Here is a 442,256-nt window from a genome sequence, read left to right as displayed (position 1 = left end):
GACCTCCCGGACGCCGTCGGCATCAACGGCTCCATCACGGCCCACACCTCGTCAGAGATCTCCTGTCGCGTCACCGCTTAAGACTCACCGAGCCGGGAGCGAAACCTCTTGATCAACACGGCCTAGCTCTCCGGGTCGTCGTGGAAGACCCGCACTTCCTGCGCGCACCGGCACGCCGCGGCGATCCTGGCGGCCCACGCGAGCGCCGCGGAATAGTCGGGCAGGTCCAGGATGGCGAAGCCGCCGTCGATCCTTTCGCTCTCCGGATAGGTGCCGGGGCGCACGGTTCCATCGGCGAGCGCCAACACTGGCGGCTGATCTTCGTCGATCGCGCCCCCGAAGACCCACACGCCCGCGGCTCTCGCCTCGCGAACGACCTCGTGGCTCTCGGTCGCTGCGCGCTCAAACTCCGCATCACTGAGATGTGACATCGCGGAGCTGGGGAACGAGATCAGATACTTCGTCATGGCGCGCTCTTCCGGAAACTGTTCCCAGCGTGCTCCCGGACGCCGAGAAGCGCAAGCGGCGCTCAGGATCCGGTGTTCAGACGCAGGATCCGCGCCTTCTCGTCATCGGTGAGGTCGGAAAGCGCGAGAACGTCCTGGAGCACCTCGGACTTTCCCGCGAGGTAGGCCTCGATGTCCATATCGGGCTTGCTCGCGAGTGCGCTCTTCACGGCGCCGTAGCGATCGCGGAGCTCGACGTTCTCGCGCAGCACGCGCCGGACCGCGAGGTGATTGCGAAGATGCAGTGTTCCATTGACGCACACGTACACGTGCCGCCGCGGATCATCGTCCGGGGCCGTGAACGCCTCGCGGTCCGTCACCCCCAGGTCTCCCCTGTGCGCGTATCCGATTCGCTCGAGAGCGGCGATCGCCGCGGGAACGGCCCGGCGCGACACGACGACATCGATGTCGAGGATCGGCTTCGCGGCAAGACCCGGCACCGAGGTGGATCCCACGTGCTCTATCGACGCCACAGGCACGCCCTCGAGCGCTGCCGCCAGGTCGGCGGCCACGCGCCGGAAGCGCATCGGCCAGTCGGGATCGTAGGGTGCGACGTCGATAGCCATCCTTTGATCCTGCCACGCGGCGGTCGTCGAGCTCAGTGATCCGGCAGCAGTGTTGCGTCGTCGGCGCCGTACGTCGCAGGCACGAACCATGGAACGGGGCTCGAGCTACGCGCGACGAGGTGCGAGACGCTGAGCGCCTCGGTGAAGATCGCCATGCGCACCGCGACGCCGTTGTCGGCCTGCCGGAAGATGGCGAGCCGCGGATCCGAGACGATCTCCGAGGAGAGATCTGCCGCCCCCTCGCGCGAATCGCGCGGAAGCGGGTGCATGAGCAGGGCGTCTGACGGCAGATGCGCGTCGATCATCGCCTGATCGATGCGGTACTCGTTGAACGCCGCGCCGGCGGCCTCTCCCATTCGCTCGCGCTGGATCCGAGTGGCGTACACGGCGTCCGCGCCAGCCATCGCATGGGCCGGTGTCTCGCAGATCTCGACGGAGTGGCCCTTCGACCGCACGAGCTCGACGAGGTGCTCGGGCATCTCGAGCTGTGTCGGTGCGTAGAGCGTGAACGTCAGCTCGGAGTAGAGCGAGAGCAGGCGTGCGAGCGAATGAACGGTGCGCCCGTACCGCAGGTCCCCGAGCATCGCGATGTGAGACCCGTCGATGCGCTTTCCGAGGAAGGAGAACTCCCGCTGGATCGTGTAGATATCGAGCAGTGCCTGGCTGGGATGCTCCCCCGCGCCGTCACCCGCGTTCAGCACGGGGACGTTGCTCGCCGCGGCGAACTGCGCGACGGATCCCTCGTCGGGGTGACGCACCACAATCGCGTCCGCGTACCCGGCGATCACGCGAGAGGTGTCATAGATCGACTCCCCCTTCGCCATCGATGAGAACGTCATGCCCGTCGTGTCGAGCACGGTGCCGCCCAGGCGAGCGAACGCGGCTCCGAAGGAGAGCCGGGTGCGGGTGCTGGCCTCGAAGAAGAGATTCGACAGCACGGCCCCTTCGAGCACCCGCGTGGTCTCCTGCCGCGATGCGAAGGGCTGCATCACGTCGGCGACGCGGATGAATCGCTCGAGGCCCGCACGGTCGAACTGCTCGACGGACAGCAGGTGTCGGCTGCCGCCGAATCCCGGGTGCTCGGCGGGTTCGATCGACGCCGCGGCGAGGCCGGCCTCCTTCAGGAGGTGCTCGACCAGGAGGCGAGTCGCCGCGGGCATCGTCCGCGCACCGGCCGATGCCGAGGGAACGAGCCACGAGTCGAGGGTGCGACGCTTGACCTCGATGCGCGCGCTGAACTCGTCACGGGTGAGGTTGAGGCGGCGCATCGCGTCGCGCAGGATCGACTGCTGATTCAGGCTCATGCCTCGAATATACACTTTGTGTGCATAAAAGCCATGCACTTATCTCGGGTCCTGGAACCCGATCAGCCATCGAACCCCGAAGCGGTCGACGAGCGTGCCGTCCCAATCACCCCAGGAACGCTTCTCGAGGGGCTCGATCACCCGTCCATCCGCGGCGAGCGCGTCGAACCACGCGCGCGAGGTGTCTGGATCCGCGGCGCCGAGGATCGAGAGGTACATTCCGACCATGTGCACCGCGTCTTCGTCGCCGCCGGCGTCGGATGCGAAGAGCGTCACCGGCCCGTCGAGCTGACCGTGCGCGATGTCGCTCGGCGGGCCGTCGGTCCGATCGAATTGTTCGTAGGTGAAGCTGCGCACCTCTCCCCCGAAGATTCCGCGGTAGAACTCGAGCGCTTCGGCGGCGAAACCCGGGAACAGCAGGTATGGCGTGGGGGCTGTCATGCGGCGATCGTATCCGTGGACGCGGCGATTAAGCCATGGGCAGCGCCCAGTTGGCGCAGAACCGCGTCACTGCACACGATCTGCGGCGACCAATTGGGGCGGAGGAAGTCGGCCCGGGGCAGCCGCACGCGTTGCTCGTCGACGGGTTGGCCCGGCCGGGGCGATTGACGCGTCACGCCGTTGAGCTCGTAGCCGAGCTTTCGCGACACCGCGAGAGACGCCGCATTGGTGCTCGTCGCGCTCGACTCTGCCCACTCCGCGCCGAGCACGTCGAACGCGAATGCCAGGAGCCCGGCCCTCATCTCCGTTCCCAGGCCGCGACCCTGCACGCTGCGGGTGATCCAGGATCCGCTGTTCACGGTCTGCCGGTTTGCGAAGTCATACGCGCTCAGGTCCTGCGTGCCGATCACGCGTCCCTCGTAGTGCGCGGCGAACGCGATGTTCCATGATGACGGCGAGACCCGCCCGCGCAGGCCCCACTGGTAGATCGCGAGATTGCCCGGAAGGTCGGATGCGGGTGCGTCCGTCCAGGGGAAGCCGAAGGGCATCTGTTCCGGGTCGTGCACGCCGTCCAGCGCGGCCCGCACGAGCCCGGGAAGGTCGGCGTCGCGCACGGGCGAGAGCGTCAGCCGCGGCGTGGTGATCGTCAGTCCGAACAACGGCCAGATGTCTTCGAGATCCATGAGTCGACGCTAGCGGCTCCTGGACGCCCGCCCACGAACTGTTACAGGAGGCCGGTGTCGCGGGCTCCCCCGACCGCAGAATGTCATCTGCGCGGCGGGCGATGGTTGACGTCACACGCTGCACCTCGCCGAAGCCCGCATCGATCGTCACCTGTGCTCCGCGGCTTGCCTGTGTGACCGTCTCGATCGCCTTTCGTTCGTTGCTCGCGAGGATCCGCGCTTCCCGCGGGACCTCCAGTGCCCGGGCCGCCGCGGTGCCGTCATCCGACAACGGCCAGTCCGCCGCGGGCGCATCGCGCGTCGCCACGGGCATCGCGTGGCGGATGAGGAAGATTGTCGGCACAGGCCCCACCATACGGGTGCCGTGCAGTGCAGTCCATGGAGCCGCAGGCGCCGCCGACGACGTGGTTCGCACCGCCGCCGCCTTCGCGTGAGAGGCTGTCACCATGGCAGAGAACGACATCGAGGTCAGCTGGGGCGAGGCGCGCGACGCGAACCTCGCGAATTGGGATGACCGGGTCGGGATCCATCTCACGGGTTACGGTCTCGAAGCGTTCGAGGATCCCGCGCATCTCTCGAGCGTGATCACGGAGGATCTCGCCGCCCTCACGCCGTTCCTGCCGAACGGCGTGCGCGGGCTCGACGTCTGTCACCTGCAGTGCCACATCGGCACCGACACGCTCTCGCTCGCCCGATCCGGCGCCCGGGTGACGGCGCTCGATTTCTCTCCCGCCGCGCTCGAAGCCGCAGAGCGACTCGCGACCGCGCATGGCCAGCGGATCCGCTGGGTGCATTCCGACGTGATGGATGCGGCGAGCGCGATCGGTGCCGACTTCGATCTCGTGTACACCTCGATCGGCACGATCTGCTGGCTGAAGGATCTCGATCGCTGGGCGGCGCAAGTCGCGCGGCTGCTGCGCGACGGCGGAACCTTCTTCATTCGCGATGGACACCCCGCGCTGTACGCGCTGGACGAAACCGCCGACGATCTGCGGATCCGCTACCGCTACTTCCCCAATGGTCAGGCGCAGACGTGGGATGACGCGGGCACGTACTCGGGCGAGGGAACTGTCGAGCACACGCGCACCTACGAGTGGCCGCACTCGCTCGCGGAGATCGTGAATGCCCTGATCGGTGCGGGTCTGCGGATCCTGCGTCTCGACGAGGGGGCGACGCTCCCCTGGCAGTTCTCGCCGCGCATGGAGCAGACCGCGAGCGGCTGGGCCTGGCCCGGCGAGGAACGCGAGAACGTGCCGTGCACGTTCACGATCATCGCTCGGAAGGAGTGAGCCGCCCCATCAGCTCGGCGAGGGTCTTCGCGACGCCCTCTTCGTGGCACGACGGGATGATATGGTCGGCGATCGCACGGACGCTTTCGTCGGCGTCGGCCATCGCGTAGGCGGTGCCGGCCCAGTCGAGCATCGGAATGTCGTTGGGCATGTCGCCGAACGCGATGACGTCCGCGGCGTCGACACCGCGCAGCCGGCACAGGGCGGCCAAGGCATTGGCCTTGGTGATCCCGAGCGCGCTGACCTCGATGAGGCCCGGCATCGACCAGGTGGCGGTCGCCCGGTTCGCGACGGCCTCGAGCACGACATCGCGCAGCGTCCCGTGGTCCACGCCCGGTGCCCTGGCGAGCAGCTTGATCGCCGGCTCGTCCCAGAGGGCTTCCAGCTCGCCTCTGGGGGCACCCGCCATCGGGAAATCCTGTTCGAAGTTCGGCGTGAGCCGGATCCCATCCGGAAACTCGATCGCGAGCTGAACCGAGGGCAGCGCGGAAACGATGTCGCGGGCGATCGCGAGGCCGACGTCGGGCGCGATGCCGCGGATGCGTTCGATGCGGTTGGCGTGCAGATCGTAGGTGAGTGCGCCGTTCGAGACGATCGCGATGCCGTGCCTGCCGACGTGCTCCCGCAGCGGCTCGACCCAGCGCAGCGGGCGTCCCGTGATGAACACGACCGGGATCCCGGCGGCATCTACCTCGCGCAGCACGCGGGCCGTGTAATCGGGGATCGTGAAGCTGTCGATCGGCACGAGAGTGCCGTCGAGGTCGGTCGCGACGAGCATGACGCGAGCCTATCCGGCGCGGTGCCTCGTACGGCGCCGAGGCGCTACAGCACCAGCCGCATCTCGTTCTCGGTGCCGCCCGGCTCGAGCTCGTACGGCATCGTCACGCCCGTGTTGACGAAGCCGCGGCGCGTGTAGAAGGCGATCGCACGCGGGTTGTCGGCGTGCACGTCGAGCGTCAGCGTCGTGCCGAGCCCGCGCGCCCACGCGATGATGCCGTCGAGGAGCGCATCGGCTACCCCCGCGTGGCGCCCGCGCGCGTCCGGATCGACGTACACGCCGACGAGCATCGGGCCCGCACTGGGGCTCATATAGCCGCGCATCACGCCGAGCCAGGTCCCGTCCTCATCGATCGCGACGAGCCCGATGTTCGGATCCTGCTCGTTACTGGTCGCGCGCTGGATCCACTGCGCGTCACCAAGCGACTGCGCGTGGGCGAGCGTCTCGCCGAAGGCGATGGGGGTGTCCGCCAGCATCCGCAGTCGGATCTCCCGGAACTCCTGCCAGTCGTTGCCGACGATGCGCCGGATCGTAAAGCTCACGAGCCGACCGCCGTCGCAACGAATTCGCCGAGGGCGGGCCGAAACTGCTGAAGCCGGTGGATCCACGGATCCGCGAGCTCGCCGGCTGCCGTCATGCGATCGAACTCGTCGAAGGTGACCCAGCGGGCGTCCGCGACTTCATCCGGATCCAGGACGATGTCGACGTCGCCGTCGACGACGGTCGCGTACAGGTCGAAGAAGGCCGTCGGCTCGATGACCCGTCCGATCGGCGTCAGATCCGAGGGCTCGCACCGCACGCCGACCTCTTCGTACAGCTCGCGAGACGCGGCCTCCCTGCTCGTCTCACCCGCGAGGGCGCTTCCTGCCGAGATCTCCCACGCGAACGGAAAGGTCTTCTCGGCCGCCCGCTGCGCGACGAGGATGCGCCCATCGCGGCGCACCACGGCGGCGGCCACGACGAGGTGCATCCGACCCTCCGGGATCGGCGTGTCACGCACGTGCGTCTCCCCCGTGGGGTTGGCGTCGACGTCCAACAGGTCCCAGATCTCCTCTGTCATGCCTCCACGCTATCGGTGGTTGACTGGTGAGCATGACTTCCGAGGAGCGCGTGCGACGGGCATACGGGGTGCGGGCCGACGAGTACATTCGCCTGCTCGGTTCGGTTGCCGCGCTCTCGCCGCTGGACGCGGCGCGGATCCACCGCTGGTCTCTCGGCGTCACGGGCAAGATCCTCGACGCGGGTAGCGGGCCCGGCCACTGGACCGCGTACCTCGACGGCGCGGGCAGCGACATCGAAGGGCTCGACCTCACGCCCGAGTTCGTCGCGCACGCCCGAAGCGCATACCCGCATGTCTCGTACCGCGAGGGCTCCGTGCTCGCCCTTCCACACGCCGACGCATCGCTCGGCGGCCTGCTCGCCTGGTATTCGCTGATCCACCTGGATCCGGACGAGCTGAGCGCCGCGCTCACCGAATTCGCTCGCGCGCTGGCACCGGGCGGATCCCTGCTCATCGGGTTCTTCGACGGCGCCGAAGAGGAATTCGACCACGCCGTCACCACGGCGCGGTTCTGGAGCGTCGAAACGATGGCCGGCGCCCTCGAGCGCGCCGGCTTCGTCGTGCAGGATTCCGAGACCCGGCAGGATCCGGGAAGCCGACCGCACGCGTCCATCGCGGCACGGCGGGCGACGCCCGAGAGTCCGCGCGCGTCGTCCCTCTAACGCGACGCGCGGACGGCGCCGTCGAGCCAATCGCCGAGGACCCGGTAGGCGGATTCCCTCGCTTCGCGGCGCGAGAGGAAGATGTCGTGGAGCGCGCCGTCGATACGGGCGATCGTGACGAGGGGCCCAAGCTTCAGGGAGGCGCGCGCGATATCGTCGACGACGAGCACCGAGTCCGCGCGCGTGAGGTCGTCGTGCCAGCGCAAGGGCCGCGCCGATCGTGCGGAGAGCATCACGAGCACGGGCGCATCGATCGTCAGGCCGTCCTCCACCGCGTCGTGCCCGCGAAGGATCGCGCCCAGCCAGCCGGCGTGCACGGGCATCGATTGCTCGGGACGCCAAGCGAGGTTGGGTTCGACGGGGTCCAGAGGATCCACGGCCTCGGCCTGCGCGCGGGCGTAGTAACCGAGATCGACCTGCGGAACCTGCTCCATTGGCTTGCGCCGCGCCCGCAACTCGATGAGCGGCGTGATCGCGTCGCGCGATAGCCGCGGCAGCTGAAACTCCAACCACGGACTGTTGAGGATGACGGCGCTCGCCGCGCCCGGGTTGCGATGCGCCCACAGGCTCAGCACGAGGCCGCCGGTCGAGTGCCCGAATAGCATCAACCGGCGGCCCGTGCCGATGGCGGCAAGCGCCGCCGCGATGTCCTCGTCATAGGTGGCGAGGTCGGTAACGTAACCTGCGGTTTGCCATTGCCGGAGGCTGCGGCCGTACTTTCGCAGGTCGAGGGCGAAGAATCGCGCGCCGCGCGAGGTGAAGGTGCGCGCGAGGCGCTTCTGGAAGAAGTAGTCCGACCAGCCGTGCACGTACAGCACGTCGACGTCTTCGAGCGGTCGCCTGCGGAGCCAGCGGCGCCGGGGCAGGGCGCGCACGAGCGTCGCGACCACCTCGCCCTCGTCGTCCGTGCCGAGCGCCAGCGTCAGCTGCTCGAACTCGTCGCCCAGCACGTCGGGGATCCACTGGCCAGCCATACGGCCAGCATATGGCTACTGCTTCGTCGTGCGCTCGATCGTCATGACGAGGATGACGCGGTCGGCGGCGTCGGCCGGGGTGCCGTCGAGCGGCTTGCCGTAGCGTTCTCCGAGTCGCATGTAGAACGCGCCCTCGGGATCCGGCACGACGTCGACGAGCTTGCCGCGGACCTCGAGGTAGGAGGTCGGTTCCTCAGGATCCGTGATCGACAGCGACATCGACGGGTTGTGCTGCAGGTTGCGGAACTTCTGGCGCTTGGTGGTGTGCGTGAAGCGCACGTGCTCGCCGTCGAACTCGAACCACATCGGGTTCACCTGCACCGTGTCGTCGGGGCGGATGGTGCCGAGGTGCCCGTAGAGCGGCAGATCGAGCAGGCGGCGGAACTTCGGGTCGAGATTGTCGAGAACACTCATGGCGTTAGTCTGCCGGATCAGGCGCCGATCTCGAGGCGTAGCCGCGAAATGTGTCGCGCGGTGATGTCGTCCTCCGCCGATCCGTCCTCGAGGACCGGGAGCTCGCGGATGACCGGGAAGGGCACCGCCGGTACCTCGCCGGAGAGCCGAACGTCGAGGTGTGTGACGTCGAATCCGTGCTCGTGCAGGTACGACGCCATGTCGTAGTCCTGCCCGGAGTCGCCCGCGGTGAACCAGCGACGCGGTGCCTCCATGCGCGGCGCGATGAGCTCCAGGGCGCGCTGCGCCCCGAGCGCCTTGCCGCTGTCGACGTGCTCGACATCGACCGAGATCACGGTCGGGTAGATCGTGAAGCCCGTCGCCCCGGTGTCGCCGATCGCGAATTCGAACGCCTCTACGATCCTGTCGCGACACGGCAGGAACTCGTCGCGTCGCACGTTCACGTGCTGTTCGAGCGACACCATCGTGCGCTTCGTGTTGTCGAAGAACACGATCTCCGAGTACTCGGCGGCGATCCGCCGACCCGCCTCTACCAGCGCGGGCGGCGGCGCGATGCGTTCGTCGAGGGAGACCTCGCCGACCGTGGGCGAACCGTTTCGCTCGACCAGCGAGAACCAGGTGCCGCCCTTCTCCCCCACGCCCCACACCGGATCCGCCGCGGTCAGCCCCGCGCGCGTCAACGCGGGCAGCACCTGCTCCGCGAGGAAGTCGACCGAACGGCCGGTGTTGAACACGACGGGGCACCCAGAGCGCGCGATCGCGACGAGGTCGGCTGCGAGGCCGTGCAGGCGAACCGTGCGGGTACGGGTGCTGGAAATGGGTCCGTCGACATCGAGCAGAAGGCCGAGGGGCGGAAGCGAAGTCACCACCCTATTGTCGCGCACCGGCGAGAATGGACGGATGCACTCCTTCGACCTCGAACGAATCGGCTCCGGGCTCGTCGTGTCGCAGTCGCGGGACGAGATCGAACGGGCGCTCGCCGCGGGAGCGGCCGTCATCACCGCCCCACCCGGCACCGGTAAGACCACCTTCGTTCCGCCGCTCGCGGCCAACGCGCTACCGTCCGGCCGGATCCTTGTCACCCAGCCGCGTCGCGTCGCGGTACGCGCGGCGGCTCGGCGCATTGCGGAGCTCGACGGCTCACCCCTCGGCGGGCCGAGCGGCTTCACCGTCCGCGGCGAACGGCTCGTGTCGCGCGACACGCGCATTGAAACGGTCACGCCCGGCGTGCTGCTCCGCCGGCTCCTCACGGATCCCGGTCTCGACGGCGTCGCGGCCGTCGTGCTCGACGAGGTGCACGAGCGCACCGTCGACGGCGACCTCCTCCTGGGGATGCTCAGCGAGGTGCGGGCGCTCCGCGACGACCTCGTGCTCGTCGCGATGTCGGCGACGCTCGACGCCGAGCCCGTTGCGCGGCTGCTCGATGCGCCGATCGTCGCCATCGGATCCGTACTCCATCCGCTCGAGATCTCGTACGCGCCGGCCGTGTCTGCGCGCATCGGTGCCCGAGGCGTCGAACGCGCATTTCTCGACCACCTCGCCTCCCTCGCCGTGAGAGAACAGGCCGCGGCGGCACACGACGCGCTCGTCTTCGTGCCCTCGGCCCGCGACGTCGATGAGGTGGTGCGGCGGATCCGGGATCTGTCCGGCGACGTGGAGGCCCTTCCCCTGCACGGTCGACTGACGGCCGCCGCGCAGGATCGTGCGACATCCGGACGCCAGCCCGGCGACCCGCCACGGATCGTCGTGAGCACCGCCCTGGCCGAGAGCTCGCTCACGGTGCCCGGCGTGCGGCTCGTCGTCGATGCGGGTCTGTCCCGGGAGATTCGGCGAGACCAGGCCCGCGACATGGCGGGCCTCGTGACCGTCAGCGCGTCGCGGTCGAGCGCCGAACAACGCGCCGGGCGCGCTGCGCGACAGGGCCCGGGTCGCGCGGTGCGCGCGTACACGGAGGCCGAATTCGCGGCGTTTCGTCCGGCTTCGGATCCGGAGATCCTCTCCGCAGACCTCGTCGACGCCGCGCTCACGCTCGCGGAATGGGGTACCCCCGCGGGCATCGGGCTCGGGATGCTCACCGGCCCGCCCGCGGCATCGATGTCCCGAGCGCAGGACGCCCTGCAATCGCTCGAACTGATCGACGAGGCGGGCCGGCCCACTCGGCTCGGCGCCCTGGTGGCGCGCATGCCGGTCGGCGCGCGTGAGGGGCGGGCGCTACTCGCCGCCGAGGCGGCGCCGCGGACCGCCGCCGAGGTCATCGCGGCGATGTCGGGTGACACACGCGAACCCGGCGCCGACCTCGGTGCGCTCCTGCGCTCCCTGCGCCGCGGCGATGCGCCGGGTGCCGGGCGATGGCGCGCGGATGTGAAGCGGCTGGAGCGGATCGCCGCCGAGGGCGACCGCGAGGCGGCGCACGATCCGGCGCGTGATACCGACGCCACGGGGCGTGTCGCGGCGCTCGCGCGCCCCGAGTGGATCGCCCGCCGAGTCGCGGACGGATCCCGCTCTTACCTGCTGGCAAGCGGCACACGCGCGGCGCTTCCCGAAGGATCGTCTCTGCTCGGATCCGAGTGGATCGCGGTCTGCGAGGTGCAACGCGCCGACGGGCGCATCGCAGACGGCACGGGCGCCGTGATCCGGCTCGCCGCTGCGCTCGCCGAGAGCGACGCGCTCGAGATCGGACGTGTACGTACCGAACGCATCTCGCGCCTGGAACAGGGCCGCGTGCGCGTGCGCGAGGAGCGCCGGCTCGGCTCCATCGTGCTGTTCTCGACGCCCGTGCGGGCGCGCGATGACGACGCCTCGGCGGCTATTCTCGCGCACATCCGAGACAACGGGATCCCGTGGAACGACAAGGCAACGGCGCTGCGCGCCCGGCTACAGCTCATCCATCGCGAGCTCGGGGCGCCATGGCCCGACGTCTCTGACGATGCGCTGCTCGCACGCCTCGAGGACTGGTTGGGACCCCACCTGCACGGAGCCGCGCTCGCCTCAATCGACCTCGTGTCCGCGCTGCGCGGGCTGCTGCCCTGGCCCGAGGCGAGCCGCCTCGACACGCTCGCGCCGGAGCGGCTCGACGTGCCGTCCGGGTCGAGCGCGCGCATCGATTACCCCGCCGAGAGGGAGGGGCGACCGGTCGTCGCCGTGAAGCTGCAGGAGGTCTTCGGGCTCGCCGAGACGCCACGTCTCGTCGACGGTCGCGTGCCCGTGCAATTCCACCTGCTCTCCCCCGCCCGTCGCCCGCTCGCCGTGACGGAGGACCTCTCGTCGTTCTGGGATGGCCCTTACCGGGACGTACGCAAGGAGATGCGCGGGCGCTACCCGAAGCACCCCTGGCCGGAGGATCCCTGGACTGCGCCGGCGACGGCCAAGACCAGCAAGCGCCTGCGCGAGGGGTGAGGCGAGAACGATCCGGTCACGATTACTGATGACGTCGCGGATCCCATCGATACTGGTCGCATGCGTAGCGAACGAGGCGTCGATGAGCTTCCGGCGATGCGGGCGTCGCTCGGCTGCGGCGTCGTGCTCGGCTCGGTCCTCCTGCTGAACGGCTGTGGCATGGTGCATGACGCTCCGGCCGCTGAACCGCCCGACGGGCTCGTTCGGACACCGTACCTCGCGACCGTGCTCGACGATGGCGACGGGCCCGAGCTCTGTCTCGGCGCCGTCGCCGAGTCGTACCCTCCGCAGTGCGGCGGCCCTGCGCTCGTCAGCTGGGACTGGGCTGATCACGAAGGCACCTTCGAGGAAGCGAGCGGTGTGCGCTGGGGAGCGTACGCGCTCGTGGGACGGTATGACTCGGACGCGAACACCTTCGAGGTCGAGTCGGTATCGAACGAGCCGCTGGCGACGTCACCCCCGGCTGAAATGGACTTCTCGACTCCCTGCGAGGAGCCCGACGGCGGGTGGCGGGTTCGCGATACATCGGCCGTCGCGATGGCAGACCGCGAGGCGGCGTTCGCGCTCGCGGAGAGCCTCGAAGGATACGCGGGTGCCTGGGTCGATCGGCAGCCCCACGAGATCCCGTCGCCCACGCCCGGAGACGATGACTCGCAGATCGCGTACGAGGAAGCGATGAACGACCCGCTGTACACCATCATCAACGTGCAGGTGACCGGTGACATCGCGGCCACGGAAGAGAAGTTGCGTGAGGTCTGGAGCGGGATGCTCTGCGTCTCGCATGCCGAGCGCAGCGAGGCGGAGCTGCACGATATCTTGAACGAGCTGATGTCCATTCCGAACAGCTTGGGTGTCGGCACAGATGTGATCGACAACGCTGTCGACCTCAGTGTCATCTATGACGACGGCACGCTCCAGCGCGAGCTCGACGAGAAGTACGGCAAGGGCGTCGTCGAAGTCGACTCGGCGCTCGTCGGCTGACTCAGCGGATCCGCGACCAGCCGTGCGGGATGTCGCTCACGGCCGAGATCGCATCTCCCCTCGCCGACCAGCCCTGCGCGGCCGGGCCGTCGAACGCGCCGCGCGCAACGCGAAAACCGACGTCATCGTGGCTTGTCCGGGGATGATCGCCGCGGCGCACGGACGCGTCGATGTTCGCGCTGTCGCCGTATCCACCACCGCGGAACACTCGCTGGTCGCCATCGGTCGGGTCGAGCAGATCCCAGCACCACTCCCACGCGTTGCCGAGCATGTCGAAGAGACCGAAGAGATTCGGCATCTTGCCGCCGACGTCCTGCGGGTGCGCGAGGTGATCCGCGCGGGTCCAGGCGATATCGGGGACGGATCCGTACTGCGCCTTCGTCGATCCGGCGCGGCACGCGAACTCCCACTCGGCCTCGGTCGGCAGGCGGTAGCCGTCGGAGTCGATGTGCCACGTGATGTCTTCGCCGTCGTACCCGTACGCCGGATCCAACCCCTCCCACTCCGAGAGAGCGTTGCAGAAGCGGATCGCCTGCTGCCAGCTCACCCCGACGGCCGCGCGGCGCGGGTGCGCGCTCGGCACGGCGAGCAACTCGGCCATTATCTCTTCTGTGACCGCGAACCGCGAGATCTCGAACGGTTCGAGCTCGACGGTTCGGGTGATCTTGCGCCTGCGATCCCGCAGGGTGACCGGCCCGCCGTCAAGCGCGACCATGTCGGTGTCGGGGGTCATCCGTTCAGGCTACGTGGTGCCGCGCAGGAAACGACCGATCCAGGATCCGCGTGGCTCGGGTTCCGGATCTGAAGTGGGCCTCGCAGCGCGGCGCTCGCGCCACGCGCGCACGTCCTCCTCGATGTCGTGCAACGGCGTCACGACCGGCGGGCCGCCCTGCAACTGCATCCGCGCGTACTTGACCCGCTTGTTGAACTCTTCGAGGTGCTCACGCACGTCCTCCTCGCGCCAGAAGCCGTCAAGCGTGTCGTCCATCGCGCGGTGCTCGTTGCGCAGCTGGATCGCGGGCGGGGCGAGACCCGTGAGGTTCTCCCGCTCGATCTTCTGGCGGATCCACCAGTCCGGGTCGTGCGGCTTGTCGATCCCCTCAAGCGGCTTACCCGCTCCCGGAAGGTTGTCGAACTCGCCACGCCGGATCGCCACCTGGATCGACGCTTCGACCGCGGAGACGCGCTCCTCACGGGTGCTCCAGCGCGGCGGACCGCTCGTGCTCTCGGCGGCACCGTCGCCATCTCGTTCGGCGCGATACTGCGCGGCGCGTGATCGTGGGTCGTCCATGGGAGCCTCCTTCATCCCAGGCTATTCGTATGCTCGTCGTCGGGCGCACCTCCTCGCGGATTCCCCGTTCGCAGGATCCGGCTGACGAATCCTCGATCACGGGCGTGAAGACACGCGAGCACACGAGGGCGTCCGGATGCGCCGGTACTGGATCGCGATCTGATTCTTCGGATCCGACCCCGAACTTCGGATCCGCAGACGCGATCGCTCCGCGGATCCGGCTCATCTCCGCTCGTGCAGGCGCGCACCACCCGCGGTCAGCGCCGAAGGCTCATCCCTCCAGGATGACGAGCTCCTTCGTCGCGCGCGTCATCGCGACGTAGCGGTCGACCGCGCCCTCGATTCCCCCACCCAGCGCCTTCGGCTCCACGAGCACGACGAGGTCGAACTCGAGGCCCTTCGCCTCCGCCGCCGACAGGGCGGTGACGCGCTCGCGCTCGGCGGCGAGAGCGGATCCGATGACGCACGCCGTCCCCTCGGCGTTCGCGGCGAGCCACTCGTCCAGCAGGGCGTCCAAGGATGCGATTGGGCCGCGCCGGACGGGAATGCCGGATGCACGGACCGAGGTCGGTACGTTCGCGTCGGGGATCGCCGCGCGGATGGCCGGCTCCGCCTCGGCCATGACCTCCGCTGGCGTGCGGTAGTTGATCGTCAGGTGCGACACCGAGACGCGAGTGATGCCGACCCGCGCGAGGCGGTCCTCCCAGCTCTGAGTGAATCCGTGGCGGGCCTGCGCCCTATCGCCCACGATGGTGAAGCTCTTGGACGGGCAGCGCCGGATGAGCATGCGCCATTCCGCATCGCTCAGCTCCTGCGCCTCGTCGACGATCACGTGAGCGAACGGGCCCGCGAGCTGATCGATGGTGAGCGTCGGCAGCGCGCCCTCGTCGATGAGCCGTTCCTGCATGTCGGCAGCGCCCAGCATGAGCGAGACACCCTCGCCGTCCTCATCGGTGTCGGAGAGGTAATCGACGACCGTCTCGATCCGCTCGCGCTCAGCAACCAGTGCCCGCTCGCGCTGTCGCCGACGCGCCGTCATTGCCGGATCTCCCATCAGGTCGCGCGCGGCATCGATCAGTGGCAGGTCGACCGTCGTCCACGCATCCGCGCGCTCACGAGCGAGAAGGGCGCGCTCGTCGTCGCTGAGCCACGGCGTCACGCCCGCCAGCAGACGGGGCGAGGTCCACAGCGCACCGACAAGGCCCGCCGGATCGAGCATGGGCCACACCTTCTCAAACACCTCGCGCAGGCCCGCGTGGTTCTCGAGCTCTCGTCGCGCCAGGTGCGGCGGCATCTCCTCGACCTTGGCGGTGAGGATATCGAGCAGTTCCTCCCACACCACGCCCTGCGCATCGTTGTGGGGCGTTCCGTCGTCGGCTGCCTCGATCGCCTCCGCCCAGTCCTCCGGCTCGATCTCGACGTCCGCCCACGATGTGGGCAGCACCATCTGCTCGCTCGGCACGCGCTCATAGCTGCGCACGATGCGCGCGATGGCATCCTCGAAGCGCGCGGACCCCTTGAGGGCCGCCACACGCGGATCCGCTTCGGGCAGCGCGCGCTCGCCCTCGGGAGTCAGCCGGCGCAGCGTCGCGATCGTGACGCTGTCCTCGCCGAGGCTCGGGAGCACGTCGTCGACGTAGGACAGATATCGGTCGTTCGGCCCCACGAACAGCACTCCCCCGCCACCGCGCTCGGAAATGCGCCGATCCGCGTAAAGGAGGTAGGCGGCGCGGTGCAGCGCGACGACGGTCTTGCCCGTTCCGGGCCCGCCGTCGACCACGAGCGCGTCCGCCGAGTTCGCGCGGATGATTGCATCCTGATCCGCCTGAATCGTGCCCAGCACATCACGCATCTGCGACGTCCGGCTCGATCCGAGGCTGCGGATGAACGCCGACTGATCGTCGAGGGCGACATCGCCGTCGAGCGTCGCCGGGTCGAACACCTCGTCCCAAAAATCGACGACGCGGCCAAGCTTCCAGCGGAAGCGACGTCGCATCACGAGGCCCATCGGATTCTGATGCGTCGCGGCGAAGAACGGCTCCGCGGCGGGCGCGCGCCAGTCGATCAGCAGGCGCTTGCCCTCCGGCGAGACGAGCCCGGTGCGCCCGATGTAGAGTTCCTCCCCCGCCGTCGACACGATCTTCCCGAGACAGAGATCGATGGCGAACCGCCGCAGCACCGTCTGCCGAGCGACGAGACCGTAGACGGCGATGTCCCGATCCATGGCGTCCTGTCCATCGCCGTCAATGCGCCGCGCGGCCGCGAGACGGCGCTCGACGTCGTCGCGGGCCGCGATCAGCGCCCGATCGATATCCGCCAGGCGCTGCTCGTCGGCGCCGATGACAGCGGGGGCGGCCTTCTCGGAACGGGAAGCGGGCAGGGCGAAAGCAGAGAACGTCACGGTGATCGATTCTCACCCCTTCGCCCCGAGCCACGCCCGGCGCCTTCAGGCTTCGGAAGCGATTCTCAGCTGACAAGATGGGGGCATGACGACTGCCGACGCCCGCCTCGGACGACGCCTGCCCGAGCAGCTCGACGAGTTTCAGCTCGCCGAGGACAACCCGCACTACCGCGTCGACATCGAGCGGATCCGCTTCTCGCCCTACTTCTCGCGGCTGTCGGCCGTCACGCAGGTCATCGCACAGTCCGGCGCGGGGCTCGCGGTGCACAACCGCCTGACGCATTCGGTCAAGGTCGCCGCCGTGGCCCGCGCGATCGCGATGCATCTGCACCGCGATCCGGGACCGACGGGTCGGCTCGTGGAAGAGCTCGGCGGCTGCCACCCCGTGGTCGTGCAGGCCGCCGCGAGCGCGCACGACATCGGGCATCCGCCGTTCGGGCACCTCGGGGAGATGGCGCTCGATCGCCTCGCTCGCTCGCGCTTCCGGCTGATGGAGGGCTTCGAGGGCAACGCCCAGACCTACCGGATCATCACGCGACTCGACGAACACGACAGGCCCGGCGTCGGCCTCAACCTGACCCGCGCCGTACGCGCGGCGGTGCTCAAGTACCCGTGGCGCCGCGACCAGGGCGGTAATCGTCGCGGGGCGGCGAGCAGCAAGTTCTCGATGTACGCGGTCGATGTGGCCGACGCGGCAGACGCCCTGAGCGCGTATCCGCAGATCGAACCCGGCCAGCAGACGCTCGAGTGCTCGGTGATGGACATCGCCGACGACATCGCGTACTCCCTGCACGACCTCGATGATTTCTATCGAGCCGGGCTGCTCAACCAGGCCGCGATCTCCGGGGAGTTCCGCGCGTGGCGTCGCGAGCGCGCCCAGCTGCGCCGAGCCGACACCGCCTCCGTCGGCGCGCGAGGGCGCACGCCCGGCTATTCTCTCGAGATGCTCTGGCGGCGCCTCGCGGAACGGGATCCGTGGATAGCCGACGCGGACGCGTTCGACGCCGCCGTCGAGAAGGTCAGCGACGAGGTGATCGACGGTCTCCTCACGGTGCCCTTCGATGGATCGCTCGCGGCGGATCGCGCGCTCGCGCGATTCACGTCCGAATGGATCCGCCATCTCCAGGCCTCCGTCGAAGTGCACCGGGAACCGGCATTCCGCTCGGGGCACATCAGCCTCAACCGCACCGCATGGCACGAAGTAGCCGTGCTGAAGTTCCTCCACGAGCGTTTCATCCTCGACCGCGCCGACCTCGCGATTTACCAGCGCGGTCAGGCGAGCCTCGTGGAACGCCTCGTGGACGGCCTCACGGCCTGGCTCGACGATCCGTACGACGTGCGCCGCGCACCGAACCGGCTGCTCGACCTCGTGGACCTCGCGACGGAGGACTATTTCACGGCCCGCGCCGAGCGGCCCGAGCTGCTGTCGACGACCGATCAGACGGAGCTCCAGCGGCGCGCCGTGGGGCGCGGCGTCATCGACTACATCTCCTCGCTCACCGACGCGCAGGCGATCCACGTCGATGCGCTTCTCTCGGGCCAGACCGAGCGGCTGTGGGACGCGGGACAGGCCCTCTGACGAGCGGGTGGTTGTGAAACCCCTGTCGGCTTCCCGTAGAATCGCTCCGGACTTGGTCTGTGGCGCACAACGTGCGCGGGAGCTTCGACGATGAGCAGAGTCAGCCCCACAAGAGCCGACATACCCCCGGGTGACCTCGTTCCCCCTGGCCGTCTTCGGCCACCAGCGCTCCGCGCAGAAAGGAAACCTATGCTCGACTCCAGCCTCCAGGCGACGCTCGACACTGTCCTTGCCCGTAACCCCGGCGAGCCCGAATTCCACCAGGCCGTTCGCGAGGTCTTCGACTCGCTCGCCGTGATTCAGACGCGCCACCCCGAATACAACGACGCCGCAATCCTCACTCGCCTCTGCGAGCCCGAGCGTCAGATCATCTTCCGTGTGCCGTGGGTCGACGACAAGGGCACCGTTCAGGTCAACCGCGGATTCCGCGTCGAGTTCAACTCGGCCCTCGGCCCGTACAAGGGCGGTCTGCGATTCCGCGGCAATGTGAACCTCGGCATCGTGAAGTTCCTCGGTTTCGAGCAGATCTTCAAGAACTCGCTCACGGGCCTGCCCATCGGCGGCGGCAAGGGTGGTTCGGACTTCGACCCGGCCGGCAAGTCGGACGGCGAAGTCATGCGCTTCTGCCAGTCGTTCATGACCGAGCTGCACCGCCACATCGGTGAGCACACTGACGTGCCCGCGGGCGACATTGGCGTCGGCGCGCGCGAGATCGGCTACCTCTTCGGCCAGTACAAGCGCCTCACGAACCGCTACGAGGCGGGCGTGCTCACCGGCAAGGGCCTCACCTGGGGCGGTTCGCTCGTGCGCACCGAGGCGACCGGCTACGGCGCGGCGCTCTTCGCTCAGGAGATGCTCGGCGCGCGAGGCACCAGCATCGAGGGCCGCAAGGCCATCGTGTCCGGATCCGGCAACGTCGCGATCTACGCCATCGAGAAGGTCCACCAGCTCGGCGGCACCGCGATCACCGCCTCCGACTCGACCGGATACGTCGTGGACGAGGACGGCATCGACCTCGAACTGCTGAAGCAGATCAAGGAGGTCGAGCGCGGCCGCATCAGCGACTACGCCGAGCGCCGCGGCGGCAAGGCCCGTTTCGTCAAGGACGGCAGCGTCTGGGACGTGCCCGGCGACATCGCCCTGCCCTGCGCGACGCAGAACGAGCTGAACGCGCGCGACGCGAAGAAGCTCCTGGAGAACGGCGTCATCGCCGTGTCCGAGGGCGCGAACATGCCGTCGACGCCCGACGCCGTCGAGCTCTTCCGCGAGGCGGGCATCGCGTTCGGCCCGGGTAAGGCCGCGAACGCCGGTGGCGTGGCCACGAGCGCGCTCGAGATGCAGCAGAACGCCTCGCGCGACACGTGGTCGTTCGAGTACACGGAGCAGCGCCTGACCGAAATCATGCGCAACATCCACAAGAACACGCTCGAGACCGCCGAGGAGTTCGGTCGTCCGGGCGACTACGTTCTCGGCGCGAACGTCGCAGGCTTCCGCAAGGTCGCCAACGCGATGCTCGCGTTCGGCGTGATCTGAACCGCCGCACAAACAGAGCGAAGGCCGGTGGGCTCCACGTCCACCGGCCTTCGCCGTTTTCCTGCGCTGCTTACTGCTCGGGCAGCACGATCTCCTGACCCGCGAAGATGAGGTTCGGGTCGGAGATCTCGTCCTGATTGGCCGCGAAGAGGGCGAGCCAGCCGTCCTCGATGTCGAGCTCGTCGGCGACGATCGACAGCGTGTCTCCGGCCTCGATCGTGTACGTCTCGTCCGAGGCCGTCACGTCCGGGAGGTCGTAGCTGGCGGGAGCTGGATCCGCGGCAGGCGCCTCGGCCGCCGGCTGCGCGGGCGCGGCCTGTTCGGCCGGCGCGGCGCTCTCCGCAGGGGCCGCGGGAGCCGCCGGTGCCGCGGCTTCCTCGGGAGCGGCCGCGGGCGCCGGATCCGCTGCGGGCGCGGGCTCCGCGGATCCGCTTGCGCCGATCTGCGCGGAACAGGTGGGCCATGCGCCCCAGCCCTGCGTTGCCAGCACGTTCTCCGCGACGCGGATCTGCTCTTCGCGCGACGCGTCGGCGGGGTTGCCGACGCCGCCGTTCGCCTGCCAGGTCGACATCGAGAACTGCAGGCCACCGTAGTAGCCGTTTCCGGTGTTGATCGACCAGTTGCCGCCGGACTCGCACTGCGCGAGCGCGTCCCAGGTCGCGCCATCGGCCGCGTTGGCGGCCGTAGGGACGAAGGTTGCAGCGCCGGCCAGAGCGATGACGCCTGCGGCGATCGCACCTCCGCGAGCGAATCGACTCGGAGCGGTGCGGGTGTTGTGGTTCTGCTTCACAGTGAACTCCACGGCCCCACCTGATGCACGAGGCATCACCGCCCGACCGGTGCTATCGACGTTATGGTACGAAGGATTCTCGGGGCGGACCAGGTGGCCATCCTTCGCGGTTCAGATGGCCACACTACGCCCATATAACAACCCGATAACAACTCGAACAGAAACTTGACAGCTTACTCGTCAGTTACGTTGCGGTTGGATACTCCGTCTCAGCGCCAACCGAGCGCCGGCGCCACCTCCGTGATGATGGACTCCATGACGTGCGCCGCATAGCGGACGCCGAGCTGATTTGGCACCGTGATCAGAAGGGTGTCGGCTTCCGCGATGGCCTCGTCGTAACGGAGCTGCTCAATGAGCTTGTCCGGTTCGTCCGTGTACGAGCGACCGAAAATTGCACGGGTCCGCTCGTCGATGTGGCCAATCTGGTCTTCGCTGTCGTGCCCGCCGAGGAAGTAGCGGCGGTCCTCGTCGCTCGTGATCGCCACGATGGAGCGCGACACCGAGGTGCGGGGCTCGAATCCCCACTTTTCGGCGTCCCACGCCTCCTTGAACGCGCGGAGCTGCTTGGCCTGCTGCACGTGGAACGGCTCGCCGGTCTCGTCGTTCTTGAGCGTCGAGCTCATGAGGTTCATGCCCTTCTCGGCGGCCCAGACGGCGGTCGCGTCGGATCCCGCACCCCACCAGATGCGCTGGCGCAGGCTCTCGCTCGTCGGCTCGAGCCGCAGGAGGCCCGGTGGATTCGGAAACATCGGGCGCGGGTTCGGTTGCGCGAAACCCTGCCCCTCGAGGAGTTGCAGGAAGAGCTCGGTCTTCTGGCGAGCCGCGTCCGCCCCCGTGGGGTCATCCTCCGCCGCCTGGTAGCCGAAGTACTTCCACCCGTCGATCACCTGCTCGGGTGAGCCGCGCGAGACACCGAGCTGAAGTCGGTTGTCCGAGATCAGGTCGGCGGCGCTCGCGTCTTCGACCATGTACATCGGGTTCTCGTAGCGCATGTCGATCACGCCGGTGCCGAGCTCGATCCTGCTGGTCTTCGCTCCGGCCGCCGCGAGCAACGGGAAGGGCGACGCCAATTGGCGCGCGAAGTGGTGCACCCGGAAGTACGCGCCGTCGGCACCGATGTCTTCCGCGGCCTGCGCGAGGTCGATGGACTGGTGCAGCACGTCGCTCGCCGACTGGGTCTGCGATTGAGGGTGCGGCGTCCAGTGCCCGAACGAGAGGAACCCGATCTTCTTCATGTTTTCATTCAACAACATGGATCAGCATTCATTCCCGCCGGGCACCGGACGACGTTTCAGCGGCGCGCCGCCTTCCGACGGAAGAGCCATGCGCCCCACACCGCGGCGATCACGAGGAAGACCGCGCACCATCCGATCGCCCACCACGGCTCCGCCTCGAGCGGCGATCCCATCAGCAATCCGCGGATGGTCTCCACAATCGGCGTGATCGGCAGGTTATCCGCAATGGCCTGCAACCAATCCGGCATGCTCGACACCGGAACGAACGCGCTAGACAGATAGGGCAGGAAGAGCAGAATGAAGCCGTATCCATTCGCCGCCTCAGGGCTGCCGGCCGCGAGGCCGATCGCCGCGAAGAGGTAGGTGATCGCGAGGATGTACAACGCGATGAGCGCCGCCGTGGCGATCCAGTCGATCAGCCCAGCAGCGGGGCGGAAGCCGACCGCGATGCCCACCGCGACAACGATTCCGGTCGCGACGAGATTCCTCAGGACGCTGGCGACGACGTGGCCGGTGAGCACGGCGCCCGCTCGCACCGGCATGGTGCGGAAGCGATCGATGATGCCCGTCCGCATGTCGTTCGCGACGTAGACCGCGGTCGAGGACGCGCCGAAACCGGCGCAGGTGAGGATGATTCCCGGGACGACATAGTCCACGTACGCTCCGGAGGGGTCGATCGCACCCCCGAACACCCACGTGAACATCAGCATGAGCATCACGGGCAGCATGATCGCCATGAGGAGGGACTCGCCGTCGCGCAGCGAATGCCTCAGGCTCCTCCCGACGAAGATCCTCTCCGCGCTGAACCCGCCCAGCTGCGGGCGCGGTGCCGACGTCGAGATTGCGATGGCCGAACCGTTCATGCGTGCTCCTTCATGGCGTTGTCGGATTCCGTGATGGCGAGGAAGACGTCGTCGAGGGACGGGTGGCGAACCTCGATGGTGCCCTGCGCGCCGAGGCCGTCGAGACTGTCGAGCGCGCCGCGAACGCTCGCGATCGTGCCGTCGGTGGGCACGCGCCGGATCAGTTCGCCGTCGTCGCCGCGCAGTTCGACGGTGTTGCCGCCGATTGTCTTCTTCAGCTCGGCTGGAGTGCCCGTGGCCGCGATTTTTCCGGCGTTCAGCACCGCGATGCGGTCGGCGAGCGCATCCGCCTCCTCGAGGTACTGCGTGGTGAGGAAGACGGTGGTACCCGCAGCCGCGACCGCGCGGATCAGAGCCCACAGGTCTCGGCGGCTTCGCGCGTCGAGGCCCGTCGTGGGTTCGTCGAGGAAGAGCACCTCGGGAGTGACGACGAAGCTGAGCGCGAGGTCGAGGCGCCGACGCATGCCGCCGGAGTGCGTCCGCACACGCCTCCCCGCGGCGTCCGAAAGGTCGAAGCGGGCGAGCAGCTCCGCGCTCGTGCGGCGAGCTTCGGCGGCGCTGAGGCCGGCAAGCCGCGCGAACATGACGACGTTCTCGGTGGCGGAGAGGGCGTCGTCGACCGCGGCCGACTGACCCGTGAGGCTGATGCGGCGCCTCACCTCCCCCGCTCGTGTCCGCACATCGAAGCCCGCAACCGACGCCGTGCCTCCGTCGGGCGCGGTGAGCGTCGTGAGAATACTGATGGTCGTCGTCTTACCCGCGCCGTTCGCCCCAAGCAGGGCGAAGATCTCGCCGCGCTCGACGGTGAGATCGAGCCCATCGATGACCGCGCGGCCGCCCAACTCCTTTCGCAGGCCGCGCACGTGGATTGCAGTGGACATGGGGTTCCCTTCCCTCTAGGACGTAAACTGTATATGCCAGATACCTTCCGTGTATGACCATACCAGACGGTTTACAACGTACACAGAAGTAGCATGGACGTATGACCGAGACCGAACCGGAACTGCCGCGCGGGATCGCCCTGGCCTGGGGCGTCGCCGCGGATCCGCAACGCGGACCGAAGCGCGAGATGAGCGTCGAGCGCATCGTCGAAACGGCGGTCGAGCTCGCGGATGCCGATGGGCTGGGCGCGGTCTCGATGGCGGCGGTCGCCGCCAAGCTGGGTTTCACGCCGATGTCGCTATACCGCTATGTGAGCGCGAAGGACGACCTTCTGCTGCTCATGCAGGAGGAGGCGACGGGGATTCCGCCGGAGAGTCACCTCGACGAGGAGGGGTGGCGAAACCGACTCCGTGCATTGTTCGAGGCGCAGGTGCTCGTGTACGTGCGCCACCCGTGGATGCTCGCGCTCCCGATCACCGGCTCCCCGATCACGCCCAACAGCTCGGCGTGGCTCGACGCCGGTCTGGCGTCCCTCGAGAACACCCCGCTCACCTCCGACGAGCGGGTCGCCGTCGCGCTGTCCGTCACCGGACACGCGCGCTGGTACGGGATGGTGCTTGCGGGCTACGCCGAGCAATCGCGGGTCACGGGCCTCACGCCAGAGGAGGTGTCCGCTCGCGAGTCGGCGCTCTTCGACCGCGTCATCACGGCCGACGAGTTCCCGTCGCTCCGCCGCGCGATCGACGACGGCGTGTTCGTTGCCACGGCCGATCCGTTCCGTTTCGGAGTGGAACGGATCCTGGACGGTGTCGAGAGCTACATCGCCGCGCTCGACAGCGGCGAGCCCCATGTCAGCGTTGACGAATGGGCCGAAGCGGACTCGCCCGACGTCGAGGGCGACAAGCGGGTTCGAGAGGCGCGAAAAGCGGTGCGCGATGCGGAGAAGGCCGTGCGGGACGCACGCAAAGCCGAGCGACAGGCGCTCCGCGAAGCGACGGAGCGCGCCCGCCGCTGACGAGAATCACGTGCGCCGAGCCGGATCCCCGTCAGGGCGCAACCGTGATCCACTCGCCGTACTTGGGTGCGCGGCCGTCGCCCGAGGATCGGCCGGTGAGGCGACGCTTGACCCACGGCGCGACGTGGTCGCGGTAGTAGTCGCGCGTGCCGAGGTGCGGTTGGCCCTGCTCGGGCAGGTCCCACCAGCCCTCCGGCACACGCTGCCCGAGGGCGTCGAGCACGCGGGCGGCCACGCGGTGATGTCCGCGCGCGTTCATGTGCAGGCGGTCGGGCGACCAGAACGCCGGATCCCGCAGGGCCGCGTCCGTCCAGTTGACGGCCCAGACGATGCCCTCCGTGCGGCGGAGGCGGTTCGTGACCGCCGCCGTCAGCGCATCGCCGCGACGCCGGATGAGCTTCGACATCGGCAGTCCCCCGGACGGATCCGCGCCGGCCAGGAGGATCGGCGTCACACCGTTCTCGCGACAGCGACGCTCGACCGTGACGAAGGCGTCGACGATGCGTTCGAGGTCGGTCCCCGGGCGCAGCATGTCGTTGCCACCGCCGTTGAACGAGAGGTGCGTGGGCCCGAGCGCGAGCGCGGCCTCGAGTTGTCCATCGACGACGGGCCAGGCGAGCTTGCCGCGAATCGCGAGGTTGGCGTACTCGGTCGACTCGCCGAGCGAGGCGGCCCAGCCCTCGGCGGCCAGATCGGCCCAGCCGCGCGGCGTGCCGTCGACGCGCTCGTCTCCCACGCCCTCGGTAAAGCTGTCGCCGATGGCAACGTATCTCACGCTCGTCACGGTCCTCATTCTATGAAGAACCGCCTTGCGCGCCGTTCGACTCACCCTCGCCCGTCCGGATAAGATCATCCGATCGCACCGTCGCGTGCGCAGCCCTCATCCCATCTTTCGATCGACTCGAGTTGCTGTGTCCTCCACTCTCACGACCGGCGCGCCGTGGCGCGTCATTCTCGCCTTCTCCATCCCTCTGCTCATCGGCAACGTCGTGCAGCAGCTGTATCAGTTCGTCGACACGGTCGTCGTCGGCCGACACCTGGGTGTCGATGCCCTCGCCGCGGTCGGCGCCACGGGCAGCCTCATCTTCCTGCTGATCGGCTTCGCGCTCGGCGTGACTAGCGGATTCGCGATTCCGACCGCACAGGCGTACGGTGCGGGCGACCACACGGCGGTTCGGCGATCCGTGGCGACGGGAACGATCCTTACCGCCGCCATGAGCGTGGTGCTGACGATCGCGGCTCCCCTGCTCGCGCATCCCATCCTGATCCTCATGCAGACGCCCGCCGAGCTTCTCGACGACGCGACGGTGTTCGCGCAGGTGAGCTTCCTCGGCTCCGCCGCGACGATGTTCTTCAACTACCTCGCGGCGATCATTCGCGCGATCGGCGACTCCCGCACGCCGCTGATCTTCCTCATCCTCGCCTGCCTGCTGAACATCGCCCTGGTGATCGTGATGGTCGGTCCGCTCGGGTGGGGCGTGGCGGGTGCGGCGCTCGCGACGGTTGTCTCGCAGGCGGTATCCGTCCTCCTGACGCTCGAGTACGTCCGCCGGCGCCTGCCCGTGCTCCACGTCGGACGCGCCGATTTCCGCGTCGCCCGCGCCGAGCTCGTCGAACACCTCCGCCTCGGACTCCCGATGGGCTTTCAGGCGTCGATCATCTCCCTCGGCATCATTGCGGTGCAGGTGCGCCTGAACTCCCTCGGCGCCGAGGCCGTGGCGGCGTACACGGCCGCCTCCCGCATCGACAGCCTTGCAAGCGCGTTCCTCGCATCCCTCGGTCTTGCCGTGTCGATGTACGTTGCGCAGAACTTCGGCGGCGGTCGGCCCGATCGCATCCGCCGCGGCGTCGGGCAGGCGATCTGGATGTCGATCATCGGCTCGGCGTTCCTCGGCGTGCTCATGGTCGTCATCGGCGCACCGGTCGTGCGGGTGTTCGTCGGCAACGATGCCGAAGGCGTCGTCGACCTGGCGCACACGATGCTCATCATCAATGGCGTGACCTATTGGATCCTCGGGGTTCTGTTCGTCACCCGGGGTGCGCTTCAAGGGCTCGGCCGCACGCTCGTGCCCACGATCACGGGCGCCGTCGAGCTCGGCATGCGCACGCTGGCCGCGATCGCGCTCGGGGCCTTCTTCGGGTTCGTCGGCGTCGCGTGGAGCAACCCGGTCGCCTGGATTGGCGCGGTCGTGATCCTGATCCCGGCCTACGTGCGCGCCCACCGTCAGCTCGCACACATGCCGGTGAACCCGCGCGTACTAACCGACACGACCCCCATCGCGCTGATCGGCCCGCACGAGGGATCCGACGCGGTGGACACCGTCATCACCACCTCGATCACGCTGCCGCAGACCGGCGCCATTACCGTGCGCAAGGGACGGAAGTCGCGGCGCGCAAAGTAGCAGTTGCACAACACCGCCATGAGGCCCCGGAGTTCCCTGGGCCTCATGGGGTCAGCTGAGCGACCGGCCCTTCAGCTCGCTGAGCCCCCACGCCGAGGCGGCCGCTGCGGCGAAACAGATCGCGAAGACCGTGAAGACGAGCGGCGCGCCGCCGACGCCGAGCGCCCACGGCGTGAACAGCGGCGCGACGATCGAGGCCACCCTGCCCACCGCCGCCGCGGCGCCCGCTCCCGTGGCGCGCACCGCGGTCGGGTACACCTCGGGGCTCACGGCGTAGAGAGCGCCCCACGCGCCCAGGTTGAAGAATGACAACAGGCAGCCGAATAGCAGGATCTGCCAGACCTCGCCGGCGCCGCCGAAGAGCATCGCGCTGATGGCGGAACCGACGAGGAACACCGACAGCGTCGCGCGACGTCCCCACACCTCGATGAGCCACGCCGCGAGCGCGTAGCCGGGCAGCTGGGCGAGCGTGATGATGAGCGTGTAACCGAACGACTTCACGAGGTCGAAGCCCTGCGCATGCAGAATCGACGGGATCCAGATGAACGCGCCATAGTAGCTGAAGTTCACGAAGGCCCACACTGCCCACAGTGCGATCGTGCGCACCGCGAGGCCGCCGCGGAACAGGTCGGTGAATCGCGTGGCGCCCGCCGGCACCGACGCCGTCGGGGCCGCGGCGGCGGATCCGCGATCGAAGCGATCGACGATCGCCTGTGCCTCCGCGAACCGGCCCTTCGATTCGAGCCAGCGCGGCGACTCGGGCAGCGTCCACCGCACGACGAGCGCGTAGACGGCGGGGATGGCGCCGATCGCGAACGCCCATCGCCAACCGTTCTCGAGCGGCACCACGTAGTAGCCGATCACGGCAGAGGCGGTCCAACCAACCGCCCAGAACGCTTCGAGCACGACGACGAGGCGGCCGCGGATTCGCGCGGGCGCGAACTCGCTGACGTACGTTGACGCGACGGGCAGCTCGGATCCGAGGCCTAGGCCGACGAAGAATCGCAGGACGAGAAGGGCGCCGACCCCTCCGACAAGCGCGGACGCACCGGTTGCGAGACCGTAGACGAGAAGAGTGATGGCGAAGACCTGGCGACGCCCGAGCTTGTCGGCGAGGAGGCCTCCGACGCTCGCACCGATCGCCATGCCGATGAAGCCGACGGAGGCGATCCAGCCCGAGGTGGAGGCGTCGAGCTTCCACTCGACGCTGAGCGCCGCGATAATGAACGAGATGAGCCCGACGTCCATGGCGTCGAGGGCCCAGCCGACTCCGGATCCGGACAGGATCTTGAGGTGGGGACGGCCGAAGCGCGCCCGGTCGAGCCGCGCGGCGGCCGAGGACGGGGCATGCGTGTCGAGAGAGGTCACCCCGACAGGTTAATGTCGGGGTAACCTTAAGTGCAACTCAGTCGCCGAGAAGAGCCGAACGTAGCGTGTCGAGTCCGACCCCGCCGAGGTCGAGCGCACGACGATGGAACGCCTTGAGCGAGAACGCCTCGCCCTCGCGCGCCGCGAGCTCGTCGCGGATCTGCTCCCAGATGCGCTGGCCCACCTTGTACGAAGGCGCCTGACCGGGCCACCCGAGATAGCGGTTCACCTCGAAGCGCACGAACGCGTCGTCCATGTTCACGTTCCGACGCATGAACTCCAGGGCATAGTCGGCGTCCCAGGTGCCCTGCCCGTCGGGGCGGGTCTTGCCGAGGTGCACCCCGATGTCGAGCACGACACGTGCCGCGCGCATGCGCTGACCGTCGAGCATGCCCAGCCGCGCGGCCGGGTCGTCGAGATAGCCGAGCTCCTCCATGAGCCGTTCCGCGTAGAGCGCCCAGCCCTCGGCATGCCCCGACGTGCCAGCGATCATGCGGCGCCACGCGTTCAGTTCGCCGCGGTTGTACACCGCCTGGCCGATCTGCAGGTGGTGCCCCGGAACGCCCTCGTGGTAGACGGTCGTCAGCTCGCGCCAGGTGTCGAAGGTCTCGACCCCGGCGGGCACCGACCACCACATTCGGCCGGGGCGCGAGAAGTCGTCGCTGGGGCCCGTGTAGTAGATCTCACCGGACGTCGTCGGGGCGATCATGCACTCGATCCGGCGCACGGGCGCGGGGATGTCGAAGTGCGACTCCCCCAGCTCCGCGACCGCCCGGTCCGCCGTCTCCTGCATCCAGGAGCGGAGCGCCTCGGTGCCGACCAGCTTGCGCGACACGTCGCCCTCGAGGTGCGCGACGGCCTCCTCCACGCTCGCCCCCGGCAGGATCTCCTGCGCGACCCTCTCCTGCTCGGCGGTCACGCGCGCGAGCTCTTCGAGGCCCCACTCGTAGGTCTCGTCGAGGTCGACCGCCGCGCCGAGGAAGCGCCGCGAGTGCAGCGCGTACAGTTCGCGTCCCACGCCGTCCTCGGAGCCTGCCCGCGGCGCGAGCACGCCGTCGAAGAAGCGGGCCAGGCGTGCGTATGCCTCGCGAGCGGCTCCCGCACCCGCGACCAGCTCGCCGTGCAGGGATCCCGAAACCGGCGATCCGTCAACGAGTTCGTCGAAGAACCCACCCGCGGCCGCGAACGATCGCGCCTGCTCGGCCACCGCGTGCACCTGGCGCACGGCCGGCACGATGCCCCGCTGAATTCCCTCGCGGAGCGTCGCCATGTATCCGTCGATGGCGGCGGGCACGGCGGCGAGGCGCGCCGCGATGTTGCCCCAGTCCTCCTCGCTCTCGCTCGGCATGAGGTCGTAGACTTGCCGGATCTCCTGAGCGGGGCTTTCGAGCACGTTGGCATCGCGAAGGTGCCAGCCGGCGTCGTACAGCGCGAGCCCGAGCTCGAGCTCGCTCGTCAGATCGGCCTTCGTCACGCGGTCGACGTCGTCGGTCGCTTCGAGCCCGGCGAGGCGGTCGAGAACCGAACGCGACGCGGCGGCGAGGGCCGCGTGCCCCTCGGGGCTGTAGTCGCCGTAGCGGTCGTCGCCATCGGTTCGGCCGATGTACGTTCCCGTCACCGGGTCGAGGTCGACGAGGGTGTCGAGCCACTCTTCCGCGAGGGCGTCGATCGGGGTCTGGGGTCGCAGCGTCTCTGACATCCCTCCCAGGCTATCCCCCGGCGTAAGCATCCCGTGAAGAAACGGCGTCGAGCCGTATGGAGATCGTAAGGATGGCGATCCGCGCTCCGACAAGCGCGTAGCGTCGCCGCACGTGACAAACAACACTCGGGCCGGATCCGATCAGACGCCCACCGTGAAACGGATGCTCCTCGGCGAACCGATCGCGTCGGATGAGGGCGCCGAACAGCTGCTGCCGAAGCGCCGGGCGCTTCCGATCTTCGCCTCCGACGCGCTCAGCTCGGTCGCCTATGCGCCGCAGGAGCTCGTGATGATCCTGCTCACCGGCGGCCTCGCGCTCTTGGCGTTCACCCCGTTGATCGCCACGGCCGTCGTGGTGCTGCTCGTTGTCGTGGTGCTGAGCTACCGGCAGCTCATCCGCGCCTATCCTTCCGGCGGTGGGGACTACGAGGTCGCGCGCACGAACCTGGGTGAGGTACCGGGTGTCGTCGTCGCCGCAGCACTGCTCGTCGATTACGTACTGACGGTCGCGGTTTCGGTCGCGTCGGGCGTGGACAACATCATCTCCGCGCTGCCGCAGCTCGCGCCATGGCGAATCGAACTGGCAATCGCCTTCGTCGTGATCATCGTGGTCGTCAACCTCCGGGGCGTGCGCGAGGCGTCGTTTGCCTTCGCCATCCCGACCTACGTCTTCGTCGCTTCGGTCGCCGTCATGATCGTCACCGGTCTCGTGCGTACGGCGCTCGGCGACGCGCCCGTCGCGTCGAGCGCGCAATACGCCGTGCATGCGCCGGAACTCGCTCAGGTGGCGGTGATCCTCCTCATCCTGCGCGCGTTCTCGAGCGGATGCTCCGCGTTGACGGGGGTCGAGGCGGTCGCGAACGGGGTCCCCGCCTTCCGACGCCCCAAGGTTCGCAACGCGCAGGCCACGCTCGCGCTCATGGGGTCCATCGCCGTGTTCCTCTTCGCGGGCCTCACCGCCCTCGCGCTCGTCTCGGGCGTGCACTACGCCGAGGATCCCTGCGAGCTCGCCGGCTTCGACTGCACGACGCCCCAGCCGAGCCTCATCGCGCAGGTGGCCGCCGCAACGTTCGGATCCGGAAGCACTGCCTTCTTCATCATCCAGGCCGCTACGGCGTGCGTCCTCCTGCTCGCCGCGAACACGGCCTTCAACGGCTTCCCGCTGCTCGGGGCGGTCCTGGCCCGCGACGGATACGCACCCAAGAGCCTCAACACCCGCGGCGACCGCCTCGTCTTCTCGAACGGCATGCTCATCCTCGGCGGGGCCGCCATTGTCGTCCTCCTCATCTCTCGGGCTCAGCTGACCACGCTCGTTCAGCTGTACATCATCGGCGTCTTCGTCTCCTTCACGCTCGGCCAGATCGGCATGGTGCGGCACTGGCGTCGGCGCCTGCGCTCGGAAGCGCTGTCCGCCCGCGAACGCCGATCGGTGCGCGTCGGACTTACGATCAACTCGCTCGGCGCGAGCCTGACGGTCGCGGTTCTCATCGTGGTGACGATCACCAAGTTCACGCACGGCGCCTACCTGGTGTTCATCGCGATCCCCGTTCTCGCGTTCCTGATGATCGGCGTGCGGCGGTACTACCGCGATGTCGAGCACGAGCTCGTCATCGACGGCGCGACGCGCTTCGGCGCCTCCGGCGACATCGCCCTCGTGCTCGTCAGCCGGATGCAGAAACCCGTGCTGAAGGCGCTCGACTACGCGATCGCCGCGCACCACCGCGAGACGCGCGCGGTGCACGTGGCCGTCGACCAGGACGACGCCGATCGGCTCGCGGCTCAGTGGAGGGAGATGGGCCTCGAGGTGCCCCTCGTGGTGCTCGACTCGCCCTATCGGGCGTACGCCGACCCGCTCATCCGCTACATCGACGCGCTGCGCGAGGAGAACGGCCCCTCGGTCGTCACGGTATACCTGCCGCAGTACATCGTCGGGCACTGGTGGGAGGTCGTGCTGCACAACCGGCGCGCGCGGCGGCTCGCCTCGCGCCTCATGCTCGTACACGGCGTCGCCGTCACGCTCGTGCCCTGGCTCCTGGATTCGTCCGAGCTCGTGTACGGACGGCGCTCGCGTCCCCTGCCGGGCCAGGACCGCGCGGGGCGATCCGACGCGGCCCGCGGCTGATCAGCCGTAGGCTTCGTGCCATGACGAAGCTCCGGATCCTGCGGCAAACGGGCGGTGCGCTCGGCGCTCAGCGAACGGCGGCCGGCTTCGCCGTCGCCGTGGTCGCGCTGCCCGTACTCACGTGGGCGCTCCTCGCCATTCGACGGCCCGAGTCGATCACCTACGAGGTACTGAGCTACCAGCTCGTGGTGGTTGCCGTCGCCGCGGTCGGTGGGCTCTGGCCCGCCGTCACGGCGGCGCTCGCCTCCGGCGTGCTCCTCGATCTGCTCTTCGTGGCACCGCTGTTCAGCATCGCGATCGAACGCCCCATCCACCTCGTGTCGATCGCGCTGTCGGTCGCGATCGCGGTGCTCGTCAGCATCATCGTGGACCAGGCCGCGCGCCGTGCTCGCGCCGCGGAGGCCTCAGCGGCGGAGGCCGCCGAGAGCGCCTCCGCCGCCGCCTCGGCCGAGGCCGCCGACCAGGTGCGCAGCGCCCTTCTCTCGGCCGTGAGCCACGACGTGCGACGCCCGCTCGCCTCGGCCGTGGCGGCCATCGGCGGCCTCCGCTCGACGCACGGGCTGACGGCGGACGACCGGTCCGAGCTTCTCGAGACGGCCGCGGAGAGCCTCGACGCGCTCACCCGGCTCGTCACCGATCTGCTCGACGTCAGCCGGGCCGAGGCGGGCGTGTTGGCGGTGTCGCTCTCGCCGCTCCCCGTCGAGGATGCCGTCGGCGCGGCGCTCGAGGAGCTCCAGCCCTGGCTGGGCGCCGTCGAGCTCGACGTGGACGACGCGAGAATCATCGCCGACCCCGTTCTCCTCCAGCGCGTACTCGTCAACCTGATCACGAATGCCCTGCGCTACTCGCCCGCGGGCAGAGCGATCACGGTCGCGAACAGGCGCGACGGCGACCGGGTCCGCATCCTGGTCATCGACCACGGTGTCGGCATTCCCGACGATCGCCGCGACGCCGTGTTCGCGCCGTTCCAACGCGCGGGAGACCGCGACAACACCGCGGGCCTCGGCCTCGGCCTCGCCCTCTCGCGCGGCTTCACCGAGGGCATGGACGGTACGCTGACCCTCGAGCACACCCCGGGCGGAGGTGCGACGTTCTGCGTTCTGCTCCGCGCGGCCGATGAAGGACGATCATGAAGCTTCTGCTCGCCGACGACGACCCGCAGCTGGTCCGCGCCCTGCGCATCACCCTTAGCGCACACGGATACGACGTCGTGACGGCCGCCGACGGTCGCGAGGCGCTGACCCTCGCCGCGAGCGAGCGTCCCGATCTCGTCGTTCTCGACCTCGGCATGCCGCTGCTCGACGGCGTCGACGTGATCCGCGCGTTGCGCGGGTGGACGCCGGCCCCGGTGCTCGTCGTGTCCGGCCGCACCGGATCCGCCGACAAGGTCGACGCGCTCGATGCCGGCGCCGACGACTACATCACCAAGCCCTTCCAGATCGACGAGATGCTCGCGCGTCTTCGCGCGCTGTCCCGCCGCGCGACCGGTCCCACGGGATCCGCCGCCGTGTCCTTCGGCGACGTGACCGTCGACCTTGCGATGAAGACCGTCACCCGGGCGGGCAGGCCCGTGCACCTCACGCCGACGGAGTGGCGGATGCTGGAACAGCTCTGCCGTCATCCGGGCGCGCTGCTCACCCGACAAGATCTGCTGAAGGAGATCTGGGGCAGCGAGCAGGTCGCCGACTCGGGATACCTGCGCCTGTACATGTCTCAGCTGCGGCGCAAGCTCGAGAGCGACCCCGCGGCCCCGGTGCACCTGATCACCGAGGCCGGGATGGGGTACCGGCTCGTTCCGTAGCCCTCAGTGCGCGGCCGCGTTCCAGTCCGAACCGTGACCGACCTGAACCGAGAGCGGCACCGAGAGCTCGGCCGCTCCCGCCATGCGCGCCCGCACGATCTGCTCGACCTCGTCCCACTCGCCGGGCGCGACCTCCACGACGACTTCGTCGTGGATCTGAAGCAGCAGCCGCGATTCCAGCCCGCGCAGGTCCTGATGGATCCGGAACAGCGCGATCTTCATGATGTCGGCCGCGCTGCCCTGGATCGGCGCGTTGAGCGCCGCGCGCTCCGCGTTCTCACGCAATACGCGGTTCGGGCTCGTGAGGTCCGGGAAGGGCCGCCGGCGCCCGAAGATCGTCTCGGTGTATCCGTCCTCGCGAGCCCGCTCCACCGATGCGCGCAGGTAGTCGCGCACGGCGCCGAAGCGCTCGAAGTAGCCGAGCATGAGCTGCTTGGCTTCCTTCTGCTCGATGCCGAGCTGCTTGGCGAGGCCGAAGGCGCTGAGGCCATACACGAGGCCGTAGCTCATCGCCTTGACCTTGCTGCGCATCTCGCTCGTGACTTCGGCCGCATCGACGCCGAAGACCTGCGCGCCGACATAGCGGTGCAGGTCCTCCCCCGCGTTGAAGGCCTCGACGAGACCCGCGTCGCCCGACAGGTGCGCCATGATGCGCATCTCGATCTGCGAGTAGTCGGCGGTGAGCAGCGTCTCGAAGCCGTCGCCGACCTCGAAGGCGGCGCGAATGTGGCGCGATTCCTCCGTGCGCACGGGGATGTTCTGCAGGTTCGGATCGGTGCTCGACAGCCGCCCGGTCTGGCTACCGGTCTGCAGGTAGGTCGTGTGCACTCGTCCGTCGGATGCGATCGCGAGGTCGAGCCCGTCGACGATCTGCTTCAGCTTGGTCGCCTCGCGGTGCGCCAGCAGCTGGCCGAGGAAGGGGTGGCCGGTCTTCTGCTGAAGATCGCTGAGCGCGGCCGCGTCGGTCGTGTAGCCCGTCTTCGTCTTGCGCGTGCGCGGCAGCTCGAGCTCTTCGAAGAGGACCTGCTGCAGTTGCTTCGGCGACCCAAGGTTGACCTCGTGCCCGATCTCGGCATAGGCCTCGCCGGCGATCTGGGCGGCCTTCTCGCCGAGCGACTGCGACAGCGCGGACAGCTTCTCGTGCGAGACCGTGACGCCCGCGAGTTCCATGTCGGCGAGCGCCACGAGAGTCGGAAGCTCGATATCGACGAGCACCGCCCGCGCGGTCTCGGGCAGTGTGTCGAAGACGGCGTCGGCCGCGCGGAGCGTGTACCAGGACAGCTCCCCCGCCGACGCGCCGGTGGCGATCAGCTGGTCGGGGTCCCCCTCCGGGAGCTTCTCGCCCAAGTAGCGGTCGACGAGGTGCGCGAGCGTCTTATCCGGGAAGGCCGGGCGCGCGACCCAGCCCGCGATGAGGGCATCGCTCGCGAGCGCCTCGACCCGAACGCCCGCGCGGGCCAGGGCCTTGATCTGGGGCTTGGCGTCACAGAACGCCTTCGGCGCATCCGACGCAAACCAGTCGCGGAGGGCCGCCGCCATGTCGTCGGTCCACCCCGCCTCGACGATCGCGGACGTCGTCGCGAAACCGATGTCTGTCGGCCAGCCGTCGTGGATGAGGACGGTGACGCCGACGGTGCCCTCGGCCGCCCCGAGCCATCCCGCGAGCTCTGCCGGCGTTATCGTCTGAGGCGCGGGCGCCTGCACGGCGCTCTCTCCCGGTTCCTCTCCGACGCCGCCCATCTGGTCGAGCACGCGCTTCAGGAGCGTGCGGAACTCGAGCTGCGAGAAGAGGTCGCGGACGGCCTTCTCATCGGCCGTGCCGAGCTCGAGATCGTCGAGCTCCACGGGCACGTCGATGTCGTCGAGCAGGCGGTTGAGCTTGCGGTTGCGACGCACATCATCGAGGTGATCGCGCAGGTTCTGGCCGACGACGCCCTTGATCGACTCGGCGCCCGCCAGCACCTCGTCGAGCGAGCCGAACTGTGCGAGCCACTTCACCGCGGTCTTCTCGCCCACCTTGGGCACGCCCGGGAGGTTGTCCGCCTTCTCGCCGACGAGCGCGGCGATGTCCGGGTACTGGTGCGGCGGCACCCCGTATCGCTCCATCACCGCGTCCGGGTCGTAACGCTTCAGCTTCGACACGCCCTGAACCGAGGGGTACAGCAGCGTGACGCGGTCGTTGACGAGCTGGATCGCGTCGCGGTCGCCCGAGCAGACGAGGACGTCATAGCCCGCCTCGGATCCGCGCCGCGCGAGCGTCGCGAGGATGTCGTCGGCCTCGAAGCCATCCTTCTCGAGGACCGTCACGTTCATGGCCTCGAGAGCCTGCTTGAGCAACGGGATCTGTCCCTTGAACTCGGACGGCGTCTCGTTTCGGCCCTCCTTGTACTCGGGATACTCCTGCTTGCGGAAGGTGTTGTCCGACACGTCGAATGCCACGGCGACGTGCGTCGGTGCCTGGTCGCGCAAGAGCCCGAGGAACATCGACAGGAATCCGTGGATTCCGTTCGTGTGCTGGCCCTCGGCGTTGACGAAGCTGTCGACCGGCAGGGCGAAGAAGGCGCGGAAGGCCAGCGAATGGCCGTCGACGATGAGCAGGGTAGGCTTCGTGGGATCCGTCACTCCTCCAGCGTAGGCGTGACGGGCCTCGGATTCACCTCTTTGCGAAAGGCGCGCCACATGTCAGACGGACTCGATTGGGTGAAGGAACGCGGGCTCGGGGCGCTCGCCGACCGAATGGGGATCGAGATGATCGAGTTCACCGCCGAGCGCGCGGTGGCGACGATGCCCGTCGAGGGCAACACCCAGCCGATCGGTCTCGTGCACGGCGGCGCGTACGTCGTGCTCGGCGAGTCGCTCGGCTCGATGGCCGCGAATCTGCATGCGGGACCGGGCCGCTACGCCGTGGGCGTGGACATCAACGCGACCCACACCGCCTCGGCGACCTCGGGTCACGTCACGGGCACCTGCACCGCGATCCACCTCGGGCGGACGATGACGGTGCACGAGATCATCGTCACGGACGAGAACGGGCGCCGGTGCTCCACCGTGCGCATCACGAACGCCATCCGCGAGCAGCGCTGAATCGCAGCGCGAAACGGTCGAGGGCGGTGCCTCCCTGGGGAGGCACCGCCCTCGACCGTGATCCGGATCGTCCGGCGATCAGCCCTTCTTGGGCGACAGCTGCTCGATGATCGCCTTCGCGACGTCCTGCATCGTGAGGCGGCGATCCATCGACGCCTTCTGGATCCAGCGGAACGCCTCCGGCTCCGACAGACCCATCTTCTCGTTCAGCAGGCCCTTGGCGCGGTCGACGAGCTTGCGGGTCTCGAAGCGCTCGACCATGTCGGCGACCTCGGCCTCGAGCGTGATGATCTGATCGTGGCGGGCCAGGGCGATCTCGATCGCGGGAAGCAGGTCGTTCGGCGTAAACGGCTTGACGACGTAAGCCAGTGCCCCGGCCTCCGTCGCACGCTCCACGAGCTCCTTCTGGCTGAACGCGGTCAGCAGCACCACGGGCGCGATGTTTCCGCGGCTGAGCTGCTCGGCCGCGCTGATGCCGTCCAGCTGCGGCATCTTCACGTCCATCACCACGAGGTCCGGGCGGAGCTCCGTCGCAAGCTGCACCGCCGTCTCGCCGTCTCCCGCCTCGCCAACGACCTCATAGCCGTTGTCACGCAGGATCTCGACGATATCCATCCGGATGAGGGATTCGTCTTCTGCAACCACCACACGACGCGGTGCGGATTCGACGTTCTGGTTCTGCTCTTCGCTCACGTCACCCATCCTAGGATTCCAATTCTCAAAAAATCGTGCCGGTGGCGGGACTCGAACCCGCACGCCCTGTGGACAACGCATTTTGAGTGCGTCGCGTCTACCATTCCGCCACACCGGCCAGAATGGCAATCCTACCGGATCGCCACCCTGCGACACTCCGCGCTACAGCTGATACGCGGGGGCTGCACCGTGGATCGCATCGCCCACGCGGTGCACGCGCAGGTCGTTGGTCGACCCCGCGATTCCGGGAGGGGAACCCGAGATGACGATCACCTTGTCACCGACCTGCGCGAGGTCGTTCGAGAGCAGGTAGTCGTCAACCTGGAGGAACATGCGGTCGGTGTGCTCGACGAGCTCGACGAGCGCGGAGCGAATGCCCCAGGTCAGCTGCATCCGACGGCGCGTCTCCTCGTCGAGGGTGAACGCGATCATCGGGCGCGAAGGCCGCAGCCGCGACATGCGCCGCGCGGAGTCACCCGTCTGCGTGAAGATGCACAGGTACTTCGCCTCGACGAAGTCTGCGACCTCGACGGCGGCCACGGTCAGGGCGCCGCCCTGAGTGCGCGGGGTCGAGGTGAGCGGCTCGATGCGCTCGAGCCCGTGGTCCTCGGTGGATTCGACGATACGGGCCATGGTCTGGACCGTGATCGCCGGGTACTTGCCGACACTCGTCTCACCCGAGAGCATGACGGCGTCCGCGCCGTCGAGCACGGCGTTCGCGACGTCGCTCGTCTCGGCGCGCGTCGGAACCGGGTTCGAAATCATCGATTCGAGCATCTGCGTCGCGACGATGACGGGCTTGGCGAGGCGGCGCGCGATGGCGACGGCCTTCTTCTGAACGATCGGAACCGCCTCGAGCGGCAGCTCGACACCGAGATCGCCGCGCGCGACCATGATTCCGTCGAAGGCCTCGACGATCTCCTCGAGCGCGTCGACGGCCTGGGGCTTCTCGATCTTGGCGATGATCGGCACGCGACGGCCCTCTTCGGCCATGATCACGTGAGCGCGCTGCACGTCCTTCGCATCGCGCACGAACGACAGCGCGATGATGTCGGCGCCCTTGCGGAGCGCCCACCGCAGGTCGTTCTCGTCCTTCTCGCTCAGCGCCGGCACGTTGACGGCGACGCCGGGCAGGTTGATGCCCTTGTTGTTGCTGACGGGGCCGCCGACGATGACCTTCGTCGTGACAGTCACGCCATCGGTCTCGATGACCTGGACGCGGACCTTTCCGTCGTCGATGAGGAGGTAGTCGCCCGGAGCGACGTCGTCCGCGAGACCCTTGAACGTGGTGCCGACGATCTCCTTCGTGCCCACGACGTCCTCGGTGGTGATCTTGAAGATGTCACCGACGGCGAGGTCGTGGGGCCCGTCGGCGAACGTCGCCAATCGGATCTTCGGACCCTGGAGGTCCGCGAGGATGGCGACGGGGCGGCCTGCCTCTTCCGCCGCGGCGCGCACGTTCGCGAAGTTGTTGTCGTGCACGGAGTAGTCGCCGTGACTGAGGTTGAATCGCGCGACGTCGAGTCCCGCGTCGATCAACTCCCGCACTGTTTCTTTGGTCGAGGTCGCCGGCCCGAGGGTCGCGACGATCTTGGCTCGTCTCACCTGATTGCCTTCCGCACTGATGGGCACAGATGCCCATGGGTTTCGGTGTGAGTCCGCGCGCTCTCTCAGGCACCGCACGTGCGCTGAGGAGCGGGAATATCCGGACGCACCCCCAGCCTACGCGCAAACGGGGGCCCGACGCGCCGCGCGCGCCGGGCCCCCGCATGACTTATACGTGAATTGCGACGTCTGTCGGAGCGACCGGCGTCGGCAGAACCGTCTCGCCGAGCAGGTACTCGTCCACGCGAGCCGCGACCGATCGACCCTCGGCGATCGCCCAGACGATCAACGACTGGCCTCGGCCGGCGTCACCGGCGACGAAGACGCCGGGCTCGTCGGTCTCGAAACGGTCGTTGCGCACGACGTTTCCGCGGTCGGAGAACCGCACATCGCTCTGATCCGACAACTCGGTGCGCTCGGGTCCCGTGAAGCCCATCGCGATGAGCACGAGGTCCGCCGGGATCTCGCGCTCGGTGCCGCTCTTGGGCACGCGGGCGCCGTCGACGAACTCGGTCTCGGCGACGCGCAGCGCGCGCACCCGGCCGTCTTCGTCGCCGAGGAACTCGACGGTCGACGCGAGGTACTCGCGCGAGCCGCCCTCTTCGTGGGCGCTCGAGACCTCGAACACCGTCGGGAAGGTCGGCCACGGCTGGTGCTCGGGGCGCGCGTCCGACGGGCGCTTGCCGATCGCGAGGTTGGTCACGCTCTTGGCGCCCTGGCGGTGCGCCGTACCGATGCAGTCCGCACCGGTGTCGCCGCCGCCGATCACGATGACGTGCTTGCCCTCCGCGGTCGTCTGCTCCGGGACGGAGTCGCCCGCGACGACCTTGTTCGACTCGACGAGGTAGTCCATGGCGAACTGCACGCCGTCGAGATCGCGCCCGGGGATCGGGAGGTCTCGCGGCACCGTGGATCCGGTCGCGATGACCACGGCGTCGTAGCGGCGCCGCAGCTCCGACCACGAGATGTCGGTGCCGATCGACACGCCCGCACGGAAGCGCGTGCCCTCTTCGCGCATCTGGTCGAGGCGGCGATCGAGGTGGTGCTTCTCCATCTTGAAGTCGGGGATGCCGTAGCGCAGCAGTCCGCCGATCCGGTCATCGCGCTCGTACACCGCGACGGTGTGCCCGGCACGCGTCAGCTGCTGCGCCGCGGCGAGACCCGCCGGGCCCGAGCCGACGACCGCGACCGTCTTGCCGGTGAGGCGCTCAGGCGGCTGGGCCTCGACCCACCCGCTGTCGAACGCCTGGTCGATGATCGAGACCTCCACCTGCTTGATGGTGACGGCCGGCTGATTGATGCCGAGCACGCACGCGCTCTCGCAGGGGGCGGGGCAGAGGCGACCGGTGAACTCCGGGAAGTTGTTCGTCGCATGGAGGCGCTCGATCGCTCCCCGCCCGTCGCCGCGCCAGGTCAGGTCGTTCCACTCGGGAATCAGGTTCCCGAGCGGGCAGCCCTGGTGGCAGAACGGCACGCCGCAGTCCATGCACCGGCCGGCCTGCCTCTTGAGAACGGCGCTGTCGCCCTTCTCGTACACCTCGTTGAAGTCGAGGATTCGGACGGCGACGGGGCGGCGAGCAGGCAGCTCGCGCTCCGTCACGGTCAGAAAGCCCTTGGGATCAGCCACCGGTCACCTCCAGAATGCGGCGCCAGACGACGTCGCCGTCGGGGTCTTCCCCGGCGTCGAGCGCCTGCTGGCGAGTGGAAAGCACGGCCGCGTAGTCGCGTGGGGTCACCAGCACGAACTTGTCGGCCTCTGTGTCGAAGTCGGCGAGCATCCGCGCACCCAGCGCGGAGCCCGTCTCGGCGACATGCCGCTCGAGCATGTCGCGCAGGATCTCGCGCTCGGCGGAGCCGAGCGGTGAGAGGGTGAGCTCGCCCGACGCGAGGGCGGCCGCGTTGACGCGATCCTCCTCGAGCCCGTACACGTACGCGGTGCCGCCGGACATTCCGGCGCCGAGGTTGCGGCCCGTCTCGCCCAGGATGACCGCGAGCCCGCCCGTCATGTACTCGAGCGCGTGGTCTCCCACGCCCTCGACGACGGCCGTCGCGCCCGAGTTGCGCACGAGGAAGCGCTCGCCGACGAGGCCCGACAGGAAGAGCGAGCCACCCGTCGCGCCGTAGCCGATCACGTTGCCCGCGACCACATTGCTCGACGCGTCGATCGACGAGTCGCGGTACGGACGCACCGAGATCTGGCCGCCCGAAAGCCCCTTGCCGACGTAATCGTTCGCATCGCCCTCGAGGCTCAACGAGATGCCGCCGGGCAGGAACGCGCCGAGCGACTGGCCGGCCGTGCCCGTGAGCTTCACCGTGATCGATCCGCCCGTGAGGCCGTGCTCGCCGTGGGCGAGCGTGACCTCGTGGCCGAGCATGGTGCCGACCGCGCGGTCGGTGTTCTTCACGGGCAGCTCGAGCTCGAGATCACCGCCGCGAGCGATGATGTCGCGCGCCGCGTCGATCAGCTGCACGTCGAAGTGCTTCTCGAGCTCGTGGTCCTGCTCGCGTCCGTGACGACGCGGCTCGTCCTCGCCGAAGGCGGGACCGCCGAGGATCGGCGTGAGGTCGAGACCATCGGCCTTCCAGTGCTCGATGGCACCGTTCACGTCGAGCACCTCGGCGTGGCCCACGGCCTCGTCGATCGAGCGGAAGCCGAGCTCGGCGAGGTATTCGCGCACCTCCTGGGCGATGAACTCCATGAAGTTCACGACGTGCTCGGCCTTGCCGGTAAAGCGCTCGCGCAGCACGGGGTTCTGCGTCGCAACGCCGACCGGGCAGGTGTCGAGATGGCACACGCGCATCATGATGCAGCCCTCGACGACGAGCGGAGCGGTGGCGAAGCCGAACTCCTCGGCGCCCAGCAGCGCGGCGATCACGACGTCGCGACCGGTCTTGAGCTGACCGTCCGCCTGCACGACGACGCGCTCGCGCATGCCGTTGAGCATCAGCGTCTGCTGCGTCTCCGCGAGCCCGAGCTCCCACGGCGTCCCGGCGTGCTTCAGCGAGTTCAGCGGGCTCGCGCCCGTGCCGCCGTCGTGCCCCGAGACGAGGATCACGTCGCTGAGCGCCTTCGCGACGCCCGCGGCGACCGCACCGATGCCCGACTGGCTGACGAGCTTGGTGTGGATCCGTGCCTTCGGGTTCGCGCGCTTGAGGTCGAAGATCAGCTGCTTGAGGTCCTCGATCGAGTAGATGTCGTGGTGCGGGGGCGGCGAGATCAGGCCCACGCCCGGGGTCGAGTGGCGCGTGCGCGCCACCCACGGGTACACCTTCGCCGGCGGGAGCTGTCCGCCCTCGCCGGGCTTGGCGCCCTGGGCGAGCTTGATCTGCAGATCCTCGGCGTGCGTGAGGTACATGCTCGTCACGCCGAAGCGGCCCGATGCGACCTGCTTGATCGCGCTGCGGCGCTCCGGGTCGAGCAGGCGCTCGACGTCCTCGCCGCCCTCACCGGTGTTCGACTTCGCGCCGAGCCGGTTCATCGCGATCGCGAGCGTCTCGTGGGCTTCCCGCGAGATGGATCCGTAGCTCATCGCACCCGTCGAGAATCGCTTCACGATGCTCGAGACGGGCTCGACCTCGTCGATCGGGACGGGGCGGCGCGCGCCCTTTCGGAACTCGAAGAGTCCGCGCAGCGTCTTCAGCTGGGCGGCCTGATCATCGACCATCTTCGTGTACTCGCGGAAGATGTCGTAACGGCGCGTGCGCGTCGAGTGCTGCAACCGGAAGATCGTCTCCGGGTTGAACAGGTGCGCGGAGCCGTCGCGGCGCCACTGGTACTCGCCGCCCGTCCAGAGCCTCTCGTGCGCGCGCGGCGCACGGTCGGTGGGATAGGCGAAGGCGTGGCGGGCCGCGGCCTCCGTGGCGATGACCTCGAGGGCCACGCCCGCGATCTTCGACTCGGTTCCGGCGAAGTAGTCGTCGATGAACTCGCGCGAGAGACCGACGGCCTCGAACACCTGCGCGCCCGCGTAGGACGAAACGGCCGAGATGCCGATCTTCGACATGATCTTCAGCACGCCCTTGCCGAGCGCGTAGATGAGGTTCTTGACGGCCTGCTCGGGCGTCACACCCTCGACGGCGCCGCTGCGGACGAGCTGCTCCGCCGACTCCATCGCCAGGTACGGGTTGACCGCGCTCGCGCCGAAGCCCAGCAGCGTGGCCACGTGGTGGACCTCGCGAACATCGCCGGCCTCCACCACCAGGCTCGCCTTCATGCGCGTCTCCTGGCGGATCAGGTGGTGATGCACGGCCGAGACCGCGAGGAGCGACGGAATGGGCGCGAGCTCCTGGTCGGAGTCGCGGTCGGTGATGATGATGAACTCCGCGCCGGCCGCGATCGCCTGATCGGCCTCGCGATACATCTGCTCGAGGCGCTTCTTCATGCCCTTCGCGCCCGCCGACACGCGGTAGAGCGCGGAGATGGTGACCGCCCGCGCGCCCGGCATCGCCTGGTCGATGTGGCGGATCTTCTCCAGCTCGTCGTTGTCGATCACCGGGAAGTCGAGGCCGATCTTCCGCGCGTGCTCGGGGCCCCACGTGAGCAGGTTGTTCTCGCCGCCGAGGGTGATCCGGAGGCTCGTCACGACCTCCTCGCGGATCGAGTCGAGCGGCGGGTTCGTCACCTGCGCGAACTGCTGGACGAAGTAGTCGAACAGCAGGCGCGGGCGATCGCTCAGGACCGCGATGGGCGTGTCGGAGCCCATCGCCCCGAGCGGCTCCGCGCCCGTCTTCGCCATCGGCGCGATGAGGATCTTCAGCTCTTCCTCGGTGTAGCCGAAGGTGCGCTGGCGGCGGTGCACGCTCGCGGCCGGGTGCACGAGGTGCTCGCGCTCGGGCAGGTCGGCGAGGCGCACGGTACCCTCGTCGAGCCACTTCTGCCACGGGGCACTCGTCGCGACGCGCTTCTTGATCTCCGCGTCCGAGATGATCCGGCGCTCGGCCGTGTCGACGACGAACATGGTGCCGGGCTGCAGGCGCCCGCGCCAAGCGATGCGCTCGGGCGGCAGCTCGAGGATGCCCGTCTCGGAACCCGCGATCACGAGCCCATCGGTCGTCAAGGTCCAGCGCCCGGGGCGCAGGCCGTTGCGGTCGAGGGTCGCCACGACCTGGGTACCGTCCGTCGCAAGGATCGCGGCGGGTCCGTCCCAGGGCTCCATCTGGCCGGCGTTGTAGTCGTAGAAGGCGCGAACGTCGGGGTCGAGGCCCGTCTTCTTCTCGTAGGCCTCCGGGACCATCATCATGAGCACGTGCGGCAGGCTGCGCCCCGTGAGCTCGAGCATCTCGAGCACCTCGTCGAACGAGGTCGAGTCGCTCTCCGCGTCCGAGCAGATGGGCAGCAGCGGCTCCATGTCTCCGAGCAGGTCGCTGGCGAGCTGCGACTGGCGCGCGCGCATCCAGTTGCGGTTTCCGCTGACGGTGTTGATCTCGCCGTTGTGCGCCATCATGCGCAGCGGCTGCGCCAGCGGCCACGAGGGGAAGGTGTTCGTCGAGTACCGCGAGTGCACGATCGCGAGCTCGCTCGCGAATCGCTCGTCCTGAAGATCGAGGTAGAAGGGCTCCAGCTGGAGCGTCGTGACCATGCCCTTGTAACCGATGGTGCGGGCGGACATCGTGACGAAGTAGGCGCCAGCTTCGTGCTGGGCGCGCTTGCGGAGTCGGTAGGCGCGGCGGTCGAGGGCGACGCCGCTCAGCGGGGCGACGTGGCCGGCCTGCGCGCTGGCGACGAACAGCTGCTCGAGCGCGGGAAGCGCCTCGTGTGCGAGGCGTCCGAGGTGGGTCTCATCGACCGGCACCTCGCGCCATCCGAGCACGTGGAGGTTCTCAACCGCGGCGATGCGTTCGATCTGCCGCTTCTGCTTCTCCCGCGCCATGCGATCGGTGGGGAGGAATGCGATGCCGGCCGCGTACTCGCCGACGGGAGGAAGTTCGAAGGAGAGCACTTCTCGGAAGAAGCGATCGGGCATCTGAACCAGGATGCCCGCTCCGTCACCGGTGCCGGCGTCGGAACCGACCGCGCCGCGGTGCTCGAGATTGCGAAGGGCCTCGAGAGCCAGGGCGACGATGTCGTGTCCCGCTTCGCCGCGGAGGGTGGCGACCATGGCCAGCCCGCACGCGTCCTTCTCGAAACGGGGGTTGTACATGCCCTGCTGCGGAGGATACGCACCGCTCGCACCATAGGGAGGCTGGAAGTACATCAGACGTCCTTCACTCGTGAGTACGGAAGACCCCCGGACAGGATGTCCGGGGGCCGATCGCCGCGCTCCGCGGCAGGATCCGTATCCTCTGGCGAGGACGAGGAGGTCAGGACGCGCGTTGCGGCGATGGCTCAGCGATCTCATCGGCGCCCGCGGGGTCGCTGACGTCAACGAAATCGTCGTCTGAGCTTATGTCCGCAACGTTACGGAGATGTTTCGCCGTGTACGGGCTCGACTCGAGCCCCTTGTGACGCGACTGCACGATGAGGATCACGATGCCGAGAACGACCGCGCCGATGGCGGCCCACACGTTCACGCGCAGGCCCAGGAACACCTGGCTCGGGTCGACGCGGATCGACTCCCACACGATGCGGCCGGCGCCGTACCAGATCAGGTAGACCGCGAAGAGCCGGCCCCACTGCATCGATGCCCGACGTCCGAGCCAGATCAGCGCGATCGCGCCGAGCGTGTTCCAGATGACCTCGTAGAGGAAGGTCGGGTGGAACAGCGTGTCGTCCGGAAGGCCCGCCGGGAAGGCGCTGTTCGACGGGTCGATCTCCAGCCCCCAGGGCAGCGAGGTCGGAAGCCCGTAGAGCTCCTGGTTGAACCAGTTGCCGAATCGACCGAATGCCTGCGCGAGGATCAGGCCCGGAGCGAGCGCGTCGGCGAATGCCGAGAAGCGCACGCCCGTCCACTTGCACCCGATCCACGCGCCGAGGCCGCCTCCGAGCAACGCTCCGAAGATCGCGATGCCGCCGTCCCAGATGTTCCACACGGCATCCTGCACCGTGGGGTTCCACCACTCGCGGCCCTGCTCGAAGTAGAAGGCCCAGTGGGTGAGCACGTGGTAGGCGCGGGCGCCGATAAAGGCGAGGATGACGGCCGGAAGCCCGATGTCGATGACCACCCAGCGCTCCGCACCGCGCTTGCTCAGGCGGTGATTCGCGATGATCGTCGCGGCGATGATGCCCACCAGGATGCACAGCGCGTAGATGTGGATCGTGAAAGGCCCGAAGGTGAACCCGAAGATGGTCCACTGGCTGCCGAACGTGAACTCGGAGATCGGCGGGCTGGGGATGCTCGCAGGGAGCGCAGGGAGAGACAGCATGATGACTGAAGTGTAAATCCTGTTCTAATGAGCCGTGTGAGCGGCGTGCTCGCGGCGCGTTCCGGCGACGAGTTCGCGGGCCTTCGCGGCCAGACCGTCGACGCCGCCGTCGCGAAGCGCCTTCACGAGAGCGGTTCCGACGATCGCACCGTCCGCATACTCCGCGATGTTCGCCACATGCTCAGCGGTCGTGACGCCGATGCCGACGCAGGCTCGCGTCGCGCCCGCATCGCGCAGGCGCGCCACGAGGGTGCGCGCCGCCTCGTCGAGATCGGCACGCTCACCCGTGATGCCCATGGTGGAGACCGTGTACACGAAGCCGCTGGAGCGCTCCGCGATCATCCGGAGACGCTCGTCAGTCGACGTGGGCGCGGCGAGGAAGATGCGGTCGAGCTCGTGTTCGTCCGCGGCGCGGATCCATTCCTCGGCCGCGTCCGGGGTGATGTCGGGCGTGATGATGCCCGCTCCCCCGGCGGCCGCGAGCGCCGCGGCGTAACGCTCGACCCCGTACTGCAGGATCAGGTTCCAGTAGCTCATGACGAGTACGGGGACCTCGGTTCGCGCGGTGATCTTCTCGATCAGCGGGAACAGATCGCGGGTGCGGAAACCCGATTCGAGAACCTGGTTGGTGGTCTCCTGGATGATCGGACCGTCCATCACCGGATCGCTGTAGGGCGGTCCCAGTTCGATGACGTCCGCGCCCGCCTCCGCGAGCGCGACGGCTGCCTCGACGGCCGTCTCCGGATCCGGATAGCCGGCGGGCAGGTAACCGACGAACGCGGCGCGACCCGCGGCCTTCGCGCCGTCCAGGGCGAGTTCGACGCGCGAAGTCACGATGCGTCCTCTCCGTCGTAGAGGCCGAAGTATCGAGCGGCCGTGTCCATGTCCTTGTCGCCGCGGCCCGAGAGGCACACGGCGATGACCGCATCCGGCCCGAGCTCGCGCCCGAGGCGGAGCGCACCGGCGAGGGCGTGCGCCGACTCGACCGCGGGAATGATGCCCTCGGTCTCGCTCAGCAGCCGCAGCGCCTGCATCGCCTCGTCGTCGGTCGCGGGAACGTAGCTCGCACGACCCGTCGCCGCCAGCCAGGCGTGCTCCGGTCCGACGCCCGGGTAGTCGAGCCCCGCCGAGATCGAATGCGATTCCATGGTCTGACCGTCGTCGTCTTGCAGGACGAAGGTTCGTGCGCCGTGGAGGACGCCGGGACGCCCGCGCTCGATCGACGCGGCGTGGCGCTCGGTGTCGACGCCGTCGCCCGCCGCCTCCACACCGACGAGTCGGACGTCCGCGTCGTCAATGAACGCGTCGAACATGCCGATGGCGTTCGAGCCGCCGCCGACGCAGGCGACGACGGCGCTGGGCAGCGCGCCGGTCTTGGCGATGACCTGCTCGCGCGCCTCCTCCGAGATGACCTTCTGGAAGTCGCGCACGAGCGCGGGGAACGGGTGCGGGCCCGCGGCCGTTCCGAAGATGTAGTTGGTGCGCTCAACGGTGGCGACCCAGTCGCGCAGCGCCTCGTTGATCGCGTCCTTCAGCGTGCGGGAGCCGGCCTTCACGGCGATGACCTCGGCACCGAGCAGGCGCATGCGCGCCACGTTCAGCGCCTGCCGCTCCGTGTCGACCTCGCCCATGTAGACGGTGCACTCCAGGCCGAACAGCGCGGCGGCGGTCGCCGTCGCGACGCCGTGCTGACCCGCCCCGGTCTCGGCGATCACGCGCGTCTTGCCGAGCCGCTTGGTGAGGAGGGCCTGGCCGAGCACGTTGTTGATCTTGTGGCTGCCGGTGTGGTTGAGATCCTCACGCTTGAGGAAGATGCGCGCGCCGCCCGCGTGCTCGGCGAAGCGCGTGACCTCGGTCAGCGGCGAGGGCCGTCCCGCGTAGTCGGTCAGGAGCCCCGCGAGCTCGGAGCGGAAGGCCGGGTCGGCCATCGCTTCCGTGTGAGCGGCCGTGAGCTCGTCCAGGGCCGCGACGAGCGACTCGGGCATGAAGCGCCCGCCGAAGTCTCCGAAGAACGGTCCGGGCTGATCGCGCAGGGTCATGAGATTCCTTCCGTCGCGGAGATGAAGGCGCCGAGCGTGGCGACCGGATCGCCCGTCACGAGGGCCTCGCCGATGAGCACGGCATCGGCCCCGGCCCGTCGGTAGTGCACGACATCGTCCGGAGTCGACACGGCGGATTCCGCGACGCGGATCGTGCCGTCAGGGATCCCCGGGGCGAGCCGGGCAAACAGGTCGCGGTCGAGCGTGAAATCGCTGAGATCACGGGCGTTCACGCCGATGATGGGGGCCCCGAGATCGGCCGCGATCTTCACCTCGTCGGCGGAGTGCGCCTCGACCAGGGGCGTCATGCCCAGCTCGACGATCTGAGCGAACAGCTCGCCGATGGTCGCTCGATCGAGCGCCGCGACGATCAGCAGAACGAGGTCCGCGCCGGCGGCGCGGGCCTCGGCGACCTGGTACGGCGTCGCGATGAAGTCCTTACGCAGCACGGGCAGCGACACCCGCTTCTTGATGGCGGTGAGGTCGCCCAGGGACCCCTTGAAGCGGCGTCCCTCCGTGAGCACGCTGATGGCGTTCGCGCCGCCCTGCTCGTAGAGCGACGCCTGCAGCGCCGGATCCGGAATGGCGGCGAGGTCACCGCGCGACGGGCTCGCGCGCTTGACTTCGGCGATCACCCGGATGGTGTCGCCTCGGCTGAGGAAAGAGACGGCGTCGAGTGCCGGATACTGAGCGGCCGCGCGGCGCTCCACCTCGGCGAGGGAGAGTTCCGCGCGGCGCGACTCGGCGTCGGCAATCGCACCGGCCGTGAGGTCGGCGAGGAGCGACATTAGTGGCCCTTGGGCTGGTACTTCGGTCCGTTCACGCCGTAACCGGCCTTCGAGACGATGAAACCGACGATGGGCCCCAGCACGAGGAGCACCGCCGACGCGTACACGACGACGAGCTGGTCGATGAACAGGCCCACAGTGCCCGCTGCGATGGCAACGAGCATGATCAACACGCTCGTCCAGGCTGCCGGCGAGTGTCCGTGGCCGGGGTCGCCGATGGGGTTAGAAGTCATAGCAGTGCTCCTGAGGGTTGCCAGAGGGAATAACGTCAGTCTATCGAATACGGGGCATCAATCCGTCGGGTCGCCGCCCCGCGTGAGGTCGTCCCATGAGTCCACCGCGTCGAGCGGCCCGTCTTTCGATGCTCTGGAGGCCGTCGGCGCGTCGTAGCGGCTGGTGCCCTTGCGCCAGGACGGACCGGTCACGAGAGCGAGCACGCCGCCGAGCGCGACCACGATGGCACAGACCAGTGCGACGATCGGCCACGCGGTCGCCTCGATGCCCGAGACGATCGAGGCGACGCTCTCGACCCCGGCGATACCGGTGTGATCGGTGACGACGCGGGCAACGGCGGAGACCGGCCGCTCGGCCGCGATCGGGAGGATCAACGCGGTCAGCGCCCCGCCGATCACGACGGCGGCGGCCGCGAACACGATGCGCATGATCTTCCCGACGAGCGCGAGGGCGAGCGTCAGTGCCAGCCCCGCCAGCGCGAGCGGCTGCAGCAGCGCGAGCGCCTCGGATCCCGTGGCGGGGATCTCCGTGCCCTCGACGCGCGCGATCAGCCAGGTCTGCGTCGAACCGATCAGCGCGATGCCCGCCCCGAGCAGGATGAGCACGACGCTCATCGTGCGCCCGCGTCGGGCCGCCCATCCGTCGGCGCGCGTCACGACATCACCGGATGCAGATCCCGCTCCGACCCGTCGAAGCAGCTGTGCGTGCCCGTGTGGCAGGCGGCGCCGGTCTGATCGACCTCGAGCAACACGGTGTCGCCGTCGCAGTCGATGCGGGCCGAACGCACCACCTGGACGTGACCGGACGTGTCGCCCTTGCGCCAATACTCTCCGCGGCTTCGCGACCAATAGGTGACGCGCCCCTCGGTGAGCGTGCGGCGCAGCGCCTCACGGTCCATCCAGGCGAGCATGAGCACCTCGCCCGTGCCGTGCTCCTGCACGACCGCGGGAACGAGCCCATCGCCGTTGAATGCGACACGGTCGAGTCGTTCGTCCACGCTGCTCATCGAACCAGCACTCCTTCTTCTCGCATCGCGCGCTTCGCGTCGGCGATCCGGATCTGCCCCGAGTGGAAAACGGTGGCCGCGAGGATCGCGTCCGCTCCCGCCCGCACGGCGGGCGCGAAGTGGCTCGCGTCGCCCGCGCCTCCCGAGGCGATGACGGGCACGCTCGACAGTTCGCGCATGAGGGCGATCAGCTCGAGGTCGAAGCCCTGCTTCGTCCCGTCGGCGTCGATCGAGTTCACCAGCAACTCGCCGGCGCCGCGCTCGATCGCCTCGCGGGCCCACTCGAGAGCATCGATGTCGGTCTCGCGCCGCCCGCCGTGGGTGGTGACGACGAACCCGCTCGGCGTGCACGACGCGCGCTTGACGTCGAGGGACAGCACGAGACACTGGGCGCCGTAGCGATCGGCGATCTCTCCGAGAAGGTCGGGCCGCGCGATGCCGGCGGAGTTGACCCCGACCTTGTCGGCGCCGACGTCCTGCAGGCGCGCCACGTCGTCGACCGATCGCACGCCGCCGCCCACCGTCAGCGGGATGAACACCTGCTCGGCCGTCGCGCGCACGACGTCGTACATCGTGTCGCGGGCCTCGACCGAGGCGCCGACGTCGAGGAAGGTGAGCTCGTCCGCGCCCTGCTCGTAATACTCGCGCGCCAGCTCAACGGGGTCGCCCATCTCGCGCAGGTTCTCGAAGTTGACGCCCTTGACGACCTTGCCGCCCGAGACGTCGAGACACGGGATGACGCGCGTGGCGACTCCGAGCGCCGAAGACTGTGTCGTGGTCACGCGGACCTCACAGACGCGCGTTGTCGATCGCGGTGACGATCAGCGCCCGCGCACCGAGCGCGTAGAGGTCGTCCATGATGCGGTTCGCGTCGCGCTTGGGCACCATCACTCGCACGGCGACCCATCCCTCGCGCTGAAGCGGCGACACCGTCGGGGACTGCATGCCCTTCGCGACCTGGGAGGCCTGGTCGACGAGCTCTGCGGGGAGGTCGTAGTCGAGCATGACGTGACGGCGCGCCACGAGCACACCGCGCAGACGGCGGAGGAGCTTGTCGACGCCGTCCGCGTCGCCCGGGCCCTGAATGAGCACGGCCTCGGACTCGAGCATGACGGGGCCGAAGATCTCCAGCCCGGCCTGCTTCAGCGTCGTACCGGTCTCGACGACGTCGGCGATCGCATCGGCGACGCCGAGCTGGGGCGCCGACTCGACGGCACCGTTCAACGGCACGACGTCGACCGTGATGCCCTGCGACCCGAGGAACTCCTCGACGAGACCGGTGTAGCTGGTCGCGACGCGCTTGCCGTCGAGCTGAGCGATGGACGTGAACGTGCCCGCGGGCGCGGCGAAGCGGAAGGTCGATCGCCCGAATCCGAGCGCCTCGATCTCGCGGGCCTGGGGAAGGCGCACATCGCGCAGAAGATCCCGGCCGGTCAGGCCGACGTCGAGCGCGCCGCGCGCCACGTAGGTGGCGATATCGCGCGGACGCAGGTAGAAGAATTCGACGCCGTTGGCTTCGTCGATGAGGTGCAGCGTCTTCGAGTCGCGGCGCGTGGCATAACCCGCCTCGGCGAGCAGCTGGACGGCGGTCTCGGACAGGGATCCCTTGTTCGGGATGGCAATGCGGAGCACGATTGTTTCTTTCTGATCAGGTCTGGTCGTCGCGGGCCGGATCAGAGATGTCGGTACACGTCCTCGAGGGTGAGGCCCTTGGCGATCATCATCACCTGCAGGTGGTAGAGGAGCTGCGACATCTCCTCCGCAGCGGCCTCGTCGGATTCGTACTCCGATGCCATCCACACCTCGGCGGCTTCTTCGACGATCTTCTTGCCGATGAAGTGCACGCCGGCGTCCAATTCCTTGACGGTTCCGGATCCGGCGGGTCGGGTGACGGCCTTGTCGCTCAGCTCAGCGAACAGGTCCTCGAACGATTTCACACTCCCAGGCTATCGGCTCCGTGGGCATGCTGCGTCGCGAGGCTACGCAATTGGGCGATTCTTGCGTCGATGTCGGTCGCGCCGAACACCGCCGAGCCGGCGACGAAGGTGTCGGCACCGGCGGCGGCCGCCTGTTCGATCGTTCCCGGGGCGATACCCCCGTCGACCTGAAGCCAGACCTCGGATCCGCGGCGCCGCGCCTCTGCGCGCAGGGCGCTGAGCTTCGGCATCATGTCCTCGCGGAAGCTCTGTCCGCCGAAACCCGGCTCGACGGTCATGACGAGAATCTGATCGAATTCGTCGAGGTGGTCGTATAGCTGTTCCGCGGGCGAGTCGGGCTTGAGCGCGATCCCGACGCGCGCTCCGATATCGCGGATCCGGCGCGCAAGCGCGATGGGGTCCACGGCGGCCTCGAGGTGGAAGGTGACGCTGGCGGCGCCCAGTTCCGCGTAGCCCGGCGCCCAACGGTCGGCGTCGGAGATCATCAGGTGCACGTCGAGCGGGACGGGGCTCGTCGCCTGGATCCGCTCGACCATCTGAGGCCCGAAGGTCAGGTTCGGAACGAAGTGGTTGTCCATCACGTCGACGTGCACGAAATCGGCGCCGGCGATGCGCTCCAGGTCGCGCTGCATGTTGACGAAATCGGCCGAGAGAATGCTCGGATTGATGCGGGGGGCGTCGGGGAGGCTCATCCCGTCCATTATGGACGTCCCGCGCGCGCCTGAGACAATGTTCCGCGCGGCCGTACCTCTCGGCGGGTCGGCGCGGCACCGACCGATCCGGCACCGGGAGGCGCGCGCCGGCCGAGATAATGGCACGAGAGCCCATCGAAACGAGGTGACGGACAATGGCGGAGTTCCCCTGGCAGAAGGCCGGAGACGACGATGCCCCGCGCTTCCCCTGGCAGAAGCCGGAGGACGAGGCCGATGACGAGGCGCGCGTCGAGTCGTCCATGCCGTGGCTTCGACCGGGCGACGACGACCGCGCGGCGCTGGCCGAAGACCCTGCGCCTGCCTCGACGCCTGCTGCCTCGACGCCTCCTGCACGCGCACCCGAGGCGTCGGCCGGGCACGCGGACGCGGGAGACTCCGCGCCGTCCGAGCCGGCCCCGTCCGAGCCGGCCCCGGCCGAGCCCGCCCACACCGAGCCGGTCCACGCCGAGCCCGCCCACACCGACGAGATCCCTCCCGAGGCGGCAGAGCCCGACGCCGCCGAGGCGTCAGAGCCGCCGCTAACCGAGCAGGCGCGGCCCGAGCGGACTCGCACCGAGGAGACCGCACGGATCCGACCTGACACACCCGCGACGGTTCGCTCTGACGCGGGTGGGGACACCGCTGCGGGCGCGGGACCGGCAACGGAAGCAACAAGCGCCGGCGAGGTGCCGCCGTCGACGTTCACTCCCCCGTGGCGACCCGATGCGAGCCGACCCGATGCGAGCCGGCCTCACTCGAAGAAGCCGCGTCCCACGCCCCGTGCGGTGACGGATCCCGCGCCCGGCCCGGGCCCCGCGCCGAAGCGCGGGCGCGCGGCGAAGATCGCGGGCGCATCGACGCTCGCCGCCGTCGCCGGGGCGATCGTCCTGGGCATCGGCGCGGCACTGTTCGCGAGCGGATCAGGCTCCCCCGATGCCGTCGAAACCTCACCCACGCCGACCGTCGTGCCGCTCGCGGCGGACGAGATCGCAATGGATGCGGCGGGCGCGTTCGTCGACGCGATCGCGAGCGGCAACGCTCCCGCGGCCCTCGCAATGCTGGGCGCCGCCGAATCGACGCTGACCTCCGAAGATACGTGGCGCACCATGGTCGAGAATTACCCGATCACCGACGTCGCGGTGGTCAATCTCGGCGACGGCTCCTGGCAGACGCAACCGATCGACGTCAGCTACACGATGAACGGCGAGAGCGTCAGCTTCATGCTGTCGGTCGAGGTCGACGTCACGGAGCCGGAGAACACCGTCATCGACTTCGACCTGCCCACGCTCGAGATCACCGATGGTTTCGAGGGCTTCGACATCACCCTCAATGGCGTCGCACTCCCGGAGTCCGGGGCGGCGAGCTACGAGGTCCTCCCCGGCGCGTACACGGTGGGGACCACGACGGAGTACTTCCGCATCGAGCCCGCCCCGGTCATCGCCAGTTCGAGCATGGCGTTCCTCTATCCCTACGAACACGAACCGACGCTGACCGAGGACGGCGTGGCGAAGTTCCGTGAGGCCGTTCGTGCCTCGGCGGAGGCGTGCGTCGGGTCGACCACGCTCGACGCGGGGTGCGGACTCTCGGTGACCGGTGGGCTCGAGGGCGGCGGATCCCTCGTCGACGGCACGGTCGAGCGCTCACTCAGCGACGAGCAGTGGGCACTGATCGACGCGATGGTGCCGTCGGCCTCCAGCTTCGACGGTGCGAAGGTCCAGGAGGGCGAGTTCGTCGGCGACGTCACCTTCTATGCGGACTGGCAGCAGAACGGCTACTCCGGCCGCGACGAGATCCACGGCGGCCCGTGGCTCTATCGGCCGCACGTCGATTTCTCGGATCCCGCGCTTCCCGTCACCTGGGAGTGAACGGCGATCGGCCCCGCCGAGGCGGGGCCGATCTTGTGACAGTCAGAACTCGAACAGCTTGTCGAGCTCGTCGTCCTCGATCAGCTCGGACAGCCTGGCCGTCACGATCGCCAGGGCATTACCGACGGTCGCGGTGGGGCTGACGAACCAACCTCCGTCCTCCTTGATGGCGATCGGCAGGGCCTCGTCGAGGCCGAGAGTCTTGAGCGCCGGGATGTCGTCGATACAGCTTTGACCGCCGTAGGCGGCATCCTCGAAGCAGGGGTGATCGTAGGTGCCGACGACCTCGCCGTTGTCGAGGATGTCGAGGTCGGAGATGAGGAGACCCGTGAGGCCGTCGCCCTTCACGATCTCGACATCGAAGTCGCTGAGGGACGCGCCCTCATCGCTCGACATGTCGTCAAGCGCCGGCCCGTAGAGCGAGAGCGCGCGCCGTTCCGCGACGGGCAGGGCAGCCGCGAGGGCCTCGTGATCGCCCCTCGACGCAAAGGCTTCGACGCCGTCCGCGAGACCGTGCGCCGCGTCCTCGGGCGAGCCAAATCGCTCGGCCTCGATCAGGGCGTCGCCGTAGGTGGCGCCGGACGCGATCAGCCGTTCACCGACGATGAGGTCGGTGACGGTGAGGATGGGGCTCGTGTACCAGCCACCCTCGTCGACCGCGATGACCGAGAACGGGTAGCCCTGCCCGACGAGCGCATCGTCCTCGTCGATGTCGCGCGACTGCATGTCGTCGAGCTGCTCGCCCCACGTTTCGGCGAAGTCGACCTCGATCGGCAGCTCGTCGGCGAGGCTGTCGATCATGTAGTCGACCTGCTCGTCGAGCTGTTCGTCGAGGAGCTCGTCGATCTCCTCCTCGCTGTAGTAGCCGGACTGCTCGAGGCTGTAGCGCATCGAGACCTCGAGGAAGTCGCGCAGCGCGTCGCCGAGTTCGGCCGTGTCGGCGTCGATCTCGAGCGATCCGTTCACGAGGCTCACGCGGCTGACGCCCTCCATCAGCGAGTCCGCTCGGTACTCCAGGCCCTCGGTGGTCACGTCGATCGCGTCGAGAACCGCCTGCAGCGTCTCCTGCACGTCCTTCGCGTCCTCCTCGCTCGAGGTCGGCAGGTCGTTCAGCTGCTCGAGCGCGTCCTTCAACGGCTTCGCCTCGCTCGGCGCCATCGCGGTGTACAGCGCGATCGGGTCGAGCGACAGGGCACCCTCGAAGACCTTCTCCGCCGCGGCCTCCGGGCTCTTCTCGCCGCCGAAGATCGCGTTGACGGCCCACACCGTGCCGCCGCCGAGCACCACCACCAGTCCGCCGGCGATGAGACCGATCGTCAGGCCCTTCTTCGACGCCCGCCGGGGCTCCCCCGCGGGCGCGTCGCCCGCGGCGGCGGATGAACCTGCTGCTGCGGGCACCGTCGGGGCGGAGGACGGGACGACTGGATCCGCCGCCGGGACGACGGGCTCGCCGGCGGGGATGCTCGCGGTGGCGTGCCCCGGGGCGGCCTCCGCCCCGCCGGTGCCGGTCTGCCGGCGTTCGGCGACCGCCGCGCGTGCCGCATCGTCGCCGTATCGGCTGAGCCAATCGAGCAGCCCGTCGTATGCGTTTGGATGGCGGGCGACGTCGGCGCCCAGCTCAGGGTGCGTCGACGCGATCGCGGCGAGGCGCTCGGCCGGGGTATTCGGGTCGCGAAGCTCGTGGTCTGGTGACGTCTGATCGCTCATGGCGACGATCCCTTCGGTCGGACTCAGGCGCTGGCGCCGGATGCCCGCCATGCTATCGGATCGCTGCGACGCCGACTATTTGCGTCGCAGCAGCGCCAGGAACATGGCGTCGGTCCCGTGCCGGTGCGGCCAGAGCTGTGCGACGGGCATGCCGTCCGTGCGCTCCGCGATATCGATCGGACCGCGAGCGACGGCTCGGATCGCCGCGGGGGCATCGAGCACTTCGACATCGCTGCGGCGCTCGATCACGTCGCGCACGACGCCCGTCGTCTCCGCCAGATGCGGCGAACAGGTGACGTATGCGACGGTCCCGCCCGGCCGGAGGGCATCGATCGCCGCCGCCAGGAGCTCGGACTGCAGGGCGACCAGCTCGGCTACGTCGTCGGGGTGCTTGCGCCAGCGCGCCTCCGGCCGCCGACGTAGCGCGCCGAGCCCCGTGCACGGCGCGTCCACGAGGATCCGATCGAACTCGCCCGCGCGTTCGCGCGCGAGCGCGCGGCCGTCGCGCTCGTGCACCTCGACGTGCAGGGGTACCGCCTCGAGCGCGCGGCGCACGAGTCCCGCGCGGGCCGGGACGACCTCGTTCGCCTCGATCAGGGCGCCGCCGGCGAGCGCCTCGGCCGCCAGCAGCGACGTCTTGCCGCCCGGGCCGGCGCAGAGGTCGAGCCACCGCTCCCCCGGTACCACCGGCTGGAGGCGAGAGAGGGCCAGCGCGACGAGCTGCGAGCCCTCGTCCTGCACTCGTCGTGCGCCTCCCGATTCGCGCACCATCCGGTCGGGATCGCCCTGCGGTGCGCGAAAGCCCACGGGCGAATAGCGCGTGCGGGTACCGGTGACCTCGGCGAGGCCGGGCAGGGCCGCCATCGTCACCGCGGGCGAGGCGTTATCGGCGGCGAGGAGGGCGTCGAGCTCGTCCGCGGATCCGGTCGCGGCCAGGGCGCGCCGGAACGCGCGCAGGATCCACACGGGGTGCGAGGTGCGGAACCCGAGCGCCTCGTCGGCGCTGCGCGCCGACTCGGTGATCCGCTCTTCCCAGGCGGCGATGTCGTCGCGGGAGATGCGTCGGAGGATCGCGTTGGCGAAGCCCGCCGCGCCGCGACCGGATTCGCGGCGCGCGAGCTCGACCGACTCGTTGACGGCGGCATGCGCCGCAACGCGCGTCGCGAGGAGCTGATGCGCGCCGAGGCACAGCGCGTCGAGCACGCCCTGATCGATCTCATCGAGTTCGCGGCCCGACGCGATCCTCACGATCTGTTCGTAGGTGCCGCGCCGCCGGAGCGTACCGTAGGTCAGTTCGGTCGCGAGCGCCGCATCGGCGGCGTTCAGGCCCGCGCGTTCGATCTCGGCGGGGAGCAGGAGGTTCGCATACGCGTCATCGACGTTCGTCGCGCGGATGACCTCGAACGCCACCTCGCGCGAGGGCTGCACGTGCGTGGGACGCGGTTGCGGCCTGCGGGATCCGCCGCGCGCGCCGGTCACGAGCCGAGCTCCACATCACCGCGCTGGCCGCGGAACCAGGCGTCCGCCGCCATCGCCGCCTTGCCCGCCGGCTGGACGCGTTCGACCAGAATCGCCTCTGTCGCCGTCCCCACGAGAACGCCGCCCTTCGTCGCCTCGACGGTTCCCGGAGGGAGGGAGCCCCCGTCCGAGCGACGCGCCGCGTGAATCTTGAATCGTTCACCCTTGAGCGTCGTGTGCGCCCCCGGTTCCGGCGTGACGCCGCGGAAGCGGGCGAGGACCTCGCTCGCGGGGCGGGCGAAGTCGAGGAGGCCGTCGGCGAGGCTGAGCTTCGGTGCGAGCGTCGGTTCTCCGGACTGCGGCACGGCGACCGCGCTGCCCTCCGCGATCTGCCGGGTGACGTCGACAAGCAACTCGGATCCTCGCTCCGCGAGCGCCGTGAGGACGTCGCCCGCCGTGTCGTCCGCGCCCGGAACGTAGGTGGTGCGGGCGTAGACGTCCCCCGCATCGAGTTCGGGGACGAGCTGGAAGACCGCCGCGCCCGTGACCTCGTCGCCCGCGATGAGCGCGCGCTGCACGGGTGCGGCCCCGCGCCACGCGGGCAGCAAGGAGAAGTGCAGGTTGATCCATCCGTGCGTCGGCGCCGAGAGCAGAGGCTCGCGCACGAGGCCGCCGTACGCGACGATCACACCCAGATCCGGTGACAGCTCGGCGATGCGCTCGGTGGCCTCGGCGTCGAGCCGCGCCGCCTTCACGACCGGAAGCCCGAGGTCCTCGGCCGCCGCCGCGACGGGAGACGGCGTGAGTACGCGCTTGCGACCGAGCGGTGCGTCTGGGCGCGTGACGACGCCCACGACGTTCGCGCCGGCGGCGACGAGCGCCCGGAGGGAAGGAACCGCGGCATCGGGGGTTCCAGCGAAGACGATTCGAAGATCGTTCGGCATGACGGTGTCCTTGTCTGCTCGGCTCATGGCACGTCTAGAGCTCGGGATCGGCGACGTCGAGCCGCACGGAAAGTGTATTCGCGGGCGGCCGGGATCTTCCTGGCTCCGCCGGCCCACGCACGCGGCGGGCGCGGGACGACACGGCCGCCGCGACCACGCTCGCGCGCAGGCTGGCCGCGACCGCGGGGCCGAGCGCGTACTCGAACCGCACGAGCGCGCGCGCCCGCTTCCGTCCCGACACCTCGGGGGCCGGCACAGGCCCGATCACGGCGTCCGGCGCGAGCCGCGGTGCGTCGGCACCGAGTCGGACGAGCGCCTCGTCGACCTGCGGCGCATCGCCCTCGATCCGCGCGATGCGCACGGCAGGGGGCATCTTCAACGGCGCGCGCTCGAGCAGTTCGCCGCGCGCATACGCCGGCTGGCTCCACGTCGCGAGGGCGCGCGCCACCGGCCCCGTGACCGCAACGAGGTGCACGGGCGCACCGGGGGCGGCGAGGGCGGCCGCGTTCGACCACCACCGCAGGCACGACTCGCCGATCCGGAGATCCGGCGCCTGGAGCATGCGGTCGCCGTCAAGCAGGAGCACGGCGCGGTACCCGCCCTCCGCCACCGGCTCGGCGCCCCGAGTCGCGATGACGAGCGCCGGGGATCCGTCGACCGTCTCCACGGGATGCGCGCCGTCCGCCACGACGACGCGCACGCCCGCGAACGCGCGCCCGAGCTCGTCGGCCGTGCGCTCGGATCCGCTCGACGCCAGACGCACCGTCGTCGCCTCGCACTGCGAGCACTGCCACCCGCGCGCGTCGCGCGCGCACCACGCGCACGTCGGCGTTGCCCCGCGCGCGGGGGCGAACAGCGGCCCGCCGCAGTGGGCGCAGCGCGCGGGCGCCCGGCATTCGCCGCACACCAGCGTCGGAGCGTACCCCGGGCGCGCGACCTGCACGAGCACGGGCCCGCTGGCGATCGCCTCCCGAGCGCTGCGGAACGCCGCCGAGGGGATCCGGCCCGTCGCGGGCGTGTCCTGCGGGGCGCCCAGGACGATTTTTGGAGTCACCCGGCGCGCGGGCGCCGGTTCGGTCAGGAAGCCGATCTCGACGAGCCTCTGTACGTCGGACGACCGCGAGTGACCGCAGAACACCAGCGCCCCGCCCTCGAGGCTCTGCCGCACGAGCGCGGCGTCCCGCGCGTGCACATAGGGCGCCAGCGGCTCGTCGAAGAGCGAATCGCCGTCGTCCCACAGCGCCAGCAACCCCAGGCGCGTCACGGGCGCGTACACGACAGAGCGATTGCCGATCGCGATGACGGGGGCCTCGTCGAGCGTGCGCAGGTAGTTCGCGTAGCGCTCCTGCGCGGGCAGCTCGGCGTCGAGCCGCACGACCGATTCCGCGGGCGCGAGCTCCGCGAGCGCGGCCTCGAGACGCGCCAGATCGCGGTGATCGGGGACGGCGATCACCGCGGACTCTCCGCGCGCGAGCCGCGCGACCGCCGCCGCCGCGAGCAGGCTCGCCCACGCGGGGACGGATCCGGATACGCCGGGACGCGCGTCGAGCGCGACGCGGCCGCTCGCCTCGAGAGCGTCGTCGAGCCCCGGGTACTCCCCGAGGATGTCCCGAGCGCGCTCGAGGGACGACGCCTCCATGGGCGCCTCCTCCGCCGACGCCGATGTCGTCTGTGCAAGCCAGGCCTTCTCCGCCCGCACCATGCGGCGCGGCACCGCGAGACGAAGGACGTCGTTCGCGGAGCCGGCGGCGCGATCAGCGACGGCGCGGGCGAGCCGGTACAGGCGATCGGGAAGGACCGCGGCGGCCGACACGACGGTATCGATCTCCGAGAGCGCGCGTTCCTCGTCCGCCTCCTCGCCGAGCGCCACGATGAAGCCCTGGATGACCCGTCCGGCGGAACGCAGCGGCACCTTTACGCGCACGCCCGGTGCCGCTTCGTCGGCGAGCTCGGGGGGAACGACGTAGTCGAAGAGCCGATCGAGCTGCGGCAACGGCGAATCGACCAGCACGTGGGCGATTCGCCGCGGCCCACGCGGCGCGACGTGCGCCGGGTGCTCGGGCATGTCAGAGCCCGGCAGCGGCCCGTAGCGCGTCGACGCGGTCGAGCTTCTCCCAGGTGAACTCGGGCAGCTCGCGACCGAAGTGGCCGTAGGCGGCCGTCTTGGCGTAGATCGGGCGCAGCAGGTCGAGGTCGCGGATGATCGCGGCGGGTCGCAGGTCGAATACCTCATCGATCGCCGCCACGATCTGCGACTCGTCGACGTGAGCGGTGCCGAAGGTCTCGACGTACAGGCCGACGGGCTGCGACTTGCCGATCGCGTACGCGACCTGCAGCTCGAGCCGGTCCGCCAGGCCCGCGGCGACCGCGTTCTTCGCGACCCAGCGCATCGCGTAGGCGGCCGAACGGTCGACCTTCGAGGGGTCCTTGCCGCTGAAGGCGCCGCCGCCGTGGCGCGCGGCGCCACCGTAGGTGTCGATGATGATCTTGCGCCCCGTCAGGCCTGCGTCGGCCTTCGGCCCGCCGAGTTCGAAGCTGCCGGACGGGTTGATGTGCAGCGTGACCGCCGAGAAGTCGAGCCCGGTGTCTTCGAGAACCGGGCGGATGACCACCCGCTCGACGGCTTCGGCGAGGTCGGCCTGAGAAATGTCCGGGCTGTGCTGCGTCGAGAGCACAACGGTCTCCACCGTTTTCGGCGTCGCTCCGTCGTATCCGAGCGTCACCTGGGTCTTGCCATCGGGGCGCAGGAACGCGAGCTGTCCCGAGCGGCGCACCTCCGTCAGGCGCTCGGCCATGCGGTGCGCCGTCCAGATCGCCATCGGCATGTAGGTCGGCGTCTCATTCGTCGCGTAGCCGAACATGATGCCCTGATCGCCCGCGCCCTGCTGGTCGAGCGGATCCACGATGTCGCCCGCGCGGTGTTCCGCGCTCGTCGTCACGCCGTCACCGATCTCCTGCGACTGCTCGCCCACCGACACGGTCACGCCGCACGAGTCGGCGTCGAAGCCCATGTCCGAGGACGTGTACCCGATCCGGCGGATTACATCGCGCGCGATCGAGGAGATGTCGGCGTATCCGTCCGTGCGGATCTCGCCCGCCACGTGCACCAGGCCCGTGGTGACGAGCGTTTCGACGGCGACCCGGGCCGCCGGATCCTGGGCGAGCAGAGCGTCGAGGACGCTATCGGAAATCTGGTCGCAGATCTTGTCGGGGTGGCCCTCGGTCACGGACTCGGAGGTAAAAAGTCGCAGGCTCATGGCGGATCCTTGTGGGTCGCGGGGTGGAAGGTGCTGAGGCTAATCATGCCGAGAACCTCCGACAAACGAATGTCGGAGGTTCTCGGGAGGTCAGAGCGCGCTCACTCGCCGGCGGGGCGGAGACGCAGCTTGTCCTGGTGGATCTCGCGAAGCGCGATCGAGAGCGGCTTGTCCTCCGCTGAGGCGTCGACGAGCGGGCCGACGTTGTCGAAGAGCGAACCCTCCTGCAGGTCGGTGTAGTAGTCGTTGATCTGACGCGCGCGCTTGGCGCTGTAGATCACGAGCTGGTACTTCGAGTCGACGCGCTCGAGGAGCTCGTCGATGGGCGGATCGATGATGCCCTTGTTCTCCGTGGCCATGGGTTTTCCTCCTGAGATGGATGCGCGCCTGTTCAGCGCGCGGAAGCCTGCATCAAGTTTACGACCTCATCGGCCGCGCGGCCGACCTCGTCGTTCACAACGCGGTAATCGAACTCGCCCTGGGCCGCGAGCTCGGCCCGCGCCGTGCGCAGCCGACGCGCGCGTTCTTCCTCGTCCTCCGTGCCCCGACCGACGAGGCGGTCGACGAGCTCGTCCCAACTGGGAGGCAGCAGAAACACGAGGCTCGCGCGGGGCTCGCTGCGGCGCACCTGGAAGGCGCCCTGCATGTCGATCTCGAGCAGCACCGGTCGCCCCTCGCTGATCGCGCGGTCGATGGGGCCGCGAGGCGTGCCGTAACGGTGCACGCCGTGTACCGTCGCCCACTCGAGCAGCTCGTCGTCTGCGATCATCCGATCGAACTCGGCGTCGTCGACGAAGTGGTAGTGCACCCCGTCGACCTCGCCGGGCCGAGGCGAACGCGTCGTCGCGGAGACCGACAGCATGACATCCGGGTTGTGCTCGCGGATGTAGGCCGCGACCGTGCCCTTGCCGACCGCCGTGGGGCCGGCGAGCACGACGAGGCTCGACCGCACCGGGCGCGCTGCGGGCTCGGGAAAGCGCTGATCGAGCCAGCCCCGCAGCGCGTCGCGCTGCCGGGCCCCGAGGCCGCCGAGGCGCTTGACCGCCGAGATCTCGAGCTCTGCCATGATCTTGTCGCGCTTGCCCGCGCCGATCGCCGGAAGCGACGTCAGGAACTCGGTGACGCGCAGAGTGCCCGCCGCGGAAGCCTGATCCGCCTCCGCCCGCCGCAGGACCTCCTGCGGTGACACGACGCGCGTGCCCAGATCGCGCTTGATGCTCGCCCTCGCGCGGCGCGCCGCGACCGCTTTGCGCGACGCGGCAAGACGATCGACCTCGGGTGGTCCAACGACCTGACTCATTGAATTTCCTGCTCCTGGCCTTCGCTCCCCCGCGGCTCCCCGGCGGCTCGCGCCGCCCGGGCGTGGTCCTCGACCACCGAATCGATCTTGCCCGATCCCGCCGAGAGAATGCTCCGGCTCTCGCTCACGATCACCGCGTCCGACATCGCGCCGAAGATCCGTCGCGCATCCTGCGGGCGCGCGCCCTGGTGACCGAACCCGGGCGCGAGAATCGGCGCGATCGGTGCGTACGGGCGAATCCCGGACTCGGACCAATCGACCGTGGCACCGATCACGAAGCCGGCGCTCGCCCACTCGCCGGGGTGCGCGTGCGCGGCGTTGATCTCCGAGACCTCGTCGATGACCCGCTGCGAGACGGTGCGGCCGTCGGCGTCGGTCGAACGCTGCAGCCCCTCCGCCTCCGGGTTGCTCGTGGTCGCGAGCACGAACACGCCCTTGCCGTGCCGATACGCCAGTTCGATCGTGCCGCGCACCGCTCCCACGCCCAGGTACGGGCTGACGGTGAGCGCGTCGGCCTCCAGCGGCGAGCCCGGCGTGAGCCACGCCGACGCGTACGCGTCCATGGTCGATCCGATGTCGCCCCGCTTCGCGTCGGCGATCACGAGGATCCCCGCCGCGCGCGCGGCGCTCATCACGTCTTCCAGCGCACCGATCCCCGCGGATCCGTAGCGCTCGAAGAACGACACCTGCGGCTTCACGAAGGCGGCGCGGCCCGCGGCCGCCTCGACCACGCGCAGACCGAAGTCGCGCGCGCCCGAGGACGACCGCGGAAGCCCCCACTCGTCCAGCAGGCCCTCGTGCGGGTCGATGCCCACGCACAGCGGGCCGAACCGGTCGATGCCGGTCCGCGCCCGCTGTCCGAAGGACGTTGTCACGCCGCTCGCTCCGCCTGGAACTCCTGCAGGCTCTTCACACGGAAGCCGCCCGCCATCTTGTCCATGGCGCTCACGGCCGCGCCGAGCGTCGCGATCGTGGTGAACAGGGCCTTGTCGGTGCCGACGGCGGCCGCGCGGATCTCGTAGCCGTCCGCTCGCGCTGCGGCGCTGCCCGGCGTATTGGCGATGATGTCCACCTCGCCGCGCGTGATCAGGTCGACGATGTTGTCCTCGTCCGTGCCGTGCGTCGCCGAGTACTTCGCGACGACCTCCACCGTGATGCCGTTGCGCGCGAGGATCTCGGCCGTGCCCTCGGTTGCGAGGATCCGGAAGCCGAGCTGCTGCAGGCGGGTGGCGGGGAGGATCACGTCGCGCTTGTCGCCGTCGGCGACCGAGATGAACACCGTGCCGCTCGTCGGGATGCCGCCGTATGCGGCCGCCTGGCTCTTCGCGAACGCCGTCGGGAAGTCGCGGTCGATTCCCATGACCTCACCCGTCGAGCGCATCTCCGGGCCGAGCACCGAGTCGACGATCTCGCCCTCGGCGGTGCGGAAGCGCTTGAACGGCAGCACCGCCTCCTTCACCGCGACCGGCGCGTCGAGCGGGATCTGCGAACCGTCCTGCTCGGGCAGCATGCCCTCGGCGCGGAGCTCGGCGATCGTCGAACCGGCGATGACGCGGCTCGCCGCCTTCGCGAGCTGGATGCCCAGTGCCTTCGAGACGAACGGAACCGTGCGGCTCGCGCGGGGGTTCGCCTCGATGACGTAGAGCACGCCGGCGCTGATGGCGTACTGCACGTTGAGTAGTCCGCGCACGCCCACGCCCTCGGCGATGACGCGCGTCGCGGCGACGACGCGCTCGATCTCGGAGCGACCGAGCGACATCGGAGGCAGCGCGCACGCCGAGTCGCCCGAGTGGATGCCGGCCTCCTCGAGGTGCTCCATCACGCCGCCGATGTAGAGCTCGGTGCCGTCGAACAGGGCGTCGACGTCGATCTCCACGGCGTCGTCGAGGAAGCGGTCGACGAGCAGCGGTGCGTCCTCGCCGATGAGCGCCTCGGCGCCGATGCGCACGAAGTAGTCGCGCAGGCTCGCGGTGTCGTAGACGATCTCCATGCCGCGACCGCCGAGGACGAACGAGGGGCGCACGAGCACGGGGTAGCCGATCTCCTCGGCGATCGCGATCGCCTCGGCCTCGCTCGTCGCCGTGCCGTTGCGGGGCGCCGTGAGGCCGCCCTCTTCGAGGATCCGGCCGAAGAGCTTTCGGTCCTCCGCGAGGTCGATCGCGTCGGGGCTCGTGCCGAGCACCGTGTAGCCGGCGTCCTGGATGCCGTGTGCGAGGCCGAGCGGCGTCTGGCCGCCGAGCTGGCAGACGACACCGAAGATCTCGCCCGACTGGCTCTCGGCGTGCAGCACCTCGAGCACGTCCTCGAGCGTGAGCGGCTCGAAGTAGAGCCGGTCCGAGGTGTCGTAGTCGGTCGACACGGTCTCGGGGTTGCAGTTGACCATGACCGTCTCGAAGCCCGCGTCGCTCAGCGCGAAGGAGGCGTGCACGCACGAGTAGTCGAACTCGACGCCCTGGCCGATGCGGTTCGGGCCCGAGCCGATGATGACGACCTTCTTGCGGTCGCTCGGCGCGACCTCGGTCTCGGTGTCGTACGACGAGTAGTGGTACGGGGTCGTCGCCGGGAACTCGCCGGCACAGGTGTCGACCGTCTTGTAGACGGGGCGGATCCCGAAGCCGTAGCGCGCCTCGCGCACCTCGGTCTCGGTGCTGCCGCGCAGCTGGGCGATCTGCGCGTCGCTGAAGCCGTGATCCTTCGCGAGGCGGATCGCCCGCGCGTCGAGCTCGGGCGCACCCGCGATCGCCTCGGCCACCTCGTTGATGAGGATGATCTGGTCGATGAACCAGGGATCGATCTTCGTCGATTCGAAGACCTGCTCGCTCGTCGCGCCGAGGCGCAGCGCCTGCTGCACGTCGATGATGCGGCCGTCCGTCGGGGTCTTGATGACCTCGAGCAGCTCGTCGACCGAGCGCGTCTCCTCGCCCCAGTGGAAGCTGGATCCGCGCTTCTCGATCGAGCGGAGGGCCTTCTGCAGCGCGGTCGCGTAGTTGCGGCCGATCGCCATCGCCTCACCGACCGACTTCATGGTCGTCGTCAGCGTTGCGTCCGCGGCCGGGAACTTCTCGAACGCGAAGCGCGGCACCTTGACGACGACGTAGTCGAGCGTGGGCTCGAACGACGCGGGCGTGACCTTGGTGATGTCGTTCTCGACCTCGTCGAGGCGGTAACCGAGCGCGAGCTTCGCGGCGAGCTTCGCGATCGGGAAGCCCGTCGCCTTCGAGGCGAGTGCCGACGAGCGGGAGACGCGGGGGTTCATCTCGATCACGATGATGCGGCCCGTGACGGGGTCGATCGCGAACTGGATGTTACAGCCGCCGGTGTCGACGCCGACGCGACGGATGATGTCGATGCCGATGTCGCGCAGCTTCTGGTACTCGCGGTCGGTCAGCGTGAGCGCCGGCGCGACCGTGATCGAGTCGCCCGTGTGCACGCCGACGGGGTCGACGTTCTCGATCGAGCAGACCACGACGGTGTTGTCCGCCGTGTCGCGCATGAGCTCGAGCTCGTACTCCTTCCACCCGAGGATCGACTCCTCGAGGAGGACCTCGGTCGTCGTCGACTCGGCGAGGCCCTGGCCCGCCATGCGGCGCAGCTCTTCCTCGTTGTGCGCGAAGCCGGATCCGAGGCCGCCCATCGTGAACGACGGGCGCACGACCATCGGGTAGCCGAGCTCGTCGGCCGCGGCCATGACCTCGTCCATCGTGTGCGCGATGCGGCTCTTCGCGACCTCCGCGCCCGCCTCGATGACGAGGTCCTTGAAGATCTGGCGGTCCTCGCCGCGCTGGATCGCGTCGGGCTTCGCGCCGATGAGCTCGACGCCGTACTTCTCCAGGATGCCGCCGTGGTGCAGCGCCATCGCGGCGTTCAGGGCCGTCTGGCCGCCCAGCGTCGGCAGGATCGCGTCGGGCTTCTCCTTGGCGATGATCGTCTCGATCACCTCAGGCGTGATCGGCTCGATGTAGGTCGCGTCCGCGAAGTCGGGGTCGGTCATAATCGTCGCCGGGTTCGAGTTCACGAGGATGACGCGCACGCCCTCCTCGCGCAGCACGCGGCACGCCTGGGTTCCCGAGTAGTCGAACTCGCAGGCCTGACCGATGACGATCGGGCCGGATCCGATGACGAGGACGGAGTTGATGTCGTCGCGCTTAGGCATGTGCGCCCTTCTTGCTGAGCGACTCGATGACGAGGTCGCGGAAACGGTCGAACAGGTAGTTGGCGTCGTTGGGGCCGCCGGCTGCCTCGGGGTGGTACTGCACGCTGAAGGCCGGGATGTCGAGGGCCTTCAGGCCTTCCACGACCTGGTCGTTCAGGCCGATGTGGCTGACCTCGACGCGGCCGAAGCCCTCGGGGCTGTCGAAGGTGCCCTCGACGGGTGCCTCGACGGCGAAGCCGTGGTTCTGGGCGGTGATCTCGACGCGCCCCGTGGCCTTGTCGCGCACCGGCTGGTTGATACCGCGGTGCCCGAACGGCAGCTTGTAGGTGCCGAGGCCGAGCGCGCGCCCGAAGAGCTGGTTTCCGAAGCAGATGCCGAAGTACGGCAGGCCGGAACGCAGCGCGCTGCGGAGCAGCTGGACGTGGCTGTCGGAGGCGGACGGGTCGCCGGGGCCGTTCGAGTAGAACAGCGCGACGGGGTCGATCGCCTGCACGTCTTCGAAGGTGGACGACTGCGGCATGACGTACACGTCGAAACCGCGGCGGGCGAGGTTGTTGACGGTGGCCTGCTTGATGCCGAGGTCGATGACGGCGAGGTTGCCGATCTTCTCGCCGATCGCCGGCGTGATCTCGGTCTCCGAGACCGACACCTGCGCCGAGAGATTCTGGCCGCTCATCTCGGGCGCCTCGCGCACCGCCGCAAGCTGCTCCTCGGCGGGCAGCGCCGCCGCGTCGCCGGAGAACACGCCGCCGCGCATCGAACCGTCGTTCCGGATCCGGCGGGTCACCGCGCGCGTGTCGATGCCGGAGATTCCGACGATGCCGTCGCGCTCGAGCGCCGCCTCGAGGGGCTCCTTGGCGCGCCAATTGGACACGACGCGGGAGGGGTCGCGGACGATGTATCCCTCGACCCAGATGCGTCGCGATTCGGGGTCTTCGTCGTTGACGCCGGTGTTACCGATGTGGGGCGCGGTCTGCAGGACGATCTGGCCCGCGTAGGACGGGTCGGTGAGCGTCTCCTGGTACCCGGTCATACCGGTGGTGAAGACGACCTCGCCGAGCGTGGTGCCGCGGGCGCCGTAGGCATACCCCTCGAAGCGGCTGCCATCTTCGAGCACGAGAACCGCGAGGTCGCGGTCGAGCATCGAGGTGGGGGTCATGAGTGTGCTCCCATCGGTGAGTGCGCGGGACGGACCTCTTCGATCGCGGCCACAAGGGCCGCCGGGTCGTCGTCCTGCAGGCGAACGTATGTATCAAGTATCTGGCTTCCGTCGCTCCAGGCGACGAGGACGAGGCCATCGCGTTCGACGACGCGGTCGATCGTCCAGGTGGCGCGCCCGGCGCCGACGATGCGGCTCGCGGGAACGAACACCGGCTTCTCGCCCGGCAGCGAGAGCGCAAGCCCCGCCTCCGTCACCGCGATGTCGGCGCGCGAGCGGAAGGCGAGCGGTCGCGTCGCGATGCGGTCGAGCGGATCGTCGTGCTTCGTCGTTGCGACGTAGAAGCCGTTGGCGCTGAAGATCGTCGATCCCACGGGCTCACCGATCGGGACCTCGACCTGCGCGTCGCGGCGTCGTCGTCGCGACCATCCCCAGAGCATCAGGGCGATGACGATGACGGCGAATGCGATCATGATCGCACCGGCGAGCTGCTGGCTCATGCGTGGTCCTCCAATTCGACGAGCTCGCCATCGGCGAGCGTCACGTAGCCGCGGTGGATCGTCCAGCGCACGCTCCCCGGCAGCTGGCGGCCGCCGTAGGGGGTGTTCGTGCTCTGGCCGCGCAGGTCTGCGACGGTGAACTCGGCCCCGGCGTTCGGATCGTAGAGGACGATCTCGGCCGGCTGCCCCGCCTCGAGCGGCGTACCGTGGCCGGGCAGGAGACCGATGCGCGCGGGAGCCTTCGACATGACGCGCGCCACGTCGGCCCATGTCAGCAGCCCGGTCTCGATCATCGTCTGGTGCACGACCCGCAGAGCCGACTCGAGACCGACCATGCCGTTCGCCGCCTGCGACCACTCGCCGGTCTTGGCCTCCGCCGGGTGGGGCGCGTGGTCGGTCGCCACGATGTCGATGGTGCCGTCGGCGAGTCCGCGGCGCACGGCGAGCACGTCCTCGTCGCGTCGCAGGGGCGGGTTGACCTTGTAGCGCGGGTCACCCGTGCGCACGAGCTCGTCCGTCAGAAGGAGATGGTGCGGGGTCACCTCGGCCGTGACCTGAACGCCGCGCTGCTTGGCCCAACGGACGACGTCGACCGAACCGGCGGTCGACAGGTGGCACACGTGCAGGCGCGCGCCCAGGTGCTCGGCCAGCAGCACGTCGCGCGCGATGATCGACTCCTCCGCGACGGCGGGCCAGCCGGCAAGCCCGAGCTCCGCGGAGACGACGCCCTCGTTCATCTGGGCGCCCTCCGTGAGGCGGGGATCCTGGGCGTGCTGGGCCACGACGCCGCCGAACTCGGCGACGCGCTCGAGGGCCTGGCGCATCAGCAGCGGATCCGAGACGCAGAATCCGTCGTCGCTGAACACGCGCACGGCGGCCCGCGAGCGGGCCATCCCGTCGATGTCCGCCAGGGCCTGCCCCTGCTGTCCGATGGTGACGGCGCCGATCGGCTGAACCGTCGCATAGCCGGCCACCTCGCCCAGGTCGAGCTCGCGCTCGACCACCTCGGCGCTGTCGGCGACCGGAAGCGTGTTCGGCATGGCGAAAACGGCTGTGAAGCCTCCCGCCGCTGCGGCGCGCGTGCCCGTGAGCACGGTCTCGCTCGCCTCGTAGCCCGGCTCGCGGAGGTGCACATGCAGATCGACGAGGCCCGGAAGCGCGATGAGGTTGGAGGCGTCGATGACGCGCGCGCCCTCGCGGTGGAGGCCCTGGCCGACCTCCGCGATCACGCCGCCGTCGATGAGGAGGTCAGCTCGTTCGCCGCCTTCAATCGCGGCCTGCTGAATGAGGATCGTCTCGCTCATCGCTTCTCCTTCTTCTCGGGTGCTTCGTCGATGGCGACCTCGTCGACGCCGTCGACCTCCTTGAGCGCGACGTTCACGCGCTCGCGCCGTGCCGACGGCAGGTTCTTCCCCACGAAGTCGGGGCGGATCGGCAGCTCCCGGTGTCCGCGATCGACGAGGACCGCGAGGCGCACCGCCGCGGGGCGCCCGAGGTCGCCGAGCGCATCGAGCGCCGCGCGGATCGAGCGCCCGGAGAACAGCACGTCGTCAACGAGGACGACCGTACGCCCGTCGATCCCGCCCTCGGGGATGATCGTCGGGTGCGCCGCGCGGGCCGGCCGCAGGCCCAGGTCGTCGCGGTAGTCCGTCACATCGAGCTGACCCACCGCGACACGCACGCCGGCGAAGCGCTCCACGAGGGCGGCGAGCCGCTCGGCCAGCGTGACGCCGCGGGTGGGGATCCCGAGGATCACGAGGCCCTCCGGCCCCTTGTTCGACTCAAGGATCTCGTGCGCGACGCGCGTCAGGGCGCGTGCGATGTCGGCTTCGAACAGCACGGTTCTCGTGCTCATCAGCCGCTCCCTTCTCCGCCTCACGGGACGGGGTTAAAGGTGCAGGTGTCGTCTATTCTATTCAGCTCGAGCGAGCGATACGTGCGAGCACGCCGTGAACGAAGGATCCCGACTCTTCCGTCGAGAGTTCCTTCGCGAGTTCCACGGCCTCATCGATCGCCACGGCCGCGGGGACCTCCTCGTTGAAGAGGAGCTCCCACGTCGCCATCCGCAGAAGGGCACGATCGACCGCTGGCATGCGCTCCAGGCGCCAATCCCGGCTGTGGCTCGCGATCTGCTCGTCGATCTCGTCGGCGTGGTCGATCACGCCGTCGACGATGTCGCGCGCGTAGAGCCACGAGGCCTGTCGCTCGGGCTCGCTCGCCGCGCGCTTCGCTTCCGCCTGAAGCGCGACGGCGAGCTCGTCACCGCGCACATCCGCGGAGAACAGAATGTTCAGGGCGCGCTTGCGCGCCTTCGTACGTGCGCTCACGAGGGATCAGTCGTTGACGCGACCGAGGTAGTCGCCCGTGCGGGTGTCGACCTTGACCTTGACGCCCTCGTTCAGGAACAGCGGCACCTGGATCTCGGCACCCGTCGAGATCGTGGCGGGCTTCGTTCCGGCGTTCGAGCGGTCGCCCTGGAGGCCGGGCTCGGTGTAGGTGATCTCCACGACGACCGACGGCGGCATCTCGAGGTACAGCGGCTGGCCGTTGTGCATGCCGATCTGCACCTGCATGTTCTCGAGCAGGAAGCGGCTGGCGTCGCCGACGACCGCGTCCGACACGCTGATCTGGTCGTAGTCCTCGACGTCCATGAACACGTAGTTCTCGCCGTCGTTGTACAGGTACTGGAAGTCGCGACGGTCGACCTGCTGGATGTCGACCTTCGAACCGGCGTTGAAGGTCTTGTCGACGATCTTGCCCGACACGACGTTCTTGAGCTTCGTGCGGACGAACGCGCCGCCCTTGCCCGGCTTGACGTGCTGGAACTCGATGACGCTCCAGAGGTTGCCGTCGATGGAGAGGACGACGCCGTTGCGGATGTCTGCGGTCGATGCCATGTGTCAGGTATTCCGTTTCGTTTTTGTGTGCGAGCGCGGGCGCGAAGCCCGACGGGAGATTCTATCGCGAACCAGTCTGGATGATTGCGCCGGACGACTCCTCGCCGATCTCCTGGTAGGCGGCGAAGAGCAGCGTCTGATCGGGCGCCTGCATCACGGCGGGCTTGCCGATCTCGTCGAGGACGATGAAGCGCAGCTGGCCCTGCCGGACCTTCTTGTCGCGCTGCATCGTCGCGAGCAGCTGATTGAAGGCGCCCGCCCGATACGTGGTGGGCAGGCCGAGCGATTCGAGGATGCGGCGGTGGCGGTCCACGGCGTCGTCACTCAACCGCCCGGCGAGCCTCGAGAGCTCGGCCGCGAACATCATGCCGATCGAGACCGCGGCGCCGTGACGCCACTGGTAGCGCTCCGCGTGCTCGATGGCGTGGCCGAGCGTGTGACCGTAGTTGAGCGTCTCGCGCAGGCCGGCCTCGCGGAAGTCTTCGCCGACGACCTCGGCCTTCATCCGGATCGCGAGCTCGATGCAGCGGCGGAACTCGGGGGTCTCGGGATCGAGTGCCCGTTGCGGGGCGCGCTCGACGATGTCGAGGATCTCCGGGTAAGCGATGAATCCCGCCTTCACGACCTCCGCGAAGCCCGCGGTTCGCTCGTTGGGCGCGAGCGGTTCGAGCAGTTCAAGGTCGCAGAGCACGGCCCGCGGCGCCCAGAACGAGCCGACGAGGTTCTTGCCCTCTGAGGTGTTGATACCCGTCTTGCCGCCGATCGCGGCGTCGACCATGCCGAGCACCGTCGTGGGAACCTGCACGACGGCGATGCCGCGGAGCCACGTCGCTGCGGCGAAACCGGCGACATCGGTCGCCGCTCCCCCGCCGAAGCCGACGATCGCGTCCGTGCGGGCGAAGTCCGCCTGCCCCAGGATTCCCCAGAGGAACGAGATGACCTCGATCCGCTTGGCGCCCTCGGCGTCCGGGATCTCGGCGAGCAGCACCTCGAGCTCGCCGTCGGCGAGCAGCTCGTCGCGGAGGTCGTTGACGATCCGTCCGAGGGAGGGCTGGTGCACGATCAGCACCTTCTTCGCCGTCTCGGGCAGCGCGCCTCGGAGCTCGTGCCGAACGTCCCGGCCGACGATGACGTCGTAGCCCTGATCGCCCGACACGCTGATGACGGTGTTATCGCTCATTCTCGTTCTCCTTCGTCCCGATGCGTTCCCTGGCCCACTCGGCGGCCGACTCGACGACCGCTTTGATCGGGCCGTGCGATGTGTCATAGCGCACGTCGGCGATGGCCTCGTAGATCGGCCGACGCGCGTTCGCGATGCGCTTCCACGCCTCGACCGGATCCTCCTCGTTGAGCAGCGGGCGCTTTGCCCCGCGGATCCGCGCGGAGATCGTGTGCTCGTCCACGTCGAGGAAGATCACGAGGTGGTCGCGGAGTAGCTCGCGCGTCTCGGGCGCGAGCACCGCTCCGCCGCCGAGAGCGACGACTCCCCCGCCCGCGACGGCCTCGGCGACGATCTCGCGTTCGATGCGGCGGAACTCGTCCTCGCCGTGCTCGGAGAAGATCGTCGCGATCGCGCCGTGACGGGCCACGATGACCGAGTCGGTGTCGGTGAACGACGCACCGATCTTCTTCGCGACCCGGCGGCCAATGCTCGACTTACCGGCCCCCATCGGGCCCGTGAAGACGACGGTCTTCGTCATCGCCCGATCGAGTGCGACGCCGTCTTGAGCGTCTCCGGGATCGCGGCGAGGTAGCCCTCGAGGTTGCGTCGCGTCTCGTCGATCGAGTCGCCGCCGAACTTCTCGAGGACGACGTCTGCGAGGGTGATGGCAACCATCGCCTCCGCGACCACACCCGCGGCGGGCACGGCGGAGATGTCGGAGCGCTGGTGGTGCGCGGAGGCGACCTCGCCCGTCGCCACATCGATGGTCTCGAGCGCGTGCGGCACGGTGGCGATGGGCTTCATCCCCGCGCGCACGCGCAACGTCGTACCGGTCGACATGCCGCCCTCGGTGCCGCCGGCTCGGTCGGACTCGCGGGCGATGCCCTCGTCCGACGGGTGCAGCGGGTCGTGCGCGACGGATCCGCGGCGGCGGGTGGTCTCGAAGCCGTCGCCGACCTCGACGCCCTTGATGGCCTGGATGCTCATCAGAGCCTGCGCCAGCTTCGCGTCGAGTCGGCGGTCCCACTGCACGTGCGAACCGAGGCCCGGGGGCAGGTTGTAGGCGAGCACCTCGACGATGCCGCCCAGAGTGTCTCCGGACTTACGGGCGTCATCGATCTCGGCGACCATCCTGTCGCTCGTCGCCTTGTCGAAGCAGCGCAGCGGATCCGCGTCGAGCGCGTCGACGTCGGCCGGCACCGGCACGGGCGAGCCCTCCGGCACGGCGACGGGGCCGATCGACAGGGTGTGGCTCACGAGGGTGATGCCGAGCTCGCCGAGGAACTTGCGCGCGACGGCGCCGAGGGCTACGCGGGCGGCCGTCTCCCGCGCGCTGGCGCGTTCGAGGATCGGTCGGGCCTCATCGAAGCCGTACTTCTGCATGCCGACGAGGTCGGCGTGGCCGGGCCGGGGGCGGGTCAGCGGGGCGCCGCGGCCGCGAGACTTCTCGCTGAGCTCGACGGGTGTCGCGCTCATCACCTCGGTCCACTTCGGCCATTCCGTGTTGCCGATGCGCAGCGCGATGGGGCTGCCCATCGTGAATCCGTGGCGAACACCACCGGAGATCGTCAGCTCGTCCTGCTCGAACTTCATGCGCGAGCCGCGGCCATAGCCGAGCTTGCGTCGCTGGAGGTCTGCCTGGATGTCCTCAGGGCTCACGGGCACGCCCGCGGGCAGGCCCTCCATGATGGCGATGAGTTCGGGGCCGTGCGATTCGCCGGCGGTCAGCACACGAAGCATTCGTCTAGTCTTCCATGAACTCGGGGCTTAGCCGTGCGCTCAGATCCCGAGCGCGTCGAGGAGGATCCGCGCCTTCCGCCGCGCGGCGGCCGAACTCGCCGACGTCGCCGCGCTCGCAAGACCCGGCCAGTCGCCGGGGATGAGCCCACGCCCGGCCGCGGCACGCAGAGGCTCGGCGTGCTCGGTGACGACGTCGATGATGCGGACGAGCCAGGCCGGACTCTTCCCGAGGCTCTCGGCGTGCTCAATCGCCCGCCGGAGCACGGGCCACAGCGCGGGTAGCGTCTCCGGAGCGTATCGCAGCACCCGCATGACCCGGTGCGGGTCGAACCCCTCGCACGGAAGCAGCGCGCGCACCGCATCGTCGATGGCGCGTGCGCCGACGACTTGCCGCCGGACGGCATCGGCGAAGTAGTAGGTCTCCGGGTCCTTGAGGGTCTGCGAGACGAGCATCAGCGCGACGAGGGCGCGCGAGACCTCCCGCACCTCACCCGGCTGTTCACGGCTCGGCGCGAGCACCAGCCCGCCGTGTTCGTAGCGGAGCCACCGTTCGCCGCCGTCGGCGTCGGTCACCTCCGCCTGGGCCTCGTGGACGACGGGGAAGAGCCAGCTCGGCCTCTCCGCGCGCACCACCTCACCGCTCGGAAGCGTGAGGACGAGCACGGGCACGGGACCGCGCGGAGAGGCGACGACGTCGACGACGATGGCGGCACCGTCATCGAGCGGATTCGGATCCGCCGTCGGGGGCCAGACGCGCGCGAACTCGTCGTCCGAAAGGCGCGGCGCCGGCGTCGCGGCCGCGATCGCGGTCTCCGCCGGTTCGGGCGCGGGGAGGCGGCCCGCGAGGTCCCGCGCCGCGCGCACGGCGGCTGAGGATCCGCCGCGCTCCGCGAGCCGCCGAACCGGAGGCATCGCGAGTGCCTCCGCAGGCGCGAGTCCCGTTGCGACCGCGAGCTCCACCTCCGGGAGGTACCGCGCGAGCATCTCGACGAGCTCGGCGACGCCCGGCGCGACGCGCGCGCCCGCGGAGGACAGGGCGACGACGTCGACGGCGAGCGGCCAGACGACGCTCAGCATGCCCGCCTCGGCGAGCACCGACCATGCCTCGGCTCGCGCCGCGATCGAGCTGACCGCGCCCCTCCACGAAAGCGCGTCGGCGGTGGCGATGCCCGGCACGAGCACTCCGCGTTCCCACGCGGCAATGGCCGCGTCGAGCGGTGTCGCGCCCTCGCCGACGTTGTTGAGCAGGAGGGTCGAGGGGGCGACCCCGTTCGGGCGCGAGCGCACAGCCGCCACTCGTGCATCCGCGGGGTCGAAGGCCGCCTCAGACCATTTCGGGAAGAGCGTGGCGTCGATGAGGGCGAACGACGCGGTGAGCCGCGGCGGAAGATCGGCGATAGCCGGCACGGGACGGACCGGAGACCAGGGGTCGTCGCTCCGCTCCGGATACGCGGCGGGCTCCCGCAGCCACCGCGCGAGGATCTCGCCCGCGCGGGCCGCGGCGTGCGCGCCGTCCTGCAGGAGCACCGGGTGGGGCGCGGCCCCGAGCCTGCGCTCGAGGTCGGCGGTGACGAGGTCGAGATCGAGGCGAGCGAGCGCGATCTGCAGGTCGGCCTCGAGCACGGCCTGCTCGCCGTAGGCCTCGAGGCGGTCGGCGAGGTCGCCGGGGTCGATCCGGAAGTCGTCCCAGCTGGGCGTCGACAGGAGCTGCGGCACGGATCCGAGACGTTGGAACACCGCGGTGTCGCGCGCCGTGTACGCCGGCTGATACGAGCCGTGTCGATCCGCGGCCGGGCACTCGCCTCCCGTCACCCACGGGTGCACCCCGACGAGGCCGCGCGCCCACGACGGGCGCACGCCGCGCAGCGCCGTGCGCGCCGCCTCGGCATCGGCCCGCGCGAGGGTGTTCGCCGTCGCGAGGAAGCGCTCGACAACGAGCGCGACGGGCTCACCGGCTCCGGTGACGAGCGCCGAGGCAAGGGTCGTGAGTTGTTCGGGGCTCGCCTCGCCCGCATCGAAGCGCGGCACCTCTGCGATCGCGGGCGTCGCGCGCCACAGACCCCTCGGCTGTTCGGGCGGCGTCTCGACTGCGGGCGCCGCGGTGATCCCCCAGGCCACCATCACGGCCCTCGCCGCCTGTGCGACCCGCCGGTCCGTCGCGTCGGCGAGTTCGCTCACTTGCTCACCTACCGCGGCGATGACGTCGGGGCTGGGAACGGGCGCCTCCAGGGCGGCGGCGAGCACGGCCGCCCGTGCCTTGGCGCTCCGCGCCGCGAGCCCCACGAGGAGGGCCGGCATCGACAGCTCGTCTTCGCCCGCGGACAGCAGGACGGGGACGAACGCCGTGATGACCGCGTCGTCGCCGAAGGACATCGCAGAGATCAGCACGGAGGCGCGCTCACGAAGCCAGCCGTGCGGCGCGCCGAGGGTATCGCTCAGCACCCGCGACCACGCGACGCAGTCCGAGGGTCGCTGGGCCCGATCCATCGCGAAGAGCACGAGCTCTCGCGCCTCCTCCACGGTGATCCACCCACGTTCGACGCCTCCTCCGACGAGCGCGGCGGCGTCGAAGCGCACGGGGACGGCCCCCTGGAGGAGCGCCGTGAGGCTGTCCCGGTAGCGCGCGCCGATGATGTCGGCGGGCACCTCGCCCTGCTCCCCCATCGCGCCGACGGCGATGCCTGCCCATCGCTCGAGGTATTCGGGATCGCTCGGCGTCTCGGCCCCGGTGAGCGCCATCGCGTACACGATGCCCGCGCTCTCCCAGAGTGCGCGGCGCCCGCCGCGCACGAACGCCGCGACGAAGTCCGCTCCGCGCTCCGCGAGCAACTCCCCCTGGATCCGCGGCGACAGCCCCCTCGGGAAGATTTCGGCCGCCCGCCGGGCCGTCACCCCCACCCGCACGGCGAACGCGCCCAGCAGGTCGCTGTCGACGTCGACGGAGCTACGCCAACCCCACGACCGCTCATCGAGCTGCTCGATTCCGCCCCACGCGCCCTTCGCGAGCCCCGCCCTCGCCACGCGGCGCTGCGCGGGCGTGCCGAGCGGCAGCGTCATGATCTCATCGAGGCCCGCGCCGGACCAGCCGAGCTCGCGGAAAACGTCGATTGCGGCGGCGAGGGTCATCTCTTCTCCAGGAGGTCGATCGCGAGCATGTGGGCGCAGGGTCCGCGACCCGACCCGTAGCGCAGGTACCAGGTGCACGTGCACATCCGGCCCTCGCGGGCGGCGCTCACGCGATGCACGCCGTTGCCACCGTCGACGAGATAAGCGGCGCCGTCGCGGGTAATCGCGCCCTCGCGCGCCGCGATGCCGCGGGCGCGGACGAGGCGCGGATTGTCTCGTTCGGCGCGTTCAGGGGCGTCGGGCAGCTCGCGATGGAAGTAGGCCCCATCCCGCGGATCCCACCCCACCCGGCCCGACGAGGCGAGCACCGCGAGCGCGTCGCGCGTCGCTCCGGAAGAGAGGCCCGCGTCCTTCGCGAGCCGCCCGACGTCGATGAGGGGCTCGTACGCGAGCACGGCGGATACGATCGCGGCGTCATCGAGGACGGTGGGGCTCGCGAGCGATTCGAGCAGGGCGCCCTCACCGGAATAGCCTCGCGTGACCGACTCGGTGAGCGCCACGAGCAGTCGGGCCCCCGGCAGATGCACCTCGACGGCAGCGCCGCCGTCGGATCCGTACACGCTGAGCCCGGTCGCCAGCGTGAGGAGCCGTTTCAGCGCCGAGAGCCGGTTGAGACCCGCGATCCACACCCCGCCGGGGCGCGCCGAGACCCGGATCCCCGCGCGACCCGCCGAGAGCCACCCGTCGCGGCCTGTTGCCGTCGCGGGCGGCAGCTGGGCGAGGAACGCCCGCGCATGCGCGGCGCCCGCGTCGAAGCGGTGCTCGAGGTCCCGGTGCAGCTCGGCCGCGTTGCCGAGCGCGCGCACCCACCGATCCGGCATCGCAACGGGACGTTCTGCCGCCTGCGCGGTCGGCGTCGCGGCCGAGAGCCCGGCGGATCCGACGTCGAGGTGTAGAAGTTCGGCCTGCGGCACCAGGGCGAGCATGCGGCGCATGTCTTCGCCGATGTCGACGTTCGTCGTGCCGTGCGAGATCTCGCCGCCGTCGAGCGCGCTCGCGGGCACGTCGAGACGCGCGTACACGCTGTTGTCGGCCGAGAAGACCTCGGCCCGCAGACGGTCGCCGTGCGCTGTGAGAACGGGATCCTTCAGCGTCGTCGGCGCCACACGGAAGTACCTGGTCGCCGTGATGTCGGCGAGGGTGACGAGCCCCTGTGCGACGGCGCGCGGGTGCACCGCGAAGCCGCGGAAGAAGCTCGGCTGCGCGACGATCCCGCCGGGCGTGCGCGCGGGCGCAAGCCCCAGCGACAGCCCGTCGTCGCCGAGCCCCGAGCGCGAGGCAAAGGTCCGAGTGCTCACGACCCCACGCTAGCGGCTCCCGCCCCGCGCGCACGCGCGGTCGCCGAGGACTCAGACGTCCGGGTTCTCGGGCGGAAATACCGCCAGTGCGGTATGCGCGTCGGGATCCGCGCACGGGCCGGGCGGCGAGAATGGATCCATGACCTCGGCCCCGCAGCGATCGTCGACACACCTGCCCGACTGGGCGGCAGACGCGATCGCAATCGCGGTCGTCGTGCTGACGCTCGCGGTCCCGGATCGCGGTCCGATGGGGCCGGGGCCCCACGGCGCGGAGGCCGCGACGTCGATCGTCGCGTTCGCCGCCGTCGTGGCCGCAGCTGCGGCCCTGCCTCTGCGCCGCCGCTGGCCGATCGCGGTGACGGTCGGCTGCCTCGCGCTGTACGGCGCCACGGCATTCGTCGGCCCGGCCTCGCTCGGCGCCGGCATCGCGGTCGTCATCGCGGCGTACTCGATGGGATCCCGGCGCCCGCGCCGATTCGGCTTCACGGTGGGTGGGCTCGGTGCGCTGGCCGTCGCCGTACTGAGCGTGACGACCGCCGACTTCGGCGTTGTCGACCCCCGTGTGTTCCAGGTCGCCGCCGCCATCGCCGTCGCAACGGCCCTCGGCGACAGCGCTCGTTCGCGGCGCGACTATCTGCGCGCGGCCGAGGAGAGGGCGGAGCGGGCCGAACGTACGCGCGAGGCCGAGGCGCATCGCCGCGTCGCGGAGGAACGGTTACGCATCGCGCAGGATCTACACGACACCGTCGCCCACCGCATCTCCGTGATCAGCCTCAACGCGGGCGTCGCCTCCGGGGCACTCGAGGAGCGCCCCGATAAGGCGCGGGCGGCGCTCGCGACGATTCGTGAGGCCTCCCGGGCGGTGCTGGGCGACATCGGCGACCTGCTGCGATACCTGCGCGGCACCGAGCAGGCGGTTGAGGCGCCCCAGCTCGGCCTCGCCTCCCTGTCCGAGCTCGTCGCGTCATTCGAGGCTGCGGGCCTCCGCGTCGAACTGCACGCGAACGGCGATCTCGCGCGCGCGGCGGGCGCGACCGACCGGGTGGCGTACCGGATCGTGCAGGAGGCGCTCACCAATGCCCACAAACACGGATCGGGGCGCGCGGCGCGCGTCGAGCTGACGGCGGGCGAGGACGCGCTCGTCATCGAGGTGACGAATCCCGCGTCCCGCACCGGGACCGCGCTACCGGGCGGCGGGCTCGGCCTCATCGGGATGCGCGAGCGCGCGGCTGCCGTGCGAGGATCGGTCTGGTCCGGTCACGAGGACGGCGTCTACCGTCTGCGGGCCGAGCTGCCGTTCGCGAAGGGAAGCGCCTCATGACCACCGTGCTCGTCGTCGACGACCAGTCGCTGATCCGCCAGGCCGTGACCGACCTCCTCCATGGGAGGGACGGCGTGCGGGTCGTGGGCGAGGCGACCAACGGCGCCGCAGCCGTCGAGGCGGTGCGCGCCCTGCGCCCGGACGTCGTCCTGATGGACATCCGCATGCCGGTCCTCGATGGCATCGCCGCGACGACGGCGATCTGCTCCGATCCGGCAAACGTCGACACTCGGGTGCTGATCCTCACCACCTTCGAGGAGGACGACTACGTCGTATCGGCGCTCCGCGCGGGCGCGAGCGGCTTCATCGGAAAGGGATCCGAGCCCGAGGACATCCTGCGCGCCGTGCGTGCCGTCCATGCGGGCGATGCTCTCCTCTCGCCCGCCGCGACGCGCAGCCTCATCTCACGCGTCGTTCGCGGGCGGTCCCCCGAGCCCTCGCCCGAGATCGAACTGCTCACGGAGCGCGAACGCGAGGTGCTCGAGTTCGTCGCGCGCGGGCGCTCGAACCAGGACATCGCGGCGCAGCTTTTCATCTCGCCGCACACCGCGAAGACGCATGTCAACCGCATCATGGCGAAGGTCGGCGCGCACGACCGCGCGCAACTCGTGATCCTCGCCTACGAGAGCGGGCTGGTCTCCCCCGGCGCGTGACCCGTGGCCGCCGTTATGGGGACGGCGACTCCGGCGGCGCCCCGGTGTCGGCGGGCCGCCGCGGGATCCACGCCCACATCGCGAGCGCTGCGGCGAAGCCGATGCACCCCGTCGCGACCACGCCGACGCTCAGCGAGGCGAGGGCCGTGAGACTCGAGAGCAGCACGGGCCCGAGTCCCGCGCCGGCATCGGCGAACTCCCGCCACAGGCCGAGGAAGGTCGGGCGCCCGACCGCCGGCGACACATCCGCACCGAGCGTCATGATGATGCCCGAGCCGAGGCCGTTTGCGAAGCCCATCAGCATCGCGGCGAGCATGAGCGCGACGAACCCGCCGGTAAGCGGCATGAGCACGAAGCTCATCCCCATGAGCACCATGCACGGTACGGCGACGGCGCGACGGCCGAAGCGGTCCATGACCTTGCCCGCGGGATAGAAGACGGCCGCATCGATCGCACCGGCGATGCCGTAGATGATCGACGCCTGCGATTCGTCGAGACCGATGTGCGTGGCCCAAAGCGGGATGACGATCTGACGCGATTGGCGGATGGCGCTGAGAAGCAGCACGGCGATGCCCAGCGTGAGGAAGGTGCGCCAGTGGGTCGTGAACATGCGGGCGGTTGAGATGGACTTCGCCGCGTGCACGGCCGCGGGCGTGCGTGTCTCGAGATCGGGCACCGTGAAGGCGATGAGGCCCGCGCCGATCACCGCGACGAGCGAGATCACGTACGCGCTCGTCACGCCGAAGAAGTGCATTGCGGCCGCGCTGAGAAACGGTCCGATGAACACGCCGATGCGCATGGATCCGCCGAGCGTCGACAGCGCCCGCGCGCGCATGCGCGGCGGCACCATGTCGGTCAGATATGTCTGCCGGGCGAGCGTGAAGACCGCCGCGGCCGCGCCGAGCACGAACACTCCCGCGCCGTAGACCCACAGCCCGAACGGCAGGATGCACAGAAGCAGGCCGCACGCGGAGGCCGCGGCGGCCAGCACCATGCTGAGACGCTCACCGATGCGGGTCGTGAGCGCGCCCGCGGGGATGTTGGTGAGGATCGAGCCGATGCCGAGGAGTGCGGCGATGAACGCCGCCGTGGAGAGCGAGGCGCCCTTCTCGATGGCCGAGAGGATGATGACGGGGAGCATCGCCCCCTCCGCGAGCCCGAAGAGTGCGGACGGACCGTACGCCGCGACGGCGATATCGCGCAATCGGAAGGACTCGGCATCGGGTAACGGGCGGCGGTTCATATGCCCTCAGAATAGCTCCGAGCACATCCCACGCTGACGCCGCGCACGCGAAGACCCCCGCCGCTCGGCGGGGGTCTTCGTGATGCGGGATTACTCCTCGTCGGCTCCGGAGGCGATGCGATCCGCCTCCGCGCTGTCGATGCGACTGGGGTCGGCATCCGGGTCGAGGACGGTCTCGCCCTCCTCCTCGACGACCGGCGCGTTGACGTCCTCGTCGCTGGGCGGCGGCACCACGGGGATGAAGTTGGGGATGGGGTTGGTCATGTCATCTCCTCTCGTTGCCCCGAATATACGAGGCGGATCCGGCGGCCCCGATGGGGTTGACAAGCGAGCCGCGGAGCCGCTATCTCAGGCGCCGGGAACCGGATCGGGCCCGGCGCCGTGCTCGGCGACATAGGCCTCGGGACCATGCTCCGCGGCCTGCGGATCCATGTATCCGAACTCGAGGTTGTTGCCGTCCGGGTCTTCGATGGAACGCTGGTACATGAATCCGTAGTCCTGCGCATGGCGGGGTTCGGATCCGCCCGCGGCGAGACCCGCGGCAATCTTCGCGTCGACCTCCTCGCGGGACCCGAGCATGAACGACACGATGACCTGCGCGCTGGCGTGCGCGTCGGCGATGGGCTTATCGGTGAACTGCGAGAAGTGCCCGTGTGTCAGCACCATGAAGAAGGTGTCGTCGTCCCAGACGATGCATGCCGCGTTTTCATCGGTGAAGAGCGGGTTGATGTCGCAACCCAGTGCGGTATAGAACGCCTTGCTGCGCTCGAGATCGGTCGTGGGCAGGTTGACGAAGATCATGCTGGCTCCATTGCTCGGGTGTTGCACGACACACGCGGCCCGGATCGGGCGTAATCAATGTACCGGGATCGAGCGCGCGGCAACAGAGGCGAGAAACGCGGCGGACTGCAGAGCAAAAATCCCTGCCCGGCGATGCCGGACAGGGACGATCTGTGGACCCAGGGGGACTCGAACCCCCGACCCCCTGCATGCCATGCAGGTGCGCTACCAGCTGCGCCATGGGCCCAGAAAAAGACTTGCTCCCGCGGGAGGCAAATCGTGGACCCAGGGGGACTCGAACCCCCGACCCCCTGCATGCCATGCAGGTGCGCTACCAGCTGCGCCATGGGCCCGATTTGTGATGTGTTGCCCTCGCGGACAACTCATTCAGCTTACAACAATCGGTTGATTCAGGCGAAATCGCCCGCGACGGACGGGCGTGTCGGCATCTCGAACGGCACCGTCGGGCAGTCCTTCCACAGGCGCTCGAGCGCGTAGTACTCGCGCTCCTCGCCGTGGAACACGTGCACGATGAGATCGCCAAAGTCGCACAGGATCCAGCGGCCGCCGGCCTTGCCCTCGCGGCGCAGGAGCTTGTGGCCGGTCTTGTGCAACTCGCGCTCGATCTCGTCCGAGATCGCACCGACGTTGCGCTCCGAGCGGCCCGTGACGATGAAGAAGATGTCGGCAAGCGGCATCGGCTCGGACACGTCGAGGGCGACGAAGTCTTCACCACCCATCTTGTCGGCCGCGTTGACCGCGGTCTGAAGCATGTCGAGAGACGAATCGCGCACTAGTTGAAAGCTCCTGTGAAGTAGAGGGTGGCAAGGGTGCCGACGGCAACGATACCGAGCGCACCTGCCGTGATGCCGAGGACGAGAAGAAGGTTGCGCCCTTTCTCGGGGGTCGGCGGGCGCAGCACCTCGGCCGCGCTCTTCTGGGTCGAGATCGCACTCGATGCCGCGATCGGCGTCGGCGACGACGCCGCGGGGAGCTCGCCGTCGATGAGCACCGCGTCGATGTCGCGGCCATCGGTGGTGCCGTGGGCGGCGCCGGTCGAGCCGATGCCATCCGGAAGGCGGTGCGAGCTCGTCATCAGGATCGAGCTCGGCGACGTCGTCGGGCCCTGCTCCATGAGCGAGTCGAAGCTGGTGTTGTCCCGCGTTGTCGAGGTGCCCACTCCGGATCCGAATGCCGGGTCGAGCTTCGGCATCTCGAAGACCGTCGTGCTGACGGGCGTATCCGGCTGTGTCAGCGGCGGCGCGTCGGCTTCCGGTGTCGACGGAAGCTCGGCGCTGACGATCGGCACCTCGTTCGTGCGGAGCTGGCGCATCTCCTTGCGCGTGAGCGGCGGATGGGGCCGCGGCGCGGGATCTGCCTTCTCCGCCGGCGACTGCTCGACGGCCGGATCCGGCGCGGTGGTCGAGGCGTCGTCGACCGCGGCCTCCGTCTGCGATGCGGGCTCGGCCGACGGGGCCTCGGCGGCCTCATCGATCGGAGGAGCCGCCGCCTCGCCGCGGCCGGTCGAGTCGATGCCCTTGGCGCGAAGCTCACGAAGCTCACGCCGCGTCAGCGGGCGGCCGGTCTGCTCGTCAGGTGTGCTCATGCCCTGCTCCGATAAAGATGATGTTTCGCAATGTACTGAACGACGCCGTCTGGCACCAGATACCACACCGGTTGGCCCCGCTCCACGCGCTGCCGGCAGTCGGTGGACGAGATCGCAAGCGCGGGGATCTCGAGCTGGCGGATCTGGTCGTTGGGAAGATCATGCGTCTCCAACACGTGACCCGGCCGTGAGACCGCCACAAAATTCGCGAGGCTCCAGAGATCGTCGTGGTCTCGCCACCCGAGGATCTGCGCCACGGCGTCCGCGCCCGTGATGAAGAACAGTTCCGCATCCGGCCGCTGTTGCTTGAGATCACGAAGCGTGTCGACGGTGTAAGTGGGGCCGTCCCGGTCGATGTCGACCCGGCTCACGGTGAAGCGGGGGTTGGACGCGGTCGCGATGACCGTCATCTCGTAGCGGGCATCGGCCGGCGACACCTCGGTCTTGTGCCAGGGCTGCCCCGTCGGCACGAAGATCACCTCGTCCAGATCGAAGCTCGTCGCCACCTCGCTCGCGGCCACCAGGTGGCCGTGATGGATGGGATCGAACGTACCGCCCATCACCCCGATGCGCGGCACTCCGGACGATGAGGTCACGTGTGCGACCTCAGTGCTGGTGCTCGTCGTCGTGCTTCTTCGCGGGCTCGTGACGGTGCGCGACGTTCGAGTACGACGCCGTGATGAGCGCGAGGATGCCGAAGACGGCGACCGCGATGAGGCCATAAGGAAGCGTCTCGAGCGCGAGCTGCATGTGATCGACGCCCTCGGATGCGAGGGTGACGATGGAGGAAGCGGTGTGCATCCTGACTCCGTTCAGAGGAAAAACGTGTGTGGTGTCAGCTTATCGTGTGGCACTGACGAAGCCTGTCAGCGACGAACCTGTCCGGCGCCTCGTCCGACCCACTTCGTGCTCGTCAGCTCGGGAAGCCCCATCGGCCCGCGGGCGTGCAGCTTCTGCGTCGAAATGCCGACCTCGGCGCCGAACCCGTACTCGCCGCCGTCGGTGAAGCGCGTCGACGTGTTGACGTAGACGGCGGCCGAGTCGACCTCGGCGAGGAAACGCTCGGCATTGCGCACATCGGTCGTGACGATCGTCTCCGTGTGATGCGTGCTGTAGGTGTCGATGTGATCGAGGGCGTCGTCGAGGCTGTCGACGACGCGCATCGCGATGTCGAGCGTGAGGTACTCGGTCGCCCAGTCGTCCTCGGTCGCCGGCACGACACCGTCGAGAAGCGACGCCACGGTCTCGTCGCCGTGGATGGTGACGCCGGCCTCCTGCAGTGCCCTCCCGACGAGCGGCACCAGGCGCTCGGCCGCGTCGCGCAGGACGAGCACGCTCTCGGCCGAGTTGCAGACGCTCGGGCGATGGGTCTTCGAATTCACGGTGATCTCGCGAGCCCAGTCATCGGGCGCGCTCGAGTCGAGGACGACGTGCACGTTGCCGGCGCCGGTTTCGATCACGGGCACCGTGGACGTCGTGACGACGGTCTCGATGAGCGAGGCGGATCCGCGCGGCACGAGCACGTCGATGAAGCCGCGGCCCGTCATGAGCGCCGTCGCGCCGTCGCGGCCGAAGTCGTCGACGGTCTGGATCGTGTCGCGGTCGATGCCGAGACCCGCGAGGGCCTCGCGCATCACGTCGACCAGCACCATATTCGAGCTGAGCGCGGCGCTTCCACCGCGCAGTACCGCGGCGTTGCCGGAGCGCAGCGCGAGGGCCGCGATGTCGACGGTCACGTTCGGACGCGCCTCATAGATCGCCCCGACCACGCCGAACGGGACGCGGATCTGCTCGAGGCGCACGCCGTTCGCGAGGCGCGAGCCGCGCACGACCTCGCCGACGGGATCCGGGAGCGACGCGACCTCGCGCGTCGCGTCTGCGAGCGCGGACACCCGCGCCTCGTCGAGCGCGAGGCGGTCGAGCAGCGAATCGCCGATGCCGTTCTCCCGGCCGCGCTGCAGGTCCTCCGCATTGGCCGCGATGATCCGCGCGCTATTCGCCTCGAGCGCGTCGGCGATCGCGCCCAGCGCCTCGGACTTCTGCGTGCTCGTCAGGCGAGCCGCGCCTCGGGACGCCCGCTTCGCGGCACGAAAGCGCTCTTCGATCGCTGCAGCCGTCATGGTCACTCCTCGTCGTGAAGTATCACGGACAGCACGTCCGTGCGGGGCTCGGCGCTCGGCGCCGGCGCGAACCACGTTCCGACGCTGTCGCCCGCAAGCGCCGCACCGATGTTGTCCGCGCTCGTGACGAGCGCTCCGATCCCATTATCCTGCGCGAGGCGGGCGGCGGTCGCCTTCGTCGCCGCTCCCCCGGTTCCGACGCTGTTGACGACCTTGTCGCCGAACTCGAAGCGCGACAGATCGTCGCCCGCGGCGATGGTATCGATCGGTCGGGAGCCCTCCCGGTCCGGCGGGGCCGTGTAGAGCGCGGTGATGTCGCTCAGCAGCACGAGCGCGTCGGCCTTCATGAGGTGCGCGACGAGCGCCGAGAGTCGGTCGTTGTCACCGAAGCGGATCTCGTGCGTCGCGACCGTGTCGTTTTCGTTCACGATCGGCAGGATCCCGAGTGTCAGCATGCGGTCGATCGCGCGGCGCGCGTTCTGCCGCGGCGTGTCGTTCTGCATGTCGCTCAGGGTCAGCAACACCTGGCCCGCGAGCAGCGCGTGCCGATCGAGGCTCGCCTGCCACCGGCGCATCAGCACGTTCTGGCCGACCGCCGCGGCGGCCTGCTGCGAGGCGAGGTCGTTGGGGCGCGTCGTTCCGAAGTCGACGAGCGACAGCGCCGTCGCGATCGCGCCCGAGGAGACCAGGATCACCTCCTGCCCGCGGGCACGCGCCGCCGCGATGGCGTCCACGAGCGGATCGATGCGCCACGACGAGTCACCGCTGATCGACGAGGAGCCGACCTTGACGACGACGCGGCGCGCGCTCGCGATCTCACCGCGCGTGTATGCGGTCACTCCGCGCCTCCGAGGTACTCCTCGTCGCCCTGGCGCGCGAGGCGGCGCTCTTCTTCGAGGGCACGCTCAATCGTGCGGGCATCCTGGCGCGCCTTGTACGCGTCGCGGCGCTCGGCCGTCGTGCGCCGCTGATTGCCCTCGAGCCGCGGATCGGTGCCTCGCGGCGCCTGCGTCAGCTCGGCCGCCGACGTCAGCGAGGGATCCCAGTCGAAGACCATGTCCTCGTCGCCGACGACGACCGTCGCCCCCGGCGTCGCACCGGCGCGGTAGAGCGCGTCCTCCACACCGAGCTTCTCGAAGCGGTCGGCGAGATAACCGACGGCTTCCTCGTTGTTGAAGTCGGTCTGCTTCACCCAGCGCTCGGGCTTCTCTCCCCGGATGCGGAAGAAGGTGCCGTAGGAGCCGCCCTCCTTCACGATCGTGAAGTCCTTCTCCGAGCCCTTCGGGCGGATGATGATGCGCTCGGCGGGCGCCTCGACCGGGGCGTTCACGCGCTGATCCTCGACGATCTCGCCGAGCGCAAAGGTCAGTTCGCGCAGCCCGCGGCGCGCGACTGTCGACACCTCGAAGACGCGGTACCCGAGGGCCTCGATATCGGGACGCACGAAGTCGGCCAGTTCCTCGGCCTCGGGCACGTCGATCTTGTTCAGCACGACGATCTGCGGGCGCTCCAAGAGCGGAACCTGGCCCTCCGGGACCTCGTAGTTGCCGAGCTCGGACCGGATGACCTCGAGGTCGCTGAGCGGATCGCGGCCCGGTTCGAGGGTGGCGCAGTCGAGGACGTGCACGAGCGCGGTGCACCGCTCCACGTGCCGCAGGAACTCGAGACCCAGGCCCCGGCCTTCGCTCGCACCCTCGATGAGCCCGGGTACGTCGGCGACCGTGTATCGCACGTCGCCGGCCTGCACCACGCCGAGGTTCGGATGGAGGGTCGTGAACGGGTAGTCCGCGATCTTCGGCCGAGCGGCCGAGATCGCCGCGATCAGGCTCGACTTGCCGGCGGACGGGTACCCGACGAGCGCGACATCGGCGAGCGTCTTGAGCTCGAGCACGACGTCGCCCTCCCACCCGGGCGTGCCGAGCAGCGCGAATCCCGGTGCCTTCCGCTTCTGCGAGGCGAGCGCCGCGTTGCCGAGGCCGCCCTGGCCGCCGGGCGCCGCGATGAAACGCATGCCGGGCTCGCTGAAGTCGGCGAGTACCTCGCCCGACGGATCCTTGATGACGGTGCCGATCGGAACGGGCAGCTCGAGCGTCTGCCCCTTGTGCCCGTGGCGCATGTCGCCCATGCCAAAGCCGCCATTTTCCGACTTCCGGTGGGCGGAGAAGTGGTACGCGAGCAGCGTCGTCGTCTGCGGGTCGGACACGAGCACGATGTCGCCCCCGTCACCGCCGTTTCCGCCGTCGGGGCCGGCGAGTGGCTTGAACTTCTCTCGGCGCACAGAAACGCAGCCATTGCCACCGCTTCCCGCCTTCAGGTGGAGGGTGACTTCATCGACGAACGTGACCATGGTGCCTCTTTATAGGAAGATTCGAGATAACGCGAAACGGGGGCGAGCTGAAGCCCGCCCCCGTTCCAAGCGAAGTGTCCGCGAGAATTACTCGGCGGCGGCCACCACGTTGACGACCTTGCGGCCGCCCTTGGAGCCGAACTCGACAGCGCCCGCTGCGAGAGCGAACAGCGTGTCGTCGCCACCGCGGCCGACGTTGGCGCCCGGGTGGAAGTGGGTGCCGCGCTGGCGGACGAGGATCTCGCCGGCGTTGACCTCCTGGCCGCCGAAGCGCTTCACGCCGAGGCGCTGCGCGTTCGAGTCACGACCGTTGCGGGTGGAGCTTGCGCCCTTCTTATGTGCCATCTCTTAGCCTCTTCTCGCGAATTACTTGATGCCGGTGATCTTGACGCGCGTGAGGTCCTGACGGTGACCCTGGCGCTTCTTGTAACCGGTCTTGTTCTTGTACTTCTGGATGACGATCTTCGGGCCGCGAAGGTCGTTCAGAACCTCAGCCGTGACCGTGACCTTGGCGAGAGCCTCGGCGTCGGTCGTCACAGCAGCGCCGTCGACGAAGAGAACGGCGGGCAGCTCGATCGACTCACCCTCGGCGGCCTGGACACGGTCGAGTGTGATGATCGAGCCAACCTCGACCTTCTCCTGCCGGCCACCGGCGCGAACAACTGCGTAAACCACGTTGATACCTGTTTCATTGGGGATGGCGCGGGGCCATCCGAATCTCACGGGAAACCTTGGCGTATCGAGCCCCGAGGGAACAGGGCCTTCTACGATCCTCTACGCACTGGAGGTGCGTGGTGCCTCCCCGAGCATGGTGTGTGTCGTGCCGCCAGTGGGTGAGCGCACGACAGGGGGATGCACCAAAGAGATACTTTACCCGACTTCCGGGGCCGACGGCGAATCAGTCGGGCGGCGCGCCGCGTGAATTCGTCGAGAATATGCTGACAGGCATGACCATCCTCGTCGACACCCCCATGTGGCCCGCACACGGCCGGCTCTGGTCGCACCTCGTGAGCGACGCGAGCCTCGACGAGCTGCACGCATTCGCCGAGCGCGCGGGGATCCCGCGCCGTGCGTTCGACCTCGATCACTACGACGTCGCCGAGGAGAGTCTCGAGCGCCTCATCGCCGCGGGGGCCCGGCGCGTCTCGAGCGGTGAGTTGACCCGAGCCCTGATCGCCTCGGGCCTTCGGGTCCGCGCGAAGGACCGGCCCGGGCGCGGAACGCACCCGGGCCGGTAAACGCGGATCTCAGTCCTCGTCGGAGGCGACCGGCGCGACGTTGACGGCGGTTCCCGTCAGCGCCGCCGTGGTGACGCGGCGGCGCGAGCGCCCCTGTCCCGGCGCCTTCGGCTCCGGCAGAGCGTTGAGCACCGACGCGAGCAGATCGTTCGGGTCGTTCGTCGCCGCCTGTCCCGATGCGGCCGGGGATCCGCCCGTATCGCTCGCGCGACGCCGGCGCGGCTTGCGCGGGCGCTCCTCCTGCTCGGACTGCGCGCCGCCGCGCGGGCCCTCGGGAAGGATGCCCGCGAGCTGGTCCAGCGAGCGCGGTGCGACCGCCGGCGCCGCAGGCGCGGCGTCGTCGTGGTGCTCGAGCGTCGAGGCGGCGATCTTCGCGAGCGCCGACTTCGCGCTCTCGGTGTTCACGTGCGCCGACGAATCGGCCTTCTCGGTAGCGTGCTCGCTCTTCGCGGGCGCGCTCTGACGCGGCTTGCTGGTGGATCCGCCGCGTGTGCGCTTGGCGGGCGCCGACGAACGGTGCTTCATCACGGGGTCGTGGTGCACGACCACGCCGCGGCCCGCGCACACCTCGCACGGCTCGCTGAACGTCTCGAGGAGCCCGAGACCGATCTTCTTGCGGGTCATCTGCACGAGGCCCAGGGAGGTGACTTCCGCGACCTGATGCTTGGTCCGATCGCGGCTGAGGCACTCGATGAGGCGGCGAAGCACGAGGTCTCTGTTCGACTCGAGCACCATGTCGATGAAGTCGACCACGATGATGCCACCGATGTCGCGCAGGCGCAGCTGGCGCACGATCTCCTCGGCGGCCTCGAGGTTGTTCTTCGTGACCGTCTCCTCCAGATTGCCGCCGGAACCGACGAACTTTCCGGTGTTGACGTCGATCACCGTCATCGCCTCGGTGCGGTCGATCACGAGGGATCCGCCGGAGGGCAGCCAGGCCTTGCGGTCGAGCGCCTTCTCGATCTGCTCCGTGATGCGGTACTCGTCGAAGGGGTCGTTCTCGCCGTCGTAGCGCTCGACGCGCTCGAGGAGATCGGGCGCGACCGACTCGAGGTACCGCGTGATCGTCTCGTACGACTCGGCGCCCTGGATGATCATCTTCTGGAAGTCTTCGTTGAAGACGTCGCGCACGATCTTCACGAGCAGGTCGGGCTCGGAGTGCAACATCGCCGGCGCATTGCCCTTCTCGACCTGCACCTGAATGTGCTCCCACTGCTGCGCCAGGTGCTGCACGTCGCGCGTGAGCTGCTCCTCCGTCGCGCCCTCGGCGGCGGTGCGGACGATCACGCCCGCGTGCTCCGGCAGAACCTTCTTGAGGATCTTCTTCAGGCGCGCGCGCTCCGTGTCGGGAAGCTTGCGCGAGATGCCGTTCATGGATCCGCCCGGCACGTACACGAGGTAGCGACCCGGAAGCGAGATCTGGCTCGTGAGGCGGGCGCCCTTGTGTCCGACCGGATCCTTCGTGACCTGCACGAGGACCTTGTCGCCCTGCTTCAGCGCCAGCTCGATGCGGCGGGGCTGGTTGCCGGTCTCGACGGCGTCCCAGTCGACCTCGCCCGAGTAGAGCACGGCGTTGCGTCCGCGCCCGATGTCGACGAAGGCCGCCTCCATGGAGGGCAGCACGTTCTGCACGCGACCGAGGTACACGTTGCCGATCAGCGAGGCCTCCTGGGCCCGGGCGACGTAGTGCTCCACGAGCACGCCATCCTCCAGCACGCCGATCTGCGTGCGGCCCTGCTTGGAGCGCACGACCATCTGACGGTCGACCGATTCGCGGCGCGCCAGGAACTCCGCCTCGGTGACGACCGTGCGTCGACGCCCGGCGTCGCGGCCATCGCGTCGCCGCTGCTTCTTCGCCTCGAGGCGCGTCGAGCCCTTGATGCGCTGCGGCTCGGTGATCACCTCGACGACGCGCTGGCGCGGCTCATGGCGCTCGTCGTCGTTCGACCCCCGACGGCGGCGACGACGGGACGCCCGATTGCCGCTCTCCTCGTCGATGTTCGCGTCGTCGTACGCGGTGACGGGAATCGGCGGGAACAGGCTGATGTCGGGCGCGTGGAACTTCAGCGCGGTTGAGACGCGCGACACGAAGTTCTCCTCGATGAGCCCCAGGCTCACGGCCGTGGGGATCTCGGGCGTCTTCTCGGCGCTCTCGCCCGAGGGCTCCGCCTCGCCGGCGTCCTCCGTGGAGACGCCCTGAGCGGCGGATTCGACCGCCTCGCTCACGGGCTCGTCGGTGGCGGCGCTCTCATCGGGCGATTCGTTCTGCTTATTCGTCTCTTCGGCCATATCCGGCGGACTCCCTGCACGGGCCGTGCCCGTTACGTTCGTGTTGCACTGCGCGCTGCGCGACAACGTCTCATCATTCTGCGGCCACGTCGTGCCCGACGCGGGCCGCGCGGAGCAGCCATTGCTCCGAAGTCTTCTGCCGCCATTATCGCACTTCCCGGGCTCATCACGCGTTTCTCGCCTTTCTGACAGCCCCGGGCGCGTCACCCTAAGCTTCGCAATGTCAGACTATGGAGCATGTCTCCCCAGACCACCAAGCGCCCCACGGGGCTCGCCATCTGGCTCGTGATCGCCGGCGTCGTCGGGCTCGTCGCGGCGTTCCAATTGACGATCGAGAAGTTCGACGCGCTGTACGCGACGATCGAGGACCCGAACGGCGTGCACGCGGCGAGCTGCGACATCAGCCCCATCGTGCAGTGCACGGTCAACCTCAACTCACCGCAGGGATCCGCCTTCGGGTTTCCGAATCCGGTGATCGGCCTGATCGGCTGGATGGCGTCGCTGGTCGTCGGCATGGCGATTCTGGCGGGAGCCCGATTCGGCAGGTGGTTCTGGCTCGCGTTCACGGCGGGCCTGACCTTCGCCTTTGGCTTCGTGTGCTGGCTGATCTATCAGAGCATCTTCAACCTCGGCACCCTGTGCCCCTGGTGCATGGTCACGTGGGTCGTGACGATCCCGTCCTTCTATGCCGTTCTCCTGCACAGCGTGCGCATCGGCGCCATCCCGCTCGGCGAGAAGATGAAGCAGATCGCGAACACGCTGATGGCCTGGCTTCCGCTGCTCGCGACGGCCTCGTACCTCATCATCGCCGTCATCGCGATCACGAAGCTGCCGATCCTCGACTGGATCTTCTACGACGTGCTGCAGCTGGGCTGAGCCCGAACGCAGAAGTGCCCCGCACCGTCATACGGTGCGGGGCACTGCCGTTCCGGCTCAGCCGAACCAGAGGCCGAGCTCGCGCTGGGCCGACTCGACGCTGTCGGAGCCGTGGACGAGGTTCTGCTGAACCTTGAGGCCCCAGTCGCGTCCGAGGTCGCCGCGGATCGTGCCGGGCGCCGCGGTCGTCGGGTCGGTCGTTCCCGCGAGCGAGCGGAAGCCCTCGATGACGCGGTCACCGGCGACGCGCACGGCCACGACGTCTCCGGACATCATGAACTCGACGAGCGGCTCGTAGAAGGGCTTGCCCTCGTGCTCGGCGTAGTGCGCGGCGAGCAGCTCGCGCTCGGGGGTGAACTTGCGGATGTCGACGATCTCGTATCCCTTGCGCTCGATGCGCGAGAGGATCTCGCCGGTGAGCTGACGCTTGACGCCGTCGGGCTTGACGAGAACGAGGGTCTCTTCGATGGCCATGAGGTGCCTTCCTATGGTCGGGTGCGTGAAGAATCTACCGGATCAGTCCGTGCCGAGTTCTCGGCGTTGCTCCTGTACGCGGCGCTCGATCTTCGAGCCGCCGATCATCGCATACGCGTACAGCGCACCGAAGATGATCGTGACGAGGAGGATGGCGGGCACGAGGAAGGCGCCGAGGGCGATCACGAACTGAATCGCCCACCCGAGGATCCGGCCCCACGCCCAGCGCAACGTTCCGCTTGCCGCCAGGGTGACCACGAATCCGACGGACCCGGCGACGATGCCCCACCACCGCGGTATGCCCTCGGGCAGTGCGCTGAGCCCGAAGATTACGAGGCCCGCGAGGAAGACCACGATCGACTCGAAGCCGAGCACGACGGAGCCGACCTTCTCGGGCAGCGTCCGGTAGCGGCGCGGCTTCGGCTGCACGCTCTCCCCGCTCACTTCTTCCACCCCTCGGCGCGGGCGAGCGCGATCGCCTCGCCGCCCAAAACAATGGATCCGGCGATCACGATCGCGCGTTTGTCTCCCTCGGCGGCCCACTCGCGGGCGGCATCGGTGGCATCGACGATGTTCAAGTGAACTGTGGGATGCAGGCCGAGCTGCTCGGCGGCGTCCGCCACCTCGTCCTCGGATGCGCTCCGCTCCGACTCGGCGGACGTGGCGAACAGGTGCGTCGTGATCGGCAACAGCTGCTCGATCGTGCCGACGATGTCCTTGTCGCCCATGGCGCCGAAGACGACGCCCCACTCGTCGAAGTCGAAGTACTCGGGCAGGGACGCCGCGAGGGACGCCGCGCCGTGCGGGTTGTGCGCCGCGTCGACGATCACCGTCGGCTCCGTGCCGATCAGCTGGAGCCGTCCGGGTGAGGTGGCGTTCGCGAAGCCCTCGGTGCGCACGTCGTCGGCGATCTTCTGCGACCCGCCCCCGATGAGGGCTTCGACAGCGGCCACCGCGAGCGCGAGGTTCTCGGCCTGGTGGCGACCGTAGAGCGGCAGGTACTCCTCGTCGTAGGCACCGGCGAGCCCGCGGACGGCGACGAGCTGCCCGCCGACGGCCAGCTTCGCCGACTCGAGCGCGAACTCGTCGCCGGCGAAGGCGATCCGTGCGCCCTGCTCCTGCGCGACGCGCCGCAGCACGGCGGCCACACCGGGAGACTGCGTCGCGGACACCACGTGCGCGCCGGGCTTGATGATCCCCGCCTTGACCTCGGCGATCTCCTCCGGCGTGCCGCCGAGGCGTGCCGCGTGATCCATCGCCACGGGCGTGATCACGGCGACGTCGCCGTCCGCGGTGTTCGTCGAGTCCCAGGCACCGCCCATGCCCACCTCGAGAACGAGCACGTCGACGGGCGCGTCGGCGAAGGCGACGAAGGCGAGCACCGTCAGGAGCTCGAAGAACGTCAGAGGGTTCTGACCATCGGCGTCGAGCTCGGCATCGACGATCGGGATGAACGGCTCGATCTCCTCCCACGCGTCCGCGACGCGGTCGTCGGAGATCGGCTTGCCGTCGATGAGGATCCGCTCGGTGAACCGCACCAGGTGCGGGCTCGTGAAGAGACCGGTGCGCAGCCCGTGCGCACGGACCAGCGACTCGATCATGCGCGAGGTCGAGGTCTTGCCGTTCGTGCCGGTGACGTGCACGACCCGATAGGTGCGCTGCGGGTTGTCGAGGTACTCGAGCAGCCGGGCGGTGCGCTCCAGGCGCGGCTCGACCCATGCCTCGCCCGCGCGGGCGAGGAGCTTCTCGTAGACGGCGTCGGCGCGCTGCACGTCGCTCACTTGGTCTCCTGACGGGTCACGGCGATGGTGACGTCGCCAGCGTTCGCGTACGTGCCGGCGGCGATGACGTGGACGAATTCGGCGCCGTCCGTGCCCTCCCCGATCGACGACTCGGTCGCGAGGGTCTCGGTGGCGACGCCCGCGGCGTCCCACGCCTGCTCGACGGCGGCGCGGTCGTCTTCCGAGGCGAACTCGAGCTGCAGCCGGATGCGGTCCGAGACATCGAAGTCCGCCTGCTTCCGCGTGTCCTGCACGGCGCGGATCATGTCGCGAGCGAGCCCCTCCGCCTCCAGCTCGGGCGTGGTCTCGGTGTCGAGGATCACGAAGCCGCCGCCGGGGAGCGTCGCGATGGCCTCGCCCGCGGGGCGGCCCGAGGTGTCCAGCGCGAGCTCGTACTCGCCGTCGACAAGCTCGATCCCGCCGGCCGTGACGACACCCGCAGACTCCGACCAGTCCCCCGACTTCGACGCCTTGATCACCTGCTGCACCTGCTTGCCGAGGCGCGGGCCGATGGCACGGGCGTTGACGGTGAGGCGGTGCGAGATCCCGTACCGTTCCGCGGTGTCGTCGGTCAGTTCGTCGAGCTCGACCGACTTCACGTTGAGCTCGTCGCGCAGGATGTCCTCGAACTGGGCGAGTCCCACGGATCCGGGCACGACGACCGTCAGCTTCGCGAGCGGCAGGCGCACGCGCAGTTTTTCCTTCTTGCGCAGCGCATTCGCGACGCTCGACGCGTCGCGCACGGCGTCCATCGCCTCGCGGATGTCCTCCGCGGCGGGGAACTGAGCCGCATCTGGCCAATCGGTCAGGTGCACGCTCCGGCCGCCCGTGAGGCCCTGCCACACGCGCTCGGCGACGAGGGGAAGCATCGGCGCCGCGACGCGGCACAGCGTCTCAAGCACCGTGTACAGGGTGTCGAAGGCCTCCCTCGTCGTCGGATCCTCGGTGACATTGCCCCAGAAGCGGTCTCGGGAACGACGGATGTACCAGTTGGTCAGCGCGGACGCGAAGTCGCGCAGCCGCTCGGCGGCGGTCGTCGAGTCGAGACGCTCGAGGTCGGCCTCGACGTCGCGGACGAGGTCGCCCGTGAGCGCCAGGATGTAGCGGTCGAGCACGTTCGTGGATTCGGTCGTGAAGCGCGCCTCGTAGCCCGCAGCGTTCGCGTAGGTCGCGAAGAAGTACCACGAGTTCCAGAGCGGCAGCATGAACTCGCGCACACCCTGGCGGATCCCCTCCTCCGTGACGGAGAGGTTCCCGCCGCGCAGCACGCTCGACGACATCAGGAACCAGCGCATCGCGTCGGATCCGTCGCGGTCGAAGACCTCGTTGACGTCGGGGTAGTTGCGCAGCGACTTCGACATCTTCTGACCGTCGTTGCCGAGCACGATGCCGTGGCAGCTCACGCCCGTGAACGCGGGGCGATTGAACAGCGCCGTCGACAGCGTGTGCATGACGTAGAACCACCCGCGCGTCTGACCGATGTATTCGACGATGAAGTCCGCGGGCGAGTGGCTGTCGAACCACTCCTTGTTCTCGAAGGGGTAGTGCACCTGGGCGAAGGGCATCGAGCCCGAGTCGAACCACACGTCGAAGACGTCCTCGATGCGGCGCATCGTGCTCTTGCCCGTGGGGTCGTCGGGGTTCGGGCGCGTCAGATCGTCGATGTACGGGCGGTGCAGGTCGGGCTCGCCCTGCTCGTTGAGCGGCAGGCGGCCGAAGTCGCGCTCGATCTCCTCGAAGGATCCGTATGCGTCAACGCGGGGATAGTTCGGGTCATCGCTCTTCCACACGGGGATCGGCGAGCCCCAGTAGCGGTTGCGGCTGATCGACCAGTCGCGCGCGCCCTCGAGCCACTTGCCGAACTGGCCGTGCTTGACGTTCTCGGGCGTCCAGGTGATCTGCTCGTTGTTCGCGATCAGGTCGTCCTTGAAGTCCGTCACGCGGATGAACCAGCTCGACACCGCCTTGTAGATGAGCGGGTTGCGGCAGCGCCAGCAGTGCGGATAGCTGTGCTCGTACGACTGCAGGCGCAGTAGGCGGCCGTCGCCGCGCAGGCGGCGGACGATGTCCATGTTGGCGTCGAGCCAGAGCTGCCCGGCGAAGTCCGGAACGATCGGGAGGAAGGTGCCGTCGTCTGCGAGCGACACGATGGTAGGGATGCCCGCGGCGTCGGAGAGCCGCTTGTCGTCCTCACCGTAGGCGGGGGCCTGATGCACCAGCCCGGTGCCGTCCTCCGTCGAGACGTAGTCGTCGACGAGGATCTGCCAGGCGCTCTCGGTGCCCCACTTCTCCGTGTCGGTGAAGTAGTCGAAGAGGGGCTCGAAGCGCACGCCGCCGAGCTCGGATCCCGTCACCGTCTTCACGACGGCGGCCCGGGCGGCGTCGGCGTCCTCGTAGCCGAGGTCCTTCGCGTATCCGCCGAGCAGTTCGGCCGCGAGGAGAACCGTGGATCCGCCAAAGGATTCCTTCGCGCCGGCCTCGCCCACGGGAACAACGACGTAGTCGATCGCGGGTCCGGCCGCCAGCGCGCTGTTGGTCGGAAGGGTCCATGGGGTCGTCGTCCACGCCAGGGCGGAGACTCCGGCGAGCCCCAGCTGCTCCGCGCGCTCGCCGACGAGAGGGAAGCCGACCGTGACGGACGGATCCTGGCGGTCCTTGTAGACGTCGTCGTCCATGCGCAACTCGTGATTCGACAGCGGCGTCTGGTCGCGCCAGCAGTACGGCAGCACTCGGTAGCCCTCGTAGGCGAGCCCCTTGTCGAAGAGCTGCTTGAAGGCCCACAGCACGCTCTCCATGAAGCCCGTGTCGAGCGTCTTGTAACCGCGCTCGAAGTCGACCCAGCGCGCCTGCCGGGTGACGTAGTCCTGCCACTCGCGGGTATAGGCGAGGACGGACTCACGGGCCTTCGCGTTGAACGCGTCGATGCCCATCTCCTCGATCTCGCTCTTCTCGGTGATCCCGAGCTGTTTCATGGCCTCGAGCTCGGCCGGCAGACCGTGCGTGTCCCACCCGAAAACGCGGTCGACCTTCTTTCCGCGCATCGTCTGGAAGCGCGGGAAGAGGTCCTTCGCGTAACCGGTCAGGAGGTGGCCGTAGTGCGGGAGGCCGTTCGCGAAGGGCGGACCGTCGTAGAAGACCCACTCCTCTGCGCCCTCGCGCTGCGCGATCGAGGCTCGGAAGGTGTCGTCGTCCTTCCAGAAGCCGAGGATCTCGCGCTCCACATCGGGGAAGCTCGGGGACGGGGTCACGGCATCGGCCGCGGCGCCGAATGCGCTCTTCGGGTAGGTCATGTCACTCCAGCAGTTCTACGTGGATCGAACTGCGAGGACGACCGTCTCCGGCCGCGGTACCACCCCGCGTTGCCCCCCTCCCGGGGTGCCCCTCTCACTGCGGCTGTGACGGGCCTGCCCCGCGCGGTTCTAGTGAGCCCCGAGGGACCGTTCTTCCGCGTGCTCCCCGGTGATGGCCGGATCAGTGCGTCTGAGAGCGATTCTACCCCGCGCAGCCGTGCGCGCGCTCGCGGCAGAGCATTGACAGCCACACCGGCTCACCCTAGCCTCGAGTAACCGGTTACCCGTCGGGGTGACCGGGCGCATTGACGAAAGGTGCAACGATGCCCCGCCCCTCCCTTGTGTCTCCCCCTCGCCGCCGAACGCGGCCGAAACTGCTCGTCGCGGCCGCCGCCATCCCGATCGCCGTCGGTGTTCTCACTCCCCTCCCGGCCGTCGCGGCACCGATGTCCGATCTCCTGCGCCTCATGGGCGCCCCGAACGCATCCTCACTCGACGGACCGATCTGGTCTGCTACCGCCACGGGCTTCGCGTCCGCGCCCACGGCCGAGCTCCCTCACGGCACGACGGGCGGTGCCGGCGGCGATACCGTCGTCGCGCGCGATGCGGCCTCCCTCGCCGCCTACGCGGCGAGCGAGGAACCCCTGATCATTCTCGTGAGCGGCGACATCGTCGTCGGCGACGGTGACATGATCACGGTCGGCGATGACAAGACGATCGCCGGCGCAGCCTCCGGAGGCGCCATCGTCGACGGCGGCTTGTTCGTCGACAACGCGGAGAACGTCGTGATCCGCAACCTCACGTTCCGCGACTCGTACATTCCGGGCGACTGGGACGGAAAGTTCGACGACAACGACAACGACGGCATCCGGATCGACACGTCCGACCACGTATGGATCGATCACAACGAGTTCGCGCGCGTCGGCGACGGACAACTCGACGTGCGGAAGGATTCCACCGCGATTACGGTGTCCTGGAACTACTTCCACGATCACAACAAGACCCTCGGCGTGGGGTGGACGGAGCAGGCGCTGACCACGATCACGCTCCACCACAACCGCTTCTCGAACGTCCATCAGCGCAACGCCAGCCTCGATAACGTCGCGTACGGCCACGTCTACAACAACTGGTTGTCGGGTGTGAGTTCGTATGGGATCAACGCCCGGGGCCAGGCGAGCGTACTCGTCGAATCGAGCGTCTTCGAACAGGCCCGCAATCCGCTGATCGCAGACGGTGGCCGCGTGCATCAGCGCGACAACATCTTCCGGGATGTGTGGGGGACGGAACCCGCGGAGTCCGGGCCGACGTTCGAGGCATCGGAGTTCTACGCGTACACGGCAGATCCCGCCGACGAGGTCGTCGGTCTCCTGACGGCGCACGCCGGAACGACCAAGACTCCCCGCGTGGAGCGAATCGCGCGACACGTCACGGTCGCACAGGATGGCACGGGAGACTTCGCCTCCATTCATGCCGCGGTCGGAGCCGCCTCACGCTCGCCGCACCCCGTTGAGATCGTCGTCGAACCCGGCGTCTATCGCGAGGTGGTGTCGATCTGGAAGGGTGCGGACCGCCTCACGATCCGCGGTGCGACGGGAAATGCCGGGGATGTCGTCGTGACCTATGACAAGCCGGATATCGACTGGGCGAACACCCCGACCGTTTCGGTCTACGCGGAGAACCTCGAGCTGCGCGACCTCACGATCGAGAACTCGTACGACGGGTCGGCGGGCGAGAGCGTCGCGTATGCCCTGCGCAATTCGGCGGACCGCACCGAACTTCGCAATGTCGTCATCATCGGCGACGTGGACGAGGGCGACCCGCGGTGAGCGACGCGCGACGGCACCGGCGCTCCGATGGGAGGGCGGGTGCCGTCGCGCGGGCGCGGCTCAGGAGAGAACGTCGTCGAGCCGCGCGTAGCTGGCCTCCATCCCGTCGACCATGCCCGTCGCAAGGATGGCGTCGCGCTCTTCCTGGCTGCCGTACGTGATCACATAGGTGAGAAGCGTGCCCTCTGGCACGGGAGTGAAGGTGACCTCGTTCACGGTCTCCCCCGGGAAACCCTCCATTCGCTCCGTGTGCACGATGCGATGCTCGGGATCCGACTCCCGCACCTCGCCCACGATGCCGAATGGCTCGCCCTCCGTCCCGGGCAGCGGCGCCCAGCGATAGGCGAACGACGATCCCGCGTCGGCGGGCGGGGTGACCTCGGTCATCTCCCACCCGTCCGGGCCGAGCTGCCAGCGTCGCAGCAGGTCCGCGTCGTGGTGGGCGCGCCACACGTCACTCACGGATCCGCGCACGACGCGAGAGATCCGCACCGTTGTTCCCGAGATCTCCTGCACGAGAGTCGGACGATCGGCGGCGAAACTCGACAGGTCGGCCAGAACCGCATCGATCTGACTCATCGCCGAGCGCGTGCCCTCGACCATGCCCATTGGGACGAGCTGCTCGAGTTCCTCGAGACTCGCGAAGTGCGTGGTCATCACCGCGCGGGAGCCCTCGCCGGCATCCTCGAAGCGGAACTGCATCCGCATCGACGGCATGTCGCGACTCGGCTCCCTATCCGGGCCGCAGAAGCCATCGAGCACCTCGAAGGAGTCGGTCGCATCGACCGCGAGGAACTCCCAGTAGCCTGACGAGGTGTCGCCGTCCGGGCCGGTCATCACATAGCGGCTCTGGCCGCCGGGATACATGTCGTGACGGAGGAAGCGCGCGGGGTAGGTCTCGGGGCCCCAGAACTGTTCGATCAGGCGGGGATCGGCGTAGGCGTCCCACAGTCGCTGCTTGGGCGCCGCGAACTCGGCGACGATTGTCAGCGTGAGTGCGTCGTGATCGACATCGATCGTGGTGATAGGCATGTGTCAGTCTCCGTTCGGTGGGGAAAGCAAGGCGTCCAGCCGGTAGATCCGGCCGCGCCACATCTCTTCGATGTGCGCGAGAAGCTGCCGAGCACGCGCGACCCGTTCGGGCGATCCCCGGACGAGACGCTGTCGGCCGCGGGGATGCTTCGTCACGAGCCCCGCCTCCTCGAGAACCGCGACGTGCTTCTGCACGGCCGCGAAGGACATGTCGTAGAGTGCCGCGAGTTCACTCACGGCAGACTCTTGTGCCAGCACGCGCCGCAGAATGTCGCGGCGTGTGCTGTCGGCCAGGGCCCGGAAGATCCGATCGACCTCGGCGTCGCTGAGCGGGGCATATGCAACCATTTGGTTGTAGGTTAGCTCCGCGGCACGCCTCGCACAACCCCCTCACGACGCGCCCCGTTAGACTCTGCTCTAACTCACCACATCAGGCACGTACACACCGTGCCGCCCACAACGCCCCAGGAGCGCAGCCATGGCAGATATGCCCGACAAGCCCAAACTCGAAGGCCTCGAAGCGAAATGGGGTGAGCAGTGGGATAACGACGGCACCTATCGTTTTGACCGCGCCGCCGCGCAGCGCGTCGGGCGCGAGGGCGTCTTCTCCGTCGACACTCCCCCGCCGACCGCATCGGGCTCGTTGCACATCGGCCACGTCTTCAGCTATACGCACACCGATGTGAAGGCTCGCTTCGAGCGCATGCGCGGCAAGCAGGTCTTCTACCCGATCGGATGGGACGACAACGGCCTGCCGACCGAACGCCGCGTGCAGAACTACTACGGCGTCCGCTGCGACCCGACTCTGCCGTACGACCCGGACTTCACGCCGCCCTTCGAGGGCACGACGAAGAACATCAAGGCCGCGGATCAGATTCCGGTCAGCCGACGCAACTTCACCGAGCTCTGCGAACGACTCACCGTCGAAGACGAAGCAAAGTTCGAGGAGCTCTGGCGCCAGCTCGGCCTGTCGGTCGACTGGACGCAGACCTACCGCACCATCGCCCCCGAGACCATCCGGGCGAGCCAGCTCGCGTTCCTGAAGAACCTCGAGCGCGGCGAGGCCTACCAGGCAATGGCTCCCACGCTCTGGGACGTCGACTTCAGCTCGGCGATCGCGCAGGCCGAGCTCGAGGATCGCGACCGCCCGGCCGCGTACCACAGCGTCGCGTTCGCGAAGACCGACGGATCCGGCGACGTCGTCATCCAGACGACCCGTCCCGAACTGCTCGCCGCGTGCGTCGCGCTCGTCGCGCACCCCGACGACGAGCGCTATCAGCCGCTCTTCGGATCCACCGTGACGACGCCCGTCTTCGGCGTCGAGGTTCCCGTGCTCGCGCACCCGCTCGCGCAGCCCGACAAGGGATCTGGCATCGCGATGATCTGCACCTTCGGCGACATGACCGACATCATCTGGTGGCGCGAGCTGGACCTGCCGAACCGCACCATCATCGGGCGCGATGGCCGCGTGCTCGCCGACGCGCCCGACGCGATCACGACGGAAGCGGGCCTCGCCGCATACGCGGAGATCGCAGGCAAGACCGTCTTCAGCGCGCAGAAGCGCGTCGTCGAGCTGCTCGAGGAATCCGGCGCCCTGCTCAAGGTCGGCGACACCTTCCAGCACCCGGTCAAGTTCTTCGAGAAGGGCGACCGCCCGCTCGAAATCGTCTCGACGCGCCAGTGGTACATCGCAAACGGCGCCCGCGGCGAAGAACTCCGCGCGAGGCTGCTCGAGCTCGGCAACGAGATCGAATTCCACCCCGAGTTCATGCGCGTGCGTTACGACAACTGGGTGAACGGCCTCACGGGCGACTGGCTCGTTTCGCGCCAGCGCTTCTTCGGCGTGCCGTTCCCGATCTGGTACGGCCTCGACGAGAACGGTGAGCGCGACTACGACCGCGTGCTCACGCCGTCGCTCGACGCGCTGCCCGTCGACCCCACGAGCGATGTTCCGGCGGGATACACCGCTGAACAGCGCGGCGTCCCCGGCGGCTTCGAGGCCGAGACCGACGTCCTCGACACCTGGGCGACGTCGTCCCTGACGCCCCAGCTGGCCGGCGGGTGGGAGCGCGACGAGGAACTGTGGAACCTCGTTGCGCCCTTCGATGTGCGCCCCCAGGGCCAGGACATCATCCGCACCTGGCTCTTCTCGACGATGCTCCGCAGCGTTCTCGAGGACGATCGCGCGGCCTGGAAGCACGCCGCCATCTCCGGCTTCATCGTCGACCCCGACCGCAAGAAGATGTCGAAGTCGAAGGGCAACGTCGTCACTCCCGCGGACATCCTCGACAAGCACGGCTCCGACGCCGTGCGGTACTGGGCGGCCTCCAGCCGGCTCGGAACCGATGCAGCGTTCGACGCGCAGAACCCGACGCAGATCAAGATCGGTCGCCGCCTTGCGATCAAGATCCTGAACGCGGCGAAGTTCGCGCTCGGCTTCGACGCGCCGGAGGGCGCCGAGATCACCGAGCCCGTCGACCTGTCGATGCTGGCGGCTCTCGACGAGGTCGTGACCCAGGCGACGGCGGCGTTCGAGGCGTACGATCACGCCCGCGCGCTCGAGGTCTCCGAGGCCTTCTTCTGGACGTTCTGCGACGACTACCTGGAGCTCGTCAAGGAGCGCGCGTACAACGGCGGCGCAGAAGGAGCGTCGGCCGCGGTTGCGCTGCGCACCGCGCTGTCGACCCTGCTCCGACTGCTCGCGCCGGTCGCGTCGTTCGCGACCGAGGAGGCCTGGAGCTGGTTCCAGGATGGCTCGGTGCATCGCGCCCCCTGGCCGGAGCGCTCGGAACTCGGCGGCAATCCCGCGGTCCTCGCGGCTGCCTCCGCCGCGCTCATCGGCGTGCGGCGCGCGAAGACCGAGGCGAAGGCCTCGCAGCGCACGCCCGTCGCGTCCGCGACGATCGTCGCGCCCGCCTCCGAGATCGAGTTCGTGCGACTCGCCGAGGCCGACCTCAAGGCCGTCGGACGCATCGCGGAACTGACGATCGCCGAGGGCGACGAGCTGGCCGTCACCGAGATCGAGCTGGCGGAGCAGGACTGATGCAGCTGGGTACGCGCTGGCGGGCGGGCGACGAGGTTCCGGCCTCGGTCCCGACCGCCATCCGCGGCGGCATCGCCGACGTCGAGTCTCGACTGCCGGCCGATGACCCCGCGTCGATGTGGACGCTCACCTTCCTCGAGGGACGTCCGATCGCGGAGCTCGACGCGGGCTACGAGGTGATCCTTGAGCCGAGCGGCGAGGTCACCATCGCCTCCTTCGAGCTCGAGGACTGACAACGAGACGACGAAGCCGCCGGGAGACCACGTCTTCCGGCGGCTTCGTCGTCCCTCCTCTGCGGCGAGGGGTGAGGCGTCAGGCGCTCTTACGACGCTCTCGGAACACGACCGTCGGCGGTGCCCCCTCGTCGACCGCGGCGCGCGTGACGACCACCTTCGCGACGTCGTCGTTCGAAGGGATCTCGAACATGATCGGTCCCAGCACGTCCTCGAGGATCGCACGCAGCCCGCGAGCACCGGTCTTCCGCGCGACCGCAAGGTCGGCAATCGACCGCAGGGCGTCGTCGTCGAAGGCGAGTTCGACCCCGTCGTACTCGAACATCCTCTGGTACTGCTTGACGAGAGCATTGCGCGGTTCGGTGAGGATGTCGACCAACGCATCCTGGTCGAGGGGATCCACCGCGGCGATCACGGGGAGACGACCGATGAACTCGGGGATGAGCCCGAACTTGTGCAGGTCCTCCGGCAGAACCTCGCCGAAGAGGCCCTCCGTGTTGCGCTTCGACTGCAGCGGTGCCCCGAAGCCGACGCCCGCCCGCCCGACGCGCGAGGAGATGATGTCTTCGAGCCCCGCGAAAGCGCCGGAGACGATGAAGAGCACGTTCGTCGTGTCGACGTTGATGAACTCCTGGTGCGGGTGCTTTCGACCGCCCTGCGGCGGCACCTGTGCGACGCTGCCTTCGAACAGCTTCAACAGCGCCTGTTGCACGCCCTCGCCCGACACGTCTCGCGTGATGGACGGGTTCTCCGCCTTGCGAGCGATCTTGTCGATCTCATCGATGTAGACGATGCCCTGTTCGGCGCGCTGCACGTCGAAGTCGGCGGCCTGCAGCAGCTTCAGGATGATGTTCTCGACGTCTTCGCCGACGTAACCCGCCTCCGTGAGCGCCGTCGCGTCCGCCACCGCGAACGGAACGTTCAGTCGCTTGGCGAGCGTCTGCGCGAGATAGGTCTTGCCGGAGCCGGTGGGACCGAGGAGCATGATGTTGCTCTTCGAGATCTCGACCTCTTCGGCTTTCGCGTCGGCGAGCTTGAGCTCGCCCTTCGCGCGGATGCGCTTGTAGTGGTTGTAGACCGCGACCGCGAGCGAACGCTTCGCCTCGAGCTGCCCGACGACGTACTCGTCGAGATAGTCGAAGATCTCGCGCGGCTTCGGCAGATCGATCTGCGAGACCTCGCCCTCGGCGGCCTGCTCCGACATGCGCTCTTCGATGATTTCGTTGCAGAGCTCGACGCACTCGTCGCAGATATAGACGCCGGGGCCCGCGATCAACTGCTGGACCTGCTTCTGGCTCTTTCCGCAGAAGGAGCACTTGAACAGGTCGGCGCTCTCGCCGAGTCGGGCCATGCGATCACTCCTCGTGGTCTGGTCGCTGTCGTTGTTCCAGGCTATGCGGAACCACTGACATTTGAACGACGGCGCGCCCCGTTCGAAAACGAACGGGGCGCGCCGGGTGCATCGCTCAGCGCTGGGCCGAGCGCTTGCGGCTCGTCAGCACCTGGTCGACGACGCCGTACTCGACGGCCTCAGCGGCGCCGATGATCTTGTCGCGGTCAATGTCCTTGTGGATCTCTTCCGCGGTCTTGTGCGTGTGCTTCGCCATGGTCTCCTCGAGCCACGTGCGCATGCGCATGATCTCCGCCGCCTGGATCTCGATGTCGGACGCCTGGCCGTGCCCGGACTCGCCCACGGCGGGCTGGTGCATCAGGATGCGGGCGTTCGGGAGCGCGAGACGCTTGCCCGGCGCGCCCGCCGCGAGGAGCACCGACGCCGCCGAAGCGGCCTGGCCGAGCACGACGGTCTGGATGTCCGGCGAGATGTACTGCATCGTGTCGTAGATCGCCGTCATCGCCGTGAACGAGCCGCCCGGCGAGTTGATGTACATGATGATGTCGCGGTCCGGATCCTGGCTCTCGAGAACCAGAAGCTGCGCCATCACGTCGTCGGCCGACGCGTCGTCGACCTGCACGCCGAGGAAGATCACGCGGTCCTCGAAGAGCTTGTTGTACGGGTCCTGGCGCTTGAAGCCGTAGGCCGTGCGCTCCTCGAACTGCGGCAGGATGTACCGGCTCGAGGGAACCTGAAGGCCCTGGGGCGTGGTCGTGTACGGAGTGTGCATCGTCAGAGCCTTTCTCAGTTCGCCGCGCGGTCGGTTCCGCCGCCGCCCGTGACATCGGTCGCGCTGTCGCGGATGTGGTCGACGAAGCCGTACTCGAGGGCTTCCTCGGCCGTGAACCAGTGGTCGCGGTCGCCATCGGCGTGGATCTGCTCGACGGTCTTGCCGGTCTGCGCGGCGGTGATCTCGGCGAGTCGGTTCTTCATCGAGATGATCAGCTCGGCCTGCGTCTGGATGTCGCTGGCCGTGCCGCCGAAGCCGCCGTGCGGCTGGTGCAGGAGCACGCGGGCGTTGGGCGTGATGTAGCGCTTGCCCTTCGTCCCGCTCGTCAGCAGCAGCTGGCCCATCGACGCGGCCATGCCGATGCCGACCGTCACGATGTCGTTCGGAACGAACTGCATCGTGTCGTAGATGGCCATGCCCGCGGTGATCGAACCGCCGGGCGAATTGATGTAGAGGTAAATGTCCTTGTTCGGATCCTCAGCGGCGAGAAGCAGGATCTTCGCGCAGATCTCGTTCGCATTCTCGTCACGAACCTCCGAGCCCAGCCAGATGATGCGATCTTTCAGCAGCTGGTCGAAGACGTTCTGTGCCATCAGGGGTTCAGGCATTCTCACTCCATTCGGTGTGGCGTCGATTCGACATTACCGGCGGTGCAGCCGCCTCTCGGCCGTGTTCGCCGTGGGCATACCCGGCCGACGCCGGAAACGGCGAAGGGGCCGCCGCGCCAAGCGCGAGCGGCCCCTTCGGGAAGTGGATTACTTCTCGTCGTCGGCCGATTCCTCGGCCTCCGACGCCTCGTCCTCGTCGACGGCAACGAAGCCGTCGAGGTTCACGGCGTCACCGTTGGTGTCGACGACCTCGACCTTGCCCAGCACAACCGCGATGGCCTTGTTGCGCGCCACGTCGCCCATGATCGCCTGCAGCTGGTTACCCTGCTGCAGCGCCTGGATGAAGTCCTGGGGGCTCATGCCGTACTGACCCGAAGCCTGGATCAGGTACTGGGTGAACTCCTCCTGCGAGACCTGAACCTCGAGGTCCTTCGCGATGCGGTCGAAGAGGAGCTGCGTGCGGAACTGCTTCTCGCTGGCTTCCTTGACCTCGGCGCGGTGCGTGTCGTCCTCGAGACGGTTCTCCTGCTCGAGGTGACGGTGCACCTCATCCTCGACGAGAGCCTCGGGAACGGCGATGTCGGCAGCCTCGAGAAGCTGCTCGACGAGCTTGTCGCGTGCCTCGGAGCCCTGCGCGAACGCGCCCTTCTGCTTCACCTGGTCGGTCAGCGACTCACGGAGCTCGGCGATGGTGTCGAACTCGCTCGCCATCTGGGCGAAGTCGTCGTCGGCCTCGGGGAGCTCGCGCTCCTTGACGGCCTTGACGACCACCGTGACCTCGGCGTCCTCACCGGCGTGCTCGCCGCCGACGAGCTTGGACGTGAAGGTCGTCTCCTCGCCCGCCGTGAGGGAGTCGATGGCCTCGTCGGTGCCCTCGAGCAGCTGGCCCGAGCCGATCTCGTAGGACACGCCCTCGGCGCGGTCGATCTCCTCGTCGCCGATCTTGGCGACGAGGTCGAGCTCGACGAAGTCACCCGTGGTGGCGGGACGCTCGACGGGGACGAGCGTGCCGAACCGGGCGCGCAGGGCGTCGAGCTCGGCGTCGATGGCCGACTCGTCGACCTCGATCGCGTCAACCGTGATCTTCAGGTCGTCGTATGCCGGCACCTCGAACTCGGGCGCGACGTCGACCTCGATGTCGACCTCGAGGTCGCCCGAGAAGTCCTTCTCAGCGGGCCACGCGGTGATGTCGGCGCTCGGCTGGCCGAGGACCTGGAGCTCATTGCTCGCCACGGCCTCGCGGAAGAACCGGTCGAGCCCCTCGTTGACGGCGTGCTCGATGACCGCACCGCGTCCGACGCGCTGGTCGATGATCGGCGCAGGAACCTTGCCCTTGCGGAACCCGGGGACCTGAACGTCCTTGGCGATGTGCTCGTAGGCGTGGTCGATGCTCGGCTTCAGTTCCTCGGGCGTGACCGAGATGTGCAGCTTGACCCGAGTCGGGCTGAGCTTCTCGACGGTGGTGTTCACCATGCGGTTCGCTTCTCCTTGTTGCGTCGCCCACGACGAGCTGCGCCACGGGCTGAGGTCTAGTTAGGCCGACGTCGGGGCGACAGGATTTGAACCTGCGACCTCCCGCTCCCAAAGCGGGCGCTCTACCAAGCTGAGCTACGCCCCGTGGGTTCCGTGAAGACGGGAACACAAAGCGGCCTCGACGAGTCTAACCGAGTTTCCCTGTGCGCCCGGCCACGGGAGACCGGGCGTGGCGGGGCGGGGAGAACGACAGAACCCCCGTCGAGACGGGGGTTCTGCACTGCGGAGGGGATGACGGGAATCGAACCCGCGTGACCAGTTTGGAAGACTGGGGCTCTACCATTGAGCTACATCCCCGAACGGGGTTCCACAAGACTAACGGACGTTTCACCGCGGATCCCAACCGAGGACGATCCCGGGCGCGTCACGATCCATCATCTTCGACTTAGGCAAGCCTTGCTTTCCCCAGGTCAGCGCCTAATTCAGCTCAGCCTCACCTTGCTTGTGCGGGATGAAAACGCACGTTAGCGTGGTTGTCACAGAGGGAGACCTCCTCCCGGATCCGACGAAGGGGATTCAGATGACCACCACCATCGCCACCACCGCGTCCACCGCCACCGCCGCCTCGAGCACCTCGCAGTTCCTCTCCCCCGTCGTGCTCGGCCTGCAGGCGCTGACGATCAACGGCAAGCAGGCGCACTGGCACGTCCGAGGCGCCAACTTCATCGGCGTGCACGAGTTCCTCGACACGCTCGTCGAGCACGCGGGCGCCTGGGCGGACGAGGCCGCCGAGCGAATCGTCGCCCTCGGCCTTCCGATCGACGCACGGGTCCAGCGCGTGGCCGAGAAGGTTCCCGCGACGGGCGCACCGGCGGGCTTCGCTCAGTCGACCGAGGTGATCAAGGGCATCATCGCCGACATCGACGCCGTGATCGCCGACCTCGAGGCCGCGATCGAGGGTCTCGACGAGACCGACCTCACCAGCCAGGACACCGCGATCGGCATCAAGGCCGGACTCGAGAAGGACCGCTGGTTCCTCTTCTCGCACATCGCCGAGTAAGGCCATGACGGCGTGAGGCCCGGAGCGTTCGCTCCGGGCCTCTTCGCTATCTCTGGCAGCTCGGGCACCAGTAGAGTTTGCGCGCCTGCATCTCCTCGAGGAGGATCTCCGTGCCGCACACGCGGCAGGGCAGGCCGGCGCGGTGATACACCCAGTGCCGATCGTCGCGGCTGGCCATGGCCTTGCGCCACGCCTCCCCCTCGAGACCGTCCATCGTCATCATCTGGCCGGTCTCGACGCCGATCTTCAGCAGTCGCGTCCAATCGCGCCACAGCTCTCGCACGATCTCTTCCGGGATCGCCTTCCCCGGCGTGTGCGGGTCGATTCCGGCGCGGAAGAGCATCTCGGCCCGGTAGACGTTGCCGATTCCGCTCACGACGGCCTGGTCCATGAGGAGCTGACCGATCGCGACGTTCCGGCGCCGCACGGCGGCGACGAAGCGCCGCTCATTCTCGGCGGGGTCGCCGACAAGCGGATCCGGTCCGAGTCGCTCGAGCACCTTCTGCACCTCGTCGGGCGACTCGACGGCACAGGCCGTCGGACCGCGCAGGTCGGCGCACGTCTGCTCGGTCAGCAGGCGGGCACGCACCTGGCCAACGACGGGCGGCGGCCATTCCGAACCCTCATTAGCGAGACCCCGCGTCTGCTCGGACATGCGCACGTGAGCGCGCGTCTTCCGCGGGGCGCCGATCGAGGCGAGAGAGTTCTCCCCCGCGTCGTCGAAGATCGGATCCGTGCCGCGCTGGTTGGTCTGCCCCATGCGCCCGTTGGCCGAGGCGATCGTCGGATCCACGAGGATCTCGCCCGCGAAGTCCCAGGCGCCATAGAGGCCCAGATGAACCCGCAGCCACAGGTCGTCCTCGAACTCGAGGAACATCTGCTTGCCGACGGCCATCGCACGTGTCATCGTGCGGCCGTCTATGCGCGCGGCGCCGTCGGCGAAGCGACCCTGCGGGCTCGAGACGGCCACGGGCCGCCCGACGAAGTTGCGCTCGAACTGCCGCGCGATGCGGTGTACGGAGTGTCCCTCGGGCACGACTACGAGCGAACGCGCGGGGCCGGGGTGTCGACGAGTGTGCCGTCCGTCTCGTAGGCACCCACCTGTGCGATACGACGGGCGTGGCGCTCGTCGCCCGAGAAGGGCTCGGCGATGAACGCGTCGACGAACGAAAACACCTCGTCGACGCTGTGCTGGCGCGCGCCGATCGAGATCACGTTCGCGTCGTTGTGCTGCCGGGCGAGCTCCGCCGTCGAGAGGTTCCAGACGAGCGCCGCGCGCACGCCCTTCACCTTGTTCGCGGCGATCTGCTCGCCGTTTCCGGATCCACCGAAAACGACGCCCAGGGCCTCGACGCCCGAGCGCTGATCGGCGACGACCGCCTGCGCGGCGCGGATGCAGAACGCAGGGTAGTCGTCGAGCGCCTCGTAGGCGACGGGGCCGTGGTCGACGACCTCGTGGCCGGCGTCGATCAGGTGCTGCTGCAGCTCGGCCGAGAACTCGAAGCCGGCGTGATCCGTGGCGATGTGAATGCGCATGAGAACGAGCTTACGGTGCGATGCCCGCCGCGGCCGGTCGGAAGCCCAGCCGATCGTTCTCATCGCTGCCGGGGCGCGAGACGTCGTACCACGGGCCGAGCGCGGTCACGTGGGGGCGTTCCGCGGCCGGGGTGCCGTTCAGACGCTCCTCGATGAGGTCGACGAGGCCCGACACGAAAGCGGGGTGCACGCCGGGAGTGCGCGTGCGAACGAACGCCAGGCCCGCGTCGGCCGCCGACTGCTTCGCCTCGTTGTCGAGGTCCCACAGCACCTCCATGTGGTCGCTCACGAAGCCGAGCGGCACGACGGCGACCGCGGTGATGCCCTCGCCCGGCAGCTCGGCGATGACGTCGTTGATGTCCGGTTCGAGCCAGGGCTGCGACGGCGGGCCCGAGCGCGACTGGAACACCAGCGACCAGTCGATATCGGAGGCCGCGGCGAACTCGTCGCGCAACCGCGCGATGAGATGTTCGGCGACCGCCCTGTGCTGGGCGACGTATGCGCCGCCCTCACCGAAGCCGCCATCGCGGGGGCCGGACTTCGCCGCGTCGGCCATCGGCACCGAATGGGTCGAGAACAGGATCCGGATCTCGCGCGCCGGGCGCCCGGCGGCGAGCCAGCCGGAGATCGCATCGCGGATCCCCTCGTAGAACGGTTCGACGAATCCGGGGTGGTCGAAGAACAGGCGGACCTTGTCGATCGTCATGGGGTCATCGCCCTCACCGAGACCCGTTCCATCCGCGGATCCCAAGACGCGTGCGAAGTCCTCCCGATACTGGCGATCGCTCGAATAGGAGCTGTAGGCGCTCGTCGCGAGCGCCAAGATCGTGCGGTGCCCGTCGGCATAGGCGCGCGTGACGGCGTCGTCCATCATCGGGTGCCAATTGCGATTACCCCAGTAGACGGGCAGGTTCAGGCCGCGGCGAGCGATCTCGGCCTCGAGCGCCTCGAGCAGCACGCGGTTCTGCGCATTGATCGGGCTGACGCCGCCGAAAGAGCGGTAATGCGTCGACACGAGCTCGAGCCGCTCGTCCGGGATGCCCCGGCCACGGGTGACGTTGCGCAGGAACGGGATGACGTCTTCCTGCCCCTCGGGCCCTCCGAAACTCGCCAACAGGATCGCGTCGTACGCCGTCGGCGTCTCGATGAACGGTTCACCCGAGCGGGCTGCGGCAGAAGCAAAGGGAACGTCAGCGGTAGTCACACGGCCATCTTCGCACCTCTGTAGAAAAGTTCGCTGAGGGCGCACGAACGCGCGGCGACACGGCGAAGTCACACGAGGGAGTCGTAGGCTGGACGAGTTGCCTGCGGCGCCACACGTGCGCGGGCGGATCCCCCCGACAACCTCATGGGAGCAATCGAAGTGCCTGGAGAGAACCTCACCCGCGCCGAGGCGGAGGCCCGTCGCGCCGTCGTCAACACCCACAGCTACGAAGTCTCGCTCGACCTCACGAAGGGCGCGGAGGTGTTCGGATCGCGCAGCGTGGTGCGCTTCGACGCCGCCCCCGGCTCGTCGACGTTCATCGACCTCATCGCGCGCGAGGTGCGCGAGGTGACACTCAATGGCCGCGAGCTTTCGCCCTCGGACGTGTTCGCCGATTCTCGCATCGCACTGGACGACCTCGCCGAGCACAACGAACTCGTCATCGACGCCGACTGCGAGTACACCAACACCGGTGAGGGCCTGCACCGCTTCGTCGACCCCGTCGACGGCGAGGTGTACCTCTACACGCAGTTCGAGGTGCCGGACTCGCGCCGCGTCTTCGCCGTGTTCGAGCAGCCCGACCTGAAGGCCACGTTCCAGTTCACGGTCTCGGCGCCGAAGAACTGGAAGGTCGTCTCGAACCAGCCGACGCCCGAACCGATCCCCCATGAGGACGGTGTCGCGGCGACGTGGGGCTTCGAGCCCACCCCGCGCATCTCGTCGTACATCACGGCGCTCGTCGCGGGGCCCTACGAGGAGATCCGCGACGAACTCGTCAACAGCGAGGGCCGCACGATCCCGCTCGGCGTGTTCGCTCGTAAGAGCCTCTGGCCGTACATGGACGCAGACTACGTCTTCGAGAAGACGAAGCAGGGCTTCGCCTATTACGAGGAGAAGTTCGGCGTCCCCTACCCCTTCGCGAAGTACGACCAGCTCTTCGTGCCGGAGTTCAATGCCGGCGCAATGGAGAACGCCGGTTGCGTGACGTTCACCGAGACCTACGTCTTCCGCGGCAAGGTCACGGACGCCGTCAAGGAGCGCCGCGTCGTCACGATTCTGCACGAGCTCGCGCACATGTGGTTCGGCGACCTCGTCACGATGAAGTGGTGGAACGACCTGTGGCTGAACGAGTCGTTCGCCGAGTGGGCGTCGACGATCGCGACCGCCGAGGCCACCGAGTGGGAGGGTGCCTGGACGACCTTCAACGCGATGGAGAAGACCTGGGCATACCGCCAGGACCAGCTGCCGTCGACGCACCCCGTCGTGGCAACGATCAACGACCTCGAAGACGTGCAGGTGAACTTCGACGGCATCACCTACGCCAAGGGCGGATCGCTGCTCAAGCAGCTCGCGGCGTACGTCGGCATCGACGAGTTCTTCGCGGGCGTCGGCGCGTACTTCCGGAAGCACGCCTACCAGAACACCACCCTCAGCGATCTCCTCGTCGAGCTCGAGGCCACGAGCGGTCGCGACCTGAAGGCGTGGAGCGCGAAGTGGCTCGAGACGGCGGGCGTCAACACGCTCTCCCCCGTCATCGACACGGACGTCGACGGGAAGATCACGCGCTTCGCCGTGCTGCAGACCGCGCCCGCCGATTACCCGACGATCCGTCCCCACCGCATGGGTATCGGGTTCTACGAGCTTCAGGGCGGCTCGCTGGTGCGCACCCGCGAGGTCGAGGTCGACATCGACGGCGACCTCACCGAGATTCCGGAGCTCGTCGGCGCCGAGCGCCCGGCGCTCGTGCTTCTGAACGACGGCGACCTCGCCTACGCGAAGATCCGCCTCGATCCGCAGAGCCTCGAGACGGCGATCTCGCACATCTCGGCGATCGAGGATCCGCTGGCGCGCTCGCTTGTGTGGGGCGCGGCGTGGGACATGACCCGCGACGGCGAGATGGCCGCCCGCGACTACATCCAGCTCGTGCTGGCGGGCCTCGGTTCGGAGACCGAGTCGACGACCATCCGCACCACGCTCGCGCAGGTGCGCCTCGCGGCGAATTCGTACACGGATCCCGAGAACCGCGACTTCGCGCGCGCGCAGGTCGCCGATGGACTCTGGAACCTGCTGACCGGATCCGCCGCGGGTAGCGACATGCAGCTGCAGCTCGCCACCGCCTTCGCGCAGGCCGCCTCGCGCGTTGCGCACTGGGAGCGCGTCGCGGCGCTGCGCGACGGACGGACGGTGCTCGAGGGACTCGAGATCGACCAGGACCTGTCGTGGCAGCTTCTCGTGTCCCTCGCCGCGGGTGGCAAGGTCACGCGAGACGACATCGCGGCCGCCCTCGAGGCGGACAACACGTCGAAGGGCGCGGAGATGGCCGCGCAGGCCCGCGCCTCCCTTCCCGGCGTCGAGAGCAAGCTGATCGAGTGGTCTGCGCTCGTCGACACGAACTCGGTCCCGAACACCGTCCTTCGTTCGGCGGCGGCCGGCATCGTCAATCCGGCCACGCGCGAGGATCTGAACGATTTCGTCACGCGCTACTTCGACATGCTGCTGCGCGTGTGGAACGAGCGCACCTTCCAGATCGCGTCGTACCTTGTGGAGCTGCTCTACCCGGCCCCGCTTGCGAACGTCGAGCTGCGCGACGTCACGCGCCAGTGGCTGGCGGACAACTCCGAGGCTCCGGCGGCGCTCCGACGCATCGTGGCGGAGAACCTCGCGGGCGTCGAGCGCGCGCTGACGGCGCAGGCGCGCGACGCCGAGGAAGACTGACATGCGCCCCTCGGACGGTTCGCCCACCTTCTACGAGGAGGTGGGCGGCCGCCCGACATTCCGGCGCATTGTCGACGCGTTCTACCGCGAGGTCGCGCGCGACGAGGTGCTGAAGCCGATGTACCCCGAGGAAGACCTCGGGCCCGCGGCGGAGCGGCTGCTGTTGTTCCTCGAACAGTACTGGGGTGGGCCGACGACGTACAGCGAGACGCGCGGCCATCCGCGCCTGCGTATGCGGCACATGCCCTACAAGGTGAACCCGGATGCCCGCGACCGCTGGCTGGCCTGCATGCGTACCGCGGTCGACGAGGCGGGGTTGTCACCGATGCATCGCGACGTGCTGTGGGATTATCTCGATCGCGCGGCGCACTCCCTCGTGAACTCCTTCGACGCGTAGAACTTTCGAATCTTTCTTCGCTTTTTCGGTGGAGCGAGGGTTCGTTTGTCAGAGGTTGTTTCTAGCCTGGGAATATGACAAGCGACGCCGCTTCCTCGCTCACCGGGCTCGACCCGGTAGAGCGCATGGTCACGGCCCTGCTCGTGGGCGACATCGCCCGCTACGACCGGGCCATCGCCCGCCTCGAAGCCCTCAAAGCCCGCAGCCTCACCCGCCTCGCCGGCATCGCCCACGCCTCCGGGGAACGTTCCCCGAACCGGGACGGCATCGACTACGCCCGCCGCGCGATGGCCGCGGACATCGCCGCCGCCACCCACACGCATCCCGTCGCCGCGAAACACGCCATGGAAGACGCCGAAACCCTGACGTTGCGGTTCCCGGCGACGTTCGACGCGCTCGCGAGCGGCACGATCTCCGCGAAGCACGCACGGGTGATCACCGATGCCGGGGGCGCGCTTCACCCGGACGCGCGGGCGGCGTTCGACTCTGCCACGGTTCCGGTTGCGGAGACCATGACGCCGGGTGAGCTGTCTCGGGTGGCGAAGAAACGGGCCGCGGAGATGGCCGACCTCTCACCCCGGGAACGACATCAGCGTGCCCGGGAGCGACGGTTCGTGTCGATCACCGACCTCGACGACGGCATGAGCGCACTGCGCATGAACGGGCCGTCCCTGGAACTTCACGCAGTGTATGACCGGTTGACGAGACTCGCGAAGACCGTGAAACACGACCGGGCCGGGGTGCGGGAACAGTACCGGCGGACGGTCGGGCATGGCGTGGGTGCGGAGTGTGTCGTGGAGGGGTGTGCGTGCCGGGATGTGCGGGGCTCCCGCGCGGCCGGCGACGTCGCGGCCGGCGGCGGCGATGCTGCTGCCGATGGCACCGTGCCCGAAACCAGCACTGGCGGAGCGCGCGCGGGCGCTCTCACCCCGGAGGCTGTGACGGCAGCGACTGATCACCGCTCCCTCGATCAGCTCCGCACCGACTTGTTCATCGATCTCCTCCTCGGCGCCGAACCCACCGGACACGACCTCCACCGGGCCGGCACCACCGAGACCCTCACCCACATCCGCGCCGAGGTGCAGATCACGATCCCCGCGACCATGATCCTCGACCCCGACGACGGGACCGCCTGGCTCGACGCCGGAACCCTCATCTCCCCCGACACCGCCCGACACCTCGCCGGTGCCTCACCGGGGTGGGACAGGCTCTTCTACCGGCCAGGCACCGGCATCGTCGAACACATCGACCACTACCGGCCCACCGCCTGGCAGAAACGCGCCCTCATCGGACGAGACCTCACCTGCCGGTTCCCCGGCTGCACCACCCCCGCACGCCGCACCGACATCGACCACACGCATGCCTTCGCCGAAGGTGGCCGAACGACGATGTCTAACCTCGCGTGTCTCTGCGAGGCGCACCACGTGATGAAGCACCAGTCCGACTGGCAGATGAAGCAACTTGACGACGGGGTCATCGAGTGGACGAGCCCGTCCGGGGCCGTATACGAGACCGAGCCACCGAGCCGGGTGTACTTCCGGGAAGAACCCACAGTCGAACCGAACCCGGCGTCCTCCCCATGGGGTCCGGCACCAGCCCGCGCCGAGGACCGACCCGACCCACCGCCATGGATCTCCGACTAGCCGGCACGCCTGCTCCTCGGCGGTCGCACACGGCATCGATCGCGACGATCGAGGGTGCCCCGCATCCACCCGCGACGCAGGTCTCCGTCGGCACCCGACGACGAGCCCACGAGCCGAGGAGACCGCACCGCGGTCGCGAACGCTCCAGTTACGCCGTCCCGGTGGGTCGCACCGGTGTCAGCCCGCTCACGGCGGGGCCGCGCGAGAGTACGTGGCCTCGCGCGAGCGAGACGCGCGTCCATCGTCCGGCCGTGAATACACGCGCCCGCTCCTCACCCGAGACGAAACCAAAGGTGAAGGCCGCAAAGGCGACGCCGAGGGGCAGGCCCAGCAGATCTTCGTCGGGCTGTCCCCATACCGATCCCCGTACGGCCCGCACAGCGTCCTCGCCCGGGCTATCCGGGAGCTGGTGCGCGACGGCGGCGATACCCCACTGAGCCCTGTTCGCCAGGGTTGCCGCGTCGATCTCGCCCGCGTCCGCCCATCCCGCGCGTGGCGGCGCCACCCCGGCCCAGGCCGGCGAGATCGCCTCATCCGGCAGCGTCAGGCTCTGCGGTTCGCCTCCCGCCTCGAGCGACGCGACGACGAAATCGCACTGAAGCTGCGGATCCGCGCGCAACATGCGCATCGCGAGCACCGTGGGCGTCCGGTCCAACAAGCCTCGCGGCGCGAGCGCCGCGGCCGTCATCACGAGCGTCCCCGCGGCCGCCTGGATCCGCACACCGTCCTCTCCGGCACGGGATGCGCGCCCCGCGAAGGTCAACACATCACGCGCAGATTCGGGATCCGCCATCACCAGTCGCTCACTCATCGTTTCTAGACTAGGCACGTGACCCTCGAGATCGATCTGAACAAGCCCGTCGAGATGATGCTGAAGGTGCTGCGGCTGGAGGACACGGGCGCCCGCACGAGCGAGGACATCTTCGTCGGCGGCTCCCACCCCATCCCCACGGGCCGCGTATACGGCGGACAGGTGGTGTCGCAGTGCGTCGTGGCCGCCGCCGCGACCGTCACGGAGGGGCACATCCCGCACTCGATGCACGGCTATTTCCTACGGCCGGGCGACCTGAACCTCCCGATCACCTTCGCCGTCGACCGGATCCACGACGGACGGTCATTCTCTCGCCGGCGGGTGCAGGCCTACCAGAACGGCACACCCATCTTCAGCGGCATCATCTCGTTCCAGACCGACGACTCCGGCCTCGATCACCAGATGCCCGCGCCCCGCGTCCCGGGGCCCGACGACATCGACCCGAGCGACGACATGGCCGGTTCCTTCTTCCTGCTGCGCTCGAACCCGATCGAGGCCAGGCGCATCCCGTTGCCGGCCGACGGATCCGGAACTCAGGCGACCTGGATGCGGGTGCGCGAGCCGCTCGCGGACGACCCGGCCCTCCACCGCGCCGTCCTCGCCTACATGAGTGATTTCTCAATCCAGGAGCCGTCACTGCGCGCGAACGGCGTCACCTGGCGCGTGCCCGGCATCAAGTCGGCGAGCCTCGATCACGCCATCTGGTGGCACCGCTTCGCGCGCGTCGACGAGTGGCTCCTGTACGTCAACGAATCGCCGTCAACGCAGGGCGGCCGCGGCATGAACACCGGCCGCTTCTACACGCAGGACGGCGCGCTGGTCGCGAGCACCGCCCAGGAGATCATGCTGCGCCTGCCCGGGGTGTGAGCCGCGTCAGGCGACGAGTGACGCGCGCACGTCGGCCTCGAGCGCAACCCACGCGAGCATCGCGCACTTGATCCGCATCACGTACTTGGCGGTGTTCTGGAACGCCGCCGCGTCGCCGAGCTCCTCCGTCGGCGCAACCGCACCGCGCGATCGCATCATTTCGCGGAACTCGTCGATGCGGCGCAACGCGTCCTCACGCGTGGCCCCCTCGAGCAGTTCGCTCATGATCGATGCCGACGACATCGAGATGCTGCATCCGTCGCCGTCCCAGGCGAGCCCGGCAATCCGGCCGTCCTCGACAGTGATGCCGAGCGTGATCTCATCGCCGCAGGAGGGGTTCAGCTCGTGGTGCGTGAACGGGTGCACCGACGGGTCGCCCTTGCCCTCCGGTGACTTGGCGTGGTCCAGGATCAGCTCCTGGTACATCTGCTCGAGCGCGTTGCTCATCGATCCGCTCCAAAGAAATCGCGTACTTCTGCCAGCGCGGCGCCGAACGCCGCCACGTCGTCGAGCGTCGAGTAGACGCCGGCGCTCGCGCGCGTCGACGACGCCGTTCCCAGCGCCCGGTGGAGGGGCTGCGCGCAGTGGTGTCCCGTGCGCACCGTGATTCCCCGATCGTCGAGGAACTGGCCGACGTCGTGCGCGTGCACGCCGTCGACGATGAAACTCGCGAGCGCCGCCCTGTATTCCCCCGCGGCGGGTCCGATCAGGCGAACGCCCGGCGTCCGTTCGACGACGTCGACGAGCGCCTGCGCGATCTCGTGCTCGTGCGACGCCACGGCCGCCATCCCGAGGCCATCGAGGTACTCCACCGCGGCAGCGAAGCCGACGGCCTGACTCACGGCCTGCGTGCCGGCCTCGAAGCGATTCGGCGCTGGGAGGAACTCGGCCGCCTCCATCGAGACGACGGTGATCATGGATCCGCCAGTGCGCACCGGCGGAAGCAGGTCGAGCAGCTCCGCCCGACCGTATAGCGCGCCGATTCCGGTCGGTCCGAGCATCTTGTGGGCGGAGAACGCCGCGAAATCCACCCCGAGGTCATGAAGATCGAGCGGCATGTGTGGCGCCGACTGGCAGGCATCGAGCACCGTGACGGCTCCGACGCCCCGAGCGAGCTCCACGATGTCCGCGACGGGCGCGATCTGCCCCGTCACGTTCGACACGTGCGCGAACGCGATCACGCGGGTCTTCTCACCCACGAGCTCACGAATGCCGTCGAGCGTCCAGAGGCCGCGCTCGTCGACGCTTGCCCACCGCAGCACCGCCCCGGTCTTCGCGGCCAGCCGCTGCCAGGGAATAAGGTTCGCGTGGTGCTCTGCCTCGGTGATGACGATCTCGTCGCCCGCCTGCAGCGCGAATCGCTCGTCGCCGAGCCCCATCGACGCGTCAGCCATACCCAGCGCGATCATGTTCAGGGCGTCCGTTGCATTCTGCGTCCAGACGATCTCGCGCTCACCGGCGCCCACGAAGGCGGCGACGCGTTCGCGCGCGCTCTCGAAGGCCCACGTGGCCTCGCCCGTCGCCATCGAGGATCCGCGGTGCACGGCCGCGTAGTCGCGCCGCACGAACTCCGCTTCGGCATCGATCACGCGCGCAGGTCGCTGGCTCGTCGCGCCCGTGTCGAGATAGACGGTCGAGGGGTGCGCCGCGAAGAACGGGAAGTCAGCGCGGACGGTGGCGCCGAGGGCATGTGGCATGGAGAACTCCATCACAGGTTGCGAGTGTCTCCTCCTATCTTCGCGCACCGAGATGACAGGGGCGCGAGAGCGGGCGCGATGCCCACCGACACGCTGAATTTCATCTTCGACGCAGATGTGCGTACGCTGGATATGTCAGATTGTCGACACGCAGAACGTCAATCTGTACCATCCGCGGTGAACGCGTACGACACGGCCGCAGCGGTGAGAAGCAATTCATCTACCGAGGGCTGAGCGCGCAAGCTGCGTCCCGTGCGCGCCGGCAGCACACATACACGTGACCGATACAGATACAGACGTGCTCGTTCGCGCCGAGGGCCTATACAAGGTCTTCGGCCGTCGCACCCACGACGCCGTCGAGAGACTCCGCAACGGCACCCCGCGGGAACAGCTCGACGGCGCGACCGCGGCCGTGATCGACGCCTCCTTCGAGGTCCGACGGGGCGAGATCTTCGTCGTGATGGGGCTCTCCGGATCCGGGAAGTCGACCCTGATCCGCATGATCAACGGCCTTCACGACGCCACCGCCGGACGGCTGCAGATCAACGGACAGGAGATCACGACGATCTCCGACAAGAAACTTCGCGAGATTCGACGCACATCGATCTCGATGGTCTTCCAGCACTTCGCGCTGCTCCCCCACCGCACGGTGGTCGACAACGTCGCCTATCCCCTCGAGCTGCAGGGCATCGGACAGGCGGAGCGCGAAGCGAGGGCGAGCGAGATCCTCGACCTCGTCGGCCTCGCGGGCTGGGGCGACAAGCTCCCGAAGCAGCTGTCCGGTGGCATGCAGCAGCGCGTCGGCATCGCCCGCGCGCTCGCGGCCGACACCGACATCCTCCTGATGGACGAGGCGTTCAGCGCTCTGGATCCGCTGATCCGCCGCGAAATGCAGGAACAGCTCGTCGAACTGCAGCAGAAGCTGCACAAGACGATCATCTTCATCACCCACGACCTCAACGAGGCCATGTTCCTCGGCGACCGGATCGCCGTGATGCGCGACGGCCGCATCGTGCAGATCGGATCCCCGGAGGACATCCTCACGGACCCCGCGAACGACTACGTCGAACAGTTCGTGCAGGACGTCGATCGCGCCCGCGTCCTCACGGCCGCGAATGTGATGGAGAAGCCGATCACGGTCGTGGCCGACAGCGCCGGGCCCCGCACCGCCCTGAAAACGATGCGCGACGCGTACTCGAGCGCCGCCTACGTCGTCGACCGCAACCGCACCCTCGTGGGCACCATCGAGGATCGCGACGCGATCAAACTGGTCCGCAAGGGCGAGCGGTCGATCGCGAGCATCATCCGGAAGGACGCCGTCACCGTCGGCGCCGACGACGTACTCATGGACCTCTTCATCCCCTCCGTCGAGTCGAAGCTCGCCGTCGCGGTCACTGACGCGGACGGTCGCCTCGTCGGCGTCATCCCACGCGTGACCCTGCTCGCCGCGCTCGGCCCCGGGCCGGGAGCGACCGAGGAGATCACCATCCCGGCACAGCCCGTGCCCACCACCGTCATCGACCAGGTGCTCGAGGCGAGCGAAGACGGCGAGCCGCTGGCCGCATCCGCCCTGGGATACGAGGAGGCCCGCTGATGCTCGAGAATTTTCATCTCCCCATCGGGGTCTGGGTCTCCGACGTCGTCGACTGGGTCCGCGACAACCTCAAGGCCGTCCTCGACCTCATCTCGACGGTCGTGAGCTTCCTCGTCGAAGGCCTTTCGGACATCCTCACGGCACCGCCCGCCCTGGCGATGATCGTCGTCCTCGCGCTCATCGGATGGCTCGTGCGCTCGTGGCAGCTCGCGGTCGGAACCGTCGTCATGTTCCTCATCATCATTGGCGTCGACCAGTGGGAGACGACGATGCAGACCCTCGCCCTGGTGCTCATCGCGGCGCTCGTTACCGTGGCGATCGCGATCCCCGTCGGAATCTGGGCGGCGCGAAACGATGCCGTCAGCGCCGCCGTCAAGCCGGTGCTCGACTTCATGCAGACGATGCCCGCGCTCGTATACCTGATCCCGGTCATCGTGTTCTTCAGCATCGGTGTCGTTCCGGGCGTTATCGCGACCGTGATCTTCTCCTTCCCCCCGGGTGTGCGACTGACGGAGCTCGGTATCCGCAGCGTAGACGCCGAGACGGTCGAAGCGGGTCACGCGTTCGGCGCGAAACCCGGGCAGATCCTGCGGGGCATCCAGCTGCCCCAGGCAATGCCAACGATCATGACGGGCGTCAACCAGGTGATCATGCTCGCCCTCTCGATGGCAGTGATCGCGGGCATGGCCGGCGCCGACGGCCTCGGCAAGGAGGTCGCCGCCGCCCTTGCGACGATCGACGTTGCGAAGGGGGCCGAGGCGGGCCTCGGCGTCGTCTTTATCGCCGTCTACCTTGACCGCGTCACGGCCGCAGCCGGTGCGCCATCGAGCTACCGCGGATCCCTACTCGGCGCACTCTCCCGCCGCCGCGCGTCGGCGCGCGACGCACGTGCGGACGCCGCGCCCTCCAGCCCGGAAGCGTCGACGATGCCCGCCGGCAGCGCCCGCGAACTCGTCTGACCCTCCCTCACCAGAACCCCTCCCTCACCAGGAACCCTCCCTCACCAGGAAACGCACGGTGCCGCACGGCACCGATGAAAGGAATCACCGTGATGAAGAAGCACACCCTCGTCAGCATGATCGGCCTCGGCGCCGTCGCGAGCCTCGCGCTCGCCGGCTGCGCATCGGACGCGGGCGACGGCGGCGACGCCGGCACCGCCGCGGACAAGGGCACCGTAACGCTCGGCTTCCTGCCTTCGTGGACCGATGGCCTCAGCATGACCTACCTCGTGAAGGACCAGCTCGAGAAGCGCGGCTTCGAGGTGGAGCTGGAGGAGCTCTCCGAGGCCGGCCCCCTGTTCACGGGGCTCGCACAGGGCAGCATCGATGTCTTCCCGTCGGCGTGGCCCGAAGTGACCCACGCCTCCTACATGGAGACCTACGGCGACGACCTCGAGGACCTCGGCGCGTACTACGACGGGGCGGTTCTCACGATCGCCGTCCCCACCTACATGGAGGACGTGAACTCGCTCGACGACCTCAAGGGGCAGGCCGATCGCTTCGACGGCGAGATCATCGGCATCGAGCCCGGCGCGGGCCTCACGAAGCAGACACAGGAGTCGATGATCCCGGCGTACGGCCTCGAGGACGAGTACCAGCTCGTCACCTCGTCGACCGCGGGCATGCTCGCGACGCTCGACAGCGCCATCGCCGCCGAGGAAGACGTCGTCGTGACGCTGTGGCGCCCCTTCTGGGCATACAACGACTGGGACATGAAGGACCTCGAAGACCCGAAGGGCGCCATGGGAGAGCCCGAGACGCTGAACTTCATGGCGCACGCGGGCTTCACCGAGGAGTTCCCGGAGGCCGCCGAGCTCATGGGCGAGATCACGCTCACCGATGACGAGTACGGCTCGCTCGAGGGTCTCGTCACGAGCGACGAGTACGACAATGACCCCGAGGGTGCCGTCGACGCATGGCTCGCCGATCACGGATCCGAGTTCGACTGGGTGCAGGAGTAAGCCCGGGCCGATACACACAGCTCAAACGGGGGCGTCGCAATCTCGCACTGCGGCGCCCCGTCGTTTCGCACGCACATCGATACGGAAGAAGACACACATGAACCGCCCCGCACGTCTGCTCACCACGACTGTCCTCGTGGTGGTCACCGCCGGCGCTCTCTCCTCGTGCTCGCAGGAGGACGCCGCCTCGGCCGACGGCGACGACCTGGGAACCGTGACCGTTGGGTTCCTCCCGTCTTGGACCGACGCAGTCAACAACGCCTACCTGCTGGAGGACCAACTGACGAAACTCGGCTACACGGTCGAGCTCGAGGAGCTCTCCTCGCCGGCCGTCCTCTACACGGCTCTCGCGGAGGGAACGGTCGATGTCTACCCGTCCGCCTGGTCGGACATTTCGCAGGCGCAGTACATCGAGAAGTACGGTGACGACCTCGAAGACCTCGGCACGTACTATGGCAACGCGCACGGTACCCTCGCCGTTCCGGATTACGTCGATATCGACTCCGTTGAGGACCTCCGAGGCCAGGCCGACCGCTTCGGCGGAAAGATCTACACGATCGAGCCCGGTTCCGGCACCGCCACCATGGCGGAGGAGAATCTCTTCCCCGCGTACGACCTCGGCGGCGAGTACGAGCTCGTCCCGTCGTCGCTGGCGGCGATGCTCGCGACACTCGAGAGCGCCGTCGCAGACCAGGAGGATATCGTCGTCACGCTGTGGCGGCCGTTCTGGGCCTATGACGCGTACGGCCTGAAGGACCTCGAAGACCCCGAGGAGGGCATGGGAGCGACCGAGGGCCTGCACTTCATGGCGCACAAGGGCTTCAGCGAGGAGTTCCCGGAGGCTGCCGATCTGATCGGACAGATCGAACTCGACGACGCGCAGTACGGCGCGCTCGAGAACGCGGTCGTGAACGAGTTCGGCGCGGGCGAACAGCCGGAGGCGATCGATCAGTGGGTCGCCGACCATGCGGGCAAGCTCGATTGGATCATCGAGTAGGAGACGCGAACAACGCCCCGAGGATGATCCTCGGGGCGTTGTTCGCGTGCGACGGACGCCGTCAGTCGCGGGTAAGCTTGCGGTGCGTCGTGCGGTGCGGACGCGCGGCATCCGGTCCGAGGCGATCGATCTTGTTCGCCTCGTACGCCTCGAAGTTGCCCTCGAACCAGTACCAGTTGGCGGGGTTCTCCTCGGTGCCCTCGTACGCGAGGATGTGCGTCGCGATGCGGTCCAGGAACCAGCGGTCGTGGGTGACGACCACGGCACAGCCCGGGAACTCGAGCAGAGCGTTCTCAAGCGACTGCAGCGTCTCGACATCCAGGTCGTTGGTGGGCTCGTCGAGGAGCAGCACGTTGCCGCCCTGCTTCAGCGTCAGCGCGAGGTTCAGGCGGTTGCGCTCACCACCCGAGAGCACGCCCGCCTTCTTCTGCTGGTCCGGGCCCTTGAAGCCGAACTTCGACACGTAGGCGCGCGACGGCACCTCGGTCTTGCCGACCATCATGATGTCGAGCCCGTCGGAGACGACCTCCCAGAGCGTCTTCTCCGGGTCGATCGCGCTTCGGGTCTGGTCGACGTAGCTCAGCTTGACCGTCTCGCCGATCTTCAGCTCGCCGCCGTCGAGGGGCTCCAGGCCGACGATCGTCTTGAAGAGCGTGGTCTTGCCGACGCCGTTCGGGCCGATGACTCCGACGATGCCGTTCGGCGGCAGCGAGAAGCTGAGACCGTCGATGAGCGTGCGGTCGTCGAAGCCCTTCGAGATGTTCTTGGCCTCGATGACCACCGATCCCAGGCGGGGACCCGCGGGAATCTGGATCTCCTCGAAATCGAGCTTCCTCGTGCGTTCCGCCTCGGCCGCCATCTCCTCGTAGCGAGCCAGACGCGCCTTCGACTTCGCCTGACGGCCCTTGGTGTTCGAGCGAACCCATTCGAGCTCGTCCTTCAGGCGCTTCTGCAGCTTCGCGTCCTTCTTACCCTGGACGTCGAGGCGCTCGGCCTTCTTCTCGAGGTATGTCGAGTAGTTGCCCTCATAGGGGTACAGGCGACCGCGGTCGACCTCCGCGATCCACTCGGCGACATGGTCGAGGAAGTACCGGTCGTGGGTGATCGCGATCACGGCGCCGTGGTAAGACTTCAGGTGCTGCTCGAGCCAGAGCACGCTCTCGGCATCGAGGTGGTTCGTGGGCTCGTCGAGGAGCAGCAGGTCCGGCTTCTCGAGGAGCAGCTTGCAGAGCGCGACGCGACGCTTCTCACCACCGGAGAGGTTCGCGATCTGCGCATCGCCCGGGGGCGTGCGCAACGCGTCCATGGCCTGGTCCAGCTGCGCGTCCAGGTCCCACGCGTCGGCGGCGTCGATGGCCTCCTGCAGCGTGCCCATCTCGGCGAGCAGAGCATCGAAGTCGGCGTCCGGCTCGGCCATGAGGCCCGAGATCTCGTTGAAGCGGTCGATCTTGCCCTTGATCTCCGCGACGCCGTCCTGCACGTTCTCGAGGACGGTCTTCGACTCGTCGAGCTCGGGCTCCTGCATGAGGATTCCGACCGAGAAGCCGGGCGTCAGCGCGGCCTCGCCGTTGGAGGGCTGATCGAGGCCCGCCATGATCTTGAGGATCGTCGACTTACCGGCACCGTTCGGGCCGACCATGCCGATCTTCGCGCCTGGGAGGAACGACATCGTCACGTCGTCGAGAATCAGCTTGTCGCCCACGGTCTTGCGGGCGCGCACCATCTGGTAAATGTACTCAGCCATATTGCACCCCAGTCTACCCGGCGCGACTCGCCGGCCGCCACGGAATACGGGTGCGGATCCGCGGGTCGGGGGTGCACGGATCCGCACCCTGGCGCAATCAGAACGGATTCGTCGCGGGCTCGAGCTCGCGCACCTCCCCCGTCTCCAGGTCGACATCGGCGTCGACCGGCGCATCCTCGTCCCCGGCGGGTGCCGGGGGTTCCATCCAGCTGTCCTGCGCGGCGGTCGCCTCGTCCTCGTCGCGCCGATGGCTCGTCGACGTCTTGACGATCTGTTGCACCTTCGCCCACTGGAGGTCGATCCCGACGCTCTCGGCGCGCACGGTCACGTTGATGCCGCTGCGCTCGTCGCGAGACCACTTGCGCACGGCGAGCGTACCCACGACCACGACGCGCGTCCCCTTACTGACGGACTTGATGATGTTGTCGGCGAGCATTCCGTTTGCCGTCACGTCGTACCAACTCGACTCCGTGTCCCGCCACGCGCCGGTCTGCGGGTCCCGATATCTTCGCGTGCATCCCACGCGGAGGCGCGTGAACGTTCGCCCATCGTCGCCCTTGTCGATCACCGGCTCTGCGCCCACATTGCCGATGATCGTGATCTGTTCGTTCATGACCACTCCTTTCGAATCGCAGACCGCGACTCGGCCCGCAACACGAACTCAGCACGATTCGCACGCAGCCCGCGCGGCGTTCGCAGGAAATGTGGACGAATCGGCTCGGATCGGGGCTTGTGGACACGCTGACTCGCCCAGAGCTCGCGGGGCTCGTCGATGCCCCGCGCCGAAACCGCTAACCTGGAACGACCACCCTCAGTAGCTCAGAGGAAGAGCGCCGGACTTCTAATCCGCTGGTCGCAGGTTCGAATCCTGTCTGGGGGACGATAACCATCGCGAAGAGAGAAGAGCGTCGACCGTGGGCTCAGCTGAGAACGACCGCCTCGTATGGATTGATTGCGAGATGACGGGACTCGACCCCGCGATCGACGAACTCGTCGAGATCGCCGTCGTCATCACCGACTTCAACCTCAAGATCCTCGATCCCGGTCTTCAGCTCGTCATCAAGGCGAGCGACGCCGCCCTGGCCAACATGGACGACTTCGTGCGCAATATGCACGCGACGAGCGGCCTCGATGAGGAGATCCCCCACGGCATTCCCCTGGCCGAAGCAGAGGCACGCGTGCTCGAATACGTGCGCCGCTTCGTGCCGGTCGAGCGCAAGGCGCCGCTCGCGGGAAACACGATCGGCACCGACCGCATGTTCCTGGCGAAGTACATGCCCGCGCTCGACACGTATCTGCACTACCGCAACGTCGACGTCTCGAGCATCAAGGAGCTCAGCCGCCGCTGGCTGCCGCGCGTGTACTTCAACGCGCCCGAGAAGCACGGAGGCCACCGCGCCCTCGCCGACATCCTCGAGTCGATCCGGGAGCTGCAGTACTACCGACTCGCCGCATTTTCCGCGGATCCGGGGCCGAGCTCCGAGGAAGCGAAGGCGATTTCTGAGAAAGTGGTGAACGAGTTCACCGGGTCGATATGACAAACTAAACGAGTTGCCCCGGCACGCCGGGGAGGACATGGTGGCCGTAGCTCAGCTGGTAGAGCACCGCGTTGTGGTCGCGGGGGTCGCGGGTTCAAGCCCCGTCGGCCACCCCATATGGGCGAGGTTCAAACCTTCGACAAGAGTCTCCACTCTTGAAAAGGTTTGAACCTCGTCCTTTTTCTTTGCCGTGGCGGCCCAGTTCAGAGCGTTCGCCTGCGACTGCACGTCGCAGAGCGCCTCGTATGACGGCTGGTACTCGACCTTCACTTCCCGATCCTCGTCGATGAAGATCTTGCGGAAGAACGCCTGGTTACACAGCCTCCTGTTCTGGTTATCGCACCGGCTGTAGATCAGCGAGATGTTCGCCAGCAGCGCCAGGCAGTCATCGAGATTCGCACGTGCCGCCGCGTACTCGTCATGGTGTGCCGACAGCCTCCCCTTGATGTCATCGAGCCTGGCCTCGATCCGCATCTGCTCTTCTTTCAGCAGTTCGAGCGAGATCGCACCCGAATAGTGCGCACGCAGAACGACGAGCCGCTCCTCTTCCAGCGAGGCGCGCTCCTTCGCCAAGGCTTCCAACTCGCCAGAGTCCGACGCCAGCAACCGATCAAACTCGGCGTGGATCATCCCCGCCAACGACTGGCGGAGGTCCGCGGAGATCTGGATCGTCTCGTAATACTTCTCGACCATGCGCTCGACATCTTCGATAAGGATCGCCTGCCGGGTGCAACCGGTCTTCTTCGAGTGGCGTCCGTTGCATACGAAGTATGGGTAGATCTTGCCCTTGCCGTTGTTCGCGTTCACGATGATGAATCTTGAACCGCACGCCCCGCAGTAGATCGTGCCCTTCAAATAGTGGGCATGCAGCTGGGTCGCGTCTGCCGCCGAAATGTGGGATTCGAGGACGTTCTGCACCTGATACCAGACTTCCTTCGGCACCAATGCCTCGTGGGACCCCGGATAGACCGCGCCCTTGAAGCGCACCATGCCCCGGTAGTACGGGTTCGTCAGCATCCTCTGAACGCTCGTCTTCCCAAGCGGCTTCGATGCTCGCTTCGGCGTCGGCGGAGTCGTCAACCCGCGGGCTTCGAGTTCGCGCTGCATCTGAGAGAGCGTCCACCTGCCTGACGCGAACTGCTCAAACGCCCACCGCACCAGCGGCGCACGCTCCTCGTCCAGCACCACCGTCCGGTTCTCGCGGCCCCGCTCATCACGCACTCCGACGTTCAGATACCCGATCGGTGCCCGGTTCGTCGTGCCGCCCTGCGCTGCTTTCTGCGAGAGTCCCTTCACGGTCTCGGTGGCGAGGTTGCGCGAGTAGAACTCCGCGATCGACGACATGATGCCGTGCAGCAGCATGCCCGATGGCGTCTCGTCGATGTTCTCGCTTGCCGACACCAGCGTGACCCCGGCATCGCGCAGCGCCAGGTGAATCGCGACGTCATCGGCTCGGTTTCGGGCGAGACGGTCGACCTTGTGGACGATGCAGTAATTCACCTGGTGAGCGGCGACGTACTCGATCATCTTCATCAACTGCGGCCGGTCAGCCTTACGCGCTGACTCGCCCGCGTCGACGAACTCCTCGATCACCGTCGCACCGAGCGACTCTGCCTTGCGCAGGTTCGCCTCGCGCTGGGCCGGGATCGAGTACCCCTCCTCGGTGCCGCCCTTCTCCGCCTGCTCCTTCGTGGAGACACGCAGGTACATGACGGCGACCGGGCCGCCAGTCGCATAGGCCGGATGCATCAACCCGCTCGATGGGGATACGGCTGTGGTGTTCGTGGTCATGGCTCTTCTCCGCGTGTGCTTGACAGCGCCCGCCGCGGAATCGTCAACTGCGAATGTTGATCGTGAGAAGAGCCCGAAGGCTGTAGGACTAGGCCGAACCGGCCACGTATTCGTGCCCCAAGCCGACGCTTGGGGGTTTAGGACCACAACATCCACCGCTAGCGGCGGACGGTTACATTCTACGCCTGCCCCTCCCGAGCGGTATCGAAAATCTTGTCGCCTGACTCTGCCGCGCGACACTCGCCGAGGTCCTGTAGAGCGAAGCGAATCATGAGCTCCGTCAACAGGTTCAGATCCGGCTGCTCGCGGTGAACCGCGCGAACGCTCAGACGACGCTCCTCACGGCTCCGACGGTCCGTCTGCTTTTCATAGTGCCCGCTCACGGCTCCTGCACCTCGCCCGTGCTGGGGTCGGCGTTGGCGAAGAACGCATCTTCCGCCGCCTGCCGGGCCGAGACCGTATCGAGCACGAACTTCACGAAGTCAGCGTCACGGTCGGTAATGACTTCCTCGACGACCTCCTGGTCGTTGTTCTCGCCCGGCCAAGGCGTCTGCCGGGTCGGGCGGTCACGGTCGCGCTTGGTGCCACAGGCAGCAACCCAATCGCGGAGCCGGCCCCGCGCATCCGCGAAGTCGCGGTGCCAGCCGAACGGCGCTGAACCGTCCTGGTCAGGGTCGTAGGCGCAGAGCCAGTGCAAATGCAGCGCTGAGAGCTCCCAGAGCAGCTCAGGATGCCGGTGCCAGTACGGAGGGATCTCCGAGGCCGGCAGCCCGTACTCGATCCGAAGCCAGTTGACCCACCGATTCAGCTCCAGCAGCTCCTGTTCGAGATCGTGAGCCGTGAGAAGATTCCAGTTGATCGGGTGCGGCGGCCCAATCTGCGGTTCGGGCTCGTAGTTCGGTTCAGGCGCATCATCGATGCCGTGATGCTCGTTCACGTTCACAGCCCCATCCCACGAGTGTCTGTGCCAGGTCGAGGTGCGGGCGCATCGAACGCTCGGCTCTGTCCCTGCTCGGGGGTGGTGGTGCGCGGCGTGCGGTCAACCTCGTAGCGGGTGCGGGCGGTGTCGTGGCCGATCTTCTTCGCGACGAACTCAACGTCCTGGACCGTCTCGCCGTCACGCTCGACCGTGTACTCGTGCTGGTATCCCTCGGCAACGAACTTGTCGCCCTTGGCGAAACGCTCAAACGCGCGCTGGGCGGTCTTGCGGTACATCACGAGGTTGTTGAACGTCGTTTCCAGCTTGGTGAAGCTGCCGTCTTCTTCGCGCCGGTAGTTCTCCTGCCCGAAGCGCGCGTAGAACCGCGCGTCACCGTTCTCGGTCTGCGTGAGCTGCGGATCGCTGGCAATGAAACCAGAGACTGACTGCTGGGTGCGGATAGCCATCGGACTGTCCTCCTGACGAATCGTGAGCAGCTCCCGTCGAGCAGCTCGTACAGGTCAGGTGCACGCCCCTACCCAGCGGAAAGCCCGCCGACTCAGTCGGCGGGCCTCTGCTCAAGAAGGGCTTCGATCTCGGATCTCTCGTGTTTGAGATCCGTTGCGGTAGGGCGTTTCGGCCACGGAATCAGATCCGTGATGATCGGCGGTGCAGAGCGCAGCAGGACCACACCGGTGCCGAACGGCATGGTGCGGATTCGATCCGGCGGCAGGATCGGTACCCGTCGGATCGAGCGCTGGTTTGTGCGTGAGCCGTAGTCGCCGAGCGTCACCGAGTCGGTGAACTCGTCCCGCTCACCGATCAGTGTCGAAAGATCCTGAAGGTCCCGAGAATTGGAAGCACCGCCGAGGATGATCTTGGTGATGCTCGCATCCCAGATCGCCGAGGCCTGGTCGTCGCTCCACTTGTCGCGTGCCTGCGCGAGCGACTGGAGCACGGGCATCGTGGTGATGCCCGTACCGCCGCCCTCGGCCATGAGCGTCGGAAGCGACGGCAACGGGGCGAGGTTCCCGATCTCATCCAGCGCAAGCAACAACGGCGGGTCAAGCCGTGCACCGGGCATCCTGGCGGCCATACGCCGGGCCGTCTCCACGAGATCCTCCACGAACGCGGCCACAAGGGCGGCACTGTTGCCCGCCCCGGCACCCGTGGCGAGCAGGTACAGCGTGCCCTTGTTTCGGATGAAGGCTTCCGGGTCGAAGGCTTCGTCTTCGCCGGGGCTGACGGCATCCAGCACACGAGGGTCAGCGAGGGCGGCGAGGGCGAGCGATACGCCCTGCCAGATCGAATCCCGCGTGCGCGGGTCGGTCTCGATCATCGCCTCCAGGCCCTCAGCCCACCCGGTCGCTGCGCGTGGTGATGCGTTCAGGATCGCGACGGCATCGGCCGCAGCAGACGGATCGAGCGTCCACCGGAACAGCTCCGCCGGGCTCCGCCGGTCGATCGCGGCCGCGTGCAGCAGCGCCTGGAGCGCGACGCGTGTTTTGCCTTCCCAGAAGCCACCGCCGTCGACACCGCCGTCGGCGAGCCCCGTCGCGGCGGCGAGACCTGTAGCGCGGATCATCGCGGTGAGCGGGTCCTCGCACCCGCGGATCGGCGACCACCGGAGTCCCGCGGGAACGCCCTCGGCGAGATGTTGCGGATCGAACACCATCACCGGACCGATCCGCCGCCGCGCGCGCAGCGTCGCAGTGAGGTTGTCGGGCCGAGTCGAGGTCGTCACCACCGCTCCGGGAGCGTCGAGGATCGCGTTGATCACGATGTGCAGGCCCTTGCCCGAGCGTGGCGGCCCGATGAGCAGGATCGAGTCCTCCACGCTCGCCCACACGTCCTTGCCGCGCGACTGTCCGAGCCGGTAGCCCACCTCGGCAGGCTCAGGGCTTTCGATCGAAGGCCGCAATGTTCCGGCTCGGCGGAGCAGTGCTCGACTCGATGCAGCGAGCGCGACTTCGTGTGCGGTGGCGGTTCCTGCGAGCCGGTGCGGGTCAGTTTCGGTCTTGCGCGTGTGTCTGTGCCAGAGCATCCAGAGCCAGGTGATCAGTGTGCCGAGTCCGAGGATCAGGACGGCGGCGACGGCCCAGTAGACGATGGCGTTGAGATCCTTAGTGCCGAGTGCTGTACCGGGCTCGCCTGGGTGCGTGAGTACGCCGAGGCCTCCGGCGATTCCGGCGTCGGGTTGGGCGGCGTTGGTGATGAATGCGGCGATCGATCCGGCTGCGCGCAGGATGAGGGTGAGGCCGAAGAGTGCGATGAGCCCGGCCATGAGGATGTTGGTGAGTTCGTCGCCGAGGGACCCGGTCTGGCGTCCTGGCGCGTTCACGAGATCCTCACCGACTGCGTGTGGCCGGAGATGTCACCGAGTAGTACGCCCTCGGTGAGGTGCTCACCGAGCTGGTCGAGGTCGATGAGCGCTCGGGCGTTGCCCTGCATGTCGCTCTCTGTACCGGTGACGACGACCGCGACGGTGATGTCCTCGCCGGGGACGAATCCTGACCCGTGGAGCTCTACGAGTCGTGGCTTCTTCGTGCGGCGTGCGCGTCGGGTCTCCGGCTGAGAAGGATCGAGAGGCTCCGGTGTCGTCGTCCGTCTGTGTGCCTCGATGATGTCGGTGTAGATGCTGCCGTCGTTCTCGTGTACCTCGATGCGGACGGTTCGGGTCCGATGCTCGGTGAGTGCGTCGAGTAGTGTCCCGAATGCTGCCCTCGTCCAGGGCGGTGCGAACGGTGGCGGTAGAAAGTCGTCGCCGTCGAAGCTGACGGTGACGATTCCCATGTCGCCGACGGTGATGACGGCCACGGGCATGGTGATCGGCGAAGACGCGTCGGGCTCGGTAGTCCTGTTCGAAGGGGGCATGCAGTGAAAGTGCACCGCCCGTTCCGAACTATGAAGCAGCGCGAGGCGCGATGAACGATTGATGAATGATCGTCCTAAAGCTGTTCCCGGGTGGATTCTCGCATTGATATCTGTCAATATAGAAGCATGTCGATGCAACAGGTAGTGATCGTCGGGTCCGGCCCGGCAGGGTACACAGCCGCGGTCTACGCGGCCCGGGCGGGGCTCGCCCCCGTCGTGATCGCCGGCGCTGTGACCGCCGGCGGTTCGCTCATGACGACCACCGAGGTCGAGAACTTCCCCGGCTTCACCAACGGCGTGCAGGGTCCGGAGCTGATGGAGGCGATGCGGGCGCAGGCCGAGCGCTTCGGTGCACGCATTCTCTACGACGATGCGACCCGCCTCGAGCTCGCAAGCGACGTCAAGACGATCGAGACCGGTTCGGGTGAGACGTTCCGCTCGCGCAGCGTGATCCTCACCACCGGTTCTGCGTACCGCAAGCTCGGCCTGGCCGAGGAGGAGCGGCTGTCGGGACACGGGCTGTCGTGGTGCGCGACCTGCGACGGGTTCTTCTTCCGCGAGAAGGAGATCGCCGTCGTCGGCGGCGGTGACTCGGCGATGGAGGAGGCGCTGTTCCTGACGCGTTTCGCGTCGAAGGTGACCATCGTGCACCGCCGCGACGAGTTCCGCGCGTCGAAGATCATGGCCGAGCGCGTGCTCGCCGATCCGAAAATCGAGGTCGCCTGGAACAGCGAGGTCGCTGAGCTGGTCGGCGAGAGCGCCGTCGAGGCGCTCCGCCTGCGCGACACGGTCACCGGCGACGAGAGCATCCTGCCCGTCTCCGGGGTGTTCGTCGCGATCGGCCACGACCCGCGCTCGGAGCTGCTGGCCGGTCAGGTCGATCTCGACGACGAGGGCTATGTGCTCGTCGACCACCCCACGACCGCGACGAACCTGCCGGGCGTCTTCGCCGCCGGCGACCTCGTCGACCGCCGCTACCGTCAGGCGATCACCGCATCGGGCACCGGCTGCGCCGCCGCGCTCGACGCCCAGCACTTCCTCGCCGGCCTCTCCGTCGACGAGACCGAGACCGAACTCCTGGAGGCATCCGCATGAGCGCGACCATCCCCGTCACCGACGCCACGTTCGAGGCCGAGGTACTGCAGTCCGACATCCCCGTGCTGGTCGACATCTGGGCGACCTGGTGCGGACCATGCAAGGCGATCGCCCCGATCCTCGAAGACCTCGCCGGCGAATACGACGGCCGGGTGAAGATCGTCAAGCTCGACGCGGACGCCAACCCGCAAACCGTGATGGCTGCCGGGGTCACGTCGATCCCGACCCTCGGCTTCTACCGCGACGGTGAGCGCGTCGACGTGCTCATCGGCGCGAACCCCAAGCCCGTCATCGCGGGCAAGATCGACGAGCTGATCGCATGAGCACCGCGACACAGACCCGCGCGAAGCCCGCAAGGCTCTCCACCCTCGACCGGTGGCTGCCACTCTGGATCGGCCTCGCCATGGTCGCAGGGCTCCTCCTCGGCCGGTTCATCCCGGCACTGTCCGACGTGCTCGCACACATGGAGGTCGGCGGAATCTCCGTGCCGATCGGTCTCGGGCTGCTCGTCATGATGTATCCGGTGCTCGCGAAGGTCCGCTACGACAAGGTCGCCGCCGTCACCGGGGACAAGAAGCTGCTCGCATCGTCGCTGATCCTGAACTGGATCGCGGGACCTGCGGTGATGTTCGCCCTCGCGTGGATCTTCCTCCCCGACCTGCCGGAGTACCGCACCGGCCTCATCATCGTGGGTCTCGCGCGCTGCATCGCGATGGTCGTCATCTGGAACGACCTCGCCTGCGGCGACCGCGAAGCCACCGCCGTACTGGTGTTCATCAACTCGGTCTTCCAGGTCGTCGCGTTCTCACTGCTCGGCTGGTTCTACCTCACAGTGCTGCCGGGATGGCTCGGCCTCGACTCGCAGGGCCTCGATGTGTCGATCGGGCAGATCGCGATCAACGTGCTCGTCTTCCTCGGCGTGCCGCTCGCGGCTGGCTTCCTCACCCGTTTCTTCGGCGAGAAGGCGAAGGGTCGCGACTGGTACGAGGCAAAGTTCATCCCCGTGATCGGCCCGTTCGCGCTCTACGGCCTGCTGTTCACGATCGTGTTGCTATTCGCGCTCCAGGGTGAAGCGATCACCTCCCAGCCGTGGGACGTCGCCCGCATCGCGTTGCCGTTGCTGGCGTACTTCGCGATCATGTGGTTCGCTGGCCTCCTTCTCGGCAAGGGCATTGGCTTGAACTATGCCCGCTCCACCACCCTCGCCTTCACCGCAGCGGGCAATAACTTCGAGCTCGCCATCGCCGTCGCGATCGGCACCTTCGGCGCCACCAGCGGCCAGGCCCTCGCAGGCGTTGTCGGCCCGCTCATCGAAGTACCCGTGCTCGTGGGCCTGGTGTATGTCTCCCTCTGGGCGGCGCGGAAATGGTTCCACACTGACCCGTATGCTGTTCCCGCCGTCTCCGAATCGAGGGCATCATGACCACCACCGAACTCTGTACCCCGGCCCCGACGCACGCCATCGGCGAGGAGGCCGCCGACGCCGTCGCGACGACGCTCAAGGCACTCGCCGATCCGTTCCGGCTGCGCATGCTGTCGGCGATCGCAACCGACCCGCGCGGCGAGGCCTGCGTCTGCGACCTCGCGGAGCTCGCGGACGTGTCGCAGCCCACCGTGTCGCATCACCTGAAGAAGCTCAAAGACACGGGTCTGCTCGCCTCCGAACGACGCGGCACGTGGGTGTACTACAGCATCCTCCCCTCGCGGAAGCAGGCCGTGACCGCACTGCTCGATGCATTCGCACCCGCCGCGATCACCGAAGCAGCGACCGAGCAGGAAGATCGCGCGGCTGCGCTGGAAGCCCTCAACGCGAAGGTCGAGCACCTCGCCGCAGAGCTCGCCGACGAGATGGATCACCTGAATCGCGACCTCGTCGTCACGATCGTGCGGGAATCGTTCGCCGGCCTCGTCCGCTCCGCGAAGCTCACCGGCCATATGGTCCCGCTGACCGAACGCTTCGCCCGCCAGCGTCTCGCCGACATCACCCGCGACCGCGAAGCGGGTAAGCCGCAGGTCCTGTTCGTCTGCGTCGCCAACGCGGGCCGCTCGCAGCTCGCCGCGGCACTGGTGAACCAGCTCTCCGGCGGCGACATCGTCGCACGCTCCGCCGGCTCGACGCCCGCGTCCGAGGTGCACCCGCACGTCCGCTCGATCCTCGCCGACATCGAAGGCGAACAGGATGCCTCGGCTGCATTCCCGAAGCCGCTCACCGACGACGCCGTGCGCGCCGCCGACGTCGTCGTCACGATGGGCTGCGGGGACGTATGCCCGATCATCCCGGGCGTGCAGTACCAGGACTGGGCCGTCGGCGACCCCGCCCTCGCCTCCGAAGAAGGCGTCGCCGCGATCCGTGACGACATCGAAGCCCGCGTCCGCACCCTCATCGAATCTCTCGCCACCCGCTGAGAAGAAAGAAGACCTCTCTCATGACCACTGCAACGCACAGCGTCCTGTTCGTCTGCGTCCACAACGCCGGCCGCTCCCAGATGGCCGCGGGCTTCCTGCGCCACCTCGCGGCAGGCCGCATCGAGGTCCGTTCGGCCGGGTCCATCCCCGCCGACCAGATCAACCCCGTCGCCGTCGAGGCCATGCTCGAAGAGGGCATCGACATCCGCGGCGAGGCACCCAAGGTCCTCACCACCGAGGCCGTGCAGGACTCGGACGTCGTCATCACGATGGGCTGCGGCGACGCGTGCCCATTCTTCCCCGGCAAGCGCTACGAAGACTGGAAGCTCGACGACCCCGCCGGCCAGGGCATCGAGTCGGTCCGCCCGATCCGCGACGAGATCAAGCGCCGCATCGAGGAACTCATCGCGTCGCTCGAGCCCGCAGCCGCAGAGGCGGCCAGCGCATGAGCGCGTCGGTGCTGTTCGTCTGCAAGAAGAACGGCGGCAAATCGCAGATGGCCGCAGCCCTCATGCGCCAGCACGCAGGCGACGCGATCACCGTGTACTCAGCCGGCACCGCACCGAGCGATAAGCTCAGCGCCCTCGCCGAGGAAGCGATCATCGAGGTCGGCGCGTCGATGGAGGGCGAGTATCCGAAGCCGATCGACCCGGAGATTCTCCGCAGCGTGGATCGGGTCATTGTCCTCGGCGACGAGGCGAAGGTCGCGTCGGTCGACGGCATGGCGGGTGTGATCGAGACTTGGACTTTCGCAGATCAGGACGCTTCCGACATCGGTGGCGGCGACCGCACGCGTGCGATCCGGGACCAGATCGCTGAGTACATCCGTGCGCTCGCTGTCGAACTCTTGCGCTGACAGTGGAGCGGAAGATGCCCCTGGTGCCGCGATTCAGCGGCACCAGGGGCATCTTTCGTTTACGTCAGCTGCAGCGTGGTGATGCAGGTGGCGTCATCGTTGTTGCCCGTCGACAGAGTGCCCTCGGCGGTGCGCCCATCCTTCTCGATGATCACGTCAGCGGTGACTCCGCGCGGGAGCCAGACGCCGATGAAGCCGTTATCGAAGGTGCGGACCGTGCCGTCGGTGTATGCCTCGCCCGTCGCAGAGTCGGTGATGGTGACGTCGACGTCGGTGTCGCTCTGTTCTCCGACGCAGCTGACGGGCGCGTGGTAGTAGCAGTCGTGAGTCTGCTGCTCGTACGGTGCGATCGCGACATACACCTCGTCATCGGGCATCGGGAAGGATTGCTCGCCCGAATCGTCGGTGATGATGAGTGCGTCTGGCCGGATCTGCGCGGTGAAAGTGTCCGGGCGTTCATTGACGGGCATCCGGTCAAGGGTGTCGATGATGGTGCGTGCGTCAAGGCCGGCAAGATCATCGACGTCTTCGATGCGCACATCGCGTGGAGACTCGGTCGCCGCGGGAGCAGGCACCGGCCCGGACGTCGCCGAACAGCCGACGAGGACACCCGTCGCCAACAGGAGCGCCCCGACAGTCGCAAGGATCTTCGCCCGCGGAGGGTTCGTGTGTGTGAAATGCATGATGAAGCCTTTCGAGTCCGTGGTGCGGCGGGCCGGAGCTGCGCTGCGGCCCGCCGCACCACCAGAAGGAGTCAGAGGGTGTCGAGGATGTCGTTCATCGCGGTGATCTCGGCGCTCTGCGAGTCGATGACCTGTTGCGCGAGGTCGAGCGCGTCGGGGTTCTGGCCGTCGGCGAGCTCGGTCTCGGCCATGTCGATCGCACCCTCGTGGTGGACGATCATGCCTTCCAGGAACAGGCGGGCCGCCTCGTCTCCGGTGGCGTCGTCGAGGGCGGTCATGGCTTCGTCGTCCATCATGCCGTCCTCGCCCATGTCGTGACCGGCCATGCCGTCCCCGGATGTGGCGCCCCAGTCGTCGAGCCAGCCGGTCATGGTCTCGATCTCCGGCGCTTGAGCGTCCTTGATCTGCTGGGCGAGGTCGGTGACGCGCGGATCGATGCCGTCCTTGTCGAGGATCATGTCCGCCATCTCCACGGCCTGTTCGTGGTGCGGGATCATCATCGCCGCGAACATCTCGTCGGCGGCATTCGCCTCCGACGAGGTTGAGGCATCGGGGGTGCTGGTGGAGTGCGAACTGTGATCAGCGCCGCCGGTGGTGTCGTCGGCGGCTGTCGAGCACCCGGCGAGGAGGAGGGAGGCGGCCAGAGCGGTCGCGAAGAGAGTGATCGTGCGAATACGCATGAGAAGAGGTCCTTGTCTTGTCAGTCGAAATGTGGGGTGGTGATCCGTCGCCCGGGCAGGGCGAGACCCCGCCGACCGCGCCGAGGGTTCGGGCGGGCGGCAGGGTGGTGCGGATCAGGTTCGACTGATCGACAGGACGAGGAGAGAGGGCGGGCGCGGCCACGGCAGAGACCGCAGCAGCACGCGCACCCGGACCAGCGGTGACGGTACGGGCAGGAGCCAGCCGCCGAGCAGGCGCGGCGCGCTAAGAACCAGCGCGACGGCGAGCAGCGCGAGCACGCACATCATCATCTGCATCGCAGGATCGTGCGACATCCCGCCACACTCATCACCCGCACAGGCGCCCTGCTCCGTGGCCTCCAGAGAGTTCGACGCATCGTGGCGCATCGTCGACACCGGCTCGGAGGAGGCGTCGTGTGTGAGGGCGACGTCGTGCACCGAAGCAGAGTAAGCCGCCGCGTGGTCGTGTCCGGTCATGGGCAGGGTGTGCCCGACGGAGAGGGCATGCATGCCGAGCAGGCCGGTGATGACGAGCAGGGTGAGCCCGACGCTGAGCAGCACACGGCGCACGGTCGTCGATACGACCCGCTGCTCACGCGCTGCACTCAACGGCTGCTCCCTCCTGGTCATAGTCAACGATAGTTCGGTCAGGCTGACCGTTCCCGTGCGGCGCGCGTGCTCGCTGCCGGGCTGAGGTCGAGACGGCGCAGCAGTTGCGCATTCGCGGCGACCACGATCGTCGACAGCGACATCAGGATCGCGCCGACCGACATCGGCAACACGAACCCCACCGGCGCGAGCACACCCGCGGCCAAAGGCACGGAGACGAGGTTGTAGCCGGCGGCCCACCACAGGTTCTGCCGCATCTTCCGGTACGCCGCCTTCGACAGCTCGATCACCGACAGCACCGAGCGCGGGTCGGAACTGGCGAGGATGACTCCGGCCGACGCGATCGCGACATCCGTGCCCGCGCCGATCGCGATCCCGACATCCGCCTGCGCGAGCGCCGGGGCGTCGTTCACCCCGTCGCCGACCATCGCGACCTTCAACCCTTCCGCCTGGAGTGAGGCGATCTTCGCGGCCTTGTCCTCGGGGCGCACCCCGGCGAAGACGCGGTCGATGCCGAGCTCCCGACCGACCTGGTGCGCGACGGCCTCGGCGTCGCCGGTGATCATCACCACCTGCACCCCAGACGCGTGCAGCGCCTCGACCGCGTCACGCGATTCCGGACGGATCTCGTCCTCGAGCGCGAGACCACCGGCCACCCGCCCGTCGATAGCGATGTGCAGGATAATCGCGCCCTCGCCCCGCCATGCCTCTGCCTCGGCGATCTCGGCGGCGCCGAGCTGTTCGAGCAGGCGCGGCCCGCCAACCCGCACCTCGTGCCCGTCCACGCTCGCGCTCACCCCGACGGCCGGCGACGAGGAGAACCCCGACGCAGCTGGGATTGTGAGTTGCTTCTCGTGGGCGGCGCGGACGATGGCCTGCGCAAGCGGGTGCTCACTGTCGGCCTCCGCCGCCGCGGCCAGCGCGAGCAGACGATCCACATCGATCCCCTCGACGGTCGCCGCCTGGGTGAGAACAGGTTCGCCCTTGGTGAGGGTGCCGGTCTTGTCGAACACGACGACATCGACGGTGCGCATGCTCTCCAGCGCGAGACGGTCCTTGACGAGCACACCGCCCTTCGCCGCACGTTCGGTCGCGATCGACACCACCAACGGGATCGCCAGTCCGAGCGCGTGCGGGCACGCGATCACCAGTACCGTGATCGCCCGCACCACCGCGTCATCCGGGCTCCCGACGAGCGTCCACACCACCGCGGTGGTCACCGCCGCGGTGAGAGCGAACCAGAACAGCAGCGCCGCCGCACGGTCTGCGATCCGCTGCGCCCGCGACGACGACGCCTGCGCTTCGGCGACCAGACGCCCGATCCCCGCCAACGCCGTGTCCTCGCCCGTCGCGGTGACCTCCACCCGCAGGCCGGAGTCCGTGGCGACCGTCCCCGCCGTTACCGGGTCGCCGAGGCTCCGGGCGACGGGACGGGATTCGCCGGTCACCATCGACTCGTCCATATCCGCCCGGCCGTCCACGATGCGACCGTCCGCGGGCACACTCCCACCGGGACGGACGATCACGACATCACCGACCCGCAGCTCGCCCGGCGCGACCGTCTCCACCCCGTCGCCGGTCACGCGCTCAGCCTCGTCCGGCAGAAGCGCCGCTAGGGAATCGAGAGCGGAGGTGGTCTGGGCGAGGGAGCGCATCTCGATCCAGTGCCCGAGCAGCATGATCACGATCAGCAGCGCCAGCTCCCACCAGAACTCCAGCGCATGATCCAGCAGCCCCAGCGTCGCACCCCACGAGGCTACGAACGCGACGGTGATCGCGAGCCCGATCAGCAGCATCATGCCCGGCCTGCCCGAGCGCAGCTCGCCGACCGCGCCCGTCAGGAACGGCCACCCGCCCCAGACGTACATGATCGTGCCGAGCACCGGCGCGCCCCATACCGCCCAGCCCGGAACCGTGTAGCCGAGGATCATCGCGAACATCGGCGAGAACGCCACCACCGGCACCGCGATCAGCAGATTCACCCAGAACAGGCGACGGAACTGTCCCACATGATCCCCATGCCCCACATGGCCGCCGTGCCCCATGTGCCCGCTGCGCTGCGCGTGCGCCTCATGCCCGGGAGCAGTGGGCTGCTCGTCGTGCATCTGGTGCGATGGCACGTGGTCGTCGTGATGCGCGTGGTCGCTCGCGGACGTCGTCGCCCCCGTGCGGTGCAGGCCTGGATCGTGGTGGTGCGCATGCGGATCGGACATCGATCACTCCTTCGTCAGCGCACCCGCATCAGGTGCGTCACCCACAACAACCCAATACCCCCAGGGGGTATTCCTGACATCCTACGACGAACAGCATCCGTCCTCGCAGCGGTCCGCCTCGCGCTCCCCAGTCAGCGCGGCAACTGGCTCGGTGCAGGTCTCACCCCGCCAGGCTTCGATGCCTTCACGGATCGCGAACACGGCGATCACAAGCGCGGCGATCGAGTCTGCCCACGCCCATCCGAGCAGGCTGTTGAGCACGAGCCCGACCAGGAGCGCGGCGGAGAGGTAAGTGCAGATCAGGGTCTGCTTCGAGTCCGCGACCGCCGACGCCGACCCCAGCTCACGTCCGGTGCGGCGCTCGAACCACGACAGGAACGGCATCACCACGAGACTGAGGGCGGCGATCGCGATCCCCACCGGCGAATGCTCTGGGTCACGCAGCCCCGCCAGCGACAGCACCGCATCGACCGTCACATAGGCGGCGAGAGCGAAGAACGACACCGCGATCACACTCAGCGTGATCTTCTCCCGCCGCTCCGGATCAGGGGCAGCGAACTGCCACGCGACCGCCGCGGCCGAGAGCACCTCGACGATCGAGTCCAGCCCGAACCCGATCAATGCCGCCGACGACGCCGCCCCACCCGCGGTGAGGGCGACAATCGCTTCGACGACGTTCCAGGTGATCGTGATCGCCACGACGATCCTGATCCGCCGCCGCAGCACCCCGATCCTCGCCGGAGTCAGCGTCGCCCCGGTCACGAGACGGTCTCCGGCTCGCAGCACCCCGGGACCCGGCAGGCCGGGTCGATGCACGGCGCGTGCTCGTCAACCGCGAGCGTCACGTCCACGAGCGCTGTCAGCGCGGCAGCGAGATGCGGATCGGCGATCTCGTACCGTGTCTGCCGGCCCTCGGGCTCGGCGACCACGATCCCACACCCACGCAGGCACGCGAGATGGTTCGACACGTTCGTGCGCGTCAACTCCAGCTCACGGGCGAGCCGTGCCGGATAGCCCGGACCATCCAGAAGCGAGAGCAGGATGCGCGAACGCGTCGCGTCTGCCATCGCCCGGCCCAGTCGGTTCATCACGTCAACCCGCGAAGCAATAGTCAGCATGCGCTGACTATACAGTTATAAGTGACCAATTGACAAGGGTGTACTGTCAGGCGGCGACGCCGCCGCAGATCTCTTGCCAGAGCCCCCGGTCTTGCGGCACAATCACGCGACCGGGGACGGACGAACCGTCGCTGGGGTTGCAGGTTCCGCGAACATGCAACCCCACGCCCCAGAAGCCACGGCCTGAACCCGCATCTTCCGGCGTTTTACCCTTCAGGAATCGTGAACTTGCGGGTTTCATCTGTCATCCGACCAGTCGTGTCGAAGAGCTCCAGCTCTGCCGGGTGCAGCTGGTGCTGACAGACGAATGAGCGGTCCTTGATCCGCCACAGCCCCTGCCCGACGCCGAGGCCGGGCAGGAGCTTCTGTTCTGTGCCGGTGAGGCCGAGCGCGTTCGCGGTGACGCCAAGCTGGTCGGTCTCTTGGCGGTAGATGATGCGGGTCTCGGCGTTAGCGAGCAGGCTGTTCGCGAGCGACCGCATGGCCGATCCCTGGTCGCCGACGTTCTCGAGGTCGGTGAGCTTGTGGAAGATCAGCATGTTCGCGATCCCGTACGCCCTAGCGAGCCGCCAGTGCGCATCCATACGGCGAAGAAGCGCCGGGTGTTGCATGAGCCGCCAAGCCTCGTCGTAGATGCACCACCGCTGCCCGCCGTTCGGGTCAAGCAGCGCCGATTCCATCCACGCTGACGAGCACGTCATCAGCACCGAGATCAGTGTCGAGTTCTCCGCCACTCGTGAGAGGTCGAGGGAGATCATCGGCAGGCTCGGATCGAACGTCACCGTCGACGGCCCGTCGAACAGCCCGGCAAGGTCACCGGCGACGAGACGCCGTAGTGCGTACCCGACAAGGCGACCGTCCTCGGCAAGCCGATGCTCAGGGTCCGACGTCCGGCTGGGGTTGAGGACCCGGTCGACGACCATCGGCAAGATCGGAACGTCATTCTCCGCCACCGTCTCCGTCAGCGCCGTGTCGATGGCCGTGTGCTCGAGTGGTGTGAGCGGCCGGTCAAGCACGGTCTCCGCGAGTGCACCGATGAGATCCCGGCGGCGGGACGCGACGGTGCTGATCCAGGTCTCGTCGCTGAGACCGGCGGGCCGGTATCCCTCGTCGAGTGGGTTGAGCCGGGTGGAGAGGCCGTGGCCGAGGACGATGGCTCGGCCGCCGACTGCTTCGGCGACCGCGGTGTGTTCGCCCTTCGGGTCGCCGGGCACGTAGACGCGCCGCCCGAATGGGAGCGAGCGCGTGTAGAGGCTTTTCGCGAGCGAGGATTTCCCGGACCCGACGATGCCTGCGAGGACGACGTTGGGTGCGGTGATGAGACCACGTGAGTAGAGCACCCATGGGTCGTAGACGAATGAGCCGCCGGAGTAGAGATCCTGGCCGACGAAGACGCCGTCGGAGCCGAGGCCGCCCTCTGCGAGAAACGGGTACGCCCCGGCCAGTGTGGCCGAGGTGTCCTGATGCCGCGGGACCTTGAAACGGCCCGGCGACCGCAGCATCGCCGGCCCCGCCTCACCCGCCTTCGGGAGATACGTCGTCGCCCTGCGTTCGGCTTTCTCGGCCTCGAACTTCGCGACGGCTGCTTTCTTCTCGGTGGCGCGCTTCTGCGCCTGGACCTGCTGGGCCGCCTTACGGCGCTCCTTGCGCAGGCGACGCTTCTCGCTCGCGGGGGCAACGAGCACCGAGGTGTGCAGTCGCTCGGAGTCGTCGCGGTTCACAGCCCCAGCCCCCGCTCGCGCTTGACCGCAGCGATACCGGGGTGCTCGAACCAGTTCGTCGGCCCCGACTGCGCAAGCTCGGCCTGCTTGTCGACGGCGTCCTCGGGCGGGATCTCGTGGAGTCGGTAGAGGCCGACGTGCCCGAACGAGTGGCTGTAGGTCATGTCGTAGTCGCCGTCACGGACTTCCTGTTCCAGCGGGCCGGTCGGCGGCAGGTCGTACACATACCCGTTCTCGAGGGCCGCGTCGGTGGTCTCGTCGCCGTAGTCCCAGTTCTTCAGGAAGCTCATCGCGGCATCCACGCCCTCATCGTCGATCAGCTCGAGCACCTCGTCGGCTTCTTCGCCCTGGAGGAAGCAGATACTGACCCACCGCTTCACCGTCACCTGCTCCACCGCGGGCTCATCCCGCCACGCGACACGGCCGCTCGCGGCATGCGCCTTATCGAGCCGGTCCTCGACCTGATCAATCAACGTCGCCGCCTGGTGCAGCTCGTCGGCGGCATCGAGCGCGGCTTTCGAACCGACCTCGTGGCCGCCGTGATCGTCGAAAGCACGCGGCCGGTTCTCGACGTGAGCGCGGGCGAGCTGGTCGAGCACCTGCCGAAGCGAACGGACACCGTAGAGCACGTCTCCGAGGACCCCGTAGAGGTCTCGCGGGTGTTCGAAGGTGCGGCTGGCGTGTGCAAGGCCCCGGAGTGCTTCCGAGGCCTCACCGGCGTCAGCACCGGGATCGTAGAACGTGGGCATGATGACCTCCTGAGCAAGTGGATTGCCCCGTAGGTGCACCGCCACATCCTGTGTCAGACCCCAGTTATACGATTGCTTTCATGGACACCCCGAATGAAATCCAGAGCGCTGGTACGAAATTTACGCAGGTACTAGACGCCGCTGCGAAGCTTCCCGGTGTCCGGATCAACCGAGCGCAATACTTGAGGACTGCGCTGAAGCGACACTGCGCTCAAGACCAGATTGAGGAAGCTATCCGGACCTCTCCGGCTGCAGCTGGAATCCCCATGCGAGTCATCACCGAGGTCGCAAATACCTCGATCACCTATGAGACGACGAAGGTCTCTGGGATCTCCGCTGTTGCGGGCCTCCCCGGTGGGCTGGCCATGATCGGAACTGTTCCGGCTGACTTGGCCCAATACATGGGCCACATGCTGCGGATCGCGCAGAAGCTTGCGTACATCTATAGCTGGCCGGATCTCTTTGCCGAAGGCGACGAGCTGGACGAAGCGACAGAGAGCGTCTTGACGCTTTTCGTTGGCGTCATGTTTGGTGTGCAGATCGCTCAGGGTGGCGTCACGAAACTCGCGGCAATGATCGCGGCAAACGTAGCGAAGAAGCTTCCGCAAAAGGCTCTCACGAAGGGCCTGATCTACCCAGTAGTCAAGAAGGTCGCCGGTTACATCGGTGTCAGCATGACCAAGAAGATGTTCGCAAGCGGTGTTGCGAAAGCGATCCCCGTTGTTGGCGCGGTGCTGTCTGGCGGCCTCACACTTGGCACTTTCCTCCCCATGTCGAAACGTCTTCAGAAGCATCTCGCGAGCCTGGAGCTGACTCATCCGAGCCGACGGCACGCCAGCACCGCCGAGGCGGATGACGTCATCGTCCTGGCTGAGATTCAAGATGAAGATGGTGAGGCTCGACGCGAGGAAGCTGCCCAACAGCTTGACGGAGGCCCCAGCAACGACGTCGAGTCTGAAGCGAACGACGGCTGACCTCATATTGTTCGGCACAGCGGCAGTGCCGCTGCCGTGAACGCCTGAGCCTGCTGGCCGACGATAAGCCGCGTCTCGCACGACGCCTGGATCGCGGCCTGCTCGATCGCCGAGACCGCTGCGTCGAGATCTTCAGCGTTCGACGCCGACACCGAAACGAGCCCCGTGTAGCGGAGCACGCCATGGCCGGCTGTGAGATCGGCCTCCTGCTGGAGCACGTCCTGGAACTCAGCGGTCTGGGAAGCGTCTTCGATCTGCCCGATCCGCTGGCGCTGGTGTGCGTCTGAGATGTACTCGGTCTTCTTCTTTCGGATGTCGCGGGCGGCCTGGTCAGAGCGCATCGGCGTGCACAGCAGCGAGAATGAGCGCTGGATGCCCGTCGAGAGCAGCACTGGGGCGAGGAAGCCCGGATACACCATCGAGCGCGGCCATTCACTGATCCACAGCACCGCGTGATGCGCGGAATCCGTGCGCAAATGGTCCCACGACTCGTTCACCGCAACCGGCCCTGCCGTCGCGAGCGACTGCCCGAGCTCGCCATGACGCTCCAGGCTCGCCGCAACCGCCGGATCATACGCCGAACGCAGAATCACCGCGATCTGCCCGCACGTCAACCAGGCCGATGGCGCAAGATCCGCCGACCTGAGCGCCGCGATCAGCGTCGACATCTCCTGCCGGAGCACGGCGGCGGCTCCCTTGATGCCACCGCCTGCGGTGCGGATCTGCCGTGCGGCGGCGTGCATGTCGAGCGAGAGCGACAGCGTCGTCGCGTGACGTTCCCCGGCGGGGCCGGCCCGGTCGATGAGCTCCGCATACGTCGTCGCCGCCCAAGACGTGTCGCCGGTGCCGTGCGAGGCCCACCATTCGGCAAGCCCACTGCCGGAGTCCGGCAGGGTTCGCTCGAGGACTTGCAGCATCGACACGCGCCCCGAGCGGCACACTGTCGCGAGCACGCGCCCCCAGGATGCGACCCGGCGTTCCTGCTCGCCGGGGTCGAGGAGCACGAACGCCGGATGCGTTACCGACACCACGACCGTGAGCGTCGCCGCCGTCGGATCATGGATCATTCCGGCCCCGGTGGTCGGGTCGGTGTATTCGCGCAGGCGTGCCATATCGCCCGGCAGTGCGAGGGTGCCTTCGGGGCGGGGTGCGACGATGCGGCGGCGGTAGAGGGCCTGGCCGCCGGTGTTCTTCCACACCCACCAGAAGCCGACCGGAATCCACTCGACGATCGGACGCCTGGCGATCGGCACCCACGTGAGCACCGCCGCGACCGCCCACACCGGGGCCGTGTATGCGAGGAGCATCCCGCCGCCTGCGTAGAACGCCCATACGACCGCCGCGATCCCGACGCTCAACGTGACCAGTTGCGCGATGGAAAGGCCGAGGAGGATGCCGCGGCGGGTGAGGCGGGAGAACTTCACCGGCCGCAGTTCGCCCTCGGCACGGTTCTGCGAAGTGTTCTGGGACATCACATTTCCTTCGGCATGGGCGGATTGTTCGGCGGTGCGGGATCAGCCGCGGGCGGCCGCGGGGCCGGATTCGACGGCGGAGGCGGCGTGCCCTGTTTCGGCGCAGGCGACGCCGGGGACTCCACACCCGGATCGGACGGATTCCGCTCGGCACCGGCCGCTTCACCAGCCGCCTTCTCGCCGATCGCGCCGCCGATCTTCGGGCCAGCTTCCGCGGCTCCCTTCACGACCTCAGCACCGATGATCACCGCAGCGGCAGGGCCTGCAGCAGCGGCACCAGCACCAGCACCAGCGCCCGCCCCGGCTCCTGCGCCGGATGCCGCGGGTGCTTCAGCAGCCGGTGCGGCCGCGGCAGAGGGTGGGCCGCCGGGTGGAGGCGTCCCACCGCCGCCACCGCCACCGGGCGGCGGCCCGCCGGGTCCGCCGCCGTCGAGGACTTTCTTCACGCCGTCGCCCTGCGGCTTCGACGGCATCGGCCACGGACGATCGACCGCGCCCTTGGCCTCTTGTTCGGAGCCCATGGCGTGGTAGAGGTCGAAGCCGAGGAACGAGATGAACCGGTAGACCATGTACGGCGCGAATGCCGCGATGAACAGCAGCACGATGCCCACGATCGGTTCGGTCACCGCGGCGAGATCCACCGCGATCGGTGTCGAGATCTGCGTGATTGCGATCAGGAACACGACGACGAGCACGAGTTTCGAGACGATGAGTGCGATCACGAATGCCGCCCATTTCCCGATCCAGCTCCTTGTCACATCCCATGCCGAGCCGGCGAGGGCGATCGGGGCGAGCACGATCGCGACCAGCAGCAGCGCTTTGCGGATGAGGAGGGAGAACCAGACGATCGCGACCGCGCAGATCATGAGCCCGGCGAGGAAGATCGTGATGATCGCACCGACTCCCGGCAGAGAGATGTTCAGCGCGGTCAGCCCCGCGGTGAGGAGGGCGATCTTGTCGCCCATCGACCCGGTCGTCTCACCCGCGGCCTGCACGATCCCAACACACAGCTGGTCGACGATCTCGAGCAGCGTCGCCGTCAACGTGATGACGACGAACGACCCCAGGACTGCTTTCGCTGCCCCTAATGCGGCGCGTGAGAGCGCCGCAGGTTCTCGTCGGATCAGGCCGAGGACGAGCTGGAAGGTGAAGAACAGCAGCACGATGAACACGCCGATGCCGAACAGCAGGTTGTAGACGGCGAGGTAGCCGGGCTGGGTGACGTCGACCAGGGTGGTCGAGTCGAACACCTGCCACATCGTCTCGATCAGCCATCCGGCGGCTTGCCCCATCGCGGAGGCGAGCCAGTCGAACGGTGCCGAAATGAGCGTGGCGGCGGCTTCACCGGCCACGTCGCAGACGTTGGAAATGATGGGAATGTCGCAGACGCCCATGCTTACCCCTCCTCCGGGATCTCAGTGGGCGCTGCTTAGACCTGCTGGCCGACGCCCCAGAAGAAGTTGATGAGCGTCACCGCCGCACCGCACAGCACCGCGGCACCACACGAGACGAGGACACCAACCTTGCCGCGGGAGGCGAGGTGCGGGTTCGAGGAGTTCGATCCGAAGCCCCACACGATCGCCGACACAATGAGCGCGAGCACGCTCAGGATGAGCCCGACGGTCATGACGGCACCGACGATGGTGCGCAGCTGCGCGATCCCAGGCAGGCCGGAATCGTTCGGGGTGATGCTGATGTCCATCGGCACGATGATCGGAAGGCTGATCAGTTGGGTGGCGAGTTCGTACACGGCGTTCTCCTAGCGGTACCCGCCCAACGGTTGGGCGGAGGCGATTGAGGGTCGCCTGCTAGGTGCGCCGTTCGTTCCTCACAAGGTTGCTGTCAGCCCCAAGCCACGTTGGAGAGATCGACACCTTGTTTTGCGGCGTTGGACTCGATCGCCTGTCGAAACCAGGTCGCAAGTCCTGGTGCGAGCTTGTCGTAGTGCTCTCGATACTCCGGTTGCTGTTCATATCCGCGACCGAGGATGACCTGCATGTCATAGGTGAGGGCAAAGTACGACTCGAACACCACTCGGTGACGCTCGGCAAGCGCATGGGCTTCAGGCGTATCTGGTTCGACTCCTCGCCGGAACACTTCAGCGAGGTCAGTTTCCAGCGCGGACATTGCTTCAGCGTTGGCAGCCCACTCTTCAGGAGTGCGGTGTGCGGACTTCTCGGCGTACTCGGCCCATTGTGCGTTGCCGCCCCAACGCTCCTTCGCTTGTTCGATCCATTCCGGGTTCCACCCGTCTCCAAAGATTTCCATCTGCTGCTGCGGAGTGAGGAGGACGCCCCGATCATGAGCTTCAAGGAGGCGCAGTAGTCCGCGTTCGGCTACCTGGAGTTGTTCAATCTTGCCCGCGACTCTGTCGAGCTGCTGACGGATCGCTACTGCAGGATCAGCCGCCGTTCCGTCAAGCAGGTCATCGATCTTCGCTAGCGGCACGCCTAGCTCGCGGTAGATATTGACGCGCTGCAATCGAACGAGATCCGGTGGCGTATAGAGCCGGTAGCCGCTGGCGGTACGTCGGCTGGGGCCAACCAGACCGATGTGATCCCAGTGGTGGAGAGTGCGCACAGTCACCCCGAGGCGGGTCGCTGCTTCACCGATTGTCAGCCCGTCGTCGAGGTGACTGTGCTTCATCACTTACTCGCTTTCTGGGGCTGTAATGCCGATTTCGGCAAGGTTCTTCATTTCCTGCGATGCAGGGTCGAACGGTTTGGCAGCGGTAAAGATCACTCGGACATTTTCCGGAGTGTGCACCTCCAGCTCCACCGAGTTCCACGGTGTGTGCCGAGGTGAAACCGTGCTGCCAGGCCACGCTTTCGCGCAGGATTCTTCGAGCGGTTCGATCTCATCAAGAACGCAGGCGAAGCTCACCGACGAAGCCGGGAGCTCCTGCGTGTCTTCCCCTGCTGCGACGAGGAGCACGTCCTGGAATGCCCAACGCCGAAGATGCACCATGCGGCCGGGCACATCGAACAGGTTGAAGAACCCAAGGCCCTCGCACCAGAACTTCTCAGATGCGGCCAGATCGGTCGAAGGGACGGTGACAAACATGGGCATCCCGTAGATGCCACGGTAGGGCTCGGGAGCCACAGCTCCAGGGATGGGCTCGGGGACGGGACTGATTTCGAATGCGTTGTAGTAATCACTCATGCCCACAGACTCCTCCCTGACGTTACGTCAGGGTCAAGTCAATCAGTTACGGCGTGTTGCCTGCTTAGAACGCAGCATCGTGCCCAGAGTTCAGAGCTGCCCTCCGACACCGATCAGCCAGTTGATCCACGCCACCCCGGCACCCGCGAGCGCCGCGGCTCCGACCGCGACGAGGACCCCGGTCCGTCCTTTCGAGGACAGGCCGGGGTTTCCCGTTGAGGAGGCGATGGCCCAGATGATGGCGCAGATGATGAGCATGAGTACGGCGACGATGAGGATGATTGTGAGCATCGCGCCGATCGTGGTTTTGAGGTCTCCGATGCCGCCGAGGCTGTCGAAGTCTGGGAAGACGTTCATCGGGCTGCTCCTCACAGTTCGCATCCGGTCGGGCCGGTGGTGGCTTCCGGTAGGTCGGCAGCGTCGTGATCGTTGAGCCACTTCGCCGGGTCGACCGGTTCGCTGTTCGTGCCGCCGGGGCGGACCTCGAAGTGCAGGTGCGGGCCGGTCGAATGCCCGGATGAGCCGACGTCGCCGATGTACTGGCCTGCGACGACGTTGTCGCCGACCCTCACATGGATGCCGTGAGCCCACATGTGCACGTACCCGGTGGCGACGGTTTCGCCGTCGAGCTGGTGCTCGATCACGATGTGCCCGCCCCAGGTCGCATCGAACTGCGCGACCGTGACGACCCCGTCGGCAGCGGCGAGGATCTGCGTTCCGTCCGCCGCGGACAGGTCGATCCCAGCGTGCGTGGTCGCTTCGCCGGTGATCGGATCGGTCCTCGGACCGAAGTCATCGGTCTGCACCCATGTGCCCTCCGGAAGCGGGAACACCACCTGCTCGGACGACTTCTTCGCCTTCGCCGCAACATGCTTCGAGTCGACGGATGTTGCTGTCGATGAGGCCCCGGCTCCGTTGCCGGTGGTGAGCGTGGTGAGGATCTTCTCGGCGACGGGTTCGTAGTTGTCGTAGCGATCAGGGTAGGCGGAGACTTCGACGGCTTGGGCGACTTCGCCGAGGCCCATCTGCTGCCATCCGGGGATGTCGAGGAGGCCTCGGGGCGAGGGATAGTTCGGGCCGGCCGGCCCGCCGTAGAACGCCTTCGCCTGGTACTCCGGGTCCATGAGCTCTTGCACGGTGCCCCACCCGGATTGCGGGCGCATCTGGAACAGGCCGAGCGAGTCATGATCGGACCCGTTGCCGTCGTTCGGGTAGTCGCCGGATTCGGGATATGTGCCGGTGTTGGCGAGCATCCGCAGCGTCGACTCGGTGAGCGCCGCCATGAGCGCGATCTTCGTCGCGTCACGGTCGATGCCGTCGATCTGCGAGCCGACGGTGATGATCGTGGCCGCATGGGTGAGCTGCTGCTTGTTCAGCGTGAACGAGACGCCGTCCGCGGTGGTGACGGTGAGTTCGTCGGGGACGTCGACGACGGTGACGCTGTTGACGGTGCAGGTGGCGTTGGCGCTGGGGTTGGCGATCAGGCCGATGCTCACGAGCCCGAGCGTCGGGGCGAGGAAGCAGAACGCGAGTGCCGCGAGGGCGAGCTTCTTGAGCATGATCCAGTCGCCGCCTACTTCAACGGGTTGTTCAGCTGCGACAGGCGCAGCAGGTAGCAGTCGTCGCCGCTCGGGCAGGCCATGAAGATCGTGAACGACACCTGCTCGCTCATCGCCTGATCGGCGCCGTCCCAGACGCCGTCGCGGTGACGGGTGCCGGTGACCGTGTATGCGGCAGCGCCGGGCGGGAGCTGCGCGGGCCGGGCCTGCGCGACAGCCTCGCTCCACTCGACCGGCACCTCGAGGGTGTCGACGTCGATGCGCTGCGTGGTCTCGTATTTGCGCAGTTGCACCCAGGCGTCGCGCGTGGGCAGGTAGCCCGCGATATCGGAGGCGAGCCCGGCCTGCTCGATACCGGACGGGTCGCCGACGTTCACGAGAGCGGCGGTGTAGTCCAGCGGGTACAGGCCCAACGTGGTGTCCCACCTGAACAGCGCCGCAGCAATTCGGCGTGCGAACGTTTCAGCGTCCCGCGTCGGAACGATCTCGGGTACTTCTGGCCGTGGTGCGGTCGTGGGCGGCACCGTCGGGACGGTCGTCTCCGGTGCGGGAGGAGGTGCGGTCTGGTCGTCGCCGTGTCGAGGGCCGGTGATGAGTCCGTAGGCTCCGATGCCGATGAGGGTGAGCATGACGACGCCGCAGGTGATCATAAGGATCAGCCTGCGGCGTGCGTGAGGATCTGGTGAAGCAGTCATACCCGACAGGTGCACAGGCCACCCCATGCACGTCGTCGGTCAGATCGCCCGGAGCCGCCCCCGAGCTGGCACGGCGGGTTCGTCGTTGAGGGCTGCGCGGAGGCGGTCGGCGAAGTCGTTCCACTCGTCGATGGCGGTGAAGAAGGTGTCGGCTTCGGGGCGTGTGATCTTCACGGCGATCTCGGCCGGGTCGGTGCTCGCATAGAGCGTGTGGAGCTCTGACCAGGTGAGCACGAACGCCTTCGGCGTCATCGGCGCGATCGCAGCGGTGCTGGCGCTGCGCTTCTTCGGCTTCTTCCCGCTGCGGATCTCGGAGAGCTTCGCTTCGGCAAGCTGGTGCAGCATCAGGTCCCGTTCGGCCTCGGCGGCAGCGATGAGGTTCTTCGCCTGCTGCCACCTCGGGTGCGTGGGAGCACCGTCTCGGATCTCATCGAGAAACCCCTGTGCTGCCTCACGGATCTCGGCCGGGTGGCCGGCGTCTTCGGCTGTGCGCTGGAGGAAGTTGATCTCCTCGAGCCGCGTATACGAGGACGTGCCCGTGACCATCTCGGCGGCCTGGCGGCGCGCGTCACCGATCGGCTCCTTCAACGGTCCCGCCGATTCGGCGGGACCGTTCCAACGTGGCTGATTCTCGGATGAGAGCTGCGTCGAGGCCTTCCGCTGCGCCGCGTCTGCCGCGAGGAGTTCCTTCATCTCGCGGTAGAGGGTGGCGGCTTCGACGGCGGTGAGGGGCTTGTGGAACGCGTTGTCGTCCTGCTCGGCGAGCATGAACTCAAGATCCGTGGAGATGCCCGACCGCACCCACACCCGAGCCTCGGACCAGCCGAGCTGCTTGATCGCCGCGAGCCTGCGCGCACCGCACACGAGCACCCCATCCGGGGTGACCGTGATCGGCTGCAAGATGCCCTCATCGTCGATCGACGCGGCGAGAGCGTCGATGTCGCCGAGATCCTTGCGGTGACGTGCGCCGACCTGAATCGAGTCGACGGTGCGGATCACCACCACGTTCTCGGGCTTGTCCTCGATAGCCACGGCTCAGCCCTTCCGTCCGGGAGCCGCGAGCGCGATCTGGAACACGAGCTCGTCATCATGCAGCAGCGACTGCACCGTGTCGCCCAGCAGCAGACGCATCAACAGGCCGCGACCGGCGGTCGAGGCCTGGAGCGCTGCCTGCGTGTTGCCGAGGAGTACGCGGACGACGGCTTTCCACGAGTCGGCGGGCAGGTCGAGCAGGATCGGGGCCTGCTTGTCGTGGCGGAGGATCTCGTAGGCGTTCGCGCGGGTGCCTGCGCGTTCGGTGGTCTCGCAGACCCGGTCGATCGTCACCTGGGCGGCCATCTTCGGCCAGCCCAGCAGTACGAACAGCTGCACCGCATCCGCGATCGCCGCCCGCGCCGTCGCCTGCGGCGTCACCACACCCGCCACCTCTCCGGTGAGGTCGTCGTCGCGGTCGTCTTCGTGGCGGTCGGTGACGCGGAACGCGGGGTGATAGTCCGACAGCGGCGTCTCGCGGTCGGAGATCCGCTCGGGGTCGTGGAGCTCGGAGATGTGGGGCCGGCGGGCTTTGTTCGTCGAGCAGAGCAGGCCTTGGCCTCGTTCTTCGGCGATGCAGGTGATCTGCACGGCACGGGTCACGACGCCCCAGGGGTCGTTCGCGCGGCGCGTGGACGCCATCCGCATCACCTCGAACGCCGCCGATGCTGCTTCCCAGGGATCTAACCCGTGCCTGCGTGCGAGGGCCGCGTATTTGCAGGCGGCGTGGGCCATGAGCTGCCCGGCGATCGGGTCGTGCTGCCATGCTCCCGGCCCCTGCTGGTGGAGCCGGGTGAGGACGTGCCGGAGCCCTTCGCCGGTGGTGAAGTCGTCGGCCGGATCTGCTGTCAAAGTCGTCATGTCAGAAAACCTCCTGAAGACCAGGTGCACACCGCGTCCCAGAACCGAACGGTCCCGAACCTCGGCGCACATGTTCGGATCTCCAGCGGCTGCTTATGCCATGCCGACCGGGCCGCGTTCCGCACCGGTACGAGTACCGGAGCGACCGAAGGCAGAGACCGGCGGGAGATGCCGGGCACGATCGCGCAGATAGCGCGCGGAATCGGCGGTCGCAGTGCGGGTGCGGCGCATCAGCTCGGTATGGAAGTCGATGCCCGCCCCGGCCACGCGCGACCCGGCACGCATCATGAGATCCCTGGGCCGGACCCATTCGACGCCACGGGCGCGCACCGCTGCCGGGTCGAACGCGAGATCCCGGCGATGCTGGCCGACCGAGGCGGCCTCGATCGCGTCGGGCACGCCGTTCGTTCCGGCGACATCGCTCGGCTCGATGCCGCTCGTGCGGGGCGTATCGGTGGTGGTGTTCATGATTCCTCCTTGGATTAATCCGCCCTTGCAACCAGGTCGGGTGCAGGGTCGTCAGTGATGTTCGTGGGGTCTTCGGCGGTGAGCCAGCGGCCGATGGTGGATGGGTGGACATCGAGTTCGCCCGCGATCTGCTTGTTGCTCCACCCCATGCCGCGAAGCGCCGCCGCGAGCTCTCGCCGATCCACCGTTCCCGGTTCCGACTCGTCGTCTTCGACGGCCTCGAGCTCGGCCAGCTCAGCGACGGGTTCAGGTACGGGGGCGTTGTCGTGTCGGGCGAGGATGACGGTGAGGTGCGTGATCGCGAGCAGCACGACGGGCGGCACAGCGGCGACGGCTCCGGCGAGGAGGCCGGGGACGTCGCTGTCGGCGGCGATGATCGCGTGGATCGCGTTCGCCGTCACCGATACCAGCGCACCGCCGATGAGCAGCGCCCAGGGATACCAGGCGGCAGGTTTCCCGGCGAGGGCGACGACGGCGACCGTGGCGACAACGATGATGCCGTCCACGATCAGCGGCCACGCCCACGCCTGCCCGGTCCCAATACCGGATCGGTGCGCGAGGTCGGCCAGCGAGGTGAACGAGAGCCAGAACGCACCCGCCGCGATGAACACCGTTCCCGCGACGGCCGTGATCACCGCCCAACGCCGCGGCCTCTGTCGTTGCTCGCGCATCACAGCGTCCTCACCGGGGCCGAGATCGACGGCGCACGGTTCGCCCACTGCCGTGCGGTCTCGTTCGGGCTCGCGGGTAACGACCCGGTGACCGTACGGAACGCCGAGCGCACCGTGGTCGACACTTCGCGCTCGCTGAGGCCTGCCTGCCCGCCGGCCGCAGTGAGGGCGTCGAGTGCTTCGGCGGTGCCGACGCCGTGTTCGGCCATCTTGCACGCCGCCCAGAACAGACCGTGGTTCCGCTCGCCCTCCTGAAGCCTCGACACCCAGCCGGCGAGCCGCTCCACCTCGCTCGGCGCATACGACGTCGCCACCCGCGCCAGAACGACCGGGCGCGCGTCGAGGAAGTTCCGCAACCGCTCCGTCTCGACAGGCATCGCACGGCCCGTTGCGAACTCGAACGCCCGGTACGGGATGCGGGTGCCGTCGATGTCGCGGCTCGTCGGCGGGACGACGATGTAGCCGCCGTCTCCACGGAAGTCGATGCCTGCCTTCGCCGCCTGCCAGCATCCCTGCGGCCCATCCGGCGACGCCGGGTAGTACAGGTGCCGACCGCCCGATGGAGTATCGACGGCGACCTCCCACCCGTCGAGGAAGTGCCGGGATGCCGCGCGCTGGAGCGCGTCATACCCGTTGACGCCGTGCACGTCGACATCGACGACCACAACACCGGACGGCATCCCGGTCGGGATCGCGAGCCCCGCCTGCGGGAACCGCTGCCACCACCGCTCCACCTGCGCGAGATCGGTGCTGGAGTCGTGGAAGCCGTGCCTGGTGAGCGGCCGCTTATCCTCACCAACCGGGAACACCGGCACACCCACTTTCGCGAGTTCTACAGCGGCCTGCGCCGGGGTCGCCCAGTCGGGCATCCGGTGCATCACGGAAGCGAACGAGCCCGGCAGCGCACTCATGCCAGGCTCCTTGCCGCAACCGGCTCAGCCGCACGCCCAGACGAGGCCGATTCAGCGAATCGAGCACCGCGCTCAGGCGCATGCGATGCCTCGGGCGTGCGGCGTTTCGGGGCGTCGCGGTCGAGGCCCGGTGGGACGCCGTTGCCGATCTGGGCGGTGTCGAGCTGGTCGAGGATCTTCAGCGCGGTCGCGCGGACGCGTTCGCCGGTGGCTTTGACGATCTCGGCGGGCTCTTTCCCGTCGACGTTCGCCGCCCACGACGAGACGTACGGGATCGTGTAGGCGCTGGTGTCCATGCCGTGCGCGGCACCGATCATCAGCGCCACCGACTCGGCCTCCACCTCACCGATCCCGCGATGCTGCCTGGCATCGACATTCTCCGGATCGTGCATGAGCACGTGCCCGAGCTCGTGCGCGAGCGTCTTCACCCGCGCCGCATCATCCATATCCGCACGCACCTGCACCGTGCGTGCCCCGTAGTCGGTGACGCCGTTCGCGCCATATATCTCGGATGCGCTGGCGGCGTCGGCGAGCGTGAACCCGGCGGCTTCGACCTGCTGCTTTAGGCCGTCCCAGAGGCCTGCCGGTGCCTGACCGGTGAGGAGCTGCGCACGTGGAAGCTCCGGCAGCGGATCGCCGTCGGTTTGCGAGACATCCCACACGTAGGCGGGGCGTACGCCGATCATCTTCGAACGCACGACCTCGCCGGGGCGGGGCTTCTCGAACTTGTTGAGCCGCCGCCACGATTCCGGATCTGACGGGTTCGAAGACGCGAAGCGGCCGGTCACCGGGGCAAGGATCTGATAGCCAGGCTGGCCCTTCATCACCTGACGTCCGAGATCTTGCCACTGCTTGTAACCGGCGACATACGTCGGCACCGGTTCGGTGACGAGACCCTGCTCGTATGCTCCCTGGTGCTGGAGCCAGATCAGGAGCGTGTTGTTGAACGAGCGGCTGCGGAAGTTCGCCGCGAACGCGATCGCCTGCTTCCAGTCCTCACCCGTCACGAGCTGCTCGACCGCCCCGGTGAGCTTCTCGTGCAGCTCATCGAGCTTCTGATCTCGCGCCGCCCTGCGGTCTTCGACAGTAGCCATCACCCGGCCTCCTCTTCGCCGTAACGCCGCGAATCGAAGTGCGGCGATATGACTCAGAGGTGCGCACCAGCTTCCAGCAAGCCGGAGCGTGGGCCGGTTTCGGGCATGGGGGTATCGCATGGTGCACCTCCTCGGTGCAGTGGCGCGAGCATGCCCACATTTCCCTCGTTGAGCATGCTCAAACGGAGCGGGCTTTCCGTTCTACACCCAAGTTTGAGCATGCGCAATGGTTGTGTCGAGCATGCTCAAGGTTTAGATTGATCATGCGCAACAACCGACGATGGTGGTCGCGCGCTTCTGCCAATCCCGACCTGAATGGAAGGGGCGTCATGCACACAACCGAAGAAGAGACCCGCACCGCAGCAGCACTGCTCGCGAAGCGTCTGCGGTTATTGCTCGACGTCAAGGCAGCCGAGTCCGGCTCGGAACCTTCCTATTCAGAGATCGCCGCGTTCCTCAAAGAACGCGATACGAACCTGTCCCGCTCCCGTTGGACGTACATGCTCAACGGGACTCGCAAAGTTGACGACCCCGATGTGTTCGCAGGCCTCGCGGAGTTCTTCGATGTCGATGTCGACTTCCTCACCGGTGATAGTGACGTGTCCACCCCAGAAAAGGTCACCGCACAGCTGGATCTCGTCCGGGCGATGCGTGCGGCGAAGGTGAAGTCCTATGCGACTCGCACCCTCGGTGATCTGTCGCCACAGACCCTGGAAGCTATCACGCAGTTCCTGGATCACGAGATGACGAAGTAACCGAGCAGCTTCGGCGTCACGCCTCACCAGACGTGCACCGCGGATGTTCTCGAGCAGACAGTGAGCACACCGTGAATATCGACCAAACCGTCGCCGCCGCCATCGCGGCGCTCAACTTGGGAGATCATTTCTCGTTCGACGCCCTCACCCAGGCGATCGAGCACCAGCGTGGACGCAAAATCCAAGTCTCCGAACTCCCAGAGCTCGGCGACAACGAAGGGCTCTGCGCAGTCCTGTTCTACGCAGCGGATCGCGACCTGATCCTCCACGCGCACTCCGATTCTCGGCTGCACACGCAGCAGTTCATCCTGCACGAGTTCGCCCACATCATCCTCGGCCACTGCGACGACGACGGCATCTCGCACGACCTCTCCGACATCGACGGGCTCCTGCCCGACATCCCCGCAAGCATCCGCTCCCGAGCACTGGCACGATCCGATCTCGCTACCGAACAGGAGGTCGCGGCCGAGTCGCTCGCGGATGTCCTCGCGGCACGGATTCGTGGATCGGCGTTCGCCGACACGAGCTACACGGAGATCTTCGGATGACGCAGCTGCTCGTCGCGACCGTGATGTGGCTGCTCGTCGTGAGCCTGCTCATCCTGCGACGACGACGCACCGACCACAGCATCACCTACGCATCCCTCGCCATCGCGATCTCCATGACCCTCAACGTCGACGAGGTCTACTTCACCTTCGATCGGATGCTCGGCACCACGAACATCACCACGATCATCGGCGACGGCCTCCTCATGATCGGCCTCTCCTTCCTCGGCCGCGGCGTCATGAAAGCCGGAGAGTATCGGCCACGGCTGGCCAGGATTGCTGTTGGACGGCCGGCCCTCGCCGTGGCGCTTGCCGCGGTGATCGTCTCGTTCGTCTTCATCGACCGAGGCTCGACGACCGACGCGTTCATGCGAGACGTCGGCGACCAGATCGCGGCCTGCACCTATTCGCTCACCGTGTTCACGTACTGCGCGATCGTCGTCGGGGCGATGCACGTCCTCGCGATCAGCCAGTGGCGCGCCACCCGCGGGCTCCTGCGCATCCCGTCGATCCTGCTGACGTACGGGTCGCTGTGCGGGCTCGCCTTGTGTGTGACCGTCTGGGTGATGGACATCGCGCACGTCACCGGCAACTTCGCCATCCTCGAAGCAGCCATCCCGTTCTACGGACCGCTCATGCTCTCCGCGTTCGTGTTGCTGTGCGCCGGATTCTTCGCACAACCACTCACCAGGCTCCTACGTAGACGCTTCCATCAGCTCCGCACTGACGTGCTCATCGCCCAGCTCGAGCCGGTGTGGCGGAACGCGAACGCAGTTCGCCCTGGGCTCAGCAACCGGCAGACCACCACCGACTATCTGGACGATCCGGACGCGAGACTTCACCGCCAGGTCGTCGAGATCCGCGACGCCATGATCGACCCCCGCGTGAAGTTCACGCTCACCCGCTGCCAGCTCGCACTCATCGAACGCGCCGAGCGCCACCTCCTCGGAACAGCACCGCCCATCCGAACAGTGAAAGAGCCCGCGTGAAACCCGCACGCATCGTTGCCGCAATCACAGGGGCTGCAGCAGTCGTAGCAGCGGGAGCCGCTGCGCTCGGATGGATCGTCGCGCGGACGCTCACCGCACCCGTCAGCGGGCGCGACTTCGACCTCCGCGTGCACGACGTCGAGCACGACGGCGAGCGGACTTGGATCGTCCTCGACCGCACCAGCGACACCGCTGCTACCGGGATCTACAACCTCGGGTTCGAGCACGGCGGCTGGGCACAGCTCGGCCCAGAGATCCGTGACCATGGGCCGGATCGTATCGCCCGTGCCGTCACCGGCGCGTCCGACGGCCTCGAACCGAAACCCGGCGATCGTGTCTCATGGAGTGGCATCTACTACGCCACACCCGCCGATGCCGGCCTCGACGCCCGCGAGATCACCATACAGACTCCGGGCGGAGCCTGCCCCGCGTGGCGGATCGACGGATCATCAACCTGGGCGATCCACATCCACGGGCTCGGCGGCACCCGAGCCGGAACCCTGCGTGGCGTCCAAGTCGCCACCGAGCTCGGATACACGTCACTCGCCGTCAGCTACCGCAACGACGGCGACGGCCCCATCATCGGCAGCGGCCGCGCAACACTCGGATGGACCGAGGCCGACGACGTCGAAGCAGCGATCCACTACGCACTCCGCTGCGGTGCTGACCGGGTCATACTCTTCGGCTGGTCGATGGGCGGGACCATTGCACTCCAGCTCGTGCTACGACCACACCTCAAGCCATTTCTCGCGGGACTCGTGCTCGACTCACCGGTGCTTGACTGGCGACGCGCGATCCGAGCGAACTGCAAGCACGCAGGGCTGCCCGGATTCGCCGAGAAGCTCGCGATGCCGTGGCTGGAAAGTGCTCCTCTCGCGCGGCTGCTCGGGCTACCGAGCGAAATTCCAATCGACGCGATGAGTTACCGAACCTCGGCGAAACGACTTACAACTCCCACGCTGATCATTCATGGCGCGGGCGACCTTTCAGTGCCAATCGACGCTGCGGCTGATCTACGCGACATGCGTCCGGACCGTGTCGAGCTGTATCAGTTCAATTCGGGACACACCGTGAGTTGGAATCGAGAGCCCGCGGCCTGGCGCACCACGATGTCACACTGGCTCCAGCGAACGACCTGACATCGAGCGACGTTCTACGATCGGCGGTCACGACCCATTGAGGACCGGAAAAACCCGGCTCAACAGGGTCTGCACCGATATGATCAATGGGTAGCCATAGGTGGCCCACAAGGAGGAACGCGCATGACCGAGCCTTGGCTCTCCGCCGACGACATCGCCGCGCACCTCGGCGTCACCAAAGACACCGTCTACACCTGGATCGCCGAGAAGAACATGCCTGCCCACAAGGTCGGCAGGCTCTGGAAATTCCAGGCCACCGAGATCGACGACTGGGTCCGCAGCGGCGGCGCTGCACAGGACGAGCCGGAGGCGCGCGCATGAAGTTCATCGACAACGTCTCAGAGCTGCTTGGTGACGATCTCAAATCTCAGCTGCGGCCGGGCTCGAAAGTACGGATCGCAGCTTCGACGTTTTCCATCTTCGCTTTTGAAGCGCTCCGCAAGGAACTTGAGCAGATTGATGAGCTCGAGTTCATCTTCACGTCGCCCTCCTTTGCGCCCGACAAGGTGACGGACAAGCTCCGGAAAGAGAAGCGCGAGTTCTTCATCCCAACCAAGGGGCTCGCTGAGACCACCCTTGCTGGTTCGGAGTTCGAGGTGCGACTCCGCAACAAGCTGACGCAGCGCGCTATCGCGCGGGAGTGCGCCGAATGGGTACGCAAGAAGGTCAAGTTCCGTTCGAACGCCACGGGCAAGTCGATGCAGCAGTTCGCCGCCATTGACGATCGTGCCGTGTATGCGCAGCTCCAGGGCTTCACGACCTCTGACCTCGGGTACGAGCCGGGCGCAGCTGTGTCGAACATGCTGAACCGTTTCGATGAAGCCCCGATGACGACCACGTACATGGACGTGTTCGACCAGATCTGGAACAGCCCCGAGCAGGTCATTGAAGTTACGCAGGCAGTGCATGATCACATCGCCACGGTGTACGCCGAGAACTCGCCCGCACGGATCTACTTCGTCATCCTCTACAACCTGTTCTCTGAGTTCCTCGACGACATCAGCGAAGATGTCCTTCCGAACGACCGCACCGGGTATCTCGACACGAAGGTGTGGCAGAGCCTCTACAACTTCCAGCGCGACGCTGCGACCGGGATCATCAACAAGCTCGAGACGTACAACGGCTGCATCCTCGCCGATAGCGTCGGTCTGGGTAAGACGTTCACTGCGCTGGCTGTGATCAAGTACTACGAGTTGCGCAACAAGTCCGTGCTCGTGCTGTGTCCGAAGAAGCTCGCCGAGAACTGGACGAACTACAACGCCAACCTCACCACGAACCTCTTTGCGAGCGACCGTTTCAACTACGACGTGCTTGCGCACACCGACCTCTCTCGCACAAAGGGCGAATCACTCGGTCTGCGGCTGGATCGGATCAACTGGGGTAATTACGACCTCGTCGTCATCGACGAGTCGCACAACTTCCGCAATGCCGATTACTCCGAGGAGAAGGAGTCCCGGTATCAGCGGCTCATGCGTCAGGTCATCAAGGAAGGCGTGAAGACGAAAGTCCTCATGCTGTCGGCGACACCGGTGAACAACCGCTTCAACGACCTCAAGAATCAGCTGCAGCTCGCGTACGAGGGTGAGTCGGAGAACCTCTCAGAACACCTGAACCTGTCCACGTCCGTGGAGAAGGTCTTCTCGGACGCGCAGAAGGTCTTCAACGAATGGTCGAAGCTTGACGCCGAGCACCGTACTACGGACCGAATCTTGCAGATGCTCGACTTTGACTTCTTCGAGCTCCTCGACTCCGTCACGATCGCAAGGTCGCGCAAGCACATCCAGGCCTTCTACGACACCACCGAAATTGGCGCGTTCCCGGAACGCCTCGCACCCCAGTCGATCCGCAAGCCGCTCACGGATCTCGACGGTGTGCCAAGCTTCAACGACATCTTCGAACAGCTCCAGTCGCTCACTCTCGCCGTCTACACTCCACTGGCATATGTCTTCCCAAGCCGGCGGTCGAAGTACGAGGTCGACAAGGGCAGCGGCAAGAACACTGACAACTTCGTAGCGGGTAAAGGTCAGTTTGGACGCGAGCAGGGGCTGAAGAAGCTCATGACCGTTAACCTGCTGAAGCGGCTCGAGAGTTCAGTAGAGGCGTTCCGGCTCACCCTGCAGAAAATCCAGGGCTCCGCCAGCAACACGCTCGCGCGTATCAGCGCACATGCCGGGAACCTTGCGGAGATGGTTCCGAACCTCGACGATATCGACTTTGATCTCGACGACGAAGATGACGCGAACATCGAGGCGCTCTCATATGGGGAGAAGCTGAAGATCGATTTGCAAGACATCGATATTGAGTCGTGGCAGCGCGACCTCTGGAACGATCAGGAGACGCTGCGCGAGTTGCTCGACGAGATGCACCGCATCACGCCTGAACACGACACGAAGCTTCAGGAGCTCAAGCGTCTGCTGCAGCACAAGGCGCAGAACCCGATGAATGACGGCAACCGTAAAGCTCTTGTCTTCTCGGCCTTCGCAGACACCGCTGAGTATCTCTATCGCGAGTTGGGTCCGGAATTCGCGAAGGCCGGTCTCGAGTCAGCAGTCATCACCGGTGGTAGCCACGGTTCAAAGACGACGTTGGGAACGGGCTTCGACTTCCAAGAAGTCATGTCGCTCTTCTCTCCCAGGTCCAAGCAACGTGACGTGCTGATGCCGGGCGAAACTCGCGAAATCGACATCCTAATCGGCACCGATGTCATCAGTGAGGGCCAGAACCTCCAGGACTGTGACTACCTCGTCAACTACGACATCCACTGGAACCCAGTACGCATCATCCAACGCTTCGGCCGCATTGACCGCATCGGCTCCAGCAATAAGGTCATTCAGCTGGTCAACTTCTGGCCCGACATCACGCTCGACGAGTACATCAACCTCAAAGATCGTGTCGAGAGCCGCATGGTCATCGCCGACCTCGCGGGGGTCGGCGACGACAACATCCTCGACCCCAACAGCGCCGATGCGACTTACCGCAAGGAACAGCTCCGCAAGCTCCAGGACGAAGTCATTGAGCTCGAAGACGTACGTGCGGGTGTCTCGATCACGGACCTCGGTCTCAACGACTTCCGCATGGACCTCCTCGGATACGTCAAGGAGCATGGCGACCTCGCCAATGTCCCGAGAGGGCTCCACGCCGTTGTGCCGGCCGCTCCAGCGCAGGGGCTCGTTCCCGGCGTGATCTTCGCGCTCCGCAACATCAACGCGAGCGAGGAGATAAATCGCGGCAACCGACTCCACCCGCACTACCTGGTCTACCTCGATGAGGAAGGGAATGTGGTCGCGGACCACACGGAAGCGAAACACCTCCTCGATCTACTGCGGGCCGGGAGCCGACCATTTGAAGAACCCGTGACCAGTGCTGTGCGGGTCTTCAACGAACGCACCCGAGAAGGCGTCGCCATGGAACGTTACTCGGAGCTCCTTACTGATGCGATCAAGTCGATGATCGATGTGACCGAGGAGCGCGACATCGACAGCCTGTTCAGCGAAGGCCCGACAACCGCACTTACTCAGTCGATCGCAGGCTTGGATGACTTCGAACTGCTCGCGTTCGTCGCCGTCGTCGATACGCAGGTCGGAGAGGCTACCAGATGATTGACATTCTGTACCGATGGCCTGAAGCTGCCCGAGTTGGTAGCCGTGTGCCGAAGGACAAACTGTATGAACACGGCAATGCGCCAACAGCTTTGCGCGAGCAGTTCAAGTCGAACATCGCCCGAATCACGTGGGCGTACAAGCTTGCCGAATCCACGATCAACCTGCCAGCCACCGATGACGTCTCTGAAATCCAGGTCTTTCGCATCGACACGAAGGACGGCCTAGACGTATCAGACCAGCTTCTCTCGGTGATTGATAAAGCAATCCCTTCACCGATCATTTTCGAAATCACGCGTGAGACCAGCGACAAGCTTGAAGTGCGTACGGCGGCCCAGCTGAAGCAGCTGGGACCGACTACTCGACAGGTAGGTCGCTACTCCGGCACAGGGTGGATAGCCGGAGAGCAAGGACGTCAGCCACTGCCCACAGCAATCGACTTGGCCACACTCTACGTTGCGCTGCTGGAGCCTCTGGCTGAGGTCAGCGCGCGGCCAGGCGAAGCAATGTCAGTGGTTGCTGACAGACTCAGAGCGATCAGCAAGCTCGAACGAGAAGTCGCCACATTGCGACGCAAGCTCAAAGGCGAGAAACAGCTGAATCGAAAGCTCGAACTTCGACGCCTACTTAAGTCTAAAACGACTGAACTTGAACAGAAGAGGTAAATCCGTGGAGAAGATTCAATCCATTTCCCCAGATGGTACTGAAGCAAACATTTCTAGAATTGCCGAATGGTTTCCCGCTACGGTAACTGAAGCCTTTGACAAGGATGGCACCGTTCGACTCGCAGTCGACTTCGATCTACTCCGCCAAGAACTAAGCGATCACATCGTCGATGGACCACAGGAACGCTACATTCTAAATTGGCCAGGCAAGCGATCAGCTACCCTGGCAGCAAACGCCCCAATCGCAAAAACGTTGCGGCCAGTACGAGATGACTCTGTTGACTTCGATAACACGAAAAACATTTTTATAGAGGGAGACAACTTAGACGCGCTAAAACTTCTACAGGAGTCATATCTTGGGAAAGTCAAGCTCATCTATATTGACCCCCCGTACAACACGGGAAACGATTTTGTATATGACGATGATTTTGCCGAGACCGGTGCAGAGTATCTCGAAAGGTCCGGACAGACATCGGATGCAGGTGAGCGACTTGTAGCAAACCTGGATTCAAATGGTCGTTTCCACTCCGATTGGCTCAGCATGATGTATTCGAGGCTGAAGCTAGCCCGACCTCTGCTGACAGATGACGGAATTATTGCAATCAGCATCGACGACAATGAGGTTGCTCGCCTAAGTCAGATGCTGGATGAGATCTTCGGTAGCGATAATCGAATCGCACAAGTCGTTGTGCAGGCAAACAAGGGCGGAAGGGATTACCTTCCACTAGCCCAAACTCACGAATACCTTTTGATCTACGGTCGCACGGCCCGTACGGGAATCTACGACCTACCTCGTGATGTATCAGCATTGCCGCTTGCGGACGCTTTCGGCCCCTACGAGGCTCGTGAATTGAGAAACCGCAATCCGAAGTTCAACCGCGGAAATCGTCCAAACCTGTTTTATCCGTTTTACATTAACCCCGAGCTGGTCGACGAGCACGGGTACGCAGCAGTCTCACTTGAACCTCGCGACGGCTACAGAATCGAGACAGTGCCTCTAAACAGCCAAGGAGTCGAAAGCTGCTGGCGCTGGGGGCGCGAGAAAGCAGCCGGGGCCATCGTGACGAATGATCCTAGCGAGTCCCAATTGGTGGCTCGTCAGGTCAGAAGCGGGTCATGGAATGTTTATGAGAAGCATCGCCCAACAACGCAAAAAGCAAAAACTATCTGGGACGAGACGGAAGTCCGTACCGAGGCAGGCACCCGCGAGGTGCGTGAGCTCTTCAACGGCGCTGTCTTTGATCACCCAAAGCCGGTCGATTTGCTGAAGAAGCTTATCTCGATCTCCACTACTCCTGAGTCGCTAGTTCTCGATTTTTTTGCGGGGTCTGGTTCCACGGCACACGCTGTAATGTCGCTTAACCATCAGGATGGCGGTCACCGTAGATTCATTACGGTACAACTCAACGAGCCGTGCGGAGAAGGAAGCGTTGCTGCGGAGCGGGGCTTCACTAACATCGCCGAGATTGGTCGTCAACGTTTGAGGCTCGCGGGATCTTCCATAGGAAGTGCAGGGAAGTCAGAAGACATCGGTTTCCGATCGCTTCGGATTGACTCAAGCAGTTTCGCAGATGTCGTTCGAGCCCCAAACCAAACTGATCAGCTCGATCTGGGTTCTCTCACCCAAAGCATTCAATCCGATCGCTCCGATGAGGACTTGTTGTTTGAGGTCATCCTCGACGCCGGGTTGGAACTTTCACTTCCCATCAAAAGGGAGAGCATCCAGGGCGTTGATGTGTTGTCAATTGATGACGACGCCCTAATCTGCTGCTTCGCCACAGATCTTACTCTGGACGTTATGAAAGAAATTGCTTCTCGCGAGCCGATCCGCGTAGTCTTCCGCGACGATGCGTTCGTCTCGGATGCCGCTCGAATCAACGTGGATCAGGTTTTCCGTGAGCTTTCGCCCAATACTGACGTAAAGGCAATTTGATCTGATGAAGCTTCAGTTCAAGGTTCAGCAGTATCAAACGGACGCGGTTGAGTCAGTTACGGAAGTATTTGCTGGCCAACCATTCGCCGACGGCATCAGGTATCGCATCGACCCCGGCATCAGCGCGACGCCATCTCTACTCGATAGCGCTGGCTTGCGCAATGCCGAGATCGCGCTTTCGGCATCACAAATTCTCAATAATGTTCACCGCATCCAAAAGCGAAACGCATTACCACTTTCAAGAAGCTTGGAAGACGTAACGAAGACCTCGGCTGCGGCGCTCAATCTTGATATTGAGATGGAAACCGGTACAGGCAAGACCTATGTCTATATCAAAACCATCATGGAGCTGAATAAGCGATTCGGTTGGTCGAAGTACATCGTCGTCGTGCCGTCAATCGCGATTCGTGAGGGTGTCAAGAAGTCCTTCGACATTACTGCCGATCATTTCCAGCAGCACTACGGAACCAAACCTCGCGCGTTTGTCTATAACTCATCTCGCTTGCATGAGATCGAGCGTTTTTCGTCCGACGCCGGCGTGCAGGTGATGATCATCAATACTCAGGCTTTCAACGCTACCGGCAAGGATGCACGTCGAATCTACGAGGTCCTAGACGACTTCCAATCCCGAAAGCCGATCGACGTCATTGCCGCGAATCGTCCGGTCCTGATCATTGATGAGCCTCAGAAGATTGAGGGCGACGCAAAAAAGCCTTCAAAGTCCCTCAAAGCTCTCGGACTTTTCAACGCGCTGTTCGCACTGCGTTACTCCGCCACCCACAAGATTGAGCGCACCAAGGTCCACAGGCTCGATGCGGTAGATGCTTACAATCGGAAGCTTGTGAAGAAGATCGCAGTGCGCGGTATTACCGTCAAGCACTTGGCTGGTAGCAGCGCGTATCTGTATGTCGATGGCTTGGAAGTTGGCAAGGGACCCGATTACCCGAAGGCTCGGGTTGAGCTCGAGGTTCAGACTGCCCAAGGCATCCGTCGCCAGGTGAAGCGGCTGAATCAAGGTAGCAATCTGCATGCTATCTCGGGTGGTATCGAAGCGTACAAGGGCCTCTTTATCCGTGACGTAGATGCTAATCGCGACATCATCGAGCTCAGCAATGGTGACATCCTTGGAGCTGGAGAGGTCAGTCAGGACGTGACCGATGATCTCAAGCGGCGTATACAGATCCGAGAAGTGATTCGTGCTCATCTCGAGAAGGAGCGTGAGCTTTTCGCGCAGGGCATCAAGACACTTTCACTGTTCTTCATCGATGAGGTAGCGAAGTATCGCGATTACGAGCGAGAAGACACGCTTGGCGAGTACGCGCGAATCTTTGAAGAAGAGTATGAGTCGGTGCTGGCGGACTATCTTGCCCAGCTTGATGTGGACGAGGCTGCAGAGCGATTCCGCAAGTACGTCGAGGCTATCCCTGCCCGTTCGACGCACGAGGGCTACTTCTCGATCGACAAGAAGACCGGGCACTCAGTGGATGGCAAGATCGCGGCCCGTGGCGACTTCGCAGGCCAATCCGACGACGTCGATGCATATGACCTGATCCTCAAGAACAAGGAACGCCTCCTGTCCTTCGAGGAGCCTGTGCGGTTTATCTGGTCTCACTCCGCCCTCCGCGAAGGCTGGGACAACCCCAACGTTTTTGTCATGGGCATGCTCAAAAAAAGTGACAACACCACAACGCGCCGCCAAGAGATCGGGCGCGGGCTCCGCCTCTCCGTGAATCAGCACGGTGAGCGAATGGACAATCCCGTAACCGTGCACGAGATCAACGAGCTCACCGTGGTTACGGACGAGTCCTACACCGAGTTCGTCACCGCGCTGCAGAATGAAATCGTTGAAACGCTATCGGCGCGACCGCGCAAGGCAAGCGTCGACTATTTCGAGGGCAAGCAGATCACGCTCGGGGACGGCTCCGAGAGCATCCTGGAGAAGACGGTCGCGCAGGCGCTGTACAACCACCTGATTCGTCACGACTACATCGACGACGACGGTGTAGTCACTCAGGCATATAAAGACGCCCGAGCCGAAGGAACCTTGGCTGAGCCCTCGTCCGAAGTCCTCAAGCCTGTCGTTGATTTCGTCTGGCCGCTCGTCGATGCTCTGTATCTCGATGTTCCCAAGCCGAAGGACGGCCGCAAGCTCAAGAAGATCCCGTTCAACGAAGCCAACTTCAAGCGGCGTGAGTTCCAGGCCCTCTGGAACCGCATCAACCACAAGGCTGTCTACCAGGTCGAGTTCGACTCGGAAGAGCTGATCCGCAACTGCGTGCAAGTGCTCGACAAGTCCCTCAACGTCACGGTCATGCAGTATGTGGTGGAGAGCGGCCAGCAGGTCGTCGGACTTGACGTCGAGCAGCTGGAAGCCGGTACCGGTTTCAAGGTCACCGAAACCGAGGTGGCGGAGTCGGCTGTGTCCGCGGGCACCACGGTCAAGTACGACCTGCTGGGAGAGATCGCCGAGAAGACGCAGCTCACGCGACGCACGTGCGCGGAGATTTTGACTCGTATCAACCCCGGTACGTTTGCGAAGTTCAAGCAGAACCCTGAACAGTTCATCACCGAGGCTTCGAAGATCATCAACGAGCAGAAAGCCACTGTGATTGTCGAGCACCTCGCGTACAACGCCTTGGACGACACCTTCGACTCAGCGATCTTCACCGAGAACCAGTCGGCGCAGGACTTCTCCAAGGCTGGCGAGAAACTGAACAAGCACGTCTACGACTACGTCGTGACGGACTCCAAGATCGAGCGCGAGTTCGTGAAGAAGCTCGACGTGAGCACCGAGGTCGCCGTCTACGCGAAACTTCCGCGTGGGTTCTTCATCCCGACGCCTGTCGGGGATTACAACCCTGACTGGGCGATTGCGTTCAACGAAGGCAGCGTGAAACACGTTTACTTCGTCGCAGAGACCAAGGGCTCGCTGTCGACGCTACAGCTCAAGGGGGCCGAGAACGCGAAGATCGAGTGCGCTCGCAAGTTCTTCGAGCAGGTCAACCAGCGCAACAGCGACGACGTGAAGTACGACGTCGTGACCAACTACGACGAACTTCTACAGTTGGTGACGACTGCATGAGTGAGGGATGTCAGGCGCATGTTCCACGCGGGTCGGAGTTGTCGGCTCCGTTAAGCCAGCGTCGTTCGGCAGTAGTCCGAACTTTCGTTAGGCGCGGACGCCTCTTGGAATGGAGTATTAATGGCAGTTGAGATGGGGCTGTGGCGAGCCGACGGTGACCGCCTCAGCCGAATCACGCCCACGGCGATCAGTCTTGAATCCCAACTCGAGTCCTACATCGAGTCTGACCCGTCGATGCTTGGTGAAACTCTGTTGGTCATCGGACGGCAGGTCGCCACCGCGTTCGGCGGGTTCATTGACCTTCTCGCGCTCGATGAGACGGCATGTGTGCACGTCATCGAGCTCAAGCGCGACAAAACACCACGTGATGTCACTGCGCAGGCGCTCGACTATGGGTCGTGGGTGTCGGGCCTTGGCCGTGCCGAGATCCAGAGCATCTTCGAGGCCTACAAGCCTGGCGTGGCCATTGAGGAAGCATTCGCTGAGTGCTTCAACGAGACTTTGCCCGAGGAGGTTAATGCCTCCCAGACGTTCACGATCGTTGCAGCTAGCGTCGATGCTGCGACTGAGCGGATCGTCCGATTCCTCAATGAAGACTTCGGCGTGCCGATCAACGTCGTCTTTTTCCGGCACTTCGAAGACAACGGAGCGAAGTACCTCGCCCGGACCTGGCTCGTGGAACACGAGGGCCAGCAGCCCACGGCAACCTCTCCTGCACGGCAGACGAAGACGCGAGAGGCATGGAACGGCACCGACTGGTACGTGTCCTTCGGTGAAGACTCGGGTACACGCCAGTGGGCTGATGGGCGCAAGTACGGCTTCGTCTCTGGCGGAGGCGGGAAGTGGTTCTCTCAGACGCTGAAGAATCTCCCTGTCGGTGCGCGCGTCTTCGTCCACATCCCGAAGACTGGCTATGTCGGTGTCGGCACCGTCACAGGCGAAGCCCGCAGATTCGATCAGCTCCAGGTCGAACTCGATGGTGCCGAGCGCTTCGTCAAGGACCTGCCGTTGACTGGTTCGTACGCACACGAAGGTGACTCAGAAGACGAAAACGCTGAATGGGCAGTAGCAGTCGAATGGGTTCACACAGTGCCTCGTGAGAACGCGATCTGGAAGAACGGCATGTTCGCGAACCAGAACACCGCGGCCAAGCTACGCCAGAAGTTCACGATCGAGCAGGTCACCGAAGCGTTTGGCCTTGAAGACTGACCCTTCTCGCCACTCACACGCGCGATGAATCGAACAGCCAGACGCTCAAGAGAGGAAGTTCTCCAGGACATGCTCCCAGACCGGTACGAGATCAAAGAGATTATCCACGCGACTGAGATCTCGCGAGTTTGTGTCGTCGAACGAGACGGCCAGGAGTTCGTCGCCAAGCTCCCTCCGCTCGGTAATGAGCATGCGGAGAAGAGGTTCGCGCGAGAGATCCTGGCTCTTCAGCGCGCCGCTGGCCTCAATACGATCCCGCTGAGCGACTTTGACGATTCCCTCTCTTGGTATGTGATGCCACGCGCCGTTGGTAACCTCGCGAGTTTTCCTGCACCCTTCACCGTCGATGCTGCGATCGCTGTGCTGGAAGCCATTACCTCATCGCTGGCCGCACTGCATGCGGCAGGAGAAGTGCACCGTGATCTAAAACCGGGAAACATACTGTGGCTGCATGATGCTCAAGGTGGTAGGTGGGTTGTTGCCGACTTTGGGATCGTGCGCAATCCCGCCGGTCTCACGACGACCGGGCTCACGCGTACAGGCCGATTCCTCGGAACTGACGGTTGGGCTGCACCGGAACAAAGCGTCGACGCTCACGCAGTCACTCCAACGGCGGACGTATATGCGGCAGGTCTTATCGCGGCCTGGATGCTTACTGGCGTGCACCCGTCCGCTGGCGCTGTGGACCACCTGGTCGGCAAGCCTCTTTCGTCGGCAATCAGTCGGGCCGTGAGTGAGAAGCCCCACCGTCGCCACGCGAGTATGGACGCCTTCATGGAGGCGTGTCGAGCTGAGCTGGTGCAAACGAAGCCCAGCCTTGCATCGCTGATAGCGCAGGGTGCATTCAACGAAATTACGTCCGTGGGCATCGCGCAGCCTGGAGTCCGAGATGCTCAGCTCGATGCGCTCGCAGCGTTGACTCCCCAGGAGCGTGACCGGTGGTTTTCGGCAGAACGTGAAGGCCTCACCGACGTTCTCACTAAGGCGATTGACGGTTTGGTTGACGACGTGAACATGATCTCGTTCAGCGTGACTGTCGATCCAATCCTGAAGCACGGGGTCGAAGTGCTCCACAAGCTCGCACTGTCGCAGCTGCCTGGAACGAGGCAGTTCGCCGTGACGGTGTTCGGTGGTATCGCGGACATTCACCAGTTCGCTCCGGCCAGCTTGGCACTCGATCGAATCGACGCTTTGCCGATACAAGCCCAAGAGACAATTCGTGCAGCCCTTCACGAGGCCGGAGCCTGGGACTTCTTCGCACAGATGGCTTCTGACCGGTTCCCGTCTCGTCGCCGTACACCACTGCTTATTGAACTTGCAGGCCAATAGCGCCTCCAGCCAGCCGAGATTGAGCCACCACGCGTCTGGCAGATCGAGGACGCCGGGCGCGGCCGCGCACCTCCTTCCTAACGGGAGGAGGTACTGCGGTGACCGTTTCGATGCGAGTCATGTCCGCTGGCGACGGCTACAAGTACCTCCTGCGCACCGTCGCCACCGGCGACGTCGACCGTTCCCTCTCCACCCCACTGACCCGCTACTACAACGCCGAAGGAACCCCTCCCGGACGCTGGATGGGCGCAGGCCTCCCAACCCTCGGCAACGGCACCCTCGTCGAGGGCTCCGCGGTGTCGGAGGCGCAGCTTCAACTCCTCATCGGCATGGGCCGCGACCCCCTCACCGGCCAGCCCCTCGGCCGCGCATACCCCGTCTACAAGAACCCGGATGAGCGCGTCGCCGACCGCGTCAAGGCGCTCGAACCGAGCCTCAGCCTGCAGGAGAAGGCCACCGCGATCACCCAGATCGAGGCCGAGGAGGCCACGAAGTCGCCGCGGCGTGCGGTGGCGGGATTCGACTTCACGTTCTCGGTTCCGAAGTCCGCGAGCGTGCTCTGGGCCGTTGCTGACGCACGTACCCAGCAGATCATCGCTGATGCTCACCACGCTGCGGTTGCGGAGATGCTCGCGTACATGGAGCGCGAGGTTGCAACAACGAGGACCGGTGCAACTGCGGGCGACGGCGCGGTTGCACAAGTCGACGTCCGCGGACTCATTGCAACCGCCTACGATCACTTCGACTCGCGTGCCGGTGATCCACATCTGCACACGCACGTGGTGATCAGCAACAAGGTGCAGACGGTGCTGGATGGCAAGTGGCGCTCGCTCGACTCCCGCCCGATGCACGCCGCTACCGTCGCGATCTCCGAGATGCACGAGGCTGTGTTCGCCGACCACCTCACCCGTGCCCTCGGTCTCGCCTGGGAGACCCGCGAGCGCGGCAAGGACCGCAACCCCGCATGGGCGATCGCCTCCGTACCCGAGGCATTGACGGCGGAGTTCTCGTCTCGGTCGCGGAAGATCGATGAGGAGAAGGATCGCCTCATCGCCGACTACGTCGCCACCCACGGGCACCAGCCCACGGCCCGCACGATCATCCGCCTGCGCGCGCAAGCAACACTGTCCACACGTCCGGAGAAGACGCTGCATTCCTTGGCCGAGCTGACGGCGGTGTGGCGTGCACGCGCGAGCAAGCTCCTCGGCCGTGACGCGACGGCCTGGGCTGCCGATGCAATCCCAGCCGAGGAACCGCTCCTGCTCCGCGCGGACGACGTGCCACTGGACGTGGTCAAGTCAATCGCTGCGCGCGTAGTCGAGGTGGTGAGTGAGAAGCGGACGACGTGGCGGCGTTGGAATCTCACCGCTGAAGCTGCCCGTCAAACCAAGGGTTACCGCTTCACCAGCTTCGAAGATCGCCAGGCCGTTACCGAGTTGATCGCTGATGCTGCCGAGCACGCCTCCCTGCGGCTTACGCCGGTAGAGCTGGCGTCCTCTCCGCTCGCGTTCCGTCGTGAGGATGGGACGTCGGTGTTTCGGCCGAAGCACTCGACGATCTACACCTCAACAGAGCTCATTGAAGCCGAAGACCGGCTGCTCGACCACTCCCGCGCGTTCACCGCGCCCACGGTCACCGTGAACACGGTTGCACGCGTGTTGCAGCACCCACGCCGAGGCGAGCACGCTCTCGGAGAGGATCAGGCCGCCGCGCTCACCTCGATCGCAGCCTCGGGCCGAGTGCTTGATCTCCTCGTGGGGCCGGCTGGAGCGGGCAAGACGACCGCGATGCGCGCCCTGCGCACCGCGTGGGAAGCCGAGCGCGGTAAGGGCTCCGTCGTCGGCCTCGCACCGTCCGCTGGTGCGGCCGAAGTCCTTGCGATGGATCTCGGGATCGCGACGGAGAACACTGCGAAGTGGTGGCAGAACCACCTCACCCACGGCGACACCTTCCGTCCCGGCCAGCTCGTCATCCTTGACGAGGCCTCTTTGGCCGGAACGCACACGTTGGATCGGATCACCGGGCTCGCAGCCGAGGCAGGCGCGAAGGTGCTGTTGGTCGGCGACTGGGCGCAGTTGCAGTCCGTCGACGCGGGCGGCGCATTCGGGCTCCTCGCACACGCTCGCGAGGACGTGCCCCAGCTCACCGACGTGCACCGCTTCACCCACGACTGGGAGAAGCACGCCTCCCTCCAGCTCCGCCACGGCAACACCGAAATCATCGACACCTACGCCGAGCACGACCGCATCACAGACGGCGACACCGAGCAGATGATCGACGACGCCTACACCGCGTGGAAGGCTGACCGCGTCGCAGGGCTCGCGTCGATCCTGATCTCCGACTCCAACGAGTCCGTCACCGCCCTCAACGAGCGCGCCCGCACCGACCTCATTCTCGACGGCGTCGTCGGAGGCCCGCGGGAGGCGCTGCTTCGCGATGAGGCCCGTGCGGCGGCTGGGGACACGATCATCACGCGCAAGAACGACCGCCGTCTCACTGCCGGGCACGGGTGGGTTCGCAACGGCGACCGTTGGACGGTTCTCGACGTTCGCACTGACGGGTCGCTTCTCGTGAAGCGCGCCGGTGCCGAGCGGGGCTCGAAGGTGGTGCTGCCTGCTGAGTATGTGGCCGAGCACGTTGACCTCGGCTACGCGGTGACCTCGTACCGTGCGCAGGGCGTCACCGTCGATACCGCCCATGTGCTCGTGGATGCGTCGATGACGCGGGAGAACCTCTACGTCGCCATGACCCGCGGACGCCAGCTCAACCAGGCCTACGTCTCCGTCGATCGGCCCGATGACGCGCACGAGATGGCTCACCCCGCCGACAACGACGCAGCCACCGGCCGCAGCGTCCTCTACGGAGTACTCCAGCATCAGGGCGGCGAGCTCTCGGCACATGAGACGCTCACGGTTGAGCAGGAGCGCTGGGGCACGATCGCTCAGCTCGCAGCCGAATACGACACCCTCGCAGCCGCCGCCCAACACGACCGCTGGACAGACCTCATCCGCCATTCCGGCCTCACCGACACCGAAGCCGAGTCTGCACTCAGTTCGGATGCGTTCGGACCGCTCACCGCGGAGCTGCGCCGAGCCGAAGCCCACAGCCACGACCTCGATTCCCTGGTGCCGCGGCTGGTGGCGGCACGACAGTTCGATGATGCCGACGACATCGCCGCCGTCCTGCGCTACCGCCTCGCCGCCGCGACCAGCAGATACACGGGCTCCGGCCGCGCACGCACCACGCCGCGATTGATCGCCGGGCTCATCCCCGAAGTAACCGGGCCGATGCCCGAAGACATGCGGCGAGCTCTGACTGAGCGTCGGGAGTTAATCGAGATGCGGGCCGACGCAGTACTCGATCGCGGATTGGGCAACAGCGAGGGCTGGGTCGCCTGGCTCGGGTCGGTGCCGTCTGATCCACGGCGACTCGCGGCATGGCGGCGTTCGGCCAGGGTCGTTGCTGCGTACCGTGACCGCTACCGGGTCGAGGTAGATGCGACTCTTGGTGCTCCGGCGGAGTCGACGTCGCAGAAGCGCGACCGTGCCGCAGCCGAGGCGGCGTTGAAGGCGGCGCAGAGCGTGGCGCGGAAGCCGTGGCAGGAGCCGCCGTTGCGTCAGCGCGAGGCTCCTGGTCTTCGGCTCTGACGCTTCCTGAGTGTTGTCTTCACTGCGCTTGACCGGATGACGAGGGTCGCATAAAGTAGGGGTCAATACGACAGGCTCGCTTCTCTAAATGAGACGCGGGTCTGTTCTCTTTTAGTCGAGGTACTCCAACGTGGTACGCCTCGTGAGGATACCGAGTGCATGCAGAATCTGGACAGCTCCTACGCGAAACCCTTTCTGTCGATCCCTGCCCAGATCCGGCGGCTGCGCACGCGCGGCATGGACTGCGGCTCGGACGAATTCGCCACAGCCGTGCTGGAGCGGTACGGATACTACAGGCTGTCCGGCTACTGGCATCCCTACCGCCAGTTCCAGCCCGCACCTGCACCGGCGCTGAACGATGAAGGTCGCGAGAACCGCCTCGATACCTTCCGCCCCGGAGCCAAGCTGGCACAGGTGGTCTCGATCTACGATTTCGACCAGCAGTTGCGTACCAGGTTGAGCGCCTTGCTGAGCCAGTTGGAGATCTCGTTACGGTTCTTCATCGGCCACCGACTCGGTGCGATCGACCTGTTCGCGCATCGCAAGCCCGAAGTCCTCGGAGCGCTCCGCCCTGCTGAAGCGGATAAAGCACCAGAACCAACGACGACATACACCGACTGGCTCGATGAATACGAACGGCACGAGTCCCGAGCCCGAGACGAGTTCGTGCTGCACTTCCGCGGAAAGTATGGGCCGCACTTGCCCATCTGGGTTGCGACCGAGGTGATGTCGTTCGGTGTCCTCAGCAATCTCTACACGTTGATGCCGCAGCTCGACCAAGAGATCCTTGCAGCCCGATTCCAGGTGAATACCGCGGACGGGAAGGGAGACCGCGGTGCGTTCTCGAACTGGCTCAACGCGGTCCGCGTGGTCAGGAACATCTGCGCCCACTACGGCCGCGTGTGGAACCGCGTCTTCGACGTCATCATCGACACTCCCGGAGACACCCGCAACGACGACCAGCACCTGCTCCATCAGCTCGGAACAAGCACCGTGTCGAATCGTCTCTACGGTGTCCTGTCGATCCTGCGCTACCTCATCCTGAGCATCGCGCCCGATGACCGGAGCGTGCTCGATGTGGTGGAGTTCATCACGAGCCAGGCCCAGCAGATCGGTTTCCGCCTCCACCGGCTCGGTTTCCCAGAAAGATGGGAGAACGAGAAGCTGTGGGACCCGAGCTTCAGGTTGGACTCGCGACCAATGAAGGCGGCAAGTCTTCTCGACCAGGCGAAGTCCCTGACAACGGCTCAAGTGCGCGCTTCGCTGACCGGGGCAGAAGTACTTCCTGAGAAGCTCTCGAATGATGAGCGCAAGAACGAGCTGGCCCACAAGGCGGCTCGCTACCAACTGCTACGGACCTACCTCCGCTACGGCTGTCTCATCGAGATCGACCTCGGCAAGACCAAGCACTATCCTCAGTTCCAGTTCCGTGACGGCAAGATGATCGACGCCGTCGGCGATACCAACCAGCAGCTCACCCGCAGAGCCAACGGTGCGGAGAAAACAGCCCTGGCACAGGCGCTCATCACTTGGTGGCAGACACCCAACCCAGACCTACCGGTATCGTCCAACGGCCAAGCCACGTCTCCGGAACAGTTGCTTGAGCGCGTCACGGAAGGCAAGTTCCGGGAAGCCGTCGATCGTGTGAACGCCACAGACACATTCATTCTCTGACCGTCGCCCTCACCTCAAGCGCTGCGCGTGATCCCAACGTCGCTTCGAGGCAGCCAGCTCCAGTAGGCTGACAGCAATACGACAGGCTCGCTTCTCTAGATGAGACGCGAGCCTGTTCTCTCCCGGCCGACCGATGTTTATTCGTTTCGATCGTCAACGGGCGATCGCGATGAAGGAGGTCAACATGTCGACGGTGATTGACGTGTATCCGTCTTCAGCGCATGTGCCGACGTTCAAGCAGTTCGCCGACACGGTGCAGGCAGTCTTGATCGAACACCGGGCCGACCCGCACTTGGCGGAGATCGTCGGCGGCGTCTCAGACGCGGAACTACGGCCTCACATCGAGCGTGTCATGGAAATGCCCGGCGGGAAGCACTGGGCCAGGTTCGACGACGAGACAGAGACCCTCGACTTTCGTGGCGACGATTACGGGTGGCTGTCGTTCCCCGTCATCGAGTACGCCTTCGACTTCTACTTCGATGATGATGTCAACGAGTTCGAAGATCTCCCGCACACGGCCGTGATCGCTGAGTACGCTGAGCGGGCAGCCCTCATCGGCAGCCTGCAGGGGTTCCCGTTCGAGAAGACCGCACGGATCGAACATTCCTGGTTCTTGCGTATGCAGGCAGCGCAGCCTCTGCAGACTCGGATTCTGGCCGGGTACGTGGCAGTGGCGCTCGCGCGTCTCACCGAGGGGTTCCTCTACTCCGACGATGGCGGTATCGACTACGACCGCGCCCCGGCAGACCCAGCCACGTTCCTCTCCTGGTACCCGGAGTGGATTACACACGACATGCTCGGACCGTCCACTGACGATCCGAGCATGAAGAAGGAGCAGCGTTAGAGAGAACGTTGCTGCGGGGTCTCCCGCGTCGCTGATGCCGAAGGGGACCCGAAGTACGGAAGCTGGCGGGTGAACTGGCCATGCTCGATGAGGTCCCTCACGTCGGCCGCGTTGGTCACGAGCTGAGCGCGGCCCTGCTGAAGGAGCAAGTTCGCGCCCGTGCTCGCAGCGCTCGTAATCGGCCCCGGTACCGCGCCCACCGTCCGCCCCAGGTCGCGGGCCTCGACCGCGGTACAGATCGATCCGGAACGGGCACCTGCCTCGACGATGACCGTGGTTTCGGAGAATGCCGCGAGCAGGCGTGAACGGTCGAGGAACCGCTGCCGGGTCGGTGCGACACCGGGCGCATGTTCGGAGACGACGACGCCGTTCTGTCTGATCCGCTCGAACAGATCCGCATGCCCCGACGGGTAGGTCCGGTCCACGCCGGAGGCGAGCACCGCGATCGTGCCACCGCCGGCAGCCAGCGCGCCCCGATGGGCGGTGCCTTCGATCCCGTACGCGCCACCGGAGACGACCGTGTATCCCGCATAGGCAAGCTCGCCCGCCATTGACCGTGCCGCTTCCTCGCCGTAGCCGGTCGCGGCCCGCACACCATCGAACGTGACCATCGTCCGGACACCGCCCGCGAGCTGGTCAATGTTTCCGTGTGCCCAGAGGCCATAGGGCGAGCGACTGCCGAGGTCGCCCAGTTGCACGGGCCACTCCGCGTCAAGCGGCGTGATGAACGAGTACTGCTCGCCTTCGGCAAGGCGATACGCGATGGTCTCTGCGCTTGCTCGGATTCGTGCTTGCTCGCGCCAGACGGCCGCCTGTACCTCGTCCACGCCGGGGATCTCGGCGTCGTTCTGGATGAATGCGACGGTGTCGACTGCGCCGACGCGTGCGATGAGGTTCCCGGTCGGGACGTCGTTCGGTGTGCCCACGATGGTGAGCACCATGCGAGCTGATCGCTCGTCCTTGGCGAGATCAGTGAGAGTGGGCATGAGCGGGGCTCCTTCGTGGTCGACGATCACCCCACAGGTGCACCCGTGCTTCCTCGGCTACTGAGAGCGCTTCCATTCTTCGAAGATGTGTTCGATACGATGTGTGCGTGCAACATCCTCAGTCCCTGGCCTTCGCGCCCACGCTCACCCTGCCGGTCGCTCCCGAGGTGGCCCAGTGCGGGTTCCCGTCGCCGGCGCAGGACTATCCCACCGAAGAGCTCGACCTCACCGCGCGCCTCATCCGCGACCGCGTCGCCACCTACATTTGGAAGGCTGCCGGCCACTCGATGGAACCCGTCGTGCCCGATGGTTCCATGCTCATCGTCGACCGCGGCATCGCGCCGGCACCGGGGCGGATCGTCGTCGCGATCGTCGACGGCGAGTACACCGTCAAGCGTCTCCATGTCGACAACGACGGCCGAGTCACGCTCCAGGCGGAGAACCCCGAGTATCCGGACATCGAGCTGCCCGAGCTGAGCGAGATGACGATCTGGGGCGTCGTGACCTACATCATCAGCCCCGCGACTTGACCCGGCCGGCCCGCTTCAAATGTCGGACGTCGCTTCTACCGTGAGGGGGTGCCTGAGCCCCGTTCCATTGCGCTGATCGACGCCGAGAGTTTCTACGCGTCCTGCGAGGCCGCGTTCGATCCGAAGCTGCGCGGCAAACCCATCGTGGTGCTCTCCAACAACGATGGGTGCGTCGTCGCTGCGAACACGCTCGCGAAGCGCATCGACCCGGACATCATGTTCAAGCCATACTTCCAGATCAAGACCGGACATCATGTTCAAGCCCTACTTCCAGATCAAGAACTGGGCACTCGCCAAAGGCGTCGCCGTCAGGTCCTCCAACTACGAGGTCTACGGCGCGGTCTCCAACCGGATCTCCAACCATCGACTGTTGCAGTGAATGCAACTGTCTACACCTGCTGGCGAGGACTACTGGGATTTCTCAGGCCTTGATGCTCTGACCGTATCAGCGGAATGTCGGGAACCTGTCCGTTCGACTTGACTCGGTGATGCATCCTGTCGTACTTTGTTGCATCTAATGCAAGAGTTTGGTGGTTCCCCTGCGTCACTTCGACTGCTCACGTCGACGTCGAACATCGCGTTGGCGAACCCGGAGCAGCAGATCTTCGATGCGATGGTGGAGGGGTGGCGCAGCCAGCAGCGTTCTCGCGGGCTGCGTGAGCAGACCATCCAGAATCGACTGGCGACGGTCACGCGGTTTCGCGACTTCGTCGACAAGCCGCCGTGGAAGTGGACCGTCGCAGACGTCGATGAGTTCACCGCCGATTCGATGGGCCGGGTTCGAGCGTTGTCGACGCTGCGGAACAACCACGGTTCAATCCATGGATTCTGCGAGTACTTGACGAGCCCGTTGTATGACTGGATGGAGATCTGCGAGCGAGAGTTCGCGGAGATTCCGTCGCAGGTGTGCTTGCCGTGGAACACCGTCGCGCATCGGTTCGAGTTCGAGGGTGATGGAAAGCGTCGCCCGTTGGCCTATGACGAGGTGGAGCGTCTCTTCGACACGGCTGATGCGCGCGTGGAGACACTGGTCGGGTCCGGGCGCAAAGGGGCGCTCGGCGCGCTACGTGATGCGCAGCTGTTGAAGACGGTCTACGCGTTCGGGTTGCGGCGCACAGAAGCGGTGATGCTCGACACGGTTGACTTGCACTACAACGCGAAGATGCGGCAGTGGGGCCGCTATGGCGCGATCCACGTACGGTGGGCGAAGGCCGCGGGAGGTGGCGCGCCACGACGACGTACCGTGCTGCTGGTGCCGGAGTTCGATTGGTGGGTGCCGGGCATGGAGCAGTGGGTGGAGCAGGCGCGCGATCGTTTCGCCCCTGGCAGTGATCTTGACGCGCTGTGGGTGACGGAACGCCGCACCCGACTGTCGGCCGGCTATCTCGACCGGCGGTTCGCGGAGCTGCGGGACGAGGCCGGCTTGTCAAAGGCCCTGACTCTGCACAGCCTCCGGCATTCGTACGTGACGCACCTGCTCGAGTTCGGCTACGCCGACCGATTCGTCCAGGAGCAGGTCGGGCACATGCATGCTTCGACGACCTCGATCTACGCCTCCGTCAGCTCGGACTTCAAGAACCGGGTACTCGCGGACGCATTGAAGGCCCTCATCGAAGGAGAAGCAGATGACCGTTGAGCTCGAGACCGCATGGAACCTCCGCAGCGTGATGGCCTCGCGCGGGATCTTCCAGACCTCCAAGCTGAAGCCGTTGCTCGAGGAGCGGGGCGTCGACCTGTCCCGGGAACAGGTGTACCGACTGGTGACGCAAGCACCGCAGCGGGTTCGCATCGACGTGCTCGCCGCGCTGTGCGACGCGTTGGAGTGCTCGCTCGACGACCTCGTGCAGGTCACCCGCCGGGAGGCTGCGGCCCCGGTCGCGGTGGGTGAAGAGGCGACGCGGGGTGCGATCGGCGATCTGCGGCCCGTGCGGGCCACGATCCGTCGCCCGCGCTCGAAGTAGGCCGCGGTGGCGAAGCCTCCGCAGGAGCCCAGGGTTGCTGAGGTCGCCGGGCTCGTCCACGCGATCGCGCCGGAGATCCCGGTGGAGCGCCTTGTTGAGATCGTGGCTGAAGTCGCACCCGTGCCGCTCACCCAACGGCGTCTCGAACTCGCACTCCTCAAACAACCTGGAGTCCTCGAAGGGCGACACCGGAACGTACCGGTGACGGTGCAGGATCTGGCCCACGCTCTCGTGAACGAGGGTGCCGGGCGGGTCGTCTTGCCTACATGCGATTCCTGTGGACGTGCCGTTCGGATGCCTCACAAGACGCAGACCGGCGGTCGCCACTGCTCGCGCTGTGAACGGAATGCCCGATCGGTCGCGTGTGGCAGATGCGGACGAGTTCAGCCCGTGCAGCGCACCGTCGATGGGCAACGGTTCTGCCGGGACTGCTGGCGAGCCGATCCGCGGTCGTTCGGCGACTGCTCGCGATGCGGGCAGAACGCCACGATTATCGTCCGTCGCCCCGCGCTCGTCTGTCTCGCGTGCTACACCGCGCCGGTCAAGATGTGCGAGCTCTGCGGGGAGCCGGGCCGCGTAGCGACGCACCTGGACGGCCGACGGGTCTGCGCCCGCTGCTACTACGCGATGCGACGCCCCCAGCCGTGCCCGGAGTGCGGGCGGAAGGTGTTCCTCACTGGCTTCATGAATGGGCACAAGGTCTGCGCCGAGTGCGCAGGAGCTCCCGTGACGATGGCATGCCCGGGATGCGGGACGATCGAAGAGGTGCGCAAGCACCGGCTATGCGTAGAGTGCCGGCGACCTATCGCCATCCAGCAACTGCTTGCTGACGACAGCGGAGAGATCCGCCCCGAGCTGCACCCGCTCGCGGAGTATCTGGTGACGCACCACGGCAGTGCGATCTCCCTCGAGCGGTGGCTGTACAAGAGCCGCTGTGCGGTCGTCCTCCGTGAGCTCGCCGATGGCACGCTGCCCCTCACCGCGGACGCGATCATGACCAGAGCGCACGCCGGCCAGTCCGTGGCATTCCTGCTCTCGCTCCTCATCCGCTCAGGCGTGCTGCCCGATTTCGACATCCAGGCGGCGAGGTTCGAGCACTGGTTCCAACGGTGGCTTCCGACCGTCCCCCATCCCGAGGACCGGCTCCTCCTACGGCGGTACTGCACCTGGGAGCTGCTGCCGTCGGGCAGATCACTCAGGGGCAGACCAGCTACGGCCGTCCGATCCGGCTCCACCTATCAGAAGGTGCGTGCGGCGCTGAAGCGGTGCGCGGCCCTCCTGCAGCAGATCCGCGCGAGCGGCGAAACGCTGACGACATACCCGCAGCGATCTCTCGACGGCTTCCTCACCGGTTCGCCCTCACAACGGGATGCCCTCGCGCCGTTCACCCGGTGGCTGCGACGGCACCGCCTGAGCCGCCTCCGGGTCGAGTTCCGCAGCCATCGCCTCGAAGGGCGCGACTACGCCGCCGAACATCGGTGGACGATGGCACGCGCGTTCATCACGCGAGACGACATGGATCCCGTGACGCGAGTCAGCGGATTGCTCGTCCTGTTCTACGGGCTCCACCTGACCCGCATCGCAGCGATCACCCGCGCACAAGTCGATACGACCGCGCGCCTCATGACGCTGACGGTCGGAACTGAACCGATCGAGCTGCCCGAAGTCCTCGCCGAAGCAATGGTCCAGCTGCTCGACGGCAACCGCTCCGACACTTGGCTCTTCCCGGGCAGGAACCCGGGCCGACCGATCACCCCCGGGCCGCTCAGCCGTCGACTCCGTCAAGAAGGACTCCTCGCCGGCAGCGCTCGTGTCACCGCGCTGATGGACCTCACCCGACAACTGCATCCTCGAATCGTGTCCGACCTGCTCGGCATCACGGCGTCATCAGCTGCCGCCTGGGCACGCCTCTCCGGGGGCGAATGGTCCGACTATCCCGCGCTGCGCTCAACCTCGACCTGAGCACCAATGGCCTCCCGCTACGCTTGCGCCTCCAGTGGGACTGCCTGAATTATCGGACAGACCCCCGGGCTTGGCTACAGATAGCGGCAGACCTGATCCGAGCTGCACGTGTCGGGCTCGACGTGCTCGGCCTGGTCGCGGAGCCCGGCGAGGGTGTCGCGCAGGTCGTGGAGCTGCCTGAGCTGCTGGTCGATATCGGTGAGGCGTGCGTCGAGGAGGTCGCGGACGTGGCTGCAGGGCGCTTGGCCATGGTCGCGGATGTGGAGGATCTGCTGGATCTGGGCGAGGGTGAGTCCAGCGGCTTGGCCGCGGTGGATGAAGTCGATTCGGGCGATGGTCTCGGCGGTGTAGTCGCGGTAGCCGCTGGGCGTGCGCCCGGCCGGCGGCAGGAGCCCCTGGTCCTCGTAGAACCGCAACGTCTTCGCCGTGGTGCCGGCCGCGTCGGCGAGCTCTCCGATCCGCATTCCCCGCCCCCCCTTTTCGCTGGTCGCAAATTTCGTGCTTGACCTTCCCCTGTGGTGGAAGGTTCATGATGAGTGTATCAGCGGGATGTTCCAAGATGTCCAGGGAGGAATAAGGATGCCATCGAGGTTTGATCTGGCCGTGATTGGGTCGGGTGGCGCGGCATTCGCCGCGGCGATCCGCGCCACCACACTGGGAAAGTCGGTGGTGATGATCGAGCGCGGCACGTTGGGCGGCACGTGCGTGAACACGGGGTGCGTTCCGTCCAAGGCGCTGCTCGCGGCCGCCGAGGCCCGCCACGTGGCCGCGGATGCGGGCTCCCGGTTCCCGGGGATCGCCGCCACCGCTGGCCCGGTAGACATGCACGGGCTGGTGGGTGGCAAGCAGGACCTGGTCGAGGCGATGCGGAGTGAGAAGTACATCGACGTGGCAGAAGCCTACGGCTGGCCGGTCCGCCAGGGCGAGGCGGCGTTCGCCGGCACGCCGGATGCGTCGGTCCTCGAGGTCACCGCCGCGGACGGCACCGTCGAAACCATCGAGGCCGCCCACTACCTCATCGCCACAGGCTCCCGCCCGTGGGCTCCTGTCATCGAGGGGCTGGACGGCGTCGACTTTCTCACCTCGACGTCGGCGATGGAGCTGTCCGAGGTGCCTGACTCGCTGCTGGTGCTCGGCGGGGGCTATGTGGCGCTGGAGATGGCACAGTTGTTCGCCCGGCTCGGCTCGAAGGTGACTCTGCTGGTGAGGTCCCGGCTGGCGTCGAAGGAGGAGCCGGAAGTCTCCAAGGCGTTGCAGGAAATCTTCGCCGACGAGGGCATCCGAGTGGTCCGCCGCGCCATCCCCACCCGCGTCACCCGCGACCCGGGCACCGGCCAGATCGTCGCCGCGGCCGAGGTCTCGGGCGGCGTGCAGGAGTTCCGTGCCGACGAGATCCTCGTCGCGCTCGGCCGCGCCCCGGTCACCGACGGGCTCAACCTCGAGACCGTGCAAGTGAAGACCGGCGAGGCCGGAGAGGTCGTGGTCACCGACCAGTTGCAGTCCTCCAACCCTCGCGTCTGGGCGGCTGGGGATGTCACCGGGCACCCCGAGTTCGTCTACGTCGCAGCCCGGCACGGCACGTTGGTCGCCGAGAACGCCTTCACTGACGCCAGCACGTCGGTCGACTACACGCGGATGCCGCGGGTCACATTCACGAGCCCTGCCGTCGGCGCGGTCGGGATGACCGAGAACGAGGTCATCGCGGCCGGGATCCGCTGCGACTGCCGTGTCCTGCCACTGGAGTACGTGCCCCGCGCGCTGGTGAACCGGGACACCCGCGGGTTCATCAAGATGGTCGCCAACGCGGACACCGGCGAGATCCTCGGCCTGACCGCGGTCGCCAAGGACGCCGGCGAACTCGCCGCCGCAGGTGTCCACATCCTCGGCAAGACCATCACCGAGGTCGCCGACGCGTGGGCCCCGTACCTGACCACGGCCGAAGGCATCCGGATCGTCGCCAAGGCCTTCACCACCGATGTGTCGATGCTGTCCTGCTGCGCCTGACCGCGCGCCAGACAGCGGATCCACCCCATCAGAAACTGGAGCCTCGCCATGACGCCCCTCACTACCGACCTGACCGATCGGCTCGCCCGGTCCGAGGAGACAGCCCTGCTGGTTCCGCTCCTGCGGCTGCTTGTCGCCGGTGACCCGGTCACCATCGAGCAGCTCGCGACCGCCACCGCTCTCACCGCCGACGAGGTCCGCACCCGCCTCGCCGCGTCACCGGACACCGAGTACGACGACCAGGGGCGGATTATCGGTCAGGGCCTGACCCTGCGCCCCACCACCCACCGGTTCACCGTCGCCGGTGAGGAGCTCTACACCTGGTGCGCCTTCGATACCTTGATCTTCCCCACGCTCCTCGATCGGCCCGCCCGGGTCGAATCGATCTCCCCGGCCAGCGGCGACACGATCCGCGTCACCGTCGACTCGACCGCCGGTGTCACTAGCGTGGAACCGGCGACCGCGGTGGTGTCCTTGGTCAGCCCCGAGGCCATGCACTCGATTCGCTCCTCGTTCTGCAACCAGGTCCACTACTTCGCTTCCCGCGAGGACGCCGCCGGATGGCTCACGGAACACCCGATGGCCCAAATCCTCACGGTCGCCGATGCCTTCGAGGTTGGCAGCACCCTGATCACCGAGATGCTCGAGCGCCCCCGGACCGGTGCCGACGAACTGTCTGGAAGCTGCTGCGGTCCCGAGACCTGCTGCTGAGACGGCACCACGAGAGGACAGAACACCAATGCCTCCCAACCAGGACGACCAGCGAGGCGGCCGTGGCCTGCTCCTTGGGGCCGTCGCCGCACTGCTCGTGGTCGGCTGCTGCGCCCTCCTTCCACTTCTCGTCGTCGGAGGCACGATCACAGGGATCGGCACCCTCCTCCGCAACCCGTGGGTGATCACGGGCGGTGCCGCACTCCTGATCCTCGCGGTGGTTGCAAGCATCGTGATGACAGCGCGTGCCAGGCGACACCGCCGCGAAAACGACCCCGACTGCTGCCCGCCCCTTCGCCCGACCATAACGAAGACAGACCCGAGGCGAAGGGAAACCGGAACCAAATGATCATGGCCATTAGACCCCGGCATACGGCCCGCCCGATAGGCCCCTAGCCAGCAGGCAAGTCGCCGATCAACGCGCGCGAACTCTGATGTGAAATCTAAAGGTCATCCGCATGGTCCCGGATCAAGCCGTCACGCGGCGGCGACGTCCTGCGCGGTCACGTGCTTGCCTTCCGCGTCGACGCGGCGCGCAGGCCGTTGAGGATCACGATCACCTCGGCGATCTCGTGCACCAGCACCACCGCCGCAAGCCCCAGGACGCCAAAGAGGGCGAGCGGGAGCAGGGCGGTGATGATCAGCAGCGACAGGATGATGTTCTGGTTGATGATGTGCCGCCCCCGACGGGCATGGGCGAACGCGCGCGGGAGAAGCCGCAGATCGTGACCGGTGAAGGCCACGTCGGCCGACTCGATCGCGGCGTCGGAGCCCGTCGCGCCCATCGCGATCCCGATGTCCGCGGCGGCCAGCGCAGGGGCGTCGTTGATGCCGTCGCCGATCATCGCGACCGGCCCCTTCGCACCGAGCTCTGCGATCGCGGCGGCCTTGTCTTCGGGGCGCAGCTCGGCGCGGACGTCATCGATCCCTGCATGCGCAGCGAGGGCGCGGGCGGTGCGGGCGTTGTCGCCGGTGAGCATGGTCACCCCGATGCCCTGGGTCGCGAGGGTGCGGACCACTTCAGGGACCTCGGGGCGCAGCTCGTCGCGGACGCCGATCGCGGCGACCGGGACGCCGCCGCGGTGGACGATCACGACTGTCATGCCCTGCTCCTCCAGCCCCGCGACCCGGTCGCCGAGGGTCCCGGCGTCGAGCCAGCGCGGGCTGCCGACGGTGATCCGCGCGCCGGCGAGCTCGCCCTCGATGCCGTGCCCGGCCTGCTCGGTCACGCCCTCCGCCGCAGGGGCATCCGGCGCTGCGGCGGTGATCGCGGCGGCGAGGGGGTGGGTGCTGTGCTGCTCCAGAGCGGCCGCCCACGCCAGCGCCTCCGCCTCGCTCACACCGTCCACGGTGAGGACGGCGGTGACGGCGGGCTCGTTGCGGGTGAGGGTGCCGGTCTTGTCGACGGCGACGTGGCGGATCACGCCGAACCGCTCGAACGCGGCACCGGACTTGATGATCACGCCGAACTTGCTCGCCGAGCCGATCGCCGCGACCACGGTCAGCGGCACGGAGATCGCCAGTGCGCAGGGCGATGCCGCGACCAGCACGACCAGGGCGCGGGTGATCCACAGCTCCGGGTCGCCGAGCAGCGAGCCGATGATCGCGACCAGGGCGGCGAGGATCAGCACGCCCGGGACGAGAGGGCGGGCGATGCGGTCGGCGAGGCGGGCGCGATCGCCCTTCTCCGCCTGAGCCTTCTCCACGAGGTCGACGATCGTGGTCAGTGAGTTGTCGGTGCCTGCCGCGGTCGTTTCGACCTCCAGTGCCCCGGCGGTGTTGATTGCGCCGGCGGAGACGGCATCGCCGGGTTCGACCTCGACCGGGATCGACTCCCCGGTGATCGCGGACGTGTCCAGGCTGGAACGTCCCGTGCGGACGACGCCGTCGGTCGCGATCCGCTCACCCGGCCGCACCAACATCAGCTGCCCGACAGCCAGATCCTTCGCGGCGACCTCGACCGAGACGCCGTCGCGGCGGATGGTGGCGGTCTCCGGGACGAGCTTGAGCAGTGCCCGCAGCCCGCCGCGGGCACGGTCCATCGCCTTGTCCTCCAGCGCCTCGGCGATCGAGTACAGGAATGCCAGCGCTGCGGCCTCCTCGACGTAGCCGAGGATCACCGCGCCGACCGCGCTGATGGTCATCAGCAGCCCGATGCCGAGCTTGCCCTTGAAGAGGTTCCGGATCGCGCCCGGCGTGAACGTCGACGCGCCCAGCAGCAGGCCGATCCAGAACAGCACCAGCGCAGGGATCTCCATCCCGGACCACTCCAGCGCCAGACCGGTGAGGAACGCCACACCGGAGAAGACCGGGACCATGATCCCGCGGTCCCGCCACCAGGGGCGCTCCGCCTCCTCGGCCTCTTCGCCGACTGCGGTCTCAGGCTCGTCGTGCTCGCAGCCGCACGCCGCGCTCACGCGCCCGCTCCCGTCCCGCAGCAGCCCGGCACCGTGCACGAAGCGTCCATGCAGGGCGCGTGCTCGTCCACCGCGAGCGTCACGTCCACCAGCGCGGTCAGCGCCGCCGCGAGGTGCGGGTCCGCGATCTCGTAGCGCGTCTGCCGCCCTTCCGGCTCGGCGACCACGATGCCGCAGTCGCGCAGGCAGGTCAGGTGGTTCGAGACGTTCGAGCGGGTCAGCTCCAGCTCACGCGAGAGCACCGCCGGGTAGCTGGGGCCGTCGAGCAGGGTCATCAGTATCCGGGAGCGCGTCGGGTCCGCCATGGCCCGGCCGAGCCGGTTCATGACGTCGAGACGTGGAGCAATGGTCAGCATGCACTGATCATACAGTGTTGACTGAACTAATCCCAGGATGAATAGTGCACCCTGCGACATTCGGCCCTACCAGTAGAGATCATCTCCCGCTACTCGGCCTGGCAAGAGGTCTACTCGGTCGACGAATCCTTCGTCGGACTCCGCGGCACACCCGAGGAGCTGGAAAGCATCGGGCACGAGATTCGCCGCACCGTCCGCCAGCTCACGGGCGTGCCCGTCCGTGTCGCGATCGGTGCGACAAAGTCGCTCGCAAAGGTCGCGGCGATCGGGATCAAGAAGGCCTTCGCCGAGATCGGCGTGCTCAACCTCGCCCGCTACGACGCCGCACAGATGGATCGCATCCTCGACAGCATCGACGTCACCGACCTCTGGGGCGTCGCCGGCAGATCCGGCAAGCGTCTCGCCGCGATCAACATCCATACGGCGCGGGAGCTGCGGGACATGGACCCGAAGTGGGCGCGCAAGCGGTTCAAAGTGAACATGGAACGCATTGTCCTCGAACTGCGCGGCGTGCCGTGCATCCCGCTCGAGATGGTGCCGCCCGCAGTGAAGGACCAGCTCATCTTCTCCCGCTCGTTCGCGAAGAAGATCACCACCGAGCCTGACATGGAGCAGGTGATCTCGCTCTACGCGCAGTGCGTCTCCGCAAGGCTCCGCGCACAGGGCTCGGTTGCTCAACACCTCTCGGCATGGGCGGCGACCGGCTGGGCGGATACCGGCACGGTCAGCCACAGCGCGCAGGCCACTGTCGCACTGCCAACGCCGACGGATGATCCGATTACTCTCACCAAAGCTGCCCGTGCGCTACTGCCGAAACTGTTCCCCGTCGACGGCATCCGCTACGCCCGCGCCGGGGTCGTCCTCACCGACCTGCGCCAGGCCGACGGCGTGCAGCCGCTCGATCTGTTCCGGCCGGAGTTCGAGGGCCGCGGTGTCGGGCAAGCGCTCGACGAGATCAACCGCAAGTTCGCCACGACCGCAGTCGGCGTCGGACTCGGCGGGATAAAGACACCACCGGGTTGGGAGATGAAACGTGAGCTGCTCTCGCCGAGGTGCCTCACGAACTGGGATGAGCTACTGGTCGCGGCGGCGTGATCGTTACGCGGCCGCGCACTGAGGCTCACGACGGTCCACAGTCCGCCGCGCTCGTCGCTCGGCAGCGCGCACGCGCATAAGCTGCACGAGCGACACTGGCCCGAAGACCAGGAACTTGAACGCGTTCCAGATGCACACGAGCATCACGACGTAGAGCCACTTCGAAGCGCCATCGTCGATAAGCACGCTCATGAGTGTGGCGAGGTAGAAGTAGGCGACGCTGAGGAGCATCGCCGGGACGCCCCACTTGAGACCGCTGCGGGTGCGGAGCTTGTCGAGCGCGATGTTCGTCGGCATGAACCGGCGCATGAACGCTCGGACGTAAAGGCTGGCGATCCAGATGGTGCGAAGCATGAGTACAGTCCTCTCCTGTCGGGAGGCGACAGGTAGTAGAAGGACCGTTCGACCGAAGCCGCACGTCGTGCCATCACAACGAGTGATGGCGTAGCAGGTAGAGGTCGCCTACCTCCAAGCTACGCTTCGCCGCAGACTTTCGGAAGGGCGACTTGAGCGTCAGTAGTTCGGACACCGTTCGAATGTCAGTGGTCCCTGCCAAAATGAGTCTTGCCGCCGCGTTACGACCAGATCGGGGATCAAATGGCACGACTTATCCAGCAGTTCAAAGATGCGCTGAGCTCGATCGAGCCTGGCGATGACAAGGCTAATGCGCCTGAGGCGCACCAGCTCGTGCGTGCCGCGCTGCTGTCTGATTCGAAATTGACAGAGTACGGTGCTGATCCCGTCTTGATCGGCTCGTATAAGCGCAATGTGTCGATCAAGCGAATCAAGGATGTCGATGTGTTCGTGCGGCTTCCGGAAATTCCCGACGGTGTTACGTCCCAGCAGATCCTCGATCGGTTCTTCCGTGTGCTGCACGATGAGTTCGGCTTGGATGATGACGGACATCGTCGTACCAAAAGGCAAGACCGTAGCCTGCAGGTGAGCTTTCCGGAGTACGACATGTATGTCGATGCTGTGCCGGCTCGCCCGCACGCCGACGGTGAGACGTGGCAGATTCCACAGCGCGGCGAGGACGACAAGTGGGTGCAGACGAACCCCGAGAAACTGACTGCACTGTCGAGCGAGATGAACGCGGCCCATGACGGTTACTACGTGCCCATCGTGAAACTGATCCGACAGACCCGTCGGTCGCTACTTGGGACGTCGAAGCCCGGCGGTTTCTTCTTCGAGCTCGCGACCTACCAAGCATTCGCCTCGGGCGCAGTTTCCGGCACTGATCATGCGTCCTACTACGCGTCGGCACTCGATGAGATCAGCCGTATTGTCACGGACTTCGTCACCTATGGCATCGAGCTTCCCGACCCTACTGTCGCAGGGAATAGCATTCGTATCCGAGCTACTGACGAAGAGCTCGCGGCAGCACGTGATCAGTTCGCAGCAGCGGCCAATACAGCCAAGGTCGCTCTTGATGAGGAAGATGAAGGGCAGGCTGCCCTGGCCTTCCAGGGGCTTCTCGGGAAAAGCGGGGACGACGAAGACGTGTTTCGGATGCCTCCTGGGTTCAATGAGGATGGCACCCGGAAGGCGAGCGCCGTGTCTGCAGGAGCCCGCGTTGTGCCGGCAGGCAGCAGGACATTCGGTTGAGCAACGACTACTGGGACGAGTTCGTCGCGTACAGTCAACTTCATTTCGAGGAAGGCCTCATCCGTGCTGGCTTTACGACAACACCGGTGGGCTGGTCAGGGTCGGTAGGTCACGGGCAAGGTGTAACCCGCGTGGTCATCACCTTGCCCGCCCGCTTTCCCTTTAGGCCCCCGCGCGTAGTTCCTGAAGATAGGGAGGCCGTCGCCTGGTCTTGGCATCGTGAACGGGACGGTGCACTGTGCCTGGTGGCAGAGGACGATCACGATGACCTCTGGTGGACTGACAGCGCCGCGTTCTTGAAGCACATTTCGGCCTGGTTTGAAGAAGCGGATGCCGGGTGGCCGAGCGATCGTCCTGATCTCGACTTGGAGCGCTACTTCGAGCCGTCCCGCGATCACCGGATCTATCTCTACGACGAGATCGAAGGCTTCAAGAATGCGTTTGTACGCTTCAAACCAGCCAAGAACGACACCATGATCATGATGCGTGGGACGCGAGTCCCAAAGGCACACAAGAGCCACAAGGATCGCTACGGCTACGTCGTCGAGCTGGCCGATGTAGCAACTCCGCCGCGAAATTGGGATGACCTCGAGACGCGTCTCCCAGAAGAACTGTCGATCGGCCGAAAGATCCGAGACCGTTCTATCTCCATCTTGATGGTTACTTACCACCGCGGCGATTCGCTGGGTGTGCTCGCACTGGACGTGTCTGTTGACGCGGAGCGGTCAATTACGGCGAGAGTCCTCACGTCAGCATCAACGAGTGCAGACACCCGGAACTTGCGAGCGGGGCTCCTTGCCCCGTCGCTCGGTGATAGAAAGATTGCCATTGTCGGTGCCGGTGCAATCGGATCATTCGTTGCCGACGCGCTTGTTCGTTCTGGCGTGCGCAACCTCACTCTCATTGATCCCGACACGATTCTGCCGGGGAACCTCGTTCGGCACCTGGTTGGTCCGAGCTGCGTTGGACTCACCAAAGTCGAAGCAGTCCGCAGGCACCTGCTTGAGCGAAACGAAGATCGGAACCTCACACTGGACGCTGTAGTCCAGCGGCTGGACACTGGTGCCGACGCCTATGACCTGATCGATTCACACGATCTTGTCATCAACGCGAGTGCCGATTTCTCAACGACTGCACTGCTACGTGTCGCCGCTGAGTCACGAGGAGAGCACGTCCTGTCTGTCGCGCTTGTGGATCACGGAGCGACTTTTCGAATCGACGTATTGCCGCCACTATCTGATGTCGATGCCACGCCAGTCCTCGACACTCCCGATTTGCAAGAGGACGTCGCTGAGCTGTTCGAGCCCGGCTGCGGGAGCCCCATTTCTCCGGCACCTCCCCATGCGGTGATGGAAGCGGCGTCTGCAGCAGTCCGACATGCCATCGGGATTCTGAGCGGTCGACCGCTTGACGATGCTGGCGAGACTCGAAACGTAGCGCCCCAGGGAAAGGCCCACGAATCATGACAACGGCCAACAACCTTCCGCACATTGAACTGTCTGCTGAAGCACACGAGACCATCGCATCGTCGACTGCTAAGGCGTTGCCGGATGAAACGGGCGGCATCCTCCTCGGCTACCGTGTTGGCAGAGACTTCACCGTCACGAACGCCCTCGTAGTCGAGGGGAAGCGTACGAATACCTCGTACGTGCGCGACGACGTCGAAGCGAACCGCCTGCTGGCTGAGTTCCTGAAGGATCGCGCGCCGTCCGACCCCGTTGGGTACATCGGTGAGTGGCACACCCACCCCGGCGATGTTGGCCCAAGTCCACAGGACATCAGTGCCATTCGTGACATCTCTAAACAGCAGCAAGACCCACTGATCCTTCTTGTCTACTCCATCGGCGCGTCCTGGACGTATTCAGGGCGAGTGACCAAACGCCGTCCGCTACTTCAACCTAAGACGACACGTGCGAAAGTCTCCTACCCTCCATCGCGATTCCCGGAGCTCGAACCGCTTCCCGCAGATGCCGTTCGTGGAGATGGACCTGTCTTCATCTCCTACCGGCAAAGTGATGGAACGAAGCTTGCCGACTCGTTCGAAGAGCTGGCACGCGCAGCAGGACTAGTCGTATGGCGTGATCACACAGATCTACGCGGTGGCACCACGACCGATCGACTTGAACGCGCCCTCACCCAGGGGCTGTCTGGTGCCGTGCTCATCGTTACCCCTGACATTGCATACAGTGAGATCGTTCGCGAACGCGAACTCCCGCGACTCCTCGCACTGGATGAAGCAGATAAATTCTCGCTGTGCATTGCCAACGCCATCCCTGAAACAGCGGACAGTCAGGAGTGCGAATTCAAGGCGCCAGACCGTTTGCTTCGCTTGGCACCTCGTCCAGTGCTTGCGGACAAGAAGCAGACCAACGTGCTTCAAGCAGATGGCAAGCTCAAGATCGTCCGGGACCTTGTTATGCACCGAATCGAGGAACGAAAGCCGATCATCAGTAGGGATGGACGCCCCTTCACGATCAAGATTCAAACGAGGCCCGCAAGTTACGCAATCGACGCGGGAACAGAGGACCTGCACATCCGCGTGCAAGCACCTGATAGTGGGCGTTTGCCTCACCCCAATGGGCTGAGACTGCTCCAGCAGACTTTTGGTTTGCTCGGGGACGCAGCCCACGCCTCGGGAGCGCAGAAGATTGCTGTATCGGGCGGAGCCCACCTATCCGTCGCACTTGCGCTAGGGGCAGCGTTACCGGCAACGGAGTTCTACGAGCTCGAAGTAAGCGACACCAACGGCCAGACTTGGCAATCGTCTAGCACGGAACACGAACAGGTTTCGTCAATCCGCACTGAAACGTTGGTCCAGTCGGATTTGCCTAGTGCTTATTCCCGCGTTGCAATCTTCGTCACATTGTCCCCGCACGCGGACCACGTCGCGTTCCAGAAACTGGTCGAGCACGGGCCAGCCTTCGACATCGCCATCACGTTGAGCGCCGGTGACGGACACATCGACTCGTCTGCGGCAGGCAGCCTCAGCAAAGAGCTCATTTCGAAGGTGCGCGAGATTGCTTCGACGTTCGGGAGATCGGAGGTCCACTTCGCCTATCACGGTCCATACGGGCTCGGCGTACTGCTTGGCCGTCATCTGAACACGTTGCGCACTGTCGTCTACGAATGGAACGGCGACCCAAGCAGCGAGACGAAGTACGTGCCTGTAATGACACTCGAACCCGGAGTCGGCGGAGGCCCTATCGTCGAGGTGCACCTCACCGACGAGTGACAACATCGTTGGAAGACTGCTTGTCGGTACGACGGCAAGCTAGTGCGGGAATCTCACGAACTCGCTCCAACGTCTTGCGAACCGAATCCCGGCTGGCTCCGATCGTGCGGGAGATCCCTCGAAGCGATTCGCCCTGTCGGAACAATCGAACAGCTTCGGCCGCCTCCCATCCGTGGAGCCCGGCCGGGCGACGCACGACGCCCTTGTCGGTGAGGTGGCGCGAGATGGTGGCGCGGTGCACCTCGTACTTGACGGCGAGGTCGGTGACGGTCGCGCCGGCGAGGTAGTCATCGACGATCTGGTCGACCTGAGCGGGCGTCAGAAAGGTTTGAACAGTTGCAATCGTCCCCACGACCTGCCCCCGAAGGTCGCGAATCGGGGGCTCGGAGACCCTATGAGAGGTGCGATAGACACCCCGTTTCCACCGCTTGATCAGGGCATTAAGCCCAGGGGAAAGGTTTGTGAAGAGATCACGCAGGGACCCCATTCAGGCGAGGCCCGAATTTTCTGCGAGAGCACTGCTCTCGAGCCGATTCGGGCCTCGCCTTTTTCGCGTCCTGCGCACCTGCGAATGCACGCAGCGGGGCGCGGGCGTGATCCGCCCGCGCCCCGCCTTTCTCGCTTACGCCTGGAGCGTGAACTGCAGGTCGAGGTGAACGGTGACCTCGTCGCCGAGCGTCAGGCCGCCGGCCTCGAGCGCCGCGTTCCAGTTGACGCCGAACTCCGTGCGGTTGATTTTCGTGGTGGCGGAGCCGCCGGCCTTGGTCTGGCCGTAGCCGTCGACGACGATGCCGCCGAACTCGGCGGTCAGCGTCACGGGCTTCGTCACGCCGCGCAGGGTGAGGTCGCCATCGACGAGCAGGTCGTCGCCCGAGGTGCGGATGCCGGTCGAACGGAAGGTCATCTGCGGGAACTGGTCGGCGGCGAAGAAGTCGCCAGTGCGGAGGTGCGCGTCGCGCTGCTCCTGCCCCGTCGTGACGCTCGCGATCTCGATCGTGGCCTCGACGGTCGAGTTCTCGATCTCCTCGGCCGTGACAACCGTGGCGTCGAACTTCTCGAACTTGCCCTTGACCTTGCTGATCGCGAGGTGGCGCACGGAGAAGGTGATCTCGGAGTGGGCGGGGTCGAGCACCCAGGTGCCTGCGACGTAACCGGGGATGGTGGAGGCGGTGAGAGCCATGGTGGTGTCCTTTCGAGACGGAGAAGTGCGAAGTGGAATCGGGTATCGGATAGAGGTTCGGAATCTAGGTCTCTGCGGCGGTCACGTTCGACACAATTGTCGCGCCGAGTTCGCGAAGCCGCATCATCTGTTCGCGGGTGAGCACCCTGCGCATGACACTGCCGACGAGGCGCGCGTGGCGCCTGCCGACCGCCTGCTGCAGTTCCCGGCCGGCGTCGGTGAGGCCGAGCCGGACCGCGCGGCGATCCGCGCCGTCCGGACATCGTGCGACGAGCCCGCGCTCGACCAGTCGCGCCACGAGCTTCGACATGCCGCCCTGCGTCATCAGGGTCTCGCGGTTCACTTCCGCGAGGCTCATGCCGCCCGGCGATTTCGACAGCGTATAGAGCACGTCGTACTCGTGCTGCGTGATCTCATCCCACGTCTCGCGTTCCGCGAACTCGCGTGAGATAACGACCTGCGCGCGGAACAGCGCCTCCCACGACTCGTTCTCGAGCCGCAGGTCGGCGGGCGCCGAAGACCGCGAACGCGTGCTCGGCACCCGAGCCTCGTCGTTGTGAGCGGTCATGCGAAACCCTTTCCTCAGCGCCCGGAGGGCGGCTTCGTGGGGTATAACCCGAGCTCCTCCGAATACATTCCCCGTCATGTAAATTTTTTTCTGACGGAGCGGCGACGCCTAGGATCCGAGGTTTCCCGACAGTCGACCGTGGAACACCTCGCTGCGCTCATCGAGCCCTTCGATCGTCACGCTCGCGCCGTGTTTCGCGTACAGCGTCTCCACGGAGTCGAGCGCGGCCACCGTCGAGGCGTCCCAGATCTGGGCGTGGGAGAGATCGATGACGATCGTCGACGGGTCGTCGGCGTACGAGAAGTGTTCGACGAGATCGTTGCTGCTTCCGAAGAAGAGCGGCCCGCGCACCGTGTACCTCGCGGTCTCGCCCGAGACGGCCCGGTCGACCGAGATCACGTGCGCAACCCGGCGGGCGAACAGCACCATCGCAAGGACCACGCCGGCGATCACACCGTAGGCGAGGTTGTTCGTGGCGACGACGATCGCGATCGTGACGGCCATAACGAGCGTCTCGGACAGGGGCATCCGCCGGAGCGTCGAGGGCTTCACACTGTGCCAATCGACGGTCGTCACCGCGACGACCATCATCACCGCGGCGAGCGCGACCATCGGGATCTGCCCCATCAGGTCGCTGAGTCCCGTGATGAGGCCGAGCAGGAAGACGCCGGCGATGAACGTCGAGATGCGCGTGCGGGCGCCGCTCGTCTTCACGTTGAGCACCGTCTGGCCGATCATTGCGCAGCCGGCGATGCCGCCATACATGCCGCCGAGGATGTTGGCGACGCCGAGGCCCCACGATTCTCGCCCCTTGTGGGAGGGGGTCTCGGTGATCTCATCGACGAGCTTGGCGGTCAGGAGCGATTCCATAAGACCCACGAGCGCGACGCTGATCGCCGTGGGTGCGATGATCCTCAGCGTGTCGAGGTCGAGCGGCACGGCGAGTTCGGTAAGACCGGGTAGCCCCCCGCCGACGCGCCCCTCGTCGGCCACATCGGGCACGCCCAGCTTCCAGAAGATGACGACCGCCGTCACGACGACGATCGCAATGAGCGGCGCCGGCACCGCCTTCGTGAGGAAGGGCAGCCCGATGACGACGATCAGAGTGACGGCGAACAGGATCGCGCCCAGCCAGCCCCCGTGCAGAAGATGCGGCACCTGCGCCATGAAGATCAGGACACCGAGCGCGTTCACGAAGCCGAGCATGACCGAGCGCGGCACGTAGCGCATGAGGCGTGCGAGGCCCGTCACGCCGAACAGGATCTGGATGAGCCCCGCGAGGATCACGGCGGGCAGAACGTACTCCGTGCCGTGCTCGTGCACCATCGGCGCGATCACGAGGGCGACGGATCCCGCGGCGGCCGTGATGACACCCGGCCGCCCACCGAGGAACGTCATGGACAGCACCAGCACGACGCTCGCGACGAGACTGACCATCGGATCGACTCCGGCGACGACCGAGAACGAGATCACCTCCGGCACCAGCGCGAGCGTCGTCACGAGACCGGCGAGCACCTCGCGCGAGAGCTGTTTCGGGCTGCGGAGCGCGTCGCGGACGCTCATGATCGTCGAGGGTGTGCTCATCGGGTGTGCCTGTCATCGGTGCGTCTGGGCACGACCGGGCGCGCGCCCCGACGAGACAGACTACCGTGCGACGCGCGCGACGAAGAGCCGAGGCGGCGTCGGCGCCGCGACAGCGCGCGCCGCCACGCGGATATCCGACGCGGTCAGCGCAGGATCCGATCCCGCCCCGCGAGGTAGCCGAACACGACGAGGGGCACCTCGACGGCGAACACGACGATGAGCAGGGGAAGGGTCCAGCTCCCGCTCGCATCGTGCACGGCCCCCACGACGATGGGGCCCGCCGCGGCGACGAGGTACCCCACGCACTGCGCCATGCCGCTCATGGCGGCGGCGTCGGCGTGATGGGTCGTGCGCAGGCCGAAGAGCGACAGCGCGAGCACGATGTTCGCACCGCCGGAGACGCCGAGGACCCCCGCCCACAGGGCGGACCACTCGGGCGCGAGCAGGATCCCGACGGTCGCGACGACCGCGAGGATCGGGCCGCCGACGCTGATCAGCCACTGATTTCGCAGGCGCGGAATCAGGGCCGAGGACAGCAGGCTGCCGCCGATCGCGACGGCGTTCAGCACGAAGGAATGCACGCCGGCGGCCGCCTCGCTGATGCCCGCAGAGTGCTCGATCGCCGGCAGCCAGGTGACGAAGACGTAGAACACGACGGACTGCAGACCCATGAATCCCGTGACCTGCCACGCAATCGCGCTCCCCCACGGCGAGCGCCCTCGCGCGGCGGGAGCGGCGGCCGCCGCGCCCGGGTTCTGTCCCGTCTGTCGACGTAGCTGCGGGGCGAGCACGCCGAGGGTGAGGAGCGCGAGGCCCGCCCACATGCCGAGCGGCAGTCGCCAACCGAGTTCGCTCATGCCCGCGACGGGCACCGCGACGCCCGCCGCAATCGCGGCAAAGCTCGACTGCACCGCCGAATAGGCACCGGTGACCTGGCCGATCCGCGCGGGAAAATCGCGCTTGACAAGCGCGGGCAGCACGACGTTGAGCACGGCGATCGCGACGCCGATGAGTGCCGTGCCGATCCACAGCGATGCGACGGGCGGAACGGAACGCACCACGAGGCCGACCACCAGCACGGCGAGGGCCAGGCCGATGGCGCGCTCGAGGCCGAGCGCCCGCGCCAGCCGGGGCGCGAAGGGCGAAACACCCGCGAAGGCGATGAGCGGCAGGCTCACGAGCACGGACGCCGTCGTGGCGGGCAGACCATAGCTCGCCTCGATCGCCGGCAGCACCGGTCCCACGGCCGTGATCGCCGTGCGCAGGTTTCCCGCGACGAGCAGGAGCCCGGCGAGGACGAACCAGACGGGAAGCACGGAGGCGCGGAAGCTGTGGGTCACCGCTTCACGCTACCGGCCCCGTCAGGTGTCGACAAACGCGCAAGGCCGCGCCCGGTGAGATCTCGGGGCGCGGCCTCAACCCGGTCAGGGGCAGGGGATCACCATTTCGAAGGGCGTCTCCTCGAGGTTCGTCGGGTCATTGATGTCGACGGCCGCTCCTGCGGCCCGGTCGATATCAGTGTGCGGTCCGGCGCGCGGTCTCCCGATCACGGGTTCGCGGCGGTGGGAACTGACCGAGGGTCATCGCGGCCACCGCGACGACGAACCCGCCGAGCTGCGCGGGCGAGAATCCCTCCCCCGCGAAGGCCGCACCGAGGACGGCCGCCACGAGCGGCGACAGGATCCCGAGAAGCGCCGTCGACGTGACGGGGAGTCGGCGAATCCCCGCGAACCAGAGGGCATAGCTGCACAGCCCGCCGATCACACCCAGCCACGCGTAGCCCGCGACTGCCAGCATCCCGATGTCGGACGGCACGCCGTCGATGAGGAGCGCCGGCAGGATCAACACCGCGCCCGCCGCGGTGAGCTGCCATCCGGCGAACGCCATCGCGGAGACGCCCTGCGGGATCCCCCACCGCTTGACGAGCACGACTCCCATCGCCATCGACGCCGCCCCTCCGAGACCGGCGGCGAGGCCGATGGCATCCAATCCCGCTCCGGGGCGGAGCACGACGAGCGCGATCCCGGCTATTCCGCACAAACCCCAGAGCACCCGCCAGCCCGACAGCCTCTCGCGCAGGATCCACACCGCGAGCGCGGCGACGACGATCGGCTGAACCGCGCCGAGGGTGGCCGCTGCACCGCCCGGTAGGTGCTGTGCGGCAACGAAGAGGAGCGGGAAGAAGGCGCCCATGTTGAGGGTGCCGAGCACGAGACTCTTCCACCTCCACGACCCCCGCGGCGGCGTGCGCGTGAGAGCGAGCGCGAGGAGGCCCGCGGGAAGCGAGCGCATGAGCGCCGCGAAGAACGGATGCCCGTCGGGCAGGAGGTGCGTCGTCACGATATAGGTCGTTCCCCACACGGCGGGTGCGAGCGCCGCCGCGGCCGTCCAGCCGAGGCGCGAAGAAGAAGCGGTCATGATTCCACCCTCGGCGCGGCCAACGAATGAGTCCAACACATGTGTCTCATGTTTTCCATGCACTACGATCATTGATCGGTGGACCTCCCGCAACTGAGATACGTCGTCGCGGTCGCCGAGGAGCGCAGCTTCACCCGCGCCGCCGCGCGCTGCTTCGTCGTGCAATCCGCGCTGAGCCACCAGATCAAGGCACTCGAGCGGGAGATCGGCGCTCCCCTGTTCGCGCGCACCAGCCGCAGGGTCGAGCTCACCGCCGCGGGCGACGCCTTCCTCGCGGAGGCACGGATCGCGCTCGACGCCGCCGCCCGCGCGGTAGACGCGGCGAGCGCCGCGGCCGGCGAGATCCGGGGCGAGTTGTCGATCGGCATCATTCCGACGGTCACCGCGATCGACATTCCCGCCTGCTTGCGGACGTTCCGTTCGGCACACCCCGCGGTCCGGATCCGCCTGCGCACCGGGGCCAGCGATGCGTTCGTCGCGGATCTTCACGCGAAGCGCCTCGACGTGGCGATCCTCGGTTTCCCCGAGTCGACACCGCCGCCCGCCGCGTCGCGTGTCCTGCGCCGCGATCGCCTGCTCGCGGTCGCGGCATCGGAGCACCCGCTCGCCCGCAAGGGGCGCGTGCTGCTCGCCGATCTCGCGGACGAGCCCTTCGCGGACTTCCCGGCGGGATCCCCCGGACGCGCGCAATCCGACCTCGCCTTCGAGATGGCCGGTCTCCGACGCGAGGTCCCGTTCGAGGCGACCACCGTCGATGTCATCGTCTCGATCGTTCGAGCGGGTGTCGCGATCGCCCTCCTTCCGCCGGGCGTCACACCCGGCGACCCCGGTGTCGTCACCGTGGCGGTCGACGACGGCCCCACCCGCGTCGAGTACCTCGCCTGGGGCGAATTCAATCCGAGCCCCGCGGCACGCGCGTTTGTCGAGCTCGTCGCGGAGTCCGGTTCCTCAGCCGCCCCAGCCTAGGATTCTTCGGTGACCCTGACCGTCTGGCTCTCGCTCTTACTCGCCTGCGTCGTCATCAGCCTCACCTGCTGAACCCGAAGGCCATCGTGTTCTTCCTGGCGTTCATCCCGTCGTTCATAGATCTCTCGCGTGTGCCGCTCCCCCAGTACCTGATCCTCGTTGCCACGGTGCTCGCCGTCGACATCCTCGTGATGTGGTTCGTGTTCGCGCTCGCCGCAAAGCCGTTCCGCTCGCTGACGCGAAGCCGCCGCGGCCGGCGCGGCCTCAACATGGTCTTCGGCGCGCTGTTCCTCGGTGTCGCGGCATTGCTGCTGCTGGTCTAGCTTGCCGCGAGGCGCTTCTTCTCGGCCTCGACGTCGAATGTCGCCGGAGGCCACTGAGGGTCGATGTCTTCCAGCGCCGCAATGAGAAGCTCCTGCACGGCGAGCCGCGCGTACCACTTTCGATCCGCCGGAACGACATACCACGGAGCGGTCTCGGTCGAGGTGCGCGCGAACGCCGTTTCGTACGCATCGCGGTACTCGCGCCAGAGCATACGGTCGTCGACGTCGCCGGGGTTGTACTTCCAGTGCTTATCCGGCCGGTCCAGACGCTCTTGGAGGCGAGCGCGCTGCTCGTCCTGCGAGATGTGCAGCATGACCTTCACGATGCGGGTGCCACCCGCCGCCACACGCGCCTCGAAGTCGTTGATCGCCGCGTATCGGCGTTCGATCTCCTCCGCATCGGCCAACTGGCGGACCTTTCCGACCAGCACGTCCTCGTAGTGGGAGCGGTCGAATACGCCGAGGAATCCGCGCGCGGGGAGCCGCCGCTCGACGCGCCAGAGGAAATCGTGCGCAAGCTCATCCGCCGTCGGCGCCCCGAACGCCCGCAGCTGCACGCCCTGAGGGTCGACGGAACCGAGCACATGCCGCACGATGCCGCCCTTGCCCGCCGTGTCCATCCCCTGCAGCACGAGAAGCACCGCGTCGCGGGCCGTCCCGGCGCGGCTGGACGCATACAGGCGTTCCTGCAGATCATCGAGGCGCGCCATGCGCTTCGCCAGGTCCTTCGCGCCCGTCGCCTTGTCGCCCTCATAACCCGGCGTCGCGCCCGGGTCGAGGTCCGCGAGCCGGAATCTCTCCGCCACCCGGAGAATGCTGCGTACGTCGCCCTGCCACCCATGAGTCGTCATGCGCTCATCCTGTCAGAATCCGCGTTGCACATGCATCGAATCTGTGTTCGAATATGGTCATGCGCTGGAGTGGACAGAGTATCGATGCCCAGACCGGCGGGCTACCGATCGCGGGCCTGTCCCGCACGGTCCGCACGCCGGAGTTCGCCGGTATGACCTTTCACGAGGTCCTCGCGAAGTCGGCGCTCAACCGCGTGCCCGAGGCCAGTTCGATGCCGTTCTCGTGGACGGTGAATCCATACCGGGGCTGCTCGCACGCCTGCGTCTACTGCTTCGCGCGGAGCACCCACCGCTATCTCGAGCTCGACGCCGGAGACGACTTCGACCGGCAGATCATCGTGAAGACCAATGTCGCCGAGGTGCTCCGAGCCGAGGTGCGCCGCCGTTCTTGGCGGCGCGAGCTCGTGGCGCTGGGATCGAACACGGACCCGTACCAGCGCGCAGAGGGCCGATACCGTCTGATGCCCGGCATCGTGCGGTCTCTGGCCGAGAGCGGCACGCCGATGTCGATCCTGACGAAGGGCACGCTGCTGCGACGCGACCTGCCGCTCATCGCGGAGGCGGCGCAGCACGTTCATGTCGACCTGGCGATGTCGATCGCGGTGTTCGACGACGCCCTCCAGCAGCGCGTCGAACCCGGGACCCCGACGACTGCCGCGCGATTGGCGACCGTGCGGGCCGCGGCCGACGCTGGCCTCGACGTGACGGTCTTCCTCATGCCCATCCTGCCGTGGCTCAGCGATTCGGCGGACGACCTCGAGCGCGCCGTCTCGGAGATCGCAGCCGCGGGAGCGCGGAGGGTCGTCTTCGGCGCCCTGCACCTGCGTCCCGGCGCGAAGGAGTGGTTCCTCGACTGGGTGGCGCGGGAGCACCCCGAGCTGGAGGCCGGCTACCGCCGCTTCTACGGCCAGGCGCACTACGCGCCGGCACCGTATCGGCGTCAGCTCGCACGACGCATGCGGCCGATCCTCGCCCGTCACGGGCTCGCCTCCATCGAGGACGAGGATCAGCCGGAGGCGCGCCGCGCGGCCCGCACTGCCGCGGCCGCTCCGGCGCTCAACGTCGGCTCCGGCCCCACGCTGTTCTGACGGCTTCACAGGGCGTCACACGCCTCCCCGCGCCGGGGGCGCCGCCGATAGCATCGGCGGAGAACCCTCGAAGGAGAACCATGGAGTATCGCCGCCTCGGCAACACCGGCATGTACGTGTCCCCCATCGCCCTCGGCTGTATGAGTTACGGCGACCCCGATCGCGGCTCGCACGGCTGGACGCTGGACGAAGAGGCGAGCCGCCCCTTCATCCGCGAGGCCGTGGAGCGCGGTATCAACTTCTTCGACACCGCGAACATGTACTCGCTCGGGCACAGCGAAGAGATCGTCGGCCGGGCGCTGCGCGACTTCGCAGACCGCGACGAGATCGTCCTGGCCACGAAGGTGTACATGGCGATGGGCGACGGCCCGAACAAGCGCGGGCTGTCGCGCAAGGCGATCATGCAGGAGATCGACAACAGCCTGCGCCGGCTCGGCACCGACTACGTCGATCTGTACATCATCCATCGATTCGACGAGAACACGCCGCTGCGCGAGACGCTCGAGGCGCTCAACGACGTCGTCCGATCGGGCAAGGCCCGGTACATCGGCGCGTCCTCGATGGCGGCGTGGCAATTCGCGACGGCACTCGGCATCCAGCGCGCCGAGGGATGGGCGCAGTTCGTGTCGATGCAGAGCCAATACAACCTCATCACCCGCGAGGACGAGCGCGAGATGATTCCGCTCTCGATCAACGACGGCATCGCGCTGACCCCGTGGAGCCCGCTCGCCCGCGGCCGTCTCACCCGGCCTTGGCAGGACCTCGGCGATCGCGCCGGATCCGATGCCCTCCTGCAGCGCCTCTACCGCCAGAACGAGGCAGCGGATCACGAGATCGCCGATGCCGTCGGCGCGATCGCCGAGGCGCGCGGCATCTCGCGCGCGCAGGTGGCGCTCGCATGGGTCAACGAAGCCCCCGGCATCACCGCACCGATCATCGGCGCGACGAAACCGCACCACCTCTCCGATGCCATCGCCTCCCTCGAGGTGCACCTCACCACCGAAGAGCGGGCCGCGCTCGAGGCACCCTACACGGCGCGCTGGCCGGAGTAATCCGGTTGCGGGGCGCGCCCGGCGGCCGTCACCCGCCGGCGTGTCCCGCCTCGGTCGCGGCTCGGCGCGGGCCCGGCGCACCGTGGTGCCGGGAGACGTAAGGGTTTCCGCGAAGATAGAAACGGCGCGGCAACTCGGCCGCCTTCGAGATCCCCACGCGCACGCCGGTCGCGATCTCTTCGTCCGGAGCCGGATCCCGCACCACGAGGGTGATCGGACCGTCCTCCAGGGATGAACCCGAGAGAGCGACGTCGGCGCCGAGCGCCTGGCCGAGCTTCCCGGGGCCGTTCGTCGCGCCGATTCCCTCGCGGCCCCGGCGCCGGGTGATCTCCTCGATCCCTTCGAGCGGCTCCGCCGCGCGGATCAGCACCCCCGCGCCGTGTCCCTCCGCGCCGGTGACGACGTTGCAGCAGTAGTGGATCCCCATCGACCGGTACACGTACAGATGACCGGCACCGAGGAACATGGCCGCATTGCGGGCGTTCTGACCACGGAAGGTATGGCTCGCCTCGTCGTGCTCGTCGTAGGCCTCGACCTCGACGATGCGCACCCGTACGCGCGGGCCGATGTCGCTCACGAGCTCGCATCCGAGCAGCCGCCGCGCCGCCCACTCGACGGGGGCGTTGAGAAAGTCGAGACGCGTCATGGTTCGATCCTCTCAAGGCCGATGCCCGAGCCCGGTGCGGCGCACGGGAGCAGAATGGAGGTATCCACTCTCCCCAGAAAGAAGGCAGCTATGCAGCAGGTAACGGTGCTCGGCACGGGCGTTCTCGGATCCCAGATCATCTTCCAGACCGCGTACGCGGGCAAGGATGTCGTGGCGTACGACATCAACGACGAGATCCTCGCGAAGCTACCGGCAAGGTGGGAGCAGCTGAAGCCCTTCTATCTCCGCGACCTGCCCGATGCGACGCCCGAATCGCTCGATGCCGCCGTGTCGCGGATCCGCGCGACGAGCGACCTCGCCGAGGCCGTCGCCGAGGCCGACATCGTCATCGAGGCCGTGCCCGAACGGCTCGACATCAAGCGCGACACCTGGCAGAAGGTCTCGGCCGTGGCCCCCGAGAACACGATCTTCGCCACGAACTCCTCCACGCTCCTGCCGAGCGACATCGTGAGCGCCGTCGACCGCCCGTCGAAGTTCCTCGCCCTGCACTTCGCGAACGAGATCTGGCGCAACAACACGGGCGAGGTGATGGCGCAGGAGCACACCGACCCGGCCGTCTTCGAAGAGGTCGCGCGCTTCGCCGAGGAGATCGGGATGGTTGCGATCCGCGTGAAGAAGGAACAGCCCGGCTACGTTCTCAACTCCCTTCTCGTTCCCCTCCTCGACGCGGCGGCCACCCTGTGGGTGCGCGGCGTCGCCGACATCGACGTCATCGATATGACGTGGCGCAAGGCGACCGGCGCACCGCTCGGGCCGTTCCAGATCTTCGACGTCGTCGGCATGACGACCCCCTACAACCTCAACAAGGACAGCTCCGACCCGGTCAAGCGCGAGTTCGCCGAGCGACTCAAGACCGACTACATCGACCAGGGTCGCCTCGGCGTCGCAACCGGCCGCGGCTTCTACGAGTACGGCGACTGATCCGTGGCCGGCTTCACCGACACCTTCGGTGTCACCCACCCGATTCTGCTCGGGGCGTTCGGCGGCCTCTCGTCGGTGGCGCTGACAGCCGCTGTCAGCAACGCGGGCGGCCTCGGCGCGTACGGACTCTATGGCTACGACGGCGACCGGATCCGCAAGACCGCAGCCGAGCTGAGGGCCGCAACCGATAAGCCGATCACGCTCAACATCTGGCTGCCGATGGGCGACGAGGCCGTGCCGACGGCTCAGCACGCCGTATTCGCACAGGCGCTCGAGCCGTTCTATTCGGCCGTCGGCGTGGAGACGCCCGCGCGCCCCGAGTCGTACATGCCGTCGCTCGAAGAACAGCTCGACGCGATCTGGGAGGCGGCGCCCGCCGCCCTCAGCGTCGTCTTCGGCGTTCCCTCACCGGAGCTCGTCGCGGAAGCCAGAGGCCGAGGGATCCGCGTGATCGGCACGGCGACGACCGTCGCCGAGGCCGTCGCGCTCGACGAGGCGGGGGTCGACGCGATCGTCGCCAGCGGGTCCGAGGCCGCGGGCCACCGCGTCTCCTTCCTGAAGCCCGCCGAGGACTCGCTCGTCGGGACTTTCGCCCTCGTTCCCCAGGTCGTCGACGCCGTGCGCGCTCCCGTCATCGCCGCTGGCGGCATCGCCGACCGGCGGGGCGTCGCGGCAGCCCTCGCCCTCGGCGCGTCCGGCGTGCAGGTCGGCACGGCGTTTCTCGCCACGCGCGAGTCCGCCGCCAACGCCGCTCATCGCGAGGCGATCCGGTCGACCGCCGCCGACGAGAGCGTGCTCACGCGGGCGATGAGCGGCCGCCTCGCACGCGGCGCGCGCAACCGGGCCGTACGGGCAATCGAGGCCGGCGGCATGATCGCGCCCTTCCCCGCGCAGAATTGGCTGACGGGAAAGTTCCGCGGCCCCGCCGGCCAGCAGAACCTCGGCGAGCTGCAGTCGCTCTGGCTCGGCCAGTCGGCCCCGCTCGCGCGTGGCGATTCAGCGAACGAGGTGTTCGCCGAGCTCGCGGCGGGTCTCCGGTAGCCGCGGCGGGCTCGCACCGTGCGCGCCCGGGCGCACCGCACGGGACCAGCCGTCGCCCAGCGGCGCGAAACCTAGGATGGACGGATGACGATCATCGCCGCCGCAGACGGATCCGCCCTCGGCAATCCTGGCCCCATGGGCTGGGCCTGGTACATCGACGACGCGAGCTGGGCCGCCGGCGGTGCCCCGTACGGCACAAACAACATCGGCGAGCTGACGGCGGTGCTCGAACTGCTTCGCGCGACCGCGCACACGGGCGAGGACCTCCTCATCCACTGCGACAGCCGCTACGTGATCGATTCGATCACCAAGTGGATGCCCGGCTGGAAGAAGAAGGGGTGGAAGAAGGCCAACGGCAAGCCGGTGCTCAACCTCGACATCATGCAGGCGCTCGATCGGGCCATGCAGGGCCGGCGCGTGCGCTTCGAGTGGGTGAAGGGCCACGCGGGCCACCCCCTCAACGAGGCGGCCGACGAACGGGCAAATGGCGCGGCGCGGGCCTACCAGAAGGGTTCGCCCGTGGCGAGCGGCCCGGGCTTCACCGGATCCGCGCCCGCGCTCCGCGACGCGGATCCGGATCCGGCGCCCCTCGCCCCGCCCGCCCAGCCGACTCTCTTCGACGGATTCGATGAGGAGCCGGCCGTGTCGCTGTCAATCTCCCTCTCGCCGGACGAACTCGAACGTCTCCGCGCACGCGCGCGGGAGGCGCGCCTCTCGCCGGAGCAGTTCCTCCGCGCGCTCATCTGAGCCGAACCGAACTCTCGGAAATGGCCCCGAACTGCGGATCCGATCGCGCGATCTCTCCGCAGTTCGGGATCATCTCCGCCGACCGAGCACGGCGCGATTCCGGTCCGCCTCGATAGAGTAGAGACATGAATGCCGAGGAGTTCGAAGCACTCGTCATCGAGGAGCTGGATCAGCTTCCGGACGACATGGTCGACGGGCTCGACAACGTGATCTTCGTCGTCGAGGACCGCCCGGAAGACGGATCCCTCGGCCTGCTCGGGCTCTACGACGGCGTCGCCGTGACCGAGCGCGGCTCCTACGGCATGGGCGAGCTGCCCGATCGCATCATCATCTACCGCGAGCCGCACCTCGAGCAGTGCGAAACGCTCGACGAGCTGCGCGACGAGGTGCACACCACCCTCGTCCATGAGATCGCGCACTTCTATGGCATCGACGACGAGCAGCTGCACGAACTGGGGTGGGCATGAGCACCCTCACCGACCGGCAGGCCGATGAGAAGCTCGAGGCGGCCCCCGACGTTCCCTGGCAGACCGTCGTGTGGGACGACCCGGTCAACCTCATGAGCTATGTCGTCCGCGTCTTCCGCCAGTACTTCGGTTTCTCGCAGGAGCTCGCCACCAAGCGCATGCTCCAGGTGCACCACGACGGCCACGCGGTCGTCGCCGAGGGCGCCCGCGAGCAGATGGAATTGCACGCCCAGGCCATGCACGACTACGGGCTGTGGGCGACCGTTCGAAAGGCACCCCAGTGACCCACGTGATCCTCACCCTGACCCGCGTGGAGGCCGCCCACCTGGCAGACCTCGTTGGCCAGTTCCAGACGCTCGTTACCGAATCCGACGGCGACCCCGCGGTCGAACGTCTCACGCCCGACGTCTACCCCGAGGATGCGGACGCATCCGGCGAGTTCCGTCGCGCGACGCGCGATGAGCTGCTGGGTCGTCGCGCCCACGACGCCGCGACCGTCGCCGCCGATCTCGCGCGCATCGAACCGGCGTCGGTCGACGAGGCGCTCTCCCCCGTCGACGTGTCGATCGCCGACCTCGAGCCGTGGCTGCGCACCCTCTCCGCGGTACGCCTCGTGCTGGCGAGCAGGCTCGGCATCACCGACGACGGTGAGCACGACGAGGACGACCCGGCATACGGCCTCTACGAGTGGCTCGGGTACCGGCTCGAGGGCCTCGTTCAGGTCGCCGAGAACGAGAGCTGAGCGAGCGCGGCAGGGTCGTTCGCCCGAATGTGCTCGTCCTCCTGATCCGCCCACATGTCCCAATAGGGGGCGAAGGCATCGCCGTCGCGCGTCAGGGCGAGGCGCTTGCGGACGTCGGGATCGCCATCGATCCAGATCGTCGTGCTGGCGTGCTCCGCGGCGCGCGGTGAGAGCGCTCCGCAGCCCTCGATCACGAGCGGTACGGCAGGATCCACCGCGGTGTCACGGTCCGCGAACTCGCCACGTTCCCAGTCCCAGCGGCGGTAGTGCCCGACGGATCCGCGCGCGTGCGCCTCGACGAGCCGGGCGGACGTTCGGGTCGCCCCGGCAAGACCCGCCCAGCCTTCGTAGAACTCGTCGAGCGACACGAGGCGTGCACCGCCGAGCTCCGCGATGCGGCGCGCGAGCGTCGTCTTCCCCGAACCGCTGCGGCCGTCGATCACGACGCGGCCGCGCGGATCCGTGCCGAGCACGCGAAGGGCCGCGCCGACCGCACGGTCGAACGCGGCCGAATCGAGAGCGTTCAGCGGCGCTTCTTGAGGCACTTGATGACGTAGCCGAGCGCGCGCCCGGCCACGCAGACGAACGGCGTGAGCACTGCGAGCAGCGTCACGGGGTTCGGCGCGAAACGGAACTCGCTGCCGCGACGGATGTACGCCCCCACGGGGAGCGAGAAGCCGCCACCGCCACCGCCACCGTTTCCGGCCTCGTCGTTGCCTCCTCCGAAGCCCGACCACGTCGCGGCGACCGGCAGGACCTTGACGCCGTCGAGGTCCTGCTGTTCGCCATAGGCGGCGGTCACGCCGAGCTTGCCGCTGATCTTTCCGAGTTCCATCGCGATGTTGGGCATGACATCAGCGTACCCGCTCAGTCGCTCTCTTCGGGCGGTCGTTCGGGAGGTCGACGCCCGTCCGCGCGAAGGTGGGTGGCGCGCGTGATCGACCCCGTTCCGAACCGTTCCGAGAGCTGATCGAGCGCGCCCTCGACCTGCTTCCACTCGCCGTCGTCGTCCCAGAGGGCGAGGGCCGCCGAACCCGCGGGGACGAGACGTTCCGCTCGGACGCCGATCAGCCGCACCGCGGCCCGCATGTCGACCCCGGCCAGGAGCTCTCGTCCCAACCGGCCGATGCGGTAACCGACGGCGGTCGGCTCCGAGAGCGACTGTGAGCGCGTGATCGTCTGGAAGTCGGCGAAGCGGAGCTTGATCGCCACGCCGCCCGCCTCCAGACCCCCTCGCCGCAACCGCACGGCAACGCGATCGGCGAGTCGCAGGATCTCGGCGTTCAGGAACTCGACGTCCGACACGTCGTGCGCGAAGGTCTCCTCGTGGGAGACGCTCTTCTCCACCCGCTCGGTCTCCACTCCGCGCGGATCGCGACCGTTGGCGAGCTCGTGCACCCGCTGTGCCTGTGCCGAGCCGAGGATCCGGGAGAGCGTTCCGACGGGCGTGTGACGCACATCGCGGATCGTGCGGATCGCCCGAGCCGCGAGGCTCTCCGCCGCCTTCGGCCCCACGCCCCACATCGAGCCCGCCGGTCGCGGATCGAGGAACTCCTGCGTGCGGGCGGCGGGGATGATGAGGCGTCCGTTCGGCTTCGACGCCGTCGACGCCATCTTCGCGACGTGCTTCGTCGCGGCACCGCCGACGCTGCACGTGATACCGATTTCCTCCTTCACCCGGCGACGGATCAGCGAAGCGACCTCGCCGGGCGATCCCCAGAGGCGTCGCACCCCGCGCACGTCGAGGAAGGCCTCGTCGATCGAGAGCGGTTCGACGAGCGGCGTGATGCTGCGGAAGATGTCCATCACGCGCGCAGACGTCTCGCGGTAGCGCTCGTATGTCGGCGGCACGACGAGCGCCTGAGGACAGCGCTGCAACGCCATGCCCAGCGGCATCGCGGAGCGCACGCCGAAGCGGCGAGCCTCGTACGAGGCGCTCGAGACCACCGAGCGACCATCGCGGTGCGCGATCACGACCGGCTTTCCCGCGAGCGAGGGATCGTCGAGCGTCTCCACCGCGACGAAGAACGCGTCCATGTCGACGTGGAGGATGTGCGCGCCCGTGTCATCCGCCCCGGGAGGCGAGTACAGCCTGCCCGAACCGTCCTGCTTGCTCACGGATCCATTGTCGCGGATCCCCCTGACAAACGAAGCGGCCGGCTCCCGTGTCACGGGAGCCGGCCGCCGACGCGGATCCGCTCAGGCCTGGGCGCGCTCGAGCACGAGCTCCCGCACCCGGGCGGCGTCGGCCTGGCCCTTCATGGCCTTCATCACGGCACCGATGACGGCGCCCGCCGCCTGCACCTTGCCGCCGCGGATCTTCTCGAGCACATCCGGCTGCGAGGCCAGCGCGTCATCGATCGCGGCGATGAGAGCCCCGTCATCGGACACGACGGCCAGTCCGCGGCCGTCGACGACCTCGCTCGGCGAACCCTCGCCAGCGATGACGCCCTCGAGCACCTGGCGCGCAAGCTTGTCGGTAAGGGTCCCCTCGTCGACGAGCCGCTGCAGCTCCGCGACGTGGGCGGGGCTCACGAGCTCGGCGGCCTCGCGGCCCTCGGCGTTCGCGACGCGGGCGATCTCTCCCGTCCACCACTTGCGCGCCGACGCGGCCGTCGCACCCGCGGCGATCGTCTGCTCGACGACATCGGTCAGGCCGGCGTTCGCAACGTCCTGGAACTCCAGGTCGGTGAAACCCCATTCGCCCTTGAGTCGTCGACGCTTCGCGGCGGGGGCCTCCGGAAGCTTCGCGCGAAGCTCCTCGATCAGCTCCTCGCTCGGCGCAACCGGCAGCAGGTCGGGCTCCGGGAAGTAGCGGTAGTCGTCGGCGTCGGACTTCGGGCGACCCGGCGAGGTCTCCCCCGTGTCCTCGTGCCAGTGGCGGGTCTCCTGCGTGATGGATCCGCCGTCGGCGAGAATCGCGGCCTGCCGGCGGATCTCGTATCGGACCGCGCGCTCGACGGAGCGCATCGAGTTGACGTTCTTCGTCTCGGTGCGGGTGCCGAGCTTCTCTGCCCCGCGGGGACGCAGCGAGACGTTGGCATCGCAGCGAATGTTGCCGCGCTCCATGCGCGCCTCGCTGATGCCGAGACCGCGCGCGATGTCGCGGATCGTCGCGAGATACGCCTTTGCGACCTCGGGGGCGCGGTGCTCCGTGCCGAAGATCGGCTTGGTGACGATCTCGACGAGCGGCACGCCCGCACGGTTGTAGTCGACGAGCGAGCTCGATGCGCCCTGGATGCGACCCGAGGTACCGCCGACGTGCGTCAGCTTGCCGGCGTCCTCCTCCATGTGCGCTCGCTCGATCGGAACGACGATGATCTCGCCGTCCTCGAGCTCGACCTCGACGGATCCCTCGAACGCGATCGGCTCGTCGTACTGGCTGATCTGGTAGTTCTTGCCGAGATCCGGGTAGAAGTAGTTCTTGCGCGCGAAACGGCTCGACGGTGCGATCGAGCAGCCGAGCGCGAGGCCCAGGCTGATCGAGCTGCGAATCGCCTCGGCGTTGACGACGGGCATGGAGCCCGGCAGGCCGAGGTCGACGGGAGCGACGAGCGTGTTCGGCTCGGCGTCGTGGAACTCCTCGTTCGCCGGGTTTCCCGCCGCGGAGAACATCTTCGTCTTGGTGTTCAGCTCGACGTGCACCTCGAGCCCGATGACGGGCTCGAACATCTCGAGTGCCTTGTCGAAGTCCATGAGCTTCGCCATCAGCGAGCGCCTCCGTTCAGTGCGGGTGCCTTGTCGAGCAGCGGACCGCCCCATTCCTCGACGAGCAGGGTCTCCAGGGCGGCGGAGACGCGGTACAGGCGTGCGTCCTCGTAGGCGGGAGCGAGGAACTGGATACCGACCGGCAGGCCGTCCTCGGCGGACAGGCCCGAGGGCAGCGTGATGCCCGGAATTCCCGCGAGGTTCGCGGGGATCGTGGCGAGGTCGTTGGCATACATCGCCAGCGGGTCGTCGAGCTTCTCCCCGAGCTTGAACGCCGTCGTGGGTGCCGCGGGCGTCGCGATGACGTCGACGTCCGCGAACGCGTTCGCGAAGTCCTGCTGGATGAGCGTGCGGACCTTCTGCGCGCTGCCGTAGTACGCGTCGTAGTATCCGGCCGAGAGCGCGTAGGTGCCGAGGATGATGCGTCGCTTGACCTCGGGACCGAAGCCGGCGTCGCGCGTCGCGGACATGACGTCCTCGACGGTACCGGGAACGTCGGCCCGCAGGCCGAAGCGCACGGAATCGAACTTCGCCAGGTTGCTCGATGCCTCGGCGGGCAGGATCAGATAGTAGGCGGCGGTCGCGTACTTGAAGTGCGGGGCACTGATCTCCACGACCTCCGCACCCGCGGCCTCCAGCTTCGCGACGGCGGCGCGGAACGAGTCGTCGACGCCCTTCGAGAAGCCGTGCAGCTCCTTGACGAGGCCGACCTTGAGTCCCTTGAGGACCTCGCCCGAGGCACCCTCGCGCGCGGCCTCGGCAAACGACGGCCACTGCGTCGTGAGCGAGGTCGCGTCATGCGGGTCGTGTCCGCCGATGACGTCGTGCAGCAGCGCCGAGTCGAGCACGGTGCGCGCGACGGGTCCGATCTGGTCGAGACTCGAGGCGAGCGCGATCGAACCGTAGCGGCTGACGCCGCCGTAGGTGGGCTTGACGCCCACGGTGCCGGTCACGTGTGCGGGCTGACGAATGGATCCGCCAGTGTCCGAGCCGAGGGCCAGGGGCGCCTCGAAGGCCGCGACGGCCGCGGCCGAGCCGCCGCCGGATCCGCCGGGAATCCGGTCGAGGTCCCACGGGTTGTGGGTCGGTCCGTACGCCGAGAACTCGGTCGACGAGCCCATCGCGAACTCGTCCATGTTGGTCTTGCCGAGCGGCACGAGCCCTGCCTCGCGCGACTTCGCGACGACGGTGGCGTCGTAGGGCGACATGTAGCCCTCGAGGATCTTCGACGCGGACGTGGAGGGCATGTCGGTGGTGACGAGAACGTCCTTCACGGCCAGGGGAACGCCCGCCAGCTCGTGGAGGGCCTCTCCCGCCGCCCGGCGCTCGTCGATCGCGCGCGCGGCGTCGAGCGCGCCCTCGTTGACGTGCAGGAAGGCGTGCACATCGCCGTCGACGGCGGCGATGCGATCGAGGTGGGCCTGTGTGGCCTCGACGCTCGACACCTCGCCCGCGGCGAGCTTCGTCGCCAGCTCTGCGGCGGAAAGCCTGATCAGCTCGCTCATTACTGCTCCTCTCCGAGAATCGCGGTCACGCGGAAGCGCGAGCCATCGTGGTCGGGCGCGTTCTTCAGCGCCTCCTCGGTCGAGAGCATGTCTCCCGGGACGTCTTCGCGGAACACGTTCACGAGCGGGATCGGGTGGCTCGTGGCCACGACGTCGCTCGTCGCGACCTCACTCACCTCGGCGATGCTCGACACGATGGCATCGAGTTCGCCGGTGAGGCTGGTCACCTCTTCTTCGGACAGCTGGATCCTGGCGAGCACGCCGAGATGGCGCACGAGATCGGGGGTGATTTCAGACACGTCCCCAGTCTACGCGTCCGCGCCCGCGCCCTCCGGACAACGCAGGCCGCCATCCGGGCCGGGGATGTGCTCGTCCTTCGGCCGCCCGCAGTGTCCGCAGGGCGGCTCGGCGCGGGGACCGTACGGCCCGCGCGCGGCGGGCCCCGCGTACTTGATCAGCCTCGTGTTGATGTAGAGATACAGCCCGCCGGCCTCGCGGATCCGCTCGCGCAACGGCTTCTTCTGTGCCATAACTCTTAGTGTACTAACTAATTCCGGGATAGACTCCGGATATGACCGACGAGATGCTCCTGCTCGAGAACCAGCTGTGCTTCGCCCTCGTCACGGCCGCGCGCAACGTCGTCTCGGCCTACCGGCCGATCCTCGCACCCCTCGGCCTCACCCATCCGCAGTACCTCGTGATGCTCGCGCTCTGGGAGCGATCCCCGCGTTCGCTCACCGATCTCGCGGAGGAGATCGCGATGGATCCCGCGACCGCCTCACCGCTCGTCAAGCGCCTGGAGGCGCAGAGCCTCGTGACGCGTGAGCGCCGCGCGGGCGACGAGCGCCGGCTCGAGATCGCGCTCAGCGACGAGGGCCGAGCCCTCCGCGCCCGCGCGCTCGACGTGCCGCCGCAGGTCGCCGCCGCCACGGGCCTCTCCCTGGAACAGCTCGCGGCGATCCGCGACTCGCTCGCACCGCTCGCGGGCAGGCGAGCTTAGCGCTCGAGCAGCTGCTGCTTCACCTGGCGCCGCATGACCTTGCCGATCATCGACTTCGGCAGCTCGTCGACGACGACGAAACGGCGCGGGGCCTTGTAGGGCGTGAGGATGTTCTTCACGAAGGCGCGCACCTCCTCGGCGTCGAACTCCGGATCGCCGTCGAGCACGACGGCCGCGACGACTTCTTCACCGTGCTCCTTCGACGGCAGCCCGACGACGGCGGCATCGGCGATCGCGGGGTGCTGACGCAGCGCGATCTCCACCTCCGTCGGTGCCACGTTGAAGCCGCTCGTGATGATCAGCTCCTTGATGCGGTCGACAACCCGGAAGAAACCATCCTCGTCCATCTCGACGATGTCGCCGGTGCGGAACCAGCCGTCCACGAAGACTCGCTCGGTCTCCTCCGGACGGCCGTAATAGCCGCCGAACACCTGCGGGCCGCGCACGACGAGTTCGCCCGCCTCGCCCGGCGCGACGTCGACGCTCGGGTTGTCCGGGTCGACGACCCGGGCCTCGGTGCCCGGCAGCGGGAGCCCGATCGTGCCAGCCTTCCGAGCGTCCGAAACGGGATTCACGATCAGCACGGGCGAGCACTCGCTCAGGCCGTAGCCCTCGACGAGCATTCCGCCGGTTTCCTTCTCCCACGGCACGACGAGCGCATCGTCCAGCGCCATGGCCCCCGAGACGCCGATGCCGGTGCCCCGGAGCGACACGCCGCGCTCCTGCGCCCGCCCCAGCAGCCGTTCGGCGATCGGGGGAACGGCGGGGAGTACCGTCGCGGGGTACTTCTTCGTGACCTTGAGGACCATGTCCGGGTCGAACTTCGGGAAGAGCACCAGGCGCGCGGCGCGCGACATCGCGAACGTCAGGCAGAGGGTCAGCCCATACGCGTGGAACATCGGCAGCACGGCGTAGACGACGGTCCCCTCTCCGTTCGACACCTCCGGCGTCCAGGCCCGCGCCTGCGCCGCGTTCGCGAGGAGGTTCCGGTGCGTGAGCGTTGCGCCCTTGGGATCCCCCGTGGTGCCGCTCGTGTACTGGATCACCGCGGTGTCGTCGGTGTCGGGAGCTGGAACATCGGATCCGATCGGCGCGTACCCGACGATGGCCTCCCAGCTGACGGCGCCGCGCACGCGCTCGGTGAGCTGCGCGCGCTGGGCCTTGAGCTTCGGCACCGGCAGGCTCAGCGCCGCGCGCATGTACCCCGGCATCCCGCGAGTGATGTCGACCGAGATGAGCGAGGAGACGGCGAGATCCTGCGGGAACTCCTGAATGGTCTTGGCGACCTTGCTCCAGACGATCGCGTGCTTCGCGCCGTGATCCTCGAACTGCTTGCGCAGCTCCCGAGCGGTGTAGAGCGGATTGTGCTCGACGACGATCGCGCCGAGGCGGAGCACCGCGTAAAAGGCGATGATGTGCTGGGAACAGTTCGGAAGGACGAGGGCGACGGGGTCGCCGCGGCGCACTCCCTGCGCGTAGAGCCCCGCGGCCGCGCGCTCGATCGCCTCGTCCAGCTGACGGTAGTTCGTGACGCGTCCGAAGAACTCGAGCGCCGGCGCATCCGGATGTTCTCTGGCCGAATCACGCACGAGATCGAGGAGCGAACCGCTCATCTCCGGAAGGTCATCGGGGACGCCGGGTGCGTACGAGGCGATCCACGGGCGCGGCGGGTTGAACGCTTCAGTCACAGAGCCATCGTATGCGGACGCGGGCGTGTGCCCCGAACGTCGTGAGGCTTGACTACGCAGTCAGATCCGTCTAGCGTCTTAGTCGAACGAGGAGGTTCGCCCTTGCCCGCACCGACATCCCCCGCGCGTCGCGTATCAATGGTCGACGTCGCGCGCGCGGCCGGCGTCTCGCAGAAGACCGTCTCCCGCGTCGTGAACGACGAACGCTACGTGACCGACGAGGTGCGCGAGCGGGTCCAGCGGGCGATCGAGATGCTCGGATTCCGCCCGAACGGCGCCGCGCGCGCCCTCGTGACGCGCCGCTCGCAGCGCATCGGTGTCGTGACCATGGGAGGAACGACGCTGCACGGCCCGGTGTCGGTGCTCGCCGGCGTCGAGGACGAGGCCCGCCGCGCCGGCTACGCGCTGAGCATCGTGAGCACGACGCCGGGCGGCGGCCGCGAGATCCAGGCGGCCGTGGACTCGCTCGTGAGTCAGGGCGTGGAGGCGATCATCGTGTCGGAACCGCAGGACTTCGGCGCGCGCCGCCTCGACGTCCCGGACGGCATCGAGGTGCTGACCTTCAGCTCACAAGCGGTCACGTCGTCGACGCGCGAGTTCCTCGCATACACCGATGAGAGCGCCGGCGCATTCGAGGCGACGCGGCACCTCCTCACGCGCGCGCCGCGCGTCGATCACATCGCGGGGCCGCCCGATTGGCTGGCGAGCCGCAGCCGGCTCCGCGGCTGGCGCAGTGCCCTCACGGAGGCGGGCGCCGAGATCCCCGAGCCGGTACCGGGCGACTGGTCGCCGCGATCGGGGCTCGAGGCGATGCGGATACTCCTCGGCCGCGGCGCTCGCGCGGTGTTCGCCGCGAACGACCAGATGGCGATAGGCGCGATGCACGCGGTGCACGAGGCGGGCCTCACGGTGGGCGCTGATGTCGCGATCGTCGGCTTCGACGACCTCGACGTCGCGGAGTACCTCACCCCGCCCCTGTCGTCTGTACAGCGAGACTTCCGCGCAGTGTCGCGCGTCGGGATGCGCGAACTGCTCGCCCGGCTCGACGGCGCCGATCCGGCCACTCCTCCCGGCGCCGTCGATTCTCGGCTCGTCGTGCGGGCGTCGAGCGCGCCGGCCTAGCCACCCTCCTCCCCCTGTCCCATTCGTTCGATATGACAACGTAGTCAGGAGTCGCACATGACACCACCGTCCCCCTCGATCTCGAGGCGCGGGCTCTTCCGGCTCGCCGCCGGTGCCGGAGGGCTCGCCCTCCTCGCCGGGCTCACCGGATGCACCCCGCCCTCCGGCCCGCCCATCGGCTCGGGCGAGATCGACCTGTCGTTCTGGACCCACGATGACGCGTACGTGCGCTTCTTCACCGAGGCGGTTCCGCGCGCCGAGGCGGCGAGCGCCTTCCGGTACGCGCTCGGCGTGACAAAGGCCGGCGCGGCCGACATCGTGACGAAGCTCATCGCACAGGCGGTCGCGGGCACCGGAACGCCCGACGTCGTCGGGCTCGAGATCGGCGCATTCACGCGCACGCTGCGCGGCACCATCGCGTCGGAGCTCCTCACCGACCTCACCGACATCGTCGCCCCCTTCGGCGACGACCTGATGAGCGCTCGCACCGCGCCATTCAGCAAGGACGGCAGGCTCTACGCGCTCGACTCCGACACGCCGATGACTGTCTACTACCACCGCGGTGACGAGTTCGAACGCCTCGGACTCCCCGACACCTTCGGCACCTGGGACGACTTCCTCGCGACCGGTGCGAAGCTCGCGGACTCCGACGGGGTCTCCCTCGGAGCGATCGCGACGAGCGACCCGGGCGGAACCGTGCAGACGTTCCACGTGCACCTGCTGCAACGAGGCGGCGGCCTCTTCGATGCGGCCGGTGAGCCCACCCTCGAGACGCCCGAAGCCGAGGACACCCTCCGCATGCTCGTCGCGGGCGTGCAGTCGGGCGCCCTCGCGACGGTGTCCGACATGTACGGTCCCGGCATGCAGAGCGGGCTGAAGTCCGGCAAGATCATCGGCGTCAACATGCCTTCGTGGTACTCGACGTACGGCATTCAGCCCAGCGCACCCGAGCAGGAGGGGCTCTGGCGGATCTCGCCGCTGCCGCGGTTCGCCGGGGGCGGCGGACGCACCGGGGCGGGCGGAGGAACAGGATTCGCGGTGCTCCGCGACAAGCCGGCATCGGAGGCCGGCGTCCAGCTGATCACCGCCGCCTACCTGGATCCCGAGCAGCAGATCAAACGTTACCGGGACATGGGCTACCTACCGACCCTTCGATCCGTCTACGACTCCCCGGAGCTCGCTGCGCTCGAAGACGGGTTCTTCGGCGGTCAGCGCCTCTTCGAGGTGTACCGCGACATCGTCGACGAGGCCCCCGAGATCCATCAGAGCGAGAACCAGTCGATCATGGACACGGTACTCTCCGGCCACCTGCTCCGCGCCTACCGCGGTCAGGCCACACCTGCCGAGGCGCTCACCGATGCCGCACGCGACTTCCGAGGGCAGGCACGAGGATGATGTCGACCCACACGGAACTCACCGTCGTCCCCACCGAGCTGCGCCGGAAGCACGGCGGGCGCAGCCTCCGCGGCGGCGCCGCGCCCTACCTGTTCATCGCGCCCTTCTACGTGCTCTATGCGCTGTTCATGATCGTGCCCGTGCTCGCCGCGATCGCGCTGTCCACGACGGAGTGGGTCGGTATCGGAATGCCCGCCTTCGTCGGTCTGGACAACTATCTCGACCTCGCACGGGACACGAGCTTCGGCGGAGCACTCGCCAACTCCGGCATCTACACGCTGATCGCCGTGATCATCGTCGTGCCGCTGTCGCTGCTCGTCGCGCAGGGGCTGGCCGCCAAGGGGCTGAAGTTCCGCGACGGCTTCCGCGTGGCGTACTTCGTGCCGATGGTGATCTCTCCGATCGTGATCGCGCTGATCTTCAGCCTCATCCTCGACCGCGATTACGGGCTGCTGAACGCGTCGCTTCACGCGCTCTTCGGGATCCCGAACGTCGACTGGCTCGGGGATCCGACGATCGCGAAGTTCGCGATCGGCTTCGTGCTGCTGTGGCGCACGGTCGGATATCTCACGATCTTCTTCCTCGCGGCGCTGCAGAACGTCCCGAAAGAGCTCTACGAGGCGGCCGCGCTCGACGGGGCGGGGCGCTGGCGCACCTTTCTCACCGTGACGCTTCCGTCGATCCGGCCGGTTGCGGCGTTCGTCGTCGTGACGAGCTTCATCAGCGCGGCCCAGCTCTTCGACGAGCCCTATCTGCTGACCAAGGGCGGCCCGGGCGAGTCGACCCTCAGCGTCGCGATGTTCATCTTCCGCGCCGCCTTCGAGCGCCAGCAGTTCGGGTACGCGGCGGCCGCCGGCGTCGTGCTGTTCGCGATCGTTTTCCTCGTGAGCCAGGCGCTCAACCGCATTCTCGGCATCGGGAGGGACCAATGACCACCACCATCGCCACCCCCGCCGCGCGCGTGCGCCGCGGCCTGCTCTACACGACCCTCGTCGCGCTGCTCGTGGTGTTCATCGCCCCGCTCGTCTGGGCGATCAGCGGATCCTTCAAGAGCCGCGGCGACATCTTCGAGACTCCCCCGCGGCTGATCCCCGGCCCCATCACGGCCGAGAACTACGCGAATCTCCTCGGATCCCAGCCCTTCTTCGCGTGGTTCGGGATGAGCGTCGGTACGGCTCTCATCGCGACCGTGATCTCCGTGTTCGTGTGCGCGCTCGCGGGCTATGGCTTCGCGAAGTTCCGATTCCGCGGGCGCCGGGTGCTGTTCACGATCATGTTCAGCTCGCTGTCGATCCCCTTCGCCGTGATCCTTGTGCCGCTGTTCATCCTCGTCGTGAAGTCCGGCCTCCAGACGCCGTGGTTCTCGCTCATCGTTCCGTGGGTCGCCCCCGCGTTCGGCATCTTCATGATGCAGCAGTTCATCGTGCAGTCGATTCCCGACGACATCATCGAGGCGGCCCGGATCGACGGCACGACCGAGTTCGGCACCTTCTGGCGCATCGTGCTGCCGCTCCTGCGCCCCTCGCTGGGCGCACTCGCCGTGTGGAGCTTCCTGCAGACCTACAACAGCTTCCTCTGGCCGCTGGTGCTCATCTCGGACCAGGACCAGTACACGCTGCCCCTCGGCCTGAACATTCTCTTCGCGTCCGAGAACCGCTCCTACGATCTCGTCCTCGCGGGCGCGGTTCTCGCCTCGATTCCGACCATCCTCGTGTTCATCCTGCTCCGCAAGCAGCTGCTCGAGGGACTCACCGCCGGGGCGGTCAAGGGATGACCGCCCCGACGCACAACGAAAGGACCACCGTGTCGCACCTGAATGACGCCGTTCTCTTCGGCGCCGCGTACTACCACGAGTATCAGCCGTCGCCCCGGCTCGAGGAGGACATGCGCCTCATGAAGGAGGCCGGGTTCTCCGTCATTCGAGTCGGCGAGTCGGTGTGGTCGACCTGGGAGCCCGATGACGGTCGCTTCGACCTCGAATGGCTCGCTCCCGTGCTCGACGCCGCGCACGTGCACGGCATCGCGGTGATCCTCGGCACGCCAACCTATGCCGCGCCGCCGTGGCTCGTGCGCCAGCTGCCGGAGATCAACGCGGAGCTGCGCACGGGCGAAAGGATGGGCTGGGGCGCCCGGCAGGAGATCAACTACGCGCACCCCGCGTTTCTGTTCTACGCCGAGCGCATCATCCGCAAGATCGTCGCGCGCTACGCCGATCACCCCGCCGTGATCGGCTACCAGGTCGACAACGAGCCGGGCATGGTCCCGTTCTCCAACGACCAGGTCTTCCAGCGCTTCGTGAACCACCTCCGCCATCGTTACGGTTCGGTCGAGGAGCTCAACAGGCAGTGGGGGCTCACCTACTGGTCCCACCTGCTGAGCGACTGGGCCGACCTGTGGCGCCCGGACGGCAATGCCCAGCCCCAGTACTCGCTCGCCTGGCGCCGATTCCAGGCGGAGATCACCTCGCGGTTCATCTCCTGGCAGGCAGACATCGTGCGCGAGTACCGTCGCGAGGACCAGTTCGTGACGACCTGCATCGCCTACGACCGGGTCACCGCCGATGACGAAGACCTCGCGCGTGCCCTCGACGTGACCTCCGGCAATGCCTATTTCCGCATGCAGGACGAACTCGCCCTTCCGCGCACCGTCGACACCGAGCAGAACTGGACGCTCGCCGGCACCTGGGCACTGTTCGGTCTCGCCGATCGCATGTATGGCACGAAGCAGGCCCCCTTTCTCGTCACCGAGACGAACGCGCAGGCGATCGGCCAGCAGTGGGTCAACAAACCCGGCTTCGACGGCCAGTGGCGCCAGGCCGCCTGGGCGCTCGTCTCCCGCGGCGCGAACATGATCGAGTATTGGCACTGGCACACCCTGCACGCGGGCGCCGAGACCTATTGGGGTGGCATCCTGCCGCACAGTGAGAAACCGGGGCGGGTGTACGAGCAGCTCGCGCAGATCGGGTCCGAGTTCCGCGCCGCCGGCGACCGGGTCACGCAACTGACGCCCGCCGTCGACGTGGGCGTGCTCTTCGATAACCCCAGCAAGTGGGCGCAGTCGGAGCAGCCGTTCCTCGGTGAGGGCATGCTGAAGGATTCGCGCACTCATCACACCGTGCGCGACGCATTCGTGCGAGGCACCTTCGAAGCCGGTCTTCAGGGCGGTACGGTGCACGCCGCGCAGCTGCGCGAGATGACCCCCGCCGACGCCGCCGCGCGCTTCCCCGTGCTGGTGGCGGCGGCCTTCACGGTAGCGAGCGACGACGACCTCGCATGGCTCCGCGATTACGCCTCCGCCGGCGGGCACCTGATCGTCGGGATCCGCACGGGGTACGAGGACGAGGAGGCGCGCGCCCGGCTCGAGACGAAACCGGCGTTCCTCGACGAGGCCGCCGGCGCCTGGTACGACGAGTTCAGCAATCTCTCCGCGCCGCTGTCCGTCACCGGGGCCGGTCTCGATCTGCCGGCGGGCGCGGCGGCGACGCTCTGGGCCGACGGCCTGCAGGTGACCGATGCGGACGCGCTCGTCCGCTATCAGCACCCGCACTTCGGGCGCTGGCCCGCCGTGACGACGCGGGTGCACGGGCGCGGCCGCGTCACCGTCGTCGGCACGGTCCCGAACCCCGAGTTCGCTCGAGCGCTCATGGATTGGGCCGTCGAGGTCTCGCACGCGACACCGGGTTGGCGCCCGCAGGCCGAGACGCAGTCGGTCTCCAACTCGAGCAACCAGCGGGGCGAGACGATCCATGTCGTGCACAACTGGTCGTGGGAGGCCAGCACGTACCAGCTGCCGGACGCGGCCACCGACGTGCTGACGGGCGAGCGCCTCGCCGCGGGCGGGTCGATCGAACTCGGGCCGTGGGACGTGCGCGTGCTCGCATCGTGAACCCACCGCGCTGAGTCATCGGCATCGCGCGCCGTCTGCACGTCTCCGCGGTCGTCTGGCATTCGTCGACTACCGCCGCGGAGACGTGCGGGCGTGCCGGCCCTATCGCGCGCCGCCGCGCGGCGCCTACAGCGAGAGCGCGGCCGGGCCTTCGGTCACCAGGACCGCGAACTGGGCGGCATCGAGCACGGGAATACCGAGTTCCTCGGCCTTGGCAAGCTTGGATCCGGCGCCCGGCCCCGCCGCGACGAAATCGGTCTTCTTCGAGACGCTCGAGGCGGCCTTCCCACCGGCCTGGATGATCGCTTCCTTGGCGCCGTCGCGCGTGAAGCCGTCCAGGGTGCCCGTCGCGACGACGGTGAGGCCCTCGAGCACGCCACCCGCGGCGACGGCCGCGCCGGGGCCGGGGTGACCGGGTGTGTCGAAGCTCACGCCCGCGGCGATCCATTGCTCGACGATGTCGCGGTGCCAGTCGACCTCGAACCAGTCGAGGAGCGACTGCGCGATGATGCCGCCGACGCCTTCGACGGCGGCGAGTTCCTCGACGCTCGCCGCGCGAATCGCGGCGAGCGATCCGAAGTAGTCGGCGACCGCGCGGGCAGCGACGGGTCCGACGTGACGGATATTGAGCGCGACGATCTGGCGCCACAGTTCCTTCGTCTTGGCACGCTCGAGTTCCTCGAGCAGCTTCACGGCCTGGGCCGAGGGATGCACGATCACGAAGTCCTTGCGGATGCCCGCCTTGCGGCGCTCCGCGGGGGTCGCATCCTCCCAGCCGGGAGGGTAGACCTTCTCGATGCGCTGGAATGGCGCCCGCCGCACGATCTCGCCCGTCTTCTCGTCGACGCGGTCTTCGCCCGTCTCGGGATCCGTGACCACGACCTCGACGGACACGATGTCATCGAGGGTCAGAGTGAACAGGCCCGCCTCCGTCGACAGCACGGGAGCGAGCTCCTCGCCGGTCTGCGCGTTGCGCGCGGGCTGCGTGAGCGCCGCCGCGGTGACCTCGCCGAGCGCCTCGACATCGAGTGCGCCGCGCGAGCCGATGTGCTCGACGCGCCCTCGCACCTGCGCCGGGCACGACTGCCCGTTGGGGCACCGGAGATCGATGTCGCCGTCTTTCATGGGGCGCAGCGGGGTGCCGCATTCAGGGCACTCCGTGGGCATCACAAAGGCGCGCTCGGTCCCGTCGCGCTTGTCGACGACCGGGCCAAGCACCTCCGGGATCACGTCGCCCGCCTTGCGCAACACGACGGTGTCGCCGATGAGGACACCCTTGTGAACGACGACCTCCTGGTTGTGCAGGGTCGCCTGCCGCACGACGCTGCCGGCCACGAGCTTCGGCTCCATGACCGCGTACGGTGTCGCGCGGCCGGTGCGGCCGACGCCCACCCGGATGTCGAGGAGCTTTGTCTGCACCTCCTCGGGCGGGTACTTGTACGCGATGGCCCAGCGCGGCGCGCGGCTCGTTGCGCCCAGCTCATCGTGGAGCGCGAGCTCGTCGATCTTCACGACGATGCCGTCGAGCTCGTGTTCGACGGAGTGGCGGTTCTCGCCGTAGTGCGCGACAAACTCGAGCACCTCGTCGATGGTCGCGCACACGCGATAGTGCGGACTCGTCGGCAGGCCCCATGTCGAGAGCAGTTCGTAGATCTCGCTCTGCGAAGACACCGGGGGGTTCTGCCACGCGCCGATGCCATGCACGTAGAGGCGAAGCGAGGTCAGTCGGGCCTCGCCCGCCTCGAGTTCGAGCCCGTCTTTCTTCTCGATCTGCTGGCGCAGCCCGCCGCTTGCGGCGTTTCGCGGATTCGCGAATGCCGGAAACCGTCGCTCGGCCGCCGTGCGCGCTCGTTCCTCGTCGAAGTCCTTCTTCGTCGCGCTCCGGGTGTTCTCCCACTTGGCCCGCGCCTCGTCGAACGCGCGCTCCCGCCGCGACGCCTGACCGGCGTTCAGCGCGTGAAACTCCTCGACGGGGATGAAGACCTCGCCGCGCACCTCGACGATCTCGGGATGCCCCTCGCCCGAGAGGCGCTCCGGGATCCCCGCGACGCGCAGGGCGTTGTCGGTGACGATCTCGCCGACACGGCCGTCTCCACGCGTCGCCGCGGACGTCAGCACCCCGTTCTCGTAGCGAAGGTTGATCGCGAGGCCGTCGATCTTGAGCTCCGTCAGCCAGCGCACCTCCCGACCCGCCGCCTCTGCGGCCTTCACGCACCACTCGCGCAGCTCGTCGGGTGAGAAGACGTTGTCGAGGCTCAGCATGCGCTCCGCATGCTCGATCGTGTCGAGGCCGGTCGTCTCCGCGGCGCCGACGGTCTGTGTCGGGGAGTCCTGCGCGCGGAGGACGGGATGCGCCTCCTCCAACTCCTCGAGCCGGTGCAACCAGCCGTCGTACGTCTGATCGTCCACCTCGGAGGTATCGGATCCGTAGTACGCGTCGCGCGCGGCTTCGATGCGGGCGACGAGCTCGTCCGCCTCCGCGCGAGCGTCGTCCAGGCTGAGATCGGTAGCGCTGATGGTCACGAATTGAGTCTAGGCACGGAGGGCTGACAAACGAACAGTCACGCCTCGACGGGAACCGCCGAGACCGTCGTGTCGATGGTGCACTGTCCGACCACTCGCGTGCCGACGTAGACGACGGCGGTCTGACCCGTCGCGACGCCGTCGAGCGGAACCTCCGGGGTGATCACGAGGGATCCGCCCTCGAGCGCGGCGAGCGCGGGCACCGGATCCGCATGCGCACGGATCTGCACCTCGCAGGCGAACTCCGCGTCGCGTGGCGCCGGGCCCGCCCAGCTGTAGCGGGAACCCGAGATCCGCGACACCGCCAGCGCCTCCTTCGGGCCGACGACGACCTGGTTCTGCACGGGGCGGATCTCGAGCACGAAGCGCGGCTTGCCGTCCGGCGCGGGGCGGCCGATGTTCAGACCCTTCCGCTGCCCCACCGTGAAGGCGTGGGCCCCCTCGTGCGTGCCGAGCACGGCGCCCGAACGGTCGAGGATCTCGCCCTGCTCCATCCCCATCTTCTCGGCGAGGTAACCGCGGGTGTCGCCGTCGGGAATGAAGCAGATGTCGTAACTGTCGGGCTTCTTCGCGACCGAGAAGCCGCGCGCCTCGGCCTCGGCACGCACGATCTGCTTCGACGGGGTCGTGCCGAGCGGGAAATAGCAGTGCCGCAGCTGCTCGGCGTTCAGAACGCCGAGCACGTACGACTGGTCCTTCGCCTCCTCGCTCGAGCGGTGCAGCTCGAGGCCGTCCTCGCCCTCGACGAGCGTCGCATAGTGTCCCGTGCAGATCGCGTCGAAACCCAGCTCCAGCGCGCGCTCGAGGAGCGCCGCGAACTTGATCTTCTCGTTGCACCGCATGCACGGATTCGGCGTGCGCCCGGCCTGGTACTCCGAGATGAAATCGTCGATCACGTCGTCGCGGAAGCGCTCGGAGAAGTCCCACACGTAGAACGGGATTCCGAGCTTGTCGGCGACGCGGCGCGCGTCCATGGCGTCCTCCACGGTGCAGCACCCGCGGCTACCCGTGCGGAGGGTGCCGCCCGCGCGAGACAGCGCCAGGTGCACGCCGACGACCTCGTGGCCGGCTTCCACGGCCCGCGCCGCCGCCACGGCCGAGTCGACGCCACCGCTCATCGCCGCTAGTACTCGCATGATGCCAGGGTACGCGGCGCAGCTGAGTCAGCGGTGGGTCAGACGGCTGTAGTCATCCACGAGGGCCTCGCCGAGCCGGTGCATGTCAGCCTCGCTCGTCGTGCGCCCCATGGAGATCCGCAGCACCTGTCGCGCTGCCTCGGCGGAGTAGCCGAGCGCCATGACGACGTGCGACGGCTCCGCGACGCCCGCCTGACACGCCGAGCCGGTCGAGACCGAGATTCCGCGCTGATCGAGGAGGAAGAGCAGCGACTCTCCCTCGGCTCCCGGCAGATGCAGGTGGATCGTTCCGGGCAGATGGGAGTCGGGATCGCCGAGGACGACCGCCTCGGGCAGTCGCGCACCGAGCGTCGCGAGGAAGCGCGAGCGCAGTTCCTCCAGGCGTGCGTTCTCCGTCTGCCGTTCCGCGTCCGCGAGCTCGAGAGCGGTCGCGAGCGCCACGGCCCCCGCCACGTCCTGCGTCCCGGCGCGCAGCCCGCGCTGCTGACCACCGCCGTGCAGGAGCGGATCCGGTGCCGCGTGGCGGGACACGATGAGCGCGCCCGTGCCGACGGGGGCGCCGAGCTTGTGGCCCGAGATGCTCAAAGCCACGAGCCCCGCACCGGCGACAGCCGGCCCCCGCCACGCCGAGAACTCGATCGCCAGGTGCCCGGCGGCGGCGACCGCGTCGAGGTGCAGGGGCACGCCAGCCTCGGCCGCGGCCCGCGACAGCGCGGGCGCGTCGTTGATCGTGCCCGTCTCGTTGGCCGCGACGAGGGCGGTCGCGAGCGCCGTCGAGGAATCGAGCGCCTCGCGGAACGCGTCCTCGGGGATCCGTCCCACCCGGTCGAGCGCGACGGATCGCACTCGGGCGCCCTCCCGGGCAACGAGCCACGACGCGGCGTCGAGGCTCGCATGATGCTCACCGTCCGGCAGCACGATCGTGTCGCGCTGCGGGCCCCGCGACGACCACAGGCCCTTGAGCGCGAGGTTCACCGACTCCGTGCCGCCCGAGGTGAGCACGACCTCGATCGGCTGACATCCGAGGCTCGTGGCGATGCGTTCGCGCGCCTCCTCGAGCACCCGGCGCGCCCGCTGACCGGCGCCGTGCACCGAGGAGGCGTTGCCGACACCCTGCGCCTCGAGCCACGCGTCGCGCACCTCGCCGCGCAGCGGCGTCGTCGCGGCGTGATCGAGGTAGATCATTCTCAGAACAGCAGGCTCGTCAGGCGGGTGCGCGCGGCGATGACGCGCGGATCGGTCTGCCCGATGAGCCCGAACAGCTCAATCAGGCGGTCCTTCACGGCCGCCTCGCGGCCCGTGGCGAGGAACAGGTCGAGAAGCCGATCGAAGGCGTCGTCGACGTGTCCGCCCGCGATGTCGAGGTCGGCGATGAGGAACTGCTCGTCGAGGCCCTTCGGATTCTCGGCCGCGGCCTGTCGCGCGGCCTGCAGGTTGACGCCGGCGATGCGTTCCAGCAAGCGGACCTGCGCGAGCCCTGCGGCCGCTTGTTCGTCCCGGGGGTTCTCCTTCAGAGCCTTCTCGTAGGCGGCGATCGCGCCCGCGTTGTCGCCGCGCTCGATCGCGTCGAACGCCTCCTGGTGCAGCGGGGGAAGCGCCGGCTCATCGGCGTCGGCGCCTGCGCCGTCGAGCGAGCCCGTGACGCCCTGCTGCGCCGCGAGGTCGAGCAGCTGTCCGAAGACGGCGCGGGCCTGCTCCTCGTCGACGACGGAGGTGAACATCGGCACGGGACGGCCGGCGATCAGGGCGACGACGGCGGGCATCGACTGCACCTGGAACGCCTGCACGATCTGCGGGCTCCGGTCGACGTCGACCTTCGCGAGAAGGACCCGGCCGCCGAGCTCCCGAACGACCTTCTCGATCACGGGGCTCAGCTGCATGCTCTGTTCGAATCGCGCGGAGAACAGGTCCACGACGACGGGGATCTGGCGCGAGAGCTCCATCACCTGGCCGAAGCTCTGGTCGGTGGCCTCCATCACGACATCGGGTACGGATCCCGCGCCCGACGCCGCACCCGGCGCGGGTGCGGCGGGACGGTTGCGCAGGGAGGACAGGTCTACGGCTCCGCGCAGGGCGGATCCGAGAGAGGCGTCAGACATCGATCACCTTTCGATGGGGTTGTCAGTTTTCTTCGTCGGACTGCTCGTCCGTGTCGTCCTCGATCAGCGTCGCGTCGGCGAGACCGTAGGAGAACCCGAGCATGCGGATCTTCTCTTCGGAGGCCTTCGCCGGAACGTAGAAGAACAGCTGGCTGCGGTAGTACGTCGTCAGCCCCGTCTTGGTCTCCTCTTCGCCGACGAAGTGTTCGATCTCTGGCGCGTCGGGGATCTTGATGACGCCATCGTCCACGGTCGGCTTGAGCGTCTCCGAGTCGAGGAAGGGTACCGCCACGATCGCGCCGCTGTCGAAGGTCGCGAGCGCGACCGGGTCGCCGTCGACGGCACGCTGGTCGAAGGTCATCTCCGCCGTCTGCTCGTCATCGGTGGTCGCCGATTCGTTGAAGGTGTCGAGCGTCGTCTTGCGCTTGTCATTCAGCGCCGTCAGGAACGCGTCTCCTTCGACGTCGAAGAGCTCCGCGTACTCGCTCTCCTCGCCGTGCGCGACGATGTCGGCGTAGGTGCCGGAGAGGTCGGCGGGCGTCACCTCGAGGAAGGAGGACTCCGGCGGAACGACGACCGCTCCCATCCATGCGGGCGCGAGCTGCGGCAGCTCCGTGTTCGCCACGATCGATCCCATGTAGGAGATCTTGTATGTCTCCCAGGGGCTCTGCTGCGAGGCGAAGAGGATCGTCGGGTTCTTCTCGTCCGCGTCGCCCACGACCATGAGGGCCGTTCGCGGCCAACCGTCATTCGCCTGCGGCAGGAGCACGCTCACGGGGCCTTCGGGAAGCGCGACGGGCAGCTTCCAGTCCTCGACGTCGCCGCGGATCTCGTACGCGGTCTTGCGCATGTCGTAGGCGGCACCGGTGAGACGCTTCGATCCGAGCTCGATGTCGGTCTCCCGGTCCGCGTCGCCGAGGACCTGCGCCATCGACGCGACGATGCGCTCCGCCTGCGCGTCCGTCAGGGCGGGCATCTCCGCGTCGGGCGCCGTCGAGACGGACGGCGTCGGCGTCGGCGTCGGATCCTTCGACAGATCCGGCCACGCCGAGGGCGTGCATCCCGCGAGGAGCGCACCCGCCACGGTCACGGTCGGGATCGCCCACATCGCCCGGCGGGCCGAACCGCGCGAGGCGCGGCGGCCACGGCCGGAAGGCGCGGATCCCTTGCGGCGCGGGCCGCGGCGGCGCCGGAGGTGGATGAAGCCGAGGATCCAGAAGATCAGGCCGATCAGGAGGGCGAGGCAGCCGGCCGCGATGAGGGGCCCGGCCCACGGCGTGGTGATCTCGCCCGTCTGCCAGGTGACGCTGACCTCGCTCGGCGCCGGAGCGTTCCCGTCCGCGGCAACCAGCAGGCTCATTCCCTCGGGAAGGGCGAAGTCGCGCTGAAGCGAACCGTCGGCGGTGAGCTGTTCGATCCAGAGGTCCGAGTCGCGCGGGTTCCACCAGACGCGCTCGCCCGTGTCCGCGTACTCGTTCGTGGGCTCCACCACGTCCACCGAGACCCGCGGCTCGCCGTTCTCGGCGCGGCCCTCCGCGAGCGTCGCGTGGTTGTAGCTCGTGTCGCTCAGCCACGCCGTGATGTCGGAGGTGCGACCGTACGAGACGAAGATCTCGTCATCGTCGTCGGTGATCGTCACGCCCTGCTGCCCCGGGTAGGCCGAGAGCACATCGGCGTCGATCACCGTGTACGGGAGCTCAGCGTCGGCGGCCGCAATGGGGCTCGTCACGGTGTCGGGCTCGCTTGCGAGCGCCAGGCGCGCGACGCCCGTGCCGATCAAGCCCACCGCGACGAGGAAGGCGACGACCGCCCAGACAAATCTCACGAATCACTTCTCCTCGAATCGGCGCCGAGGACGCATCCTCGACAGTCGGACTCCCCAGCGTAACGAGAACACCTGTGAGTCGAACACAATCGCTCCGGCGCGGCCCTCGCCGCGCCCTACCGCCGACGGGTACGCTCGGAACTGCCCCGGCCGCGTCCCCCGTAGCAGGAACCTCATGAAGATTCATAACCCATTCCGCCTCGGATTCGTCGCCACGCTCGGCGTCGGCCTCGCCGTGATCCTCTTGCAGAGCATCCAGAGCCTGTCGACGGTGCTGCTCTATGTCGGCACGGCGCTGTTCATCTCGCTCGGCCTCGACCCGCTCGTGAGCTGGCTCGCGAAGAAGTGGATGCCGCGCTGGCTCGCCGTCCTCATCGCCATCGTCGGTGTGCTCGCGGCCTTCGCGGGCATCCTGCTGATCATCGTGCCGGTGCTCATCGACCAGGTCTCGCAGCTCGTTCGGCGGATCACGCTTCAGCTCAATCGCTCCGATTGGCAGGCCGAGGTCGAGGTCTGGTTGCGCGAACTGTTCCCCAATCTCGACGTGGCGCTCGTGTTCGACGCCGTCAACGACTGGCTCACCAACAACATCTTCTCGATCAGCGAGAGCCTCCTCAGCGCGACCTTCGGCGTGGCGAATGGGCTCTTCGGTGCGTTCATCGTGCTCATCCTGACGATCTACCTCACCGCGTCCACCCCGTCGCTGAAGAGCGCGATCTACCAGATGGTGCCGGCGTCGAAGCGCCCGATCTTCATGGACATCGGAAACCAGATCACCGACTCGGTCGGTCACTACGTGATGGGGCAGATCAGCCTCGCCGCGATCAACGGCGCACTCAGCGCGCTGTTCCTCACGATCATCGACGCGCCGTTCGCGATGGTGCTCGCGGTGATCGCGTTCATCGGATCGATGATCCCCCTCGTCGGTACCGTCACCGGCACGACGATCATCGTGCTCGTCTGCCTCATCCCGAGCGTCGGCAACCTCACGACCGCCATCATCGCGGCCGTCTACTACCTGATCTACATGCAGATCGAGGCATATGTTCTCGCCCCGCGCATCATGAGCCGGGCGGTCGCCGTCCCCGGTGGCGTCGTCGTCGTCGCCGCGCTCGCGGGCGGCGCGCTCCTCGGCCTCCTCGGGGCGCTCATCGCGATCCCCGTGGCCGCGAGCATCCTGATCCTCTACCGCCAGGTACTCATTCCGCGGATGAACGCGCGGTAGCCCCCGGCTCGTCCTCCCAGTGTGTGGGCAGCGGCAGGGCGGCGGGATTGACCGCCGCGACGATCTCGTTCAGCACGCGCGTCGTCTGCTTCTCGCCGACCCACAGGTGCTTTCCACCCTCGACGGCGACGAGCTTCGCATGCGGCACCGAGGCGAAGCGTTCGCGCGCCTCGTCGGGGCGCAGATAGTCGTCGAATTCGGGGACGAGGATCACGAGCGGCCGGGGGTCTCCGGCCCACGCCGCGACCTCCTCCTCGCTCGCCCGATGAAGAGGCGGCGAGAGCAGGATCGCGCCGGCGATCTCGTGGTCGCGACCGTACTTGAGCGTGAGCTCGGTTCCGAAGGACCAGCCGAGCAACCACGGCACCGGGAGGCCGCGCTCCGTGACGAAACGCATGGCCGCCTCGACGTCGGCGCGCTCGGTGACGCCCTCCCCGAAGGAGCCTTCGCTCGTACCGCGCGGCGAGGAGGTGCCGCGCGTGTTGAAGCGCAACACCGCGAGCTGCGCGAGCGCCGGCAGGCGGGCGGCGGCCTTGCGAATGATGTGGGAGTCCATGAAGCCGCCGTGCGTCGGCAGCGGGTGCAGCGTCACGAGGGTCGCGACGGGCTCGCCCTCGAGAGGGAGCGAGAGCTCACCGACGAGCGTCAGACCATCACTCGTCTTCAGTTCGATGTCCTCGCGACGGGCAGGCAGGTTCACGGCACCACGGATCTCCACGGATCCAGTCTAGGAGCCGCTCGGTCGGTGCGTTCTCAGACGAGGTTCCAGCAGTGCGTGTGCCAGTGGCGCCGCGCCTCGAGATCGGCTCGCGCGCCCATCACACCGTCGTCCCGCCACGTCACCACGTGCGCCGTGCCTGGCGCAATCGTCCGGGAGCACCCGGGGCAGGTGTACGCCTTCTCGCTTCGGCCCTGGCCCACCGGCTGCACGTTCCACGCGCCGCCGCGGCGTTCCTCGGTACGGCGAAAGCCCGAGACGAGGCGTTCGAAGGACTCATCCGTCGATCGTGGCTCAGGGCGCCGGCGACGAGAACGACCCATCGTCAGACGCTCCTTACCACCAGTGGTTCGAGACCCAGAAGGCGTGGGCGTTCGCCCAGCTTCCGTAGCGCCCGACGGCGTAGCCGTTCGCCCACTGAAGGTTCGCGACGGGGTTGTAGCCGCCACCGGGAACCTTGCTGCAGGGCAGCGCCTGGACGAGACCGCACGCACCGGAGGCCGCGTTGGTCGCGTTCGGGTTCCAGCCGCTCTCGCGCGTGACGATGTAGTCGACGTAGCCCCAATCGCTCTCGGCGATACCCGCGGCGGCCATCCACTCCGCGGGCGAGCCGCCGCCCGCGTACGGGGCCGGGGGCTGGATCGGCGCGGGCGGGGCGCCGGGGATCGTCGCACCCTCCGCGGCGTCGGGGGCGGCTGCCGGAGCGACGGTCGGCTCTGGCGTTCGCACCTCGACCTCGTAGGTCACGTTGGACAGCGCCGACATGACCGCGCCGTGCTCGGCGACCGCGAAGAGCTGGGCCTCGTCGGCGGCGGTGGCATAGGCCGACTTCTGCTCGTGATCCTGGCTCGCCTGGGCCGTCTGCGACTGCAGCACCGGGGCGACCATCGCGCCCACGATCCCCACCGCCGCAACACCGCCGAAGACGCCGATCGCGACGCGACGCGCCGTCCAGGCCCGAACGGTCTTTCGGGCACGTCGGCGCTCTTCGCGGATCGCCGCGCGTTCGATGCGGCGTCCCTCGCTCATCGCCGCGCGCTGCGTGGCGCGGGCCTGACGGCGGGTCTGGGTGCGAGGTTCGCTGTTCTGATCAGTCACAGTGAGCCCAAGTGTACCCGACTGTTACCTGAACGTGACAATGAATTCGCCATTTCGTCCGAATCTCAGCGGACGGCGAGAATGACGCGCACGGCGGCGTCGAGCACCGCGTCAACCTGCTCTTCGCGGTAGCCGCCCCGCTGCGGGTGGAACGCCGCGGTGCGTAGCTGATCCGCCGACACCGGCTCGCCGCGCGCGAAAAAGCGCGCCAAGCGATCGGCGACGGCATCGACCTCGGCAGTCGAGTAGCCGGTGCGCAGTGCGCCGGCGCGCTCGAAGCGACGCCCCTGCGGGCGCCCGAAACGCGCGAGGAGCTCCTGCGCCTCCGTGCGCGCGTCGCCCACCCAGCGGTCGACACCGTCGAGGCGGATCCGCGCGTCGCGCTCGCGGGACGCGAATGCGTCCTCGAGCCGGGCGAGCGCATGGTCGACGCTCCGCATGTCGAAGCCGCCCCGTGTGAGGGGGAAGGAGGCGACGCGGACATCGGCGCTCGTCAGCTCACCCGTGCCGTCCTGATACGAGGCACGCGCCCGATCGAGGAACGCCTGCACCGCTTCGGGGTCGTATCCGCGCTTGTTCCAAGGCACGCGCGTGAACGGCGCGCCGACGGACATCTGGGTCATCGTTCTCCCTCTCACACACCGCTGAGCGGCGACAACAACTGGAACAGCGCGAGCGCGACGACCGCGGACGGCAAGATGCTGTCCAGGCGGTCGAGCACTCCCCCGTGGCCAGGCAGCCAGGAACTCATGTCCTTGATGCCGAGGTCGCGCTTGATCATCGACTCGGCGAGGTCGCCCAGCGTCGCGGATCCGACGAGCGGCACCGCGACGATGATCCCCGCCCACCACGGCATCTCAAGCAGGAAGTAACCCGCGACCGCGCCGATGACGACGGCGACGACGAGGGCCCCGACCGATCCCTCCCAGGTCTTGCCCGGGCTGATGCGAGGCGCGAGCTTGTGCTTGCCGAACATCAGGCCGGAGGCGTAGGCGCCCGTATCGGCGACGATCACGAGCAGGAGGAACATCATGACCCACCGCTCCCCCGATGGCTGCTTCAGCAGCGCCAACGCCGAGCTCGCGAGCAGCGGGACGTAGAGCGTGATGAAGCAGCCGACGATGATGTCGCTGAAGATCGAGGCGTAAACGCGCCCGTCGGGCGATGCCATCTGAGCCACCGCCCGCCACACCACGATGAATGCGAGCACGAGGAAGAACGCCGTCCAGTAGGCGGCGGACGGCAGCCAATAGGCCGAGGCCAGGATGAGCGTGCTGCCCACGAGCTGCGGGATCAGATCGATGCGTCGTCCCCGTGCCTGAAGGGCACGCGAGAGTTCGAAGACGGCGAGGCCCGCAATGCCGATCGCGAGGACCGCGAAGATCCATTTCGCGAACAGCAACGACACCAACACCAGACCGCCGGCCGCGACGCCCACGCCGATCGCGGCGAGGAGGTCACGCCCCGTGCGCTTCTTGATCCGCTCGTTCGTGGCGTCGAATTGGTCGCGCGCCCGATCGACCCGGTGCTCCAGGTCGTCTCGCGCATGCGTCAGCCGGTCGTGCACCGAACCGTGGCGCGCCGACTCAGCGGCGGACTGCTCGTCCCGCCGCTGGTCGTCAGCACTCGATTCACTCACCCGTCAGACCTCGAGAAGCTCGGCTTCCTTGGCGACGAGAGCGGCGTCGATGAGGTCGACGTGCTTCTTCGTCAGCGCGTCAAGGTCCTTCTCGCCGCGAGCGACATCGTCCTCGCCGATCTCGTCCTTGAGCGCCGTCAGGTCGTCCTTCACCTGTCGGCGGATGCCGCGCACGCGCACGCGAGCGTCCTCCGCCTTGCCCTTGACGAGCTTGACGTACTCCTTGCGGCGCTCCTCGGTGAGCTCGGGCATGGTCACGCGGACGATGTTTCCGTCGTTCGACGGGTTCACGCCGAGGTTCGGCATGTCGCGGATCGCCTGCTCGATGGCGGAGAGGGCCGACTTGTCGTACGGCGTGATGACGAGGGTGCGCGCCTCGGGGTTCGCGAGCGCCGCGAGCTGCTGCAGCGGCGTGGGCGTGCCGTAGTAGTCGACGAGCACCTTCTGGAACATCTGCGGATTGGCGCGGCCGGTGCGCACGGTCGCAAAGTCTTCCTTGGCGGCCTCCACGGCACGCTCCATGCGGCTGCTTGCTTCGGAAAGTACGTCTGCGATCACGGGGGACTCCAATTCGTGAGTGAGGGGTAAGACTATTCTCGCGCGTCAGACGGTGACGCTCGTACCGATCGCGTCACCGCGGAGGGCGCTCGTGATGTTACTGGCGGGCTCCATGCCGAACACGCGCATGCTCATCCGGTTGTCCATGCACAGGCTGAGCGCGGTCGAGTCGACGACCTTGAGGCCCTTGACGAGGGCGTCGTTGTAGGTAAGGTGGTCGAGCTTCGTCGCGCTCGCGTCGACCTTCGGGTCGGCCGTGTAGACGCCGTCAACGCCGTTCTTCGCGACGAGCACCTCGTCCGCGCGGATCTCGAGCGCGCGCTGTGCCGCGACGGTGTCGGTCGAGAAGTAGGGCAGCCCGGCGCCCGCGCCGAAGATCACGACGCGGCCCTTCTCCATGTGCCTCTCGGCCTTGCGCGGGATGTACGGCTCGGCCACCTGGCGCATCTCGATGGCCGACTGCACGCGGGTCTCGGTTCCCGCCTGCTCGAGGAAGTCCTGCAGCGCGAGCGCGTTCATGACCGTGCCGAGCATTCCCATGTAGTCGGCACGCGCGCGCTCCATACCGCTCTTCGAGAGCTCCGCGCCGCGGAAGAAGTTTCCGCCGCCGACGACGATGGCGATCTGCACGTCGCGGGCGGCCTCCGAGATCGCGCGGGCGATCTCGCTGACGACATCCGGTGCCACGCCGAGGTGGCCCCCGCCGAACGCCTCCCCCGAGAGCTTCAGAAGTACACGACGGGTGGTGGCGTCACTGGTCACGATGGGGTTCCTCTCAGAGGCAGAAAAAGAGATCTGAATAACGCTAGCGCAGCCAAACCGGATCCTTGCTGCGCACGCGTTTCGTGGCGCGCCCTGCGCGCGAAACGGGGCCCGGAATCCCGCCGAAGCGAGAGCCCGGGCCCCGTTGTCGTACTGCTTAGGCGCCGACCTTGAAGCGGGCGAAGCCGGTGATCGTGATACCGGCGGCGTCCGCGACCTGCTGGATCGAGAGCTTGTTGTCCTTCGCGTAGGCCTGCTCGAGGAGCACGACCTGCTTGAGGAAGGCGTTGACGCGGCCCTCGATGATCTTCGGGAGCGCAGCCTCGGGCTTGCCCTCGTTCCGCGAGATCTCGGTGACGATGTCGCGCTCCTTGTCGACGACCTCGGCCGGAACCTCGTCGCGCGTCAGGTACTGCGGGGCGGCGAACGAGATGTGCTGCGCGATCGAGCGAGCCGTCTCCGCGTCGTCACCCGAGAAGGCGACGACGACACCGACCTGCGCCGGCAGGTCCTTGTTCGTCTTGTGCAGGTACACCTGGAACGACTCGCCCGCCAGGGTGGCGACGTTGCGGAGCTCGATCTTCTCGCCGATGACGGCGGCCTCGTCGGCGATGAGCTGCTCGACGGTCTGACCCTCGGCGTCGGCCTGGAGGCCGGCCTCGACGGTCGTGGCGCCCACGGCGGCAACCGCCGCGAGCACCTTGTCGGCCAGCGAAAGGAACTTGTCGTTCTTCGCGACGAAGTCCGTCTCGCACGCGAGCTCGATGAGCGTCGTCGCGCCGTCGCGCTCGGCCGCGGCCACGAGGCCCTCGGTCGCCGAGCGGTCCGCACGCTTCGCGTTGCCCTTCGCGCCCTGGAGGCGGAGGATCTCGATGGCCTTCTCTAGGTCGCCGTCGGCTTCCTCGAGGGCCTTCTTCGTGTCGACCATGCCGGTTCCGAGCTGCTCGCGCAGCGTCTTGATGTCGGCGATGCTGACGTTTGCCATGGGTGGCTTCCCTTTGCTCTAGGTGTCGATTACTCGGCTGCGGGAGCCTCGGCCGGAGCCTCGGCGTTCTCGCCCGCGAGGAGCTCCTGCTCCCACTCGGCGAGCGGCTCAGCGGCACCCTCGGTGGGGTTGTGCTTGAGCTGAAGACCCTCTGCGGCGGCGTCCGCGATGATGCGGGTGAGGAGCGCGACCGAACGGATCGCGTCGTCGTTGCCGGGGATCGGGTAGGCGAGGTCGTCGGGGTCGACGTTCGTGTCGAGGATGCCGATGACCGGGATGTTCAGCTTGCGCGCCTCGTCGATGGCGAGGTGCTCGCGCTTCGCGTCGACAACCCAGAGGGCCGAGGGGGCCTTCGTGAGGTTGCGGATGCCGCCCAGCGACTTGTGCAGCTTGTCGAGCTCGCGCTTCTTGAGCAGAAGCTCCTTCTTCGTGAAGCCCGACTCGGCGGGGTTCTCGAAGTCGAGCTCCTCGAGCTCCTTCATGCGGGCCAGACGCTTCGACACCGTCTGGAAGTTGGTGAGGAGGCCACCGAGCCAGCGCTCGTTGACGTAGGGCTGACCCACGCGCGTCGCCTGCTCGGCGAGGACTTCCTGAGCCTGCTTCTTGGTTCCGACGAAGAGGATCGTACCGCCGCGGGCGACGGTCTCCTTGACGAAGTCGTACGCGGCGTCGATGAAGCCGAGCGACTGCTGCAGGTCGATGATGTGAATGCCCGAGCGCTCCGTCAGGATGAAGCGCTTCACCTTCGGGTTCCACCGGCGGGTCTGGTGTCCGAAGTGCACGCCGCTGTCGAGCAGCTGGCGAATGGTAACGACGGCCATGGTCGTCTCCTTGAATCAGGGCACACCGATGGTGTGCCGGTTGCGGTTGAGTTGCCGGCGAGCGCCGGCGAGCCTGGTGTCCGACACGCACCCGCCCTCCTGCGAGGGACCGATGGGTGATGTGCCCGGCCGAAGCCGTACAGACACGCGAAGTCATCCCGACGAGCGGGATGCACCCCTCACTATACAGCACCGAGGCGGTCGTCGCGGTGCGCATCAGCGTGCCCACAGGGCACGAATCGCGGGGTTTTCTCCCCAATCCTCGCGCTCGACGAGCGCGCGATTGTGGCCTGCGTCATCGTAGCCCCATGAACACGAGGCACTGCTCGGAGAACGCCCGACGGCGGGGCAGACGACGGATCCTGCTGGCGGCGCTGCTGGCGTTCTGCGTCGCGGCGGGCGGATCCGTGTCCGCAGCTGCGGAGGACGACGCACAGAAGTGGGCGTGGCCCGGGGGCGTCGCGCGCGTCGTGCGGGCGTACGAACAACCACCCACGCCATACGAGGCGGGCCACCGCGGCATCGACATCGCCGTCGCGGGCTCCGACATCGTCTCACCCGCCGACGGCGCGGTGGCGTTCCGCGGTGTCGTCGTCGACCGGCCTCTGATCACCATCGATCACGGAGGGGGTCTCGTGTCTACGCTCGAGCCCGTGGACAGCGATCTCTCCCCCGGCGATGTCGTCGCACGCGGCGAGGTCGTCGGTTCCCTCGCCGTCGGCGGGCACGCCGCGCACGGATCGCTCCACCTGGGCGCCCGCCTCGACGGGGAGTACATCAATCCCCTCGCCCTTCTCGGCGCCGTCGAACGGCCCGTGCTACTGCCGTGCTGCTCGTGACCAGGGCAGACTGGAGGGGTGCTCCTCTCCGACGCGGCCCAACGGTTCACGGTCCACCTCGATCGTGTGCGCCGGCTCTCGCCCGCGACGGTCCGCGCGTATCGCGCCGACCTCGTCGACCTCGTGACCACGATCGGCGACCGCGAGCTTGCCGGCGTCGACATCGAGATGCTGCGCGAATGGCTCTGGCGGGCGTCGCAGCGCGGCGATGCACGCTCGACCCTGGCCCGTCGTACATCGTCGGCGCGGGGCTTCTTCGGCTGGGCGCTCGATGAGGGACTCGTCGAGTCTGACCCGAGCTTGCGCCTCGTCACCCCGAAGAAGGGGCGACATCTCCCCCGCGTTGCGACGGCATCCGGGCTCGACGACATGCTCCGCCGCGCCGCATCCGCGGCGGCCGAGGGCGAACCCGTCGCGCTGCGCGACCACGCCGTGCTCGAGCTGCTCTATGGATCCGGCATCCGAGTGTCGGAACTGTGCGGCCTCGACATCGACGACGTCGACCTGTCGCGCGCGACCGCCCGCGTACTCGGCAAGGGCTCGAAGGAGCGCGTCGTGCCCTTCGGCGCGCCCGCACGCCGCGCGATCGAGGCATACCTGACGCGGGGGCGCCCCGCACTGGCAACGCGGAACGAACGCTCGACCCCGGCGCTATTCCTCGGTGCTCGCGGCGCGCGGCTCGGCCCGCGAGCCGCCTACGACCTGGTCGCCCGCACCGTCGGACCGCTCGTCGGAGGCGCCGCGGGCCCGCACTCGCTCCGCCACTCGGCCGCGACACACCTCCTCGATGGCGGCGCCGACCTTCGGGCCGTGCAGGAGTTCCTCGGCCACGCCAGCCTCGGCACGACGCAGGTGTACACGCACGTGTCGAGCGAGCGACTGGCCGCGGCGTACCGCCAGGCCCACCCGCGCGCGTAAGTCAGCGCGTGAGGATCCACCCGCCGGGCCGCTCCGCGACGGCGCCCGAAAGCACGAGGATCCCCAGCGCCGCCTCCACGTCTGCCGGCGCCAGCCCGCTGCGCTGCGCCAACTCGGCGACGGTGCGCGCGCGGCGATTACTCAGCGCATCCGCCAGGCGAACCGACTCGGCTGACTCGTACGCGAGTGCCCTCGGCTCCCCGTCGAAGCCCAGCAGCTCCTTCACATCGTCCGGGCCCGTGACGCAGACCGCGTCGTAGTCCCGCAGCAATCGGTGACAACCCGCGGACGTGCTGCTCGTCACGGGCCCGGGGACCGCCCCGAGCGCCCGGCCCAGGCTCGCGGCATGGCCCGCCGTGTTGATGCTCCCGCTCCGGTAGCCGGCCTCGACGACGACTGTGGCGCCGCTGAAGGCCGCGATCAGCCGGTTGCGTGCGAGAAAGCGCCAGCGCGTCGGCGTCGTGCCGGGCGGGCACTCCGCCACGACCGCCCCGCTCTCGGATATCTGCTGAAACAGGTTCGCGTGCCCCGAGGGGTAGACACGGTCGACGCCGCCGGCGACGAAGGCGATCGTGGCCCCGCCGACCTGCAGCGCCGAACGGTGCGCGGCACCGTCAATGCCGTACGCCGCGCCCGAGACCACGGCGACGCCCGCGCGCGCGAGCTCCGCCGCGATCAGCCCCGCGACGTGCTCGCCATACGGCGTCGCGCTCCGAGCGCCGACGAGCGACACCGCCGTTCGGGCCGCGAGCGCCTCGGTTTCCCCGCGCACCCACAGGCACACCGGTGCGTGCGGGCCGAGGTCGTCGAGGCCGTGTGGCCAGGCGTCGTCGCCCGGAACGACGAGGCGGATCCCGCGCCGCGCGGCCTGCTCGATCGCGGCGTGCACGAGAGCCGGCTGCCAGCGCGGCGCCCACCTCGCCATCGCCTGCGCGAGCTGCGGCTCGTCGTCGGCGCCGCCCGCCCGTATGCGTGAGAGTGCCTCGGCCGCGCCCTCGCGCGCGATGAGCGCGCCGGCCACCGAGTCGCCCGGCTCCACGAGCACCGACCATGCCACGCGGGCGAGGGTCTCCCGCGACACGGGACGTCCCGCCCAGCGCGCCGCGAGCTCGGCGGTGGCGTCGTCGCACAGATCGCCCCGGACCGCGCTCATGCCGACACCCCCTTCTTGAGGAACAGCGCCCGTCCCACGTCGTTCGCGTTGGGTTCGTCACGGCCCGCGAGATCCGCGATCGTCCACGCGACGCGCGTGACCCTGTCGTAGGTGCGCAACGTCACGAGGCCGCGCTCGAGCGCGCCGTCGAGCGTGATCCGCGCGGTGCCGGAGAGCCTGCGTGGCCCTTCCCGAAGCCACGTGCCGGGCACCTGGGCGTTCGTCCGCCACGGTGTTCCCGCGAGCCGCTCCGCGGCCCGTCGACGAGCGTCGGTCACGCGAGCACGCGCGTCACTGCTGGAGACGGCTCCGCGCTTGTCGTCGTCTATGCGCGAGACCCTCTGCATCCGCAGGTCGATATCGACCCGGTCGAGGAGCGGTCCCGAGATCTTTCCCGCGTATCGTCGCACCTCCGCGGGCGAACACGTGCAGGTGCCGCCGGTCGTTCCGAATTCACCGCACGGGCATGGGTTGCACGCGAGCACCAATTGGAAGCGCGCGGGGAAACTGGCGACGAACCCCGCACGGTGGATCGAGATCGTCCCGCTCTCGAGCGGCTGGCGCAGCGCGTCGAGAACCGAGCGAGGGGCCTCCGCCACCTCGTCGATGAAGAGCACACCGCGCGAGGCGCGCGCGATGGCACCGGGGCTGGCCTTTCGGGATCCACCGCCGACCAGCGCCGCGAGGCTCGCCGAGTGATGCGGTGCCTCGAAGGGCGGCGTGCGCGTGAGGGCCCGCACGGGCTCCCCGCAGAGCGAGCGCACGGATGCGACCTCCAGCGCGGACTCGTCGTCGAGCGCGGGGAGGATCCCGGGAAGGCGGCGGGCGAGCATCGTCTTGCCCGCGCCCGGGGGACCCGACATCAGCAGGTGATGGCCTCCCGCCGCGGCGACCACGAGCGCCTCGACCGCCTCGGGCTGACCGACCACGTCCGCGAGGTCGAGCGCGTCGCCGCCGTCACCGCCGGGCGCGGTCTCGGCGGGATCTTCTCCGCGCGGGCCCTCGAGGACCGGGTCGTCGACGTCGGCGCCGTGCAGTCTCGCCGCTTCCGCGAGCGTGCGCACCCCGACGACGTCGGCGCCCCCGACGAGCTCGGCCTCGGCGCGATTGGCCTCCGGGACCACGATTCGTGTGCGCCCGGCGGCGACGGCCGCGAGCACCGCCGGGAGAACGCCGGGGACGGCCCGCACCCGGCCGTCAAGGCCCAGCTCGCCGATGTGCACGGCACGTACCAGGGATTCCGGGTCGAGCCGGCCGTCCGTCGCCACGGCCGCAAGCGCGACCGCGAGATCGAAGCCGGAGCCCTGCTTCGGCAGGCTGGCCGGCGACAGGTTCACCGTGAGTCGACGATCGGGAAGGGCGAGGCCGCTGTTCTCACACGCGTTCGTGACGCGCCGCACCGCCTCGCCGAGCGCCTTGTCCGGCATTCCGATGAGTCGAAAGTCGGGCTTGTGTTGGGTGATGTCGGCCTCGACCTCGATGAGCTCGCCGCGCAGGCCCGTGAGCGCGACCGCCCACGTCCGCACCACGATCACGAGAGCGCCACCAGGTGCTCGAGCGACCCCGACCCCGGATCCGCGCCGATGACCGCGACCGCATCGACCCGGATGCGCCGGCCGCGCGCGATGTCGGGGTGGGTCCGCGCCCACATCATCGCGAGCCGCCACAGACGGTCGATCTTCGCGCGGTCGAGCGCCTCGAGCGGATGGCCGTATCGCCGGCTCGTTCGGGTCTTCACCTCGACGATTGCGAGCACGTTGTCCCGTGTGACGACGAGATCGATCTCGCCGTCGGAGCAGCGCCAATTGCGATCGACGATCGCGTAGCCGTCGTCGCGGAGGTGCTCGGCGGCGCGCTGCTCGCCCGCGCGGCCGAGGGTCGTGTTGTGGCTCATGCCACCACGGTGCCGGAGACGACGGACCCTTCGCCCGGGAAACCCTCGCGATGTGGAGAGATCCGGCGGATCAGCGGGCTGTGGACGCGCTGACGGCGATCAGGGCTTGTCGAGGGACATGTCGTCGGGGAGCTTGAACTCGCCGCGCGAGAGCTCCTCGACGTTGACGTCCTTGAACGTCAACACCCGCACGCTCGTGACGAAGCGGTTGGCGCGGTAGATGTCCCACACCCAGACGTCTCGCATCGTGATCTCGAAGTAGAAATCGTGCTCCGTGTCATGACGGACGACACCGACCTCGTTGGCGAGGTAGAACCGACGCTCCGTCTCGACGACGTACTGGAATTGGCCGACGATGTCGCGATACTCGCGGTACAGTGCGAGCTCGAGCTCGCGGTCGAACTCCTCGAAAGCATCCTCATCCATGGTCGTCCTATCCTACGAGGTCGCCCTCGCATTCAGAAAAGCGGCGGGGCGGGGGCGATCGCCCACGACTGCCGGTGGTGTGCCGTGAGCCCGTGCGCCCGGATCGCCTCACGGTGCGCGGCGCTCGCGTAGCCCTTGTTTCGATCCCAGGCGTACGCCTCGAATCCCTCGTGCAGGCCGACCATCAGTGCGTCACGGGCGACCTTCGCCGCGATGGACGCCGCGGAGATCGCCGCGCGGTCGCGGTCGCCCTTCACCACGGTGCGCACGTCCAACCTTCCGAGCTGGTCGAACGCCACGCGGGAGAGGTAGTCCCGGTCGCCGTCCAGCAGGTGCACGGCCGACTCGACGGGAAATCCCTGTTCGCGCAGGCCGATGATGGCGCGGAGCGCGGCGAGCCCCAGCGCTCCGAGGATCCCGCGCTCGTCGACCTCTCCGGGCGTCGCCCAGCCGAGGGCCGTGCCGCGCACCCACGCCGCGGTCCGCTCCGCCACCTCGGGGCGCCGCTTCTCGGAGACGAGCTTCGAGTCGCGCAGTCCGTCCGGCACCTCGCCGCGGGCGACGTCTGCGTCGATGATGCTCGCACCGACCGTGACGGGCCCCGCGAGTGCGCCCCGGCCAACCTCGTCGAGGCCGATCACGAAGGGGAACTCCTCGAGAAGCCGTCGTTCGAGCTCGAGCGTGGGCGAAATCGCGCTCATTCGCCCGTCCCCTCGGGAACCCCCCGGAAGACCGAGGTCTGGTTCTCGAGCGGCCCGAACGTGCTGAGCGGCCAGGTGCGCAGCGCGACGCGTCCGACGATGTCGTCGATCGGTACGAAACCACCGCCCGGCTGGGTGTTGTGGAAGCGCGAATCGCGCGAGTTGTTGCGGTTGTCGCCCATGACCCAGACCATGCCGTCCGGGACGACGACGTCGAAATCGACCTTCGACGCGAGCGAGGATCCCGCGGGCAACCGCAGGTAATCCGACTCGTCGATTCCGGCGCCGTTGATCACGAGCTGCCCGAGCTCGTTGCAGCACGTGATGTGGTCGCCGGGCAGACCGATGAGGCGCTTGACGAGGTGCTCGTCCGAGTCCGATGCGCTCAGGCCGACGGCTGAGAGCGCCCAGTCGATGGCGCCTGTGACGCCGCCCGGCTGCGGTGCGCTCGCGCCGTCCAGCCATCCGCCCGGATCCGCGAACACGATGACGTCGCCGCGGTGGTACCCGCCGAACTTCGGTGTGAGCTCGTCGACGAGGATTTTGTCGTCGACGAGAAGGGTGTTCTCCATCGATTCGGAGGGAATGTAGAACGACCGCACGACGAACGTCTTGATGAGCACGGAGACGAGTACCGCGACGACGACGATCACGACGACGTCGCGCAGGAACGTGAGAAAACCCCGTCCGCGAGAACGCTCAGGGGACGGGGACGATCCTGCTTCTGTTGTCATCACTTTTAGGCTCCCATACGACGAACGCCCCGCGCCGGAGGCGGCGCGGGGCGTTCGCTATGAATCTGACCGGAATCAGGCGTTGTTGGTGCGCTTCTCGCGGATGCGCGCCTTCTTGCCGGTGAGACCGCGCAGGTAGTAGATCTTGGCGCGACGCACGTCACCGCGGGTCATGACCTCGATCTTGTCGATGATCGGCGAGTGAACGGGGAACATACGCTCCACGCCCACCTGGAAGCTGATCTTGCGAACGGTGAACGTCTCGCGAAGGCCCGAGCCCTGACGGCCGATCACGACGCCCTGGAACACCTGAACTCGCGAGCGGTTACCCTCGACGATGTTGACGTGGACCTTGACGGTGTCGCCGGGGCCGAACTCCGGGATGTCGCTACGCAGCGAGGCTGCGTCGAGTGCATCAATGATGTTCATGATGAATCGCTCTCTGTGACCGCCACGGGCCGATCACTTCCGAAGGAAATGAAGAAGGCGGCGTCGTGGGCCCCGGCGAACGAGACCGTGACTCCCCCGTGGCAGAGTCACAACCGAGGCACCAACGGGCGCGCCGGTCACGGCACAAAGAACTATTCTGCCACAGCTCCGAAGCTGCGCGAAACCGCCGATGCGCGCATTCCCGGTGCCATCGGCGAGAATGGTTCCCACACGCACGAAATGCGAAAGGACTCCCATGATCGAATTGCGCACACCCGCCGAGATCGAGCAGATGCGCCCCGTCGGACGCTTCGTCGCCGAAACCCTGCAGGCCCTCAAGCGCGAGGTGACGGTCGGCATGAACCTGCTCCACATCGACAAGCGCGCACACGAGCTCATCCGTCGGGCGGGTGCCGAGAGCTGCTACATCGACTACGCACCCTCTTTCGGATCCGGGCCCTTCGGCCACGTGATCTGCACTTCCGTGAACGAGTCGGTGCTGCACGGCATGCCGTTCGACTACGCCCTGAAGGACGGCGACCTGCTGACCCTCGACTTCGCCGTGTCGCTCAACGGCTGGGTCGCGGATTCCGCGATCTCCTTCGTCGTGGGAACGCCCCGCGCCGAGGACCTGGCCCTGATCGACACCACCGAACGCGCCCTCGCCGCGGGAATCGCGGCTGCCCAGCCCGGCGGCAAGGTCGGCGACATCTCGGCCGCGATCGCCAAGGTGGCGCGCGCCGATGGGCTGAAGATCAACACCGACTTCGGTGGTCACGGCGTGGGCCGCACGATGCACGGCGACCCCCACATTCCGAACGCGGGCCGCGCCGGGCGCGGCTTCCCGCTCAAGCCCGGCCTCGTCATCGCGATCGAGCCGTGGTTCCTCCAGTCGACCGACGAACTCATCACGGAGCAGCGCGACGGGTGGACGCTCTCGAGCGCCGACGGATCCCGTGGCGCGCACAGCGAGCACACCATCGCGATCACGGAGGACGGCCCGATCATCCTCACCCAGGCCTGAGCAACCGGGCCCGGGAGGCCTCAGCGGAGCGCCGTCACCGATCCCGCTCGTCGAGCAGGTCGGGGCGGCGCTCTCGCGTTCGCTCGAGGGCCTGCGCACGGCGCCACTCGGCGATCTTCGCGTGGTGGCCGCTGAGCAGCACGTCCGGCACGGTGAGGCCTCGCCACTCGGCCGGCTTCGTGTAGATCGGGTACTCGAGCATCCCGAGCTCGTGCGATTCCTCCACGAGGCTCTCCGGGTTGCCGACGACGCCGGGAATGAGGCGGCCGATCGCCTCGATCATCGCCATCGACGCGACCTCGCCGCCGTTGAGCACGTAGTCGCCGATGCTCACGAGCCGCACCCGGCCGCGCGCCGCGTAGTGGTCGAGCACGCGCTGATCGATGCCCTCGTAACGGCCGCAGGCGAACACGAGGTGCTCCTCCCCCGCGAGCTCCCGCGCCGTCGCCTGCGTGAACACCTCGCCCGATGGCGTCGGAACGACCAGGACTGCGTCGTCGACGAGGATCTCGTCGAGCGCCTCGCCCCACGGCTCCGGCTTCATCACCATGCCGGCGCCCCCGCCGTACGGGGTGTCGTCGACGGTGCGGTGGCGGTCGTGGGTGTGCTCGCGCAGGTCGTGCACGCGCAGATCGAGCACGCCGGACTCGCGCGCCTTGCCGATCAGCGACACGTCGAGCACGTCGAAGAACGCCGGGAAGATGGTCACGATGTCGATGCGCACCGAACAATCCTAGGTCGTCATCGCTCCACGGCATGCCCAGCCGTCCGCCGACGAGCGCGCCGAGGCGTCACGAGCTTAGACGCCCGAGTAGGCGACGATCCCGCGGCGCACCGCGTCGAGGGCGCGGCGGGCGGTGCGTCCGAGGTCGCCCTCCGCGACGATCGAGATCTGATCGAGCAGGTCGATGGTCTGCTTCGCCCAGCGCACGAAGTCGCCGGCCGCCATGTCGGCGGTGCCGAGGACCCGGTCGAGAATCACGCCGCGCGCCCACAGGTGCATCGCCTGGGCGAGGCCGGGCGCGATCGGCGCGGTGCCAGGGAGCCGATGATCCTGCTCCAGGTCGTCGAGCTCCGCCCATAGCCGTTCGGTCGCGTCGAGCGCCTCGCGGAAGGGACCGCGCGGGAGCGCGAAGTCGCCGCCCTGCTCGCCGCGGCGCGGCTCGTAGACGAGGGAGCAGGCGAGGGCGGCCAGGGATGCCGGATCCAGCTCGCGCCAGAGCCCGCGCCGGAGGGACTCCGCGACGAGCAGGTCGCGGTCGCCGTAGATCCGTTTCATCGTGCGACCGGTGTCCGTCAGGCTGGCGGATCCGTCGCCATCGAAGCCGACGTAGTCGAGGGCGGCGAGGACGTCGACGATGCGGTCGAACTGGCGCGCGACGGTTCCCGTGCGGGACGTGATCTCGCGGCGCTGTTTGTCGGTCGTGCGCTTCAGCCGGTAGTAGCGCTCTCCCCAACGCGCGTGCTGCTCGCGCTCGGCGCACTGATGGCAGGGGTGGCGCTGCAGCCGCTTCTTGAGCTTCGCCATCTGCTGGCGGCGCTGCTCCTGCCGGGCCTTCGACGCGGTCACGTCCCTCCGGGCCTTCTTCTCGAGATCCGTCAGCTCTCGGCGGATCCCGGCGTACTCGGCGAAATCGCCGAGGTGACACGTCATCGATGCGAGATACCCGGCGAGCGACTCCTCCGCACGCCGCACCTCGCGGGCGAGCCCCACGACCGCCCGGTCGGCCTGGAACTGCGCGAACGACGACTCGAGGATCTCGCGCGCGGGTTCCTGCCCGAACTGGTCGATGAGGTTGACGGCCATGTTGTAGGTGGGCCGGAACGACGAGTTCAGCGGGTAGGTGCGGCGCGACGCCAGCGAGGCCACGGCCTCCGGGTCAACGCCCTCCGTCCAGTGCACGACCGCGTGGCCCTCCACGTCGATCCCGCGACGACCGGCGCGTCCGGTGAGCTGCGTGTACTCCCCGGAGGTGATCGGCACGCGCGCCTCGCCGTTGAACTTCTCGAGCTTCTCCAGCACGACCGTGCGGGCCGGCATGTTGATGCCGAGAGCGAGGGTCTCGGTCGCGAAGACGACCTTCACGAGTTTTTTCTGGAACAGCTCCTCGACGACCTCCTTGAACACCGGGAGGATGCCCGCGTGGTGGGCCGCGATGCCGCGCTCGAGGTTGTCCGACCACTCGAAGAAGCCCAGCACGCCGAGATCCTCGTCCTGCAGCGTCGCCGTGCGCTGCCGCACGATCTCTCGGATCTGCTCCCTCTCCTCGCGGCTCGTCAGGCGGATGCCGGAGCGGCGCGCCTGCTCGACGGCCTGCTCGCAGCCGACGCGGCTGAAGATGAAGAAGATGGCCGGCAGAAGGTTGCGGTGCTCGAGCAGATCGATCGCCGCCGCGCGATCCAGGCGGCCCGCGAAACGGGGTCGAGGAGCCCCGCGATGACGCCCGCGGCCGCCCTGACCGCGCCCGCCGGATCCCCCCGAGGAGAACCCGCGCCCGAGACGCAGCAGCTCGCGGTTGACCTCAGAGACGCTGTGCTCGTCGAAGAGCGGGATCAGCTCGCCCTTCGCGAGGACATGCTGCTCGAGCGGCACGGGGCGCGTCTCGGAGACGATGACCTCGGTGTCGCCGCGGACCGTGCCGATCCAGTCACCGAACTCCTCCGCGTTCGACACGGTCGCCGACAGCCCGATGAGCCGCACGCTCTCGGGCAGGTGGATGATGACCTCTTCCCAGACCGCGCCGCGGAACCTGTCGGCGAGGTAGTGCACCTCGTCCATCACGACGTACCGCAGCCCGTCGAGCGCGCGCGAGCCCGCGTAAATCATGTTCCGCAGCACTTCGGTCGTCATCACGACCACGCGCGCGTCGCCGTTGATGTTCGTGTCGCCCGTCAGCAGGCCGACGTTCTCCGGACCGTAGACGTCCTGCAACTCGCGGAACTTCTGGTTCGACAGCGCCTTCATCGGCGTCGTATAGAACGCCTTGTCCGCGGGCGAGCGCATCGCGAGATGGATCGCGAACTCTCCGACGATCGTCTTGCCGGCCCCGGTCGGCGCCGCGACGAGCACGCTCGAGCCGCCCTCGAGCGCGCGGCAACCGGCGACCTGGAAGGGATCCAGTTCGAACCGCTGCTCCGCGGCGAACTCCGCCGTGATGGGGTGCTGGCGCTGGGCGCGGGCCTCGGCGTACATTTCGGCGGGAGATGGCATACGCCTATCCCATCACGCCAGGCGGTCGCGGAAGGTCTCCCCCTCGTATTCGGTGCGATACACGCCGCGGTTCTGCAGTTCGGGGATCACCTCGTCGACGAAGCGGTCGAGGCCCGTCGGGGTGATCGACGGGATCAGCATGAAGCCGTGGCATGCGCCCGACTGCACGTGCTCGTCCATCTGTCGGGCCACGTCGGACGGCGTGCCGATGAGCGGCGCACCGAAGGTGGTCGCCCGAATGACGACCTCGCGGACGCTGAGGTTCTCGGCCTCGGCACGCGCGATGAGCTCGGCGGCACGGCCACGCTGATCCTGGTGCATCTTGGCGCGGCCCGCCGACAGCTCGACGCCCTCGACGACATCGCTGAGCGGCGGCAACGGGCCATCCGCGTCGAGGCCGTCGAAGCGGCGCCCCCAGATCGATTCGATGTGGCGGATGGCGGTGGCGGGGCTCACTTGATCGCGCTGGTCGCGCCGCGCCTGCTCGCGCGCCTCCTCCGGTGTATCGCCGAGCGCGAAGGAGGCCGACGCGAGGATCTTGATCCCGTCCTCCGGGCGGCCGGCTCGGCGCAGGCGTGCGCGCAGGTCCGAGGCGTAATCATCGGCCGCCGCGCCGCGCAGGAACGGCGAGAACACCGTCTCGGCGTACCGCACGGCGATGTCGCGTCCTTCGGGTGAGAGACCGGCCTGCATGACCACCGGCCTGCGCTGCGGCGTCGGCGGCACCGTTGCCCGCGCCTCGATGTCGAAGAAGCGATCGTGCACGCGCACGGCCTCCCCCGTGCCCGCCGCGTCCCAGAGCGCGATCGCGATATCCGCGAAAGCCCGCGCCCGTTCGTAGCGGTCCTCGTCGGCGAGATAGCCGCCGCGACGGAAGTTCGCGCCGAAGAAGGCGTCATGGCTCGTGACCAGGTTCCATCCCGCTCGACCGTCCGACAGGGCGTCGAGGGTCGCGAGCTGCCGGGCGAACTCCACGGGCTCGTTGAAGGTCGTGCTCAGCGTCGCGATCAACCCGATGTGGGAGGTCTGGCGGGCGAGCTGCGCGAGCTGGACGAGGGTGTCCGGCCGGCCAACGACGTCGAGGTCGTGGATCTCTCCCGCGTGTTCGCGCAGCCGGAGTCCCTCGGCCAGAAACACGAGGTCCATGAGACCGCGCTCCGCGCTCTGCGCGAAGTGGGTGAAGGACGCGGGGTCGATCTGACTGCCCGACTCGGGCCGGTTCCAGATGGTCGTCTGATTCACGCCGGGGAAATGGGCACCGAGGTGCATGCGGCGGGCGCTCATCGCGCGTCCTCCTTCTCGATGGCTCCGGTCTTCTCGAAGACGCCGGCGGGCCTCGGCAGACCGAGCCGTTCCCTCAGCGTCCGTGCGCCATCGCCCGGGCCGGCGTTCGCGCGCACGGCGGCGAGGACCTCCGCCGCGGATCCACTCAGCACGATGCCGTCCGCATCGGCGCGGGCGCGGAGGTCCGCCGCGAAGGCGGCGACGCGTTCCTCGGCGCTGCGCTCGTGCGGCGCGCGGGGGGCGTTCGACGGATCCACGTCGACCAGGACGGTGACGCGCCGGGTCGCGAGTTCGCGGACCCGACGAGCGAGTTCCGGCGTCGCGGCGCGCACGACGTCGGCCTTCCTCGCAGCGACCTCGACCGCCGGGCCGGCATCGAGCACCTCGATGATGACGGGCACGCGACCCTGCGGCGAACGCGGCACGATCGACGGACCCTTGACGCGGAAGAACTCGGTCTCGACGTTCACGTGGTGCACCTTCGCCCGGTCGATGAATCGCCCCGTACTCACGTCGCGGATCTCAGCATCGTCGTCCCACGAGTCCTCGAGAAGGTGGACCGTGTCGATAACGGCCTCCGCCTCGGCCCACGCGGCCTCGGCCGTCGGCGCGGCGGTGCGGCGGCCCAGGGCCTGTGTGTCCGCGGCCGACGTCGACGCGACCACCACCCATCCCGCCCGGCCCGCCGTGACCCAGTCGACCGTCTGCACGGCCTTCGCGACGTTGAACGGCTCCGTGTGAACGGTGTCGATCCTCGGCGCGAGCGCGGTGTGATGCGTGCGCGCGGCGCCCGCACCGGCGAGCATCGGAGCGTCGAGGCCCGCCGATCCGCCCGCGAGCGGAACGTCGGGGACGATCACGAGATCCGCACCGGCCTCGTCGAGCTCCTCCAGAGCGGCGACCGCGCGCCCGGCATCGCCGTCCGGCGCGGCCAGCGCGGCCACGACAGGGCGTGCGAGCAGCTTCACGTAGCAGCGGCTCAGCAGCTCATCACCGGCGTACGGCCCGTAAGGGGCCGTCGGGATCCAGCCGTCGCGCTCGTAGAGGGCCATCGCGGCGGGCTGCGACGAGCCGGTCTGGAGGAACAGCTCGCGCGCACCGCGCGCAGCCGCCTCGCGTTCGATGGCCGCCAGGAGAGCCGTCGCGACGCCCGTCCGACGACCGGCCTCGGCGACATACAGCCGCTTGACCTCCACGTATGCGCCGCTCTGCTTCAGGGCGACGGTGCCGACCTGCTCGCCACCGACGCTCGCGACGAGCGTCACGATGACGGTGCTCGCGTCGACGACGACGGGCGACACGCGGTCTCGGAGGTGGGCGTACAGCGGCTGCACCTCGGCGTCCATCAGTTCGCGGAAGCGCACGACGACGGGGTCGTCCCAGTGAGAGACGGAGATCTCGACGGTCATCAGAAGGCCTTTCGGGAGCGCACCGCTCGTGCGCGCGCGTATCTCGAAGCTAGTCGGCGCCGACCACCGACGTCGAATCCGCGTCGAAACATGGGGAAAGACGGCGCCGCGCCCTCCCCTCGCGCCGCTAGGCTCGCCCCATGAGCGATCACTATCTCGACCCGACCGACAAGAAGTACGTGGCCACGTACAAGGAGCACACTCCGGATGTGCTCAAGGCCTTCAACGACTTCAACAATGCCGTCTTCGCGCCGGAGGGGCGCGAGGTTCCGTTGAAGTACCGCGAGCTCATCGCCGTTGCCGTCGCCATCACGACGCAGTGCGTGTACTGCATCGACGGCCACACCAATAACGCCATCGCGGCCGGTGCGACGGAGGCCGAGATCGCCGAGGCCGCGTGGGTCGCGTCCGCGCTGAAGGCGGGCGGCGCGTACGCGCACGGCCGCCTCGCCTTCAAGCTCGGCGCCGCACACCAGCACTGAGGCAGCGCAAGAGGCCGGGCCCCTGGCGGGCCCGGCCTCTTGCATTGCCTACTCGACGTCGACGAAGACCTCGGGGTTGGCCTTCTTCCGCCGTGCGTCGACGATGAGTGCGAACACCGTCGCCGCCATGTAGAGCACGAACAGGATGCTCGCCATCACGATCATCGTGATGATGTCCGCGGGCGACGACACCATCATTCCGAACACGAGGCAGGCGATGAGGACCCAGCGCCAGGCCTTGAGGATCGACTTTCCGCGCACGATTCCCGCGAGGTTCAGGGCCACCACGAAGACGGGGGTGACGAATCCGATCCCGCAGAACACGAGCATGCGGAACACGAAGTTGTAGTACTCCGTCGCGGTGAACAGCTGCCCGACGTTCTGGATGTCGCTCGGGAAGAACGACGACATCACCATGATGACGTTCGGCAGGAGCATGATCGCCACGACGACACCGCCGACGAACAGCGGAATCGCGGCGCACATGAAGCCCATCGCGTACCAGAACTCCCGACGCGTCAGGCCGGGCGTGATGAATCGCCACACCTGCCACAGCCACATCGGCGACGACAGCACGAGGCCCGCGATCATGGCGATGCGGAAGCGCATGTCGAACGGCCCCGTCACCGTCGTGAAGGTCAGCTTCGTGAAGCTGTCATCGCCGATCTTCTCCGCGAAGGCCGTGATCGGATAGGTCAGCCACTCGATGATCCAGTCGGTGAGGAACGCCGAGATGATCATGCTGACCACCAGCGCGATCGCGGCGATGGTGAGCCTGCGCCGAAGCTCGCGAAGGTGCCCGGCGAGCGTCATCTTGCGCTCGTTCGGGAGCACGCGCTCGCCCGGGACGCCCTCGCCGGGGAGGGAACCAGCCACGCGGGTTACTGCTGGGTCGTGTCGGGTTTCGCCGCGGGCGGCGTGATGTTCGTCGGCTCACCCGTGGCCTGCTGCGGCGCAGCCTCGTTCTGCAGCGACGCGTCGTTCTTCTGCGAGGTGTCGTCGCTCTTCATCTGCTTCACCTCGTTCTTGAACAGGCGGGCCGACTGGCCCATGCTCTTCGCGAGCGCCGGGAGACGCGACGCGCCGAAGATGAGCAGAATGACGACGAGGAGCAGCAGAATCTGCATTCCTCCGGGGTGGAACAGACCGCCCATGATGAACTCCAAGCTCCGAGGTACTTTTGCGTCAGTCTACGCGGCCGAGTTGTGTGCCGCGCCTGATTGCGCCCATGTCTTTGCGGCTTCTCGTGCGACGGGCGGCGAGAGCACCTCCACGTCGCCTCCGCCGCGCGCGGCGAGTCGACGCACCGACGCGGGGTGGGCGAACGGAATGGTCGCGAACGTCTCCGCGCCGTTCTCGCGCAGTTCGGCATGCACGAGATAGTCGGCGAGAACGGTCCGCATTCGGGTCGGGAACCTCAGCGTCGCGGAGACGTCGTCCTCCCCCGGCGCGAACAGCTCCGCGCGCTCGTCCGCCGCATGCGTCGCGGCCTCGTCCGTCACCTCGAGCCCGCGCATTCGATCGAGGAGGAAGGTGCGGGTCCCCTCGCGCAGGTGGCACCAGCCCTGCAGGTACCAGTGTCCGCCCGCGAGAACCAGCCGCGCCGGATCCACGCTCCGCGAGAGGGTGTCGCCCTCCGGTGCGCGGTAGTCGAAGCGTACGACCCGCCGCTCCCCGATCGCCCGGGACAGCTCGGCGCGTCGCTCGTCGACGGGTTCGTCGACGACGACGGTGGTCGCGCTCACGCCGGTGGATCCGCGCCCGAGCTTGTCGCGCAGCGCCTCGAGCGTCGCGGCATCGGCCGCGCCGGGCACGGCGGCGACGAGCTGGAGCCCGGCGATGAGCGCCGCGGATTCGCGAGAGGTGAATCGCTGCACGCGATCGATCCCGACGGTCTGTGTCAACCGCACGGTGTCGTGGTCCTCCAGCAGGTCCCAGTCGATGTCGAACATCCGGCCGGTGTAGTAATCATCGGCGGGCTCGCCGACCAGCGTCAGGGTCGTGAGCATCGATCGCACCTCGTCGGGTGTCACCTCGAACGCCTCGGCGGCCTCCGCCACGGGCACCTCCTCGCGCTCGAGAAGCCACGGCACGAGCGTGAGCACCGCGCGCACGCGGTCTGCGGAGGCGATCGGGGCGCGCCTCTTCGCCTTCACCGGCGCCGCACCCGCGGCCGCGTCGAGGTCCGGCTCGCCCGCGTGCAGGCGCGCGACCCGCTCGAGCCTCTCGACCACGAGCTCGCGAAGCTCCGCAGGCGAGGAGACGCGCGCATCCGGACCGTAGGAGGCGAGCTCGTCCGCGAAGAGGAACATGTCGACGTACGGAACCTCGAGGACGTCGTCCGTCGAGGCGACGGCGCGCCGCCCCAGCCGCAGCGCCGCCTCCGAATCCGGGACGGCCTCGATGAGCGCGTGCTGTCGCGCGGCAACCGCGCGAAGGCCCTCGAGCGCCCGCTCCGAGGCGCCCGGATAAAGCGACTCCTCGACGATGGTGCCGGTCGACGAGACGCGAGACACGATCCGGCTCAGCAGAAAGGTGCGCGGCTCCCCCACGCCGACGTCGAGGCCGTGCAGGTGCCACCGCCCCTGGAACTGGACGAGGGCGAGCGGCTTCACCCTGCGGGTCCGCACCCGCTGGCTCCCCGGCCGGAGGTAGTCGAACCGCACCTCCAGGCGCCGGTCGATCGCGTCCTGCAGGGGGCCGAACGACTCGTCGCGCGCGCTGAGCCGGGGAGCGAAGCCCGAAATGGGTTCGTCGGGATCGACCCCGAGCGCCCTGATCTTCCGGAGCCCCGCGCGCGCCTCGCGAGACATCGTCGCCTCGGTCCAGGCGTCCGCGGCGAGGCTCAGCGCCGCGAGTTCCGCCGCGTCGAACTCGAGATCGTCGGGCAGGGCGTTGTCGTCCTGCGGGATCCGGTACCGGGCGTCGCGCAGGTTCTGCGGGTTGTCGGGATCGCCGATGACCTCCAGGCGCGTACCGAGGGACGCGAGCGCCTCCTTGTCGCGCTCGAACATGCGCTCGAGCGCGGCCTCGTCGGTCCCGGCCGCGACCCGCTCGGCGTACCCGGTGACGGAGCGGAAGATCTCCGCCCGCGTCAGGCCGCGGCGCGTGCTCAGCAGCGCAACCGTGAGGCTGAGCATCCGCTCCGCCGCGCTGATCCGTTCTGCCACGCCGCCATCCTATGGCCGCGAGCGGCGGTTACGGCTTGTCGATGCCCAACACGTCGATGACGGAGACCGTCGCGGTCCCGCCCGCAGCCGGCACGACCGTGATCACCTGCGACCCAACGGAGGCGCCCTCGAGGGCCTTCTCAAAGCCATCGGGGAGCTGGTCGAGCGTCGCGCTGGTGGGCGCGCCCGTGTCCCAGGTGGACGAGGAGACCGACGATGTCGACCAGTTCACGCTCGTGTAGTGCACCGTGACGATGTCGCCGTCGGCGATCGCCTCGCCGTCGCCGTCGATGAGGGTTTCGGTCTTCTGCGAGCTCGGCGCGGCCGAACTCGGGATCGTGATGCCCGGCACTCCCGTGTCGTCGCGCACGACGCTCGGCATGCCGGAGCCGGCGTTGTACACGAGCGAGCCGTCGGCGGCCGGGAGGTACACGCGGTTCACGTCGATCACCGTGATGACGTCGCCGAGGTCCAGGTCGCTGCCGTCGGTCGCGATGTATGCGGGCAGCTGAGCACCGAATTCTTCGTTGATGCCGTCCTCGCCGAGCGCCGCGATGACGCGCGAGCCCTCCGCGGCGCACTGGAGCGCCTCCGAGAGGCCGGGCAGCATGTCCTGCCAGGCGTCGATCGTCATCGCGGGTGCGGGATTGAGCGCCACGCTCTCCTTCGTCGCAGGGTTGACGAAGTCGATGCTCAGCGTCACCGGCTGCGCATCGGACAGCACGATCGGGCCGTCGCCCTCGACCTGGTCGCGATACTGCACGCCCGTCGAGTGGAAGTGCGTCGGCGCCGTGATGGTCGGCATCTCGGTGAGGAAGTCGCCCTCGACCGTCACGGAGCCGAGCGCTGAGCTCGAACCCTCGGCGCGACCGCAGGCCGCGGGGGTCTCCGGAGTGGACGCGCACCCCACCAGGGCGAGCGCGGCGAGGCCGAGAACAGTGACTGCCGATGTCGTCTTACGCACCGGGTCAGTCTACTGTCCCGAAAATATGGATCAGCCCACCGGCTCGCCGCCGCGCGCCTCGGCGGCGCGGCGGGCGCCCGCCGCCGCCTTCTCGGCGTCGCGGATCCGCTTGCGCAGGTTCTTGTCGGTGATCTCGCGATCGCCGACGGATCCCGGGGTCCAGATCTCCTCGTCGTGGTCGCCGTAGCTGCGCTTGGACGCGCGCCGCTTGACCTCCGGGGTGATGGATCCCGGGGCGAGCTTTCGCGCCACGATGAGGAATCCGGTGTGTCCCACCATCCGGTGATCGGGCCGCACGGCGAGTCCGTCGACGTGCCAGCCGCGCACCATTGTCTCGCTCGATTCGGGCTCCGTGAACGCGCCAAGCCCACGGATGAACTCGGCCACGCGGCTGAGCTGCGTCGCGGTCGCGACGTAGCAGAGCACCACGCCGCCGGGCATGAGGGCATCGCTGACGGCGGGCAGCACCTCCCACGGCGCCAGCATGTCGAGCACGACGCGGTCGACGGTGCCGTTCTCGATGTCGCGCGGCAGCGCCTCGGCGAGGTCACCGTAGTGAATCTGCCACTGCTCCGGGATGCCGCCGAAGAAGGTCTCGATGTTCGCCTGCGCGACCTCCGCGAACTCGGGGCGGCGCTCGAAGGAGTGCAGCGTCCCGGTGGATCCGACCGCGCGCAGCAGCGACATCGATAGGGCCCCTGAGCCCACGCCCGCCTCCACGACGACCGCACCGGGGAAGATGTCGGCCTGTGAGACGATCTGTCCGGCGTCCTTCGGGTAGACGATCGCGGCGCCGCGCGGCATCGACATCACGAAGTCGCGCAGCAGCGGCCTCAGGCACAGGTACTCGTGACCTTCGCTGTTCTCGACGACGGATCCGTCCTCGCGCCCGACGATGTCGCGGTGACGCAACACACCGATGTGGGTGTGCAGTTCGCCGCCCTCGACGAGGGTGGTCGTCTGCAGCTTGCCCTTCGGGTCGGTCAGCTGAACGCGATCGCCGTAGACGAACGGGCCACGGGGTGCGGTCATGCGCGGGTGTCCTTCCAGAGCTGCGCGACGTCGTCGGCCGTGCGGCCGACGAGGGTGTTCCAGATCTCGTGAGCGCCGTAGCCGTCGAGTGCGACGAGGTTCGGTACGCCGATCGACACGGCCCCCGAGGAGACCGCCGACCTCAGGCCGGTCGGCGAATCCTCGAGCGCGACGCAGTCGTCGATCGAGACACCGAGCGCGTCCGCGCCGGCGAGGTACGGATCCGGGTGCGGCTTGGGGCGCGGAACGTCGTCGCCCCCGAGCACCGCGTCGAATGCGTCGAAGTCGATGAGCCCCGCGACGTGCTCGGCGAGACGGTGGCGCGACATCGTCACGATCGCCGTTTTGATACCGGCGGCCCGCAGGCTTCGCAGCAGCGCCTGCGCCCCGGGGCGGAACGGCACGCCCTTCACCCGGATCTGCTCGATCACGCTGTCCGTGAGGTGCTCGATGATCGCCTCCTCCGGCATGTCGACTCCCGCGCCCTGGAGGATCCGGGCGGAACTCGACAGGTCGTTGCCGACGAGGGCGAGCGCGTCCTCGTGGGTCCACGTGCCGCCGAAGCGTTCGACGAGCGCCGTCTCGCCGACGATCCAATACGGTTCGGTGTCGACGAGCGTGCCGTCCATGTCCCAGAGAACGGCCTTCGGGCCAGCCAGTGAAGTCACCGCACCAGCCTAGGGGGAGCATCCTGCCGTTAGCCTTGAAGGATGGACGACAGCATTCAACAGGCGCTCGGCCCGAGGATCGCGGTCGCCGCATTCGACGGCTGGAACGATGCCGGCGAGGCCGCGTCCCAGACGGTGTCGATCCTGCGCAAGGCCAGCCCCGGGGTCGAGGTCGCGGCCGTCGACCCCGAGCTCTTCTTCGACTACCAGTACACCCGCCCCGCCATGCGCACGGACGGAGAGGGGCGCCGCTACCTCGAGTGGCCCGAGGCGACGCTGCACCGGCCCGGCGCAGCCGACGGCTTCTGGACGATCCGCGGCGTCGAGCCCGCGCGCGCCTGGCGCGGGTTCACGGGCGAGTTCGTCGACGCGCTCCTCGCGGAGGACATCACCGGCGTCATCGCCGTGGGCGCGATGATGAGCGACGTGCCGCACACCCGCCCGATCGCCGTGCACGCGACGAGCGAGAACAATCTGCTGCGCAACCAGCTCGAGATCGACCGCAGCCGCTACGAGGGCCCCACCGGGATCCTGGGCGTCCTGACCGACGCGACCGAACGCGCGGGCATTCCGACGCTGTCTCTCTGGGCGAGCGTGCCGCACTATGTGGCGGGGACGACCCCGTCGCCGAAGGCGACGCTCGCCCTGCTCGCGCGGATCGGCGAGATCACCGGGCGCGAGATCCCGCTCGGATCCCTCCCCACCGAGGCCGCGGCCTGGGAGGCGACCGTGGACGCCGCGGCCGCCGACGATGACGAAATGCGCGACTACATCCACCAGCTCGAGGAGGCGCGCGACACGTGGGATTCCCCCGAGGCATCGGGCGACGCGATCGCGCAGGCCTTCGAGAAGTACCTCCGCGACGGTCGCCCGCCGAAGGGATGAGACGAGAGGGGGCCGGATCCGTGCGGATCCGGCCCCCTCTCGTCTCGGGTGTTTCGCCCGCGGACGGCTACGCCGCCGCGGAGTTCGCGAAGGGATCCAGAACCCCCGCGCCGAGCAGGATCATCAGTAGCACACCGAGCGCGATGCGGTAGATCACGAACGGCATGAAGCTTCCGCGCTCGAGGTAGCGCATCAGGTATGCCACGACGGCCCAGCCGACGATGAAGGCGACGATCGTGGCGACGATCGTTCCGCTCCAGCCGTACGGGCCAGGGTCTGCGCTCTCGAGGCCGTGGACGACCTCGAACAGGCCCGAGCCGAGCACCGCGGGAATCGCCATCAGGAATGAGAACTCGGCCGCCGTGGTGCGCTTGAACCCGAACAGTCGCGCCGCTGTCGTCGTGGCACCCGATCGCGACACGCCGGGGACGAGGGCGAGGGCTTGTGCCACGCCGATCGTGATGCCCTGCGGGTAGGTGACGTCGGCTTCTTCGAGCTTCCGGGCGCTGAAGCGGTCGGCCGCGCCCAGGATGAGGCCGAAGACGATCAGCACCGCCGCGACGAGCCACAGGTTGCGGAACGGTTCCCGGATGTAGTCCTGCAGGGTGTAGCCGAGGATCCCGATCGGGATCGACGCAACGATGACCAACCAGCCCATGCGCGCCTCCGGGTCGTTGCGCGGGACCTTGCCCGCGAGCGACAGCGCCCACTGCTTGACGATCCGCACGATCTTCGCCCAGAAGTAGACGAGAACGGCGAGCTCGGTGCCGATCTGGGTGATGGCGGTGAAGGTCGCGCCCGGGTCGGCCTGTGAGGGAAGGAGCACGCCGACGATGCGGATGTGCGCGCTCGACGAGATCGGCAGGAACTCCGTGAGTCCCTGCACGAGCCCGAGGATGATGGCCTCGATGATGTGCATTCGGGGTCTTTCTGGTGATCAGTACGTGCGGATCAGGTCGGTCAGCACCCGCTGGCCGAAGACGAGGGCGTCGAGCGGCACTCGCTCGTCGACGCCGTGGAACATTCCGGTGAAGTCGAGCTCGCGCGGCAGCTTGAGCGGCGCGAAGCCGTAGCCCGTGATGCCGATGGTCGCCAGAGCCTTGTTGTCGGTGCCGGCGCCGAGGAGGTAGGGCAGGACGGGCACGCCGGGGTCGTGTTTCTCCAGCGCGCCGACCATCGCCTCGACGAGGGCGCCCTCAAAGGGCACCTCGAGGCCGATGTCGCGGTGGAACATGCCGATCTCGATGTCGTCGCCGACGATCTGCTGAATCTCGGCGAGCACGCGGTCCTCCGTGCCGGGCAACACGCGCACGTCGACGGTCGCCTCGGCGGCGTCCGGGATGACGTTGTGCTTGTAGCCCGCTGTCAGACCGGTGGGGTTCGTCGTCGTGCGCCAGGTCGAGGCGAGGAAGGCCTCGGCGGGGCCCGCGAGTGCCGCGAGCTCGTCGGGATCCGTCGTGTCGGATCCGCAGACGCCGCGCATGCCGTCGAGGAGCGCGCGCGTCGTGTCGGTGAGCTCCACGGTCCAGCTGATCGTGCCGATCTTCTCGATGGCGGCCGCAAGCCGGGTGATGGCGTTGTCGGGGTGCACGCGGCTGCCGTGGCCCGCGCGACCGCGCGCCCGCAGCGTGATCCACATGAGCGCCTTCTCGCCGACCTGGAGGAGGTAGGCACTCTTGTCCCCCACCGGGATCGAGTAGCCGCCGACCTCGCTGAGCGCCTCGGTGGCGCCGCGGAACCACTCGGGCTTGTCCTTGACGACGAGACCGGATCCCTCGACGCCGCCGTTCTCTTCGTCGGCGAAGAAGACGAGGATGAGGTCGCGCTCCGGCTGTTCACCGCGGCGGATGAGGTCCGCGACGGACGCGAGGATCATGGCGTCCATGTTCTTCATGTCGACGGATCCGCGACCCCAGAGCAGCCCGTCCCTGATCTCGCCCGCGAACGGATCCACCGACCAATCGTCGGCGACCGCGGGGACGACATCGAGGTGGCCGTGGAGAACGAGGGCCGGCTTGTCGCGATTCTTGCCCGGCACGCGCGCCATGACGTTGGTGCGGCGCTCGATCGGCTCGTAGTACTCGGGCTCGAGGCCGAGGCTCTCGAGGAATGCGCCGACGTACTCGGCGGCCTCGCGCTCGCCCTTCGAGCGGCCTCCGCCGTAGTTGGTCGTGTCGATGCGGATGAGGTCGCGCGCGATTCGCACGACCTCCGGGAGTTGCTCGTCAGCCATGCGCTCCAGGCTACCCGTGCGAGCTGTTCACGCCCGCCAGATCGGCGGGGCGGCCGGCTCGGCATCGAAGATCTGCCCGACGGGGGTGCGTTTCTCCGCCTGGAACGCATCGTGGTTGCGGCCCGCTGCCCAGTACGCGGAGTACGACATACGCGATCGCGGAATGCCCCATTCGTTGTGGATGAGGGGGCGCAGCCGCTTCATCGCGCTTCGCTCTCCGTGGGCGAAGACGTCGACGGAGCCGCTCGGTGGCGCGAGCGCCTCGACCGCCGCGATCATGACCGAACCATACGTCGCCCCGTCGCGGTGGAGCCAGAACACCTCCACGCCCTCCGGAGCGTCGATCGCGATCTCGTCGTCCGCAGATTCCACCTCGATGTACGCTCGCCCGCGCGCGGCGCGCGGGAGGCTCTCGATCGCCGCGGCGATGGCGGGGAGCGCCGACTCGTCGCCGAGCAGGAAGTGCTCGTCGACCTCCGGGCTCGGCGCATAGCCGCCGCCGGGGCTCGAAAAGACGATCTCGTCGCCGATCCTCGCCCGCTCCGCCCAGGGACCCGCGATGCCCGTGTCACCGTGCGTGACGAAATCGATGGCGATGACGCGCGCCGCATGATCGACCTTGCGGATCGTGTAGGTACGCTGCGCCGGCATGTCCTCGGGAGCCAGGCGGCCCCGGAGCTCGTCGAGATCGTAGGGCGGGATCAGACCGAGCTCGGGTTTCGCGAACATGATCTTCACGTACGTGTCGGTGGTCCCCCGCTCCGCCATCTCACCCACGAAGTCATCGAAACCGGAGCCGCCGAACAGCACGCGCACCATGTGCGGCATGACGGGTTCCGTCCCGACAACCTGGAACACGTATTGCGGCCGCCGCCTCTTCTGCTCAGTCATCGATGCCATCGTCGCACAGGTGAGCTTAGGGCGGCCTAACCACGCGGGCCGCTCGGGCCGCCCTTCGCGCCATCGCAGGCGACCGATGAACCCGTGATCGGGAGCCGAACGCGCTCGATACGCTCGAAGCATGTTCACCTGGATCTTCCGCCTCGCATGGCTCGCGCTCAGCGGCTTCCTGCTCATCCGGATCTACGAGACCCTGTTCTCACGCGACCAGACGACGTCGATCTTCCCCTTCGTCGGCGACATCGGCGAGGTCGATGTGTCCTTCCTCATCGCGGGCGTCGCCTGGGGCATCATGATGACCTTCGGGTCATTCACCGGCGCGTCCGGGCCATCCGCGCGCCGCGGCGGCGGCCCGGAGGCGATCGCACCGGCGACGATCATCGAGGTGCGCCGCACGGGGCTCACCGTCAACGATGTGCCGCAGTATGAGATCTTCCTCGAGGTCGAACCCGTCGAGGGCGACTCGTTCGTGTCGAGCATCAAGCAGCTCGTGAGCGGCCCCGAGGCCGCCCATCTTCAGCCGGGCGGAATGCTCGCCGTAACCTACCGAGAAGGAAACCCCGACCGCGTCGCGCTCGCGGATCCCGGGTCTCGAGAGGTCGAGCAGACGATGCTGCGGTGGCGCATCTCGCACGGCCTGATCCCGCCGGAGCTCATCGGCGCGCGCACCCGCGGCATCTCCGAGCCCGCGAGCGTGCTCGAGCTTCGCCCGACCGGTGAGCGCAAGGCGGGCCAGGTTCAGGTCACGGCGCGCCTGCTCGTCATGCCGTCCGACGGATCCGACCACTTCGAGGTCGATTCGACCGTCTTCCTCCACCCCGAGGCCCTCTCGCACGCGCAGGTGGGTTCTCCCGTCTTCGCGATGTACGAACCGTCTCGCCCCGATCTCGTCCACATGACGATTCAGCGCCAGGAGTCGCTCGCATGAACATTCTCGACACCCTCATCTGGCTCGTGAACTTCCCCGCGACGCACGCCTACGAGATGGTCTTCCTGGGTGCATTCTCGAGCTTCGGACTCATCGGGCTCGCCCTCAGAAAGGGTCCGCGCCGCTCACGGCTGGCGGAGCTGCGCGCCGAGCGCGGCCAGGCACCCACGGATGTGCCGGCCGCCGCGCGAATCGCGGCGGCGCTCCAGTCGTGGTTCTTCCGGTTGCTCTCGCTCGTCGTTCTCTCGGGCCTCGCGATCGCCATCGCGAGCCTCGTCTTCGGCCCGATCACCCGCGCCTACATCCACAACAACGGTGAGCAGGCCCTCGCGACGCAGACCGACGGTCTCAGCAACGCCGTGCAGTTCGTTGCGGAGGACGGCGAGACGTACACCCTCAGCCTGCCGTTCTTCTCCCCGCCGACGTACCCGGACCGCGACGCGTTCATCTCGAGCGGCGGCCAGCTTGTCGTGCGGTACCTGCCCGGTCACCCCCAGGCATACGTCGTCGACACATCCGAATCGGTGGACTCCTGGGGCGAACCGATCGGCGAGTGATGGCGCCACTCGGGCGGCCGCGTCCCAGGCGGATCTGATTGGCTGGGCCCATGTCGACCACCCTCATCGTCGGCTGCGGCGACCTCGGCACCGAGATCGGCCTGCGGCTCGCCTCGTCCGGACACCGCGTCATCGGCTGGCGCCGGAATCCCCCGTCGGGCGACTCCCCCATCGAGTTCGACGCGGTCGACGTCACCTCGCCCGTCACCGTCCCGGCCGATGTCTCCCGCCTCGTGATCTGCACCGCCCCGCGGCGCGACGGCTCCGACGACTACGAGGCGACCTACCTGAACGGCATGAGACACGTGCTCGACGGTCTGCACCGACGGCCCGAGCGGGCGGTGCTCGTCTCATCGACGGGCGTGTACGGAGACCTGGGCGGCCGCGTCGACGAGGACACGCCGATTCCCGACGGGCCGCCTCGCGCACGCACCCTCCTCGCGGCCGAGCGGATGCTTCTCGCCGAGACGGCGGGCCGCGGGACCGTGCTCCGGTGCGGCGGCATCTACGGCCCGGGGCGCACGCGCCTCATCGACCTGCTCCTCGCTGGCGAGGCCACCCTCCCGTCCGGCCCCGCCATGACCAACCGGATCCACCGCGACGACGCAGCGGCGGCCGTGGTGCACCTGTTCGGCCTCTCCGAGCCCGCACCGGTGTACCTCGGCGTGGACGAGAGGCCCGCCGAGTTGGCCGAGGTGCTGACGTTTCTCGCCGCGCGACTGGGCCTCCCCCGCCCGCCCGTGGGATCCGTCTCACGCGAACGCGGAGGCACTCGCGCGTGCGACAGCTCGCTGCTGCGGGCATCGGGCTTCGCCTTCGCGTACCCCGATTACCGCGCCGGCTACGCCGACATGCTCGATCGCCCGCGACTGCGGCATCCGTAACCGCGGCAGCGCCACGCGCGGTGGGGCTCCGCCGAGGCGGGACCCCAACGCGCGTCACTCGGCGATCGCGATGCCGTTGGCGCGGAGGTGTGCGAGGACGCGGTTCATGTCGGCGTCGTCCGGTTCGCCGTCGAGGACCCTGCTCATCAGGGCATGCGCGTCACCGATCTCCACGGGGCGGTCCTCGCCGAGGTCGGCGATGATCTTCTCCGCGACGAGCGTGACCTCCTCGTCCGTCAGTCGGCGGCGCAGGAGCGCCAACACCGGAACATAGTCGTTCGACGGAACGCCCTCCGGGTAGCCCAGTCGCAGCCAGTCGACCACGCGCTCGACGACGCCCGGACGGGGCGGTTCGTCCACCGGCGCCGCCGTGGTCTGGGCCCACACGGCCGAGGCCTCCTCGGCCGTCGGAAGGCCGAGATCGAGCGGCTCGTCGACCTCTTCCGCGAGCCGCATCGCCTTCCCGCTCAGCGGCCAGCCTCCGGCGGCGAGCTGCGCCGCGACCTGGCGGATGTCGGATTCCTCGGGAACCTCGCGGGTGAACCGCTCGATCGCATCGCGGATGTGGCGCACCCGGACCTTCTTCTTCTCCTCGGCCACGAGCTCCGCCACGATCTGGACGTAGTCGTCGTCCGAAAGCGTGCGGCGCAGGAGCGCGAGCAGCGGGAAGCTGTCTTTCGGGGGCACCCCCTCCGGGTACCCGGCGCGCAGCCAGTTGAGAACCGATGCGATCAGGCCTTCAGCCATGTCAACCTCCAAACAGAGAGATGCCGAAGTAGTGATTGAGGGAGTGCCTCGTCACGAAGAGAACCCCCGCGATCACCGCGAGAATCACGACAGAGTACAGCAGATACGCGCCGATCGTCGCGAGGGGCTTGCGCGCGAGACGCGAGCCGTCCTCGGCGACGCCGCTTCCCACGGCCTGCAAGCGCATGCCGAGGGCGAAGAGCGCGGGAAGACCCGCGCCGAGCAGCAGGCCCACCCCGAGCACACGGAGCGCCGACAGACCGATCTCAGCGAAGTTGATGTCCATGATCTTGTCTCCCGAGGCTCAGCGAGCGGATCCGGCGGGCACGTTGTCGTCCCAATCGGCGTTGACGTTGGACGCGTCGACCTTCTGTCGGCGGCTGTGCAGGTACATGTAGAGCGACGCGAACACGAGGATCACGAACACGGTGATCGCACCGGCCAGGCCGCCGATGCCGTTCTCCAGGAAGAAGCAGAGCGCACCTACGATGCCGGCCGCGGGCATCGTGATGAGCCACGCAGCCGCCATGCGTCCGGCGACGCCCCACCGCACCTGCGCGCCCGGCTTGCCGACCCCGGATCCGAGGATCGAGCCCGTCGCGACGTGCGTCGTCGAGAGCGCCATTCCGAACGTCGACGAGGTGAGGATGATCGCCGCAGACGATGCCTCGGCGGCCATGCCCTGCGGTGAGTCGATCTCGACGAGGCCCTTGCCGAGCGTGCGGATGATGCGCCAGCCGCCGAGGTAGGTGCCGAGCGCGATCGCGACGCCGCACACGAAGATGATCCAAACGGGGAGCCCGTGCTCCTCGATGTTCGTCGTCGTGAGCGAGCCGTGGGCGATGAGCGCGAGCGCGATAACGCCCATGGTCTTCTGCGCGTCGCCCGTTCCATGGGCGAGCGACACGAGCGATGCCGTGCCGATCTGGCCCCAGCGGAAGCCCGTTTCGCGGCGCTTGGCGTTCACCCGCTTCGTGAAGGCGTAGACGAGCCAGGTGCCCACCGCGGCGATCGCACAGGCGATCGCCGGCGAGAGGAACGCCGGAACGACGACCTTCGCCATGATGCCGCCCCAGTTCACGCCGGCGGTGCCGATGCCGGCGAGCCCGGCACCGATGAGACCGCCGAAGAGCGCGTGCGATGAGCTGGAGGGCAGGCCGAGCAACCAGGTGATGAGGTTCCAGAGGATGCCGCCGACGAGCCCCGCGAAGATGATCATCATCGCCGTCTGCGGATCCAGCCCGAGCGCCAGATCGCCCGTGTCGGTCTGGATGTTCAGAACATCGCGGGTGATCGTCGCGGCGACCTCGACCGAGAGGAACGCACCGACGAGGTTGAGGATCGCCGAGAGCGTGACGGCGGCCTTCGGCTTCAGCGCACCCGTCGCGATGGACGTGGCCATCGCGTTTCCGGTGTCGTGAAACCCATTGGTGAAGTCGAAAGCGATCGCCGTGACGATCACCAGGATCAAGATGAGGAGCTCACCGGACATGTATTCCATGGTCGCAGACGGACGTCTGTAAATATCACCGATCCCGAAGATTCCGCCAGGCCGTTTCCCAAATGTTCATCTTTTCTTCCCGCATGCGACGCGCACGGGTGGGACCCTGCCGCCCCCGGGTCACTCGTCGGCGAGCGGCTCCTTCGGGAGCTTGCGCACCTTGGCGCGGCGCCGGCGGCGCTCGGGAATCATGCCGCGCATCTCGTCGAGCTTGCCGAAGCACAGCAGTCGATCGCCCGCTTCCAGGACGACGTGCTTGCGCGGGTTGGGGATCACCTGGGCGCCGCGGTGCAGCGTCAGCACAGTGATGTCGCGTTCCCACAGGCCGAGCTCGCCGAGTTCCTTGCCGATCTGACCCGAGCTCGCGTTGGGGACGAGCTCCGCGACGCCGTAGCCCGTCGAGACGCTGAGGCGCTGGCGCACATCGATCTCGGGGAAGTCGACCTGGCTGGCGATGTAATCGATGATGGCACCCGCCACGTCGAGCCCCGTCGCCAGCTCGATGCCCTGCAGGCCCGGCGACGAGTTGACCTCCATGACGAGGGGGCCGTCGTTGCCCTCGAGCATGTCGACGCCCGCGACGCGCAGGCCCATGATCTGCGCGGAGCGCACCGCCGTCTGCTCGTACTCCGGGCTGAGCGTGACGGCTTCGACCCGCCCGCCGCGGTGCACGTTCGACCGGAACTCGTCGCCCTCGGCGACGCGACGCATCGCGGCGACGACGCGGTCGCCGACGACGAGCGCTCGGATGTCGCGCCCGCGGCTCTCCGAGATGAATTTCTGGATCAGGACGTTCTGGTTCGTGGAATGCAGGGTCTCGATAATCGCCTCGGCGACCTTGACCTGCGGGGCGAGGATCACGCCGATGCCCTGGGTGCCCTCCAGCAGCTTGATGACCACGGGCGCGCCGCCGACGCGCTCGATCGCCTGGCGCACATCGGCGCGATTGCGCACGAATGCCGTGGCCGGCATCGCGATGTTGTGGCGCGAGAGGATCTGATTGGCGCGCAGCTTGTCTCGGGCGCTCTGGATCCCGTTCGCGGTGTTCGGGGTGTAGACGTCCATCTGCTCGAACTGGCGCACCACGGCCGTGCCGAAGTACGTGATCGAGGATCCGATGCGCGGCAGGATCGCGTCATAGTCGCTGAGCTGCTTCCCTCGATACAGAAGGTCGGGCTCATCGGAGGTGAGATCGATCGCGAATCGCAGCGTATTGAGCACCTTGACGTTGTGGCCGCGCTGCGCGGCCGCCGCGCGGAGGCGCTGCGTCGAATACGACTGAGGGGCTCGAGAGAGCACGGCGATCTTCACGGATTTTTCCTGCCAAGATAAGGGGGTGGTTCGGTCTCATTCAAACACGACTACGGGCTGGCGGGAGTGGGTGTCGCTGCCCGATCTCGGCGTCGACTGGATCAAGGCCAAGATCGACACCGGCGCGCGCACGTCCGCCCTTCATGCGTTCGAGATCAGCGAGTTCGAGCGCGACGGCGTGCCGTGGGTTCGATTCAAGATCAAGCCCTGGCAGGACAGCCAGGAGGACGCCCGCGTCGTCGAGTGTCCGATCCTCGACCGGCGCACGGTGCGAAGCTCGTCAGGCCACAAGCAGAACCGCATCGTGATCGAGCTGATGCTTCGCCTCGTCGACCGCGAAGTGGTCGCTGAGGTCACGCTCACGAACCGCGACAAGATGGGCTTCCGGATGCTGATCGGCCGCGAGGCGCTCCGCCGCGGCTTCGTGGTGGATCCCGCGCGGTCCTTCCTCGGCGGTCGCGCCCCGCACGAGACCCGGCGCCGCAACCGCGGAAAGGCGTAGGCCGCCGGTCGCCTAAGCGCACGATTCGTATGACGGCAGATCCGCACTCGTCACCGTGACCGTCGAGGCAGCGCCCTCGCCCTCGGCGAAGCCGAAGAACAGCGACCCCGTCTCGGCCGTGCGCAGGTAGCTTCCCCCGCCGATCGGTGCGTCCAGCGAGACGGCTCCGGGGTACGCGGCCGTGACATCATCACCTGTCGAGCCCAGACCGAGCCCCTCAGCGGTGCGAGGGCCCGCGTCGCCCGGGCCCAGCGCCTCGACCGTGATCTCGGAGATCGTCGCGGTGTCGGCCTGCCCGTCATGATGAAACGAGACCAGGTACGCCCCGTCGTTACTCGTCCAATAGGCCATCTCCGGACACGCCGCGTCGTTGACCCACTCGTCCGAGAGACCGTCGAGCGTCGCACCGAAGTCTGCGCCGAGCGCAACAGGTCCGATCGCCGTCTCGTCGATCACCCACTCGGCCGGCTCACCCGTCGGCGGAGACGGTTCGGGATCCGCGGGTGCGCTCACGCTCGGAGTTGCCGATTCGTCCGGCGTCGGCGCCGGCGGGCTTGCGGCCGTGGTCTCACCGGCCGGCAGATCCGCGGGAGGGGCTTGGCCCGCACACCCCGCGATCGCCGCGCACATCACCGCGCAGCCCGCGATTGCCATCAGCTTCGTCACCCGTGCGGCGTTCATGGTCGCCTCCTGAACCGCGTCGATCAGTAGCTTCGCCCTCCACGCTATGCCGGTGGGGTGTCGCTGGGATCACGGCTTCGTCGCGATCTGATCACGGCGACGAAAAAGCCCCCGGCCGTATCGACCGGGGGCTCTGTGCGCGAGGGGGGACTTGAACCCCCACGCCCTAATACGGGCACTAGCACCTCAAGCTAGCGCGTCTACCTATTCCGCCACCCGCGCATTGGGTGTCGATTCGATCCGCCACAGGCGTTTCGAACCAAGAGTCCACATTACCACGGTGCGAACACGGTCATGAAACGTCGATCCCGGGCGCGTCGCCATCGTGCGCTCATGCGGCGTAAAGTGGTCGTCGTGAGTTATCGAGAGCTGTATGCACAGCGCCAGGAGGTCGTCGGCAGGATCCTCGCCGACGGTGAGTAGCCCGGCCGCTCCCGCCGTGTCGCCCCGTGCGTGGGCCACGGCGGTCTTCGCGAACCCGAAAACTCTCTTCTCCGCACGGGCCTGCCGTCGACGCAGGCCCGTCGAAAGGCTTTCTCATGCAATCTCTCACCGAGACCCTGATCCGTTCCTCCTTCGTCAACGCCTCGCGCAAGACGGTGAAGGACATGACCCTGCCCGAATCCTTCGAGCGGATGGGCGAGGCCGACTGGGCCGAGCTCGACTACTACGGTTGGCGGGATCCGAAGTTCGCCAACCGCGGCTACATCGTCATCCCCGCGCCGGATGGCGGACTCATCGGCGCAGTGCTCACCCAGACCGAGTCGTCGCCGCGATCTCGCGCCATGTGCAATTGGTGCCGCGACGTGCGCCTGCCCAACGACGTCGTCTTCTGGGCCGCGAAACGCGCCGGATCCGCCGGGCGCCGCGGCGCGAGCGTGGGCACGCTCGCGTGCCTCGACTTCGAGTGCTCCCGCAACGTGCGCAAGGATCCGCCGCTCCCCTACGACGGCTACGACCTCGCCGCGGCGCGCGAGCGCCGCATCGGCGAGCTGGCGTCGCGCGTGTCCGGTTTTGTGACGGACCTGCTCTCCGACTAGAAGCCCGGCTCGGGGGCGCCCGCCGGCGCCTCCGAGCCGCTCCTCGCGGTTTCCGACCCCGGTCCGGCGCTGCTCAGCCCCCGTGCGCGAGCGTCTGAAGGCCGATCACGAGAAGGCCGAGCACGGCCTCCGCCCCGAGAACCAGACCGCGCTGCCACCACGGCAGCTTGATGCGGCGGGCGGCGATCCAACCGAAACCGATCAGTGCCAGCAGGAGTGCGGCCATGGAGGCCCTGAGCGCATGCTCGGGCCCCCAGGCCCCGAACTGAGCCGCGAGGAGGAACAACATCGGAAGGACGATCGCGCCCAGGGCGCTCGCGCTCACCCTCGCGGCGTGACCCACTTCGGCACGGGTAAGCATGCGCTCGTGCACGAGCAGGTGCGAGATGACATCGGCCGTGAACACGGCGGAGAGCGTGCCGAGAACCGTCACGCCGAGCGTCCCCATCGCTTCGAGGGCGGTGACGTGTCCGTGCGAGAGCAGCGAGACGACGACGGCCAGCGCCGCGAAGGTCACGTAGATCCGTTCCTTCAGGTGCGCGGCGCGAATCTCTCGGCTGCTGATGCTCTCGCTCGTCATCAGCTCAGAATAACCGGCGACCGACGCCCTGCCGCGACGCCCGCGATTCCACGCAAAATGGCCCCTGACCAGAAGAAGACTTCTGATCAGAGACCATCTCTCATCGCGTGCGCGAGGGGGGACTTGAACCCCCACGCCCTAATACGGGCACTAGCACCTCAAGCTAGCGCGTCTACCTATTCCGCCACCCGCGCATTGGGTGTCGATTCTTCCGGCACAAAGCTTTCCGAACCAAGAAGAAACACTACCAGCGACGGGATCGACGGCCTAATCGGTTACGGATCCCGGGCGAGTCATGCGACCGACACCCCGAAGACGAGCCCGAGCACGTAGGTCACGGCCGCGGCGCCGAATCCGATCGCGAGCTGGCGCAGCGCGCGCGGCAGCGGCGCGGATCCGGACAGCAGGCCCACCGTCGCACCGGTGAGCATGAGCGCGATGCCGACGAGCACGAGGGCGACCACGACGGCGACGACACCGGACAGGCCGAACATCCAGGGCAGCACGGGAATGATGGCGCCGCTCGAGAAGAGCAGGAAGCTGGATCCGGCAGCGCGCCAGGCGCCGCCGATGACCTCGTGCTCCTCCCCCGGCACGTGCGGCAGGGGCATGCGGCCCGCGTGCGCGCCCGAGACGACATCGCGGGCCTTCCGCTGCGCTTCGTCCTCGGTCATTCCGCGGGTGCGATACACGAGCGCGAGCTCGTTCGCGTCCAGATCCAGGTCGGGCAGGCCCCGGTGCGCGTAGTCGTTGGGCTCCGTCGCGTCGAGAAGCTCGCGCTGCGACTTGACCGACACGAACTCGCCCGCGCCCATCGACAGCGCGCCCGCGAGCAGACCCGCGATGCCGCTGAAGAGCACGAAGCTCCCCGACACGCCCGTCGCGCCGATGCCCATCACGAGCGCCAGGTTGGAGACGAGCCCGTCGTTCGCGCCGAAGACGGCGGCGCGGAACGTGCCCGACAGGCGGCGCCGGCTGCGCGCCGCGAGCCCGCGCACGACCTCGTGGTGGATCCGCTCGTCCGCCGCCATGCGCGCCGTCGCATAGGGATCCGCCTCATACGGCGAACGCGCCTCCGCGAGCTGGGCGAGCGCCAGAACGAAGATCGAACCGAAATGCGACGCGAGCCATGCCACCATCCGTGTGCTCAGGCTCGCCTTGGGCATTCGCGCGGGCTCACCGCCGAGCAGGGTCAGCCAGTGCGTTTCGTGGCGCCCCTCGGCCTCCGCGAGCTTCTGCAGAATGTCGCGCTCGTCGCCCTCGCGCCGCATCGCGAGGTTGCGGTACGTCGCCGCCTCCGCACGCTCGTCCGCGAGGTACTGCGCCCACTTCCGGCGCTGCGCCGGCGTGGCCTGGGACGGATCGGGGGCGGTGGTCGTCACGCGGTTCTCCTCGGGTTCGTCGGCGTCCCAGCTTGCGGGACGTAGCGAACCTACAGGGCGCTCCTGATGCCCATCGGAGCCTTTCGGGGCCCCAAAAGTGCCTAGCGGCGCACGCGCTTTCGCAGCACGTCGATCCGCGCCTGCAGCTGGGCGACCGTCGCCTGCGCGACGGGAGGCCCGCCGCACGTGCGCCGAAGCCACGCGTGCACCGTGCCGTGCGGGTCGCCCGTCTGATTCGCGTACACCCCGACGAGGCTGTTGAGCAGCTGCCGCTGCTCCTTGAGCGTCCGGTGCAGCGGCTCGGGCAGCGACCCGACTCCACCCGACTCCTGCTCGCGCTTCTCCCGTTCGCTGCGGTGGCGCGACTGGCGCGCCTGGCGCTGCATCAGGAGGTCGTGCACGTGCTCGGGTTCGAGCAGTCCCGGCAGGCCGATGAACTCGAGCTCCTCCTCGGTTCCGGGGGTCGCGAGCTGGCCGAACTGCTTCCCGTCGAACACGACGGAGTCGAAGTGCGCGACGGAACCCAGGCTCTGGAAGGAGAACTCCTCCTCCATCAGCTCGTCGCTGGCCTTCTCCTCGCGCTCGGCGGCATCGAGCAGCGAGTCGTCGAGGCCGTCCGCATCCTTCTCGCCCCGATCGAGCACGTGATCGCGCTGTTTCTCCATCTCGTGCGCGAGTTCCATCAGCACGGGCACCTGCGGGAGGAACACGCTCGCGGCCTCGCCCTTGCGGCGAGCGCGCACGAAGCGTCCGATGGCCTGGGCGAAGAACAGCGGCGTCGACGAACTGGTGGCGTAGACGCCGACGGCGAGCCGCGGCACGTCGACCCCCTCGGAGACCATGCGGACGGCGACCATCCACCGCGAGGTGCTCTCGGAGAACTGCTCGATGCGCCGCGACGCCTCGGCCTCATCGCTCAGGACGATCGTTGCGGGCTGACCGGTGATCTCCTTGAGCATCCGCGCGTAGGCGCGGGCGTTGGTTTGGTCGGTTGCGATCACGAGTCCGCCGGCGTCCGGCACATGGTGCCGGATCTCCGTGAGCCTCAGGTCGGCGCTCCTCAGCACGGCGGGCATCCACTCGCCCTCGGGGTCGAGGGCGGTGCGCCACGCCTGGCTCGTGACGTCCTTCGTGTTGTCTTGGCCGAGGAAGGCCTCGAGCTCGTCGCCCATCTTCGTGCGCCACTTCATGTGACCCGAGTAGACGTGGAACAGCACCGGCCGCACGACCCCGTCTTCGAGGGCGCGGCCATAACCGTAGTTGTAGTCGGTCACCGAGGTGCGCAGGCCCTGCTCGTCGGGAAGGTACTCGACGAACGGGATCGGCGCATCGTCGCTGCGGAACGGCGTACCGCTCAGGAGCAGTCGGCGCGTGGCCACGCTGTACGCGTCGCGGATCGCGTCTCCCCAGCTGAGCGCATCGCCGCCGTGGTGCACCTCGTCGAGGATCACAAGGGTGCGGGCGTCGGCGACGAGCTTCCGGTGCACGCTCGACTTCACGGCGACCTGCGCGTAGGTGACGACGGCGCCGTGATAGTGGCGGGCAAGATACGGACTCTGATTGCTGAACTCCGGGTCGAGCCGGATGCTGACGCGTGCCGCCGCGTCGGCCCACTGCGTCTTCAGGTGCTCGGTCGGGCAGACGACGACGATGCGGTCGATCTCGCCGCGGTGACGCAGTTCGCGCGCCACCGTCAGGGCGAAGGTGGTCTTTCCCGCGCCGGGCGTCGCGGCGACGAGGAAGTCGCGCTTGTTCTGCTCGAAGAACTGGTCGAGCGCCTCCTGCTGCCAGGCACGGAGGGCGCCGGCCGTACCGCGCGGGGCACGCTGGGGATAGGACGGACTCAGCACCACGATCCACAACGATAGTCGCGGGCCCCGACATTTCTTTTCAGCTCCTCACAGCTGGTGGCGCATCGCGCGCGAGGGGACTACATTCGCAGGGGTGACCCTCCCCGAAGACGATCCCCGCACCCCATTTGTCGGCAACGAGGGCGCGCATCCGTGGCGCCGCATGGTCAGCCTGGGTGATTCCTTCACCGAGGGCATCGGCGATCCCGAACCGTCCTCGCCCGGCGGCCATCGCGGTTGGGCGGATCGCGTCGCCGAAGTTCTGAGCGAACAGGTGGACGACTTCGCCTACGCCAATCTGGCGGTGCGAGGAAAGCTCATCCGCCAGATCACCGAAGACCAGATCGACGCGGCGCTCGCCCTCAAGCCCGACCTCATCACGATCTGCGCGGGCGGGAACGACGTCATCCGCCCCGGCACGGATCCCGATCACATCGCCGCGCTCTTCGACCGGGCGATCGGGCGTCTCAGCGCCTCCGGCGCGGCCATCGTCGTGTTCACGGGCTTCGACGTCGGATGGAACCCGGTGTTCCGCCGTTTCCGCGGGAAGGTCGCCATCTACAACGAGAACATGCGCGCCACCGCAGACCGTTACGACGCAATCGTCGCGGATCTCTGGGCCCTCAAGGAGATCCAGGATTCGCGTTTCTGGGCCGACGACCGCCTCCACCTCAATCCGCTGGGCCACCACGAGGTCGCGCGCATGGTGCTGCGCACCCTCAACGTGCCGAACTCTCTTCAGCCCATGGATCCCGATCCGATGCCCGAGCGGCGCTGGCGCGATGCGCGCAAAGAGGACCTGGTCTGGGCGCGCACCCACCTCGTTCCCTGGGTGCTGCGCCGCCTGCGGCACCAGTCGTCCGGCGACGGCCGCAGCGCGAAGCGACCGGAGTTCAGCTGAGACGAGGCGGGTGCTGCAGCGCCCAGAGGGCGACGGCGCTCGCAGACGCGACGTTCAGCGAGTCGACGCCACCCGCCATCGGAATCACGACCGAGGTGTCGGCCGCGGCGAGCGCGGCGCGGTCGAGTCCCGGCCCCTCGGACCCAAGCACGAAGGCGACCTTGTCGGGCCGGGCCGCGGCGAACTCGTCGAGCGGGACGGCGTCGTCGGCGAGGGCCATGGCCGCGATGTGGAACCCGGATCCGTGCAGCGCGTCGCGCGCGGCGCCGCCCTTCCACTCCGGTAGCCGGGTCCACGGCACCTGGAACACCGTGCCCATCGAAACGCGCACGCTTCGCCGATAGAGCGGATCCGCGCAGCGCGGCGTGACGAGGACGGCGTCCGCGCCGAGCCCCGCTGCACCGCGGAACGCGGCCCCCACGTTCGTGTGGTCCACGAGCGCGTCGAGCACGAGCACCGTGCGGGCATCGCGCAGGACCTCGGCGACCGGCGGAAGCTCGGGCCGATGCATGGCGGCAAGCATGCCGCGGTGCACCGCGAAGCCCGTCGTCTGCTCGGCGATCTCGTCGCCGACGACATACACCGGCGTGTCGCGGTCGCCGAGGATCGCCTCGACCTCCCCGAGCCACTTCTCGGCCGTCATGACCGATCGAGGCTCGTGTCCGGCGCGGAGGGCCCGCGCCAGCACCTTGCCGGACTCGGCCATGTATAGCCCACCCTCCGGCTCGAGCCTGCGGCGGAGCGCGACATCCGTGAGGTCGCGGTAGTCGGCGAGTCGTTCGTCGGCAGCGGAGGTGATGCGTTCGAGATGCATCCCGTCATCTTCGCAGTCGGACCCGTGTCGTAGGGTGAGAGGGTGACTCTGATTGCACTCGTGCGCCACGGCGAAACCGAATGGAACCGGCTCGGCAAGGTACAGGGGCACAGCAACATCCCCCTCAACGACGCCGGCCGGGCGCAGGCCGCCGGGGCCGGCGAGGCGTTGCGCGGCGGAGACTACGGGCTGCTCGTCTCGAGTCCGTTGGAGCGCGCGCACGAGACCGCCGAGATCATCGGTCGGGCGGTGGGACTCACCGTGTCGGCGACCCACGATGGCCTGAAGGAGCGCTACTACGGTGCCGCCGAGGGCATGACGGCGAGCGAGTACTACGCCACCTTCCCGGACCGTCAGGCGACCAACGCCGAGACGGTCGACGAGCTCACGGAGCGCGCGGTGCGCACCCTTCGCGAGATCGCGGCCTCGGCGGGTGACCAGGACGTCATCGCCGTGGCGCACGGCGGTCTGATCGCGGCCGTGCTGCGCGTCGCGTCCGATGGCTCGCTGCCGCGCGAGGACGAGTACATCGCGAACTGCTCGCAGCAGATCCTCGAGGTCTCGGGGGATCGCCTCCGCGTCATCGGCTACAACGGCACGCATCGCTGAGTCAGCATCTCGTCGCCGTTCACCCCGAAACGGGCGACCGCGCTGAGCAGAACGCATCATCGCGCGCTCTATACTTGTGCGTTATGACTTCTCTCGATCACGTCGACCTCGAGCTCATCGCGGCGTTGAGCGCCGACCCGCGCGCCACCGTCGTCGCCCTCGCCGAGAAGCTCCGGCTGTCCCGCAACACGGTTCAGGCCCGCATGGCGCGCCTCGACCAATCGGGCGTGTTCCAGTCGTTCGAGCGTTCGATCTCCCCCGCCGCCCTCGGTTTCCCGCTGCAGGCCTTCGTCTCGATCGGACTCGACCAGTCTCGCCTTCCCCAGATCATCGAGGAGCTCCGTCGCGTGCCCGAGGTCGTGGAGGCGCATGGGGTGTCCGGGCAGGTGGATCTCTTCGCGCTCGTCGCATGCCGCGATGCTCGCCACCTCTTCGACGTCGACGCGCGGATCCTCGCGATCCCCGGCATCGAGCGATCCGAGACCCGCCTCGTGATGAGCGAATCTATTCCGTATCGCGTGACGGGTCTGATGGAGCTCGCTCGGCGCGAGACGCGCCGCTGAGAAAGTCGCCGATCGCGGCGGCGGCCTCGCGCGGCTTCTCGTAGTGGATCAGGTGTCCGACGCCGTCGATCTCGACGAGCGAGGCGTCGTCGAACAGCTCGCGCAACCGCCGCTCGGCCGCGATCGGAGTGATGTCGTCCTGAACCGCTGCCACCAGCAGGGTCGGCACGGCAACGCCCGCGGCGGATTCGCGCACATCGTGCGACACGCTCGTGACGAACGCCTGCCGCAACGACTCGCGATTGGCGAAGCGCGAGAAGAACCGATCGTGCTGATCGTGGATCCATCGCCGCAGGCGCCGGTCGCGCGTGCGCGCCATCGCGATGCTCATGAGCCGCACGATGACGGGGGCGCGGAGCAGCCCGGTTCCGAGCTTCTCGGGTAGGCGCGCGCCCGCCCAGTAGTAGAACACGGCCAGACGGGTGAGGATCCCTCGCGGGCCCTCGAGGGCCGGCGCACCGATGGGGTTGACGAGCACGAGGCAGGGCGTCGCGAGCCCCCTCGCGACAGCGGCCGCCGCGACGATGGATCCGAACGAGTGGCCCAGGATCACGGCGGCGGGGGCCGCCGCGTTCGCGAACGCGGTGAGCCACGCCGCATAGGCATCGAGGTCGTGGTCCCCGTCCGCGAAGGGCGCGGTCTCGCCGAAGCCGGGAAGATCGGGCATGATCCATCGCACGCCCGGCAGGTGCGCGACGACCGGCTCGAGCCCGTGGTGGTCCCCACGGAAGCCGTGCACGGCGAGGATCGTCGTCTCCGCCTCCGCCGGTCCATACTCCCAGTAGGCGGTCGTCGTGCCGTTGACGTCGACCGTCCGGCGCGTCTCGGGGACGCGGTTCAGAAGCTCGGAATACGGCGAGGGCGCGTGCACCCTTCCACTGTAGGGCGTGTCTCCTCGCGTTCGCCGTTCGTCCGCATACCGTCGGGTGATATGAAGACCTCGTGGCCGGATCCCCCGCCGCTGTTCGCGGTGACCGACCGCGGCGAGCGCTCCTCGTGGGTGCCGCGGGGATCCGTTCCCAGGACGCGACGGGCGCGCATGCGGGAGGATGGAACTCCACCGGCGCTCTTCGATCGCCGCTTTCTCGACGATGCCCAGGAGCAGCACCACATGGTCTTCGACGCTGTCGCGGCGGGGTACTCCCCCGCTCCGGACGCCCTCTTCACCCGTCTCGCGGTGTTCGATCTCGAAACGACCGGCGTCAGCACGACGAACGATCGCATCGTCACGGCCTACATCGGGGTGCTCGACGGCGACGGGGCCGTCGTCGACGAGCGCTCCTGGCTGGCGGATCCCGGGATCGAGATCCCGGCGGGTGCGACCGCGGTGCACGGAGTCACGACCGAGCGTGCACGCGCCGAGGGACGACCGGCGTCCGAGGTCGTGAGTGAGATCGTGGATGGCTTACGACGCCTGCTCGGCGCGGGAATCCCGGTGGTCGCCTATAACGCCGCCTACGACCTCTCGCTGCTGCGCCACGAGGCTATCCGCCACGGTCTCGAGGCGATCGAGGCGCCCGCACCCGTCGTGGACCCCCTCGTGATCGACAAGAAGCTCGACACCTACCGCAAGGGCAAGCGCACCCTCGACATCGTGGCGGCGCACTACGGCGTCGCCCTCACCGACGCTCACGACGCGGCCGCCGACGCGATCGCCGCGGGGCGGATCGCCCTCGCCCTCACCGAGCGTTACGCCGAGGAACTCCCCGGCTCGCTCGCGGAGCTGCACCGGGCGCAGGTCGACTGGGCGGCCGAACAGGCGCAGAGCCTCACGAGCTACTTCGTGAAGGTCGGGAAGTTCTCACCCGGGCAGACCATCGACGGATCCTGGCCGATCAAGTAAGCGCACGAAAACGGGGGCTCCGCCGCGGCGGAGCCCCCGTTTTCGTGCGGCAGATTACTTGCCGAAGTTCTTGAAGCGCTGGTTGAACTTCTCGACGCGGCCGGCCGAGTCCATGATGCGCTGCTTGCCCGTGTAGAACGGGTGCGACGAGGCCGAGATTTCGACGTCGATCACGGGGTACTCGGTACCGTCGAGCTCGATGGTCTTGTCGCTCTTGGCGGTCGAGCGCGTCAGGTAGGTCTCGCCCGAACCGAGGTCGCGGAACACGACGTAGTCGTAGTTGGGGTGGATGTCAGCCTTCATGAGGATCCTTCAGAAGATGCGGGGTGAGGAGGGAATCGCGCCGAAACGCAGGCGCACCTCGAGCGCCAAACGGACATTGTATCAGCCGAAGATGGGGGTCTCGGCTCGAGCCACCCAGCGCCCCTTGTGCTCGATGACGGCGATGGGGAAGCCGAAGGTCTTCTCGAGATTTTCGCGCGTGAGGGTGTCCGCCAGCGGCCCCTGTGCCACCGCCTTTCCCTCCCGCATGAGGAGGACGTGCGTGAAGCCGACGGGGATCTCTTCGACGTGGTGCGTCACCATGACCATCGCGGGCGTCGTCGGCTCGGCCGCGTACCGAGTGAGCAATTGAAGCAGCTCCTCGCGCGCTCCCAGGTCGAGGCTCGCGGTCGGTTCGTCGAGAAGGAGCAGCTCGGGGTCGGTCATCACGGCGCGCGCCACCTGTACGCGCTTGCGTTCGCCGTCGCTGAGGGTTCCGAACGCGCGGTCGGCGAGGTCCTCGAGCTTCCAATCGGCCAGCACCTCGCGGGCCCGATCCTCGTCGAGCCCTTCGTAGTCCTCGTTCCAGCGGCCCATCACGGAGTACGCCGCCGTCAGCACGACGTTGAGCACCGTCTCGTTCGCGGGGATGCGGCGGGCGAGCGCCGTCGAGGCGAAACCGATGAGCGGGCGGATCTGGAAGACGTCGGTCTTGCCGAGGCGTTCCCCGAGCACGTCGACGGTGCCCGTGGTGGGAAACATCATCGTGTCGGCCATCTGCAGCACGGTGGTCTTGCCTGCGCCGTTCGGGCCGAGCACGACCCAGCGCTCGTCGTCGTTCACCGTCCAGGTGAGGTGATCAACGATATGGCGGTCATTGCGACGCACGACGACGTCGTTCAGCTCGAGCACGGAGGTCATGCCTCGAGCTTACCTTTCCCCGCGGGCCGCTAATGTGGTGCGGGTGACTGCGCGTTTTCTCGTCGTTCTCGACGCCGACTCCACCCTGATCCGTAACGAGGTCATCGAGCTCATCGCCGACGAGGCGGGCCGCGGGGCCGAGGTGGCCGCGGCGACCGAGGCCGCGATGCGCGGCGAGGTCGACTTCGCGGCGAGCCTTCGTTCGCGCGTGAAGGAGCTCGCGGGAGTTCCGCTCGCATCCTTCGAGCGCGTGCGCTCACGGATCGAGCCGACCCCCGGTGTGCTCGAGCTCACCTCGGCGGTGCACGCGCGCGGCGGTCTCGTCGGCGTGGTCTCCGGTGGGTTCCACGAGATCCTCGACACGCTCGCACCGACGCTGGGTGTCGACATGTGGCGTGCCAATCGGCTCGCGGTCGCCGACGGCGCCCTCACGGGCGAGGTCGACGGCGACATCGTCGATGCGCAGGCGAAGGCCGACCATCTCGCGGCCTGGGCCGCCGAGAACGGGATCCCCGCCCACCGCACGATCGCGATCGGCGACGGCGCAAACGACCTCAAGATGATCGCCGCGGCGGGCCTCGGCCTCGCCTTCAACGCGAAGCCCGCCGTGCGCGCGGCGGCGATGATCTCGGTCGGCCCCGTCGACCTCTCCCAGGTGATCCCGCTTCTGCCGTAGAACCGGCTCGCGGCTCAGTGGCCCATGCCCAGGCCGCCGTCGACGGGGATCACCGCACCCGAGATGTACGCCGCGTCGTCGCCGGCCAGCCACGACACCACGCCCGCGATCTCCTCGCCGGTGCCGTAGCGGCCGGCCGGGATCTGCTTCTTGTACTCGGCCTGCGTCTTGTCGTCGAGCTCTGCCGTCATGTCCGACTCGATGAATCCCGGCGCGACGACGTTGGCAGTGATGCCGCGTCCGCCGAGCTCACGCGTGATCGCGCGCGCGAAGCCGACGAGCCCCGACTTCGAGGCGGAGTAGTTCGCCTGGCCCGCGACACCGTAGAGGCCCGAGACACTCGAGATCAGGATGATGCGGCCGTGGCGCGCCTTGATCATGCTCTTGATGGCGCGCTTGACGGTGCGGAACGCGCCGCCGAGGTTCGTGTCGACGACGGCCGAGAAGTCGTCGTCGCTCATGCGCATCAGCAGGGTGTCCTTGGTGATGCCGGCGTTGGCGACGACGGTGGTGATCGGGCCGAGCTCGCCCTCGACCTGTGCGATGGCCGCGTCGAGCGAGGCTGCATCGTTGACGTCCGCGACGACGGTGAGCGTGCCCTCGGGGCCGGATCCGCTGCGGGCGGTGACGGCGACACGGTAACCGTCGCGCACGAGGCGCTCGGCGATCGCGCGGCCGATGCCTCGGTTTCCTCCCGTGACGAGGGCGACGCGGTCGGCGGTGGCAGCTGTGCTCATGGGGTACTCCTGAGTAGGGGATATCGGCCGCAGACCACTCTAACGGGCGCCCCGCGGCTCTCGTCGGCGTCCGGCCGCCGATAAGCATCGCCGATCTAAACTGGGAGTGTGAAGATCCGCAGGCGAGAGACGCCCTCGGCGACGTCTCTCGAGGCGGCTCCGGGAGACGACGAGACCGCACGCATGAAGCAGTACGTCATCACGATGGCGATCCGCCTCGCGTGCCTGATTCTCGCCGTCGTGATCCAGCCCTGGGGCTGGTACACCTTCGTCTTCGCCGCGGGGTTCATCTTCCTGCCGTGGGTCGCCGTGATGTTCGCGAACCAGATTGGCCGCACGGGCGGCGCGCAGGCGGTCAGCCCGGAGCTCGCACTCGAGGCCCCGAAGCCTGAGGCCCGGACACCGGAGGACGAGCCGCGGGTCATCCAGATCACCGAGACCGCGAAGGACGACCCACAGGCATGATGTTCGGCCTCTCCCCCGATTCCCCGCAGTGTTCGCGCGCCGGGTGCAGCGCCGACGCGAGCCTCAGCGTGGTCTGGCGCAATCCGCGGATCCACGGGCCGGAGCGCCGGAAGGTCTGGCTCGCGTGCGAGGAGCATGCCGAGTACCTCCGCGACTTCCTCGCGTCCCGCGCCTTCCCGGTCGTGGTCGAACGGGGCGTCGTCGACGGATCCGCGACCGCACTGCCGGAGGCGGCCGCATGACGCGCGCGTCTCGCGTCCGCCGCTGGTCGGGCTATGTCGTCTTCGCGATCCTGTTCGCGATCGCCTGCGCGTTCCTCTCGAATTGGCAGTTCGCGCGCAACGAGCAGCGCACGCACGCGAACGGCCTCATCGCGAACAACTATCACGCGCCCGCCGTGCCGCTCAGCGAGCTCCTCGAGGGAACGAGCGGCTTCGATGCTGACGACGAGTGGCGGCCGGTCGAGCTGAGCGGCGAATACCTTGTCGACGAGCAGCTGCTGGCCCGCAATCGGTCCCACGGCAACACCAACGCGTACGAGTCGTTGGTTCCGTTCCGGCTCGATGACGGCCGCATCATCGTCGTCGACCGGGGCTGGGTCGAACCCGGCTACGAGGCCGACAAGCCCGATGCCGTGCCGGCGGCGCCCGAGGGCGAGATCACGGTCGTCGCGCGTCTGCGTCCGAGCGAGCCGCTGCCGCGCTCGGGGCGATCGGCGCCGGAGGGCCAGGTGCCGACGATCCACGTGCCGACGATCGCGGCGTCGCTCGGCGGCGAGGCGATCTCGGATGCGTACGCGCTCATGGACAGCGAGGATCCCGTGCCGCCGGAGCGCCCCCACGCGATCGACGAGCCCGAGCAGGATCCGGGCCCACACCTGTCGTACGCGGTGCAGTGGATCCTGTTCGCCGTGATGGGCTTCGTGTTCATCGGGTACATGATCCGCACCGAGATCCGCGCGGCGCGCGAGGACGACGAGGAGCCGGACGAGGACGACGACCTCGACGACCTCGAGGAGCTACAGCGCCCGAAGAAACCGCGCCGCGCCCGCCGCCGCGACCGCGACATGGAAGAGGAAGACGCCCTCCTCGACGCCCGCTGACCCGCGCGACTCGAGCCGCCCTGAGCGCCCGGGGTGCGTGCCCCGCAAGGCGGAGGAGCGAAGGCGCACAAAGGTGCGACGAGCGATCGACAACGCCGCGGGGTGCGTGCCCCGGGGCTTCAGGCGAGCGTGATGAGGTCGAGGTAGGACTTATTCCAGATGTCCTCGACCCCGTCCGGCAGCATCAGCACGCGTTCCGGGTTGAGCGCCTCGACGGCGCCCTCGTCGTGCGAGACCAGGACGACGGCACCCTCGTAGTGCGCGAGGGCGCCGAGGATCTCCTCGCGGCTGGCGGGGTCGAGGTTGTTGGTCGGCTCGTCGAGTAGGAGCACGTTGGCGCTCGAGACGACGAGGGTCGCGAGCGAGAGTCGCGTCTTCTCACCGCCGGAGAGAACGCCGGCGGGCTTCAGCACGTCGTCGCCCGTGAAGAGGAAAGATCCGAGCACGCGGCGTGCCTCGGTCTCGTTGAGGTCGGGCGACGCGGACATCATGTTCTCGAGCACGCTGCGCGAGACGTCGAGGTTTTCGTGCTCCTGCGCGTAGTAGCCGATTTTGAGGCCGTGGCCGGGTTCGATCTGGCCGGTGTCGCTCTCGTCGACTCCGGCGAGGATGCGCAGGAGCGTCGTCTTTCCGGCGCCGTTGAGGCCGAGCACGACGACCTTGGATCCGCGGTCGATGGCGAGGTCGACGCCCGCGAAGATCTCGAGGGCGCCGTAGGACTTCGACAGCGACTTCGCCATGAGCGGCGTCTTTCCGCACGCGGCGGGCTTCGGGAAGCGAATGTTGGCGACCCGGTCTTCCTGGCGCACCTCTTCGAGGCCTGAGAGCAGCTTGTCGGCGCGCGCGACCATCTGGTGCGCCGCGGCGGCCTTGGTCGCCTTGGCGCCGAACTTCGCGGCCTGCTGACGCAGGGCGGAGGCCTTCTTCTCGGCGTTGACGCGCTCTTTCTTCCGGCGCTCCTCGTCGGCGACGCGCTGGCGCTGGTAGTGCTTCCAGCCCATGTTGTAGATGTCGATGACCTGTCGGTTCGCGTCGAGGTAGAACACGCGGTTGACGGTCTCGCCGACGAGTTCGACGTCGTGGCTGATGACGATGAGCCCGCCCTTGTACGACTTGAGGAACTCGCGCAGCCACACGACGCTGTCGGCGTCGAGGTGGTTGGTGGGCTCGTCGAGGATCATCGTGTCGGCGTCGCTGAAGAGGATGCGCGCGAGTTCGATGCGGCGGCGCTGGCCGCCAGACAGGGTCTTGAGCGGCTGGTCGAGGATCCGGTCCGGCAGCGAGAGGTTGTTCGCGATCACGGCGGCCTCGGACTCGGCGGCGTATCCGCCGATCGCCTCGAAGCGCTCGGTGAGGCGGCCGAAGCGGCGCATCGCCTTCTCGGCGACGTTCGGGTCGTCGCTGCTCATCTCCTCGGTGGCCTTGGTGATGCCGGCCTGCAGGTCGCCGAGTCCGCGCGCGTTCAGGATGCGCGTGCGCGCGAGCTCCTCGGGGTCGCCCGAGCGCGGATCCTGCGGCAGGTATCCGAGCTCGCCGGACACCTTCACGGTTCCGTCGGCGGGCACGAGGTCGCCGGAGAGAACCTTTGTGAGCGTCGTCTTGCCGGCGCCGTTGCGCCCCACGAGGCCCACCTTGTCTCCGGCGGCGACGCGGAAGTTCACGCCGCTCATCAGCTGGCGCGCACCGACGCGGATCTCGAGGTCACTGACGGCAAGCACGGAAAGGTCACCTGTTCTTCGCGGGAGGAGTCAGGCCCAGAACGGGCCAGCCTCCCAGTATAGGGAGCCCCTCCCGGACAAACGATCTACGCGACCGGATCGGACACGATACCGGATCGAGCACGGGAGCCGATCACGCGACCCCGCGTGCCGTGAGGGCGTCGCCGACGTCGTCGGCGTGGCGGAGCGCGCCCACCAGCATCGTCACGATCCAACGCACCCCGAGTCGCACCCCGCGGGCACGCTGTGCCTCGCGGATCTGCGCGCCGAGCTGCGAGATGACGGGGATGATCGCGATCGTGAGCGCGATGGTGAACGCGACGCGCGCGGGGTCGACGCGCGCGATCCGGAGCGGCGTCAGGCAACGCTCGAGCGCGTCGAGCATGTCGGCCACGGGCGTGGTGAGAGTCACGGCCGCCGCGAGCAGAACAATCGCGACGATGCGCGCGGTTCCCGTGACGGCAGCCTCCCAGCCCAGGAAGATCGCCTGCATCGCGGCGAGGAGCACGATGATCCACTTCACCCGCCAGAGCTGACGCGCCCATTCGCGGATCCCGATGCCGCCGGCGACATACACGGCGACGGTGGCGACGAGCGCGATCGCCGCCCCGAGCGCGGTCGACGACGCGACGGCCCCGGCGACCGACAGGAGGACGAGCGAGGCGAGCTTCCAGCCGGCGGGAACGCGGTGCAGCGGCGTTCGCCGCGGGAGGACGAGAGGGATCACGCGAATTCCGCCCGGTACGCCGCGATGACCTCGGACGGTTCGCCCGCCTGCACGAGCCGCCCCCCGTCGAAGCGCAGGCAGACATCGCACCGCGCGGCGAGCTCGAGGTCGTGCGTGACGAGGACGACCTGTTCGGCGACTCCGCCGGTTAGCAGGTCACCGATCATGCGCGCATTTCCGAGGTCGAGCAGCGTCGTGGGTTCGTCGGCGACGAGCACGCGCGGTCGCCGCACGAGCACCGCCGCAAGCGCGAGCAGTTGCTTCTGTCCTCCGGAGAGACTGTAGGCGGGCTGGTGCGCGTGTTCCGCGAGCCCGTAACCGCGCAGCGCCTCGATGGCCCGTTCGGCGCGCAGCGCGCGCGGCACGCCCGCCGCCTTGAGCGAGAGCGCGATGTCCTCCGCCGGGGTCGGCATGAGGATCTGTGCATCGGGGTTGGAGAAGAGGAAGCCGACTGCGCCGCGCGCGGACTTCGGCTCGCGCACGACGTCGATCCCCGCGACCTCGAGCGCGCCCTCAGTGGGCGCGATGAGCCCGTTGAGGGTGCGCGCGAACGTCGACTTGCCGGATCCGTTCGCGCCGATCACGGCGACCCGCGGCTGCGGGACGCTCACCGTCACGTCGTCGAGGATCCGCGTCCCGTCGATCGCGACGCCGACGCCGCTGGCACGGATCATCGAGCCACGCGCTCGCGGCGCACGGCCCGCGGGAAGGCCGGCGGGTACGCGCGATAGAGCGACACGGCGAGCAGCGTCGCGACGACGGCCTTGATCGCGTCGCCGGGGAGGAAGGCGAGTGCCGAGAGCGCCGCCTCCGGCAGCGGGATCCCGGTCGCGAGCGCGACGCCGGGAATGCCGCACGCGTAGGCGCAGCCGATACCGCCCACGACCGCCCCGAGCGCGACCCGCCACCACGAGAGGCGTCGTGCGCCCGCGTGCGCGACGAGGCCGGCGACGACCGCCGCGGGCAGCCAGCCGATCAGGTACCCCGCGGTCGGGCCGACGAACACCCCGAGCCCGCCGCGGCCACCCGACAGCATGGGAAGGCCGATCGCGACGAGCGCGAAGACGATGAGAACGGCGGCGCCCCCGCGCTTCGCGCCGAGCACCACCCCGGCGAGCATGACGCCCAGCGTCTGCGCCGTGATGGGCACGAGCCCGGGGACGGGAATCGGGCCGACGAGCCCAAGAACGACGATGATCGCGGCGAATACGGCGACGCGAGCGATGTCGCGGGCCTCCCAGGTGTCACGCATACCAACCTCTTCCTGAACAGTGTTCACTGAACGGTGTTCAAGTATAGTCAGATACATGCGCGATTCCGGACACAGCCTCGAGTCGATCGTCGACGCCTCGCTCGCGCTCCTCGACGACATCGGCCTGCCCGATCTGTCGATGCGCCGCGTCGCCGGCGCGCTCGGGATCCAACCGAGCGCCCTGTACTGGCACGTCGAGAACAAGCAGACGCTGCTCGCGGCGATCGCCGATCGAATCGTCGAGGAGGCTCCGGCGGGCGGCGGAGTCGCCGATGTCGCCTGGTCGCTCCGCTCCGCCCTGCTGGCGCACCGCGACGGCGCCGAGGTCGTCGTCTCGACGGCCGCGCTCGGCCTCGGATCCGGAGCGCTCGACCGGCGGATCCGCGAGGCGTGCGCGTCCGCCGGATCCGCGGAGCCCACGCGCGACGCGACGGTTCTCTCGCAGTTCCTCCTCGGGCACTGCTACCTCGTTCAGCAGCGCATGCAGGCCGCGGCGATCGGGGCATTCGACGCGGCGCCGGCGGACGTCGCCGCCGCCACCGAGGCCGACTTCGCGGCGGGCCTCGGTGCGCTGACGCGCTACGGCTCGTAGCGCAGGAGCTCGCCCGGCTGGCACTCGAGCTCGCGGCACAGCGCCTCGAGGGTGGCGAATCGTACGGCCTTTGCCCGCCCGTTCTTCAGCACCGCGAGGTTCGCGGGCGTGATGCCGATGCGCTCCGCGAGCTCGCCGACCGCCATCTTCCGACGGGCGAGCATGACATCGATGTCGACGACGATGGGCATCAGATCACGACCTCGAGCTCGTCGCGCCACTCGATGGCGCGGCGCAGGAGACCGCGCATCACGACGACGAGCAGCCCGATCCCCCACACCCCCGCCCCGAAGACGCCGATGAGTAGGATCACGCCGGGCGCAGGACCGTCGCTGTCCGGTAGCGGTGCGAGGAGCGCGGCGACCGTGAGCACCAGCGCGCCCGCGGCGACACAGCAGGCGACGATCACGTCGACGAATCGGAACGCGCGGGTCGAGAAGATCACGTCGGTTCGCACGAAGGTGAGGAGCCGCCAGAGGCAGACGATCGCGATCTCGACGCAGACGACGAAGAGGACGCCGAGAATCGCGACCGCGATGCCGAGGCCCTCCCGCGGTGTTCGGCCGATCTCGCTCAGGGCGAGGGCCGTCTGCAACCCGAGGCACCCGAGCGCGCCCAGAATGAGGAGCGCCTGCGCGCCCCGCGTGGCCCATGTCGTCATGGTCTACCCCCAAGTAGTATCGACTAACGATATGAGCCTATCGTTTTTCGATAGTCGTGCGCCTGAATGATCGCTGTCAGCGCGCGAGTTCCGAGGCATGCCCCAGGCGCAGGCCCGGCACGAGCGCGAGCAGGGCGACGACGACGCCCAGGCCGAAGACGGCGGGGAACGCCCAGCCAGCGGGCGCGGCGACGAACACGAGCCCCATGAGCGCCATCATCGTCGAGGTGCCGACCCCATCGGAGATCTGCAGCGCCGAGGAGTTGAAGCCCTGATTGCGCGCCGTCGAGTACGCGAGGGAGAGCACCGTCAGGCGCGGGTAGAGCATCCCCATGCCGAGTGAGCCGAAACCCCAGAACACGATCGGCAGCCACGCGGGCAGATCGAACCACGCGGCGGTCAGCAGCGTGGCGCACGCCAGCGCGAGCAGACCCGCGCCCGCGAGCGCGAGGCGATTGTTGCCGAGGCGGTCGCCCCAGCGACCGGAGGTCTCGGATCCGACGGCCCACGTGAGCGCGCCGACCGTCAAGCCGATGCCCGCCCAGGTCGGCGAGAAGCCGTAGTGCTGCTGCAACAGATAGGGGACGTAGATCTCCGCGCCGAAGCAGGCGCCGGCGATAAGCCCGCGCGTGAGGATCACGCTCGGAAGGCCGCGGCCGGCCCGGAAGGTACCGCGGGGAACCAGCGGCCGCATCGCGAGCAGGACCACCGCGAGGCCGGCGCCCGCGACGACCACGGCGACGAGCCCGGGGGCCTCCCCCGCGAGGCTCACCGCGAGCAGGCCGACCGCGACGACCACGGCCAGCAGCAGACGGCGCGCAACGGGCGAATCGTCGACGTCGCGGGCGGAGAGGTCGAGCGCCCGCAAGCGGACGGCGAGCATCGCGAACGCCCCCGCGGCGAGCACCGCAACGCCCGCGAACACCCAGCGCCAGTGCAGGAACTCGGTCACCGCTCCGGCGCCGGCCGGCCCGATGAGCGACGGCACGACCCACGCCGCCGCGAACGAGGCCATGACCCGACCATGAAGGTTCGCCGGGTAGACCCGGGCCACGATGACGTACAGGGCGACGACGAGCCCGCCCGAGCCGAGCCCCATGATCAGGCGGCCGAGCACCAGGATCAGCATCGACGACGCCGAAGCGCAGACCACGAGTCCCGCCGCGAAGGCGATGACGGCGCACCACATCGCCTGCGCGGGACTCTTCCGGTCGCTCCATGCCCCCGAGGCGACCATTCCGATGATGCTCGTCGCGAAGGATCCGCTGAAGGCGACCGCGTACAGCTCGGCGCCGCCGAGGTCTGCGGCGACGGTGGGCATCACGGTCGTCACCGCGAGCGACTGCATGGCCGCCAGGAAGATCAGCGACACGGCGCCGATCGTGGTCAGCAGGTAGGGGCTTCGCCAGATGCTGGCGCGAGCGGGCGGCTGCAGCGGCACCGCCCCGGAGAAGCTCGCCGGATCCGCGTGTGTCATGCCGCGCTTGTCTCCTCGGAAGATGTCGTCACCGCTCGATCGTATGGCGCGCAGATGCGCAAACGCCCCGCACGCTCGGGCGTGCGGGGCGTTGACGGGGCGGGGTCAGATCGCGAAGCCGAGGGCCCGCATCTGGTCACGGCCGTCGTCCGTGATGCGCTCGGGGCCCCACGGCGGCATCCACACCCAGTTGATGCGGAACTGCTCAACGACGCCGTCCAGGGCCTGGGCGGTCTGCTCCTCGAGCACGTCGGTCAGCGGGCACCCGGCGCTCGTCAGCGTCATGTGGATGACGAGCGCGTCGTGTTCGTCATCCCACGCGAGGTCGTAGATGAGACCCAGGTCGACGACGTTGACGCCGAGCTCGGGGTCCATGACGTCCTTGAGCGCCTCGGTGACCTCGTCGTACTTCTCGGGTGAGAGGGTGGCGGTCATATGGCTCAGCCTAATTCCGTTCAGCCCTCGAGGGGCGCGCCCTCGGGAATGTAGGCCGCGTAGCCCTCGTTCTCGAGGCGCTCGGCGAGCTCCGGGCCGCCCTCTTCGACGACCTTGCCCTTGACCATCACGTGAACGAACTCGGGCTTGATGTAGCGCAGGATGCGGGTGTAGTGCGTGATCAACAGCACGCCGAGGCCGGTGTTGTCCTTCGCGCGGTTCACGCCCTCGGACACGATCTTGAGCGCATCGACGTCGAGACCCGAGTCGGTCTCGTCGAGGATCGCGATCTGGGGCTTCAGCAGCTCGAGCTGGAGGATCTCGTGGCGCTTCTTCTCACCACCGGAGAATCCCTCGTTGACGTTGCGCTGCGCGAACTTCGGGTCCATGCGGAGCTTGTCCATGCCCTCGCGCACGTCCTTCGCCCAGGTGCGGATCGTGGGCGCCTCGCCGTCGATCGCCGTCTTGGCGGTGCGGAGGAAGTTCGTCACGGTGACGCCGGGGATCTCGACGGGGTACTGCATCGCGAGGAACAGCCCCGCACGCGCGCGCTCGTCGACGCTCATCTCGAGCACGTCTTCGCCGTCGAGGGTGATGGTGCCGCCGGTGACGGTGTACTTCGGGTGACCCGCGATCGTCGACGCGAGCGTCGACTTGCCGGATCCGTTCGGCCCCATGATCGCGTGCGTCTCGCCGCTGCGGATCGTCAGGTTGACGCCGTTGAGGATGGGCGTCGTGCCCTCGTCCGTCTCGACGGTGACGTGCAGGTCTCGGATTTCGAGGACAGCCATGTCAGTTTTCCTTCTTCACGTTGATGTCAATGAGCACGTCGTCGCCGTCGATCTGGACGGCGTAGACCGGGACGGGCTCGTAAGCAGGGAGGTTCAGGGGCTTGCCGGTGCGAAGCGAGAATGCGGACCCGTGAGCCCAGCATTCGAGCGTGTCGCCCTCGACGAAGCCCTCGGAGAGGGAGATCTCGCCGTGCGTGCAGGTGTCGCCGATGGCGTGCACCTCACCGTTCGAGTCGAGCACGACGGCGATCGGAACGCCTTCGACCTCGACGCGGCGCGCCTCGTCCTGAACGAGTTCGCTCAGTCCGCACACGCGCTCGGCGCTCACGCCGCGACTCCCGTCGCGATCTCGCGCTCGATCTCGGCAAGGAGCGATTCCTGCAGCGCGGGAACCTGGATCTTCTGCGGAATCTCGGCGAGGAAGCCGAGCACGATGAGGCGGCGCGCCTCGAGCTCACCGATGCCGCGAGCCTGCAGGTAGAACAGCTGCTCGTCATCGAAACGGCCCGTCGCGGAGGCGTGCCCCGCGCCCTCGATGTCGCCCGTCTTGATCTCGAGGTTCGGGATCGAGTCGGCGCGCGCACCGTTCGTGAGGATCAGGTTGCGGTTCGCCTCGTACGAGTCGGTGCCGGTCGCGCCGGCGCCGATGAGCACATCGCCGATCCACACGGCGCGCGCGGTGGCGCCCTGGAGCGCGCTCTTGTACAGCACGTCACCGGTGGTCGCGGGGCCGTTGTGGTGCATGTACACCTGGCTTTCGAGGTGCTGTCCGTCGTCGGCGTAGGAGAGGCCGTACATCTGCCCCTCCGAGCCCTGACCGGTCAGGTCGAGGTTCGGGTTGACGCGCACGACACCGCCGCCGAAGCTCACGACGAAGTGCGTGAGCTTCGCGTCGCGGCCGACCGTCGCCTGGTGCGCCGCCGCGTGGATCGCCGCGTCGTCCCACTTCTGCACGGAGATGACCGTCAGGTCCGCCCCATCGCGCACGAGAATCTCGACGTTCTGGTTGTACTGTGCGGCGCCCGTGTGCTGCAGGATGACGATCGCCTTGCTCATCGGCTCGGCCTCGATCACGATGTGGCCGTCGGCGCGCAGCTGCGCACCCTGGCCCACGATGTCGAGGACGATGGGCGTCTCGAGCTCCGCCTCGCGAGGGACGCGGATGTGCAGCGCGTCGGTCGCGCCCTGCCAGGCGATGGCCGCGGTGATGTCTTCGGGGACGAAGAACTCACCGCGCGGCGCCTCGCCCGCCTTCAGGTCCGCGGAGCGGTGCTCGGCACCGGAGCTGAACGCGTAGCTCACGCCGTCGTTCGCGGTCGCCGGCTCGAACAGCGGAGCGATCCGCGCGATCGGAGTGTGCTTCCAGTTGACCTCGCGGCCCGTGGGGGTGCCGAAATCGGCTGGCTCGAACGAGCGCGGGCGCTCCGAACGGGTCTGCACGGGGACGAACGCTCCGTCGGTGAGGGCGCGTGCCGGATCCTCGTGTGTCTGCGTCGCAGTCGTCATGCTTAGCCGACCGATCCTTCCATGCCCATTTCGATGAGCTTGTTGAGTTCCAGCGCGTATTCCATCGGCAGCTCGCGCGCGATGGGCTCGATGAAGCCGCGCACGATCATCGCCATCGCCTCGGTCTCCTCGAGGCCGCGGCTCATCAAGTAGAAGAGCTGCTCCTCGCTGACCTTCGACACGGTGGCCTCGTGCCCGAGCACCACGTCGTCCACGCGGATGTCGATCGCGGGGTAGGTGTCGGAGCGGGACTGCGTGTCGACGAGCAGGGCGTCGCAGATGACGGAGTTCGACGAGTGGTGCGCCTTCTCGTCGACGCGAACCTCGCCGCGGTATCCGGCGCGACCGCCGCCGCGGGCGATCGACTTCGAGACGATCGACGACTGCGTGTACGGCGCCATGTGGATCATCTTCGCGCCCGCGTCCTGGTGCTGGCCGGGGCCGGCGAATGCGACCGACAGCGTCTCGCCCTTGGCGTGCTCGCCCATGAGGAAGATCGACGGGTACTTCATCGTGACCTTCGAGCCGATGTTGCCATCGACCCATTCCATGGTCGCGCCCTCCTCGGCGATGGCGCGCTTCGTCACGAGGTTGTAGACGTTGTTCGACCAGTTCTGGATCGTCGTGTAGCGAACGCGGGCGTTCTTCTTGACGATGATCTCGACGACCGCGGAGTGCAGCGAGTCGGACTTGTAGATCGGAGCGGTGCAGCCCTCGATGTAGTGGACGTAGCTGCCCTCGTCGGCGATGATCAGCGTGCGCTCGAACTGGCCCATGTTTTCCGTGTTGATGCGGAAGTAGGCCTGGAGCGGGATCTCGACGTGCACGCCCTTCGGAACGTAGACGAAGGAGCCGCCCGACCAGACGGCCGTGTTCAGGGCGGCAAACTTGTTGTCGCCGGCTGGGATCACGGTGCCGAAGTACTCCTCGAAGAACTCCGGGTGCTCCTTGAGGGCGGTGTCCGTGTCCATGAAGATGACGCCCTGCTGCTCCAGGTCCTCGCGGATCTGGTGGTACACGACCTCGGACTCGTACTGTGCGGCGACGCCCGCGACGAGACGCTCGCGCTCCGCCTGCGGGATGCCAAGGCGCTCGTACGTGTTCTTGATGTCGTCGGGAAGGTCTTCCCAGCTGTCCGCCTGCTTCTCGGTCGTGCGGACGAAGTACTTGATGTTGTCGAAGTCGATCTCGCTGAGGTCGGCGCCCCACGTCGGCATCGGCTTCTTCTCGAAGAGGCTCAGCCCCTTGAGACGGGTCTTGAGCATCCACTCGGGTTCGCTCTTGAGCCCCGAGATGTCACGGACGACGGCTTCGCTCAGGCCGCGCTGCGCGCTCGCACCGGCGACGTCGGAGTCGTGCCAGCCGAACTCATACACCCCCAGCCCTTCGAGCTCTGGGCGGTCGATCAACACATCAGACATGTCGGCTCACACTCTCCTTCAGACGGGCCCCGAACAGTATCATCTGCTCCACCGCATCGGAGGGGACGCGGTGTGGGTGGACCCTCATTTTCGACGCAGGCCCTGCGCCTAGACTGTTTTCGGATCCGGCGCCCACGTGCGCGCCTTCTCCTTCATCGCTCAATTCTACAGGTCTCGCCCTGTGGCACGCCCGGCGCGGCGTAGCTCTCAGGGCAGGTTCAGGAGCATCACGCATGACCATCTCCCCCGCTCTCAAGGTGTTCGCCTGGCTGTCGTTCCTCGCCGAGGTGATCATCATCGGCACGGGCGGCGCGGTGCGCCTCACCGGTTCCGGACTCGGCTGCGACCAGTGGCCGCTGTGCACCCCCGGCTCGCTCGTTCCCACGGAGGAGATGGGCATTCACGGACTCATCGAGTTCGGCAACCGCACGATGACGGGCGCGGTCGGGATCCTCGCCCTCGTCGTCCTGCTTCTCTCGCTCGCCGCCGCGGGCGGGCGCCGCTCGGTCGTCCCGGCGCTGCTGTTCGCGCTCGGCGGCGTCGTGCTCGCGGCCGGCTCGTACGCCATCTTCTACCTGACCGGCCTCGGCTCCGTCGGCGCGGTCGTCATGTCGGTCGTCCTGCTGCTCGCGGTGCTGGTGGGAGCGATCCATTCGCTCCGCACGACGCCGGTGCGCCGGGATCTGCTCACCCTCGCCTGGGTCGTGCTCGCGGGCGTCATGGCGCAGGCCGTCGTCGGCGGCAGCGCCGTCCTGACGGGCCTGAACCCGTTCATCGTGGGCTTCCACTACGCTTCGTCGCTCGTGCTCGTGTGCGTGACGGCCGCGTTCCTCGTCCGCATGTACGCCGTGACCGGGCCTCGCGAGCTCGCGACGCCGCGGTGGTACCTGATCCTCGTGCACGTCACGTCGCTCGTGCTCGCGATCACGATCGTGTTCGGCATCCTCACGACCGGCAACGGCCCCCACTCCGGCGACAAGAACGTCACGCGCGACGGATTCGACGCGTCGCTCCTCGCGCACATCCACTCGTGGCCGGGCTACACTCTGTTCGCCCTGGCGCTCGTGATCGTGATCGTCGCCTGGGCGAAGGCGCTCCCGACCCGCGCGTGGTCGACCGCCTTCATCGCCGTCCTCACGGTGCAGATCATCGTCGGTGTCGTGCAGGCCCGCGACGCGCTGCCGCCGCTTCTCGTCGGGATCCACATGGTGCTCGCGGCGCTCTCCGCCGCGGCCTATGTCGTGACGATCTTCCGTCTGAAGCGCCCCGTCACGCGCTGATCGCTCAGCGGCAGGAGGTGGTCTCGTCGACCAGATCCTGCGCCGGGGCGACGCCGTTGTAATAGAAGTTGACGCCGTTGCCCCAGGGGTCGTCGTACCCCATCCCGATCGCCCACGCCGTGGCCATCAGCTCGGCGTCGCCGTCGAACGCATCGGTCAGCATGTCTTGGCACTTGGCGGTGATGACGTGACCGGATTCGTGGGCGACGAGCGACTCGTAGCGCGGATCCGGCCAGTGCGCGGCGACGGAGTTCGACAGTTCCATCGTGGCCGATCCCCCGTCGAGGTACTGCCACGTCACCCGGCCACCCGCCGAATCACCCTCGCCCAGGCCGTTCACGACCGGTGCCCAGTCGAAGTCGACGCGCACGCCGCCGGTGATCGAGCGCACGAACTCTTCGATCTCGAGACGCACATCGATCAGCCCGTCGCCCTGGTCCTTCTCCGCGAGTTCATCGCGCTGCGATTGTTCGACGGCGGCCGCGGCCTCGGCGTAGGCCGTGACGTAGTATTCGACGCTCTCCTCGCCCGTGGCGGCGGCGTCCGCGGCGTAGTGCAGGCGGATCCTCGACTGCGCCGTGGCGGAGACGTTCGCCTCCTCGAGCTGCTCCGCGCGATCGGGGATCGATGCGCGGAGCGCGTCGACGGCGGCCGCGAGTTCGGGCGCGCGCTCGGCGACGATCTTGGTCGCATCGTCGTATCGCTCGGCGGCGGCGGAGGCGGCGTCGGCCTGCGCCTCGAGTTCGTCCGCCGCGGCGTCGAGCTCGTCGGTCGTCTCCGGCTTCGACGCATCGGCATCGGGCGTCTCGGGCGCTGTGGCGTCGTCGGCCGCACCGCGGATCAGCTCCGCCAGCTCCCGCACATCGCCGACGCGCGCCTCGTCCAGGTACGGCAGCGCCGCCTCGGGGGTCGCGGCGTCCGCGAGTTCCAGCGTTCCCGCGACGTCGCTGTGCGCCGCATCCCAGCGCGAGCGTGCGGCGTCTCGGTCTTCGGAGGCCCGACCGTGCTCGGCGAGCGCCCGCTCGTACCGTTGCTCCGCCGCTCGATACTCGAGCGCCGGCGGCACGAGGAACGCCGCGGCGCCGGCGCACAGCGCCACGATGATCCCGACGACGACCCACGGGATCCACCGCGGGCGACGCGCGGTCACGCCTGCTCCGTCCGGGCGAGGCGGCGCCTCGCGCCGAGGTCGGTGAGCGCCACCACGAGCGAAGCGGCGAGGAACAGCACGACGGCCAGGAGGCCCATCGCGTACGCGTCGTTGAAGACCTCGGCGTGCGCCGTCGTGCCCTCTTCGCGGAAGATCGTCGAATAGAACAGGCTGAGCGCCACCGCCGCGCCGATCGCGTTCCCCACGCGCTGGCCGAGCTGTCCGACGGATCCCGCGAGGCCTCCCTCCGAGGGAGGGATCTCCGCGAGCGTCAGGGTCTGATTCGGCGAGATGACGCAGCCGCCGCCGAGGCCGCCGACCACCATGATTCCCGCCATCACCCACGGCGTCGCCTCATCGGGCACGTAGTGGGCCGTCGCGATGAGCGCGAGGGTCGAGACGAGAACGAGCACCAGCCCGAACACGACGAGAGAACGCCCGAATCGCGCGACGAGCTTCCCGCTCTGCCAGGAAGAATACGCGCTCAGCAGGGCGAAGCCGATCGTGACGGCGCCCGCGGCGAGGGCGGACAGGCCGAGCCCCTGCTGCAGGTAGAGGGCCGTGAGCAGGAACACGCACGGCATCGCGGCGAAGTAGAGAGCCTGCAGCATCGTGCCGTTGCGCCACGACCGGATCCGGAACAGACCCATCGGGACGAGCGGCGCGCCGCCCCGGGCGGCGTAACGGTGCTCCCACAGCACGAAGCCGACGGCGACGATCGCGAACGGCACCAGCAGCCACCAGCGCGCCGGCGAGTCCTCGGGCGACCCGGTCGTCAGCAGGAAGGGGAACATCAGCGTCGTGACCATCGCCGCGAACAGCACGAGCCCGACCGGATCCAGCGAGATGCGCGCGGTGTCCGGTCGGCGCACCTCGGGAAGCACCTTCCACAGCACCGCGATCACGGCGGCGCCGAGCGGGAGGTTCATCCAGAAGATCCACCTCCAGCCGTCCTCGGGCCCACCGAGGGCGATCATGAGGCCACCCAGCGTCGGCCCGAAGGCGGTCGACAAGCCGATGATCGCGCCGAAGAGGCCGAACGCCATGCCGCGCTCGCGCCCCGTGAAGATCTGCTGGATCGTTCCCATCACCTGCGGCATCTGCACGCCCGCCGCGATCCCCTGCAGGAACCGGGCGACGACGAGCACCCAGATGTTCGGCGCGATGGCGCAGAGGACGCTCCCGAGCGTGAAGCCGATGAGACCGGCGATCATGAGCGTCCGACGCGATCGCTGATCGCCGATGCGTCCGAACGGCACGAGCGCGAGTCCGAACGCGAGGATGTACCCGGACACGACGAGCTGCAGCTCCGTGGATCCGCCGCCGAGCGCCTCCTCGATCGACGCCAGCCCGACGTTCACCTTGGAGACGTCCATGATCGTCAGCGCGGAGACGCTGACGCTGGCCCCGAATGCCCGCCACCTGGCCGCATGATCCAGCGCGATCGTTCGGGTGGGGGGCTCGCTTTCGGGGTCACTCACCCCCTCAGGCTACCCGTCAGAACGGCAAGAGCGGGTCGATGGCGACCGCGAGGAACACGAGCGTGAGGTAGGTGATCGAGGCGTGGAACACGCGCATCGGGCGCGCCTCCGAGCCCTTCTCGACACCGGCCTTCGCGCGGACCGACATGTTGTACATGCGGTGCGATTCGTAGATGAACCAGCCGCCGAACACCAGCGCCGACGCCGTGTAGACGATTCCCATATCGGCGACCGGGATGAGCAGCAGCGAGCACGCGAGGGTCGCCCAGGCGTACAGCACCACCTGCAGGCCGACCTGCTGACCCGAGCGGGTCGCACCGAGCATCGGCACGTCGGTCTCGTCGTAGTCTCCCGCGTACTTCATCGACAGCGGCCAGTAGTGCGGGGGCGTCCACAGGAACACCAACACGAAGAGCACGAACGGCGCCCAGTCGAGCGAGTTCGTCACGGCGGTCCACCCGATGAGCACAGGGAAGCAGCCGGCGATGCCGCCCCACACGATGTTCTGCTCGGTGCGTCGCTTGAGGATGATCGTGTAGACGACGACGTAGAAGAAGATCGCGACGCAACTCAAGACCGTCGTGAGAACGTTCGTGAAGACGAGGAACCACACGGCCTGGATTGCCGCGAGCGCCCAGGAGAAGATCAGCGCCGCGCGGGGCGTGATCTCGCCCGTCACGAGCGGGCGATTCTTCGTGCGCTTCATCTTCTTGTCGATGTCGCGATCGATGTACATGTTGAACGAGGCGGCCGAGCCGGCGCTCATCGCGCCACCGATGACGGTGACGAGGACGAGCCAGAGGTTCGGCAGGCCATCGGCGGCGAGGAACATCACCGGGACGGTAGACACGAGCAGGAGCTCGAGAACGCGCGGCTTCGTGAGCGCGACGTAGGCGGCGAGCGTGCGACGGATGCCGCGCTTGCCTGCGCGGGAAGTGCCGAGCTCGGCCTCGGTCGAGGCTTGCTCGGAGCGTGAACTCGTCGACAACGCGTACCCTCCGGATCTTTCTTCGGCCAAACGAAATCATTCTATGGCATGTAGAAGTTCTCCCGATCAGGGATCTCCCACGTGCGTCGTGACACGCGTCGGCGTCATCGGGTGTCACGGGGTGACGCCAGCGCCCTCAGCTTTCACTAAGCTGGTAGTGGAAACGCGCGTCGAGGCCGCCCGGGCACATCGCCCGTGCGCGCTATGCCGAGACGCATCACCACTGACGGAAGGGCGGTCCCGTGGCAGAACTGCGTTGGGACGACATCGATCGACGAGCCGTGGACACGGCGCGCGTGCTGGCGGCTGACGCCGTTCAGAAGGTTGGCAACGGACACCCGGGAACGGCCATGAGCCTGGCCCCCGTCGCGTACCTGCTGTACCAGCGCGTGATCAACCACGACCCCGCCGACACCCACTGGCTGGGCCGCGACCGCTTCATCCTCTCGGTGGGGCACTCGTCGCTGACGCAGTACGTTCAGCTGTACCTCGGCGGCTTCGGCCTCGAGCTCGACGACCTCAAGGCGCTCCGCACGTGGGGCTCGAAGACCCCGGGCCACCCCGAGTACGGCGAGACGGACGGCGTCGAGATCACGACCGGCCCGCTCGGCCAGGGTCTCGCCTCGGCCGTCGGATTCGCCTATGCCTCGCGCTACGAGCGCGGGCTGTTCGACCCGGAGGCTCCCGCGGGCGAGAGCCCCTTCGACCACTTCGTCTACGCCATCGCCGGCGACGGCGACCTGCAGGAGGGCGTGACGAGCGAGGCCTCCTCGCTCGCCGGCCACCAGAAGCTCGGCAACCTCATCGCGATCTACGACTCGAACCAGATCTCGATCGAGGGCGACACGAACGTCGCCTTCACCGAGGACGTGGCGGCGCGCTACGAGGCGTACGGCTGGCAGGTGCTGCACGTGGACTGGACCGCGGGCGGTGAATACGTCGAGGACGTCGCTGCGCTCAACGCGGCGATCGAGGAAGGCAAGGCCGAGACCGGCAAGCCCACGCTCATCGTGCTCAAGACCCTCATCGGTTACCCGGCTCCGAACAAGAAGGGCACGGAGTCGGTCCACGGCAACGCGCTCGGCGCGGACGAGGTCGCGGCGACCAAGCAGGTGCTCGGCTTCGACCCGGAGCAGAGCTTCGTCGTCGAGGACGAGGTCATCGCCCACACCCGTCAGCTGTCGGCTCGCGCCGCCGAGGCCCACGCCGCCTGGCAGGAGCGCTTCGACGCCTGGGCGGCGGCGAACCCCGAGCGCAAGGCGCTCCTCGACCGGCTCGAGGCCGGCGCGCTCCCCGAGAACATCGAGCAGGCCCTCCCCGTTTTCGAGGGCGGAAGCTCCTCGTCGACGCGCGCCGCGAGCGGCAAGGTCATCAACGCCCTCGCCTCCGAGCTCCCCGAGCTGTGGGGCGGATCCGCCGACCTCGCCGGTTCGAACAACACGACGATCGACGGCGCCCAGTCGTTCATCCCGGCCGAGTGGTCGACGCACGACTGGAAGGGATCGCCCTACGGGCGCGTGCTGCACTTCGGCATCCGCGAGCACGCAATGGCGGCGATCCTCAACGGAATCACGCTGCACGGCAAGACCCGCTCGTACGGCGGAACCTTCCTGCAGTTCGCCGACTACATGCGGCCCGCCGTCCGACTCGCGGCGCTCATGAACATCCCGAGCATCTTCGTCTGGACGCACGACTCCGTCGCCCTCGGCGAGGACGGCCCGACGCACCAGCCGATCGAGCACCTCGCTGCGCTCCGCGCGATCCCGAACCTCGCGGTCGTGCGCCCCGCTGACGCCAACGAAACGGCGTACGCCTGGCTCGAGACCCTCAAGCGTCACGGCGGCCCGGTCGGCCTCGCCCTCACGCGCCAGAACGTCCCCACCTTCGACCGCGCGTCGGGCGAGTTCGCGTCGGCCGAGCTGACCGCGAAGGGCGCCTACGTGCTGCAGGACGCCCCGAACGGCACGCCCGACGTGATCCTCATCGCCACCGGCTCCGAGGTGCAGCTGGCCGTCGAGGCCCGCGAGGCGCTCGCCGCCGAGGGCATCGGCGCACGCGTCGTCTCGGCGCCGTCGCTCGAATGGTTCGCCGAGCAGGACGCCGAGTACCGCGAGAGCGTGCTGCCGTCCTCCGTCACCGCTCGCGTGTCGGTCGAGGCGGGAATCGCCTCGCCCTGGCGCGGCATCGTGGGCGACCGCGGCCGCTCGATCTCGATCGAGCACTTCGGTGCCTCGGCCGATTACCAGACCCTCTTCACGAAGTTCGGCGTCACGACCGAAGCGGTCGTCGAGGCCGCTCGCGAGACCATCAAGGAGAACGCATGACCGCCAACACCGCACAGCTCGCCGCAGCGGGCGTCAGCATCTGGCTCGACGACCTCTCGCGCGACCGCATCTCGAGCGGAAACCTGGCCGAGCTCATCGAGACGCGCAGCGTCTCGGGCGTCACCACGAACCCGACGATCTTCGCCGGCGCGCTGTCGAACGGCGCCAGCTACGCCGACGCCGTCGCCGAGCTCGCCGCCTCGGGCGCGTCGACCGATGAGGCGATCTTCACGATCACCTCGAAGGACGTGCAGGACGCCTGCGACATCTTCCAGCCCGTCTACGACGCCACGGGCGGTGTCGATGGCCGCGTGTCCATCGAGGTCTCCCCCGACCTCGCGCACGACACCGATGGCACCATCGCGCAGGCGAAGGACCTCTGGGCCCGCGTGGACCGCGAGAACGCGCTCATCAAGATCCCCGCGACGAAGGCCGGTCTTCCCGCCATCACCGCGGTGATCGGCGCCGGGATCTCCGTCAACGTGACGCTGATCTTCTCCCTCGAGCGCTACGAAGAGGTCATCGACGCCTACCTCGCCGGGCTCGAGCAGGCCCGCGAGGCCGGTCACGACCTGTCGAAGTTGCACTCGGTGGCGTCCTTCTTCGTGTCGCGCGTCGACACGGAGGTCGACAACCGCCTCAAGGCGCTCGGCACCGACGAGGCCCTCGCCCTCACCTCGCAGGCGGGCGTGGCGAACGCTCGCCTTGCATACGAGCTGTTCGAGAAGAAGTTCGCGGAGCCCCGCGCGACCGAGCTCACCGGCGCCGGTGCCAACGTGCAGCGCCCGCTGTGGGCGTCGACGGGCGTCAAGGACCCGTCGCTGCCCGACACCCTCTACGTGACCGAGCTGGTCGCGCGGGGTACCGTCAACACCATGCCCGAGAAGACCCTCGAGGCGACGCACGACCACGGCACCATCACGGGCGACACCGTGACGCCGAACTACGACAACGCCCACAAGGTGTTCGAGAATCTCGCTGCCGCGGGTGTCGACTTCGCCGACGTCACGCAGGTGCTGGAAGACGAGGGCGTGGAGAAGTTCATCGCCTCGTGGCACGACCTGCAGAAGACTGTGGCCGACGCGCTCACGGCGGCCCGCTAAATCCCTATGAAACCGGGCCCCTCGCCTGAGCGCGAGGGGCCCGGTGTGGGCTTATGCCCCACGCGATGAGAAGGAATCCATGCCAGCACCCATCACGCGCGGCGTCAATCCGCTGCGCGACAGCGACGATCGTCGCCTGAATCGCATCGCGGGCCCGAGCGCCCTCGTCATCTTCGGCGTCACCGGCGACCTCGCCCGCAAGAAGCTCCTCCCCGCGGTCTACGACCTCGCCAACCGCGGCCTACTCCCCCCGGGGTTCGCGCTCGTCGGCTTCGCGCGACGCGAATGGGAAGATGAAGACTTCGCCCAGATCGTCCACGATGCCGTGCAGCAGAACGCGCGCACCGAGTTCCGTGAGGAGACCTGGCAGCAGCTCGCCCAGGGGATCCGCTTCGTGCAGGGCACCTTCGACGACCCCGACGCCTACGTTCGGCTGCGCGAGACCGTCGACACCCTCGACCGCGAGCGCGGCACGATGGGGAACCACGCGTTCTACCTGTCGATCCCGCCGAAGGCCTTCGACGTCGTCGCTCAGCAGCTCCTGAAGTCCGGTCTCGTCGACGAGAACTCCGACGGCGACCGTTGGCGCCGCGTGGTCATCGAGAAGCCCTTCGGCCACGACCTGGAGTCGGCCCGCGAGCTCAACGACTCCCTCGAGGCCGCCTTCCCGAGCGACTCGATCTTCCGCATCGACCATTACCTCGGCAAGGAGACGGTGCAGAACATCCTCGCGCTGCGCTTCGCGAACGAGCTGTACGAGCCGATCTGGAACCGCAATCACATCGACCACGTGCAGATCACGATGGCCGAGGACATCGGCGTCGGCGGCCGCGCAGGCTACTACGACGGTGTGGGTGCCGCCCGTGACGTCATCCAGAACCACCTCCTGCAGCTGCTCGCGCTCACCGCGATGGAGGAGCCCATCAGCCTCTCGGCCGAGCACCTGCGCGCCGAGAAGGAGAAGGTGCTCGAGGCGGTCGTGCTGCCCGAGGACCTGTCGAAGGCCACCGCGCGCGGACAGTACGCGGGCGGCTGGCAGGGCGGCGAGAAGGTCACGGGGTTCCTCGACGAAGACGGCATGGATCCGCAGTCGAAGACCGAGACCTACGCGGCCATCAAGCTCGAGATCGACACGCGCCGCTGGGCGGGTGTGCCGTTCTACGTGCGCACGGGCAAGCGGCTCGGCCGACGCGTGACCGAGATCGCGGTCGTGTTCAAGGAGGCCCCGACGCACCTGTTCTCGCGCGGGCAGTCCTCCGACCTGAGCCAGAACGCGCTCGTGATCCGCGTGCAGCCCGACGAGGGCGTGACCCTGCGATTCGGGTCGAAGGTGCCGGGCAACGGCACCCACGTCCGTGATGTCACGATGGACTTCGGGTACGGCCACGCGTTCACCGAGGCGAGCCCCGAGGCCTACGAGCGCCTCATCCTCGACGTGCTGCTGGGCGACCCGCCCCTGTTCCCGCGTCACGAGGAGGTCGAGCTGTCCTGGCGGATCCTCGACCCCATCGAAAAGTACTGGGCCTCGCTCGACGAGCCGCTCGAACAGTACGAATCCGGTTCGTGGGGGCCCGCCTCCGCCGATGCCCTGCTCGCGCAGGATGGCCGCGTCTGGAGGCGCCCGTGATCATCGATCTGAACGAGACGACCGTCAGCAAGGTCGCGAAGAAGCTCGTCAGCGTTCGCGAGGAGGGCGGCGCCGTCGCCCTCGGCCGCGTGCTGACCCTCATCATCAAGGCCGACGACCGTCCGGTCGAGGAGGCCATCGAGGCGGCGAATGACGCTTCGCGCGAGCACCCCATGCGCGTGATCGTGGTCGTCACCCACCCTGGCGACGAGGCGCGCCTCGACGCCGAGATCCGCGTCGGCGGCGACGCGGGCGCGAGCGAGGTCGTCATCCTGCACGCGTACGGTGAGGCGGCGAACAACTCCGAGTCGCTCGTCACCGGTCTGCTCCTGCCCGACGCGCCCGTCGTCGCTTGGTGGCCGGGCGACGACGCGCCCGAGGCCCCCGCACTGTCGCCCCTGGGGCGCATCGCACAGCGGCGCATCACCGACTCTTCGGCCTCGGAGAAGGCGGACGAGCGCCTCGCGCGCCTCGACGAAACGTACCGTCCGGGCGACACCGACCTCGCCTGGACCCGCCTGACCCGTTGGCGCGAGCATCTCGCGGCGGTCCTCGACCAGCCGCCGTTCGAGCCCGTCACCGCGGTGGAGGTGCGCGGTGCGGCGGATTCGCCCTCGACCGCGCTGCTCGCCGCTTGGCTCGGCATGGCCCTGGACGTGCCCGTCACCTGGCGCAACGAGGATCCGGCCGAGTGGTCGCACGGCATGCGTTCGGTGCGCCTGACGCGCGAGTCGGGCGACATCGTCCTCGAGCGCAGGACGGAGACGCACGCGGTGCTCACCCAGCCCGGTCAGCCCGATCACGATCTCCTCCTCCCCCGCCGCTCGCTCCGCGAGTGCATCGCGGAGGAGCTTCGACGCCTCGATGCCGACCGCCTGTACGGCCGCGTGATCACCGACGGGTGGCGCGCGCTGCCGGAGGCCACGGTATGAGCGTTGCTCGTGAAGAGGTGACGGCCGCCAGCAAGAACGCGCTGGCGGCCGTCGCCGCGTCCCGTCTCCTCGACGTCCTCGCCCCTGCGACGGCGGAACGAGACGCGCACGTCTCCCTCACGGGCGGATCCATGGGCTCCGCCGTCCTCGACGTGCTCGCGGCGCACGATCGCCGCGCAGAGGTGGACTGGTCCCGTGTGCACTTCTGGTACAGCGACGAACGATTCGTCGAGCGCGACTCGGATGAGCGCAACATCACCCCCGCGCGCGCCGCGCTCGCGGCGCTCACGGGCGCACGAGTGCATGAGCCATGGGGCACGGAAGACGGCACGCTCGACGATGCCGCGGCGGCCTATGCCGCCGAGCTCGCCGATGCAGCTCCCGCCGGTCTTCCGGCTCCGGCGTTCGACGTGCTGTTCCTGGGCGTCGGCCCCGACGCCCACGTCGCGTCGTTGTTCCCCGGGCGCGACGAAATCCTCGAGAGCGCGGCGACGGTCCTGCCCGTGCGCAACTCTCCCAAGCCGCCGCCCGAACGCGTGACGTTCACGCTGCCCATCATCAACGGCGCGGAACGCGTCTGGATGGTCGTCGCCGGCGCAGACAAGGCCGAGGCCGTGGTGAAGATCCGCGAGAACGCCGCTCCGCAGCTCGCCCCCGCGGCGCAGGTGCGCGGCACGCTCGAGACCGTGCTCTTCCTCGACGAGGCCGCCGCCGGCGCCTGACGCGCACGCACAACGACGAACGCCCTGTCCGATCGGACAGGGCGTTCGTCGTCAGAACTACTCGCCGCGCTTCTCGCGAAGCTTCGTCAGCGCCTCCTCGAGGAGCGACTCCGCTTCCTCTTCGGTGCGACGCTCCTTGACGTATTCGAGGTGCGACTTGTACGCCTGCGGCTTCTCGAGCACGGGCGGGTTCTCGCGGTCGCGGCCGGCAGGCAGCCCCGACTGCGGGTGATCGATGACCTCGGGAATCTCGTCATCGGGCACGTCGGCCGCGTAGTAGCGGACGATCTCGTTGCCGTCGGCGTCCCAGTACGTCACCACCATGCGCTCGGCGTGATGGCCGTGGTCCTCCTCGCCCATCGGGCCGGACCCGATCCGCGTGCCGCGGATCGCCGTTGATCCCTGGCTGGCCATCAGGCGCCCAGCACCTGGAACTTGGTGATGAGGCCGAGACCAACGATCGAGAGGAACCAGACCAGAGACACCGTGATGGTGATGTAATTCAGGGTGCGCTCCGCCGAGCCCGAGCTGCTCATCGCCTGGGACATGCCACCGCCGAACATGTCGGACAGGCCGCCACCGCGACCCTTGTGCATGAGGATGAACAGCGTGAGCAGCAGGCTCGTCAGGCCCAGCAGGACCTGCAGAATGATCTCGAGAATGTGCACGAGGAATGCCTTTCCGTCGTACGGCCCGTTCTGGCCGCACAAGGTGCAAGTCTACCGGGTTGTGCGGCCCGCCGCCCACGAATGGGCGACGGACCGCACGGGGTGTCGTCAGACGCCGACGTGGTTCTTGAAGCGGACGATCGCGCTGAACTCGTCCACCTTGAGGCTTCCGCCACCGACGAGCGCGCCGTCGATGTCGGGCTCCCGCATGAAGGAGGCGATGTTCTCCGACTTCACGGATCCGCCGTAGAGCACGCGCGTCTTGTCGGCCGCGTCGTCGCCGAGCTTCGCGCGGATGACGTCGCGGAGCTTCTGGCAGACCTCCTGGGCCTGCTCGGGCGTGGCCGCCTGGCCCGACCCGATGGCCCAGACGGGCTCGTAGGCGACGACGATCTCCGCATCGGCGGGGACGTTCTCCAGCGCGACCTCGAGCTGTCCGACCGGCACGGCGCTCGCACCGAACTTCTCAAGGTCCTCGCTCGTCTCGCCCACGCAGATGACCGGCACGAGGCCGTGCTTCAGGGCGGCCTGGGTCTTCGCGGCGACGACCTGGTCGTCCTCTGCGTGGTACTCGCGACGCTCGGAGTGGCCAATGATGACGGATCCGACGTTGAGCTTCGAGAGGAAGGCGCCCGAGATCTCGCCCGTGTAGGCGCCGGAGTCGTGGACCGACAGGTCCTGCGCGCCGAGCCCGAAGGGAATCTTGTCGGCGTCGAGCAGGGTCTGCACGCTGCGGAGGTCGGTGAAGGGCGGGAAGACCGTGACATCGACGCTGTCGAAGTCGTGGTCGGCATCCTTCAGGCTCCAGTGCAGCTTCTGCACGAGAGCGACCGCCTGCAGGTGGTCGAGATTCATCTTCCAGTTGCCCGCGATCAGCGGGGTACGGGTCATGCCCATCCGAGGACCTCCAGTCCGGGGAGTTTCTTGCCCTCGAGGAACTCGAGGCTGGCGCCGCCGCCGGTCGACACGTGGCCGAATTGTTCGTCGGCGAAGCCGAGCGTGCGGGCGGCCGCGGCGGAATCGCCGCCGCCGACGACCGTCAGGCCGTCGGTCTGGGTGAGTGCTTCGGCGACGGCCTTCGTGCCGCCTGCGAAGTTCGGGAACTCGAACACGCCCATGGGGCCGTTCCAGAACACGGTCTTCGACGAACGGATCGCCTCCGCGAACAGCGCTCCGGTCGCGGGCCCGATGTCGAGGCCGAGCGCGTCGGCGCCATACGGGGTGCCCTCGAGGTCCTCGCTCGGCGCGTTCTCGAACTCCGCGTCCGCGGAGAACGACGAGGCCATGAGGCTGTCGATGGGGACGAGCAGGTCGACTCCCTGCTCGTCAGCCTGGGCCATGTACCGCTTCGCGGTGTCGATCTGGTCGACCTCCACGAGGCTCTTTCCGATGGCGTGGCCCCGTGCGGCGAGGAAGGTGTAAGCCATTCCGCCGCCGATCAGGATCTTGTTCACGCGCGGCAGCAGGCTGTCGATGACGCCGAGCTTGTCGGACACCTTCGAGCCGCCGAGCACGACCGTGTAGGGCTCCTCGGGCGACTCGAGCAGGCGCTCGAGGACGCTCACCTCGTGAGCCACGAGCTTGCCCGCGGCCGACGGCAGGATCTCCGCGAGCTCGTACACGCTCGCCTGCTTGCGGTGCACGACGCCGAAGCCGTCGGACACCATGACGTCGGCGAACTCGGCGAGCTGCTCGGCGAAGGCGCGGCGCTCCGCGTCATCTTTGCTCGTCTCCCCCGCGTTGAAACGCAGGTTCTCGAGGACGGCCACCTGACCGGTCTCCAGCGCGGCGACGGTTTCCTGGGCGGACGCACCCACGGTGTCGGTCGCGAACGCAACCGGGGATCCGAGAAGCTCGCCCAGGCGCGCCGCGACGGGCGCCAGCGAGTAGGCCGCGTCGGGCTCGCCCTTGGGGCGGCCGAGGTGCGAACTCGTGACGACCTTCGCGCCGGCGGCGAGAAGAGCAGAGATGGTGGGGAGCGCCGCGCGGATGCGGCCGTCGTCGGTGATGGCACCATCGGAGAGGGGCACGTTGAAATCGCAGCGCACGAACACGCGCTTGCCCGCGAGATCGCCCAGGGATTCCAGGGTACGGAGAGTCATGGGTACACCTAACTATGCGGAACGCCCGCCCTCCCGCGAGGTGTCGCGGGTGCGGACGGGCGTTCGGTCATCTGTGATGAGGGTGCGAGCTCAGAGCTTCGAGCCGACGAACGACGCGAGGCCGACGAGGCGGTTCGAGTAGCCCCACTCGTTGTCGTACCAGGCCGACACCTTCGCAAGGTTGCCGCTGACGCTGGTGAGACCCGAGTCGAAGATCGACGAGTGCGGGTTCTGCTGGATGTCGCTCGAGACCAGCGGGTCGTCCGAGTACTCGAGGATGCCCTTGAGGGAGCCCTCCGACGCGGCCTTCTTGTAGGCCTCGTTGATCTCCTCGGCGGTCAGGCCGTCCTTGGTGATGAGCGTGAGGTCGACGATCGAACCCGTGGGAACCGGCACGCGGTAGCTGGTGCCGTCGAGCTTGCCGTTCAGCTCGGGCAGCACGAGACCGATGGCCTTGGCGGCACCGGTCGAGGTCGGCACGATGTTGATCGCGGCACCGCGCGCACGGCGCAGGTCCTTGTGCGGGCCGTCCTGGAGGTTCTGGTCGGCCGTGTAGGCGTGAGCCGTCATCATGAAGCCGCGCTCGATGCCGAAGGCGTCGTTGAAGACCTTGGCGAGGGGGGCGAGGGCGTTCGTGGTGCACGACGCGTTCGAGATGACGTGGTCGGTCTCGGGGTTGTAGTCCTGCTCGTTGACACCGAGCACGAAGGTCGGGGCCGGGCCGCTGGCCGGGGCCGAGATGATGACCTTCTTGGCACCGGCGGCGATGTGCGCCTCGGCGGCCTCGGGCTTCGTGAAGAAACCGGTCGACTCGATGACGATGTCCACTCCGAGCTCGCCCCAGGGCAGCTTCGAGGGGTCGCGCTCGGCGAAGGCCTTGATGACGTTGCCGTCAACGGTGATCGACTCGTCGTCGAAGCTGACCTCGCGGCCGAGGGGGCCTCCGACCGAGTCGAACTTCAGCAGCTGAGCCAGCGTCTTGTTGTCGGTGAGGTCGTTGACTGCGACGACCTCGAAGTCCGCGCCCTGAGCAAGCGCGGCGCGAAGGAAGTTGCGTCCGATGCGGCCGAAGCCGTTGATACCGATCCGTGCGGACACTCTGTGTCTCCTAGGGGTATATGCCTGAGAACAGGCGATTTATGGGTTGATGAGGGAGCACCGGGCCCTCAGAACCGCACTCGTCGGGCCCGGTGTCGCGTCAGCGTGCGATCAGCAGGCCCGCGGTCTTCTCGCGGGCCGTGGCGAAGCGCTCGGCGACGTTGTCCCAGTTCACGATGTTCCAGAAGGCCTTGACGTAGTCGGCCTTGACGTTCTGGTAGTCGAGGTAGAACGCGTGCTCCCACATGTCGAGCAGCAGGATCGGCACCGTGCCGGCAGCGAACTGCGACTGCTGGTCGAAGAACTGCTGGATGATGAGGTTCTCGCCGATCGAGTCCCAGAACAGGCCGGCCCAGCCGGAGCCCTGGATGCCCAGTGCGGCAGCGTTGAACTGCCCCTGGAAGCCGTCGAACGAGCCGAAGTGCTCTTCGATCGCAGCAGCGATCTCGCCCTCCGGACGCTCCTGGCCCTCGGGGGTCAGGTTGGTCCAGAAGATCGAGTGGTTCGTGTGTCCGCCGAGATTGAACGCGAGGTCCTTCTCGAGCTTGTTGATCGCGCCGAAGTTACCGGTCGAGCGAGCCTCCGCGAGCTGCTCGAGCGCGGTGTTCGCGCCGCCGACGTAGGTTGCGTGGTGCTTCGAGTGGTGGAGCTCCATGATGCGACCGCTGATGTGCGGCTCGAGCGCACCGTAGTCGTAGCTGAGTTCGGGAAGAGTGTACGTGGCCATCATGCCTTCTCTCTTTGCCGGTTTCTCGGCATCGCACCTCGCGATCCGAGCGGACAATCTCATCCTACTGAAACGGAGGCGGTGCGGCGTACACGAATGACGCCGCGTGACCGGCTACTTCACGGCGCCGTCGACGGGCACGGCGGATTCGGTGCCCGGGATGTCGAGCGCGGCGGCGCGCTTGTCGGCCATCGCGAGCAGGCGGCGGATCCGGCCGGCGACGGCGTCCTTGGTGAGCGGCGGTTCCGCATGCTGGCCCAGCTCGTCCAGGCTGGCGTCGCGGTACGACAGGCGCAGCTGACCGGCCTGCTTGAGGTGGTCCGGCACCTCCTCGCCGAGGATCTCGAGCGCGCGCTCCACGCGCGCGCACGCGGCGACCGCGGCCTGCGCCGAGCGACGGAGGTTCGCGTCGTCGAAGTTCACGAGACGGTTCACACCGGCACGCACCTCGCGGCGCTGGCGCATCTCGTCCCAGCTCGCGGCGGCCTGCGTGGCGCCCATGGCGAGCAGCATCGAGCGGATCGCCTCCGAGTCGCGGATCACGACGCGCGGCACCCCCCGCACCTCGCGCTGCTTGGCCTGGATCCCGATGCGGTGGGCGGCGCCGACGAGCGCCATTCCCGCCTCGCCCGACGGGCACGCCACGTCGAGCGACGCCGAGCGACCCGGCTCGGAGACGGATCCGCTTGCGAGGAAGGCCCCACGCCAGACCGCGGCGAGGTCGTCCGGGTTGCCCGTCGTGAGACGGTTCGGCAGCCCCCGCACGGGGCGTCGCCGCTGGTCCAGCAGGCCCGTCTGCCGTGCGAGCTGCTCGCCGCCGTGCACGACGCGGACCGCGAAGCGCTCTCCCTCCCGCGCGCCCGACGCCTGGATGTGCGCAAGCTCGGGGCGGACCCCGTAGATCTCCGCGATGTCGCGAGCGGTGCGGATCGCGAGGCGGCGATCGTCGACCTCTGCCTCGACCGCGACGCGCCCGGCGATCGAGTGCAGGCCCCCCGCGAAGCGCAAAAGCGCGGTCGTCTCGGCCACGCGAACGGTCGGTCGCGGGTCGCGGACAGAGATCAGCTCAGCCTTCACTTCGGCAGTCAGTGCCACGGAACTCCTCACTCAAAAAACGTGTGCGCTCCAACGGGAGCGGGCCATTAAGCCTACCGGCCGACCCCCGCGAAAACCGTGGCAGAACTCCCAGCGGACAGCGGTATGAACGCTGTTATTCGCGGCCGAGATCCCGGTGGCGAACCCGTACGCGAAGGTCGGATTCGGAGGCCAGGCGCTCGCCGAGCGCGAGGGCCATGGCGACCGAGCGGTGCTTGCCGCCCGTACACCCGATGGCGATCATCGAGTGGCTCTTGTTCTCGCGCTGATAGCCGGCGAGGATCGGCCGGAGCGCTGCGACGTAGGCGTCGAGGAACTCCTCGGCGCCCTCCTGCTCGAGGACGTAGTCGCTGACGGCCTGATCCTCCCCCGTCAGCGGGCGGAGTTCGTCGATCCAGAACGGGTTCGGCAGGAACCGCATATCGGCGACGAGGTCGGCGTCGACGGGGAGCCCGTACTTGAAACCGAAGCTGAGGATCGTCGTGCGGTGGCGCGGGGCGCCGTCCTCGGTCACGAGATCGGAGATGCGGTTGGCGAGCTGGTGGACGTTGAGGTTCGATGTGTCGATCGTGACGTCGCTGCGGTCGCGGATCGCCTGCACCTGCCGGCGTTCCTCATGGATCCCGTCGAGGATCGTGCCGTCCGCCTGCAGCGGATGCGGGCGACGCACCTGCTCGAAGCGTCGCACGAGCGCGTCGTCCGAGGCGTCGAGGAACACGATGCGGAGGTTGTTCGCCTCGCGCAGATTGTGCACGATCTGGGCGAGGTCGGCGAACATCTCGCCGCCGCGCACGTCGACGACCGCGGCGATGCGCGGCAGCTTGCCGTCGATCCGGCCCGCGAGCTCCAGCAGCGGGCGCAGCATCTGCGGCGGCAGGTTGTCGACCACGTACCATCCGTGGTCCTCCAGCGCGTCGGCAGCGGTCGACCGGCCGGCACCGGACATACCGGTGACGATCAGAACCTCGCCCTGCGTCTGGATGCTGCCGCTCACGTCAGCCACACTATCGCGCCTGTCACCCGCGTGCGAGATGCGAGTGGATGGTGTGCGCGAGCTTCTCGCCGATGCCGGGCAATTCCTCGATCTGCTGGGGTGTCGCCTCGCGGAGCGCCGCGACGGATCCGAAGTGCTTCAGCAGCGCCTTGATGCGGGCATCCCCGAGCCCCGGGATCTCCGCGAGCACCGTGCGGATGTCACGCTTGCGACGCGCGCGCTGATGCGTGATCGCGAAGCGGTGGGCCTCGTCGCGGAGCCTCTGCACCAGGTACAGCGCCTCCGAGGTGCGCGGCAGGATCACCGGGTAGTCGTCGTCGGGGAGCCAGAGCTCCTCCAGCCGCTTGGCGATGCCCGCGAGGGCAATCTCCGTATGCCCCGACTCGGCGAGGGCGCGGGCCGCCGCGTTGACCTGTGGCTGACCGCCATCGACGAGGAGCAGCTGCGGCGGATAGGAGAATCGCGGCTTACCCGTCTGCTCCGGGTCGCCGGATTCGTCGAGTCGCGCGAGGCGGCGGCTCAGCACCTGATAGATGCTGTCGGTGTCATCCGTCGTCTCGGCGATGCCGAAGGTGCGGTACTGATCCTTACGGGGCAGCCCGTCCTCGAACACGACCATCGAACCGACGACGTTGGTGCCCTGCAGGTGCGAGATGTCGTAGCACTCGATCCTCAGCGGCGCATCGCTCATGCCGAGCGCCTCCTGGAGATCGGCGAGCGCCTGCGTGCGCGTGGTGTAGTCGCTGGTGCGCTGCGACTTGTGACGCACGAGCGCCTGCTGGGCGTTGAGGGTCGCGTTGCGCATCAGCTCGGCACGCTGGCCCCGCATGGCGTCGGTGATCTCGACGCGGGTACCGCGGCGGGCGCTGAGGAACTCTTCCAGCTCGGCCTTCGTCGCGGGGGCCTCGGGCACGAGCACGCGACGGGGGATGTCGCCGCCGCGCACATCGCCGTAGGTGCGCTGGAGCACCTGGTCGACGAGTTCGCCGTCCGTCAGGTCGAGCTCCTTCTCCACGATGTGGCTGCTAGCACCGCGCACGCGCCCGCCGCGGATGATGAAGTGATGCACCGCGGCATCGAGCTCGTCGCCGGCGATCCCGAACAGGTCGGCGTCCTCGTGATCGGGCAGCACGAGGGCGCTCTTGGTCAGCACCGCGTCGATCGACTCGAGCTTGTCCCGGTAGACGGCGGCCTGTTCGAAGTCGAGCGCCGCCGCGGCCGCGCGCATCCTCTTCGTCAGCTCGACCGTGAACCGCTCGTCACCGCCCTGCATGAAGGCGACGAAGTCCTCGACGATCTGGCGGTGTTCCGCGATCGACACCTTCATCGAGCAGGGGCCGCCGCACTTGCCGATCTGGCCAGGAAAACACGGGCGGCCGGTCTGCATCGCGCGCTTGTACTGCGAGTCGTTGCAGGTGCGGATCGGGAAGACCTTGAGCATGAGGTCGATCGTGTCGCGCACCGCCCAGACCTTCGGATACGGTCCGAAGTACTTCGCTCCGCGGATCTTGCGATTGCGCGTGACCATGACCCGCGGCGCCTCGTCCGCGAGGGTTACCGCGAGGAAGGGATACGACTTATCGTCGCGGTACTTGACGTTGAAGGGCGGGTTGTACTGCTTGATCCACTGATACTCGAGCTGCAGCGAGTCGACGTCGGTCGGCACGACCGTCCAGTCGACCTTCGTCGCCGTGAGCACCATGCGGCGCGTGCGCTCGTGCAGCGTCTCGAGCGGAGCGAAGTAGTTCGACAGCCTCTGCCGCAGGTTCTTGGCCTTGCCGACGTAGAGCACCCGGTCGTCGTCGCCGCGGAAGCGGTACACACCCGGGTTTGTCGGGATCTCCCCCGGCGCCGGCTTGTAGGGCAGGACGTCAGCCATCGCCTATTTCCCGCGCGGCGTCAGGCCGAGCGTCTCCGCGAGGAACGCCCCCGTGTGGCTGTCGGGGTTCTTCGCAACCTGCTCGGGCGTGCCTGTGGCGACGATCGTGCCGCCGCCGGATCCGCCCTCGGGGCCCAGGTCGACGATCCAGTCGGCCGACTTGATGACGTCGAGGTTGTGCTCGATGACGATCACCGAGTTGCCCTTATCGACGAGACCGTTGAGCACCTGCAGGAGCTTGTTGACGTCCTCGAAGTGCAGGCCCGTCGTCGGCTCGTCGAGCACGTAGACGCTGCGACCCCTGCTGCGCTTCTGCAGCTCGGTCGCGAGCTTCACGCGCTGCGCCTCGCCGCCGGAGAGCGTCGTGGCAGCTTGACCGAGGCGCACATAGCCGAGGCCCACGTCGACGAGGGTGCTCATGTAGCGGTGGATCGCCTGAATCGGTTCGAAGAACTCGGCCGCCTCCGCGATCGACATCTCGAGCACCTCGGCGATGTTCTTGCCCTTGTAGTGCACCTGCAGCGTGTCGCGGTTGTAGCGCTTGCCGCCGCACACCTCGCAGTCGACATAGACGTCGGGCAGGAAGTTCATCTCGATCTTCAGCGTGCCATCGCCCGAGCAGGCCTCGCAGCGCCCGCCCTTGACGTTGAAGCTGAAACGGCCCGCCTGGTAGCCGCGCACCTTCGCCTCGGGCGTCTCGGCGAAGAGGTTGCGGATCCGGTCGAAGACGCCCGTGTAGGTCGCCGGGTTCGAGCGGGGGGTGCGACCGATGGGGGCCTGATCGACGTGCACGACCTTGTCGAGGTGTTCAAGCCCCGTCACCCGCTTGTGCTTGCCCGGGACCGTGCGGGCACCGTTGAGCTTCTGCGCGAGCACCTGGTACAGGATGTCGTTGATCAGCGTCGACTTGCCGGATCCGGACACGCCGGTCACGGCCGTCATCACGCCGAGCGGGATCTCCGCATCGACGTCCTTGAGGTTGTTCTCGCGCGCGCCCACGACCGTGAGCATGCGCTTCTTGTCGATCTTGCGGCGCTTCTTGGGCGTCTCGATCGCGCGCCGGCCCGCGAGGTAGTCGCCGGTGATCGAGCGCTGCTCGTCGCCGAGGCGCTCGTACGGGCCGGAGTGGATGACCTCGCCGCCGCCGACACCCGCGAGGGGGCCGATGTCGACGATCCAGTCGCTCGCCTCGATCGTCTCCTCATCGTGTTCGACGACGACGAGCGTGTTCCCGAGGTCGCGGAGTGCCTCGAGCGTGCCGATGAGGCGGCGGTTGTCGCGCTGGTGCAGACCGATCGACGGCTCGTCGAGCACGTACAGCACGCCCGTGAGGCCCGTACCGATCTGCGTCGCGAGCCGGATCCGCTGCGCCTCGCCGCCCGAGAGCGAACCCGCGGCGCGGCTGAGGGTGAGGTAGTTCAGCCCCACGCGGAGCAAGAACTCGAGGCGCACGCGGATCTCGCGCAGCACCTGCGCGGCGATCTGCGCCTCGCGCTCGGTGAGTTCGATGGAGTTCACGAGCTCCATCGTCTGGTCGAGACTCAGGTCGGCGGTCTCGGCGATCGAACGGCCGGCGACCTTGACCGCGAGCACCTCGGGCTTCAGCCGCGCGCCGCGGCACACGGAGCAGGGAATCTCGCGCAGGTAATCGGCCCAGCGTCCGCGCTGGGCCTCGGACTCGGCCTGCGCGTACTGCCGCTCGATGTAGGGGACGACGCCCTCGAAGCCGCTGGCGTAGCGCACCTCGCGACCCCAGCGGTTCTTGTAGCGGACGTTGACCTTGTAGTCCTGACCGTAGAGCACCGCCTCGCGCACCGACTCGGGCAGACCCGCCCACGGGGTGTTCAGCGAGAAGTTGAGGTCCTCCGACAAACCCACCATGAGCCGCTCGAAGTACTGTGCGAGCCCCTTACCCTGGGTCGACCAGGGGATGATGACGCCCTCCGCGATCGACAGTTCGTCGTCGGCGAGCATGAGGTCGACGTCGACCGACATCTTCGTTCCGAGGCCCGAGCAGGCCGGGCAGGCGCCGAATGGCGCGTTGAACGAGAAGGTGCGCGGCTCGATCTCGGTCAGCTGCAGCGCGTGACCGTTGGGGCAGGCCAGGTTCTCGCTGAAGGACTGCCAGGCGTCGTCACCGGATTCGTCGACGTAGTTGACCTGGATCACGCCGCCAGCGAGGTCACGGGCCGTCTCGACCGAGTCCGTCACGCGGCCGATCATGCTCTCGCCGCGCGCGACGAGTCGGTCGACGACGACCGAGATGTCGTGCTTGTAGCTCTTCTTCAGCACGGGCGGCTCCGAGAGCTGCACCATCTCGCCGTCGACGATCGCGCGGGCGAAACCCTTCGACGCCAGCTCCGCGAACAGGTCGACGAACTCGCCCTTCTTCTGGCTCACGACGGGCGCGACGACCTGATAGCGGGTGCCCTCGGGCAGGGCGATGAGCTGATCGGCGATCTGTTGCACGGTCTGCCGCTCGATGACCGCGTCGCACACGGGGCAGTGCGGGATCCCGACGCGCGCCCAGAGCAGACGCATGTAGTCGTAGATCTCGGTGATGGTGCCGACGGTCGAGCGAGGGTTGCGGTTGGTCGACTTCTGATCGATCGAGACCGCGGGGCTCAGCCCTTCGATCGCGTCGACGTCGGGCCGGTCCACCTGGCCGAGGAACTGGCGCGCGTAGGCGCTCAGCGACTCGACGTAGCGGCGCTGTCCTTCCGCGAAGATCGTGTCAAACGCGAGCGACGATTTCCCGGACCCGGACAGGCCCGTGAACACGATCATCTTGTCGCGAGGGATCTCCAGATCGACGTTCTTGAGATTGTGTACGCGCGCCCCGCGTACGGTGATCTTCTGGTCGGTTTCCACGGGAATGATCGGCACGGGATCTATCCTATTCGAAACTTTGTTCGTGAGGGTCGATTTCGCGCCCTCAGCGGGCGCGCCGCAGCAGAATGATGGCGAGCAGCGCCACGGCGAGCGCGCCGACGGGGGCCGCCCAGGCGATGCCCGCTCCGACGGCGCGTGGCATGACGAGCACCGCCGCGGCGACGAGCTGCGAGACGAGCTGCACCCCGAGCCAGCGCGCCGCGGTCGGCCGGAGCGCGGCGAGCGCGACGCGACTGCGGGCGGGGATCGCGAGTGCGAGGCTCGCCAGCACGTGCAGCGCGTGCACGGCAGCGATCGCCACGGCGGTGCGCCATGGCGATACCTCCCCCGCCAGCAGTGCGACGGGCAGGACGAGCAGCGCGACCCAGGCCATGCCGGAGCGCGGGAGGACCGCCCCCGCGACGGCGACGAGAACGAGGGTCACCTGCCAGAACGGCGCGGGCTGCAGCGCGGCGGCGGCACCCGCGGCGACGGCGACAGCCGCCGCCCGAAGGACGACGCCGCTGACCGCGGGCCCGATGACGATCTGGTCGCGCCTCATCGCCGCGCCCCCGTCCGTGCCCGGGCGATCATGCCCAGCGCGACGGCCGCATCGGCGCCCCATCGCACGCGCTCCACGCCGGCGGCCGCGAGATCGCGGAAGACCTCGTCGCGTTCGGCGAGGACGATCCGCAGGGAGAGCGCCTGCGGTTCCGTGAGCCGCGAGGTGTCGAGATCCGGGAGGGTGTCGACCGCGATGACGCGGTGCCCCGCGGCGCGCCACATCAGTGCGAGCTCCGCCGCGGCGCCGTCGAAGAAGGTCGAGAGAACGGCGATGACGGAGCCGTGCGGCACGGGCGGCGTGCGCCGGTAGCGGCTGTCGTCGCCCGATTGCCCCGTGTCGGCGATCGCCGCGACGAGCCGGGCGAGGTGTCGGGATCCCGTGCCGCCGCGCACCGACCGACCGCCCTGAACGAGCACGTGGTACGCGACGCGGTCTGCCGTCGCGACCGCCGCGGTCGCGATCGACCGCGCCGCCTCGCGGGCGTGATCGAGCGACGTCGTGCCGCTGCGTTCCAGGTCGTCGGTGCCCCACGTGGCAACGACCTCGCCGAGGTCGTCGGCGGTGTCGACCGCGATCACCACGGACGCGTCGCTCAGCGAGTTCGTGCGCCGCACGAGCAGCTCGCCGGGCCGTCGCGCGGCGCGCGCGGTCGCGCGCCAGTCGACCCGGCGGAGCTCGTCACCCGGCGCGAACGGGTGGATGTCGCGGAAGTCGCCGCCCTGACCGCGCCGCGAACCCTCGTGGGATCCGTGCAGCCCGGTGAGACGCGGGGCGAGAGGAAGCGCCGGCAGGGCGCGCTCCGGGGGCGCCACCGCTCGGCGCTGCACCACGGGACGCCACTCGTCGCCGACGACGGCGGCGTCGCCATCGAGCAAGCGCCCCGTCACACTGGTGGATTCGACGGGGCCGGAGTGCAGCGCGGCGGTGCGAGACGTCACGCGGGCGGTTCCGGGCACGACAACGCGCCGGGTGCGCCGCGACGACTGCACAATCTCCAGCTCGACCATCTCGGCGCCGCACGCGACGACGATCTCGTCCGAGAGCACGCCGACCTCCTCATCCGGGAGCGGGCGGACCCGGACGCGCTCGTCGTTGAGGCCGCGAGGCGGCCGCACGACGACAAGAGACCAGAGCGCGAGCGGCAGCGCCAGCGCGACGACGTCGGGGCGCGAGAAGATCAGGCCGACGCCGGCCAGAGCGATCGCACCCCCGATCGCGCCGACGAACGCCGGGCTCCTCACGCGGCGGCGCCCACCGTCGGCGGCACCGCGACCTCGCGCATCACGGTCTCCACGATGCGCTGGGGATCGACGCCCTGCGCCCAGGCCTGCGGGGTCAGTGTCAGGCGGTGCGCAAGCACCGGCACGGCAACGCGCTTGATGTCGTCGGGGCGCACGTACTCACGCCCGTCGAGCGCCGCAAGCGCACGCCCCAGGAGCAGGAGCGACTGGGATCCGCGCGGCGAGGATCCCACGGCGACGTGCTGCACCGCCCGCGTCGATCGCGCGACGTCGACGCAGTAGCGCGCGACGTCCGGGTCGACGTGGATCGCCTCGACGGCCGCCTGCATCGCCCGCAGTCCCTCGGCGTCGATCACCGGATCCACGTGCGTCTCCTCGGTGCGCCGCGCGACGCGGCCCATGAGGATCCGTGCCTCGTCGTCCGGCTCCGGGTATCCGACCGACAGTCGCACCATGAAGCGGTCGAGCTGCGCCTCCGGAAGGGCGTAGGTGCCCTCGTACTCCACCGGGTTCGAGGTGGCGATGACGTGAAACGGCTTGCGGAGCGGGAAGCTCGTGCCCTCGACGGTCACCTGACGCTCGGCCATCGCCTCGAGCATCGACGACTGCGTCTTGGGCGTCGTGCGGTTGATCTCGTCGGCCAGCAGCAGGCCCGTGAAGATCGGGCCGGGGCGGAAGACGAACTCGCCCGTATCGGGCGCATAAACGTACGAGCCTGTGACATCGCCTGGCAGCATGTCCGGCGTGCACTGCAATCGCCGGAAGTCGAGTCCGAGCGCGGAGGCGAGACTGCGGGCCGCGACGGTTTTCCCGAGCCCGGGGACATCCTCGAAGAGCACATGCCCCCCGGCCAGGATCGCGCCGAGGGCGATCTCGAGTGGGTCGTCCATGCCGACGACGACGGTCCGCACCGCGTCGAGAACCTTCGCGCCCGTCTCGGCGATCTCGGTCGTGCTGATCATGGCGTCTCCTGAGTGTCGGTGTGGGTGTCAGAGTCAGTGGCCGCGAATGCGCGGTCGATGTCGGCGGAACTGGCCTTGCGCGTCGAGAGCCTCGCCCACACCCCCGGGCCGAGGATCTCGTCGACCCGCTGCGGCTGGGTGTCCGGATCGACGCCGCGGCGGGCGAGACGACGGCGCAGCACCGCGCGTGCACGGCGAGCGACGATCTCTCCGGCGAGCTGCGTGCGCGGGTTGAAGCCCCACGCGAGTCGGGAGATCTCGGATCCACGGCTGACCGTCTCCGGACGATGACGCGGCGAGGGCGGCACGGCCGCGGCACCGCGCAGAATCATGAGAAGCGTCGCCGTCCCCGCCAGGAGGCCGTAGCCGAGCGCGAAGAGCGGCTCGAGCCCGACCATCGTGAGCACGATGGTTGCCAGGATCGTCGCGACGGCGGCCCAGGCGAGGCGCGCAAGACTCATCGCCAGCCCTCCTCGATCGCGTCGAGAGCTCGGCGAGCCGCGGCGCGATCGTCCTCCGTGGCGACCCGCCCGGCGAAGCGCACCCTCTCGTAGAGGCCGAGCAGCGCGCGGGCGTCGGCGGCGATTGCCTCGCGCCGGGTGATGATCCGCAGAGCGAACTCGGCCGGGGTCTCGGCGGCGCCGCGCACGAGCCCCGCGTCGGCGGCGCTCTGCTCGAGACCGACCCAGGCGGCCACGATGGCGTCGGACGGAGCCGCGTGCTCGTCGATCTCGCGCCGTGCGGACGCGATACCGCGACGGATCTCGGGCGCTGCGACCTCGGGGTCGGGCTCGGCCTCGGTCGCGAACGTCTCGACGCCGGGGGCCTCGGCGTCGCGCCGCGGGGTGCGCGCGAGCCAGGCGCGGACGAGTGCGCGCACGAGGAAGAACAGCAGAACTGCGACGACCGCCGCGCCGAGCGCGGCCAGGATCCAGCCGACGAGCGATCCGCCCTCCTCCGCCAGGCGCGGCATCAGATCGGGTAGGGGGCTCTCGCTCGGGGCGGGCGGGAGGTTGGGGACGTCCCGCCCGCCGCCGGTCTCGAATTTCCAATCGGGCGGGTCGAAGCGCGGGGTGCCCTGCGCCGCCGCCGCGAACATCGCGACGATGACGAGGATCACCGTCGCCGCGGGCGCCCACCATCGCCTCATGCGCGCGGATCCACGACCTGGCGACGATGCATGCCCCCTACCCTAGCGGTCTACGCGTGCCCCGCCTGTTCCATCTGCCGCAGCGCAGACTTCAGGTCGCTGACCTCGTCGCGCAGGCGCGCGGCGAGCTCGAACTTGAGCTGCTCCGCGGCGAGAACCATCTGTTGGGTGAGGTCGGCGATCGTCTCCTCGAGCTGCTCCGCACCCTCGGCGCCGATTCCATCGTGCTTCTTGAGCGGCGTCGCGGCCCTGCCGCGGCCGCCGTCCTTCCCCCGCGGATCCCGCTTGCGCTTGGCCAGCAGCTCCGCCGTGTCGGCCTCCTCGCGGGCGAGCTGGTCGGTGATGTCGGCGATCTTCTTGCGGAGCGGCTGCGGATCGATGCCGTGCTCGCGGTTGTAGGCGAGCTGAATGTCGCGGCGACGCTCGGTCTCCTCGAGCGCGCGCTTCATCGAATCGGTGATCCGATCGGCGTACATGTGCACCTCGCCGGAGACGTTTCGTGCGGCACGACCGATCGTCTGGATGAGCGAGGTGGTGCTGCGCAGGAACCCCTCCTTGTCGGCGTCGAGGATCGCCACGAGCGAGACCTCTGGCAGGTCGAGGCCCTCGCGGAGGAGGTTGATGCCGACGAGCACGTCGTACACGCCTTGGCGCAGCTCCGTGAGCAGCTCGACGCGGCGCAGCGTGTCGACGTCGCTGTGCAGGTACCGCACGCGCACGCCGTGCTCGTCGAGGAAGTCGGTGAGCTCTTCGGCCATCTTCTTCGTGAGCGTCGTCACGAGCACGCGCTCGTCGCGGGCGGCACGCACCCGAATCTCCTCGAGCAGGTCGTCGATCTGGCCTTCAATGGGCTTGATCACAACCTGCGGGTCGACGAGACCGGTCGGGCGGATGATCTGTTCGACCACGCCGTCCGCGATGTCCATCTCGTAGCGACCGGGCGTCGCGGAGAGGTAGACCGCCTGGCCGATCCGCTCCTTGAACTCGTCAAAGCGGAGCGGACGGTTGTCGAGGGCGCTCGGGAGGCGGAAGCCGTGATCGACGAGGGTGCGCTTGCGAGACGCGTCGCCCTCATACATCGCACCGATCTGCGGCACCGTGACGTGCGACTCGTCGATGACGATCACGAAGTCATCGGGGAAGAAGTCGAGGAGCGTGTGCGGCGGCTCGCCGGGCGCGCGGCCGTCGAGGTGGCGGGAGTAGTTCTCGATTCCAGAGCAGAACCCGATCTGCTGCAGCATCTCGAGATCGAAGCTCGTGCGCATCTTGAGGCGCTGCGCCTCGAGCAGCTTGCCCTGCTGCTCGAGCTCGGCCAGCCGCTCGGCGAGCTCCTCCTCGATCGTCTTGATCGCGCGCGCGACCGTGTCGACGCCCGCGGCGTAGTGCGTCGCGGGGAACACCGCGACGGCGTCCATGCGCTCGACGACCTCGCCGGTCAGCGGGTGGAGTTTCAGGATTTGTTCGATCTCGTCGCCGAACATCTCGATCCTGATCGCGTACTCCTCATACACCGGGATGATCTCGATCGTGTCGCCTCGCACGCGGAAGTTGCCGCGCGAGAAGTCGACGTCGTTGCGGTTGTACTGCATGTTGATGAACGCGCGGATCAGCGCGTCGCGGTCGTACTGCTCGCCCACCTGCAGCGCAACGAGGGAGCGCAGGTACTCCTCGGGGGATCCGAGGCCGTAGATACACGACACCGTGCTGACGACGATCACGTCGCGCCGGCTCAGCAGCGAGTTCGTCGTCGAGTGCCGCAGCCGTTCGACCTCCGCGTTGATCGACGAGTCCTTCTCGATGAAGGTGTCGGACTGCGGAACGTATGCCTCGGGCTGGTAGTAGTCGTAGTACGAGACGAAGTATTCGACGGCGTTGTTGGGCATCAGATCGCGGAACTCGTTCGCGAGCTGGGCCGCGAGCGTCTTGTTGTGCGCGAGCACGAGTGTCGGGCGCTGGATCTGCTCGATGAGCCACGCCGTCGTCGCCGACTTACCCGTTCCGGTCGCACCGAGCAGGACGATGTCGGTCTCACCGGCGTTGATGCGCGCTGCGAGCTCGGCGATGGCTTTGGGCTGGTCGCCCGAGGGCTCGTACTCGCTGATGACCTCGAAGGGCCGCACGCTGCGTCTGGTCTCCATGTATTAAGGCTATGCCGAACCTCCGACACGGGATCCGCGACCAGCGCCCGGATGCGTTCGCGCTCGCGCTCGGGCTCCGCCTCGCCGGCGGGCCGCGCCCGGCCGCTCGACGCGGACGGGGATCGGCGCCGGCTCGCCGCAACGCTCGCGATTCAATTCGCGCGGAGGTCGTCCCAGAGGCGGTCGGCCTGCTCGAGCGTGTGCTCGATCGTGCCGGAGGTGTCGATCACGACATCGGCGAGTGCCAATCGATCCTCGTCGGACGCCTGATTGCGGACCCGCGCCGCCGCGTCGTCGCGCGTCATGCCACGGTCGACGACCATGCGCTCGATGCGCACGGCGGCAGGCGCGTGCGCGACGACGATTCTGTCCCACTCCCCCGTTCCGCGCGCCTCGCGCAGCAGGGGCACGTCGTAGACCACGACGGCGTCCGGATCCGCAGCGAACGCCTCGCGGAACCGGCGCTGCGTCTCGTCGCGCACGGCCGGGTGCACGATCGCGTTGAGGGTCGCGAGCTTGTCGGGGTCGTCGAAGACGATGGATCCGAGGGCCGGGCGATTCAGCGATCCATCGGGGGCGACAACCCCCGGCCCGAAGGCGTCGACGATCTGTTCGAAGACGGGGCGACCCGGTTCCTGGAGCTCCCGCACGGTCCGATCCGCATCCACGACAACCGCCCCGTGCTCGGCGAGGCGACGGGCGATTGTGGACTTTCCCGAGGCGATGCCCCCGGTCAGGGCGATGAGCGGCATGAGTACGAGGTTACTCGTTCAACAACCGGGGCCCTGCGGATCCTCTTGGCACGTGCGTTCGACGAGATAGGACTGCTTCTCATAGATCTGCACCTCCGTTCCCGCGCCGCGCGAGACGATGTGCCCCGAGACGGGAAAGACGCCCCACTCGCCGAAGTCGACCGTCGCGACATAGGCGACGTCGACGGTCACGGTGACGACGCCCCGCTCTCCGTAGGTGTGACTCGACGCCGTGGGCGTGAGCTGCGGCTGGCCGAGCCCGTCCCACGTCGCAGCCGATCCCGGAATCTGTGTCTGCGTTCCATCGCCGTAGTCGATCGTGACGAGGTCGGGGGTGAAGGTGACGCTCACCGGCAGGTCGAAGAGGCTCCCGCCGACGGTGTGCGAGGCCACCTCGAATGCCACGTTCATCGGCGCATTCATGATCGCAACGCCAAACGGCTCGATCGTCGGGACGACAGGCTCCGGCGCGAAACTCGCGACATCTCGCTCGTCGATCTCGGCGGGGATATCGGGGGCCTCGGGTGCCACCGGCTCCGCCGGCAGAGCGGGCTCCTCGGGCTCCGGAGCAAGGTCGTCGACGCAGGAGTTGCCCAGCAGTTCTCCGCCCGAGTCCTCGCATTGCCAGCCGCCGTTCCCCGGCGCCGGCGGCGAGTTCGGATCCTGCGGGGCACCCGGCTCGCCGGGCGACGCGGGCGGGTTGGGGTTGTTGGGGTTCGGCCGGGGGTTGTTCGGTGCAGGTGGCTGGTTGGGGCTCGGGTTGCCGGGAGCCCCCGGATTGCCCGGGCGGAACTCCTCGAGTTCGAGGTTGTCGTCGTCGTTGCCGTCGCAGCCACCGAGCCTTAGCTCCTCAAAACTGCAGTCCGCGATCGCCGTAGCTGAATCCACCGTTGGTAGCCCTGGCAGGCCCGCGGCGCTCAACAATCCCACGATCATGAGGTCGAGCATCAACATACGTCGTCGTCGCTCTCATCGAGGTTTGCGAGGAGCATCGTCCCACCGACGGACATGAAACGCATTGAAACCGTATAGATCGGGTCTTCACGCGGTGATTCCCAACCATTTCCGTCAACGTTCACCTGAAAGTCGCTGTCGTCGACACAAACCCGGGCTTCAACGACGGCTGCTTCTCCCACTACCCTGTACTCGTCGTGTACGAAGGACCCCAGCTTGCTTTCACCTCGCACCTCGATCGAATCTTCAGTCCCCGAGTCTTGTGGCGAACGCTCGTAGTGGGCAAGCAAGTCACCAGTTATGTACTGTTTCTCTTCACTCTTGTCGCTCCCGATAGCACCAGCCGCCCAATACGCCCGAAACGTCTCCTCGGCTGCGGCGTAGGCGCTCTCTTCCGTCCATTCCGGCTCAGGCTCTGCCGCGGGCGTGCAGCCGACGAGCGCGGTGGTGACGAGAAGGACGAGCCCTGTTGCAGCGGTGAAACGAGACATGCCGACAGGCTAGACGAAATCGCGCGACGGCCTCGAAAGTTATCCACAGGCGATCTCTTCGCCGTGTGCATCGGCGAGTGGGAACGCAAAACGGGCCGGATCCCGAAGGATCCGGCCCGCTTCTGGCTTACTTAGTTGCCGGCGAGCTTCTCGCGGAGCGCCGCGAGAGCCTCGTCGTCAGCGAGGGCGCCGGTCGAGGAGCTCTCCGAGGAGAAGCTGCTCGATGCCGAGGGCGCGACGTCCTCAGCGTTTGCCTCGGCCTCGATGGCCTTGGCAACCTGCTCCTTGTGCTGCTCCCAGCGAGCCTGAGCCGATGCGTACTCGTTCTCCCAGGCGACGCGAGCCTCGTCGTAGCCCTCGAGCCACTGGTTGGTCTCGGGGTCGAAGCCCTCGGGGAACTTGTACTCGCCGTTCTCGTCGTACTCGGTGGTCATGCCGTAGAGCGACGGGTCGAACTCGGTACCGTTGGGGTCAACCATGTCGTTGGCCTGCTTCAGCGACAGCGAGATGCGGCGACGGTCGAGGTCGATGTCGATGACGCGGACGAAGAGCTCCTCGCCGACCGACACAACCTGCTCCGCCATCTCGACGTGCTTGTGCGACAGCTCCGAGATGTGCACGAGGCCCTCGATGCCGTCGGCGACGCGAACGAACGCACCGAACGGAACAAGCTTCGTGACCTTACCCGGCGTGATCTGACCGATCTGGTGGGTACGGGCGAAGACCTGCCACGGGTCCTCCTGCGTCGCCTTCAGCGACAGCGAGACGCGCTCGCGGTCGAGGTCGACCTCGAGAACCTCGACGGTGACTTCCTGACCAACCTCGACGACCTCGCTGGCGTGGTCGATGTGCTTCCAGGAAAGCTCCGAGACGTGGACGAGACCGTCAACGCCACCGAGGTCGACGAACGCACCGAAGTTGACGATCGACGAGACCTGACCCTTGCGGACCTGGCCCTTGTGCAGGCCGTTGAGGAACTGAGCACGCGTGGCCGACTGCGTCTCCTCGAGGAGGGCGCGGCGCGAGAGAACCACGTTGTTGCGGTTCTTGTCGAGCTCGAGGATCTTCGCCTCGAGCTCCTGGCCGAGGTACGGCGTCAGGTCGCGCACGCGGCGCAGCTCGATGAGCGAGGCGGGGAGGAAGCCGCGGAGACCGATGTCGAGGATGAGACCACCCTTGACGACCTCGATAACGGTGCCCTTGACGACACCGTCGTTCTCCTTGACCTGCTCGACATCGCCCCACGCGCGCTCGTACTGCGCACGCTTCTTCGACAGGATGAGGCGGCCTTCCTTGTCCTCCTTCTGGAGAACGAGGGCCTCGATCTGGTCACCCACGTTGACGACGTCGTCAGGGTTGACGTCGTGCTTGATGGAGAGCTCACGCGAGGGGATGACACCCTCGGTCTTGTACCCGACGTCGAGGAGAACCTCATCGCGGTCGATCTTGACGATCTCGCCCTCGATGATGTCGCCGTCGTTGAAGAACTTGAGAGTCTTCTCGACCGCGGCCAGGAAGTCCTCAGCAGAGCCGATGTCGTTGATCGCGACCTGCGTGGTGGCCGGGGCGGTCGTTTCGTTAGTCATGTAGTGGTTAGCCTTCAGGGGTCTATCTCGGGCTTGCGGATCCGCACCCGCGAGCAAGCGGGCGACGCTTCGTGGATCCGAAGCAGTTGGATTGGGATTGCCACGCGCGCGCACGACGCCCACGAGTGACACTCAAGAATAGCACAGCGGCCGCGTCGTCACGAGGGTTCTTCCGGGACGCGGCGCGCACTGCGGGGCGACACGGGTGCGCCGTGCGGAACTTCGCGCGATGATCGATAGCATTTCCAGCATGTCCCCCGACAACGTCGCCGGTGCGCGGTTTCTGACCCTCTGGTCCGTCGTCCGCGCGGCGGCCGCCGCCGTGACCGCTGCCGCGGTGATCTACCTGCTCGTCCACGACCTCCAGTACGTGCTCGTGAACGAGACGCCCTCCGGTTCGCACGTGCCGACGTACGTGGCGAACTACTTCAGTTTCTTCACGATCGAGTCGAACATCATGGCCGCCGTGTACCTCGGCCTCGCAGCGATATGGGGATTCACGAAGGGACGTCGCGGCCTCGCGCAGCCGATACCGCTGGCGGGTTTGCAGATTCTTACGGCCTGCTGCATGATCCTCACGGGCATGGTCTACAACGTGCTGCTCCGCGGTCTTGAGCGCGATGGCGGAATCGCTCCCTTCGTCGATTGGACGAACGAGCTCATGCACGTGATCGCACCCCTGGTGTTGCTCGTCGACGTGATCGTCTCGCCGCGGCCCCGGCGCGTGCCCTGGGGCACCATCCTCCTGCCGCTCGGATACGTCGTCGCGTATCTCACCTACACGTTCATCCGTGCGCCGTTCATCATCTCGCCCGTGGGCGCGGCACCGTACTGGTACCCGTATCCGTTCCTGAATCCGCACGCCCAGGGAGGATGGGGCGGCGTCGCGAGCTATATCGTCGTGATCGCCGCGGGTTTCGTTCTCTTCGCCGCGGCGCTCGTCGCGTTCGTGCGGTGGCGCGCGTCACGCGACACGGCTCGAGGCTGAGCCGCCCAGGACCCGCGCTCCCTCGTCAGTCAGCACGAGCTGCGCCCTGAGAGCGAGCGGATTTTGGGAGAAGCCCTCCCGCATGCCCTCCACCCAACGAATCAGGTGCGGATCCGTTCCGGGAACGCCCGGGCGCTCCCAGATGACGACGACGGACGCGGCGGGGGTCTGATCGACGATCTGGGCGATGCGGTCCCCGAGCACGCGGGCGGCGCTCACGGGCCCGCCGCTCGGCATCGCAGCGGGAGCCTGAGGGTCATTCGGAAGGTCGTCGATCGGGATGATCACCCTCGTCGAGCGCAACTGGTCGTCGAGGAGCATGATCCAGGTCCGTGCGACCGAGGGCCGTTCGAGCAACACGTTGACGAGGCGCTCGATGTCACGGTCGTCGGTCAGGGGGCGGTAGTCGAGTTCGGCGAGAGCCGTCGCGTCAGTCATGGTGTCAGCATCGCGGATCCGGCGACGGCGCCGCGGGCGCGGAGGCGCGATTGTGGATGGATATCGCGGTTTCGCCGAATCTGTGGATAAATCAGCTTCTCGAGGCGCAGTTCACGCACATGGTTGCGGTGGGGCGAATGCGGAGGCGCGCCACGGGGATCGGGCTCCCGCACGCCTCGCACGTCCCAAAGCGCCCTTCCGCGAGCCGCTTCTGTGCGTCGTCGATTGCGCGCAGTTCCCGTTCGGCCTCGGCGTCGAGGCCCACAATGCGCGACCACTCGTCCGAGAGCGTCGCGCCCTCGGGGTCGTGCTCGTCGTCCGCGGTGGCGGCGGAGCGCGCATCGGCCAGCTCGGTCAGATCCTCGGAGCGTCTCCGGCGGGCCGCGAGCACGTCCTCGAGGCGCGCCTCGAGGATCCGCCGGAACTCCTCACGATGCCTGTCGTCCATGACAAGACCCTAGACGCGAAAACCGCCCCCGCGCGCATTGCGCAGGGGCGGTTTGTGAGGGACGCGCCAGCGTCGCCGTGAGCGAAGCGAACCAACGGCGCCGTCGTCCCGACTACGCCGAGGTCACCGCGCAGCGGTGCCCACGGTCCGCGACGCGCCAGCGTCGCCGTGAGCGAAGCGAACCAACGGCGCCGTCGTCCCGATTACGCCGAGGTCACCGCGCAGCGGTGCCCTCGGTGTAGTCGTCGTCGCTGTTCTGCCACGAGAACAGGGCGCGGAGCTCGCGACCGGTGGACTCGATCGGGTGCTGCTCTTCTTCGGCGCGGAGCTTCTTGAACTCGGGCGCTCCGGCGTCCTGGTCGTCGATGAAGCGCTTCGCGAAGGCACCGGACTGGATGTCGGCGAGCACGGCCTTCATGTTGTCCTTGACGTGCTGGTCAATGACGCGCGGGCCCGAGACGTAGTCACCGAACTCGGCGGTGTCCGAGATCGACCAGCGCTGCTTGGCGATGCCGCCCTCCCACATGAGGTCGACGATGAGCTTCAGCTCGTGGAGAACCTCGAAGTAGGCGATCTGCGGCTGGTAGCCCGCCTCGGTGAGGGTCTCGAAGCCGGCCTGCACGAGGTGGCTCATGCCACCGCAGAGCACGGCCTGCTCGCCGAACAAGTCGGTCTCGGTCTCCTCGGTGAACGTCGTCTTGATGACGCCCGCGCGGGTTCCGCCGATGCCGGCCGCGTACGAGAGCGCAAGGGCCCAGGCGTTGCCCGAGGCGTCCTTCTCGACACCGATGATGTCCGGGATGCCGCGGCCCGCGACGAACTCGCGACGCACCGTGTGGCCCGGGGCCTTCGGGGCGATGAGGATCACGTCGACGCCCTCGGGCGCCTCGATGAGGCCGAAGCGGATGTTGAAGCCGTGCGCGAAGGCGAGGGCCTTGCCCTCGGCGAGGTTCGGCTTGATGCTCTCGGAGTAGATCGAGCGCTGGTTCTGGTCCGGCGCGAGGATCATGATGACGTCGGCCCACGCGGTCGCGTCGGCGACGTTCTTCACCGGGAAGCCGTCGTCGGCGGCCTTCTGCGCCGACTTCGAGCCCTCACGCAGTGCGACGGCGACCTCGACACCCGAGTCGCGAAGGTTCTGCGCGTGCGCGTGACCCTGCGAGCCGTAGCCCACGATCGCGACCTTCTTGGACTGGATGATCGACAGGTCTGCGTCCTGGTCGTAGAGGATCTCTGCCACTGTGTTGCTCCTTGTTTGAGTGGTGTGGTGATGTCTGGTGTCGTCGCTCAGCGCAGGGCGCGCTCGGAGATCGACTTCGGTCCGCGGCCGAGCGCGAGAAGGCCCGACTGCGAGATTTCCTTGATTCCGAAGGGCGCGATCGCCCTCTGGAATGCGTCGACCTTGCCCTGGTCGCCCGTGATTTCGATGACGAGCGAGTCCGGCGCGTAGTCGACCACGTTCGCGCGGAACAGGTTCACGACCTCGAGCACGTTCGCTCGCGTGACGTTGTCGGCGCGCACCTTGACGAGCATGTGCTGGCGCTGCACCGAGGCAGCCGGGTCGAGCTCGACGATCTTCACGACGTTGATGAGCTTGTTCAGCTGCTTCGTGACCTGCTCGAGCGGGTGGGCCTCGACGTCGACGACGACCGTGATGCGCGACAGACCGGGCACCTCGGTCACGCCGACCGCGAGCGAGTGAATGTTGAAGCCGCGGCGGGCGAAGAGGCCCGAGACGCGCGTCAGCAGACCGGGGGTGTCCTCGACGAGGAGACTCAGAACGTGTGTCGACATGTCATGCCTCCTGGTCGAATGCCGGCGAGTGGTCGCGTGCGTACTGGACGTAGCTGTTGCTCACGCCCTGGGGGACCATCGGCCACACCATCGCGTCGCTCGAGACGACGAAGTCGATCACGACGGGGCGATCGTTCGTCTCGAGGGCGAGTTTGATTGCGTCGTCGATCTCCTCTTCCTTCTCCACTCGGATGGCGAGGCAGCCGTACGCATCGGCCAGCTTCACGAAGTCGGGGACCCGCCGGGAGTCGTGGCCCGTGTTGAGCTCGGTGTGCGAGTAGCGCCCGTCGTAGAAGAGCGTCTGCCACTGGCGCACCATGCCGAGCGACGAGTTGTTGATGACGGCGACCTTGATCGGGATGTTGTTGAGCACGCAGGTCGCGAGCTCCTGGTTGGTCATCTGGAAGCAGCCGTCGCCGTCGATCGCCCACACCGCGCGGTCCGGCTGCGCGACCTTGGCGCCCATCGCCGCGGGCACCGAGTAGCCCATCGTGCCGGCGCCGCCCGAGTTGAGCCACGAGTTCGGCCGTTCGTACTTGATGAACTGCGCCGACCACATCTGGTGCTGACCGACGCCGGCGACGAACACGCCCTCGGGGCCGGTCAGCTCGCCGATGCGGCTGATGATGTGCTGCGGAGCGAGCAGACCGTCGGTCGGGGCCGTGTAGCCGAGCGGGTAGCGCTCGCGAAGGTCGTTCAGGTGCGCCCACCACTCGGTGAAGTCGGGGGCCTGGCCTGCGACGGCCGAGCGGTACGCCGTGTCGAGGTCGACGAGCACCTCGCGCACGTCACCGACGATCGGCACCTCCGCGGCACGGATCTTTCCGATCTCGGCGGGGTCGATGTCGACGTGGATCACCTTGGCGTTGGGAGCGAAGAGCTCCGTCTTGCCGGTCACGCGGTCGTCGAAGCGCGCGCCGAGGGCGACGATGAGGTCGCTCTCCTGCAGCGCGAGCACCGCGGGGACGGCGCCGTGCATGCCGGGCATGCCGAGGTGCTGCTCGTGCGAGTCGGGGAAGGCGCCGCGCGCCATGAGCGTCGTCACGACGGGCGCGCCGGTGGTCTCGGCGAAGGTCTTCAGCTCCTCCGAGGCGCGGGCGCGGATGACACCGCCGCCGACGTAGAGCACGGGCTGCTTCGACTGCGCGATGAGTGCCGCCGCGGCCTGGATCTGCTTGCCGTGGGCCTTCGTGACGGGACGGTAGCCCGGCAGTTCATAGCTCGGCGGCCAGATGAACGGGGCCTCGGCCTGCTGTGCGTCCTTCGTGATGTCGACGAGCACCGGTCCCGGACGACCGGTCGAGGCGATCTCGAAGGCCTGCGCGATCGCACCGGGAATCTCCTCGGCGCGCTTGACGAGGATCGAGTGCTTCGTGATCGGCATCGTGATGCCGACGATGTCGGCCTCCTGGAACGCGTCGGTTCCCATCAGCGTCGAGAACACCTGGCCCGTAATGGCGACCAGCGGCACCGAGTCCATGTAGGCATCGGCGATCGCCGTGACGAGGTTCGTCGCGCCCGGTCCCGACGTCGCGATCGCGACGCCGACCTTGCCGCTCGCGGCGGCGTACCCCTCGGCCGCGTGGCCGGCGCCCTGCTCGTGTCGCACGAGGATGTGGTTCAGCGAGGTGGCGTGCATGAGGGCGTCGTAGGCGGGCAGGATCGCGCCGCCGGGAAGACCGAATACGTCGTCTACGCCGAGCAGCTCGAGCGAGCGGACCACCGCCGCGGCTCCCGTCATGACGGGGGCGTTCGCTGCCGATCCGGCGGGCGGCCGAGGAATGGCGGAAGTGGATTCTGCGGGCATAATGCTTCCCTGATTCAGTCGAGCGTCGTTGATGCAGTGCGGGACGTCAACCCGATACCGCTCCGTGAGCGATGGGGAGGACGGGGTTCGCGAACTGCGCGAGAACACCGCGGGTAAAACGCGGGCGGAAGTGCCTCAGGCCAGAGCGGCGGGAGACGAACTCTGCAGCGCCGACGAGTATGTCGAGCGTGCGAGTGAGGACTACGACCCGGATCAGATCACCATCGCGTACAGACGCGACCCGATCGACTCGCGGACCGGTTGTGCCGCCGGTGAATCGACCGTGCACTAAGTCTAGTGCATCGGTACGGGAACCTGCTTCGTCACTCACACGAAGAGTCTATTCGACACTCAGCGAACTCACGGACACCTGCGTGAATTGCCACCCGGGTCACTCCGGAGTCGACCACGATGCACGGACTTCGGCGATCCGATCGAGCACATCGACCAGACCACCGATGTTGTCGACACGTGTATGCGCGGCCGTGTCGCCCTCTCCCACTCGGATCCCCAGATCGCCGTCGCCGAGCGAGCGAAGCGCGTCCTCGTCCGTCACGTCGTCGCCCGCGAAGACGACGGCATCCGCGCCGAGTTCGGCGCGGAGCTCCGCGACCGCGGTGTCCTTTCCCTCGTGTCGCCACGAGAACTCGAGCACGTGCTTGCCCTCCCGGCGCCGCCACTGGGGCGCCGCGTCGCGCATCAGCGCGTCCACGGCATCGTGCGCGCCCGCCTCGGCCTCCGCCGTCGAAGTGCGGGTATGCAGCGCGAAGCCGAAGGTCTTGTCCTCGATCCACGCGCCCTCGAAGGCCGCCGCGATCGTCTCCGCGCGCGCACGAATCGCGGCGGATCCGGGGTCAGCGGCGGCGGACGCGAGCCCGCCGGACGGGGTCCAGCGCTCGCTTCCGTGGGATCCGACGAGCCAGACACCCGAGTCGTCCCCGTGCTCCGCGATGATGCGAAGGTCGCGGAGAGAGCGGCCGGACACGAGCGCGACGGTCACACCGTCGAGGCGGGACAGCCGCTCGACGACGCGCGTCGCGGCGGGCGTCGCGCGGGCAGACATCGGATCCGCCACGAGCGGCGACAGCGTCCCGTCGAAATCGAGGGCGACCAGGAGCCGACGGGCGGACGCGACCGATCGGATCCGCTCGTCGAGCCCCGTCACGCGTTCCTCCGCGCGTCGCGGATGTGCTCGATGTCGGCGACGAAGTTGCGCCCCCACCGGGCCACGTCGTTGTCGATGACCTTCTTGCGCATCGTCTTCATCCGACGGGCCTGCTCCGCCTCGGGCATCGACAACGCGCGCATCATGATGTCCTTCATCCCCTCGATGTCGTGGGGATTGACGAGGAGCGCGCTTCCGAGCTCATCCGCGGCGCCGGCGAACTCGCTCAGCACGAGTACGCCGGTGTTGTCCTGGCGCACGGCGACGTACTCCTTCGCCACGAGGTTCATGCCGTCGCGCAGCGCGGTGACGAGCATGACGTCCGCGGCGAGGTACAGCGCCACCATCTCCTCGCGCGGATATCCCTGGTGCAGGTATCGGATGGCGGTGGTCTCGACCGAGGAGTAGTCGCCGTTGATGCGGGCAACCGTCTTCTCGATCTCGTCGCGCAGATCCTGATACGCCTCGACGCCGGGGCGCGACGGGCTCGCGATCTGCACGAGCGTCGCCTGCTCCCCCGTGAGGTGCCCGTCCGCCAGCAGCTCTCCGTACGCCTTGAGGCGGTGTCGGATGCCCTTCGTGTAGTCGAGGCGATCGACGCCGAGCATCAGCTTCGCGGATCCGATCTGCTCGCGCAGCTCCTTCGCCCGGGCGATGACCTCGGGCTTGCGCGCGAGCTCGAGGAAGGCATCGACGTCGATCGAGATCGGGTAGGACTTCGCGATGACCGTGCGCTGCTGATCGTCGATCGTCGGAACGGTGACCGTGTCGCCCTTCGTCGGGTAGTGCAGCAGGCGTCGGATCGACCGCTGGAAGTTGCCCGCGTCCGCGACGCGCTGGAACCCGATCACGTCGGCGCCGAGGAGCCCCTCGAGCACCTGCCGGCGCCACGGCAACTGCGCGTAGAGCGCGTATGCCGGGAACGGAATGTGGTGGAAGTATCCGATCGTCACGTCGGGGCGCAGCTCCCGGACCATCTGCGGAACGAGTTGCAGCTGGTAATCCTGCACCCAGACGAATCCGCCCTCCGCGACCGCCTCCGCGGCGGCCTCGGCGAAGCGCCGGTTGACCCGGACATACGCGTCCCACCACGAGCGCTTGAACTCGGGCGTAGCGATGACGTCGTGGTACAGGGGCCAGATCGTACCGTTCGAGAATCCCTCGTAATAGTCGCGCAGCTCGGCCTCCGAGAGCGACACCGGTACGAGGCGGGTGCCGTCGAAGTCGAACGGTTCGATATCGAGATCTGCTTTACCGCCCCATCCGACCCAGGCCCCGTCCATGCCCCGCATCACCTGCTCCAATGCGGTGACGAGGCCTCCCGGTGAGGTGCGCCACATGGGCTCCCCATCAGGGCCTTCGACACGGTCGACGGGAAGGCGGTTGGCGACGACTACGAGTTCGGCTTGCGACATCTGTGCACGCTCCTTCTTCGCCGCCCAGCCTAGTAGCCTGTGGCTATGCGCAAGTATCTTCTCGGCACGGGCATCATCGGAGCGATCACCAGCGGATACTCGCTCCTCAGGGGAGCAGACCAGCAGCCGTTCACCTGGCGGGTCGCGCTCGCATGGCTGAGCTGGGCGATCACCTTCGCCCTCTCGCTCGGGATGATTCTCGACATCCGAAAGGCCTCCAAGGGCGGCACGGTGTCGGACGACTCCCCCATCGCGGGCTCCGAGTACAAGTACGTGCGCGGCGGCACCAAGCCCGACACCAAGCCGAAGAAGAGCAAGAAGAAGTAGACCCTACGGCGCCGACTCGCGCTGCACGATGCGATAGCTCGCGAACTTCGTGCACGGGTCGCTCGTTGGATCCTCGATCCGCCGGGAGAGAAGGTCGACGGCCTCGCGCGCGATCCACTCGCGACCGGGCTCGATCGTCGTGAGCGAGGGTATCGAATAGGCGCTCTCGTCCACGTTGTCGAAGCCCATGACGGCGACATCGCCGGGCACCGCAAGGCCCCTCTCCTCGAGCGCGCGCAGCGCCCCGAAGGCGAGCGTGTCGTTGAGCGCGAACAGCGCGTCGAAGGACGGCCCCTCGTCGATCAGGCGGCGCGTCACCTCGACCCCGTCGCGACGGTGCCACGTCTCGGCACCCCGCACGAGGCCGGGATCGTATGCGATCCCCCGCGCCTCGAGCGCCGCGCGGTATCCCGCCAGGCGCAACGCCGCGGACCCCATCTCGGCGTTCTCGTCCGCGCCGAGGAGCGCGATGCGGCGGCGACCGCGGTCCAGTAGGTACTCCGTCGCGGCGCGGGCCGCCTCCGTGTTCTGCATTGTGACGTGATCCGCGGGGCCATCGAAGATGCGCTCGCCGAGCAGGACGAGGGGGTATCCCACGTCGAGTGCGCCGACGTCTCCGTGGTCCATCGCGAGCGGGCTGAAGAGCAGTCCGTCCGTCATGCGCAGGCGCGGTGGCTGCAACAGCGCGAGTTCGCGCTCCCGCGTTCCGCCGGTCTGTTCGATGTGCACGGCGAGGCCGCGCTCCTCCGCGACGGCGATGACCGAGCCGGCGAGCTCCGCGAAGTAACTGAGCGACAGGTCCGGCACGGCAAGCGCGATGACTCCGGTCCGCCCCGACCGCAGGCTGCGCGCCGTGTGGTTCGGGGCGTAGCCGAGTTCGGCGATCGCCCGCTCGACGCGCTCGCGCGTCGAGTCGCGGATGTGGGGATGATCGTGGATCACGTTCGAGACGGTCTTGATCGACACCCCCGCCCGAGCCGCGACGTCCTTGAGCGTGGCGACCACCGAACCGCCCGCTACAGCCCGAGCCGGCGCGTGTACTCGTTGAGCAGGCGCCCCGCCGGATCCATCTTCTGATGCAGCTCTCGGAAATCGTCGAACCGAGGGTACTGCTCCGCGACGGCCTCGCCGGAACGGGTGAAGATCTTGCCCCAGTGCGGGCGTGCGTCGAACGGTTCGAGAGCGGCCTCGAGTTCCGTCAGCACCTCGCGCACCGCTGGCTCGTCGCGGTGCCACGTGAAGTGCAAGGCGACCGAATCGCGGCCGTATGCCGGGTCGAGCCACAGCTCGGACGCGGCGACGGAGCGGATCTCGTTGACGAAGAGCAGGGGCGAGATCACGTGCGCGATCTCCGACACGGCCTCGATCGCGGCGGGCGCGTGCTCGCGGGCGATGAGGAACTCGCTCTGCAGCTCCGCTCCGACGCTCGGCGTGAAGTCCATGCGGAAGTGCGGCAGACGCTGGAACCACGGCCCCTTGACTCCGAGCTGCGGGTTGCAGGCGACGGGATCCACGCCGAGGATCGGGTGCCTCGGCCCGTCCGCGGGGGTTGCGCCGAGGCGCGCAACCGTGCGCTCGTCGACTCCCGCGCCGCGCGTCTTGACCCACAGCTGATCGGCGCGCTCCGTGTCGTGCCACGTCGTGAAGAGGCTGACGCTGTCACCGAGGCAGGTGACGGCGTCGTAGTCGGACAGGATCTCCGCCCAGCTGGGCCCGTCGAAGGTGTACTGCGCGACCTCGTAGCTCGGCTCCGTGTCGAGCTCGAGCGCTGTGACGATGCCGAGAGACCCGAGGTGCACGGGCGCGCCGCCGAAGGAGGCGTCCTCGCGCGACAGGGTCACCTCCTCGCCCTCGCTCGTGAGGAAGGTCACCGACCGCACCGCCGTCGCAAGCGACGCCAGCCGGTCGCCGGATCCGTGCGTACCTGTCGCGATCGCGCCGGCGACCGAGATGTGCGGAAGGGAGGCGAGGTTCGCGAGCGCCCGCCCGTGCTCTTCGAGAACCGGGGCGACATCGCCGTAACGGAGTCCGCCGGCGATCCGCACCGACTCCCCCGTCACCTCGATCTCGCGGGGCATCTCCGCCAGCGAGACGAGCGTGCCGCTCGTGTCCGCGATGTCGTTGAAGCAGTGACGGGATCCGATCGCGCGGATCGGGCCGGAGCCTGCGAGCGCGTCGCGCAGCTCATCGATCGAGCGCGGATGCAGCACGCGCTCCGCGGAGTACGCGAAGTTCTCGGCCCAGTTGCGTTCTTGCGTCATTGCCATCCTCCGTTAGGCGAGCGCGATCGCTGTCCAGGATACGGGCGGCAACGTGATCGTGAGAGCACCGTCCTCAAGGCGCGCCGAGTCGTTCGTGCGCGGGGCGACGCGCTCGGGATCCTCGAGCGTGTTCTTCGCGTGGATGTCGTCGTCCGCGAGGGTGTGCGTCTCGCGGATCGTCGAGGCACCGAGCGCGGAGGCGTCGACCGTGACCTCGATCGACTCGGTCTGCGAGCGGTTGACGAGGAAGACTGCGCTCTCGCCCGTCTCGGCGTCGTGCGTTGCGACGGTGTCGACGAGCGAGACCGTGCCGAAACGCTTCGTCTCATACGTCGGCGCGTCGACCTTGACCTCGAGGGCGGTTCCCCGGGCGAGGCGCGAGGTGATCGAGAACGGGAAGAAGGTGGTCTGGCGCCACGCGATTCCGCCCGGCTCGGTCATGATCGGGGCGATGACGTTCACGAGCTGCGCGAGCGAGGCGCTCGCGACGCGATCGGCGTGACGCAGCAGGGTGATCATCAGGTCGCCGAAGACGACGGCGTCGATGACGGAGTAGACGTCCTCGAGCAGTCGCGGTGCGACGGGCCACACGTCGGGGTCGTGGATCTGGTCCTCGTCGTGGAAGCGGCTCTGGTACCAGACGTTCCATTCGTCGAAGGAAATGTCGATCTTCTTCGAGGATCCGCGAACGGCGCCCACGTGATCGGCCGTCTTCACAACGGTGTCGATGAAGCCGTCCATGTCGACGCCCGAGGCGAGGAACGAATCGAGGTCGCCGTCCTTCGGCTCGTAATAGGCGTGGCACGAGATGAGGTCGACGTCGTCGTAGGAGTGCTGTAGCACCACGCGCTCCCACTCGCCGAAGGTCGGCATGTGCGCGCTCGAGGAGCCGCACACGATGAGCGTGACGTTCTCGTCGACCTGCCGGAGGGCCTTCGCGGTCTGCGACGCGATCTTGCCGTAGTCCTCGGCGGAGCGGTGGCCGAGCTGCCAGGGGCCGTCCATCTCGTTGCCCAGGCACCACATCTGGACCCCGAACGGATCCTTTCGGCCGTTGGCCGCGCGCCGCTCGGTCAGCGTCGTCTGCGCGGACACGTTCGTGTACTCGAAGAGGTCGAGCGCCTCCAGCACTCCCCGCGTTCCGAGGTTGACGGCCATCATCAGTTCGCTGTCGACCTTCTCGAGCCAGGAGGCGAACTCGTGCAGGCCGACCTCGTTGGTCTCCGTCGAGTGCCATGCCAGGTCGAGGCGGCGCGGGCGCTGGTCGCGGGGGCCGACGCTGTCTTCCCATCGGAAGCCCGAGACGAAGTTGCCGCCGGGGTACCGGATCGTCTCGACGCCGAGCTCCCGCACGAGATCGATGACGTCCTGGCGGAAGCCCTCGGCGTCCGCCGTGGCGTGCCCGGGCTCGAAGATTCCGGTGTAGATGTGGCGGCCGAGGTGCTCGACGAAGCCGCCGAACAGGTTCCGGCGGATCGGGCCGATCGCGAAGCGCGGGTCGACGGTGAGGTGCGCGTGGGGCATGAGCTTCCTTGCTGTGCTGCGAATGAAAGATCGGTAAACGTTGTAAGTAAACGTTGAAATTCAGGATGGCAGGGCCTCGCCCACCCTGTCAAGCGCGGACCTCTCCTCCGCCGGGATCCCCGGCCGCGCGACACGCGCGGCGCGCGGGGCCCGCGTAGTCTGTGGGCATGTCTTCGCACGCCCGCGTCACGATGCGCGATGTCGCGCGGGTCGCGGGCGTGTCGACGAAGACCGTCTCGAACGTCGTCACGGGTGCGTTCACCGTGCGGCCCGAGACGCGCGAGCGCGTCGAAGCGGCGATCCGCGAGCTCGACTTCGTGCCGAACCTCAGCGCCCGCGAGCTGCGAAACGGCCGCACCGGCATCATCGGCGTCGCGCTGCCCGACCTCGACACGGCCTACTCGGCCGAATTGCTCCACCTCCTCGTCGAATCGGCCCACCGCCGAGGCTTCGCGGTGCAGATCGAAGAGACGGCGAGCCGCCCCGAGCGCGAGCGCGAGCTGATCTCGCGCGCGCAGGCGCACCGCGTCGACGGCCTGATCCTCAACCCCATCCGCCTCGAGGACACCGTCGTCACCACGCTCGCCCACCTCCCGCCCGTCGTCGTCATCGGCGAGGTCGAGCAGCACGCCGCCGATTCCGCGATCGTCGACAACCGAGCCGCCGCCGCGGAGGTGGCCCGCTTCGTGATCTCCCGCGGAGCACGCAGGATCGCCGTCATGGGCGGATCCGCGGATGGCGCGGGGCTCAGGACCGCGACGAGCCGGATCCGCTTCGCCGGCGTGACCGACGCGGTCGCGGCCGCGGGCATTGCCCTCGACCCACTGCTCACGGTCGCGCCGGAGACGTGGCACACCGCATCGGCGGCGGAGGCAATGGAACGGCTGATCGCTCGCGGGCGCGCCTTCGACGCCGTCATCGCCTTCACCGACTCGCTCGCGCTCGGCGTGCTCAGCGCACTGCACCGACACGGAATCCGCGTGCCCGACGACGTCCTGGTGACCGGCTTCGACAACGTGGAGCTCTCCCGATTCACGACGCCGTCGCTGACGACGGTCGATTTCGGGCTCGACCGCATCGCGGAGTCGGCGGTGGGAATGCTCGTCGAGCGCATCGAGGGCGTCGACCTCCCGCCACGCGCGCTCGCGCATCCCTTCAGGATCATCGAGCGCGCTTCCACGGCGAGCTAGCAGTCCCCCCTTGCGCGTCCGCGTCCGGCCTGCGACGATGAGTCTGCGCCCGCGGTTACATCGATGTAATCCGGTGATTTCTGTTCGATCGTCACGAGGGAGTGGCCCATGTCCTCACCACCGTTCTCGGCCTCGCGCCGACAATTCCTGGCACTCGGAGGCATCGCGGCGGCGACCGCCTTCCTCGCGTCGTGCGCGCCGGGCAGCGGATCGATCTTCGCGAACTCGTCTCGCCCGGAGCTCCAGTTCTGGCACCTGCTGAGCGGGGGCGACGGGGTCACGATGTCCACGTTGCTCGATCAGGTCCAGGCCGCGCAGAACGCGTACGCGGTCCGCCCGACGGTTCTGGCGTGGGGCGAGCCGTACTACACGAAGCTCGCCATGGCCGCCGCGGGCGGCCGGGCCCCGGATGTTGCGATCATGCACGCGACGCGGACCCTCGGTTGGGCACCCGGCGGTCTCCTCGACGAGTGGGATCTCGACAAGCTCGCGGCGCTCGGCGTCTCGGAGGAGACCTTCTCCGCCCCCATCTGGGAGAAGGGTCGAATCGACGGCAAGCAGATGAGCATCGCCCTCGACGCCCACCCCTTCGTGCTCTTCTACAACACGGACATCTGCGCCAAGGCCGGCGTGCTCGGCGCCGACGGCAGACTGAAGCCCGTGTCCTCGCCGGAGGAGTTCCTCGAGATGCTCCGCGCCGTGGCCACCGCTTCCGGCGGGCACGCGCTGTCCTACGGATATCTCGGCGACGGCGCCCAGATGTGGCGCCTGTTCTACACGCTGTACACGCAGCACGGAATCGAGATGGAGATGCCCCTCGGCGGCACGCTCGGGATCGATCGCGACGTCGCGATCGAGTCGCTCGAGTTCATGCAGCAGATCCTCGACGGCGAACTCGCGGCCGCGCAGAGCGACTACGGCACGGCCGTTGCCGAGTTCTCGACCGGCAAGAGCGGCTTCTTCCTCAGCGGCGTGTGGGAGCTGCGCACCATGCAGGACGCCGGCATCCCCTTCGACATGGCGATGATCCCAACGATCTTCGGCACCCCCTCGGTCTACGCCGACTCGCACTCCTTCGTCCTGCCCCACCAGTCCTCCCCCGACGAGACCAAGCGCGACCTCAGCTATCGCTTCGTCGCGGACCTGCTGAAGGGCTCGCTCGGTTGGGCGGAGGCGGGTCACATCCCCGCTTATCTCCCGGTGACCGAATCCGCCGAGTACTCCACTCTCGTTCCGCAGGCGCATTACGCCGAGGCCGCGCAGCACGTGACCTACGACCCGCCGGCGTGGTTCACCGGATCCGGATCCAACTTCCAGGGCGACTTCGGCGGCGCGGTTCAACCAGCGCTCATGTCGGGTTCCGACTCCGGAGCGGCCCTCGACCGGTTCATCGACACCGTGAACGTCCGGCTCTTGCAACCCAATCCCGCCGATCCCACGGAGGTGAGCTGACATGACCGCCGTCACTCCTCGCACGGACACGTCGCTCGTCGTGACGGGCTCGCCCCGACACGGCCGGCGCCCCGCCGACTCGCGCCGCGACGAACTGTCCGGCTGGCTCTTCGCCGGCCCGTTCCTCGTCGCGTTCCTGCTCTTCATGGTGTGGCCGATCCTCCACGGCATCTACCTCAGCTTCACCGACCAGTCGCTCACGGGTGCCGGCGGCGAGCTCGTCGGCTTCGCGAACTACGCCGACGCCCTGTCGGATCCCGTCATGTGGCAGTCGCTCGGCAACACGGCCTGGTTCACCGTTCTCTCGACCGTGCCCCTCGTCCTCATCGCCCTCGTCATGGCGTTGCTCGTCGATCGGGGCCTGCCGGGACAGTGGCTGTGGCGCCTGTCGTTCTTCACGCCGTACCTGCTCGCATCGACCGTCATCTCGCAGATCTGGGTATGGATCTTCAACCCGCAGATCGGCGCCGCCAACAACATCCTCATGGCGATCGGGCTCGAACCGGTGTCGTGGCTGCAGGATCCGAACATCAACATGATGGCGATCGTGATCGCGACCGTGTGGTGGACCGTCGGCTTCAACTTCCTGCTGTACCTCGCTGCGCTGCAGAACGTGCCGCCGCAGCAGTACGAGGCAGCCTCCCTCGACGGCGCCGGCACGTGGCGCCAGATCTGGTCGATCACGATCCCGCAGCTCGGTCCGACCACGGGCATGATCGTCATCCTGCAGGTCCTCGCCTCGCTCAAGCTGTTCGACCAGGCGTATCAGATGCTCGGCGGCGTCTCGAGCGACACCACCCGCTCCATCGTCCAGTACATCTACGAAGCGGGCTTCGTCGACTATCGCTTCGGGTACTCGTCGGCGATCTCCTACATCTTCTTCGCTCTCATCGTGATCATCGGCCTCGGACAGGCGATCGTCACGGGGCGCCGCAACAGCGCAAAGGCCGGTGCACGATGACCACTGCCACCGAAACCCTCGTCACCCCCGGAGCGGCGAAGCGACCCACCGCCCCACGGCATCGCGGGACGTCGATCGGCCGGATCGTTGCGTTCGTCTGCCTGCTCGTGCTCGCGATCGGCTGGCTCCTGCCTTTCCTCTGGGCGGTCGCGACGGCGTTCAAGACCGAGACCGATGCGGCCTCGGGCGACACCGGTTGGATCGGACCGAGCGGACCGACGATCGACGCCTTCGTGTCGATCCTGTCTCAGGGCAACGTCTACATCTGGGCGTGGAACAGCCTCTGGACCTCCGCCGCGGTGACGATCATCACCGTCGCGATCTCGGCACTCGCCGCGTACGCGTTTTCACGCATCGACTTCTCCGGCCGGCGCTGGCTCTTCGCCGTCATCATTGCCGCGATCGTCGTGCCGCCGCAGGTGCTGATCATCCCGCTGTTCTACGAGATGCTCGCCTTCAACATGGTCGACACGCACTGGGGCCTGATTCTGCCCCAGGTGATCGCCCCGGCGATGGTCTTCATCCTCAAGAAGTTCTTCGATCAGGTGCCGATTGAACTCGAGGACGCCGCGCGCGTGGATGGTGCGGGCCGGTTCCGCGTCTTCTGGTCGATCGCCCTGCCGCTGTCCCGACCGATCCTGGCGTCCGTGGCGATCTTCGTCTTCATCGGCGCCTGGAACAACTTCCTCTGGCCCTTCCTCGTCATCAACGACACGACCCTGATGACGCTGCCGGTGGGTCTACAGACGGTCATCAGCGCCTATGGCGTGCAGTACGCACAGGTCATGGCGCAGGCGGTGCTCGCGGCGCTGCCCCTCATCGTCGTCTTCATGATCTTCCAGAAGCAGATCGTCAAGGGCGTCGCCACCTCCGGCTTCGGTGGCCAGTAACCCTGCCCCTCTCACGCGAAGGACATCACGCATATGACAACCGCACGCATCACGATCGACCGCGACTTCACGATCGCCCCGGTTCCCCGCCGCCTCTTCGGCTCGTTCGTCGAACACATGGGCCGCTGCGTCTACACGGGGATTTATGAGCCGGGCCACCCCGCGGCGGACGCGAAGGGCTTCCGCACCGACGTGCTCGAACTCGTCAAGGAGATGGGCCCCACCGTCGTGCGATACCCGGGCGGCAACTTCGTCTCCGGGTACAACTGGGAGGACGGCGTCGGACCCGTCGCGGACCGCCCCACGCGCATCGACGGTGCCTGGCACACCATCGAGACCAACGCCTTCGGCCTCCACGAGTTCGTCGACTGGTCGCGCGAGGCCGGGGTCGAGGTCATGGAGGCGATCAACCTCGGCACGCGCGGCGTCGACGAGGCGCGGGCGCTCGTCGAGTATGCGAATCACCCGGGCGGCACGACGTGGTCTGAGCTGCGCCGAAAGAACGGCGCCGAGGATCCGTTCGGCATCAAGCTCTGGTGCCTCGGCAACGAGCTCGACGGCCCCTGGCAGATCGGTCACAAGACGGCCCACGAATACGGACGGCTCGCGCAGGAGACGGCGAAGGCCATGCGGCTCGTCGACCCGAGCATCGAACTGGTCGCCGTCGGGTCATCGAATCGCGGCATGCCGAGCTTCGGGACGTGGGAGCACACGGTGCTGACGCACGCCTACGAAGAGGTCGACTACATCTCGATGCACGCCTATTACCAGGAGCACGACGGCGACGCGGCCTCGTTCCTCGCCGAGGCCGTCGACATGGACGAGTTCATCGACGGCGTCATCTCGACCATCGACGCCGTGAAGGCCGCCGGGAAGCACTCGAAGAACGTCAACATCTCGTTCGACGAGTGGAACGTCTGGTATCAGTCCGGTCTCGACACCGAGGATCAGCCGCACCAGGTGTCGAAGGACTGGCGCACGCACCCGCGCCTCATCGAAGACACCTACAACGTCACCGATGCGGTCGTGGTGGGGACGTTCCTGCACAGCCTGCTGCGTCACGGCGACCGGGTCCACATTGCCAACCAGGCCCAGCTCGTCAACGTGATCGCGCCGATCCGTTCCGAAGAGGGCGGGCCCGCCTGGCGGCAGGCGTCGTTCTGGCCGTTTGCGCGCATGTCGGCGCTCGCCCGCGGCCGGATCCTGCGCCTGGCCGTGACGGCGGATCAGCTCGAGACGAAGAAGTTCGGCGGCGTCGATGCTGTGGACGCGGCCGCGACATGGGACGAGGAGACCGGCAGGCTCGCGCTCTTCATCGCCAACCGTTCGCTCGACGATCGCGCCGACGTGTCGCTTGCCCTTCGCGGCCTCACGGCGACGAGGATCCGCTCCGCCGAGGTTCTCACGGTGCCGGAGAACGGCGACCGGTTCAGCGCGAACACCCAGGACGCGCAGGACCGGGTGGGGCTGCGCCCGCTCGAGGACGTCGCCCTCGTCGACGGCTCGCTGCGGTTGACGCTGCCGGCGCTCGCCTGGGCGGTCGTCGAACTCGACGTCGCACAGGCCTAGCCGCACACAGGGTCCGCCCGCCTCGCACACGAGACGGGCGGGCCCTCCGTTTCACTCAGTGGATCGGGGCCGGGCCGAGCTCATCGATCAGCTTCTGCATCGCGACGTAGGCCCGGTTCCGGTACGCGACGAGTTCGGCCGTGCGCTCGGCCGGGACGTCGAGGTACCCCGCGCCGCTCTTCGTGCCGAACTTGCCCTCCGAGACGAGCTCCGCGAGCGAGTTCGGGGTCGCGAATCGCTCGGGCCAGCGGGTCTGGAGCGAGGCGTAGCAGAAGGCGTAGACGTCGAGACCCGCCATGTCGGCGATCGCGAACGGGCCGAAGAACGGCAGCCGGAAGCCGAACGTCGTGCGCACGATGGTATCGATGTCCTCCGCCGAGGCGACCCCCTCCTCGACGAGCTGGGTCGCCTCGTGGAAGAGCGCGTACTGCAGGCGGTTCAGCACGAAGCCCGTTGAGTCCGTGATCCGCGCCGTCTGCTTACCGGTCGCCGCCACGATGGCCTCGACGGTCGGCAGGATCGCCCGATCGGTACCCGCGTGCGGGATCAGCTCGACGCCGGGGATGAACGGTGCCGGGTTGGAGAAGTGCACCCCAAGGAACCGCTCGGGGTGCTCCACGGCCTCGGCGAGCCGCGAGATGAGGATCGTCGAGGTGTTGGATCCGATGATCGCATCGGGCGCCGCGGACCGTGAGATCCTGCGGAGGGTCTCGTGCTTGATCTCGATCTTCTCGGGCACGGCCTCCTCGATGAAGCTCGCCTCGGCGGCGGCCTCCTCCACGGTGACGGCGGTGACGCGCTCCGCGATGATCTCCGCCGCGCCGGCGGGAAAGAGCTCGTCGGCGACGAACTGCTCCGCCTCGGCTATGAGGCGCTCACGATTGGCGCTCGCGATATCGAGGCTGACGTCGGCGATGCGCACATCGGCGCCGGAGAGCGCGAGACACTGCGCGATACCCCCGCCCATGTAGCCGCTTCCGATGACCGCGTAGATGGATGTCGTCATGGTTCTTCTCCGTTTCAGGCGCTCTCCGGCAGGAGCGTGCGCAGGTAGTCACGGTTCGTCGCGCAGACGCCCAGGCTGTCGCCGCCGTACTGCTCCATGAGGAACGGGCCGCGGAAGCCGAGCTCGATCGCGCGCGCCACCATGTCGCGGTAGTTGATGAGGCCGAGCTGCATGCTCGTCGGCACCGCGGTGAACCAGCTGCCGTCGCCCGCCTCGTCGCGGATGTAGTTCTTGACGTGCCAGTAGTTCGCATAGGGCAGCGTCTTCTCGTGCATCTCCCGCCAGTCCTCGATGGGGCGATGCAGACGGACCAGGTTGCCGATGTCGGGGTTCAGGCCGACGTTGTCGAGGTCGATCTCCTCGATGAGCCGCACGGCGCTGTCCGCCGTGGCGAGATAGGTGTCCTCGTACATCTCGAGCGCCATTGGCAGGCCGACGGACGCCGCGTGTAGGCCGAGTTCCCGCAATCGGGTGACGGCGAGCGCGCGGGTCTCCGCGTCGTCGGGGTCGACGGGACCGGGCGCCGTCCAGAACCACAGCGCCCGGCGCTGCGCCTCGGAGAAGGGCTGGTGCAGGCCGGTCGAGAAGACCCGCATCCCGAGCTCGGCGGCCGCGTCGATCTCGGCGTGGGCGCGGGCCAGATTCAGCTCTCCCCTGCCAGGTTCGATCACGCTCTGACGCTGCACGTGCACGCTCATGAGTTCGACGCCGTGCGCTGTGGCGATGTCTGTGAGCAGTGCGCGCCGTTCCGGCGTCAGTTCCGAGGGGCGGATGTGACTGTCGGCGATCTCGACGGCCGTGAACCCGAGGCTCGCGATCTGATGGAACACTCCGTCCCACGTCTCGGGTGGCGCGTCGTGCAGGCTCGTGCCGTCCCGATCGACGGCCGCGAAACCGTGCATGCAGGTCGCGATGGGCCAGGTGTCGCGGGTGAAGGGGGCACCGTTCATGTGGGTCAACTCCGTTGTCGACGAACAGGGAATCCGGCCGCGCGGCGAACGCGTCGCCCGCGCGGCCGGATGCTTCAGCTTAGAAGCCCTCCGCGATGTGGTGGTACACCTGGTTCCACTTCAGCTCGTTGCGGAAGCCGTTCAACGTCGTGTCTTCGTCGATCGCGAGCAGCTCGATGCCCGCCATCTCTGCGAAGTCGCGGTAGATCTCGAGCCCCACGGCCGTCGACATCACGGTGTGGTGCGCGGCGCCCGCGGCCATCCAGCATGCCGCCGACGTCGGCAGGTCGGGCTTCGGCTGCCACACGGCGCGACCGACCGGGAGGTTCGGCAGCTCCGGCGGCGTGATGTTCTCGACGACGTTCGCGACAAGGCGCAGGCGCGTACGGATGTCGCTCAGCGCGACGACGACCGCGGGGCCCGCGTCGGCCGTGAAGACCAGACGCACCGGATCCGCCTTGCCGCCGATGCCCAGCGGGTGGATCTCGACGCGGGCCTTCGCGCTCGACAGCGAGGGCGAGACCTCGAGCATATGTGCGCCGAGGATCTTGCCGTCGCCCGGTGTGAGGTCGTAGGTGTAATCCTCCATGAGGCTCGCACCGCCCGCGCGACCTGCGCCCATGACGGCAGAGAGGCGCACGAGGATGGCGGTCTTCCAGTCGCCCTCACCGCCGAAGCCGTAGCCTTCCGCCATCAGGCGCTGCACCGCGATGCCCGGTAGCTGCTTGAGCGCGCCGAGGTCTTCGAAGTTGTCGGTGAACGCCTTGAAGCCGCCCTCGTCGAGGAAGGTGCGCAGCCCGATCTCGATCGCGGCGGCGTCGCGCAACGACTCGTGGCGCTCGGCGCCCGGGAGCAGTTCGTCCGCGACATCGTACTGCTCGAGGTACTCGCCGACGAGAGCGTCGATCTGTGCATCGGTTGCCGCGTCGACCTTCTCGACGAGCTCGTTCACGCCCCACGTGTTGACCTCGGTACCGAGCTTCGTCTCGACCTCGGTCTTGTCGCCCTCCGTCACGGCGACGAAGCGCATGTTGTCTCCGAAGCGTGCGACCTTGAGGTTCTTCGCCTCCGCGATGCCCGCGGCCGCGCGGATCCACGTCTCGACCTCGCCGAGCACGCGCGGGTCGCTCGCGTGGCCGACAACGGTCTTGCGGGCGTTGCCGAGGCGCGTGGCGATATAGCCGAACTCGCGGTCGCCGTGAGCTGCCTGGTTCAGGTTCATGAAGTCGAAGTCGATGTCGTCCCACGGCAGCTCGACGTTCGCCTGGGTGTGCAGGTGCAGGAGCGGCTTGTTCAGCTCTTCGAGCCCCTTGATCCACATCTTGGCGGGGCTGAAGGTGTGCATCCACACCACGACGCCGATGACGTCGTCGGCGGCGTTCGCGTCGAGCATCGCCCGACGGATCGACTCGGAATCGGTCAGAACCGGCTTCCACTCGATCGGCGCGGGGATCTGCTCGGCGCCGTCGAGGAGCGCCACGACGCCCTGCGACTGCTCGGCGACCTGGCGCAGCGTCTCCTCGCCGTACAGCCCCTGGCTGCCGGTGAGGAACCAGACCTTCTTGTCTGCGTATGGCTTGGTCATGGGTCTCAGCCCTTCTGTCCGTAGACGTTCTGGTAGCGGTCGTAGAGGGAATCGATGTGCTTCTGGTCGATCGGGAGCGGTTCGCCCAGCTGGCGCGAGACGTGCACGGTCTTCGCGACCTCCTCGAGTAGGACAGCCGTCTTCACCGCCGCCTTCGCGCTCTTGCCGATCGTGAACGGGCCGTGGTTCTGCATGAGCACGGCCGTCGAGCGGTGGCCCGTCAGCGTCTCGACGATGCCGCGGCCGATCGAGTCGTCGCCGATGATCGCGAAGGGCCCGACGGGGATCGGACCGCCGAACTCGTCGCCCATCATGGTGAGCACGCAGGGGATCTCCTCGCCGCGCGCGGCCCACGCCGTGGCATAGGTCGAGTGCGTGTGCACGACACCGTTCACCTCGGGCATGTGCCGGTAGACGTAGGCGTGGGCGGCCGTGTCGGACGACGGGCTGTGGTCGCCCTCGAGCAGCCGACCGTCGAGGTCGCACACGACCATCGCCGCGGCGTCGAGTTCGTCGTAGCTCACGCCCGAGGGTTTGATCACGAGAACGTCGTCGGAGCCGTCGACGCCGGGCACGCGCTCGGAGACGTTGCCCGCCGTCCAGGCGACGAGGTTCCAGCGGGGAAGCTCGGCGTGCAGCGCGGCGACGCGCTGTTTGGCGGCGTCGATGGCCGCGCGCATCGGGCCGTCGGTGGGAAGTGTGGTGGTCATCTCTTCTCCTGTGGTCACTTCATCGTGCGCGCCGCGGCGCGCTCGGTCTCGAGGCCTTCGGCCCAGCGGTCGAGGAAGGCGGCGTGGTCGGCGACGGCCTCCGGATCCGGAACGACGGTCGAGGTCTCCTCGCCGGCGAACACGGTGGATCCGAGCCATTCTGCGAGAGTCTCTCGCGATTCGGAGAGCGCGTACGCCGCCAGCAGGGCCATGCCCCACGCGCCGCCCTCGCTCGCGCCCTCGCCCACGGTGACGGGGGCCCCGAGCGCCTCCGCGAGCAGGGTCTGCGCGACGCCCGCCGTGCGGAAGACGCCGCCGTGCGCGCGGATCGCGTCGACAGCGACGCCCTCCGACGCGAGGGTCTTCATCCCCAGGGCGAGCGTCGCAAAGGATCCGCGCACCTGCGAGCGGGCAAGGCCCGCGAGCGTGAGACTCGACTCGGGCGTGCGCGCGACGAGCGGGCGTCCCGCCTCCAGGCCCGCGATCGGCTCGCCCGAGAGGTGGTTGTACGAATAGATCCCGTCGTCCGATCCCCGCTCGAGCGCCCCGGACAGGAAGGCGCCGAACACCTCGTCGGCCGACGCCTCGGATCCGATCGCGCGGGCGAACTCACGAAGGACCCGCGACCATTCACCGATCTCGCTCGCGCCGTTGTTGCAGTGCACCATCGCGACCTGGTCGCCCGTGGGAGTCGTGACGAGGTCGATCTCCTCGTGGCGCGATCGGAGCGCGCTCTCGAGCACGATCATCGCGAAGATGCTCGTTCCGGCACTGACGTTGCCCGTGCGCGGCGTCACCGCGTTCGTCGCCACCATGCCGGTTCCCGCATCGCCTTCCGGCGGCGCGACGAGCGAACCCGGCGACAGCGTGCCGGACGCGTCGAGGAAGGATGCGCCCGCCTCCGTGAGGCGTCCGCCGGGTTCTCCCGCGGATCGCACCGCGGGGAGCACCTCCGTCAGGCGAAGCTGTGTCGCACCCGCCCCGTGGATCAGGGCCTCGGCGGCTTCAAGGCGCGCGGCGTCATAGCCGCCGGTGGTGGATTCGATCGGGAAGACTCCGGAGGCGTCGCCGACGCCGAGCACCCTCTCCCCCGTGAGACGCTCATGCACGTATCCCGCGAGCGTCGTCACGTGGGCGATGCGGGCCACGTGTGCCTCTCCGTCGAGCACCGCCTGATACAGGTGTGCGATCGACCAGCGCAGCGGGATGTTGATGTCGAGCGCGTCCGAGAGCTCTGCGGCGGCGCGGCCGGTGTTCACGTTGCGCCAGGTGCGGAACGGCACGAGCAGCTCACCCGCCTCGTCGAACGCGAGGTAACCGTGCATCATCGCCGAGACGCCGATCGCGTCGATCGACTCGGGCTCTGCGCCGAGTGCGCGGACGAGATCGGCGTACGCGGCCCGGACGCCCGCGTGCACCTCGTCGAGCGAGTAGCTCCACAGGCCGTCGACGAGTGAGTTCTCCCACTCGTGGCTGCCGACGGCGAGCACCTCGCCGTTCGCGGTGGTCAGGCACGCCTTGATGCGCGTCGATCCGAGCTCGATGCCGAGCGCGGTCGGGCCGGAGGAGGTCAGCTGCGTCATTGCTTCGCTTTCGTCGAGGGATGCTGCCTTTATGTTAGCGCTCACACACGCGGCGCGCGACATCGGTGCAAAGATGCCAACCGGGGGCTCTCAGCCCGGGGGCCGCGAGGTGCTCTCCCGCGCGATCAGGGTGGGCAGGATCCGCGGCTCGGGATCATCGGGATCGAGCGCCGCCACCGCGGCCTTCCCGAGCGTCGCGAACGGCTGCTGCACCGTGGCCAGCGCGGGCGCAAGGTACGCGGCGCCCTCGACATCGTCGAAGCCCACGACCGACACGTCGCCTGGAACGCGCAGCCCCGCGTCCGCGAAGGCCCGGATCGCCCCGATCGCGAGATAGTCGTTCGCGGCGAAGACCGCGGTGACCCTTCTCTCGGCGATCTCCGTGACGAGCGCCCGCGCCGCGTCGTACCCCTGGCGCGCACCCCACCCGCCGGCGGGCAGGATCCGCACCGCGCCGCCGAGCCGGCGCGCGCGCTCGGCGAAGCCGCGGGATCGCTCGATCGCGTCGAACCAGTCGTCCGGACCGCCAATGTGCGCGAAGCCGCGGTGCCCGAGGCCAGCGAAGTGCTCGGCTACCGCGGCGGCGCCCGCCGCCTGATCGACCGCGACGTACCGAATCGCCGTGTCTCGCGGCGCGTCGGATCGCGCCGCGACCACGACGATCGGAATCCGCGCGGGAGCGGCATCGAGCAGCCGCGCGACCTCGACATGCGGGGCGACGACGACGATCCCATCGACCCCCTGGGCCATCAGCTGTTCGATCGCGGCGCCCGGGTCATCCGAGGCCACGGACGCGATCGAGACGAAGCGCCCGGCATCTCGCGCCGCCTGCTCGACCGCGAGCACCGTGCTCGACGGGCCAAAGTGCGCCGTGTCGGTCGCAACGATCCCCACGGTCGCCGAACGGCTGGTCGCGAGCGTGCGGGCCGCCTGGTTGCGCCGATACCCCAGCTCGTCGATGGCCGCCAGCACCCGATCTCGCGTCGCCTCCCGAACATACGAATGCCCGTTCAGGACGCGCGACACGGTCTGATGCGAGACGCCCGCCGCCGCCGCGACGTCGGCCATCGAGGGCGGGCGAGATGAGGACATGCGCACCAGCGTATCGCCCACCCAGCGCTCACTCAGACACGCCCGTCGTTCACCCCGATTCGCGCGACGGCGCGGATCCTCGTAAAGTATTTCTTGTTGCCGGGGCGAGATGAGCTCCGAACGACATGCGCCTCTAGCTCAATCGGCAGAGCAATTGACTCTTAATCAATGGGTTCAGGGTTCAAGTCCCTGGGGGCGCACCACATGGAAAGACCCCGGGTCCTGGGAATCAGGACCCGGGGTCTTTCGCTGTGCGTCGACGCGGTGCCGCCGTCACAGGAGTCGCCGGTAGCCTAGACGCATGGTCTCTCTCGCCGATGATCTCGCCCTCGCACTCCGACTCGCGGACGCCGCGGACGCCGAGACGATGTCGCGCTTCGATCGCGAGGACCTCTCGGTGAGCCTGAAGGCGGATCGCTCGCACGTCACCGAGGCGGATCTCGCCGCCGAACGCGCCATCCGCGCCCTCATCGAGGCAGAGCGACCCGGAGACGCGATCTTCGGTGAGGAGTACGGCGCCACGAGCGGGGCGCGTCGATGGATCATCGACCCGATCGACGGAACCGCGAACTTCCTGCGCGGCGTGCCCGCGTGGGGAACGATGATCGCGCTCGAGATCGACGGCGTGATCAGCGTGGGGGTCGTCAGCATGCCCGCGATGGGTCGCCGCTGGTGGGCGGCCACCGGGCTCGGCGCGTTCACGGACGGCGAGCGCCCCATCTCGGTGTCGACCGTCGCGTCGCTCGACGAGGCCTCGCTCAGCTTCCAATCGATCAATCAATGGCGCGGCGCGGGACATCTCGACGCGCTGCTCAGGCTGCAGGATCGCGTCTGGCGGGACCGCGCCTACGGCGACATCTGGGCATACATGCTGCTCGCCGAGGGGCGACTGGACATCGTCGGCGAGTTCGACGTCAAGGAGTACGACGTCGCCGCCGCCGCCGCCATCGTGCGCGAAGCCGGCGGACGGTTCACATCCCTCGAGGGATCCGACTCCCTCGACACCCTGTCCGCCATTGCCACCAACGGCGCGCTTCACGACGAGGTGCTCGCCACCCTCGCCGAAGGACCCGCATGAGGTCGGCGCGCGCGGCCGTCGTCGGCGTCGCCGGAATCGTGCTCGCGCTCGCCGGGTGCTCCGGATCCGCCGAGCCGGCACCCACGGGCGCGCCCGTCGCAACCGCCACTCCCCCGAGCTCCGGCGTCGAGATGAGCTGCGACACGATCATGCGCCCGTCCTTCGTCGAGCAGCTGAAGGAACTCGGCTGGGTGGCCCAGGAGGCGCCGTTCCGCATCGGCGAGCACGTGCTCGACGGTGGAATCCAGTGCGTGTGGGGCGACGAAGCGGGCCTCGACAGCGGCCAGATGTACGGCTGGGCACCGATCGACGCCGAGTCCGCCGTCGAGATGCAGGACTATCTCGAGACGAACGGCTGGGTCGTCTCGGAGGACGACGAGTACGTCTACGTCAGCGAGGATCCGGAGCGGAGCTATGCCGCCAGCCCAGAGGAGGTGCTCACCTACCAGTTCGCGCCCGGCTGGGTGGCCCTCGCCGACACGAAGTCCGGACTCGCGCTGGTCACCTGGCGGGGTTAACCGAGGGTCCGCCGCTAAAATTGGGCCATGGCACCGCACTCGTTTTCGCGCAGGACGACGCAGGTATCGATCGTGGCGGTCGCCCTCGTGACGATGTCGATCGCCGCGGGATGTGCCTCCCAGCCAGACGAGTCACTGGAGCCGGCGCCGACGAGCTGGTGGGGAGCGCCGACGGCGACCCCCACGCCGTCGGCGTCCCCGGAACCCGGTGACGCCTCGCCAAGCGCGGCGCCCGGCGAACGGCACGAAGAGGGAGCCCCGCCCGCACCCTCCTCGTCCCCGCTGCCGAGCGCAACACCCGGCGCGCCCACCGCGCCCGCGACGCCGAGCCCGGACCCCAGCCCGACGGAAACCGCGGATCCCGGCCTGCCGGACGTCACCGCGGTCGCCCGCGAGGCGATCCGCTCGCGCGCGCTGTCCCGGGATGGCCTCATCTCGGAACTCGAGTTCCGCGGCTACACGTCCGAGCAGGCGGAGACCGCCGCCGACGCCATCGGCGCCGACTGGAATGCCGAGGCGACGGAGGCGGCGCAGGGCTACGTCGATTCGACGGCGTTCTCCGAGCAGCTGCTCATCACCCAGGTCACGTATGACGGCTTCACGCCGGACGAGGCGCGGTACGGTGTCGCGCACGTCGAAGCGGATTGGAACGCGGAGGCCGTCGAGGCCGCGCAGCAGTTCGCCGGCGGCACGCCCGTGCCCCGCGCCGACGTCGTCCTCTACCTGCGCGAGCAGCAGTTCACGGAAGCACAGGTCGAGCACGGCGCCGACAGCCTCGACTACAGCGAGGTCGAGGAGATCGAACCGGACGCGTCCGACGCACCGGCAGAGTGAGAAGGCCCCGGAACCGAAGCGGTTCCGGGGCCTTCTGCGAGGACAGCGTGTGCGTGACGGTCGTGGAGCTGGCGGGAATCGAACCCGCGTCCAGCACCGGTTCACCAAGGTTTCTCCGGGCGCAGTCTGTGGAGGCGTTCTACTCGGCCTCGATCTTTAGCACAGACACATAGATCGACAGGCCCAGCCGCAGAAAAGTCCCGTGACACGTCGCGACCCCGTGTCACAGCAAGATCCCTAAATGACGCCAGGGTCCGTGGCGGGATCGCCCACGGTCTGACGGACTCGGGCTCGCTTAGGCAGCGAGGGCGAAGTCAGTGCGCTTAGAGTTGGCACTTATTGGTTTGCAGAGGGCGTTTACGAGATAACTCTGCATCCTCGGCCCGCTTCACTCAGATCAGCGGCGACTGTCGAAACCGATCAGCCCCGTGGATCCTTCGAGGAAGGGAACCGCATGCACACGCTGTGGAATTGCCACCACGCTGTCGCGTGATCGAGTCGGGAATGCTCCCGAGCACTTCAGTCTACACGATTCGAGGCACGCGCGGCTCACGCGCCCGGTGCATCCCGCGCCCCGGAGAAGATGTCGCGCAGCCGGCCGAGATCGGCCGCGACCATGTCGCAGTCGCGCTCGAACTCGTCGTCGGTGAGCTCGATCTGCCGCACGGTGAAGATCACCTCTGACCCGTCGGGGTGCGCGAGCACGCGGAGCGGGTTGGTGACGATCGTGCCCGTGGGAAGCTCGACGGCGTGGTCGAGCACGCCGAACTCGTTGCGGGGCACGAACCTCACCACGACCTCCCCCATCGGCGAGCTCGCGATGAGCTCGTCGCCGCGCATCTGGACCGCGCTCTGTGCGAGTCCGGCCGCCCAGCGGGGCAGGTTGCTGGGCTCCGCTGCGAACGCATACACCTCGGACGCGGGCGCAGGGATGACGGTACTGATGTGACGCGAGCGCATGTGGCGGATCCTACGCGAAGATCGCGTACCCCACACCGGCGAGCGCCACGCACCCGACGAGGGTGGCGAACGTTCCCGCGACGCCGGCGGTGAATCGGCGCTCCATGATCAGGCGTGCCGCGTCGACGGCCGCCGTGCTGAAGGTCGTGTATCCGCCGAGGAGGCCGACGCCGATGATGGTCAGCCACACGCCCGGCACCGCGGCGGTGACGGCGCCGAGCGCGAAGGATCCAGAGAGGTTCACGATCGCGATCCCCCACGGGTAGCGCGCGCGGATCCGCGGGGGCACGGCGTTGTCGACGAGGTAGCGCAGCGCGGCGCCGACCCCGCCCGCAAGCCCCACGGCGAGTGCCAGCAGGAGCGTCATTCGGGATCCACCCCCATCGGGAATCGACGCCCCAGGAGGATCCCGAGGGCCGCGCAGCCCGTGCCGAGCACCACCGTCGCGACCGCATAGGCGATGCCGAGCGCGGGCTCGCCGTCGCCGAGGAACCCTACCGTTCCGAACGCGAAGGTCGAGTACGTCGTGTATCCGCCGAGCACCCCCGTGCCGACGAACAGCCGGACGGTCGAGCGGCGGCCCTCGTCGGGTCCGCGCATCTTGAGTGCGCTGAGCAGCCAGCCGAGGATCAGCGCGCCGGAGAGGTTGATCGCGAAGATCCCGGCGACCCCCGGCACGGCGAGGCTCAGAAGGTACCGCACCGTCGTGCCGATCGCACCGCCGAGACCGACGAGGATGGCGGGGTGCAGTCTCATGAGGTCACCATCCTATTCGTGCCGGTTCCTGGCCTATTCGTGCCGATTCCTGGGATCCACACGCCCGCGGGGTCGAAACACATGGAGACCCGCCGTCGCGCCCTTGGCCGGAGCCGGCGCCCGGTAACTCGCGAGGGATCGTTCGTTCCCTCTCGCGACGATGCTATCGCCCCGCACGCGCGAGAATGGACCCGTGGATGACCTGCTCGTGCCCGCCGGCCCCGGCGCCCCGCGAGGCATCCGCGTGCCCGGGGCGGAGCTCGTCGAGCAGTTCTCGAGGTCGTCGGGGCCCGGTGGACAGGGCGTGAACACGACGGATTCCCGCGTGCAGCTTTCGTTCGACGTCTCGCGCTCCGCGGCCTTCAGCGATTCGCAGCGATCGCGGATCCTCGCCCGGCTCGAATCTCGGCTCGCGGGCGGCGTTCTCACCATCGCCGCGTCCGAGGAGCGCTCCCAGCGGCAGAATCGACAGGCGGCCCGCGCCCGCCTCGCCGAGATCCTGCGCGCCGCGGTCATGCCCGAGGTGCAGCGTCGTGCGACGAAGCCGACCCGCGGATCCCAGCGCCGAAGGCTCGACGGGAAAAAGCAACGCGCTCAGATCAAGCAGTCCCGGCGGCGCCCTAACGCCGAGTGACCCCTCGCGACACCTATTGAATTTCGATAGATTTCGATTATTATTCGGTGCATGAGGTTGTGGATCTACGCGGCTCTGCGCATCGTGATCGCCGTCGGCCTCGGCGGCGCGCTCCTGGCGCTTTTCGTCCTTCTTTTCCCCACGCTCGCGCAGACGATCTCGAGGGAAAGGGACATCGTGCCAGTGCCAATCGCCGTGACCGTGATCGGCGGGATCCTCGTGCTCTGCCTCGGGACCACGCTTGTTGCAACGTGGCAGCTCGTCGCGCGGGCCGAACGCCGCGCCCTCTTCGCGACCACCTCTCTCCGGTGGCTCGATCTCATCATCGGAAGCGTCGCCGTCGCGGCGCTCCTCGTCGTCGCGGCCAGCGTTCCGCTCACGCGCCTCGCGCTGACCGACGACGCGCCGGGGATGATCGCCCTGTGCGGGATCGTCTTCGCGGCGACGCTCGGCGCGGGACTCATCCTGCTCGTCATGCGGGGCGCACTCATCGACGCTACGCGCCTCCAGGGCGCGCAGACCCTGGAGGCGTGAGCCTCGGCGCTGAGCCTCGGACGAGAACGCACCGCCGCGGGCTCACAAAGCGCTACGCGGTGCGCTTGATCTTCTCGATGGCCTTGCCCTTCGCGAGCTCATCGACGACCTTGTCGAGGTAGCGGACCTTCTGCATCAGCGGATCCTCGATCTCCTGCACCTTCACGCCGCAGATCACACCCGTGATGAGCGACGCAGCCGGGGTGAGCTGCGCCTGCTCGAAGAACTGCTCGAACGACGTCTCCGTGGCAATCTGCTCGTCGATCCCGGGCCCGTCGAAGCCCGTGAGCCACGAGATCACCTCACGGAGCTCCTCCTCCGTGCGCCCCTTGCGCACGACCTTGTCGACGTACAGCGGGTACACCGAGGCGAATGTCATCTTGAACACGCGCTGATTGCGATCCATAGCTCGAGGGTACGTCAGCCATGCGGGCGAACAGGCCGCGCCGCCTCGCGCTCATGCAACCGGCTGCTGCAGTTCCACCACCCAGCGCGTGCCCTGCGGATCCATCGGGCTCTCCACGTACACCTCGCGGCACGTTCCGCACGGTGTGAGTCCGCGTCGCTCGACCTCGAGCACGAGCGACTGCCACGCGGCTTGAATCCCGTCGAGGTCGTCCGATACGTACGTCGTCACGAGCGCGCGCGGCACCTCGTCGAGGTGGGCGACGTCGAGACCGGCCGGCGCGGATTCCGTTCCGATCTGTTCCCCCGCCGCGGCGATCATCCCGTCGTCCGTGGCGGTGTAGTGCGCGACCCCGGGGCCCGTTCGTTCACGCGACGCGGCGTCGAGAATCTCGTTGACGCGGCCGAACATCGATCCCATCTCGGACTCGATATCGCTCATTTCGCGCACCACCGCCGCGAGTTGGGCGAGGCGAAGTTGCGGCAACTTCTGCTCGACGAAAGCGGACTCAGACATGGTGTTGCTCCTTCCGATCGATCGGAGGATCGTCTCGACGTGCCGCAGACGGCGACCGTCCGCGTGGATCTGCTCCCGCAACGCGGATGCGCGGTCTCCCAGAAGTGCCACGAGCCGATCCCGCGGAAGATCGTCGGCAAGAAGCTCGCGGACCTCCTCGAGGGTGAAGCCGAGTTCCTTCATGGCAACGAGACGATTCGCGCGATCAAGTTGGGCTGCCCTGTAGTAGCGGTAGCCCGTGAACTCATCCACACGGCTGGGTACGAGCAGACCGAGTCGGTCGTAGTGACGCAACATGCGCACCGACACACCGGCAAGCCTGGCGAAATCTCCGATACCTAACATGATCTCTCCATCAGAGGACCTGACACTGTGTCAGGGTCAAGCGCGTCCGCTGCAGCGCCCAAAGACACGCACACCCGTCTTCCCGACGATTCGGCCATGTCCGTCGACCGCAAAGCAGTCGAACGACTCCGGATCCGCGAGGGCCCGCCGAGCACCTCGCCGGTAAACTCCCTCACAGTGCTCATCGCATGACCCTATCGCCCGGCGACGCAGCGTCACCGAGCGTCGCATCCGCCGTGATTCTGCGGGTCCGGAGCACCCGTGCGGACTTCGCTCAGCTGCGTGCGCGCGCCGCGAGCGCGCGGAGCCACTCGATGAGGAGCTGGGTCTCGCTTGATCCGAGCACGTCGGGGTGCGCGGCGGCGTACTCGATCGCCTGCGCGAGCGGCGCCTCACTCGGCGCGCCGGTGCCCGTAATCGCGGCGATCACACCTTCCCGCGCAGACTCAGTGAGCCCGGGATCCGGCGCCGCCGACACGATCTGTCGAAGCGTCACGCCGACGTTCGTTGCGAGAATATGCGTCGCCGCCTCATCAGAGGAGACCACGAGGCGCCCCTGCGCCTCAGCCTCCGCGGTGAGCCGACGCAGCATCGTGTCCGGTCGAGCCTGGGCCGCCGGCGCGTGACCGGGCCGCACGCTCCCGTACATCAGCGCGTAGAGGCCTGGATGGGCGAGGCCGAAGCCCACATGCGCGTCCCAGCCGGCGCGGATGTCCTGAATGGGGTCGCCCGACGGCTCGGCGGAGGACTTCTGGCCCAGATAGAGGTTGAATCCGTACTCGACGATTGCATCGACGAGGCCCTGTTTCGAACCGAAGAAGTGATAGAGCGTCGGTAGCTTGACGCCTACCGCGTCGCACACGGCCCGCAGGGAGAATTCCTCGCCGGGCGACGCAGCGATGAGATCCACGGCAGCGGCGATCATTCGCTCGCGCGTATCGCTTGTCGCCGCTGTCGTCATGATGTTAGATTATCGCTTGTATCGAAAGTACACGCTGCTATATCTCTGATATGTGCGGCGTACGAGTCAGTTGCAGTGGAGGACGCGCCATGATCACACCCACCGTTCCGGAACCGATCGCACACTTCATCGAGCGGGTGAACGCCCACGATGAGGCTGCCTTTCTCGATGCCTTCACCGCCGACGGGCAGGTCGACGATTGGGGGCGGACCTTCAGCGGCCGAGATGCGATCCAGGCCTGGAGCGCCCGTGAGTTCATCGGCTCGCAGGGCGTGCTCACGGTCGAAGAGGTCACCCAGACCGGCGGTCAGGTCTCCGTCGTCGGAGACTGGCGGTCGAACCACGCCAACGGCCGCTCGCGCTTCACCTTCGACACGGACGGCGAGAAGATCGCCAAGATGACGATCCGCGAGGGCTAGCCCGTTGCCCACTTCCCTGTTCCGCACGCCACCGCATCGCTCCGAGGTCGGCCCGATCGAGCTTTTCTTCGATCTTGTCTACGTCTTCGCGATCATTCAGCTCTCGCACCTCGTCATCGACCATCTCTCGTGGGAGGGCGCGGCCCAGGCCGTCATTGTCTTCGCCGCAGTCTGGTGGGGCTGGAACTACACGGCCTGGGCGATGAACTGGCTGAATCCGCGCAGCACCGCCATTCACCTGCTGACGGGCGTGCTCATGCTCGCGGGCCTCGGCATGTCGGTCGCGATCCCCTCGGCATTCGGCGATGGCGCGTGGCTCTTCGTGGGCTGCTACCTCTTCATGGGCGTGCTGCGCCCGGTCTTCATGATCGTCGCGTTCCGCGGCTCGCAGCTCGCATCGAACTACCGCATGCTGCTGTGCTGGACGGTGCTCGCCGGCGTCCTGTGGATCCTCGGCGCCGCGCTCCCCGCGGAGTACAGGCTCAGCATCTGGTTCCTCGCGGTACTCGTCGACTACGCCGCCCCACTCGCACAATTCCGGATCCCCGGGCTCGGAGCGGCACCCATGCACCTGTGGGACACCGACGCGGAGCACCTCGCGGAGCGGAACCGGCTCGTGTTCATCATCGCCCTCGGCGAATCGATCCTGCTCATGGGCGGCTCGGTCGTCGAGCACGGCCACATCACGCCCGCTCTCGCGCTGAGCCTCACCGTCGGATTCGCGTCGATCTTCGTGCTGTGGTGGAACTACTTCGCCGTTCCCGGGGCGCACGGCGTATCCGGCGACGCGTCGACCGGAGCCCTCCGAACCGCCTACGCTTACGCACACGCGCTCATGGTGCTGGGGGCGATTCTCGTCGCGGTCTCGATCGAGCTGCGGCTCGCTCACGATCACCTCACGCCGGCGATCGTGACCGTCACCATCGCGGGGCCGCTCGTCTACCTGGCGGGAAACCTACTCTTCGCGCGGTCGCGCTTCGGGAGGCTGGGCCGCTCGCGCCTCGTCGCCGCCGGAGCCCTCGTCCTGCTCGGGGCGGTCGCTCTACTGACGTGGTCGCATCTGCCGACCATGGTGCTGAGCGTTGCGGTGCTCGCCGTGACGGCGACACTGGCCGCCTACACGGCACGCCGGGCCCGATCGGCGGCGCTGTCCGACTGAGGTCCCGGCCGTGTACCCGCACAGGCGGGTTCCGCGGGCTTGGGGGAAACTACGCTGAGCCTATGCGGCGTTTCTCTCGGTCCGGGCTCGCGATAGCCGTTGCCGCTATGTCGAGCGTTCTCGCGGCGGCAACCGGCTGCGCGGCCGGCGGCGATGCGCCGAACCCGCCTGCACCGGCATCGACGTTTCCCGCCATCGCCGCGTTCGACTATCAGCTCGGCGACCCGTATCCACCCGCACCGGGGGTGCAGCTCGTCGTGCGCGACCGCACCGCGCCGCCCGTGGACGACGCATACTCCGTGTGCTACGTCAACGCGTTCCAAACCCAGCCGGGCGACGAGAACGCCTGGCCCGAGGAGCTCCTCCTCACGGTCGACGGTGTCCGCGTCACCGACCCCGAATGGCCCGACGAATACCTGCTCGATGCGTCGACCGACGCCAAGCGCGCGGCGATCGCCGGGGTCATCTCCGCCTGGATCGAAGGGTGCGCGGCGGACGGTTTCCGCGCCGTCGAGTTCGACAACCTCGATAGCTTCACGCGCTCGCGGGGCGCGCTCAGCCTCGATGACAACATCGCGCTGGCCGCTCGCCTCGCGGCGACGGCTCACGGGAGCGGGCTCGCCGTCGGGCAGAAGAATGCCGCGGAGCACGCGCCGCGCCTCCGCGAGGAGGCCGGATTCGACTTCGCCGTGGCGGAGGAGTGCGCCGCATACGGCGAATGCTCGGCGTACACGGAGGTGTACGCCGACGCCGTCATCGATATCGAGTATGCGGACAACCTTCCCCGCCGCTTCGAGGACATGTGTCGCGACGCGGGCTCTCCCCGCGCCATGATCCTCCGCGACCGCGAGCTCGTGGCACCGGGCGCCGATGGTTACGTCTCGGAGTCGTGCCGCGAGTGACCATGCGCCGTACTCGGCGGCTGAGAGGATACCTGTATGACGATGACGCTTGATCAGTGGGAAGACGCGGTCTCCGAGCTCTGGGAGCGGGCCGATTCTCTCGACCGCGACGAGGGCATCACCGCCATGCGGAAGCTCTCGCGCTCCTGCCCCGGAGGCGACGGCCGTGCCGCCTTCGAGCTCGCGGGAATGTACGACTCGATGGGCTTCGAGGCGGATGCGGGGCGCGAATACGAGCGCGCGCTCTCGCTCGGGCTCGACGACGCGCGGCACGCGCAGCTCGCCGTCCAGTACGGATCCACTCTCCGCAATCTGGGCCGCTTCGACGAGGCCATCGCCGTGCTCGAGGGCGCGCCGATGCACGAATCGACCGGATCCGCCCCGCGCGTCGTCCTGGCACTCGCGCTGCACAGTGCCGGGCGCGTCGACGAGGCGCTCAGGGTCGCGCTCGAGGCCCAGATCGACGCGCTCCCCCGCTACCAGCGCTCGATGCGCGCCTATGCGGCCGCGCTGACCGAAGGCTCCCGGGCGGATCCCTCGGCATGAGCCGCGCAGCCGGACGATTCTCCGCCGTGGCGTCGGCCGATCAGGCCGCGCCGGGCATGACGAGCGAGAGCAGGAAGACCCAACCGCAGACGACGGCGAGCATCGCGAGGCTGTAGCCGATGGACGCGCGGAGGATCTCGCCCTCGCGGCCCGTGAGTCCGACCGCCCCGGCGGCGATGGCGATCGATTGCGGCGACACGACCTTCGCGACCGTTCCGCCCGCGGTATTGGCGGCGACGAGGAGCGTCGAGTCGACCCCGATATTGCCTGCCGTCACGGTCTGTAGGTGAGCGAACAGGGTGTTGTTGTTCACCACGGAGCCCGTGATGAAGACGCCGAACCAGCCGATGACGGGTGCCAGGAGCGGGAAGACCACGCCGACGGCGGTGAGGGCGTTGGCGATGGTGGCCGATCCTCCCGAGAAGTTCGCGATGTCCGCGATGATCAGCACGAGCGCGATGAGGATGATCGGACGCCAGAGGTCTTTCACGGTCGCGCCCAGCTGCTCCCAGAGGTGCCGGGCGCGCACCTGCGGCGTCGTCCAGAACGTGAGGAGAACCGCGAGAAGAATCGCCGTGCCGGTCGCGTTGATGGGCGTGAAGGCCCAGCTTGTGGCGAGTGGCTCCGATGCGCCGTCGGGAACGACCACGCCGGTAATCCCGGGGATCGGGACGGCGAACACCAGTCCGGACAGCGCACCGCCCTCGGCGAACAGGTCCTTGAACCAGGGAACGCTCCAGGCGAAGATCACCCCGCTCAGAATGTAGAAGGGGCTCCACGCGACGACCACGTCACCGAAGTCCTGCTTGATCGGCGGTGGAACCGCTCCGCCGTCCTCCCGATAGATTCGCTTCGGCTGCCACACGCGGCCCACGAGGAACACCGCCACCATGCCCACGAGGCCGGGAACGATGTCCGCCAGCTCGGGGCCGAGGAAGATGAGGATCCCCGCCTGCGCGGCGCTATAGGCCAGGCTCGTGACGATGAGGAGGGGCCAGGTCTCGCGGATCCCCCGCCACCCGTCGAGAATGATCACGAGGATGAAGGGGACGACGAAGGTCAGCCATTGCAGGACGATCACCATGTCGAAGGTCAGGCCCGCCAGTGGTACCTCGCCCACCTGCGCGCCGACGATCACCGGGATTCCGATTGCTCCGTACGCGCCCGCGGCGACGTTCGCGATGAGGCAGAGCATGGCCGCCTTGATGGCACCGAACCCGAGTTGCACGAGAAGCGCTGCACAGATCGCGATGGGAACGCCGAAGCCCGCCGCGCCCTCGAGGAAGGCACCGAAGCAGAAGGCGATCAGGATCACCTGGATCCGCTGGTCCGGCGAGATCCCGGAGATACTCGTGCGGATGACGTCGAATCGGCCGCTCGCGACGGCGATCTTGTACAGCCAGACCGCCATGACGATGATGAACGCGATCGGCCAGACCGCCGTGAGGATGCCGTACAGGCCCGCGCCCAGGACGGATCCGACGGGCATTCCGAACACCCACACCGCCACGATGATCTGCAGAACCGTCGCAATGGCGCCCGCGACGAGACCCGTGAGCTTGAACACCGTGAGGCACAGCAGAAACACGACGATCGGTATGACGGCGATGAGTGCCGAAAGCCACAGCTGGCCGGTGGGGTCTATCGTCTGCGTCCACATCGCTGGAGCCTCTCGTCCGTTCCTCGTCGGCGCACCACCAGGTCACGCTTATCCTGGCAGACCGGTCGACTTCACGTCACGTGTTTTTCTGGGGCTCGCCGCGGGTGCCCGGCGCGTCAGGCGATCGCCGAGCGGGCGGAATTACCCGTCGCGGAAACTCCGTCCTTGATCCGCGAGCGCGGACCGAAGGATCCGGATCGCTTTCGGACCCACGCCGTGTATCGCGAGGAGCTCCTTCTCGGTCCGCTCCGCGGCCTGGGCGAGACTTTCTATCCCGGCCAATTGAAGCGCCCGCGCTGCTGTCTTCCCCACCGCATGCGGAAGGTCGCCAACCGGACGCACGTCGGGCGTCGGCATAGGAGCGTTCATGGCTTCAGAATACGCGGGCTGGAGCCGCGAGCAGGGGCGGATGGTACAGAGTCGCCCGCCCCTCCGATCAGGCTCGCTCGACGGGGAACCAGAGCTCGCATGTCGCCCTGTTGAAGTCGTCCGAGCGCTCGAGGATCGCAACGATCGACGGGCCGGGCCGCAGCCGCCACGGATTCGACGGGAACCACTCGGCGGCCGACGCCGCGTAGGCCTCCTGGAGTGCAGCCGGGTGGGCACCGGACGTGCGGAACACGACCCACTCCCCCGCCTCGACCTCGATCTCATCCAAATCGTCGGGGATGCGGGTGTCCTTGCCGACCGCGACGCCGTGCAGATAGGTCAGTTTGCTGCCCTCTCGGTAGTCCGGATCCACGTCGGCGCTGACCTGCAACAGCCCGCGCGGTTCCTCCGTGCCGAGCTCTTTGAGGCGTTGGTGCTCCTCGGCCGGTAGCGAGGCGATGTGCTGCTGAATATGAGGGTTGACGCCCTCGTAGATCAGGGGCACGCGCGCAGCGTGCCCCGCGAGGCGGAAGGCGGGTCGTGTGATGATTCGGGCGTCCATGCGGATGCTCCCTTCGACGGTCAGGCGGAACCTGAGGACGGGTTGAGTGCGAAGGGGGCCGCCGTCGCGCCGGACGTCGCCGTGACTCACCCCGTGCACGGACCGGAACGCTCGCCCGAAGGCCTCGACGGATCCGTACCCGTAGCGCACCGCGATCGTCAGGAGATCCTCATCACCGATCACATCGGCTGCCGCAACGGTCATCCGTCGACGCCGCACATACTCGGAGACGGGCATGCCCGCCAAGGACGAGAACATTCGGCGGGCATGGTAGCTCGTCGTCCCCATCGAGGCGGCGAACGCCTCGATGTCGAGGCTCTCACCGAGGCATCGCTCGATCTCGTCGATAAGACGATTGAGTGTCTCGATCACGGCTGCTCCCTTCACCGTCTACATTCGCGCTGACCAGGCTATCTGCGCCCGACTATCCACGTTCGATTCTGTCGGGTGCGGAGGGAGCGTGACGTGGCGCGAGACGGGGCGTGGCGCCGGTTGCAAGAGCGAGTCGCCGCCCCGGACGAGGCAGGATGGTTCCATGAATCAGGCGGAACGGATCGAGAGCTTCTGGCGATCGTCCGGCGTGAACTCGGAGACCGCCGTGCCGCCCGCGTGGTCGTTCGGCGACTCACCCGAGCTCGCGGACGAACTGCTCGAGCTGACTCTGCGGGGTGCGAAGACGGCGATGGCCAGCGCCCTGTGGGAGTTCGAGGCGGACGGGGATCCGCTTCCACAGCCCGGCGATCTTTCGATCGTGCTCGATGGCGCGGGCGAACCGCAGGCACTCATCCGCACGACCGTGATCGAGATCACCCCCTTCGAGGATGTCTCACCCGAACACGCTTCGCTCGAGGGCGAAGGCGACGGGTCGCTGAGATACTGGCGAGCCGAGCACGAGCGCGCCTGGCGCCGCTCGCTCCTCCACACGCGATACGAGTTCGATCCGAGCATGCTCGTCGTCTGCGAGCGATTCGAGGTGTTGTTTCCGCTGGCTCGCTCGGCCTGACCTTGCCTAAGGCCATCTCCACGCCGCAGGCGCTCAGAGCGGCCCGCAGTACGCAGCCGGGCTACGTGATCGTGATGATGGTCTCCGCATCGCGGATTGAGACGGGCCGCAACTCGACGGACCCGTTCGGCGTTCGATCGCTCAAGATCATGGCGCCACTCCCCGGGCCCGTGCAGCTCGTCCCGCGAGCACGCCAAGGGCTTCCACCAGCTCCGGAGGCTCAACCTCGGAGATCTCCGCGTCGAATCGCAACAGGGACGCGGCGAGACCGATCCACGACCAGGATCCGGCGTGCAAACGGCACCGGTCGGCACCGACCTGATCGACGGTTCCGTCACCTGCAAAAGGACGGACCTCGCGTGCCGGCAGTTCGAGGATCGCGGATCCTTCGCATGGCCAGCGATCCTCAGATATCGCTCCTTTGAAGCGCGCAGAGACAAACGCCTGGACCGAACCGCCGGGGATCGGTCGCGGTGCGAAGTGCGCTCCGTGCGGAGGACGCGGCGTGAGGCGGTCGACGCGCAGGATCCGCCAGTCAGCCTTATCGAGGTCCCACGCGAGCAAGTACCAGCGTCCGCTTGCGGCGACGAGACCGTGGGGTTCGCCGCGGTGCCGTCCGATCTCGCTGCCGGCCTCACCGTAGTCCGCGCGGAGGACGCGTCGGTCGCGCACCACGGCGGACAGCTCGAGGAGCAGGTCGGGAGAGACGACCGGTCGGCGACCATCGCCAGGACGCCCGGGGATCGCCGTGACCGCCATACCGTCGAGTCGGTGCCGTAGACGCCCCGGCAGCACCTGACGCAGCGTCGTCAAGGCCCGCACCGCCGCCTCGTCGATTCCGCTTCCCGTGAGGAGGCTGGTCTCCAGCGCGATCGCCAGCGCGACGGCCTGGTCGTCATCGAACAGCAGCGGCGGTAGCTCCGATCCCGCGTCGAGACGGTAGCCACCGGTGCTCCCGGGCGTCGCGCTGACCCGGTACCCGAGTGAGCGCAGCCGCTCGACGTCGCGCCTCACCGTGCGATCACTCACCTCGAGCCGCGCGGCAAGCTCGGTTCCGGGCCAGTCGCGATGGACCTGCAGCAGAGAGAGCAGCTGCAGAAGGCGAGACACCGGCTCGGTCATATAGACAAGATAGGCCAAATTGAGGACAGGATCTGACCGCATTGAGTGGAAGGGTGTTCTCATGCCGGGAGGTTCCCGGCAGAACCTCACCAGGAGCATCAATGAGCATCACCACCACGACCCACCTCAACTTCCGCGGCGAAGCCCGCGCGGCCCTCGAGTTCTACCGAGAGGTTTTCGGCGGCGTGATCACTGCGTCCTCGTACGCCGACTTTGGCATGCCCGAACACGCCCCCGGCGCCGACGGGATCGTCTTCGGCCAGCTCGTCTCCCCGTCGGGGTTCCACGTGATGGCGTACGACATCCCCGGGGCGGCGGACGGATCCGCAATCCAGGCAAGCGCGACGACTCGCGAGCACGGTGTGACCGTCACCGACAGCCCATTCTTCGTATCGGTGCGCGGCGAGACGCTCGATGAGATCCAGCAGCACTGGGGCGTCCTCATCGACGGCGCAACGGTGATCGAACCGCTCGCCGCATCACCATGGAGCCCCGGCTTCGGTATGCTCACCGACCGATTCGGCGTCATCTGGATCCTGGACGTCGCTGCCTGATTCCGCGCACGTACGCCGGAGCCCCGCCGATCATAACGATCGGCGGGGTCAGGGCATCCGCGGCGCCCTTGCTAGGATCCGGCCATGAGCGGGCTCCTGAAAACTGCAGGCGAACTGGTCGCCGCATTGCAGAACGCGGCTGATCCACGTGAGACCGAGCTGATCCGAGCCCGGGTCGCAGCCGATGAGCCAGTCATCGGCGTGCGGATGGGGACCCTGTTCGAGATAGCGAAGCTTGCCGCCGACATTCCGCCAGCGGAGCTCGAGGAGCTTTTCGCCCATCCGGCCTATGAGCCGCGCCTCGCCGCCTTCTGCATCCTCGATTTCCGCGCGCGTCGGAGACTCTCCGACAAGGAGCGTGAGGAACTCGCCACGACCTATCTTGACCACCACGACGCCATCACGACATGGGACATGGTCGATCGAGCTGCACCCCGAGTAATCGGATGGCCTATCCTCATCGAACTGATCGATTTCGCGGTCCTCGAAGGACGCGCGCGATCCGACGACCCTCTTCGACGACGCTCTGCCATTACGGCACCGCTATGGTTCATCAAGAAAGGTTCGGATGCCGACGTCGCGCGTGGCCTTGTCATCGCGGACCTGCTTGCTGGCGACGACCATCCTCGAGTCGCCTCCGCGGTCAAGATCTATCGCAAGCACGCCGCGCGACGCGGTCAATGATCCCGCCACGACGCGCCGAGCCGGAACTCCAGCGCGCTCCCGACCATCGCGGCGCAGGTCGACTCGATCGCCTCACGATGGACCGGGATCAGAGCGGAGCTCGTCGCAGCTGCCTCCACGCCCGCACGACAGCAGACCCCGCTCTTCAGCGAAGACACGTCCCAGCTGGATGGGTCACCGCGGCCCTGCGGGCGCACGGCGCCGACCCGGGCTCTGACGTGCAAGGGCCCCGGAACGCATCGCCGAGACCAGCGCTGGGCCCCTTCGTTCGATATATGCACAGGTCACGGGCAGCAGGAGCACGAGCATGAGCAATCCGACGATCGCACCGAACGCCAAATGCGAGAGCGAGGATGGCGTAGTGGCTGTGATGCCGGCGGGAATGAGCGGAACGACGGCTGCGATGGCAACCGCAGTGAAGATCGTCCACTGCGCTCCGGCCGGATTTCCGGCGTTGTCTGAAGTCGCGACGCGGTTTCGGGCGTCTGCTCCAATGGCCGGCATCAGTGCGCTGAGCAGAGGTGCGGCGGCGCACCCGCCACCGGTTGCCGCGAGGGTCATGCCCAGCGCGAGGGCGCTGAACTGGGACCTGCTGGCGAGACTGAGGACGACCGTGCCGGCGATGACGGGTGCGCCGAACAGCAGCATCCACGCGATCTGTCGCCCGATCACGTCGGCGCGCACGGCGCGGGGTGTCGTGAGGACCTGCCATAGCGCCGTGCCGTCGAGGGCATACGTGTTCACGGCGGCCATTGCCGCGATCGCCGCCGCCACGACGCCGACGAACGGGAGCGCCCACACCCAGGCGCCGGGAGCCACCAGGACCACCATGAGGACGGGTGTGAGCCACGCATGCCCGAGGCCTAGGCGGCGATGCGGGTCACGGAACCAGGTCTTGACCTCGCGCGCAATGACGGCCCCGATTTCGTTAGTCGGCCATACAACACAAACGCGACGTCGCTCACGCACGGCGATCCCCGAGCGCGCCGTCTGGGGCGGCTGGCGCAACGTGTGTGCCGTGAGTTCGATCCAGGCTCTCCGCAGCAGCAGCGCACAGGCCACGGCGCCGACAAGCGGAGCGGCAATCGCTGACGGTGTCTCCCCTGACATTGCCGCGTTCACCGCGGCGAGACCCCAGCCCGTAGGAAGGGTGAGCAGGGTCGTCACGACCGGTTCCGGCACCACGGCAGTGGTCGAGGGGGTCTGCATCGTGACATCTCCGTCACCAAGCTGAGGCAGGACGAGCGCGAACAGCGGAACCCACCCGGCGAACGAGAGCGCCAACAGCGCGGACATCTGGACGACCGCTATCCGAATGCCCCAGGCCGAGCGGAGCAGACGAGCAACCAATGCGGACGTGCATCGCCCCAGCCACAGCAGGAGGAACAGCTGTGCTCCCACCGCCAGGAACGCGAGCGTAATAGCCGCGGGCCCGTCTGGCGCGGCGACCACGACGAGGCTGAGCAGCGCAGCTGTCGTGATCACGGTTCCCACGCTCATCGCCTCGCTGGCCGACATCTCCCTGGCGATGCACCTCGGCGCTCGCGGGAGCGTGCGGAACCACTGCGGATCCAGGATTGGAGCAAGTCCCGGCAGCAGGACCGGCCCGAGTAGCCACGTCATTCCGAACGCTGAGAGGGCGACCGCAAGCCAGCCTGGATCGAGGTCTCCCGCGCGGACGAGAGCTGCCACGGCGATGACGCCAGCTGCCGCGATGAGTCCCGCGATCAGGCCGAAGATCCGCTCGTCGTTCGGGCCGCGGCGGATGACCCGCCAGCGCAACGACATGAAGTCGATGCGGTGCCTCATCGCAACCACGCGATGTCGCGTTGTGGAGGAACGCCGATGAGACGCATGAACGTCTCCGCGAGCGTACCTCCGGCAGACACCTCGTCGATCGTGCCCTCTGCGAGGATACGACCGTCGTTCATCACGGCGACCCGCTCGCAAGTGCGCTCGATCACGTCCATGATGTGGCTGGACAGCAACACCGTCCCTCCGCCGTCGACGTACTGGCCGAGCAGCGTTTCTATTGCCCAGGCAGACGCCGGATCGATGGCCTCGAACGGCTCATCGAGCACCAGTACGCGAGGCCGGTGCATCATCGCAACCGCCAGCCCAATCTTCTTGCGCATGCCCGTCGAGTAATCGACGATCAGCGTCGACCGCGCCCTGTCGAGCTCAAGGATCTCGAGCAGGTCCCTAGCGCGCTCGCGCGACGCGCCGCCGACTCCGCGCAACCGGGCGGTGTACTCGAGGAGCTCACTCCCGGTCAGTCGCTCGGGTAACGAGAAGCCATCCAGCATGATCCCCATGACCTCCAATGCCTGCTCGCGACGCTGCCGAGTATCGAATCCTGCGATCTCCACGCACCCCGTGTCAGGGGCAAGGAGCCCAGCGATCATCGCCAAAAGCGTCGACTTCCCCGCACCGTTCGGCCCGACAAGTCCGAAGAACATGCCCGCCGGCACGCACAGGTCGATGGTGTCTACGGCGACGCGATCGCCAAAGTGCTTACTCAGACCGGACAATTGCACTGCTGGCGAGGGCGTCATACTCATACCTTCTCTCCTTGGCTGATGCCGGGGCGACAGGAGCTTCCCCAACGAGTGCGGCCCTCCCTCGGCTATTGCACTCACACTCGCGCATACTCGGCGAGAATCACGCCCGATTCGAACGCCTGCGTGCCGGTTGGCTTCCATGCCGTCGGAGAGTACTCGGCAGGCCCGAACAGGGAGATGCCGCCTCCCAGCACGACCGGGTTGATTTTCAGTGCCAGCCGATCGATCTCGTCGATGAGCGTGCCCGCGAGTGCACCGCCGCCGCACAACCAGATTCCCCGCCCCTCTTCTCGCTTGAGAGCACGAACCGTCGCTACTGGGTCAGCCGAGGTGAACTCGACGGCGTCGCTTCCCTCCGGCCGATGCGCCGGCGTGCTCGTGAAGACCAACTGTCGAAGATGCTGGTACGGGTCAGGCAGGTGCGGGAGACCAACGGCATAGGTGTTTCGCCCCATGAGCACCGTGTCGAACGGCCCATCGGCGACCGAGAGCCCTGCTGCCTCGGCCAGTTGCGTGGGAGCGGTGCCGCGGTATCGAGACCAAATCGGCCCCATGTGATCGCCTGTGGCGAGGAAGGTGTCGAACTCACCATTAGGGCCGGCGATGTATCCGTCCAGGCTGACGGCGACGTAGTAGGTCAGTTCTCGCATCGCTCTCCAATCACTGCATTTGTAGTGGTTGAGAGACTACATCACCTGTAGTGGTTGCGCTAGCCTTTTCTCATGGCCAGAAACGAGGGGCGCAGAAGTGCGCTCGCGGACGCGGGCATCGCCGTGCTTGCCCGTGAAGGATCCCGCGGTTTGACCCACCGCGCCATCGACCAGGAAGCGGGCGTCCCCACCGGGACCACCACGAACTACTTCCGGAGCAGGGAGGCTCTCCTCGCGGGCCTGTTCGAGCGAATCGGGAGTCGCCTCGCCCCCACGCCGGAGGATCTTGCCAGGCGCGCCGAACAACCGCGCGGGCGCGCCCTGTTCGCCGACTACATGCGCGACATCGTGCGACGCCTTACCGCCGAGCCCGACGTCGCTCGCGCCCTCTTCGAACTGCGACTCGATTCCGCACGACGGCCCGACCTCTCCGCCATCCTCACGCCGTGGCTTCGCACGAACTTCGAAGCGGACATCACCTTCAACCAGTCGATGGGACTGCCCGGCGGACGCACCGAGATCGCGCTCTTCCACTACGCGATCGACGGCCTGCTCTTCGATCTGCTCACCACCCCGATCGCCCCGGATCTCTCGAGCGATGACGTCATCGACGCCCTCGTCTCCGGACTGCTGCCCGACGAATGAGCACGTGCCTGCTGCACGGGGATATCCTCATTGCCCCTATCGCGGGTAGCATCGGGGATCCGTCCGAGAGCTCACGCAGCATCGGAAAGGGAGCCGGATCCTCCAGAATCGCAGACGCGTGGATCCGTTCGGTTATCACACGTTGAAGCGGAACTCCACCACGTTCCGGCACGGAACAACGTTAGCGGGCGGGACGGGCGGGCGTGCCCATCGCTCCGACCGGTCGAAGTATCTGTCGAATGTGCAACGCCACCTAGGATCGCCATGAAGGATCTAACGCTGCCCCGCTGCTCGCGCTGGGCTAAAGACGCAGCCCTGAAGCCCTTGCTAAAATCCTGCCATGGGAAGGCGTCTGAGTACTGCTGACGAGCTCGTCACGGCACTACAGAACGCGTCGGACCCACGTGAGACCGAGCGGATTCGAACCCGAGTCGCAACTAATGAATCGGTCATCGGTGTCCGGATGGGCACCTTGTTCGCGACAGCGAAGCTTGCCACCGACATCCCCTCAGCAGAACTCGAAAGACTTTTCATCCATCCTGCGTATGAGCCGCGCCTTGCCGCATTCTGCATCCTCGATTTTCGCGCCCGTCGGCGTCTTTCCACCGAGGAGCGTGAGGACCTCGCTGCAATCTATCTCGACCACCACGACGCCATCACGACATGGGACATGGTTGATCGAGCAGCACCCCGGGTAATCGGGTGGCCGATCCTAAGCGACGTGATCGAGTTTAGGGTCCTCGAAGACCTTGCACGATCCGACGACCCACTTCGACGACGGTCTGCGATCACCGCACCATTATGGTTCATCAAGAAAGGGACAGATGGCGACGTCGCGCGTGGACTTGTCATTGCAGACCTGCTTGCTGACGACCCGCACCCTCGCGTCGCCGCCGCCGTCAAGATCTACCGCAAGCATGCAGCACGGCGCGATCAATGAACCGGGCAACTAAACGTTGAAGCGGAACTCCACCGAGTTCCGGCACAAACTAACCTCTGAGTGAGCGAACCGCCCAACCAGCTGAGAGCAACCCAATACGCGATGCCGCGCAGCACGTCCATGCCTTGATGCAGTGGAGATTACTGGCGCACGCGGCGCAAATCGTACTTCTTGAAGCCATCTGTCTACAGAGACTCTTCGTCAGACTCAATCTCCTGCTGTCTAATTACGCGTGCGGGAACGCCTGCGACGATGCAGTCACTCGGGACGTCCTTGGTCACTACCGCGCCAGCGGCGACGACGACGTTGTTGCCGATCGTTACGCCGGGGAGGATCGTGCAGTTGGCTCCGATCCATACGTCGTCCCCGATTGTGACGGGTGAGACGATGGAGAGCTTCTTTCGGCGTTCGGCGGGATCCAATGGGTGGTTGACCGTGGAGATGACGGTGTTGGGGCCGATCATGCAGTTGTCGCCGATTTTGACTGGTCCGACGTCAAGAATCATGACGTTGTAGTTGGTCAGGAATTCTTCTCCTACGTGGATGTTGCTTCCCACGTCGCAATTGAATGGGGGCTGCATGTACACGTTCTGGCCCATGCTTCCGAAGAGTTCGCTGATCACCCCTTGCTGTGCCACCAGGTCAGAGGACTCGATCTCGTTGAAGCGTCGGCACAGCCTCAAGGCGTTTTCCTTCATCGCCGCGATCTCCGGATCCAGGAAGCGGAACGGCTCCCCGGCGTGGTACTTCTCGATCTCAGTCGTCATTTCTTTATCCTTTCCTCATTCATTCTGTGCTCAATACCCGTGATCGGTCGCGCGAGAGTGCTCGAACTGGCGGAGCTTTTGTGCACCCGCCCCACCCGTCAGGCCTTCAGCGGGACGAGTGGGGTTTCCGATGTGGCTCGGAGCATCAGAGATTTTCGAGCTTTGAGGTATGCAGGTACGAGGATGAGTACTGCGCCGGTCCATGCCAACGGTGTTCCCCAGATGACGCCTGCGAATCCGAAAGCGCCGCCGAGCACGATTGCGGTGAGGACCCGCATCACGAGTTCTGCTATTCCTGAGAAGAAGGGGATGCTGGTCTTCCCCAGCCCCTGGAGCGCCCCTCTGACAACGAAGAGCACGCCGAGAATCGTGTAGAGGGAAGCGTAGACCTGCAACAGCTGACTGGCGAGCGTCACGACTTCGGGAGCCGAGTCACCGACGAACATCTGCACGAGCCACCCGCCGCTCATGATGATCGTGACCCCGATGATCACCGAGGCGATTGTCGCGACCACGAGCCCGTGATTGACACCCTGGAGGATGCGGTCGGATCGACGTGCGCCGAGGTTTTGGGCGACGAACATCGACACGGACAGACCGATCGATTGCAACAGTGCAACGGCAAGCCCGTCGACGCGTGCCGCTGTCGTGTACGCGGCGACGGCGTCGGGGCCGAGTTCGTTCAACCGGATCTGGACGGCGAGCGACCCGATCGCGATGATGGAGGTCTGGAAGCCGAATGGCAGGCCGAGGCGCAGATGGTGGGCGAGTTCGGACCGTGTGACCTTCCAGTCCTCTCGCTGAGGTACCAGTACGGGGATTCGCCTGCGGATATGCACCAGGCACAGCCCGACCGAGGTTGCTTGTGCCGTAACCGTCGCCAGTGCCGCTCCGGTCACACCCCACCCGAATGGCCCCACGAAGACAATGACGAGCGCAACGTTGAGCCCGCACGAGATGATCAGGAAGACGAGCGGTGTGCGGGAGTCTCCGATCGCCCGGATGATTGCGGCGAGGAAGTTGAAGAACATCAGCGCCGTGATTCCCAAGAAGCTCATCCGCGCAAATTCGGCGGACTGTTCAATCAGCTCAGGCGGGGTCCGTAGCGCGTGCAGCGCCGGCTCAGCGAGGAGCACCCCAGCCCCGGTCAGCACGGCGCTGGTGCCGGCCGTCAACCATGCACCGGACGTGACAGATCGACGCACTCCTCGGGCATCTCCGGCACCGAACGCTTGCGCTGTGGGGATAGCGAAGCCGCTGGTGAGCCCCCACGCAAACCCGATCAACAAGAAGATCAGGCTAGTGGTCGCGCCGACAGAGGCCAGGCTCGTCACGCCAAGTTGTCGGCCGACCACGACGGCGTCAGCGAACTGATACAGCTGCTGGACGACATTACCGATGAGGAGTGGAAGGGCGAAGGTGACGATGACCTTCCACGGAGTTCCTTCGGTGAGGACTCTAGGCATTTGATAAAGAGCACTTTCTGCTGTCGGGGGCGCACGGAACGGGACGACGAAGCATGAGCTCCGCCGTCCCGTCGCACGGCATCGGTTATGCGGCCGTCAAGGTCGCTCGTGCCGTCGTCGAATGCTCAAGCGCGATCCGCGCCGCGGCTGACGCTCTCGCGGGCGGCGATGTCGGCACGGACAGCGTCGAACTTCTCGAGGATGCCGTCATAGGCGAAGTTGCCCAGCGGCAGACGCTTCGGTGGGGCGATCTCGTGTGCGACGTCGACGATCGCTTGCGCGGCAAGCAGAGGGTCGCCGGGCTCCTTGCCCACGTTGTCGCGGAACGACTGGCGGTTCGCTCCAGCGGTCGGAGCGTAGTCGGCGATCTCCTTCTCAGGTGTGACCTCTGCGGCCGAGTTGCCTGCCCAGTCGGTGGCGAAGCCGCTCGGCTCGACGAGCACCACTCGAATTCCCAACGGCTCAGCCTCGAGATCGAGGGCTTCCGAGAGGCCTTCGACAGCGAACTTGGAAGCGTTGTACCAGCCGACCGCGGGGAAGGAACGGACACCGCCCACGGAAGACACGTTGAGGATCGTGCCGGACCGGCGCTCACGCATACCGGGCAGCACCGAGGAGAACACAGCCATCGTCCGCCCAGGGATCCGTCGCATGATCGACGGCTTCGAGAACCAGCCATCGTTCTTGCTCGGGTCGCGCATGGAGGTGCTGGCGGGCAACGAACTCGCATGGGCATTGCTGGAGGACTTTCCCGCGCGTGACGCCGATGACCGCAATCTGCTGCGCTGGATCCTCACTGGACCAGGCGTTCGTGATCTCTATGTTGACTGGGAGACTGTCGCCTCTGAGATGGTCGGCGTGCTGCAACTGGAAGCCAGCGCCCACCCGAAGGACCCCTCGATCGCAGCCCTCGTGGGAGAGCTGGCTACCGCCAGCCAGGAGTTTGCCGCGTGGTGGGCGCGACCGAACCCGCAGGGCCGCACATCAGGAACAAAGCGATTCGCGCACCCCGTCGCCGGTCGCCTCACGATCAACTGGGAGGCATTCACCGTCCCCGACGTCGCGACCCAGACCCTGTTCGTCTACTCCGCGGCAGACGCGGCCTCGTCCGAAGCGCTCCGACTGCTCGGGGCTTGGCGCGCCACCGAGAAGTCCAGGGGCGTCGCACGAGACAATGCCGAAGAATCAACCCGGTCGCGGAGCGTCTCAGATACCTCCACAGACAGGACCGCATAATGACGCAGACTGCGCTCATCACCGGAGCTTCCTCCGGCATCGGCTTTCGCATCGCGGAACAGCTCGCTGCCCGCGAATACGACATCGTTGGAGTTGGTGCCAGCGAGCGAATCCTCGAGCTTCCGAAACGACTGCCGGGTGTGTCGGTTATGCCGCTGCGTGCGGATCTCACCGATCGCAATCAGGTTGACGGTCTGTGGCGGCAATTCGAACAGATGAATCGTTCCCTCGACGTCGCTGTTCTCAACGCCGGCGCAAGCCTAGGCGGAGCATTCATCGACACCGACCTCGAAGACGAGCTGCGCCTGCTCGCGCTCAACGTCACCTCGCAGGTCATCCTCGCCAAGCATATCGCCCGCGCGATGGCCGGGCGGCGCTCGGGCCGCATCCTCATCACCACCTCGATGTCCGCGACCACACCCACACCCTACGAATCCATCTACGGACCCACGCGAGCGTTCATGTACAGCTTCGCTCAAGGCCTACGCGAAGAAATGCGCGAGCACGACGTCTCCGTCACCGCGCTCCTCCCCGGAGCGACGGCCACTGAGTTCCACGACCGTGCTGGCATGCAGAAGACGAAGTTCGGCGACAACTCATGGAAGAACGACCCCGAACTCGTCGCGAAGCTGGGCGTCGACGCTCTTTTCGAGGGTCGAGACCACGTTATTGGCGGAGATCGCCGCACGCGCTGGTCAGCGTTTCGCAACAAGCTCTCCCCGGAGCAGGTCAAAGCCAGACGCTTCGCACGCGATTCGAATCCCAACGAACCTGCATGATTCCCACGCGTGCTAGACGTTAGACCGAAAATCTAAATTCCACCACGTCCCCATCGGCCATGACGTAGTCCTTGCCCTCCATGCGCACGCGACCCGCGGCCTTGGCCTCGGCCATGCTGCCGTGCTCGTCGAGGTCGGCGAATGACACGATCTCGGCCTTGATGAAGCCGCGCTCGAAGTCGGTGTGGATCACGCCCGCGGCCTGTGGTGCGGTCGCGCCCTTGCGGATCGTCCAGGCGCGCGCCTCCTTCGGGCCCGCCGTCAGGTAGGTCTGCAGGCCGAGCGTCTCGAAGCCCACGCGGGCGAGCTGGTCGAGGCCGGATTCCTGCTGCCCGAGCGCCTGAAGCAGCTCGAGCGCCTCGTCCTTGTCCATGCCGACGAGCTCCGACTCGACCTTCGCGTCGAGGAAGACGGCCTTGGCGGGGGCGACGAGCTCGCGCAGCTCGTTCATGCGCGCCTCGTCGGTGAGCACGCCCTCGTCGACGTTGAACACGAAGAGGGTCGGCTTGGCCGTGAGCAGGCCGAGCTCCCGAATCGGGGTCGTGTCGAAGCCGGCCTGGAACAGGGTCTTGCCGGTCTCGAGGATCGACAGCGCTTCCTTCGCGGCCTCCAGCACGGCCGGGTCGGCCTTCTTGCCCTTGACTTCCTTCTCGAGACGCGGAACCGCCTTCTCGAGGGTCTGCATGTCGGCGAGGATCAGCTCGGTGTTGATCGTCTCCATGTCGCTGTGCGGGTCAACCTTGCCGTCGACGTGGGTGACGTCGCTGTCGGTGAACCCTCGCACGACCTGGGCGATCGCGTCTGCCTCGCGGATGTTCGCGAGGAACTGGTTGCCGAGGCCCTCACCCTCGCTCGCGCCGCGCACGATTCCGGCGATGTCGACGAACGACACGGGCGCGGGAAGAATCTTCTGCGATCCGAAGATCTCCGCGAGACGGTCCAGACGCGGATCCGGAAGCTCGACGACCCCGACGTTCGGCTCGATCGTTGCGAACGGGTAGTTCGCCGCGAGAACGTCGTTCTCGGTGAGAGCGTTGAACAGGGTCGACTTGCCCACGTTGGGAAGTCCTACGATGCCGATAGTCAGAGCCACGGGAGTCGATTCTATCCGGGCGACCTGCTTCGTTTGTCAGTGGTTCGGAAGAAAGTGGATCCATGGAGTTTTTCTGGATCCTCATGGTGCTGATCGGGGTGGCCGCCGGCGCGGCGATCGGGTGGTTCGCGCGCGCAGCGCGCACCACCGGATCCGAGGCGGAGGCGGCACGAGCGACCGCGGAGGCCGCCGCGCTTCGCGAGGCGCTCGAGCGGTCCGAGCAGCGCGCGCGAGAGGCCGCCGAACGCGACCGAGCAGAGCGCCAGGAACAAACGCTCCGCGCCCAGCGCGATAGCGCGGTGATGCAGGCCCTCTCCCCCGTCCGCGAGTCGCTGCAGCGCATGCAACAACGCGTCGACGAGATGCAGCGCGAACGGACCGAGCAGTTCGGGCAGGTCTCGGAGCAGCTCCGCGCCGCACACGCCCTCGACCAGCAGTTGCGCGCGACGACCGAGCAACTCGCGGGGGCCCTGCGCTCCAACACGACGCGAGGAGTGTGGGGGGAGACGCAGCTGCGACGCATTGTCGAGTCCGCGGGCCTCATCGCCCGGGTCGACTTCGATGAGCAATCATCGATCTCGTCCGACGCGGGGTCGGGCAGGCCGGACATGCTCGTGCATCTTCCGGGCGGCACGTCGATCGCGGTCGACGCGAAGGCGCCCCTCGCGGCGTTTCTGGATGCCGAGGCGATCCCCACGACGGCGACCGGCGATGACGCGGCGCGGCGCGCCGAACTCATGCAGAGGCACGTCAAGGCGGTGCGCGCGCACATCGACGCCCTCGCGAAGAAGGCCTACTGGGCGGGCCTCGATGCGAGTCCGGAATTCGTCGTGTGCTTCATCCCCAGCGAGTCGGTGCTGTCGGCGGCACTCGCGGAGGATCCTGGGCTGCTCGAGTATGCCTTCGCCAAGCGGGTGGCGCTCGCCTCGCCCGTCAACCTGTGGGCCGTGCTGAAAACCGTGGCGTACTCGTGGTCTCAGCAGGAGGTGTCGTCCGAGGCGAAGACGCTATTCGACCTGGGGAACCAGCTGTACGAACGCCTCGGCGCACTCGCCGGCAAGGCCGATGACATGCGCCGCGCGATCGAGCGAACCATCGACTCTTACAACGGTCTCGTGGGTTCGCTCGAATCGCGCGTCCTCGTCACGGCGCGCAAGTTCCCCGGCATCGACGCATCGAAGCTCGAAAGCACGCGAGCTCCGAAGACGATCGACACCCCCGTGCGACGCGTGTCCGCGCCGGAACTGCTGAGTGCCGAACTCAGCCCGGAAGCCAGTTGAGCGACAACAGGATGCCGGCCGCGACGACGACGAAACCGCCGATCGACCACCACACGCTCGGCTCGGTACCGGCCGGGCGCCGCACGCGAAAGAGCACGTCGGGACGGCGTGCCGGATCCTGCGCATCGGCTACGACCGCGCGCGCTCCATCCGAAGCAGACTTCTCCGAGGCTTGCGTCATGCCCCGATTATCTCACGCGAAGCGTCACAGCCACTTCGACTCGAGGTGATCGCTCGAAATTCGGCGCAGAGTTCCCGAGTGCCCGCGCAGCACGACGCTCTCGGTGTACAGATACCCGCCCTGACGCTTGACGCCCGCGACGAGCGCGCCGTCGGTCACGCCCGTGGCGACGAAGATCGTGTTATTGCCCTTGACCAGATCCTCGGCCTCGAGCACGTCATCCATGGGCAGCCCCGCGTCGATGCCCCGCTGGCGCTCGTCGTCGTCGCGCGGCCACATCCGGCCCTGAATGTGACCGCCGAGAGCCTTGATCGCACACGTCGTCACGATGCCCTCCGGGCTTCCACCGACGCCGACACACATGTCGGTGCGTGCGTCGTGACGCGCGGCGTTGATGCCGCCCGCGACGTCGCCGTCGCTCATGAGGCGCGTTCCGGCACCCGTCGAACGAATGTCGGCGATGAGCTGCTGGTGACGCGGACGGTTCAGGACCGACACCACCATCTCTTCCACCGGCTTGCCCAGCGCCTTCGCGAGCAGACGAATGTTCTCCTGAACGGGCAGTCGGATGTCGACGACGCCCACGCCCGCCGGGCCGGTCACGAGCTTGTCCATGTAGAACACGCTCGACGCGTCGAGCATCGTCCCCCGGTCGGACATCGCGATCACGCTCAGGGCGTTGTTGCGCCCCTCGGCCGTCAGCGTCGTGCCGTCGATCGGGTCAACGGCAATGTCATACGAACGGCCCCGACCCGTGCCCACGTGCTCGCCGTTGAACAGCATCGGCGCGTTGTCCTTCTCGCCCTCACCGATCACGATCCGACCGTCGAACTCCACCGTGGTGAGGAATGCGCGCATGGCGTCGACGGCGGCGCCGTCGGCGAGCTCCTTCTGACCGCGCCCGATGAACGGCACGGACCGGATCGAGGCGGCTTCCGTCGCGCGAACGAGTTCGAGCGCAATGTTGCGGTCGGGCGTCAGGGGGATTAGGTCGTCGGTGTCGTGGATCTCGTGATCAGCCGTCATGACTTCGACAGTAGCCAGAATCCTTCGCAAGAAACGCCCATTTCTCCCCCGTGCCGAGTGAAGGAATCCCGCTTTTTAAGATTTTCGAGAAATGAGACGTTTCAGCACGACGCGCTCGCCCTCGAATTCCCCCAACGGCACGCAGAGAATAGGCTGGAACCCCAACACCGCTATCCGTAAGGAGACGCACCATGCCGGTCGCAACCCCGGAACAGTACGCCGAGATGCTCACCCGCGCGAAGGATGGCGGCTACGCCTTCCCCGCGTTTAACGTGTCGAGCTCGCAGACCATCAATGCCGTCCTGCAGGGCCTCGCCGAGGCGGGCTCGGACGGCATCATTCAGGTCACGACGGGTGGCGCCGACTACTTCGCCGGCCACACCGTCAAGGCGCGCGCAACCGGCGCGATCGCGATGGCGCAGTACGTGCGCACCGTCGCCGACAGCTACGGCGTGACGGTCGCGATCCACACCGACCACTGCCCCAAGAACGCGCTCGACGACTTCCTCCTGCCGATCCTCGCCGCGAGCGAGGAGCAGGTGAAGGCCGGCGGCGCCCCGATCTTCAACTCGCACATGTGGGATGGATCCGCCGTCCCGCTCGACGAGAACATCGAGATCGCCAAGGAGCTCCTCCCCCGCACGCACAACATCGGCGCCATCCTCGAGATCGAGGTCGGCGTGGTCGGCGGCGAGGAGGACGGCGTCGCGCACGAGGGTTCGAACGACGCGCTCTACACGACCGTCGGCGACGTGACGAAGGCCGTCGAGGCCCTCGGCCTCGGCGAGAACGGCAAGTACATCTCGGCACTCACCTTCGGAAACGTGCACGGCGTGTACAAGCCGGGCGGCGTCAAGCTCCGCCCCGAGCTGCTGGGCGAGATCCAGGCGGGCATCGCCGAGAAGTTCGGTACGGGCCCGAAGCCGCTCGATCTCGTCTTCCACGGCGGTTCGGGTTCGTCCGACGAGGAGATCGCGACCGCCGTCGCGAACGGCGTCATCAAGATGAACATCGACACCGACACCCAGTACGCCTTCACCCGCTCGGTGGCCGGCTACATGCTCGCCAACTACGAGGGCGTGCTGAAGATCGACGGCGAGGTCGGAAACAAGAAGCAGTACGACCCCCGCGCCTGGGGCAAGGTCGCCGAGACGGCGATGGCCGCCCGCGTCGTCGAATCGACGAAGCAGCTCGGCTCCTTCGGCAAGTCGATCAGCGCCTAAGGCGCCCGACGGCGATGGCCCCCGGATCCTCACGGATCCGGGGGCCATCGCCGTCGGAGCGAAAAGCTACTCCGGAAGCTCGATCCCCTGCATCGAGGCGAATCGCTCGAGCACGGCCGGATCCATGGCGAACGCGACCGCGACGATCAGCGCGCCGACGAACGTGAAGACGACGCCGGCGATCAGGGCGATCCACCACATCGACTTTCGGCGCGTGTGTCGGCGCCACAACAGCCACACCGTGCCAGCCCAACCGAGCAGCATCACGACGATCGCGACGACGCCCGCGGTACGGAGGGCGCCGGCGTCGCTGAGCTCGAGGCCGTCCATTCCGATCGCCGCGGCGAGCGCGTACGGATCCGTGTAGACGCGGATCCCACCGATGATCGAGTAGAGGCCGAACGCCATCATCGCGATCGTCACGACACGGTCGATCAGGGTTCCCTGCCCCACGGGCTCGCGCTGACCCGGTCGGCGCGGAGTTGCCGGGTCCTCGGGTGGCATGTCGCGCGGCACGAGGGCGGGATCCGATACGTGCCTCTGCGGTGCCTGGCCGCTGCGCGCAAGCTGCTCGTCGGAACTGGCATAGGCGCCGAACTGGGGGCGGGGCCGCTCGTCGCTCATGCCTGGCTCCGGCGTCCGCCGCGCGGACCGTCGCGTAGCTCCTTCGGCAACGAGAAGATCAGGTCCTCCTCGGCCGTGCGGACCTCTTCCACCTCGCCGTAGCCCGCGTGCGCGAGCTCGCGCATCAGCTCCTGCACGAGCACGTCGGGAACGCTCGCGCCGCTCGTGATGCCGATCGTCCTGACGCCCTCGAGCCACTCCTGGCGCACCTCGTCCGGATAGTCGATGCGGTACGCCGCCTTGGCACCGTACTGAAGCGCGACCTCCACGAGTCGGACGCTGTTCGACGAGTTCGCCGAACCGACGACGATGACGAGGTCCGCGCCCTCCGCGACCTTCTTGATCGCGACCTGACGGTTCTGGGTCGCGTAGCAGATGTCGTCCGACGGCGGATCCTGCAGTTCCGGGAACCGCGCGCGGAGGCGGTTGACGGTCTCCATCGTCTCGTCGACCGAAAGCGTCGTCTGCGACAGCCAAACGAGCTTCGACGGATCCTCGACCTCGATCGTGTCGGCTTCCTCCGGGTTGTTCACGATCGTCACGTTGTCGGGCGCCTCGCCCGCCGTACCCTCGACCTCTTCGTGACCCTCATGCCCGACGAGGAGAATGTGGAAGTCGTCGCGCGCGAACCGCTTCGCCTCGCGGTGCACCTTCGTCACGAGCGGGCACGTCGCATCGATCGCCTGCAGGCCGCGCTGCGCGGCCGAATCGACGACCATCGGCGAGACGCCGTGCGCACTGAACACGACGTGAGCGCCCTCCGGCACCTCGTCGACCTCCTCGACGAAGATCGCGCCCTGCTGTTCGAGCTCACGCACAACGTGAATGTTGTGCACGATCTGCTTGCGCACGTACACCGGCGCACCGTAGCGCTGCAGCGCCTTCTCGACCGTGATGACGGCGCGGTCCACGCCCGCACAGTACCCACGGGGGGCCGCGAGGAGGATCCGCTTGGTGCCGTCAACGGGGCGGTCCTGCAGCCGCTCGCGCCGGGACGGGACGCGAGGAATGGGAAGGGCTACGGCGGTCTGACTCATGACTCCAGCGTACGTGGCTTCGATTGTCAGATGCCCGCAATAGCCTAGATGCGTGACCACTTTCCAGCCCACTCACGGCCCGGGCGAGGCGCCGAGCAGCGATCAGGTGTCCCCGCGCGATTCGGGGCCCGATCAGCCCACGTCGGTCGCGCGCCTCAACCAGACGATCAAGGCATCGATCGATCGCTGGGGCTCGGTGTGGGTCGAGGGCGAGATTACGCAGTGGAACGTGCGCGGCCGCAACGTCTTCGGCGGCATGAAAGACCTCACCTCCGACGCACAGATCAGCCTGCAGATCTGGTCGAACGTCGTCGCACAGTTCACCGACGACTTCCACGTGGGCGACCACGTCATCGCGTGCCTCAAGGCCGACTACTTCGTCAAGCGCGGTTCGTTCTCCTTCCAGGTATCGGCGATGAAGCACGTGGGGCTCGGCGCCCAGCTCGAACGCCTCGAACGGCTGCGCCGCCAGCTCCAGAAGGAGGGGGTGTTCGATCCCTCGCGCAAGAAGGCCTTGCCCTTCCTGCCGTCCCGCATCGGCCTCATCACGGGCGCGAACTCCGACGCCGAGAAGGACGTCCTCCGCAACGCACAGCTCCGCTGGCCTCAGGTCGAGTTTCGAACGATCCACGCGACGGTGCAGGGCGATCGAAGCGTCCCCGAGATCATCGCCGCGCTCGAGCAGCTCGACGCCGACCCCGACGTCGACGTCATCATCATCGCCCGCGGCGGCGGAGACCCGCAGACGCTGCTGGGCTTCAGCGACGAGAAGCTGGTGCGCGCCGTCTCGGCCGCCTCAACACCCGTCGTCAGCGCGATCGGACACGAGAACGACCGGCCGCTGCTCGACGACGTCGCCGATCTTCGTGCCTCGACACCCACGGATGCGGCGAAGCGCGTCGTCCCCGACGTCGGCGAACAGCGCGCGCTGATCGAGCAGCTGCGCTCTCGTCTCACCATGCGCCTGCAGCAACAGATCTCGCACGGGATCCAGCAGCTCGAGCAAATCCGATCCCGCCCGTCGCTTCGAGACCCGGATTCGATGATCCGGCAGCGGCAGCAGGATCTCTTCCTCTCGCTGTCGCGGGGCCGCGAACTCATGGCGCGCAACCTCGAGCGCGCCGAGCGCCGCACGGGAGAGCTCCGCGCATCCCTCCGCGCGCTCTCGCCCGCGTCCACCCTGGCCCGCGGCTACGCGATCGCGCAGCTCGACGACGGATCCATCCTGCGCAACTCCGCGTCGGCGCCCGACGGCGCCGCACTCACCCTCACCCTCGACGAGGGAGCCATCGCGGCGACCTCGCACGGTCCGACGCCGTCGGCTGTCACTCCTTCGCGAAAGTAGGATAGGAACGATGACTGCTTCCCTCCCCGATGTCCAGGAGCTCTCGTTCGAGCAAGCCCGCGACGAACTCGTCCGTGTCGTTTCCGAACTCGAGCAGGGGGCGGCGTCCCTCGAACAATCGCTCGCGCTGTGGGAGCGCGGCGAGGCGCTCGCCGCACGCTGCGAGGAATGGCTCCTCGGAGCGAAGCGTCGCCTCGATGCCGCCCGCGCCGCCGCCGATGCCGCCGCGGAGGACGAGTCCTGATGGCACGCCGCCCCGCAGAACCGCGCATCGCGGCGCACCTCGGCCGCCCCGAGACGCCGGAGGAAATGGCAGCGCGCAAGGCCGAGAACTCGAAGAACTACCGACAGAGTCAGAGCTTCAAGAACCTGATCGTCGCGCTCCTCGTGAGCCTCGCGATCGTTGCGGTCGTCTACTTCATCGTGCCGCGCGGCGAGATCGACAACGCGCCGCAGCCGAACGTCGACGAGATCGCGTCCCAGGTCTCGAATCAGTTCGAGCGCACCGTCATCACGCCCGACGCACCGGACGGCTGGACCACCAACATCGCGGAGATCGAGCCCGGCGCCCCCTCGGTATGGACCGTCAACTTCAACTCGATCCCCGACGCCGGCCACGCGTACGTGCGCTTCGCGCAGGCCTTCGACGCCGACGAGGTATGGGCCACGCAGCAGTTGCGCGGAACCGAGGCGAGCGGCACGGTAACGGCCGGCGGGATCGATTTCACGGAGTACGTGGTGTCCGACCCCTCGTCGACGAGCAATATCGCCTACGCCCTCGGCGTGCAGGCGGGAAGCGACTACGTGTTGCTCTACGGGTCGGCGTCCGCAGAGATCACGGCGCAGCTCGCCGAGCGTGTCGCCGACGAAATCGCTGCATTGCAGCAGGAAGGGGCCACACATGAGTGACCGTCTCACCCCCACCCAGGCCTGGCAGCGCATGAAGGAGGGCAACGAGCGCTTCGTCGCCGGCACCCCCGCGCACCCGCACCAGGACGTCGCCCGCCGCGAGGACCTCGCCGAGGGCCAGAAGCCGCTCGCCGTTCTCTTCGGCTGCAGCGACTCGCGCCTCGCCGCCGAGATCATCTTCGATCTCGGCCTCGGTGACCTCTTCGTCGTGCGCAACGCCGGACAGGTCACGGGTGAGTCGATCATGGGCACGATCGAGTACGCGGTCGACATCCTCGACGTGCCGCTCATCGTCGTGCTCGGCCACGACTCCTGCGGCGCCGTCGCCGCCGCCGTGCAGAGCCTCGAACCCGATGCGCCCGTGATCGCTCCCGCGATCTGGCGCCAGGTCTCGCCGATCGTTCCCGCCGCCCGACGCGTGCGTCGGGAGCAGATCGAGGCGGGACGCGAGGGCGAGCCGCTCGACGCGTGGCGCGTCGGGCAGGAGCACCTGCGCGACACGATCCAGGCCCTCATGCACTCGTCGGACATGATCAAGGCCGGCGTCGAGAGCGGCCGCCTGGGCATCGTCGGCGCGAACTACCGCCTCGCCGAAGGCACCGCGGTGCCCGACGTGATGCTGGGGATCGCGGACACCGCCGCGACCGACTCCGCAACCACCACCCTCGCGTAAGGAGCGATGAAGTGACCGAATACCGCATCGAACACGACACGATGGGCGAGGTGCGCGTCCCCGTCGACGCGCTCTACCGCGCCCAGACGCAGCGCGCCGTCGAGAACTTCCCCATCTCCGGCAAGGGCCTCGAGTCGCGTCACATCGCCGCGCTCGCCCGCATCAAGAAGGCCGCGGCCCTCGCGAACAAGGACCTCGGCACGCTCGACGGCGAGATCGCCGACGCGATCGCGTGGGCCGCCGACCAGGTGGTGACCGGCGAGTACGACGCCCAGTTCCCCGTCGACACCTATCAGACGGGTTCCGGCACGAGCTCGAACATGAACATGAACGAGGTGCTGTCGACGCTCGCGACCGAGAAGCTCGGGCGCGAGGTGCACCCCAACGACCACGTCAACGCCTCGCAGTCGTCGAACGACGTGTTCCCGACCTCGGTGCACGTGGCCGTGACCGAGGCTCTGATCACCGACCTCGTGCCCGCCCTCGACCACCTCGCGAAGTCGTTCGAGCGCAAGGCCGACGAGTGGAAGAGCGTCGTCAAGTCGGGCCGCACCCACCTCATGGATGCGACCCCCGTGACCCTCGGCCAGGAGTTCGGCGGATACGCGCGGCAGATGCGGCTGGGCATCGAACGCGTCGAAGCCGCGCTCCCCCGCGTCGCCGAGGTTCCGCAGGGCGGCACGGCCGTCGGAACCGGCATCAACACCCCCAAGGGCTTCCCGCAGAAGGTCATCGCGAACCTCGTCGCCGAGACCGGCCTGCCCCTGACCGAGGCCGTCGATCACTTCGAGGCCCAGGCCAACCGCGACGGCCTCGTCGAGGCCTCGGGCGCGCTGCGCACCATCGCGGTGTCGCTGACGAAGATCAACAACGACCTGCGCTGGATGGGTTCGGGCCCCAACACGGGTCTCGGCGAGATCCACATCCCCGACCTGCAGCCCGGCTCGTCGATCATGCCCGGAAAGGTCAACCCGGTCATCCCGGAGGCGACGCTCATGGTGTGCGCACGCGTCATCGGCAACGACGCGACCGTCGCCTGGGCGGGCGCCTCGGGATCCTTCGAGCTCAACGTCGCGATCCCCGTCATGGGCACCGCCCTGCTCGAGTCGATCCGGCTTCTGGCCAACGCCTCGCGCGTGCTCGCCGACAAGACCGTCGACGGCCTCCAGGCAAACGTCGAGCGCGTCACGGCCCTCGCCGGCATGAGCCCTTCCATCGTGACGCCGCTGAACAAGCTCATCGGATATGAGGCCGCGGCGAAGATCGCGAAGCACTCCGTCGCCAAGGGAATCACGGTGCGCGAGGCCGTCATCGATCTCGGCTACGTCGAGCGCGGCGAGCTCACCGAGGAGCAGCTCGATGAGAAGCTCGACCTGCTGTCGATGACGCACGCGGGCTGAGCGAACCGCAGGGCGGGCGGGAGGACACGGTCCTCCCGCCCGCCCTGCTTTACCCGGATGTTCACCTGCGCGCTACGAGACCGACACCCGCGCCCGGTGTCCTTGGATGGGAAACGCCGTCGTGCTCGAGACGGCATACGACGTCGAAGGGTTTCAGATCATGGCGGTGAACATCGGACGCACGCTCCTGCCGATGGCGGGACATGTCCGCGGCAAGCGCAGCGCGGTCACGTGCCACCTCAAGTGCGGAGACGCCTGCGCGAAGGGCGTGTGCAACACGAGCTCCAACTCCTACTTCCGAGACATCGTCGACGCTCAGATCTCGCGCCGCTCCGTTCTCGGAATGGGCCTGGCGGGAGCCGCCGCGATCGTTCTCGGCCCGACGCTCCTCGGCGGCGAGCGCGCGCACGCCGCCGGCGCCCAGCTCGCGGCCGTCGGTGAAACGGGCGCCTTCGGCTTCACCCCGATCGCCCCGGTGCCGCACATGGTCGACGAGTTCACGGTTCCCGAGGGCTTCGACTGGACCCCGATCCTGCGCTGGGGCGACCCGCTCTTCGCCGACAGCCCGGCCTTCGACCTGCTGAATCAGACGGCGGAGGCACAGGCGCGCCAATTCGGGTACAACGTCGACTACACCGACATCATCCGCACCTCGGCAACGACGGCGATCCTGTTCGTGAACCACGAATACACGAACGAGAACATCATGTTCCCCGCCGAGCAGCTCGCAGGCGACCCCGAGCGCGTGCGCGGCGTCGGTCTCAAGGCCCACGGCCTGAGCGTCGTCGAGCTCACCCGCGCCGACGAGACCTCCCCCTGGACGCCGATCGTGGGCGCTCCCCTCAACCGACGCTTCCTCGACGACACGCCCTACGCGTTCACCGGTCCGGCCGCCGGATCGGAACTGCTGCGCACCGCGACATCGGCGGACGGCCTGACGGCCCGCGGCACCTTCGGCAACTGCGCGGGCGGCACGACGCCCTGGGGCACGATCCTCTCCGGTGAGGAGAACTTCAACGGCTACTTCCGCACGCCGGGCACCTCGGAGACGGACCTCCGCTACGGCCTCGCCGACGAGGAGACCGTTCGCGGCTGGGAAGCGCTCGACCCGCGCTTCGATGCCCGCAGCACCGAGCACGCGAACGAGCCGAACCACTTTGGGTGGATCGTCGAGGTCGACCCCATGGATCCGAATTCGACGCCGCGGAAGCACACCGCGATGGGTCGGTTCAAGCACGAGGGCGCCAACGTGATCCTCGCCGCGGACGGCCACGCCGTCGCCTACATGGGCGACGACGAGCGCTTCGACTACCTGTACAAGTTCGTCTCGCGCGACCGAGCGATCGACGGCGACCGCGCGCACAACCTCACGCTCCTCGAGAACGGCGACCTCTACGTCGCGCAGTTCTCCGGTGACTCCCCGGCCGCCGAGATCGACGGATCCGGCGCCCTGCCCGCGGACGGCGGCTTCGGCGGCACCGGCCGATGGATCCCGCTCACGCAGAACGGCGAATCGGTCATCGACGGAATGTCGACCGCGGAGGTGCTGGTGTACACGCGCCTCGCCGCCGACCGGGTGGGAGCCACCAAGATGGACCGTCCGGAGGACGTCGAACCGAACCCCCTCACGGGCCGCGTCTACGTAGCCTGCACGAACAACACCGACCGGGGACCCGACGGCAAGGCACCGGCCGACGAAGTCAATCCGCGCACCGAGAACCGCGACGGCCACGTCATCGAGATCACGGAGGACGGCGGCTCCCAGACCGCGACGACCTTCACCTGGACCCTCCTCCTCGTCGCCGGTGACCCGGCCCAGAACGGCACGAGCTACTTCTCGGGATTCCCGGCGGACCAGGTCTCGCCGATCTCCTGCCCCGACAACCTCGCGTTCGACTCGCAGGGGAACCTGTGGATCTCGACGGACGGTCAGCCCTCGACGATCGGATACAACGACGGACTGTTCCGCGTCACTCTCGACGGCCCGGAGCGTGGAAAGGTCGAGCAGTTCCTCTCCGTGCCGCGCGACGCGGAGACCTGCGGTCCCGTGATCCACGACGACGAACGCCACGTGTTCGTCTCGGTGCAGCACCCCGGCGAGGAGGGGACCTTCGAGGCGCCGAACTCGCTGTTCCCCGATGCGATGAAGCCCGCGCCCCTCGGCGGCGGCGTGCACGCCCCGCGCCCCTCGGTGATCCAGGTGTTCCCGCTCGCGGCGGCCGAGCCGAGCCCGACCGCGACGCCGACGCCCACCGCCACCGCGACGCCGACGTCGAGCCCCACGATGACACCGTCCCCGAGTGCCACGCCGACGGCCACGCCCAGCGCAACCCCGACGCCGAGCGCGACGCCGACGGCCGGCCCCGTGCCCACCCCGACGGAATCGGCACCTCCGCTTGAACCGACCGGTGGCAGTGTGATCGGCAGCGTGATCGCCGGCGCGGGAGTGCTCGCGGCGGCGGGCTTCGCGGCCCTCACGCGACGCAAGCGCGACAACGGCGTCGTCGACGACGCGTAACACCCGTGAACGCCGGTGGGGCGGAGCGAGGGCCATCCTCGCTCCGTCCCACCGGCGTCCGCATCAGCGCCTGAGCACCAGGCGAGCGAGCCAGTTGCCGAGCGCCTGCACGACCTGGGTGATGATGATGATCACGACGAGCGCGCTCCACAGCGCCACCATGTCGAACTGGCGGAAGCCGTAGTTGAGCGCGTAGGAGCCGAGTCCCTGGCCGCCCACGGTGCTCGCGACCGCCGTCATGTCGATGATCGCGACCGTCGCGAAGGTGTAGCCGAGGATGACAGGGCCCAGCCCTTCGGGCAGGATCACGGTACGGATGATGCGCCACGGGCCCGCGCCCATCGCCCGGGCGGCCTCGACCACCCCCGGATCGACGGTGACGAGGTTCTGCTCGACGATGCGGGCGATGCCGAAGGTCGCGGCGATCGAGATCGTGAACACGATCATCTCGTTGCCGATCCCGCGCCCCACCACGACGCGCGCGAGCGGCTGGAGCGCCGCGAGCAGGATGATGAACGGCACGGGGCGGAACGTGTTCACGAGCGCGTTGAGGATCCAGAACACGACCGGCTGCGCGAGGATCGCCCCCTTGCGCGTGACCGTGAGCGCCGTCCCGACGATGAGGCCGGCGATCCCGCCGAAGACCAGCGACGCGGCGACGATCCAGAGGGTCGTGCCGGCTTCCTCGAAGAGCACGGGCGCGATCTCGGCGATCCGTTCGATGATGTCATTCATGCGTCGACCTCCGTCACCGTCACGCTCGTTCCGATTCCGTCGAGAGCCGCGCGGACGGCGCTCTCCTCGCCGCGGACGGCGATCGTCAAGAGGCCGTACACCCGGCCCTGAATGTCGTCGATGCCGCCGTGCACCAGGTTGAAGTCGACGCCCGCGCGCGCGAGGGCACCGAACACGCGGGCCTCGTTCACCCCGTCGTCTCGGAAGGAGATCGTCAGCAGGCGCCCCTCGTGCTGTGCGCGCAGGGCGGCAAGAGCGTCGCCGTCGGGCAGCGCGCGCACCACGGTGCGCACGAAACGGCGGGTGGTCGCGGTCTGCGGATCCGTGAAGACGTCGTAGGTGTCGCCCTGTTCGACGACCCGCCCCTTCTCCATCACCGCGACGCGTCCGGCGATCCGCGCGATGACGTCCATCTCGTGCGTGATGACGATGATCGTCACGCCGAGTTCGCGGTTGACGCGTGCGAGCAGATCCAGCACCTCGTCGGTCGTCTCCGGGTCGAGGGCACTGGTGGCCTCGTCGGCGAGGAGGATCTCCGGGTGCGCCGCGAGGGCGCGGGCGATTCCGACACGCTGCTGCTGGCCGCCCGACAGCTGCTCCGGGTACGCATCGGCCTTGTCGCTGAGGCCGACGAACTCGAGGAGCTCCGCGACGCGGGCCTTGCGGGCGGCGCGGGGCAGCCCCGCGACCTCGAGCGGATAGGCGACGTTCTGGCTGATCGTGCGCGAGCGCAGCAGGTTGAAGCGCTGGAAGATCATCCCGATCTTCTGCCGCACATCCCGAAGCTTCGCAGGGGACAGCCGCGTGACGTCCACCCCGTCGATCTCGATGGATCCGCTCGTGACGGGCTCGAGCCCGTTCACCAGCCTCACGAGCGTCGACTTGCCCGCGCCGGAGTAGCCGATCACGCCGAAAATCTCGCCGCGCTGGATCTCCAGCGATACCGCGTCCACGGCCGTCACGGGTGCGCCGCGGCGTTTCTGGGGAGGATACGTCTTGCTGACGTCGGTCAGGGTGATGTGTGGCATGCGTTCTGCTGGATCCTTCGGTACACGCGACGAGCGCGGACCCCGTGTGAGGGCCCGCGCTCGATGGTAGTTCAGTCGAGTGCCGCGATGTTCTTCTCGGTCTCCTCGAGCGATGCCTGCAGGTCTGCCGCGGGCGTCGTCAAGAACACGGCCGAGTCTCCGGACTGCTGGCGCAGGCCGTCGAGGACCTCGGGCGTCGAGTGGTAGATCTCGACGAGCTTGTTCAGGGTCTCGTCCTCGACGTCATCGGCGCGCACCGCGAAGATGTTGACATAGGGCTGCGCGGCCGGGTCGGCCGGGTCGTCCGCGATGAGCTCGTCGCCGGCCTTGAGGCCCGCCGCCTCGAGGAAGTCGTTGTTCACGATCGCCGCGGCGACGTCGGGCAGGGAGGTCACCGTGAGGTCGGCCTTGAGCGCCTCGACCGTGACGCGGGACTCCTCCTCGATGACATCCTGCAGCGTTGACGTCGAGTTGCCGCCGTCCTTCAGGGTGACGAGACCCGCCTTCTGGAGCACGAGGAGTCCGCGCGCCTGGTTGACGGTGTCGTCCGGCACGACGACGGTCTCGCCGTCCGGAATGGCGTCGATCGAGTCGTAGTTCGTCGAGTACAGGCCGAGCGGGTAGATGGCCGTCGCCCCGATGGGCTGCAGGTCGTCGTCCGCGTGCACGTTGTAGTCGGCGAGGTACTGGATGTGCTGGAACTGGTTGATGTCGAGCTCGCCCTCGCTCAGGGCGGGGTTGACGAGCGAATATTCGGAGAAATCGACGATCTCGAGGGAGATGCCCTCCGCCTCGACGGCCTTCTCGTACACGTCCCAGTACGGGTCGGAGGCGCCGACGACACCGAGCTTGATCGGGTCGTCCTCCGTGCCCGCCGCGACGCCAGCGTCGCCACCGGCGCAACCGGCGGCAGCGAGAATTCCAACGATCGCGAGGGGCGCGAATGCGCGAGTGAAACGTGCCATGGTGAGTTCTCCTCGTCCAGAGTGCTGTGTGGATCCACGGTAAGCACTCCCCCGCGTCGACGCGGAATCAGCCGACACAGAGCGACATCGACCGACACAGAACGCAACGCTCAGCCGAGTTCGCCGTCCTCGAGGAGGCTCGTCACGAGCGCCGCGATGTCGCTCCGCTCCGAGCGCGTCAGCGTCACGTGTCCGAAGAGACTGTGGCCCTTGAGGGTCTCGATGACGCTCGCGATGCCATCGTGCCGGCCCACCCGCAGGTTGTCTCGCTGCTGCACATCGTGCGTCAGCACCACGCGTGCGTTCTGACCGATACGGCTCAGCACCGTGAGGAGAACGTTGCGCTCGAGAGACTGCGCCTCATCGACGATCACGAACGCGTCGTGCAGCGAGCGCCCGCGGATGTGCGTAAGCGGAAGCACCTCGAGCAGCCCGCGCTGCATCACCTCGTCGACGACGTTGTCGGAGACGACGGATCCGAGCGTGTCGAAAACCGCCTGCCCCCACGGCGTCATCTTGTCGCCCTGGTCACCTGGCAGATACCCCAGGTCCTGCCCGCCGACGGCGAAGAGAGGCCTGAAGACGATGATCTTCTTCTGCTGCTGCCGTTCCAGGACGGCCTCGAGCCCCGCGCACAGCGCGAGCGCCGACTTTCCCGTGCCGGCGCGTCCACCGAGCGAGACGATCCCCACCGACGGATCCAGCAGGAGGTCGATCGCGATCCGCTGCTCCGCCGAGCGACCGTTGAGACCGAAGACGTCGCGGTCACCGCGGATCAGGCGGAACTCGCCGTCCGCCCCGGTCGCGCGGGCGAGCGCCGAGCCGCGCTCGGACGAGATCACGAGCCCCGTGTTCGCGGGCAGGCCCTTCACCTCGTCATGAACGCCGACCTCCGCCTCGTAGAAGTCGCTCATCTCCTCCGCGGAGACCGCGAGGTTCGCGATGCCGGTCCATCCGGAGTCGACGGCCTGCTCCGCGAGGTACTCCTCGGCGCCGAGCCCCAGCGACGCCGCCTTGACCCGCATGGGGACGTCTTTCGACACGATCGTCACCCACTGGCCGTCGTTCGCGACGTTCGCGGCGACCGCGAGGATCCGCGCGTCGTTGTCGCCCTGACGCATGCCGCTCGGAAGAACCGTCGGGTCGGAGCTGTTCAGCTCGACGCGGATCGTGCCGCCGCCGTCGGTCGGCACGGGGAAGTCGAGGCGGCCGTGCTCCACGCGCAGGTCGTCGAGGTGTCGCAGGGCCTGACGGGCGAAGTATCCGATCTCCGGGTCGTGGCGCTTACCCTCGAGCTCCGTCACGACGACGATCGGGATGACGACGGAATGCTCCGCGAATCGGAAGAGCGCTCGCGGATCGCTCAGCAGCACGGAGGTGTCGAGCACATAGGTGCGAAGCGCGCTCTCGGTCCCGCGAGACGGCGCCGCGGCGCGCCTCCGGCTGATCTTTGATGTGCCTGCGGTCATGATCTCCGCGTCCCTTCATCGAGCGCCGTGCCTGATGAGTCGACGGTAAATCACACGCATGTTATTCGGAACGGGGGTTGCCGAAACTTCACGCGTCGTTTACTTGCCGAATCGCCGATCGCGGGAGCCGTAGTCGCGGATGGCCCGCAAGAAGTCGACCTTGCGCAGATCGGGGCCGAGCGCCTCGAGGAAGTAGAACTCGCTGTGCGCGCTCTGCCACAGAAGAAAATCGCTCAGGCGCTGCTCGCCCGAGGTGCGGATGACGAGATCGGGATCCTTCTGCCCGCCCGTGTAGAGGTGCTCGCCGATGATCTCCGGCGTGAGGCTGGCCCCGAGTTCCTCGAGCGTGCCCCCACGGTCCGCGTGCTTCGCAATGATCTTCCGCATTGCGTCGACGATCTCATACCGGCCGCCGTAGCCGACGGCAAGGTTCACGTGGAGGCCGCTGTTCGCACGCGTCAACTCCGAGGCGTCCTGAAGGGCCTCGAGCAGCGAGGGCGGCAGGTTGTCCTCGCGCCCCACGTGCTGCACGCGCCACTCCCCGCGCCGGGACAACCGACCGGCCAGATCCGCGATGATCTGGATCAGGTCCTGCAGCTCCGCCTGATCCCGTTTCAGGACGTTGTCGTTGGAGAGCAGATAGAGGGTGACGACCTTGATGCCGAGTTCGTCGCACCAGCCCAGGAACTCAACCATCTTGTCGGCACCGGCCCGGTGCCCGTGTGCAGGCGTCTCGAACCCGAGCTGGCGGGCCCAGCGGCGATTGCCGTCGATCATCATCGCAACGTGCTGGGGAACCCTGTCGGGAGAGATCTGGCGCCGAAGACGCGAGCCGTAAAGGCGGTAGAGGGGACCTTTGCCCTCATTCGAACCCGAGCTGCTAACCACTCCTTGACGATACCCCCGTTCCCCGGACGACCGCGGAGAGGCCGCATGTGTCGCTCCGGGCATACAACGCGTCATAGGCTCAGCAGATGGAGAGCCACGAGACGCCCGGATCCCCCGAAGTCGGCGCCGCTATGCCCCGACTCCCCCTCATCGAAGCCGATGCCCCGCTGAGCGCCGACATCAAGCCGAGTTGGCGAGGCTGGATCCATGCCGGAACCGCGCCGGTCGCACTCGCCGCGGGAATCGTCCTCATCAGTCTCGCCCACGGAACCCCCGCCAAGTGGGCCTCGGCGGTGTTTATGGTGTCGTCACTCCTGCTGTTCGGCAACTCCGCCGTCTACCACCGGTTCAACTGGCGCCCTCGCACGAAGGCCGTGCTCAAGCGCATCGACCACGCCAACATCCTGCTGCTCATCGCAGGCACCTACACTCCGATCGGCGTGCTCGCCCTCCCGCCCGAAGAAGGCGTTCTGCTGCTCAGCCTCGTGTGGGGCGGCGCAATCCTCGGCATCCTGTTCCGCGTCCTGTGGATCGGCGCGCCGCGCTGGCTCTACGTCGCGCTCTACCTCGTGCTGGGGTGGGCGGCCGTGATGTACATGCCGCAGCTGTTCCGCGCGAGCCCGGCGATGATGATCCTCGTCGTGATCGGGGGCGTGCTCTACTCCGTGGGCGCGGTCGTATACGCGATCAAGAAGCCGAACCCGTGGCCGAACCACTTCGGCTTCCACGAGATCTTCCACGTGTGCACGGTCCTGGCATTCCTCTGCCACTGGGCCGGGTCGCTCCTAATCGCGCTGGATCCCGCGTTCAACGCGGGTTGATGCCCTCGTCGCGCTCGGCTGCCTGCTCGGCGTCGAGCGCCTCGTTGACCTCCTCGCGGTACTTCACCCGCCGCACGCGTCGCAGCATGTCGATCGCGAGGAGGACGACGGCGATCGCGAGCACCAGCACCACGATCCAGCCCAGGGTTCCCGGGGTGACGATCGACGGATCGATCGACGGCGACGGCGACGGAACCGGAGTGCTGAACTGGAAGGGCATCGAGGAACTCCTGGTTTTCGACGGCTAATCTGGAACAGCACCACCCTATTCCTCCCCCATCGCCCCCGGCTGAGAGGTGCTCGTGACCACGCAGGCAGAGCTCGACGATCGCTACGGCCGCACGACACGCTCCGCGATGCGGCTGTGGCTGACGATCGCGGGCGCCATCGGTCTCGTGCTCGTCGTGGTGATCGGCTGGTCGGTCGTGCAGAACTCGCGAGACACCGTGAGCTACGACGATCTCGGCTTCGAGGTCATCGACAGCGGGCACGTCGAGGTGCGCTACCGGGTGACGATGCCTACCGACGACGAGGTAGCCTGCGTGCTCGAAGCGCTCGATGAGAGCTTCGCGAAGGTGGGATGGCAGGTCGTCGAGATCCCCCCGACGGAGTCGATCTCGAGCGAGCACTCGACGATCCTCCGCACGGTCGACACGGCGACGACCGGTGTCGTCGTTTCCTGCTTCATCCGGTAGATTCACTCGGATACCCACCATCGGATCAGCAGATCTGTGTAAGGAGATTCATCGTGTCTGATGAGACCACGCCGTTCCTGACCCAGGAGGCGTACGACCGCCTCTCCGCCGAGCTCGAGCACCTCTCGACCGTCGGCCGCGAGGAGATCGCCAAGCGCATCGAGGCAGCGCGCGAAGAAGGCGATCTGCGCGAGAACGGCGGCTATCACGCCGCGAAGGATGAGCAGGGCAAGCAGGAGATGCGGATCCGCCAGCTCACCGCGATGCTGAAGGACGCCAAGATCAGCGAGGCACCGGAGGCCGACGGCGTCGTGCGCCCCGGCACCGTGATCACCGCGATTATCTTCGGCGACGAGGAGAAGTTCCTGCTCGGCAGTCGCGAGATCGCGGGCGGAACCGATCTCGACGTCTACAGCGAGCAGAGCCCGCTCGGTGCCGCGATCAACGGCATGAAGGTCGGCGAGAAGGGCTCCTACCAGGCCCCGAACGGCAAGACGATTCCGGTCGAGATCGTCGCCGTCGAGACCTTCACCGGCTGACGCGGCATCGACAAGGGGCGGGGCGGGATCCAAATGGATCCCGCCCCGCCCCTTCGTGGTTCTAGTCCTGTACGACCTGCGGACGGAATCCGGCCGATCGAAGCGCCTCGAGGACGAGCTGGCGATGCTCCTCGCCGCGCGTCTCGACCGAGATCTGCAGCATGACCTCGCTGATCTGGAGCCCCTGCCCGTGGCGCGTGTGCGAGACCTCGATGACGTTCGCCCCCGCCTGCGCAAGCGTCTCGGACACGTGAACCAACTGGCCCGGACGGTCGGGAAGCGGGATCAGCACGGTCAGGTAGCGTCCGGCTGCGGCCAGACCGTGGGCGACGATCCTCTGCATGAGAAGGGGATCGATGTTGCCACCCGAGAGGATGAGCCCCGTCGTGCCCTTCGCGCGGATCTTGCCGGCCATGATCGCCGCAACGCCCACGGCACCCGCGGGCTCGACGACGACCTTGGCGCGTTCGAGCAGCGCGAGCAGCGCACGGGCGATGTCGTCCTCGCTCACCGTGACGACCTCGTCGACGAGCTCCCGAATCATCGCGAAAGGGATGTCGCCGGGGCGGGCGACCTTGATGCCGTCCGCGATCGTCGGCTCGACCGTCACCGTGACGGGCTCGTCGGCCTCGAGGGAGACGGGGTACGGCGCGGCGTTCTCCGCCTGCACCCCGATGATGCGCAGTTCGCGCCCCTCGGCCTCGGCCGCGACCTTCGCCTTGGCCGCCGCCGCCACACCCGCGATGAGGCCGCCGCCGCCGATCCCGACGACGAGCGTCTCGACGTCGGGGGCCTGCTCGAGGAACTCGAGCCCGAGGGTGCCCTGACCGACGATGATGTCGCGATGATCGTAGGGGTGGATCATCACGGCGCCCTCGCGCTCGGCGTGCTCCAGCGCCATCTGCAGACCGACCTCGACGCCATCGCCCGCGAGGACCACTTCGGCGCCGTATCCCCGCGTCGCGAGCAGCTTCGGCACGGGCACGCCCAGCGGCATGTAGATGGTCGCCTTGATGCCGAGCTGCTGCGCCGCAAGGGCCACGCCCTGGGCGTGGTTACCGGCGGACGCGGCCACGACGCCGCGGGCGCGCTCCTCGTCCGTCAGCCGCGAAAGGCGATGCGTCGCGCCGCGCACCTTGAAGGATCCGGTGCGCTGCAGGTTCTCGAGCTTCATCACGACGCGCTGACCGAGCAGGTCGCTCAGGTGCTGCGAGAACTGAATGGGTGTGCGCTCGATGACCGGTGCGAGCCCCGCGGCCGCTTCTTCGAACTCTGCAAGCGTCGGGAGCTCGACGTTCGTCATCCATCCTCCTGAGATGGTCGTGCCAGCGATCAGAACTGAACGCGCGGCGGCTGGCGCACGCTCGCGGCGTCCTCGTCCTCGAAGAACTCGCGTTCCGTGAAGCCGAGGCCCTTCGCGAACAAGTTATTGGGGAACTGCTTCATCTTGATGTTGAGCTCGCGCACGCCACCGTTGTAGAAGCGGCGCGACGCCTGGATCTCGTCCTCGGTGTCGACGAGCTCGCTCTGCAGGTGCAGGTAGTTCTGGCTCGCCTGTAGCGCCGGATAACCCTCGGCCACAGCGAAGAGGCTCTTGAGCGCCTGCTGCATGTGGCTCTCTGCCCGGCCCGCCTCGGCCGGGGTAGCCGCGTTCAGCGATTCCGCGCGAGCCTGCGTGACGTTCGCGAGCACGACGCGCTCGTGCGCCGCGTACCCCTTGACCGACTCGATGAGGTTGGGCACCAGGTCGGCTCGACGGCGCAGCTGCACCCCGATCCCGCTCCACGCCTCATCCACGCGCGTCCCCAGCGCCACGAGCGAGTTGTAGGTCGCCCAGAGATAGATTCCGGCGATCACCACGACGGCAACGACGATCGCTACCGGTACGAGCCACTCCATGCGCAGTCCTCTCGAATCACGTCACACCATCGTATGCACGGCGCCTGAGCGGGAGGCCTACGCCGCGCCCGCGCCCGTCGAGGCCGCGATCCACGCCTCCAGCTTCGCCGTCGCGCGCCCGTCATCGATCGCCGCGGCGGCCTCGTCCCGCGCCTCCGTGAGCCGCTGGATCATGTTGCGGTCGGCCTGCGCCGGATCCTGCGAGAGCCGGTAGGCGACGATGCCGGCCGCGGCATTGAGCAGAACGATGTCGCGCACCTCGCCCCGCTCGCCTGCGAGCGTCCGTCGCAGCGTGTCGGCGTTCTCCTCCGGGCTCCCGCCGATGAGGTCGTCCATCTGCGCGGTCGGGATCCCGAGATCCCGCGGGTGGATGTCGAACTCGTGCATGTCGCCGTTGGCGACCTGCCAGATCCGGCTGTACCCGGTCGTGGTGAGCTCGTCCAGGCCGTCCTCGCCTCGGAAGACGAGCGCCGTCGCGCCGCGCGTCCGGAAGACGCCCGTGATGATCGGCACGATGTCGAGCGACGCGACTCCCACCGCGTTGGCCTCGGCGCGCGCCGGGTTCACGAGCGGGCCGAGGAAGTTGAACGCGGTCGGTACGCCGAGCTCCGCACGCACGCCGGCGGCGTGCTTGAAGCCGGGGTGGAACGCCGCGGCCCAGGCGAATGTGATGCCCGCCTCATCGAGCACGCGGGCGACGCCTTCCGGGGACAGGCGGAGGTCGATGCCGAGCGCGCTTAGCACGTCGCTCGATCCCGCCTTGGAGCTAACGGCGCGATTGCCGTGCTTGACGACGGGGATGTCGCATGCCGCGACGATGATCGACGCCGTGGACGAGATGTTCACGGTGCCGTACCGGTCTCCACCCGTCCCGACGATGTCGAGAACGTTCGAGTCGACGGGGAGCGGCACGGCGGCGTCGAGAATCGCGTCGCGGAATCCGATCACCTCTGTGACGGCCTCGCCCTTCGCCCGAAGTGCCATCAGCAATCCGCCGAGCTGCGCGTCGGTGGCTTCGCCCCGCATCACCTGCCGCATCGCCCATTCCGCCTGGGACACGGTGAGGTCCTCGCCGGACAGCGCGGTGGTCAGAATCTCGGGCCAAGTGGGCTGTGTCATACAGGCAACAGTAGGCCACCCAAAACTTCTCGACACGTCGTAGAAGTTGCCAGGAGCCGATCAGAAACTGCTAGTGGATACCCCATTCTCTCCGCGTGACCTGCACTTTCGCATCGACTACCGAGGGCATTCACGGTGAGAACATAGCCGGTAAGGCTTGCCTTCCTTGGTGCGCGGTGCAAAAAATCGGCGGTGTTATCGGCCATAATGAGAGGGTGACGACCCCAGCTACGTATGCCCCTGCGCCCAGAACAGTGAAGCGCCCCGACAGTGTCGCTGTCGGCACCATCGTGTGGCTCGGCTCGGAAGTGATGTTCTTCGCGGGCCTGTTTGCCATCTACTTCACGCTTCGAAGCACCTCCCCCGGTCTCTGGGAGGAGCAGACTTCGAACCTGAACGTGCCCTTCGCACTGATCAACACGATCATCCTCGTGCTCTCATCGGTGACCTGCCAGTTCGGCGTCTGGGCCGCAGAGCGCCTGCAGCCGCACACCGTCAAGGGCCAGGGCTGGAAGAGCGTTGGCATGATCCCGTGGTTCTGGATGACGTTCGCGCTCGGCGCGATCTTCGTCTCCGGCCAGGTGTGGGAGTACGCGCAGCTCATCACCGAGGGCGTGACGCTCTCGAGCGACCCCTACGGATCCGCCTTCTACCTGACGACGGGCTTCCACGCCCTGCACGTCACCGGCGGTCTGATTGCCTTCCTCCTGACGCTGGGTCGTGCGTTCGCCGTCAAGCGCTTCACGCACAAGGAAGCGACCACCGCGGTCGTTGTGTCGTACTACTGGCACTTCGTCGACGTCGTGTGGATCGCCCTCTTCGCCGTCATCTATTTCATCAAGTAAGAGCGGAGCTAGACCACCGTCATGGCACGAGAGAAATTGAAGCGCCGCGCTCGCGGTCGCCGCAGCCCGTTCGCCGCTGCGATCCTGATCGGCGTCGGCCTCCTCGCAACGGGAGGCATCTACGCGGGTGCATCCGCCGCAGTGGCGGCCACGGACGAGGCCACCACGACGACGACGCAGGCGAGCGCGGAAGAGGGCGAAACCCTCTTCCAGGCCAACTGCGCCACCTGCCACGGCATGGACCTCGAGGGTCGCGAGGGATTCGGGCCGTCGCTCAACGGTGTCGGTGAGCTCGCCGTTCACTTCCAGATGTCGACCGGCCGCATGCCGATGCAGATGCACGGCCCGCAGGCCGATCAGAAGCCGGTTCAGTTCACCGATGAGCAGATCGAGTCGGTCGCGCTGTACGTGCAGTCCGTCGCGCCCGGCCCCGAGATGCCGAGTTCGCGCATCATCGACGGCAACGGCGACGTCTCCCACGGCGCGGAGCTCTTCCGCATCAACTGCGCGATGTGCCACAACGTCGCCGCCGCGGGTGGCGCCCTGACGCAGGGCAAGTTCGCGCCGGACATCATGGACACCACGCCCGAGAACATCTACGCGGCGATGGTGACCGGCCCGCAGAACATGCCGGTCTTCAGCAACATGAACCTGACCGAGGAAGACAAGCGCGACATCATCTCGGCGCTGCTCTACCAGCAGGAGGCGCAGGCCCCCGGCGGCTTCACGCTCGGCTCGCTCGGCCCCGTCTCTGAGGGCCTGTTCATCTGGATCTTCGGCATCGGCGGCCTCATCGCCGTCGCCGTGTGGATCACCGCGAAGTCGAACTAAGCATGTCGAACGATCTTGACGTGACAAGGAGCACGATGGAACACGACGATTCGAAGGGTGCCGTGAAGGGATACGTTCCTTCTTCGGGCCTCGCCGTCTCGGTCGATGACCCGGTTCAGAACCCCGGTCTGCCCCCGCACCGCGAACGCCTGACGGATGTGGATCCGAAGGCCGCGAAGCGAGCTGAGCGCACGATCTACACGCTCTTCTACATCTCGGTCGCCGCGAGCATCTGGGCAGTCGCCGCGTACATGCTCTTCCCGATCGAGGATCAGGAACTGACCTCGATCCGCCAGAACAACCTCTTCATCGGTCTCGGCATCGCCTTCGCTCTGCTCGCGATCGGTATCGGTGCGATCCACTGGTCGAAGACCCTGATGAGCGACAAGGAGCACGTCGAGGAGCGTCACACCACGCGCGGCTCCGAGGAGACTCGCGCAGCGGTCGTCGAGGCGTTCCGCACCGCGAACGAGGAGTCGGGCTTCGGTCGTCGCAAGATGATCCGCAACTCGCTGTTCGCCGCTGTCATCGCCTCCGTGCTCCCCGGCATCACCCTGTTCCGCGGTCTCGCACCCCACGACCCGGAGAACAGCCCCGTCGACCTGCTGAAGCAGACGATGTGGAAGGAGGGTTCGTACCTCACCCGCGACCCCTCCGGCACGCGCATCAAGGCGAGCGATGTGACCCTCGGATCCGCCTTCCACGTGATCCCTGAAGAGCTCGCGAACACCTCGCACGACGACGGCTACCTCAACGAGAAGGCCAAGGCCATGGTGCTCATGGTCCGCATGTCGCCCGAGCAGCTCACCGAGCGCGAGGAGCGCAAGAGCTGGTCGTACGACGGCATCGTGGCCTACTCGAAGGTTTGCACGCACGTCGGGTGCCCCGTGGCCCTCTACGAGCAGCAGACGCACCACCTGCTGTGCCCCTGCCACCAGTCGCAGTTCGATGTCTCGGACGAGGCGAAGGTCGTCTTCGGCCCCGCGTCGCGCCCGCTGCCCCAGCTGCCCATCACGGTTGACGCCGAGGGATACCTGATCGCGCAGAGCGACTTCCAGGAACCCGTCGGCCCGAGCTTCTGGGAGATCCGTTGAGTACCGCTACCGAAGAAAAGAAGGCTCCGCTCGGCGGGCGCTTCGTCGGCGCAACGGCGAACTACCTCGATGAGCGCACCAGCCTGTCCGGCCTGGTCAAGGCCCTCGGCCGCAAGGTCTTCCCCGACCACTGGTCGTTCATGCTCGGCGAGATCGCGCTGTGGTCCTTCGTCGTCGTCCTGATCTCGGGAACGTTCCTGACGTTCTTCTTCCAGGCGTCGATGGTCGAGACGTACTACACGGGCGCCTACGACCCGATGCGCGGGATCCCGATGTCGGTCGCCATGGAGTCGACGCTGCACATCAGCTTCGACCTCCGCGGTGGCCTGCTGGTCCGCCAGCTGCACCACTGGGCCGCGCTGACCTTCGTGGCGGGCATCGGCGTGCACATGCTCCGCGTGTTCTTCACGGGTGCGTTCCGCAAGCCCCGCGAGCTCAACTGGGTCGTCGGCTTCGTGCTCTTCGTCCTGGCCATGGCCGAGGGCTTCACGGGCTACTCGCTCCCCGATGACGTTCTGTCCGGTAACGGCCTGCGCATCATCGACGGCATGCTGAAGGCCGTCCCGGTCATCGGCCCCTGGATCTCGTACCTGCTGTTCGGCGGCGAGTTCCCGGGCCACGACATCGTCGGCCGCCTGTACGCGCTGCACATCCTGATCCTGCCGCTCATCGTGATCGCCCTCATCGCGGTTCACCTTGTGCTCATGATCGTGAACAAGCACACGCAGTTCGCGGGCCCCGGCCGCACGAACAACAACGTCGTCGGCTTCCCGATGATGCCCGTGTACATGTCGAAGATGGGTGGATTCTTCTTCATCGTCTTCGGTGCGCTCGTGCTCATCGCGTCGCTCGTGCAGATCAACCCGATCTGGGGCTACGGCCCGTACGACCCCTCCCCCGTGTCCGCGGGTACGCAGCCCGACTGGTACATCGGCTTCGCAGACGGCGCCCTGCGCCTGGCCCCGCCGCACCTCGACTGGGTCATCGCCGGCAAGGTCTACCCGATGGGTATCCTGATCCCGCTCATCGTGCTCGTGGTGTTCATCATCCTCGTCGCGATCTACCCCTTCATCGAGGCGTGGATCACCGGCGACAAGCGCGAGCACCACATCGCACAGCGCCCGCGCAACGCCGCGACGCGCACCGCGATCGGCGCCGCCGGTGTCTGGTTCTACGCGATGCTCTGGGCAGCCGCGTCGTCCGACCTCATCGCCACGCACTTCCGCCTCACCATGGAGGGCGTCATCCACGCCCTGCAGATTGGGCTGATCCTCGGCACGGTCGTCGTGTACTTCATCACGAAGCGCGTCTGCATCGCGCTCCAGAAGAAGGACCGCGAGATCGTCCTGCACGGCTACGAGTCCGGTCGTATCGTCCGTCTCCCGGGCGGTGAGTTCCAGGAGGTCCACAAGCCCGTCGACGAGTACGAGCGCTGGAAGCTCGTGGCCGACGAGACCTTCGAGCCCCTCATCGTTCGCCCGAACGACCAGGGCAAGATCAAGGGCAAGTTCCGCGCCGCCATGTCGCGCTGGTTCTTCGAGGACCGCCTCCAGCCCCTCACGAACGCGGAGTACCAGGCTGCTCTCGAGCACCAGAAGCACGCGCTCCACGAGTTCGGCGACGAGGACCACGGTCACGGAGCGATCGAGTCCGGCGACTCGAAGCACTAAGGCCTCCGCCTCGCGAAGAAGGGCCCCGATCCACACGGATCGGGGCCCTTCTTCGTATGTCGGTGCGCCCGGAAGCGGACGGGTCGCGCGCGGTGCGTGCCGCGCTCCCTCCCCGCGAGATCGCACCGATTTGTCGAGATCGCATCGATCTGGGTGTGACCTCGCGAAGAGGATGCGATCTCGCGGAGGGTGCGGCGCCGAGGGATCGCGCGGAGGGGTGGCGCGGCGGAGGGGCGGCGCGGAGGGGCGGCGCGACAGCGGTTACGCGTGCGGCGGCTCGGGGTCGCGGTGGCCGACCGGCTCGAGCTGGAAGGTCGAGTGCTCGATCGAGACCACGAAGTGTTCGTGCACGCAGCGCTGCAGCTCGCCCAGCAGCCGTCCGTAGTCGGTCCCCTCCCCCACCACGACGTGCGCCGTCAGGACCGGCAGGTCGCTCGAGACACTCGATGCGTGCAGGTCATGCACGGCGACGACGCCCGGCATGTCCTCGATGTGTGCACGCACCGCGCCGAGGTCGAGCCCCGCGGGCGTCGCCTCGAGAAGCACAAGGCCCGACGCGCGCAGCAACACGAGCGTCCGAGGGACGATCAGCGCGGCGATCAGGATCCCGACAACGGCGTCGGCCCGGTCCCAGCCCCATGCCCAGATGAGCAGCGCGCTCACGATCACGCCCACGGAACCGAGCGCGTCGTTCAGCACCTCGAGGAACGCCGCGCGCATGTTGAGGTTGCGCCCCCGTTCGCCCGCGAGCAGCATCAGCCCGACGAGGTTCGCGAGAAGGCCGATAGCGCCGAAGACGAGGAGACCACCGGGCGCGAGCTCCGGCGGCGCCAGGAGGCGCTTCACGCCCTCTACGAGGGCGAAGACGCCCACGCCGAGCAGCAGTGCGGCCTGCGCGAGCGCACCGAGCACCTCCGCCCGTCGCGGCCCCCAGGTGAGACGCTGTGTCGGGGCCCGGTTCGCGAGCCGCGCCGCCGTCAGCGCCATGCCGAGCCCGATGACGTCGGTCAGCATGTGGGCGGCGTCGACGAGGAGTGCGAGGCTGCCGGTGACAATGGCGCCGACGACCTCCGCGACAAAGACGACGAGGGTCAGCGCGAAGACGGCGGCAAGCCTCCGCGACGAACCTGCTCGCGCACCGTGGTCATGTCCCGCGCCCATGCCGCTCCCCTCTCCGGCCCGCCCGACCTCTCCACACGAGACCAGTGATGTCCGTAACGATCCCGGTTATCGAAACGAAAACGCTCCCCGCCTCCGTGCGGAGGCGGGGAGCGTTTTCGCTCATGATGCTTCGATCATACGCTCGGAGACTTGATCAGGACACCGGCCGCGAGAAAGACGAGCGCCGCGACGAACTGAGCCACCGTCCAGACCGTTCCATCGAAGTCGAACGGGTACACGGGGTTCCACAGAACCGCGATCGCGAGAAACACAATGCCCCACCACCATTGCCGCGCCTGCACGCCGAACCACCCCACGATGAGCGCACCGATGGCCACGACGTAGAGCACGATCGCCGACCAGTCGGTCTTCAGGATCACCGGTGCAAGAAACAGCACGGCCGCCGCGAGGATGCCCGGAAGAAAGGCGTTGCGTTGGAATGCGGGGGTCTGGGGTTCGCGCGAGGCCATAGTCCTATTCCATCATCAGCGGCTTTGCGAAAGCCGGGGCGGAGACGACGAACGGCCCCGATCCGAAGATCGGGGCCGTTCGTTACGGGCGCTCAGCGGGCAAAGTTGCCGCGGTAGTACTCGTACACCCATCCGATGAGACCGACCACGAGGAGGCCGGCGGCAATCGGGATGAGGAAGTGCGCGGTTGCGAGCGCGATCATGCCGACCGCGGGAGCGGCGGCGAGCACGAGCGGCCACCACGACCACGGGCTGAAGTGACCGAGCTCGGGATCAGCGTCGTCGATCTCCGCGTCGAGGCGGTCCTCCGGCAGATCCACGCCCTTCTGGCCCTTGTGCGCCAGCGAGACGAAGAAAGCGATGAGACCGGCCATGAAGGCCGAGAACAGCAGGGCGATCGTGCCGATCCATTCGATCCGGCCGTGGCTCGGGTCGAGAAGGCTCCACACCGTGTATGCGCCGAAGCACAGGAGGAAGAAGCCGGTGAGCATCCACCAGATGCCGATCTGAGACTTCATTTACTTGACCTCTCCCTCGAGAACGCGCTCCGGAACACGACCCGGGTCGTAGTCGTCGAGCGACTCGGGGTGGTTCAGGTCGAACGCGGGGCGCTCCGAACGGATGCGCGGGATCGACGTGAAGTTGTGACGCGGCGGCGGGCAGCTGGTCGCCCACTCGAGCGATCCACCGTAACCCCACGGGTCGTTGACGGTGACCTTCTTGCCCTTGCGCGCGGTAATCCACACGTTGAGGAAGAACGGGATCATCGAGGCGGCGAGGATCATCGAGCCGATGGTCGACACCTCGTTGCCCCACGTGTAACCGTCAGACGGCGCGTAGTCGGCGTAGCGGCGCACCATTCCGTCGACGCCCAGCCAGTGCTGGATGAGGAAGGTCATGTGGAAGCCGATGAAGAGCATCCAGAAGTGCACGTAGCCGAGACGCTCGTTGAGCATCTTGCCGGTCCACTTCGGCCACCAGAAGTAGAAGCCCGCGAACATTGCGAACACGACGGTTCCGAAGACGACGTAGTGGAAGTGCGCAACGACGAAGTACGAGTCGCTGAGGTGGAAGTCGAGCGGCGGGACCGACAGGATGACACCGGTCAGACCACCGAAGACGAAGGACACCAGGAAGCCGAGCGAGAACAGCATGGGCGTCTCGAAGGTCAGCGAACCGCGCCACATCGTGCCGATCCAGTTGAAGATCTTCACACCCGTCGGAACGGCGATGAGCATCGTCATCAGGGAGAAGAACGGCAGTAGGACCGCGCCCGTGACGTACATGTGGTGCGCCCAGACCGACACCGACAGCGCGGCGATGGCAATGGTCGCGTACACGAGGGTCTTGTAACCGAAGATCGGCTTACGGCTGAAGACCGGGAAGATCTCCGAGACGATGCCGAAGAACGGCAGCGCGATGATGTACACCTCGGGGTGACCGAAGAACCAGAACAGGTGCTGCCACAGCAGGACACCGCCGTTGGCGGGGTCATAGACGTGCGAGTGGAAGATACGGTCGCTGGCGGCCGCGAACATCGCCGCGGCGAGAACCGGGAACGCGATCAGGATGAGCAGGCTGGTGATGAGCGTGTTCCAGGAGAAGATCGGCAGGCGCCACATCGTCATACCGGGGGCGCGCATGGTGATGATCGTCGTGATGAAGTTCACCGCACCGAAGATCGTTCCGAAGCCGCTGATGCCGAGGCCGACCATCCAGAGGTTTCCGCCGACTCCCGGCGAGAACGACGCGTTTGCGAGCGGCTGGTATGCGAACCAGCCGAACGACGCGGCGCCCTGCGGGGTGAGGAATCCGGCGACCGCGATGAGCGAGCCGAAGATGAACAGCCACAGCGCGAACGCGTTCAGACGCGGGAACGCGACATCCGGGGCACCGATCTGCAGCGGCAGGATCGCGTTGGCGAAGCCCGCGAACAGGGGCGTCGCGAACATCAGCAGCATCACGGTGCCGTGCATCGTGAAGAGCTGGTTGTACTGCTCCTTCGTGGGGATGATCTGCATGCCCGGCGCGAAGAGCTCCGCGCGGATCAGCAGGGCCATCACGCCACCGATGAGGAAGAACAGCACCGATGCGATCAGGTACATGTACCCGATGGTCTTGTGGTCGGTGGAGGTGATCCACCGAACGATCACGTTGCCCTTCTGCTCCGTGCGGGATCCGCTCAGCAGAGCGGCCTGGCGCGGGGGAAGCGGCGCGGGAGAGGCGGTACCGGCCATGCTCAGTGTCCTTCCTCGGTCTCAGCGTCCGCCTCGACACCGTCGGTGCCGGGCAGGTTCTGAAGACGGTTGTATTCCTCGTTCACGTCGCCGATCTGGCCGGCGGCCTCGAGACCCGCGATGTACTGCTCGTGCTCGCTCTCGCTCACGACCTCGACGTTGAAGAGCATCGCCGAGTGGTACTCGCCGCACAGCTCCGCGCACTTGCCCTCGTAGTGGCCCTCGCGCGTCGGGATGAACGACCACGAGTTGTCGTGGCCGATGTACATGTCCTTCTTGTACAGGAAGTCGACGATCCAGAACGAGTGGATCACGTCGCGCGAGGTGAGGTCGATCGTGACCTTCTTGTCAACCGGGAGCACGAGCGTCGGCAGTTCGTCGCGCTCGAGCGAGCCGTCCGCGGCAGGCTGAGCCTGCACGCCCATGTCGTAGACCGTCTCACCGCCGGTGGTCGCCTCGTCGTACTGGAAGTCCCAGGCCCACTGCTTCGCGATCGCGGTGACGTGCACGTCGACCTCGTCGTCGGCCCAGGGCTTCTCGACGTCGTTCTGCACGCGAACAGTGAACGCGAACAGGCCGACCACGAGGATCATCGGCACCGAGGTGAAGAAGATCTCGATCGGCATGTTGTAGCGCAGCTGAACCGGCAGACCCGTCTGACCCTTGCGGCGGCGGTAGACGACCATCGCCCAGAGCATGAGGCCCCAGGTGATCACGCCGACGATCAGCAGGACGATCCACGAACCGGTCCAGAGCGACGCAAGTTGCTCCGTCTGGTTCGTGGCGGGGGTTCCGGACTCGTCAAAGCCAGGCAGGTACCCGTGAAGCTCCGTGGGGGTGCAGCCGGCAAGGGCAGCAGCAGCCGCGGCGATCACGGGGACCGCGGCCCAGCGGATTCGGCGTTTCGACGGCACGAATTCACCTTTCGAACATGGAAGTGGCTGCTCCCATCCTATGGCAAGCGCACAAGCGGTTCATGCCAGGCTCTCAGCGGGTCGGGAGGCAGAAGAAGTAAGGCTGTACTCACGAAAACGCCCCTCGTGCGTACTGCACTCGGGGCGTTTTCGGCGTCTGATCAGTGGAAGCTATCGCCGCAGGCGCAGCTACCGGACGCGTTGGGGTTGTCGATCGTGAAGCCCTGCTCCGAGATCGTGTCCTTGAAATCGATCGACGCGCCGTCGAGGTAGGGCACCGACATGTTGTCGACGATCACCTCGACACCATCGAACTCGACGGTCTCGTCGCCGTCGAGGTAGCGCTCGTCGAAGTAGAGCTGGTAAATGAGACCCGAGCATCCGCCCGGCTGAACGGCAACGCGCAGACGAAGGTCGTCGCGGCCCTCCTGCTCGAGAAGGCTCTTCACCTTCGCCGCAGCGGCGTCGGTGAGGCTCACGCCGTGGGCGCGGTCGGTCTCCGGTGCAGTCAGCGTCGCATCCGTCATGCTGATCTCCTCTCAGAAAGGTTTCCGCTCACGGCGGCGTGGTTCGATTCTACGCGGCCTGGCTGTGATCGGCGCGGTTCATTCGCGCGAGCAGCAGCGCCTCCGAACGGATCGCGTTGCGGAACGTGTCGATGTGCAGCGACTCGTTCGGGCTGTGCGCGCGCGAGTGCGGATCCTCGACGCCCGTCACGAGGACCTGCGCTCCCTCGAACTTCCGGACGAGGTCAGAGATGAACGGGATGGAGCCGCCCACGCCGTAATCGACGGCGGCAACGCCGTAACCGTCCTCGAGCGCCCCGCGCAGTTCGGTGATCGCCCATCCCGCGGTGTCGACGAGCACGCTGTCCCCGAGATCGACATCACTGAACTCGAGCCGTGCGCCGAACGGCGCGTGCGCACGTAGGTGCGCCTCGAGCGCGGCGTATGCCTCGGAGGACGACTGTCCGGGTGCGACGCGGCAGCTCACCACGAAGGTGACCGACGGGGCGAGGGTGTTGCTGGCGGCCGCGACCGGCGTCATGCTGGCCCCCGTCACGGTGATGGACGGCTTGTTCCAGATCCGCCCCAGGATCTCGCCGTCACCCACCGGTGACACGCCGTCGAGCAGGCCCGTCTCGTCTCGGAGCTGCGCCTCGCGGTACTCCGGCGTGGCGCCCTCGTAGGCGGCGAGGCCCGCAACCGCCACCGATCCGTCGTCAGCCCAGAGGGTGGACAGCAGCCTGATGGCCGCCATGTTGGCGTCCGGCACCGCTCCCCCGAACATGCCGGAGTGGGAGGCGTGGTCGAGGGTCGTGACCGTGAGGTGGAAGGTCACGTTGCCTCGGAGCGACACGGTGACGGCGGGTGTGCGCTCGTCGAGGTTGCCCGAGTCGGCGACGACGATGACGTCCGAGCGCATGTCCTCGAGGTGCGCGTCGAGGAACGGCACGAAGGACCGCGAACCGAACTCCTCCTCCCCCTCGACGAAGAGCACGATACCGATGCCGAGATCGTCGGAACCGACCGCCTCCGCGAGCGCGCGCAGCGACGCGATGTGCGTCATGATTCCGGCCTTGTCGTCCGCGGCGCCGCGCGCGTAAATACGGCCGTCGCGCACCGTGGGCTCGAACGGCGGCGTGTCCCAGAGCTCGTCGGATCCCGGCGGCTGCACGTCGTGGTGCGCGTAGAGCATCACGGTGGGGAACCCGGGCTTCGCCGCACGAAGGCCGAGGACGGCGGGCTGGCCCAGCTCGGATCCGTCACCGTCGGCGACGGGCGCGCGCTCTACGCGCACCTCGTCGAAGAGGCCCGTGCCGCGCGCGAGCTCCGCGACGCGCTCCGCGCTGCGTTCCAGCTGCGTCTGGTCGAAGGCCGGCCACGCAATGCCGGGGATCCGCACGAGGGATCCGAGATCGTCGATCGCGGCGGGGAATCCGCCCGCGACCGCCTCGAGGAGGGTGTGGTCGGGCTCGGGAAGGCGCTCGTCAGGTGCCATAGAAGTCATGCGGGTAATCTTAGGTGGATCCCCTCCTTTCCCGACCAGAGGTTAACGATGGCCAAGAACTCCTCCCCCGCCGACGAGCAGCGCGACGACGCTCCGAAGGTCGGCAAGGGCCGCCCGACGCCGACGCGCGCCGAGCAGGAGGCGAAGCGCATCCGCCCCCTCGTCGCCACTACCAAGGAGGCGAAGAAGGCGGCGCGCGCCGAGATGCGGGCGCGGCGCGAGCGCGCCCAGATCGGTCTGCAGAACGGTGAGGAGCGCTACCTCGGACCGCGCGACAGGGGGCCGCAGCGCCGCTTCGCACGCGACTGGACGGACGCGGGGTGGCACCTCGCGGAGTTCCTCATGCCGATGATGATCCTCGTGCTCATCGCGAGCGTGCTCCCCATCGCGTTCATGCAAATCTGGGCCTTCGCGGCGCTGTGGATCTACATCATCTTTGCGATCATCGACATGATCCTGCTGTCGAACCGCGTCAAGAAGAAGGCCGCCGAAAAGTGGGGCGATGGCCGCGAGAAGGGCCTCGGCTGGTATGCGGCGATGCGCTCGGTGCAGATGCGCTTCATGCGCATGCCGAAGCCGCAGGTCAAGCGCGGCAACTACCCCCAGCTCTGACTCAGCAGACGACGAAGGCCGCTCCCCCGGGAGCGGCCTTCGTCGTCTGCTCAGGCGAGCGCGCGGTTGATCTGGCGGGCCCATAGCGGGCCCCGATAGATGAATCCGGTGTAGCCCTGGACGAGGGTGGCGCCCGCGTCGAGGCGCTCGCGCACGTCGGCCGCCGTCTCGACGCCGCCGACGGAGATTACACAGAACTCGGGATCGGGAACCTCGGCCCGCACGAGCGTCAGCACCTCGAGGGAGCGAACCTTGACGGGCGGGCCGGAGACGCCGCCCGCCCCCATCTCCTCGACCTCCGCCGCGCTGGTCTTCAAGCCCTCGCGCGAGATCGTCGTGTTCGTCGCGATGAGCCCGTCGAGGCCGATGTCGACGGCCATGCGAGCGATCGCCGTGACCTCCTCGTCGGGCAGGTCGGGAGCGATCTTCACGAGCAGGGGCGTCGATCCGGCCGCGGCGCGAACGGCCTCGAGGAGCGGGCGAAGCGTCTCGACGGCCTGCAGTCCGCGAAGGCCCGGCGTGTTCGGCGATGAGACGTTGACCGCGAGATAGTCGGCGAGCGGGGCAAGGGCGCGGGCGCTCGTGACGTAGTCGGGAATCGCGTTGTCGACGTCCACCACGCGGCTCTTGCCGATGTTGGCCCCGACGACGGCTCCCCCGCGGCGGAGGCGGGCGATGCGACGCGCCGCGGCGGCCGCGCCGCGGTTGTTGAAGCCCATCCGGTTCACGAGCCCGCGGTCGGCCACCAGGCGGAACAAGCGCGGTTTGGGGTTTCCCGGCTGCGGAATCGCCGTGACGGTGCCGATCTCGACATGCCCGAAGCCGAGCGCCTCGAGGCCGCGCACCCCGACGGCGTTCTTGTCGAAGCCCGCCGCGATGCCGAACGGAGTCGGGAAGGTCAGGCCGAGCGTGCTCACCGCGAGCGACGGATCCGGCTTCGTGAACGAGCGAACGATCGGCGCGATCGGCGCGGATCCCGACGCGCGAATCACCAGCATGCCCGCGTGGTGGGCGAACTCGGGATCCATGCGCTTGAGCACGTTGCGGAACAGCAGGTCATAGATCACGGGATCAGTCCTCACTCGGATGACGGTCGGCGCGGAGATCCGCGATGGCGGCCTCGAAGTCCTCGAGCGACTCGAAGGCGCGATACACGCTCGCGAACCGGAGATACGCGACCTCGTCGAGATCTCGCAGCGGGTCGAGGATTGCCAGGCCGATGTCGTTCGCCTCAAAGGTGCTCTGGCCGGTCTGGCGCAGGGCCTCCTCGACGCGCTGCGCGAGCACGGCCAGGTCCCCGTCGGTCACCGGTCGCCCCTGGCAGGCCTTGCGCGCGCCGACGATGACCTTGTCGCGCGAGAACGGCTCGACGGCGCCGGACCGCTTCACGACGCTCAGGCTCGCGGTCTCGACCGTGGAGAAGCGCCCATTGCACTTCGGGCACTGGCGGCGCCTGCGGATCGAGAGGCCGTCGTCGGAGGTGCGCGAATCGATCACGCGCGAGTCGGGATGGCGGCAGAACGGGCAGTGCATAACCGTGCCATCCTATCCGGTCGGGGTGCGAGGCCTACGCGAAACGAGCCGTGACCGCCTCGCCGTGGGCGGGCAACGACTCCGACGCGGCGAGGGCGACGATGCGGTCGGCCACGAGCGCGAGCGCGTCGCGGTCGTACTCCACGACCTGCTGGGGCCGGAGGAATGTGTACGCACCGAGTCCCGACGCGTAGCGCGACTGACCGCCGGTCGGCAGCACGTGGTTGCTTCCCGCCATGTAGTCGCCGAGGCTCACGGGCGTGGCGGATCCGATGAACAGGGCACCGGCGTTCGTGTAGTCGTCCGCCGCGGCACGCGCGTCGGCGAGGTGGAGCTCGAGGTGCTCCGGGCCGTAGGCGTTGCTGAAGCGGGCCATCGCTTCGGCGTCATCGACCAGCACGATCGCCGATTGTTCGCCCGCGAGGGCGGCGGCGACGCGATCCGCGTGGCGCGTCCGCGGCGCGAGATCCGCGACCTCTGCCGCGACGCGGTCCGCGACGTCGGGCGACGTCGTCACGAGCACCGCCGAGGCCTGCTCGTCGTGCTCGGCCTGGCTGATGAGGTCGTAGGCGATCAGCCGTGCATCGGCGGTGTCGTCGGCGGCGATGAGGATCTCGGTGGCTCCCGCCTCCGAGTCGGTGCCGACGAGCCCGGCGACGACGCGCTTGGCAGAGGCGACGAAGTTGTTGCCGGGACCCGTGACGAGGTCGACGGGGTCGAGGCCGAGACCCTCGACGCCGTGCGCGAGGGCGCCGATCGCTCCGGCGCCGCCGATCGCGTAGACCTCCGTCACGCCCAGAAGGCCCGCGACGGCGAGGATCGTCGGGTGGATCCGTCCGCCGAAGTCCGCCTGGGGCGGCGAGCAGAGGGCGATGCTCGGCACACCCGCGACCTGCGCCGGGACGACGTTCATGACGACGCTCGAGGGGTACACCGCCTTGCCGCCGGGCACGTAGACGCCGGCTCGACCGACGGGCTGCCACCGCTGCGAGATGCGCGCGCCGGGTGCCGGCTCCGTGACCCGCGGATCCGGGACCTGCGCCGCAGATCCCTCGCGAACGCGAGCAATCGCCTCGTCGAGCGCCGACCGCACCTCGGGCGCCAGCGACTCGACGGCTTCATCGATGTGCGTTTGCGGCACACGGATGTCGTGCCCGGTCACCCGGTCGAATCGCTCGGCCTGCTCGCGCAGCGCCGCCTCGCCCTCGTGCGCGACGGCGTGAACGATCTCGGCAGCGGCCTCCAGTGCGGCCGCTCGCGCCTCGGTCGCCCGCGGCACGGCGGCGAGCAGCTCGGCGGCGGTCAGATCCCGACCGCGAAGATCGATCGTGCGCATAGTCATGCTCTCAAGGATACGGGGTGGATATGCGGCCGCCGGGCGCGCGGACGCGCGGCGAACGTCGAGGACCGACGCCGCCGCGCGGCACGCGCCGGGCCTCAGCCGCGGGTGACGCCGGCGACGTTGTGAAGGTAGCCGATCCGTCCGTCGTCGTGGCGCATGACGAAGTAGGTGCCGCGGTCCTCGAGGACGAGGGCCCAGGCGGTGGGGCCGATCTTGTAGATGGGGCGCCCCTCGAAGTCGTGGACGTCGCGCTCCTCCGGCACGAGCGCCCAGAAGGGTTGCTGGCCGGCGGCGGCCTGTGCCGCCGTCTCTGCATGCGTCGCCTCCGCATGCGTCACCTCCGCATGCGTCGCCTCGGCGCGCGGCTCGGGCTGCGCGACCGCCTCGTCACGGCCGCTGAGAGCGTCGTCCGAGGCGGGCTCCGCCAGCGGCGGTTCCGCGGTCGTCGCTTCCCCATCGACCGCGGTGCTCGCGTCGGTGTCCGCGGCGGACGCCGCCGAAGCCTCGGGCGCGGAGGTGCCGTCGGCTTCCGCCGCCGAGGGATCCGCGGTCGCGGTGGGCGTCGCGTCGGCTCGCTCCATCGAGGGAGGTGCGAAGCGGTCGATCCCGCCCGTCGCGGTCGACGCGAACGGGTCGGTGTGCTCGGGCGCGCGGAACGGATCGTGCTGCTGCGACGCGGGCGCGCCGAAGGCCGCGGTCTGAGCAGCGGGCTGGTGCGATGCGGTGGGAGCCGCGGGACGCGGCGCCTGGATCACGGGGCGAGCGGGTCGTGCGGCGGCGTGCGCGGGAACCTCCTCGCGGCCGGTGAAGTCATCCGAGAAGGGCGCGACGAATCGCGCGAAGATCGTGAAGAAGACCCCGGCCAACGAGACGACGATGGCCACCCAGGTGACCCAGCTCGCCAGCGAGCCGAGCGTCACGGCGATGTGGATCCACGTGATCGTGGCACCGACGAAGGTGACGGACGCGAACTGGTCGATGCTCAGGGAGCCGAAGTTGCGCACGCTATTGGTGCGACGAACCGCGATGAGCGCCGCCGCGATCACCGGCAGCACGACGGCGGGGAGCCACGCGATACCGAGCGTCCAGACCGGGCTGTAGCCGATGAAGGTCGAGCTCTGCGCACGAGAGAAGAAGGACAGCAGGAGCAACAGCACCGCGGCGCCGATCACGATCCACTCGCGGATCGTGTACGGCCCGATCCCCTGCTGCGGGGTGACGGTCGGGGTGGATGCGGCCGACGCCTGCTCGATGAAACGGGGCGCGCTCTGCGCGTCCGGTCCGGAGTAGGGTGCGTTCTGGTCTGTCACGTGTGCGTTCCTCTCCCTGTCGTGCGGAAATCCGCACCTGCTCTGATCCTAAGCGCCCGACGACCCGCGTCGCATCACGCGAGGCACTGCGGTCCGAGGAGCGCCTTCAGGTCGCCGAAGAGCTCGGCCGACACCTTCACGGGAAGGGGCACCTCGAAGACCTTCGCCTGGCGCCCGCGGTGCATCTTCAGGCGCACCTCCGTGTCGCCCTCGTGCCGGCGCAGGACATCCGCGAGGTCCCCGACGGTGCGCTCGGTGGCGCGCTGCTCGGGCAGCAGCAGCGTGAGCGGGCCGGACTCGTCGAAGTCGGCAATATCGGGCGAGAAGGCTCCCTGGGCATGGATGTTGAGGCCATCGTCGCGCTTCGAGACGCGCCCCCGCACGACGAGGATCGAATCCTGCACGAGGATCGGTTGGAACTCCTGGTAGGTCTTGCCCATGAACATCACGGTGACCTCGGCCTCGAAGTCTTCGATCGTGATCATGCCGTAGGGGTTGCCGCTCGACTTCGCGACCCGGTGCTGAGCCGTCGTGACCAGGCCCGCGATCGTGACCTGCATGCCGTCTTCGAGGTCTTCGGCGTTGATGAGGTCGTTGATCGTCACGGTGCGGTGCTTCGCGAGCGGCACCTCGAGACCCGCAAGCGGATGGTCGGACACGTACAGGCCGAGCATGTCGCGCTCGAACGCGAGCTTGTCCTTCTTGGTCCATTCCGGCCGATCCGGAACCTTCGAGTTCTGCTCCTCCTCACCGAAGAGAGCGTCGAAGTCGAAGCCGACCTCGCCGTTGGCGGCCTTGCGCTTGTCGGCGACGGCCTGCTCGACGGCGCTTTCGTGGATCTCGACGAGCGCGCGGCGGGTGTGCCCCATCGAATCGAATGCCCCGGCCTTGGCCAGCGACTCGACGGTGCGTTTGTTCGTCACGTGGGCCGGCACCCGGTCGAGGAAGTCGTGGAAGCCCTTGTAAGGACCGTCCTCGCGCGCGGCGATGATGCCCTCGACGACGTTGTGGCCGACGTTGCGGATCGCGCCGAGGCCGAAGCGGATGTCCTCCCCCACGGCCGCGAAGTACTCGATCGATTCGCTCACGTCGGGCGGGAGCACCTTGATTCCCATGCGGCGGCACTCGTTGAGGTACAGCGCGAGCTTGTCGCGGGAGTCGCCGACGCTCGTCAGCAGGGCCGCCATGTACTCGGCGGGATAGTGCGCCTTGAGATAGGCCGTCCAATAGGACACGACGCCGTACGCCGCGGAGTGCGCCTTGTTGAAGGCGTAGTCCGAGAACGGAAGCAGGATGTCCCACAGCGCCTTGATGGCGCCCTCGCCGAAGCCGCGGTCGACCATGCCCTGGTGGAAGCCCTCGTACTGCTTATCGAGCTCGGACTTCTTCTTCTTACCCATGGCGCGGCGCAGAATGTCTGCCTGGCCGAGAGAGAAGCCGGCGACGCGCTGGGCGATCGCCATCACCTGCTCCTGGTAGATGATGAGGCCGTAGCTCGTGTCGAGGATATCCTTCAACGGTTCCTCGAGCTCGGGATGGATCGGCGTGATCGGCTGCTCACCGTTCTTGCGCAGGGCGTAGTTCGTGTGCGAGTTCGCGCCCATCGGGCCCGGTCGGTACAGCGCGATGACGGCCGAGATGTCCTCGAAGTTGTCGGGCTTCATGAGGCGCAGAAGCGAGCGCATCGGCCCGCCGTCGAGCTGGAAGACGCCGAGGGTGTCGCCGCGGGAGAGCAGCTCGTACGCCTTGCGGTCATCGAGGCTCAGCTGCTCGAGATCGAGCTCGACACCCCGGTTCGTGCGGATGTTGTCCAGCGCGTCCGAGATGATCGTGAGGTTGCGGAGCCCCAGGAAGTCCATCTTGATGAGGCCGAGCGATTCGCAGGCGGGATAGTCGAACTGTGTGACGATCTGGCCGTCCTGCTCGCGCTTCATGATCGGGATGATGTCGATCAGCGGGTCGCTCGACATGATCACACCCGCCGCGTGCACGCCCCACTGGCGCTTGAGGCCCTCGAGGCCGACGGCGCGGTCGAAGACGGTGCGGGCCTCCGGATCCGACTCGATCGTCGCGCGGAACTCGCTCGCCTCCTTGTAGCGCGCGTGCTCCGGGTCGAACATGCCGCCGAGCGGCATGTCCTTGCCCATCACGGCCGGCGGCATCGCCTTCGTGAGCTTCTCGCCCATGCTGAACGGGAAGCCGAGCACGCGGCCCGCGTCCTTCAGTGCCTGCTTCGACTTGATCGTGCCGTAAGTGACGATCTGCGCGACGCGGGCGTCGCCGTACTTCTCCGTCACGTAGTCGATGACCTCGCCGCGGCGACGGTCGTCGAAGTCGACGTCGAAGTCGGGCATCGAGACGCGGTCGGGGTTGAGGAAGCGCTCGAAGATGAGGCCGTGAGGGATGGGGTCGAGGTCGGTGATGCGCATGGCGTAGGCGACCATCGAGCCCGCACCGGAGCCTCGACCCGGGCCCACGCGGATGCCGTTGTTCTTCGACCAGTTGATGAAGTCGGCGACGACGAGGAAGTACCCGGGGAACTTCATCTGCGTGATGATCCCGATCTCGTATTCGGCTCGCTCGCGAACTTCCTGCGGGATGCCGTTCGGGTAGCGGTAGTGGAGGCCGCGCTCGACCTCCTTGATGAACCAGCTCTCCTCGGTCTCGCCCTCCGGCACGGGGAAGCGCGGCATGTAGTTCGCGCTCGTGTCGAACTCGACGTTGCATCGCTCGGCGATGAGGAGCGTGTTGTCGCAGGCGCCCTCGACGTCGCGGAACATGTGCCGCATCTCGGCGGCGGTCTTGATGTAGTAGCCGTCGCCGTCGAACTTGAAGCGGTTCGGGTCGTCGAGGGTCGAGCCCGACTGCACGCACAGCAGCGCCTCGTGCGCGCTCGCGTCGTGCTGGTGGGTGTAGTGCGAGTCGTTCGTCGCGACGAACGGGATCCCCAGGTCCTTCGCGATCTTCACGAGGTCGTCGCGGACGCGGCGCTCGATATCGAGCCCGTGATCCATGAGCTCGCAGAAGTAGTTGTCCCTGCCGAAGATGTCCTGGAACTCCGCCGCGGCCTCGCGCGCCGCCTCGTACTGGCCCAGGCGGAGCCTCGTCTGAATCTCGCCCGAAGGGCAGCCGGTGGTGGCGATGATGCCCTTGGCATACTTCTGCAGGAGCTCGCGGTCCATGCGGGGCTTGAAGTAGTAGCCCTCGATGCTCGCGAGCGAGCTGAGCCGGAACAGGTTGTGCATGCCCTGCGTCGTCTCGGCCCACATCGTCGCATGGGTGTAGGCACCGGATCCGGAGACGTCGTCGCGCTTCTGCTCTGCCGTTCCCCAGGCCACTCGCGTCTTGTCGGTGCGATGGGTGCCGGGGGTGAGATAGGCCTCGAGCCCGATGATCGGCTTGATTCCCTCGGCCTTGGCCGCCTTGTAGAACTCGAACGACGCGTAGTTGTTGCCGTGGTCCGTCACCGCGATCGCCGGCATGCCCATCTCGGCCGCCGCCTTCGTCATCTCAGCGAGCTTCGCGGCCCCGTCCAGCATCGAGTACTCGGAGTGGACGTGAAGGTGCACGAAGGAGTCGGATGCCATGAGTCCAGTCTAATTTGGACCCACGACATCCAACTCCGCAATCGCTCAGAACGGCGGCTAGAACAGCCCGTCCTCCAGCAGTTCGTAGGCGTGTTGCAGGTCGTCCGGGTAGGCCGATTCGAACGACACCCACTCCCCCGTCGCCGGATGCTCGAAGGCGAGCCGGTGGGCGTGAAGCCACTGCCGGTTCAGCCCCAGCCGTTCCGCGAGCGTCGGGTCGGATCCGTAGAGCGGATCGCCCACGAGCGGATGCCGGTGCGCGGCCATGTGCACGCGGATCTGGTGCGTGCGACCGGTCTCCAGGTGCACCTCGACGAGGGTCGCGCGCGGGAACGCCTCGAGCGTATCGTAGTGGGTGATCGAGTCTTTGCCGTCGGGGGTGACGGCGAACTTCCAGGAGTGGCTCGTGTGCCTGCCGATCGGGGCATCGATCGTTCCCGAGAAGGGATCCGGGTGGCCCTGGACGATGGCGTGGTAGATCTTCTCGACCCCGCGGTCCTTGAAGGCCCGCTTGAGCACCGTGTAGGCATGCTCGCTCTTGGCGACCGCCATGAGGCCGCTCGTGCCCACGTCGAGCCGGTGCACGATCCCCTGCCGCTCGGCGGCACCCGAGGTGGAGATCTCGACGCCCGCGGCGAGCAACGCGCCGGGCACCGTGGGACCGTTCCAGCCCATCGAGGGGTGAGCCGCCACACCGGCGGGCTTGTCGATGACCACGATGTGATCGTCTTCGTGCACGATGCCGAGGCCCGGCACGTCGACGGGTACGACCTGTGGCTCGATCTTCGCCGTCCACTCGACATCGAGCCAGGCTCCCGCCGAGACGCGATCGGACTTGCCCGCGGCGCGTCCGTCGATCCGCACTCCACCCGCGGACGCCAGCTCGGCGGCGAAGGTGCGCGAGAAACCGAGCATCTTCGCGAGGGCCGCGTCGACGCGGCTCCCCTCGAGGCCATCGGGAACGGGGATGCGGCGCGATTCACTCATCGCCGCGCTCCTCGACCTCGGCTTTCTTCGCACCGCGCGTGCCGTCGAAGTTCAGACCGATCAGCACCAGCACCGCGACCGCGATCATGCCGCAGACAATGAACATGTCCGCGACGTTATAGATCGCCGGCCTGGTCCAGAACCACATCCACGGCGTGAGGATGAAGTCGACGACGTGGCCGACGGCGAACCCCGGGTCACGGAAGAGTCGATCCGTGAGGTTGCCGAGCACGCCGCCGAGCACGAGCCCCAGCACGATGCTCCAGGCCCGAGACCGGATCCGGGTGATCGCGAGGTACACGATGGCGGCCGCGACGAGCGCCATCACGATCGTGAACACCCACGTCATGCCCTCGCCCATCGAGAATGCCGCGCCCGGGTTGAACACCAGGTGCCATTGCAGCAGATCGCCGACGACCGTGACCGTCTCGCGCTCCGTAAGGTGGCGCAGGACGAAGAACTTGCTCAACTGGTCGGCGGCCAGCACCAGGATCGCGAGAGACGCGATCGTGGCACCGGCCGCCGGCGCAGAGTAGAGTCGATGTCCCGTCACGCGAGGTGAACTCAGAGACCGACGGTCGAGGCGGACTGGGTGCCCGACTCCGGCGCGTTCAGATCGGCGAGCTTCTGCTCGAAGTAACCGCGCAGCTGCTGACGGTAGTCGCGCTCGAACTGGCGCAGCTCCGTGATGCGCCCCTCGAGGCTCTTGCGCTCGGTGTCGAGCTTCTGCGAGATCTCACGCTGCTTCGCCTCGGCGGCGGCGACGATGCCCGCGGCCTTCGCCTCGGCGTCGTCCACGAGCTTCTTCGCCCGGGCCTGGCCCTCGGCAACGTGCTCGTCGTGCAGGCGCTCGGCGCGGGCGATGATGCCGGCGGCGTTCGAAGCGGTGGCAGACACGCCGGACTCGGCGGCAGGCGCTGCCGTCTCCGCGGGTGCGGCGACGGGCGCCGCCTCGGGAGCCGGTGCGGCAGCCGCGGCGGGAGCGCCGCTCTCGAGCTCGGCGATGCGAGCCTTCAGCTGCTCGTTCTCTTCGATCGTCTTACGCCACTCGACAACGATCTCGTCCAGGAAGTCGTCGACCTCGTCGGGGTCGAACCCCTCCTTGAAGCGGACGTGCTGGAACTGCTTGGTAACGACGTCTTCCGGCGTCAGTGCCATGGTGTGGCCCCCTCTTTCGATGGTGAGATCATGATACTTCAGAACACGATAGCGATAGCTCGGAGGATCGACAGCGCGATGAAACAGCAGATCATCGTGAGCGGAAACGCGAGGTCGATCGCGATCGGTCCGAGGCGAATGGGTTGCAGATGGCGGCGCAGGTACTTCAGGGGCGGATCCGTCACGGTATAGACGGCCTCGCAGAGAACCAGCGCCACTCCCCGGGGCCGCCATTCCCGGTTGAACATCGGGATGAAGTCGAGGATCACTCGCGCGAAGAGCAGCAACACGTAGAGCGAGAGCAGTACGTGCAGGACAACTGCGACGAATCCGATGACAGCCACAAGATGTCAGCCTACGCGAAAGGGCCCGGCGAGGCCGAAACGGCACACCGGGCCCGACGAGCGCATCCGCCTCAGCCGGCGAACGAGGCGTCGTCCGCGGGGGCGATGCCGCCGTCGCCCGATACGGCGATGTTCTCGGGAGTCAGCAGAAAGACCTTGCTCGTGACGCGCTCGATCCGGCCGTACAGGCCCATGACGAGCCCGCTCGCGAAGTCGATGAGGCGACGCGCGTCGGCGTCGGACATCTGCGAGACGTTGATGATCACCGGCAGACCGTCGCGGTACTGCTCGGCGATGGTCTGCGCGTCGCGGTACTGCTTGGGGTGGACCGTGACGATTTCGTTGACCGCATCGGCGGCGGGCTGACGCACCACCGCGGGGCGACGCAGCGGCGTCACGGGAGCAGTCTTCTCTTCATCGTGGGCCTCCTCGCGATGCGTCTCGCGGTGCGGTGCGGTGTTGTGGACGGGGGCGTCCTCGTATCGCTCGTCGACGAATTCCTCTTCGTCAGCGAGCCCGAGATAGACCATCGTCTTCTTCAGCGGGTTGCCCATGGCGTCCTCCGGGTTGAATGCTCGTCTTGTGTGAAGGCTAAACCTGCATCGGTCTGGGACCGGTGATTGCGCTCCCGATTCGCAGGTGTGTCGCACCGTGAATGATCGCGTCCGCGAAGTCGTGCGACATCCCCGCGGAGATCCAGTTCGCATCGGGAGAAATGGCGCGGACTCTCTCGGCGTAGCCGGCGAGCCGCTCGAACGCCGGCGCAGCCGGCTCCCCGAGCGGGGCAACCGCCATCACCCCCCGGAGCCGCAGTGATCCCTCGGATTCGATGCGCTCCGCGAGCGCCTCGAGCCCGGCGGGCTCGACACCGCCACGACCCGCGTCGTCCGTGAGGTTCACCTGCACGAGCACATCGAGCTCGTCCTCCCCCACGGATCCCAGCGAATCGACGAGTTTGATGCGATCGACCGAGTGGATCGCGTCCGCCGCACCGCTCACGGCGCGCGCCTTCTTCGACTGGAGTTGACCGATGAAGTTCCACCTCAGCCCGTCGAGCCCGGCGAGTTCAGCCCGCTTCGCGACGAGTTCCTGCGCACGGTTCTCGCCCACCTCGCGCACCCCGAGAGCGTAGAGCTCCCGAACGAGCGCGGCGGGGTGAAACTTCGTCACGACGATGCGCGTGATCCCGTTTGCGTCGCGGCCGGCGGCACGCGCGGCATCCGCGATGCGTTCGTCGACCTCGGCGAGACGGGATGCGAGCGTCATTACTTCAGGAACTCCGGGATGTCGATGCCATCCTCGTCGTCGTCGAATCCGCTCGACTCGTTGAGCGCGGGCGCCGTCGTCACCGGGGGCACCGAGACCTGCGCGGGCAGCTCGGGCGCCTTCTCCGTCGCGAAATCTCCCGGGAGCGAGGGCCTCGCCACCGGCTCGTTGCGCGCGGGGAAGGTCGGCACCTCGACGCGGGGCTGCGGCTCTCCGCCGTCGAAACCTGCCGCGACGACCGTGACGCGCACCTCGTCGCCCAGCGTGTCGTCGATGACCGTTCCGAAGATGATGTTCGCCTCGGGGTGAGCGGCCTCCTGCACGAGGCGGGCCGCGTCGTTGATCTCGAAGATGCCGAGGTTCGAACCACCCTGGATCGAGAGCAGCACACCGTGCGCGCCCTCGATGGACGCCTCCAGGAGCGGCGACTCGACGGCGAGCTCGGCCGCCTTGATGGCACGATCGGCGCCGCGGGCGGATCCGATGCCCATGAGCGCGCTACCGGCGCCCTGCATCACGCTCTTGACGTCGGCGAAGTCGAGGTTGATCAGGCCGGGGGTCGTGATCAGGTCGGTGATGCCCTGAACACCGGCGAGGAGGACCTGGTCGGCGGTCGCGAAGGCCTCGACCATCGAGATGCCGCGGTCGCTGATCTCGAGCAGGCGGTCGTTCGGCACGACGATCAGCGTGTCGACCTCCTCCTTGAGCGTCGCCACGCCCAGCTCGGCCTGCTGCTGGCGGCGGCGGCCTTCGAAGGAGAACGGCTTCGTGACGACACCGATCGTGAGGGCACCGATCGACTTGGCGATGCGCGCGACGACGGGCGCGCCGCCCGTTCCGGTGCCACCGCCCTCTCCCGCCGTGACGAACACCATATCGGCGCCGGCGAGCGCCTGCTCGATCTCCTCCTGGTGGTCCTCTGCCGCGCGGCGCCCCACCTCGGGGTCGGCGCCGGCACCGAGGCCGCGGGTGAGGTCGCGTCCGACATCCAGCTTGACGTCGGCCTCGCTCATGAGCAGCGCCTGCGCGTCGGTGTTGATCGCGATGAACTCGACGCCACGCAGCCCGAGCTCGATCATGCGGTTGACGGCGTTGACGCCGCCGCCACCGACACCGACCACCTTGATGACGGCGAGGTAGTTCTGGTTCTGGCTCATGCTGCCTCCATAGACGGAACCTGGGCTGTGCCGAAACGGTGAACCTTCAAGTTCAACAAGAAGGTTAAAGTATTCATCGGCATGGAATTTGCTCGTACTGACGCTACGTGCACGACGGCGCAAGATGGCCGTGGCGCGCCGTGGCGTGTCGGAAGAAAATGTCGTGTCGCGTCACTCGGTGACGACGAGCACGCCCGACGATGACACGTCGTAACTCGACACGGTGTCGGGCGGCGTCGCCGCAAAGGCCGAGGTGAGAACCCTCACCTTCTCGGCGGTATCGCCCGGGCTCCCCCAGATCACCCGGACCCCATCGCCGTCGGTCAGCTCGAAGCTCACGTCCTCGCGGCTCGTCGCCGTGATCCGAAGCACGCGGGCGCGGAGCTCGTCCGGCAGCGCGCGGAGTACCTGTCCGACCGCCGCGAAGGCGTCGGAATCCAGTCCGGCCTCGACCTCGGCGAGCGGCAGCCCCTCCGGCTGCTCCTCGCTCGTCGCGAGCGCGACGCCGGCGGCATCGACCGTCGTGAATCCCGCGTCGGTCGCCACGGCGGCCACCGGCGTGCGTTCGACGATCGTCACCACGAGGGTGTGGGGCGGCCGCGACTGCACCGAGTAGGTCTCGATCTCCGGGAACGACGTGAGCTTCGCGCGGATCTCATCGCGGTCCACGAGCGGCAAGGCGCGCCCGGCCTGCTGACTCAGTGCGTCCTGCACGCGCTGCGGATCGAGCGTCGAAGCGCCCTGCACCTCGATCGTCTGCACGGCGAAGAGCGGGCTGTACGCCGCGCCGATCGTTCCGACCGCCAGAAGCACCACCGCACCCACGGATCCGATCCACGCCGCACGACGACGCCGCATCCTCTCGGTGAAGCGGCGCACCTCGGCCCGCTCGGCGCGTCGCTGACGCCGGCGCGCCCGCCACTCCGAGAGCTGCCGCTCCCCGCGCCGGGCGCCGGGCACGGCGTCGTCGGGTCGTGCGGCGCCGTCGGCGGCTGCGTCGGGCTCCGTCTCGGTCTTCGTCTCGGCGGCGAACTCCTCCGACGGCTCGTTTCTCGACTTCCGTCGGCCGAACGTGAGCAGCGCCCCGCCCCGGCCGCGCCCGCGCGGGCCCTGTGCGTCCTCCTCGACGACCGGATCCTCGAGGGGATCCGGCCTGCGGGAAGGCTGCGGAGGAAGCGGTCCGGGGCGCTTCACGGTTTACTCCGGCTGCAGGGCGTCGAGCACCTGCGGGATGATCTGGTAGACGTTGCCGCAGCCGAGGGTGATGATGAAGTCGCCGTCGTTCGCAACCTCCGCGGCGCGCTCGGCCGCCGCCTGCCAGTCCGGCACGTAGGAGACGTTGCGCGGATCCGAAAACCCCTTCTCGACGAGCTCGCCGGTCACACCGGGGATCGGGTCCTCGCGCGCACCGTAGACGTCGAGCACGACCGAGTGGTCGGCGTACTCCTCGAGCACGCGCGCGAAGTCGTCGGCCATGAGCTTCGTGCGCGAATAGGTGTGCGGCTGATGCAGAGCGATGATGCGCCCCGTTCCCACGACCGAGCGTGCCGCGGCGAGTGCGGCGGCGACCTCCGTGGGGTGGTGTGCGTAGTCGTCGTAGACGCGCACGCCGCGCCGCGAGCCGTGCAGCTCGAAACGGCGCACCGTGCCGCCGAAGCTCGCGACCGCTCGCGTCGCGGAGACGAAGTCGTGGCCGAGGGCGACGAGCACGGCCACCGCCCCCGCCGCGTTAATGCGGTTGTGCTGGCCGGGTACCGAGAGCTCGAGCGGCGCGCGCTCGTCGCCGCGCACCAGCCAGGCGGATCCGGCTTCCTCCACGAGGCGCACGTCGGCGCCCTCCGCGAGACCGAAGCTCACGACGTTCGGGTGCGCCAGACGCGCGGCGACGCGCCGCGCCCCGGGATCATCGGAGGAGATCACGACCGCCTCGCGCGCGGCATCGGCGAAGGTCACGAACGCGTCGTCGAACGCCTCGTGCGAACCGTAGTGGTCGAGGTGGTCGGCGTCGACGTTCGTGATGAGCGCGATCGACGTCTCGTAGATGAGGAAGGTGCCGTCCGATTCGTCGGCCTCGATGACGAAGAGATCGTCGCGGCCGGCCCGGCTCGAGACGCCGTACTGCTGGATGACGCCGCCGTTGACGAAGCTCGGGTCGGCGCCGAGCTCTGCGAGCGCGGAGACGATCATTCCCGTCGAGGTGGTCTTGCCGTGCGCGCCCGCGACGGAGACGAGGCGCCGGGAATCGATGAGGTACTTCAGCGCCTGGGAGCGGTGCAGCACGGCGAGGCCGCGTTCCTTCGCCGCGAGGAACTCGGGGTTCTCGGGCCAGATCGCGCCCGTGTAGACGACGGTGTCGAGGCCCTCGACGGCGTCGAGGTTGGCGTCGTCGTGGCCGATGAACACGCGCGCCCCGAGAGCGGCGAGATCCCGCGTGTTCTGGCTCTCCGCGCGGTCGGATCCGGACACCGGGATCCCCGCGTCCAGAAACATCCGGGCGAGGCCCGAGATGCCGGATCCGCCGATGCCGATGAAGTGCACGGCGCGGATCTCGTCGGGAATCGGAACGGTCAGGTCGGGGGCGATCATCGGCGGTTCTCCTTGAGTGCGCGGTCGAGGTGCGCCATCACGTTCTCGGTGCCTCGGCGCGTGCCGACGCCCTCGGCGGCGGACGTCATCGCCGCGATGGCGGCGTGGTCGTTCAGCAGCGGCACGAGCGTGGCGCGCACGTAGTCGCCCGTGAAATCGGCATCGTCGACGATGCGGGCAGCGCCCGCGTCCACGGCGGCGGCGGCGTTGAAGCGTTGCTCGCCGTTCCCGACGGGGTAGGGCACATAGATGGCGGGGATCCCCAGCGCGGACACCTCGGACACGGTGGATGCGCCCGAGCGCGCGACGATCAGGTCCGCCAGCGCGAAGGCGAGGTCCATGCGGTCGAGATAGGGCACGGTGACGTATCGTGCGTCGCCGGAGTCCGGGGTGTCGTTCTTCTCCCCCGTGGCGTGCAGGATCTGCCAGCCGGCATCGGCGATCGCGCGCCAGGAGTCGGCGAGCGTGGCGTTGATGCGCCGCGCTCCGAGCGACCCGCCGAAGACGAGAAGCACGGGCCGCTCCGGATCCAGGCCGAAGAAGCGCGCCGCCTCCGCGCGCAGGGCCGGGCGATCGAGGCCGACGATCTCGGGCCTCAACGGCATGCCGACGACCTCGCCGCGTCGCAGCGGCGTGCCCTCGAAGGCGACGCCGACCGCGGCGGCCGAGCGCGCGCCCAGGACGTTCGCGAGACCGGGCCGCGCGTTCGCCTCGTGCACGACGGCGGGGATGCGCTCCTTCTTCGCCGCCGAGTAGGCGGGCGCCGAGGCGTATCCGCCGACGCCGAGGACGACATCGACGCCGCGATCGCGGATGTATCCGCGCACGGTCTTCACGGCGGCGGAGTAGCGCGCGGGGAAGCGCAGCGCGGCCGCGTTCGGCTTGCGCGGGAAGGGAACCTTCGGCACGACCAGCAGCTCGTACCCCCGCTCGGGAACGAGGCGGGATTCGAGGCCCTCGGCCGTGCCGAGGATGAGCACCGTATCCTCCGGGTTCCGAGCGCGCAGTCCATCGGCGACCGCGAGCATGGGGTTCACGTGTCCGGCGGTTCCCCCGCCGGCGAGAAGGTAGGTCGTCACCGGACGATCCTACTTGCCGGGAGTCTGCGCCCGGCGTTCGGCGCGCTCGGTCTCAGGCAGCGTACGGGTGAGGGCGAGCAGCACGCCGGTGACGATGAGGACCGCGATGAGCGACGATCCTCCCGATGAGAGATACGGCAGCGGCACACCGAGCGTCGGGAACAGTCGGAGCACGACGCCGATGTTCACGAGGGCCTGCCCGAGGATCCACACCCCGATGCCGCCCGCCAGCGCGCGCACGAACATCGAGTCGCTCCGGCGCAGGATCCGAACGATGCCCACGCCGAGCACGACGAACAGGGCGAAGAGCACGAGGCAGCCGACGAGCCCCAGCTCCTCGCCCACGATCGCGAAGATGTAGTCGTCGGCCGCAGCGGGCAGCCAGTTGTACTTCTCGTGGGAGTTGCCGAGTCCCCGCCCGAAGATGCCCCCGCCGGCGAGCCCCCAGAGGCCGTGGTACGGCTGATAGCACTGCCCGCTCGGGTCGCAGTTCGGATCGAAGACGGCGAGCAGTCGGTCCATGCGGTTCTGGCTCGTGACGACGAAGACCGTCACGAGCGTCGCGCCGGCGATGACGATCGGGCCGAGGAAGCGCAGCTTGACGCCCGCGAAGTACATCGTGCCGAACGCCACGAGCGCCATGATCATCACGGTGCCGAGGTCTTCGCCCGCGAGCACGGTGGCCATCGCGAGGCCCGCGACGGGCAGCGCCGGGATGGCGAAGTGCCAGAAGCGATCGATCAGCGCCTGCTTGCGGAACAGGATGTACGCGAGCCAGAGCACGAGTCCGGCCTTCAGGAACTCGGAGGGCTGGATCGACATGCCGCCGATGTAGAACCAGTTGCGGTTTCCGCCCTGCGCGTCGCCGAGCGGCGTGAAGACGATCAGCTGCAGGCCGATGCCCAGGATGAGCGCGGGCCACGCGAGGCGCTGCAACCAGCGCAGCGACAACAGGCTCATGACGAGCATGAGCGGAACCCCCACGGCCGCGTAGATCAGGTGGGTGATGCCGCCGGCATAGGGAGAGCCTGAGTTCTTCAGCGATTCGACGGTCGTTGCCGAGAACGCCATCACCACGCCGAACGCCGTGAGGAGGATCGCCGCGGATCCGATCAGGAGGAACTCGAGCGACGGCGGCTTCGCGAGTTGGCCGACCCCAATCCGGACCGCGAGCGGTCGCGAATCAGGCTTCTGCGGAGCCTTCGTCGCCATCGGCGTTCTCCTCCCGCTCGGCCGCGACCTCACGCCGCCGACCATACTCGACGCTCCCCAGCGCCCGGTGGATCGACGCGGGCTCGGCGCCCATCGACCGCGCGAGCGCCGCGGCGAAGAGAACATCGGCGACGATTTCCGGAACGGCGAGGCCGAGTCCCGCGAGGTGCTCGAGTGTCGTCAGCTCCGCCGCCGATGTGTGGCGGTTCTCGACGAAGGCGCGGTCCGCGAGGATCCCGTCGACGATGCCGAGGTCGCTGGGGCCCGGCACGCCGAGGTCCACGCCGACGGCGCGTGCGCCCTCGATTACGTCGGCTTCTTCCACCATGCGCATGGTGGCGTCGTCTCGCTTGTTGTACACGCACGCGATCCGCGTGAAGCGGTACACGACGGCCATCGCATCGCGATAGTGGGCGGCGCTCTCGTGCCAGCCGAGGGCGGTCTCACCGAGGTTGAGGCACACGCTCGCGATCGGCTGCGGGGCGCCTGCGCCCGCCGAGAGGCCGAGGTACCACAGCTGCGCGCTCGACAATTCGAGGACGAGCGCGTCGAAGCCCGCGGGATCGCGGACGGCGTCGAGCACGGGAATGCCGTTCGCCCCGCACGGCGCGGCGCGCAGACCCGCCTCGACGAGCATGAGCGAGGCGAGTTCGGCCGTCGTCGTCTTCCCCACCGTGCCGGTCACGAGGATCCACTCGGCGGGCGAGCCGTCGGGGCGCGCGACCTTGTCGCGCACGCGCCAGGCGAGTTCGACGTCGCCCCACAGGGCAACGCCGGATTCGAGCGCCCACCGCACGGCCGGGTGGCTCGGCGCGAAGCCGGGCGAGGCGACGATGACGTCGGGCGCGAAGCCATCGACGGTCGGCGCGACGCGGTCGCGGTCGGTCTCGATCAGCTGAGCACCGATCACCGACAGCAGGCGCGCGTACTCGTCGGCCGCCTGCTCGGTGACGACCAGCACCTGAGCGCCGAGTTCGGCGAGCGTGTCGGCCGCCGCGAATCCGGCGGATCCCAGGCCGAGCACCGCAACCTTGAGGCCCGCCCAATCCGCGTTCCAGCTGTCGAGTGAGTCGAGACGAGAGGTCATACGCGGGAAAGCCATTCGATGTAGAGCATGCCGACGCCCGTGATGGCGAACAGTGCCGCGATGATCCAGAACCGCACCACGATCGTCGATTCCTGCCACCCGCGGAGCTCGAAGTGGTGGTGGATGGGACTCATCAGGAAGAGGCGCTTGCCTCGTGTGAGCTTGAAGTAGAGGCGCTGCAGGATCACGGATCCGCTCGACATCACGAAGAGGCCGGCGATCAGCACGCCCAGCAGCTCGGTGCGGGTCAGGATCGCCATCGCGACGATGACGCCGCCGATCGACATCGAGCCGACGTCGCCCATGAAGATCTTCGCCTTGGGGGCGTTCCACCAGAGGAAGCCGACGAGCGAACCCACGAAGGAGGCCGACACGATCGCGAGGTCCAGCGGGTCGCGGACGGAGTAGCAGGCGGTGATGTTGTCGGGCGAGGTTCCGGCGCCCGCGCAGGCCTGGTTGAACTGCCAGAAGGCGATGAGGCTGTATGCGCCGACCACGAAGATTCCCGCGCCCGCCGCAAGGCCGTCGAGACCGTCGGTGAGGTTGACCGAATTGCTGAAGCCTGTGCCGAGCAGGGAGATCCAGAGCAGGTAAAGGAACCAGCCGACGATCGGCACCGTCGTGATGAGCGTCGCGAAGCTCAGCACGTCGATGTCCCGGATGAACGAGATGTAGGGCGAGCCGGGCGTGATGTCGCCCTTCGGGAAATTGAGTGCGGCGATGCCGAACGGCACCATGACGAGGATCTGGCCGACGATCTTCTTCCAGCCGGAGAGCCCCGCATAGTGCTGCATCTTGACCTTCATGTAGTCATCGATGAAGCCGACGGTGCCGAATCCCAGCATCGTCCAGATCACGAGCCAGCCGGAGAGCGTGGGCGGGTTGCCGCCCGCGTACGTGCCCGCGACATAGCCCACGATGGTGCCGACGATGAAGATCACGCCGCCCATCGTGAGGGTGCCGCGCTTGGTCTCGTGCTTCGGTGCGTTGAAGCCTTCGCCGTCCGTGCGGATGACCTGGCCCCACCCCCAGGCGCGGAACATGCGGAAGAAGACGGGGGTCAGCAGAAGCGTGAACGCGAGCGAGATCGCTCCGGCCGCCAACAGTGATCTCACGAGAACAATTCTCCCAGACGATCGCCGAGGAACCTAAGCCCCGCCGCGTTCGAGCTCTTCACGAGCACGCGATCGCCGTCGCGCAGCTCATCCTTCAGATAGTCGTACGCCTCGTCCGCCGTCTCGAAGAACACGGCCTCGTCGCTCCAGCTGCCCTCGGCCACGGCCGAGAGGAACAGTGCACGGGCGTCCCTGCCGACGACGACGATCCGCGGGATCCGCAGCCGCACCGCCAGGAGGCCGATCTTGCTGTGCTCTTCGACATCGTGCTCGCCGAGCTCGCTCATGGCGCCGAGAACCGCGACCATCCGCTCGCCCTCGCCCGTGATCTGCGCGAGCGTGCGCAGCGCCGCCTGCATCGCGTCCGGGCTGGCGTTGTATGCGTCGTTGATGATCCGCACGCGCTCGGAGCCCATGACCTGCATGCGCCAGCGCTCGGCGAGCTCGATCGTCTCGAGTCGGGCGACCGCGGCGGCGGGTTCGACGCCCAGCGCGATCGCGGCGGTAAGCGCCGCCATCGCATTCTTGACGTGGTGGGCGCCGAGGACGCGCAGGTGAAGCGGGAGCCGGGAGCCGTCGATATCGAGCACCGAATCGGTTCCACTCGCCGAGACGACGATGCTGCTCGCCCGCACGTCCGCCGCGTCGGATTCCCCGAAGCGGCGCACGGTAAGGCCGCGTTCCTCCGCCGTCGACGCCATCGCGGCGACGCGGTGGTCGTCGGCATTGAGCACCGCGACCCCGCCCGGACGCACCTGCTCGATCAGCTCGCGCTTGGCGCGCGCCGTGTGGTCGATGCCGCCGAAACCGCCTGCGTGCGAGAGGCCGACCATGAGCACGACGCCCACGTCGGGGGTGACGAGACCGGCGAGGCGGGCGATCTGGCCCGGGGCATCCGCGCCGAGCTCGCAGATGAGGTACTTCGTCGACTCGCGCACGCGCAGCATCGTCAGCGGCGCACCGACGGCGTTGTTGTAGGAGGCGATCGGCGCAACCGTCTCGCCCTCGTCCTCCAGGATCCGGCGAAGCATGTTCTTCGTCGTCGTCTTGCCGTTGGAGCCCGTGATCCCGATCACGCGCAACTCCCCGCCCGCGCGCACCCGCGCAACGACCTCGCGGGCCAGCTCGGCGATCGCGGCGACGACATCGGTGACGACGATCTGCGGGATCGCGACGTCGACCTCGCGCTCGACGAGCGCGAGCGCGGCGCCCGCGTCGCGCGCCGCACCGACGAAGTTGTGGCCGTCGGTCGCCTCACCGGGCTTCGCGACGAAGACGTCGCCGGGGGCGATCTTGCGGGAGTCGGTGTCGACGTATCCGTCGACGAGCGTGTCGGGGGTGGCGTCCCCCGCGAGAACGACCCGGCCGCTCGTGGCGGCGGCGATCTCGGCGAGTGAGAGTGCGATCATGTGGATCCTTCGCGCGAGGCTTCGCGCGTCATTCAGCGAACTTGGGGAGGGGCTCGAAAGGTTCGGTCGACGGCGGCACTCGGTAGTACTGCAGCACGTGAGTCATGGCCTTCTGGAACGCGGGAGCGTTCGCCGCCGACGAGGTTACTCTACGCGGCTGGTCCAGGCTCACCATCACGATGTACTGGGGATCCTCGATCGGCGCGACGCCGATCATGCTGGTGAAGTAGACCCCGGACTTGTAGCCGCCCTGGCCGTTCGCGACCTGCGCGGTACCGGTCTTGATGCCGATGCGATACCCGGGGATCTCGATCGCGTCGGCGTTCGTGCCCTGAACGGCGACGTTCTCGAGGAGGTCGAGCATCTGCTCCGAGGTCTCCTCGCTGATGATCTGCTCATCGGCGGGGAGCGTCGGGGCGGTGACCTGGCCGTCGGCGCTCGTGCAGCCCTCGACGAGGTGCAAGGGCTTCTTCACGCCGCCGTTCGCGATCGCCTGGTACGCGCCCACCACCTGCTGCATGGTGACCGCGATGCCCTGCCCGAAGCTCGTCGCGTAATGGGTCTGGTTGTCCCAGGTATCGGCCGGGTGGATCACGCCCTCGGGCTCGTAGCTGTACCCGATGGCGCTGCCCTCGCCGACACCGAACTTCTTGAGGTACTCGTAACGCGTCTGATCGGGCACGAGCTCGCCGAGCTTCGACAGCGCCACGTTAGACGAGTCGATGAGCGCGCCCGCGACCGTGTAGCGGTAGGTGGGGTGGGCGAAGGAGTCGCCGACCTGGGCGCCGTTGGGAAAGGTCTCGTTGCTCGAGGCCTCGACCGCGGTGAGCGGGGTCACCGCGCCCGCGTCGAGGAGCGTCGCGATCGTCACGGCCTTGAACGTCGAGCCGGGTTCGAACAGGCGGCGCAGCACGGGCGCGCCGCGGTCCTCGGGGTCGGACGCCGCGGGATCGTTGGGGTCGAGGGTCGGGTAGTCGACCGCCGACTTGATTTCGCCCGTCTTGACGTCGACCACCATGATCGAGCCGGCCTGCGCCTTCTGCGTCTCGACCTCTTCCTTCAGCATCTGCAGCAGATACCAGCTGAGATCGCTGTCGATCGTGAGCTGAAGCGTTCCCCCGTCGTGCGGAGCCGGATCTTCCTTCGTAGTGCCGGGAATCTTCACGCCGCCGTCGCCCGATCGCTGATAGCTCAGGCGGCCGTCCGTCGACTCGAGGCAGGCGTTCCCGAGCTGCTCGTAGCCCTCCTGCGGGGTCTCGGAGGCATCGAGGAAGCCGACGAGGTTTCCGCCGACGGCGCCGTTCGGGTAGGTGCGGGTCTTCTCGCTCGACAGCGCAAGCATGGGCGCGTCGAGGTCCACGAGGGCGCGGTACTGCTCGGTCGACAGCCCCTTCTTCAGCACCGCGTAGCGGCTGTCCGGGTTGGCCTCGAGGGCGTCGGAGGCGACCTTCTCGACCTCGGCGCCCGACATGTCGATGATCGCGCCGATCCGCTCCGCAAGCCGCCCCCACGACTCGACGTACTTATTGCCCGCATCGTCGATGCGGTCGACCTCGTCGACGAGCGCGGGGTCGAGGGCGGCGTCGTAGGCGACGGAGCTGGCCGCGAGGACGGTTCCCTCGCTGTCGATAATCGAGCCGCGGATGCCGGGGAGAACCGCGGATGCGGTGAAGTTGCCGTGCTTCTCGGCGTCGGCCCGGAGCGAATCGGCGTTGACCACCTGGATGTCAAAAAGCCGCACCGCGAAGACGGCGAGGATCGCGAGCACGACAACGGCCGCGATGCCGCTTCTCCGGCGCGCGGAGCGCGTCTCCGCCTTCGTCATGTGTGTCCTCCTCGCCGTCGTCTCAGTGCGTCTGGGGTGCGGGCAGCCCGCCCTCAAGAGGCGGCGCCTCGGTCACGGTCGCCGGCGCCTCCTGCTGCGGCGTCACGTCGGCGATCGTCAGCTCGTCGTCCGTCACGAGGGGGGTCTGCGCGATGAGGGCGTTTGCCGCGGCGTTGCCGTTCTGCACGTTCACCGTCGACGTGTCGCCCGCGGCCGCGCCCGATCCCAGGATGGCCGAGTCGCTCAGCCGAAGGTAGCTCGGCGTCGAGTCGATGACCATGCCGAGCGCCGAGGCGTTTGCGGCGAGGTACTGCGGCGAGGCGAGGCCCGCCAGATCCTCCGTGAGCTCCTGCTTGTCGAGCGTCAGCTGCTGCTGCTGCTGCTCGACGGCGGCCAGGTCGTAGCTCGACTGGGCGGTGAGGATCGTCATGCCGAGCTGTGCGAGCGCGATGAGCGCGGCACCGGCGATGGCCACGAGCGCGTATGCGAGGCGCGGCCTGCGGCGTCGGGACGGAAGGGCCTCGAGATGCGGCCCCTGGCGACGCGGCGCCGGCTCGAAGGGAAGCAGGCTTGCGTTGGCGATGCTCATGCACTCTCCCGGATTCTTTCGATCGCCCTGAGGCGCACGGGCTTCGCGCGCGGGTTGCGCGCCGCCTCCTCCTCGGAGGCGAGCTCGGTGCCCTTGACGAGCAGTCGGAACTTCGGCTGGTGTTCGGGCAGTTCGAACGGGAGCCCTGCGGGCGCGGTCGAGCGCGTCGCCTCGGCGAAGAGACGCTTGATGAAACGGTCCTCGAGCGACTGGTAGCTGAGCACGACGAGTCGGCCCCCGACACTCAGAGATTCGAGCGCGGCGGGGATCGCGCGTTCGAGCGCGGTCAGTTCCCCGTTGACCTCGATGCGCAGCGCCTGGAAGACCCGCTTAGCGGGATGACCGGCGTTGCGCAGGGCGGCGGGTGTGGCTTTCTGGAGGACGTCGACCAGGTGGCCCGAGCGCGTGATGGCGCCGCGCGAGCGCTCGTCGATGATGGCCCGGGCGTAGCGTCCCGCGAGCTTCTCCTCGCCGTAGCGCTCGAAGATTCGGCGGAGGTCGCCCTCGCCATAGGTGCCGACGACGTCCGCCGCCGTGATCCCGCTCGTCTGATCCATCCGCATGTCGAGGGGGGCGTCCTGCGCGTAGGCGAAGCCGCGCTCCGCCTCATCGAGCTGCAGCGACGAGACGCCCAGATCGTAGAGGATCCCGTCCGCGCGGGTCCCACCGAGCGCCTCC

General features: G+C 67.9%; 435 protein-coding genes, 10 tRNA genes, 1 other RNA gene and 4 pseudogenes (1 of these 450 running past the window's edge). 149 read left to right on the top strand and 301 right to left on the bottom strand.

Annotated elements, in window-relative coordinates:
* Nucleotides 1-122 precede the first annotated feature (122 nt).
* The 5 genes from IEX05_RS05625 to IEX05_RS05605 all read right to left on the bottom strand — a co-directional run bounded on the left by IEX05_RS05625 (nucleotide 123) and on the right by IEX05_RS05605 (nucleotide 3,500).
* Nucleotides 123-467 (bottom strand): YciI family protein, encoded by a 345-nt coding sequence (locus tag IEX05_RS05625; RefSeq protein WP_188700375.1) that lies wholly within the window; start codon nucleotides 465-467, stop codon nucleotides 123-125.
* A gap of 62 nt (nucleotides 468-529) precedes the next feature.
* The gene (locus IEX05_RS05620; RefSeq protein WP_188700374.1) at nucleotides 530-1,072 is read right to left on the bottom strand and encodes a GrpB family protein; all 543 of its coding nucleotides are present in this window, start codon (nucleotides 1,070-1,072) and stop codon (nucleotides 530-532) included.
* 32 nt (nucleotides 1,073-1,104) lie between these two features.
* Nucleotides 1,105-2,376, bottom strand: a complete 1,272-nt coding sequence (locus tag IEX05_RS05615; protein WP_188700373.1) for an aspartate carbamoyltransferase — start codon at nucleotides 2,374-2,376, stop codon at nucleotides 1,105-1,107.
* Between the two features lie 39 nt (nucleotides 2,377-2,415).
* Nucleotides 2,416-2,817 (bottom strand): VOC family protein, encoded by a 402-nt coding sequence (locus IEX05_RS05610; protein WP_188700372.1) that lies wholly within the window; start codon nucleotides 2,815-2,817, stop codon nucleotides 2,416-2,418.
* Nucleotides 2,814-3,500 (bottom strand): GNAT family N-acetyltransferase, encoded by a 687-nt coding sequence (locus IEX05_RS05605; RefSeq protein ID WP_188700371.1) that lies wholly within the window; start codon nucleotides 3,498-3,500, stop codon nucleotides 2,814-2,816. The genes IEX05_RS05610 and IEX05_RS05605 overlap by 4 nt, the downstream gene beginning before the upstream one ends.
* A 446-nt stretch (nucleotides 3,501-3,946) precedes the next feature.
* Here IEX05_RS05605 and IEX05_RS05600 point away from each other — a divergent pair, with 446 nt between their 5' ends.
* Nucleotides 3,947-4,789: a class I SAM-dependent methyltransferase gene (locus tag IEX05_RS05600; protein WP_188700370.1), complete on the top strand. Its 843-nt coding sequence runs from the start codon at nucleotides 3,947-3,949 to the stop codon at nucleotides 4,787-4,789.
* On the opposite strand, the gene IEX05_RS05595 is transcribed toward IEX05_RS05600, so the two are convergent.
* The 3 genes from IEX05_RS05595 to IEX05_RS05585 are packed head-to-tail and all read right to left on the bottom strand — an operon-like array spanning nucleotide 4,770 to nucleotide 6,627.
* Entirely contained in the window at nucleotides 4,770-5,567 is a 798-nt protein-coding gene (locus IEX05_RS05595; protein WP_188700369.1) for a Cof-type HAD-IIB family hydrolase, read from the bottom strand. The genes IEX05_RS05600 and IEX05_RS05595 overlap by 20 nt on opposite strands.
* Before the next feature lie 44 nt (nucleotides 5,568-5,611).
* Entirely contained in the window at nucleotides 5,612-6,109 is a 498-nt protein-coding gene (locus tag IEX05_RS05590; RefSeq protein WP_229661139.1) for a GNAT family N-acetyltransferase, read from the bottom strand.
* Entirely contained in the window at nucleotides 6,106-6,627 is a 522-nt protein-coding gene (locus IEX05_RS05585; RefSeq protein ID WP_188700368.1) for an NUDIX hydrolase, read from the bottom strand. The genes IEX05_RS05590 and IEX05_RS05585 overlap by 4 nt, the downstream gene beginning before the upstream one ends.
* Nucleotides 6,628-6,659: 32 nt before the next feature.
* On the opposite strand from IEX05_RS05585, the gene IEX05_RS05580 reads away from it, so the two are divergent.
* Nucleotides 6,660-7,289 (top strand): class I SAM-dependent methyltransferase, encoded by a 630-nt coding sequence (locus tag IEX05_RS05580; protein WP_188700367.1) that lies wholly within the window; start codon nucleotides 6,660-6,662, stop codon nucleotides 7,287-7,289.
* Here IEX05_RS05580 and IEX05_RS05575 read toward each other — a convergent pair.
* From IEX05_RS05575 to IEX05_RS05565, 3 genes are read right to left on the bottom strand one after another with little or no spacing between them, the layout of a single operon-like run.
* On the bottom strand, nucleotides 7,286-8,263 hold the full coding sequence (locus tag IEX05_RS05575; protein WP_188700366.1) for an alpha/beta hydrolase: 978 nt from the start codon (nucleotides 8,261-8,263) through the stop codon (nucleotides 7,286-7,288). The genes IEX05_RS05580 and IEX05_RS05575 overlap by 4 nt on opposite strands.
* Before the next feature lie 15 nt (nucleotides 8,264-8,278).
* Nucleotides 8,279-8,677: a PPOX class F420-dependent oxidoreductase gene (locus IEX05_RS05570; protein WP_188700365.1), complete on the bottom strand. Its 399-nt coding sequence runs from the start codon at nucleotides 8,675-8,677 to the stop codon at nucleotides 8,279-8,281.
* A gap of 17 nt (nucleotides 8,678-8,694) precedes the next feature.
* Nucleotides 8,695-9,543 carry a hypothetical protein gene (locus IEX05_RS05565; RefSeq protein ID WP_188700364.1) on the bottom strand — a complete coding sequence of 283 codons (849 nt, stop codon included), beginning with the start codon at nucleotides 9,541-9,543 and terminating at the stop codon, nucleotides 8,695-8,697.
* 34 nt (nucleotides 9,544-9,577) lie between these two features.
* On the opposite strand from IEX05_RS05565, the gene hrpB reads away from it, so the two are divergent.
* Entirely contained in the window at nucleotides 9,578-12,073 is a 2,496-nt protein-coding gene (hrpB, locus tag IEX05_RS05560; RefSeq protein ID WP_188700363.1) for an ATP-dependent helicase HrpB, read from the top strand.
* Between the two features lie 60 nt (nucleotides 12,074-12,133).
* On the top strand, nucleotides 12,134-13,054 hold the full coding sequence (locus IEX05_RS05555; RefSeq protein ID WP_188700423.1) for a hypothetical protein: 921 nt from the start codon (nucleotides 12,134-12,136) through the stop codon (nucleotides 13,052-13,054).
* A gap of 1 nt (nucleotide 13,055) precedes the next feature.
* Here the strand turns inward: IEX05_RS05555 and IEX05_RS05550 are convergent, their stop codons facing one another.
* The 3 genes from IEX05_RS05550 to helR all read right to left on the bottom strand — a co-directional run bounded on the left by IEX05_RS05550 (nucleotide 13,056) and on the right by helR (nucleotide 16,746).
* Nucleotides 13,056-13,787 carry a formylglycine-generating enzyme family protein gene (locus IEX05_RS05550; protein ID WP_188700362.1) on the bottom strand — a complete coding sequence of 244 codons (732 nt, stop codon included), beginning with the start codon at nucleotides 13,785-13,787 and terminating at the stop codon, nucleotides 13,056-13,058.
* A 9-nt stretch (nucleotides 13,788-13,796) separates the two neighbouring features.
* A complete protein-coding gene (locus IEX05_RS05545; protein ID WP_188700361.1) occupies nucleotides 13,797-14,345 on the bottom strand; it encodes a DnaJ family domain-containing protein in 549 nt (182 codons plus the stop codon).
* A 271-nt stretch (nucleotides 14,346-14,616) separates the two neighbouring features.
* Nucleotides 14,617-16,746 carry an RNA polymerase recycling motor ATPase HelR gene (gene helR / locus IEX05_RS05540; protein WP_188700360.1) on the bottom strand — a complete coding sequence of 710 codons (2,130 nt, stop codon included), beginning with the start codon at nucleotides 16,744-16,746 and terminating at the stop codon, nucleotides 14,617-14,619.
* Nucleotides 16,747-16,831: 85 nt separating this feature from the next.
* Between helR and IEX05_RS05535 the strand changes: the two genes are divergently transcribed.
* Nucleotides 16,832-18,325 carry a deoxyguanosinetriphosphate triphosphohydrolase family protein gene (locus tag IEX05_RS05535; protein ID WP_188700359.1) on the top strand — a complete coding sequence of 498 codons (1,494 nt, stop codon included), beginning with the start codon at nucleotides 16,832-16,834 and terminating at the stop codon, nucleotides 18,323-18,325.
* 189 nt (nucleotides 18,326-18,514) lie between these two features.
* Complete coding sequence (gene gdhA / locus IEX05_RS05530) at nucleotides 18,515-19,858, top strand: NADP-specific glutamate dehydrogenase (RefSeq protein WP_188700358.1); 1,344 nt, start codon at nucleotides 18,515-18,517, stop codon at nucleotides 19,856-19,858.
* A gap of 70 nt (nucleotides 19,859-19,928) precedes the next feature.
* Here the strand turns inward: gdhA and IEX05_RS05525 are convergent, their stop codons facing one another.
* The 4 genes from IEX05_RS05525 to IEX05_RS05510 all read right to left on the bottom strand — a co-directional run bounded on the left by IEX05_RS05525 (nucleotide 19,929) and on the right by IEX05_RS05510 (nucleotide 23,627).
* Complete coding sequence (locus tag IEX05_RS05525) at nucleotides 19,929-20,660, bottom strand: LysM peptidoglycan-binding domain-containing protein (protein WP_373286283.1); 732 nt, start codon at nucleotides 20,658-20,660, stop codon at nucleotides 19,929-19,931.
* Between the two features lie 197 nt (nucleotides 20,661-20,857).
* Nucleotides 20,858-21,883 carry an LLM class flavin-dependent oxidoreductase gene (locus IEX05_RS05520; protein WP_188700356.1) on the bottom strand — a complete coding sequence of 342 codons (1,026 nt, stop codon included), beginning with the start codon at nucleotides 21,881-21,883 and terminating at the stop codon, nucleotides 20,858-20,860.
* 56 nt (nucleotides 21,884-21,939) lie between these two features.
* Nucleotides 21,940-22,746, bottom strand: a complete 807-nt coding sequence (locus IEX05_RS05515; RefSeq protein ID WP_188700355.1) for an ABC transporter permease — start codon at nucleotides 22,744-22,746, stop codon at nucleotides 21,940-21,942.
* Nucleotides 22,743-23,627: an ATP-binding cassette domain-containing protein gene (locus IEX05_RS05510; protein ID WP_188700354.1), complete on the bottom strand. Its 885-nt coding sequence runs from the start codon at nucleotides 23,625-23,627 to the stop codon at nucleotides 22,743-22,745. The genes IEX05_RS05515 and IEX05_RS05510 overlap by 4 nt, the downstream gene beginning before the upstream one ends.
* A 101-nt stretch (nucleotides 23,628-23,728) precedes the next feature.
* Between IEX05_RS05510 and IEX05_RS05505 the strand changes: the two genes are divergently transcribed.
* Nucleotides 23,729-24,643, top strand: coding sequence for a TetR/AcrR family transcriptional regulator (locus IEX05_RS05505; protein ID WP_188700353.1), 915 nt, complete (start codon nucleotides 23,729-23,731; stop codon nucleotides 24,641-24,643).
* Nucleotides 24,644-24,674: 31 nt separating this feature from the next.
* Here the strand turns inward: IEX05_RS05505 and IEX05_RS05500 are convergent, their stop codons facing one another.
* Nucleotides 24,675-25,436, bottom strand: coding sequence for an SGNH/GDSL hydrolase family protein (locus tag IEX05_RS05500; RefSeq protein WP_188700352.1), 762 nt, complete (start codon nucleotides 25,434-25,436; stop codon nucleotides 24,675-24,677).
* Nucleotides 25,437-25,554: 118 nt separating this feature from the next.
* Here IEX05_RS05500 and IEX05_RS05495 point away from each other — a divergent pair, with 118 nt between their 5' ends.
* Complete coding sequence (locus tag IEX05_RS05495; RefSeq protein ID WP_188700351.1) at nucleotides 25,555-27,045, top strand: MATE family efflux transporter; 1,491 nt, start codon at nucleotides 25,555-25,557, stop codon at nucleotides 27,043-27,045.
* Nucleotides 27,046-27,096: 51 nt separating this feature from the next.
* On the opposite strand, the gene IEX05_RS05490 is transcribed toward IEX05_RS05495, so the two are convergent.
* A complete protein-coding gene (locus IEX05_RS05490; RefSeq protein ID WP_229661137.1) occupies nucleotides 27,097-28,413 on the bottom strand; it encodes an MFS transporter in 1,317 nt (438 codons plus the stop codon).
* A gap of 37 nt (nucleotides 28,414-28,450) precedes the next feature.
* Nucleotides 28,451-30,112, bottom strand: coding sequence for a DUF885 domain-containing protein (locus IEX05_RS05485; RefSeq protein ID WP_188700350.1), 1,662 nt, complete (start codon nucleotides 30,110-30,112; stop codon nucleotides 28,451-28,453).
* A gap of 163 nt (nucleotides 30,113-30,275) precedes the next feature.
* Here IEX05_RS05485 and IEX05_RS05480 point away from each other — a divergent pair, with 163 nt between their 5' ends.
* From IEX05_RS05480 to IEX05_RS05470, 3 genes are read left to right on the top strand one after another with little or no spacing between them, the layout of a single operon-like run.
* Nucleotides 30,276-32,234: an APC family permease gene (locus IEX05_RS05480; RefSeq protein WP_188700420.1), complete on the top strand. Its 1,959-nt coding sequence runs from the start codon at nucleotides 30,276-30,278 to the stop codon at nucleotides 32,232-32,234.
* Nucleotides 32,235-32,254: 20 nt separating this feature from the next.
* Entirely contained in the window at nucleotides 32,255-33,367 is a 1,113-nt protein-coding gene (locus IEX05_RS05475; protein WP_188700349.1) for a sensor histidine kinase, read from the top strand.
* Nucleotides 33,364-34,035 (top strand): response regulator, encoded by a 672-nt coding sequence (locus IEX05_RS05470; protein ID WP_308423401.1) that lies wholly within the window; start codon nucleotides 33,364-33,366, stop codon nucleotides 34,033-34,035. The genes IEX05_RS05475 and IEX05_RS05470 overlap by 4 nt, the downstream gene beginning before the upstream one ends.
* Nucleotides 34,036-34,038: 3 nt before the next feature.
* On the opposite strand, the gene polA is transcribed toward IEX05_RS05470, so the two are convergent.
* Nucleotides 34,039-36,657 carry a DNA polymerase I gene (gene polA, locus IEX05_RS05465; RefSeq protein WP_188700348.1) on the bottom strand — a complete coding sequence of 873 codons (2,619 nt, stop codon included), beginning with the start codon at nucleotides 36,655-36,657 and terminating at the stop codon, nucleotides 34,039-34,041.
* Nucleotides 36,658-36,714: 57 nt separating this feature from the next.
* On the opposite strand from polA, the gene IEX05_RS05460 reads away from it, so the two are divergent.
* A complete protein-coding gene (locus tag IEX05_RS05460) occupies nucleotides 36,715-37,119 on the top strand; it encodes a PaaI family thioesterase (protein WP_188700347.1) in 405 nt (134 codons plus the stop codon).
* A 78-nt stretch (nucleotides 37,120-37,197) separates the two neighbouring features.
* On the opposite strand, the gene IEX05_RS05455 is transcribed toward IEX05_RS05460, so the two are convergent.
* The 16 genes from IEX05_RS05455 to rpe form a co-directional block, all read right to left on the bottom strand.
* Complete coding sequence (locus IEX05_RS05455) at nucleotides 37,198-37,821, bottom strand: ANTAR domain-containing response regulator (protein WP_188700346.1); 624 nt, start codon at nucleotides 37,819-37,821, stop codon at nucleotides 37,198-37,200.
* 27 nt (nucleotides 37,822-37,848) lie between these two features.
* Nucleotides 37,849-37,930 (bottom strand) — tRNA-Leu (locus tag IEX05_RS05450).
* Nucleotides 37,931-37,974: 44 nt separating this feature from the next.
* A complete protein-coding gene (gene pyk, locus IEX05_RS05445) occupies nucleotides 37,975-39,417 on the bottom strand; it encodes a pyruvate kinase (RefSeq protein ID WP_188700345.1) in 1,443 nt (480 codons plus the stop codon).
* Between the two features lie 169 nt (nucleotides 39,418-39,586).
* Complete coding sequence (locus tag IEX05_RS05440) at nucleotides 39,587-41,044, bottom strand: glutamate synthase subunit beta (RefSeq protein ID WP_188700344.1); 1,458 nt, start codon at nucleotides 41,042-41,044, stop codon at nucleotides 39,587-39,589.
* On the bottom strand, nucleotides 41,037-45,611 hold the full coding sequence (gene gltB / locus IEX05_RS05435) for a glutamate synthase large subunit (RefSeq protein ID WP_188700343.1): 4,575 nt from the start codon (nucleotides 45,609-45,611) through the stop codon (nucleotides 41,037-41,039). Before gltB ends, IEX05_RS05440 begins: the two co-directional genes overlap by 8 nt.
* 106 nt (nucleotides 45,612-45,717) lie before the next feature.
* Complete coding sequence (lgt, locus tag IEX05_RS05430) at nucleotides 45,718-46,719, bottom strand: prolipoprotein diacylglyceryl transferase (RefSeq protein WP_188700342.1); 1,002 nt, start codon at nucleotides 46,717-46,719, stop codon at nucleotides 45,718-45,720.
* A gap of 24 nt (nucleotides 46,720-46,743) precedes the next feature.
* Complete coding sequence (gene trpA / locus IEX05_RS05425; protein WP_188700341.1) at nucleotides 46,744-47,553, bottom strand: tryptophan synthase subunit alpha; 810 nt, start codon at nucleotides 47,551-47,553, stop codon at nucleotides 46,744-46,746.
* Nucleotides 47,550-48,758: a tryptophan synthase subunit beta gene (gene trpB / locus IEX05_RS05420; protein WP_188700340.1), complete on the bottom strand. Its 1,209-nt coding sequence runs from the start codon at nucleotides 48,756-48,758 to the stop codon at nucleotides 47,550-47,552. Before trpB ends, trpA begins: the two co-directional genes overlap by 4 nt.
* Complete coding sequence (gene trpC / locus IEX05_RS05415; RefSeq protein ID WP_188700339.1) at nucleotides 48,755-49,546, bottom strand: indole-3-glycerol phosphate synthase TrpC; 792 nt, start codon at nucleotides 49,544-49,546, stop codon at nucleotides 48,755-48,757. Before trpC ends, trpB begins: the two co-directional genes overlap by 4 nt.
* Nucleotides 49,546-49,779 (bottom strand): DUF6704 family protein, encoded by a 234-nt coding sequence (locus IEX05_RS05410; protein ID WP_188700338.1) that lies wholly within the window; start codon nucleotides 49,777-49,779, stop codon nucleotides 49,546-49,548. The genes trpC and IEX05_RS05410 overlap by 1 nt, the downstream gene beginning before the upstream one ends.
* A 57-nt stretch (nucleotides 49,780-49,836) precedes the next feature.
* Entirely contained in the window at nucleotides 49,837-50,436 is a 600-nt protein-coding gene (locus IEX05_RS05405) for a Trp biosynthesis-associated membrane protein (RefSeq protein ID WP_188700337.1), read from the bottom strand.
* Nucleotides 50,433-50,786, bottom strand: coding sequence for a phosphoribosyl-AMP cyclohydrolase (gene hisI / locus IEX05_RS05400; protein WP_188700336.1), 354 nt, complete (start codon nucleotides 50,784-50,786; stop codon nucleotides 50,433-50,435). The genes IEX05_RS05405 and hisI overlap by 4 nt, the downstream gene beginning before the upstream one ends.
* A complete protein-coding gene (hisF, locus tag IEX05_RS05395; protein ID WP_188700335.1) occupies nucleotides 50,783-51,568 on the bottom strand; it encodes an imidazole glycerol phosphate synthase subunit HisF in 786 nt (261 codons plus the stop codon). The genes hisI and hisF overlap by 4 nt, the downstream gene beginning before the upstream one ends.
* Nucleotides 51,569-51,575: 7 nt before the next feature.
* The gene (gene hisG, locus IEX05_RS05390) at nucleotides 51,576-52,418 is read right to left on the bottom strand and encodes an ATP phosphoribosyltransferase (protein WP_188700334.1); all 843 of its coding nucleotides are present in this window, start codon (nucleotides 52,416-52,418) and stop codon (nucleotides 51,576-51,578) included.
* 41 nt (nucleotides 52,419-52,459) lie between these two features.
* On the bottom strand, nucleotides 52,460-52,723 hold the full coding sequence (locus tag IEX05_RS05385) for a phosphoribosyl-ATP diphosphatase (protein ID WP_188700333.1): 264 nt from the start codon (nucleotides 52,721-52,723) through the stop codon (nucleotides 52,460-52,462).
* A complete protein-coding gene (gene rpe, locus IEX05_RS05380) occupies nucleotides 52,720-53,415 on the bottom strand; it encodes a ribulose-phosphate 3-epimerase (RefSeq protein ID WP_188700332.1) in 696 nt (231 codons plus the stop codon). The genes IEX05_RS05385 and rpe overlap by 4 nt, the downstream gene beginning before the upstream one ends.
* Nucleotides 53,416-53,570: 155 nt before the next feature.
* Here rpe and IEX05_RS05375 point away from each other — a divergent pair, with 155 nt between their 5' ends.
* Nucleotides 53,571-55,280: a hypothetical protein gene (locus tag IEX05_RS05375; RefSeq protein ID WP_188700331.1), complete on the top strand. Its 1,710-nt coding sequence runs from the start codon at nucleotides 53,571-53,573 to the stop codon at nucleotides 55,278-55,280.
* A gap of 42 nt (nucleotides 55,281-55,322) precedes the next feature.
* On the opposite strand, the gene IEX05_RS05370 is transcribed toward IEX05_RS05375, so the two are convergent.
* The 20 genes from IEX05_RS05370 to IEX05_RS05275 all read right to left on the bottom strand — a co-directional run bounded on the left by IEX05_RS05370 (nucleotide 55,323) and on the right by IEX05_RS05275 (nucleotide 79,981).
* A complete protein-coding gene (locus tag IEX05_RS05370; RefSeq protein WP_188700330.1) occupies nucleotides 55,323-56,987 on the bottom strand; it encodes a variant leucine-rich repeat-containing protein in 1,665 nt (554 codons plus the stop codon).
* A 75-nt stretch (nucleotides 56,988-57,062) separates the two neighbouring features.
* Nucleotides 57,063-58,415 carry an RsmB/NOP family class I SAM-dependent RNA methyltransferase gene (locus IEX05_RS05365; RefSeq protein WP_188700418.1) on the bottom strand — a complete coding sequence of 451 codons (1,353 nt, stop codon included), beginning with the start codon at nucleotides 58,413-58,415 and terminating at the stop codon, nucleotides 57,063-57,065.
* A gap of 47 nt (nucleotides 58,416-58,462) precedes the next feature.
* Nucleotides 58,463-59,416, bottom strand: coding sequence for a methionyl-tRNA formyltransferase (gene fmt / locus IEX05_RS05360; RefSeq protein ID WP_229661134.1), 954 nt, complete (start codon nucleotides 59,414-59,416; stop codon nucleotides 58,463-58,465).
* 7 nt (nucleotides 59,417-59,423) lie between these two features.
* Nucleotides 59,424-61,454, bottom strand: a complete 2,031-nt coding sequence (locus tag IEX05_RS05355; protein WP_188700328.1) for a primosomal protein N' family DNA-binding protein — start codon at nucleotides 61,452-61,454, stop codon at nucleotides 59,424-59,426.
* Between the two features lies 1 nt (nucleotide 61,455).
* Nucleotides 61,456-62,646, bottom strand: coding sequence for a methionine adenosyltransferase (metK, locus tag IEX05_RS05350; RefSeq protein ID WP_188700327.1), 1,191 nt, complete (start codon nucleotides 62,644-62,646; stop codon nucleotides 61,456-61,458).
* A gap of 101 nt (nucleotides 62,647-62,747) precedes the next feature.
* Nucleotides 62,748-63,005, bottom strand: a complete 258-nt coding sequence (gene rpoZ / locus IEX05_RS05345; RefSeq protein WP_188700326.1) for a DNA-directed RNA polymerase subunit omega — start codon at nucleotides 63,003-63,005, stop codon at nucleotides 62,748-62,750.
* Between the two features lie 32 nt (nucleotides 63,006-63,037).
* On the bottom strand, nucleotides 63,038-63,946 hold the full coding sequence (gmk, locus tag IEX05_RS05340; RefSeq protein ID WP_188700325.1) for a guanylate kinase: 909 nt from the start codon (nucleotides 63,944-63,946) through the stop codon (nucleotides 63,038-63,040).
* Nucleotides 63,943-64,821 carry an orotidine-5'-phosphate decarboxylase gene (gene pyrF, locus IEX05_RS05335; protein ID WP_188700324.1) on the bottom strand — a complete coding sequence of 293 codons (879 nt, stop codon included), beginning with the start codon at nucleotides 64,819-64,821 and terminating at the stop codon, nucleotides 63,943-63,945. Before pyrF ends, gmk begins: the two co-directional genes overlap by 4 nt.
* Nucleotides 64,818-68,099 (bottom strand): carbamoyl-phosphate synthase large subunit, encoded by a 3,282-nt coding sequence (carB, locus tag IEX05_RS05330; protein WP_188700323.1) that lies wholly within the window; start codon nucleotides 68,097-68,099, stop codon nucleotides 64,818-64,820. The genes pyrF and carB overlap by 4 nt, the downstream gene beginning before the upstream one ends.
* Nucleotides 68,092-69,258, bottom strand: a complete 1,167-nt coding sequence (gene carA, locus IEX05_RS05325; protein WP_188700322.1) for a glutamine-hydrolyzing carbamoyl-phosphate synthase small subunit — start codon at nucleotides 69,256-69,258, stop codon at nucleotides 68,092-68,094. Before carA ends, carB begins: the two co-directional genes overlap by 8 nt.
* Nucleotides 69,255-69,758, bottom strand: coding sequence for a PH-like domain-containing protein (locus IEX05_RS05320; protein ID WP_188700321.1), 504 nt, complete (start codon nucleotides 69,756-69,758; stop codon nucleotides 69,255-69,257). The genes carA and IEX05_RS05320 overlap by 4 nt, the downstream gene beginning before the upstream one ends.
* On the bottom strand, nucleotides 69,755-71,062 hold the full coding sequence (locus tag IEX05_RS05315) for a dihydroorotase (protein WP_188700320.1): 1,308 nt from the start codon (nucleotides 71,060-71,062) through the stop codon (nucleotides 69,755-69,757). Before IEX05_RS05315 ends, IEX05_RS05320 begins: the two co-directional genes overlap by 4 nt.
* A complete protein-coding gene (pyrR, locus tag IEX05_RS05310; protein ID WP_188700319.1) occupies nucleotides 71,059-71,613 on the bottom strand; it encodes a bifunctional pyr operon transcriptional regulator/uracil phosphoribosyltransferase PyrR in 555 nt (184 codons plus the stop codon). The genes IEX05_RS05315 and pyrR overlap by 4 nt, the downstream gene beginning before the upstream one ends.
* A 61-nt stretch (nucleotides 71,614-71,674) precedes the next feature.
* Complete coding sequence (gene nusB / locus IEX05_RS05305) at nucleotides 71,675-72,085, bottom strand: transcription antitermination factor NusB (protein WP_188700318.1); 411 nt, start codon at nucleotides 72,083-72,085, stop codon at nucleotides 71,675-71,677.
* Nucleotides 72,086-72,091: 6 nt separating this feature from the next.
* The gene (gene efp / locus IEX05_RS05300; RefSeq protein ID WP_188700317.1) at nucleotides 72,092-72,655 is read right to left on the bottom strand and encodes an elongation factor P; all 564 of its coding nucleotides are present in this window, start codon (nucleotides 72,653-72,655) and stop codon (nucleotides 72,092-72,094) included.
* A 61-nt stretch (nucleotides 72,656-72,716) separates the two neighbouring features.
* Entirely contained in the window at nucleotides 72,717-73,835 is a 1,119-nt protein-coding gene (gene aroB, locus IEX05_RS05295; RefSeq protein ID WP_188700316.1) for a 3-dehydroquinate synthase, read from the bottom strand.
* Nucleotides 73,825-74,355, bottom strand: a complete 531-nt coding sequence (locus IEX05_RS05290) for a shikimate kinase (RefSeq protein ID WP_188700315.1) — start codon at nucleotides 74,353-74,355, stop codon at nucleotides 73,825-73,827. Before IEX05_RS05290 ends, aroB begins: the two co-directional genes overlap by 11 nt.
* Nucleotides 74,352-75,557 carry a chorismate synthase gene (gene aroC / locus IEX05_RS05285; protein ID WP_188700314.1) on the bottom strand — a complete coding sequence of 402 codons (1,206 nt, stop codon included), beginning with the start codon at nucleotides 75,555-75,557 and terminating at the stop codon, nucleotides 74,352-74,354. The genes IEX05_RS05290 and aroC overlap by 4 nt, the downstream gene beginning before the upstream one ends.
* Nucleotides 75,558-75,596: 39 nt before the next feature.
* On the bottom strand, nucleotides 75,597-78,683 hold the full coding sequence (locus IEX05_RS05280; RefSeq protein ID WP_188700313.1) for a hypothetical protein: 3,087 nt from the start codon (nucleotides 78,681-78,683) through the stop codon (nucleotides 75,597-75,599).
* Nucleotides 78,680-79,981, bottom strand: coding sequence for a serine/threonine-protein kinase (locus IEX05_RS05275; protein ID WP_188700312.1), 1,302 nt, complete (start codon nucleotides 79,979-79,981; stop codon nucleotides 78,680-78,682). Before IEX05_RS05275 ends, IEX05_RS05280 begins: the two co-directional genes overlap by 4 nt.
* 139 nt (nucleotides 79,982-80,120) lie before the next feature.
* Between IEX05_RS05275 and IEX05_RS05270 the strand changes: the two genes are divergently transcribed.
* A complete protein-coding gene (locus IEX05_RS05270; RefSeq protein ID WP_188700311.1) occupies nucleotides 80,121-81,302 on the top strand; it encodes a sensor histidine kinase in 1,182 nt (393 codons plus the stop codon).
* Nucleotides 81,299-81,955: a response regulator gene (locus tag IEX05_RS05265; protein ID WP_188700310.1), complete on the top strand. Its 657-nt coding sequence runs from the start codon at nucleotides 81,299-81,301 to the stop codon at nucleotides 81,953-81,955. The genes IEX05_RS05270 and IEX05_RS05265 overlap by 4 nt, the downstream gene beginning before the upstream one ends.
* 13 nt (nucleotides 81,956-81,968) lie before the next feature.
* Here IEX05_RS05265 and IEX05_RS05260 read toward each other — a convergent pair whose 3' ends face one another.
* The 14 genes from IEX05_RS05260 to rplU form a co-directional block, all read right to left on the bottom strand.
* On the bottom strand, nucleotides 81,969-83,198 hold the full coding sequence (locus IEX05_RS05260; RefSeq protein ID WP_188700309.1) for an MFS transporter: 1,230 nt from the start codon (nucleotides 83,196-83,198) through the stop codon (nucleotides 81,969-81,971).
* 90 nt (nucleotides 83,199-83,288) lie between these two features.
* Nucleotides 83,289-83,462 carry a hypothetical protein gene (locus IEX05_RS05255; RefSeq protein WP_188700308.1) on the bottom strand — a complete coding sequence of 58 codons (174 nt, stop codon included), beginning with the start codon at nucleotides 83,460-83,462 and terminating at the stop codon, nucleotides 83,289-83,291.
* Between the two features lie 84 nt (nucleotides 83,463-83,546).
* A complete protein-coding gene (locus tag IEX05_RS05250) occupies nucleotides 83,547-83,999 on the bottom strand; it encodes a VOC family protein (protein WP_188700307.1) in 453 nt (150 codons plus the stop codon).
* Nucleotides 84,000-84,152: 153 nt separating this feature from the next.
* Nucleotides 84,153-84,225, bottom strand: a tRNA-Ala gene (locus IEX05_RS05245).
* A 33-nt stretch (nucleotides 84,226-84,258) separates the two neighbouring features.
* Nucleotides 84,259-84,331 (bottom strand) — tRNA-Ala (locus tag IEX05_RS05240).
* A gap of 57 nt (nucleotides 84,332-84,388) precedes the next feature.
* The gene (rsfS, locus tag IEX05_RS05235) at nucleotides 84,389-84,751 is read right to left on the bottom strand and encodes a ribosome silencing factor (protein WP_188700306.1); all 363 of its coding nucleotides are present in this window, start codon (nucleotides 84,749-84,751) and stop codon (nucleotides 84,389-84,391) included.
* 20 nt (nucleotides 84,752-84,771) lie between these two features.
* Nucleotides 84,772-85,584: a hypothetical protein gene (locus IEX05_RS05230; protein WP_188700305.1), complete on the bottom strand. Its 813-nt coding sequence runs from the start codon at nucleotides 85,582-85,584 to the stop codon at nucleotides 84,772-84,774.
* Nucleotides 85,581-86,180: a nicotinate-nucleotide adenylyltransferase gene (gene nadD / locus IEX05_RS05225; protein WP_268237860.1), complete on the bottom strand. Its 600-nt coding sequence runs from the start codon at nucleotides 86,178-86,180 to the stop codon at nucleotides 85,581-85,583. The genes IEX05_RS05230 and nadD overlap by 4 nt, the downstream gene beginning before the upstream one ends.
* A 10-nt stretch (nucleotides 86,181-86,190) precedes the next feature.
* Nucleotides 86,191-86,385 carry a hypothetical protein gene (locus IEX05_RS05220; RefSeq protein WP_188700304.1) on the bottom strand — a complete coding sequence of 65 codons (195 nt, stop codon included), beginning with the start codon at nucleotides 86,383-86,385 and terminating at the stop codon, nucleotides 86,191-86,193.
* A 65-nt stretch (nucleotides 86,386-86,450) separates the two neighbouring features.
* Complete coding sequence (locus IEX05_RS05215; RefSeq protein WP_188700303.1) at nucleotides 86,451-87,704, bottom strand: glutamate-5-semialdehyde dehydrogenase; 1,254 nt, start codon at nucleotides 87,702-87,704, stop codon at nucleotides 86,451-86,453.
* A 2-nt stretch (nucleotides 87,705-87,706) separates the two neighbouring features.
* Nucleotides 87,707-88,543 carry a glutamate 5-kinase gene (gene proB, locus IEX05_RS05210; RefSeq protein ID WP_188700302.1) on the bottom strand — a complete coding sequence of 279 codons (837 nt, stop codon included), beginning with the start codon at nucleotides 88,541-88,543 and terminating at the stop codon, nucleotides 87,707-87,709.
* A complete protein-coding gene (gene obgE / locus IEX05_RS05205) occupies nucleotides 88,540-90,051 on the bottom strand; it encodes a GTPase ObgE (protein ID WP_188700301.1) in 1,512 nt (503 codons plus the stop codon). Before obgE ends, proB begins: the two co-directional genes overlap by 4 nt.
* 87 nt (nucleotides 90,052-90,138) lie before the next feature.
* Nucleotides 90,139-90,396 carry a 50S ribosomal protein L27 gene (rpmA, locus tag IEX05_RS05200; protein WP_114116624.1) on the bottom strand — a complete coding sequence of 86 codons (258 nt, stop codon included), beginning with the start codon at nucleotides 90,394-90,396 and terminating at the stop codon, nucleotides 90,139-90,141.
* Nucleotides 90,397-90,417: 21 nt separating this feature from the next.
* The gene (gene rplU, locus IEX05_RS05195) at nucleotides 90,418-90,726 is read right to left on the bottom strand and encodes a 50S ribosomal protein L21 (protein ID WP_188700300.1); all 309 of its coding nucleotides are present in this window, start codon (nucleotides 90,724-90,726) and stop codon (nucleotides 90,418-90,420) included.
* 272 nt (nucleotides 90,727-90,998) lie between these two features.
* On the opposite strand from rplU, the gene IEX05_RS05190 reads away from it, so the two are divergent.
* A complete protein-coding gene (locus tag IEX05_RS05190; RefSeq protein WP_188700299.1) occupies nucleotides 90,999-91,289 on the top strand; it encodes a DUF4031 domain-containing protein in 291 nt (96 codons plus the stop codon).
* A 9-nt stretch (nucleotides 91,290-91,298) separates the two neighbouring features.
* On the opposite strand, the gene IEX05_RS05185 is transcribed toward IEX05_RS05190, so the two are convergent.
* Nucleotides 91,299-93,578, bottom strand: a complete 2,280-nt coding sequence (locus IEX05_RS05185) for an Rne/Rng family ribonuclease (RefSeq protein ID WP_188700298.1) — start codon at nucleotides 93,576-93,578, stop codon at nucleotides 91,299-91,301.
* A 237-nt stretch (nucleotides 93,579-93,815) separates the two neighbouring features.
* On the opposite strand from IEX05_RS05185, the gene IEX05_RS05180 reads away from it, so the two are divergent.
* Nucleotides 93,816-94,454, top strand: coding sequence for a vitamin K epoxide reductase family protein (locus IEX05_RS05180; protein ID WP_188700297.1), 639 nt, complete (start codon nucleotides 93,816-93,818; stop codon nucleotides 94,452-94,454).
* A gap of 57 nt (nucleotides 94,455-94,511) precedes the next feature.
* On the opposite strand, the gene ndk is transcribed toward IEX05_RS05180, so the two are convergent.
* From ndk to ileS, 4 genes are read right to left on the bottom strand one after another with little or no spacing between them, the layout of a single operon-like run.
* Nucleotides 94,512-94,928 carry a nucleoside-diphosphate kinase gene (gene ndk, locus IEX05_RS05175; RefSeq protein ID WP_188700296.1) on the bottom strand — a complete coding sequence of 139 codons (417 nt, stop codon included), beginning with the start codon at nucleotides 94,926-94,928 and terminating at the stop codon, nucleotides 94,512-94,514.
* Between the two features lie 42 nt (nucleotides 94,929-94,970).
* Nucleotides 94,971-95,372, bottom strand: coding sequence for a DUF4233 domain-containing protein (locus tag IEX05_RS05170; protein ID WP_229661133.1), 402 nt, complete (start codon nucleotides 95,370-95,372; stop codon nucleotides 94,971-94,973).
* Nucleotides 95,369-96,709 carry a bifunctional folylpolyglutamate synthase/dihydrofolate synthase gene (locus IEX05_RS05165; protein WP_188700294.1) on the bottom strand — a complete coding sequence of 447 codons (1,341 nt, stop codon included), beginning with the start codon at nucleotides 96,707-96,709 and terminating at the stop codon, nucleotides 95,369-95,371. Before IEX05_RS05165 ends, IEX05_RS05170 begins: the two co-directional genes overlap by 4 nt.
* Nucleotides 96,706-99,999 (bottom strand): isoleucine--tRNA ligase, encoded by a 3,294-nt coding sequence (ileS, locus tag IEX05_RS05160; protein ID WP_188700293.1) that lies wholly within the window; start codon nucleotides 99,997-99,999, stop codon nucleotides 96,706-96,708. The genes IEX05_RS05165 and ileS overlap by 4 nt, the downstream gene beginning before the upstream one ends.
* A 323-nt stretch (nucleotides 100,000-100,322) precedes the next feature.
* Here ileS and IEX05_RS05155 point away from each other — a divergent pair, with 323 nt between their 5' ends.
* Nucleotides 100,323-101,825: a pectinesterase family protein gene (locus tag IEX05_RS05155; RefSeq protein WP_188700292.1), complete on the top strand. Its 1,503-nt coding sequence runs from the start codon at nucleotides 100,323-100,325 to the stop codon at nucleotides 101,823-101,825.
* Between the two features lie 60 nt (nucleotides 101,826-101,885).
* Here the strand turns inward: IEX05_RS05155 and IEX05_RS05150 are convergent, their stop codons facing one another.
* Nucleotides 101,886-102,857, bottom strand: a complete 972-nt coding sequence (locus tag IEX05_RS05150; RefSeq protein ID WP_188700291.1) for an SRPBCC family protein — start codon at nucleotides 102,855-102,857, stop codon at nucleotides 101,886-101,888.
* Between the two features lie 3 nt (nucleotides 102,858-102,860).
* Complete coding sequence (locus tag IEX05_RS05145; protein ID WP_188700290.1) at nucleotides 102,861-103,205, bottom strand: ArsR/SmtB family transcription factor; 345 nt, start codon at nucleotides 103,203-103,205, stop codon at nucleotides 102,861-102,863.
* Between the two features lie 130 nt (nucleotides 103,206-103,335).
* Here IEX05_RS05145 and valS point away from each other — a divergent pair, with 130 nt between their 5' ends.
* Entirely contained in the window at nucleotides 103,336-105,900 is a 2,565-nt protein-coding gene (gene valS / locus IEX05_RS05140) for a valine--tRNA ligase (RefSeq protein WP_188700289.1), read from the top strand.
* The gene (locus IEX05_RS05135) at nucleotides 105,900-106,133 is read left to right on the top strand and encodes a hypothetical protein (protein ID WP_188700288.1); all 234 of its coding nucleotides are present in this window, start codon (nucleotides 105,900-105,902) and stop codon (nucleotides 106,131-106,133) included. The genes valS and IEX05_RS05135 overlap by 1 nt, the downstream gene beginning before the upstream one ends.
* A 79-nt stretch (nucleotides 106,134-106,212) precedes the next feature.
* Here the strand turns inward: IEX05_RS05135 and clpX are convergent, their stop codons facing one another.
* From clpX to IEX05_RS05105, 6 genes are all read right to left on the bottom strand, one after another.
* Complete coding sequence (gene clpX, locus IEX05_RS05130; protein ID WP_188700287.1) at nucleotides 106,213-107,484, bottom strand: ATP-dependent Clp protease ATP-binding subunit ClpX; 1,272 nt, start codon at nucleotides 107,482-107,484, stop codon at nucleotides 106,213-106,215.
* 115 nt (nucleotides 107,485-107,599) lie between these two features.
* Complete coding sequence (locus IEX05_RS05125) at nucleotides 107,600-108,256, bottom strand: ATP-dependent Clp protease proteolytic subunit (RefSeq protein ID WP_188700286.1); 657 nt, start codon at nucleotides 108,254-108,256, stop codon at nucleotides 107,600-107,602.
* 14 nt (nucleotides 108,257-108,270) lie between these two features.
* A complete protein-coding gene (locus IEX05_RS05120; RefSeq protein WP_188700285.1) occupies nucleotides 108,271-108,864 on the bottom strand; it encodes an ATP-dependent Clp protease proteolytic subunit in 594 nt (197 codons plus the stop codon).
* 147 nt (nucleotides 108,865-109,011) lie between these two features.
* A complete protein-coding gene (gene tig, locus IEX05_RS05115; protein WP_188700284.1) occupies nucleotides 109,012-110,337 on the bottom strand; it encodes a trigger factor in 1,326 nt (441 codons plus the stop codon).
* Between the two features lie 71 nt (nucleotides 110,338-110,408).
* Nucleotides 110,409-110,482 (bottom strand) — tRNA-Pro (locus tag IEX05_RS05110).
* Between the two features lie 141 nt (nucleotides 110,483-110,623).
* Nucleotides 110,624-110,694: transfer RNA gene (locus IEX05_RS05105), tRNA-Gly, on the bottom strand.
* A 223-nt stretch (nucleotides 110,695-110,917) separates the two neighbouring features.
* Here IEX05_RS05105 and IEX05_RS05100 point away from each other — a divergent pair.
* Entirely contained in the window at nucleotides 110,918-111,397 is a 480-nt protein-coding gene (locus tag IEX05_RS05100) for a Dps family protein (protein ID WP_188700283.1), read from the top strand.
* A 46-nt stretch (nucleotides 111,398-111,443) separates the two neighbouring features.
* Here the strand turns inward: IEX05_RS05100 and IEX05_RS05095 are convergent, their stop codons facing one another.
* From IEX05_RS05095 to IEX05_RS05085, 3 genes are read right to left on the bottom strand one after another with little or no spacing between them, the layout of a single operon-like run.
* Nucleotides 111,444-112,433, bottom strand: a complete 990-nt coding sequence (locus IEX05_RS05095) for an Fpg/Nei family DNA glycosylase (protein ID WP_188700282.1) — start codon at nucleotides 112,431-112,433, stop codon at nucleotides 111,444-111,446.
* 2 nt (nucleotides 112,434-112,435) lie between these two features.
* On the bottom strand, nucleotides 112,436-112,933 hold the full coding sequence (locus IEX05_RS05090) for a ribose-5-phosphate isomerase (protein WP_188700281.1): 498 nt from the start codon (nucleotides 112,931-112,933) through the stop codon (nucleotides 112,436-112,438).
* Between the two features lie 10 nt (nucleotides 112,934-112,943).
* Entirely contained in the window at nucleotides 112,944-114,137 is a 1,194-nt protein-coding gene (locus IEX05_RS05085; RefSeq protein ID WP_188700280.1) for a ferrochelatase, read from the bottom strand.
* A 159-nt stretch (nucleotides 114,138-114,296) separates the two neighbouring features.
* Between IEX05_RS05085 and pepN the strand changes: the two genes are divergently transcribed.
* The 3 genes from pepN (at nucleotide 114,297) to IEX05_RS05070 (ending at nucleotide 118,892) form a co-directional block, all read left to right on the top strand.
* Complete coding sequence (gene pepN, locus IEX05_RS05080; protein ID WP_188700279.1) at nucleotides 114,297-116,852, top strand: aminopeptidase N; 2,556 nt, start codon at nucleotides 114,297-114,299, stop codon at nucleotides 116,850-116,852.
* 1 nt (nucleotide 116,853) lies between these two features.
* Nucleotides 116,854-117,249 carry a globin gene (locus IEX05_RS05075; RefSeq protein ID WP_188700278.1) on the top strand — a complete coding sequence of 132 codons (396 nt, stop codon included), beginning with the start codon at nucleotides 116,854-116,856 and terminating at the stop codon, nucleotides 117,247-117,249.
* A gap of 74 nt (nucleotides 117,250-117,323) precedes the next feature.
* Nucleotides 117,324-118,892: an HNH endonuclease signature motif containing protein gene (locus IEX05_RS05070; RefSeq protein ID WP_188700277.1), complete on the top strand. Its 1,569-nt coding sequence runs from the start codon at nucleotides 117,324-117,326 to the stop codon at nucleotides 118,890-118,892.
* Between the two features lie 148 nt (nucleotides 118,893-119,040).
* On the opposite strand, the gene IEX05_RS05065 is transcribed toward IEX05_RS05070, so the two are convergent.
* The gene (locus IEX05_RS05065) at nucleotides 119,041-119,703 is read right to left on the bottom strand and encodes a DUF8185 domain-containing protein (protein WP_188700276.1); all 663 of its coding nucleotides are present in this window, start codon (nucleotides 119,701-119,703) and stop codon (nucleotides 119,041-119,043) included.
* Between the two features lie 54 nt (nucleotides 119,704-119,757).
* Between IEX05_RS05065 and IEX05_RS05060 the strand changes: the two genes are divergently transcribed.
* Nucleotides 119,758-120,570, top strand: coding sequence for an acyl-CoA thioesterase (locus IEX05_RS05060; RefSeq protein ID WP_188700416.1), 813 nt, complete (start codon nucleotides 119,758-119,760; stop codon nucleotides 120,568-120,570).
* A 6-nt stretch (nucleotides 120,571-120,576) separates the two neighbouring features.
* On the opposite strand, the gene sufU is transcribed toward IEX05_RS05060, so the two are convergent.
* On the bottom strand, nucleotides 120,577-121,017 hold the full coding sequence (sufU, locus tag IEX05_RS05055) for a Fe-S cluster assembly sulfur transfer protein SufU (RefSeq protein ID WP_188700275.1): 441 nt from the start codon (nucleotides 121,015-121,017) through the stop codon (nucleotides 120,577-120,579).
* On the bottom strand, nucleotides 121,014-122,267 hold the full coding sequence (locus IEX05_RS05050; RefSeq protein ID WP_229661132.1) for a SufS family cysteine desulfurase: 1,254 nt from the start codon (nucleotides 122,265-122,267) through the stop codon (nucleotides 121,014-121,016). Before IEX05_RS05050 ends, sufU begins: the two co-directional genes overlap by 4 nt.
* Nucleotides 122,268-122,544: 277 nt before the next feature.
* Between IEX05_RS05050 and IEX05_RS05045 the strand changes: the two genes are divergently transcribed.
* The 4 genes from IEX05_RS05045 to IEX05_RS05030 all read left to right on the top strand — a co-directional run bounded on the left by IEX05_RS05045 (nucleotide 122,545) and on the right by IEX05_RS05030 (nucleotide 126,818).
* Nucleotides 122,545-123,861, top strand: a complete 1,317-nt coding sequence (locus IEX05_RS05045) for a quaternary amine ABC transporter ATP-binding protein (RefSeq protein WP_308423400.1) — start codon at nucleotides 122,545-122,547, stop codon at nucleotides 123,859-123,861.
* Nucleotides 123,861-124,820, top strand: coding sequence for an ABC transporter permease (locus IEX05_RS05040; RefSeq protein ID WP_188700273.1), 960 nt, complete (start codon nucleotides 123,861-123,863; stop codon nucleotides 124,818-124,820). The genes IEX05_RS05045 and IEX05_RS05040 overlap by 1 nt, the downstream gene beginning before the upstream one ends.
* Before the next feature lie 92 nt (nucleotides 124,821-124,912).
* Nucleotides 124,913-125,821 (top strand): glycine betaine ABC transporter substrate-binding protein, encoded by a 909-nt coding sequence (locus tag IEX05_RS05035; protein ID WP_188700272.1) that lies wholly within the window; start codon nucleotides 124,913-124,915, stop codon nucleotides 125,819-125,821.
* Between the two features lie 97 nt (nucleotides 125,822-125,918).
* The gene (locus IEX05_RS05030) at nucleotides 125,919-126,818 is read left to right on the top strand and encodes a glycine betaine ABC transporter substrate-binding protein (protein ID WP_188700271.1); all 900 of its coding nucleotides are present in this window, start codon (nucleotides 125,919-125,921) and stop codon (nucleotides 126,816-126,818) included.
* Nucleotides 126,819-126,879: 61 nt separating this feature from the next.
* Here IEX05_RS05030 and ettA read toward each other — a convergent pair whose 3' ends face one another.
* Both ettA and IEX05_RS05020 read right to left on the bottom strand, forming a co-directional pair.
* Nucleotides 126,880-128,562, bottom strand: coding sequence for an energy-dependent translational throttle protein EttA (gene ettA, locus IEX05_RS05025; protein ID WP_188700270.1), 1,683 nt, complete (start codon nucleotides 128,560-128,562; stop codon nucleotides 126,880-126,882).
* A 97-nt stretch (nucleotides 128,563-128,659) separates the two neighbouring features.
* Entirely contained in the window at nucleotides 128,660-129,175 is a 516-nt protein-coding gene (locus IEX05_RS05020; protein WP_188700269.1) for a single-stranded DNA-binding protein, read from the bottom strand.
* A gap of 195 nt (nucleotides 129,176-129,370) precedes the next feature.
* Here IEX05_RS05020 and IEX05_RS05015 point away from each other — a divergent pair.
* The 4 genes from IEX05_RS05015 (at nucleotide 129,371) to IEX05_RS15225 (ending at nucleotide 130,922) form a co-directional block, all read left to right on the top strand.
* A tRNA-Arg gene (locus IEX05_RS05015) sits at nucleotides 129,371-129,442 on the top strand.
* A 34-nt stretch (nucleotides 129,443-129,476) separates the two neighbouring features.
* Nucleotides 129,477-130,100 (top strand): oligoribonuclease, encoded by a 624-nt coding sequence (gene orn, locus IEX05_RS05010; RefSeq protein WP_188700268.1) that lies wholly within the window; start codon nucleotides 129,477-129,479, stop codon nucleotides 130,098-130,100.
* Between the two features lie 40 nt (nucleotides 130,101-130,140).
* Nucleotides 130,141-130,216 (top strand) — tRNA-His (locus IEX05_RS05005).
* 304 nt (nucleotides 130,217-130,520) lie between these two features.
* Nucleotides 130,521-130,922, top strand: coding sequence for a hypothetical protein (locus IEX05_RS15225; RefSeq protein ID WP_229661130.1), 402 nt, complete (start codon nucleotides 130,521-130,523; stop codon nucleotides 130,920-130,922).
* Here the strand turns inward: IEX05_RS15225 and IEX05_RS15220 are convergent.
* From IEX05_RS15220 to IEX05_RS04980, 5 genes and pseudogenes are all read right to left on the bottom strand, one after another.
* Nucleotides 130,839-131,810 (bottom strand): annotated as a pseudogene (locus tag IEX05_RS15220) (recombinase family protein); the annotation flags it as partial. The gene IEX05_RS15225 and the pseudogene IEX05_RS15220 sit on opposite strands and share 84 nt — an antisense overlap.
* Nucleotides 131,811-132,270: 460 nt before the next feature.
* Nucleotides 132,271-132,810, bottom strand: a complete 540-nt coding sequence (locus IEX05_RS04995; RefSeq protein ID WP_229661149.1) for a DUF4913 domain-containing protein — start codon at nucleotides 132,808-132,810, stop codon at nucleotides 132,271-132,273.
* Between the two features lie 20 nt (nucleotides 132,811-132,830).
* Complete coding sequence (locus IEX05_RS04990) at nucleotides 132,831-133,277, bottom strand: single-stranded DNA-binding protein (RefSeq protein ID WP_188700267.1); 447 nt, start codon at nucleotides 133,275-133,277, stop codon at nucleotides 132,831-132,833.
* Between the two features lie 92 nt (nucleotides 133,278-133,369).
* Complete coding sequence (locus IEX05_RS04985) at nucleotides 133,370-135,094, bottom strand: type IV secretory system conjugative DNA transfer family protein (RefSeq protein ID WP_188700413.1); 1,725 nt, start codon at nucleotides 135,092-135,094, stop codon at nucleotides 133,370-133,372.
* A gap of 53 nt (nucleotides 135,095-135,147) precedes the next feature.
* The gene (locus tag IEX05_RS04980) at nucleotides 135,148-135,684 is read right to left on the bottom strand and encodes a hypothetical protein (RefSeq protein ID WP_188700266.1); all 537 of its coding nucleotides are present in this window, start codon (nucleotides 135,682-135,684) and stop codon (nucleotides 135,148-135,150) included.
* A gap of 126 nt (nucleotides 135,685-135,810) precedes the next feature.
* Here IEX05_RS04980 and trxB point away from each other — a divergent pair, with 126 nt between their 5' ends.
* From trxB to IEX05_RS04950, 6 genes are read left to right on the top strand one after another with little or no spacing between them, the layout of a single operon-like run.
* Nucleotides 135,811-136,779 carry a thioredoxin-disulfide reductase gene (gene trxB, locus IEX05_RS04975; RefSeq protein ID WP_188700265.1) on the top strand — a complete coding sequence of 323 codons (969 nt, stop codon included), beginning with the start codon at nucleotides 135,811-135,813 and terminating at the stop codon, nucleotides 136,777-136,779.
* A complete protein-coding gene (gene trxA / locus IEX05_RS04970; protein WP_188700264.1) occupies nucleotides 136,776-137,102 on the top strand; it encodes a thioredoxin in 327 nt (108 codons plus the stop codon). The genes trxB and trxA overlap by 4 nt, the downstream gene beginning before the upstream one ends.
* Nucleotides 137,099-138,202: an ACR3 family arsenite efflux transporter gene (gene arsB / locus IEX05_RS04965; RefSeq protein ID WP_188700263.1), complete on the top strand. Its 1,104-nt coding sequence runs from the start codon at nucleotides 137,099-137,101 to the stop codon at nucleotides 138,200-138,202. The genes trxA and arsB overlap by 4 nt, the downstream gene beginning before the upstream one ends.
* Nucleotides 138,199-139,185, top strand: coding sequence for a metalloregulator ArsR/SmtB family transcription factor (locus IEX05_RS04960; RefSeq protein WP_188700262.1), 987 nt, complete (start codon nucleotides 138,199-138,201; stop codon nucleotides 139,183-139,185). The genes arsB and IEX05_RS04960 overlap by 4 nt, the downstream gene beginning before the upstream one ends.
* Before the next feature lie 20 nt (nucleotides 139,186-139,205).
* Entirely contained in the window at nucleotides 139,206-139,634 is a 429-nt protein-coding gene (locus IEX05_RS04955; protein ID WP_188700261.1) for an arsenate reductase ArsC, read from the top strand.
* Nucleotides 139,631-140,041, top strand: coding sequence for an arsenate-mycothiol transferase ArsC (locus IEX05_RS04950; RefSeq protein WP_188700260.1), 411 nt, complete (start codon nucleotides 139,631-139,633; stop codon nucleotides 140,039-140,041). The genes IEX05_RS04955 and IEX05_RS04950 overlap by 4 nt, the downstream gene beginning before the upstream one ends.
* 59 nt (nucleotides 140,042-140,100) lie before the next feature.
* Here IEX05_RS04950 and IEX05_RS04945 read toward each other — a convergent pair whose 3' ends face one another.
* The 8 genes from IEX05_RS04945 to IEX05_RS04910 form a co-directional block, all read right to left on the bottom strand.
* Entirely contained in the window at nucleotides 140,101-140,724 is a 624-nt protein-coding gene (locus tag IEX05_RS04945; protein WP_188700259.1) for a CueP family metal-binding protein, read from the bottom strand.
* Between the two features lie 71 nt (nucleotides 140,725-140,795).
* Nucleotides 140,796-141,404 (bottom strand): DUF305 domain-containing protein, encoded by a 609-nt coding sequence (locus tag IEX05_RS04940; RefSeq protein WP_188700258.1) that lies wholly within the window; start codon nucleotides 141,402-141,404, stop codon nucleotides 140,796-140,798.
* Between the two features lie 114 nt (nucleotides 141,405-141,518).
* Nucleotides 141,519-142,013, bottom strand: coding sequence for a DUF6153 family protein (locus IEX05_RS04935; protein ID WP_188700257.1), 495 nt, complete (start codon nucleotides 142,011-142,013; stop codon nucleotides 141,519-141,521).
* A 38-nt stretch (nucleotides 142,014-142,051) separates the two neighbouring features.
* A complete protein-coding gene (locus IEX05_RS04930) occupies nucleotides 142,052-144,226 on the bottom strand; it encodes a heavy metal translocating P-type ATPase (protein ID WP_373286282.1) in 2,175 nt (724 codons plus the stop codon).
* A gap of 81 nt (nucleotides 144,227-144,307) precedes the next feature.
* Nucleotides 144,308-144,988, bottom strand: coding sequence for a cation diffusion facilitator family transporter (locus IEX05_RS04925; RefSeq protein ID WP_188700256.1), 681 nt, complete (start codon nucleotides 144,986-144,988; stop codon nucleotides 144,308-144,310).
* Nucleotides 144,985-145,344, bottom strand: coding sequence for a Cd(II)/Pb(II)-sensing metalloregulatory transcriptional regulator CmtR (cmtR, locus tag IEX05_RS04920; RefSeq protein ID WP_188700255.1), 360 nt, complete (start codon nucleotides 145,342-145,344; stop codon nucleotides 144,985-144,987). Before cmtR (IEX05_RS04920) ends, IEX05_RS04925 begins: the two co-directional genes overlap by 4 nt.
* Before the next feature lie 206 nt (nucleotides 145,345-145,550).
* Entirely contained in the window at nucleotides 145,551-147,065 is a 1,515-nt protein-coding gene (locus tag IEX05_RS04915; protein ID WP_188700254.1) for a putative type IV secretion/conjugal transfer ATPase, read from the bottom strand.
* On the bottom strand, nucleotides 147,062-147,814 hold the full coding sequence (locus tag IEX05_RS04910; protein ID WP_188700253.1) for a hypothetical protein: 753 nt from the start codon (nucleotides 147,812-147,814) through the stop codon (nucleotides 147,062-147,064). The genes IEX05_RS04915 and IEX05_RS04910 overlap by 4 nt, the downstream gene beginning before the upstream one ends.
* Before the next feature lie 80 nt (nucleotides 147,815-147,894).
* Between IEX05_RS04910 and IEX05_RS04905 the strand changes: the two genes are divergently transcribed.
* A complete protein-coding gene (locus IEX05_RS04905) occupies nucleotides 147,895-148,788 on the top strand; it encodes a hypothetical protein (protein ID WP_229661129.1) in 894 nt (297 codons plus the stop codon).
* 2 nt (nucleotides 148,789-148,790) lie between these two features.
* Here the strand turns inward: IEX05_RS04905 and IEX05_RS04900 are convergent, their stop codons facing one another.
* The 14 genes and pseudogenes from IEX05_RS04900 to IEX05_RS04835 all read right to left on the bottom strand — a co-directional run bounded on the left by IEX05_RS04900 (nucleotide 148,791) and on the right by IEX05_RS04835 (nucleotide 160,713).
* The gene (locus IEX05_RS04900) at nucleotides 148,791-150,260 is read right to left on the bottom strand and encodes an SCO6880 family protein (RefSeq protein ID WP_188700252.1); all 1,470 of its coding nucleotides are present in this window, start codon (nucleotides 150,258-150,260) and stop codon (nucleotides 148,791-148,793) included.
* The gene (locus tag IEX05_RS04895; RefSeq protein ID WP_188700251.1) at nucleotides 150,260-151,654 is read right to left on the bottom strand and encodes a conjugal transfer protein TrbL; all 1,395 of its coding nucleotides are present in this window, start codon (nucleotides 151,652-151,654) and stop codon (nucleotides 150,260-150,262) included. The genes IEX05_RS04900 and IEX05_RS04895 overlap by 1 nt, the downstream gene beginning before the upstream one ends.
* A gap of 35 nt (nucleotides 151,655-151,689) precedes the next feature.
* Nucleotides 151,690-151,962, bottom strand: a complete 273-nt coding sequence (locus IEX05_RS04890) for a DUF6112 family protein (protein WP_373286284.1) — start codon at nucleotides 151,960-151,962, stop codon at nucleotides 151,690-151,692.
* A gap of 140 nt (nucleotides 151,963-152,102) precedes the next feature.
* Nucleotides 152,103-152,906: a MerR family transcriptional regulator gene (locus IEX05_RS04885; protein WP_188700249.1), complete on the bottom strand. Its 804-nt coding sequence runs from the start codon at nucleotides 152,904-152,906 to the stop codon at nucleotides 152,103-152,105.
* Between the two features lie 3 nt (nucleotides 152,907-152,909).
* Complete coding sequence (locus IEX05_RS04880) at nucleotides 152,910-153,422, bottom strand: VOC family protein (protein WP_188700248.1); 513 nt, start codon at nucleotides 153,420-153,422, stop codon at nucleotides 152,910-152,912.
* A 90-nt stretch (nucleotides 153,423-153,512) separates the two neighbouring features.
* Nucleotides 153,513-153,779, bottom strand: coding sequence for a DUF6112 family protein (locus IEX05_RS04875; protein ID WP_188700247.1), 267 nt, complete (start codon nucleotides 153,777-153,779; stop codon nucleotides 153,513-153,515).
* 17 nt (nucleotides 153,780-153,796) lie between these two features.
* Nucleotides 153,797-154,981 (bottom strand): annotated as a pseudogene (locus IEX05_RS04870) (M23 family metallopeptidase); the annotation flags it as partial.
* 14 nt (nucleotides 154,982-154,995) lie between these two features.
* Nucleotides 154,996-155,631: a hypothetical protein gene (locus tag IEX05_RS04865; RefSeq protein WP_229661128.1), complete on the bottom strand. Its 636-nt coding sequence runs from the start codon at nucleotides 155,629-155,631 to the stop codon at nucleotides 154,996-154,998.
* Nucleotides 155,632-155,715: 84 nt separating this feature from the next.
* Nucleotides 155,716-156,708: a ParB N-terminal domain-containing protein gene (locus IEX05_RS04860; RefSeq protein WP_229661127.1), complete on the bottom strand. Its 993-nt coding sequence runs from the start codon at nucleotides 156,706-156,708 to the stop codon at nucleotides 155,716-155,718.
* 3 nt (nucleotides 156,709-156,711) lie between these two features.
* The gene (locus IEX05_RS04855; RefSeq protein ID WP_188700244.1) at nucleotides 156,712-157,569 is read right to left on the bottom strand and encodes a hypothetical protein; all 858 of its coding nucleotides are present in this window, start codon (nucleotides 157,567-157,569) and stop codon (nucleotides 156,712-156,714) included.
* A 93-nt stretch (nucleotides 157,570-157,662) separates the two neighbouring features.
* Nucleotides 157,663-158,037 (bottom strand): hypothetical protein, encoded by a 375-nt coding sequence (locus IEX05_RS04850; protein WP_188700243.1) that lies wholly within the window; start codon nucleotides 158,035-158,037, stop codon nucleotides 157,663-157,665.
* 14 nt (nucleotides 158,038-158,051) lie between these two features.
* Complete coding sequence (locus IEX05_RS04845) at nucleotides 158,052-158,708, bottom strand: DUF2637 domain-containing protein (protein WP_188700242.1); 657 nt, start codon at nucleotides 158,706-158,708, stop codon at nucleotides 158,052-158,054.
* Nucleotides 158,708-159,619 carry a bifunctional DNA primase/polymerase gene (locus tag IEX05_RS04840; RefSeq protein WP_188700241.1) on the bottom strand — a complete coding sequence of 304 codons (912 nt, stop codon included), beginning with the start codon at nucleotides 159,617-159,619 and terminating at the stop codon, nucleotides 158,708-158,710. Before IEX05_RS04840 ends, IEX05_RS04845 begins: the two co-directional genes overlap by 1 nt.
* A complete protein-coding gene (locus IEX05_RS04835) occupies nucleotides 159,616-160,713 on the bottom strand; it encodes an ArdC-like ssDNA-binding domain-containing protein (protein ID WP_188700240.1) in 1,098 nt (365 codons plus the stop codon). Before IEX05_RS04835 ends, IEX05_RS04840 begins: the two co-directional genes overlap by 4 nt.
* 329 nt (nucleotides 160,714-161,042) lie before the next feature.
* Between IEX05_RS04835 and IEX05_RS04830 the strand changes: the two genes are divergently transcribed.
* The 14 genes from IEX05_RS04830 (at nucleotide 161,043) to IEX05_RS04765 (ending at nucleotide 182,123) form a co-directional block, all read left to right on the top strand.
* Nucleotides 161,043-161,468 (top strand): hypothetical protein, encoded by a 426-nt coding sequence (locus tag IEX05_RS04830; protein ID WP_188700239.1) that lies wholly within the window; start codon nucleotides 161,043-161,045, stop codon nucleotides 161,466-161,468.
* A gap of 71 nt (nucleotides 161,469-161,539) precedes the next feature.
* Nucleotides 161,540-162,016 carry a hypothetical protein gene (locus IEX05_RS04825; protein WP_188700238.1) on the top strand — a complete coding sequence of 159 codons (477 nt, stop codon included), beginning with the start codon at nucleotides 161,540-161,542 and terminating at the stop codon, nucleotides 162,014-162,016.
* Nucleotides 162,013-163,002 carry a DUF6545 domain-containing protein gene (locus IEX05_RS04820; RefSeq protein WP_188700237.1) on the top strand — a complete coding sequence of 330 codons (990 nt, stop codon included), beginning with the start codon at nucleotides 162,013-162,015 and terminating at the stop codon, nucleotides 163,000-163,002. Before IEX05_RS04825 ends, IEX05_RS04820 begins: the two co-directional genes overlap by 4 nt.
* On the top strand, nucleotides 162,999-164,141 hold the full coding sequence (locus tag IEX05_RS04815; protein ID WP_229661126.1) for an alpha/beta hydrolase: 1,143 nt from the start codon (nucleotides 162,999-163,001) through the stop codon (nucleotides 164,139-164,141). Before IEX05_RS04820 ends, IEX05_RS04815 begins: the two co-directional genes overlap by 4 nt.
* Nucleotides 164,142-164,264: 123 nt before the next feature.
* A complete protein-coding gene (locus tag IEX05_RS04810) occupies nucleotides 164,265-164,462 on the top strand; it encodes a helix-turn-helix domain-containing protein (protein WP_188700236.1) in 198 nt (65 codons plus the stop codon).
* Nucleotides 164,459-167,740, top strand: a complete 3,282-nt coding sequence (locus tag IEX05_RS04805; RefSeq protein ID WP_188700235.1) for a helicase-related protein — start codon at nucleotides 164,459-164,461, stop codon at nucleotides 167,738-167,740. Before IEX05_RS04810 ends, IEX05_RS04805 begins: the two co-directional genes overlap by 4 nt.
* Nucleotides 167,737-168,405 carry a DUF4391 domain-containing protein gene (locus IEX05_RS04800; protein ID WP_188700234.1) on the top strand — a complete coding sequence of 223 codons (669 nt, stop codon included), beginning with the start codon at nucleotides 167,737-167,739 and terminating at the stop codon, nucleotides 168,403-168,405. Before IEX05_RS04805 ends, IEX05_RS04800 begins: the two co-directional genes overlap by 4 nt.
* 4 nt (nucleotides 168,406-168,409) lie before the next feature.
* The gene (locus tag IEX05_RS04795) at nucleotides 168,410-170,338 is read left to right on the top strand and encodes a site-specific DNA-methyltransferase (RefSeq protein ID WP_188700233.1); all 1,929 of its coding nucleotides are present in this window, start codon (nucleotides 168,410-168,412) and stop codon (nucleotides 170,336-170,338) included.
* Between the two features lie 4 nt (nucleotides 170,339-170,342).
* Nucleotides 170,343-173,420 (top strand): type III restriction-modification system endonuclease, encoded by a 3,078-nt coding sequence (locus IEX05_RS04790; RefSeq protein ID WP_188700232.1) that lies wholly within the window; start codon nucleotides 170,343-170,345, stop codon nucleotides 173,418-173,420.
* A gap of 120 nt (nucleotides 173,421-173,540) precedes the next feature.
* On the top strand, nucleotides 173,541-174,629 hold the full coding sequence (locus IEX05_RS04785) for a DUF8606 domain-containing protein (protein WP_188700231.1): 1,089 nt from the start codon (nucleotides 173,541-173,543) through the stop codon (nucleotides 174,627-174,629).
* Between the two features lie 24 nt (nucleotides 174,630-174,653).
* A complete protein-coding gene (locus tag IEX05_RS04780) occupies nucleotides 174,654-175,958 on the top strand; it encodes a protein kinase domain-containing protein (protein ID WP_188700230.1) in 1,305 nt (434 codons plus the stop codon).
* Between the two features lie 110 nt (nucleotides 175,959-176,068).
* Nucleotides 176,069-179,605: a MobF family relaxase gene (mobF, locus tag IEX05_RS04775; RefSeq protein WP_188700409.1), complete on the top strand. Its 3,537-nt coding sequence runs from the start codon at nucleotides 176,069-176,071 to the stop codon at nucleotides 179,603-179,605.
* Nucleotides 179,606-179,764: 159 nt separating this feature from the next.
* Nucleotides 179,765-181,279 carry an Abi family protein gene (locus IEX05_RS04770; protein ID WP_188700229.1) on the top strand — a complete coding sequence of 505 codons (1,515 nt, stop codon included), beginning with the start codon at nucleotides 179,765-179,767 and terminating at the stop codon, nucleotides 181,277-181,279.
* Nucleotides 181,280-181,463: 184 nt separating this feature from the next.
* Nucleotides 181,464-182,123 (top strand): hypothetical protein, encoded by a 660-nt coding sequence (locus IEX05_RS04765; RefSeq protein ID WP_188700228.1) that lies wholly within the window; start codon nucleotides 181,464-181,466, stop codon nucleotides 182,121-182,123.
* On the opposite strand, the gene IEX05_RS04760 is transcribed toward IEX05_RS04765, so the two are convergent.
* Nucleotides 182,120-183,064, bottom strand: a complete 945-nt coding sequence (locus IEX05_RS04760; RefSeq protein ID WP_188700227.1) for a DNA-processing protein DprA — start codon at nucleotides 183,062-183,064, stop codon at nucleotides 182,120-182,122. The genes IEX05_RS04765 and IEX05_RS04760 overlap by 4 nt on opposite strands.
* Nucleotides 183,065-183,216: 152 nt before the next feature.
* Between IEX05_RS04760 and IEX05_RS04755 the strand changes: the two genes are divergently transcribed.
* The 6 genes and pseudogenes from IEX05_RS04755 (at nucleotide 183,217) to IEX05_RS04735 (ending at nucleotide 187,562) form a co-directional block, all read left to right on the top strand.
* Entirely contained in the window at nucleotides 183,217-183,639 is a 423-nt protein-coding gene (locus IEX05_RS04755) for a LexA family protein (protein WP_308423399.1), read from the top strand.
* Nucleotides 183,640-183,687: 48 nt separating this feature from the next.
* Nucleotides 183,688-183,780: pseudogene (locus tag IEX05_RS15215) on the top strand (hypothetical protein); the annotation flags it as partial.
* Between the two features lie 112 nt (nucleotides 183,781-183,892).
* Complete coding sequence (locus tag IEX05_RS15420; protein WP_268237861.1) at nucleotides 183,893-184,018, top strand: hypothetical protein; 126 nt, start codon at nucleotides 183,893-183,895, stop codon at nucleotides 184,016-184,018.
* A 201-nt stretch (nucleotides 184,019-184,219) separates the two neighbouring features.
* On the top strand, nucleotides 184,220-185,275 hold the full coding sequence (locus IEX05_RS04745; protein ID WP_017828523.1) for a tyrosine-type recombinase/integrase: 1,056 nt from the start codon (nucleotides 184,220-184,222) through the stop codon (nucleotides 185,273-185,275).
* Nucleotides 185,265-185,600, top strand: coding sequence for a helix-turn-helix domain-containing protein (locus tag IEX05_RS04740; protein WP_017828522.1), 336 nt, complete (start codon nucleotides 185,265-185,267; stop codon nucleotides 185,598-185,600). The genes IEX05_RS04745 and IEX05_RS04740 overlap by 11 nt, the downstream gene beginning before the upstream one ends.
* A gap of 732 nt (nucleotides 185,601-186,332) precedes the next feature.
* Nucleotides 186,333-187,562 carry a hypothetical protein gene (locus IEX05_RS04735; protein WP_229661148.1) on the top strand — a complete coding sequence of 410 codons (1,230 nt, stop codon included), beginning with the start codon at nucleotides 186,333-186,335 and terminating at the stop codon, nucleotides 187,560-187,562.
* Between the two features lie 74 nt (nucleotides 187,563-187,636).
* Here the strand turns inward: IEX05_RS04735 and IEX05_RS04730 are convergent, their stop codons facing one another.
* Nucleotides 187,637-188,026: a heavy metal-responsive transcriptional regulator gene (locus IEX05_RS04730; protein WP_188700224.1), complete on the bottom strand. Its 390-nt coding sequence runs from the start codon at nucleotides 188,024-188,026 to the stop codon at nucleotides 187,637-187,639.
* A gap of 115 nt (nucleotides 188,027-188,141) precedes the next feature.
* On the opposite strand from IEX05_RS04730, the gene merA reads away from it, so the two are divergent.
* Genes merA through IEX05_RS15600 form a run of 3 tightly spaced genes read left to right on the top strand, consistent with a single transcriptional unit; the run spans nucleotide 188,142 to nucleotide 190,626 of the window.
* The gene (gene merA, locus IEX05_RS04725) at nucleotides 188,142-189,566 is read left to right on the top strand and encodes a mercury(II) reductase (RefSeq protein ID WP_188700223.1); all 1,425 of its coding nucleotides are present in this window, start codon (nucleotides 188,142-188,144) and stop codon (nucleotides 189,564-189,566) included.
* 48 nt (nucleotides 189,567-189,614) lie between these two features.
* Complete coding sequence (merB, locus tag IEX05_RS04720) at nucleotides 189,615-190,277, top strand: organomercurial lyase MerB (RefSeq protein WP_017828517.1); 663 nt, start codon at nucleotides 189,615-189,617, stop codon at nucleotides 190,275-190,277.
* 28 nt (nucleotides 190,278-190,305) lie between these two features.
* Nucleotides 190,306-190,626, top strand: coding sequence for a MerC domain-containing protein (locus IEX05_RS15600; RefSeq protein ID WP_081603833.1), 321 nt, complete (start codon nucleotides 190,306-190,308; stop codon nucleotides 190,624-190,626).
* Nucleotides 190,627-190,780: 154 nt separating this feature from the next.
* Here IEX05_RS15600 and IEX05_RS04715 read toward each other — a convergent pair whose 3' ends face one another.
* Nucleotides 190,781-192,694 carry a heavy metal translocating P-type ATPase gene (locus IEX05_RS04715; protein WP_174524677.1) on the bottom strand — a complete coding sequence of 638 codons (1,914 nt, stop codon included), beginning with the start codon at nucleotides 192,692-192,694 and terminating at the stop codon, nucleotides 190,781-190,783.
* Nucleotides 192,691-193,050, bottom strand: a complete 360-nt coding sequence (gene cmtR, locus IEX05_RS04710) for a Cd(II)/Pb(II)-sensing metalloregulatory transcriptional regulator CmtR (protein ID WP_060960787.1) — start codon at nucleotides 193,048-193,050, stop codon at nucleotides 192,691-192,693. Before cmtR (IEX05_RS04710) ends, IEX05_RS04715 begins: the two co-directional genes overlap by 4 nt.
* Nucleotides 193,051-193,101: 51 nt before the next feature.
* On the opposite strand from cmtR (IEX05_RS04710), the gene IEX05_RS04705 reads away from it, so the two are divergent.
* Complete coding sequence (locus IEX05_RS04705) at nucleotides 193,102-194,145, top strand: DinB/UmuC family translesion DNA polymerase (RefSeq protein ID WP_308423402.1); 1,044 nt, start codon at nucleotides 193,102-193,104, stop codon at nucleotides 194,143-194,145.
* A gap of 3 nt (nucleotides 194,146-194,148) precedes the next feature.
* On the opposite strand, the gene IEX05_RS04700 is transcribed toward IEX05_RS04705, so the two are convergent.
* Nucleotides 194,149-194,499: a sulfate permease gene (locus IEX05_RS04700; protein ID WP_188700222.1), complete on the bottom strand. Its 351-nt coding sequence runs from the start codon at nucleotides 194,497-194,499 to the stop codon at nucleotides 194,149-194,151.
* 243 nt (nucleotides 194,500-194,742) lie between these two features.
* Between IEX05_RS04700 and IEX05_RS04695 the strand changes: the two genes are divergently transcribed.
* From IEX05_RS04695 to IEX05_RS04685, 3 genes are read left to right on the top strand one after another with little or no spacing between them, the layout of a single operon-like run.
* Nucleotides 194,743-195,750 (top strand): nucleotidyltransferase domain-containing protein, encoded by a 1,008-nt coding sequence (locus tag IEX05_RS04695; protein WP_188700221.1) that lies wholly within the window; start codon nucleotides 194,743-194,745, stop codon nucleotides 195,748-195,750.
* Nucleotides 195,747-197,216, top strand: coding sequence for a ThiF family adenylyltransferase (locus IEX05_RS04690; RefSeq protein WP_188700220.1), 1,470 nt, complete (start codon nucleotides 195,747-195,749; stop codon nucleotides 197,214-197,216). Before IEX05_RS04695 ends, IEX05_RS04690 begins: the two co-directional genes overlap by 4 nt.
* Nucleotides 197,213-198,982 (top strand): SAVED domain-containing protein, encoded by a 1,770-nt coding sequence (locus tag IEX05_RS04685; protein WP_188700219.1) that lies wholly within the window; start codon nucleotides 197,213-197,215, stop codon nucleotides 198,980-198,982. The genes IEX05_RS04690 and IEX05_RS04685 overlap by 4 nt, the downstream gene beginning before the upstream one ends.
* On the opposite strand, the gene IEX05_RS04680 is transcribed toward IEX05_RS04685, so the two are convergent.
* From IEX05_RS04680 to IEX05_RS04655, 6 genes are all read right to left on the bottom strand, one after another.
* Nucleotides 198,969-199,334: a hypothetical protein gene (locus tag IEX05_RS04680; protein WP_188700218.1), complete on the bottom strand. Its 366-nt coding sequence runs from the start codon at nucleotides 199,332-199,334 to the stop codon at nucleotides 198,969-198,971. The two genes, IEX05_RS04685 and IEX05_RS04680, sit on opposite strands and share 14 nt — an antisense overlap.
* A gap of 270 nt (nucleotides 199,335-199,604) precedes the next feature.
* Nucleotides 199,605-200,162, bottom strand: coding sequence for a YceI family protein (locus IEX05_RS04675; RefSeq protein ID WP_188700217.1), 558 nt, complete (start codon nucleotides 200,160-200,162; stop codon nucleotides 199,605-199,607).
* 64 nt (nucleotides 200,163-200,226) lie between these two features.
* Nucleotides 200,227-200,730: a MarR family winged helix-turn-helix transcriptional regulator gene (locus IEX05_RS04670; RefSeq protein WP_188700216.1), complete on the bottom strand. Its 504-nt coding sequence runs from the start codon at nucleotides 200,728-200,730 to the stop codon at nucleotides 200,227-200,229.
* 108 nt (nucleotides 200,731-200,838) lie between these two features.
* A complete protein-coding gene (locus IEX05_RS04665) occupies nucleotides 200,839-202,314 on the bottom strand; it encodes a SulP family inorganic anion transporter (RefSeq protein WP_188700215.1) in 1,476 nt (491 codons plus the stop codon).
* A 143-nt stretch (nucleotides 202,315-202,457) separates the two neighbouring features.
* Nucleotides 202,458-203,654, bottom strand: a complete 1,197-nt coding sequence (locus IEX05_RS04660; protein ID WP_188700214.1) for an MFS transporter — start codon at nucleotides 203,652-203,654, stop codon at nucleotides 202,458-202,460.
* Between the two features lie 175 nt (nucleotides 203,655-203,829).
* Complete coding sequence (locus IEX05_RS04655; protein ID WP_229661125.1) at nucleotides 203,830-204,732, bottom strand: EamA family transporter; 903 nt, start codon at nucleotides 204,730-204,732, stop codon at nucleotides 203,830-203,832.
* Nucleotides 204,733-204,810: 78 nt separating this feature from the next.
* Between IEX05_RS04655 and IEX05_RS04650 the strand changes: the two genes are divergently transcribed.
* Together IEX05_RS04650 and IEX05_RS15415 are read left to right on the top strand one after the other, a co-directional pair.
* Nucleotides 204,811-205,698 (top strand): LysR family transcriptional regulator, encoded by an 888-nt coding sequence (locus tag IEX05_RS04650; protein WP_188700212.1) that lies wholly within the window; start codon nucleotides 204,811-204,813, stop codon nucleotides 205,696-205,698.
* Nucleotides 205,614-206,021, top strand: a complete 408-nt coding sequence (locus tag IEX05_RS15415) for a LysE family translocator (protein ID WP_188700406.1) — start codon at nucleotides 205,614-205,616, stop codon at nucleotides 206,019-206,021. The genes IEX05_RS04650 and IEX05_RS15415 overlap by 85 nt, the downstream gene beginning before the upstream one ends.
* Here the strand turns inward: IEX05_RS15415 and IEX05_RS04640 are convergent.
* A complete protein-coding gene (locus IEX05_RS04640) occupies nucleotides 206,018-206,872 on the bottom strand; it encodes a polyphosphate kinase 2 family protein (RefSeq protein ID WP_188700211.1) in 855 nt (284 codons plus the stop codon). The two genes, IEX05_RS15415 and IEX05_RS04640, sit on opposite strands and share 4 nt — an antisense overlap.
* Before the next feature lie 59 nt (nucleotides 206,873-206,931).
* Here IEX05_RS04640 and IEX05_RS04635 point away from each other — a divergent pair, with 59 nt between their 5' ends.
* Nucleotides 206,932-207,960 (top strand): Rv2578c family radical SAM protein, encoded by a 1,029-nt coding sequence (locus tag IEX05_RS04635; protein ID WP_188700210.1) that lies wholly within the window; start codon nucleotides 206,932-206,934, stop codon nucleotides 207,958-207,960.
* A gap of 80 nt (nucleotides 207,961-208,040) precedes the next feature.
* Nucleotides 208,041-209,012, top strand: coding sequence for an aldo/keto reductase (locus IEX05_RS04630; protein ID WP_188700209.1), 972 nt, complete (start codon nucleotides 208,041-208,043; stop codon nucleotides 209,010-209,012).
* A 28-nt stretch (nucleotides 209,013-209,040) separates the two neighbouring features.
* Here IEX05_RS04630 and IEX05_RS04625 read toward each other — a convergent pair whose 3' ends face one another.
* Nucleotides 209,041-209,658, bottom strand: a complete 618-nt coding sequence (locus IEX05_RS04625) for a DNA-3-methyladenine glycosylase (protein ID WP_188700208.1) — start codon at nucleotides 209,656-209,658, stop codon at nucleotides 209,041-209,043.
* Between the two features lie 90 nt (nucleotides 209,659-209,748).
* Here IEX05_RS04625 and IEX05_RS04620 point away from each other — a divergent pair, with 90 nt between their 5' ends.
* The 6 genes from IEX05_RS04620 (at nucleotide 209,749) to IEX05_RS04595 (ending at nucleotide 213,597) form a co-directional block, all read left to right on the top strand.
* Nucleotides 209,749-210,600, top strand: a complete 852-nt coding sequence (locus tag IEX05_RS04620) for a 3-hydroxyacyl-CoA dehydrogenase (protein WP_188700207.1) — start codon at nucleotides 209,749-209,751, stop codon at nucleotides 210,598-210,600.
* A gap of 3 nt (nucleotides 210,601-210,603) precedes the next feature.
* Entirely contained in the window at nucleotides 210,604-211,641 is a 1,038-nt protein-coding gene (locus IEX05_RS04615; protein WP_188700206.1) for an NAD(P)H-dependent flavin oxidoreductase, read from the top strand.
* A gap of 84 nt (nucleotides 211,642-211,725) precedes the next feature.
* A complete protein-coding gene (locus IEX05_RS04610; RefSeq protein WP_188700205.1) occupies nucleotides 211,726-212,388 on the top strand; it encodes an RNase H family protein in 663 nt (220 codons plus the stop codon).
* Nucleotides 212,389-212,513: 125 nt separating this feature from the next.
* The gene (locus tag IEX05_RS04605; RefSeq protein WP_188700204.1) at nucleotides 212,514-212,855 is read left to right on the top strand and encodes a metallopeptidase family protein; all 342 of its coding nucleotides are present in this window, start codon (nucleotides 212,514-212,516) and stop codon (nucleotides 212,853-212,855) included.
* Nucleotides 212,852-213,139, top strand: coding sequence for an ATP-dependent Clp protease adapter ClpS (clpS, locus tag IEX05_RS04600; protein ID WP_188700203.1), 288 nt, complete (start codon nucleotides 212,852-212,854; stop codon nucleotides 213,137-213,139). The genes IEX05_RS04605 and clpS overlap by 4 nt, the downstream gene beginning before the upstream one ends.
* Nucleotides 213,136-213,597, top strand: coding sequence for a DUF2017 family protein (locus IEX05_RS04595; protein WP_188700202.1), 462 nt, complete (start codon nucleotides 213,136-213,138; stop codon nucleotides 213,595-213,597). Before clpS ends, IEX05_RS04595 begins: the two co-directional genes overlap by 4 nt.
* On the opposite strand, the gene IEX05_RS04590 is transcribed toward IEX05_RS04595, so the two are convergent.
* The 7 genes from IEX05_RS04590 to IEX05_RS04560 all read right to left on the bottom strand — a co-directional run bounded on the left by IEX05_RS04590 (nucleotide 213,573) and on the right by IEX05_RS04560 (nucleotide 219,340).
* Nucleotides 213,573-214,142: a nucleoside/nucleotide kinase family protein gene (locus IEX05_RS04590; protein ID WP_188700201.1), complete on the bottom strand. Its 570-nt coding sequence runs from the start codon at nucleotides 214,140-214,142 to the stop codon at nucleotides 213,573-213,575. The two genes, IEX05_RS04595 and IEX05_RS04590, sit on opposite strands and share 25 nt — an antisense overlap.
* A complete protein-coding gene (locus tag IEX05_RS04585; protein WP_188700200.1) occupies nucleotides 214,121-214,447 on the bottom strand; it encodes a hypothetical protein in 327 nt (108 codons plus the stop codon). Before IEX05_RS04585 ends, IEX05_RS04590 begins: the two co-directional genes overlap by 22 nt.
* A 17-nt stretch (nucleotides 214,448-214,464) precedes the next feature.
* Nucleotides 214,465-215,715 (bottom strand): DNA polymerase IV, encoded by a 1,251-nt coding sequence (dinB, locus tag IEX05_RS04580; protein WP_188700199.1) that lies wholly within the window; start codon nucleotides 215,713-215,715, stop codon nucleotides 214,465-214,467.
* A gap of 81 nt (nucleotides 215,716-215,796) precedes the next feature.
* Nucleotides 215,797-217,305, bottom strand: coding sequence for an Asp-tRNA(Asn)/Glu-tRNA(Gln) amidotransferase subunit GatB (gene gatB / locus IEX05_RS04575; protein ID WP_188700198.1), 1,509 nt, complete (start codon nucleotides 217,303-217,305; stop codon nucleotides 215,797-215,799).
* Nucleotides 217,305-218,810: an Asp-tRNA(Asn)/Glu-tRNA(Gln) amidotransferase subunit GatA gene (gene gatA, locus IEX05_RS04570; protein WP_188700197.1), complete on the bottom strand. Its 1,506-nt coding sequence runs from the start codon at nucleotides 218,808-218,810 to the stop codon at nucleotides 217,305-217,307. Before gatA ends, gatB begins: the two co-directional genes overlap by 1 nt.
* On the bottom strand, nucleotides 218,810-219,109 hold the full coding sequence (gatC, locus tag IEX05_RS04565; protein WP_188700196.1) for an Asp-tRNA(Asn)/Glu-tRNA(Gln) amidotransferase subunit GatC: 300 nt from the start codon (nucleotides 219,107-219,109) through the stop codon (nucleotides 218,810-218,812). Before gatC ends, gatA begins: the two co-directional genes overlap by 1 nt.
* Nucleotides 219,110-219,118: 9 nt before the next feature.
* A complete protein-coding gene (locus IEX05_RS04560; RefSeq protein WP_188700195.1) occupies nucleotides 219,119-219,340 on the bottom strand; it encodes a hypothetical protein in 222 nt (73 codons plus the stop codon).
* Between the two features lie 41 nt (nucleotides 219,341-219,381).
* Here IEX05_RS04560 and IEX05_RS04555 point away from each other — a divergent pair, with 41 nt between their 5' ends.
* On the top strand, nucleotides 219,382-219,810 hold the full coding sequence (locus tag IEX05_RS04555) for a MarR family winged helix-turn-helix transcriptional regulator (protein WP_188700194.1): 429 nt from the start codon (nucleotides 219,382-219,384) through the stop codon (nucleotides 219,808-219,810).
* On the opposite strand, the gene IEX05_RS04550 is transcribed toward IEX05_RS04555, so the two are convergent.
* On the bottom strand, nucleotides 219,807-221,498 hold the full coding sequence (locus tag IEX05_RS04550; RefSeq protein WP_188700193.1) for a long-chain-fatty-acid--CoA ligase: 1,692 nt from the start codon (nucleotides 221,496-221,498) through the stop codon (nucleotides 219,807-219,809). The genes IEX05_RS04555 and IEX05_RS04550 overlap by 4 nt on opposite strands.
* A gap of 102 nt (nucleotides 221,499-221,600) precedes the next feature.
* Between IEX05_RS04550 and IEX05_RS04545 the strand changes: the two genes are divergently transcribed.
* Genes IEX05_RS04545 through IEX05_RS04525 form a run of 5 tightly spaced genes read left to right on the top strand, consistent with a single transcriptional unit; the run spans nucleotide 221,601 to nucleotide 227,900 of the window.
* Nucleotides 221,601-222,620 carry a LacI family DNA-binding transcriptional regulator gene (locus IEX05_RS04545; protein ID WP_229661123.1) on the top strand — a complete coding sequence of 340 codons (1,020 nt, stop codon included), beginning with the start codon at nucleotides 221,601-221,603 and terminating at the stop codon, nucleotides 222,618-222,620.
* 57 nt (nucleotides 222,621-222,677) lie between these two features.
* Nucleotides 222,678-224,015: an ABC transporter substrate-binding protein gene (locus tag IEX05_RS04540; protein ID WP_188700192.1), complete on the top strand. Its 1,338-nt coding sequence runs from the start codon at nucleotides 222,678-222,680 to the stop codon at nucleotides 224,013-224,015.
* Nucleotides 224,012-224,947 (top strand): carbohydrate ABC transporter permease, encoded by a 936-nt coding sequence (locus tag IEX05_RS04535; RefSeq protein ID WP_229661122.1) that lies wholly within the window; start codon nucleotides 224,012-224,014, stop codon nucleotides 224,945-224,947. Before IEX05_RS04540 ends, IEX05_RS04535 begins: the two co-directional genes overlap by 4 nt.
* Nucleotides 224,944-225,789: a carbohydrate ABC transporter permease gene (locus IEX05_RS04530; RefSeq protein ID WP_188700190.1), complete on the top strand. Its 846-nt coding sequence runs from the start codon at nucleotides 224,944-224,946 to the stop codon at nucleotides 225,787-225,789. The genes IEX05_RS04535 and IEX05_RS04530 overlap by 4 nt, the downstream gene beginning before the upstream one ends.
* 29 nt (nucleotides 225,790-225,818) lie before the next feature.
* Entirely contained in the window at nucleotides 225,819-227,900 is a 2,082-nt protein-coding gene (locus tag IEX05_RS04525) for a beta-galactosidase (protein ID WP_229661121.1), read from the top strand.
* A gap of 126 nt (nucleotides 227,901-228,026) precedes the next feature.
* Here the strand turns inward: IEX05_RS04525 and ligA are convergent, their stop codons facing one another.
* From ligA to IEX05_RS04500, 5 genes are read right to left on the bottom strand one after another with little or no spacing between them, the layout of a single operon-like run.
* Nucleotides 228,027-230,423, bottom strand: coding sequence for an NAD-dependent DNA ligase LigA (ligA, locus tag IEX05_RS04520; protein ID WP_188700188.1), 2,397 nt, complete (start codon nucleotides 230,421-230,423; stop codon nucleotides 228,027-228,029).
* Between the two features lie 38 nt (nucleotides 230,424-230,461).
* Nucleotides 230,462-231,559 (bottom strand): tRNA 2-thiouridine(34) synthase MnmA, encoded by a 1,098-nt coding sequence (gene mnmA / locus IEX05_RS04515; protein WP_188700187.1) that lies wholly within the window; start codon nucleotides 231,557-231,559, stop codon nucleotides 230,462-230,464.
* A gap of 27 nt (nucleotides 231,560-231,586) precedes the next feature.
* Nucleotides 231,587-232,744, bottom strand: a complete 1,158-nt coding sequence (locus IEX05_RS04510; RefSeq protein WP_188700186.1) for a cysteine desulfurase family protein — start codon at nucleotides 232,742-232,744, stop codon at nucleotides 231,587-231,589.
* A gap of 2 nt (nucleotides 232,745-232,746) precedes the next feature.
* Nucleotides 232,747-233,658 carry a tetratricopeptide repeat protein gene (locus IEX05_RS04505; protein ID WP_188700185.1) on the bottom strand — a complete coding sequence of 304 codons (912 nt, stop codon included), beginning with the start codon at nucleotides 233,656-233,658 and terminating at the stop codon, nucleotides 232,747-232,749.
* A 22-nt stretch (nucleotides 233,659-233,680) separates the two neighbouring features.
* Nucleotides 233,681-235,483 carry a DUF8094 domain-containing protein gene (locus IEX05_RS04500; protein WP_188700184.1) on the bottom strand — a complete coding sequence of 601 codons (1,803 nt, stop codon included), beginning with the start codon at nucleotides 235,481-235,483 and terminating at the stop codon, nucleotides 233,681-233,683.
* 175 nt (nucleotides 235,484-235,658) lie between these two features.
* Here IEX05_RS04500 and IEX05_RS04495 point away from each other — a divergent pair, with 175 nt between their 5' ends.
* Nucleotides 235,659-236,708: an AI-2E family transporter gene (locus tag IEX05_RS04495; protein ID WP_188700183.1), complete on the top strand. Its 1,050-nt coding sequence runs from the start codon at nucleotides 235,659-235,661 to the stop codon at nucleotides 236,706-236,708.
* Here the strand turns inward: IEX05_RS04495 and IEX05_RS04490 are convergent.
* The 9 genes and pseudogenes from IEX05_RS04490 to rpsB form a co-directional block, all read right to left on the bottom strand.
* Nucleotides 236,683-237,426, bottom strand: a complete 744-nt coding sequence (locus IEX05_RS04490; RefSeq protein ID WP_188700182.1) for an alpha/beta hydrolase — start codon at nucleotides 237,424-237,426, stop codon at nucleotides 236,683-236,685. The two genes, IEX05_RS04495 and IEX05_RS04490, sit on opposite strands and share 26 nt — an antisense overlap.
* Before the next feature lie 35 nt (nucleotides 237,427-237,461).
* Nucleotides 237,462-237,749: an Rv1322 family protein gene (locus tag IEX05_RS04485; RefSeq protein WP_188700181.1), complete on the bottom strand. Its 288-nt coding sequence runs from the start codon at nucleotides 237,747-237,749 to the stop codon at nucleotides 237,462-237,464.
* Between the two features lie 13 nt (nucleotides 237,750-237,762).
* Nucleotides 237,763-238,524: an aggregation-promoting factor C-terminal-like domain-containing protein gene (locus IEX05_RS04480; RefSeq protein WP_229661120.1), complete on the bottom strand. Its 762-nt coding sequence runs from the start codon at nucleotides 238,522-238,524 to the stop codon at nucleotides 237,763-237,765.
* A 65-nt stretch (nucleotides 238,525-238,589) separates the two neighbouring features.
* The gene (locus IEX05_RS04475; RefSeq protein WP_229661119.1) at nucleotides 238,590-239,147 is read right to left on the bottom strand and encodes a DivIVA domain-containing protein; all 558 of its coding nucleotides are present in this window, start codon (nucleotides 239,145-239,147) and stop codon (nucleotides 238,590-238,592) included.
* An 11-nt stretch (nucleotides 239,148-239,158) separates the two neighbouring features.
* The gene (locus IEX05_RS04470; RefSeq protein ID WP_188700180.1) at nucleotides 239,159-240,163 is read right to left on the bottom strand and encodes a phosphatidate cytidylyltransferase; all 1,005 of its coding nucleotides are present in this window, start codon (nucleotides 240,161-240,163) and stop codon (nucleotides 239,159-239,161) included.
* A 3-nt stretch (nucleotides 240,164-240,166) separates the two neighbouring features.
* On the bottom strand, nucleotides 240,167-240,721 hold the full coding sequence (gene frr / locus IEX05_RS04465) for a ribosome recycling factor (protein WP_188700179.1): 555 nt from the start codon (nucleotides 240,719-240,721) through the stop codon (nucleotides 240,167-240,169).
* Nucleotides 240,722-240,766: 45 nt separating this feature from the next.
* The gene (pyrH, locus tag IEX05_RS04460) at nucleotides 240,767-241,483 is read right to left on the bottom strand and encodes a UMP kinase (protein WP_188700178.1); all 717 of its coding nucleotides are present in this window, start codon (nucleotides 241,481-241,483) and stop codon (nucleotides 240,767-240,769) included.
* Between the two features lie 157 nt (nucleotides 241,484-241,640).
* Complete coding sequence (tsf, locus tag IEX05_RS04455) at nucleotides 241,641-242,468, bottom strand: translation elongation factor Ts (RefSeq protein WP_188700177.1); 828 nt, start codon at nucleotides 242,466-242,468, stop codon at nucleotides 241,641-241,643.
* A 32-nt stretch (nucleotides 242,469-242,500) separates the two neighbouring features.
* Nucleotides 242,501-243,289 (bottom strand): annotated as a pseudogene (gene rpsB / locus IEX05_RS04450) (30S ribosomal protein S2); the annotation flags it as partial.
* A gap of 308 nt (nucleotides 243,290-243,597) precedes the next feature.
* On the opposite strand from rpsB, the gene IEX05_RS04445 reads away from it, so the two are divergent.
* Both IEX05_RS04445 and IEX05_RS04440 read left to right on the top strand, forming a co-directional pair.
* On the top strand, nucleotides 243,598-244,128 hold the full coding sequence (locus tag IEX05_RS04445; protein WP_229661118.1) for a murein hydrolase activator EnvC family protein: 531 nt from the start codon (nucleotides 243,598-243,600) through the stop codon (nucleotides 244,126-244,128).
* An 18-nt stretch (nucleotides 244,129-244,146) separates the two neighbouring features.
* Nucleotides 244,147-245,046, top strand: a complete 900-nt coding sequence (locus IEX05_RS04440; RefSeq protein ID WP_188700176.1) for a tyrosine recombinase XerC — start codon at nucleotides 244,147-244,149, stop codon at nucleotides 245,044-245,046.
* Between the two features lies 1 nt (nucleotide 245,047).
* Here IEX05_RS04440 and dprA read toward each other — a convergent pair whose 3' ends face one another.
* From dprA to rplS, 7 genes are all read right to left on the bottom strand, one after another.
* On the bottom strand, nucleotides 245,048-246,199 hold the full coding sequence (gene dprA, locus IEX05_RS04435; RefSeq protein ID WP_188700175.1) for a DNA-processing protein DprA: 1,152 nt from the start codon (nucleotides 246,197-246,199) through the stop codon (nucleotides 245,048-245,050).
* On the bottom strand, nucleotides 246,196-247,734 hold the full coding sequence (locus IEX05_RS04430; protein WP_188700174.1) for a YifB family Mg chelatase-like AAA ATPase: 1,539 nt from the start codon (nucleotides 247,732-247,734) through the stop codon (nucleotides 246,196-246,198). The genes dprA and IEX05_RS04430 overlap by 4 nt, the downstream gene beginning before the upstream one ends.
* Nucleotides 247,731-248,093, bottom strand: a complete 363-nt coding sequence (locus IEX05_RS04425) for a YraN family protein (protein WP_188700173.1) — start codon at nucleotides 248,091-248,093, stop codon at nucleotides 247,731-247,733. The genes IEX05_RS04430 and IEX05_RS04425 overlap by 4 nt, the downstream gene beginning before the upstream one ends.
* Nucleotides 248,094-248,192: 99 nt before the next feature.
* A complete protein-coding gene (locus IEX05_RS04420) occupies nucleotides 248,193-248,519 on the bottom strand; it encodes a DUF2469 family protein (RefSeq protein WP_188700172.1) in 327 nt (108 codons plus the stop codon).
* Between the two features lie 32 nt (nucleotides 248,520-248,551).
* Nucleotides 248,552-249,220: a ribonuclease HII gene (rnhB, locus tag IEX05_RS04415; RefSeq protein ID WP_188700171.1), complete on the bottom strand. Its 669-nt coding sequence runs from the start codon at nucleotides 249,218-249,220 to the stop codon at nucleotides 248,552-248,554.
* The gene (gene lepB, locus IEX05_RS04410) at nucleotides 249,217-249,954 is read right to left on the bottom strand and encodes a signal peptidase I (protein ID WP_188700170.1); all 738 of its coding nucleotides are present in this window, start codon (nucleotides 249,952-249,954) and stop codon (nucleotides 249,217-249,219) included. The genes rnhB and lepB overlap by 4 nt, the downstream gene beginning before the upstream one ends.
* A gap of 75 nt (nucleotides 249,955-250,029) precedes the next feature.
* Nucleotides 250,030-250,383 carry a 50S ribosomal protein L19 gene (rplS, locus tag IEX05_RS04405; protein WP_188700169.1) on the bottom strand — a complete coding sequence of 118 codons (354 nt, stop codon included), beginning with the start codon at nucleotides 250,381-250,383 and terminating at the stop codon, nucleotides 250,030-250,032.
* A 256-nt stretch (nucleotides 250,384-250,639) separates the two neighbouring features.
* On the opposite strand from rplS, the gene map reads away from it, so the two are divergent.
* Nucleotides 250,640-251,407, top strand: coding sequence for a type I methionyl aminopeptidase (map, locus tag IEX05_RS04400; RefSeq protein WP_188700168.1), 768 nt, complete (start codon nucleotides 250,640-250,642; stop codon nucleotides 251,405-251,407).
* A 34-nt stretch (nucleotides 251,408-251,441) separates the two neighbouring features.
* Here the strand turns inward: map and trmD are convergent, their stop codons facing one another.
* The 4 genes from trmD to IEX05_RS04380 form a co-directional block, all read right to left on the bottom strand.
* A complete protein-coding gene (gene trmD, locus IEX05_RS04395; protein WP_188700167.1) occupies nucleotides 251,442-252,131 on the bottom strand; it encodes a tRNA (guanosine(37)-N1)-methyltransferase TrmD in 690 nt (229 codons plus the stop codon).
* 75 nt (nucleotides 252,132-252,206) lie between these two features.
* Entirely contained in the window at nucleotides 252,207-254,618 is a 2,412-nt protein-coding gene (locus IEX05_RS04390; protein WP_188700166.1) for a DEAD/DEAH box helicase, read from the bottom strand.
* 12 nt (nucleotides 254,619-254,630) lie between these two features.
* On the bottom strand, nucleotides 254,631-255,902 hold the full coding sequence (locus tag IEX05_RS04385) for an NtaA/DmoA family FMN-dependent monooxygenase (protein WP_188700165.1): 1,272 nt from the start codon (nucleotides 255,900-255,902) through the stop codon (nucleotides 254,631-254,633).
* A complete protein-coding gene (locus IEX05_RS04380) occupies nucleotides 255,899-257,311 on the bottom strand; it encodes a GNAT family N-acetyltransferase (RefSeq protein ID WP_188700164.1) in 1,413 nt (470 codons plus the stop codon). Before IEX05_RS04380 ends, IEX05_RS04385 begins: the two co-directional genes overlap by 4 nt.
* A 140-nt stretch (nucleotides 257,312-257,451) precedes the next feature.
* Here IEX05_RS04380 and IEX05_RS04375 point away from each other — a divergent pair, with 140 nt between their 5' ends.
* Nucleotides 257,452-257,793: a carboxymuconolactone decarboxylase family protein gene (locus tag IEX05_RS04375; RefSeq protein WP_188700163.1), complete on the top strand. Its 342-nt coding sequence runs from the start codon at nucleotides 257,452-257,454 to the stop codon at nucleotides 257,791-257,793.
* Nucleotides 257,794-257,841: 48 nt separating this feature from the next.
* Here the strand turns inward: IEX05_RS04375 and tatC are convergent, their stop codons facing one another.
* Genes tatC through IEX05_RS04345 form a run of 6 tightly spaced genes read right to left on the bottom strand, consistent with a single transcriptional unit; the run spans nucleotide 257,842 to nucleotide 263,627 of the window.
* Entirely contained in the window at nucleotides 257,842-258,669 is an 828-nt protein-coding gene (tatC, locus tag IEX05_RS04370) for a twin-arginine translocase subunit TatC (RefSeq protein ID WP_188700162.1), read from the bottom strand.
* A 5-nt stretch (nucleotides 258,670-258,674) separates the two neighbouring features.
* Nucleotides 258,675-258,947, bottom strand: coding sequence for a twin-arginine translocase TatA/TatE family subunit (gene tatA, locus IEX05_RS04365; RefSeq protein ID WP_188700161.1), 273 nt, complete (start codon nucleotides 258,945-258,947; stop codon nucleotides 258,675-258,677).
* Between the two features lie 36 nt (nucleotides 258,948-258,983).
* Nucleotides 258,984-260,963, bottom strand: a complete 1,980-nt coding sequence (locus IEX05_RS04360) for a helix-turn-helix transcriptional regulator (RefSeq protein WP_188700160.1) — start codon at nucleotides 260,961-260,963, stop codon at nucleotides 258,984-258,986.
* 28 nt (nucleotides 260,964-260,991) lie between these two features.
* Nucleotides 260,992-261,927 carry an FKBP-type peptidyl-prolyl cis-trans isomerase gene (locus tag IEX05_RS04355; RefSeq protein ID WP_188700159.1) on the bottom strand — a complete coding sequence of 312 codons (936 nt, stop codon included), beginning with the start codon at nucleotides 261,925-261,927 and terminating at the stop codon, nucleotides 260,992-260,994.
* Between the two features lie 30 nt (nucleotides 261,928-261,957).
* The gene (locus IEX05_RS04350; RefSeq protein ID WP_188700158.1) at nucleotides 261,958-262,959 is read right to left on the bottom strand and encodes a tRNA (adenine-N1)-methyltransferase; all 1,002 of its coding nucleotides are present in this window, start codon (nucleotides 262,957-262,959) and stop codon (nucleotides 261,958-261,960) included.
* On the bottom strand, nucleotides 262,956-263,627 hold the full coding sequence (locus IEX05_RS04345) for an HAD family hydrolase (RefSeq protein ID WP_268237859.1): 672 nt from the start codon (nucleotides 263,625-263,627) through the stop codon (nucleotides 262,956-262,958). The genes IEX05_RS04350 and IEX05_RS04345 overlap by 4 nt, the downstream gene beginning before the upstream one ends.
* Nucleotides 263,628-263,669: 42 nt before the next feature.
* On the opposite strand from IEX05_RS04345, the gene IEX05_RS04340 reads away from it, so the two are divergent.
* Complete coding sequence (locus IEX05_RS04340) at nucleotides 263,670-264,512, top strand: proteasome assembly chaperone family protein (protein WP_188700157.1); 843 nt, start codon at nucleotides 263,670-263,672, stop codon at nucleotides 264,510-264,512.
* Between the two features lie 67 nt (nucleotides 264,513-264,579).
* On the opposite strand, the gene IEX05_RS04335 is transcribed toward IEX05_RS04340, so the two are convergent.
* From IEX05_RS04335 to IEX05_RS04325, 3 genes are read right to left on the bottom strand one after another with little or no spacing between them, the layout of a single operon-like run.
* A complete protein-coding gene (locus tag IEX05_RS04335; protein ID WP_188700156.1) occupies nucleotides 264,580-265,431 on the bottom strand; it encodes an undecaprenyl-diphosphate phosphatase in 852 nt (283 codons plus the stop codon).
* An 18-nt stretch (nucleotides 265,432-265,449) separates the two neighbouring features.
* The gene (locus IEX05_RS04330) at nucleotides 265,450-266,745 is read right to left on the bottom strand and encodes a M20/M25/M40 family metallo-hydrolase (RefSeq protein WP_188700155.1); all 1,296 of its coding nucleotides are present in this window, start codon (nucleotides 266,743-266,745) and stop codon (nucleotides 265,450-265,452) included.
* A gap of 27 nt (nucleotides 266,746-266,772) precedes the next feature.
* Nucleotides 266,773-267,636 (bottom strand): siderophore-interacting protein, encoded by an 864-nt coding sequence (locus IEX05_RS04325; protein WP_188700154.1) that lies wholly within the window; start codon nucleotides 267,634-267,636, stop codon nucleotides 266,773-266,775.
* 130 nt (nucleotides 267,637-267,766) lie between these two features.
* Between IEX05_RS04325 and IEX05_RS04320 the strand changes: the two genes are divergently transcribed.
* From IEX05_RS04320 to IEX05_RS04310, 3 genes are read left to right on the top strand one after another with little or no spacing between them, the layout of a single operon-like run.
* Nucleotides 267,767-268,573: a hypothetical protein gene (locus tag IEX05_RS04320; protein ID WP_188700153.1), complete on the top strand. Its 807-nt coding sequence runs from the start codon at nucleotides 267,767-267,769 to the stop codon at nucleotides 268,571-268,573.
* Entirely contained in the window at nucleotides 268,570-269,130 is a 561-nt protein-coding gene (locus IEX05_RS04315) for a hypothetical protein (RefSeq protein WP_188700152.1), read from the top strand. Before IEX05_RS04320 ends, IEX05_RS04315 begins: the two co-directional genes overlap by 4 nt.
* A 50-nt stretch (nucleotides 269,131-269,180) precedes the next feature.
* Nucleotides 269,181-270,014: an NAD-dependent epimerase/dehydratase family protein gene (locus tag IEX05_RS04310; protein WP_188700151.1), complete on the top strand. Its 834-nt coding sequence runs from the start codon at nucleotides 269,181-269,183 to the stop codon at nucleotides 270,012-270,014.
* Nucleotides 270,015-270,068: 54 nt separating this feature from the next.
* On the opposite strand, the gene IEX05_RS04305 is transcribed toward IEX05_RS04310, so the two are convergent.
* The 4 genes from IEX05_RS04305 to IEX05_RS04290 all read right to left on the bottom strand — a co-directional run bounded on the left by IEX05_RS04305 (nucleotide 270,069) and on the right by IEX05_RS04290 (nucleotide 273,573).
* Nucleotides 270,069-270,761 (bottom strand): DUF3349 domain-containing protein, encoded by a 693-nt coding sequence (locus tag IEX05_RS04305; protein WP_188700150.1) that lies wholly within the window; start codon nucleotides 270,759-270,761, stop codon nucleotides 270,069-270,071.
* A 1-nt stretch (nucleotide 270,762) separates the two neighbouring features.
* A complete protein-coding gene (locus IEX05_RS04300) occupies nucleotides 270,763-271,047 on the bottom strand; it encodes a hypothetical protein (protein WP_188700149.1) in 285 nt (94 codons plus the stop codon).
* An 18-nt stretch (nucleotides 271,048-271,065) separates the two neighbouring features.
* Nucleotides 271,066-272,253: an inorganic phosphate transporter gene (locus IEX05_RS04295; protein ID WP_188700148.1), complete on the bottom strand. Its 1,188-nt coding sequence runs from the start codon at nucleotides 272,251-272,253 to the stop codon at nucleotides 271,066-271,068.
* Between the two features lie 129 nt (nucleotides 272,254-272,382).
* Nucleotides 272,383-273,573 carry a RimK family alpha-L-glutamate ligase gene (locus IEX05_RS04290; RefSeq protein ID WP_188700147.1) on the bottom strand — a complete coding sequence of 397 codons (1,191 nt, stop codon included), beginning with the start codon at nucleotides 273,571-273,573 and terminating at the stop codon, nucleotides 272,383-272,385.
* Nucleotides 273,574-273,598: 25 nt separating this feature from the next.
* On the opposite strand from IEX05_RS04290, the gene IEX05_RS04285 reads away from it, so the two are divergent.
* Nucleotides 273,599-274,075 carry an ATP-dependent zinc protease family protein gene (locus IEX05_RS04285; protein ID WP_188700146.1) on the top strand — a complete coding sequence of 159 codons (477 nt, stop codon included), beginning with the start codon at nucleotides 273,599-273,601 and terminating at the stop codon, nucleotides 274,073-274,075.
* 12 nt (nucleotides 274,076-274,087) lie between these two features.
* Here the strand turns inward: IEX05_RS04285 and IEX05_RS04280 are convergent, their stop codons facing one another.
* Together IEX05_RS04280 and IEX05_RS04275 are read right to left on the bottom strand one after the other, a co-directional pair.
* Complete coding sequence (locus IEX05_RS04280; protein WP_188700145.1) at nucleotides 274,088-274,756, bottom strand: hypothetical protein; 669 nt, start codon at nucleotides 274,754-274,756, stop codon at nucleotides 274,088-274,090.
* A 136-nt stretch (nucleotides 274,757-274,892) separates the two neighbouring features.
* Nucleotides 274,893-274,978: transfer RNA gene (locus tag IEX05_RS04275), tRNA-Leu, on the bottom strand.
* A gap of 317 nt (nucleotides 274,979-275,295) precedes the next feature.
* On the opposite strand from IEX05_RS04275, the gene IEX05_RS04270 reads away from it, so the two are divergent.
* The gene (locus tag IEX05_RS04270) at nucleotides 275,296-275,796 is read left to right on the top strand and encodes an FBP domain-containing protein (RefSeq protein ID WP_188700144.1); all 501 of its coding nucleotides are present in this window, start codon (nucleotides 275,296-275,298) and stop codon (nucleotides 275,794-275,796) included.
* Between the two features lie 73 nt (nucleotides 275,797-275,869).
* Here the strand turns inward: IEX05_RS04270 and IEX05_RS04265 are convergent, their stop codons facing one another.
* The 4 genes from IEX05_RS04265 to IEX05_RS04250 form a co-directional block, all read right to left on the bottom strand.
* Nucleotides 275,870-276,376, bottom strand: coding sequence for a hypothetical protein (locus IEX05_RS04265; RefSeq protein WP_188700143.1), 507 nt, complete (start codon nucleotides 276,374-276,376; stop codon nucleotides 275,870-275,872).
* A 108-nt stretch (nucleotides 276,377-276,484) separates the two neighbouring features.
* A tRNA-Leu gene (locus IEX05_RS04260) sits at nucleotides 276,485-276,570 on the bottom strand.
* Between the two features lie 99 nt (nucleotides 276,571-276,669).
* Nucleotides 276,670-277,758 carry a VIT1/CCC1 transporter family protein gene (locus tag IEX05_RS04255; RefSeq protein ID WP_229661116.1) on the bottom strand — a complete coding sequence of 363 codons (1,089 nt, stop codon included), beginning with the start codon at nucleotides 277,756-277,758 and terminating at the stop codon, nucleotides 276,670-276,672.
* 101 nt (nucleotides 277,759-277,859) lie between these two features.
* Nucleotides 277,860-279,608, bottom strand: a complete 1,749-nt coding sequence (locus IEX05_RS04250) for a DEAD/DEAH box helicase (protein WP_188700399.1) — start codon at nucleotides 279,606-279,608, stop codon at nucleotides 277,860-277,862.
* A gap of 163 nt (nucleotides 279,609-279,771) precedes the next feature.
* On the opposite strand from IEX05_RS04250, the gene IEX05_RS04245 reads away from it, so the two are divergent.
* Complete coding sequence (locus IEX05_RS04245) at nucleotides 279,772-280,509, top strand: SGNH/GDSL hydrolase family protein (protein ID WP_188700398.1); 738 nt, start codon at nucleotides 279,772-279,774, stop codon at nucleotides 280,507-280,509.
* On the opposite strand, the gene IEX05_RS04240 is transcribed toward IEX05_RS04245, so the two are convergent.
* The gene (locus tag IEX05_RS04240; RefSeq protein ID WP_188700142.1) at nucleotides 280,502-281,323 is read right to left on the bottom strand and encodes a TrmH family RNA methyltransferase; all 822 of its coding nucleotides are present in this window, start codon (nucleotides 281,321-281,323) and stop codon (nucleotides 280,502-280,504) included. The two genes, IEX05_RS04245 and IEX05_RS04240, sit on opposite strands and share 8 nt — an antisense overlap.
* A gap of 42 nt (nucleotides 281,324-281,365) precedes the next feature.
* On the opposite strand from IEX05_RS04240, the gene IEX05_RS04235 reads away from it, so the two are divergent.
* Both IEX05_RS04235 and IEX05_RS04230 read left to right on the top strand, forming a co-directional pair.
* A complete protein-coding gene (locus IEX05_RS04235) occupies nucleotides 281,366-281,932 on the top strand; it encodes a histidine phosphatase family protein (protein ID WP_188700141.1) in 567 nt (188 codons plus the stop codon).
* An 83-nt stretch (nucleotides 281,933-282,015) separates the two neighbouring features.
* On the top strand, nucleotides 282,016-282,495 hold the full coding sequence (locus IEX05_RS04230) for an Lrp/AsnC family transcriptional regulator (protein WP_188700140.1): 480 nt from the start codon (nucleotides 282,016-282,018) through the stop codon (nucleotides 282,493-282,495).
* On the opposite strand, the gene IEX05_RS04225 is transcribed toward IEX05_RS04230, so the two are convergent.
* Complete coding sequence (locus IEX05_RS04225; protein ID WP_188700139.1) at nucleotides 282,437-283,366, bottom strand: alpha/beta fold hydrolase; 930 nt, start codon at nucleotides 283,364-283,366, stop codon at nucleotides 282,437-282,439. The genes IEX05_RS04230 and IEX05_RS04225 overlap by 59 nt on opposite strands.
* A 60-nt stretch (nucleotides 283,367-283,426) precedes the next feature.
* Between IEX05_RS04225 and IEX05_RS04220 the strand changes: the two genes are divergently transcribed.
* A complete protein-coding gene (locus IEX05_RS04220; RefSeq protein ID WP_308423398.1) occupies nucleotides 283,427-284,338 on the top strand; it encodes an exonuclease domain-containing protein in 912 nt (303 codons plus the stop codon).
* A 54-nt stretch (nucleotides 284,339-284,392) separates the two neighbouring features.
* Here IEX05_RS04220 and IEX05_RS04215 read toward each other — a convergent pair whose 3' ends face one another.
* Together IEX05_RS04215 and IEX05_RS04210 are read right to left on the bottom strand one after the other, a co-directional pair.
* Nucleotides 284,393-284,641: a type B 50S ribosomal protein L31 gene (locus IEX05_RS04215; protein WP_188700138.1), complete on the bottom strand. Its 249-nt coding sequence runs from the start codon at nucleotides 284,639-284,641 to the stop codon at nucleotides 284,393-284,395.
* 81 nt (nucleotides 284,642-284,722) lie between these two features.
* On the bottom strand, nucleotides 284,723-285,520 hold the full coding sequence (locus IEX05_RS04210; RefSeq protein WP_188700137.1) for an ABC transporter ATP-binding protein: 798 nt from the start codon (nucleotides 285,518-285,520) through the stop codon (nucleotides 284,723-284,725).
* Here IEX05_RS04210 and serB point away from each other — a divergent pair.
* Entirely contained in the window at nucleotides 285,519-286,196 is a 678-nt protein-coding gene (serB, locus tag IEX05_RS04205; RefSeq protein ID WP_188700136.1) for a phosphoserine phosphatase SerB, read from the top strand. The two genes, IEX05_RS04210 and serB, sit on opposite strands and share 2 nt — an antisense overlap.
* Before the next feature lie 14 nt (nucleotides 286,197-286,210).
* Here the strand turns inward: serB and fabG are convergent, their stop codons facing one another.
* Complete coding sequence (gene fabG, locus IEX05_RS04200) at nucleotides 286,211-286,933, bottom strand: 3-oxoacyl-ACP reductase FabG (protein WP_188700135.1); 723 nt, start codon at nucleotides 286,931-286,933, stop codon at nucleotides 286,211-286,213.
* 108 nt (nucleotides 286,934-287,041) lie between these two features.
* On the opposite strand from fabG, the gene IEX05_RS04195 reads away from it, so the two are divergent.
* From IEX05_RS04195 to IEX05_RS04185, 3 genes are read left to right on the top strand one after another with little or no spacing between them, the layout of a single operon-like run.
* Nucleotides 287,042-287,398 carry a DUF3099 domain-containing protein gene (locus IEX05_RS04195; RefSeq protein WP_188700134.1) on the top strand — a complete coding sequence of 119 codons (357 nt, stop codon included), beginning with the start codon at nucleotides 287,042-287,044 and terminating at the stop codon, nucleotides 287,396-287,398.
* The gene (locus IEX05_RS04190) at nucleotides 287,395-287,640 is read left to right on the top strand and encodes a hypothetical protein (protein ID WP_188700133.1); all 246 of its coding nucleotides are present in this window, start codon (nucleotides 287,395-287,397) and stop codon (nucleotides 287,638-287,640) included. Before IEX05_RS04195 ends, IEX05_RS04190 begins: the two co-directional genes overlap by 4 nt.
* Nucleotides 287,637-288,500, top strand: coding sequence for an SURF1 family cytochrome oxidase biogenesis protein (locus tag IEX05_RS04185; RefSeq protein ID WP_188700132.1), 864 nt, complete (start codon nucleotides 287,637-287,639; stop codon nucleotides 288,498-288,500). The genes IEX05_RS04190 and IEX05_RS04185 overlap by 4 nt, the downstream gene beginning before the upstream one ends.
* A gap of 119 nt (nucleotides 288,501-288,619) precedes the next feature.
* Here the strand turns inward: IEX05_RS04185 and IEX05_RS04180 are convergent, their stop codons facing one another.
* The 4 genes from IEX05_RS04180 to IEX05_RS04165 all read right to left on the bottom strand — a co-directional run bounded on the left by IEX05_RS04180 (nucleotide 288,620) and on the right by IEX05_RS04165 (nucleotide 292,197).
* Complete coding sequence (locus IEX05_RS04180) at nucleotides 288,620-290,218, bottom strand: ABC-F family ATP-binding cassette domain-containing protein (RefSeq protein WP_188700131.1); 1,599 nt, start codon at nucleotides 290,216-290,218, stop codon at nucleotides 288,620-288,622.
* Nucleotides 290,219-290,351: 133 nt separating this feature from the next.
* Nucleotides 290,352-290,945, bottom strand: a complete 594-nt coding sequence (locus tag IEX05_RS04175) for an energy-coupling factor transporter transmembrane component T family protein (RefSeq protein ID WP_188700130.1) — start codon at nucleotides 290,943-290,945, stop codon at nucleotides 290,352-290,354.
* Entirely contained in the window at nucleotides 290,942-291,619 is a 678-nt protein-coding gene (locus IEX05_RS04170; RefSeq protein WP_188700129.1) for an energy-coupling factor ABC transporter ATP-binding protein, read from the bottom strand. The genes IEX05_RS04175 and IEX05_RS04170 overlap by 4 nt, the downstream gene beginning before the upstream one ends.
* A complete protein-coding gene (locus tag IEX05_RS04165; RefSeq protein WP_188700128.1) occupies nucleotides 291,616-292,197 on the bottom strand; it encodes a biotin transporter BioY in 582 nt (193 codons plus the stop codon). Before IEX05_RS04165 ends, IEX05_RS04170 begins: the two co-directional genes overlap by 4 nt.
* 55 nt (nucleotides 292,198-292,252) lie before the next feature.
* Here IEX05_RS04165 and IEX05_RS04160 point away from each other — a divergent pair, with 55 nt between their 5' ends.
* A complete protein-coding gene (locus tag IEX05_RS04160) occupies nucleotides 292,253-292,789 on the top strand; it encodes a TetR family transcriptional regulator (protein ID WP_188700127.1) in 537 nt (178 codons plus the stop codon).
* On the opposite strand, the gene IEX05_RS04155 is transcribed toward IEX05_RS04160, so the two are convergent.
* The 8 genes from IEX05_RS04155 to sufB form a co-directional block, all read right to left on the bottom strand.
* Nucleotides 292,777-292,980, bottom strand: a complete 204-nt coding sequence (locus IEX05_RS04155) for a helix-turn-helix domain-containing protein (protein WP_188700126.1) — start codon at nucleotides 292,978-292,980, stop codon at nucleotides 292,777-292,779. The genes IEX05_RS04160 and IEX05_RS04155 overlap by 13 nt on opposite strands.
* A complete protein-coding gene (locus tag IEX05_RS04150) occupies nucleotides 292,980-293,450 on the bottom strand; it encodes a DUF2975 domain-containing protein (protein WP_188700125.1) in 471 nt (156 codons plus the stop codon). Before IEX05_RS04150 ends, IEX05_RS04155 begins: the two co-directional genes overlap by 1 nt.
* Nucleotides 293,451-293,526: 76 nt before the next feature.
* On the bottom strand, nucleotides 293,527-294,927 hold the full coding sequence (locus tag IEX05_RS04145; RefSeq protein ID WP_188700124.1) for an MFS transporter: 1,401 nt from the start codon (nucleotides 294,925-294,927) through the stop codon (nucleotides 293,527-293,529).
* 105 nt (nucleotides 294,928-295,032) lie between these two features.
* Nucleotides 295,033-295,362: a metal-sulfur cluster assembly factor gene (locus IEX05_RS04140; protein ID WP_188700123.1), complete on the bottom strand. Its 330-nt coding sequence runs from the start codon at nucleotides 295,360-295,362 to the stop codon at nucleotides 295,033-295,035.
* Between the two features lie 20 nt (nucleotides 295,363-295,382).
* Nucleotides 295,383-296,153, bottom strand: coding sequence for a Fe-S cluster assembly ATPase SufC (gene sufC, locus IEX05_RS04135; protein ID WP_188700122.1), 771 nt, complete (start codon nucleotides 296,151-296,153; stop codon nucleotides 295,383-295,385).
* Between the two features lies 1 nt (nucleotide 296,154).
* Entirely contained in the window at nucleotides 296,155-296,481 is a 327-nt protein-coding gene (locus tag IEX05_RS04130) for a non-heme iron oxygenase ferredoxin subunit (RefSeq protein WP_188700121.1), read from the bottom strand.
* Nucleotides 296,478-297,659 (bottom strand): Fe-S cluster assembly protein SufD, encoded by a 1,182-nt coding sequence (gene sufD / locus IEX05_RS04125; RefSeq protein ID WP_188700120.1) that lies wholly within the window; start codon nucleotides 297,657-297,659, stop codon nucleotides 296,478-296,480. The genes IEX05_RS04130 and sufD overlap by 4 nt, the downstream gene beginning before the upstream one ends.
* Before the next feature lie 2 nt (nucleotides 297,660-297,661).
* Nucleotides 297,662-299,080, bottom strand: a complete 1,419-nt coding sequence (sufB, locus tag IEX05_RS04120) for a Fe-S cluster assembly protein SufB (protein WP_188700119.1) — start codon at nucleotides 299,078-299,080, stop codon at nucleotides 297,662-297,664.
* Between the two features lie 233 nt (nucleotides 299,081-299,313).
* On the opposite strand from sufB, the gene IEX05_RS04115 reads away from it, so the two are divergent.
* On the top strand, nucleotides 299,314-300,360 hold the full coding sequence (locus IEX05_RS04115; protein WP_188700118.1) for a COX15/CtaA family protein: 1,047 nt from the start codon (nucleotides 299,314-299,316) through the stop codon (nucleotides 300,358-300,360).
* A 4-nt stretch (nucleotides 300,361-300,364) separates the two neighbouring features.
* On the opposite strand, the gene IEX05_RS04110 is transcribed toward IEX05_RS04115, so the two are convergent.
* The 3 genes from IEX05_RS04110 to IEX05_RS04100 are packed head-to-tail and all read right to left on the bottom strand — an operon-like array spanning nucleotide 300,365 to nucleotide 303,979.
* Nucleotides 300,365-301,510 (bottom strand): hypothetical protein, encoded by a 1,146-nt coding sequence (locus IEX05_RS04110; protein ID WP_188700117.1) that lies wholly within the window; start codon nucleotides 301,508-301,510, stop codon nucleotides 300,365-300,367.
* Nucleotides 301,507-302,991, bottom strand: coding sequence for an MFS transporter (locus IEX05_RS04105; RefSeq protein ID WP_308423397.1), 1,485 nt, complete (start codon nucleotides 302,989-302,991; stop codon nucleotides 301,507-301,509). Before IEX05_RS04105 ends, IEX05_RS04110 begins: the two co-directional genes overlap by 4 nt.
* Before the next feature lie 16 nt (nucleotides 302,992-303,007).
* Nucleotides 303,008-303,979, bottom strand: coding sequence for a heme o synthase (locus IEX05_RS04100; protein WP_188700116.1), 972 nt, complete (start codon nucleotides 303,977-303,979; stop codon nucleotides 303,008-303,010).
* Between the two features lie 242 nt (nucleotides 303,980-304,221).
* Between IEX05_RS04100 and tkt the strand changes: the two genes are divergently transcribed.
* The 5 genes from tkt to pgl all read left to right on the top strand — a co-directional run bounded on the left by tkt (nucleotide 304,222) and on the right by pgl (nucleotide 310,687).
* Nucleotides 304,222-306,303, top strand: coding sequence for a transketolase (gene tkt / locus IEX05_RS04095; RefSeq protein ID WP_188700115.1), 2,082 nt, complete (start codon nucleotides 304,222-304,224; stop codon nucleotides 306,301-306,303).
* Complete coding sequence (tal, locus tag IEX05_RS04090) at nucleotides 306,300-307,406, top strand: transaldolase (protein ID WP_188700114.1); 1,107 nt, start codon at nucleotides 306,300-306,302, stop codon at nucleotides 307,404-307,406. Before tkt ends, tal begins: the two co-directional genes overlap by 4 nt.
* Nucleotides 307,407-307,485: 79 nt before the next feature.
* The gene (gene zwf / locus IEX05_RS04085) at nucleotides 307,486-309,033 is read left to right on the top strand and encodes a glucose-6-phosphate dehydrogenase (protein WP_188700113.1); all 1,548 of its coding nucleotides are present in this window, start codon (nucleotides 307,486-307,488) and stop codon (nucleotides 309,031-309,033) included.
* Entirely contained in the window at nucleotides 309,030-309,965 is a 936-nt protein-coding gene (locus IEX05_RS04080; protein WP_188700112.1) for a glucose-6-phosphate dehydrogenase assembly protein OpcA, read from the top strand. Before zwf ends, IEX05_RS04080 begins: the two co-directional genes overlap by 4 nt.
* Entirely contained in the window at nucleotides 309,962-310,687 is a 726-nt protein-coding gene (pgl, locus tag IEX05_RS04075) for a 6-phosphogluconolactonase (RefSeq protein WP_188700111.1), read from the top strand. Before IEX05_RS04080 ends, pgl begins: the two co-directional genes overlap by 4 nt.
* A gap of 57 nt (nucleotides 310,688-310,744) precedes the next feature.
* Here the strand turns inward: pgl and IEX05_RS04070 are convergent, their stop codons facing one another.
* From IEX05_RS04070 to rpsA, 20 genes are all read right to left on the bottom strand, one after another.
* Complete coding sequence (locus tag IEX05_RS04070) at nucleotides 310,745-311,101, bottom strand: RNA polymerase-binding protein RbpA (RefSeq protein WP_188700110.1); 357 nt, start codon at nucleotides 311,099-311,101, stop codon at nucleotides 310,745-310,747.
* Entirely contained in the window at nucleotides 311,101-311,355 is a 255-nt protein-coding gene (secG, locus tag IEX05_RS04065; RefSeq protein WP_114117239.1) for a preprotein translocase subunit SecG, read from the bottom strand. Before secG ends, IEX05_RS04070 begins: the two co-directional genes overlap by 1 nt.
* Nucleotides 311,356-311,463: 108 nt before the next feature.
* Nucleotides 311,464-312,252 carry a triose-phosphate isomerase gene (tpiA, locus tag IEX05_RS04060; protein ID WP_188700109.1) on the bottom strand — a complete coding sequence of 263 codons (789 nt, stop codon included), beginning with the start codon at nucleotides 312,250-312,252 and terminating at the stop codon, nucleotides 311,464-311,466.
* Nucleotides 312,243-313,457 carry a phosphoglycerate kinase gene (locus tag IEX05_RS04055; protein ID WP_188700108.1) on the bottom strand — a complete coding sequence of 405 codons (1,215 nt, stop codon included), beginning with the start codon at nucleotides 313,455-313,457 and terminating at the stop codon, nucleotides 312,243-312,245. Before IEX05_RS04055 ends, tpiA begins: the two co-directional genes overlap by 10 nt.
* Nucleotides 313,458-313,547: 90 nt before the next feature.
* Nucleotides 313,548-314,555: a type I glyceraldehyde-3-phosphate dehydrogenase gene (gene gap, locus IEX05_RS04050; RefSeq protein ID WP_188700107.1), complete on the bottom strand. Its 1,008-nt coding sequence runs from the start codon at nucleotides 314,553-314,555 to the stop codon at nucleotides 313,548-313,550.
* Between the two features lie 100 nt (nucleotides 314,556-314,655).
* Entirely contained in the window at nucleotides 314,656-315,282 is a 627-nt protein-coding gene (locus IEX05_RS04045) for a superoxide dismutase (RefSeq protein WP_188700106.1), read from the bottom strand.
* Nucleotides 315,283-315,396: 114 nt separating this feature from the next.
* Entirely contained in the window at nucleotides 315,397-316,377 is a 981-nt protein-coding gene (gene whiA, locus IEX05_RS04040) for a DNA-binding protein WhiA (RefSeq protein WP_188700105.1), read from the bottom strand.
* Nucleotides 316,378-316,492: 115 nt separating this feature from the next.
* Nucleotides 316,493-317,371, bottom strand: coding sequence for an RNase adapter RapZ (rapZ, locus tag IEX05_RS04035; protein ID WP_188700104.1), 879 nt, complete (start codon nucleotides 317,369-317,371; stop codon nucleotides 316,493-316,495).
* A 22-nt stretch (nucleotides 317,372-317,393) separates the two neighbouring features.
* Nucleotides 317,394-319,250 (bottom strand): excinuclease ABC subunit UvrC, encoded by a 1,857-nt coding sequence (gene uvrC, locus IEX05_RS04030; protein WP_188700103.1) that lies wholly within the window; start codon nucleotides 319,248-319,250, stop codon nucleotides 317,394-317,396.
* 3 nt (nucleotides 319,251-319,253) lie between these two features.
* Nucleotides 319,254-322,136, bottom strand: coding sequence for an excinuclease ABC subunit UvrA (gene uvrA / locus IEX05_RS04025; protein ID WP_188700102.1), 2,883 nt, complete (start codon nucleotides 322,134-322,136; stop codon nucleotides 319,254-319,256).
* 49 nt (nucleotides 322,137-322,185) lie between these two features.
* On the bottom strand, nucleotides 322,186-322,683 hold the full coding sequence (locus IEX05_RS04020) for a hypothetical protein (protein ID WP_188700101.1): 498 nt from the start codon (nucleotides 322,681-322,683) through the stop codon (nucleotides 322,186-322,188).
* The gene (locus tag IEX05_RS04015) at nucleotides 322,680-323,927 is read right to left on the bottom strand and encodes a DUF58 domain-containing protein (protein WP_229661115.1); all 1,248 of its coding nucleotides are present in this window, start codon (nucleotides 323,925-323,927) and stop codon (nucleotides 322,680-322,682) included. Before IEX05_RS04015 ends, IEX05_RS04020 begins: the two co-directional genes overlap by 4 nt.
* Entirely contained in the window at nucleotides 323,924-324,889 is a 966-nt protein-coding gene (locus tag IEX05_RS04010) for an AAA family ATPase (RefSeq protein ID WP_188700100.1), read from the bottom strand. Before IEX05_RS04010 ends, IEX05_RS04015 begins: the two co-directional genes overlap by 4 nt.
* Nucleotides 324,886-325,350 (bottom strand): hypothetical protein, encoded by a 465-nt coding sequence (locus IEX05_RS04005; protein WP_188700099.1) that lies wholly within the window; start codon nucleotides 325,348-325,350, stop codon nucleotides 324,886-324,888. The genes IEX05_RS04010 and IEX05_RS04005 overlap by 4 nt, the downstream gene beginning before the upstream one ends.
* On the bottom strand, nucleotides 325,347-326,039 hold the full coding sequence (locus tag IEX05_RS04000; protein ID WP_188700098.1) for a DUF4129 domain-containing protein: 693 nt from the start codon (nucleotides 326,037-326,039) through the stop codon (nucleotides 325,347-325,349). Before IEX05_RS04000 ends, IEX05_RS04005 begins: the two co-directional genes overlap by 4 nt.
* A 50-nt stretch (nucleotides 326,040-326,089) precedes the next feature.
* Entirely contained in the window at nucleotides 326,090-328,177 is a 2,088-nt protein-coding gene (gene uvrB, locus IEX05_RS03995; RefSeq protein WP_188700097.1) for an excinuclease ABC subunit UvrB, read from the bottom strand.
* A 152-nt stretch (nucleotides 328,178-328,329) separates the two neighbouring features.
* Nucleotides 328,330-328,929: a dephospho-CoA kinase gene (gene coaE / locus IEX05_RS03990; protein ID WP_188700096.1), complete on the bottom strand. Its 600-nt coding sequence runs from the start codon at nucleotides 328,927-328,929 to the stop codon at nucleotides 328,330-328,332.
* An 18-nt stretch (nucleotides 328,930-328,947) separates the two neighbouring features.
* Entirely contained in the window at nucleotides 328,948-329,817 is an 870-nt protein-coding gene (locus IEX05_RS03985; RefSeq protein ID WP_188700095.1) for a hypothetical protein, read from the bottom strand.
* Between the two features lie 59 nt (nucleotides 329,818-329,876).
* Nucleotides 329,877-330,374, bottom strand: a complete 498-nt coding sequence (locus tag IEX05_RS03980; protein WP_188700094.1) for a hypothetical protein — start codon at nucleotides 330,372-330,374, stop codon at nucleotides 329,877-329,879.
* A 131-nt stretch (nucleotides 330,375-330,505) separates the two neighbouring features.
* Nucleotides 330,506-331,960: a 30S ribosomal protein S1 gene (rpsA, locus tag IEX05_RS03975; RefSeq protein WP_188700093.1), complete on the bottom strand. Its 1,455-nt coding sequence runs from the start codon at nucleotides 331,958-331,960 to the stop codon at nucleotides 330,506-330,508.
* Nucleotides 331,961-332,210: 250 nt separating this feature from the next.
* On the opposite strand from rpsA, the gene IEX05_RS03970 reads away from it, so the two are divergent.
* Nucleotides 332,211-332,948 carry a Pr6Pr family membrane protein gene (locus tag IEX05_RS03970; RefSeq protein WP_188700092.1) on the top strand — a complete coding sequence of 246 codons (738 nt, stop codon included), beginning with the start codon at nucleotides 332,211-332,213 and terminating at the stop codon, nucleotides 332,946-332,948.
* On the opposite strand, the gene IEX05_RS03965 is transcribed toward IEX05_RS03970, so the two are convergent.
* The 8 genes from IEX05_RS03965 to otsA all read right to left on the bottom strand — a co-directional run bounded on the left by IEX05_RS03965 (nucleotide 332,925) and on the right by otsA (nucleotide 340,015).
* Nucleotides 332,925-333,386: a hypothetical protein gene (locus tag IEX05_RS03965; RefSeq protein WP_188700091.1), complete on the bottom strand. Its 462-nt coding sequence runs from the start codon at nucleotides 333,384-333,386 to the stop codon at nucleotides 332,925-332,927. The two genes, IEX05_RS03970 and IEX05_RS03965, sit on opposite strands and share 24 nt — an antisense overlap.
* A gap of 91 nt (nucleotides 333,387-333,477) precedes the next feature.
* Entirely contained in the window at nucleotides 333,478-333,834 is a 357-nt protein-coding gene (locus tag IEX05_RS03960) for a TraR/DksA family transcriptional regulator (RefSeq protein WP_188700090.1), read from the bottom strand.
* A gap of 214 nt (nucleotides 333,835-334,048) precedes the next feature.
* Complete coding sequence (gene ilvC / locus IEX05_RS03955) at nucleotides 334,049-335,074, bottom strand: ketol-acid reductoisomerase (protein WP_188700089.1); 1,026 nt, start codon at nucleotides 335,072-335,074, stop codon at nucleotides 334,049-334,051.
* 47 nt (nucleotides 335,075-335,121) lie between these two features.
* Nucleotides 335,122-335,628 (bottom strand): acetolactate synthase small subunit, encoded by a 507-nt coding sequence (gene ilvN / locus IEX05_RS03950; RefSeq protein ID WP_188700088.1) that lies wholly within the window; start codon nucleotides 335,626-335,628, stop codon nucleotides 335,122-335,124.
* A 1-nt stretch (nucleotide 335,629) separates the two neighbouring features.
* On the bottom strand, nucleotides 335,630-337,435 hold the full coding sequence (locus IEX05_RS03945) for an acetolactate synthase large subunit (RefSeq protein WP_188700087.1): 1,806 nt from the start codon (nucleotides 337,433-337,435) through the stop codon (nucleotides 335,630-335,632).
* A gap of 46 nt (nucleotides 337,436-337,481) precedes the next feature.
* Nucleotides 337,482-337,724 carry a dihydroxy-acid dehydratase domain-containing protein gene (locus tag IEX05_RS03940; RefSeq protein WP_229661144.1) on the bottom strand — a complete coding sequence of 81 codons (243 nt, stop codon included), beginning with the start codon at nucleotides 337,722-337,724 and terminating at the stop codon, nucleotides 337,482-337,484.
* Between the two features lie 102 nt (nucleotides 337,725-337,826).
* Entirely contained in the window at nucleotides 337,827-338,600 is a 774-nt protein-coding gene (gene otsB, locus IEX05_RS03935; RefSeq protein WP_188700085.1) for a trehalose-phosphatase, read from the bottom strand.
* Entirely contained in the window at nucleotides 338,597-340,015 is a 1,419-nt protein-coding gene (gene otsA / locus IEX05_RS03930; protein WP_188700084.1) for an alpha,alpha-trehalose-phosphate synthase (UDP-forming), read from the bottom strand. Before otsA ends, otsB begins: the two co-directional genes overlap by 4 nt.
* A 45-nt stretch (nucleotides 340,016-340,060) precedes the next feature.
* On the opposite strand from otsA, the gene IEX05_RS03925 reads away from it, so the two are divergent.
* Nucleotides 340,061-340,342, top strand: coding sequence for a hypothetical protein (locus tag IEX05_RS03925; RefSeq protein WP_188700083.1), 282 nt, complete (start codon nucleotides 340,061-340,063; stop codon nucleotides 340,340-340,342).
* Between the two features lie 3 nt (nucleotides 340,343-340,345).
* On the opposite strand, the gene IEX05_RS03920 is transcribed toward IEX05_RS03925, so the two are convergent.
* The 3 genes from IEX05_RS03920 to arfA (IEX05_RS03910) are packed head-to-tail and all read right to left on the bottom strand — an operon-like array spanning nucleotide 340,346 to nucleotide 344,127.
* Complete coding sequence (locus IEX05_RS03920) at nucleotides 340,346-341,347, bottom strand: LacI family DNA-binding transcriptional regulator (protein ID WP_188700082.1); 1,002 nt, start codon at nucleotides 341,345-341,347, stop codon at nucleotides 340,346-340,348.
* An 11-nt stretch (nucleotides 341,348-341,358) separates the two neighbouring features.
* Nucleotides 341,359-342,603: a D-arabinono-1,4-lactone oxidase gene (locus tag IEX05_RS03915; protein ID WP_188700081.1), complete on the bottom strand. Its 1,245-nt coding sequence runs from the start codon at nucleotides 342,601-342,603 to the stop codon at nucleotides 341,359-341,361.
* Between the two features lie 12 nt (nucleotides 342,604-342,615).
* Nucleotides 342,616-344,127, bottom strand: a complete 1,512-nt coding sequence (gene arfA, locus IEX05_RS03910; RefSeq protein ID WP_188700080.1) for an arabinosylfuranosidase ArfA — start codon at nucleotides 344,125-344,127, stop codon at nucleotides 342,616-342,618.
* Nucleotides 344,128-344,294: 167 nt separating this feature from the next.
* On the opposite strand from arfA (IEX05_RS03910), the gene IEX05_RS03905 reads away from it, so the two are divergent.
* The 5 genes from IEX05_RS03905 (at nucleotide 344,295) to arfA (IEX05_RS03885) (ending at nucleotide 350,189) form a co-directional block, all read left to right on the top strand.
* The gene (locus IEX05_RS03905) at nucleotides 344,295-345,317 is read left to right on the top strand and encodes a LacI family DNA-binding transcriptional regulator (protein ID WP_188700079.1); all 1,023 of its coding nucleotides are present in this window, start codon (nucleotides 344,295-344,297) and stop codon (nucleotides 345,315-345,317) included.
* Between the two features lie 108 nt (nucleotides 345,318-345,425).
* Nucleotides 345,426-346,769, top strand: a complete 1,344-nt coding sequence (locus tag IEX05_RS03900; RefSeq protein ID WP_188700078.1) for an extracellular solute-binding protein — start codon at nucleotides 345,426-345,428, stop codon at nucleotides 346,767-346,769.
* 1 nt (nucleotide 346,770) lies between these two features.
* Entirely contained in the window at nucleotides 346,771-347,730 is a 960-nt protein-coding gene (locus IEX05_RS03895; protein ID WP_188700077.1) for a carbohydrate ABC transporter permease, read from the top strand.
* Complete coding sequence (locus tag IEX05_RS03890) at nucleotides 347,727-348,620, top strand: carbohydrate ABC transporter permease (protein ID WP_188700076.1); 894 nt, start codon at nucleotides 347,727-347,729, stop codon at nucleotides 348,618-348,620. Before IEX05_RS03895 ends, IEX05_RS03890 begins: the two co-directional genes overlap by 4 nt.
* A 33-nt stretch (nucleotides 348,621-348,653) precedes the next feature.
* Nucleotides 348,654-350,189: an arabinosylfuranosidase ArfA gene (gene arfA / locus IEX05_RS03885; protein ID WP_188700075.1), complete on the top strand. Its 1,536-nt coding sequence runs from the start codon at nucleotides 348,654-348,656 to the stop codon at nucleotides 350,187-350,189.
* A gap of 55 nt (nucleotides 350,190-350,244) precedes the next feature.
* Here the strand turns inward: arfA (IEX05_RS03885) and IEX05_RS03880 are convergent, their stop codons facing one another.
* From IEX05_RS03880 to IEX05_RS03855, 6 genes are all read right to left on the bottom strand, one after another.
* The gene (locus IEX05_RS03880; protein WP_188700074.1) at nucleotides 350,245-351,195 is read right to left on the bottom strand and encodes a 3-hydroxyacyl-CoA dehydrogenase family protein; all 951 of its coding nucleotides are present in this window, start codon (nucleotides 351,193-351,195) and stop codon (nucleotides 350,245-350,247) included.
* Between the two features lie 14 nt (nucleotides 351,196-351,209).
* Nucleotides 351,210-352,145, bottom strand: coding sequence for a sugar phosphate isomerase/epimerase family protein (locus IEX05_RS03875; RefSeq protein ID WP_188700073.1), 936 nt, complete (start codon nucleotides 352,143-352,145; stop codon nucleotides 351,210-351,212).
* Nucleotides 352,146-352,224: 79 nt separating this feature from the next.
* Nucleotides 352,225-353,730 carry an L-arabinose isomerase gene (gene araA / locus IEX05_RS03870; RefSeq protein WP_188700072.1) on the bottom strand — a complete coding sequence of 502 codons (1,506 nt, stop codon included), beginning with the start codon at nucleotides 353,728-353,730 and terminating at the stop codon, nucleotides 352,225-352,227.
* A gap of 5 nt (nucleotides 353,731-353,735) precedes the next feature.
* Complete coding sequence (locus IEX05_RS03865) at nucleotides 353,736-354,440, bottom strand: L-ribulose-5-phosphate 4-epimerase (protein WP_188700071.1); 705 nt, start codon at nucleotides 354,438-354,440, stop codon at nucleotides 353,736-353,738.
* Nucleotides 354,441-354,454: 14 nt separating this feature from the next.
* Entirely contained in the window at nucleotides 354,455-356,023 is a 1,569-nt protein-coding gene (locus tag IEX05_RS03860) for an FGGY-family carbohydrate kinase (RefSeq protein WP_188700070.1), read from the bottom strand.
* A 90-nt stretch (nucleotides 356,024-356,113) separates the two neighbouring features.
* Nucleotides 356,114-357,115 carry a LacI family DNA-binding transcriptional regulator gene (locus IEX05_RS03855; protein ID WP_229661113.1) on the bottom strand — a complete coding sequence of 334 codons (1,002 nt, stop codon included), beginning with the start codon at nucleotides 357,113-357,115 and terminating at the stop codon, nucleotides 356,114-356,116.
* 127 nt (nucleotides 357,116-357,242) lie between these two features.
* Between IEX05_RS03855 and IEX05_RS03850 the strand changes: the two genes are divergently transcribed.
* The 4 genes from IEX05_RS03850 to IEX05_RS03835 all read left to right on the top strand — a co-directional run bounded on the left by IEX05_RS03850 (nucleotide 357,243) and on the right by IEX05_RS03835 (nucleotide 359,545).
* A tRNA-Lys gene (locus IEX05_RS03850) sits at nucleotides 357,243-357,318 on the top strand.
* Nucleotides 357,319-357,416: 98 nt separating this feature from the next.
* Nucleotides 357,417-358,193 (top strand): inositol monophosphatase family protein, encoded by a 777-nt coding sequence (locus tag IEX05_RS03845; RefSeq protein WP_188700069.1) that lies wholly within the window; start codon nucleotides 357,417-357,419, stop codon nucleotides 358,191-358,193.
* Nucleotides 358,190-358,711 carry a hypothetical protein gene (locus IEX05_RS03840; RefSeq protein WP_188700068.1) on the top strand — a complete coding sequence of 174 codons (522 nt, stop codon included), beginning with the start codon at nucleotides 358,190-358,192 and terminating at the stop codon, nucleotides 358,709-358,711. Before IEX05_RS03845 ends, IEX05_RS03840 begins: the two co-directional genes overlap by 4 nt.
* Before the next feature lie 27 nt (nucleotides 358,712-358,738).
* A complete protein-coding gene (locus IEX05_RS03835) occupies nucleotides 358,739-359,545 on the top strand; it encodes an Ltp family lipoprotein (protein ID WP_188700067.1) in 807 nt (268 codons plus the stop codon).
* Nucleotides 359,546-359,605: 60 nt separating this feature from the next.
* Here IEX05_RS03835 and ssrA read toward each other — a convergent pair.
* From ssrA to IEX05_RS03815, 4 genes are all read right to left on the bottom strand, one after another.
* Nucleotides 359,606-359,973: a transfer-messenger RNA gene (gene ssrA / locus IEX05_RS03830) on the bottom strand.
* A gap of 121 nt (nucleotides 359,974-360,094) precedes the next feature.
* A complete protein-coding gene (locus IEX05_RS03825; RefSeq protein ID WP_188700066.1) occupies nucleotides 360,095-360,505 on the bottom strand; it encodes an SRPBCC family protein in 411 nt (136 codons plus the stop codon).
* A gap of 10 nt (nucleotides 360,506-360,515) precedes the next feature.
* Nucleotides 360,516-360,872, bottom strand: coding sequence for a fluoride efflux transporter FluC (locus IEX05_RS03820; RefSeq protein ID WP_188700065.1), 357 nt, complete (start codon nucleotides 360,870-360,872; stop codon nucleotides 360,516-360,518).
* A complete protein-coding gene (locus IEX05_RS03815) occupies nucleotides 360,869-361,261 on the bottom strand; it encodes a fluoride efflux transporter FluC (RefSeq protein WP_188700064.1) in 393 nt (130 codons plus the stop codon). Before IEX05_RS03815 ends, IEX05_RS03820 begins: the two co-directional genes overlap by 4 nt.
* A 193-nt stretch (nucleotides 361,262-361,454) precedes the next feature.
* On the opposite strand from IEX05_RS03815, the gene arfB reads away from it, so the two are divergent.
* A complete protein-coding gene (gene arfB / locus IEX05_RS03810; protein WP_188700063.1) occupies nucleotides 361,455-361,895 on the top strand; it encodes an alternative ribosome rescue aminoacyl-tRNA hydrolase ArfB in 441 nt (146 codons plus the stop codon).
* Nucleotides 361,896-361,946: 51 nt separating this feature from the next.
* Nucleotides 361,947-362,429, top strand: a complete 483-nt coding sequence (locus IEX05_RS03805) for a DUF2975 domain-containing protein (RefSeq protein WP_188700062.1) — start codon at nucleotides 361,947-361,949, stop codon at nucleotides 362,427-362,429.
* A 52-nt stretch (nucleotides 362,430-362,481) separates the two neighbouring features.
* Here the strand turns inward: IEX05_RS03805 and IEX05_RS03800 are convergent, their stop codons facing one another.
* From IEX05_RS03800 to IEX05_RS03790, 3 genes are all read right to left on the bottom strand, one after another.
* The gene (locus IEX05_RS03800; RefSeq protein WP_188700061.1) at nucleotides 362,482-362,835 is read right to left on the bottom strand and encodes a DUF2200 domain-containing protein; all 354 of its coding nucleotides are present in this window, start codon (nucleotides 362,833-362,835) and stop codon (nucleotides 362,482-362,484) included.
* A gap of 51 nt (nucleotides 362,836-362,886) precedes the next feature.
* Complete coding sequence (locus tag IEX05_RS03795; protein ID WP_188700060.1) at nucleotides 362,887-363,696, bottom strand: MerR family transcriptional regulator; 810 nt, start codon at nucleotides 363,694-363,696, stop codon at nucleotides 362,887-362,889.
* Nucleotides 363,697-363,970: 274 nt separating this feature from the next.
* Nucleotides 363,971-364,657 (bottom strand): TetR/AcrR family transcriptional regulator, encoded by a 687-nt coding sequence (locus IEX05_RS03790; protein WP_188700059.1) that lies wholly within the window; start codon nucleotides 364,655-364,657, stop codon nucleotides 363,971-363,973.
* An 89-nt stretch (nucleotides 364,658-364,746) separates the two neighbouring features.
* On the opposite strand from IEX05_RS03790, the gene IEX05_RS03785 reads away from it, so the two are divergent.
* From IEX05_RS03785 to IEX05_RS03770, 4 genes are all read left to right on the top strand, one after another.
* Entirely contained in the window at nucleotides 364,747-365,076 is a 330-nt protein-coding gene (locus IEX05_RS03785) for a nuclear transport factor 2 family protein (RefSeq protein WP_188700058.1), read from the top strand.
* Nucleotides 365,077-365,080: 4 nt separating this feature from the next.
* The gene (locus tag IEX05_RS03780; protein ID WP_229661112.1) at nucleotides 365,081-366,235 is read left to right on the top strand and encodes a low temperature requirement protein A; all 1,155 of its coding nucleotides are present in this window, start codon (nucleotides 365,081-365,083) and stop codon (nucleotides 366,233-366,235) included.
* A 62-nt stretch (nucleotides 366,236-366,297) separates the two neighbouring features.
* Nucleotides 366,298-367,137: an endo alpha-1,4 polygalactosaminidase gene (locus IEX05_RS03775; RefSeq protein ID WP_229661111.1), complete on the top strand. Its 840-nt coding sequence runs from the start codon at nucleotides 366,298-366,300 to the stop codon at nucleotides 367,135-367,137.
* Between the two features lie 36 nt (nucleotides 367,138-367,173).
* Nucleotides 367,174-367,683: a tetratricopeptide repeat protein gene (locus IEX05_RS03770; RefSeq protein WP_188700057.1), complete on the top strand. Its 510-nt coding sequence runs from the start codon at nucleotides 367,174-367,176 to the stop codon at nucleotides 367,681-367,683.
* Nucleotides 367,684-367,723: 40 nt separating this feature from the next.
* On the opposite strand, the gene IEX05_RS03765 is transcribed toward IEX05_RS03770, so the two are convergent.
* Nucleotides 367,724-369,343, bottom strand: coding sequence for an L-lactate permease (locus IEX05_RS03765; RefSeq protein ID WP_188700056.1), 1,620 nt, complete (start codon nucleotides 369,341-369,343; stop codon nucleotides 367,724-367,726).
* 436 nt (nucleotides 369,344-369,779) lie between these two features.
* On the bottom strand, nucleotides 369,780-370,646 hold the full coding sequence (locus IEX05_RS03760; protein ID WP_188700055.1) for an AraC family transcriptional regulator: 867 nt from the start codon (nucleotides 370,644-370,646) through the stop codon (nucleotides 369,780-369,782).
* Nucleotides 370,647-370,809: 163 nt separating this feature from the next.
* Between IEX05_RS03760 and IEX05_RS03755 the strand changes: the two genes are divergently transcribed.
* Complete coding sequence (locus IEX05_RS03755; RefSeq protein ID WP_188700054.1) at nucleotides 370,810-371,277, top strand: ASCH domain-containing protein; 468 nt, start codon at nucleotides 370,810-370,812, stop codon at nucleotides 371,275-371,277.
* Between the two features lie 147 nt (nucleotides 371,278-371,424).
* On the opposite strand, the gene IEX05_RS03750 is transcribed toward IEX05_RS03755, so the two are convergent.
* The gene (locus IEX05_RS03750; RefSeq protein WP_188700053.1) at nucleotides 371,425-372,399 is read right to left on the bottom strand and encodes a helix-turn-helix transcriptional regulator; all 975 of its coding nucleotides are present in this window, start codon (nucleotides 372,397-372,399) and stop codon (nucleotides 371,425-371,427) included.
* Between the two features lie 101 nt (nucleotides 372,400-372,500).
* Here IEX05_RS03750 and IEX05_RS03745 point away from each other — a divergent pair, with 101 nt between their 5' ends.
* Both IEX05_RS03745 and IEX05_RS03740 read left to right on the top strand, forming a co-directional pair.
* Nucleotides 372,501-372,953 carry a VOC family protein gene (locus IEX05_RS03745; protein WP_188700052.1) on the top strand — a complete coding sequence of 151 codons (453 nt, stop codon included), beginning with the start codon at nucleotides 372,501-372,503 and terminating at the stop codon, nucleotides 372,951-372,953.
* 84 nt (nucleotides 372,954-373,037) lie between these two features.
* Nucleotides 373,038-373,637 carry a DNA alkylation repair protein gene (locus tag IEX05_RS03740; protein ID WP_188700051.1) on the top strand — a complete coding sequence of 200 codons (600 nt, stop codon included), beginning with the start codon at nucleotides 373,038-373,040 and terminating at the stop codon, nucleotides 373,635-373,637.
* A 174-nt stretch (nucleotides 373,638-373,811) separates the two neighbouring features.
* Here the strand turns inward: IEX05_RS03740 and IEX05_RS03735 are convergent, their stop codons facing one another.
* The 3 genes from IEX05_RS03735 to IEX05_RS03725 form a co-directional block, all read right to left on the bottom strand.
* Nucleotides 373,812-375,446 carry a hypothetical protein gene (locus IEX05_RS03735; protein ID WP_188700050.1) on the bottom strand — a complete coding sequence of 545 codons (1,635 nt, stop codon included), beginning with the start codon at nucleotides 375,444-375,446 and terminating at the stop codon, nucleotides 373,812-373,814.
* Complete coding sequence (locus IEX05_RS03730; RefSeq protein WP_188700049.1) at nucleotides 375,443-376,198, bottom strand: ABC transporter ATP-binding protein; 756 nt, start codon at nucleotides 376,196-376,198, stop codon at nucleotides 375,443-375,445. The genes IEX05_RS03735 and IEX05_RS03730 overlap by 4 nt, the downstream gene beginning before the upstream one ends.
* 74 nt (nucleotides 376,199-376,272) lie before the next feature.
* Nucleotides 376,273-376,848, bottom strand: coding sequence for a dihydrofolate reductase family protein (locus IEX05_RS03725; protein WP_188700048.1), 576 nt, complete (start codon nucleotides 376,846-376,848; stop codon nucleotides 376,273-376,275).
* A 72-nt stretch (nucleotides 376,849-376,920) separates the two neighbouring features.
* Here IEX05_RS03725 and IEX05_RS03720 point away from each other — a divergent pair, with 72 nt between their 5' ends.
* Both IEX05_RS03720 and IEX05_RS03715 read left to right on the top strand, forming a co-directional pair.
* Entirely contained in the window at nucleotides 376,921-377,493 is a 573-nt protein-coding gene (locus tag IEX05_RS03720) for a TetR/AcrR family transcriptional regulator (protein WP_188700047.1), read from the top strand.
* A 340-nt stretch (nucleotides 377,494-377,833) separates the two neighbouring features.
* A complete protein-coding gene (locus tag IEX05_RS03715) occupies nucleotides 377,834-378,433 on the top strand; it encodes a DNA alkylation repair protein (RefSeq protein WP_188700046.1) in 600 nt (199 codons plus the stop codon).
* Nucleotides 378,434-378,618: 185 nt separating this feature from the next.
* On the opposite strand, the gene IEX05_RS15410 is transcribed toward IEX05_RS03715, so the two are convergent.
* From IEX05_RS15410 to IEX05_RS03700, 3 genes are all read right to left on the bottom strand, one after another.
* Nucleotides 378,619-379,200, bottom strand: a complete 582-nt coding sequence (locus IEX05_RS15410) for a sugar O-acetyltransferase (protein WP_188700045.1) — start codon at nucleotides 379,198-379,200, stop codon at nucleotides 378,619-378,621.
* 98 nt (nucleotides 379,201-379,298) lie between these two features.
* On the bottom strand, nucleotides 379,299-380,666 hold the full coding sequence (locus tag IEX05_RS03705; RefSeq protein ID WP_188700044.1) for an MATE family efflux transporter: 1,368 nt from the start codon (nucleotides 380,664-380,666) through the stop codon (nucleotides 379,299-379,301).
* 125 nt (nucleotides 380,667-380,791) lie between these two features.
* Nucleotides 380,792-381,295 (bottom strand): SDR family NAD(P)-dependent oxidoreductase, encoded by a 504-nt coding sequence (locus tag IEX05_RS03700; protein ID WP_229661110.1) that lies wholly within the window; start codon nucleotides 381,293-381,295, stop codon nucleotides 380,792-380,794.
* Between IEX05_RS03700 and IEX05_RS03695 the strand changes: the two genes are divergently transcribed.
* Both IEX05_RS03695 and IEX05_RS03690 read left to right on the top strand, forming a co-directional pair.
* Nucleotides 381,243-381,902: an MmyB family transcriptional regulator gene (locus IEX05_RS03695; RefSeq protein ID WP_268237858.1), complete on the top strand. Its 660-nt coding sequence runs from the start codon at nucleotides 381,243-381,245 to the stop codon at nucleotides 381,900-381,902. The two genes, IEX05_RS03700 and IEX05_RS03695, sit on opposite strands and share 53 nt — an antisense overlap.
* Nucleotides 381,902-382,681, top strand: coding sequence for an SDR family NAD(P)-dependent oxidoreductase (locus IEX05_RS03690; protein ID WP_188700041.1), 780 nt, complete (start codon nucleotides 381,902-381,904; stop codon nucleotides 382,679-382,681). Before IEX05_RS03695 ends, IEX05_RS03690 begins: the two co-directional genes overlap by 1 nt.
* A gap of 19 nt (nucleotides 382,682-382,700) precedes the next feature.
* Here IEX05_RS03690 and ychF read toward each other — a convergent pair whose 3' ends face one another.
* Nucleotides 382,701-383,774 (bottom strand): redox-regulated ATPase YchF, encoded by a 1,074-nt coding sequence (gene ychF, locus IEX05_RS03685; protein WP_188700040.1) that lies wholly within the window; start codon nucleotides 383,772-383,774, stop codon nucleotides 382,701-382,703.
* A gap of 62 nt (nucleotides 383,775-383,836) precedes the next feature.
* On the opposite strand from ychF, the gene IEX05_RS03680 reads away from it, so the two are divergent.
* Nucleotides 383,837-385,054, top strand: coding sequence for a DNA recombination protein RmuC (locus IEX05_RS03680; protein ID WP_188700039.1), 1,218 nt, complete (start codon nucleotides 383,837-383,839; stop codon nucleotides 385,052-385,054).
* Here the strand turns inward: IEX05_RS03680 and IEX05_RS03675 are convergent.
* The gene (locus tag IEX05_RS03675) at nucleotides 385,035-385,235 is read right to left on the bottom strand and encodes a UDP-N-acetylmuramyl pentapeptide phosphotransferase (protein ID WP_188700038.1); all 201 of its coding nucleotides are present in this window, start codon (nucleotides 385,233-385,235) and stop codon (nucleotides 385,035-385,037) included. The genes IEX05_RS03680 and IEX05_RS03675 overlap by 20 nt on opposite strands.
* A gap of 24 nt (nucleotides 385,236-385,259) precedes the next feature.
* Entirely contained in the window at nucleotides 385,260-386,261 is a 1,002-nt protein-coding gene (gene glpX / locus IEX05_RS03670) for a class II fructose-bisphosphatase (protein ID WP_188700037.1), read from the bottom strand.
* A 191-nt stretch (nucleotides 386,262-386,452) separates the two neighbouring features.
* Here glpX and fbaA point away from each other — a divergent pair, with 191 nt between their 5' ends.
* Nucleotides 386,453-387,484 (top strand): class II fructose-bisphosphate aldolase, encoded by a 1,032-nt coding sequence (gene fbaA / locus IEX05_RS03665; protein WP_188700036.1) that lies wholly within the window; start codon nucleotides 386,453-386,455, stop codon nucleotides 387,482-387,484.
* 66 nt (nucleotides 387,485-387,550) lie between these two features.
* Here fbaA and IEX05_RS03660 read toward each other — a convergent pair whose 3' ends face one another.
* Both IEX05_RS03660 and IEX05_RS03655 read right to left on the bottom strand, forming a co-directional pair.
* Entirely contained in the window at nucleotides 387,551-388,108 is a 558-nt protein-coding gene (locus IEX05_RS03660; RefSeq protein WP_188700035.1) for a DUF6264 family protein, read from the bottom strand.
* Nucleotides 388,105-389,145 (bottom strand): 4-hydroxy-3-methylbut-2-enyl diphosphate reductase, encoded by a 1,041-nt coding sequence (locus IEX05_RS03655; protein ID WP_188700034.1) that lies wholly within the window; start codon nucleotides 389,143-389,145, stop codon nucleotides 388,105-388,107. The genes IEX05_RS03660 and IEX05_RS03655 overlap by 4 nt, the downstream gene beginning before the upstream one ends.
* A 52-nt stretch (nucleotides 389,146-389,197) precedes the next feature.
* Here IEX05_RS03655 and xseA point away from each other — a divergent pair, with 52 nt between their 5' ends.
* The 6 genes from xseA to IEX05_RS03625 all read left to right on the top strand — a co-directional run bounded on the left by xseA (nucleotide 389,198) and on the right by IEX05_RS03625 (nucleotide 395,990).
* Entirely contained in the window at nucleotides 389,198-390,490 is a 1,293-nt protein-coding gene (gene xseA / locus IEX05_RS03650; RefSeq protein ID WP_188700033.1) for an exodeoxyribonuclease VII large subunit, read from the top strand.
* 10 nt (nucleotides 390,491-390,500) lie between these two features.
* Nucleotides 390,501-390,734, top strand: coding sequence for an exodeoxyribonuclease VII small subunit (locus tag IEX05_RS03645; protein WP_188700032.1), 234 nt, complete (start codon nucleotides 390,501-390,503; stop codon nucleotides 390,732-390,734).
* Nucleotides 390,734-391,399: a DUF4245 family protein gene (locus tag IEX05_RS03640; protein ID WP_188700031.1), complete on the top strand. Its 666-nt coding sequence runs from the start codon at nucleotides 390,734-390,736 to the stop codon at nucleotides 391,397-391,399. The genes IEX05_RS03645 and IEX05_RS03640 overlap by 1 nt, the downstream gene beginning before the upstream one ends.
* Nucleotides 391,392-392,072: a carbonic anhydrase gene (locus IEX05_RS03635; protein WP_188700030.1), complete on the top strand. Its 681-nt coding sequence runs from the start codon at nucleotides 391,392-391,394 to the stop codon at nucleotides 392,070-392,072. The genes IEX05_RS03640 and IEX05_RS03635 overlap by 8 nt, the downstream gene beginning before the upstream one ends.
* Before the next feature lie 11 nt (nucleotides 392,073-392,083).
* Nucleotides 392,084-393,472 carry a class II fumarate hydratase gene (locus IEX05_RS03630; RefSeq protein ID WP_188700029.1) on the top strand — a complete coding sequence of 463 codons (1,389 nt, stop codon included), beginning with the start codon at nucleotides 392,084-392,086 and terminating at the stop codon, nucleotides 393,470-393,472.
* A gap of 160 nt (nucleotides 393,473-393,632) precedes the next feature.
* Nucleotides 393,633-395,990 carry a PhoX family protein gene (locus tag IEX05_RS03625; RefSeq protein ID WP_188700391.1) on the top strand — a complete coding sequence of 786 codons (2,358 nt, stop codon included), beginning with the start codon at nucleotides 393,633-393,635 and terminating at the stop codon, nucleotides 395,988-395,990.
* Nucleotides 395,991-396,053: 63 nt separating this feature from the next.
* On the opposite strand, the gene IEX05_RS03620 is transcribed toward IEX05_RS03625, so the two are convergent.
* The 5 genes from IEX05_RS03620 to IEX05_RS03600 all read right to left on the bottom strand — a co-directional run bounded on the left by IEX05_RS03620 (nucleotide 396,054) and on the right by IEX05_RS03600 (nucleotide 401,075).
* Nucleotides 396,054-396,725, bottom strand: coding sequence for a methionine ABC transporter permease (locus IEX05_RS03620; RefSeq protein ID WP_188700028.1), 672 nt, complete (start codon nucleotides 396,723-396,725; stop codon nucleotides 396,054-396,056).
* Complete coding sequence (locus IEX05_RS03615; RefSeq protein WP_188700027.1) at nucleotides 396,722-397,753, bottom strand: methionine ABC transporter ATP-binding protein; 1,032 nt, start codon at nucleotides 397,751-397,753, stop codon at nucleotides 396,722-396,724. The genes IEX05_RS03620 and IEX05_RS03615 overlap by 4 nt, the downstream gene beginning before the upstream one ends.
* A 71-nt stretch (nucleotides 397,754-397,824) precedes the next feature.
* Nucleotides 397,825-398,718 carry a MetQ/NlpA family ABC transporter substrate-binding protein gene (locus IEX05_RS03610; protein WP_188700026.1) on the bottom strand — a complete coding sequence of 298 codons (894 nt, stop codon included), beginning with the start codon at nucleotides 398,716-398,718 and terminating at the stop codon, nucleotides 397,825-397,827.
* A gap of 110 nt (nucleotides 398,719-398,828) precedes the next feature.
* Nucleotides 398,829-400,187: an RNA 5'-3' helicase PhoH2 gene (phoH2, locus tag IEX05_RS03605; RefSeq protein ID WP_188700025.1), complete on the bottom strand. Its 1,359-nt coding sequence runs from the start codon at nucleotides 400,185-400,187 to the stop codon at nucleotides 398,829-398,831.
* Between the two features lie 99 nt (nucleotides 400,188-400,286).
* Nucleotides 400,287-401,075 carry an isoprenyl transferase gene (locus IEX05_RS03600; protein WP_229661109.1) on the bottom strand — a complete coding sequence of 263 codons (789 nt, stop codon included), beginning with the start codon at nucleotides 401,073-401,075 and terminating at the stop codon, nucleotides 400,287-400,289.
* A 131-nt stretch (nucleotides 401,076-401,206) separates the two neighbouring features.
* On the opposite strand from IEX05_RS03600, the gene trhA reads away from it, so the two are divergent.
* Nucleotides 401,207-401,896, top strand: a complete 690-nt coding sequence (trhA, locus tag IEX05_RS03595) for a PAQR family membrane homeostasis protein TrhA (RefSeq protein WP_188700390.1) — start codon at nucleotides 401,207-401,209, stop codon at nucleotides 401,894-401,896.
* Here trhA and IEX05_RS03590 read toward each other — a convergent pair.
* Nucleotides 401,883-402,116 (bottom strand): hypothetical protein, encoded by a 234-nt coding sequence (locus tag IEX05_RS03590; protein ID WP_188700023.1) that lies wholly within the window; start codon nucleotides 402,114-402,116, stop codon nucleotides 401,883-401,885. The genes trhA and IEX05_RS03590 overlap by 14 nt on opposite strands.
* A gap of 82 nt (nucleotides 402,117-402,198) precedes the next feature.
* On the opposite strand from IEX05_RS03590, the gene IEX05_RS03585 reads away from it, so the two are divergent.
* Both IEX05_RS03585 and greA read left to right on the top strand, forming a co-directional pair.
* Complete coding sequence (locus tag IEX05_RS03585) at nucleotides 402,199-402,591, top strand: DUF4307 domain-containing protein (protein WP_188700022.1); 393 nt, start codon at nucleotides 402,199-402,201, stop codon at nucleotides 402,589-402,591.
* 53 nt (nucleotides 402,592-402,644) lie between these two features.
* Complete coding sequence (gene greA, locus IEX05_RS03580) at nucleotides 402,645-403,130, top strand: transcription elongation factor GreA (RefSeq protein ID WP_229661108.1); 486 nt, start codon at nucleotides 402,645-402,647, stop codon at nucleotides 403,128-403,130.
* A 61-nt stretch (nucleotides 403,131-403,191) separates the two neighbouring features.
* On the opposite strand, the gene ilvA is transcribed toward greA, so the two are convergent.
* From ilvA to trpD, 3 genes are read right to left on the bottom strand one after another with little or no spacing between them, the layout of a single operon-like run.
* Entirely contained in the window at nucleotides 403,192-404,433 is a 1,242-nt protein-coding gene (gene ilvA / locus IEX05_RS03575; RefSeq protein WP_188700020.1) for a threonine ammonia-lyase, read from the bottom strand.
* 29 nt (nucleotides 404,434-404,462) lie between these two features.
* The gene (locus tag IEX05_RS03570) at nucleotides 404,463-405,029 is read right to left on the bottom strand and encodes a LemA family protein (protein WP_188700019.1); all 567 of its coding nucleotides are present in this window, start codon (nucleotides 405,027-405,029) and stop codon (nucleotides 404,463-404,465) included.
* A gap of 57 nt (nucleotides 405,030-405,086) precedes the next feature.
* Nucleotides 405,087-406,148: an anthranilate phosphoribosyltransferase gene (gene trpD / locus IEX05_RS03565; RefSeq protein ID WP_188700018.1), complete on the bottom strand. Its 1,062-nt coding sequence runs from the start codon at nucleotides 406,146-406,148 to the stop codon at nucleotides 405,087-405,089.
* Nucleotides 406,149-406,363: 215 nt separating this feature from the next.
* On the opposite strand from trpD, the gene ctaE reads away from it, so the two are divergent.
* The 4 genes from ctaE to qcrB are packed head-to-tail and all read left to right on the top strand — an operon-like array spanning nucleotide 406,364 to nucleotide 410,588.
* Nucleotides 406,364-406,993 (top strand): aa3-type cytochrome oxidase subunit III, encoded by a 630-nt coding sequence (gene ctaE / locus IEX05_RS03560; RefSeq protein ID WP_268237857.1) that lies wholly within the window; start codon nucleotides 406,364-406,366, stop codon nucleotides 406,991-406,993.
* Nucleotides 406,994-407,014: 21 nt separating this feature from the next.
* The gene (gene qcrC, locus IEX05_RS03555; RefSeq protein WP_188700017.1) at nucleotides 407,015-407,824 is read left to right on the top strand and encodes a cytochrome bc1 complex diheme cytochrome c subunit; all 810 of its coding nucleotides are present in this window, start codon (nucleotides 407,015-407,017) and stop codon (nucleotides 407,822-407,824) included.
* Nucleotides 407,825-407,859: 35 nt separating this feature from the next.
* Entirely contained in the window at nucleotides 407,860-408,918 is a 1,059-nt protein-coding gene (qcrA, locus tag IEX05_RS03550; protein WP_188700016.1) for a cytochrome bc1 complex Rieske iron-sulfur subunit, read from the top strand.
* Nucleotides 408,915-410,588, top strand: a complete 1,674-nt coding sequence (gene qcrB, locus IEX05_RS03545; RefSeq protein ID WP_188700015.1) for a cytochrome bc1 complex cytochrome b subunit — start codon at nucleotides 408,915-408,917, stop codon at nucleotides 410,586-410,588. Before qcrA ends, qcrB begins: the two co-directional genes overlap by 4 nt.
* 261 nt (nucleotides 410,589-410,849) lie before the next feature.
* On the opposite strand, the gene IEX05_RS03540 is transcribed toward qcrB, so the two are convergent.
* From IEX05_RS03540 to IEX05_RS03510, 7 genes are all read right to left on the bottom strand, one after another.
* On the bottom strand, nucleotides 410,850-411,749 hold the full coding sequence (locus IEX05_RS03540; protein ID WP_188700014.1) for a cation diffusion facilitator family transporter: 900 nt from the start codon (nucleotides 411,747-411,749) through the stop codon (nucleotides 410,850-410,852).
* A 134-nt stretch (nucleotides 411,750-411,883) separates the two neighbouring features.
* A complete protein-coding gene (locus IEX05_RS03535) occupies nucleotides 411,884-412,219 on the bottom strand; it encodes a DUF6804 family protein (protein ID WP_188700013.1) in 336 nt (111 codons plus the stop codon).
* Between the two features lie 92 nt (nucleotides 412,220-412,311).
* Nucleotides 412,312-412,737 carry a cytochrome c oxidase subunit 4 gene (locus tag IEX05_RS03530; protein WP_188700012.1) on the bottom strand — a complete coding sequence of 142 codons (426 nt, stop codon included), beginning with the start codon at nucleotides 412,735-412,737 and terminating at the stop codon, nucleotides 412,312-412,314.
* Complete coding sequence (gene ctaD, locus IEX05_RS03525) at nucleotides 412,738-414,456, bottom strand: aa3-type cytochrome oxidase subunit I (RefSeq protein WP_188700011.1); 1,719 nt, start codon at nucleotides 414,454-414,456, stop codon at nucleotides 412,738-412,740.
* A 2-nt stretch (nucleotides 414,457-414,458) separates the two neighbouring features.
* Complete coding sequence (gene ctaC, locus IEX05_RS03520; RefSeq protein WP_188700010.1) at nucleotides 414,459-415,370, bottom strand: aa3-type cytochrome oxidase subunit II; 912 nt, start codon at nucleotides 415,368-415,370, stop codon at nucleotides 414,459-414,461.
* A gap of 161 nt (nucleotides 415,371-415,531) precedes the next feature.
* Entirely contained in the window at nucleotides 415,532-415,897 is a 366-nt protein-coding gene (erpA, locus tag IEX05_RS03515; RefSeq protein ID WP_188700009.1) for an iron-sulfur cluster insertion protein ErpA, read from the bottom strand.
* A 49-nt stretch (nucleotides 415,898-415,946) separates the two neighbouring features.
* A complete protein-coding gene (locus IEX05_RS03510) occupies nucleotides 415,947-417,380 on the bottom strand; it encodes a dipeptidase (RefSeq protein ID WP_229661107.1) in 1,434 nt (477 codons plus the stop codon).
* A 48-nt stretch (nucleotides 417,381-417,428) separates the two neighbouring features.
* Here IEX05_RS03510 and IEX05_RS03505 point away from each other — a divergent pair, with 48 nt between their 5' ends.
* On the top strand, nucleotides 417,429-417,992 hold the full coding sequence (locus tag IEX05_RS03505) for a DUF3043 domain-containing protein (RefSeq protein WP_188700008.1): 564 nt from the start codon (nucleotides 417,429-417,431) through the stop codon (nucleotides 417,990-417,992).
* 50 nt (nucleotides 417,993-418,042) lie between these two features.
* Here the strand turns inward: IEX05_RS03505 and IEX05_RS03500 are convergent, their stop codons facing one another.
* The 22 genes from IEX05_RS03500 to rsmH form a co-directional block, all read right to left on the bottom strand.
* On the bottom strand, nucleotides 418,043-419,056 hold the full coding sequence (locus IEX05_RS03500) for a quinone-dependent dihydroorotate dehydrogenase (RefSeq protein WP_188700387.1): 1,014 nt from the start codon (nucleotides 419,054-419,056) through the stop codon (nucleotides 418,043-418,045).
* Between the two features lie 7 nt (nucleotides 419,057-419,063).
* A complete protein-coding gene (nrdR, locus tag IEX05_RS03495) occupies nucleotides 419,064-419,525 on the bottom strand; it encodes a transcriptional regulator NrdR (protein ID WP_188700007.1) in 462 nt (153 codons plus the stop codon).
* A gap of 34 nt (nucleotides 419,526-419,559) precedes the next feature.
* The gene (hisD, locus tag IEX05_RS03490; RefSeq protein WP_188700386.1) at nucleotides 419,560-420,861 is read right to left on the bottom strand and encodes a histidinol dehydrogenase; all 1,302 of its coding nucleotides are present in this window, start codon (nucleotides 420,859-420,861) and stop codon (nucleotides 419,560-419,562) included.
* A 101-nt stretch (nucleotides 420,862-420,962) separates the two neighbouring features.
* On the bottom strand, nucleotides 420,963-422,177 hold the full coding sequence (locus tag IEX05_RS15195; protein WP_229661106.1) for a hypothetical protein: 1,215 nt from the start codon (nucleotides 422,175-422,177) through the stop codon (nucleotides 420,963-420,965).
* Nucleotides 422,178-422,251: 74 nt separating this feature from the next.
* Nucleotides 422,252-425,764 (bottom strand): DNA polymerase III subunit alpha, encoded by a 3,513-nt coding sequence (gene dnaE, locus IEX05_RS03480; RefSeq protein WP_188700006.1) that lies wholly within the window; start codon nucleotides 425,762-425,764, stop codon nucleotides 422,252-422,254.
* Nucleotides 425,765-425,821: 57 nt separating this feature from the next.
* Complete coding sequence (locus IEX05_RS03475; RefSeq protein WP_188700005.1) at nucleotides 425,822-426,751, bottom strand: RluA family pseudouridine synthase; 930 nt, start codon at nucleotides 426,749-426,751, stop codon at nucleotides 425,822-425,824.
* Nucleotides 426,744-427,304: a signal peptidase II gene (gene lspA, locus IEX05_RS03470; RefSeq protein ID WP_229661105.1), complete on the bottom strand. Its 561-nt coding sequence runs from the start codon at nucleotides 427,302-427,304 to the stop codon at nucleotides 426,744-426,746. The genes IEX05_RS03475 and lspA overlap by 8 nt, the downstream gene beginning before the upstream one ends.
* Nucleotides 427,305-427,315: 11 nt before the next feature.
* Nucleotides 427,316-427,909, bottom strand: coding sequence for a DivIVA domain-containing protein (locus tag IEX05_RS03465; RefSeq protein ID WP_188700004.1), 594 nt, complete (start codon nucleotides 427,907-427,909; stop codon nucleotides 427,316-427,318).
* Between the two features lie 38 nt (nucleotides 427,910-427,947).
* A complete protein-coding gene (locus IEX05_RS03460) occupies nucleotides 427,948-428,253 on the bottom strand; it encodes a YggT family protein (RefSeq protein WP_188700003.1) in 306 nt (101 codons plus the stop codon).
* Nucleotides 428,254-428,324: 71 nt separating this feature from the next.
* Nucleotides 428,325-428,807, bottom strand: a complete 483-nt coding sequence (locus IEX05_RS03455) for a cell division protein SepF (RefSeq protein ID WP_188700002.1) — start codon at nucleotides 428,805-428,807, stop codon at nucleotides 428,325-428,327.
* A gap of 37 nt (nucleotides 428,808-428,844) precedes the next feature.
* Nucleotides 428,845-429,519 carry a YggS family pyridoxal phosphate-dependent enzyme gene (locus IEX05_RS03450; RefSeq protein ID WP_188700001.1) on the bottom strand — a complete coding sequence of 225 codons (675 nt, stop codon included), beginning with the start codon at nucleotides 429,517-429,519 and terminating at the stop codon, nucleotides 428,845-428,847.
* A complete protein-coding gene (gene ftsZ, locus IEX05_RS03445) occupies nucleotides 429,519-430,676 on the bottom strand; it encodes a cell division protein FtsZ (RefSeq protein WP_188700000.1) in 1,158 nt (385 codons plus the stop codon). The genes IEX05_RS03450 and ftsZ overlap by 1 nt, the downstream gene beginning before the upstream one ends.
* Before the next feature lie 171 nt (nucleotides 430,677-430,847).
* A complete protein-coding gene (locus IEX05_RS03440) occupies nucleotides 430,848-431,870 on the bottom strand; it encodes a cell division protein FtsQ/DivIB (protein WP_188699999.1) in 1,023 nt (340 codons plus the stop codon).
* A 3-nt stretch (nucleotides 431,871-431,873) separates the two neighbouring features.
* A complete protein-coding gene (gene murC, locus IEX05_RS03435; RefSeq protein ID WP_188699998.1) occupies nucleotides 431,874-433,262 on the bottom strand; it encodes a UDP-N-acetylmuramate--L-alanine ligase in 1,389 nt (462 codons plus the stop codon).
* Complete coding sequence (locus tag IEX05_RS03430; RefSeq protein ID WP_188699997.1) at nucleotides 433,259-434,341, bottom strand: UDP-N-acetylglucosamine--N-acetylmuramyl-(pentapeptide) pyrophosphoryl-undecaprenol N-acetylglucosamine transferase; 1,083 nt, start codon at nucleotides 434,339-434,341, stop codon at nucleotides 433,259-433,261. Before IEX05_RS03430 ends, murC begins: the two co-directional genes overlap by 4 nt.
* Nucleotides 434,342-434,350: 9 nt before the next feature.
* The gene (locus tag IEX05_RS03425) at nucleotides 434,351-435,553 is read right to left on the bottom strand and encodes an FtsW/RodA/SpoVE family cell cycle protein (RefSeq protein ID WP_188699996.1); all 1,203 of its coding nucleotides are present in this window, start codon (nucleotides 435,551-435,553) and stop codon (nucleotides 434,351-434,353) included.
* On the bottom strand, nucleotides 435,525-436,640 hold the full coding sequence (locus IEX05_RS03420) for a Mur ligase family protein (RefSeq protein WP_188699995.1): 1,116 nt from the start codon (nucleotides 436,638-436,640) through the stop codon (nucleotides 435,525-435,527). Before IEX05_RS03420 ends, IEX05_RS03425 begins: the two co-directional genes overlap by 29 nt.
* Nucleotides 436,637-437,755, bottom strand: a complete 1,119-nt coding sequence (gene mraY, locus IEX05_RS03415; RefSeq protein ID WP_188699994.1) for a phospho-N-acetylmuramoyl-pentapeptide-transferase — start codon at nucleotides 437,753-437,755, stop codon at nucleotides 436,637-436,639. Before mraY ends, IEX05_RS03420 begins: the two co-directional genes overlap by 4 nt.
* On the bottom strand, nucleotides 437,752-439,164 hold the full coding sequence (locus tag IEX05_RS03410) for a UDP-N-acetylmuramoyl-tripeptide--D-alanyl-D-alanine ligase (protein WP_188699993.1): 1,413 nt from the start codon (nucleotides 439,162-439,164) through the stop codon (nucleotides 437,752-437,754). The genes mraY and IEX05_RS03410 overlap by 4 nt, the downstream gene beginning before the upstream one ends.
* 28 nt (nucleotides 439,165-439,192) lie before the next feature.
* Nucleotides 439,193-440,989 carry a peptidoglycan D,D-transpeptidase FtsI family protein gene (locus IEX05_RS03405; protein WP_188699992.1) on the bottom strand — a complete coding sequence of 599 codons (1,797 nt, stop codon included), beginning with the start codon at nucleotides 440,987-440,989 and terminating at the stop codon, nucleotides 439,193-439,195.
* 22 nt (nucleotides 440,990-441,011) lie between these two features.
* Nucleotides 441,012-441,578, bottom strand: coding sequence for a cell division protein FtsL (ftsL, locus tag IEX05_RS03400; RefSeq protein ID WP_188699991.1), 567 nt, complete (start codon nucleotides 441,576-441,578; stop codon nucleotides 441,012-441,014).
* Nucleotides 441,575-442,256, bottom strand: partial view of a 16S rRNA (cytosine(1402)-N(4))-methyltransferase RsmH gene (rsmH, locus tag IEX05_RS03395; RefSeq protein WP_188699990.1) — the 3' portion only. Its footprint extends 263 nt past the window's final position; 682 of the gene's 945 nt are visible here — the last part of the coding sequence; its start codon lies beyond the right edge, outside the window; the stop codon is at nucleotides 441,575-441,577. Before rsmH ends, ftsL begins: the two co-directional genes overlap by 4 nt.

It is taken from the genome of Microbacterium nanhaiense (assembly GCF_014646015.1).
Lineage (GTDB): Bacteria > Actinomycetota > Actinomycetes > Actinomycetales > Microbacteriaceae > Microbacterium > Microbacterium nanhaiense.
This window is presented reverse-complemented; position numbering and strand designations above follow the sequence as displayed.

Coding starts and splice junctions, on each gene's coding strand:
- trpD (WP_188700018.1), bottom strand. CDS start 406,148: ATGACACAGCCCACTTGGCCCGAGATTCTGACCACCGCGCTGTCCGGC.
- trxA (WP_188700264.1), top strand. CDS start 136,776: ATGAGCGCGACCATCCCCGTCACCGACGCCACGTTCGAGGCCGAGGTA.
- efp (WP_188700317.1), bottom strand. CDS start 72,655: ATGGCATCGACCGCAGACATCCGCAACGGCGTCGTCCTCTCCATCGAC.
- IEX05_RS04865 (WP_229661128.1), bottom strand. CDS start 155,631: ATGATCACCTGCGGCGTCGTCATGCTCACCCTCATCGGCATCGGAGCC.
- IEX05_RS04375 (WP_188700163.1), top strand. CDS start 257,452: ATGAGCGATCACTATCTCGACCCGACCGACAAGAAGTACGTGGCCACG.
- IEX05_RS05255 (WP_188700308.1), bottom strand. CDS start 83,462: ATGACCAACCCCATCCCCAACTTCATCCCCGTGGTGCCGCCGCCCAGC.
- aroC (WP_188700314.1), bottom strand. CDS start 75,557: ATGCTTCGTGTGCTGACCGCCGGCGAATCGCACGGCCCCGAACTCATC.
- IEX05_RS04765 (WP_188700228.1), top strand. CDS start 181,464: ATGTCGACGGTGATTGACGTGTATCCGTCTTCAGCGCATGTGCCGACG.
- IEX05_RS03450 (WP_188700001.1), bottom strand. CDS start 429,519: ATGACGCTCGCATCCCGTCTCGCCGAGGTCGACGAACGCATCGCGGAT.
- IEX05_RS04780 (WP_188700230.1), top strand. CDS start 174,654: ATGAATCGAACAGCCAGACGCTCAAGAGAGGAAGTTCTCCAGGACATG.
- IEX05_RS03505 (WP_188700008.1), top strand. CDS start 417,429: ATGGCCAAGAACTCCTCCCCCGCCGACGAGCAGCGCGACGACGCTCCG.
- IEX05_RS03745 (WP_188700052.1), top strand. CDS start 372,501: ATGAGCATCACCACCACGACCCACCTCAACTTCCGCGGCGAAGCCCGC.
- IEX05_RS04800 (WP_188700234.1), top strand. CDS start 167,737: ATGATTGACATTCTGTACCGATGGCCTGAAGCTGCCCGAGTTGGTAGC.
- IEX05_RS05595 (WP_188700369.1), bottom strand. CDS start 5,567: ATGCTCGTCGCGACCGACCTCGACGGCACTCTCGTGCCGATCGACAGC.
- IEX05_RS04210 (WP_188700137.1), bottom strand. CDS start 285,520: ATGACCTCCGTGCTCGAGCTGAACGACGTCGTCGTGCGTCGCAATGAC.
- IEX05_RS04150 (WP_188700125.1), bottom strand. CDS start 293,450: ATGACGACATGGGCCACGCGGGGCGCGCAGGCGCTCCTCATTCTGGGC.
- IEX05_RS03825 (WP_188700066.1), bottom strand. CDS start 360,505: ATGCGCTCGCGTCACATCAGTACCGTCATCCCTGCGCCCGCGTCCGAG.
- tig (WP_188700284.1), bottom strand. CDS start 110,337: ATGGTGAACACCACCGTCGAGAAGCTCAGCCCGACTCGGGTCAAGCTG.
- IEX05_RS04510 (WP_188700186.1), bottom strand. CDS start 232,744: ATGATCTACCTCGATCACGCCGCGACGACGCCGCTGCGCGGCGAGGTG.
- nrdR (WP_188700007.1), bottom strand. CDS start 419,525: ATGCACTGCCCGTTCTGCCGCCATCCCGACTCGCGCGTGATCGATTCG.
- IEX05_RS03705 (WP_188700044.1), bottom strand. CDS start 380,666: ATGCCTAGAGTCCTCACCGAAGGAACTCCGTGGAAGGTCATCGTCACC.
- IEX05_RS03880 (WP_188700074.1), bottom strand. CDS start 351,195: ATGACGACATCCATCTACGCGGTCATCGGAAGCGGCTACATGGGCGGG.
- IEX05_RS15420 (WP_268237861.1), top strand. CDS start 183,893: ATGTTCAAGCCCTACTTCCAGATCAAGAACTGGGCACTCGCCAAAGGC.
- IEX05_RS03530 (WP_188700012.1), bottom strand. CDS start 412,737: ATGAAGTCTCAGATCGGCATCTGGTGGATGCTCACCGGCTTCTTCCTC.
- arsB (WP_188700263.1), top strand. CDS start 137,099: ATGAGCACCGCGACACAGACCCGCGCGAAGCCCGCAAGGCTCTCCACC.
- trhA (WP_188700390.1), top strand. CDS start 401,207: ATGCCCCGACTCCCCCTCATCGAAGCCGATGCCCCGCTGAGCGCCGAC.
- IEX05_RS04890 (WP_373286284.1), bottom strand. CDS start 151,962: ATGGACATCAGCATCACCCCGAACGATTCCGGCCTGCCTGGGATCGCG.
- IEX05_RS04270 (WP_188700144.1), top strand. CDS start 275,296: ATGCAATCTCTCACCGAGACCCTGATCCGTTCCTCCTTCGTCAACGCC.
- IEX05_RS04420 (WP_188700172.1), bottom strand. CDS start 248,519: ATGGATGAGGATGCTTTCGAGGAGTTCGACCGCGAGCTCGAGCTCGCA.
- IEX05_RS03730 (WP_188700049.1), bottom strand. CDS start 376,198: ATGAGTATGACGCCCTCGCCAGCAGTGCAATTGTCCGGTCTGAGTAAG.
- IEX05_RS05050 (WP_229661132.1), bottom strand. CDS start 122,267: ATGCCACATGCCCTCGGCGCCACCGTCCGCGCTGACTTCCCGTTCTTC.
- IEX05_RS03905 (WP_188700079.1), top strand. CDS start 344,295: ATGTCTTCGCACGCCCGCGTCACGATGCGCGATGTCGCGCGGGTCGCG.
- lgt (WP_188700342.1), bottom strand. CDS start 46,719: ATGCTGTCTCTCCCTGCGCTCCCTGCGAGCATCCCCAGCCCGCCGATC.
- IEX05_RS03735 (WP_188700050.1), bottom strand. CDS start 375,446: ATGAGGCACCGCATCGACTTCATGTCGTTGCGCTGGCGGGTCATCCGC.
- gatB (WP_188700198.1), bottom strand. CDS start 217,305: ATGGCGAAGCTCATGGACTTCGACAAGGCACTCGAGATGTTCGAGCCC.
- IEX05_RS05370 (WP_188700330.1), bottom strand. CDS start 56,987: ATGAGCGATCAGACGTCACCAGACCACGAGCTTCGCGACCCGAATACC.
- IEX05_RS05550 (WP_188700362.1), bottom strand. CDS start 13,787: ATGACCCCCGACACCGACATGGTCGCGCTTGACGGCGGGCCGGTCACC.
- IEX05_RS04895 (WP_188700251.1), bottom strand. CDS start 151,654: ATGGGCGTCTGCGACATTCCCATCATTTCCAACGTCTGCGACGTGGCC.
- IEX05_RS05585 (WP_188700368.1), bottom strand. CDS start 6,627: ATGACAGAGGAGATCTGGGACCTGTTGGACGTCGACGCCAACCCCACG.
- sufU (WP_188700275.1), bottom strand. CDS start 121,017: ATGAGCAACGCGCTCGAGCAGATGTACCAGGAGCTGATCCTGGACCAC.
- IEX05_RS03765 (WP_188700056.1), bottom strand. CDS start 369,343: ATGTGGACGCAGACGATAGACCCCACCGGCCAGCTGTGGCTTTCGGCA.
- IEX05_RS05455 (WP_188700346.1), bottom strand. CDS start 37,821: ATGGGTGACGTGAGCGAAGAGCAGAACCAGAACGTCGAATCCGCACCG.
- IEX05_RS03820 (WP_188700065.1), bottom strand. CDS start 360,872: ATGACGCTCCTGCTGGCACTCGCCGTGGGGCTTGCGGGCGGGGTCGGC.
- IEX05_RS04170 (WP_188700129.1), bottom strand. CDS start 291,619: ATGATCCGTGCCAGCGGCGTCGGCGTCGCGATCGACGGGACGCGGATC.
- IEX05_RS04960 (WP_188700262.1), top strand. CDS start 138,199: ATGACCACCACCGAACTCTGTACCCCGGCCCCGACGCACGCCATCGGC.
- IEX05_RS04950 (WP_188700260.1), top strand. CDS start 139,631: ATGAGCGCGTCGGTGCTGTTCGTCTGCAAGAAGAACGGCGGCAAATCG.
- IEX05_RS05610 (WP_188700372.1), bottom strand. CDS start 2,817: ATGACAGCCCCCACGCCATACCTGCTGTTCCCGGGTTTCGCCGCCGAA.
- IEX05_RS04475 (WP_229661119.1), bottom strand. CDS start 239,147: ATGACCCAGATGTCCGTCGGCGCGCCGTTCACGCGCGTGCCTTGGAAC.
- hrpB (WP_188700363.1), top strand. CDS start 9,578: ATGCACTCCTTCGACCTCGAACGAATCGGCTCCGGGCTCGTCGTGTCG.
- IEX05_RS04940 (WP_188700258.1), bottom strand. CDS start 141,404: ATGCGTATTCGCACGATCACTCTCTTCGCGACCGCTCTGGCCGCCTCC.
- IEX05_RS04845 (WP_188700242.1), bottom strand. CDS start 158,708: ATGCGCGAGCAACGACAGAGGCCGCGGCGTTGGGCGGTGATCACGGCC.
- IEX05_RS05040 (WP_188700273.1), top strand. CDS start 123,861: ATGCTCGAGAATTTTCATCTCCCCATCGGGGTCTGGGTCTCCGACGTC.
- IEX05_RS05190 (WP_188700299.1), top strand. CDS start 90,999: ATGACCATCCTCGTCGACACCCCCATGTGGCCCGCACACGGCCGGCTC.
- IEX05_RS04955 (WP_188700261.1), top strand. CDS start 139,206: ATGACCACTGCAACGCACAGCGTCCTGTTCGTCTGCGTCCACAACGCC.
- IEX05_RS05035 (WP_188700272.1), top strand. CDS start 124,913: ATGAAGAAGCACACCCTCGTCAGCATGATCGGCCTCGGCGCCGTCGCG.
- IEX05_RS04335 (WP_188700156.1), bottom strand. CDS start 265,431: ATGCACATCATCGAGGCCATCATCCTCGGGCTCGTGCAGGGACTCACG.
- IEX05_RS04850 (WP_188700243.1), bottom strand. CDS start 158,037: ATGAACACCACCACCGATACGCCCCGCACGAGCGGCATCGAGCCGAGC.
- IEX05_RS04155 (WP_188700126.1), bottom strand. CDS start 292,980: ATGCCCATCGTCGTCGACATCGATGTCATGCTCGCCCGTCGGAAGATG.
- IEX05_RS03475 (WP_188700005.1), bottom strand. CDS start 426,751: ATGAGTGAATCGCGCCGCATCCCCGTTCCCGATGGCCTCGAGGGGAGC.
- mobF (WP_188700409.1), top strand. CDS start 176,069: ATGCGAGTCATGTCCGCTGGCGACGGCTACAAGTACCTCCTGCGCACC.
- IEX05_RS05315 (WP_188700320.1), bottom strand. CDS start 71,062: ATGAGCGAGACGATCCTCATTCAGCAGGCCGCGATTGAAGGCGGCGAA.
- ndk (WP_188700296.1), bottom strand. CDS start 94,928: ATGGCCATCGAAGAGACCCTCGTTCTCGTCAAGCCCGACGGCGTCAAG.
- IEX05_RS04340 (WP_188700157.1), top strand. CDS start 263,670: ATGGACGACAGCATTCAACAGGCGCTCGGCCCGAGGATCGCGGTCGCC.
- IEX05_RS03655 (WP_188700034.1), bottom strand. CDS start 389,145: ATGAGTCAGACCGCCGTAGCCCTTCCCATTCCTCGCGTCCCGTCCCGG.
- IEX05_RS04905 (WP_229661129.1), top strand. CDS start 147,895: ATGGACACCCCGAATGAAATCCAGAGCGCTGGTACGAAATTTACGCAG.
- IEX05_RS04675 (WP_188700217.1), bottom strand. CDS start 200,162: ATGGCTCTCACCGCCTCCACCATCCCCGGTTACGTCGCAGGCACCTGG.
- IEX05_RS04880 (WP_188700248.1), bottom strand. CDS start 153,422: ATGAGTGATTACTACAACGCATTCGAAATCAGTCCCGTCCCCGAGCCC.
- IEX05_RS03455 (WP_188700002.1), bottom strand. CDS start 428,807: ATGGGCAACCCGCTGAAGAAGACGATGGTCTATCTCGGGCTCGCTGAC.
- glpX (WP_188700037.1), bottom strand. CDS start 386,261: ATGACGGCTGATCACGAGATCCACGACACCGACGACCTAATCCCCCTG.
- map (WP_188700168.1), top strand. CDS start 250,640: ATGATCGAATTGCGCACACCCGCCGAGATCGAGCAGATGCGCCCCGTC.
- IEX05_RS05355 (WP_188700328.1), bottom strand. CDS start 61,454: ATGCCCGAGCACCCGGCGCACGTCGCGCCGCGTGGGCCGCGGCGAATC.
- IEX05_RS03860 (WP_188700070.1), bottom strand. CDS start 356,023: ATGACGCAGCTGACCTCCTCCGGCCCGACCGCGCTCGGCATCGAGCTC.
- IEX05_RS04835 (WP_188700240.1), bottom strand. CDS start 160,713: ATGGCTACTGTCGAAGACCGCAGGGCGGCGCGAGATCAGAAGCTCGAT.
- IEX05_RS04055 (WP_188700108.1), bottom strand. CDS start 313,457: ATGACTCTCCGTACCCTGGAATCCCTGGGCGATCTCGCGGGCAAGCGC.
- metK (WP_188700327.1), bottom strand. CDS start 62,646: ATGAGCCTGCGACTTTTTACCTCCGAGTCCGTGACCGAGGGCCACCCC.
- IEX05_RS04740 (WP_017828522.1), top strand. CDS start 185,265: ATGACCGTTGAGCTCGAGACCGCATGGAACCTCCGCAGCGTGATGGCC.
- IEX05_RS03980 (WP_188700094.1), bottom strand. CDS start 330,374: ATGTCTCGTTTCACCGCTGCAACAGGGCTCGTCCTTCTCGTCACCACC.
- IEX05_RS03405 (WP_188699992.1), bottom strand. CDS start 440,989: ATGACGAAGGCGGAGACGCGCTCCGCGCGCCGGAGAAGCGGCATCGCG.
- IEX05_RS04165 (WP_188700128.1), bottom strand. CDS start 292,197: ATGCGTGACACCTGGGAGGCCCGCGACATCGCTCGCGTCGCCGTATTC.
- IEX05_RS04485 (WP_188700181.1), bottom strand. CDS start 237,749: ATGGGTCGTTCTCGTCGCCGGCGCCCTGAGCCACGATCGACGGATGAG.
- IEX05_RS04670 (WP_188700216.1), bottom strand. CDS start 200,730: ATGACCGCTCACAACGACGAGGCTCGGGTGCCGAGCACGCGTTCGCGG.
- IEX05_RS05230 (WP_188700305.1), bottom strand. CDS start 85,584: ATGAGCACACCTGACGAGCAGACCGGCCGCCCGCTGACGCGGCGTGAG.
- IEX05_RS04425 (WP_188700173.1), bottom strand. CDS start 248,093: ATGAGCCACAACACGACCCTCGGCCGCGCGGGCGAGCAGCGCGCCGCC.
- IEX05_RS05065 (WP_188700276.1), bottom strand. CDS start 119,703: ATGAGTGAGCGACTGGTGATGGCGGATCCCGAATCTGCGCGTGATGTG.
- cmtR (WP_060960787.1), bottom strand. CDS start 193,050: ATGCTGACCATTGCTCCACGTCTCGACGTCATGAACCGGCTCGGCCGG.
- IEX05_RS04535 (WP_229661122.1), top strand. CDS start 224,012: ATGATGTCGACCCACACGGAACTCACCGTCGTCCCCACCGAGCTGCGC.
- clpS (WP_188700203.1), top strand. CDS start 212,852: ATGAGCACCCTCACCGACCGGCAGGCCGATGAGAAGCTCGAGGCGGCC.
- IEX05_RS04810 (WP_188700236.1), top strand. CDS start 164,265: ATGACCGAGCCTTGGCTCTCCGCCGACGACATCGCCGCGCACCTCGGC.
- ftsZ (WP_188700000.1), bottom strand. CDS start 430,676: ATGAGCCAGAACCAGAACTACCTCGCCGTCATCAAGGTGGTCGGTGTC.
- IEX05_RS04330 (WP_188700155.1), bottom strand. CDS start 266,745: ATGGCTGACGAGCAACTCCCGGAGGTCGTGCGAATCGCGCGCGACCTC.
- IEX05_RS04875 (WP_188700247.1), bottom strand. CDS start 153,779: ATGAACGTCTTCCCAGACTTCGACAGCCTCGGCGGCATCGGAGACCTC.
- pyrR (WP_188700319.1), bottom strand. CDS start 71,613: ATGAGCACGAGAACCGTGCTGTTCGAAGCCGACATCGCACGCGCCCTG.
- IEX05_RS05545 (WP_188700361.1), bottom strand. CDS start 14,345: ATGGACGACCCACGATCACGCGCCGCGCAGTATCGCGCCGAACGAGAT.
- IEX05_RS03855 (WP_229661113.1), bottom strand. CDS start 357,115: ATGTCCTCATCTCGCCCGCCCTCGATGGCCGACGTCGCGGCGGCGGCG.
- tsf (WP_188700177.1), bottom strand. CDS start 242,468: ATGGCAAACGTCAGCATCGCCGACATCAAGACGCTGCGCGAGCAGCTC.
- IEX05_RS05480 (WP_188700420.1), top strand. CDS start 30,276: ATGCTCCTCGGCGAACCGATCGCGTCGGATGAGGGCGCCGAACAGCTG.
- aroB (WP_188700316.1), bottom strand. CDS start 73,835: ATGAGCGATAACACCGTCATCAGCGTGTCGGGCGATCAGGGCTACGAC.
- IEX05_RS04635 (WP_188700210.1), top strand. CDS start 206,932: ATGCGCTGGAGTGGACAGAGTATCGATGCCCAGACCGGCGGGCTACCG.
- IEX05_RS04280 (WP_188700145.1), bottom strand. CDS start 274,756: ATGAACGCCGCACGGGTGACGAAGCTGATGGCAATCGCGGGCTGCGCG.
- IEX05_RS05135 (WP_188700288.1), top strand. CDS start 105,900: ATGCAGCTGGGTACGCGCTGGCGGGCGGGCGACGAGGTTCCGGCCTCG.
- IEX05_RS05615 (WP_188700373.1), bottom strand. CDS start 2,376: ATGAGCCTGAATCAGCAGTCGATCCTGCGCGACGCGATGCGCCGCCTC.
- IEX05_RS03425 (WP_188699996.1), bottom strand. CDS start 435,553: ATGGCGACGAAGGCTCCGCAGAAGCCTGATTCGCGACCGCTCGCGGTC.
- trxB (WP_188700265.1), top strand. CDS start 135,811: ATGTCGATGCAACAGGTAGTGATCGTCGGGTCCGGCCCGGCAGGGTAC.
- otsA (WP_188700084.1), bottom strand. CDS start 340,015: ATGTCGCAAGCCGAACTCGTAGTCGTCGCCAACCGCCTTCCCGTCGAC.
- pgl (WP_188700111.1), top strand. CDS start 309,962: ATGAGCGTTGCTCGTGAAGAGGTGACGGCCGCCAGCAAGAACGCGCTG.
- IEX05_RS04840 (WP_188700241.1), bottom strand. CDS start 159,619: ATGAGTGCGCTGCCGGGCTCGTTCGCTTCCGTGATGCACCGGATGCCC.
- IEX05_RS04830 (WP_188700239.1), top strand. CDS start 161,043: ATGCACACAACCGAAGAAGAGACCCGCACCGCAGCAGCACTGCTCGCG.
- IEX05_RS03945 (WP_188700087.1), bottom strand. CDS start 337,435: ATGCCCGCAGAATCCACTTCCGCCATTCCTCGGCCGCCCGCCGGATCG.
- IEX05_RS04265 (WP_188700143.1), bottom strand. CDS start 276,376: ATGACGAGCGAGAGCATCAGCAGCCGAGAGATTCGCGCCGCGCACCTG.
- IEX05_RS04630 (WP_188700209.1), top strand. CDS start 208,041: ATGGAGTATCGCCGCCTCGGCAACACCGGCATGTACGTGTCCCCCATC.
- IEX05_RS04320 (WP_188700153.1), top strand. CDS start 267,767: ATGTTCACCTGGATCTTCCGCCTCGCATGGCTCGCGCTCAGCGGCTTC.
- IEX05_RS04385 (WP_188700165.1), bottom strand. CDS start 255,902: ATGAGCGCCCGCCGCATGCACCTCGGTGCCCATTTCCCCGGCGTGAAT.
- uvrB (WP_188700097.1), bottom strand. CDS start 328,177: ATGGAGACCAGACGCAGCGTGCGGCCCTTCGAGGTCATCAGCGAGTAC.
- IEX05_RS05470 (WP_308423401.1), top strand. CDS start 33,364: ATGAAGCTTCTGCTCGCCGACGACGACCCGCAGCTGGTCCGCGCCCTG.
- arfA (WP_188700075.1), top strand. CDS start 348,654: ATGACAACCGCACGCATCACGATCGACCGCGACTTCACGATCGCCCCG.
- IEX05_RS03635 (WP_188700030.1), top strand. CDS start 391,392: ATGAGTGACCGTCTCACCCCCACCCAGGCCTGGCAGCGCATGAAGGAG.
- IEX05_RS03790 (WP_188700059.1), bottom strand. CDS start 364,657: ATGACGACAGCGGCGACAAGCGATACGCGCGAGCGAATGATCGCCGCT.
- IEX05_RS04805 (WP_188700235.1), top strand. CDS start 164,459: ATGAAGTTCATCGACAACGTCTCAGAGCTGCTTGGTGACGATCTCAAA.
- fmt (WP_229661134.1), bottom strand. CDS start 59,416: ATGAGCCGAGCAGACAAGGACACCGTCATGCCGAACGATCTTCGAATC.
- sufB (WP_188700119.1), bottom strand. CDS start 299,080: ATGTCTGATGTGTTGATCGACCGCCCAGAGCTCGAAGGGCTGGGGGTG.
- IEX05_RS05145 (WP_188700290.1), bottom strand. CDS start 103,205: ATGGTTGCATATGCCCCGCTCAGCGACGCCGAGGTCGATCGGATCTTC.
- IEX05_RS04785 (WP_188700231.1), top strand. CDS start 173,541: ATGGCAGTTGAGATGGGGCTGTGGCGAGCCGACGGTGACCGCCTCAGC.
- IEX05_RS05575 (WP_188700366.1), bottom strand. CDS start 8,263: ATGGCTGGCCAGTGGATCCCCGACGTGCTGGGCGACGAGTTCGAGCAG.
- IEX05_RS05030 (WP_188700271.1), top strand. CDS start 125,919: ATGAACCGCCCCGCACGTCTGCTCACCACGACTGTCCTCGTGGTGGTC.
- IEX05_RS03715 (WP_188700046.1), top strand. CDS start 377,834: ATGGGAAGGCGTCTGAGTACTGCTGACGAGCTCGTCACGGCACTACAG.
- IEX05_RS05265 (WP_188700310.1), top strand. CDS start 81,299: ATGACCACCGTGCTCGTCGTCGACGACCAGTCGCTGATCCGCCAGGCC.
- IEX05_RS05570 (WP_188700365.1), bottom strand. CDS start 8,677: ATGAGTGTTCTCGACAATCTCGACCCGAAGTTCCGCCGCCTGCTCGAT.
- rpmA (WP_114116624.1), bottom strand. CDS start 90,396: ATGGCACATAAGAAGGGCGCAAGCTCCACCCGCAACGGTCGTGACTCG.
- IEX05_RS03915 (WP_188700081.1), bottom strand. CDS start 342,603: ATGACGCAAGAACGCAACTGGGCCGAGAACTTCGCGTACTCCGCGGAG.
- ctaD (WP_188700011.1), bottom strand. CDS start 414,456: ATGGCCGGTACCGCCTCTCCCGCGCCGCTTCCCCCGCGCCAGGCCGCT.
- IEX05_RS05535 (WP_188700359.1), top strand. CDS start 16,832: ATGACGACTGCCGACGCCCGCCTCGGACGACGCCTGCCCGAGCAGCTC.
- IEX05_RS05020 (WP_188700269.1), bottom strand. CDS start 129,175: ATGAACGAACAGATCACGATCATCGGCAATGTGGGCGCAGAGCCGGTG.
- merA (WP_188700223.1), top strand. CDS start 188,142: ATGCCATCGAGGTTTGATCTGGCCGTGATTGGGTCGGGTGGCGCGGCA.
- hisD (WP_188700386.1), bottom strand. CDS start 420,861: ATGCGCACGATCGATCTTCGCGGTCGGGATCTGACCGCCGCCGAGCTG.
- IEX05_RS03815 (WP_188700064.1), bottom strand. CDS start 361,261: ATGAGACTGCACCCCGCCATCCTCGTCGGTCTCGGCGGTGCGATCGGC.
- IEX05_RS03700 (WP_229661110.1), bottom strand. CDS start 381,295: ATGGCTGTGTTCTCCTCGGTGCTGCCCGGTATGCGTGAGCGCCGGTCC.
- IEX05_RS15225 (WP_229661130.1), top strand. CDS start 130,521: ATGGTGTGCCGACAGCCTCCCCTTGATGTCATCGAGCCTGGCCTCGAT.
- erpA (WP_188700009.1), bottom strand. CDS start 415,897: ATGACGGATGCGACGCTGACTGCACCGGAGACCGACCGCGCCCACGGC.
- IEX05_RS03610 (WP_188700026.1), bottom strand. CDS start 398,718: ATGGCACGTTTCACTCGCGCATTCGCGCCCCTCGCGATCGTTGGAATT.
- gltB (WP_188700343.1), bottom strand. CDS start 45,611: ATGTACTTCCAGCCTCCCTATGGTGCGAGCGGTGCGTATCCTCCGCAG.
- coaE (WP_188700096.1), bottom strand. CDS start 328,929: ATGCCGCTCATCGCCCTGACCGGGGGCATCGCCTCGGGAAAGTCCACA.
- IEX05_RS05290 (WP_188700315.1), bottom strand. CDS start 74,355: ATGACGAAGACCGTCGTCTTCACGGGCCCGATGGGGGCCGGTAAGTCG.
- IEX05_RS04495 (WP_188700183.1), top strand. CDS start 235,659: ATGAAGATTCATAACCCATTCCGCCTCGGATTCGTCGCCACGCTCGGC.
- phoH2 (WP_188700025.1), bottom strand. CDS start 400,187: ATGACCGCAGGCACATCAAAGATCAGCCGGAGGCGCGCCGCGGCGCCG.
- IEX05_RS04555 (WP_188700194.1), top strand. CDS start 219,382: ATGACCGACGAGATGCTCCTGCTCGAGAACCAGCTGTGCTTCGCCCTC.
- IEX05_RS05280 (WP_188700313.1), bottom strand. CDS start 78,683: ATGACCCTCGCCGCCGCAATCGACGTTTTCCGCGAGCTCGGCTGGTCC.
- IEX05_RS04610 (WP_188700205.1), top strand. CDS start 211,726: ATGACGATCATCGCCGCCGCAGACGGATCCGCCCTCGGCAATCCTGGC.
- ettA (WP_188700270.1), bottom strand. CDS start 128,562: ATGGCTGAGTACATTTACCAGATGGTGCGCGCCCGCAAGACCGTGGGC.
- IEX05_RS05600 (WP_188700370.1), top strand. CDS start 3,947: ATGGCAGAGAACGACATCGAGGTCAGCTGGGGCGAGGCGCGCGACGCG.
- zwf (WP_188700113.1), top strand. CDS start 307,486: ATGCCAGCACCCATCACGCGCGGCGTCAATCCGCTGCGCGACAGCGAC.
- IEX05_RS04700 (WP_188700222.1), bottom strand. CDS start 194,499: ATGCTTCGCACCATCTGGATCGCCAGCCTTTACGTCCGAGCGTTCATG.
- IEX05_RS05180 (WP_188700297.1), top strand. CDS start 93,816: ATGTCTCCCCAGACCACCAAGCGCCCCACGGGGCTCGCCATCTGGCTC.
- rpoZ (WP_188700326.1), bottom strand. CDS start 63,005: ATGGCCACGGAGAACAAGGGCATCATCGATCCGCCCATCGACGAGCTC.
- IEX05_RS04620 (WP_188700207.1), top strand. CDS start 209,749: ATGCAGCAGGTAACGGTGCTCGGCACGGGCGTTCTCGGATCCCAGATC.
- IEX05_RS05070 (WP_188700277.1), top strand. CDS start 117,324: ATGACAAGCGACGCCGCTTCCTCGCTCACCGGGCTCGACCCGGTAGAG.
- IEX05_RS03750 (WP_188700053.1), bottom strand. CDS start 372,399: ATGACCGAGCCGGTGTCTCGCCTTCTGCAGCTGCTCTCTCTGCTGCAG.
- IEX05_RS05460 (WP_188700347.1), top strand. CDS start 36,715: ATGTCAGACGGACTCGATTGGGTGAAGGAACGCGGGCTCGGGGCGCTC.
- IEX05_RS04655 (WP_229661125.1), bottom strand. CDS start 204,732: ATGACCGCTTCTTCTTCGCGCCTCGGCTGGACGGCCGCGGCGGCGCTC.
- IEX05_RS04685 (WP_188700219.1), top strand. CDS start 197,213: ATGACAACGGCCAACAACCTTCCGCACATTGAACTGTCTGCTGAAGCA.
- IEX05_RS05260 (WP_188700309.1), bottom strand. CDS start 83,198: ATGAACCGCCGCCCGTTACCCGATGCCGAGTCCTTCCGATTGCGCGAT.
- trpC (WP_188700339.1), bottom strand. CDS start 49,546: ATGTCGCTCCTCGCCGACCTCACGGCCGGTGCGATTGCCGACGCCGAG.
- IEX05_RS04010 (WP_188700100.1), bottom strand. CDS start 324,889: ATGATCAGCACGACCGAGATCGCCGAGACGGGCGCGAAGGTTCTCGAC.
- lepB (WP_188700170.1), bottom strand. CDS start 249,954: ATGACAACAGAAGCAGGATCGTCCCCGTCCCCTGAGCGTTCTCGCGGA.
- carB (WP_188700323.1), bottom strand. CDS start 68,099: ATGCCTAAGCGCGACGACATCAACTCCGTCCTCGTCATCGGATCCGGC.
- IEX05_RS04770 (WP_188700229.1), top strand. CDS start 179,765: ATGCAGAATCTGGACAGCTCCTACGCGAAACCCTTTCTGTCGATCCCT.
- IEX05_RS03540 (WP_188700014.1), bottom strand. CDS start 411,749: ATGGGCGCGGGACATGACCACGGTGCGCGAGCAGGTTCGTCGCGGAGG.
- ileS (WP_188700293.1), bottom strand. CDS start 99,999: ATGACCTACCCGAAGAGCGCATTCGGCGCCGCGGCCGATGCCGTGACC.
- IEX05_RS04230 (WP_188700140.1), top strand. CDS start 282,016: ATGACTTCTCTCGATCACGTCGACCTCGAGCTCATCGCGGCGTTGAGC.
- IEX05_RS04325 (WP_188700154.1), bottom strand. CDS start 267,636: ATGACTGAGCAGAAGAGGCGGCGGCCGCAATACGTGTTCCAGGTTGTC.
- IEX05_RS04070 (WP_188700110.1), bottom strand. CDS start 311,101: ATGGCCAGCCAGGGATCAACGGCGATCCGCGGCACGCGGATCGGGTCC.
- IEX05_RS05520 (WP_188700356.1), bottom strand. CDS start 21,883: ATGAAGAAGATCGGGTTCCTCTCGTTCGGGCACTGGACGCCGCACCCT.
- arfA (WP_188700080.1), bottom strand. CDS start 344,127: ATGCCCCACGCGCACCTCACCGTCGACCCGCGCTTCGCGATCGGCCCG.
- IEX05_RS05510 (WP_188700354.1), bottom strand. CDS start 23,627: ATGTCCACTGCAATCCACGTGCGCGGCCTGCGAAAGGAGTTGGGCGGC.
- IEX05_RS05580 (WP_188700367.1), top strand. CDS start 6,660: ATGACTTCCGAGGAGCGCGTGCGACGGGCATACGGGGTGCGGGCCGAC.
- cmtR (WP_188700255.1), bottom strand. CDS start 145,344: ATGCTGACTATTGCTTCGCGGGTTGACGTGATGAACCGACTGGGCCGG.
- IEX05_RS03740 (WP_188700051.1), top strand. CDS start 373,038: ATGAGCGGGCTCCTGAAAACTGCAGGCGAACTGGTCGCCGCATTGCAG.
- IEX05_RS05220 (WP_188700304.1), bottom strand. CDS start 86,385: ATGCACACCGCTTCCTCCATCGTCACCCTCGCATCCGAGGGCGTCGAT.
- clpX (WP_188700287.1), bottom strand. CDS start 107,484: ATGGCCCGACTCGGCGAGAGCGCCGACCTGTTCAAGTGCTCCTTCTGC.
- rpe (WP_188700332.1), bottom strand. CDS start 53,415: ATGAGCCTCCCCGACGCCCCCCGCATCAATCCGAGCATTCTCTCGGCC.
- IEX05_RS05625 (WP_188700375.1), bottom strand. CDS start 467: ATGACGAAGTATCTGATCTCGTTCCCCAGCTCCGCGATGTCACATCTC.
- IEX05_RS03775 (WP_229661111.1), top strand. CDS start 366,298: ATGCGGCGTTTCTCTCGGTCCGGGCTCGCGATAGCCGTTGCCGCTATG.
- IEX05_RS04350 (WP_188700158.1), bottom strand. CDS start 262,959: ATGACCGCACCCCGTGGCCCGTTCGTCTACGGCGATCGCGTTCAGCTG.
- IEX05_RS04445 (WP_229661118.1), top strand. CDS start 243,598: ATGAACACGAGGCACTGCTCGGAGAACGCCCGACGGCGGGGCAGACGA.
- IEX05_RS03645 (WP_188700032.1), top strand. CDS start 390,501: ATGACTGCTTCCCTCCCCGATGTCCAGGAGCTCTCGTTCGAGCAAGCC.
- IEX05_RS03835 (WP_188700067.1), top strand. CDS start 358,739: ATGGCACCGCACTCGTTTTCGCGCAGGACGACGCAGGTATCGATCGTG.
- IEX05_RS04300 (WP_188700149.1), bottom strand. CDS start 271,047: ATGGACATCAACTTCGCTGAGATCGGTCTGTCGGCGCTCCGTGTGCTC.
- IEX05_RS05605 (WP_188700371.1), bottom strand. CDS start 3,500: ATGGATCTCGAAGACATCTGGCCGTTGTTCGGACTGACGATCACCACG.
- IEX05_RS04665 (WP_188700215.1), bottom strand. CDS start 202,314: ATGAGCACACCCTCGACGATCATGAGCGTCCGCGACGCGCTCCGCAGC.
- IEX05_RS03535 (WP_188700013.1), bottom strand. CDS start 412,219: ATGGCCTCGCGCGAACCCCAGACCCCCGCATTCCAACGCAACGCCTTT.
- IEX05_RS04380 (WP_188700164.1), bottom strand. CDS start 257,311: ATGACCGTCGAGATCTCCGTCTCTCACTGGGACGACCCCGTCGTCGTG.
- IEX05_RS04735 (WP_229661148.1), top strand. CDS start 186,333: ATGGCATGCCCGGGATGCGGGACGATCGAAGAGGTGCGCAAGCACCGG.
- ilvN (WP_188700088.1), bottom strand. CDS start 335,628: ATGTCGACACACGTTCTGAGTCTCCTCGTCGAGGACACCCCCGGTCTG.
- obgE (WP_188700301.1), bottom strand. CDS start 90,051: ATGGTCACGTTCGTCGATGAAGTCACCCTCCACCTGAAGGCGGGAAGC.
- IEX05_RS03800 (WP_188700061.1), bottom strand. CDS start 362,835: ATGGATCGCAATCAGCGCGTGTTCAAGATGACATTCGCCTCGGTGTAC.
- carA (WP_188700322.1), bottom strand. CDS start 69,258: ATGACCCCCACCTCGATGCTCGACCGCGACCTCGCGGTTCTCGTGCTC.
- IEX05_RS04160 (WP_188700127.1), top strand. CDS start 292,253: ATGCGCGATTCCGGACACAGCCTCGAGTCGATCGTCGACGCCTCGCTC.
- IEX05_RS05075 (WP_188700278.1), top strand. CDS start 116,854: ATGCGCCCCTCGGACGGTTCGCCCACCTTCTACGAGGAGGTGGGCGGC.
- IEX05_RS03420 (WP_188699995.1), bottom strand. CDS start 436,640: ATGACCTCTCGTCTCGACTCACTCGACAGCTGGAACGCGGATTGGGCG.
- valS (WP_188700289.1), top strand. CDS start 103,336: ATGGCAGATATGCCCGACAAGCCCAAACTCGAAGGCCTCGAAGCGAAA.
- IEX05_RS03625 (WP_188700391.1), top strand. CDS start 393,633: ATGGCGGTGAACATCGGACGCACGCTCCTGCCGATGGCGGGACATGTC.
- IEX05_RS04790 (WP_188700232.1), top strand. CDS start 170,343: ATGAAGCTTCAGTTCAAGGTTCAGCAGTATCAAACGGACGCGGTTGAG.
- IEX05_RS04585 (WP_188700200.1), bottom strand. CDS start 214,447: ATGCCCAACATCGCGATGGAACTCGGAAAGATCAGCGGCAAGCTCGGC.
- IEX05_RS03690 (WP_188700041.1), top strand. CDS start 381,902: ATGACGCAGACTGCGCTCATCACCGGAGCTTCCTCCGGCATCGGCTTT.
- IEX05_RS03615 (WP_188700027.1), bottom strand. CDS start 397,753: ATGCCACACATCACCCTGACCGACGTCAGCAAGACGTATCCTCCCCAG.
- IEX05_RS03510 (WP_229661107.1), bottom strand. CDS start 417,380: ATGACTTCTATGGCACCTGACGAGCGCCTTCCCGAGCCCGACCACACC.
- IEX05_RS03755 (WP_188700054.1), top strand. CDS start 370,810: ATGAATCAGGCGGAACGGATCGAGAGCTTCTGGCGATCGTCCGGCGTG.
- IEX05_RS03970 (WP_188700092.1), top strand. CDS start 332,211: ATGTCCCCCGACAACGTCGCCGGTGCGCGGTTTCTGACCCTCTGGTCC.
- IEX05_RS03620 (WP_188700028.1), bottom strand. CDS start 396,725: ATGAATGACATCATCGAACGGATCGCCGAGATCGCGCCCGTGCTCTTC.
- IEX05_RS04000 (WP_188700098.1), bottom strand. CDS start 326,039: ATGAGGCGATGGTGGGCGCCCGCGGCGACGGTGATCCTCGTCATCGTC.
- IEX05_RS15600 (WP_081603833.1), top strand. CDS start 190,306: ATGCCTCCCAACCAGGACGACCAGCGAGGCGGCCGTGGCCTGCTCCTT.
- IEX05_RS05060 (WP_188700416.1), top strand. CDS start 119,758: ATGATGCTGAAGGTGCTGCGGCTGGAGGACACGGGCGCCCGCACGAGC.
- IEX05_RS05555 (WP_188700423.1), top strand. CDS start 12,134: ATGCGTAGCGAACGAGGCGTCGATGAGCTTCCGGCGATGCGGGCGTCG.
- IEX05_RS05485 (WP_188700350.1), bottom strand. CDS start 30,112: ATGTCAGAGACGCTGCGACCCCAGACCCCGATCGACGCCCTCGCGGAA.
- IEX05_RS04305 (WP_188700150.1), bottom strand. CDS start 270,761: ATGGCTGAAGGCCTGATCGCATCGGTTCTCAACTGGCTGCGCGCCGGG.
- uvrC (WP_188700103.1), bottom strand. CDS start 319,250: ATGGCTGACGTCCTGCCCTACAAGCCGGCGCCGGGGGAGATCCCGACA.
- IEX05_RS04605 (WP_188700204.1), top strand. CDS start 212,514: ATGAATGCCGAGGAGTTCGAAGCACTCGTCATCGAGGAGCTGGATCAG.
- rpsA (WP_188700093.1), bottom strand. CDS start 331,960: ATGACTAACGAAACGACCGCCCCGGCCACCACGCAGGTCGCGATCAAC.
- fabG (WP_188700135.1), bottom strand. CDS start 286,933: ATGAGCACAGCTGCCACCGCCGACCGCGTCGCCCTCGTCACGGGAGGA.
- araA (WP_188700072.1), bottom strand. CDS start 353,730: ATGACCAAGCCATACGCAGACAAGAAGGTCTGGTTCCTCACCGGCAGC.
- IEX05_RS04045 (WP_188700106.1), bottom strand. CDS start 315,282: ATGGCCACGTACACTCTTCCCGAACTCAGCTACGACTACGGTGCGCTC.
- IEX05_RS05150 (WP_188700291.1), bottom strand. CDS start 102,857: ATGCCTATCACCACGATCGATGTCGATCACGACGCACTCACGCTGACA.
- rsfS (WP_188700306.1), bottom strand. CDS start 84,751: ATGCTTCAGACCGCGGTCAACGCGGCCGACAAGATGGGTGGTGAAGAC.
- IEX05_RS05375 (WP_188700331.1), top strand. CDS start 53,571: ATGGCGGAGTTCCCCTGGCAGAAGGCCGGAGACGACGATGCCCCGCGC.
- IEX05_RS15410 (WP_188700045.1), bottom strand. CDS start 379,200: ATGACGACTGAGATCGAGAAGTACCACGCCGGGGAGCCGTTCCGCTTC.
- gatA (WP_188700197.1), bottom strand. CDS start 218,810: ATGAGCGAGCTGATCAGGCTTTCCGCCGCAGAGCTGGCGACGAAGCTC.
- IEX05_RS03720 (WP_188700047.1), top strand. CDS start 376,921: ATGGCCAGAAACGAGGGGCGCAGAAGTGCGCTCGCGGACGCGGGCATC.
- IEX05_RS03785 (WP_188700058.1), top strand. CDS start 364,747: ATGATCACACCCACCGTTCCGGAACCGATCGCACACTTCATCGAGCGG.
- gdhA (WP_188700358.1), top strand. CDS start 18,515: ATGCTCGACTCCAGCCTCCAGGCGACGCTCGACACTGTCCTTGCCCGT.
- IEX05_RS03795 (WP_188700060.1), bottom strand. CDS start 363,696: ATGTTAGGTATCGGAGATTTCGCCAGGCTTGCCGGTGTGTCGGTGCGC.
- merB (WP_017828517.1), top strand. CDS start 189,615: ATGACGCCCCTCACTACCGACCTGACCGATCGGCTCGCCCGGTCCGAG.
- qcrC (WP_188700017.1), top strand. CDS start 407,015: ATGGCACGAGAGAAATTGAAGCGCCGCGCTCGCGGTCGCCGCAGCCCG.
- IEX05_RS05120 (WP_188700285.1), bottom strand. CDS start 108,864: ATGCCTGAACCCCTGATGGCACAGAACGTCTTCGACCAGCTGCTGAAA.
- IEX05_RS04295 (WP_188700148.1), bottom strand. CDS start 272,253: ATGTCCGGTGAGCTCCTCATCTTGATCCTGGTGATCGTCACGGCGATC.
- IEX05_RS04820 (WP_188700237.1), top strand. CDS start 162,013: ATGACGCAGCTGCTCGTCGCGACCGTGATGTGGCTGCTCGTCGTGAGC.
- IEX05_RS03895 (WP_188700077.1), top strand. CDS start 346,771: ATGACCGCCGTCACTCCTCGCACGGACACGTCGCTCGTCGTGACGGGC.
- IEX05_RS05475 (WP_188700349.1), top strand. CDS start 32,255: ATGACGAAGCTCCGGATCCTGCGGCAAACGGGCGGTGCGCTCGGCGCT.
- IEX05_RS03965 (WP_188700091.1), bottom strand. CDS start 333,386: ATGACTGACGCGACGGCTCTCGCCGAACTCGACTACCGCCCCCTGACC.
- trpB (WP_188700340.1), bottom strand. CDS start 48,758: ATGACCCTGCGCGATCAGCCCGGACCGTTCTTCGGAGACTTCGGCGGG.
- IEX05_RS04980 (WP_188700266.1), bottom strand. CDS start 135,684: ATGCCCCCTTCGAACAGGACTACCGAGCCCGACGCGTCTTCGCCGATC.
- IEX05_RS03725 (WP_188700048.1), bottom strand. CDS start 376,848: ATGCGAGAACTGACCTACTACGTCGCCGTCAGCCTGGACGGATACATC.
- IEX05_RS03675 (WP_188700038.1), bottom strand. CDS start 385,235: ATGACGCAAGCCTCGGAGAAGTCTGCTTCGGATGGAGCGCGCGCGGTC.
- IEX05_RS04730 (WP_188700224.1), bottom strand. CDS start 188,026: ATGCGGATCGGAGAGCTCGCCGACGCGGCCGGCACCACGGCGAAGACG.
- IEX05_RS04140 (WP_188700123.1), bottom strand. CDS start 295,362: ATGACCGCCACCCTCTCACCCGAGAAGTACGACGAGGTCACCGAGGCG.
- IEX05_RS03865 (WP_188700071.1), bottom strand. CDS start 354,440: ATGACCACCACACTTCCCACCGACGGCCCGATGCGCGCGGCCATCGAC.
- IEX05_RS03570 (WP_188700019.1), bottom strand. CDS start 405,029: ATGGAGTGGCTCGTACCGGTAGCGATCGTCGTTGCCGTCGTGGTGATC.
- rnhB (WP_188700171.1), bottom strand. CDS start 249,220: ATGAGCGCGATTTCGCCCACGCTCGAGCTCGAACGACGGCTTCTCGAG.
- tal (WP_188700114.1), top strand. CDS start 306,300: ATGACCGCCAACACCGCACAGCTCGCCGCAGCGGGCGTCAGCATCTGG.
- ilvA (WP_188700020.1), bottom strand. CDS start 404,433: ATGACGAACGTCGAGCTCCCGACGCTTGCAGAGTTCGAAGAAGCGGCC.
- ftsL (WP_188699991.1), bottom strand. CDS start 441,578: ATGAGCATCGCCAACGCAAGCCTGCTTCCCTTCGAGCCGGCGCCGCGT.
- IEX05_RS04220 (WP_308423398.1), top strand. CDS start 283,427: ATGAAGACCTCGTGGCCGGATCCCCCGCCGCTGTTCGCGGTGACCGAC.
- IEX05_RS04240 (WP_188700142.1), bottom strand. CDS start 281,323: ATGCATCTCGAACGCATCACCTCCGCTGCCGACGAACGACTCGCCGAC.
- IEX05_RS04990 (WP_188700267.1), bottom strand. CDS start 133,277: ATGGCTATCCGCACCCAGCAGTCAGTCTCTGGTTTCATTGCCAGCGAT.
- IEX05_RS04910 (WP_188700253.1), bottom strand. CDS start 147,814: ATGCCCACGTTCTACGATCCCGGTGCTGACGCCGGTGAGGCCTCGGAA.
- IEX05_RS04115 (WP_188700118.1), top strand. CDS start 299,314: ATGACCATCTCCCCCGCTCTCAAGGTGTTCGCCTGGCTGTCGTTCCTC.
- IEX05_RS04145 (WP_188700124.1), bottom strand. CDS start 294,927: ATGACACACGCGGATCCGGCGAGCTTCTCCGGGGCGGTGCCGCTGCAG.
- IEX05_RS04215 (WP_188700138.1), bottom strand. CDS start 284,641: ATGAAGGCTGACATCCACCCCAACTACGACTACGTCGTGTTCCGCGAC.
- IEX05_RS04530 (WP_188700190.1), top strand. CDS start 224,944: ATGACCACCACCATCGCCACCCCCGCCGCGCGCGTGCGCCGCGGCCTG.
- IEX05_RS03890 (WP_188700076.1), top strand. CDS start 347,727: ATGACCACTGCCACCGAAACCCTCGTCACCCCCGGAGCGGCGAAGCGA.
- IEX05_RS03875 (WP_188700073.1), bottom strand. CDS start 352,145: ATGAACGGTGCCCCCTTCACCCGCGACACCTGGCCCATCGCGACCTGC.
- IEX05_RS03640 (WP_188700031.1), top strand. CDS start 390,734: ATGGCACGCCGCCCCGCAGAACCGCGCATCGCGGCGCACCTCGGCCGC.
- IEX05_RS04640 (WP_188700211.1), bottom strand. CDS start 206,872: ATGACGACTCATGGGTGGCAGGGCGACGTACGCAGCATTCTCCGGGTG.
- sufC (WP_188700122.1), bottom strand. CDS start 296,153: ATGGCTGTCCTCGAAATCCGAGACCTGCACGTCACCGTCGAGACGGAC.
- IEX05_RS05090 (WP_188700281.1), bottom strand. CDS start 112,933: ATGCGCATTCACATCGCCACGGATCACGCCGGCTTCGAGTTCTCGGCC.
- IEX05_RS04390 (WP_188700166.1), bottom strand. CDS start 254,618: ATGCCATCTCCCGCCGAAATGTACGCCGAGGCCCGCGCCCAGCGCCAG.
- IEX05_RS04900 (WP_188700252.1), bottom strand. CDS start 150,260: ATGTCCCAGAACACTTCGCAGAACCGTGCCGAGGGCGAACTGCGGCCG.
- IEX05_RS03465 (WP_188700004.1), bottom strand. CDS start 427,909: ATGGCACTGACGCCGGAAGACGTCGTTACCAAGCAGTTCCAGCACGTC.
- IEX05_RS05155 (WP_188700292.1), top strand. CDS start 100,323: ATGCCCCGCCCCTCCCTTGTGTCTCCCCCTCGCCGCCGAACGCGGCCG.
- IEX05_RS04020 (WP_188700101.1), bottom strand. CDS start 322,683: ATGAGGCGCGACCAGATCGTCATCGGGCCCGCGGTCAGCGGCGTCGTC.
- IEX05_RS04945 (WP_188700259.1), bottom strand. CDS start 140,724: ATGCATTTCACACACACGAACCCTCCGCGGGCGAAGATCCTTGCGACT.
- IEX05_RS05270 (WP_188700311.1), top strand. CDS start 80,121: ATGACCTCGGCCCCGCAGCGATCGTCGACACACCTGCCCGACTGGGCG.
- IEX05_RS04505 (WP_188700185.1), bottom strand. CDS start 233,658: ATGTCTGACGCCTCTCTCGGATCCGCCCTGCGCGGAGCCGTAGACCTG.
- serB (WP_188700136.1), top strand. CDS start 285,519: ATGCCTCGAGCTTACCTTTCCCCGCGGGCCGCTAATGTGGTGCGGGTG.
- IEX05_RS03900 (WP_188700078.1), top strand. CDS start 345,426: ATGTCCTCACCACCGTTCTCGGCCTCGCGCCGACAATTCCTGGCACTC.
- hisI (WP_188700336.1), bottom strand. CDS start 50,786: ATGAGCAGCGTGGACGAACGACTCGACCGTGTCGCATTCAACGGCGAT.
- rplS (WP_188700169.1), bottom strand. CDS start 250,383: ATGAACATCATTGATGCACTCGACGCAGCCTCGCTGCGTAGCGACATC.
- IEX05_RS03960 (WP_188700090.1), bottom strand. CDS start 333,834: ATGGACGACAGGCATCGTGAGGAGTTCCGGCGGATCCTCGAGGCGCGC.
- IEX05_RS04985 (WP_188700413.1), bottom strand. CDS start 135,094: ATGGCCGGGCTCATCGCACTCTTCGGCCTCACCCTCATCCTGCGCGCA.
- IEX05_RS04315 (WP_188700152.1), top strand. CDS start 268,570: ATGAACATTCTCGACACCCTCATCTGGCTCGTGAACTTCCCCGCGACG.
- IEX05_RS04005 (WP_188700099.1), bottom strand. CDS start 325,350: ATGAGTCTTGCGCGCCTCGCCTGGGCCGCCGTCGCGACGATCCTGGCA.
- IEX05_RS05620 (WP_188700374.1), bottom strand. CDS start 1,072: ATGGCTATCGACGTCGCACCCTACGATCCCGACTGGCCGATGCGCTTC.
- fbaA (WP_188700036.1), top strand. CDS start 386,453: ATGCCGGTCGCAACCCCGGAACAGTACGCCGAGATGCTCACCCGCGCG.
- IEX05_RS05515 (WP_188700355.1), bottom strand. CDS start 22,746: ATGAACGGTTCGGCCATCGCAATCTCGACGTCGGCACCGCGCCCGCAG.
- IEX05_RS05250 (WP_188700307.1), bottom strand. CDS start 83,999: ATGATCTTCGTCAACCTGCCCACGACCGATCTCGAGCGCAGCAAGGCG.
- IEX05_RS05185 (WP_188700298.1), bottom strand. CDS start 93,578: ATGGCCGAAGAGACGAATAAGCAGAACGAATCGCCCGATGAGAGCGCC.
- IEX05_RS04310 (WP_188700151.1), top strand. CDS start 269,181: ATGTCGACCACCCTCATCGTCGGCTGCGGCGACCTCGGCACCGAGATC.
- IEX05_RS03770 (WP_188700057.1), top strand. CDS start 367,174: ATGACGATGACGCTTGATCAGTGGGAAGACGCGGTCTCCGAGCTCTGG.
- IEX05_RS04560 (WP_188700195.1), bottom strand. CDS start 219,340: ATGGCACAGAAGAAGCCGTTGCGCGAGCGGATCCGCGAGGCCGGCGGG.
- IEX05_RS04930 (WP_373286282.1), bottom strand. CDS start 144,226: ATGTCCGATCCGCATGCGCACCACCACGATCCAGGCCTGCACCGCACG.
- IEX05_RS03680 (WP_188700039.1), top strand. CDS start 383,837: ATGGAGTTTTTCTGGATCCTCATGGTGCTGATCGGGGTGGCCGCCGGC.
- qcrA (WP_188700016.1), top strand. CDS start 407,860: ATGGAACACGACGATTCGAAGGGTGCCGTGAAGGGATACGTTCCTTCT.
- IEX05_RS05500 (WP_188700352.1), bottom strand. CDS start 25,436: ATGAGGACCGTGACGAGCGTGAGATACGTTGCCATCGGCGACAGCTTT.
- IEX05_RS05410 (WP_188700338.1), bottom strand. CDS start 49,779: ATGACTTCTAACCCCATCGGCGACCCCGGCCACGGACACTCGCCGGCA.
- sufD (WP_188700120.1), bottom strand. CDS start 297,659: ATGACGACTGCGACGCAGACACACGAGGATCCGGCACGCGCCCTCACC.
- tpiA (WP_188700109.1), bottom strand. CDS start 312,252: ATGGGCATGACCCGTACCCCGCTGATCGCGGGCAACTGGAAGATGAAT.
- gmk (WP_188700325.1), bottom strand. CDS start 63,946: ATGAGTCAGGTCGTTGGACCACCCGAGGTCGATCGTCTTGCCGCGTCG.
- IEX05_RS04625 (WP_188700208.1), bottom strand. CDS start 209,658: ATGACGCGTCTCGACTTTCTCAACGCCCCCGTCGAGTGGGCGGCGCGG.
- IEX05_RS05215 (WP_188700303.1), bottom strand. CDS start 87,704: ATGACGGCTGCAGCGATCGAAGAGCGCTTTCGTGCCGCGAAGCGGGCG.
- dnaE (WP_188700006.1), bottom strand. CDS start 425,764: ATGGCATCCGACTCCTTCGTGCACCTTCACGTCCACTCCGAGTACTCG.
- IEX05_RS03925 (WP_188700083.1), top strand. CDS start 340,061: ATGCGCAAGTATCTTCTCGGCACGGGCATCATCGGAGCGATCACCAGC.
- IEX05_RS05505 (WP_188700353.1), top strand. CDS start 23,729: ATGACCGAGACCGAACCGGAACTGCCGCGCGGGATCGCCCTGGCCTGG.
- IEX05_RS05100 (WP_188700283.1), top strand. CDS start 110,918: ATGACCACCACCATCGCCACCACCGCGTCCACCGCCACCGCCGCCTCG.
- IEX05_RS04245 (WP_188700398.1), top strand. CDS start 279,772: ATGGTCAGCCTGGGTGATTCCTTCACCGAGGGCATCGGCGATCCCGAA.
- IEX05_RS04540 (WP_188700192.1), top strand. CDS start 222,678: ATGACACCACCGTCCCCCTCGATCTCGAGGCGCGGGCTCTTCCGGCTC.
- IEX05_RS04190 (WP_188700133.1), top strand. CDS start 287,395: ATGATGTTCGGCCTCTCCCCCGATTCCCCGCAGTGTTCGCGCGCCGGG.
- IEX05_RS04885 (WP_188700249.1), bottom strand. CDS start 152,906: ATGAAGCACAGTCACCTCGACGACGGGCTGACAATCGGTGAAGCAGCG.
- IEX05_RS05320 (WP_188700321.1), bottom strand. CDS start 69,758: ATGAGCCAGCAGCTCGCCGGTGCGATCATGATCGCATTCGCCGTCATC.
- IEX05_RS03840 (WP_188700068.1), top strand. CDS start 358,190: ATGAGGTCGGCGCGCGCGGCCGTCGTCGGCGTCGCCGGAATCGTGCTC.
- IEX05_RS04855 (WP_188700244.1), bottom strand. CDS start 157,569: ATGACGACTTTGACAGCAGATCCGGCCGACGACTTCACCACCGGCGAA.
- murC (WP_188699998.1), bottom strand. CDS start 433,262: ATGATCGCCCCCGACCTGACCGTTCCGATTCCCGACGAGATCCGCGCC.
- IEX05_RS03660 (WP_188700035.1), bottom strand. CDS start 388,108: ATGAGCGACGAGCGGCCCCGCCCCCAGTTCGGCGCCTATGCCAGTTCC.
- IEX05_RS03805 (WP_188700062.1), top strand. CDS start 361,947: ATGAGGTTGTGGATCTACGCGGCTCTGCGCATCGTGATCGCCGTCGGC.
- mnmA (WP_188700187.1), bottom strand. CDS start 231,559: ATGCGAGTACTAGCGGCGATGAGCGGTGGCGTCGACTCGGCCGTGGCG.
- IEX05_RS03590 (WP_188700023.1), bottom strand. CDS start 402,116: ATGCCCTTCCAGTTCAGCACTCCGGTTCCGTCGCCGTCGCCGTCGATC.
- IEX05_RS05125 (WP_188700286.1), bottom strand. CDS start 108,256: ATGCACACTCCGTACACGACCACGCCCCAGGGCCTTCAGGTTCCCTCG.
- dprA (WP_188700175.1), bottom strand. CDS start 246,199: ATGAGCGCGGTCCGGGGCGATCTGTGCGACGACGCCACCGCCGAGCTC.
- tatA (WP_188700161.1), bottom strand. CDS start 258,947: ATGGGCGGTCTGTTCCACCCCGGAGGAATGCAGATTCTGCTGCTCCTC.
- IEX05_RS04695 (WP_188700221.1), top strand. CDS start 194,743: ATGGCACGACTTATCCAGCAGTTCAAAGATGCGCTGAGCTCGATCGAG.
- IEX05_RS03845 (WP_188700069.1), top strand. CDS start 357,417: ATGGTCTCTCTCGCCGATGATCTCGCCCTCGCACTCCGACTCGCGGAC.
- IEX05_RS04760 (WP_188700227.1), bottom strand. CDS start 183,064: ATGGTGCTCACCATCGTGGGCACACCGAACGACGTCCCGACCGGGAAC.
- IEX05_RS03410 (WP_188699993.1), bottom strand. CDS start 439,164: ATGATCGCACTCTCACTCGCCGAGATCGCCGCCGCCACGAGCGGCCGG.
- IEX05_RS04185 (WP_188700132.1), top strand. CDS start 287,637: ATGACGCGCGCGTCTCGCGTCCGCCGCTGGTCGGGCTATGTCGTCTTC.